The 380,610-nt window shown below is 60.3% G+C and carries 340 protein-coding genes, 4 pseudogenes and 4 riboswitches (1 of these 348 cut by a window edge); of the genes and pseudogenes, 135 read left to right on the top strand and 209 right to left on the bottom strand.

From position 1 onward, the window contains the following. Nucleotides 1-82 precede the first annotated feature (82 nt). Nucleotides 83-1,441 (bottom strand): MFS transporter, encoded by a 1,359-nt coding sequence (locus HB376_RS04815; RefSeq protein ID WP_213762262.1) that lies wholly within the window; start codon nt 1,439-1,441, stop codon nt 83-85. Nucleotides 1,442-1,830: 389 nt separating this feature from the next. Here HB376_RS04815 and HB376_RS04810 point away from each other — a divergent pair, with 389 nt between their 5' ends. Next, nucleotides 1,831-2,967, top strand: coding sequence for a glutathione-independent formaldehyde dehydrogenase (locus HB376_RS04810; protein ID WP_213762261.1), 1,137 nt, complete (start codon nt 1,831-1,833; stop codon nt 2,965-2,967). A 93-nt stretch (nt 2,968-3,060) separates the two neighbouring features. On the opposite strand, the gene HB376_RS04805 is transcribed toward HB376_RS04810, so the two are convergent. Then, a complete protein-coding gene (locus HB376_RS04805; RefSeq protein ID WP_213762260.1) occupies nt 3,061-3,465 on the bottom strand; it encodes a PaaI family thioesterase in 405 nt (134 codons plus the stop codon). A 200-nt stretch (nt 3,466-3,665) separates the two neighbouring features. On the opposite strand from HB376_RS04805, the gene HB376_RS04800 reads away from it, so the two are divergent. Then, entirely contained in the window at nt 3,666-4,628 is a 963-nt protein-coding gene (locus HB376_RS04800; RefSeq protein ID WP_255631155.1) for a hydroxymethylglutaryl-CoA lyase, read from the top strand. Nucleotide 4,629: 1 nt separating this feature from the next. Further along, a complete protein-coding gene (locus tag HB376_RS04795) occupies nt 4,630-5,013 on the top strand; it encodes a VOC family protein (protein WP_213762258.1) in 384 nt (127 codons plus the stop codon). Nucleotides 5,014-5,140: 127 nt separating this feature from the next. Here HB376_RS04795 and HB376_RS04790 read toward each other — a convergent pair whose 3' ends face one another. Beyond that, nucleotides 5,141-5,914, bottom strand: coding sequence for an SDR family NAD(P)-dependent oxidoreductase (locus HB376_RS04790; protein ID WP_213762257.1), 774 nt, complete (start codon nt 5,912-5,914; stop codon nt 5,141-5,143). Nucleotides 5,915-6,160: 246 nt separating this feature from the next. Here HB376_RS04790 and HB376_RS04785 point away from each other — a divergent pair, with 246 nt between their 5' ends. Then, entirely contained in the window at nt 6,161-8,188 is a 2,028-nt protein-coding gene (locus HB376_RS04785) for a hybrid sensor histidine kinase/response regulator (RefSeq protein WP_213762256.1), read from the top strand. Between the two features lie 93 nt (nt 8,189-8,281). Here the strand turns inward: HB376_RS04785 and HB376_RS04780 are convergent, their stop codons facing one another. Both HB376_RS04780 and HB376_RS04775 read right to left on the bottom strand, forming a co-directional pair. Beyond that, nucleotides 8,282-8,473 carry a PbsX family transcriptional regulator gene (locus HB376_RS04780; RefSeq protein ID WP_213762255.1) on the bottom strand — a complete coding sequence of 64 codons (192 nt, stop codon included), beginning with the start codon at nt 8,471-8,473 and terminating at the stop codon, nt 8,282-8,284. A 123-nt stretch (nt 8,474-8,596) separates the two neighbouring features. Beyond that, complete coding sequence (locus tag HB376_RS04775) at nt 8,597-9,301, bottom strand: response regulator transcription factor (protein WP_213762254.1); 705 nt, start codon at nt 9,299-9,301, stop codon at nt 8,597-8,599. 266 nt (nt 9,302-9,567) lie between these two features. Here HB376_RS04775 and HB376_RS04770 point away from each other — a divergent pair, with 266 nt between their 5' ends. Beyond that, nucleotides 9,568-10,029, top strand: coding sequence for a response regulator (locus HB376_RS04770; protein ID WP_213762253.1), 462 nt, complete (start codon nt 9,568-9,570; stop codon nt 10,027-10,029). Nucleotides 10,030-10,561: 532 nt separating this feature from the next. On the opposite strand, the gene HB376_RS04765 is transcribed toward HB376_RS04770, so the two are convergent. The 14 genes from HB376_RS04765 to HB376_RS04700 form a co-directional block, all read right to left on the bottom strand. After that, complete coding sequence (locus tag HB376_RS04765; protein ID WP_213762301.1) at nt 10,562-12,280, bottom strand: methyl-accepting chemotaxis protein; 1,719 nt, start codon at nt 12,278-12,280, stop codon at nt 10,562-10,564. A gap of 575 nt (nt 12,281-12,855) precedes the next feature. Continuing rightward, the gene (locus tag HB376_RS04760; protein ID WP_213762252.1) at nt 12,856-13,080 is read right to left on the bottom strand and encodes a hypothetical protein; all 225 of its coding nucleotides are present in this window, start codon (nt 13,078-13,080) and stop codon (nt 12,856-12,858) included. A gap of 391 nt (nt 13,081-13,471) precedes the next feature. Further along, nucleotides 13,472-13,675 carry a cold-shock protein gene (locus HB376_RS04755; protein ID WP_031362000.1) on the bottom strand — a complete coding sequence of 68 codons (204 nt, stop codon included), beginning with the start codon at nt 13,673-13,675 and terminating at the stop codon, nt 13,472-13,474. A 281-nt stretch (nt 13,676-13,956) separates the two neighbouring features. Further along, the gene (locus HB376_RS04750; protein ID WP_213762251.1) at nt 13,957-14,241 is read right to left on the bottom strand and encodes a DUF6723 family protein; all 285 of its coding nucleotides are present in this window, start codon (nt 14,239-14,241) and stop codon (nt 13,957-13,959) included. After that, the gene (locus HB376_RS04745) at nt 14,238-14,522 is read right to left on the bottom strand and encodes a hypothetical protein (RefSeq protein ID WP_213762250.1); all 285 of its coding nucleotides are present in this window, start codon (nt 14,520-14,522) and stop codon (nt 14,238-14,240) included. The genes HB376_RS04750 and HB376_RS04745 overlap by 4 nt, the downstream gene beginning before the upstream one ends. 67 nt (nt 14,523-14,589) lie before the next feature. Further along, the gene (locus HB376_RS04740) at nt 14,590-14,970 is read right to left on the bottom strand and encodes a hypothetical protein (protein WP_346730439.1); all 381 of its coding nucleotides are present in this window, start codon (nt 14,968-14,970) and stop codon (nt 14,590-14,592) included. A gap of 564 nt (nt 14,971-15,534) precedes the next feature. Then, on the bottom strand, nt 15,535-16,884 hold the full coding sequence (locus HB376_RS04735) for an MFS transporter (RefSeq protein WP_213762249.1): 1,350 nt from the start codon (nt 16,882-16,884) through the stop codon (nt 15,535-15,537). Nucleotides 16,885-16,979: 95 nt separating this feature from the next. Then, nucleotides 16,980-18,173 carry a CaiB/BaiF CoA-transferase family protein gene (locus tag HB376_RS04730; RefSeq protein ID WP_213762248.1) on the bottom strand — a complete coding sequence of 398 codons (1,194 nt, stop codon included), beginning with the start codon at nt 18,171-18,173 and terminating at the stop codon, nt 16,980-16,982. 104 nt (nt 18,174-18,277) lie between these two features. After that, nucleotides 18,278-19,216, bottom strand: a complete 939-nt coding sequence (locus HB376_RS04725) for a LysR family transcriptional regulator (RefSeq protein ID WP_213762247.1) — start codon at nt 19,214-19,216, stop codon at nt 18,278-18,280. 76 nt (nt 19,217-19,292) lie between these two features. Beyond that, the gene (locus tag HB376_RS04720; RefSeq protein WP_213762246.1) at nt 19,293-20,696 is read right to left on the bottom strand and encodes an efflux transporter outer membrane subunit; all 1,404 of its coding nucleotides are present in this window, start codon (nt 20,694-20,696) and stop codon (nt 19,293-19,295) included. A gap of 8 nt (nt 20,697-20,704) precedes the next feature. Beyond that, a complete protein-coding gene (locus HB376_RS04715) occupies nt 20,705-22,279 on the bottom strand; it encodes a DHA2 family efflux MFS transporter permease subunit (RefSeq protein ID WP_213762245.1) in 1,575 nt (524 codons plus the stop codon). Continuing rightward, a complete protein-coding gene (locus tag HB376_RS04710) occupies nt 22,276-23,376 on the bottom strand; it encodes an HlyD family secretion protein (protein WP_255631154.1) in 1,101 nt (366 codons plus the stop codon). The genes HB376_RS04715 and HB376_RS04710 overlap by 4 nt, the downstream gene beginning before the upstream one ends. A 61-nt stretch (nt 23,377-23,437) precedes the next feature. Continuing rightward, entirely contained in the window at nt 23,438-23,860 is a 423-nt protein-coding gene (locus HB376_RS04705; protein WP_213762244.1) for a MarR family winged helix-turn-helix transcriptional regulator, read from the bottom strand. 125 nt (nt 23,861-23,985) lie between these two features. Further along, entirely contained in the window at nt 23,986-24,882 is an 897-nt protein-coding gene (locus HB376_RS04700) for a LysR family transcriptional regulator (protein ID WP_213762299.1), read from the bottom strand. Nucleotides 24,883-25,090: 208 nt separating this feature from the next. Between HB376_RS04700 and HB376_RS04695 the strand changes: the two genes are divergently transcribed. From HB376_RS04695 to HB376_RS04680, 4 genes are read left to right on the top strand one after another with little or no spacing between them, the layout of a single operon-like run. After that, nucleotides 25,091-25,831, top strand: coding sequence for an IclR family transcriptional regulator (locus tag HB376_RS04695; RefSeq protein WP_213762243.1), 741 nt, complete (start codon nt 25,091-25,093; stop codon nt 25,829-25,831). A 49-nt stretch (nt 25,832-25,880) separates the two neighbouring features. Continuing rightward, nucleotides 25,881-26,627, top strand: coding sequence for a transporter substrate-binding domain-containing protein (locus HB376_RS04690; protein WP_213762242.1), 747 nt, complete (start codon nt 25,881-25,883; stop codon nt 26,625-26,627). Nucleotides 26,628-26,653: 26 nt separating this feature from the next. Further along, complete coding sequence (locus HB376_RS04685) at nt 26,654-27,319, top strand: amino acid ABC transporter permease (RefSeq protein WP_213762241.1); 666 nt, start codon at nt 26,654-26,656, stop codon at nt 27,317-27,319. A 26-nt stretch (nt 27,320-27,345) separates the two neighbouring features. Next, complete coding sequence (locus HB376_RS04680) at nt 27,346-28,113, top strand: amino acid ABC transporter ATP-binding protein (protein WP_218627161.1); 768 nt, start codon at nt 27,346-27,348, stop codon at nt 28,111-28,113. Between the two features lie 18 nt (nt 28,114-28,131). Here HB376_RS04680 and HB376_RS04675 read toward each other — a convergent pair whose 3' ends face one another. From HB376_RS04675 to HB376_RS04665, 3 genes are all read right to left on the bottom strand, one after another. Next, nucleotides 28,132-28,572 (bottom strand): hypothetical protein, encoded by a 441-nt coding sequence (locus tag HB376_RS04675; RefSeq protein WP_213762239.1) that lies wholly within the window; start codon nt 28,570-28,572, stop codon nt 28,132-28,134. 368 nt (nt 28,573-28,940) lie between these two features. Then, complete coding sequence (locus HB376_RS04670; RefSeq protein WP_213762238.1) at nt 28,941-29,912, bottom strand: GlxA family transcriptional regulator; 972 nt, start codon at nt 29,910-29,912, stop codon at nt 28,941-28,943. A 145-nt stretch (nt 29,913-30,057) separates the two neighbouring features. After that, nucleotides 30,058-30,225: a hypothetical protein gene (locus HB376_RS04665; RefSeq protein ID WP_213762237.1), complete on the bottom strand. Its 168-nt coding sequence runs from the start codon at nt 30,223-30,225 to the stop codon at nt 30,058-30,060. 109 nt (nt 30,226-30,334) lie between these two features. Between HB376_RS04665 and HB376_RS04660 the strand changes: the two genes are divergently transcribed. From HB376_RS04660 to HB376_RS04640, 5 genes are all read left to right on the top strand, one after another. Then, nucleotides 30,335-31,021, top strand: a complete 687-nt coding sequence (locus HB376_RS04660) for an HD domain-containing protein (protein WP_213762236.1) — start codon at nt 30,335-30,337, stop codon at nt 31,019-31,021. Between the two features lie 224 nt (nt 31,022-31,245). Beyond that, nucleotides 31,246-32,121, top strand: coding sequence for a TauD/TfdA family dioxygenase (locus HB376_RS04655; protein WP_346730438.1), 876 nt, complete (start codon nt 31,246-31,248; stop codon nt 32,119-32,121). A 55-nt stretch (nt 32,122-32,176) separates the two neighbouring features. Then, nucleotides 32,177-33,250 (top strand): ABC transporter substrate-binding protein, encoded by a 1,074-nt coding sequence (locus HB376_RS04650; protein ID WP_213762235.1) that lies wholly within the window; start codon nt 32,177-32,179, stop codon nt 33,248-33,250. A gap of 202 nt (nt 33,251-33,452) precedes the next feature. Then, nucleotides 33,453-34,283, top strand: coding sequence for an ABC transporter ATP-binding protein (locus tag HB376_RS04645; RefSeq protein ID WP_213762234.1), 831 nt, complete (start codon nt 33,453-33,455; stop codon nt 34,281-34,283). Then, entirely contained in the window at nt 34,280-35,179 is a 900-nt protein-coding gene (locus tag HB376_RS04640) for an ABC transporter permease (protein WP_213762233.1), read from the top strand. The genes HB376_RS04645 and HB376_RS04640 overlap by 4 nt, the downstream gene beginning before the upstream one ends. 1,453 nt (nt 35,180-36,632) lie before the next feature. Here HB376_RS04640 and HB376_RS04635 read toward each other — a convergent pair. The 6 genes from HB376_RS04635 to HB376_RS04610 all read right to left on the bottom strand — a co-directional run bounded on the left by HB376_RS04635 (nt 36,633) and on the right by HB376_RS04610 (nt 43,954). Continuing rightward, a complete protein-coding gene (locus HB376_RS04635) occupies nt 36,633-38,039 on the bottom strand; it encodes an OprD family outer membrane porin (protein WP_213762232.1) in 1,407 nt (468 codons plus the stop codon). A gap of 287 nt (nt 38,040-38,326) precedes the next feature. Beyond that, nucleotides 38,327-39,310: a murein tripeptide/oligopeptide ABC transporter ATP binding protein OppF gene (gene oppF, locus HB376_RS04630; RefSeq protein ID WP_213762231.1), complete on the bottom strand. Its 984-nt coding sequence runs from the start codon at nt 39,308-39,310 to the stop codon at nt 38,327-38,329. Continuing rightward, nucleotides 39,303-40,301 carry an oligopeptide/dipeptide ABC transporter ATP-binding protein gene (locus tag HB376_RS04625; protein WP_213762230.1) on the bottom strand — a complete coding sequence of 333 codons (999 nt, stop codon included), beginning with the start codon at nt 40,299-40,301 and terminating at the stop codon, nt 39,303-39,305. Before HB376_RS04625 ends, oppF begins: the two co-directional genes overlap by 8 nt. Before the next feature lie 5 nt (nt 40,302-40,306). Continuing rightward, on the bottom strand, nt 40,307-41,209 hold the full coding sequence (locus HB376_RS04620) for an ABC transporter permease subunit (RefSeq protein ID WP_213762229.1): 903 nt from the start codon (nt 41,207-41,209) through the stop codon (nt 40,307-40,309). Nucleotides 41,210-41,239: 30 nt separating this feature from the next. Continuing rightward, nucleotides 41,240-42,160, bottom strand: a complete 921-nt coding sequence (locus HB376_RS04615) for an ABC transporter permease subunit (RefSeq protein ID WP_213762228.1) — start codon at nt 42,158-42,160, stop codon at nt 41,240-41,242. Nucleotides 42,161-42,253: 93 nt separating this feature from the next. Beyond that, nucleotides 42,254-43,954 carry a peptide ABC transporter substrate-binding protein gene (locus HB376_RS04610; RefSeq protein WP_213762227.1) on the bottom strand — a complete coding sequence of 567 codons (1,701 nt, stop codon included), beginning with the start codon at nt 43,952-43,954 and terminating at the stop codon, nt 42,254-42,256. A gap of 505 nt (nt 43,955-44,459) precedes the next feature. On the opposite strand from HB376_RS04610, the gene HB376_RS04605 reads away from it, so the two are divergent. The 3 genes from HB376_RS04605 to HB376_RS04595 all read left to right on the top strand — a co-directional run bounded on the left by HB376_RS04605 (nt 44,460) and on the right by HB376_RS04595 (nt 49,107). After that, on the top strand, nt 44,460-45,389 hold the full coding sequence (locus tag HB376_RS04605) for a LysR substrate-binding domain-containing protein (RefSeq protein WP_213762226.1): 930 nt from the start codon (nt 44,460-44,462) through the stop codon (nt 45,387-45,389). A gap of 266 nt (nt 45,390-45,655) precedes the next feature. After that, a complete protein-coding gene (ggt, locus tag HB376_RS04600; RefSeq protein WP_213762297.1) occupies nt 45,656-47,383 on the top strand; it encodes a gamma-glutamyltransferase in 1,728 nt (575 codons plus the stop codon). 329 nt (nt 47,384-47,712) lie between these two features. Next, nucleotides 47,713-49,107: an NCS2 family permease gene (locus HB376_RS04595; protein ID WP_213762225.1), complete on the top strand. Its 1,395-nt coding sequence runs from the start codon at nt 47,713-47,715 to the stop codon at nt 49,105-49,107. 169 nt (nt 49,108-49,276) lie between these two features. Here HB376_RS04595 and HB376_RS04590 read toward each other — a convergent pair whose 3' ends face one another. The 3 genes from HB376_RS04590 to HB376_RS04580 all read right to left on the bottom strand — a co-directional run bounded on the left by HB376_RS04590 (nt 49,277) and on the right by HB376_RS04580 (nt 51,619). Further along, nucleotides 49,277-49,426 (bottom strand): hypothetical protein, encoded by a 150-nt coding sequence (locus HB376_RS04590; RefSeq protein ID WP_213762224.1) that lies wholly within the window; start codon nt 49,424-49,426, stop codon nt 49,277-49,279. A 208-nt stretch (nt 49,427-49,634) separates the two neighbouring features. Continuing rightward, nucleotides 49,635-50,726 carry an ionic transporter y4hA gene (locus HB376_RS04585; protein WP_213762223.1) on the bottom strand — a complete coding sequence of 364 codons (1,092 nt, stop codon included), beginning with the start codon at nt 50,724-50,726 and terminating at the stop codon, nt 49,635-49,637. A gap of 461 nt (nt 50,727-51,187) precedes the next feature. Next, complete coding sequence (locus HB376_RS04580; protein WP_346730437.1) at nt 51,188-51,619, bottom strand: OsmC family protein; 432 nt, start codon at nt 51,617-51,619, stop codon at nt 51,188-51,190. Between the two features lie 202 nt (nt 51,620-51,821). On the opposite strand from HB376_RS04580, the gene HB376_RS04575 reads away from it, so the two are divergent. Next, a complete protein-coding gene (locus HB376_RS04575; protein WP_213762222.1) occupies nt 51,822-53,162 on the top strand; it encodes an FAD-binding oxidoreductase in 1,341 nt (446 codons plus the stop codon). Nucleotides 53,163-53,313: 151 nt separating this feature from the next. On the opposite strand, the gene HB376_RS04570 is transcribed toward HB376_RS04575, so the two are convergent. Next, a complete protein-coding gene (locus HB376_RS04570; RefSeq protein ID WP_158934984.1) occupies nt 53,314-53,532 on the bottom strand; it encodes a hypothetical protein in 219 nt (72 codons plus the stop codon). A gap of 223 nt (nt 53,533-53,755) precedes the next feature. Between HB376_RS04570 and HB376_RS04565 the strand changes: the two genes are divergently transcribed. Then, nucleotides 53,756-54,406 carry a DsbA family oxidoreductase gene (locus HB376_RS04565; RefSeq protein WP_213762221.1) on the top strand — a complete coding sequence of 217 codons (651 nt, stop codon included), beginning with the start codon at nt 53,756-53,758 and terminating at the stop codon, nt 54,404-54,406. Nucleotides 54,407-54,438: 32 nt separating this feature from the next. Here the strand turns inward: HB376_RS04565 and waaC are convergent, their stop codons facing one another. Together waaC and HB376_RS04555 are read right to left on the bottom strand one after the other, a co-directional pair. Beyond that, complete coding sequence (gene waaC, locus HB376_RS04560) at nt 54,439-55,449, bottom strand: lipopolysaccharide heptosyltransferase I (protein WP_213762220.1); 1,011 nt, start codon at nt 55,447-55,449, stop codon at nt 54,439-54,441. A 335-nt stretch (nt 55,450-55,784) separates the two neighbouring features. After that, nucleotides 55,785-56,696, bottom strand: coding sequence for a neutral zinc metallopeptidase (locus HB376_RS04555; RefSeq protein WP_213762219.1), 912 nt, complete (start codon nt 56,694-56,696; stop codon nt 55,785-55,787). Nucleotides 56,697-57,156: 460 nt separating this feature from the next. Here HB376_RS04555 and HB376_RS04550 point away from each other — a divergent pair, with 460 nt between their 5' ends. From HB376_RS04550 to HB376_RS04540, 3 genes are read left to right on the top strand one after another with little or no spacing between them, the layout of a single operon-like run. Further along, a complete protein-coding gene (locus tag HB376_RS04550) occupies nt 57,157-58,578 on the top strand; it encodes a cytochrome ubiquinol oxidase subunit I (protein WP_213762295.1) in 1,422 nt (473 codons plus the stop codon). A 1-nt stretch (nt 58,579) separates the two neighbouring features. Beyond that, nucleotides 58,580-59,581 (top strand): cytochrome d ubiquinol oxidase subunit II, encoded by a 1,002-nt coding sequence (gene cydB, locus HB376_RS04545; RefSeq protein ID WP_213762218.1) that lies wholly within the window; start codon nt 58,580-58,582, stop codon nt 59,579-59,581. Continuing rightward, nucleotides 59,559-59,753 (top strand): hypothetical protein, encoded by a 195-nt coding sequence (locus tag HB376_RS04540; RefSeq protein WP_213762305.1) that lies wholly within the window; start codon nt 59,559-59,561, stop codon nt 59,751-59,753. Before cydB ends, HB376_RS04540 begins: the two co-directional genes overlap by 23 nt. A 139-nt stretch (nt 59,754-59,892) precedes the next feature. Here the strand turns inward: HB376_RS04540 and HB376_RS04535 are convergent, their stop codons facing one another. Together HB376_RS04535 and mnmH are read right to left on the bottom strand one after the other, a co-directional pair. Next, on the bottom strand, nt 59,893-60,948 hold the full coding sequence (locus HB376_RS04535) for a permease (protein WP_213762217.1): 1,056 nt from the start codon (nt 60,946-60,948) through the stop codon (nt 59,893-59,895). Nucleotides 60,949-60,987: 39 nt separating this feature from the next. Then, nucleotides 60,988-62,055: a tRNA 2-selenouridine(34) synthase MnmH gene (gene mnmH / locus HB376_RS04530; protein WP_213762216.1), complete on the bottom strand. Its 1,068-nt coding sequence runs from the start codon at nt 62,053-62,055 to the stop codon at nt 60,988-60,990. 330 nt (nt 62,056-62,385) lie between these two features. On the opposite strand from mnmH, the gene HB376_RS04525 reads away from it, so the two are divergent. Together HB376_RS04525 and eutC are read left to right on the top strand one after the other, a co-directional pair. Then, nucleotides 62,386-63,765: an ethanolamine ammonia-lyase subunit EutB gene (locus HB376_RS04525; RefSeq protein ID WP_213762215.1), complete on the top strand. Its 1,380-nt coding sequence runs from the start codon at nt 62,386-62,388 to the stop codon at nt 63,763-63,765. Continuing rightward, nucleotides 63,765-64,571, top strand: coding sequence for an ethanolamine ammonia-lyase subunit EutC (gene eutC, locus HB376_RS04520; RefSeq protein ID WP_213762214.1), 807 nt, complete (start codon nt 63,765-63,767; stop codon nt 64,569-64,571). Before HB376_RS04525 ends, eutC begins: the two co-directional genes overlap by 1 nt. Before the next feature lie 113 nt (nt 64,572-64,684). Here eutC and HB376_RS04515 read toward each other — a convergent pair whose 3' ends face one another. The 5 genes from HB376_RS04515 to opgC all read right to left on the bottom strand — a co-directional run bounded on the left by HB376_RS04515 (nt 64,685) and on the right by opgC (nt 71,265). After that, complete coding sequence (locus tag HB376_RS04515; protein WP_213762213.1) at nt 64,685-65,713, bottom strand: fimbrial protein; 1,029 nt, start codon at nt 65,711-65,713, stop codon at nt 64,685-64,687. Between the two features lie 111 nt (nt 65,714-65,824). Then, the gene (locus tag HB376_RS04510) at nt 65,825-68,521 is read right to left on the bottom strand and encodes a fimbria/pilus outer membrane usher protein (RefSeq protein WP_213762212.1); all 2,697 of its coding nucleotides are present in this window, start codon (nt 68,519-68,521) and stop codon (nt 65,825-65,827) included. A 180-nt stretch (nt 68,522-68,701) separates the two neighbouring features. Then, entirely contained in the window at nt 68,702-69,004 is a 303-nt protein-coding gene (locus HB376_RS04505) for a hypothetical protein (protein WP_213762211.1), read from the bottom strand. Nucleotides 69,005-69,090: 86 nt separating this feature from the next. After that, the gene (locus tag HB376_RS04500) at nt 69,091-69,651 is read right to left on the bottom strand and encodes a fimbrial protein (protein ID WP_213762210.1); all 561 of its coding nucleotides are present in this window, start codon (nt 69,649-69,651) and stop codon (nt 69,091-69,093) included. Between the two features lie 486 nt (nt 69,652-70,137). Continuing rightward, nucleotides 70,138-71,265, bottom strand: coding sequence for an OpgC domain-containing protein (gene opgC / locus HB376_RS04495; RefSeq protein WP_213762209.1), 1,128 nt, complete (start codon nt 71,263-71,265; stop codon nt 70,138-70,140). Nucleotides 71,266-71,580: 315 nt separating this feature from the next. On the opposite strand from opgC, the gene HB376_RS04490 reads away from it, so the two are divergent. Further along, complete coding sequence (locus tag HB376_RS04490; RefSeq protein WP_213762208.1) at nt 71,581-72,324, top strand: TerC family protein; 744 nt, start codon at nt 71,581-71,583, stop codon at nt 72,322-72,324. Between the two features lie 63 nt (nt 72,325-72,387). Here HB376_RS04490 and HB376_RS04485 read toward each other — a convergent pair whose 3' ends face one another. Genes HB376_RS04485 through cbiE form a run of 5 tightly spaced genes read right to left on the bottom strand, consistent with a single transcriptional unit; the run spans nt 72,388 to nt 76,596 of the window. Continuing rightward, the gene (locus HB376_RS04485) at nt 72,388-72,783 is read right to left on the bottom strand and encodes a DUF4186 domain-containing protein (protein WP_213762207.1); all 396 of its coding nucleotides are present in this window, start codon (nt 72,781-72,783) and stop codon (nt 72,388-72,390) included. A 10-nt stretch (nt 72,784-72,793) separates the two neighbouring features. Further along, nucleotides 72,794-73,522, bottom strand: a complete 729-nt coding sequence (gene cobM, locus HB376_RS04480) for a precorrin-4 C(11)-methyltransferase (protein WP_213762206.1) — start codon at nt 73,520-73,522, stop codon at nt 72,794-72,796. Further along, complete coding sequence (locus tag HB376_RS04475) at nt 73,523-74,275, bottom strand: cobalt-precorrin-6A reductase (RefSeq protein WP_213762205.1); 753 nt, start codon at nt 74,273-74,275, stop codon at nt 73,523-73,525. After that, nucleotides 74,272-75,363: a cobalt-precorrin-5B (C(1))-methyltransferase gene (locus HB376_RS04470; protein ID WP_213762204.1), complete on the bottom strand. Its 1,092-nt coding sequence runs from the start codon at nt 75,361-75,363 to the stop codon at nt 74,272-74,274. The genes HB376_RS04475 and HB376_RS04470 overlap by 4 nt, the downstream gene beginning before the upstream one ends. 24 nt (nt 75,364-75,387) lie before the next feature. Further along, entirely contained in the window at nt 75,388-76,596 is a 1,209-nt protein-coding gene (cbiE, locus tag HB376_RS04465) for a precorrin-6y C5,15-methyltransferase (decarboxylating) subunit CbiE (RefSeq protein ID WP_213762203.1), read from the bottom strand. Between the two features lie 135 nt (nt 76,597-76,731). Further along, nucleotides 76,732-76,909, top strand: a riboswitch (cobalamin riboswitch). A gap of 121 nt (nt 76,910-77,030) precedes the next feature. On the opposite strand from cbiE, the gene cobG reads away from it, so the two are divergent. The 4 genes from cobG to cobJ are packed head-to-tail and all read left to right on the top strand — an operon-like array spanning nt 77,031 to nt 81,332. Continuing rightward, nucleotides 77,031-78,314 carry a precorrin-3B synthase gene (gene cobG, locus HB376_RS04460; RefSeq protein WP_213762202.1) on the top strand — a complete coding sequence of 428 codons (1,284 nt, stop codon included), beginning with the start codon at nt 77,031-77,033 and terminating at the stop codon, nt 78,312-78,314. Next, complete coding sequence (locus HB376_RS04455) at nt 78,307-78,933, top strand: precorrin-8X methylmutase (protein ID WP_213762201.1); 627 nt, start codon at nt 78,307-78,309, stop codon at nt 78,931-78,933. Before cobG ends, HB376_RS04455 begins: the two co-directional genes overlap by 8 nt. After that, entirely contained in the window at nt 78,934-79,659 is a 726-nt protein-coding gene (locus HB376_RS04450) for a precorrin-2 C(20)-methyltransferase (RefSeq protein ID WP_213762200.1), read from the top strand. Then, a complete protein-coding gene (cobJ, locus tag HB376_RS04445) occupies nt 79,647-81,332 on the top strand; it encodes a precorrin-3B C(17)-methyltransferase (protein ID WP_213762199.1) in 1,686 nt (561 codons plus the stop codon). Before HB376_RS04450 ends, cobJ begins: the two co-directional genes overlap by 13 nt. Nucleotide 81,333: 1 nt before the next feature. Here cobJ and HB376_RS04440 read toward each other — a convergent pair whose 3' ends face one another. The 4 genes from HB376_RS04440 to cobW form a co-directional block, all read right to left on the bottom strand. Next, complete coding sequence (locus HB376_RS04440; RefSeq protein ID WP_346730436.1) at nt 81,334-81,861, bottom strand: VWA domain-containing protein; 528 nt, start codon at nt 81,859-81,861, stop codon at nt 81,334-81,336. Nucleotides 81,862-82,007: 146 nt separating this feature from the next. Beyond that, complete coding sequence (locus HB376_RS04435) at nt 82,008-83,006, bottom strand: AAA family ATPase (RefSeq protein WP_346730435.1); 999 nt, start codon at nt 83,004-83,006, stop codon at nt 82,008-82,010. Next, a complete protein-coding gene (gene cobN, locus HB376_RS04430; protein WP_213762197.1) occupies nt 83,003-86,776 on the bottom strand; it encodes a cobaltochelatase subunit CobN in 3,774 nt (1,257 codons plus the stop codon). The genes HB376_RS04435 and cobN overlap by 4 nt, the downstream gene beginning before the upstream one ends. A gap of 3 nt (nt 86,777-86,779) precedes the next feature. Next, nucleotides 86,780-87,868: a cobalamin biosynthesis protein CobW gene (gene cobW, locus HB376_RS04425; RefSeq protein ID WP_213762196.1), complete on the bottom strand. Its 1,089-nt coding sequence runs from the start codon at nt 87,866-87,868 to the stop codon at nt 86,780-86,782. 171 nt (nt 87,869-88,039) lie between these two features. Further along, nucleotides 88,040-88,306: riboswitch (cobalamin riboswitch) on the bottom strand. 159 nt (nt 88,307-88,465) lie between these two features. After that, a riboswitch (cobalamin riboswitch) is annotated at nt 88,466-88,772 on the top strand. Nucleotides 88,773-88,953: 181 nt separating this feature from the next. Between cobW and HB376_RS04420 the strand changes: the two genes are divergently transcribed. The 4 genes from HB376_RS04420 to HB376_RS04405 are packed head-to-tail and all read left to right on the top strand — an operon-like array spanning nt 88,954 to nt 91,496. Then, the gene (locus HB376_RS04420) at nt 88,954-89,349 is read left to right on the top strand and encodes a cobalamin biosynthesis protein (protein ID WP_213762195.1); all 396 of its coding nucleotides are present in this window, start codon (nt 88,954-88,956) and stop codon (nt 89,347-89,349) included. Beyond that, nucleotides 89,349-89,951, top strand: a complete 603-nt coding sequence (cobO, locus tag HB376_RS04415) for a cob(I)yrinic acid a,c-diamide adenosyltransferase (RefSeq protein ID WP_213762293.1) — start codon at nt 89,349-89,351, stop codon at nt 89,949-89,951. The genes HB376_RS04420 and cobO overlap by 1 nt, the downstream gene beginning before the upstream one ends. Nucleotide 89,952: 1 nt before the next feature. Next, nucleotides 89,953-91,251: a cobyrinate a,c-diamide synthase gene (locus tag HB376_RS04410; RefSeq protein WP_213762194.1), complete on the top strand. Its 1,299-nt coding sequence runs from the start codon at nt 89,953-89,955 to the stop codon at nt 91,249-91,251. Beyond that, nucleotides 91,248-91,496, top strand: a complete 249-nt coding sequence (locus tag HB376_RS04405; RefSeq protein ID WP_213762193.1) for a DUF1289 domain-containing protein — start codon at nt 91,248-91,250, stop codon at nt 91,494-91,496. Before HB376_RS04410 ends, HB376_RS04405 begins: the two co-directional genes overlap by 4 nt. 76 nt (nt 91,497-91,572) lie before the next feature. Here HB376_RS04405 and HB376_RS04400 read toward each other — a convergent pair whose 3' ends face one another. Together HB376_RS04400 and HB376_RS04395 are read right to left on the bottom strand one after the other, a co-directional pair. After that, nucleotides 91,573-92,340, bottom strand: a complete 768-nt coding sequence (locus HB376_RS04400; protein WP_213762192.1) for a CbtA family protein — start codon at nt 92,338-92,340, stop codon at nt 91,573-91,575. 8 nt (nt 92,341-92,348) lie between these two features. Then, entirely contained in the window at nt 92,349-92,582 is a 234-nt protein-coding gene (locus HB376_RS04395) for a CbtB-domain containing protein (protein WP_255631152.1), read from the bottom strand. A 30-nt stretch (nt 92,583-92,612) separates the two neighbouring features. Further along, nucleotides 92,613-92,760, bottom strand: a riboswitch (cobalamin riboswitch). Between the two features lie 42 nt (nt 92,761-92,802). Between HB376_RS04395 and HB376_RS04390 the strand changes: the two genes are divergently transcribed. Continuing rightward, the gene (locus tag HB376_RS04390; RefSeq protein ID WP_213762191.1) at nt 92,803-93,363 is read left to right on the top strand and encodes a histidine phosphatase family protein; all 561 of its coding nucleotides are present in this window, start codon (nt 92,803-92,805) and stop codon (nt 93,361-93,363) included. A 64-nt stretch (nt 93,364-93,427) separates the two neighbouring features. On the opposite strand, the gene HB376_RS40775 is transcribed toward HB376_RS04390, so the two are convergent. The 3 genes from HB376_RS40775 to HB376_RS04375 form a co-directional block, all read right to left on the bottom strand. Next, nucleotides 93,428-93,763 carry a hypothetical protein gene (locus HB376_RS40775; RefSeq protein WP_255631151.1) on the bottom strand — a complete coding sequence of 112 codons (336 nt, stop codon included), beginning with the start codon at nt 93,761-93,763 and terminating at the stop codon, nt 93,428-93,430. 89 nt (nt 93,764-93,852) lie between these two features. Then, nucleotides 93,853-94,824, bottom strand: coding sequence for a bifunctional Delta(1)-pyrroline-2-carboxylate/Delta(1)-piperideine-2-carboxylate reductase (lhpI, locus tag HB376_RS04380; RefSeq protein WP_213762190.1), 972 nt, complete (start codon nt 94,822-94,824; stop codon nt 93,853-93,855). Between the two features lie 98 nt (nt 94,825-94,922). Continuing rightward, nucleotides 94,923-95,483, bottom strand: a complete 561-nt coding sequence (locus HB376_RS04375) for a DUF2878 domain-containing protein (protein WP_213762189.1) — start codon at nt 95,481-95,483, stop codon at nt 94,923-94,925. 248 nt (nt 95,484-95,731) lie between these two features. Here HB376_RS04375 and ppk2 point away from each other — a divergent pair, with 248 nt between their 5' ends. Then, the gene (gene ppk2 / locus HB376_RS04370; RefSeq protein ID WP_213762188.1) at nt 95,732-96,628 is read left to right on the top strand and encodes a polyphosphate kinase 2; all 897 of its coding nucleotides are present in this window, start codon (nt 95,732-95,734) and stop codon (nt 96,626-96,628) included. A gap of 12 nt (nt 96,629-96,640) precedes the next feature. On the opposite strand, the gene HB376_RS04365 is transcribed toward ppk2, so the two are convergent. The 5 genes from HB376_RS04365 to HB376_RS04345 all read right to left on the bottom strand — a co-directional run bounded on the left by HB376_RS04365 (nt 96,641) and on the right by HB376_RS04345 (nt 103,953). After that, nucleotides 96,641-96,880 carry a hypothetical protein gene (locus HB376_RS04365; RefSeq protein ID WP_213762304.1) on the bottom strand — a complete coding sequence of 80 codons (240 nt, stop codon included), beginning with the start codon at nt 96,878-96,880 and terminating at the stop codon, nt 96,641-96,643. A 120-nt stretch (nt 96,881-97,000) separates the two neighbouring features. Beyond that, the gene (locus HB376_RS04360) at nt 97,001-98,563 is read right to left on the bottom strand and encodes an efflux transporter outer membrane subunit (protein WP_213762187.1); all 1,563 of its coding nucleotides are present in this window, start codon (nt 98,561-98,563) and stop codon (nt 97,001-97,003) included. An 11-nt stretch (nt 98,564-98,574) separates the two neighbouring features. After that, on the bottom strand, nt 98,575-101,769 hold the full coding sequence (locus HB376_RS04355; RefSeq protein ID WP_213762186.1) for an efflux RND transporter permease subunit: 3,195 nt from the start codon (nt 101,767-101,769) through the stop codon (nt 98,575-98,577). A gap of 127 nt (nt 101,770-101,896) precedes the next feature. Continuing rightward, nucleotides 101,897-103,087 (bottom strand): efflux RND transporter periplasmic adaptor subunit, encoded by a 1,191-nt coding sequence (locus tag HB376_RS04350; protein WP_213762185.1) that lies wholly within the window; start codon nt 103,085-103,087, stop codon nt 101,897-101,899. A gap of 38 nt (nt 103,088-103,125) precedes the next feature. After that, on the bottom strand, nt 103,126-103,953 hold the full coding sequence (locus HB376_RS04345; RefSeq protein ID WP_213762291.1) for an alpha/beta hydrolase fold domain-containing protein: 828 nt from the start codon (nt 103,951-103,953) through the stop codon (nt 103,126-103,128). A 197-nt stretch (nt 103,954-104,150) separates the two neighbouring features. Between HB376_RS04345 and HB376_RS04340 the strand changes: the two are divergent. From HB376_RS04340 to HB376_RS04330, 3 genes and pseudogenes are all read left to right on the top strand, one after another. After that, a pseudogene (locus HB376_RS04340) lies at nt 104,151-105,059 on the top strand (LysR family transcriptional regulator); the annotation flags it as partial. A gap of 1,654 nt (nt 105,060-106,713) precedes the next feature. After that, a complete protein-coding gene (locus HB376_RS04335; RefSeq protein ID WP_213762183.1) occupies nt 106,714-107,067 on the top strand; it encodes a DUF4148 domain-containing protein in 354 nt (117 codons plus the stop codon). A gap of 15 nt (nt 107,068-107,082) precedes the next feature. Continuing rightward, nucleotides 107,083-107,220: a hypothetical protein gene (locus HB376_RS04330; protein ID WP_213762182.1), complete on the top strand. Its 138-nt coding sequence runs from the start codon at nt 107,083-107,085 to the stop codon at nt 107,218-107,220. Nucleotides 107,221-107,373: 153 nt separating this feature from the next. Here HB376_RS04330 and HB376_RS04325 read toward each other — a convergent pair whose 3' ends face one another. Next, nucleotides 107,374-109,929: an adenosylcobalamin-dependent ribonucleoside-diphosphate reductase gene (locus HB376_RS04325; protein WP_213762181.1), complete on the bottom strand. Its 2,556-nt coding sequence runs from the start codon at nt 109,927-109,929 to the stop codon at nt 107,374-107,376. Between the two features lie 233 nt (nt 109,930-110,162). Here HB376_RS04325 and HB376_RS04320 point away from each other — a divergent pair, with 233 nt between their 5' ends. The 10 genes from HB376_RS04320 to HB376_RS04275 are packed head-to-tail and all read left to right on the top strand — an operon-like array spanning nt 110,163 to nt 123,574. After that, entirely contained in the window at nt 110,163-111,446 is a 1,284-nt protein-coding gene (locus HB376_RS04320) for a nitrate/nitrite transporter (RefSeq protein WP_213762180.1), read from the top strand. A 16-nt stretch (nt 111,447-111,462) separates the two neighbouring features. Beyond that, nucleotides 111,463-112,860 carry a NarK family nitrate/nitrite MFS transporter gene (locus tag HB376_RS04315; protein WP_213762179.1) on the top strand — a complete coding sequence of 466 codons (1,398 nt, stop codon included), beginning with the start codon at nt 111,463-111,465 and terminating at the stop codon, nt 112,858-112,860. 28 nt (nt 112,861-112,888) lie between these two features. Then, nucleotides 112,889-116,635 carry a nitrate reductase subunit alpha gene (locus HB376_RS04310; protein WP_213762178.1) on the top strand — a complete coding sequence of 1,249 codons (3,747 nt, stop codon included), beginning with the start codon at nt 112,889-112,891 and terminating at the stop codon, nt 116,633-116,635. After that, the gene (gene narH / locus HB376_RS04305; RefSeq protein WP_213762177.1) at nt 116,632-118,185 is read left to right on the top strand and encodes a nitrate reductase subunit beta; all 1,554 of its coding nucleotides are present in this window, start codon (nt 116,632-116,634) and stop codon (nt 118,183-118,185) included. Before HB376_RS04310 ends, narH begins: the two co-directional genes overlap by 4 nt. Further along, the gene (gene narJ, locus HB376_RS04300) at nt 118,182-118,859 is read left to right on the top strand and encodes a nitrate reductase molybdenum cofactor assembly chaperone (protein ID WP_346730434.1); all 678 of its coding nucleotides are present in this window, start codon (nt 118,182-118,184) and stop codon (nt 118,857-118,859) included. The genes narH and narJ overlap by 4 nt, the downstream gene beginning before the upstream one ends. Before the next feature lie 17 nt (nt 118,860-118,876). Next, nucleotides 118,877-119,554, top strand: a complete 678-nt coding sequence (gene narI, locus HB376_RS04295; protein ID WP_213762176.1) for a respiratory nitrate reductase subunit gamma — start codon at nt 118,877-118,879, stop codon at nt 119,552-119,554. A gap of 19 nt (nt 119,555-119,573) precedes the next feature. Further along, nucleotides 119,574-120,320 carry a peptidylprolyl isomerase gene (locus tag HB376_RS04290; protein ID WP_213762175.1) on the top strand — a complete coding sequence of 249 codons (747 nt, stop codon included), beginning with the start codon at nt 119,574-119,576 and terminating at the stop codon, nt 120,318-120,320. After that, nucleotides 120,317-120,871, top strand: coding sequence for a molybdopterin-guanine dinucleotide biosynthesis protein B (gene mobB / locus HB376_RS04285; protein WP_213762174.1), 555 nt, complete (start codon nt 120,317-120,319; stop codon nt 120,869-120,871). Before HB376_RS04290 ends, mobB begins: the two co-directional genes overlap by 4 nt. A 37-nt stretch (nt 120,872-120,908) precedes the next feature. Continuing rightward, on the top strand, nt 120,909-122,903 hold the full coding sequence (locus tag HB376_RS04280; protein WP_213762173.1) for a type IV pili methyl-accepting chemotaxis transducer N-terminal domain-containing protein: 1,995 nt from the start codon (nt 120,909-120,911) through the stop codon (nt 122,901-122,903). Continuing rightward, the gene (locus HB376_RS04275) at nt 122,900-123,574 is read left to right on the top strand and encodes a response regulator (protein WP_213762172.1); all 675 of its coding nucleotides are present in this window, start codon (nt 122,900-122,902) and stop codon (nt 123,572-123,574) included. Before HB376_RS04280 ends, HB376_RS04275 begins: the two co-directional genes overlap by 4 nt. Before the next feature lie 16 nt (nt 123,575-123,590). Here HB376_RS04275 and glgA read toward each other — a convergent pair whose 3' ends face one another. Both glgA and glgC read right to left on the bottom strand, forming a co-directional pair. Further along, a complete protein-coding gene (glgA, locus tag HB376_RS04270; RefSeq protein WP_213762171.1) occupies nt 123,591-125,066 on the bottom strand; it encodes a glycogen synthase GlgA in 1,476 nt (491 codons plus the stop codon). Between the two features lie 40 nt (nt 125,067-125,106). Beyond that, nucleotides 125,107-126,384 (bottom strand): glucose-1-phosphate adenylyltransferase, encoded by a 1,278-nt coding sequence (gene glgC / locus HB376_RS04265; protein ID WP_213762170.1) that lies wholly within the window; start codon nt 126,382-126,384, stop codon nt 125,107-125,109. A 475-nt stretch (nt 126,385-126,859) separates the two neighbouring features. Here glgC and pdxY point away from each other — a divergent pair, with 475 nt between their 5' ends. From pdxY to HB376_RS04245, 4 genes are all read left to right on the top strand, one after another. Continuing rightward, nucleotides 126,860-127,723 (top strand): pyridoxal kinase PdxY, encoded by an 864-nt coding sequence (gene pdxY, locus HB376_RS04260; RefSeq protein WP_213762169.1) that lies wholly within the window; start codon nt 126,860-126,862, stop codon nt 127,721-127,723. A gap of 149 nt (nt 127,724-127,872) precedes the next feature. Further along, the gene (locus HB376_RS04255; RefSeq protein ID WP_213762168.1) at nt 127,873-128,673 is read left to right on the top strand and encodes an SDR family oxidoreductase; all 801 of its coding nucleotides are present in this window, start codon (nt 127,873-127,875) and stop codon (nt 128,671-128,673) included. Beyond that, on the top strand, nt 128,666-130,528 hold the full coding sequence (locus HB376_RS04250; RefSeq protein ID WP_255631150.1) for a glycoside hydrolase family 15 protein: 1,863 nt from the start codon (nt 128,666-128,668) through the stop codon (nt 130,526-130,528). Before HB376_RS04255 ends, HB376_RS04250 begins: the two co-directional genes overlap by 8 nt. A 34-nt stretch (nt 130,529-130,562) precedes the next feature. After that, nucleotides 130,563-131,999, top strand: coding sequence for a dihydrolipoyl dehydrogenase (locus HB376_RS04245; protein ID WP_213762167.1), 1,437 nt, complete (start codon nt 130,563-130,565; stop codon nt 131,997-131,999). Between the two features lie 126 nt (nt 132,000-132,125). On the opposite strand, the gene HB376_RS04240 is transcribed toward HB376_RS04245, so the two are convergent. From HB376_RS04240 to HB376_RS04230, 3 genes are all read right to left on the bottom strand, one after another. Further along, nucleotides 132,126-132,473 carry a hypothetical protein gene (locus HB376_RS04240; RefSeq protein WP_213762166.1) on the bottom strand — a complete coding sequence of 116 codons (348 nt, stop codon included), beginning with the start codon at nt 132,471-132,473 and terminating at the stop codon, nt 132,126-132,128. Between the two features lie 312 nt (nt 132,474-132,785). Then, a complete protein-coding gene (mmsB, locus tag HB376_RS04235) occupies nt 132,786-133,676 on the bottom strand; it encodes a 3-hydroxyisobutyrate dehydrogenase (protein WP_213762165.1) in 891 nt (296 codons plus the stop codon). Between the two features lie 36 nt (nt 133,677-133,712). After that, the gene (locus tag HB376_RS04230) at nt 133,713-135,257 is read right to left on the bottom strand and encodes a CoA-acylating methylmalonate-semialdehyde dehydrogenase (protein WP_213762164.1); all 1,545 of its coding nucleotides are present in this window, start codon (nt 135,255-135,257) and stop codon (nt 133,713-133,715) included. A gap of 229 nt (nt 135,258-135,486) precedes the next feature. On the opposite strand from HB376_RS04230, the gene HB376_RS04225 reads away from it, so the two are divergent. From HB376_RS04225 to infA, 7 genes are all read left to right on the top strand, one after another. Further along, entirely contained in the window at nt 135,487-136,440 is a 954-nt protein-coding gene (locus HB376_RS04225) for a LysR family transcriptional regulator (protein WP_213762163.1), read from the top strand. 239 nt (nt 136,441-136,679) lie between these two features. Continuing rightward, nucleotides 136,680-137,666 (top strand): M23 family metallopeptidase, encoded by a 987-nt coding sequence (locus HB376_RS04220; RefSeq protein ID WP_213762162.1) that lies wholly within the window; start codon nt 136,680-136,682, stop codon nt 137,664-137,666. Between the two features lie 73 nt (nt 137,667-137,739). Beyond that, nucleotides 137,740-138,030: a hypothetical protein gene (locus HB376_RS04215; protein ID WP_255631149.1), complete on the top strand. Its 291-nt coding sequence runs from the start codon at nt 137,740-137,742 to the stop codon at nt 138,028-138,030. Nucleotides 138,031-138,116: 86 nt separating this feature from the next. Then, nucleotides 138,117-138,554: a polymer-forming cytoskeletal protein gene (locus HB376_RS04210; RefSeq protein WP_213762160.1), complete on the top strand. Its 438-nt coding sequence runs from the start codon at nt 138,117-138,119 to the stop codon at nt 138,552-138,554. A 204-nt stretch (nt 138,555-138,758) separates the two neighbouring features. Next, the gene (gene corA / locus HB376_RS04205; RefSeq protein ID WP_213762159.1) at nt 138,759-139,736 is read left to right on the top strand and encodes a magnesium/cobalt transporter CorA; all 978 of its coding nucleotides are present in this window, start codon (nt 138,759-138,761) and stop codon (nt 139,734-139,736) included. A 633-nt stretch (nt 139,737-140,369) separates the two neighbouring features. Then, nucleotides 140,370-140,663, top strand: a complete 294-nt coding sequence (locus HB376_RS04200; RefSeq protein ID WP_174254562.1) for a hypothetical protein — start codon at nt 140,370-140,372, stop codon at nt 140,661-140,663. A 91-nt stretch (nt 140,664-140,754) separates the two neighbouring features. Continuing rightward, a complete protein-coding gene (gene infA, locus HB376_RS04195) occupies nt 140,755-141,021 on the top strand; it encodes a translation initiation factor IF-1 (protein ID WP_031361766.1) in 267 nt (88 codons plus the stop codon). 179 nt (nt 141,022-141,200) lie between these two features. On the opposite strand, the gene HB376_RS04190 is transcribed toward infA, so the two are convergent. Genes HB376_RS04190 through zwf form a run of 3 tightly spaced genes read right to left on the bottom strand, consistent with a single transcriptional unit; the run spans nt 141,201 to nt 144,491 of the window. After that, the gene (locus tag HB376_RS04190) at nt 141,201-142,091 is read right to left on the bottom strand and encodes an HAD family hydrolase (protein ID WP_213762158.1); all 891 of its coding nucleotides are present in this window, start codon (nt 142,089-142,091) and stop codon (nt 141,201-141,203) included. After that, nucleotides 142,088-142,927, bottom strand: a complete 840-nt coding sequence (locus HB376_RS04185; RefSeq protein WP_213762157.1) for an ROK family protein — start codon at nt 142,925-142,927, stop codon at nt 142,088-142,090. Before HB376_RS04185 ends, HB376_RS04190 begins: the two co-directional genes overlap by 4 nt. Nucleotides 142,928-142,937: 10 nt before the next feature. Continuing rightward, nucleotides 142,938-144,491 (bottom strand): glucose-6-phosphate dehydrogenase, encoded by a 1,554-nt coding sequence (gene zwf / locus HB376_RS04180; protein WP_213762156.1) that lies wholly within the window; start codon nt 144,489-144,491, stop codon nt 142,938-142,940. Nucleotides 144,492-144,706: 215 nt separating this feature from the next. Between zwf and HB376_RS04175 the strand changes: the two genes are divergently transcribed. From HB376_RS04175 to HB376_RS04125, 11 genes are all read left to right on the top strand, one after another. Next, the gene (locus tag HB376_RS04175; RefSeq protein ID WP_213762155.1) at nt 144,707-145,609 is read left to right on the top strand and encodes an arylamine N-acetyltransferase; all 903 of its coding nucleotides are present in this window, start codon (nt 144,707-144,709) and stop codon (nt 145,607-145,609) included. A gap of 8 nt (nt 145,610-145,617) precedes the next feature. Then, the gene (locus HB376_RS04170) at nt 145,618-147,321 is read left to right on the top strand and encodes a penicillin-binding protein 2 (RefSeq protein WP_213762154.1); all 1,704 of its coding nucleotides are present in this window, start codon (nt 145,618-145,620) and stop codon (nt 147,319-147,321) included. Nucleotides 147,322-147,506: 185 nt separating this feature from the next. After that, a complete protein-coding gene (locus HB376_RS04165; protein WP_213762153.1) occupies nt 147,507-147,842 on the top strand; it encodes a hypothetical protein in 336 nt (111 codons plus the stop codon). Nucleotides 147,843-147,950: 108 nt separating this feature from the next. Then, the gene (locus HB376_RS04160; RefSeq protein ID WP_213762152.1) at nt 147,951-148,229 is read left to right on the top strand and encodes a hypothetical protein; all 279 of its coding nucleotides are present in this window, start codon (nt 147,951-147,953) and stop codon (nt 148,227-148,229) included. A 485-nt stretch (nt 148,230-148,714) separates the two neighbouring features. Further along, nucleotides 148,715-149,023 carry a hypothetical protein gene (locus HB376_RS04155; protein WP_213762151.1) on the top strand — a complete coding sequence of 103 codons (309 nt, stop codon included), beginning with the start codon at nt 148,715-148,717 and terminating at the stop codon, nt 149,021-149,023. 608 nt (nt 149,024-149,631) lie between these two features. Then, nucleotides 149,632-150,657 carry a fatty acid desaturase gene (locus tag HB376_RS04150; protein ID WP_213762150.1) on the top strand — a complete coding sequence of 342 codons (1,026 nt, stop codon included), beginning with the start codon at nt 149,632-149,634 and terminating at the stop codon, nt 150,655-150,657. Between the two features lie 78 nt (nt 150,658-150,735). Beyond that, nucleotides 150,736-151,548, top strand: coding sequence for a PhnD/SsuA/transferrin family substrate-binding protein (locus HB376_RS04145; RefSeq protein WP_213762149.1), 813 nt, complete (start codon nt 150,736-150,738; stop codon nt 151,546-151,548). 153 nt (nt 151,549-151,701) lie between these two features. Then, nucleotides 151,702-152,691: an LLM class flavin-dependent oxidoreductase gene (locus tag HB376_RS04140; protein WP_213762148.1), complete on the top strand. Its 990-nt coding sequence runs from the start codon at nt 151,702-151,704 to the stop codon at nt 152,689-152,691. 245 nt (nt 152,692-152,936) lie between these two features. Beyond that, on the top strand, nt 152,937-153,182 hold the full coding sequence (locus tag HB376_RS04135; RefSeq protein WP_213762147.1) for a hypothetical protein: 246 nt from the start codon (nt 152,937-152,939) through the stop codon (nt 153,180-153,182). 408 nt (nt 153,183-153,590) lie between these two features. Further along, nucleotides 153,591-153,908: an H-NS family nucleoid-associated regulatory protein gene (locus HB376_RS04130; RefSeq protein WP_213762146.1), complete on the top strand. Its 318-nt coding sequence runs from the start codon at nt 153,591-153,593 to the stop codon at nt 153,906-153,908. A 467-nt stretch (nt 153,909-154,375) separates the two neighbouring features. Continuing rightward, nucleotides 154,376-155,053: a response regulator gene (locus tag HB376_RS04125; protein WP_213762145.1), complete on the top strand. Its 678-nt coding sequence runs from the start codon at nt 154,376-154,378 to the stop codon at nt 155,051-155,053. A 51-nt stretch (nt 155,054-155,104) separates the two neighbouring features. On the opposite strand, the gene HB376_RS04120 is transcribed toward HB376_RS04125, so the two are convergent. The 3 genes from HB376_RS04120 to HB376_RS04110 form a co-directional block, all read right to left on the bottom strand. Further along, a complete protein-coding gene (locus HB376_RS04120; protein ID WP_213762144.1) occupies nt 155,105-156,025 on the bottom strand; it encodes a flavin reductase family protein in 921 nt (306 codons plus the stop codon). A gap of 66 nt (nt 156,026-156,091) precedes the next feature. After that, entirely contained in the window at nt 156,092-156,919 is an 828-nt protein-coding gene (locus HB376_RS04115; protein WP_213762143.1) for an alpha/beta fold hydrolase, read from the bottom strand. After that, the gene (locus tag HB376_RS04110; RefSeq protein ID WP_213762142.1) at nt 156,909-157,496 is read right to left on the bottom strand and encodes an amino acid synthesis family protein; all 588 of its coding nucleotides are present in this window, start codon (nt 157,494-157,496) and stop codon (nt 156,909-156,911) included. Before HB376_RS04110 ends, HB376_RS04115 begins: the two co-directional genes overlap by 11 nt. 430 nt (nt 157,497-157,926) lie before the next feature. Here HB376_RS04110 and HB376_RS04105 point away from each other — a divergent pair, with 430 nt between their 5' ends. From HB376_RS04105 to HB376_RS04095, 3 genes are all read left to right on the top strand, one after another. Further along, the gene (locus HB376_RS04105) at nt 157,927-159,573 is read left to right on the top strand and encodes a tetratricopeptide repeat protein (protein WP_213762141.1); all 1,647 of its coding nucleotides are present in this window, start codon (nt 157,927-157,929) and stop codon (nt 159,571-159,573) included. A gap of 552 nt (nt 159,574-160,125) precedes the next feature. Further along, a complete protein-coding gene (locus HB376_RS04100; protein ID WP_213762140.1) occupies nt 160,126-160,425 on the top strand; it encodes a hypothetical protein in 300 nt (99 codons plus the stop codon). Between the two features lie 124 nt (nt 160,426-160,549). Continuing rightward, entirely contained in the window at nt 160,550-161,353 is an 804-nt protein-coding gene (locus HB376_RS04095; RefSeq protein WP_213762139.1) for a glycosyltransferase family A protein, read from the top strand. A gap of 88 nt (nt 161,354-161,441) precedes the next feature. Here the strand turns inward: HB376_RS04095 and HB376_RS04090 are convergent, their stop codons facing one another. The 9 genes from HB376_RS04090 to HB376_RS04050 all read right to left on the bottom strand — a co-directional run bounded on the left by HB376_RS04090 (nt 161,442) and on the right by HB376_RS04050 (nt 169,839). Beyond that, nucleotides 161,442-162,131: an FCD domain-containing protein gene (locus tag HB376_RS04090; protein WP_213762288.1), complete on the bottom strand. Its 690-nt coding sequence runs from the start codon at nt 162,129-162,131 to the stop codon at nt 161,442-161,444. Between the two features lie 108 nt (nt 162,132-162,239). Beyond that, nucleotides 162,240-163,322, bottom strand: coding sequence for an ATP-binding cassette domain-containing protein (locus HB376_RS04085; protein ID WP_213762138.1), 1,083 nt, complete (start codon nt 163,320-163,322; stop codon nt 162,240-162,242). Beyond that, nucleotides 163,319-164,116 carry an ABC transporter permease gene (locus HB376_RS04080; RefSeq protein WP_213762137.1) on the bottom strand — a complete coding sequence of 266 codons (798 nt, stop codon included), beginning with the start codon at nt 164,114-164,116 and terminating at the stop codon, nt 163,319-163,321. The genes HB376_RS04085 and HB376_RS04080 overlap by 4 nt, the downstream gene beginning before the upstream one ends. Before the next feature lies 1 nt (nt 164,117). After that, nucleotides 164,118-165,002, bottom strand: a complete 885-nt coding sequence (locus tag HB376_RS04075; protein ID WP_213762136.1) for an ABC transporter permease — start codon at nt 165,000-165,002, stop codon at nt 164,118-164,120. A gap of 46 nt (nt 165,003-165,048) precedes the next feature. Beyond that, nucleotides 165,049-166,086: an ABC transporter substrate-binding protein gene (locus HB376_RS04070; RefSeq protein WP_213762135.1), complete on the bottom strand. Its 1,038-nt coding sequence runs from the start codon at nt 166,084-166,086 to the stop codon at nt 165,049-165,051. 61 nt (nt 166,087-166,147) lie between these two features. Then, the gene (locus tag HB376_RS04065; protein ID WP_213762134.1) at nt 166,148-166,462 is read right to left on the bottom strand and encodes an NIPSNAP family protein; all 315 of its coding nucleotides are present in this window, start codon (nt 166,460-166,462) and stop codon (nt 166,148-166,150) included. 22 nt (nt 166,463-166,484) lie between these two features. Continuing rightward, nucleotides 166,485-167,966 carry an aldehyde dehydrogenase gene (locus HB376_RS04060; protein ID WP_213762133.1) on the bottom strand — a complete coding sequence of 494 codons (1,482 nt, stop codon included), beginning with the start codon at nt 167,964-167,966 and terminating at the stop codon, nt 166,485-166,487. Between the two features lie 15 nt (nt 167,967-167,981). After that, entirely contained in the window at nt 167,982-169,025 is a 1,044-nt protein-coding gene (locus HB376_RS04055; protein WP_213762132.1) for an LLM class flavin-dependent oxidoreductase, read from the bottom strand. 274 nt (nt 169,026-169,299) lie between these two features. Continuing rightward, complete coding sequence (locus HB376_RS04050; protein WP_346730432.1) at nt 169,300-169,839, bottom strand: TetR/AcrR family transcriptional regulator; 540 nt, start codon at nt 169,837-169,839, stop codon at nt 169,300-169,302. Nucleotides 169,840-170,032: 193 nt separating this feature from the next. Here HB376_RS04050 and HB376_RS04045 point away from each other — a divergent pair, with 193 nt between their 5' ends. Beyond that, a complete protein-coding gene (locus tag HB376_RS04045) occupies nt 170,033-170,827 on the top strand; it encodes an inositol monophosphatase (RefSeq protein WP_213762130.1) in 795 nt (264 codons plus the stop codon). Nucleotides 170,828-170,938: 111 nt separating this feature from the next. On the opposite strand, the gene HB376_RS04040 is transcribed toward HB376_RS04045, so the two are convergent. From HB376_RS04040 to HB376_RS04010, 7 genes are all read right to left on the bottom strand, one after another. Then, nucleotides 170,939-171,676, bottom strand: a complete 738-nt coding sequence (locus HB376_RS04040; protein ID WP_218627171.1) for a Fic family protein — start codon at nt 171,674-171,676, stop codon at nt 170,939-170,941. Nucleotides 171,677-172,045: 369 nt separating this feature from the next. Beyond that, nucleotides 172,046-172,483: a DUF29 domain-containing protein gene (locus tag HB376_RS04035; protein WP_213762128.1), complete on the bottom strand. Its 438-nt coding sequence runs from the start codon at nt 172,481-172,483 to the stop codon at nt 172,046-172,048. A 53-nt stretch (nt 172,484-172,536) separates the two neighbouring features. Next, nucleotides 172,537-172,767 (bottom strand): hypothetical protein, encoded by a 231-nt coding sequence (locus HB376_RS04030; protein ID WP_213762127.1) that lies wholly within the window; start codon nt 172,765-172,767, stop codon nt 172,537-172,539. 123 nt (nt 172,768-172,890) lie between these two features. Then, complete coding sequence (locus HB376_RS04025) at nt 172,891-173,727, bottom strand: MBL fold metallo-hydrolase (protein WP_213762126.1); 837 nt, start codon at nt 173,725-173,727, stop codon at nt 172,891-172,893. 46 nt (nt 173,728-173,773) lie between these two features. Continuing rightward, a complete protein-coding gene (locus HB376_RS04020) occupies nt 173,774-174,547 on the bottom strand; it encodes an SDR family oxidoreductase (RefSeq protein WP_213762125.1) in 774 nt (257 codons plus the stop codon). 10 nt (nt 174,548-174,557) lie between these two features. After that, nucleotides 174,558-175,529, bottom strand: coding sequence for a shikimate dehydrogenase (locus HB376_RS04015; RefSeq protein WP_213762124.1), 972 nt, complete (start codon nt 175,527-175,529; stop codon nt 174,558-174,560). Then, complete coding sequence (locus tag HB376_RS04010) at nt 175,526-176,176, bottom strand: glucose-6-phosphate isomerase (protein WP_213762123.1); 651 nt, start codon at nt 176,174-176,176, stop codon at nt 175,526-175,528. The genes HB376_RS04015 and HB376_RS04010 overlap by 4 nt, the downstream gene beginning before the upstream one ends. 290 nt (nt 176,177-176,466) lie before the next feature. Between HB376_RS04010 and HB376_RS04005 the strand changes: the two genes are divergently transcribed. The 6 genes from HB376_RS04005 (at nt 176,467) to HB376_RS03980 (ending at nt 184,155) form a co-directional block, all read left to right on the top strand. Then, nucleotides 176,467-177,888: an FAD-binding oxidoreductase gene (locus tag HB376_RS04005; RefSeq protein WP_213762122.1), complete on the top strand. Its 1,422-nt coding sequence runs from the start codon at nt 176,467-176,469 to the stop codon at nt 177,886-177,888. 55 nt (nt 177,889-177,943) lie between these two features. Further along, nucleotides 177,944-178,921 carry a substrate-binding domain-containing protein gene (locus tag HB376_RS04000; protein WP_213762121.1) on the top strand — a complete coding sequence of 326 codons (978 nt, stop codon included), beginning with the start codon at nt 177,944-177,946 and terminating at the stop codon, nt 178,919-178,921. A gap of 64 nt (nt 178,922-178,985) precedes the next feature. Next, a complete protein-coding gene (locus HB376_RS03995; RefSeq protein WP_218627158.1) occupies nt 178,986-180,506 on the top strand; it encodes a sugar ABC transporter ATP-binding protein in 1,521 nt (506 codons plus the stop codon). A 22-nt stretch (nt 180,507-180,528) separates the two neighbouring features. Further along, on the top strand, nt 180,529-181,527 hold the full coding sequence (locus HB376_RS03990) for an ABC transporter permease (protein ID WP_213762120.1): 999 nt from the start codon (nt 180,529-180,531) through the stop codon (nt 181,525-181,527). Nucleotides 181,528-181,619: 92 nt separating this feature from the next. Next, complete coding sequence (locus HB376_RS03985; RefSeq protein WP_213762119.1) at nt 181,620-182,477, top strand: SIS domain-containing protein; 858 nt, start codon at nt 181,620-181,622, stop codon at nt 182,475-182,477. Between the two features lie 478 nt (nt 182,478-182,955). Beyond that, complete coding sequence (locus HB376_RS03980) at nt 182,956-184,155, top strand: porin (RefSeq protein ID WP_218627157.1); 1,200 nt, start codon at nt 182,956-182,958, stop codon at nt 184,153-184,155. Nucleotides 184,156-184,253: 98 nt separating this feature from the next. On the opposite strand, the gene HB376_RS03975 is transcribed toward HB376_RS03980, so the two are convergent. Genes HB376_RS03975 through HB376_RS03960 form a run of 4 tightly spaced genes read right to left on the bottom strand, consistent with a single transcriptional unit; the run spans nt 184,254 to nt 188,306 of the window. Next, complete coding sequence (locus tag HB376_RS03975; RefSeq protein ID WP_213762118.1) at nt 184,254-185,024, bottom strand: SDR family oxidoreductase; 771 nt, start codon at nt 185,022-185,024, stop codon at nt 184,254-184,256. Between the two features lie 15 nt (nt 185,025-185,039). Further along, the gene (locus tag HB376_RS03970; protein ID WP_213762117.1) at nt 185,040-186,131 is read right to left on the bottom strand and encodes a glycerol dehydrogenase; all 1,092 of its coding nucleotides are present in this window, start codon (nt 186,129-186,131) and stop codon (nt 185,040-185,042) included. 7 nt (nt 186,132-186,138) lie between these two features. Beyond that, the gene (locus HB376_RS03965; protein ID WP_213762116.1) at nt 186,139-186,804 is read right to left on the bottom strand and encodes an HAD family phosphatase; all 666 of its coding nucleotides are present in this window, start codon (nt 186,802-186,804) and stop codon (nt 186,139-186,141) included. Beyond that, on the bottom strand, nt 186,801-188,306 hold the full coding sequence (locus HB376_RS03960; protein WP_213762115.1) for an FGGY family carbohydrate kinase: 1,506 nt from the start codon (nt 188,304-188,306) through the stop codon (nt 186,801-186,803). The genes HB376_RS03965 and HB376_RS03960 overlap by 4 nt, the downstream gene beginning before the upstream one ends. Before the next feature lie 311 nt (nt 188,307-188,617). On the opposite strand from HB376_RS03960, the gene HB376_RS03955 reads away from it, so the two are divergent. Further along, nucleotides 188,618-190,051, top strand: a complete 1,434-nt coding sequence (locus HB376_RS03955) for a PLP-dependent aminotransferase family protein (RefSeq protein ID WP_213762114.1) — start codon at nt 188,618-188,620, stop codon at nt 190,049-190,051. A gap of 1,067 nt (nt 190,052-191,118) precedes the next feature. Here HB376_RS03955 and HB376_RS03950 read toward each other — a convergent pair. The 6 genes from HB376_RS03950 to HB376_RS03925 are packed head-to-tail and all read right to left on the bottom strand — an operon-like array spanning nt 191,119 to nt 196,205. Beyond that, nucleotides 191,119-191,925 (bottom strand): c-type cytochrome, encoded by an 807-nt coding sequence (locus HB376_RS03950; protein ID WP_213762113.1) that lies wholly within the window; start codon nt 191,923-191,925, stop codon nt 191,119-191,121. Then, nucleotides 191,922-193,550, bottom strand: a complete 1,629-nt coding sequence (locus HB376_RS03945) for a cbb3-type cytochrome c oxidase subunit I (protein ID WP_213762112.1) — start codon at nt 193,548-193,550, stop codon at nt 191,922-191,924. The genes HB376_RS03950 and HB376_RS03945 overlap by 4 nt, the downstream gene beginning before the upstream one ends. After that, nucleotides 193,540-194,109 carry a cytochrome C oxidase subunit II gene (locus HB376_RS03940; protein WP_213762111.1) on the bottom strand — a complete coding sequence of 190 codons (570 nt, stop codon included), beginning with the start codon at nt 194,107-194,109 and terminating at the stop codon, nt 193,540-193,542. Before HB376_RS03940 ends, HB376_RS03945 begins: the two co-directional genes overlap by 11 nt. Then, complete coding sequence (locus tag HB376_RS03935) at nt 194,106-194,264, bottom strand: hypothetical protein (RefSeq protein ID WP_089164460.1); 159 nt, start codon at nt 194,262-194,264, stop codon at nt 194,106-194,108. The genes HB376_RS03940 and HB376_RS03935 overlap by 4 nt, the downstream gene beginning before the upstream one ends. Before the next feature lie 7 nt (nt 194,265-194,271). Further along, nucleotides 194,272-195,486 carry a c-type cytochrome gene (locus tag HB376_RS03930; protein ID WP_213762285.1) on the bottom strand — a complete coding sequence of 405 codons (1,215 nt, stop codon included), beginning with the start codon at nt 195,484-195,486 and terminating at the stop codon, nt 194,272-194,274. A gap of 35 nt (nt 195,487-195,521) precedes the next feature. Then, nucleotides 195,522-196,205 carry a c-type cytochrome gene (locus tag HB376_RS03925; protein WP_213762284.1) on the bottom strand — a complete coding sequence of 228 codons (684 nt, stop codon included), beginning with the start codon at nt 196,203-196,205 and terminating at the stop codon, nt 195,522-195,524. A gap of 489 nt (nt 196,206-196,694) precedes the next feature. Here HB376_RS03925 and HB376_RS03920 point away from each other — a divergent pair, with 489 nt between their 5' ends. After that, nucleotides 196,695-197,132 (top strand): carboxymuconolactone decarboxylase family protein, encoded by a 438-nt coding sequence (locus tag HB376_RS03920; RefSeq protein ID WP_213762110.1) that lies wholly within the window; start codon nt 196,695-196,697, stop codon nt 197,130-197,132. Between the two features lie 153 nt (nt 197,133-197,285). Here the strand turns inward: HB376_RS03920 and HB376_RS03915 are convergent, their stop codons facing one another. After that, nucleotides 197,286-197,612 (bottom strand): DUF4148 domain-containing protein, encoded by a 327-nt coding sequence (locus tag HB376_RS03915; protein WP_213762109.1) that lies wholly within the window; start codon nt 197,610-197,612, stop codon nt 197,286-197,288. 675 nt (nt 197,613-198,287) lie between these two features. On the opposite strand from HB376_RS03915, the gene HB376_RS03910 reads away from it, so the two are divergent. The 5 genes from HB376_RS03910 (at nt 198,288) to HB376_RS03890 (ending at nt 202,951) form a co-directional block, all read left to right on the top strand. Continuing rightward, nucleotides 198,288-198,743, top strand: coding sequence for a (2Fe-2S)-binding protein (locus HB376_RS03910; protein ID WP_213762108.1), 456 nt, complete (start codon nt 198,288-198,290; stop codon nt 198,741-198,743). 1 nt (nt 198,744) lies between these two features. Beyond that, entirely contained in the window at nt 198,745-200,979 is a 2,235-nt protein-coding gene (locus HB376_RS03905; protein ID WP_213762107.1) for a xanthine dehydrogenase family protein molybdopterin-binding subunit, read from the top strand. Between the two features lie 11 nt (nt 200,980-200,990). Continuing rightward, nucleotides 200,991-202,262 (top strand): cytochrome c, encoded by a 1,272-nt coding sequence (locus tag HB376_RS03900; protein WP_213762106.1) that lies wholly within the window; start codon nt 200,991-200,993, stop codon nt 202,260-202,262. Nucleotides 202,263-202,385: 123 nt separating this feature from the next. Then, complete coding sequence (locus tag HB376_RS03895) at nt 202,386-202,658, top strand: hypothetical protein (RefSeq protein ID WP_213762105.1); 273 nt, start codon at nt 202,386-202,388, stop codon at nt 202,656-202,658. Between the two features lie 41 nt (nt 202,659-202,699). Continuing rightward, nucleotides 202,700-202,951: a hypothetical protein gene (locus HB376_RS03890; protein ID WP_213762104.1), complete on the top strand. Its 252-nt coding sequence runs from the start codon at nt 202,700-202,702 to the stop codon at nt 202,949-202,951. Nucleotides 202,952-203,155: 204 nt separating this feature from the next. On the opposite strand, the gene msrA is transcribed toward HB376_RS03890, so the two are convergent. The 5 genes from msrA to HB376_RS03865 all read right to left on the bottom strand — a co-directional run bounded on the left by msrA (nt 203,156) and on the right by HB376_RS03865 (nt 208,377). Continuing rightward, entirely contained in the window at nt 203,156-203,896 is a 741-nt protein-coding gene (gene msrA, locus HB376_RS03885; RefSeq protein ID WP_213762103.1) for a peptide-methionine (S)-S-oxide reductase MsrA, read from the bottom strand. A 177-nt stretch (nt 203,897-204,073) separates the two neighbouring features. After that, nucleotides 204,074-204,958 carry a class A beta-lactamase gene (gene bla, locus HB376_RS03880; protein WP_213762283.1) on the bottom strand — a complete coding sequence of 295 codons (885 nt, stop codon included), beginning with the start codon at nt 204,956-204,958 and terminating at the stop codon, nt 204,074-204,076. A 212-nt stretch (nt 204,959-205,170) separates the two neighbouring features. Then, the gene (locus tag HB376_RS03875; protein WP_213762102.1) at nt 205,171-206,655 is read right to left on the bottom strand and encodes a sodium:solute symporter; all 1,485 of its coding nucleotides are present in this window, start codon (nt 206,653-206,655) and stop codon (nt 205,171-205,173) included. After that, a complete protein-coding gene (locus tag HB376_RS03870; protein WP_213762101.1) occupies nt 206,652-206,849 on the bottom strand; it encodes a DUF3311 domain-containing protein in 198 nt (65 codons plus the stop codon). Before HB376_RS03870 ends, HB376_RS03875 begins: the two co-directional genes overlap by 4 nt. A 286-nt stretch (nt 206,850-207,135) precedes the next feature. Then, entirely contained in the window at nt 207,136-208,377 is a 1,242-nt protein-coding gene (locus HB376_RS03865) for an ArgE/DapE family deacylase (protein WP_213762100.1), read from the bottom strand. 351 nt (nt 208,378-208,728) lie between these two features. Between HB376_RS03865 and kynU the strand changes: the two genes are divergently transcribed. From kynU to HB376_RS03850, 3 genes are all read left to right on the top strand, one after another. Further along, nucleotides 208,729-209,979 carry a kynureninase gene (gene kynU / locus HB376_RS03860; RefSeq protein ID WP_213762099.1) on the top strand — a complete coding sequence of 417 codons (1,251 nt, stop codon included), beginning with the start codon at nt 208,729-208,731 and terminating at the stop codon, nt 209,977-209,979. A gap of 65 nt (nt 209,980-210,044) precedes the next feature. Further along, nucleotides 210,045-210,902 carry a tryptophan 2,3-dioxygenase gene (gene kynA / locus HB376_RS03855; protein ID WP_255631166.1) on the top strand — a complete coding sequence of 286 codons (858 nt, stop codon included), beginning with the start codon at nt 210,045-210,047 and terminating at the stop codon, nt 210,900-210,902. A gap of 96 nt (nt 210,903-210,998) precedes the next feature. Further along, nucleotides 210,999-211,835: a methyltransferase gene (locus HB376_RS03850; protein ID WP_255631148.1), complete on the top strand. Its 837-nt coding sequence runs from the start codon at nt 210,999-211,001 to the stop codon at nt 211,833-211,835. Nucleotides 211,836-211,884: 49 nt separating this feature from the next. Here the strand turns inward: HB376_RS03850 and HB376_RS03845 are convergent, their stop codons facing one another. After that, nucleotides 211,885-212,799: a LysR family transcriptional regulator gene (locus HB376_RS03845; RefSeq protein WP_213762096.1), complete on the bottom strand. Its 915-nt coding sequence runs from the start codon at nt 212,797-212,799 to the stop codon at nt 211,885-211,887. Nucleotides 212,800-212,996: 197 nt separating this feature from the next. On the opposite strand from HB376_RS03845, the gene HB376_RS03840 reads away from it, so the two are divergent. Further along, on the top strand, nt 212,997-213,386 hold the full coding sequence (locus HB376_RS03840) for a tautomerase family protein (protein ID WP_213762095.1): 390 nt from the start codon (nt 212,997-212,999) through the stop codon (nt 213,384-213,386). 90 nt (nt 213,387-213,476) lie between these two features. Here the strand turns inward: HB376_RS03840 and HB376_RS03835 are convergent, their stop codons facing one another. After that, nucleotides 213,477-214,157: a Pr6Pr family membrane protein gene (locus HB376_RS03835; protein ID WP_213762282.1), complete on the bottom strand. Its 681-nt coding sequence runs from the start codon at nt 214,155-214,157 to the stop codon at nt 213,477-213,479. A gap of 137 nt (nt 214,158-214,294) precedes the next feature. Beyond that, complete coding sequence (locus HB376_RS03830; protein ID WP_031360797.1) at nt 214,295-214,546, bottom strand: DUF1488 domain-containing protein; 252 nt, start codon at nt 214,544-214,546, stop codon at nt 214,295-214,297. 358 nt (nt 214,547-214,904) lie between these two features. Here HB376_RS03830 and HB376_RS03825 point away from each other — a divergent pair, with 358 nt between their 5' ends. After that, nucleotides 214,905-216,326 carry an MFS transporter gene (locus HB376_RS03825; RefSeq protein WP_213762094.1) on the top strand — a complete coding sequence of 474 codons (1,422 nt, stop codon included), beginning with the start codon at nt 214,905-214,907 and terminating at the stop codon, nt 216,324-216,326. Nucleotides 216,327-216,336: 10 nt separating this feature from the next. Here HB376_RS03825 and HB376_RS03820 read toward each other — a convergent pair whose 3' ends face one another. Both HB376_RS03820 and HB376_RS03815 read right to left on the bottom strand, forming a co-directional pair. After that, nucleotides 216,337-217,458 (bottom strand): succinylglutamate desuccinylase/aspartoacylase family protein, encoded by a 1,122-nt coding sequence (locus HB376_RS03820; RefSeq protein ID WP_213762093.1) that lies wholly within the window; start codon nt 217,456-217,458, stop codon nt 216,337-216,339. Nucleotides 217,459-217,478: 20 nt separating this feature from the next. Then, nucleotides 217,479-218,258: a transporter substrate-binding domain-containing protein gene (locus HB376_RS03815; RefSeq protein WP_213762092.1), complete on the bottom strand. Its 780-nt coding sequence runs from the start codon at nt 218,256-218,258 to the stop codon at nt 217,479-217,481. 140 nt (nt 218,259-218,398) lie between these two features. Here HB376_RS03815 and HB376_RS03810 point away from each other — a divergent pair, with 140 nt between their 5' ends. Both HB376_RS03810 and HB376_RS03805 read left to right on the top strand, forming a co-directional pair. After that, nucleotides 218,399-219,340 carry a LysR substrate-binding domain-containing protein gene (locus HB376_RS03810; protein WP_213762091.1) on the top strand — a complete coding sequence of 314 codons (942 nt, stop codon included), beginning with the start codon at nt 218,399-218,401 and terminating at the stop codon, nt 219,338-219,340. A 115-nt stretch (nt 219,341-219,455) separates the two neighbouring features. Further along, nucleotides 219,456-220,043 (top strand): MarR family transcriptional regulator, encoded by a 588-nt coding sequence (locus HB376_RS03805; protein ID WP_213762090.1) that lies wholly within the window; start codon nt 219,456-219,458, stop codon nt 220,041-220,043. 41 nt (nt 220,044-220,084) lie between these two features. Here the strand turns inward: HB376_RS03805 and HB376_RS03800 are convergent, their stop codons facing one another. The 4 genes from HB376_RS03800 to HB376_RS03785 form a co-directional block, all read right to left on the bottom strand. After that, entirely contained in the window at nt 220,085-221,110 is a 1,026-nt protein-coding gene (locus HB376_RS03800; RefSeq protein WP_213762089.1) for an aldo/keto reductase, read from the bottom strand. Between the two features lie 167 nt (nt 221,111-221,277). After that, nucleotides 221,278-222,072, bottom strand: a complete 795-nt coding sequence (gene hutG, locus HB376_RS03795) for an N-formylglutamate deformylase (RefSeq protein ID WP_213762088.1) — start codon at nt 222,070-222,072, stop codon at nt 221,278-221,280. Between the two features lie 58 nt (nt 222,073-222,130). Continuing rightward, entirely contained in the window at nt 222,131-223,096 is a 966-nt protein-coding gene (locus HB376_RS03790) for a LysR family transcriptional regulator (RefSeq protein WP_213762087.1), read from the bottom strand. Between the two features lie 380 nt (nt 223,097-223,476). Then, complete coding sequence (locus tag HB376_RS03785; RefSeq protein ID WP_213762086.1) at nt 223,477-224,331, bottom strand: oxidoreductase; 855 nt, start codon at nt 224,329-224,331, stop codon at nt 223,477-223,479. 816 nt (nt 224,332-225,147) lie between these two features. Between HB376_RS03785 and HB376_RS03780 the strand changes: the two genes are divergently transcribed. After that, nucleotides 225,148-226,236, top strand: coding sequence for a hypothetical protein (locus HB376_RS03780; RefSeq protein WP_213762085.1), 1,089 nt, complete (start codon nt 225,148-225,150; stop codon nt 226,234-226,236). A 51-nt stretch (nt 226,237-226,287) separates the two neighbouring features. Here the strand turns inward: HB376_RS03780 and HB376_RS03775 are convergent, their stop codons facing one another. From HB376_RS03775 to HB376_RS03720, 12 genes are all read right to left on the bottom strand, one after another. Next, nucleotides 226,288-227,901 (bottom strand): dipeptide ABC transporter ATP-binding protein, encoded by a 1,614-nt coding sequence (locus HB376_RS03775; protein ID WP_346730431.1) that lies wholly within the window; start codon nt 227,899-227,901, stop codon nt 226,288-226,290. Continuing rightward, on the bottom strand, nt 227,898-229,049 hold the full coding sequence (locus HB376_RS03770) for an ABC transporter permease (protein ID WP_213762084.1): 1,152 nt from the start codon (nt 229,047-229,049) through the stop codon (nt 227,898-227,900). Before HB376_RS03770 ends, HB376_RS03775 begins: the two co-directional genes overlap by 4 nt. Continuing rightward, nucleotides 229,003-230,049 (bottom strand): ABC transporter permease subunit, encoded by a 1,047-nt coding sequence (locus HB376_RS03765; protein ID WP_213762083.1) that lies wholly within the window; start codon nt 230,047-230,049, stop codon nt 229,003-229,005. Before HB376_RS03765 ends, HB376_RS03770 begins: the two co-directional genes overlap by 47 nt. A 7-nt stretch (nt 230,050-230,056) precedes the next feature. Next, nucleotides 230,057-231,907 carry an extracellular solute-binding protein gene (locus HB376_RS03760; protein WP_213762082.1) on the bottom strand — a complete coding sequence of 617 codons (1,851 nt, stop codon included), beginning with the start codon at nt 231,905-231,907 and terminating at the stop codon, nt 230,057-230,059. 246 nt (nt 231,908-232,153) lie between these two features. Beyond that, nucleotides 232,154-233,794 (bottom strand): peptide ABC transporter substrate-binding protein, encoded by a 1,641-nt coding sequence (locus HB376_RS03755; RefSeq protein WP_213762081.1) that lies wholly within the window; start codon nt 233,792-233,794, stop codon nt 232,154-232,156. 217 nt (nt 233,795-234,011) lie between these two features. After that, nucleotides 234,012-236,756 carry a TonB-dependent receptor gene (locus HB376_RS03750; protein WP_213762080.1) on the bottom strand — a complete coding sequence of 915 codons (2,745 nt, stop codon included), beginning with the start codon at nt 236,754-236,756 and terminating at the stop codon, nt 234,012-234,014. Nucleotides 236,757-237,132: 376 nt separating this feature from the next. Next, nucleotides 237,133-237,708 carry a cupin domain-containing protein gene (locus tag HB376_RS03745; protein WP_213762079.1) on the bottom strand — a complete coding sequence of 192 codons (576 nt, stop codon included), beginning with the start codon at nt 237,706-237,708 and terminating at the stop codon, nt 237,133-237,135. A 306-nt stretch (nt 237,709-238,014) separates the two neighbouring features. Further along, nucleotides 238,015-239,220, bottom strand: a complete 1,206-nt coding sequence (locus HB376_RS03740; protein WP_213762078.1) for a tetratricopeptide repeat protein — start codon at nt 239,218-239,220, stop codon at nt 238,015-238,017. 9 nt (nt 239,221-239,229) lie between these two features. Further along, nucleotides 239,230-239,661 carry a biopolymer transporter ExbD gene (locus HB376_RS03735; RefSeq protein ID WP_213762077.1) on the bottom strand — a complete coding sequence of 144 codons (432 nt, stop codon included), beginning with the start codon at nt 239,659-239,661 and terminating at the stop codon, nt 239,230-239,232. A 110-nt stretch (nt 239,662-239,771) separates the two neighbouring features. Further along, nucleotides 239,772-240,194 (bottom strand): biopolymer transporter ExbD, encoded by a 423-nt coding sequence (locus HB376_RS03730; RefSeq protein WP_213762076.1) that lies wholly within the window; start codon nt 240,192-240,194, stop codon nt 239,772-239,774. A gap of 12 nt (nt 240,195-240,206) precedes the next feature. Beyond that, nucleotides 240,207-241,112: a MotA/TolQ/ExbB proton channel family protein gene (locus HB376_RS03725; RefSeq protein ID WP_213762075.1), complete on the bottom strand. Its 906-nt coding sequence runs from the start codon at nt 241,110-241,112 to the stop codon at nt 240,207-240,209. 77 nt (nt 241,113-241,189) lie between these two features. After that, a complete protein-coding gene (locus HB376_RS03720; protein ID WP_213762280.1) occupies nt 241,190-241,855 on the bottom strand; it encodes an energy transducer TonB in 666 nt (221 codons plus the stop codon). 1,415 nt (nt 241,856-243,270) lie between these two features. On the opposite strand from HB376_RS03720, the gene HB376_RS03715 reads away from it, so the two are divergent. Together HB376_RS03715 and HB376_RS03710 are read left to right on the top strand one after the other, a co-directional pair. Beyond that, nucleotides 243,271-243,516: a hypothetical protein gene (locus tag HB376_RS03715; protein ID WP_213762074.1), complete on the top strand. Its 246-nt coding sequence runs from the start codon at nt 243,271-243,273 to the stop codon at nt 243,514-243,516. Nucleotides 243,517-243,735: 219 nt separating this feature from the next. Next, the gene (locus HB376_RS03710) at nt 243,736-245,568 is read left to right on the top strand and encodes a hypothetical protein (protein ID WP_213762073.1); all 1,833 of its coding nucleotides are present in this window, start codon (nt 243,736-243,738) and stop codon (nt 245,566-245,568) included. A 66-nt stretch (nt 245,569-245,634) separates the two neighbouring features. Here HB376_RS03710 and HB376_RS03705 read toward each other — a convergent pair whose 3' ends face one another. The 3 genes from HB376_RS03705 to HB376_RS03695 form a co-directional block, all read right to left on the bottom strand. Continuing rightward, on the bottom strand, nt 245,635-246,702 hold the full coding sequence (locus HB376_RS03705) for a hypothetical protein (protein ID WP_213762072.1): 1,068 nt from the start codon (nt 246,700-246,702) through the stop codon (nt 245,635-245,637). A gap of 377 nt (nt 246,703-247,079) precedes the next feature. Then, on the bottom strand, nt 247,080-247,376 hold the full coding sequence (locus HB376_RS03700) for a DUF4148 domain-containing protein (RefSeq protein WP_213762071.1): 297 nt from the start codon (nt 247,374-247,376) through the stop codon (nt 247,080-247,082). 69 nt (nt 247,377-247,445) lie between these two features. Next, complete coding sequence (locus tag HB376_RS03695; RefSeq protein ID WP_213762070.1) at nt 247,446-248,129, bottom strand: DJ-1/PfpI family protein; 684 nt, start codon at nt 248,127-248,129, stop codon at nt 247,446-247,448. A 103-nt stretch (nt 248,130-248,232) separates the two neighbouring features. Between HB376_RS03695 and HB376_RS03690 the strand changes: the two genes are divergently transcribed. From HB376_RS03690 to HB376_RS03675, 4 genes are all read left to right on the top strand, one after another. Then, nucleotides 248,233-249,258 carry a helix-turn-helix domain-containing protein gene (locus HB376_RS03690; RefSeq protein ID WP_213762069.1) on the top strand — a complete coding sequence of 342 codons (1,026 nt, stop codon included), beginning with the start codon at nt 248,233-248,235 and terminating at the stop codon, nt 249,256-249,258. A 122-nt stretch (nt 249,259-249,380) separates the two neighbouring features. Then, on the top strand, nt 249,381-250,619 hold the full coding sequence (locus HB376_RS03685; protein WP_213762068.1) for an MFS transporter: 1,239 nt from the start codon (nt 249,381-249,383) through the stop codon (nt 250,617-250,619). A gap of 243 nt (nt 250,620-250,862) precedes the next feature. Continuing rightward, a complete protein-coding gene (locus tag HB376_RS03680; RefSeq protein ID WP_255631146.1) occupies nt 250,863-253,784 on the top strand; it encodes an EAL domain-containing protein in 2,922 nt (973 codons plus the stop codon). An 86-nt stretch (nt 253,785-253,870) separates the two neighbouring features. Then, nucleotides 253,871-254,830, top strand: coding sequence for an aldo/keto reductase (locus HB376_RS03675; RefSeq protein ID WP_255631145.1), 960 nt, complete (start codon nt 253,871-253,873; stop codon nt 254,828-254,830). A 1,128-nt stretch (nt 254,831-255,958) separates the two neighbouring features. Here HB376_RS03675 and HB376_RS03670 read toward each other — a convergent pair. The 3 genes from HB376_RS03670 to HB376_RS03660 are packed head-to-tail and all read right to left on the bottom strand — an operon-like array spanning nt 255,959 to nt 259,932. Beyond that, the gene (locus tag HB376_RS03670) at nt 255,959-256,999 is read right to left on the bottom strand and encodes an ABC transporter permease (RefSeq protein ID WP_213762067.1); all 1,041 of its coding nucleotides are present in this window, start codon (nt 256,997-256,999) and stop codon (nt 255,959-255,961) included. Between the two features lie 3 nt (nt 257,000-257,002). Beyond that, nucleotides 257,003-258,487: an ATP-binding cassette domain-containing protein gene (locus HB376_RS03665; RefSeq protein WP_213762066.1), complete on the bottom strand. Its 1,485-nt coding sequence runs from the start codon at nt 258,485-258,487 to the stop codon at nt 257,003-257,005. Beyond that, nucleotides 258,484-259,932, bottom strand: a complete 1,449-nt coding sequence (locus HB376_RS03660) for an MFS transporter (protein ID WP_213762065.1) — start codon at nt 259,930-259,932, stop codon at nt 258,484-258,486. The genes HB376_RS03665 and HB376_RS03660 overlap by 4 nt, the downstream gene beginning before the upstream one ends. A gap of 256 nt (nt 259,933-260,188) precedes the next feature. Between HB376_RS03660 and HB376_RS03655 the strand changes: the two genes are divergently transcribed. Both HB376_RS03655 and HB376_RS03650 read left to right on the top strand, forming a co-directional pair. Next, complete coding sequence (locus HB376_RS03655; RefSeq protein WP_213762064.1) at nt 260,189-261,598, top strand: LLM class flavin-dependent oxidoreductase; 1,410 nt, start codon at nt 260,189-260,191, stop codon at nt 261,596-261,598. Nucleotides 261,599-262,143: 545 nt separating this feature from the next. Continuing rightward, nucleotides 262,144-263,052 (top strand): LysR family transcriptional regulator, encoded by a 909-nt coding sequence (locus HB376_RS03650; RefSeq protein ID WP_213762063.1) that lies wholly within the window; start codon nt 262,144-262,146, stop codon nt 263,050-263,052. A gap of 1,212 nt (nt 263,053-264,264) precedes the next feature. On the opposite strand, the gene HB376_RS03645 is transcribed toward HB376_RS03650, so the two are convergent. From HB376_RS03645 to HB376_RS03600, 10 genes are all read right to left on the bottom strand, one after another. After that, the gene (locus HB376_RS03645) at nt 264,265-265,650 is read right to left on the bottom strand and encodes an alginate export family protein (RefSeq protein WP_255631164.1); all 1,386 of its coding nucleotides are present in this window, start codon (nt 265,648-265,650) and stop codon (nt 264,265-264,267) included. A gap of 92 nt (nt 265,651-265,742) precedes the next feature. Then, a complete protein-coding gene (locus HB376_RS03640) occupies nt 265,743-266,678 on the bottom strand; it encodes a glyoxalase (RefSeq protein ID WP_213762061.1) in 936 nt (311 codons plus the stop codon). A gap of 70 nt (nt 266,679-266,748) precedes the next feature. Beyond that, nucleotides 266,749-266,991: a DUF1427 family protein gene (locus HB376_RS03635; RefSeq protein ID WP_213762060.1), complete on the bottom strand. Its 243-nt coding sequence runs from the start codon at nt 266,989-266,991 to the stop codon at nt 266,749-266,751. A gap of 49 nt (nt 266,992-267,040) precedes the next feature. Next, nucleotides 267,041-267,682 carry an HD domain-containing protein gene (locus tag HB376_RS03630; protein WP_213762277.1) on the bottom strand — a complete coding sequence of 214 codons (642 nt, stop codon included), beginning with the start codon at nt 267,680-267,682 and terminating at the stop codon, nt 267,041-267,043. Between the two features lie 91 nt (nt 267,683-267,773). Beyond that, the gene (locus HB376_RS03625) at nt 267,774-269,651 is read right to left on the bottom strand and encodes an amidohydrolase (protein WP_213762059.1); all 1,878 of its coding nucleotides are present in this window, start codon (nt 269,649-269,651) and stop codon (nt 267,774-267,776) included. A gap of 131 nt (nt 269,652-269,782) precedes the next feature. Then, nucleotides 269,783-270,421, bottom strand: coding sequence for a hydrolase (locus HB376_RS03620; protein WP_213762058.1), 639 nt, complete (start codon nt 270,419-270,421; stop codon nt 269,783-269,785). Between the two features lie 195 nt (nt 270,422-270,616). Then, complete coding sequence (locus tag HB376_RS03615) at nt 270,617-273,499, bottom strand: winged helix-turn-helix domain-containing protein (RefSeq protein ID WP_213762057.1); 2,883 nt, start codon at nt 273,497-273,499, stop codon at nt 270,617-270,619. A gap of 412 nt (nt 273,500-273,911) precedes the next feature. After that, nucleotides 273,912-275,372 (bottom strand): mechanosensitive ion channel domain-containing protein, encoded by a 1,461-nt coding sequence (locus HB376_RS03610; protein ID WP_213762056.1) that lies wholly within the window; start codon nt 275,370-275,372, stop codon nt 273,912-273,914. A 235-nt stretch (nt 275,373-275,607) separates the two neighbouring features. Continuing rightward, nucleotides 275,608-276,963 carry an amidase gene (locus HB376_RS03605; protein ID WP_213762055.1) on the bottom strand — a complete coding sequence of 452 codons (1,356 nt, stop codon included), beginning with the start codon at nt 276,961-276,963 and terminating at the stop codon, nt 275,608-275,610. 114 nt (nt 276,964-277,077) lie between these two features. Then, nucleotides 277,078-278,748, bottom strand: a complete 1,671-nt coding sequence (locus HB376_RS03600) for an MFS transporter (RefSeq protein ID WP_255631144.1) — start codon at nt 278,746-278,748, stop codon at nt 277,078-277,080. Between the two features lie 68 nt (nt 278,749-278,816). Between HB376_RS03600 and HB376_RS03595 the strand changes: the two genes are divergently transcribed. Then, nucleotides 278,817-279,689: a LysR substrate-binding domain-containing protein gene (locus HB376_RS03595; protein ID WP_213762054.1), complete on the top strand. Its 873-nt coding sequence runs from the start codon at nt 278,817-278,819 to the stop codon at nt 279,687-279,689. A 171-nt stretch (nt 279,690-279,860) separates the two neighbouring features. On the opposite strand, the gene garD is transcribed toward HB376_RS03595, so the two are convergent. From garD to HB376_RS03540, 11 genes are all read right to left on the bottom strand, one after another. Further along, nucleotides 279,861-281,414, bottom strand: a complete 1,554-nt coding sequence (gene garD / locus HB376_RS03590) for a galactarate dehydratase (RefSeq protein WP_213762053.1) — start codon at nt 281,412-281,414, stop codon at nt 279,861-279,863. A 42-nt stretch (nt 281,415-281,456) separates the two neighbouring features. Then, nucleotides 281,457-282,392 carry an ABC transporter permease gene (locus HB376_RS03585; RefSeq protein WP_213762052.1) on the bottom strand — a complete coding sequence of 312 codons (936 nt, stop codon included), beginning with the start codon at nt 282,390-282,392 and terminating at the stop codon, nt 281,457-281,459. Beyond that, complete coding sequence (locus tag HB376_RS03580; protein ID WP_213762051.1) at nt 282,392-283,273, bottom strand: sugar ABC transporter permease; 882 nt, start codon at nt 283,271-283,273, stop codon at nt 282,392-282,394. The genes HB376_RS03585 and HB376_RS03580 overlap by 1 nt, the downstream gene beginning before the upstream one ends. Then, on the bottom strand, nt 283,270-284,349 hold the full coding sequence (locus HB376_RS03575) for an ABC transporter ATP-binding protein (protein ID WP_213762050.1): 1,080 nt from the start codon (nt 284,347-284,349) through the stop codon (nt 283,270-283,272). Before HB376_RS03575 ends, HB376_RS03580 begins: the two co-directional genes overlap by 4 nt. Before the next feature lie 98 nt (nt 284,350-284,447). After that, a complete protein-coding gene (locus HB376_RS03570) occupies nt 284,448-285,653 on the bottom strand; it encodes an extracellular solute-binding protein (protein ID WP_213762049.1) in 1,206 nt (401 codons plus the stop codon). Between the two features lie 465 nt (nt 285,654-286,118). Then, complete coding sequence (locus HB376_RS03565; protein ID WP_213762048.1) at nt 286,119-287,579, bottom strand: heavy metal sensor histidine kinase; 1,461 nt, start codon at nt 287,577-287,579, stop codon at nt 286,119-286,121. Continuing rightward, nucleotides 287,576-288,262, bottom strand: coding sequence for a heavy metal response regulator transcription factor (locus HB376_RS03560; RefSeq protein WP_213762047.1), 687 nt, complete (start codon nt 288,260-288,262; stop codon nt 287,576-287,578). Before HB376_RS03560 ends, HB376_RS03565 begins: the two co-directional genes overlap by 4 nt. A gap of 140 nt (nt 288,263-288,402) precedes the next feature. Continuing rightward, the gene (locus HB376_RS03555; protein WP_213762275.1) at nt 288,403-289,869 is read right to left on the bottom strand and encodes an efflux transporter outer membrane subunit; all 1,467 of its coding nucleotides are present in this window, start codon (nt 289,867-289,869) and stop codon (nt 288,403-288,405) included. 62 nt (nt 289,870-289,931) lie between these two features. Beyond that, nucleotides 289,932-291,158, bottom strand: coding sequence for an efflux RND transporter periplasmic adaptor subunit (locus tag HB376_RS03550; protein ID WP_213762046.1), 1,227 nt, complete (start codon nt 291,156-291,158; stop codon nt 289,932-289,934). 15 nt (nt 291,159-291,173) lie between these two features. Continuing rightward, entirely contained in the window at nt 291,174-294,413 is a 3,240-nt protein-coding gene (locus HB376_RS03545) for an efflux RND transporter permease subunit (RefSeq protein WP_213762045.1), read from the bottom strand. A 320-nt stretch (nt 294,414-294,733) separates the two neighbouring features. After that, a complete protein-coding gene (locus HB376_RS03540; protein ID WP_213762044.1) occupies nt 294,734-295,612 on the bottom strand; it encodes a LysR substrate-binding domain-containing protein in 879 nt (292 codons plus the stop codon). 135 nt (nt 295,613-295,747) lie between these two features. On the opposite strand from HB376_RS03540, the gene argH reads away from it, so the two are divergent. The 4 genes from argH (at nt 295,748) to HB376_RS03520 (ending at nt 299,763) form a co-directional block, all read left to right on the top strand. Then, the gene (gene argH, locus HB376_RS03535) at nt 295,748-297,181 is read left to right on the top strand and encodes an argininosuccinate lyase (protein WP_213762043.1); all 1,434 of its coding nucleotides are present in this window, start codon (nt 295,748-295,750) and stop codon (nt 297,179-297,181) included. Beyond that, complete coding sequence (locus HB376_RS03530) at nt 297,175-298,059, top strand: amino acid ABC transporter permease (protein ID WP_213762042.1); 885 nt, start codon at nt 297,175-297,177, stop codon at nt 298,057-298,059. Before argH ends, HB376_RS03530 begins: the two co-directional genes overlap by 7 nt. A 28-nt stretch (nt 298,060-298,087) precedes the next feature. After that, a complete protein-coding gene (locus HB376_RS03525; protein ID WP_213762041.1) occupies nt 298,088-298,852 on the top strand; it encodes an amino acid ABC transporter ATP-binding protein in 765 nt (254 codons plus the stop codon). 74 nt (nt 298,853-298,926) lie between these two features. Next, a complete protein-coding gene (locus tag HB376_RS03520; RefSeq protein ID WP_213762040.1) occupies nt 298,927-299,763 on the top strand; it encodes an ABC transporter substrate-binding protein in 837 nt (278 codons plus the stop codon). A gap of 93 nt (nt 299,764-299,856) precedes the next feature. Here the strand turns inward: HB376_RS03520 and HB376_RS03515 are convergent, their stop codons facing one another. The 10 genes from HB376_RS03515 to HB376_RS03470 all read right to left on the bottom strand — a co-directional run bounded on the left by HB376_RS03515 (nt 299,857) and on the right by HB376_RS03470 (nt 312,209). Next, entirely contained in the window at nt 299,857-300,909 is a 1,053-nt protein-coding gene (locus tag HB376_RS03515) for an ABC transporter substrate-binding protein (protein ID WP_213762039.1), read from the bottom strand. Nucleotides 300,910-302,097: 1,188 nt separating this feature from the next. Then, nucleotides 302,098-303,225, bottom strand: coding sequence for an FAD-binding oxidoreductase (locus tag HB376_RS03510; protein ID WP_213762038.1), 1,128 nt, complete (start codon nt 303,223-303,225; stop codon nt 302,098-302,100). Continuing rightward, nucleotides 303,218-304,654: an FAD/NAD(P)-binding oxidoreductase gene (locus HB376_RS03505; protein WP_255631163.1), complete on the bottom strand. Its 1,437-nt coding sequence runs from the start codon at nt 304,652-304,654 to the stop codon at nt 303,218-303,220. Before HB376_RS03505 ends, HB376_RS03510 begins: the two co-directional genes overlap by 8 nt. A 23-nt stretch (nt 304,655-304,677) precedes the next feature. Further along, entirely contained in the window at nt 304,678-305,031 is a 354-nt protein-coding gene (locus HB376_RS03500) for a (2Fe-2S)-binding protein (protein ID WP_213762036.1), read from the bottom strand. Between the two features lie 32 nt (nt 305,032-305,063). Further along, nucleotides 305,064-305,858, bottom strand: a complete 795-nt coding sequence (locus tag HB376_RS03495) for an ABC transporter permease (RefSeq protein WP_213762035.1) — start codon at nt 305,856-305,858, stop codon at nt 305,064-305,066. Between the two features lie 13 nt (nt 305,859-305,871). Further along, nucleotides 305,872-306,786, bottom strand: coding sequence for an ABC transporter permease (locus HB376_RS03490; protein ID WP_213762034.1), 915 nt, complete (start codon nt 306,784-306,786; stop codon nt 305,872-305,874). Then, nucleotides 306,779-307,855 (bottom strand): polyamine ABC transporter ATP-binding protein, encoded by a 1,077-nt coding sequence (locus tag HB376_RS03485; RefSeq protein ID WP_213762033.1) that lies wholly within the window; start codon nt 307,853-307,855, stop codon nt 306,779-306,781. The genes HB376_RS03490 and HB376_RS03485 overlap by 8 nt, the downstream gene beginning before the upstream one ends. A 259-nt stretch (nt 307,856-308,114) precedes the next feature. Then, entirely contained in the window at nt 308,115-309,629 is a 1,515-nt protein-coding gene (locus tag HB376_RS03480; RefSeq protein WP_213762032.1) for an aldehyde dehydrogenase family protein, read from the bottom strand. 310 nt (nt 309,630-309,939) lie between these two features. After that, nucleotides 309,940-311,142 carry a PLP-dependent aminotransferase family protein gene (locus HB376_RS03475; RefSeq protein WP_255631162.1) on the bottom strand — a complete coding sequence of 401 codons (1,203 nt, stop codon included), beginning with the start codon at nt 311,140-311,142 and terminating at the stop codon, nt 309,940-309,942. 47 nt (nt 311,143-311,189) lie between these two features. Then, nucleotides 311,190-312,209 carry a DUF1338 domain-containing protein gene (locus HB376_RS03470; protein WP_213762031.1) on the bottom strand — a complete coding sequence of 340 codons (1,020 nt, stop codon included), beginning with the start codon at nt 312,207-312,209 and terminating at the stop codon, nt 311,190-311,192. A gap of 185 nt (nt 312,210-312,394) precedes the next feature. Between HB376_RS03470 and HB376_RS03465 the strand changes: the two genes are divergently transcribed. Next, entirely contained in the window at nt 312,395-313,312 is a 918-nt protein-coding gene (locus HB376_RS03465; protein ID WP_213762030.1) for a LysR substrate-binding domain-containing protein, read from the top strand. A gap of 9 nt (nt 313,313-313,321) precedes the next feature. Here the strand turns inward: HB376_RS03465 and HB376_RS03460 are convergent, their stop codons facing one another. Beyond that, complete coding sequence (locus HB376_RS03460) at nt 313,322-314,239, bottom strand: LysR family transcriptional regulator (RefSeq protein ID WP_213762029.1); 918 nt, start codon at nt 314,237-314,239, stop codon at nt 313,322-313,324. 101 nt (nt 314,240-314,340) lie between these two features. Between HB376_RS03460 and HB376_RS03455 the strand changes: the two genes are divergently transcribed. Next, the gene (locus HB376_RS03455; protein ID WP_213762028.1) at nt 314,341-315,222 is read left to right on the top strand and encodes an aldo/keto reductase family oxidoreductase; all 882 of its coding nucleotides are present in this window, start codon (nt 314,341-314,343) and stop codon (nt 315,220-315,222) included. A gap of 12 nt (nt 315,223-315,234) precedes the next feature. Here HB376_RS03455 and HB376_RS03450 read toward each other — a convergent pair whose 3' ends face one another. Further along, nucleotides 315,235-316,242: a nitrilase-related carbon-nitrogen hydrolase gene (locus tag HB376_RS03450; RefSeq protein WP_213762027.1), complete on the bottom strand. Its 1,008-nt coding sequence runs from the start codon at nt 316,240-316,242 to the stop codon at nt 315,235-315,237. A gap of 100 nt (nt 316,243-316,342) precedes the next feature. On the opposite strand from HB376_RS03450, the gene HB376_RS03445 reads away from it, so the two are divergent. Further along, a complete protein-coding gene (locus tag HB376_RS03445; RefSeq protein ID WP_213762026.1) occupies nt 316,343-317,224 on the top strand; it encodes a LysR substrate-binding domain-containing protein in 882 nt (293 codons plus the stop codon). A gap of 387 nt (nt 317,225-317,611) precedes the next feature. Here the strand turns inward: HB376_RS03445 and HB376_RS03440 are convergent, their stop codons facing one another. Together HB376_RS03440 and HB376_RS03435 are read right to left on the bottom strand one after the other, a co-directional pair. Continuing rightward, nucleotides 317,612-318,094, bottom strand: coding sequence for a cupin domain-containing protein (locus HB376_RS03440; protein WP_213762025.1), 483 nt, complete (start codon nt 318,092-318,094; stop codon nt 317,612-317,614). 264 nt (nt 318,095-318,358) lie between these two features. Beyond that, nucleotides 318,359-318,874, bottom strand: coding sequence for a hypothetical protein (locus tag HB376_RS03435; RefSeq protein ID WP_213762024.1), 516 nt, complete (start codon nt 318,872-318,874; stop codon nt 318,359-318,361). Here HB376_RS03435 and HB376_RS03430 point away from each other — a divergent pair. The 4 genes from HB376_RS03430 (at nt 318,873) to HB376_RS03415 (ending at nt 322,411) form a co-directional block, all read left to right on the top strand. After that, nucleotides 318,873-319,040, top strand: coding sequence for a hypothetical protein (locus tag HB376_RS03430; RefSeq protein ID WP_213762023.1), 168 nt, complete (start codon nt 318,873-318,875; stop codon nt 319,038-319,040). The two genes, HB376_RS03435 and HB376_RS03430, sit on opposite strands and share 2 nt — an antisense overlap. 726 nt (nt 319,041-319,766) lie before the next feature. Beyond that, nucleotides 319,767-320,924 carry a DNA polymerase IV gene (gene dinB, locus HB376_RS03425; RefSeq protein ID WP_213762022.1) on the top strand — a complete coding sequence of 386 codons (1,158 nt, stop codon included), beginning with the start codon at nt 319,767-319,769 and terminating at the stop codon, nt 320,922-320,924. Nucleotides 320,925-320,961: 37 nt separating this feature from the next. After that, on the top strand, nt 320,962-321,558 hold the full coding sequence (locus HB376_RS03420; protein ID WP_213762021.1) for an alpha-ketoglutarate-dependent dioxygenase AlkB: 597 nt from the start codon (nt 320,962-320,964) through the stop codon (nt 321,556-321,558). Beyond that, complete coding sequence (locus HB376_RS03415; RefSeq protein ID WP_255631143.1) at nt 321,533-322,411, top strand: VC0807 family protein; 879 nt, start codon at nt 321,533-321,535, stop codon at nt 322,409-322,411. The genes HB376_RS03420 and HB376_RS03415 overlap by 26 nt, the downstream gene beginning before the upstream one ends. Before the next feature lie 116 nt (nt 322,412-322,527). Here HB376_RS03415 and HB376_RS03410 read toward each other — a convergent pair whose 3' ends face one another. After that, nucleotides 322,528-324,276 (bottom strand): methyl-accepting chemotaxis protein, encoded by a 1,749-nt coding sequence (locus HB376_RS03410; protein WP_213762020.1) that lies wholly within the window; start codon nt 324,274-324,276, stop codon nt 322,528-322,530. A 206-nt stretch (nt 324,277-324,482) separates the two neighbouring features. Between HB376_RS03410 and HB376_RS40770 the strand changes: the two are divergent. The 3 genes and pseudogenes from HB376_RS40770 (at nt 324,483) to HB376_RS03400 (ending at nt 326,717) form a co-directional block, all read left to right on the top strand. Beyond that, nucleotides 324,483-324,669 (top strand): annotated as a pseudogene (locus HB376_RS40770) (hypothetical protein). Between the two features lie 21 nt (nt 324,670-324,690). Continuing rightward, nucleotides 324,691-325,050, top strand: coding sequence for an arsenate reductase (glutaredoxin) (arsC, locus tag HB376_RS03405; protein WP_213762019.1), 360 nt, complete (start codon nt 324,691-324,693; stop codon nt 325,048-325,050). A gap of 455 nt (nt 325,051-325,505) precedes the next feature. Then, nucleotides 325,506-326,717 carry an ABC transporter substrate-binding protein gene (locus HB376_RS03400; RefSeq protein ID WP_213762018.1) on the top strand — a complete coding sequence of 404 codons (1,212 nt, stop codon included), beginning with the start codon at nt 325,506-325,508 and terminating at the stop codon, nt 326,715-326,717. Between the two features lie 285 nt (nt 326,718-327,002). On the opposite strand, the gene HB376_RS03395 is transcribed toward HB376_RS03400, so the two are convergent. Then, nucleotides 327,003-327,773, bottom strand: a complete 771-nt coding sequence (locus HB376_RS03395) for a class II aldolase/adducin family protein (protein WP_213762017.1) — start codon at nt 327,771-327,773, stop codon at nt 327,003-327,005. 61 nt (nt 327,774-327,834) lie between these two features. Further along, nucleotides 327,835-328,785: an agmatinase gene (gene speB, locus HB376_RS03390; protein WP_213762016.1), complete on the bottom strand. Its 951-nt coding sequence runs from the start codon at nt 328,783-328,785 to the stop codon at nt 327,835-327,837. A 196-nt stretch (nt 328,786-328,981) separates the two neighbouring features. Here speB and HB376_RS03385 point away from each other — a divergent pair, with 196 nt between their 5' ends. The 6 genes from HB376_RS03385 (at nt 328,982) to HB376_RS03365 (ending at nt 334,241) form a co-directional block, all read left to right on the top strand. Further along, entirely contained in the window at nt 328,982-329,872 is an 891-nt protein-coding gene (locus HB376_RS03385; protein WP_346730430.1) for a LysR family transcriptional regulator, read from the top strand. A gap of 262 nt (nt 329,873-330,134) precedes the next feature. Continuing rightward, nucleotides 330,135-331,328 carry a GNAT family N-acetyltransferase gene (locus HB376_RS03380; protein WP_213762015.1) on the top strand — a complete coding sequence of 398 codons (1,194 nt, stop codon included), beginning with the start codon at nt 330,135-330,137 and terminating at the stop codon, nt 331,326-331,328. Between the two features lie 144 nt (nt 331,329-331,472). Further along, nucleotides 331,473-331,607, top strand: coding sequence for a hypothetical protein (locus HB376_RS40765; RefSeq protein WP_255631142.1), 135 nt, complete (start codon nt 331,473-331,475; stop codon nt 331,605-331,607). Nucleotides 331,608-331,697: 90 nt separating this feature from the next. Further along, nucleotides 331,698-333,245 (top strand): FAD-binding oxidoreductase, encoded by a 1,548-nt coding sequence (locus HB376_RS03375; RefSeq protein ID WP_213762271.1) that lies wholly within the window; start codon nt 331,698-331,700, stop codon nt 333,243-333,245. Next, complete coding sequence (locus tag HB376_RS03370; RefSeq protein ID WP_213762014.1) at nt 333,245-333,688, top strand: hypothetical protein; 444 nt, start codon at nt 333,245-333,247, stop codon at nt 333,686-333,688. Before HB376_RS03375 ends, HB376_RS03370 begins: the two co-directional genes overlap by 1 nt. 265 nt (nt 333,689-333,953) lie before the next feature. Further along, nucleotides 333,954-334,241: a hypothetical protein gene (locus tag HB376_RS03365; RefSeq protein ID WP_213762013.1), complete on the top strand. Its 288-nt coding sequence runs from the start codon at nt 333,954-333,956 to the stop codon at nt 334,239-334,241. Nucleotides 334,242-334,405: 164 nt separating this feature from the next. Here the strand turns inward: HB376_RS03365 and HB376_RS03360 are convergent, their stop codons facing one another. From HB376_RS03360 to HB376_RS03345, 4 genes and pseudogenes are all read right to left on the bottom strand, one after another. Beyond that, complete coding sequence (locus HB376_RS03360; RefSeq protein ID WP_213762012.1) at nt 334,406-335,197, bottom strand: iron-containing redox enzyme family protein; 792 nt, start codon at nt 335,195-335,197, stop codon at nt 334,406-334,408. Nucleotides 335,198-335,595: 398 nt separating this feature from the next. Continuing rightward, nucleotides 335,596-335,868 (bottom strand): hypothetical protein, encoded by a 273-nt coding sequence (locus tag HB376_RS03355; RefSeq protein WP_213762011.1) that lies wholly within the window; start codon nt 335,866-335,868, stop codon nt 335,596-335,598. 122 nt (nt 335,869-335,990) lie between these two features. After that, nucleotides 335,991-336,161: pseudogene (locus tag HB376_RS03350) on the bottom strand (LuxR C-terminal-related transcriptional regulator); the annotation flags it as partial. Nucleotides 336,162-336,324: 163 nt separating this feature from the next. Then, nucleotides 336,325-337,662 (bottom strand): MFS transporter, encoded by a 1,338-nt coding sequence (locus HB376_RS03345; protein ID WP_213762010.1) that lies wholly within the window; start codon nt 337,660-337,662, stop codon nt 336,325-336,327. A gap of 737 nt (nt 337,663-338,399) precedes the next feature. On the opposite strand from HB376_RS03345, the gene HB376_RS03340 reads away from it, so the two are divergent. After that, nucleotides 338,400-339,254 carry a helix-turn-helix domain-containing protein gene (locus HB376_RS03340; RefSeq protein ID WP_213762009.1) on the top strand — a complete coding sequence of 285 codons (855 nt, stop codon included), beginning with the start codon at nt 338,400-338,402 and terminating at the stop codon, nt 339,252-339,254. A 23-nt stretch (nt 339,255-339,277) separates the two neighbouring features. Here HB376_RS03340 and HB376_RS03335 read toward each other — a convergent pair whose 3' ends face one another. The 4 genes from HB376_RS03335 to HB376_RS03320 all read right to left on the bottom strand — a co-directional run bounded on the left by HB376_RS03335 (nt 339,278) and on the right by HB376_RS03320 (nt 344,016). Further along, on the bottom strand, nt 339,278-341,083 hold the full coding sequence (locus HB376_RS03335) for an ATP-binding protein (RefSeq protein WP_213762269.1): 1,806 nt from the start codon (nt 341,081-341,083) through the stop codon (nt 339,278-339,280). Then, on the bottom strand, nt 341,083-341,592 hold the full coding sequence (locus tag HB376_RS03330; RefSeq protein ID WP_213762008.1) for an oxidoreductase: 510 nt from the start codon (nt 341,590-341,592) through the stop codon (nt 341,083-341,085). The genes HB376_RS03335 and HB376_RS03330 overlap by 1 nt, the downstream gene beginning before the upstream one ends. Before the next feature lie 8 nt (nt 341,593-341,600). After that, nucleotides 341,601-343,238, bottom strand: a complete 1,638-nt coding sequence (locus tag HB376_RS03325; protein WP_213762007.1) for an ATP-binding domain-containing protein — start codon at nt 343,236-343,238, stop codon at nt 341,601-341,603. A gap of 106 nt (nt 343,239-343,344) precedes the next feature. Continuing rightward, nucleotides 343,345-344,016 (bottom strand): glutathione S-transferase, encoded by a 672-nt coding sequence (locus HB376_RS03320; RefSeq protein ID WP_213762006.1) that lies wholly within the window; start codon nt 344,014-344,016, stop codon nt 343,345-343,347. A 203-nt stretch (nt 344,017-344,219) separates the two neighbouring features. Here HB376_RS03320 and HB376_RS03315 point away from each other — a divergent pair, with 203 nt between their 5' ends. Then, a complete protein-coding gene (locus tag HB376_RS03315; protein ID WP_213762005.1) occupies nt 344,220-344,390 on the top strand; it encodes a hypothetical protein in 171 nt (56 codons plus the stop codon). 76 nt (nt 344,391-344,466) lie between these two features. Here HB376_RS03315 and HB376_RS03310 read toward each other — a convergent pair whose 3' ends face one another. Together HB376_RS03310 and HB376_RS03305 are read right to left on the bottom strand one after the other, a co-directional pair. Next, nucleotides 344,467-344,880 (bottom strand): response regulator, encoded by a 414-nt coding sequence (locus HB376_RS03310; protein ID WP_255631141.1) that lies wholly within the window; start codon nt 344,878-344,880, stop codon nt 344,467-344,469. Between the two features lie 394 nt (nt 344,881-345,274). Next, complete coding sequence (locus HB376_RS03305; RefSeq protein ID WP_255631160.1) at nt 345,275-346,030, bottom strand: AraC family transcriptional regulator; 756 nt, start codon at nt 346,028-346,030, stop codon at nt 345,275-345,277. A gap of 521 nt (nt 346,031-346,551) precedes the next feature. On the opposite strand from HB376_RS03305, the gene HB376_RS03300 reads away from it, so the two are divergent. After that, nucleotides 346,552-347,622: a DUF4325 domain-containing protein gene (locus tag HB376_RS03300; RefSeq protein WP_213762003.1), complete on the top strand. Its 1,071-nt coding sequence runs from the start codon at nt 346,552-346,554 to the stop codon at nt 347,620-347,622. Nucleotides 347,623-347,875: 253 nt separating this feature from the next. Here the strand turns inward: HB376_RS03300 and HB376_RS03295 are convergent, their stop codons facing one another. After that, nucleotides 347,876-348,829, bottom strand: coding sequence for a 4-hydroxyproline epimerase (locus tag HB376_RS03295; protein ID WP_213762002.1), 954 nt, complete (start codon nt 348,827-348,829; stop codon nt 347,876-347,878). Between the two features lie 275 nt (nt 348,830-349,104). Here HB376_RS03295 and HB376_RS03290 point away from each other — a divergent pair, with 275 nt between their 5' ends. The 3 genes from HB376_RS03290 (at nt 349,105) to HB376_RS03280 (ending at nt 352,390) form a co-directional block, all read left to right on the top strand. Continuing rightward, the gene (locus HB376_RS03290) at nt 349,105-350,010 is read left to right on the top strand and encodes a dihydrodipicolinate synthase family protein (protein WP_213762001.1); all 906 of its coding nucleotides are present in this window, start codon (nt 349,105-349,107) and stop codon (nt 350,008-350,010) included. 345 nt (nt 350,011-350,355) lie between these two features. Further along, a complete protein-coding gene (locus tag HB376_RS03285) occupies nt 350,356-350,859 on the top strand; it encodes a hypothetical protein (protein WP_213762000.1) in 504 nt (167 codons plus the stop codon). Nucleotides 350,860-351,037: 178 nt separating this feature from the next. Further along, complete coding sequence (locus HB376_RS03280) at nt 351,038-352,390, top strand: DUF2325 domain-containing protein (RefSeq protein WP_213761999.1); 1,353 nt, start codon at nt 351,038-351,040, stop codon at nt 352,388-352,390. A gap of 1,036 nt (nt 352,391-353,426) precedes the next feature. Here HB376_RS03280 and HB376_RS03275 read toward each other — a convergent pair. Continuing rightward, on the bottom strand, nt 353,427-353,828 hold the full coding sequence (locus HB376_RS03275; RefSeq protein ID WP_255631140.1) for a winged helix-turn-helix domain-containing protein: 402 nt from the start codon (nt 353,826-353,828) through the stop codon (nt 353,427-353,429). Between the two features lie 102 nt (nt 353,829-353,930). Further along, the gene (locus HB376_RS03270) at nt 353,931-354,488 is read right to left on the bottom strand and encodes a nitrogen fixation protein NifQ (RefSeq protein ID WP_213761998.1); all 558 of its coding nucleotides are present in this window, start codon (nt 354,486-354,488) and stop codon (nt 353,931-353,933) included. 265 nt (nt 354,489-354,753) lie between these two features. Here HB376_RS03270 and HB376_RS03265 point away from each other — a divergent pair, with 265 nt between their 5' ends. Continuing rightward, the gene (locus tag HB376_RS03265) at nt 354,754-355,929 is read left to right on the top strand and encodes a porin (protein ID WP_213761997.1); all 1,176 of its coding nucleotides are present in this window, start codon (nt 354,754-354,756) and stop codon (nt 355,927-355,929) included. An 86-nt stretch (nt 355,930-356,015) separates the two neighbouring features. Here HB376_RS03265 and HB376_RS03260 read toward each other — a convergent pair whose 3' ends face one another. Further along, a complete protein-coding gene (locus tag HB376_RS03260; RefSeq protein WP_213761996.1) occupies nt 356,016-356,516 on the bottom strand; it encodes a molybdopterin-dependent oxidoreductase in 501 nt (166 codons plus the stop codon). 364 nt (nt 356,517-356,880) lie between these two features. On the opposite strand from HB376_RS03260, the gene HB376_RS03255 reads away from it, so the two are divergent. Beyond that, a complete protein-coding gene (locus HB376_RS03255; protein WP_213761995.1) occupies nt 356,881-357,807 on the top strand; it encodes a hypothetical protein in 927 nt (308 codons plus the stop codon). A gap of 23 nt (nt 357,808-357,830) precedes the next feature. Here HB376_RS03255 and HB376_RS03250 read toward each other — a convergent pair whose 3' ends face one another. Further along, nucleotides 357,831-358,259: a TOBE domain-containing protein gene (locus tag HB376_RS03250; RefSeq protein ID WP_213761994.1), complete on the bottom strand. Its 429-nt coding sequence runs from the start codon at nt 358,257-358,259 to the stop codon at nt 357,831-357,833. 235 nt (nt 358,260-358,494) lie between these two features. Here HB376_RS03250 and HB376_RS03245 point away from each other — a divergent pair, with 235 nt between their 5' ends. Both HB376_RS03245 and HB376_RS03240 read left to right on the top strand, forming a co-directional pair. Next, a complete protein-coding gene (locus HB376_RS03245; RefSeq protein WP_213761993.1) occupies nt 358,495-359,370 on the top strand; it encodes an extracellular solute-binding protein in 876 nt (291 codons plus the stop codon). Then, entirely contained in the window at nt 359,367-361,205 is a 1,839-nt protein-coding gene (locus HB376_RS03240; RefSeq protein WP_213761992.1) for an ATP-binding cassette domain-containing protein, read from the top strand. Before HB376_RS03245 ends, HB376_RS03240 begins: the two co-directional genes overlap by 4 nt. A 74-nt stretch (nt 361,206-361,279) precedes the next feature. Here HB376_RS03240 and HB376_RS03235 read toward each other — a convergent pair. Beyond that, a pseudogene (locus HB376_RS03235) lies at nt 361,280-361,618 on the bottom strand (winged helix-turn-helix domain-containing protein); the annotation flags it as partial. A 373-nt stretch (nt 361,619-361,991) separates the two neighbouring features. Between HB376_RS03235 and HB376_RS40760 the strand changes: the two are divergent. After that, complete coding sequence (locus HB376_RS40760; RefSeq protein ID WP_255631139.1) at nt 361,992-362,288, top strand: hypothetical protein; 297 nt, start codon at nt 361,992-361,994, stop codon at nt 362,286-362,288. 402 nt (nt 362,289-362,690) lie between these two features. Here HB376_RS40760 and HB376_RS03225 read toward each other — a convergent pair whose 3' ends face one another. The 24 genes from HB376_RS03225 to HB376_RS03110 form a co-directional block, all read right to left on the bottom strand. Beyond that, nucleotides 362,691-362,861, bottom strand: coding sequence for a hypothetical protein (locus HB376_RS03225; protein WP_213761990.1), 171 nt, complete (start codon nt 362,859-362,861; stop codon nt 362,691-362,693). Then, a complete protein-coding gene (locus HB376_RS03220) occupies nt 362,858-363,394 on the bottom strand; it encodes a hypothetical protein (RefSeq protein WP_213761989.1) in 537 nt (178 codons plus the stop codon). The genes HB376_RS03225 and HB376_RS03220 overlap by 4 nt, the downstream gene beginning before the upstream one ends. Next, complete coding sequence (locus HB376_RS03215; RefSeq protein ID WP_213761988.1) at nt 363,391-363,582, bottom strand: hypothetical protein; 192 nt, start codon at nt 363,580-363,582, stop codon at nt 363,391-363,393. Before HB376_RS03215 ends, HB376_RS03220 begins: the two co-directional genes overlap by 4 nt. Nucleotides 363,583-363,720: 138 nt before the next feature. Continuing rightward, nucleotides 363,721-364,104 carry a hypothetical protein gene (locus HB376_RS03210; RefSeq protein WP_213761987.1) on the bottom strand — a complete coding sequence of 128 codons (384 nt, stop codon included), beginning with the start codon at nt 364,102-364,104 and terminating at the stop codon, nt 363,721-363,723. Continuing rightward, the gene (locus tag HB376_RS03205; RefSeq protein ID WP_213761986.1) at nt 364,095-364,751 is read right to left on the bottom strand and encodes a lysozyme; all 657 of its coding nucleotides are present in this window, start codon (nt 364,749-364,751) and stop codon (nt 364,095-364,097) included. Before HB376_RS03205 ends, HB376_RS03210 begins: the two co-directional genes overlap by 10 nt. Then, entirely contained in the window at nt 364,748-365,011 is a 264-nt protein-coding gene (locus tag HB376_RS03200; RefSeq protein ID WP_213761985.1) for a hypothetical protein, read from the bottom strand. Before HB376_RS03200 ends, HB376_RS03205 begins: the two co-directional genes overlap by 4 nt. Beyond that, complete coding sequence (locus tag HB376_RS03195; protein ID WP_213761984.1) at nt 365,008-365,325, bottom strand: hypothetical protein; 318 nt, start codon at nt 365,323-365,325, stop codon at nt 365,008-365,010. Before HB376_RS03195 ends, HB376_RS03200 begins: the two co-directional genes overlap by 4 nt. A gap of 95 nt (nt 365,326-365,420) precedes the next feature. Further along, a complete protein-coding gene (locus tag HB376_RS03190) occupies nt 365,421-367,400 on the bottom strand; it encodes a tail fiber domain-containing protein (RefSeq protein ID WP_213761983.1) in 1,980 nt (659 codons plus the stop codon). A gap of 69 nt (nt 367,401-367,469) precedes the next feature. Next, the gene (locus tag HB376_RS03185) at nt 367,470-370,634 is read right to left on the bottom strand and encodes a host specificity factor TipJ family phage tail protein (RefSeq protein ID WP_213761982.1); all 3,165 of its coding nucleotides are present in this window, start codon (nt 370,632-370,634) and stop codon (nt 367,470-367,472) included. Further along, on the bottom strand, nt 370,606-370,998 hold the full coding sequence (locus tag HB376_RS03180; RefSeq protein ID WP_213761981.1) for an NlpC/P60 family protein: 393 nt from the start codon (nt 370,996-370,998) through the stop codon (nt 370,606-370,608). Before HB376_RS03180 ends, HB376_RS03185 begins: the two co-directional genes overlap by 29 nt. Further along, nucleotides 370,995-371,534 carry a DUF1833 family protein gene (locus HB376_RS03175; protein ID WP_213761980.1) on the bottom strand — a complete coding sequence of 180 codons (540 nt, stop codon included), beginning with the start codon at nt 371,532-371,534 and terminating at the stop codon, nt 370,995-370,997. Before HB376_RS03175 ends, HB376_RS03180 begins: the two co-directional genes overlap by 4 nt. Continuing rightward, complete coding sequence (locus HB376_RS03170; protein ID WP_213761979.1) at nt 371,534-372,034, bottom strand: hypothetical protein; 501 nt, start codon at nt 372,032-372,034, stop codon at nt 371,534-371,536. Before HB376_RS03170 ends, HB376_RS03175 begins: the two co-directional genes overlap by 1 nt. Beyond that, nucleotides 372,034-374,991 (bottom strand): phage tail tape measure C-terminal domain-containing protein, encoded by a 2,958-nt coding sequence (locus tag HB376_RS03165; protein WP_213761978.1) that lies wholly within the window; start codon nt 374,989-374,991, stop codon nt 372,034-372,036. Before HB376_RS03165 ends, HB376_RS03170 begins: the two co-directional genes overlap by 1 nt. Continuing rightward, nucleotides 374,984-375,385, bottom strand: coding sequence for an HK97-gp10 family putative phage morphogenesis protein (locus HB376_RS03160; RefSeq protein ID WP_255631138.1), 402 nt, complete (start codon nt 375,383-375,385; stop codon nt 374,984-374,986). Before HB376_RS03160 ends, HB376_RS03165 begins: the two co-directional genes overlap by 8 nt. Further along, nucleotides 375,378-375,680, bottom strand: a complete 303-nt coding sequence (locus HB376_RS03155; RefSeq protein WP_213761977.1) for a hypothetical protein — start codon at nt 375,678-375,680, stop codon at nt 375,378-375,380. Before HB376_RS03155 ends, HB376_RS03160 begins: the two co-directional genes overlap by 8 nt. Before the next feature lie 2 nt (nt 375,681-375,682). After that, a complete protein-coding gene (locus HB376_RS03150; protein ID WP_213761976.1) occupies nt 375,683-376,069 on the bottom strand; it encodes a hypothetical protein in 387 nt (128 codons plus the stop codon). 4 nt (nt 376,070-376,073) lie between these two features. Continuing rightward, nucleotides 376,074-376,511, bottom strand: a complete 438-nt coding sequence (locus tag HB376_RS03145; protein ID WP_213761975.1) for a phage tail tube protein — start codon at nt 376,509-376,511, stop codon at nt 376,074-376,076. Nucleotides 376,512-376,519: 8 nt separating this feature from the next. Beyond that, nucleotides 376,520-376,888, bottom strand: coding sequence for a DUF3168 domain-containing protein (locus HB376_RS03140; RefSeq protein ID WP_213761974.1), 369 nt, complete (start codon nt 376,886-376,888; stop codon nt 376,520-376,522). Continuing rightward, entirely contained in the window at nt 376,881-377,234 is a 354-nt protein-coding gene (locus tag HB376_RS03135; protein ID WP_213761973.1) for a phage head closure protein, read from the bottom strand. Before HB376_RS03135 ends, HB376_RS03140 begins: the two co-directional genes overlap by 8 nt. After that, complete coding sequence (locus tag HB376_RS03130) at nt 377,234-377,575, bottom strand: head-tail connector protein (protein WP_213761972.1); 342 nt, start codon at nt 377,573-377,575, stop codon at nt 377,234-377,236. Before HB376_RS03130 ends, HB376_RS03135 begins: the two co-directional genes overlap by 1 nt. Nucleotides 377,576-377,578: 3 nt before the next feature. Further along, complete coding sequence (locus tag HB376_RS03125) at nt 377,579-377,746, bottom strand: hypothetical protein (RefSeq protein WP_213761971.1); 168 nt, start codon at nt 377,744-377,746, stop codon at nt 377,579-377,581. 63 nt (nt 377,747-377,809) lie between these two features. Further along, entirely contained in the window at nt 377,810-379,087 is a 1,278-nt protein-coding gene (locus HB376_RS03120) for a phage major capsid protein (RefSeq protein ID WP_213761970.1), read from the bottom strand. 5 nt (nt 379,088-379,092) lie between these two features. Continuing rightward, nucleotides 379,093-379,935 carry a head maturation protease, ClpP-related gene (locus HB376_RS03115; protein ID WP_213761969.1) on the bottom strand — a complete coding sequence of 281 codons (843 nt, stop codon included), beginning with the start codon at nt 379,933-379,935 and terminating at the stop codon, nt 379,093-379,095. Further along, nucleotides 379,913-380,610, bottom strand: partial view of a phage portal protein gene (locus HB376_RS03110; RefSeq protein WP_213761968.1) — the 3' portion only. 610 nt of this gene lie beyond the right edge of the window; the window shows 698 of its 1,308 coding nt (coding positions 611-1,308); its start codon lies beyond the right edge, outside the window; its stop codon occupies nt 379,913-379,915. Before HB376_RS03110 ends, HB376_RS03115 begins: the two co-directional genes overlap by 23 nt.

The following is a 380,610-nucleotide window of genomic DNA, read 5'->3' as shown; positions in this document are numbered from 1 at the left end:
CAGAACCTGGCAACCGGGCATTGCCCCCGACCACTAACCCAGAACCCTAACAACCCACCCGAAACAAACCACCCCTAATGGCCTAATTAACCCCAGTAAAAGCAACCCCCTCACCAACATCAGACTGAACGGCACTCGCACCATGCAGCGAGACCTTTGACGTTTCCGGCAACATCAATCCACCGATCAATCCCATCACCGAAATCACGATCAAATACAGCGCAGGCGACATGTTGTTACCCGTCGTCGTGATCAGCCAAGTGGCGACAAGCGGCGCCGTGCCGCCGAAAACCGTATACGCCAGGTTATAGGTAATGGCAGAAGCGGTATAACGCGTGCGCGTCGGAAACACCTCCGACAACAACGGCGCCGTGACCACGCCCGACAACACCGCGCCAATCGCCAGCATCCCCACGCCAATCACCGACGGCAAAAAGCGCCCCGACCCCGCCAGCGAAAACGACGGATAGACGGTCGCGATCAGCACGACGCACGTCGTCAATACAGTCTTCCGGCGCCCAACCCAGTCCGAATACAGTCCGGCCAGCGGACACAGCGCCGCCGCGAAAAACAACGCGATCACCGTAATCAGCAACGACGTTGCGCGATTCAACCCGCCAGCCACTTGCAAATAGGTCGCGAAATAAGTAGTGAACATATAGAACGACAACGCAGTCACCGAGATGAACGCCCCCAGTTTCAAAATGCCCCCAGCCTGCGTGCGCAGCGTGTCGCGCAGCGGCGCATGCGCCACGTCATGCTCGCCTTCAAGCGCGCGGAAAGCCGGGGTTTCGTTGAGATTCATGCGCAAGTACAACCCGATCAGGCCGATAGGCGCGGCGGCCAGGAACGGCACGCGCCAGCCCCAGGCGCTCATGGCATCGGCGGAAAGCGACGCGTCGAGCGCGTACGCAACGATCGCGGCCACCGCGAAGGACGAGAACGTCGATACCGGCACAAAGCTGCCGTAACGCGCCCGCTTGTGCTGCGGCGCGTGCTCCATCACGTAGGCGCATGCGCCCGCATATTCGCCGCCGGCAGAAAACCCCTGCACGCAGCGGATCACCGTCAGCAGGAACGGCGCGAACGCACCGACTGCGGCATAGGTCGGCAACAAACCGATCAGCGTGGTCGCGCCAGCCATCATCAGGATCGTCAACGCGAGCGTGCGCTTGCGGCCAATGCGGTCACCAATCACGCCAAACACAATGCCGCCCAGCGGCCGGAATGCAAACGCCACAGCGAAAACAGCGAAGGTCTTGAGCAGCCCAACCGCCGGGTCGCCGCTCGGGAAAAACTCCCGCGTGAGGATGGTCGCGAGAAAACCGTACGCGGCAAAGTCGAACCATTCGACAAAATTGCCAATCGATGCCGCGAGGATCACCTTACGCAGCGTTTTCAGATCGACTTCAGGGGGCGATGCTTCCAACGTTCTCGACATTCGATGACTCCCGGGAAAAGGAACGGTGATGCAGGATGGTTTTTTTAGCGGGCCGGCACACCGGAAACGCGCTGGATGGGTCCCTTTGAGTAGATGCGACCATAAACCCCGCTCCTAGAACGATCGCGTCATGGTGATAGGACCGAAGCGACATCGCAGCCGACGCGAGCACAGCGCTTCTGATGAATGTGAGCACGCCTATCACTTGCAAAATCTGCGCGCAACGGACGTTCGCACGTCATCGTTACCGGCTCACAAAATAGCTCACCTAATAGCTCACCGAATTACCCACCGACAGGCCGTGGCGGGAACGCGCACTGCTGAATACATCGTCAGCCGCCGTCCGGCGAGCCCATGGAAAAGCCATCCCATCCATTCAAGGAGCAACGATGAAAGCACTCGTGTACGAAGGTCCGCGCAAGGTGACAGTGAAGGAGATGCCGGACGCGAAAATTCAACGTCCGACGGACGTGCTCGTCAAGATCACGACCACGAACATCTGCGGCTCGGACCTGCATATGTTCGAAGGCCGGACCGACATGGAAACGAACCGCATCTTCGGTCATGAAAACCTGGGCGTGGTCGTGGAAGTCGGCAACGCCGTCGAACGGATCAAAAAAGGCGATCGCGTCTGTCTTCCGTTCAACATCGGCTGCGGATTTTGCAAGAACTGCGAGAAGGGCCTGACCGGTTTCTGCCTGACGGCCAACCCGGGCATGGCGGGCGCGGCGTACGGTTTTGCCGGCATGGGACCGTACGAAGGCGGACAGGCCGAATACCTGCGTGTGCCGTTCGGCGACTTCAATTGCCTGTTGCTGCCACCCGATGCCGAGGAGAAGGAAAACGACTACGTGATGCTGTCCGACATCTTTCCCACCGGTTATCACGCGACCGTGCTGGCCGGCGTGGAACCGGGCGACAGCGTGGTCATCTATGGCGCCGGTCCGGTCGGATTGATGGCCGCGATGTCGGCGTCCATCAAAGGCGCGAGCAAGGTGATGGTCGTCGATTCACACCCCGACCGGCTCAGGCTGGCGGAGAAGATCGGCGCGATCCCCATTGACGACAGCGATGGTTCATCGGTCGAGCAGGTCCTGGAGATGACTGGTGGCGAAGGCGCGGACCGGGGCTGCGAGTGCGTCGGTTATCAATGCAGTTGCAAGGGCCATGAAGTGCCGAACCTGACGATGAACAACCTCGTCAAGTCGGTGCGGGCGACAGGGGGTATCGGCGTGGTGGGCGTGTTCGTGGCGGAAGATCCGAAGTCGGAGGACAAGCTGATGCAGAAGGGTCAGCTCGCATTCGACTTCGGCACGATGTGGATGAAGGGCCAGCACATTGCGACGGGGCAGGCCAACGTCAAGGCGTACAACCGCAAGCTGCGCGACCTGATTGCTGCGGACAAGGCGAAACCATCGGTGATTATTTCGCATGAGTTGCCGCTTGCGAAAGCGCCCGAAGGTTACCAGCACTTCGATGCGCGCGACAACGGTTGGACCAAGGTGGTGCTCAAGCCGGCGGCTTGAGTCCGTCGCATGCATGTACGCTGGTCAAGGTCGAGGGCCGAGGCAAAGCGCCGGGAAACCGGCGCTTTTTTGACTGCGTGCAGCTAAAAACAGTCACTTCTTCCCATGCGTGCCGACGTATTTGAACGTCCCTTGCGCACTTGCAATCAGCAGCTTGTCGTCCACCCATGCTTCGCCGCGAGAGAAAAAGATGCTGCGCCCTTGCCGCTCGATAAACCCCTTCGCCGTGACGCTTTCGCCTAATCCCGTATCGAGATAATTCACCGTCAGCGAAAGCGTGAAACCATGAATGACCGTTTCGCCTTCTGCTGCATACACGCCGGCGTAGCCGCACGCGGCATCGAGTAAAGTCGCCACCGCGCCGCCTTGCAACACGCCCTGCCGGTTGAGGTTACGGGCTTGAATCGGCATGCGGAACTCGGCGTAACCGCTCTTCCACGCAACCAGGCGCGCATCGAGGAATTCGAGAAACGGATTGTCGAGAATGAAATCGGACATCGGAAAAATCTCCTGCCGCAAAGTAATGTTCAACCAGGACTGTGCCATGACGAAACGTTTTGCGTGCGAAGGCCCTCGCCCGCCCCTCGCGCAAGCCTTTCCAATTTGGAAACGGTCGTGGAAAATCCGCTGATTTTCAGGCCGTCGACTCAGGTTCATCATGTCCGTATAACGCACCGCCATCCGACATGAGGAGCCCCATGAAACGCCTGTATATCCAGGAAGTCGCGACCCGCGACGGCTTTCAGAACGAAAAACAATTCGTCGATACCGACGCGAAGATCGCCCTGGTCAACGCCCTGAGCGCCTGCGGATTCGCGAAGATAGAAGTGACGTCGTTTACATCGCCGAAAGCCATTCCCGCGTTGCGCGACGCTGAAGCCGTGATGCATGGCATCGCGCGGCGTGACGGCGTGGTCTACACCGCGCTCGTGCCGAACGTGCGCGGGGCGGAACGCGCGTTGTCATGTGGTGTCGATGAAGTCAACCTCGTGATGTCGGTAAGCGAGACCCATAACCGCGCGAACCTGCGCATGAGCCGCGAACAGTCATTCGCGCAATTGTGCGAAGTGATCGGCGTGGTGAAAGCAACGCCCGTAGCCATCAACGTGTCGTTGTCCACGTCGATGGGTTGCCCCATGGAGGGGGACGTCGCGGCAGAAGAAGTGCTGCGCTGGACCGAGCGTTTCGCGGGACTCGGCGCGCACGGCGTGACGCTCTGCGACACTACCGGCATGGCGTTTCCCTCACAGATGAAGGCACTATGCGAACGCGTGCGTGAGGCATTCCCCGCACTCGAACTCACGCTGCATTTCCACAATACGCGCGGCATGGCACTGGCCAATACGCTGGCGGCGCTAAGCGCGGGCATCGATCGTTTCGATGCATCGCTCGGCGGCATTGGAGGTTGTCCCTACGCACCCGGTGCAACCGGCAACGTGTGTACGGAGGAACTGGTACATATGCTGGAACTGGACGGCTACGACACCGGCGTCAATCTCACCGCGGCGCTCAACGCAGCAGCGTTGCTGCCGGGCCTGATAGGCCACGACGTGCCGAGCCAGATCCTCAAAGCGGGCCGCCGGCTCGACCTGCACGAGGCACCGCCAGTTGACGCAGGCTGCGCCCCCGCACAACAGGCATTTGCCAAGGAAGGAGCCTGACATGGCCATTATCGATCATCTGGATCACCTCGTTCTGACTTGCGTCGACGAAGCCGCGACGCGCCATTTCTACACTGAAGTCCTGCAAATGAAGCTTGAAACCTTCGGCGCGGGAAGGACTGCGTTCAAGTTCGGAAACCAGAAAATCAACGTGCATGTGCGGGGCAAGGAGTTCGAGCCGAAGGCGCATGTACCGGTGCCGGGCGCGCTGGACCTGTGCTTTATTGCGGCCGTGCCGCTGGACGACGTGATCGCGCACCTGAAGCAGTGCGAGTGGCCGATCATAGAAGGACCGGTTGAGCGTACCGGCGCCACGCAGAAAATTCGCTCGGTCTACCTCCGCGATCCCGATCTGAACCTGATCGAGATTTCAGAGTTGATTTGAGAGGCCGCGCGGGGGGTTGCCGGGCAGCAGCGTTTATTGCGTCCGAATACGCCCCTATAAGCGTCAACAAATGGCGCACGACGCGTTCGCGGCAGCGGCATGCCTCGCGCTACACCTGAGTGCTCTCTCACTCCGGTAGCCGAATCCCCGACAAGCGCTCACACGCCTCGATCAATCGATCCTGCAAACCCGCATCGTGGACGGCCGCGCTCGGCTCGCGCCGTTTCATATGGAAGAAATATTCACCGGTCACCCTTGCAGCAGGATTGTCGCTGACGGCGAGCCACGCCTGTGTTTGCGGCGCCGCTTTCAGGTCATCGGGTGCGCCAGCGCCGCCCATCCTGGTCGGTACCCAGCCCGGATGCACCGCATTTGACAACACGCCAGGCCAGCGGCGAGCCACGCCGAACGCAAGCAAGATGTCGTGCAATTTTGAATCGGAATAGGCGCTTGCGCCTTGCCAGGACCGCTGTTGCCAAAGCAGATCGTCGAGACGGGTATCGCCGCTTTCGTGCAGGCCCGAGCTGAGATAAACCAGGCGTCGGGGCTTATCGATCAATGCAGTCAGGATGTAGGGTGCGAGCGTGTTGATCGCGAATACATGCGGCAAACCATCCACGGTCTCGATGCGCCGCGGCTCGCGATACCCCACGGCGGCGTTATGAATCACGGCATCGAAGTGTCCAAGCCGGTTCACCTGCTGAGCCACGCGGGTAGTCTCTTCGATACTCGACAAATCGCCGGACACGGCAGCTTCCGCGCCCGATACGGCTTGCATCGCTTGATGCGCACGCTCGGCATGGCGGGCATGCAGCACCACCTGATGGCCTTGCGCGATGAGCAGACGGGCGGCCATTTGACCGAGTCCATCGGCGGATCCTGTAATGAAAATGCGTGACATGGCGCCACCCTTTTAAAGATCAGACGAATAACAACTGGAAGAATATCGATCTGGCAAACGTGAAAGCGAGCGTAGCGTGAGCGCTTGCCGTTAGCGAGCGCGTGCCGGTCATCAAGCCCATGACATGCAGTCATGGACGGTAAGCACCACGGTAAGCACCAGGGATACTTAGTAAAAAACGATGTTTGCATCAGACGCGCGGTCAGCTAAAGTAATCGATCACGCCCTTTTTCGAGTGAGCGAATCATGGACGTTCCCGAGCATGTTGCCGACATCGCCACGCCCAAACCGTCGCGGCTCTTTTCGTCATCCGCGCGTGATGCGGGCCTAAGCCTCGTCCGCAATCTATCGATACCAAAGCCCTTTCCCGAAGCCGCCTTCGAAATCCAGTTCCTCGAAGACCACAGCCGTCGTTTCTGCGCGTTTCGCCGTGCGTCGGCGCTGCTCGCGCTGACCGTATGGGTCTGCTTTCTCTGGTACGACTTCAACTTCGGGCGCGAAAGCGCGGTGCTTGCCCCTGTCTTCATGCAGATCATGGCGCTGCGGCTGGCCGGCATTGTGTTGCTGGTGTTCGTCGGCAGCCTGACCTTGAGGGCCTCGTTCGCGACGCATGCCACGTCCCAGCGCGTGATCCTCACCGGCGTCTACGGCTGCAATCTGATACTGCTTCTGCTGGTGGCTTTGTCGCCGGGACCGTTCAATTACACGTGGTATTTCGTTGGCCTCTACCTCGTGTTTTTCTTCCAGTTCGGCTTCTTCTACCTGAAGTCGAGGGTGGCGCTGACGGCTGCCGTGGTCACGTTTTCGTCGATCATCCTGCTGCAGCTGACCATCAGGATTCTCTCGCCCGAAGACTTCTACATGGGCCTGTTCTATCTCTTCAACGTGGTCGTGATCGGTCATGGCGTGTGCGTGCATGCGGAGCGGGTATCGCGTGAGCGCTTCGCGGCGGAGCGTGCGCTCGGCGTGCTCAATAACGAGCTCCTCACCGCAAACGTTCAACTGGAACGAAAGAACCTGGACCTGCTGGCATCGAAGAAAGATCAGGATACCAAAACAAACGCATTGCTCGCGCTCAAAGAGCAACAGATGCTGGCCGCGGAAACCGCAAGCCGGGAGAAATCGAATTTCCTCGCCGCCGCCACGCACGATTTGCGGCAGCCCATGCACGCGCTCAATCTCTTCCTGCAAGCTGCCTCCGAAGCGCTGCATCACGACGATGTCACCGAAGCCGCCCGGCTGATCGATGAATCCGGCCGGTCGTCGGTGATCCTTGCGCGCTTCCTCAACGCAGTACTCGACCTCTCGCGGCTCGAGTCAGGCCGGGTCGTGCCGCGCTATCACGTGTTCGACCTCAAGATCGCCGTGCTGGAAGCGGCTGAACAACTGCGCCCGCTCGCGGCCATGCACGGCGTCGAGTTGCGGCTGCGGATGCCTCAGGCGCCCGTGTACGTACGCAGCGACGCGCACTGGCTTGGGCGGGCCATCGTGAACCTGGTGTCGAACGGCATTCGTTACGCCGATGCCAGCAAGAAAGCCAAGCCCGTGGTTATTGTGGGCGTGGTGCGGTCGGCCACGCGAACGCGCATTGATGTGGTGGACAACGGCATTGGCATTGCATCGGAACATTGGGATTCGATCTTCCAGCCGTTCTTCCAGGTGGGCAACGCCGAGCAGGACAACGATCGGGGACTGGGCCTCGGCCTGTCGATCGTGAACGCCGTGGTGTCCATCCTGGAGGAGCATCGGATCGAGTTGAAATCGACTGAAGGGCGCGGTTCGCGCTTCTCGCTCGAAATGCCCATTTGCGGTTCGCCTCTCGGCGAAACCGCGCCGCGTGCGCGGGGTGAGACCGCCGATTTGCAGACCGTGCCGCTGGACGGACTCTATGTGTTGCTGGTGGAGGACGACAGCCTCGTGCGGGCATCGACGGAAGCGTTGCTCGTGCAATGGGGCGTGCTGTTCGACTCCGCGAGCAGCTTCGAAGAGTTTGAGGAAACGCTGAACACCATCGAACGTTATCCGGATCTCATCATCACGGATTTCCGTTTGCGCGATTCGAAAACAGCACGCGACGTGGCCATGCTCGGTGCGGCGAAACTCGGGCGGCGCTGCCCGTGCCTGGTCGTCACTGGCGAGCCGGCTGCGACCATCGTGCCGCTTGCATGCGACCACGACGTGCTGAGCAAGCCGGTTAGTCCGGCGGAGTTGCGCCGGCAGATTGCGTCGCTGATATCGGGGCGCTCGGTGGGCGATGCCACGAAGGTTTGCTGAAGGAAGATGAATCGACCGCCCGGAGCGCGAGCGGTCGTCAAGCCCGCCTGCACATGTCGCCGGCAAAAGGCAACAAAGCCAACAAATGCAACTTCAGAAGGCTTCAGCGCCAGCCGCCGGGCCGCAGCCGACCTCGGCATGCATGTTGTCCCGGGTAATGCCAGCCTGCAGGTGATTGAGGTCATACGCGGCGAAACGCGCAGGCATCGTGGCGATGCGTCCGGCTTCCGCGTCGGCAACAAGCCGCGCGCCGCTGTTGCCGGTTTTTTCTATCACAACAGGCATGTGGAATCCCGGTATTGGCCTCGTCCTGCCACGGCGGCAAAACCTCGGCGCCATTGTAGAGGCACAAATACCGGCAAAACCTCATCACACTTATTTTTATCAATCTCTCAGGTCCAGCCTTGCCTATCGGGGCGCGCCCGCAATCGCCGTGTTGCCCATCGGCATCTCGATCCCCCGTCGCGCCATTTCCACGATCAGGAACGTCCGCCGAGTCACATGAAACCGGGCGAGGAGATCGCTTGAGTACTCCTTGGCGGTGTTCTCGCTGATATTCATTTTTCTCGCGATCGCCTTGTTCGACAAACCCTGCAACAAATAGCGCAGCGTCTCGGTCAGGCGGGGTGGCAAGTTCAACGACTCCACTGTCACGCCGGAATGCGTGGACACCGGCTTGGGGCTGTGGCCGCCCTTTCCCAGCACGCTATTGGGCAAATACACGCGGCCGCTCAAAATCGTCTTGAGAGCCTCGCGGAACACGCCCGCCCCTTGCTCACTCGCCTTCGAAATAAAGCCGCATGCGCCGCTCCTGATGCATTCCAGCACCGTATCGCGGTCGTCTTGTGCGGACAGCATGATGGTCTGTACCTCGCGCTCCTGCTCCCCGATCCAGTTCAGCAGATCGAGTCCCGTGGAATTGCCCCGTAATTGATAGTCGAGGAAAACGAGATCGTACGAGCGTGCGGACAGCTTCTCCGTCGCCTGTTCGAAGCCGTCAGCCTCATCGATATCGAGCAACGGTTCATTGGCCAGGATCAGGCTTTTCATGGCGCTTCTCGTGAGCCCCTCATCCTCGACCAGCAGCACCGTTTTGAAATTGCCGTTTTCCATCGCTATTCCCGTAAATCACACCCTGATGGTAACGGCATGTCGAGGTCTCGCCACCCCCCCTTTCGCAGGGATACGAAGGGGGGTCCGCGGCCCCCTCGAAAAATTCGCACGCGTCCCCTCCTCGACCGGGTTTTGCGGCAAACGCTTAACCGCGACACTGACTCATCGGTTCCGCAGCAATCCCATCGCCGGATTCGAAGCTGCCGTCAATGGAGGTGATACGGCCCGGCGCCCGTCCCGTTACATAAAACCATGAGGAGGACACCATGAGCAGTCGTTCAGGCACTGATGACGAGAGACACTTTGCATTATGGAGCGGCAAGCAGGCACGCATGCCGATTGGCTCACCGCGGGTACTGATCGCCCACCAGGACAAACTGATCGGGGAATCGCTCGCCGCGCTGCTGCGGCTGACGGGGTTGCAGGTCATGCATACCCAGAACCTGAAATCGGCGCGTTCGCTGCTGCAAAACTGGAAGCCCCAGGCACTGATACTGGACACGCGGCTCGACAGCGAATCCGGTTACGCCTTCATCGCCGCGCTGCGCCCCGACGCCGACATCACCGGCCGGCTGCTGGTCGCGATCAGCAATATCTGGCCCGCCGATCCTATTGAAACCCTGAAAGATGCAGGCTTCGACGCCCACTGCCGGCGTCCCTGCGCCACCTGGCGCCTGGCGGAAATGCTGGCCACCTACTTCTCGATACCGAAGCGGCACCAATACTGAAGCTGAAGCTGCGTTGAAAACACGTTGAAACAGCGCCGATGCCGACGTCGACGCCACTCACACGGGCAGCACCGAGAGCAGCCTCAAGCAGGCGGGAGCGGTCATCGCGCGGAGGCCGGCGACAACGCCGATCAGGAGGGCAAGAAGATATAGGGACATCGACGGCTCCAGTTCCTGGTGCATTCGGGATGAGCGCACTGCTGGGGTGCACGTGCTCGCCCGGCAGGAATACCGCAAATTCGCGGCATTAGAAAGGGATAAAGACACGTCGATGCAGCGATCGAGCCGTTGACGGACAAGCGAACGTTTAAAAGCCAGCGTATCGATACATAGAGAGTTCAGTGCGACGAGACCAACTCATAATCATTCGTACAACGAAATATAATTTTTCGATAGCGTCATACGGATATAAGGACGTAATGCGATTCAGCGTATAAACGCGCAGCCCACCGAAACGCCTATAGGTACAGTTAAAGGCAGCGCGACCGCAGTCGCGCCGCTTCATTCACCCGCCGGACAGTGGCACAGTGCGTTAGAACGTGCTCCAGCCCTCCTCGCCGGCACCTGCCGTTTTCAGTGGTGCAACCAACACGGCAGGCGAGCGTTTAATAGCTCGTTTGGCGACCGGCAAAGCCGCAGCGCGAACTGCCGGCTTAACCGTCGACGCAGCCGCCAGCGCAACCGCTGGACGTGACGCAACCGTCGCGCCCTCCATCTGGAAGAACGCCACCGCCTCCGTCAACTGCCTGCCCTGATCCTGCAGTGACTGCGATGCCGCCGCCGCTTCTTCCACCAGCGCTGCGTTCTGCTGCGTGACCTCGTCCATCTGCGTGATGGCCTGGTTCACCTGTTCTATGCCTCGCCCCTGCTCAATCGATGCCGCCGCAATCTCCTCCATGATGTCAGTCACTCGCGCGACCGCCTGGGTCACCTCCGACATCGTCTCGCCGGCCTGACTGGCAAGCGCCGAACCGTTCTGGACCTGCGTCACCGAGTTCGCAATCAGATCCTTGATCTCCTTGGCCGCATTCGACGACCGTTGCGCGAGACTGCGCACTTCGCTCGCGACCACCGCGAAACCGCGGCCCTGCTCCCCGGCCCGCGCCGCTTCAACCGCTGCGTTCAACGCCAGGATATTGGTCTGGAAAGCAATCCCTTCGATAATCCCCGTGATCTCCGCAATCTTCGCCGAGCTTTCGCTGATGCCGTGCATGGTGTCGACCACCTGCCCGACCACCTTGTTGCCACGCTGGGCGACATCCGAAGCGCTTGTCGCCAGCGCGCTGGCCTGCTGCGCGTTTTCGGTGTTCTGCTTGACCGTCGACGTCAGCTCTTCCATGCTCGCCGCCGTTTGCTCCAGCGACGCCGCCTGTTCCTCCGTGCGCTGGCTGAGGTCGGTGTTCCCCGTTGCAATCTCCGACGACGCACTCGCGATGCTGCCGCTGCTTTCACGCACGCGGCTCACCGTTTCGATCAGCCGCGCGTTCATGTCAGCGAGCGCGCCGAGCAACTGGCCCGTTTCATCGTTCTGAGTAACCACGATGCGGCTGCGAAGATCACCGCGTGCCACCGTGCTGGCCACATCGACGGCACGCCGGATCGGCAGCGTGATCGAGCGCGTGATGAAGGCGCCCGCCGCCAATGCCGTGGCGATCGCGGCCACGCAAATGGCGATCAGCAGGTTGCGCTGCATCTGATACTCATCTTCCGAGTCGCGCACCAACTGGTCCTGGCGGCTGCGCGTGAAATCAGCGTAGGCATCCGTCGCCTTCACGAGCGCAGCCAGCAGAGGCCGGCATTCGTCATCCATCTTGACAATCGCCTCGTCGTGCTTGCCCGCAAGCGCGAGGGCCACGATGTCGTTCGCAACCGGCCCGTACAGCGTCTCCACGCGATCGATTTCGCCCACCAGACTGCGTGCGGTATCGCTGCTGTCGGGTCCGCTCGTGACCATGGTTTTCAACAGTTTCAGCTTCGCATGCACGTCTTCCGACGCTCGCGCGACGTCGGCCTTCTCGGTTTCCAGGTCCGACGGTTTCGTCACCAGGACAAGATTGCGCGCTGCAATGGCACGTCGGTCGACTGCAGTGCGAACCTGCGTTGCCACGTCGGCCCGCGCGCCAGGACCATGGACGTAGTTCGAAAACTCATCGGTCGAACTGCTCAGCGCGTGTAGCGACATCGCTGACACACCGAGCACAATGGCTGAGAGCACACCAAATCCAGCAATAAGCTTGCTTTTGATGGTCATGTCTTTGAGATTCACGTGGTGACTCCTGCCCGAACGGGCTCTTGAGCGCTGAATAGCCGCCGCCGTTCTTGGCCCCCCAAGCGCCGGCAGCGGTATGAGTGCAACGCGGACAGGTCGATCCCGTGTCCGCGCGCCGTGCCTGTCGCAAAGTGTTCATTGACGGCGAGGCTCTCACCCTCAAACGCGCCAAGCTTTTCCTGATGTTCCGTCACACATTTGTCGACATAGGCAAAGGGTTTAACGACCGTACCGGAGGGTTGCTTAAGGTAAATATGCAAAGTTTTTACGGGTATTGTGGAGTTCGTTTTTAAGCCGATGCAGGACAAGCGCAACGGCGTCCCGATAGAGCAAAACGCTTTCGATGGACTTGAGACGAAAACGGCGCACCAGATGGTGCGCCGACGGGACACATGCGCTTGTCGCGCGTGCCGGGAAACTATGAGAGCAAGCCGGCTAGATCGAACTTGGGAAAACAGATGTCTGGGGCATGCTTTTAACCGCAAGCCGTTTCGATGAATCGAGTAATGATTCACCGCGGACCCACAAGGGACCTACCGCTAACCCACCGCTAACGATCAGCCGCGGGTGTCGACCCATTGCCGCGCCCACTGGCGCGAATGACCGAGCGCTTGCGCTTCGTTCTTGAAGTAATCGAGAACGTGGAACTGGTAGCGGTTGCCCTTCTCGCTGCCGCTATGGCGCTCGAGCAAAAGGTTCGACGCGAATGATCCATCAGGCAGACGATGCGCGGAAGGAACGACTTTATAGCCGTTGTACAAATAAATATTAGAGTTATGCATAAGTGATACACACGAACAAACGCGGGTCCGACAAACATTGATTGTCAGGACGCGTTGATAACAGGCACGAGGCCTTAAAAATTCGCAGAGGAGACAGCAGAAAAACAGCAGAAAGCAGCCGAAATCACAAGCGCGCCAACGAACAATTAGCGTTCGTTTTAGATCGCAACGTGTGGCAGCGAAGTTGCAGGAGATTGCAGAGGGACTAAAGCGGACTAAAGTGGAAGTGCAAACAGATGCAAGCAGAGGCAGACAGGTGCAATGCTGGTGGTAGCGGCGCCGTTCAACAAAATCGACTGCCGCAACCGGGAACCGAAGCTCCGCGAAAACATTTACTGCTCGCGTAAATTGGCGTGAGCCAACTTACGCGATAAATCAATTACACCACCAATTACAGCGGGGTAATGTTCGAAGCTTGCAGACCCTTCGGGCCTTGCTTGGTTTCGAAGCTAACCTTTTGGTTTTCGGCGAGCGTCTTGAAGCCGTCGCTACGAATTTCCGAAAAGTGGGCGAAGAGGTCGTCGCCGCCTGCGTCAGGCGTGATAAAGCCGAAGCCCTTGCTGTCGTTGAACCACTTGACGATACCGGTATCCATGAGAATTCCTTGAAAATATAAAAATGATGCAACCCCGTATTGAGGCGAGAGAAGCTTCAAGGAAGTGAGAGGACAACAAATACCGCGGAGATAACGAGGCAGAATGATGAACAGCAATCGAGCTTCTTGAATACTTCGACCTTCAGGTTACGTGTCGCGGGGTAAGGTGTCAAGCTATTTCGGACCGCGCCTAGTCACACAATGAAACGACCCTCGCCGATTTGCGGTGGACTGCCGCCGCTCCACGCGCCCGGCAAGTACTGTCTGGTCGACCACAACTGTCACTCAGGCACCGCGATGTCACCGTCCACAAGGCTTGCGCCATATTGCTCCGCGTAATCGCGCGCGCTTTGTGCGTCGGGGAAAAGCGGCATGTCCGCGCAACCGACAAACGGATAGATCACGCGCTTGTCGCTCAGCCGCGTGATACGTAGCGTGGGCATGGTGCCGCCCGTTGCGCGCCTTGAGGAGGCCGCCACGTTGTAATTGGCCCACCCGGCCGGCTTGTCGGCCGTCCGGTTATCGAGCGAAGAGGCCACGGGCGGATGATCGAGCGAATAACTCATAGATCGGCGATCGATTCGCCCGCGACGTTGCCGTCGATCAGGCTTTCTGCATAACGCGTGGACGCCAGGCGCGCTTCGCCCGAGCCGCTAAACGGACCGGTGCCCGGCACGCGATACACGCGGCTGGTGGTCGTGCTGTCATCCACGCCGCGCCGCGAAATCTTCACGGCGGCGTCAAAACCCGAGTCGTAATGGCGGGAACCGTCCGCACCGCGCGGCTTGTGCGGGTAGATCAGGGGATAAATTTCGAGGCCGCGATAGCTTCTTACAGTGTCGTTCATGATGTTCTTAAGTTATTGCGCGACGCCCCGAGGTCTTGTCACGCGTGGCTACTGCGAGCGTTGCCGCTCATGTGGCGTTGTCTGCGCCGCCTGGCTGCGAAGGTGCGGACGGTGGCACCGGCGCAGATGGCTGGAACCGCCGCACCGAGCGGGAAAAGCGCCCGCTTCGCGCGTTATACAGTGCACCGGCCTGAACCTTGCCGTCGATGATGTCTCGACCATATTGCATGGCCAGATCAATAGCGTCGTCGGCGCTGGCCGGCTCGACACCCTTGATGGCTGGTGAATAGCGCTTGGACGTGGCGCTGTCGGACGGTACGGTGTCTATCTGAACAATCGCGGAAAAACGCTTGGGACCTTTTGCAAATGGATCGCCATGCGGCGGGAAAATCTGCTGCGAATAAGCACGCAATGCATAGCCGCGATATTCGATGGTATGGATGGTCATAACGCACTCGCTGGACACACTGCGCTGACCGTCGTGGAAATCTGCTGAAGACCGATATGCAAACTGACGGTCATCGGCATCGGAACGATTAAGAATGCGCTAAATCGTTGCGTGAGGCAAGGCAAATCGAAGTTTGCCCGGCATTGCAAGGATGGCGGAGTCGCTTGACCAGCGCAGGTGCCACGACAATTTTTAAAGCATTAGTTGAAGTACGCCGGTCGCATTTCCCTGTGATTGCACAAATTTCGTATGAGACGGTATTTTTGGCCGAATCCGAATCTGGATACCGATTAAAGTCGTTTTAGTGCGTCAAACGCCGAGTGAAAACAAGGCTCCCGGACAAAAACAGATGCAATTTCCCAGCGCGCTAATCCACTGAATAAAGCGACCGGGAGTATTTGTCGCGGGCACCTTGATTTATTTATATTGGCCCATTGCGACAAACCCTTGTCCATATTTAACAACGTATCCGGTTGCGACCGGATTTCCCCCGACGCTACAACGAAAGTTTCGTTGGTCTTATAAAGCGTCAAATGGCCCCTGAGAATAAACCGCCGGGCCAGTTTATCTCCGCGAAACGCGGCCCTCCGTTGAATCCTTCTGCCGCAATATCGCCGGCAAACCGAACAGCAGGAGCAACGCACCGATGAGGCTCATCGCGCCGATCGCGTACAACGCGGGCGTCGTGCTGCCGGTCAGGTCGCGAACCCGTCCGACCATCACCGGACTCACAATGCCGCCGAGTTGCCCGATCGTGTTGATCAACGCTATGCCGCCGGCTGCGCCCGCCCCCGTCAGGAGCTTCGGCGGCAGCGCCCAGAACGCCGGGATCGAGGCCACCACGCCAGCCCCCATCACGCCGAGCGCAACGATCAGGAGGCCCGTTTGTTTATCGAAGATACCGGCGGCAAAAAAACCGATCGCCGCCATCACCAACAGTCCGCAGACGAATTGACGGCGTTCGCCCGAGGCGTCGGAGAGACGGCCCACCACGACCATGGAGATCGCACCGCAAATATAGGGCACGGCGGTCAGCAAGCCGATGGTGGTCGGGTTGTGCGTACCAGCGCTTCGAATAAGTTGCGGCGCCCAGAAATTGAGCCCATACGACGCCACCTGAATCAAAAAATAGATCAGTCCGAGTGCCAGGAAGCCGCGTGTCCTGATTGCGTCGATCAATGAACTGCCGCCGCCCGAGTGAGGAGCGTGCCGCTGGATGCGGCTTGCCAGCAGTGACTTTTCCGAGGCGCTAAGCCAGCCTGCGTCCTCGATGCGGTCCTTCAGCAACTTGAGTACCAGCAGGCCGAGGACGATACACGGCAAACCGCCAAGTAGAAACAGCCAGTGCCATCCGCGGATGCCGAGCACGCCGTCCATGTGCCCGAGGACCAGACCCGACAACGGCGCGCCAACCAGCCCGGAGAACGCCGAGGCAAGAAACAGCATGGACGTGATGCGACCGCGATGGCTCGCGGGAAACCATAACGTGAGGTAGTACAGAACGCCTGGGGCGAAGCCCGCTTCCATTGCGCCGATGATGAAGCGTAGCGCATAGAACTGCCATTCGTTGCCGACCAGCACCATGGCGCTAGTGGCGATGCCCCACGAAATCATGATGCGCGCGATCCAGCGGCGGGCGCCGACCTTGTAAAGCACCAGGTTGCTGGGCACTTCGAACAATACGTAGCCGATCACGAAAAGGCTGGCGCCGAGACCGTAGGCGGTGTCTGAGAAACCGAGATCGCTTTGCAGTTGAAACTTCGCAAAGCTGATGTTGATGCGATCGAAAAACGCGAACAAATAGCAGATCATGATTAACGGCATCAGCCGCCAGGCAACCTTGCTGATAACCGCTTTGAAGTCGTTTTCGCTGTGTGCCAGCGGTACGGCCGCAGTGGCGCCAAGATCGCTCATGATCGTCTCCTTGCCGGACTGGCTCGAAGGCCGTCCGGTCATATGTGTTCTGGTGATGTTGGGGGAAAGGTTTTTCGGGTAGGAAGCAGCGGCACCTATTGCACAGCGCCCTCGCTGCGTAGCCGTGCGACATCGATTGGATTGAATCCGAGATCGGACAGTACGGAGTCCGTATGTTCTCCAAGCGCCGGCCCTTGCCATCGAACTTCGCCGGGGGTGTCGGAGAGCTTGGGCACAATGCCCGGCATCTTCACCGACACCCCGCCGGGCAACGCGGCATCAAGCAACATGTCACGCGCCTGATAATGCGGGTCCGCAACAATGTCGGCCACGGAATAGATCCTGCCGGATGGCACTTGCGCCGCTTCGAGCGCGGCAAGCACGTCGTCAATCGGATGATGCGTGGTCCATGCGGTGATGGCTTCGTCCAGCCGTGCGCTCTGTGCGGCGCGGCCGTCGTTGCGGGCAAGTGCGGGGTCATCGGCGAGATCGGTGCGGCCTATTACGTGCATCAGGCGCTTGAAGATGGGATCGCTGTTGCCCGCGATCACCACAAAAGCGCCGTCTTCCGTGCGATACGTATTCGACGGCGCGATGCCCGGCAACGCACCGCCGCTGCGCTCGCGCACGTGCCCGAGCAAGTCGTATTCGGGGATCAGGCTTTCCATCAGGTTGAAGACGCTTTCCACGAGCGACACATCCACGACTTGGCCCAGGCCCTGCCCGGTCTTCACGCGCAGGATCGACATCAACGCGCCGATCACCCCGTGCAGCGAAGCCAGCGAGTCGCCAAGAGACACGCCCACGCGTGCCGGTGCGCCATCGACTTCGCCGGTTGTATAGCGAATGCCGCCCATGGCCTCGCCGATCGCGCCGAAGCCCGGACGATCGCGATACGGTCCCGACTGCCCATATCCGGAGATGCGGACCATCGTGAGTTTGGGATTGATTGCGTGCAGCACGTCCCAGCCAAGGCCGAGTTTTTCGAGCGCACCGGGACGGAGGTTTTCAATGACGACGTCGGCGTCCGCGGCGAGACGCTTGACCACATCGACGCCGTCCGGTGACTTCAGGTTCACGCACACGGACTTCTTGTTGCGCGACTGCAGATACCACCAGAGCGACGTGCCCTCGTGCAGCTTTCGCCATTTGCGAAGCGGGTCGCCATTATCCGGCGCTTCAATCTTGATGACGTCGGCGCCGAACTCCCCGAGCATGCGGGCGGCGAACGGCGCCGCAATCAGATTGCCGATTTCGATGACGCGAATGCCTGCGAGCGGTCCAGCCATGATGCATGTCTCCTGAAAAACCTAATCTGGAAGACAGCTTAGGAGCCGGCAACGCGCCCCGTCCAACCGCATTTCGCCAATGACCGTTCGCGAACGGCGAACGCTCAGCCGCCCTTCTGCCCTTCGTGCTCTGTGTGCTCCACGGCAAGCAGATGATCGAACAGCATCCGGCTCACTGGCGGGAGTCCGGCAACATCGCGTACTACGACTATCAGATCGCGCTGCCTCCAGGTTTCGTCGAGCATGACGGCTGTGAGTCCGAGCGGACGGCCAACAGTGTTGAAGACCTTCAGCGGCAGCACGCTGATGCCCAGACCAGCCTGCACCATGCGGCAGACGCCATCGAAACCCGGCACCTGGATGCGCAGCCTCAATGGTTTACCCGCCTGACGCGCGGCCGTTTGCGTGCGCAGGTTGATGGAGCTGGCCGCATGCAGCCCGACGTAATCGCTATCCAGCGTTTCGACGAACGTGACCTGCTCGCGGACCGCGAGCGCATGATCCTGGCGCATCACCACGACCAGCAAGTCGTGCCGGTAGTGCGAGACATCGAGGCCGCGCGTATCGGCTTCGCCTGAGCAGATGCCGACGTCGGCGAGGCTGTCCGCTATGCCTTGCACCACGCCGCTGCTCGGGCGCTCTTCCAGGTCGAGCTTGATGCGCTCGTTCATCGAGAAGAACGCCCGCAGGTCTTCAGGAAGGAATTCAACGATAGCCGAAAGGTTCGCCATCATGCGGACATAACCGCGCACGCCGGTCGCGTGTTCGGCCAACTCGATCCCGATGTTCTCGACATCGCGCAACACGCGGCGCGCGTGATGCAGCAGGGTTTCGCCAGCGGGCGTGAGCTCCATGCCCCGTGCCCGGCGGACAAACAGCGTCGCGCCCACGGCCTGTTCGAGTTCGAGCAGCCGCTTGCTCGCGGCCGATATCGCAATCGCCTCGCGCTCGGCCGCGCGAGTCAGCGTGCCCTCCTCGTAGACCGCGAGGAAAAGCTGCAGCGTGGTCAGGTCAAGCCGTCTCAACAGGTTTTTGAGTGCCATGCGGGTGGTTAAGCAAATGAACACAAAAGATGTCCGATGTTACCCGAGGCATGCACTACGCATTACTCCTGCTTCGTCACTCTTGCCTGGCTTCGCTCCAGCCGCCGCCGAGCGAACGGTACAACGCGACCGCTGCCAGCGCGTGTTCACGCCTCGCCTGGTTCAGCGCATCCGAGTCCTGCAGATACGCTTCCTGTGCCGCGAGTACATCGAGGAAACCGCTCGCACCGCCCTTATAAAGTTGAGTGGACAGGCGCAGCGACTGGTCGGAGGATTGCAATGCTTCCTTCAGGCGGTCGGCCTGTTCCGACGTGCCGACAAGATCGGTTCGCGTGTCCTCCACGTCTTTCAACGCTTGCAGCATGGTCTGCCGGAGACGCAGATCGGACTCACGCATGCGGCTTTGGCTCTGCTCGATGCCAGCCGTGATGCGTCCCGCATTGAAGATAGGACTGGTCGCATTGAGCGCTGCGCTGAAGAGGTTGTCGGTGAGCGTGGGCAAGCCAAGATACGACGACGCCAGCAAACCGTCGGTCAGTTGCAGCGAGAACTTCGGATAGCGGTCCGCTTGCGCAACGCCCACTTCCGCCGCGCGTTGCGTGAGCTCGGCGTAGGCACTGCGGACATCGGGACGACGCAGCAGCGCTTCCGAGGGCAGCATCTGGGGCACCGCGTTCGACGGTGTCGGAATGGTCCCCGGCGTCGCGAGCACTAACGCATCCACGGATTCCGGCGTGCGACCCGAGTACACCGCGATTAAACTTAGCTGATGCTGAATGGTGGCGTCGGCACGCGGCAGACGCGCCTGCAACTCGCTCAACTGGTTCTGCGCGCGCGTGACGTCAAGGCGCGGCGAGAGCCCGTATTGCATGCGTTCTTGCGTCAGGCGCAGCGCACGTTCCCGGATCGCGATATTGTCCTGCAGGATCTTTTGCTCGCTTTGCGCCCAGCGCAGATCCACATACGCCGATGCCGTATTTGCCGCTAGCGCGAGACGAAGCGCATCGACATCATGTTGACGGCCGGTCAATTGCGCTTGTGCCGCCAGCAACTCAAGGCGCTCGCCGCCGAATACGTCGGGCGTCCAGCCGAGTGTTACACCGAAGCCCGCCTGACGAACATAGCCCAGCGGCGGCGGCGCGTTCTGGCGTGCATCAGCAGCGGTGCCGGTCGCGTCAAGCTCCGGAAGAAGCGCAGCACGACGCTGCGTGGTCACGGCCTGCGCCTGCTTCACCCGCTCCAGTGCTGCTTGAACATCCAGGTTCTGGCTCAGCACCGAGCTCACCAGTTCATGCAACACCGGGTCGCCGAATTGCTGCCACCACGCGGTGGCATCCAGGTTGTCTTGCGGCGCGTCGGCGCTCCAGTTAGCGGGCGCTATCGACTGTACGGTCGACGGTAAATCCGCATGGCTCGCGGGTTGCACGGCGCACGCCGCGAGCGTCATGCTTGCTGCCAGCGCCAATAAAATCTTATACATGGTCGACCTCAATGAGCGTCAGGAGAAGGCGGCGCGGCGCCAATGGGCCGCACGAAAATCACGCTGACTATGCCGACCGCGAAGCACATCGCGAGTACGTAGAAGGTGTCGGAGAAGGTCATCACCAGCGCTTCGCGGAACACCAGTGCATGCAGGTTGGCAAGGCCCGCGTTGGTCGCGTTCAGCGCATCTCCGGCCACCGATCCCCAGTGCGTGAATTGCCTCGACAAGAACGCTTCCGTCTCCGGACTTCCCGTCGTGACGCGCTCGCTGATGCGCAGATAGTGAAAATTCAGCCGGTCGTTGAGCATGGTCGCGCTGACCGCAATGCCAATCGCGCCGCCGAGATTACGCATCAGGTTGAACAGTCCGCTCGCCGACTTCAGGCGCGATTGCGGCAGCGAGCCCAGCGCCATTGTCACGATAGGCGGCACCGCGAACTGCTGGCCAATACCGCGCAGCGCCTGCGGCAATAGCAGTTGCTGCCAGCCCCAGTCGTTCGTAAGCGGCACGTAGAAGTAGCAGCCAAGACCAAAACACACGAGGCCGAAGAGCAGACACCAGCGCATGTCGATCAGACGGGAAGCGAACGCATAGGCGCCGAGCGCAAGCAACTGAAAAACACCTACCGACAGCAACGCAATCCCGATCTGCAGCGAATCCAGTTCACGCACGCGGCTGAGGAACAGCGGCGTGAGAAACACCGCGACGAAGATGCCGATGCCCGTCACGAACGACAGCAAACAGCCAATTGCAAAGTTCCTGACCGCGAGCGCGCGCAGATCGACAACGGGATCTTTCGCAGTGAATGCGTGCACAAGAAACAGGAAGCCACAGATAGCGGAGATCCACGTGCAGGTGATGATCACATCGTCGCCGAACCAGTTCTTGCGTGGGCCTTCTTCGAGCACGTATTCAAGGCAGCCGAGAAAACCCGACATCAATGCGATGCCCAGGTAGTCGCCTTTCTTCAATAACGACAAATCAGGTTCGTCGATGTGCACGAACTTCGGCACCATGATCGCGACGATCAGTCCCGGCACGAGGTTCAGATAGAACAGCCAGTGCCACGACCATTGCGACGTGATCCATCCGCCGATCACGGGGCCAATCGCCGGGGCGAGAGAAGCGAGCGCGCCGATCGTCGTCGATGCAATCAGCCGCTGCTTGCCGGGGAACAGCACGAATGCCGTAGTGAAAACCGTCGGGATCATCGCGGCTCCGAGCGCACCTTGCAGGCCGCGGAAAATGATCATCGAATTGATGTCCCATGCGAGGCCGCACAGCATGCTCGTGACGGTGAAACCGACCGCGGAAGCCACGAACAGCCAGCGCGTGGAAAACACTTTGGAGAGCCAGCCGGACATCGGGATCACCAGGATTTCCGCGATCAGGTACGAGGTCTGAACCCACGAAAGTTCGTCCTGGCTCGCCGACAAACCGCCGCCGATTTCCTTCAGCGACGACGCCACGATCTGGATGTCCAGCGTCGCCATGAAGAAGCCCAGGCACATCAGTGCGAACGCGAAAATGCGCTGTCTCGTGGGCTGGTTGGCGGGGTTCAACGGAACGGCGGGGCTCATGAACGGCTCGCGCTGTCGAGGTGAACCTTGACCGTCGCCGAAAGACCGGCGCGCAACACGTTCTGCATGTCCTTCGGTACGTCGAGGCGAATCCGCACCGGGACGCGCTGCACGATCTTCGTGAAGTTGCCGGTCGCGTTCTCGGGCGGCAGTACGCTGAACGTCGCACCCGTCGCTGGCGCCAGGCTTTCTACATGACCTTGAAAGGTCCCGCTGGAGGCGTCGAGTTCAACGTCCACGCGGTCGCCCACATGCATCTTCTTGAGCTGGTCCTCCTTGAAGTTCGCATCGATCCACAAGCCGTCGGCGGGCACGATCGTCAGCAGCGACGCCCCCGTGTTCGCGAGCATGCCCACGCGCGCCGTCCGGTTGCCGACATAACCGTCGACAGGCGCGCGGATGGTCGTGTACTCCACGTTCAGTTCCGCTACGCGCCGCAACGCTTCAGCGGTTGCGACACGCGCGCGGGCGTCGTCTATCTGTGCGGCAAGCACGGCGAGCTGGCGTTGCGAGGCAAGCGCCGCTGCGTTGCTGTTATCGAGCGTGGCGCGGGCCTTCAGGTAATCCGCGTCGGCGCGTTCGACCACCTGGTCCGATACCGCCTCGTCCTTGACGAGTTGCCGGTAACGCACCTGGTCGGACGCACTGCGCGTAACTTCCGCCGCCGATGCCCGCACCTCTGCCTGGCTCTGGTTGATCACGGCGGCCTGTAGTTGCTGCTTCGCTTCGAGTTCCGCGACTGCAGCACGCGCGCCCTGCACGTCTGCATTGGCCTGTGCAAGCCTCGCGTCGTAGTCCCGTGAGTCGAGCCGGATCAGCACCTGGTTCGCTTTCACGCGCTGGTTATCGGTGACGAGCAGTTCGGTAACGAAGCCGTTCACCTTCGGCGCCATCACCGTCACGTTGCCACCAACGTACGCGTCGTCCGTACTTTGAACGAAGCGCAACACGGTGAACCAGTACGTCGCCGCGGCAGCGATCACGATCACCACAACGATGATCGCGAGCGGCATCCAGCCGAGTCGAAAAGGCCGCCGCGCTCCGCGCTCAGCCGTGGGCGCGGCGGTGGAGATAATCGGCGTGGAAGGAGTGGTCATCGGTAGGTCCTGTTGGTTGCGTCGAACTCTTCATGCGGGGGTGACGAATGGCTCGCGTGGCTCACTCGCTGGTCAGGCGGAACAGTTCGCGCCGCAGACGTGCCGCCTGCCGGCGCCCGAACTTTGCCTCGAATTCTTCTTGTGCTGCCTGCCAGTGCTGCAGCGCGTCGGCGAGCTTCGTCCGTCCGCCTTCGGTCAGCGTCAACTGCAAACGCCGCTGGCAAGGTCCGCCCAGCTCCGCCAGGACAAGCCCGCTGCGCAGCAACGGCTGCAGCACCCGGACCAGCGTCGTGCGCTCCATCACCATGGCCTGCGCGAGTTCCGCCATCGTCATGTCCGGCGTGCGTGCAAGCGCGGAGACGATGCTGAATTGCGTCGGCGTGATCTGCACCGCCGACAAATGCCGCTCGTACAACTGCGAGATGTGCCGCGCAGCCTGGCGAACTGCAAAACAGTCGTCGTGTCTGGGAGGTCGTGTGTGCATGTGCACAGATTAAGTGTGCATATGCACGTAGTCAATCGTTATCGCGCACATCAAATTGATGACGAATCCGTCAACAATCGAAAGGAAATTGATGTGAAATTAAAATGAAAGCCTGGCCGCTTCGCTCAGGCTTCGAAGAATTCCACCGCGTGTTCAATGAACGCCCGCACCTTGGCCGGCAGCAATGTGCGACTGCTGTAAGCCAGACGAATCTCGATCGCGCCATCGACGATCTCGAAGTCGTCCAGCAACGACACCAGCTTGCCGGACGCCAGTTCGTCGCGAACCAGCGCAGAAGGCAATACACCCAGGCCGAAGCCCTCCAGCACCAGTTCGCGGTTGAGCACCGCGTTGTTCGACGTCACGTCCGCCTTCAGCGGCACCGTGATCTGCTCGCCGCCATCCAGCCGGAACGTCAGCATGGGCTTGCGGATCGACGCATGCATGGCGACGAACTCAAGCCCGGCGAGCGCGGACGGATGCATCGGCCGCTGCTTGCCTTCCAGATATCCAGGCGTCACCACAATGACGAGCGGAATGCGCTCGAGCAGGCGCGTGACGGTCGTGTCGCTGGTCAGCATGAAGGGCAGCACGACACCAAGGTCATAACCGTCCGCCACCAGGTCCACGGGACGCTCGGTCAGCGTGACGTCGAGTCCGATCAGCGGGTATCGACGGCGGAAAGTGGCGATCAGCGGGACCAGCCGGTTGACTGTCGCCGTCGTGTGAGCGACCAGTCGCAGCATGCCGGTCGGATCACTGGTGCGATCCGACGCCTGCGCCTCCAGCGCGTCGAGTTCATCCAGCACGCGTGAACAGCCCGCGAAGAATTGCTCGGCGGTCTCGGTCAAAGAGATGTGGCGTGTGGTGCGGTGAAAGAGCCGGTTGCCCAGCCGTTGCTCGAGCGTGGCGATGGCGCGCGACACGACCGGCGGCGACACGCCAAGCAGATCGGCGGCGCGCGTGAAACTCTTCGCCTCCACGACCGCGCGGAACACTTTGAGGCTTGTCAGATAGTCCATGTCTCGGTCCTTGGGGTGCAGCGCGGGGGCTTTCAGCCGGCTTTGCAGCCAGGCAATTCCTTTGGACAACGCCCGGATTCTCCTGCAAGCCGGACTTTTTTGCCGATCATCGTGCAGCGCCGAAGGGGAAACTGGCCTCGTCGGGTCATTTTCTCATCTGATAAGAATTGATTTCTTTTTTTGAGAATTGGCGAGTGAAACTTCCGTCATGAAGCATCCGGCCGAATCCTCCTCCGTCATCGATCGCGTCCTGCACGCGCTGACCAGCGTCGCACGTGCGGGGCGGCCGATCGGCGCCAAGCAGATCGCCGCGGATATTGGCGCGCCTTTGTCCACTGTGTACCGGCTGCTGGGCTCGCTCAAGCAGTGGGGACTCTTGCAGGAGCATGCGAACTCCGGCCTGTTCGAACCGGGTCCGTCCAGCGTACAACTCGCGTGGGGGTTCGACCAGAACGCGCAGCTCGTCACCCAAAGCCGCGATGAGATCCAGGCGCTCGTGCAAAGGACCGGCGAGAGTGTCGGCTTGCTCGTCCCGATCAACGACGCCGTCGTATGTCTCTCAATGATTGAAAGCGACCAGCCGCTGCGCTGCTCGTTCGCCCGTGGCCGCGCGCATCCGCTGACACGCGGCGCCTCGGCGAAAGCACTGCTCGCGTTCCTGCCCGAAGCCAAGGCCGATGTCCTGATCGCCGGCAGCGCGCCCGACGACGCGGAAAGCGCCGCCGCGCTACGGGTGCAACTGGAGGAGATTCGCCGCCGGCGATTTGCGACGAGCGAGAGTGAAGTCGATATAGGCGTATGGGGCGTGAGCGCCCCGCTTATATCGGATGCGGGACGACTGGAAGGAACCATCACCTTGATGGCGCCCGTTGCTCGCATTGCGGGACGTGAAGCCGAACTGGCGCAACTCACGCGCGCTGCCGCAGATCGCATCGGCTACAAGCTTTGAGCCCCTTATTTTCAACTTTGCGTGGTCCACGCTATCCAAGGAAACCAGCATGAAACTGATCCAGGCACTTTCCGCCTTCGCGCTCGCTGTTGTAGTTGGTGTGGCCGCCGCGCCCGCCGCCCGCGCCGCCGATGACACCATCCGCGTGGCGACCGACGCGACCTTTCCCCCGCTCGAATTCGTCAAGGACGGCAAGCGCACGGGCTTCGATATCGAGTTGATCGAAGCCATGGCCAAGACCATGGGCAAGAAAGTGCAATGGGTGGACATCGACTTCAAAGGGCTGATTCCAGGGTTGATCGCGAATCGCTTCGACGTCGCCGCGTCGGGCATCTACATGACGGACGAGCGCCGCAATGTCGTCGATTTCACCGATCCGTACTACAAGGGCGGCCTCGTCGTGCTGGTGCGCAAGAACGACACGTCGATCAAGACGCCCGCCGACCTCGACGGCAAGAAAGTGACCGTGCAGGTCGGCACGAAGTCGGTCGCCTTCCTGAAAGACAACTATCCGAAGGTACAGCGGGTGGAGGTTGAAAAGAACCAGGAGATGTTCGATCTGGTGAACATCGGCCGCGCCGATGCCGCGGTCACCGGGCGTCCCGCTGCCGTGGAATACGCGAAGGTACAACCCAACGTGCGTGTACTCGACAAGGGACTCACCACCGAGCTGTACGGCTTCGCGCTGCGCAAGGACGAAACCGCGCTGACGGCGCAGATGAACAAGGCGCTGCTGACATTGCGCGCCAACGGCACCTACGACGCGCTCACCACGAAGTGGTTCGGCAAGCAGTAACGCGGCGGTCCTTACCGGAGTAACCGATGACGCTCGATTTTTCACCCGTATGGGCAGGCTGGGAAGCACTCGCGACCGGCGCTGCGACGACTGTCGAAGTCACGGCCTGCTCACTCGTACTTGGCTGCGTGCTCGGCCTGCTGGTAGGGATCGGCAGGCTCGCGCCGCAGCGCCGCGTGGTCTATGGCATCTGCACCGCCTATCTCACGTTCATACGCGGCACGCCCTTGCTCGTGCAGCTTTTCATCCTGTTCTTCGGCCTGCCGCAGTTCGGCATCATGCTGCCCGCGTTTGCGTGCGGCGTGCTCGGACTCGGCGTTTATAGCGGCGCGTATGTGTCGGAGATCGTGCGAGGGTCGATTCAATCGGTGGATCGTGGCCAGATGGAGGCCGCGCGATCGCTTGGGATGCCTTATCGAATGGCCATGCGCAAGGTGATCTTGCCGCAAGCGTTCGTACGCATGATTCCGCCGCTCGGCAACGAGTTCATCGCGTTGATCAAGAACTCGGCGCTGGTCTCCCTGCTGACGATCAACGACCTGATGCACGAAGGCGAGAAGATCATCAGCGTGTCGTACCGGTCGCTGGAGGTGTACATAGTGATCGCGTTCATCTACCTGATCCTGACGAGCGCGACGTCGCTGGTATTGCGCAAGACTGAAAAATCGCTGCGTGCCGACGGGAGAGTCTGACCATGAGCACGGCCGTGAATATGAGTATGAATGAGCCCATTGTTTCAGTCAGGCAACTGGCGAAGTCGTTCGGACCCAACCGCGTGCTGAACGGTATCGATATGGACGTGCAGCCGTCTCAGGTGATTGTGGTGATCGGGCCGAGCGGCTCGGGCAAGAGCACCTTCCTGCGCTGCCTGAACGGGCTGGAAACGGCCGAAGAAGGCACGGTCCGGATCTGTGGCCATGCGCTGGTGGACAACGGCCGGATGATCGATGAGAACGGCCTGAACCGAATCCGCCGGGATGTCGGCATGGTATTTCAATCGTTCAACCTGTTTCCGCATCTGACCGTGCTGCAGAACGTCACGCTCGCGCCGCGCTCGCTGGCCCGCATGAGCGCGGCGGAAGCCGACGCCCAGGCGCGCGCCCTGCTGGCGAAGGTCGGGCTCGGTCATAAGGCAGATGTTTACCCGGGCACTTTATCCGGTGGGCAGAAGCAGCGTGTGGCGATTGCACGGGCTCTGGCGATGCGCCCGCAAGTGATGCTCTTCGATGAACCCACGTCCGCGCTCGATCCCGAACTGGTCGGTGAAGTGCTGCAGGTCATGCAGGCTCTCGCGAGCGAAGGCATGACCATGCTGATCGTTACGCATGAGATGAATTTTGCGCGCGATGTGGCTGACACGGTTGTGGTGATGGACCATGGCAGCGTGATCGAGGCGGGACCGCCGGCACAGATTTTCGGGGCGCCGCGCGAAGCCCGCACGCGCAGTTTTTTGCAGGCGGTCTTGTCGCGCGAACAGGCGGCATGAGCAAAAAACTTTAAGGCCTCAGGATACCCCGGTCTCTGCCGGCCACGGCCAGCGGCTAAAACGCGATTCCGGTCTGGCTTCGTCTGACGGTGCTTGCAAACCTTCCGCAAACCACGCCACGTCGGTTCTGCGCTCCTTGACGTAACGCCCCCACCCCCGGGCGTTGCCGGCAAAGAGATCATGCTGCACCGTCGACGCCAGCAATGACCGGTTCAGGTCTTCATCGAGCAGGGTTTTTGGCCAGAGGAAAAATGCCGCGGTCGCGCGTTCGTTCACCTGTTGCGGGGTCAGGGCGGCATCGAGATATCCCAGCCATGTGAAACTGGCAAGCGAGTCCTCACGGGCAATCGCGTCGCCGAGCGTAGCGTGGCGCCGGTCGCTACGCGACAAGCACGACAGCGCCTCCAGCACATCGCCCAGATGCAGCAATAGCGCACGCCGTTCATAAGCATCTTTCATTAAAATCTCCAGATTCATTGGACCGGCTCCGAGCGATTCGAGAAGGAACCATGGCGTCGGCCAGATGAGGAAAAACGCTCTCGGATTGACAGGAAGGCGGGGCGGCCCCGGTCATTGTGTTGCGGTTTGACATGTCCAGAGAGTGTCGAAAAGACAGCAGCTCACTCGCGGATGCTCGTGTCTTGCATGAGCATGAAGTGGTCCAGCATACGGTAAGCGAGAACGCGAAACGCTCGGCCGGGGTTTGACCTCGCCAGACCCCGCTCATCGCCCTGCGCGTGACGTGCGTTCGTGTGCTTCATCAAGTCGTCCGCGCCGAAGTGTCAGGAACACATGACGGCTAGGCAGCATGAGCCGGTGAGCCATTCTCAAGCGTCCGCCCCGAGTTTCTGAAAGCTCAGACGATAATCATTCGGAGACACCCCTAAGCGTTGCCGGAACACAATTCGCATGCGGTCCGCCGTGCCGAAACCGCACTCATACGCGATCGTTTTCAACGGCGTCGTGCTGCTTTCCAGCGCGTTGCGCGCTGCATCAATACGCGCGCGCTCCACGAAATCATGCGGCGTCACCCCGGTCGCCTCGACGAACGCGCGCGCGAAATTGCGCTCGCTCATCCCCGCGATCTGCGCCAGCTTTTCCACCGTCATGCGTTCGCCAATATGCTCCATCACGTACGCCTGCACCTTGGCTGCGGGCGACGTTTCGTCGGCAGGCGCACTCAGGTACGGGCTGAATTGCGACTGGCCGCCGCGGCGCTGCGCAAATACCACCAGACGCTTGGCGACAGCGAGCGCGATACGCGAGCCGTGATCTTCGGCAACAAGCGAGAGGGCAACGTCAATCCCCGCCGTCACACCCGCCGATGTCACCAGGTTGCCGTCGCGAATATGAATACGGTCGAGCTCAACCTGGGCCAGCGGAAATTGCCGTGCGAGTTGCGGCGCATTTTGCCAGTGCGTTGTGACATGACGCCCATCGATCAGACCGGCATGACCCAGCGCGAACGCGCCGGTGCAGATCGAACCGTAGCGCTCGCAACGAGAAGCAACGTCGCGCAGCCACGTGCTCAGGCGCGGATCGGGGGGATCGAAGGGCAGCCCGGGACCACCCGCCACGAGGGCGATATCGTAGCGCTGCCGCGGCTCCTCGCATGTCGTGTCCGCCAGCATTCGGGTGCCATTCGATGCGCGCACCGGCGCATTGTCCGCGCTGACCAGCGTGATCGCGTACCCCGCATCCGCAGCGACAAAACCGTTCGCCTCGGCGAATACATCGAGTGGACCCGCTACATCTAGCGCCTGCACTTGCGGAAAAATCGCGATAGCGACGCTACGCATGAGGTCATGCTCCTTTGTCGACGGGAGTTAGCGTGTCGACCGGAGTTAGCGCTTCAGCGCTTACTCCGGTCCCATAGCGCTTACTCCCGTCCCATGCAATTCATTGCGGTCGACCGGAGTTAGCGTGTCGACCAGAGTTGGCGCTTTAGCGCTTACTCAGGTCCCATAGCGCTTTACTCCAGTCCCACGGAAAGGGCTGTTTTTTCACGCGTTTTACGCGCTTGGCAGCAGACGCCGTGCGGTTGGCAGACTTCGACGGACCCAATGCATTGCGGCCGTGGCGGCGCGCGGCCACACTGAATTCGTCGTCCACCCTCTTTCGTTTCTCCCGATGACCCGCTCCGAACAGCGCATTTTAGCAAGGTGTTCGCGGCATCGAACGCGGCATCGTGGAGAAGCCCAACACTCAAGGAACATTGAACATGACTACCACCATCGCCGGCATCCGCATTCCCGACAGCGCCATGGCGCGCGCGGCGACCGAACTCGTTCGCGACACCGAGCCGGACCTGCTGTATAACCACTCGCGCCGCGTGTTCCTGTTTGGCGCGTTGACCGGCGAACGGCGTCAGTTGGCCTATGACGCGGAACTGCTTTACATAGGGGCCATGTTCCATGACATGGGCTTGATCGACGCGTACAGCAGCGCGAATGATCGTTTCGAAGTGGACGGTGCGAACGCCGCGCGCGACTTCCTCAAGGGTTACGGCATTGGCGAACACGACATAGAACAGGTTTGGGATTCAATCGCATTGCACACCACGCCGGGCATTCCGCAGCACAAGAAGCCGGTGGTCGCGCTGGTCACGGCGGGCGTGGAGATGGACGTGCTCGGACTCGCTTACGACGAGTTCACCGAGTCCCAGCGCAAACAGGTCATCTCCGTGCATCCGCGTGAGGTGAACTTCAAGGAGGGGATCATCGATGCGTTCGCTCACGGCACGATCAAGAAGCCGGAGACCACGTTCGGCAACGTGAAGGCCGATGTCCTCGCACTCAAGGACCCCACCTACAAACGCCTCAATTTCTGCAGCCTGATCCTCGGGTCGTCGTGGAATGACAGCGCCGCCGGGTGCGCTCGTTGCAGTGACCCGGCACATAATCATTGATCGTTTGGCGAGGCGGAATCGCCGCTCCTCCACTGGAGCGGCCCGTTTATCGTTAAAACAGATAAGCGTATAGGATTTGGTTCGTTGACCTTGTTCGCACAGGATTTTAGATTCGGGGTCTGACCTTGGACTTTTGCGGCGTATGTTGTCGGTGCTTCAGCGACGCGTTGCCCCAAGCGTTCCCGCCTCGAATTGACGCTTCTAACCGAATTAACGAGTCCAGCGTGACGACCTTATCCCCACACCAGACCATCGAGATCACGCCGTTTGAAAGCTCACCGTTGGGTGCTGAAGTAACAGGTCTCGACCTGAGCCAGCCGCTTGCCGACGAAGATTTCAAGCGCATTCACCGCGCTCATCTCGATCATCACGTAGTCGTGTTTCGCGACCAGCGCATTACGCCCGACCAGCAAATCAGCTTCAGCCGCCGTTTCGGTCCGCTGCAAATCCACGTGCTGCATCAGTTCCAGTTGTCCGGCCACCCGGAGATCCTGATCGTCTCCAACGTGATGGAAAACGGTAAGCCGATTGGTCTCGGCGATGCCGGGCATTTCTGGCATTCGGACCTGTCGTACAAGGAAACACCGAGCCTCGGTTCTTTGCTGCACGCGCAGGAATTGCCTGCGGAAGGCGGCGACACGCTGTTCGCCAACATGCATCTGGCATGGGATACGCTGCCGCAAGCGCTCCGCGACGCCGTTGAGGGGCGCTCTGCCGAGCACACCTATCTGGCGAAATACGCCGAGTTGCAAAAGCGCAGCCCGTGGCGCCCCAACCTCTCCGCCGAACAAATCGCCGAGGTAAAACCGGTCGTTCATCCGATCATTCGCACGCATCCGGAAAACGGCCGCAAGGCGCTGTTCGTGAGCGAGCATTTCACCACGCGCGTGATCGGCCTGCCCGAAGACGAGAGCCGCGACCTGCTGCAAGCCCTCTTTGAACACAGCGTGCGCGACGAGCATATCTACCGGCACGTATGGCGCGAGCACGACCTCGTGTTCTGGGACAACCGTTCCCTCATGCATCTCGCAGCGGGCACGCCTGACCATCTGCGCCGGAAGATGTATCGAACGACAATCGAGGGCGATACGCCGTTCTGAGCGTCCTTAGGCCCTGTTTCACATTCAATTCTAAAAACACTTCTTCGGACTTTCGATGCCGCTTCCGTTCTCGCTTGCGTCCCTCTCCCGGCGGGGACCAGGAGGTTCCCGTTCGTCGCTGCGCTCGCTCACTGCGGCGTTTGTTTCCTTATCCGTTGCCATCTCGTCGCTTGCCGCAGCCACGCCCGCGCACGCCGAGGGCACCATCAGAATCGCGGAACAGTTTGGCGTGGTGTATCTGCTGCTGAACGTGGCGCGTGACCAGAACCTGATCGAACAGGAAGGCAAGAAAGCCGGCATCGATATCAAGGTGGACTGGCTGAAGTTATCGGGAGGAGCGGCGGTCAATGACGCCCTGTTGTCCGGTTCCATCGATATCGCAGGCGCCGGCATCGGGCCGCTGATGACGATCTGGGATCGCACGCACGGCAAGCAGAACGTAAAGGGCGTGGCCTCGCTGGGCAACCTGCCGTACTACCTCGTATCGAATAATCCGAACGTGAAGACCATCGCGGATTTCACGGAAAAGGACCGCATTGCGGTACCGGCGGTATCGGTGTCCGTGCAATCGCGCGTGCTGCAGTTTGCCGCCGCGAAGCGCTGGGGCGACAAGGACTACGATCGCCTGGACAAGCTGACGCAAGCCCTTCCGCACCCGGATGCCGCCGCGGCGATCATTGCCGGCGGGACGGAGATCACCGGGCACTTTGGCAATCCACCGTTCCAGGAGCAGGAACTGGCGGGCAATCCGAAAGCGCATATCGTGTTGAATTCCTACGATGTCCTCGGCGGCCCAGGCTCGTCCACCGTGCTCTACGCGACCGAAAAATTCCGCGATAACAATCCTAAGACGTATCGCGCATTCATCGCCGCGCTCGCGGATGCCGCGCGTTTCGTCTCGGCGAATCCGGAAGCGGCTGCGGATACCTATATCCGCGTGAACAATGCCAGGATTGATCGCAAGCTGCTGATCGGGATCATCAAGAACCCGGACACGCAGTTCAAGATCACGCCGCAAAATACGCTTGGGCTCGCCCAGTTCATGTACCGGGTCGGCGCGATCAAGAACGAGCCAAAGTCATGGCAAGACTATTTCTTCGCCGATCCGGCGCTCGGCAACGGAAGCTGAACCTGCCTGCCGCATGGCCCCGTTTTAACAACGCCCGCAGCGCCAGCGGGCGTTTTTTCGATCATCGCCTGAACGTACGATTACGGCACTGGAACGGCAAAACCGTCGCTTATGCGTCGGCGTGTTTTGAATATGCGCAATGATTGGTTCACGCGCGCGCGACGCGCCGCTAAGGTCGTGTTTTATGCATATACGCACAGCCATGGCCGCCAATCCTACCGTTCTTTATCCGCCGCCCGGGCACAGTGATTCTCCCGCGACGAGCGCCAGGCTTCTCACCGTCGATAAAGTCAGCCTCGAGTACCGCACCCGCGAGCGCATCGTGCGCGCGACGCACGAGGTCAGCTTCGACGTGTATGGCGGCGACCGTTTCGTGCTGCTCGGACCATCCGGTTGCGGCAAGTCAACGCTGCTTAAAGCGGTCGCTGGCTTCATTGAACCGACCGCGGGAACGATCCGGATCGACGATAAACCCGTGCGAGGTCCCGGTACGGATCGCATTGTCGTGTTCCAGGAATTTGATCAGTTGCCGCCGTGGAAAACCGTGCTCCAAAACGTGGCGTTTCCGTTGCGCGTAGGCAAGAAGCTGAGCCGCGCGGAAGCGCGCGAACAAGCGCTGTATTTCCTCGATAAGGTCGGCCTCTCTGCTTTCGCCGATGCCTACCCGCACACGCTTTCCGGCGGCATGAAACAGCGCGTGGCGATCGCTCGCGCACTGGCGATGCAACCCCGCGTGTTGCTAATGGACGAACCGTTCGCCGCGCTCGACGCCCTCACGCGCCGCAAGATGCAGGAGGAGCTGCTGCGCTTGTGGGAAGAGGCGAGTTTCACGCTGCTGTTCGTCACGCATTCGATCGAGGAGGCGCTGATTGTCGGCAACCGCATCTTGCTGCTGACACCGCATCCTGGCCGGGTTCGCGCCGAATTGAACAGCCACCAGTTCAACAAGGACAGCTCGGGGCGCACCGACTTTCAGCAAAGCGTTGCGCGCATTCATCGGTTGCTGTTTGAAGACACGGGGGCCGTTCAATGAGCACGCCCACCATCCCCTCGTTGGAACCTGCCGCGCTCGTGCCACCGGTTCGCGAAGAATACGAACGGATTCCCGAACCGCTAAAGGATGTCGCCGTAGAAGTACCGTTACCGTTCGGCAAGCGGCTTTCGAATCAGACGTGGTTACGCAAGGCGTTGATCGCTCTGGTGCTGATCGGGATATGGGAAGCGGCAGCGCGAGCGGTTGGCAACGACCTGCTGCTGCCCACCTTCACCGATACATTGACGGCCTTCGTACAAGGCATCTGGTCGGGCGAACTGATCGCTAAAACGGCGATCTCCCTGTCCGTGCTGTTGAGAGGTTATCTGCTCGGCGTGGCGCTGGCGTTCGTGCTGACATCGCTTGCCGTGTCTACGCGCTTTGGCCGCGATCTGCTGTCCATGCTGACCGCCATGTTCAATCCTTTGCCATCCATCGCGCTGTTACCGCTCGCGTTGCTGTGGTTCGGCCTGGGGACGGGAAGCCTGTTGTTCGTGCTTGTGCATTCGGTGTTGTGGCCGCTCGCGTTGAACACCTACTCCGGCTTTCAATCCGTGCCGGAAACGCTGCGCATGACCGGCCGAAATTACGGGCTGAAGGGGCTTCGGCATGTGCTGCTGATTCTGGTCCCCGCCGCCTTGCCTTCGATCCTGGCCGGGCTCCGTGTGGGGTGGGCGTTTGCATGGCGAACGCTGATCGCAGCGGAACTGGTGTTCGGCGCCAGTTCCGGGAATGGCGGGCTCGGCTGGTACATCTTTCAGAATCGTAACGAGCTGTATACCGACAAGGTATTCGCAGGGTTGGCGGCGGTGATCGTGATCGGTCTGATCGTCGAGCATCTGGTATTCGATACGTTCGAACGGCTCACCGTGCGTCGTTGGGGCGTGCAGCGTTAGAGGGTTTTGGAAGTTGTTGCGAAATTAGGTTTCGTTCGCACTGCTCGGGGGTTGGGTTTTGGTTTTGGTTTGGGTTTACTGGTGCGGCTTAGGGCGGTGCTTTGGTCGTTGGAGTTGGTGGTTGAGGTCAGGGCCGAGTTGCCAGGATCTTGCGGTGGCGGTTGGAGTCTATGCCGGGGTGGTCGGTTCTGGGGTTAGTGGTTGGGGTCAATGCCGGGGCGGTCGGTTCTGGGGTTAGTGGTCGGGGTCAATGCCGGGGTGGTCGGTTCCGGGGTTAGTGGTCGGGGTCAATGCCGGGTTGGTGCTTTCAGCGTTAGTGGTCTGCGAGAGTTGGATTTTCTCTTTATCACTATTAGCCACTGTGCGTGGCGGCACGTCATTTCTTTGTCCAAAGCGACAAAGAAACGAAGCAAAGAAAACGCTTTAACCACGCTACCCTAAGTGTCCACAGCGTGCAGTTTTCATTCATAGGTGCCCCAAAAGCACGGTGCTCGCCAGAGCGAAGGATGTGTGAACCCCTCCTTCTCGCGAATCCTGACACGAACACGCTTCGCCACCAGTGCTCTCGGGCAAGCACGTGTGTGTAGTGGTCTAAGAACCGGTATGGCCTCACGCGTCTTTGGGGGTGGCTGCTTGGTCGGCTCGCTTTTCTCGTGGTCACAGCTTGATCCACAGCCGCTCGACGTGACGCGTATTTACTCCCTCAGTCTTTGGTGAATTGGCTACGCGGCCTACACCGTTATTTTCGTCGGGTACGGCCTTACATACTTTGGGGCTTTATTATTTGGTAGTTGGCGGCGTGATTCGAGGTGCATACACATTTGGAGGGAGGTCGTCCGCGGATAGCGCGGGGTGCCCCTTGGCAGGTTCAATCACTGGTGGCGAAGCGTGTGGGTATCCGTGTTCGGAGAAGGAGGGTTTCAACTATCCGTGGCTCTGGCGAGCACCGTGCTTTTGGGGCACCTATGAATAGAAACTGCACGCTGTGGACACTTAGGGTAGCGTGTTTTAAAAGCGTTTTCTTTGCTTCGTTTCTTTGTCGCTTTGGACAAAGAAATGACGTGCCGCCACGCACAGTGGCTAATAGTGATAAAGAGAAAATCCGACTCTCGCAGACCACCACGGCCGAAAGCACCAACCCGGCATAGACTCCGACCGCTAACCCCAGAACCGACCACCCCGGCATTGACCCCTGACCCCTAACCCCTGACCACCAAACGCCAGCGGACCTCATCCCCCCAGTGCGAACGAAAACCAATTCCGCAATAACCTCTTAGCGCCAGGCCCCAAAAAACCCGCCGGGGGGCAAACCTGGCGGGTTGAACGCGCGGTTGAAAATCCACGCTTTATCGACTGGGTTGCATGCCGTGGAGCCGCGCCCATCACGCCACTCACCGCATCCTTTTGGCCATCCAATGACCGTCGATTTTTTAAAAAACCTTCAAAACACGCTTCAAAAAACATTAACCGGAACGTTCACCATCAACCGATAAACGTCGCTACTGGAATCCGAATAGTACGTGCTGCCGTGGTGATGCATGTAATAGAACTTTGCAGTGGTTCCCTTCAGCGTTCCAGAGCCAAACGTATAGGAAGGAATAAAGCCAAACTCGTAATGGGTGCCATGAACCGGCTCGCCATTCTTCCAGTATAGATCATGCAAGGCGTTTGAAGAATCAGCGTACCGATTCGCCATGTCCGAAGCATCCGCACCCCAACCATACGCGCTCCACAACGTCATTTTCAAACCCGGAACACCATACCCACTCATGTTGACCGTGTAACTGAGTTGCAATGATTTTTCATGCGGCGCGTTGTAGTCGACGTCCAACGAATTCGCCAGATAATCGCCCGCGGACTGGCCGACATAATCGAAGAACTGATTGCTCGCGATCTGCTGGAATCCCACCGCTACCGTGTGCGCGTTATGCGTACCCGAGAGCAGCAAGCTATACGCGTGGTTATTGATGGAGCCTTCGCGACTCTGCCCAACGTCATGGGTGTAGTAATAAGTCAGGCCGCCCGTCCAGCGGATCTGGGACGGATCCCCAATACTGCGCGAGAGCGACAGATAATATTGATCCCACACATTTTCAGCACGACTTCCATATAACGACACGGCTGTATCGTCGTTAGGCGTATAGTCACCGCCCGCAAACGTGAAGCGGCTGAAGTGCGTTCCACCATACTCGGTCGACAACGACGAGACGCTGGTCTGACCGCGTGCCAGCACCGCGTCCACACTCCCCGCCTTCAGCGTCAGGTTCTTGATCTCATCGCTCGCGAGGGAAACGCCACGGTAGGTTGGCGGCAATCCGCGGTTATCGTGAGGAACGAGAAAGGGGCTATCGAATAACTGTTGACCATATTTAACAACCGTATTCGATACTCGCGCTTTCACGTCCCACACGCCCGGGTAGGTCCAGGCAAGCTGATTCTGCCCGCTTTGCCCGTCGTGATTCAAATGCACACGGTTACCGGCGCCTTGACCGCCATTCAGCTTGAACGCGCTGAACAACGACGCGTCAAAACCGACACCGAATAATCCCCGCGTATACCCGGATTCAAATACCGCCTGATTGGCAAGAACCGAAGCGTCCTTCTTCTTGATACCCTCTGATTCGAAGTGTTCAGTATAGTTGCGAAACAGAAGGTTAAAATGTGAATCTTCGATAAACCCCTGGGACTTCGCCTGATTACTGATCGGCGCATTCGCCTCGGAATTTGGCGGCGAACTCGGAGGTGCCTCAGTATGACGTGTTTCAACATCATCATCGTCTGCAAAAGCAGAAATGGCCGGGTTCATCAAACCAGTGAAAACAATTAGAGATAGAGCGAGTGAACGCTTTTGTTGTTTCATGTGCTTGTCTTTTAATTCTAACGGCAGCGAGTAAATAGGCCGATGGCCGTTCTCATATAATTTCAGCGCGAGCGAAAAAGCTCACGCCGGGCTCGGAACGACTCACCGGAGGGTTGTGACAGCAGGAACTACAGGAACTACAGGAACTACCGGGACTACGAAAACTTCACGATCGGGCGAACGACTCCCCGGCCCCCGTCAAGAACGGGGACCATCAGGTTTGGCCGGGGAGTGTCGAAACGACCGTTAAATCAAGCGATTAATCACGCCAATAACCACGCCAATCATCAGGCGAGTAAGCAGGCTGCCGCGACTCCATGTTCAAGCGTGCGCAGCGGCGGCACTTCAACAGAACAACGCGCCTCCGCTATGGGGCAACGGGTATGAAAGACACAACCCGTTGGGGGATTGATCGGACTGGGAATATCGCTGGAGAGGATCTGCACGACCTTCGTCCGTTCGATGGCCGGATTTGGCACCGGTACCGCGGAAAGCAACGCGCGCGTGTAAGGATGCCGAGGACGCGCGTAAAGCGAACGTTTATCGGCGAGCTCCATGACGTGGCCGAGATACATGACCATTACGCGATCCGAGATGTGTTTGACCACGGCCAGATCGTGCGCGATGAAGATCAGCGCGAGCTTCATTTCCTGCTGCAAGGATTTGAGCAGGTTGACGATCTGCGCCTGGATCGAAACGTCGAGGGCCGAGACGGGTTCGTCGCAGACAATCAGCTTCGGCTCCACGATCAACGCACGCGCAATCCCGATCCGCTGGCATTGGCCGCCTGAAAATTCGTGCGCGTAGCGGTTGATCATCTGCTCGCGCAAACCGACCTTCGCCATCATCGCCCGCACCCGCTGGTTCATTTCGTCCTTCGACATGCCCGGCCGATGTTCACGCAAAGGTTCCGCGATGATCTGCCCCACGGTCATGCGCGGATCGAGCGAAGCCAGCGGGTCCTGGAAAATCATCTGGATGTCGCGCCGCACACCGTGCCACTGTTTCGCCGTGGCGCCGCTGAGATCCTTGCCCATCCACACGATTTCGCCATGCGTGGCGGGAATGAGATTGAGGATGGCACGCGACAAGGTCGACTTGCCGCAACCCGATTCACCCACCACGCCAAGCGTCTCGCCGGCCTTCAGATCGAAACTCACCCCGTCCACGGCCTTCAGCGTGCGCGATGGTGCCCACGGCAACTTGCTCTTCGCCTTGACGCTGAAATGAACCTGGACGTCGCGGACGGACAGAATGGTTTGCTCAGACATGGGCCACCTCGTGCAACGACTTCATCTGCTCGACCGGGCGATTGCAGGCTCGCAGCCAGGTGGTGTCACCGCCAAACGATTCGAGCGGCGGGACCGCTTCAGCGCAACGCTGGCTCGCATCTATGCAGCGCTCCTGGAACGGACAACCCGACGGCGGATGCGCCATGTTCGGCGGATTGCCGGGGATACCAACAAGTGGCGCGTCGCTCTGATCGAGCCGCGGCAATGCGCGCAGCAAACCGATTGTGTAGGGATGCGAAGGACGAGCGAACAGGTTGTCCGCGTTGCACTGTTCCATCACGCGGCCGCCGTACATCACCATCACTTGCTCGCACAGGCCGGCGACCACACCGAGATCATGCGTAATCAGCACGATCGCCGTGCCGAAGTCGTGTTGCAGGTTGCGCAGGAGTTGAAGTATCTGCGCCTGGACCGTGACGTCGAGCGCGGTGGTGGGTTCATCGGCGAACAGCACTTGCGGCTCGCACAGCAACGCCATGGCGATCATCACGCGCTGGCGCATGCCGCCGGACAGTTCATGCGGGTATTGATCGATACGATGTGCGGCTTCGGGAATACGCACCGCTTCCAGCATCTCGATCGAGCGTTTCTTCGCAGCGCGGCGCGTCATGTTCTTGTGCAGTTCAAGCACTTCCGTCATCTGGCGTTCGATCGTCAGATACGGATTCAATGACGTCATGGGGTCCTGGAAGATCATGGAAAGGCGATTGCCGCGAATACGGTTCAGCTTCTTCGCCGGCATGGTCAACAGGTTCTCACCCTGATAGATCGCACTTCCCTTTGCGCGCCCGTTGGTCGCGAGCAGTCCGAGCATGGCGAGGACGCTCTGGCTCTTGCCCGACCCCGATTCACCGACGATGCCCAGCGTACTGCCTTCTTCCAGGTCGAAACTCACGCCGTTGACAGCGCGGACCACGGCGTCGGGCGAGTCGAAGGCGACTTCCAGATTACTTACCTTGAGCAGTGACATGGTGCTTACCGATCCTTCGGGTCGAGCGCGTCGCGCAGACCGTCGCCAACAAAGTTGATGCAATACAGCGTCACCGACAACAACGCCGCCGGGAACAGGAGAATCCAGGGCGCTGTTTCCATCACACCAACGCCATCCTGGATCAGCACGCCCCAACTGGTCATGGGCTCCTGAACGCCGAGTCCAAGAAACGATAGCACGGACTCCGTAAGAATAACGCCAGGAACTGTAACCGTTGTGTAAATAGCCACAATGCCAAGCAGGTTCGGCACGATGTGACGCAGGATGATGCCGCTGGTCGAAACGCCAATAGCGCGCGCTGCTTCAATGTATTCCTTCGAACGGATTGCCAGCGTCTGGCCACGAACGACGCGCGCCATATCCATCCATGAGAACACTGTAATGGTAAGCACCACGAGGTAGAACTCGCGGCCGAGCAGCGTGACCATCAGGATGGCGATGAGCAGGTACGGGATCGCGTACATCATGTCGACAATGCGCATCATCGCGTTGTCCACGCGCCCGCCTACGAAGCCAGCGATAGCGCCCCACACAATCCCGAGCGTGACCGACGTCAGCGTCGCGAGCGCGCCGATCAGCAGCGAGACGCGGCCACCCACCAGGCAGCGCACGAGCAGGTCGCGGCCGGTATCGTCCGTGCCGAACAGATGCCAGTTTGCAAACGTCGGCGTGGAACTCATCATGTTCCAGTCGGTGGAATCGAAGGCGTTCGGCAGCAGCATGGGGCCGATCGCACAGGCCAGCGTGATCAGCAGCAGGATCACGAGACTGGCCACGGCGGCCTTGTTGCGCGCGAAGCGCATACGGGCGTCCTGCCACGGACTGCGGCCTTCCACCGGCACGGCCAGCACGCTCTCGAGCGCGGGGACGAGCGTTCCTTGTTTCATTGCGGACCTCATGCTGGTTGACTCATTATTTCAGTAGCGGATTTTCGGATCGAGCCACGCATACGCGAGATCGACCAGCAGATTAAGCAGTACTGCGACCACGGTCACCAGCACGACCAGTCCCAGCACGAGCGTGTAATCGCGGTTGGCCGCACCGTTCACGATCAGCTTGCCGATTCCCGGCAACGAGAACACGGACTCGGTCACGACCGCTGCCGTGATCGAGCCGATCGCGAGCGGTCCGATCACCGAGACCACGGGAATCATGGTCGGCCGCAGCGCATGGCGCAGCACGACCGTCCAGCGCGACAAGCCCTTGGCATAGGCCGTTCTGATGTAGTTGGTGTTCATCACCTCGATCAGGCTGCCGCGTGTCACGCGTCCCACGGTCGCCACGTTGATGATGGTGAGCAGCGCGATTGGCAACACCATGTAGCGCACATGGAAGGCGTTCCACCCGCCGGCCGGCAGCCACTTCAGCGTAATCGCGAACACAAGGATCAGCACAGGTCCGATCACGAACGAGGGAAACGCACTACCCGCGTTGCCGATGATCATCAGCAGATAATCTGCCGGGCTGTTGCGATAGAGCGCGGCGACGATACCGAGCACGACGCCGAGCACAATGGCGAGCACCATGGACACACCGCCGATAGTCAAGGACACCGGCAACGCACGCAGCACGAGGTCATTGACACTCCAGTCCGCGTACCGGAATGATGCCCCCAGATCGCCGTGCAACAAGCTGTTGAGGTACAGCAAATACTGCTTCCACAGCGGCTCGCCGAGATGGTATTTCGCCTGCAGGTTGGCGAGCACCTCCGCGGAAACCTTGCGCTCACCGTCGAATGGACCGCCCGGTGTAGCGTGCAGCAGCAGATAGCAGACGGTAATGACAATCAGCAGCGTCGGCACCGTCAGCAGCACGCGCCTTAACGTATAGGACCACATGGGACATCTCTCCTGGCGGCGCCGCGACAGAGCGCGTCACGGCAACCGCCTCTTGCTGTTTGCTGGATAGTATTGGGGGGCAGTGCGTCGCGCTCAATGCGCCACGATATACATGTCCTTGCTGCGGTAACGGTCCATCGGGTTCTTCAGCGAATACCCTCCCACGTAGCTTTTCACCAGCCTGACCGTGGTGTATTGCAGCAGCGGCAGGATCGGATAGTCGTCCATCACGAGCTTCGCGGCCTGGGTTTGCAACTGCGTGCGTTTAACCTGGTCCGTGCTTTCGTTCGCTTCTTTGATCAGCGCGTCGGCCTTCGGATTGCAATTGCCGCTGTCGTTCTGGTCCGAACCGCATTGCACAAGCTGCAGGAACGTGGTCGCGTCGTTATAGTCCGCGACCCAGCCATTGCGTGCAATCTGGTAGTCGCCGCTATGACGCTTCTTCAGCAGGACCTTGAACTCCATCGCGTCGATCTGCGTGTCCAGGCCGAGCTTCGTTTTCCATTCCGAGGCCGCAAAAATAGCCATTTTCTTGTGATAGTCACTGGTGTTCGTTGCGAAGTGCAGCGTCGTGCCCGGTTTCACGCCGGCTTGCACGAGCAGCTTTTTCGCTTCTTCCACGCGCTTGGCCATCGGCCATGTCGACCAGTCGTAAGCCGTCACGTCCGCACCCTTCACACCCTTCACAATGACGCCATACGCGGGGATCTGCCCGTCCGCGGTGACACGTTGCGCGAGGATGTCGCGGTCGATCACCATGGAGAGCGCCTGGCGCACGCGCACGTCCTTGAGCAACGGGTCTTTGTTATTGAACGAGTAGTAGCGCAGTCCGAGCATCGGCGCGATCTTCATGTCGGCGGCGAACTCCTGCTTGTATTTCGGGTACATGCCGGACGGCAACTGATACACCCAGTCGTTGTCGCCCGACTGGAACAGCTTGATGTCCGTGGTCTCGCTCTCGACCGGAAGGTACGTCACTTGCGACAACTGCACATGAGCGGCGTCCCAGTATTGAGGGTTGCGTGCCAGCACGAGCTTGTTGTTGACCTGCCAGTCCTTAAGCATGAATGCGCCGTTGCTCACCAGCTTGCCGGGTTTGGTCCAGTCGCGGCCGTACTTGTCGACGGCGGCCTTGTTGACCGGTCCGAGATTCGTATTCGACATCAGTTCCGGGATGAACGACACCGGATACGGTGTCTTGATTTCGACCGTGTATGGGTCGATTGCACGGACGCCCAGCGTGTCCGGTGACTTTTTGCCCGCCACAATGTCGGCGCCGTTCAGCAGGAAGATGCCGAATGTACTGGCGTAGGGCGAGGCGATCTTCGGGTCGACAAGGCGCTGGCAGCCGTACACGAAATCGTTCGCGACCACCGGCTCGCCGTTGGACCACTTCGCATTCTTTCGCAAATGGAAAATCCACGTGGTTGCATCCTTCTGTTCCCATTTTTCCGCCACGCCCGGCACGACGGTGCCGTCGGCATCGGTTGCGGTCAGTCCTTCGAACAGGTCGCGCGTGACGTTGTTGGACGGCACAGTCTCAGCCAGGTTCGGATCGAGCGTCTCGACCTCGGACGCGTTGTTGCGCACCAGTTCCTGCTTGGCCGCGAGCTGCACACCGGGCGGCACGATAGCCGCATGAGCCAGATGAACGTTGCTTGCGGCCGCAACGCAGACACTCGCGGCAAGGGCAGGAAGCCACTTGCCTGAAACGCGGCGATGAACAGCATCGCCCGGACGAAAACACGCGTCAATGCGGGTGCTACGAGCAACAAGAGCTGCAAACAACGTCATGGGGATCCTTATTATTTATGTGTTCATCAAGCACTGAGCGCTGGAGCATAAGGGCTTTTGACCCTGTGCAACGGCGATGCGTGCCGTTATGTGCGGCTATCAGCCGCTATGTACCGCGGTTCGCGTGCCGAAGCGGACGGATAGCAGACGGACGGCGGCCAGCATCTTAGCCCACCTAACATTTCACTTTCGAATATGCCGTTCAAGGGTTGGCATCGTGTGCCTGCCCTTGTCGCGTATTGGTCTCCGTCGCCAACAGTTACCCTCAAAAATCATTACACACGCCCTACGAACTGACGACGGAACCAGGTTCGCCGGGAGTATTTCAGAGCAATAAAGTGGAATCCACTCACATGTGCTTATAGTCCATGTGTTTTGGGTATAGGCAGGCGGCGAACGATTTCACTTGCGCTTCATATACGCGCGCGCGACCGTAAATCACCAGGCGCGCGTAGTTCGCGCTACCATCGGCGTCCTTGAGGTTCGTGCAAGGTAATTCAAGATAATGATCCGTTTTCGCCAGATAGAAGCTTTCCGCTCGTTAATCATGATGGGTACCAGCGTCGGGGCCGCGCGCGCGCTGCACGTCACGCAGCCCGCCATCAGCCGCCTGATCGCGGATTTAGAGGCTGACCTCGGTTTCAGCCTTTTCAGCCGCGTCGGCGGGCGCTTGAATCCGACCAACGCCGGGTTGCGCTTTTATAAGTCGGTTGAAGAGAATTTCCTGGGGCTGGAACGCCTGAAACAGGTCGCCGAGATCATTCGCGACGAGGCGTCCGAAGGGCTGACCGTTGCGTGCATGCCGGTGATCGCGAGCACCCTGCTGCCGCCCATCCTGGCCGACTTCGTCGAGCGCCATCCGGGTGTGCCCATTCGCGTCGACTCGGTAAGAGTCCCCGAGGTGCTCACGATCCTGCAAAACCACAAGGCAGACGTCGCCATCAGCCAGGCGTTTGCGAAGGTCGCGGGGATCGAGGTGGAGAAGTTGCTGCGCGCGCAGGCGCAGTGCGCGATGCCGGCGTCGCATCGGCTGGCGAAGAAAAAAACCGTGCGCGCGCAAGATCTGCGCGGCGAACGCATCATCGGCTGGGTGCCGAATTCAAGGCAACCTTATGAGGCCGAGCAATCGCTGTTCGCGGCCGGCGAAGACCGGGCGAACTACACGGTGTTGACCGACACCGCGCACACGCGCTATGCCATGGTCGCGGGCGGCCTGGGTGTGTCGATCGTCGAACCGTTTGCAGCCAAGGTGTGGCGCGCGCACGGCGTGGTCGTGCGGCCGTTCGATGCAGCGATCGAATACGAGTACGTGCTGTCGTATCCGAGCAGCGGCATACGCTCGGATCTGGTTGCTTCGTTCCGCGAGTCCGTGCTGCGTGTGGTGGCAACGTACTCCCTCGACGAAGCGCCGGCATCCGCGAGCGCAGAGGCTTGACGCACGGGTCCTGCTCCGCGCCTCACCGGAGTGGCGAGACACCGTCAGCACAGGTCGCGATCGCCCCCCCAACGCTCTCCGGACCATCACGCCTGGCTCCAGGTCAAGCACGGGGCTTCCCGCCCTTTCGGAATCAATTACGCCCATGGTATAAGCCCCGGAGCGTCTCCGCCTAAGCCCTTCGTCGGAAAAGGCGACGGGGAAAGACCCATACCCCAAGGCGGGCACCCATTTTCAGGAGGAGCAAGATGTCCATGAAGAAGTCCATGAGCTCGCTGCATCGCACCCGTCCGTTCGCCCTTGGAACGCTCGCTGCGATGGCGTTTTCGCTCTCGTTCGGGTTTGTCGAAAGCGCCCCCGCCTACGCAAAAGTCGCGGCGCAACCCGTCGTCCTGACGGCATCGGCGGTGGCAGTCGCTGACAAGTTCGCAGCCGACGCCGCCGAGCAGGTCCTCAAGGAAGGCGGCAATGCCGTTGATGCGGCCGTCGCGATCGCCTTCACGCTGGCGGTGACGTATCCGGAAGCGGGCAACCTGGGCGGCGGCGGCTTCATGACGCTCTACGTGGATCATCGTCCGTACTTCCTCGACTATCGTGAGCGCGCCCCAATTGCAGCCACGAAGAACATGTATCTCGATGACAAAGGCGAAGTCATCAAGGGCATGAGCCTGTATGGGTATCGCGCGGTCGGCGTGCCGGGCACGGTGTCGGGCATGTGGGAAGCGCAGAAGCGCTTCGGCAAGCTGAAATGGAAACAGGTCGTCGCGCCCGCGATCAAGTATGCACAGGACGGCTTTGAAGTCAGCGACCAATTGCAGGAACGCAAGGACGCAGCGTCCAAGGACTTCGCCGGCAAGACCAACTTCGACAGTTACTTCGGAACCCTGAACAAAGGCGTGAACTTCAAGCAGCCGGAACTGGCCGCGACGCTTCAACGCATTTCGGACAAGGGTGCGAAGGGCTTCTATGAAGGCCAGACGGCGGATATGATCGCAACCGCCATGGCCGGCCACGGCCTGATCACCACGCAGGACCTGAAGGAATACAAGGCGGTCTGGCGGCAGCCGGTTCTCGCGAGCTGGAACGGCTATCGCATCATTACCGCGCCGCCGCCGAGTTCCGGCGGTATCGGCCTCGTTCAGTTGCTGAAGATGAAGGCCGATCTCAAGGACAAGTTTGCGAACGTGCCGCTCAATTCCGCGCAGTACATCCACCTGACCGCGGAAATTGAAAAACGCGTATTCGCGGATCGCGCCCAGTATCTTGGCGACCCCGATTTCTACAAGGTGCCGATCGCGCAGCTCATCGACGACGACTACATCCTGAAGCGTGCATCCGAGGTCAATCCCGACACGCCGTCGGACACGAAGAGCGTCGTTCCTGGCCTGGGCACCACGATGCCGGAAAAAGCTGAAACCACGCACTTCTCGGTGGTCGACAAGTGGGGCAACGCGGTATCGAATACGTACACCATCAACGGCTATTTCGGCTCCGGTGTGGTGGTGGACGGCACGGGTGTCGTGCTGAACGACGAGATGGACGACTTCTCCTCGAAGCCGGGCGTAGCGAACATGTTCGGCGTAGTGGGCAGCGACGCCAACGCCATTGAACCGCGCAAGCGCCCGCTTTCCTCGATGACACCGACCATCCTCACGAAGGACGATCAGGTTGCCATGGTGATCGGAACGCCGGGCGGCTCGCGTATCTTTACATCGATCTTCCAGGTAATCAGCAACGTCTACGACTTCTCCATGCCCTTGCCTGAAGCCGTCGCGGCAATGCGCTTTCATCATCAGTTGCTGCCGCCGAACACGATTTTCTGGGAGCCGTACAAGCCCATTGACGGCGATCTCGCGAAGGAACTGGAGGCGAAGGGATATACGCTCGCGAAACAGGGTTTCAACGGCGATATCCAGGTCATCAAGATCGATGACAAGACGCCGGAACCTGTTGCCGATCCGCGTGGCCGGGGCGTGACGCGCGTGATCCAGTAAGCGGCCGCGTTAGTTTCAGGTCGGTTCCGGACAGACAAAAGGGCCAGGTCATTCGAGACCTGGCCCTTTTGCTTTTATACCGTGCGCGTGCTCCGTCAAAGCCGTATTGAAACGAACCTTATAAGGATCGCGGCATGACTGGAATCCCATTTTTGAGATTGGAGGCGGCTTAATGTTGCCCTAGTCTCTGTGCTGGCCCCAGTCCAATGCGTTGGCTCCCGCCAACACTATAAATAAACCTATCGAGACGACCCTGAAGACGGCGCACCCGGTCTTGCAAAGACCATCCGGTGCGCTTGTTTCAGCCTGCTGATAAAGGAGAACAGCTCATGATGGAACCCCACATCCAGCCGCTTGGCGGCATCGACATCCAGGATGACGCACACGCGTCCCAATCAGGCGGATTGATCGACCGATATTTTCAAATCAGTGCGCGCGGCAGTACCCAGCGGCGCGAAGTGATCGCCGGAATTACTACCTTCCTGGCGATGGTTTATTCCGTGTTCGTCGTCCCGGCCATGCTCGGCAAGGCCGGATTCGACACCCGCGCCGTCTTCGTGGCGGTCTGCCTGACGACTGCGTTCGGCTCGCTCCTGATGGGCATCTGGGCTCGCTTGCCTATCGCGATCGGCTGTGCAATCTCGCTCACCGCGTTCACCGCGTTCGGGTTGGTGCTGGGCAAAGGGCTCTCGCCCTCCGTCGCGCTCGGCGCCGTCTTCCTGATGGGCGTCACCTTCACCGCAATCTCCGTCACCGGCGTGCGCTCGTGGATCCTGCGCAATCTGCCGGCAGGCGTGGCGCATGGCACGGGGATCGGGATCGGCTTGTTTTTGTTGCTGATCGCGTCGAACGATGTCGGCCTGATCGTCAAGAATCCGGGCGCGGGTTTGCCCGTTTCGCTCGGTCATATCACGGCGTTTCCCGTATTGATGTCGGTCTTCGGGCTCGCTGCGATCATCGGGCTGGAACGCCGGCGCGTGCCGGGCGGGATCCTGCTGGTGGTAGTCGGGTTGTCGGCGCTGGGACTGGCCTTCGATCCCGCCGTTCGTTTCACCGGCGTATTCGCGCTGCCCTCGCTGAGCGCGCCCGGCCATGCTTCGCTGATCGGCGCCATGGACATTCGCGGCGCGCTTTCGCTGGCCGTACTGCCTAGTGTGTTTGCACTGGTGATGACAGCCGTCTTCGACGCCACCGGCACGATTCGCGCGGTCGCAGGACAGGCAGGCCAGATAGACGAAAAAGGCCGGATTGTGAACGGAGGCCGGGCGTTGACGGCGGACTCGGTCAGTTCAATTGTTGCTGCGTGTCTCGGCGGTGCGCCGGCTGCGGCCTATATTGAATCGACGGTGGGCGTGGCGGCAGGCGCGAAATCGGGCCTGGCGGCCGCTACCGTTGGCGTGATGTTCCTGCTGGTGATGTTCTTCTCGCCGCTCGCCGGACTCGTGCCTTCCTACGCGACGGCTCCGGCACTGATGTATGTCGGTCTGCTGATGCTTGCAAGCGTGAGCAAACTTCACATGGACGATCTTGTCGACACCATGTCGGGTCTTGTCTGCGCCGTGTTCATTGTGCTGTCGGCCAATATTGTGACCGGCATCATGCTCGGTTTCTGTACGCTCGTGATCGGGCGCGTAGTTGCCGGCGAATACAAGAAGCTGAACGTTGGCACGGTGATGATTGCCGCAGTGCTTGCCGTGTTTTATCTCGGCGGATGGGCAATCTGACCTGACGGGCTAAAAAGCATTTAGCGCAGTCAGCACGTTCAGTATCGGCACCGCGGTTGCCGGCGATTTTCCCGGCAACCTTTTTAACGCCACCAAAGGCATGCTAACCGACGTTCGAGAGCGATGAAACGGCTCGATCGACACGTCGATTGGCTTAGCCGCAGCCGATTTACTTCCGGCGATACGCTTCAGCCAGCACTGCGCAATTTTGCAGATGCAGGTTCAGCGCGTGGGCAGCTTCGCGGCGAACGACAGCCTTCGCCTTGCGGAACCAGGAACCGAACGAAACGACAAGCGAACTTTGAGCGGTGGTTTTCATGAGAGCACCTCAGTGCGAATCAGGGATTACCCGTTAGGGAATACCCTTATTATACGCATTCGATGCTGCATTGCAAAAGATTTTGAGATCGGCGACGGTTATGAAGCGTCTGCACAACAACAGCGCTTGGCTCCTGCCCGGATTGGTAGGCCCTTGTTTTCAAAAGCGGTTCCGGGCCGAAGACGCGCCGCCTATCGCACCGAAGTATTCAAGGCACGACGGAAAGAAACAGGAATGTCGCGAAAATAACCAGGTGAACCACGCCTTGAAGCACTGTCGAGCGCCCGGTGCCGAGCGTCAGGACGCTCACTATCAAGGTCAGTGCGAGCAGTACGATTTCCTTCGAACCGAGGCCGAGTGCGATCGGCTGGCTGATCGCAAGCGACACGACAGCCACGGCCGGAATGGTCAGCCCGATACTCGCCAGCGCCGACCCAAGCGCCAGATTCAAGCTCGTCTGCAACCGGTTCAGTCGCGCCGCGCGCAATGCGGCGACGCCTTCCGGCAGCAGCACGAGCGCAGCGATCACCACACCAACCACGGCTTCGGGCGCTCCGGCGCTGGCAACGCCCGCCTCGACCGCCGGCGACAGCAATTTCGCCAGCCCAACCACTGATATCAGCGAAAGCAGCAGCAAACCGCCGGAGGCCCACGCGTAGCCATTGGTCGGCAGCGGAGCATGAACGTCGTCGGATTCGGCTCGATTCGGATCGAGCGCCGGCACTGGCGGCAGGAAATAGTCTCGATGCCGTACCGTCTGCACGAACACGAACACCACGTAAAGCACGAGCGACGTCACGCCCACAAATACCAGTTGCGACGTCGACAACCCCGGCCCCATCACCGTGCTGGTGAAGTTGGGCAAAACCATTGTCAGTACCGACAGCGCACACAGGATAGCGAGGGTCGCGCTTGCGCCCTGCAACTGGAAATTCTGCTCGTGGTGCCGCATCCCGCCCACAAGCAGGCAGAGCCCGACAATACCGTTGCACACGATCATGATCGCGGCGAACACCGTGTCGCGCGGCAACGCCGCTTTTTCCGGGCCGCCCGACACCATGACGGACACAATCAGCGCTACTTCGATCACCGTGACCGCGATCGCGAGCACCAGCGTGCCGAACGGTTCGCCAACGCGGTGCGCCACCACTTCTGCATGATGGACCGCGGCGAATACGGCCGCCGCGAGTGCGATGGCGGCGAGTACGAACAGGAAGCCGTTCGGCATGGCGAACGTCAGTCCCAGGATCACAAGTGCGGCAAATGGCGCAATGCACGTCCAGTCCAGCTTGAATTTCATCGATGCTCCAGGGCGGTGCTGCGTGTGGACGGAAGTGTCAGGAAAGCTGGCCGGCTCCAGGGTCTGGTCCGGCCATTTGCTTGAACGTGCCGTCAGATTACAGGTTCTTGGCCGGAACGGTCGGTTTCAGGGCTTGCAACAATTGCCCGAAGATGCATGGCCGGCTATGGACAGCGTTCCTGCCTGCGAAACCTGCCTGCAAACCGTTAGGGAACCGTAAACCGTTATGCGTCAATGAGTTGGAGACCGCTCCCGCACGTTGTCCACATGGCTATCCACAAAAAATGTGGATAAGTCGCGCGTCTGATTTTAGTCGGTAGCGTATGTCCGTTGAGTATCTGTGGGCAGGTCCGCGGGGTTCTGTCTGCAGCACACGATGACCACCGACGGCAGGCTCTGCAAAAAGAAAGGGCGCCCCCGGTTTCGCGGACGCGCCCTTGAGTGCCTCGGTCAAACGAAACTCAGGAAACGAATTCCGTGTTCAGCGTGATCTTCGCGTTTCCAGCGAACAGCTTGGAGACCGGGCAGCCCTCTTTCGCCGCGTTCGCGAGCTTCTCGAATGTGGCTTTGTCTGTGCCAGGCACTTTACCTTTCAAATCCAGATGGCAGGCGGTGATCGAGAACCCGTCGCCGTCCTTCTCCAGCGTCACGGTAGACTTCGTCTCGAGGCTTTCCGCCGTGAGGCCCGCCTGCGTGAGTTGCAGGGACAGCGCCATCGTGAAACAACCCGAATGCGCGGCGCCGATCAGTTCTTCGGGATTCGTACCGGGGCCGCCTTCGAAGCGCGATGCAAAACCGTAGGGCGCGTCTTTCAATACACCGGTTTGCGTCGAAATGTAACCTTTACCGTCCTTGATGCCACCACTCCATTTGGCCGATGCTGTCTTTTGCACAAGTGTTCTCCAGAAAGTCAGGGGGATATGCCGCGCACAACGCCGCAGCATGGAATCGACCGTCAAGCCGGTTGCACAAGGGTCGGCTTTTGACGGGCCATCGGTAGAGCAAAGCACACAGGATGCCCGAAAGCACAGCGGGCAGTTGCCGAGGCCCGTTTTCCCGAACCTGCACTCGCGTCTGCCCTATTAAGGAGGATAGATGGGTCCACAAGTAGTTGAAGTCATCGAAGATCGTGATTTACCCGAGCGTGTCGATGTTGTCGTTATCGGCGGCGGCATTATTGGTGTGAGCACGGCCCTTTTTCTTGCCGGGAAGGGCATTTCGGTAGCCGTCTGCGAGAAAGGCCATATTGCCGGCGAGCAATCCAGCCGCAACTGGGGCTGGTGCCGCGCGACGCACCGCGATTTGCGCGAGCTGGAACTCAGTCTCGAAAGCCTCAAGCTATGGCGCGAGCTGGACCGGACGCTCGGCATTGACACGGGTTTCCGGCAATGCGGCATCCTCTACGCCGCCGACGACCTCAAGGCCCTCGCCGATCACGAAAACTGGCTGGCACGCGCTGTCGGGCTGGTGGGCCGCGAGGGTATCGACTCACGCATCACATCGAGCGACGAGACGGCCGCGCTGATGCCGGGCGCCGCGTGCAAGTTTCCCGGCGGCATCTACACGCCTTCCGATGGCCGGGCGGAACCGCAGCGCGCGGCACCCGCCATTGCCCACGCGCTGCGCGCCAAGGGCGTAAAGGTTTTAACGCCGTGCGCGGTGCGTGGCATCGAAACGAGCGCGGGTGCGATCAGTGGCGTCGTGACCGAATACGGCCCGATCCGCTGCTCGAGCGTGGTGGTAGCGGGCGGTGCGTGGACACGCTTGTTCGCCGGCAGCGTTGGCGTTGAACTGCCGCAGCTGAGTGTGAGGTCGTCGGTACTGCGCACGGAACCGGTCGACGGTGGCCCCGAAGTCAGTGCTTGCAACCAGACGGTCGGATACCGAAAACGGCTGGATGGCGGCTACACGATCGCGAATGCGTTCCGCAGCCTGGCCGAGATTACCCCCGACAGCTTCCGGCTATTCAGCCAATACCTCCCGGCGCTGAAAAGCCAGTTCAGGTCGATGGACTTCGCGTTCGGCGAGCGATTTTTCGAGGCGTTGCGCCAGCCTCGGACATGGCGACTCGACCAGCCGACCGTCTTCGAAACCGTGCGCACGCTCGATCCGGCACCCACCCAAAAATTCAACGATGTCGCCATCAACGCGTTCCGTGCCCTCTTTCCGGCGCTTGGAAACGTGAAAGTGGCGCAGGCGTGGGCGGGTTATATCGACGTCACGCCGGACGCGGTGCCGGTGATATCGGCCGCAGAACAGGTTCCGGGCATGTTTATCGCCACCGGTTTTTCGGGTCACGGCTTCGGGATCGGGCCGGGTGCCGGGAAGCTGATGGCCGATCTGGTCGCGAACGACAAACCGTTGGTGGACCCGCGAGCATTCCGGCTGAGCCGCTTCAGCGACGGCACGAAGATCGAACTGGACGGTGGGTTTTAAGCGCGAAAAGCAGAGGAATACAGAATTTTACAGAGGGTGTTTGTGGCTTTTATAGCTTCGAAAGCCCTTGCAGCATGGGCGCGGGGCAGATACTAACAAACGTGACGCCCCCGGCCAGCTCCGAGCGGTCGCTCAGAGCTGCTTTTCCAACTTACTTGCCCGAGATTACCCGGCGTGCTTCGATCTCAGCGAGTTCAAGCGCAGCCTGCTCGGTTTTGACCGGACGACCACATCCACGTCCAATTGTCTGCCCAATGGGCCCGTTTACGTGTTCCGTGACAACGCGGATATAGCCCTTGAACATTGCGCCCGGTGCCGGCATTACGAGTGCCTCAACGGTCTTATTGCCCTTCGTTTCTTTGAATGCCATTGCGGCCCCCTGTTTAATAGTGGGCGGATCCTATCACGAACGGGCGTCGTCTCCCTTTCGGCGACAACTATCCGAAAGCATCCAGGAACCCAGCTTGTGGACCGGCAGCCAGCAGAAATGACATCGCCTGACCGCGAAAGCCCGCGTAAAGAGCGGACGGGGCTAAAGTCCAATGTCGGGTAGAATTTTGGACTAATTTGGACCAATTCTGGACCGCCCTGATATGACAAGCCCCAAGCTGTACCTCGACGTCTGGTCGGATTTCGTCTGCCCTTTCTGCTATCTGGAAGTGCCGGTCATCGACCAGTTCAAGAGTACCTATGGCGACGCGGTCGAAGTCCGCTGGCACGCGTTCGAACTGCGCCCCGAACCCGCTCCCCCGCTCGATCCGAATAGCGACTTCCTGCATGAAACCTGGGAAAACTCCGTCTACCCGATAGCCAACGAACGCGGTTTGTTGCTGCGCCTCCCGCCGGTTCAACCGAATAGCCGCAAGGCGTTCGAGACCGCATTTTTCGCGCGCGAATCGGGCCGTTTCGACGCTGTGCATCGTGCAATCTTCAAGGCGTATTTCGAGGATGGCATCGATATCGGCGATACCGATGCGCTGCTGGATATTGCCGCCACCTGCGGCATCGATCCGGAATCGCTGGAAGAAGCGTTGCTCGGCGATGAACTCACCGACGCGGTGATCGAAGACGAAGAGTTTGCGAAGAAGCTCGGCGTGACGGGCGTGCCGTTCGTCGTGCTGTCGCGTGACGGCGTGGGCGATCAGGAACCGCCGCCGCCCATCGCGTTGCGCGGCGCGGCGCCCATCGAGCATTTTGAAGCAGCGCTCGGACGCCTGTTCCCGGAAGGGTTTTCGGCCGCTTGAACGCGCTCGTCGGGATGCTTTAACGACTCGAATCAGGACACGGCGCCCGTCGCTACATCGTGCGCTGCGGGCACCACCGTTCCCGTCAACACGCCATCTATTGCTTCCAGCACCGTCGCGACATCGGGCGGAACACGCTGGTCGCCGACAGACACCGAATGCGTCGACGAGCCAATGCCGAAATGCCCGCGCGACGTTGCCGTAAAAATCATCACCGTGGGCCGGCCCAGCGCATACGCCAGGTGGACCAGCCCCGTATCCATGCCCACGACCAGCGCCGACGCCTCGATGCAATGCGCGCATTCGGTCACCGTCAGCTTCGGCAAAACGATCGCACCCGGCACGAGCGCCGCAATCTGCTCGCCCTCCCGGCGCTCGCCTTCGGTACCCCACGGCAGCGCGATCCGATAACCCCGCGCCGTCAGAGAACGCCCCGTCTCGGCCCATCGGTCGATCGGCCATTTCTTTTCATCGGCTGAGGTAGCGTGGAACAGCATGGCGATGGGCGCGCCCTGAGGAAGCTGCAACGGCGCAGCCAGCGGCGGCAGACGAAGATTGAAGTCAGGGGTTTCGTCGAGCGTGTAACCCAGCGCGTCGGCCACGCTCACGCGCATGCCACGCCACGCATCCGTTTTCGGCCGCGGCCCGAAGCGCTTGTTGTACGCGAACGCCGCACCAAGTTCGCCCAGATCCTTGTTCTTATAGCCGTAACGCCGGCGCCCGCGAGCCAGGAACGCGATGATCGCGCTCTTGTACACGCCATGGATATCCAGGATAACGTCGTACTTCTCGGCCCGCAGTTCTCCGATAGATGCAGCAATATCTTTCAAATCCGCCCAGCTGCGCGCTTTTTTAAACTTGCGCAGCGGCGCGCTCAACACGCGGTCCACGGCCGGATTCCAGCGAATGATGTCGGCGAAGGCCGCGTCTGCCGCCCAGTCGATTTTGGCGGACGGAAATGCACGGCGAAGATCGGAGACCACAGGCTGCGTCTCTACGATATCGCCCAATGATGTCACCTTGACAATCAGGATTCGCTTCATGGGGATGCTATGGGACCTTTATTTCGCCAGCGGCACGGATTCAGCTGGAACACCTGAATCCGTGCCGCTGGCCGGCTGGATCGCTTGACCCGTAGCGCGTTCGGCAGATCGAAAGCCGTTCGGGTCATGATCGATTTGAAAGCCGGAATTCTATAAATTGGCGTAAAGCCGCGCCGTCAGTATTTGTAAGTTCTGCGCTGCGCGTTCTGCCCGAATTATCCGTCGAAATAGCGGTTTTCACTACTGTTTCACGGTCTTTCATGAACAAAGCGCCGAACGTGCGAGCGCCTTCGCATTGAAAATTGCGTCATGCGGCTGCTGGCAAAACGCAGCACTCAGAGCGTTCTGGCGCCGAATGTGTCGCACTGTCCCAGATCGCCCGTCGCCAGTCCGCGATTCAACCAGCGCTGCCGCTGCGCGCTCGTGCCGTGCGTAAACGCTTCCGGAACCACGCGTCCCTGCGTCTCCTTCTGCAACCGGTCGTCGCCTATTGCTCCCGCCGCGTTCAGCCCTTCCTGGAAGTCACCGGGCTCGATCAGCTTCGCGTTGTTCCTCTGCGCCACGTTGGCCCAGACGCCCGCGAAACAATCCGCCTGCAACTCGACACGCACCGACAACTGGTTCGCCTGTTCCCGCGACATCCGTTGCCGGGCGGTCTCGACTTTATTCATGATGCCCAGCACGTTCTGCACATGGTGGCCGACTTCGTGCGCAATCACGTACGCCTGCGCAAAATCTCCGCCCGCACCAAAGCGGTCGCGCAACTCCCGATAGAACGACAAGTCGATGTACACCGTCCGGTCGTTCGGGCAATAGAACGGCCCCATGGCTGACTGACCGGTTCCGCACGCGGTCGCGGTGCCGCCGGTGAAGAGGACGAGCTTGGGCGCCGGGTAATCCTGGTTGTAGCGAGTCCGGAAAATCTGCTGCCACGTGCGTTCGGTGTTGCCGAGCACCCGGCGCACGAACACGGCGTCTTGATCGCTCGCGCTTGCCTGCGGCTGAGCGCGCGGGTCCATCTGCCGTTGCTGCGTCTGCGTCTGCTGCTGACTGTATGAACCACTCTGCCCGGTCGAACCGCCGCTCAGGATCAGCATGGGATCGATACCGAAAAAATAGGCGGCCGCCAACGCCACCACAATCGTGCCGATACCAATCGAGCGCCCACCGCCAATGCGAAGTCCTCCGCCCCCGGCCCCACGCCGGTCCTCCACATTGCGGCTCTCTGCTTCGTCATCAAGACGCATGGTTTTTCTCCGTCGCGGTGTTTGGTTGGCTTTGCTGCAGAGCGGTTATTCCGGCCCGGAAAACGCCTGCGATGCTGTTCCGTCATGGTACCCGGCGTATGCCGGCACACCACCGGAGAATCGCGCTGATAACCTCGCGGCATGCTACGCGCCAAACGCGCCCTTCGCCGCCTCCACGCGGCGGACCGTCTTTGACGCAGTGCGGTTGATTGTCGCGGAATTGGAAGGCCGGCCGTTTTAGACATTAATCCGATCTCTCAAAAAAACAATTTATAAACAGCTAGTTACAGATCACCCATCCTAAAAATTGCGACATTTCCGCACATTCCTGCCCCCTGCCGCGCCGCACCATTCATCTCAAAAACTGGCTTAGAGTCGCTTCCGTCGTACTCAGTCCAACCAACCAGCGCCCGCCCGCGAGCTCGTTTCGAGCGCGCCCGCGATGGCTGCACAACCTGCCATGCATGCCACTCAGCAAGCGCTCGATCTAGCGCGTATCCAGTTCGCTTTTACGGTTTCTTTTCACATCGTTTTCCCGGCGCTGAGCATCGGGCTGGCGAGTTTTATCGCTGTGCTCGAAGGGGCCTGGCTCAAAACCGGTAAGCCGGTCTACAAGGAGTTGTGCCTCTTCTGGTCGAAGGTGTTCGCCGTCGCGTTCGGCATGGGCGTGGTGTCCGGTGTCGTGATGAGCTACGAATTCGGCACCAACTGGGGCGGCTTTTCGAGCTTTGCCGGCCCGATCACCGGCCCGCTGCTCGCCTATGAAGTGATGACCGCGTTTTTCCTGGAAGCGGGATTCCTCGGCATCATGCTGTTCGGCTGGAACAAAGTCGGACCGAAAGCGCACTTCGGCGCCACGCTGATGGTCGCCATCGGCACGCTGATCTCGACCTTCTGGATTCTTGCATCGAATAGCTGGATGCAGACGCCACAGGGGTTTCGTATCGAAGGCGATCATGTCGTGCCGGTGAGCTGGTTCAAGATCATTTTCAACCCGTCGTTTCCGTACCGGCTTTCGCATATGGCGATCGCGGCGTTCATTGTCGCGGCGCTCGTGGTGGCCGCTTGCGCGGCTTATCACTTGCTGAAAGGACGCAAGGACCCGGCCATCAAGAAGATGTTTTCGATGTCGCTCTGGCTGTTGCTGGTGCTCACCCCGCTTCAGGCCATGGTCGGCGACCAGCACGGCCTCAACACGCGCGAATATCAACCGGCCAAGATCGCGGCCATTGAAGGCCTGTGGGATACGGAGAAAGGCGGCACGGCGCTGAACCTCTTCGGCATCCCGGACATGGAAGCCGAAACCACGAAATACGCCGTGTCGATTCCGCACTTGGGCAGCCTGATCCTCACGCATAGCTGGGACGGTGAAATCCGCGGGCTCAAGTCGTTTCCGAAAGAGGATCGGCCGAACTCGACCATCGTGTTCTGGAGCTTCCGAATCATGGCCGGGCTTGGTGTCCTGATGATCCTGATGAGCGTGGCCGGCTTCGTACTACGGCGAAAAAATAACCTGTTCGAATCGAAGATGTTCCAGCGCTTCGTGCTCGTGATGGGACCGTCGGGTTTCATCTCGCTGCTCGCCGGCTGGGTGACGACGGAAGCGGGTCGTCAGCCGTGGGTGGTGTACGGCGTGATGCGCACGGCGCAGGCCGTGTCGCCGGTTACAGCGCAACAAGTGGGCGTGACGCTGCTGATCTTCGTGATTGTTTATACGCTCGTGTTCGGTACCGGCATCTACTACCTGCTCAAACTGCTTAGAACCGGCCCGGCATTGCCCGGCACGCACGGCACGATCACGCACGCACCGCGCATGGACGACGACAACCTTACCGCGCGCCGGCCGCTGTCCGCCGCGACACATTCAATCGAAGGAGCATGAGATGGACTTGTCCCTGACGTGGGCCGCGATCATCGCGCTGGGTGTGCTGATGTATGTCGTGCTCGATGGCTTCGATCTCGGCATCGGCATCCTGTTTCCATTCTTCCCCGAGGAGCGTGATCGCGACGTCATGATGAACACCGTCGCACCGGTCTGGGACGGTAATGAGACCTGGCTCGTGCTGGGCGGCGCGGGCCTGTTCGCCGCGTTCCCGATGATCTATTCAACCGTGCTGTCGGGGCTTTATCTGCCGTTGATGTTCATGCTGGTCTGCCTGATCTTTCGCGGCGTTACGTTCGAGATCAGATCGAAGGCGACTCGTACAAAGCACATGTGGGATCTTGCGTTTATCGGCGGATCGGCGGGTGCGACGTTCTTCCAGGGCGTGACGCTCGGCGCATTTCTCAATGGCATTCCAGTCACGGACGGCCGTTTTTCCGGCGATGCCTTCACCTGGTTCACCCCGTTCAGCATGTTCACCGGACTCGCGCTCGTGGTCACCTATGCGCTGCTGGGCTGCTGCTGGCTGATCGCAAAAACGGAAGGCGATCTGCAACGCCGCTTTTACCGGATCGTGTGGCCGCTGACGCTGCTGCAACTCGGGACCATTGCGGTCGTCAGTATCTGGACACCGCTGCAGGACGCGGGCATTGCAACGCGCTGGTTCGATACCCCCTGGTTCTATCGATTCCTGCCGGTACCCGTGCTTGTAGTTGCGTGTGCATGGCTGATGCGCCGGTCCATCCGTTCACGGCACGAAACACGGCCGTTCATGATGGCGCTGGCGTTCGTGCTGCTCGGTTATAGCGGCCTGGTGGCGAGCATTTCGCCCCATGCCATCTTCCCCGGCGTGTCGCTCTGGGAACTCGCGGCTCCGCATTCGAGCCAGATGTTCACGCTCATTGGCGCGGCGGTGATCTTGCCCGTGATCATCGCGTACACGACGCTGGGTTACTGGGTTTTTCGCGGCAAGGTGCGCCATGGCGAACATCACTATCACTAAGACCGATGCTGAAACCGATACTGATACCGATACTGCGACTGACAACAAGCGCCGCAAGGGTTCGCGGCTCAAGAGTACGTTGTGGTTCGTCGCGCTCTGGTGCGTCGGCGTAGGTGGCGCGATGCTGCTGGCGCTGCCGTTCAAGCTGCTGATTCAGGCGGCTACGCACTAGAACATGGCAGGAGCATTCAGCCGCGCGCACCCGCTGCAATGAGCGGCTGATACTCATACTCATGAAAAAGAGGCCGGTTTCAACTCGCGTTGAAACCGGCCTCTCGTGTCGTGGACGCTACGAATTACATCACGCGCGCCTAGAACCCCAGCGCCACAGCAAGCAGCCCCGCGACAATCCCGAATCCCACCACCGCAACGGCCACGAACGTCAGTACGCGCGGCGGAAAAGAACGGCCGAGCATCGCGACCGACGGCAAGCTGACCGGCGGCAGCGTCATCAGCAACGCGCCTGCGGGACCGACGGACATGCCGAGCGACAGCATTGCCTGGATGATCGGCACTTCGCCCGCTGTCGGGATCACGAACAACGTGCCGGCAATAGCAAGTCCCACAATCCACAGCACGCTATTGTCGATATTCGGACCAATATGCGGAAACAGCCACGCCCGCGCGGCACCAAGCACCAGCACGAGCACGATGTATTCGGGTACAAGCCGGATCGTCATGCGTCCGAGAATGCGAACCCAGCGCGTGAATGCCGTACCCGGATCTTCCGTTGTGACCAGCTTCGCCATCTCGATGCGTGACGCTTCAGCTTCCTTGGGCGTCACCATCCGGTTCACGGCATAACCCAGGCCGAACACCATCAGTACGCCAAGCGCGAGCCGCAGTCCCATCCATTGCCAGCCGAGCACGAAGCCCATGAAAATCAGCGTGGCCGGGTTAAGTACAGTGTTACCGAGCCAGAACGCGATAGCCGCTCCCGGCGCCGCCTGACGCGCCCGCAGGCCAGCCACCACCGGCGCTGCGCAGCAGGTGCACATCATGCCCGGCAGCGACATCAGGCCGCCGTTCACCACGCTGCCGAAGCCACTCTTGCCGAGCGCGCGCGCCACCCATTGCGGCGGTATCAACGCCTGCACCGCCGAGCCGAGCAAAAGCCCCAGCACCATCGCCTGCCAGATCGCCTTGCCGTAGGCAATCGCATAGTCGATAGCCGCCTGCCACGACGGCGCGGGCGCGCTCGCGGCGGTGCCCATCAGGATTGATTTGCCAATGGAATGCTGACTGGCCGCCACGAACGCACGGTTGTAGTAAGGAAACCATTTGACGTAAAACAGGCCCACGACCGCGATCAGCAGGAACGTGATCCAGCCGAGCGCGACGCGGGGTTGTCGAAGAGTGGATTGCATGGTCTTGGGTAGTTTGTATTGGATTGGATTGAAACGGCATCAGGCTGAGGTAACTGGCACGGCCTCAAGCCGTGCCAGCAGCACCCTTGCCTGCTCGACCACATCGGCGTCGTTCGGCCGGAACAGCATGTGCGTGGCGTGCGGCAATTCGCTGAAATTCTGGTGACTGCTGCGCGCGTAGGCCGGATCGTAATGCAGGTCGATCAGTTCGCGGGCAAGCTCCGCCTCCCGACCCGCGTCGATCAACGCATGCCAGCCGCTCACCCGCTCGCGGCTATGCAGCCCGATCAGCCGCGACAGTTGCTGCTTGAATGACTCCGGATCCTGGAAAAGATGAGCGTAATCGTGCAGCAGGAATGTGGCGCGATCCTCGCGGCTTGCCTCGACCTCGACACACGCGCCGCGGTGAAACGTGTCCAGCAGCGCGAGGGGCAAGGAGATCGTGCCGATCCGCCTGCTCTCCGCCTCGACGAACACCGGCCGGGCCGGATCGAAGCCGCGTAGCGCGCAGACCAGCAGCGTGTCGAACCATTTCTGCGATGGTTGCCGCTCACCCGGCAACGCGCCGAGCAGGGAGCCGCGATGTGCCGCCAGTTGTTCCAGATCCAGCGTCTGCGCACCGGCCTCGTGCAATGCGTGCAACAGACGCGTTTTGCCGCTGCCGGTGGGGCCTGTCAGCGCGATATATCGGAACGTGGCGGGCAAATGGTCGAGCGTATCGAGCGTCGCGCGCCGGTAGGTCTTATACCCGCCCGCCAGTTGCCGCGCCTGCCAGCCGATCATGCTGAATACCGTGGTAACGGAGCCGGACCGGGTACCGCCGCGCCAGCAATAAATCAGCGGACGCCAGTTGCGCGGCCGGCCGGCAAAGGTCGTGTCGAGGTGCTGCGCGATATTGCGCGCGACCAGCGCAGCGCCCACGCGGGACGCTTCGAACGGCGACACCTGCTTGTACATCGTACCGACCAGCACCCGCTCCTCATTGCTCAGCACGGGGGCGTTGATCGCGCCGGGGATATGGTCGTCCGCGAATTCGAGCGGCGTGCGGACGTCGACGATCTCGTCGAAATCGGCCAGGCGATCGAGGGAAACAAGCAGGTTTTTCAAGGTGCGCCGCGCAAAAGTGGCCGGATGGGAAGAGCGCGATTATCGCATGCGGAAAATCGGGTCGCGATGCGCCCGGCGCGCCGTCCAGACCGGCGATCCGGCATGGATACACTGTCTGCTCCATTCAAATTACCATTTCCGCATTTTTGGCTGCTCATCGTTTCGCCGCATACTTCGAGATCGACGCCTGGATCGGCCACCGGCCCCGGTCATCGCCGAAGGATGCGGCTCAACCTGCTCTCGCCGGCCGGATGCCGGATGCCGGATGTGCTACCCGGCCGGTGAGCGCAGGATAAGTGCCTGGAGAAGCCTTGGAACAAGGATCACACGATGAGCTATAACGAGACCATCGGTCTGCGGACTTACCGTTTCGACGACCTGAAGACGTTGCTGGCGAAAGCCAGCCCGCTGCGTTCCGGCGACCAGTTGGCAGGCGTGACAGCCGATACCGAAGAAGAACGCGTAGCGGCGAAGATGGCGCTGGCGCAAGTGCCGTTGCGCACCTTCCTCAACGAAGCCGTGATCCCGTACGAGAGTGACGAGGTCACGCGCCTGATCATCGACGATCATTCGCCGCAGGCTTTCGCCGACATTTCGCATCTCACCGTGGGCGATTTCCGCAACTGGCTGCTCGCGGACACCACCGACTCCGCCGCGCTGATCCGCGTGAGCGCGGGGCTGACACCGGAGATGGTCGCGGCCGTATCGAAGCTCATGCGCAACCAGGACCTGATCCTCGCCGCGAAAAAACGGCCGGTCATCACGCGCTTTCGCAATACGATCGGCTTGCCCGGACATCTGTCGGTGCGCTTGCAGCCGAACCATCCGACCGACGACGTCAAGGGCATTGCCGCATCGATGCTCGACGGCCTCATGTACGGCTGCGGCGACGCCGTGATCGGTATCAATCCGGCATCGGATTCGTTGAGTGCGATCACGACGCTGCTCGTAATGATCGACGACTTCCGGCAACGCTACGAAGTCCCCACGCAATCATGCGTGCTCACGCATGTGACCAACACGATTGCCGCGATCGAGAAAGGTGCGCCGGTCGATCTCGTGTTCCAGTCGATTGCGGGCACCGAGAAAGCGAACAGCAGTTTTGGCGTCTCGCTGGCGCTGCTTCAGGAAGCGCATGAAGCCGGGTTGTCGCTCAAACGCGGCACCGTTGGCAACGACCTGATGTATTTCGAAACCGGTCAGGGCAGCGCGTTGTCCGCCAACGCCCATCATGGCGTCGATCAGCAAACCTGCGAAGTGCGCGCTTACGCGGTCGCCCGCAAGTTCAGCCCGCTGCTGGTCAACACGGTGGTCGGGTTCATCGGCCCCGAGTATTTGTATGACGGCCGGCAGATCATTCGCGCCGGACTGGAAGATCACTTTTGCGGCAAATTGCTCGGTGTCCCCATGGGTTGCGACATTTGCTACACGAATCACGCTGAAGCCGATCAGGACGACATGGACAACCTGCTCACGCTGCTCGGTGTCGCCAATGTCAATTTCATCATGGGCATTCCCGGCGCGGATGACATCATGCTGAACTATCAAAGCACCTCGTTCCACGACGCGCTGTATGTTCGCAATGTGCTCGGCTTGCGGCGCGCGCCGGAGTTCGAGGCCTGGCTTGAATCGATGCGAATCGCCGATTCGCGCGGCAGGTTGCTGAACCAGTCCGCACCGCAACCGCTGCTTGAATGGATAAGCGCCTGATGGCCGATTTCGACGATCCCCCTTCTTCCGTCAGCACCAATCCGTGGGACGCGTTGCGCCGTTTCACCAACGCGCGCATTGCGTTGGGCCGGGCGGGCAGCAGCCTGCCGACGGCGCCGCTGCTTGCGTTTAATCTTTCGCATGCGCAAGCCCGCGACGCAGTGCATCAACCGCTCGATGTAGACGCCCTGCATGCATCGTTGCGTGCAGCGGGTTTTGATACGCTCGATGCCGAAAGCGCTGCCCCCGATCGCGATCATTATCTGCGGCGCCCGGATCTGGGCAGAAAACTGAACGATGAAAGCGCCGCACGGCTGCGCGATTACGCGGCCGCGGCGCCCGCTGCGTTCGATATCGTATTCGTCGTCGCCGATGGTTTGTCGGCCTATGCCGCCGCGGGTCATGCCGTACCGCTGCTTGAGCGGATGCGCTCGAAGCTTGCTGGCGTCAGCATCGGTCCGATCGTCGTCGCCAGGCAGGCGCGGGTCGCACTCGGCGATGGTATCGGTGAGCTTTTACGGGCGCGGATCGTAGTGATGCTGATTGGTGAACGGCCGGGTTTGAGTTCGCCCGATAGTCTCGGTATCTACCTGACCTATGAGCCGCGCATCGGCAAAAGCGATGCGGAGCGCAACTGTATTTCAAACGTTCGGCCTGAAGGACTTGGTTACGACGCGGCAGCGTTCAAGCTGCATTACCTGTTGACCGAAGCGAGGCGTCTGAAGCTGACAGGCGTCAAGCTCAAGGACGACAGCGATGCGTTGCTGCCGGCGGCGGGAGAATCAGGCTCGGCGTTGCCGCGTTAAGGCAAAGCGCGAAGGCGGAAGTCATCGCACGCAGCGCTTGCAACGGCGTCATTGTGCGATACCGTTGCTTCGCTCCGCCGGTCTCGTGATAGACCTTGTCCCGCTCACGTTTCCTACTGATACGACATGGTGAAGGTTGCTTTCGCGTTCGCAGAACCGCTGCCGATCTTGCCTGTACGGATGTACCGGGCGGTTAGCGGAACTGTCACCGTGCCGCCCGGGGTTTGCGCGGGTGTCAACACGAACTGACCCGCGTTTCCCGGTACCGACGAATCAACGCCAAACTTGACGGGCGTCGCGTTATAAAGGATTTGGTAACCGAGACCTTGCGCAGTCGAGTCCGAACTGAGCGACAGCGTTGTCGTGTTGTTCAAAGGCGTGCTCACGTCGGTTAGCGTGGTGTACACCTTGACACCTGCGTCGCAGTTCAGGCCTATGTTCAGGCTCGTTTCACCATCGGTTGATCCGACGTTCGGCAATCGGGAGGTGTAGGTCTTCGGCATGGTCACGGCAATGGAAGGTGTCGTGACCGTGCATGCGGCGATGGAAAACGTACCACTTGCGGCACCTGAGAACAGGTTAAACGTACCACCAACGTCCGGCAAATATTCGTTAATGATGACTGGCGCGATCGTCGTCAAATTGCCGGTTGTAGCTGTGCCGAGCTTCAAAAAATAAGCCGTCAGTTTTAGACTGAATATTTGCGGAATGCCTGTACTCGAAGCCGCGAGTGGGCAGTTGATCGTTCGTTTACCTTGTTTGACCTGCGACGGCCAGCCTTCCGAGTACGGGCTACAAGAGGTGCCTGTTGCATTTTCAATAATGTACCTAACGGCAACGTCTGGGAGATTCGTTTGGAAGTAGTACTGGTTTCCAGCTACGTTTACGCCATTGGGCGCGTATATATATAACTGTATCGTGTGACTTGAGCTGTCTGGAATGCATCCAATTTGCACCGTTGTGGAGTAAGGCGGACTTTGCGTGCCGATGGGAGCGTCACGCGGAAAAAGGTTGTCGGTGACGGCAGGAGCATAGTTGAGGCCTCCCGTTATAGAACACACGGTGGTCGCTGCAACCGACACTGACACGCCAACCGTTATCTGAAGCAGGCAAAACAGGATTATCACAAGTCGTTTCAACATGAAATTCGTCGTCTCATAGTTTGGCACCTGACACCGCGTGAACGTGACCTTGCGGTTATGTGATGTTTGCCTACCGCCTGACGTGTCGAGAACGCGGCCCCTTCAATGGCCTTATCGCTCGGCGGTCGCGGGAACGACTGTTGCAACCGCCCCCCTCCCACTCGCCACCATTTCACTTCCCAACACGCAATGCGACTGCAGCGACAAATACCCGGGGTTATAAGCCTTCGCCTCTTTCTTCGGCAGCGTATAAGCAATCCGGCATTGTTCGACCGGGCCATTTCCCCACTTCACCGTCAGCGCTCCCTGATCCTCAAGACCCCGTGCAAATATTCTGCTATCCTGACCGACCACACCCACGCTCTTGCCTTGTTCGTCTTCCACACTCGCTCCAAATGGTAACGTCCCACCACCTAGTTTCGGCGCCTGAATCAATGCAGCCCGACCACTCACCGTCTCGTACTTCATCATCACTATAGAGCCTGCACGCGGCGCCACTTGCGCCGATGTCGATTTAAATTCAACATCGGTGGACGTGCCCTTCGGATCAATATCCACTTCGTTCATGGTGTAAGGCGACAAGTACGGAACCACCGCATAACCGCGTGAATCCACCTTCGTTCCCGGTGAACTCGTCACCATCGCACCGGCTGCAGCGGGTGCCTCCACAATCCCGATCGTGTCGCCCACCGTCTGCGATAAAGTCACCCCGCCCGGATGCGCCACCACCGAACCCTGCACGCCGGCCGACACCTGACGCGTGCCGCCACCCGCGCTCGCCGATGCATTCAACGTCGCATAAGGCGCACGATACGTCGCGCTCAAACCCGCGTTGCCGTTGTTGGCCGAACTGCCGCCCGCGTTATACGTGCCATATCCGTTGTACGAGAACTGGTTCGTTTCACCCAGCGAACCACTCACGTTCGCCTGCATGTTCGTCGCGCCATCGGAGGTGTGCGAGGCGTTCGTGGTCAGCATCGGCGCATGCGCCTTGTGGCCCAGCGGAATAGTCGTGCTCAGCATGAATTCGTTCGACATCTGGCCATCCATTGACCGCGTGCGCCCCGCCGTCAGGCTGTACGTTCCGTACTTGAACGCGTTGGTGTAGCCGGCCTGGAACAGCGTGTCGTTACCACCGTGGTTCCAGTAGTTCTGCGACGAGCCCGTCACGAACATCGTGCCGTGGTCGCCCAGCTTTTGATTGATCGACACCTGCATGCGGTTACGCTGCCGATAAACCGAGTTGATATCGCCACCGTGATCTGCAATATCCCTCACCGATGCGGCATCGTTCAGGTTCATGTAGCCCGCCGTCGAGAAACGGTACGCCGCGACCGACACGTTCGTATCTGTTGCCGCGATGAACTTGCTGTAACCCACGCGCAAGCTCGTGCCGTGCATCGACTGCGCGTTCGGGATGCTGGTGAAGGCGCCCGTCACATCCATCGAGAATGCGCCGATACCCGTGTTCAACGCACCACCCACGTTCACTGCACCGTACCCGTTCGACACGACCGCGCCGCCGTAAGCGGTGACCGTGTTGGTCAGGCCGCGCTGGATGGTGAACTGGGCGAAGACGGGTTTCGTATCGAGCGAATCGTTGCGCAACTGGCCGGCGGTCGCGCTGAAACGCGTGACGCCGGGGCGCAGCAATTGCGCCACCGACGCAAACGGCACCGTGAATTCCTTGCTGCGGCCATCGGCTTCCGTCACGGTCACCACCAGATCGCCACCGTAGCCGGTCGAGTAGAGGTCGTTGATTTCAAACGGGCCCGGCGCAACGTTCGTTTCCTCCAGCACCTGGCCGTTTTGGCGAATCGTCACGCGTGCGTTCGTTTCAGCGGTACCACGCACGACCGGCGCGTAACCGCGCATCGATTCAGGCAGCATGCGGTCGTCGGTGGCCAGTTGCACGCCGCGAAACGACACGCTGTCGAAGATCTCGCCGGTCGTGCTCGTATCGCCCACGGTCAGTTGTGACCCGAGTTTCGTCACGTCGCGCTGCGCATAGGTCGCGATGTTGTCGAATTGCGTCTTTTGACCAGTTCCGGTCGATATCGACGATTGGTGGCGGATATGCCACGCGCCAATGTTCAGGCCGGCGCTCAGGCCGAGGTAGCTCTGGCTCGAACCGACGCCCGAGCTCGCCGTGTGATACGTGTTCGCGTTGTAGCTGATGAAACCACCGTTGACGCCCTGGTCCCATTGTTCGGGCGGCACATAACCGCGTGCCGAGTTCTTCATGAACGCTTGCGGCACGCTCAGTTCGAGCGTCTGCTGCGTGAAGTCGAAATCGACCGTCGCGCCCGGTACGATCGCGCCAATTTCATCGCAGGTGTCCGCGTGGGCAGTAGTTGTTGCCGGTGCAGCAGTCGTTGCCGCACCACGTCCCGCGGCCGCATCGGCCTTCGCCAGATCCACGCCCGCGCGCTGCAACAGCGCGCGGTTGAAACAAGGCGTTGAGCCCAGCTTGCCGTCGGTTGAAACAAAGCGAATGTCTTCACGCGCCAAACGCGCGCCATTCACGATCAGGTCGACCGAATACGTTCCCGGGGTCACCGCGTTGCCGCGCGTGAAACGGCTGGTGTCGATGGCCGTGCCCGCGTCCCCGCGCAGATACATGTTGTCGAAACTGACTTCATCGATGGCGCCGGTCTGGGTTTGCGGCGTTGTCGCGGCCTCCGCCACGGCTTGAGAAATTGCACCACACGCCATCATCGAGAAAGCGATCGCGGCAAGCGGCTTCAGGCGCAGCCGGAATGCGACCGGGTACTGAGCATTGAATGCGGTTTGAGCAGCGAGTTTCATGATTCAGCCTGCGATGGTTAGGTCGATTCAGACGCGACTTGACCCACCGGGCTGTTCGGGACAGTCCGCTCGGTAAAACGCGTGTTGAGTGTTGGGGGAAGGCGTCGGCTCGATATGGCCCGCGACACCTTCAATCCGCCCCGGTGCGGGGCGAAGCCTTACGGCGAGTCTTGCGGGGCCTTACGGGGTCATAGGTGCTTCGAACGGCAGGGCGCCGCCGAAATCGCTGATACCCTGGTACTTGACGTGCGCGTTGGCGGGAACCGTCTTCAGGTTCTTGATCGGGAACAGCGCGGTGCCGCGCGGCTCAACCATCCCGCCGATGTCGTTCGTATAGGTCTTGCCTGCACCCATCGCCAACTCACGATTTTCAAGGGGATACACCACCCGCGTGCCACTCACGGTCATGCTTGCGTCTGCACTGCCCGCCAAGAAGGCCGCGACCAGACCCAAACCACATGCAATTCGACTAATGGACTTCATGATTGATATTTCTCCGTGAAAAACGTATCTCGAAATTTCGGTAAAAAAACAGGCATCTGCACCCCGCAGATGCCTGCTGATACGGCTTACTGGTAGTCGACCGTGTACTGGACCGAGGTGTTGACCGGGCCGGCTGTGGCCTTGCCGGTGGCGTAGTACTGAGCGAAGTACTGCAGGTTCGCGGCACCCGACACGATTGCGACACCGTTGCCTGCCAGGTCGTTGTTTGCGCCTGTGACCACGTTGATAGGCAGACGCGATGCGTTGAGCAAACGAACCTGAACGTTCTGCGCACCGGCCGGTGCCTGGTTCATCAGATAACCGGTGGTCTGGTCGATCGTCGGACCGTTCTCGAAACGGGCAACCGCCTTCGTTTCGGTCGAGCAGCCGCTCAGCGCAAAGGTCAGGTCGGTCGCGCCTGTCGTGCCGGCCGTTGCGCCTGGGGCGCTCAGCGCGCTGCCCGTCACCGTCGGCAACGTGACGTTCTTGTCAGCGGCGCCAGTGGTTTTTGCATCGATCGAGCAAGTCGTATCAGTCACGGCACCCGTGAAAGTGATCGTGCCGTCAGCAGCGCTTGCGCCGGTTGAAGCGAGCGCCAGGGTGGCCAAGGTTGCAGCAGCAGCGAGGGTAGAGATGAAGGATTTCATGAACGTTTCCAATAGAGAAATGAATGCGGGTTTGTCGACGCTTACAGTGCTTAGGACTACTTCGTCCCGCGATGCTGAGCGCGCAGTGCGAGCCACCTGTTCTTTCATCGTCTGGATTCGTGTGGGAGGCGATGAACCGGTTCGTCTGCGAGTGAATGAATATTAAGACGGGGCCCCTCAGATGACCCTCGGAGCTCTCTTAAAGAATTAGGACAAAACTGAGAATTCCTAAAAATGAAACGGGGGATGTGACCTGACGCGGGTCTTTGAATGCAAAAAAGGCGTCCGTAGTGCGGACGCCTTTTTTGCTTTCGTACAGGTTCAGATGAGTGAGGGCTTTCGGGAGCCGAGCCTTGTGCGGGAATCGTTGTGGTTATGAGGACCCGCTCGATCCAGCAATGATGTGCTGCGTAGCAAGCGGATGCTACGCAGCGTAGTTCGTTAGTCGCGCTTTCTTACTTGACGAAGATCGAGGTCGGCCGCCGTTCATCGAACCACGCGCCCTTCCCCTTCTCTCTTCGCGACCGGCGCAACCGGTCTTAAACCGATCACATCAAGGACACGCTGGCGATGCGGAATCGCGAGCAACAGACCCAGCGCGACAGCGTCGGCGGCGAAACCCAGCGGGACATCAATCAGTCCGCCAGTGAGCGTGAACAATACCGAATCCACACACAACGAGATCACCGCGCCCGCTACGAAGCACATCAGTCCATCGCGGCCGACCGCGCCGACCCACGGCAAGCGGCGCGCAAACTGCTTCACTACGCCGTAGCGCGCCAGGTCGCCCGCAAGCCACGCGATGCCCAAGAAATTGACAATTCTCGCGCCGGCCAGATTGCGCTTGAAATCGCCATCGAAGGAAACGGGGAGCACGAGCAGTTTGTAATACGCCATGCCCGCGACAATCGCGAGCGCAGCAACGCTCACCACCCAGCCGAACCGGTGCGAACTCACCCGCTGATAGACCGGTTGGCAGCACGCGAGCACACCGAGAACAAACATCAACTGCCATGCGGCGGGATTAAAGTCCCACAGCGAGTCATCCGCCGACGGCAAATACTCGGCAACGGGAGCCGCCGCTGCCCACAACGCGATACTGGCGCCCAGTAACAGCCACGGCTTGCTGCGAGCCAGCGGCAACACCAGCGGCACGGCCAGCGCGAAGAATGCATACATGGGCAGCACGGAAGACAGATACGGCTGACGGCGCAAAAGCAGGACGTCGGCAAGCACGGTGAACGGCGCGGCGAGGAAGCTGTCCAGGTCGGCGGTAGCCAGATTCGGCGCACTGCCGAAAAATGGCCGCAGCACGAAACTTGTCGCCAGCATCAGGGCCGCAGTAATGAGAAACGCACGATAGATTTCGAATGCGCGCCGGAAAAACCGCGCCCGCGCGGCCGATTCCGAACGGCGGCCCGACATTGACACATAGGCGGTCGCGGTGGCAAATCCACCAAGGAACACGAAGACTTCGGCGGCGTCGTTGAGCGCGAACGCGTGAAGCGTCACGCGGGATATCATGCTGCCGCCAATATGATCGACCAGAATCACCAGCAGTACGAGACCGCGAAAAAAGTCCAATTCAACCAGGCGTTGGGATTTTCCCTGCATGTGAAACCTGAAAAATGCTGCCGGAGGCGGGCAGTGAAGATTGAAGGCGTGGGTTCCGGTACGGTTCCGGCTAAAGTAAGTGCACAGTTACCATATGGCGCGCAGCACTAGAGTTTACCCGCATTTTCGCGTCGCACCATTTCGATGGATTTGTCGATGTCAAACCCTGCATCCGTCGAACTTTTTGGCTCTGCAGCGCTCTCAATTATTTCATTAAGCTTACATTTTTGCTTGGCGCGTCACGTATCATCGCGAACGGCTGCCGCGTAGGCGTCGTAATCGGTTCTTCCTACTTCCCCAAGACCCTTGGATCTCATGGACTATTTAGTTGCATTGGCAAGCGACCCAGGCGCGTGGGCCGCACTGGCGACGCTGCTTGTCATGGAAGTCGTGCTCGGCATCGACAACCTGATCTTCATCTCCATTCTTACGAACAAACTGCCCGAGGCGCATCGTGCGCGTGCGCAGCGGCTCGGCATTGGGCTAGCGCTGATCATGCGGCTTGGCCTGCTCGGCACGGTCGCGCTGATCGTGCGCCTGACCGCCCCGATCTTCACCGCGTTCGGACATGACTTCTCCTGGCGCGACCTGATCCTCATTGCCGGCGGTGCGTTCCTCGTATGGAAGGCGACCACCGAGATCCATCATCACGTCGCGGGTGAAGGTGGCAATGATGGCGGCGCCGTGAAGACCTCCACGCTCACGCCGTGGTCGGCGATCGGCCAGATATTGGTGCTGGATCTCGTGTTTTCCATCGACAGCATCGTGACCGCGGTCGGCATGACGGAGCACATTCCCATCATGTTCGTGGCGGTGGTCGGGGCCGTTTCAGTGATGATGTTCGCAGCGGGACCGCTGTCGCGTTTCATCGAAAGGAACCCGACTGTCGTGATGCTCGCGCTCGGCTTTTTGCTTGTGATCGGAATGACGCTGGTCGCCGAAGGGTTCGGCTCGCACGTTCCCAAGGGCTATATTTATGCAGCGATGGCTTTCTCGGCGTTGGTCGAGGCGCTGAACATGCTGTCGCGACGGGCGAAGAAGAAACGCGCTTTGGAATGATGACGCGATAAGTCGACCCCGCCGCGCGGCTCAAAACCGTGCGGCGGGGTCTTCGGTTCCTTATCAGAACGGCAAGTCGGGCTGACGTGGCGGTTTATCGGCGCCCGTCACTTTTTGCGCCTTCAGCCAACGTTCGATTGCCTGCACGACATGATCCCGTTCGTCATCGTCCAGTCGTTTCCCCGCTTCTATGCCATGCCATTTGGCGAGGCAACTCCGGCAGCACGTCGCCGTGGCGTGCTGCGCGATAAACACCGGGTGGCCACGAAACGGCGTCTGCTTGCCGTCGTTCGGCGGTTGTTCGGATGCAAGCCGCCGGGTGATCAATTCACGCGCGTGGCCGATCACTTCCGTCATGCCGTGCTCGCGCAAATACGCTTGCTCACGCGCACCAAGCCGGAAACGCATTCGAAAATTCGAATGCGACAAGGCGTCGAAAACGATGTCGAGATCGCGCATGGCACGTGGCTCAGGATGGCTTGCGATACAGAGACGAATCCGTAAAACCTTCCGCATTCAGCACATACCCGACCACGATCAGCGCTGTCCTTTCGATACCTTTTTCAAGCACTTTTCCCGCGATATCGGCGAGCGTACCGAGTACCTTCTCTTCGTCGGGCCAGCTTGCACGAAAGATCACAGCGACAGGGCACTGCGCGCCGTAATGCGGAATCAGATCAACTACTATCCGTTCAATATGACGCACGCCAAGGTGAATAGCCATGGTCGCGCGATGACGTGCGAGATCGGCAAGTTGCTCGCCTTCGGGCATCGATGTCTTCGTGGCGAAACGCGTGAGGATCACCGTCTGCGAGATGCCGGGCAACGTGAATTCGCAGCCCAGCGACGCAGCAGATGCCGCAGCAGCCGTGACGCCGGGCACGATTTCATAAGGAATAGAAAGCATATTCAAACGCCGTATCTGCTCGCCTATTGCGCCGTATAGCGACGGATCGCCGGAATGCACGCGCGCGACGTCTTGCCCTTTAGCGTGCGCGGCTTCGAGCAACGCGACGATTTCGTCGAGGTGAAGATCCGCCGTATTCACCACGCTTTGTGCGCCATGCCCGCTCAACACGGCTTCCGGCACGAGCGATCCGGCATACAAGATGACCGGGCACGTGCGAATGAGGCGTTGCCCCTTCACCGTGATGAGTTCGGGATCTCCGGGTCCGGCGCCAATGAAATAGACCGTCATTTAAGGGGTTTTATCGAAAAGTGGATACGGATGGAGCCATGCAGCGAGCGTGTCCAGAAGCGAGCTTGTATCGGAGAACTCGCGTTCGACCGGCGGTAGGATCGGCCGCTGCAGCATGACCACGCGCAAGCCTCGTTCCCGTGCTACCGCCAGTTTCGCTTCGGTGGCCGCACCGCCGCTGTTCTTGCTGACCAGAACATCGGTTTGCTGTGCGTCGAAGAGCGCGCGTTCGCCATCGAGCGAAAACGGTCCACGCGCGCCGATGATTGTCGCGCGCGCGTTGCCGGGGTGTGGGTCAAGACAGCGAATGGTCCAGTGTTGCGAAGGGGGAATCTCATCAAGATGCGCAAGCGGTTCGCGGCCGAGCGTCCAGAGCGGATATTTAAAAGGCGCGAGGGCGTGGACTATATCCGGGAAATCTGCTGCCTCCCGCCAATCGTCTCCGGTTTGCGGTTGCCACGGTGCACGGCGAAGCGCCCAGCATTCAACGGACTTCTGCGCACTGGCCACGCTCGCGTGACGGCTCATTTGCGCGGCGTAAGGATGCGTGGCATCGATTACCAAGCCGATGGATTCTGCGTCAATGAATTCCTTTAATCCTTCTACGCCTCCAAAACCGCCCACGCGCACGCCGCAGACCAGATCGCCCGGTGTGCGGCCCAACCCCGCGAGGCTGTAGACATGAGTAGGGCCGAGACGGCGCGCGATTGTCAATGCGTCGCCGGTGCCGCCCAATAGCAAGACCCGTTTCATGGCGCCGCCCCCACGATGCGTCCCTGGCGGTCGATCGCAAAACATTCCACGGCGATCCCTTCAGGCACCACGCTCAACGCAAATTGCCGCGCGTGTTCGCAGACAATGTTGCCGAGCGGCACCCCGTGTTCGTGCGCGAGCACCAGCGCTTCCTGGCTCGTGTTGGCCGCGCGCATGGACTGTTGCAACGGGTCGCTTGCACCCGCATTCGCAGCCCAGCCGGCGAGTTGCGGCAGATCGATGCTCGAGTTCCTGCTATGCAGATCCATATGTCCCGCAGCCAGCTTGCTGATCTTGCCGAAGCCGCCGCACAGGCTCAACTTCTCGACCGGCGCACGTCGCAAATGCTTGAGCACAGCGCCCACGAAATCGCCCATTTCAATCAGCGCGATGTCCGGCAAGCTGTAACGCACACGCATGGCGTCCTCGCTCTGATTGCCCGTGCACGCCGCAATATGGACGTACCCGTTCGCGCGGGCAACGTCGATACCTTGATGAATTGAAGCAATATAAGCCGAGCAGGAAAACGGCCGGACAATGCCGGTCGTGCCGAGAATCGATAACCCGCCGACAATCCCCAAGCGCGGATTCATCGTCTTGAGTGCGAGTTCGGCACCGTTTTCCACGCCGATGCTGACTTCGAAGCCACCGCCGTACCCGTGCTCGGTTGCGAGTGCCGAAAGGTGATCCGTCATCATCTTGCGCGGCACGGGATTGATGGCGGGCTCGCCTATGGGAAGTGCCAGTCCGGCTCGCGTGATGGTGCCCACGCCCGGTCCCGCGAGAAACCGCACGCCCGGTTCTCCAAGCAAGCGAACGCGTGCAAAAACGATCGCGCCGTGGGTGACGTCGGGATCATCGCCGGCGTCTTTCACGGTACCTGCTTCCGCGCAATTGTCTCCAGCAAGACGGCAGAACACGAGCGGCATCACGACCTGTTGCCCCTTCGGCAACGTAATGTCCGCGTGCTCACTGACGTGACCCGCAAGCAGCAATCGCGCCGCCGCAAGCGACGTCGCGGTCGCGCAACTGCCCGTGGTCAGTCCAGTGCGTAGCGGCGCGGGCTGTTCGGGCGTTTCGTCACGCATGGTGGTATCGGATGAGCATGAACGTCATGGTTTAACCGCGTGCAGCAGCGTAATGGGCAATGCCTGACGCCAGGTATCGAAGGCGCCTAACGGCTGTGCATGGGCAACGCCGATACGCGTCATCTCCCCGCCATGAAGCGCGCGCCACGCGATCAGCGTCGCCTCGCTCTGGATCGTGACGGCGTTGACGATCATCCTGCCGCCTTTCTTCAGATGAGACCAGCACGTCTCAAGCATGTCCGGCGTGGTCACTCCGCCGCCGATAAAAATAGCATCGGGCTCGGGAAGTCCGGCCAACGCGCCCGGCGCTTCGCCCTCGACCAGTTGCAGTCCGGGCACGCCGAGCGCGTCGCGATTGTGTTCGATCAGGCGTTGACGCTGACCATTCGCTTCGATCGCGATGGCACGGCAACTCGGGTGCGTGCGCATCCATTCGATACCAATCGACCCGCATCCCGCGCCCACGTCCCACAGCAGTTCGCCCGGCTCGGGCGCAAGCCGCGACAGCGTGATCGCGCGGACATCGCGTTTCGTGAGCTGGCCGTCGTGCCGGTATGCATCGTCGGGGAGACCGGGCGTCAGCGGCAAGCGCAGCGCATGGCTCTCTGCAATGCAGTCGATCGCCACCAGATTGAGCGCAGCCACGTCACTTGCCGTCCACGCGCTGGCCACGCGATCGATACGGCGCTCCTCATCGCCGCCGAGATGCTCGAACACGCTCAGGCGGCTTGCGCCGAAGCCGCGCTTTGTCAGCAACCCAGCGACCGCGGCGGGACTCGCAGCGTCAGCGCTTAGAACAATCAGGCGCGCGCCGGGATGAAGCTGCGTTTCGAGCGCCGCGACCGGCCGCCCAACCAGCGACACCACCGCGACGTCCTGGAGCGCCCAGTGCAAACGCGCGGCGGCCAGCGACAACGAAGATGGCGCGGGCACTACGCTGAATTCATCCGCAGCCAGTTCGCGGGCGAACGTCGTGCCGACGCCGAACATCATCGGGTCGCCGCTCGCAAGCACGCACACCCGTCCACGTTCGTGACGATGTTCGAGTACCGGCGCAATCGTGAACGGCGTAGGCCATACGCGACGTTCGCCGCCAATCCGGGCGGGCAACAACGCGAGATGACGCGCGCCGCCGAAAATCGTATCGGCGGCAAGCAGCGCCTGGCGCGCGTGCCGGCTCAGGCCGCGCCAGCCATCCTCCCCGATCCCCACCACGGTCAACCACGGTGACATCCGCCGATCCTCGCTTGATTCATTCACTGCTTGATTCATTCACTGATTACGCCGCGTCTGCAACGTGGTCGAGACAATCCGGCGAAAGCACCGCCGGCCTGCCGCCAATGCGCTTTAACCGCCGCAAAAACGGGCATAATACCGCGGTTAGTCGGTGCCCTTACGGGCCTAACAGGGAACACAGCAGAACTGTGGCTGCCCCCGCAATTGTACGCAGCGAGTCCGCGCTCCACTGCCACTGGTTTCGACTGGGAAGGCCGGTACGGACGGCGACCTGCAAGCCAAGAGACCTGCCGACCGGAATTCTTCGTGCAAGCCAGCATCGGGCGGGGTGTACCGATGCCGCGAACGTGCCATGCTCTCAAAGGGTCCGGCATGCTCGAGGCGCCGCGCGAGACCGAACGGGTCACGCTTTGAACGAACCACTCACTACTATGCACCTATTACCGCAAGCATCGCGGCCGTCGGCTTGCCCGGGGCTGATGCGGATTGTGCCTGCGCGTGACGGCGGCCTGTGCCGCATTCGCCTCGCATGGGGCGAACTGAGTGCGGCGCAGGCGCGGGTGGTGGCGCACGCGTCGCGGACGTTCGGCTCGGGTTTCATCGACGTGACCAATCGCGCGAATCTCCAGATCCGCGGCGTAAGGGAAGACTCGCAGGAAGCGCTCGTCTCGCGGCTCATCGATGCGGGACTCGGCCCTCTCACGCCGGGTTCCGACGACCTGCGTAACGTCATGTCCAGTCCGCTGGCGGGCCTCGATCCGCACGCCTTGCTCGATGCCGCACCGCTCGTTTCCACGTTAATCGGGCAGATGCAGCGCGACGCGCGGTTGCATGAGCTATCGCCGAAATTTGCGTTGATGGTGGATGGCGGCGAGCGCCTTGCGATGCTCGATCATCCTCATGATGTCTGGCTTTCAGCGCTATCGGCGGAACGGTTTGTGTTCGGGCTCGCGGGCTGTCCACCACGGTTTGAAAACGATACGCCTGCGTTGGCTGCAGTGAAAACCGGGCACGTCCCCGCGTTGGTCGATGCGCTGTTGCATACCTTCCTCGATCTCGCGCAGCCCTCGCAGACCAGGATGCGCGATCTGCTGACGACGTGTTCCATTGAAGACATTCTTGGCCGCGTTCAGGAGAAGCTTGGTTTCCCTTCGGATCGTGACGTTGAACACTGGCGCCGTCCCACATCCGATGCAAGGCTGCGTTTCGGCATGCATCGTCAAGGGACGGGCGACAGCGTGTGCGTTGGTGCGCAAGTCCCGCTCGGGCGCCTGGATGCCGCGACGCTGTTCGCACTTGCCGATCTCGCGCCACGATTACGCATGACGCCGTGGCAAAGCGCCATGCTGCTCGATGTTCCGTCTGCCGAGGCCCAAGCGGTGGTTGAACAACTCGCTGCACTCGGCCTCGCGACAGACCCCGACGAACCACTCGCGCGCCTGATTGCGTGTACAGGTTCGCAAGGCTGCGCGAAAAGTTTCGCCGATACCAAAGCCGACGCGCACCTTCTCGCGCGGTCCATGCCGCCAGCAGGCAACGTCCACCTTAGCGGCTGCGCGCGTTCATGCGCGGCGGCACACCGTGTAGAAACCACCTTGATTGCTGTCGCTCCCGGTCGCTACGATCTTTACGGCGAGGCGCCTGAACCCCTCGCCCGCCATCTCACCATAGAACAGGCAGCCCGCTGGCTAGCCCGGAGCCCCTCTGATGCTTGACTACATTCGCGACGGCCAGGCGATCTATCGCGCGTCGTTTGCGACTATCCGCGCCGAGGCCAACCTCTCGGCCATTCCAGCCGATCTCGAGAAACTTGCCGTGCGCGTGATCCATGCATGCGGCATGACGGATGTGATAGATGACCTCGTGTTCTCACCCGGCGCGGGCACGGCAGGCCGCTCAGCGCTGGGTCAAGGCGCCCCCATTCTCTGCGATGCACGCATGGTCGCCGAAGGCATCACGCGTGCGCGATTGCCGGCGAACAACCGCGTGATCTGCACGCTCAACGATCCATCCGTGCCTGAACGCGCTCACGCGCTTGGCAACACGCGCTCGGCCGCCGCGCTCGAATTGTGGCGGCCGAATCTTGAAGGCAGCGTGGTGGTGATCGGCAATGCGCCCACCGCGCTCTTCCATCTGCTCGACATGCTCGACGCGGGCGCGTCCAAACCTGCGCTGATCCTGGGCTTTCCGGTGGGTTTCATCGGCGCGGCGGAATCGAAGGCGCTGCTTGCCGCCGATAGCCGCGGCGTGCCCTTCGTCGCGTTACGCGGCCGGCGTGGCGGCAGCGCGATGGCGGCGGCCGCCGTGAACGCACTGGCAACGGAGACTGAATAGATGAGCGGACGCCTCTATGGCCTCGGTGTCGGTCCTGGCGACCCCGAGCTGATAACAGTAAAGGCGCTGCGTTTGCTGACTTCCGCACAGGTGGTCGCTTACTTCGTGGCGAAGGGCAAGAAAGGCAATGCGTTCGGGATCATTGAAGGGCATCTCAACGAGACGCAAACGCGTTTGCCGCTGGTGTATCCGGTCACGACCGAAGCGCTGGAGCCGCCGCTTTGCTATGAAACGATCATCGGCGACTTCTACGATGAATCCGCCATCCGCATCGCGGATCATCTGGAAGCGGGCCGCGATGTGGCCGTGATCTGCGAAGGCGATCCGTTCTTCTACGGCTCGTACATGTATCTGCATGACCGGCTGGCCGAACGCTTCGAAGCGCACGTAGTGCCGGGTGTATGTTCCATGCTGGGCGGCGTGGCCGTACTTGGGGTGCCGCTCGTGTACCGGAACCAGAGTTTGTCGGTGTTATCGGGCGTGCTGCCGGAAGCAGATCTCAGGGAACGCCTCGCCACCGCCGATGCCGCCGTGATCATGAAACTCGGTCGCAACTTCGATAAAGTGCGCCGCGTGCTGACCGAACTGGGCCTGGACAAACGCGCGTTGTATGTCGAGCGCGCGACCATGGCGAACCAGCGCATCGTGCCGTTGGAAGAAGTCGATCCCATGGCGTCACCCTACTTCTCGCTGCTCGTCGTGCCGGGGGAAAAATGGCAGGCGTGACCGCGTTGAATGATCAGGTTCCTGTGGCAATCGTGGTGCTGGGGACGGGGGCAATCGATACCGCGCGCCGCATTCAGGCCCAGTATCCGGGTTCGCTCGTTCATGGTCTCGCGAGCCGCGTGCAGGGCGATGTCGCGTTCACTGAGCTTGGTTCGCATCTGCGCGAACTCTATGGCCGCAACACGCCGATTGTCGCGTTATGCGCGGCGGGTATCGTGATTCGATGCCTCGCATCCGCACTCGCCGACAAAACCCATGAACCGCCCGTGCTGGCCGTGGCTGAGGACGGAAGTGCAGTCGTGCCTTTGCTTGGTGGACTGGGTGGGGTGAACGTGATGGCCCGCGAAATCGCGGCGGCGCTGGACGTTGCACCAGCGATCACGACCAGCGGCGAGCTACGTTTCGGCACCTGCCTGCTGAACCCGCCAGCGGGTTATGTGCTTGGCGATATCGAGCATGGGAAACGTTTTGTGTCGGACCTGCTTGCGGGCGCCACGACGCGCGTTGAAGGTCATGCGCCGTGGCTCGACGCAGCAGACTTGCCACGCGCTGCCGACGCAGGCCTGGCGATCCGCATCACGCCGCATACCAGCGAGGTTGCGGGCGACTTGATGATTCATCCGCGCTGCGCGGTTGTGTACGTGACGGCGTTGTCGTCGGAAGACTCGATCGTCGAAGGTGTGCGTCTCATGTTGCGTGGACATCGCCTTTCACCGATGTCGCTGGCGGCAGTGCTCGCGCCTTCGAGCATGATGGCTTCTGCACCGCTTGCAGAAGCCGCACGGACGCTGGACTTGCCGCTGCGCTTCGGAACCCTTCCAGCAGGCTTCGAAACGCTTGAGTCCCGTGGCGATGGCATCGTGATTGCCCTCGCGCCACAACCGGTCGATCCCTCAACGCTCGGGCAAGCACGCGGCACACTGACCGTGATTGGACTCGGCCCCGGCAGCGCGAATCTGATGGTGCCCGCGGCAAAACAGGCTTTGTCGCAAGCAGACGATGTGCTCGGTTACGAGACCTATGTGCGCATGGCCGGTCCGTTCGCGCCGCATCAGGTGCTTCATTGCACCGACAACCGCGAAGAGATGCAGCGCGCGCGTCACGCGTTCGAACTGGCGAGTACCGGACGTAATGTAGTGGTTGTATCGTCGGGAGACCCCGGGGTCTTTGCAATGGCCGCCGCCGTGCTCGAAGCGCTCGATGAGGCCCGGGATAACGAGCAGTGGAACGCGGTGGAATTGCAGATCGTACCGGGTGTATCCGCCGCGCTCGCTACGGCTGCCCGGGCCGGTGCGCCGCTCGGCCACGACTTCTGCATGCTGTCGCTTTCCGACAACCTCAAGCCGTGGACCGTGATAGAAACACGCTTGCGGCACGCCGCTCAAGCTGATCTTGTCATGGCGTTTTATAACCCCGTCTCGCGCGCACGGCCGTGGCAACTCGATCGTGCGCTGGATATCGTGCGTGAGCATCGGAGTGGCGCGACCCTGATCGTGCTGGGTCGAAACATCGGCAGGCCGGGTGAAACACTGACTACCACGACGCTGGATAAACTTCATTCCAGCCAGGTCGATATGCGCACGATGGTGATTGTTGGCTCGACCACCACCCGCAGTTTTCCCCGGACCAACGGCGATGGAGACTGGGTATACACGCCACGCTGGTACGAATGAACTAGCCGGAAGTCATGGAAGCGGCCGTACGGTACTCGGCTTGCCACGACTCGGCGAGCGTCATGCAACGCCCTAAACGCACCGCCTCACTCTCGAAATCGACGATGACAATCTGATCCGCTGCATCGGGACGCGATGGCGTTTCCGGACTGCGGCCGTCGGTCAGCAGCCACAGGAAACGCCGCTGCGAAGGGCGGCGACGTGCAGCCTTCAGAAGTACATTGGCGCCAGTGCGCACGCCCAGCGCGAGCGGCGTTCCTCCGCCGCCACCTATCGGCGCAAGCCAGCGATCGTTCCACCAATGTGCCGCCCCGGGTTCGCGACGCACTTGCGCCGTCGCACCGCCGAAGCAGACCAGCGCCACCTCTGCACGCTCGCGGTACGCCCGGTCGAACAACGCCACGACCAGTCCTTTAGCCAGCGCAAGCCGCTTGCCGCTAAGCATGGAGCCGGAGCAATCAAGCACGAAGCAATGCAGCGCGGTGCTGTCGCCTTGCTCGCGATGAAACCTCAGGTGCGTTTTATCCAAAGGATGATTGCGTTTCGCCAGCAGCGTTTGCAACCAGTCGATGCGAGCGCTCGCTTCCCCTGCGCGTGATCGTGTTCTACCCGGCGAGGAAGGTTCTAGCCATCGAAGGCGGCCGGGTTCGGCCTGTGCATCCGGTCTTCGATGGCTCAGGATTTTTTTGCTGCAAGCGGCCTTACGTTCTTGACTGCTGTGATGTCTACGGGCTCGGGAGGCATGTAGCCGAAGCTTGCTTCGTCAGTGTCTTTGGGACGTTGTTGTGGGCTAGGCTCAGAAGAGCCATGATCGCTAGCCGCGCTGCCATCCTTGCGCCGATGCAGCAACACCGACTCCGCCACGCGTTCAACGTGTTCCACGTTCACCGCTGAAGCTGCTTCAAAGGCTGCCAGCGCTCGCGCTGCGCGCAGCATGACGAGATCGGCGCGCAAGCCGTCCACATGAGCATTGATACATAACTCGCTGACGCGCGCGTGAACTGCGTCGTCGAATTCGAGCGTCAGAAGCGTCGCTCTGGCTTGGCGAAGCCTCAGGGCCAAGGCGGCTTGCTGCCCCGCAAACTGCGAGCGAAAAGCTTCCGGATTCGTATCGAATGCGAGACGCGCCTTGACGATCTCACGGCGTTTTTCAGCATCGAAACAATTCTGCAATTCCACCGCCAAGCCGAAGCGATCCAGCAATTGCGGCCTGAGTTCGCCCTCCTCCGGATTCATGGTTCCGACCAACACAAACCGCGCTTCATGCCGATGCGAAATGCCGTCGCGTTCGATCACGTTCACCCCACTCGCGGCTACGTCGAGTAACGGGTCCACGAGTTGATTGGGCAGCAGATTCACTTCATCGACGTACAACACGCCCTTATGCGCCCTCGCGAGCAAACCCGGCGAAAAGCGCACGCCGCCGTCGCGCAAGACAGCTTCGATATCCAGCGAACCGATCAACTGTTCTTCGCTTGCCCCCAGCGGCAAAGTCACGAACTGCCCTTCGGGCAGCAGTTCGGCAAGCGCGCGCGCAGTCGTCGATTTCGCGGTCCCACGCGGACCGCTGACCAGCACGCCGCCCAGTGCCGGATCGACCGCGGCGAGTAAAAGTGCTTGCTGCAAGGGTTCTTGTACGACCAATGCGGCAAACGGGAAGATGAATTCGTTCACGTTCGTTGCCCTTCGAGTTGCTGTTCGGCGTCCAGCAGATGGCGTTCGATCTGGTCCTGATACGCGCCTGGACTTTGCCATAAGCCGCGCTGCATCGCTTCGGTCAAACGCTCGCAGATCGAGTGCAGCGCGTGCGGATTATGCTGCTGCATGAACTCGCGCGTGTCAGCGTCGTTGACGTAGGCATCGGCAACAAGCGCGTACTGATGATCCGATACGACCCGCGCGGTGGCATCGTAACCAAACAGATAATCTACTGTTGCCGCGAGTTCCGAGGCACCCTTGTAACCATGCCGCTTCACGCCGTCGATCCATTTCGGATTGACTACGCGCGAGCGGATCACGCGTGAGATTTCTTCCTGCAACGTGCGGATGCGGGGCGCGGCCGGATTACTGTGATCGGGGTTATACGCTTGCGGCTGGGTACCCGAAAGATGCCGCACGGCCGCCACCATGCCGCCCTGGAACTGGTGATAGTCGTTCGAATCCAGCAGGTCGTGTTCGCGGTTGTCCTGGTTCTGCACCACCACGTCGATGGTCGACAAGCGCGCGCCAAAGGTGTCGCGGGCCTCAACGCCATCGCCCTTTTGCGAATACGCATAACCGCCTGAACTTTGGAAACCGCGCGCAAGGTCAGCGTCGTTTTGCCATTGCTTGGCGTCGATCATTTCCTGCAAACCCGCGCCGTATGCGCCCGGCTTCGTGCTGAATACGCGCCAACCCGCGCGCAAGCGCGCTTCCTTTTCATCCAGCCCGCGCGCCATGTGTTCGTCGCGTTCACGCATGATGCGCGCACGGATCGGATTGATGTCTTCGGCTTCATCGTTGAGTTCGGCCACGGCTTGCACAGCGGCGTCGAAGAGATGCATCAGGTTGGCGAACGCATCGCGGAAAAATCCCGACACACGCAGCGTCACGTCAATGCGCGGGCGATTGAAAATGGTGATAGGCAGGACTTCGAAATCAGTCACGCGATTGCTGCCCGCCGCCCACTTCGGTCGCACGCCGATCAGCGCCATGGCTTGGGCGATATCGTCACCTCCGGTGCGCATGGTGGCCGTGCCCCATACAGACAAGCCGATCGCGCGCGGATAGTCGCCGTGCTCCTGAAGGTGGCGTTCGATCAGCAGGTTGGCTGACTTCAGGCCGAGCGTCCACGCAGCGCGCGTTGGCACGGCGCGGGTATCGACGGAGTAGAAATTGCGGCCAGTCGGCAATACGTCCGGCCTTCCACGCGATGGCGATCCGCTCGGGCCCGGCGGCACAAAACGCCCGTCGAGACCGCGTTGAAGCTGCTTTAACTCTTGCGGGCCGCAAGCGTCGAGCCGCGCGAGCAGGTCGCCGTTCAGGCGTTTGAGTACCTGCGAAGTGTTCGGCCCCGCCGCATCGGATGGCCGGTCGAGCAACGACGTTGCGAGCAGTTCGAGACGCTCGCGGGTGTCGCCATGATGGCGCCACGGTGCATCGATCACCGTTTCGAGTTCAGCGGGACGAGGACCTGTCCACGGCGCGCTCCAGTCGGCATCGAGGGGATCGAACGTGTCGCCCAGATTCAAGTCGCGAGCCAGTGCAGTGAGCACGCTTGCGTTCGCGCCTTGCGCGTCGCCGGTTGGATAACGGCCGAGGGCAAGCAGGGTATCGCGGCGTTGCACGCCTTGCGGCGACGCACCGAACACATGCAGGCCATCGCGGATCTGAGCCTCCTTGAGCTCGCATAAATATGCGTCGGCACGGGTCAGTAACGCATCCTCAGTATTGGAATCGCGAGGTTTATCGAGTCCGAGTTCCTCATGCAGCCGATGTTCGACAATGCTCGCCAGAATCGTCTTGCGCAGGAGTTTCGCGCGGCGCGGGTCGACCATCAGCGCTTCATAATATTCGTCGACCTGACGCTCCAGATCCTGCAGAGGACCGTAGTTTTCAGCGCGCGTGAGCGGCGGCATCAAGTGGTCAATGATGACCGCCTGCGCCCGCCGCTTCGCCTGGCTGCCCTCGCCCGGATCGTTGACAATAAAAGGATATAGATGCGGCATGGCGCCCAGCGTCAGGTCAGGCCAGCACGACGCGCTCAATGCAACGCTCTTGCCCGGCAGCCATTCAAGGTTGCCGTGCTTGCCGACGTGAACGATCGCATCCACGTTGAATCGCAGCCGCAGCCAGAAGTAGAAAGCGAGATACGCGTGCGGCGGCACGAGTTCCGCGTCGTGATAACTCGCGTAGTCGCCACGCTCACGCGAGCGCGCCGGCTGGATGCCGATGAACACATGCCCGCAGCGCCAGCCCGCGATCATGAAGCGGCCGCGACGGATCGTGGGGTCGCTTTCGGGCGGACCCCAGCGCGTATTCAACTCCTGCTGGACGTTGTCCGGCAGCTTGTTGAAAGCGTCGAGGTAGTCGTCAAGCGCGAGGCTTTGCAACGCGGGACGCAAGTCGCGAACCACGGGATCATTCGTCACGCCCGAGGTCAGCGCGTGCATCAGCGCGTCACCATCGGCGGGAATGTCATCCACGCGATACCCTTCGTTAGCGAGCATCGAAAGGATATTGACGACAGATGCGGGTGTATCAAGACCCACGCCATTGCCGATGCGGCCTTCACTCAGCGGGTAATTTGCGAGCACGAGTGCGATGCGTTTGTCGGCGTTCGCGAGTTGCCGCAAGCGACACCAACGTTTGCTCAACTCAGCCACGAAACGCACTCGCTCAAGGTCGGGCTGATATCGCACGACATCGACTTGGGTGATCTTGCATCGATACGCGAGTCCCTTGAAGCTGATCGCGCGCGTGATGATGCGGCCGTCGACTTCCGGCAGGGCGACATGCATGGCGACATCACGCGAATTCAGCCCGTGGTTGTCTTTCAGCCAGTCTTCACGATTGCCGCCGCTGAGGATAACTTGCAGTACCGGCGCGTCGCCCGCGAGTTCGAAAGGCACAGGGTCGTCTATGACGCCGGCTGCGAACGAGGTCGTGTTCAGCACCAGCGACGCCCCGTGATCCGCGCAAAGCTGCTGCACGACTTCGCGGCTCAACGGGTCTTTTAGCGACGCCATCGCGATCGGCAGCGGGTTAAGGCCGTGAGCTTCCAGGGCCTCGATCAACGCATCGAACACGTCCGTATTACCGGACTGCAGATGGGCCCGATAGAACAGCACGGCGACCACGGGCGCACCTTGAATCCAACGTTTTTTCCAGTCGTCAATGGTCGCGATCTGCCGCGCCGGATGATAGATTGCCACTGTCGGCAACGGGCTCGGCGCATGCGCTTCACGCCCATACCCCAACGCCCGAAACGCGATGCAACGAAGAAACTCTTCAGCATTTTTCGCACCGCCCTCACGCAGATACCGCCAGAGTTGATCGCACAATTCGGGCTCGGCCGTACTCTTCGCAACGAGGTTCGGATCTTCCTGCAGATCGCCGGAAAACATCACGAGCATCTGGCCGTTGCGGCGCGCAAGCGCGGTAATGCTCTCGATTCCGTAAGGCCAGTATGCTTCGCCGCCAAGGTGATCGATAACGATCACCCGTGCATGTCTCAGCACGTCGTCGACGTAAAAATCTACCGATGCCGGTTGCCGCAAGAACGCCTGATTTGCCAGCCGCAGCGCCGGAAAGTCCGCTTCCAGATGCGGCACGACGCTCGCGAGAAGCGAGAGCGTGGTATCGGCAGAGCTGAGCACAACGATCGGCGCAGGCGTCTGGTCGATACGCATGACGCCGGCTGCGTCGTCGACAAAACCGCCGGGCGTCGTGCGTAGCAGATGCATGGATCAGGCCTGCACGGGTGCGTTGGCGAGCGCGGCAACCAGCGCTTGTTGCAGACGCGGCTGATCGAGATCTTCACCAATCAGCACGAACCGGCTGGTCTCGCTGGCTGCTTCGGCAGCAGTCCAGCGGCGGTCGAAGTAGGTATCGAAACGCTGGCCTACACCTTGCACGACCAGCCGCATGGGCGTGCCCGGCAACGCCGCAAAACCCTTCACCCGATAGATCGTGTTGGCATCGACCAGCGAGCGCAATGCGGAGACCACAGCCTCGCGCGACTCGACCCGCGCTTCCACCACGACTGAATCGAAATCGTCGTGATGATGATCGGCGTGCCCTTCGTCGTCGACGGAACCATGATGGTCGACACGCAGATGAATAGTCGTTTCCGATGCTGCCTCCAGCCCGAGCAGCGCATGCAGATCGAGCTGACCCATCTGCGCCGGCACGATCTTGACGCCCGCCGGAATCTCGCCGCGAATCAACGTTTCCGCCGCGCGTTGCTGCGTTTCATCGATCAGATCGGTCTTGTTGAGAATCACCAGGTCCGCTGAAGCGAGTTGATCTTCGAACAACTCATGCAGCGGCGATTCGTGATCGAGGTTCGGGTCGGCGCGGCGTTGTGCGTCGACAGCCTGCGGGTTCGCCGCGAACTGGCCGCTTGCGGCAGCGGGGCCATCGACAACAGTCACGACGGCGTCCACGGTGAATGCATTCTTGATGGACGGCCAGTTGAAAGCCTGCACGAGCGGCTTGGGCAACGCGAGGCCGGAGGTCTCGATCAGCACATGATCGATCTGATCGCGCCGCTCGACGAGTTGTTCCATCACCGGATAAAACTCTTCCTGCACCGTGCAGCAAAGACAGCCGTTCGACAGTTCATACAGATTCGGTTGATCAGTGACGCTTTCATCCTCGCAACCGATGTTGCAGCCCTTCAGGATTTCGCCGTCTATGCCGAGTTCTCCGAACTCGTTCACGATCACCGCGATCCGCAGCCCTTTCGCGTTTTGCAGGATGTGCCGCATCAACGTGGTCTTGCCGCTGCCGAGGAAACCCGTTACGACCGTGACCGGAATTTTGCGCATTTGCATCCGTTGCTCCGTGCTATTGATTGGCTGCTTGCTGCCGGAATGCGTGGTCCTTTGCCGCCCAAGGCGAACAATAAAATGCGCTCACAAGCGTCGCAATGCAGGACGGCAATCCGGAAAAAGCATGGTGAAAAGTATCGAGCATATGCCGCATCCCCGCGACAAACGCCCGCTTCAGGTGTTACTCGTTCCGGCCGGTATCCGGGCTGGCGAAAATGCCGCTTCACCTTCCCGCATGACATGGGCATGCAGTGGTTTTTCGAAGGCGGCTTTACCGCGCGAGTGGCGTGAATCAGGGTAAAACCACGTCGCGCGATTTTCGTTTACCGTTGCGGGGGCAGCGCAGGTTGGCATGGCCGGGGTTCCGGCAACGCTTCCTGCTTCCCGTTTAACTGCGCGCAGCAGAGACCACGCGCGAGCACCAGAAAACTACCGCGAAGTCTAGGCTGATGGGGGATTAGCGTCAAGGTTCGGGCGGGGCATGCAAGCGGGTTTAACCCGTCCCTGCAAACGCGCGCTTGCGCTATTGCGAGCGCGGAAAACCTGCGCCGCCGCCGGTTCCAGCCTGTAAAAGCCCAGCGCAACCGACACCCGCTGTGCTATCTTTGGCCCGCGTCTGGTGCTCACGCGCGCTTTTCCGGCGCGCGTAGTTAAACGGGAAACAGGATGTGCACGCGCGTATTTTCGAGGCTCAAGGCTCACGCTTCATGCCCAATGCGCCGTGTCGACGAAACCTGTGCTGTCCCCCGCAACGGTACGCGACCCGCGCTCGCTTCGACTGACTCTCATTTCTGGCTGTCATCGAACCGTGCGCCCATTTCCTCCACAGCCACTGCTCCGACGAGCGGGAAGGCGAGCGGAATGCGGTCGCCAAGCCCGGATACCGGCCAGTCGCCAAGTGGCGCGCTTTAGCTTTAACAGCGCGCTGGACGCCACATCCGCGAGGGACGGATGAAGGACGTAATGCTTATATCGTCGTACATGAATCCAATTTTTCAACGCTTGCGCTCAGTATCGAGCTCGACCCAGCGGCCGTCTTTCAGCGGTTTTGCTTACATGTGTCCGGGCTGTGCGAACCGAGCGCCATCATGAGCACATGGGTCATCGGCATAGGCTGCCGGCGCGGTGTAAGCGTCGAACAGATTCATGCCGCCGTGTTCGCGGCGCTGGGGACGCGGCCGCTGGCGAGCATTCGAGCGCTGGCATCGATCGATAGCAAGAAAGACGAAACCGCCCTGCTCGAATTCGCCACTCACCACGGGTTGCCGCTGCAGTTTTTTTCGAAGCGGGACATCGCGCAGGTTGAAACCAGCATGTCGGGACGGGTTCAGGCGCTGCTTGGTATCGACGGCGTCTGCGAACCGTGTGCATTGCTGGCATCGCGTAATGGGCGAATCATAGTGCCGAAAAGAGTGACCGATGGCGTGACCGTCGCCATAGCCGAAGACGGCTCGGAACAACAGACTGACAACGAGAGAACATGATGAAAACGGACGAAGAATCGCATCTACGCATGACCCAGCGACGCAAGGAAGGTCACGAGAAAAAGCAGGCCGCCGCCGCGCGCGAGAAGGGCCTCCTGATCGTCAATACGGGCACGGGCAAGGGTAAGACCACCGCGGCGTTCGGCATGGCCGTACGCGTGCTCGGACACGGCATGCGGCTCGGCGTGGTTCAGTTCATCAAGGGCGCGCTGCATACGTCCGAACGCGATTTCCTCGGCGCAATTGCGAACTGCGATTTCATCACCATGGGTGACGGCTATACGTGGGACACGCAGAACCGCGATGCCGATATCGCGACGGCTCGCCGAGGCTGGGACGCCGCGCGCAAGATGATTGAAAGCGGCGAGTATCAGATGGTCGTGCTCGACGAGCTGTGCACGGTGCTCAAATACGAGTACCTGCCACTCGACGAAGTGCTCGCGGTGCTCACCGCGCGGCCCGAGATGCTGCATGTGGTTGTGACGGGCCGCCATGCGCCCGAGGCGCTGATCGAAGCGGCCGATCTCGTGACGGAGATGCGTCCGATCAAGCATCCGTATCGCGAGCAAGGGGTGAAGGCGCAACGCGGCGTCGAGTTCTGACGTGCGCGCCTGCCCCGCTTTATTCATCAGCGCGCCCGCGTCGAACCAGGGCAAGACCACCGTCACAGCCGGGCTCGCGCGCTATCACGCACGGCTTGGCCTGCGGGTGCGGGTCTTCAAGACCGGCCCCGACTTTCTCGATCCGATGATCCTCGAACGCGCGTCCGGCGCGCCGGTGTATTCGCTGCATTTGTGGATGGTCGGCGAAAGCGGCTGCCGCGCGCTGCTCGCGCAAGCAGCAGAGGAAGCCGATTTGATCCTGATCGAAGGCGTGATGGGCCTCTTCGACGGCACGCCCAGCAGCGCCGATCTCGCGGCCACGTTCGGCGTGCCGGTGCTCGCCGTGATCGGCGCGCACGGCATGGCGCAGACCTTCGGCGCAATGGCGTTCGGGCTCGCGCGCTATCGCGCGGATCTGCCCTTCCACGGTGTGCTCGCCAATCGCGTGGCGTCGGCACGGCATGCGCAAATGCTGAGCGAAGCCATTCCAGAAGGCATTCGATACTGCGGGCATCTGTCGAGCATCGACGACATTGCGCTACCCGGGCGGCATCTGGGCCTCATGCAGGCAGCGGAGGTGGCCGACATCGATGCGCGGCTGGATCGGGCAGCAGACGCCATCGGCGAGACGACGTTGCGCGAGTTGCCGCCCGCGGTCATGTTCAATTACGCCGCCCTTGAACAGCCGCCGCGTTTGCTGGAAGGCATGCACATCGCCATTGCCCGCGATGCTGCGTTTTCGTTCATCTACCCTGCTAATCTCGATCTGCTGGAGGCGATGGGCGCAACGCTCGCGTTTTTCTCCCCCCTCGCCGATGAACCCGTTCCCGCGCATGCCGATGCGCTTTATCTGCCGGGCGGATATCCGGAACTGCACGCGGCCCGGCTTGCAGCGAACGCAGCGAGCGCGGCCTCGATTCGCGCGCACGTTGAGGCGGCCAAAACGGTAGTCGCGGAATGCGGCGGCATGCTGTATCTGCTCGATTCGCTGACGGATATCGAAGGTTCGCACCATGCGATGCTTGCCCTTCTGCCCGGCCAAGCGAAGATGCAAAAACGCCTGGCCCGGCTCGCCATGCAGCGTGTTGAAAGCCGCCACGGCACCCATACCGGCCACACCTTCCACTACTCGTCGATGACGACCGGCATGTCGCCGGTGCTCACCGCGACGCACGCGACTACCGGCGTGGAAGGCGAGGCGATCTATCGACACGGCCCGATCACGGCTACCTACATGCACACTTACTGGCCGACAAATCCGGTGGCCGCCGCCGCCCTCTTTCGCGGCGAAACGCTATGACAACGCCTACGGAACTGCCGATGGAAATAGACGTACCGCTCGAACTCACGTTCACCATCGAGCGCGCCAGACAGCTTCAACCCGTCGGCTCGCCGTGCACGGACGTATGCCGGCTCGACAAGACCACGGGTCATTGCGAAGGCTGTTTCAGAAGCCGCGAAGAAATCAAGGCATGGAAAACGATGGCCGACGGCGACAAGCTCGCCCTGTTCGATACCCTGCTTGCACGCAAGAGCGCGCTATGAAAAAGAGGCGGCCCGCAAGCCGCCTCTCATTGGATCCGCACTAAAGCCCTAACGCACTAAAGCACTAACGAAGTGCTCAGGCCGAAGCAATCCTCCGGGCCGGCACCTGTTCCATTTCACGTTGCGCGAGCGCGCCGAAGAGCAAACCGAGCGTGGTCCAGATCACCGCCTGAATACCGATTGCCGCCACCCGGAACTTCCACAGCAGCGTCGCTGAAAACAGTTTCGGCACTTCGTCGATCGGAGGCAGCGCAAGGTACGCCAATCCCATCAGCACGATATACACGGCAACGGAGATCAGCACCGCGTTCCAGTTGCCGTGGCGCGCTTGCAGCCGACGCTGCAGCCGCACAGCAAACACGGCCACGATCAGCGAGATCGCGACCATGCCGAAAAACAGCGCGGTCCGTGCGCCGATAGTGTCAGGATTGCCCACGGAAGGCGGATTAGGCGGGTACTTGAGGAACGGCACGATCGCGACGGTCACGAAGCCGAACAAGCCGAGTAACGCCGACGTGCCGCGTGCGCGCAAAGCGCCGAGCCGCGCATACGAAAAAGCGAACACGAGCGAGAACAGGCCGCCCAATGCTGTCCCGAACACGCAGACACCGGTCAACAATCCCAGCCCCGCTTGTGTGCCGCGACTGACGAGTTCGACGTCGTCGGCGGGATCGTGTGGATGCCCGGCCGCTGCGTCCGCTTGGTCGCGCAGCTTGTCCTGCTGCGACTCGAAAGCAATCGCGCGATCAACCGCAGGCTCACCAAAGGTTTTAGCAACGCAAAAGCCGAGCAGGCCCGCAACAAGTCCCGCGATCATGCCGCGTATCAAAAGATTTCGGATCATGGTCGGTCTCAGTGGCAGGGAAAGCCGAGCAGATGGCGACCGTCGTGGACAAACTCGTGGATATACATGCCCTGGAAGATCGAAGTCGCGCCCTGTTCGGCACCGACAAAATAAATCGCGATCAGCAAAAGCAGGCCGATAAAGACAGCCCAGGGCAACACTTCACGCACCGGAATGGGTATGGGTGCATCAAATGCGGGATTATTGCCGGACAAACCGGCGGCTACGGCAGGATGGTTCATGAACGACTCCAAGGGAATGCGCGTCCCGTAAGACAAAAGAAAGGCTGCAGCGGGGGTCTGACTTGCAGATGCTGAACGAAGGCTGAAGCGTTATCAGTCCCATTCGACATCTGCTCACAGTGGCGCGACCGTGCCGGGTTTTCACCGGCTTCCTCGCGCTGCAAGCTTGTCATTCTAAAATGAGTGAGTGGAATGTAAAGCAATCTATTAATCGAGCGCCATGAAAACCGAAATTATCTTGCTGTGCCACGCGACCACGCACGCCATGAAAACTGGCTCGTTTCCGAGTACCGGCGACGCCATCGATGAGCTTGAGTTATCCCGGCTCCCACACCTTGCTTCGATGTTTCAACCGGATCGCGTCGTCACCAGCCCGGCACACGCTGCCATGCAAACGGGCCAAGCGTTCGAAACCACGACGAGCGTTGACGCGTCATGGAGCGACCTGGATTACGGTCTTTGGCAAGGCCGTCCGATCCGTGAGATTCATGATGAAGACGCGGCCGGATTAGGCGCATGGCTTTCCGAACCAGGCAGCGCGGCGCATGGCGGCGAGAGCCTGGAAGCCCTTCAAACAAGGGTATGGGGCGCGCTGGAGAGCAATCGAGAGACGGGAGTCACGCTGATCGTGACGCATGCAATCGTGGTCAAGACCGTGCTGGCGAGCGTGCTGGAAGCGCCGCTTACGGCAATCTATTGCATGGACCTGGAACCACTTTCGGCAATCACGCTGACCCGCTCAGGCGAAGCATGGCGCCTTCGATGCAAGTCTTCCGTATGATAAAGACACGCCGTTCTTACCAGGAACATGAACACCCGGAGTAACGCTGCAAGCGCGCAAGCAATCAGCCCTTCGCTCCGCGCGCCATGCGCTGAAGCGTCGAAGAATCGATCGCGCCCGCGCAGATCCTGATCGCTTCTTTCAGCGTGCGGGGACGGCCCATTGCAAAATGCGCTTCAAGAATCGCGATGGCGCGAAGCCGTTCGTCATTGCCGAGCTTCTCGCCCGTCGCCAGTTCGAGCACCGAGATGAAGTACGTCGCCGGTGGCGTAGCGCGAGACGGCGCCGTTGGCGTGGCTGCGGGTATCGCGTCTGACCATGCCTGTTTTGCAATGGTTGCTACATCGGACTGGCCGCGCCAGTCCGTTTCTCTCAGTTCAAATTCGTTTCGACTAGTCATCAATCAAGCCCTGAAATAATCCTCGGATCACCCTATGCTAGTTAGCAAGGACTATTCCAGCTTGATACGAGGGCGCGTGTCTCAGCTTGTCAACCTGCTTCGAGCATCGCCCGGGCGACCCTGCACGCAGCCAGATCCCACGCCGCGCATCCAACACTCTTGAACACGACTGGCCGCTTGATTGCTGAATCAACAGCCTGAACGCTCAACGCACTGGCAAGCGGCCGTACCTCATCCCAGTCGATACCCGCCTGAATCAGGTCCCCCGCCTCATGCCGCGCGCCGGCCAGATCGTCCACGAACACATCGCTCGCAAGCACCGTCGATGCCGCGATTTCAGCCGCATCAGGCGTGAATGCGCCCACTCCGATCAAGAGCCTGCCCTCGATGGGCGGCAGCGTATAGACCGGCGTCTTGCTGGTGGTCGTCGCGATAACGACGTCGATCGACGCAGGAATATCAGCGTCCTTTAGCGCACTCAATTTCGTCGATAACCCCGCATGCTCCGCACAAAACGCTTCGGCGCGTTCGGCCCGCGAGCCCTGCACGATGATCTTCGCGGCCGGATAAAGCGCGCTCAGCGCCTCGACGTGATACATAGCCTGCTTGCCCGTGCCGATGATCAACACGGCCGAGGGCTCGCGCCCGAGCAGCGCCTGGATGCCGATCATGGTGACCGCGGCCGTGCGGCGGCCGGTTACCGTGGGACCGTCCAGCATGAAGAGCGGCACACCGGTCGCAGCATCGAAAGCCGTGACCTGGCCGTGAATGGTCGGCAACCCGAGCGCACCGTTCTTCGGACACACGTTGACGAGCTTGTGCATGGCGAGATCGGCGGCGGCAGCGGGCATCGAGAGCATCACGGCGCCGTCGCGAAGCGGCACCACCATGCGCTCGGGGCTCGTGATAAGGCCATCGGCATAGTCGAGCATGGTGAGCTTCAGGGTATCGACGAGGCGATCGAAGGGCAGCAAGCGCGCGGTTTGCGCGTCGTCGAAACGGGGCAGCGAAGAAGGCAGCGAAGAAGGCAGCGAAGCGGGAAGCGAAGAGGTATCGGTCATGGCGGTCAAAGGAGAATGCCGTTGGCAACGACAACGGGGCATTCTAAAGGCAAACAAAATACGCGCCGGCCTCGATTTCCACTGACCCTCAGCCGCAATCAGTGAACTCCATCCCACCGCCGCGACAGCAGGATCATCACCGGCATCAGGATTGCCCAGCCGATAGCCAGCACGATCGTCGCGGGCCATGGCTGCGCAAAGCGTACCGCGCCGAGCGCTGCGCCGGCGCGAAACGACATTGGTCCGGCAATGGCGCCGAGCACCGAAGCAAGCAGCATGCGTTGCTTGAGCCAGCCGAACGCGGTGTTGAACTGGGCCGCGAACAGCGCCCATAATGCAAGGATCCAGTCAGGTGCGATACCCGGAAACACGATGCCGTTCGGATACTCGAGCAGCCCGGTGGCGACCGGCACGCTCTCCCAGATCGCGCCCACCACCAGCACACTGACCAGCAGCTTGAACTCCTGCAACGGTCGCTCGACCCGCGCCAGATGCACGCCGAGGAGCACAATGGTTGTTGCCACGCCCATCCACGGCACGTCGCGTGCGGCGCTCAGTACACAGGCAAACCAGCCGAGCTGCCCGATCACGAAGTAGACGTAGGGCGCCCAGCGTTCGGCCGTTGATGGGTGCCGCGTGCCAGTGGACGAGTCGTGCATGCGGTTTCCGGTTTCCGGGCAAAGTGCGCAATTGATAACGCTACCGCATATCGCGGCCGGCCGTTCACGCATGGCGCTCGCGGATAAGCGGATCATTCGTCTAACCGTTGCTTCGTTTTTGACGCTCCTGTCGTAACATTCCTGAAATTATCGGGCCGGATAATCGATAATTTGCAGGATTGCCGGGTTTTGTATCGCCTGCAGGGACGAGTCAACGCGGTCAACACGCCCAACCAACGGAGCTTCCCATGATTTCGCAGGATAAACAGCGCCGCTTCGAAGAAGACCTGATCGACAGTTACGACGAAGAACTCGAGATGGAAGTCGACGACCGCATCCTCGACGGCGAGGGCGCGTTTTCCGCCGAAGCGCGCGAGCAGCGCAAGATCTACTTTCGCGAACTGTTCCGCCTGCAAGGTGAACTCGTCAAGCTGCAGGACTGGGTTGTCGCCAGCGGCCACCGGCTGGTGGTGATCTTTGAAGGACGCGACGCCGCCGGCAAGGGCGGCGCGATCAAGCGCATCACGCAGCGGCTGAATCCGCGGGTTTGCCGGGTCGCTGCCTTGCCCGCACCGAACAATCGCGAACGCACCCAATGGTATTTCCAGCGCTACGTTTCGCATCTGCCCGCGGGCGGCGAGATCGTGCTGTTCGACCGCAGCTGGTACAACCGGGCGGGCGTGGAACGCGTGATGAATTTCTGTACCGACGCCGAGTACGAAGAGTTCTTTCGCTCCGTGCCGGAATTCGAAAAGATGCTCGCGCGCAGCGGTGTGCAGATCCTGAAGTACTGGTTCTCGATCACCGACGACGAACAGGAAGTTCGCTTCCAGGCGCGTATTCAAGATCCGTTAAAACAGTGGAAGCTGAGTCCGATGGACCTGGAAAGCCGTCGTCGCTGGGAAGCCTATACGCACGCGAAGGAGGAGATGCTGAACCGCTCGCATATTCCCGAAGCGCCGTGGTGGGTCGTGCAGGCCGTGGACAAGAAACGCGCTCGGCTCAACTGCATTCACCATCTGCTGAGTCAGGTGCCGTATCACGAGATCGAGCACCCCACGATCGAATTGCCCGACCGCGTGTACAACGAAGATTACCTGCGGCAGCCCGTGCCCGAAAGCATCATCGTGCCGGAAATATATTGAGCGATAAAAGTGTTAGCAGTGACAGGTCTTCTCATGCAGGGCATGGACCTGCGGCGCGCGGACATTGCTACGATCGGCTTGATCGTGGCGACGCCTGAATACCGCTTGAAACATGTATTGCGAACCCTTCATGACCACGACGAACGTCACTTGCATCAGGTTGAAATCGAGCGTCACCATCAGGCGCATCAAGACCAACAACGGTAGAACGACGGCGGGTCGGTAGAGTTGTCGTTCGATTAAAGCTTTCATGACGGCTCCCGTATCCATGTTGTAATTCTACGGATCGGGAGCCTCCGGATAAACCCGCTGTAATCGAAGACACTTGTCGCGCGGGTTGAACAATCGCGCTTCCAGTGCAGCGTTTAATGCCTAGCGCGACGCGACGCTTGCATCTGCGGCGGGCGTAACAGGTGTAGCAGGTGCGGCAGGCGAGACAGGCGCAGCCGGCAACTCGCCCCAACCACCGCCCAGTGCGCGGATCAGGTTCACCGTCGACGTAGCCTGCACACCCGCCAGTTGCACCGCCGCGCGCTGCGACTGCAGCACGGTACGTTCGGCATCGATCACGTCAAGATAAGTGACCGCGCCCTCGGTGTACTGCGAGCGGGAGAGCTGCGCTGCCCGGTTCGACGCGCTTACCGCTTCTGCTTGCGTGCGTGTCTGATCCTGCAGGATGCGCAGCTCGGAGAGGTTGTCCTCCACCTCCTGGAACGCCACCAGCACCTGCTGCCGATAGTTCGCGACATCCTCTTCGTAGATCGCGCGTGCGTTCGCGAGATTGCCCTTGCGACGTCCGCCGTCGAAGATCGGCAACGACAACGCCGTGCCCGCAAACGGTCCGAGCAGGAACGTACGGCTCGACCAGTTGAAGAGATCGCCAAGCGTAGCCGATTCAAATCCACCCGAGCCCGTTATGTTGAGCGAGGGGAAAAACGCCGACTTCGCCACGCCGATACGCGAGTTCGCCGCCGCCATTGCACGTTCCGCCGCCGCGATGTCCGGCCGGCGTTCGAGCAACGAAGAAGGCAGGCCCGGCGGAATCTTGATATCGACGGGATTCAGCGGGTTGGCCGCCATCGAGAACTGCGAGGCCGACTTACCCAGCAGCACCGCGAGGCTGTGCTCGGACGCGGCGCGCAAGCGCTGGACCGTCATGGCGTCGGACTTGGCTGTGGCAAGTTCCGACCTGGCCTGCGCCACGTCGAGCTCGCTGATCTCGCCTTCGTTAAAGCGATTCTGCACGAGCTTCAATGCTTGCTCGCGCAGGGTGACGGTACGCGTAAAGACATCGCTTTCCGAATCGAGCTCGCGCAGGTTGAAGTAGTTCTGTGCCACGTCTGCCTGCAACGCAAGTTGCACGGACCGGAACAGCGCTTCGCTTTGCTCGGTGTCGGCGTTGGCGGCCCTCACCGAGTCCGACACGCGACCGAACAGATCCACTTCATACGACGCACTCCCCTCCGCGCGCCACAAAGTCTGTGCCGGTACGTTCGCGTTGGCCGGAAGGAACTGCGAGGACGGCGAGACCTTCTCGCGCGTCGGACCAAAGCCTGCATCCAGAGTCGGGAACAAGCCTGCCCGCGCGGTCTGGTTGATCGCGCGCGATTCCTTCACCCGCGCGGCCGCTGCCTTCAGGTTCTGGTTCGCCTCAAGCGCCTGATGTTCCAGATCGTTGAGCGTGGGGTCGTTGAAGACCGTCCACCATTCACCGCGCAGCACCTGTTCCGATGGTTGCGCGGTCTTCCACGTGCCCTGTTCTGAAGGGGCCAACGCCGTTTGCTGCGTTGTTTCCTGCGGTGTTTCCTTGAAGGCTGCCGGCGCGTTCACGTCGGGCTTCGTGTAGGTCGGCGCAAGCGAGCAGCCCGCGACGACCAGCAAGAGCCCAAGTAACGCCGACAATCCCAGCCATCGCTTTGTATTCAACGTTTTCATTTCAATCTCTCTCATGCTTCGAGCGAAGCATTGACACCGCGCATGTGCGGATTGTGGCCATGCTTGTCGACGAGATGTTCGCCGCCAGCCAGCTTTCTCAACAGCACATAAAACACCGGCGTGAGCATCAGGCCGAACAGCGTCACGCCGAGCATGCCGAAGAACACCGCCACGCCCATTGCATGGCGCATTTCCGAACCCGCGCCCGACGACAATACGAGTGGCACCACGCCCATGATGAAAGCGATCGACGTCATCAAGATCGGCCGCAAGCGCAGACGGCTGGCTTCAATAGCCGCCTCCACGATCGAACGTCCCTGCATTTCCAGCTCTCGCGCAAATTCCACGATCAGGATGGCGTTCTTCGCCGACAAGCCCACCAGCACCATCAAGCCGATCTGCGTGAAGATGTTGTTGTCACCCTTCGTGAGCCACACGCCGACCAGCGCCGAGAGAATGCTCATGGGCACGATCAGGATCACGGCGAGCGGCAGCGTCAGGCTTTCGTAGAGGGCAGCCAGCACGAGGAACACGAGCAGTACGCTGATCGGGAACACCCACATGGCTGCATTGCCCGCAAGAATCTGCTGATACGTCAGGTCGGTCCATTCGAACTTGATGCCGCGCGGCAGCGTTTCAGCCGCAATGCGTTCGACCGCAGCTTGCGCCTGGCCCGACGAATAACCCGGAGCAGGACCACCGTTGATGTCGGCAGCGGTATAGCCGTTGTAGCGCACCACCATCTCGGGACCATAGGTCGGCGTCACCTTCACGAGCGACGACAGCGGCACCATCTCGCCATTCGCGTTACGCGTCTTGAGCAGCCCGATGTCCTCGGAACTCGACCGGAACGGCGCATCCGCCTGCACCCGGACCTGGTAGACACGGCCGAAGCGGTTGAAGTCGTTCACATACAGCGAACCCAGGTACACCTGCATCGTGCTGAATACATCGGTCACGGATACACCGAGTTGCTTCGCTTTCACCCGGTCCAGATCCACGTTCAGTTGCGGCACGTTGATCTGATAGCTGGAGAACGTCGGGCCCAGTTCAGGCGCCTCCGATGCACGCTTCATGAACGCCTGCGTAGCGTCGTTCAGTGCGGCGTAGCCCAGCGCGCCACGGTCTTCCAGTTGCAGCTTGAAGCCGCCCAGCGTCCCCAGGCCAAGCACTGGCGGCGGCGGGAACACAGCAATGAACGAGCCCTTGATCGCCGCATATTTCTGATTCAACGAACCCGCAATGGCGCCCGCCGACAGTGCTGCACCCTTGCGCTCGCTAAACGGCTTGAGCGTCACGAACACAATGCCGGCGCTCGATGAATTCGTGAAGCCATTCACCGACAAGCCCGGAAACTCCACCGCGCTCTGTACGCCCGGCGTTTGCTTCGCGATATCCGTCATTTGGCGAATCACGGCCTCGGTACGATCGAGCGACGCGCCGTTAGGCAATTGCGCAAAGCTGATCAGATACTCCTTGTCCTGCGCCGGCACGAAACCGCCGGGCACGACTCGGCTCATCAGCACAGCGCCGCACAGCAGCACGACATACACGCCCATCATCAGCGCCTTGCGGTTGATGACACCCGTTACGCCCTTGCCGTAATTCTCCGAACCACGCTTGAAGACCTTGTTGAACTGGCGGAAGAAACCACCGAACACACGATCCATGCCGCGGGTAAGCCAGTCCTTCGGTTCGTCATGGCCCTTCAGCAACAGGGCTGCCAACGCCGGCGACAACGTCAGCGAGTTGAACGCCGAGATCACCGTGGAGATGGCGATGGTCATTGCGAACTGCTTGTAGAACTGACCCGTCAGGCCGGACATGAATGCGAGCGGCACGAACACGGCGGTCAGCGTCAACGCGATGGCGATAATCGGCCCGCTCACTTCGCGCATGGCCTGATAGGTGGCCTCTCGCGCCGATAACCCCGCCTCGATATTCCGTTCAACGTTCTCCACCACCACGATCGCATCATCCACCACGATCCCGATTGCCAGCACCATCCCGAACAATGACAACGCGTTGATCGAGAAGCCGAACGCCAGCAGCAGCGAGAACGTACCGATGATCGACACCGGCACCGCCAGCAACGGAATGATCGACGCGCGCCAGGTTTGCAGGAACACGATCACCACCAGCACGACCAGCGCGATGGCTTCGATCAGCGTATGAATCACCGCTTCAATACTGGAGCGCACGAACTGCGTCGGGTCATAGACGATCTGGTATTCAACACCCGCCGGCATGTCCGCCTGCAGTTCCTTCATCGTCTGGCGGACCTGGTCGGAGATTTGCAGCGAGTTCGCGCCCGGCTGCTGGTTGATCGCCATCGCGACCGCGGTCTTGTTGTCGAGCAGTGAGCGCAACCCATATTCCGATGCTGCCAGTTCCACGCGCGCCACATCGCCCAGATGCGTGACCGCGCCGTCAGGCGACGTCTTGAGCACGATGTCCCTGAACTCCGCTTCGGTCTGCAAGCGGCCTTGCGCATTCACGTTCAGTTGCAGCGGTACGTTCGATGAAGTCGGCGATGCACCGATCACGCCGGCTGCCACCTGCACGTTCTGCTCGCGGATCGCGTTGACTATGTCAGTTGCCGTCATGCCGCGTTGCGCGACCTTTTGCGGATCGAGCCAGATACGCATGGAGTAATCGCCTGAACCCCACAGCTGGACTTCGCCCACGCCCTGGATTCGCTCAAGCCGGTCCTTCACGTTGATCAGCGCGTAGTTGCGCAGATACGTCATGTCGTAGCGGTTATTCGGCGAGTTCAGGTGAACCACCATGGTGAGCGTCGGCGACGACTTGATGGTCGTCACGCCGAGCCGCGTCACGTCTTCCGGCAAACGCGGCAGCGCTTGTGACACGCGGTTCTGCACCAGTTCCTGCGCCTTGTCCGGGTCGGTGCCGAGCTTGAACGTCACCGTGATGGTCAGGTTGCCGTCGCTGTTGGCTTGCGACTGCATGTACAGCATGTCTTCCACGCCGTTGATCTGCTCTTCCAATGGCGACGCCACCGTTTCGGCGATCACCTTCGGATTCGCGCCCGGATACTGCGCATGGACGACCACGGACGGCGGCACGACTTCCGGATATTCGGAGATCGGCAGCTTGAACATGGCAATGATGCCCGCCAGCAGCAGGAGCACCGACAGCACACCCGCGAAGATCGGGCGGTCGATGAAAAACTTGGAAATGTTCATGACGTTTTCTTTATCTGCATGAGAGGCTGCGCGCGCGTAGCCGCCGGCCGGTCGATCCCGTCAGGAACAAACCCGCCACGTACTACACACACGAGGAGCCGCTGTTAAGCGTCTTATGAAGCGCGTCTTATGAAGCGTCTTTAGCCGGCGACGCACTCGCCATTGCTACGGAATTGGCCTTCACGACATCGTTCGGGCGCACGCGCTGCAGGCCGTTCACCACGATGCGTTCGCCCGGCTGCAAGCCCTTCGCGATCACGCGCAGGCCGTCGCTCAACGTGCCGAGCGTGACTTCGCGGTACTGCACGCGGTTGTCCGAATCGACCACCATCACGAACTTCTTGTCCTGGTCGGTCCCGATGGCGGCATCGTCGATCAGCACGGCCGGATGCGGCGTGCCTCCGCCTACCTTGATGCGTGCATAAAGGCCCGGCACAAGCGTGCCGTCGGCGTTATCGAAACGTGCCCGCACGCGGATCGTGCCTGAGCCCGTATCGAGCTGGTTATCGACGGATGCAACCTTGCCTTCGCGCGAGAAACCTTCTTCATTCGCGAGGCCGAGCGAGACCGGCACGCTTGCACGCGAGTCGCGGCTCAGATACCGCAGGTAGGTTTGTTCATCGACGTCGAACGAGGCGTAGATGGGCGACACCGACACCAGCGTGGTCAGCAGCGGCGCGCTGGAACCCGTCGACACGATGTTGCCAACAGTCATTTCCGCACGCGACACCCGGCCCGACACCGGCGCCACGATCTGCGTGTACGTCAGGTTGATCTTCGCCGTCTCGAGCGCCGCTTGTGCAGCCTTCAGGTTCGCCGCGGCTTCGTGCGAAGCGTTCTGCTTCTCGTCGTAATCACGCTTGGCAATAGCGTTGTCCGCCAGCAAGCGCTCCGCACGCGCGGCATCGGTCGATGTATAACCGTTGCGAGCCTGGGCCGCCGCGAGTTGCGCCGCGGCTTGATCGACTTGCGCCACATACGGCCGCGGGTCGATGGTAAAGAGCGGATCGCCCTTCTTCACCAGTGCGCCATCGGCAAAATGCACCGCGACGATAGTCCCCGGCACGAGCGGACGGATCTCGACCTTGTCGATCGCTTCCAGGCGGCCCGAATAGTTCTGGTAGTCGGTGATGGTCTTCGAGACCACCGTGGCGACATCCACTTCCGTGGCGGGCGCCGACGGCTTGATGGCAGCTTCGGCACCGTTCACCGGCAGATCGCCGCGGCCGAAACCGTGCATGGCAGTGAATGTTCCGATGCCTGCGACGACCAGCGCGGCGCCTAGCGCGACGGTAAGACGTTTGCGAGTGATGGACATGCGTTGCTCCGATTAAGTCGTTGAGATTTATTAAATTTTTAGTGTGCCGCGAGCGGCGCAAGCGTCTGCGCGCGAAGCCGTTTCTTGAAGAACGCGATTACGTCGGCGAGTGCGGCCGGGTCCGCTGCAAGCGCGTTATGCGATGCATTGACGTGCCGCGTGACTTCCGTCGGTACGCCCGCGGCAATCAGTTCGCCGGCATATTTCTCTGCCTCGATATGCAGCAGGTCATGCTGCGCGCTTGCGATCAGCGCAGGCGGCAGACCGGCCAGGCGCCGCGATTCCAGCGGCGCTGCATACGGATGAAGCCGTTGTGAAGCGTTCGGCAGATACGCGCGATAACACTGCGCGCACTCCGTCATGCAGATGTCGGGCGAGCGCACCTTGTTCTCGTCGGCCATGCGCGTCATGCTTGGGTCGAGCAACGGTGCGAGCAGCGCTTGCGCCAGGATCACGATGTCACCCCGATCCCGCGCGATCGCCGCGAGACACGTGGCCAGGTTGCCGCCCGCGTCGTGCCCCGCGACCCCGATGCGGTTTGCATCTGCGCGCTGCGCACGAGCGTTCGCCACGGCCCATTGCGCCGCCCGGTAAGCATCCTCGGGGGCCGCGGGAAACGGGAAAGCCGGCGCCAGTGAGTAGCCCACCGAAATAACCCACGCGGCCGTATCGCGGGCAATGGTGCTGGCGGTAACGTCGGCGTCATCGAGCGTGCCGCGCACAAAGCCGCCGCCATGGAAATAAAGCACGACAGGCAGGACGGTACCGTCCGAGGCGGGGCGATAACTGCGCAAGGTTATGGGTTGCGCATGTCCCGCGATTCGAACATCCTCTATGCAGAGGCCCAGATCCAGCGTCGATACCATGGTTATTTTCAGCGCGTCCGCGCCATCCCACCCGAGTTGCGATGGAACGAATTCTGGGGGCAACGACATTTGAAATAAATGCCTATAATCCGGCAACACAATTCGGTCGCACCGAACAATCGCAATCGAAACTGCCCATTCCTGTCTGAGCGGCATCCTTATTCCGGACGCCGCAAAGCATTGACGGTGAGAGAAAAATGGACCGGCTACAAGCTATGCAGGTGTTTACAAGGGTTGTCGACACCAATAGTTTTTCACGCGCGGCGGACACGCTGGACATGCCGCGCGCCTCGGTGACAACGATCATTCAGAACCTCGAAGCGTTCCTCAACGTGCGTCTCCTGCAACGCACGACACGACGCCTGAACCTCACGCCGGACGGCGCCGCGTATTACGAGCGCTGCGTGCGGATCCTGGCGGACATAGAGGAAACGGAGAGTTCGTTCGCCAATACCGGCAAGGGTCCGCGCGGCAAATTGCGCGTCGATATGCCGGGGTCGATCGGGCGCATGATCGTCATGCCCCAGCTTTGTGAATTCCACGCGCGTTATCCGGACATCGAGTTGATGGTCGGTTTCGGCGACAAACCGGTCGACCTGATCCAGGAAGGTGTGGATTGCGTCATTCGCGTGGGAACGCTGCAGGATTCCAGTCTTGTGGCGCGGCGGATCGGCGTATTTCAGGGCCTGACCGCGGCGAGTCCGGATTATCTCGAGCTTCACGGCGTACCGCACACCATCGACGATTTACAGCAGCACACGGCCGTGAATTATTTCTCCAGCCGCACCGGCCGCGTGATGGATATGGATTTTGTCGTCGATGGAAAGTCGGTCGACGTGAAGATGCGCGGGAAGATTGCCGTGAATGATGCCGAGGCTTATATCGCGTGCGGCGTCAAAGGGGTTGGAATCGTTCAGATAGCGAGGTTCATGGCCCTTCCGCATTTGCGCTCCGGTGAACTGGTCGAGGTGCTGCCGCAGTGGAAACCGTTGCCCATGCCGATTTCAGTGGTTTATCCGCATAACCGGCATTTGTCGCCTAAGGTGCGGGTTTTTGTCGACTGGGCCGCGGAGTTGTTTGAACGGTGTCCGCTGCTTTCTGGGCAGGAGGATGCCGAGCAGCGTTGTCTGCCGACGGCTACGCCAGCGAAATCAATCGTCAAGCATGGGACGCCGGATGTTGCCGGCACCGCTGAGGTGGTGGTTTAGTTTAGTTTTGTTTTGTCTTGCTTACGGTCCTTGTTCGGGTTGGGTCCCTCGCTCTTTGACGCTGTTGCGAAATTGATTTTCATTCGCGCCGGTGGACGGGTTTGAGGGATGATGGGTTTGGAAGCGGCGGTCGGGGTCAGTGCTGAGTTGGTCGGTTCTGGGGTTAGCGGTCGGGGTTAGCGGTCGGGGTTAGCGGTCGGGGTTGATGCCGGGTTGTTGCTTTCGGCGTTAGTGGTCGGGGTCTATGCCGGGTTGCTGCTTTCGGCCTTAGTGGTCTGCGAGAGTCGGATTTTCTCTTTATCACTATTAGCCACTGTGCGTGGCGGCACGTCATTTCTTTGTCCAAAGCGACAAAGAAACGAAGCAAAGAAAACGCTTTCAAAACACGCTACCCTAAGTGTCCACAGCGTGCAGTTTTCATTCATAGGTGCCCCAAAAGCACGGTGCTCGCCAGAGCGGAGGATGTTTGAACCCCTCCTTCTCGCGAATCCTGACATGAACACGCTTCGCCCCGTACGCTCTCGGGCAAGCACCATTGCCAAGGAATCCGCACGGCATCACGCGTTCTGCCGGCCGTGTTTTTTGATGGGTTCGCGCCTGGTTCGTGCGGCCATATTCGTGGATCACAGCTTGATGTCTAGCAGCTCGATACGCGTTTAGTGCGTCAGTTTTTGGTGAGCTGACCGCGTGCTTACGCGGTTATTTTCGTCGGTTGCGGCCTTACATATTCTGGGGCTTTATTACTTGGCGGGTTGGCGGCGTGGTCCGTCGTGCGTACAAATTGGCGGGCGGTTATCCGCGGATAGCGCGGGGTGCCCCTTGGGCAGATTCAGTCACTGGTGGCGAAGCGTGTGGGTATCGGTGTTCGGAGAAGGAGGGGTTCACACATCCTCCGCTCTGGCGAGCACCGTGCTTTTGGGGCACCTATGAATAGAAACTGCACGCTGTGGACACTTAGGGTAGCGTGGTTGAAAAGCGCTTTCTTTGCTTCGTTTCTTTGTCGCTTTGGACAAAGAAATGACGTGCCGCCACGCACAGTGGCTAACAGTGATAAAGAGAAAATCCGACTCTCGCAGACCACTAAGGCCGAAAGCACCAACCCGGCATAGACTCCGACCACTAACCCCAGAACCGACCAACCCGGCATAGACCCCGCCCACTACCCCCACAACCGACCACCTCGGCATCACCCCCGACCACTAACCCCAAAAACAACCTAAACCCCACCCCGTCCACCGGCGCGAGCGACCCTCCCACCGGTATGGGCTTAAATCCCTTTCACTCATAGTGGTTCTGTCGCAAAAGCCCTTTCCATAAGGGCTCCTTCGATTATTCGCGCAGCGCGATTAATCTTTTCGCTTAACGATCATTTATCCGCAGCGCTCACTTGACTACATTTCATCCTGTCGCAGCGCGGCTCGTCGATTAGTCGATGTCATTCTCTTTCGTTGCTTAGGCTCATTGCCAGGATCGACGCCCGCTGCCCCGCTATCAGTCCGATAGCATCGACTCCGCTCGATGCTTATCGAATGAATCGACAGGAGCAGCACCCATGAAAACCGCTATCGCAACACTCTCGCTTTCCGCTATCTCAGCCATTGTCTCCACTACCGCATTCGCTGACGGCGGCATTGGGCACGCAGGCACTTATCAAACCGCAGTGACCAGCCAAAGCACCATGACACGCGCGCAAGTCCGCGCTGAGCTCGCAGCATCCTATGCAAACGGCACACTGCCCGCGCTGAACCGCAACACCTACCCTGAGCGCAGCATGGCGGGGATCGCCATTGCCGAGCAGCACGAACAACGTGCACGCGACGCAGCAGCCGCAGAACAACGCAACCGTTCTATCGTGGAGTTCGCGAACGGATCGGTGACACAAAGCGGCAACGCCAACGCCCAGTAAATAAAGGAGTCCATCATGAATGAATCAGTACCCCTTGAAGACTTCTCCGCGCTCGACGACTGGCTTCCGGCAGCCCCGCAATGGCGCCCATACAGGCCGCAAGCAACGAGCGAGCGTCAGGCAGCGGAATGGGCAGATTCCGCGGCAGGTTGAACGATTCAACGCTTGGCCAGCGCGGACTCATCAAGTCCGCGCTAGTGCAATCGCTGGCGGCAATCAACAGGTTGAATGTGAGCGTGCATTAATCCGGCTGAGTGCCTGATCGCGGGTGAAAGTGATCAGGCACTCATGCGGGGCATTCACGCTTTAGCCGCACGCGCCTATTTCGCCGCACGCTGTACAGAAGTCGCAACCGTCCTTGCGGATCATCGCGTTGGCACCGCAAGTGGGACACTTGCGGCCAGGAATCGGCAGTAGCGCATGCGGGTTGCCAGCGTCTGCGTCGTCCTCCACAACCGCGGTGATCTCGTCATCGCTGGATTCGGATGACGCCGATACAAGCCCCGCCTGCGCACTCTCATGCCGACGCTGCGCAAGCAAGCGCGACGGCACTTGACCGCCCTCGATATCGAGGAAACCTCGCCGATACAGGATCTGCTGGATCGCATACGCAAGCGCCGCGACTTCCGAATCGTGCCAGCGTGGTGCTTTGTGACCACCGGGACGCTCGACGTCACCCAGCCGCACCTGTCCACGATCCCACGATACCTTGCGCATATCCTGCAGATTGCGCGCGACAAAACCACCTCGCGCCGCCAGCGACAATGACCGCATCGTCGCCGTAATCCATTGCTGCGATTCGTCGCGTTGCCCCGTTGGTATGAAGAACTCGATGGGCCGCTCGATAGTGACATCTTCGCCACCCAGCCGCCCGGTAATCTCCATGAACGACACCGCTACGTAAAGCGACTTCTTGCCGGCTTGCGTGAGGTACTCCACCTTCTCGATGATCGCCGGCAACTCGCCGCGCGGACGATGATCGATGGCAATGCGCAACGGGTCCAGTTGAACCTCTGCGTCCGCCGCGTCCGATGGATCGGATGCAACGATCGCGGGTGTCTCCGGCGTCACCGACAACACCGCACCCAGCGTGTCGTTCGGCCGGTAGGTAGCCAGCCCCTTCAGGCCGCGGCGCCATGCGTCGAAGTAAAGGTCCTTGAACGCGTCGAACGGATAATCGGCCGGTACATTGACCGTCTTCGAAATGGAGGTATCGACGAAAGGCTGCACCGCCGCCATCATTTCCAGATGATCGTTCGCGGACATATCGAGTGCGCTCACGAAATACTCCGGCAACGCCTTCACGTCGCCGCCCAGTTCGCGATACAAGCGGTACGCATGATCCTCCACTGAAAATGATTGCCGGCTGCCATCGGCCATGCGCTTGGTACGCTGGTAAGTCCACGAGAACGCCGGCTCAATGCCGTTCGACGCATTGTCAGCGAACGCCAGGCTCACGGTGCCGGTCGGCGCAATGGAAAGCAGGTGGCTGTTGCGAATCCCGTCGCGATGAATCTCCGCCTTGATGTCATCGGGCAGGCGCGACGCGAAAGTACCTGTTTCAAGGTACTTTTTTGCATCGAAGAGCGGGAACGCGCCACGCTCGCGAGCCAACTCCACCGACGCGCGATACGCCTCGTCGCGCATGGTCTGCGCCACACGTATCGCAAAATCGCGGCCCTCCTGCGAGTTGTAGCGCACGCCGAGCATGACAAGCGTGTCGCCGAGCCCCGTAAAACCCACGCCTATGCGCCGCTTCGCCTGCGCTTCCCTGTCTTGCTCGGGTAGCGGCCAGAGCGTTACGTCGAGCACATCGTCGAGAAAACGAACCTGCGTGCGGGTGCTTTTCGCCAAGCCATCCCAGTCGAATACCGGCGTTCCTCCATGACGCTGCGCGAACGGTTCACGCACGAAACGCGTCAGGTTCAACGGCCCAAGATTGCAGCACCCGTAGGCCGGCAACGGCTGCTCGCCGCACGGATTGGTGGCGCGAATAGTCTCCACCGCTCGCAGGTTGTTGTCGTCGTTCATGCGCGATACGAAAACCACCCCCGGCTCGGCGACGTCATAGGTCGAGCGCATGATCGTGTCCCACACTTCCCGTGCCCGCACTTCGCGATAAACCCACAGACCGTCTTCACGCTGCCGCGCATCGGCCGATGCCTTGACCGACGGTGAAGGTTCGGCGCGATGCACGAGCTGCCACGGGGTATCGTCAGCAACGGCTTGCATGAACTCGTCGGTCACCGCGACCGATACGTTGAAGTTATTCCAGCGCCCCTTCACATGCTTTGCCGCGATAAATTCAAGCAGGTCAGGATGTGAGCAATCCAGAATGCCCATCTGGGCGCCGCGCCGCGACCCGGCGCTTTCAACGGTCCTGCATGACGCGTCGAAAACATCCATGTAACTGCACGGCCCCGATGCCGACGATCCCGTGGAATGCACGCGTGCACCCTTCGGACGGATCGCGGAAAAGTTGTAACCCACGCCGCCGCCGCGCCGCATGGTTTCGGCTGCCTGCAGCAAGGCAACGTAGATGCCCGGCAAACCGTCCTCGTCCACGCCCTGGATGGCGTCGCCCACCGGCTGCACGAAGCAGTTGATGAGCGTTGCCTGGATACCCGTGCCGGCCGCGCTCATGATGCGGCCCGCGCCCAGTGCACCACGCTGGAAATTCTCGAAGAATTCGATCTCGACCTGCTTTCGCAGCGCCTCGGGCTCAGCCATTGCCACGCCTCGCGCAACCCGGCGATAAATATCGTCAATGCCCGCTTCATCTCCCTTCGCATACTTTTCCAGCATGACGTCGATGGAAAACTGCTGCGGTGAAACGGTGATCTTCAAGTCGTCTTCAGCCATGTTCTGTCCTCATGTCCAGCGGTTTGCTGCGTTGCATCGGAGTGGCGGAGCATGCCTCGCCGGCCGCGCTGGCCGAGCGTATCCCCTTCCAAATTACACCTTTCGGACTAGTCCCGCCGGAGGAGCGACATGGAGTCGCGTCCTCCCATCGGCGAATGGGCGGCACGTCGCGCAGTTCCTAATCTTGCAGTGATTTCCCAACTCAACGCAAATTTAATCGACAGGCAAGCAATATGACTGCCGTACGCAAGTCCCAAGCCACCCACGATGACGCAACCGCCGATCCGCGCGCCTGGCGCGTGCTGTGGTCGAGCACCTTCGCTTTCACCATCTGCTTCGCGATCTGGATGATGTTCGCGATTCTAGGCATTCCGCTGAAGACCCAGCTGGGTCTCTCCGATACCGAATTCGGCCTGATTGCCGCGACGCCAGTGCTCTCGGGCTCGCTGGCGCGCGTCCCGCTCGGCATCTGCACCGACCGCTTCGGCGGACGCATCGTCTTTTTCCTGACGATGCTCGCGACAGTCATACCCATCTGGATGCTTACCTACGCTACGCAGTTCTGGCAATTCATCGCGCTCGGACTGCTGGTCGGTCTCGCCGGCGCCAGTTTCTCGGTCGGTACGCCCTATGTGGCGCGCTGGTTCCCGAAGGAACGCCAGGGCCTCGCGATGGGCATCTTCGGCGCCGGCAATTCGGGGGCTGCGCTCACCAAATTCGTTGCACCCGTGCTGATCGTGACAGCCGGCACGTGGATGATCGTGCCTAAGGTGTATGCCATCGCCATGCTCGTTACCGCCATTCTCTTCTGGATGACATCGGCGACGAATCCCGCCCATCGCATTGCCAATCCGCCGAGCTTCGCCAGCCAGTTGCGCGTGATGAAAGACCGTCGCGCATGGCGTTACTCGCAGTACTACTCGGTCGTGTTCGGCGGTTACGTTGGGCTGGCGCTGTGGCTGCCGCATTACTACGTCAATCATTATGGATTCCATATTGAACAAGCGGCTTTGCTCGCTGCATGCTTCTCGCTGCCGGGCGGCGTCCTTCGTGCTGCTGGCGGATGGCTGTCCGACCGCTACGGCGCGAAGAAAACAACGTGGGTCGTGATGTGGACCGTGCTTACGTGCTTCTTTTTGCTCAGCTATCCGGACGCGGGCTTCATCGTGCAATCGACCCATGGTCCGCTCGCGTTTCACATCGCGCTCTCGCCCACCGTGTTCACGGTCCTGATTTTCACGGTAGGGATTGCAATGGCGATTGGTAAGGCATCCGTATTCAAGTTCGTCTCCGATGAATATACCGGCAACATCGGCGCGGTCTCCGGCGTAGTCGGTCTCGCCGGCGGCCTGGCCGGCTTCGCGCTACCCATTCTGTTCGGGTTGCTCGCCGACCTGACGGGCGTGAGCAGCACCTGTTTCATGCTGCTTTTCGGCGCTACCGCCGTCAGCCTCATCTGGATGACCTTCTCTTTCCGCTCGCATGGCGATGCTGTCCTGCCGCGCGCCCCTGTCTAATCCAACCCATAAAAACATGTCCGACTATCTTCTCAAGAACTGGGAGCCGGAAGATCCGGCGTTCTGGAAAACACGCGGCTCGGCCATTGCCAACCGCAACCTGTGGATCTCCATCCCGGCACTGATGCTTGCCTTCGCCGTGTGGTCGCTATGGAGCGTCGTTGTCGTCAACCTGGATAAAGGCGGCTTCCACTTCACGAAGAACGAACTGTTCTGGCTGACGGCGTTACCCGCCCTGTCCGGCGCGACGCTGCGCATTTTCTATTCGTTTCTCGTGCCCATCTTCGGCGGCCGGCGCTTCACCGCCGTCTCTACGGCCACGCTGCTGATTCCCGCGCTCGGCATGGGGTTCGCCTTGCGCGATCCGTCGACCAGCTATACCACCCTGCTCGTGCTCGCTTTGCTGTGCGGCTTTGGTGGCGCGAACTTCAGTTCTTCAATGTCGAATATCAGTTTCTTCTTTCCCAAGGCACGCAAAGGACTGGCGACGGGATTGAACGCCGGCATCGGCAATCTGGGGGTATCGCTGGTGCAGTTCGTCACGCCGCTCGTGATCGCCACGGCCGCCTTCGCTTCGCTCGCAGGGGATGGTCAGACGTTCCTCGCGAACGGGGTCGAACGAGGTATCTGGCTGCAGAACGCGGGCTTTATCTGGGTACCGTTCATCGTGGTGGCGTCGCTGGCGGCATGGTTCGGGATGAACGATATCGCCGATGCAAAGGCCTCCTTCGCCGAGCAAGCCGTGATCTTCACGCGCAAGCACAACTGGCTGATGTGCTGGCTTTATATCGGCACGTTCGGCTCGTTCATCGGTTTCTCCGCAGGCTTTGCACTGCTGACCAAGAGCCAGTTCCCGTCGATCAACCCCACTGCTTATGCGTTCCTCGGCCCGCTCGCGGGCGCCTTGGCGCGTCCGGTAGGCGGCTGGATCTCCGACCATCTGGGCGGCGCACGCGTGACGCTCTGGACCTTCCTCGGCATGATCGTGGCCGTGTTCGGCGTGATCTCGTTCATGCCCGCCACGGGCGTATCAGGTAACTACGCAGGCAACTTCGCGGGCTTCCTCGCCATGTTCATCGTGCTGTTCATGCTGACCGGCATTGGCAACGGTTCGACCTTCCGCATGATCCCGGTGATCTTCATGACCGAGCACCAGCGCCGCGCCAAGGGGCTGGATGCCGCAGCTCAACGCCAGGCCATGCACGACGCCGGCAAGGAGTCCGCGGCCGTGCTCGGTTTCTCCGCTGCTATTGGCGCGTACGGCGGCTTCTTCATTCCAAAGACCTTCGGCACCGCACTCGACATGACCGGTTCCGCCATACCCGCGCTGTACGTATTCATCGCGTTCTACGTGACGTGCGTCGCCATCACGTGGTTCTGCTACGCACGCCGCAACGCGAGCATGCCTTGCTGACGCGCCCTCTTCGACACAGGACACAATAATGAGTCATTTTCTGGATCGCCTGAAGTTCGTGAAGCGCACGCAGTCGACGTTTTCGAACGGACACGGTGCGGTGGTCAATGAAGACCGCAAGTGGGAAGAAGGTTATAGAACCCGCTGGCAACATGACAAGATCGTGCGCTCCACGCATGGCGTGAACTGCACGGGTTCGTGTTCGTGGAAGGTCTATGTGAAGAGCGGGCTGATTGTCTGGGAGACGCAGCAGACCGACTATCCGCGCACCCGCGCCGACCTGCCGAATCACGAACCGCGCGGCTGTCCGCGTGGGGCGTCGTATAGCTGGTACGTATATTCGGCGCAGCGCGTCAAGTATCCGATGATCCGCGGCCGCCTGATGGAAATGTGGCGCGAGGCGCGCAAGTCGCTCGATCCGGTCGCCGCGTGGGCGTCGATCAGCCAGGACCCGGTCAAGTCAAAACGCTATAAGAGCGTGCGTGGTCTCGGTGGCTTTGTGCGCGCCGACTGGGACACCGCTAACGAAATGATCGCGGCGGCTAATGCGTTCACCATAGGCAAGTTCGGGCCGGATCGCGTGGTTGGCTTCTCGCCGATTCCCGCCATGTCCATGGTCTCGTACGCAGCAGGTTCGCGTTATCTCAGCTTGATTGGCGGAGTGTGCCTCTCGTTCTATGACTGGTACTGCGACCTGCCGCCCGCTTCGCCGCAGGTCTGGGGCGAGCAGACCGACGTACCGGAATCCGCCGATTGGTACAACTCCACCTATCTGATGGTATGGGGTTCGAACATTCCGCAGACCCGGACCCCCGATGCGCATTTCTATACCGAGGTGCGCTACAAGGGCACGAAAACGGTAGCGGTATCGTCGGATTTCGGCGAGATGGTCAAGTTCGGTGACATCTGGCTTGCGCCTAAACAAGGCACCGACGCCGCGCTTGCAATGGCGATGGGGCACGTCGTGCTGAAGGAATTCCACGCAGCGAACGCATCGAACCAATCCGCTTATTTCCGCGACTATGTAAAGCAATACACCGACATGCCCATGCTCGTGCTGCTGCGCGACAACGACGGCATGCTGGTGCCCGATCAGTTCCTGCGCGCATCGCATCTCGCCGATAGCCTCGACGAAGCGAACAACGCGCAATGGAAGACGCTCTTGATCGACGCAGACAGCGGCCAGATCGTCGCGCCCAACGGCACGGTAGGCTTTCGCTGGAATGAAGCCGCGCACAACGACGGCCGCAAGGTCGGCCGCTGGAATCTCGAACTGAAAGACGGCGGTAGCGGCCGGCCGATCGACCCCCGTCTCTCGATGATCACTGCGGGCACGCATGACGAAGTGGTCACAGTCGGCTTCCCCTACTTCGGCAGCGAGCACAACGCGCTGCTGGAACGTCACGTCCCCGCCCGGCGCGTCACGCTCGCGGACGGCACGAGCGCGCTTGTCGCCACCGTGTTCGACCTGCAAATGGCGAACTACGGGGTAGACCAGGGACTCGACGGCCCGAACGTTGCCAGCAGTTACGACGACGACGTTCCCTACACGCCCGCATGGCAGGAAAAGCACACCACCGTGCCGCGCAATCTCGTGATCCAGGTGGCCCGCGAGTTCGCAACGAACGCCCATCAGACGCAGGGCAAGAGCATGGTGATCGTGGGCGCCGCGCTCAATCACTGGTATCACAACGACATGATTTATCGCGGCATCATCAACCTCCTGATGATGTGCGGATGCGTAGGAAAGAGCGGCGGCGGCTGGGCGCATTACGTTGGTCAGGAAAAGCTTCGGCCGCAATTCGGCTGGGCGCCGCTTGCGTTCGCGCTCGACTGGTCGAAGCCGCCGCGTCAGATGAACGGCACGTCCTTCTTCTATAACCACACCAGTCAGTGGCGTCACGAGAAGGTCGGGCTGAACGAAGTGCTTTCGCCGACCGCGAACAAGGCGAACTATGCGAACCTCGCCATGCTCGACCTGAATGCGAAGTCCGAGCGCATGGGCTGGTTGCCGAGCGCGCCGCAACTCGGCGCGAATCCGCTCGATCTGACCGACGAAGCAGCCCGTGCCGGCATGAAGCCGGTGGACTACGTGGTCGACCGCCTGAAGTCGGGCGCATTGCAATTCTCTTGCGACGACCCCGACAACCCCGTCAACTTCCCGCGCAACATGTTCGTCTGGCGCTCCAACATCCTGGGCAGTTCGGGCAAGGGCCACGAATACTTCCTGAAGTATTTGCTCGGCACGCAGAACGCCCTCTTCTCAGATGAAAACGACGCCATCATGCCGGGCCAGGTTCATGTGCGCGAAGCGGCTGAAGGCAAGCTCGACTTGCTGACCGTGCTTGATTTCCGCATGAGCACGACCTGTCTTTACGGCGACATCGTGCTGCCGACCGCGACGTGGTACGAGAAAGACGACCTGAATACATCGGACATGCATCCGTTCATTCACCCGTTGTCGGAAGCCGTGCAGCCGTTGTGGGAGAGCAAGAGCGACTGGGAAATCTACAAGGGCATTGCAGAGAAGTTTGCGGAGATCGGCGGTGCGCATCTCGGTACCCGTACCGATCTGGTCTGCACGCCGCTCATGCACGATACCCCGGGCGAACTCGGCCAGCCGTTCGAGCCGAAGGACTGGCGCGCCGGTGAATGCGACCTGATTCCCGGCAAGACCGCGCCGTCCATGACGGTGGTCGAACGCAACTACAAAGATGTCTATCGCAAGTTCACGTCCGTGGGTCCATTGCTGGATACACAGGGCAATGGCGGCAAGGGCATCAACTGGAACAGCGCGCATGAGGTGGATGAACTCGCGCACATCACGCACACGGTCACGGATCCGGGCGTGAGCCATGGACGTCCGCGGCTTGACAGCGCCATCGACGCCGCTGAAATGATCCTCACGTTCGCGCCCGAAACCAACGGCCACGTTGCAGTGAAGGCATGGCAAGCGTTGTCGAAGATCACGGGACGCGAACATGCACACCTCGCCGAAGGCCGCGAGCACGACAAGATTCGTTTCCGCGATGTCCAGGCGCAGCCGCGCAAAATCATTTCGGCGCCGACCTGGTCAGGGCTCGAATCCGAGGAGGTCAGCTACAACGCAGGCTATACGAACGTGCACGAACTGATCCCATGGCGCACCCTCACGGGCCGCCAGCAGTTCTATCAGGATCATCGCTGGATGCTGGATTTCGGCGAGGGTTCGTGCGTGTATCGCCCGGCTATTGACACGAAAACCGTCACCGCGATGCTCGGCGCGAAGCCGAACGGCGAGCATGAGCTCGTGCTCAACTGGATCACGCCACACCAGAAATGGGGCATCCACTCCACGTATTCCGACAACCTGCGCATGCTGACGCTCTCGCGTGGCGGACCGCACGTGTGGGTCTCGGAAGCGGAGGCGAAGCAAGCCGGTCTCATCGATAACGACTGGGTGGAAGTGTTCAACGTGAACGGCACGCTGACTGCGCGCGTGGTGGTGAGTCAGCGCGTGCCGCTCGGCATGTGCCTGATGTATCACGCTCAGGAAAAGATCATCAACGTGCCGGGCGCGGAGACAAGCGGCATGCGCGGCGGCATTCATAACTCGGTCACGCGCACGGTGCTCAAGCCAACGCACATGATCGGCGGATATGCACAGCAGGCCTATGGTTTCAACTACTACGGCACCGTGGGATCGAACCGCGACGAGTATGTGATCGTACGCAAGATGAAAAAAGTAGCGTGGCTCGAAGGCCCGCTCAATGAAAGCGAAGGAGCGGCATCATGAAAATCCGTGCGCAAGTCGCAATGGTTTTGAACCTGGACAAATGCATCGGTTGCCATACCTGCTCCGTCACGTGCAAGAACGTGTGGACTTCGCGAGACGGCGTGGAGTACGCGTGGTTCAACAATGTTGAAACCAAACCAGGCATTGGCTATCCGAAGGAATGGCAGAACCAGAAGAAGTGGCGAGGCGGCTGGACCCGCGACGCCAGCGGCAAGCTCCATCCGCGTCAGGGCGGCAAGCTCAAGGTCCTCGCGAACCTGTTCGCGAACCCCAATCTGCCCGCTATCGACGACTACTACGAGCCCTTCACGTTCGACTACGAGCATTTGCAGAACGCGCGGCTATCTGAAACGCCGCCAACAGCCCGGCCCGTGTCCGTCATCACCGGCAAGAAGATGGAGAAGATCGAATGGGGCCCGAACTGGGAGGATGACCTTGGAGGCGAGTTCTCGTCACGCGGTCGTGACGCGCTGTTCGAGAACGTGCAGAAAGAGATGTACTCGACCTTCGAGAACACCTTCATGATGTACTTGCCGCGGCTGTGCGAGCACTGCCTGAACCCTGCGTGCGTGGCATCGTGCCCGTCGGGCTCGGTGTACAAACGCGAGGACGACGGCATTGTGCTCGTCGACCAGGACAAGTGCCGCGGCTGGCGCATGTGCATCTCCGGTTGCCCTTACAAGAAGATCTACTTCAACTGGAAGAGCGGCAAGGCGGAGAAGTGCATCTTCTGTTATCCGCGTCTTGAAGCCGGTCAGCCGACCGTTTGTGCGGAGACGTGCGTCGGGCGTATCCGCTATCTCGGCGTGCTGTTGTATGACGCCGACAAAATTGGCGAAGCGGCGTCGGTTGAACGCGAACAGGACTTGTACCAGTCGCAACTGGACGTGTTCCTCGATCCGCATGATCCCGCTGTGCAGGCGGAAGCGCTCGCGCAAGGCGTCCCCCAAAGCTGGCTCGACGCCGCGGTCAAATCGCCCGTCTACAAGATGGCCGTGGAATGGAAGGTGGCGTTCCCGCTGCACCCGGAATACCGGACTTTGCCAATGGTGTGGTACATCCCCCCACTTTCCCCGATTCAGTCGGCGGCAGACGCGGGACATATAGGCATGGACGGGATCATTCCGGACGTGAAGAGCCTGCGTATTCCAGTGAAGTATCTGGCGAACCTGCTGACCGCCGGCGACGAAGCGCCGGTCACGTCCGCACTCGAACGCATGCTCGCCATGCGCGCGTTCAAGCGTGCCGAAGTCGTGCACGGCCGCGCGGAACCCGAACTTCTGGACGGTCTCGACCTCACGCCCGCCCAGGTGGAGGACATGTACCAGACCATGGCCATCGCGAACTACGAGGATCGATTCGTGGTGCCTTCGTCGCACAAGGAACTCGTGGAAGACAGCTTCAACGACAAGGGCAGTTGTGGCTTTACCTTTGGCAACGGCTGCTCGGGCGGGGTGTCGGAAGGATCGTTGTTCGGCAAGAAACCACAAGGCAGCGTGGTGTTCGCCGACATGCCCAAGTCACGCAAGAAAACGGAGTCCGCGTCGTGAACGACACACTGAAACCCCTATCCATCTACACGCTGCTGGCGAGCTTGCTCGACTATCCCGAGCCCGAATTGCTTATGGCCATGGACGAGATCGAGCAAGCGCTCATAGCCTTTCCCCAAGCCGCACAAGCCGCGTTGCAGCCGCTGCTGACGTTGCTGAACGCACATCCGTTGATCGAGTTGCAGGAGAATTACGTCGCCACGTTCGATCGGAACCCCGCGCACTCCCTGCATCTGTTCGAACACGTTCACGGCGAAAGCCGCGACCGCGGACAGGCGATGGTCGATCTGCTCGATGAATATCGCCGGCATGGTCTTGAAATGGCGACCAACGAACTGCCCGATCACGTGCCGCTGTTTCTCGAGGTGCTGGGCAATATCGACGCGACTGAGGCTCGCACGCTGCTGGGCGAGGCTATTCACGTTCTCGCTGCATTGGGCGATCGTCTCGCACGCGATGAAAGCCCGTACGCGGGTGTATTCACCGTATTGCGGTCAATGACAGATGTGGTGCCGATACCCGCCGAGGTGCCGCCTATCCGCGACATGGACGAAGCACTTGAACGCTTCGGCCCGGGCACTGACGGCGTCGAACCATTGCTGGCCCCATCCACCACCACGCCGCTGGCTCAGCCGATGCATTTCCATCCGCGGCCGCCGGCCACGGCCAACTGAGTTCAGGGATCACGCTCATGCTCAATCAATTCTTGTTCGGCATTTATCCCTATATTGCGGCCGCCATTTTCCTGTTCGGCAGCTTCGCGCGGTTCGAGCGAGAACAGTACACATGGAAAGCCGACAGTTCGCAGTTGCTTCATCGCGGCAATCTGCGGCTTGGCAGCATCCTGTTTCACGTCGGTATTCTCGGGCTCTTCTTCGGGCATCTTGGCGGCCTGCTCACGCCGGTTTCCGTTTGGGACTGGCTCGGGATTGAGCACGGCACGAAACAAGCCGTGGCGATGATCGCGGGCGGCGTGATGGGCTCCCTCTGTCTCGTCGGTCTCGTCATCCTGATTCACCGGCGCGTCAGCAACGCGCGTATTTCCGCCGTGACCCGTACCGGCGACAAGGTGCTGCTGTTGTGGATTCTCGTTACCCTGTTGCTCGGCTTGTCGACGATCCGGGAATCAGCGGGTCACATGGACGGCCACATGATGGTCCAGCTCATGACCTGGGCGCAGCACGTCGTCACCTTCCGAGGCGATGCAGCGCAGTACGTGGCGGCCGCACCGTTTGTGTTCCGGATGCATCTGTTCATGGGTATGTCGCTGTTCGTCATCTTCCCGTTCACCCGGCTCGTGCACGTCTGGAGCGGCTTCGCTTCCGTCACGTACCTGAGCCGCGCATGGCAACTCGTGCGGCCGCGCTAACCTGTTCAAGGAGAACATCATGGCGATCATCATCAACGGCGTGGAGCTCGCGGACACGGACCTGGAGCGCGAAATGCCGGCTCATGCAGACACGCCGGATGTAAAGCGGGCGGCGCTGACCGCGGCTGTCCTGCGCCGCGTCCTGCTCGATGAAGCCGCTCAGTTGCACATCGCCTCCGCTCAGGGTGACGAGCTGATGATCGAAGCGTTGCTCGATCATCAGCTTGCCGAGGCGGCCGCGCCCACGCATGAAGAGTGCGAGCGCCACTACCTGGCCGACCTGGAACGCTGGCGGGTGAACGAGCGCGCGCGGGTTAGCCATATCCTGTTCCAGGTTACGGAAAGAGTGGATCTGGTGGCGCTGCGTCAACGCGCTCAACAGACACTCGATGAACTGCTTCACGCCGACGACCTCGAACTGCGGTTCGTTGATTTTGCGCGTACCTTGTCGAATTGCCCGTCGGGGATCGATGGCGGCGCGCTCGGCGAGATAGGCCGCGGCGACACGGTGGCGGCGTTCGAACGTGCGGTGTTTGCCGCGCCTGCTGGTACCCTCTGCCCTGTGCTTGTGGAAACGGAGTTCGGCTTCCATATCATCCGGGTTCACGAAAAGTCGCCGGGCCTGGTGTTGCCGTTCGAGCAGGTTGAGCTGCGTATTCGCGTCGCGATGTCGCAGGCGCTGCGCGATCTTGCCGAGCGGCGTTATGTGATGGAAGCGGTGGCACGCGCTAATATCCAAGGCTGGAAAGACGGGGTAGCGACATGACAGAAGCAGCGGCGAAGCTGCGCATATTCGGTATTTGCGGGCGTTCGGGACAGGGCAAGACAACGCTGATCGAGGCGCTCCTGCCCTGGTTCCGCGCGCGCGGCCTGGTGGTGAACGTGGTGAAGCACAGCCATCATTCAATCGATCTCGAGCCGCCGGGCAAGGACAGCGCACGTTTCCGCGCGGCCGGCGCGGGCGAGGTGCTGATTGCCTCGCCGTACAGGTATGCCATCGTGCGCGAACTGCATGACGCGCCCGAGCCGCCGTTGACGGAACTTGTCGCACGGCTTGCACCCTCCGACCTGACGCTGGTGGAAGGCTTCACGCGCGAGGTCTTGCCGCGCCTCGAAGTCGTGCGTCCCGAGGCGGGCCGGGACCCGCTGTATCTGACCGACATGGCCATCCTCGCGATCGCCACCAACGACGCCCCGCGTCTTCATGACGCACCCGCGATCCCGCTTCTGCCTCTGGCGGACGTTGACCGTATTGGTGAGTTCATATGTAAAACAGTCGGACTCTCACTATTGGACGCCAGCACACCGGATAATTAGCACCCTTTGCATTCCGGTCGCGCAAGCACGCAGTTCCATGTCCGATCATCCGCTTCATCGGGCCGCACCCGCGGCCACACCCGAGGTCTCATCCCCGGCCTCACACCCGGCCCTGCTCGCCACGCCGTTCCGTTACCGGTTATCCACGCGCATTGTCGCGTTGTCCGGCGTTGCGCTGGCGTTAGTCCTTTCCATGATCGCGGGCACGCTCTGGCTCTCGTGGCAACTCGAAGGCGCGGGCGCGGCGATCAACGACGCCGGCAGCCTGCGCATGCGGGCGGGCAACATCGCCATTCAACTCAACGAAGCACGGGCCGGCCGTAAAGCCGATGTGAATTCGCAAAGCGCCCTGCTCGATCTCACGCTGGCCCAGTTGAAAAGCGGGGACCCCGCGCGGCCATTATTCCTTCCTGCCATGCCTGCGATCCACGCTCAGCTGGATGCCGTATCGCAGGCGTGGCACGACTCGTTGAAGCAGGCGATCACGCACGACGCGTCAAGTTCCATCGATACCCCCTCGCTGTATCTCGCCCGGCTGCCCGCGTTCGTTGCCGAAGCCGATGCACTGGTGCGCATGATCGAACGCGAAAACGCCCGCAAGACAGCCTGGTTGCGACGCTGGCAAATGGCCCTTGCGGCACTCGCGTGCGTGGGCACGATCGCAATCGTGTACCTGCTTTACGCGTGGTTCGTGACGCCCGTACGACGTCTGGAGCGTGGGCTGTCCCGTATCGAACAACGCGAATTCAGCGCCCGTTTGCCGGTCGAGTCGCGCGACGAGTTCGGTCATCTTGCGGAGGGTTTCAACCGGATGGCAAGCGAACTTCAGAGTTTGTACCGGGACCTCGCGCTACGCGTGACGAGCAAAACCGCGCAACTTGCCACCCGCAACGGCGAACTGGTCGCACTCTACGAGATGACCGCGTTCCTGCATGGCGCGCATGACGTTGAAGTGCTGTGCCGCGGTTTTCTTGCGCGCGTGATGCGTCAGTTCAACGCCGACGCAGGCACCGTCCGCGTGCTCGCTCAAGACGCGGACAACCTGCACGTAGTCGTGTCCGAAGGTTTGCCGGAGTCGCTGCTGAACGTGGAGCGCTGCATGCCGGCGAGCACCTGCGCGTGCGGCGCGGCAGCCACCGGCGGTCTCTCGGTCGTGCGCGATCTACGCATGCAGCAGATGGTAGACAGCGGTCCCGCGACGCATTGCGGCAAGGCAGGTTTCGATGCGGTCGCGGCCTTCGGTATCGTCTCGCATGAGCTTGCGCTGGGTTCGTTCTCGCTGCACTTTCGCGGCGACCGCCCGGTGCTGCCATCGGAAACGCGCCTGCTTGAAACGCTCGGCAAACATCTGGGCACGGCTTTGCAGAACCATCGGCTTGCCACGGCCGCGCGTCAGCTTGCGGTCGCGCAGGAACGTCACCTGGTCGCGCAGGGGCTGCATGACAGCATCGCGCAGAGCCTGAATTTCCTGAAGCTGCAACTGCATTTACTCGATAACGCCGCAAGCCGCGACGACATGAACGAAGTGCGCGAGATCGCGCCGTTGTTACGCGGAGGTCTTGAGGAAAGTTATGAGGACGTGCGTGAACTGCTCGTCAATTTCCGCACGAAGTTCGCGACCGGCAACCTTCGCGACGCCGTGGACGAGACGGTAACGCGGTTCGAACGGCAAACGGAGACACAAGTCAGCCTCGACTACGACGAAGCGGGCGGACTGCCCTTGCCGCCCGACCAGCAGCTACAGGTGCTGTTCATTCTTCAGGAGGCGTTGTCGAACATTCGCAAACATGCGTCGGCTACGCAGGTCCACATTGCGCTTACGAACGCCCGTGATTTTGAACTGACGATACAAGACAACGGCGACGGTTACGATCCCGCCAATATCGCCAGTCGAGGCGAAGCCCATGTCGGTTTTCACATCATGCGTGAACGCGCAGCGCGGCTCGGTGCGCAATTAGAGCTGGACAGCGAACCTGGCAAGGGCGCGCGCGTCCACCTTCTGCTGCCCGTCAGCGAACGGCAGGCAGCATGACCATCCGCATTCTTTTAATCGATGACCACACGCTGTTTCGCTCCGGTGTGCGCGCATTATTGCAGCGTCAGCCCGATTTCGAAGTCGTGGACGACGCCGCCGATGGTATCGAAGGGTTCAAGCGCGCGAAGCAGCATCGGCCGGACGTGGTCCTGCTCGACCTGAACATGCCGGGGTTGTCGGGTATCGAAACGTTGCAGTTGCTCCAGCAGGATTTGCCGGACACCGCGGTCATCATGCTGACCGTGTCGGAAGATGTGGATGAACTGACCCGCGCGCTGCGTGAAGGTGCATGCGGATATCTGTTGAAAAACATGGAAGCCGACGCACTCGCCACCATGATCCGCCGCGCGGCCGAGGGCGAATCCGTGATTGCGGAGAGCATGACTCAGCGGCTGATCGCGCAAATGAGAACACCGGTGCGCGCAGAAGATACTGCGCCGCCGCCACTTGAACCACGCAGCTCGCCGGCGTCGCCTGCACTGACGCCAAGAGAACGCGACATCGTGCGAATCCTGTCGCGCGGCGCGAGCAACAAGGATATTGCGCGTGAACTCGACCTGGCCGAAAGCACCGTGAAGATCCACGTGCGCAATGTGCTTCGTAAGCTCAATCTGTCGAGCCGTGTTCAGATCGCGATTCATGCGCTCGCACGCGACCTGAACGACTGACCCCGACTGACTCCGACTAACGCGCCTTCGCCCCGATCAGCTCGCGATACACATCGACGTATCGCAACGCCGACGCTTCCCAGCCGAAGTCCTGTTCCATCGCGCGACGCACGACGGCCTTCCATTCCAGCCGCCGCTGCTTCAATGCGAACGCGCGCCGGATCGCGGCAACAATTGACGGCCGGTCGAATTTCTCGAACACAAAACCGGTAGCCAGGTCGTCAGCGAGATTCTCCAGCGACGCATCCGTCACGGTGTCGGCAAGACCGCCCACGCAATGAACGAGCGGCAGTGAACCGTATGCCAACGCGTACAACTGCGTCAGGCCGCACGGCTCGAAGCGCGACGGGACCATCACGATGTCGCTGCCCGCGATAATCGAATGAGAAAGCGTTTCGTCGAATCCCAGCTCCACGGCAACCGCTTGCGGATGCGCCAGCGCGGCGTTCTTGAGGCCGTTTTCAAGCGCCGGATCGCCGGCGCCCAGTACAACGAGTTGACCGCCGCGCTGGACGATATCCGGAATGACTGATAGCAAGAGATCAATCCCCTTCTGCTCGGTCAGCCGGCTTACCACGCCGAACAGCAACGCATCCGGCTCACGCGCAAGGCCGACCCGTTCCTGCAACGCGGCTTTGCACTTCGCTTTGCCAGTGAATTTTTCGATCGAGTATTGCGTGTCGATGGTGGTATCGGTCGCCGGATTCCATACCGTCTGATCGACGCCGTTGAGAATGCCGCTGATGTCGTGCGTGCGGGTGCGCAGCAATCCGTCGAGCCCGGCGCCCTGCGCATGGGTTTGAATTTCGCGTGCGTAGGTCGGGCTCACGGTTGTGATGCGGTCCGCGTAGAACAGCCCGGCTTTGAGAAACGACAGATGACCGTAGAACTCGACGCCATCGATGGAGAAAAAATCCGCCGGTAGCTGCAGCACACCGAATTCCGCGGCAGGAAAGACGCCCTGGTAAGCGAGGTTATGGACCGTCATGACCGACGGCACGCGCGCCACGCCCGTCTCCCGCTCGCGTGCCCTCAAATACGCGGGCGCCAAGCCAGCGTGCCAGTCGTGCGCATGCAGGACGTCGGGTTTCCACGTCGGGTCGGCACCCGTCGCCACGCGCGCCGCCGCCCAGCCGAGCAGCGCGAAACGCCGGTCGCTGTCGGCATATTGCGTATGCGAGCCGTCCAGATACGGATTGCCGGGCCGATCGTAGAACGCGTCCGCGCGCACCACGTAGACCACGACTCCGTGCGGTTCGAGCAAACCCCGCTCGAGCCGCACGTGATCGATGCCAAACGCCCAGCCAAGGTCCGCTACCTGCTCGATCTGCGTCAGGCCCGCCACCACCGAAGGAAACGCCGGCAGGATCACGCGGGCATTCGTGCCCAGTTGCGTCTGGGCCGGCGGCAATGCGCCCACGACATCGGCGAGGCCGCCGGTTTTCAAAAGCGGATACATCTCCGCTGCAACATGCAGCACGCATACGGTCATCGATTCCCCATTGGCTTGTTTCCGGTCGCCCGAATTATGACTACCTGGCTTGTCCGAGACGTGTCAGTGCATCCTGTGTCACGAGCACCACGCCATTTTCAGTCCGGAAAAACCGCTCGGCATCGTAATCGGGATCCTCGCCTATGACCAGCCCTTCAGGCAGCGTGCAACCCCGGTCGATCACCACGCGCTTCAGGCGGCAACTCGGCCCGACGGTCACTTGCGGCAACAGCACGGCTTCGTTGATATGACAGAACGAATGCACCCGCACCGCCGATGAAAACACCGATCGCGCGACTTGCGAACCCGATATCACACAGCCGCCGCACACCAGCAGATTGTTAATTGCGCCCTGCTGCCCGTGCAGGTCACGCACGAACTTGCCTGGCGGCAACTGCTCCTGGTTCGTCCAGATGGGCCATTTGCGGTCGTAGAGGTCGAGCGCGGGAATGGTGGACGCGAGATCCAGGTTCGCCGCCCAGTACGCGTCCACGGTACCCACGTCGCGCCAGTACGGCGGCGCGTTCGGATCGGTTTCGGAGGTCACGCACGACATGCCGAACGGGTGCGCGATCGCCTTGCCGCTCGTTACCACGCGTGGCAGGATGTCCTTGCCGAAGTCATGATCCGTATCCGACGTTTCAATGTTCTCTTCGAGCAATTGATACAGATACTTCGCGCTGAACACATAGATACCCATGCTCGCGAGCGCGACGTCGGGCTTGCCCGGCATCGCGGGAGGGTCCTCCGGCTTTTCCAGGAAATCCGTTATGCGGCGCTGCGCGTCGACGTGCATCACGCCGAACGCGGTCGCTTCCATGCGCGGCACTTCAATACAGCCGACCGTGCAATCCGCGCCGCTCTCGACGTGATCGAGAATCATGCGCGTGTAGTCCTGCTTGTAGATGTGATCTCCCGCCAGCACGATGATGTACTCGGGCCCGATCGACCGGATGATGTCGAGATTCTGGAAGACCGCGTCCGCTGTCCCCCTGTACCAGCTTGAATCAACGCGTTGCTGGGCCGGCCAGATATCGATGAACTCGTTGAACTCGCCGCGCAGGAAACCCCAGCCGCGCTGCAGGTGGCGCAAGAGCGAGTGCGCCTTGTATTGAGTGACGACCGCGATACGCCGGATGCCTGAATTCAGGCAATTCGACAATGCGAAGTCCACGATCCGGTATTTGCCGCCAAAATGCACTGCTGGTTTGACGCGTTTATTCGTAAGCGGTCCGAGTCGGGTACCCCGGCCGCCCGCCAGGACAATAGCCAGCGTGTTCTTCTGCAGATCCGTACGATTTCCTGTCAGCGTCTCCATACCGACCTCCTGTTTTGCGGCCTGTCTCTGGCCTTTTGTAGCTTGTTTCAGCTGTTTTTAGCTGTTTACCGGGTGCTTGCTGGCGAATGACTCGAATTGGATTGGGGTGGTTTTCTCCAGAGGATTTGAACGACATTTAATGGAGCGGCTGGGATGATTTTGCTGCAAAGGTGAATAGTTCGCACCTGCTTTTCGGAAATTGATGTGCGTGACCGTCAAAATCGCTTCGCAATCCGATGGAGTCTGTCCGCGGATTGATTCGTGTTCGCAGCAGGTATAAGAAAACGATGTGGCGTAGCAATCCTCATGCCAAGCAGGTTCCGCCGACGGCAGTTCCCCTGCGGCAACGTTTTGCGAACCGGTTCTTCCGGCCGGGGCAAAAACCACGGCACAATGATGTCTGGCATGCCTAACATGCATGCGGTTTTCGTGCGCGGCCCTTGGCCGCTGTCCTGCACCTCGCTAAAAACCAATCATGCAAAACGTCCTCAGTATCCAGTCACATGTGGTCTTCGGCCACGCAGGCAACAGCGCGGCTGTCTTTCCCATGCGCCGCATGGGCGTCAACGTCTGGCCGCTCAACACCGTGCAGTTCTCGAATCACACGCAATACGGCCGCTGGACCGGCAGTGTTGTCGACGCTGAAGAACTGACGCGCGTGATCGAGGGGATTGGCGCTATCGGCGTGCTGTCGCGCTGCAATGCGATCCTGTCAGGCTATCTCGGCTCGCCCGAGCAAGGCGCCGCAGTTGTGGAAATTGTCAGGATGGTGAAAGCCGTCAACCCGAAAGCGCGCTATTTCTGCGACCCGGTCATGGGCACTACCAGCGGCTGCATCGTCGAACCCGGCATCCAGGAGTTTTTGGTGAATACCATGCCGGAAGTCGCCGATGCCATGACACCGAATCACATCGAATTGCAGAAGCTGACGGGGCGCACCATCGAGACGGTCGACGAAGCGGTCGCCGCGTGCCGCGAGGTGATCGCGCGCGGTCCGACAGTCGTGCTGGTCAAACACCTGATCGACAAAAACAGCCGCGCCGATACCTTCAACATGCTCGCGGTAACCGCGACCGAAGCGTGGTTCGCGCAACGGCCGCTCTATCCGTTCGCGCGGCAACCGGTCGGCGTAGGCGACTTGACCAGCGCGGTATTTCTCGCGCGCACGCTACTGGGCGACTCGGTGCGTGCCGCGCTGGAACACACGCTTGCGGCAGTGAACGCCGTGGTCAGGACCACGTTCCAGGCCGGGCGCTACGAGCTTGAGATCGTCGCATCGCAGGACGAAATCGCGTATCCCACGGAACGTTTTCCCGCGATTGGGGTGGATGCCGAGTAGGACTGCTGGTTCCGGACTGTGAACCCGTTCCCGGGGCAGGACCGGCGCTTGCTCCATCCCCTGACGTCTCCGGCCCAGGCCGGCCCCGCAGGCGCTACGCAGTGACCAGGCGGCGCACGCGACGCGCTTCGCATCCCATCGGGAACGTTATGAACCCAGTACTCGAAGGTCAGGTCGCACTCGTCACCGGCGGCAGTTCGGGCATAGGCTACGGCGTGGCGCAAGCGCTCGCCAATGCCGGCGCGAGCGTCGCCATCAACTATCACTCGCATGGCGAAGCCGCTGAAGCGCTCGCTGCATCGATAGAAAAAGCCGGCGGCCAGGCCATTGCGCTCCAGGCCGACGTCTCGGATGAAGCCGATATCGACGCCATGTTCGACACGCTGATCAAGCATTTCGGCACGGTGGACATCGTGGTCGCGAATTCCGGTTTGCAGAAGGACGCGAAGTTTGTCGACATGACGCTCGCCGACTGGAACGCCGTGATGAACGTGAACCTCACGGGCCAGTTCCTCACCGCTCAACGCGCCGTGCGTGAATTTCTCCGGCGCGGCCCGCGTCCCGTGTCCCGGGCGCTGGGCAAGATCATCTGCATGAGCTCGGTGCATGAAGTCATTCCGTGGGCGGGACATGTCAACTATGCGTCGTCGAAGGGCGGCATCCAGATGATGATGAAATCGCTCGCGCAGGAAGTCGCGCCGCACAGGATCCGCGTGAATTCGATCGCGCCGGGCGCCATCCGCACGCCGATCAACAAGGCCGCGTGGGACAGCCCCGAGGCGTTGAAAGCGCTGCTCGAACTCGTGCCCTACGGCCGGATTGGCGAGAGCGAGGATATCGGCCGGGCAGCGGTCTGGCTGGCCTCCGACGACAGCGACTATGTGGTTGGTACCACCTTGTTCGTCGACGGCGGCATGACCCTGTATCCGGGCTTTGCGGACAATGGTTAGCCCTCGGGAAAACCGCTCCGAGGCGCAGCTCGGTATCGCTATCGACGCGCATGGACTGATCGGCAACATGCGCACGACCGCGCTGGTGTCGACCGAAGGCGTGATCGACTTCATGTGTTTTCCACGCATCGATTCGCCGACCGTGTTCGGGTCGCTGCTGCATCCGGAACGAGGCGGTGCGTTCAGCATCATGCCGGCGTTCGAAGTCTCGCGCGCGAAGCAGATGTACCTGCCGGAAACGAACGTGCTGCTCACGCGCTTCATGTCGGCGGGGGCCGTGTGCGAGGTCGTCGACTTCATGCCGGTCGCGGACTCGGATGACGACGCAAAGGCGACGTCCAATTGCGTGGTGCGGATAGTGCGTGCGATCTACGGCGATATGTCAGTGCGAATGCGCTGTGCGCCGCGTTTCGACTATGCCCGCGGCAGTCATGAAACCGCGCAGGTCGACACCAATACGTTGAGCTTCACGCCCGCAGGCGAGGCAGCCGGTGCTCAGACAGAAACCCTCACGCTCGACGCCACCGTGCCGCTGGCGATCGATCATCAAGACGCTGTCGCCAGCTTCGATCTCAAGCAAGACGAGATGGCCTGCTTCATCTTCGGCGCGGAATCCGACGCGATGCGCAAGACGCTTCCGTGCAAGCAAGCGCTGTCCGACACCATCGACTTCTGGCGCGGATGGTCGCGGCAATCCACCTACCGTGGCCGCTATCGTGAAGTGGTGATGCGCTCGGCCCTGCTGCTCAAGGTGCTGAGCTCGCGCGCAACCGGTGCGATCGTCGCCGCGCCCACGTTCGGGCTGCCGGAAACATCGGACGGCGGACGTCGCTGGGATTATCGATACACCTGGATTCGCGACGCCGCATTCTCCGTCTACGCGCTGCTGCGGCTCGGCTATACAGGCGAGGCGCGCAACTTCAAGAACTGGATCGCCGAGCGCAACAAGCACTGCGACTCGGACGGCTCATTGAGCGTGATGTACGCGGTAGACGGCGAAGAGTCGCCGGAAGAAGAAGTCATCCCTGAACTGTACAGCAGCGGCGCCGAGCCTCCGCTGATCGGCAATGCCGCGCGCGACCAGACGCAGCTCGACGTCTACGGCGCGCTGCTGGACGCAATTTATCTCTACAACAAATATGGCGAAGCGATTTCCTACGACGGCTGGCGCCACGTTACGCGCACCGTGCATTTCGTGGCGGAAAACTGGCAGAAAGCAGACCAGGGCATCTGGGAATTCCGCAACGGCGAGCGGCCCCTGCTGCATTCGCGACTGATGTGCTGGGTCGCGATGGACCGCGCGATACGCCTCGCTCAAAAACGTTCGCTGCCCGCGCCGTTCGCTGAATGGAACGCGGTCCGCGATGCCATTCACGAAGATATCTATGCGCACTTCTGGAACGACGAGATACAGAGCTTCGTTCAGACGCCCGATACGAAGACCCTCGATGCATCGACGCTGATGATGCCGCTCGTGCGTTTCATCGGCCCGAAGGACCCGCGCTGGCTGTCCACGCTCGATGCAATCGGCAGAGAACTAGGCGTCGATCCGCTGATCTTCCGCTATACGCGCGGTGATTCGCTAGACGGCCTTCCCGGCGAGGAAGGCGGGTTCAGCGCGTGTTCGTTCTGGTACGCCGAAGCACTCGTGCGCGCGGGGCGAGTGGACGAAGGACGGCTTGTATTCGAGAAGATGCTGGCTTATGCCAACCATGTCGGCCTTTACTCCGAAGAGGTCGCCATCAGTGGCGAAGCGTTGGGCAATTTCCCGCAGGCACTAACCCATCTTGCGCTGATCAGCACCGCGTTCCAGCTTGACCGGAGCCTGGACGGGGCACATCCGCAGTGGTCGTGAAGATAGGCTCGAGCGCATCCAACCAAGGGTATCGATGAAGCAGATCAAGGTGGACGTTGCCGTCATTGGTGCAGGGACGGCCGGCATGGCCGCGTATCGCGCAGCACGGCTGGCGGGCAAGCAGGTCGTGCTGATAGAGGGTGCCGAACTCGGCACGACCTGCGCGCGCGTGGGCTGCATGCCGTCCAAGCTGCTGCTCGCTGCCGCCAATGGCCTGCACGACGCGAAGGCGCAGGCGCCCCGGGGCATTGAAGGCACGCATGCGCTCGAAGTCAACAGTGAGCATATGCTCGATTATGTCCGCAGCGAGCGCGATTATTTCGTCAAGGGCGTGCTGAAGGAAACGGATTCGTTTCCTCAGGACACGATCATCCGCGGCTTTGCCCGCTTCGAATCGCGCAACGTTCTTCTTATCGATGACTTCGCCCGCGTGGAAGCCACGAGCGCGGTCATCGCGACGGGTTCGGCATCCGTCATTCCAGACGACTTCAAGCTGTTCGGTGATCGTCTCATTACCAGCGACGATGTCTTCGACCTGAAGACCTTGCCCAACCGCTGCGCGGTATTCGGCGCGGGCCCTATCGCCCTTGAACTCGGCCAGGCATTCGCGCGGCTCGGCGTGAACGTATTCATGTTCGGCCAGAAGAACCAGGTTGGCGCGTTGACGGATACCCCTGTGCGCGAAGCCTTGATTGAAGCGCTGCAGCAAGAGTTTTACTTTGACCCCGACGCGACCATCCTCGAAAAATCGATGCAGGATGGCGAGCCAACGATCCGCTTCAAAGCGTTGGACGGAACCAAGCGCACCGAGCGCTTCGACCGGGTGCTCGTGGCGACCGGCAGGAAACCGGTACTGACTTCACTGCAGCTTGAAAAGACCGGCATCGAGCTCAACGACAAGGGCGTTCCCCTGTTCAACGAGCAGTCAATGCAGTGTGGCGACAGCAGCATCTTCATGGCCGGCGATTGCGACGGCACGCGTCCCTTTCTCTCCGATGCCGCCGACGAAGGCAAGCTCGCCGGCGACAATGCCGCGCGTTTCCCCAATGTGCAATCGGTCAAACGCAAGGTGCCGTTTTCGATCGTGTTCTGCGAGCCGCAAGTCGCCAGCGTAGGTGCGTCCTACGACGACCTCGACAAGCAGATGACAGTGACCGGAACCGTGTCGTTTGAAACGCAGGGGCGCAGTCGCGTGCTACGCCAAAACCGGGGTTTGCTGCATGTCTATGCCCACGCCAAGACCGGCAAGTTGCTGGGAGCCCAAGGGTGTGGACCCGCCGTTGAACATCTCGGCCATCTGATTGCCTGGGCATTGCAACTGGAACTGTCCGTGGAAGACATGCTGAAGCTGCCGTTTTATCACCCGGTGATCGAGGAAGGATTGCGCACGGCGCTCAAAGAAGCGAACAAGAAATGTTTTGAATCACGCGCGCAGACCGCACCCGAATTGCCCAACGCGGCAGGTTGCTGACCCGCGCTTAAAAAGACCAACGTAAAAAGCCCGCTCGAACAAACCATTCGAACAGGCTTTTTATTGCTGCGAGAACCTGAATGGCGCTACCGCTTACAGCGCGTACGCATTTATTTATATTGCGCGTTACATTGCATATTGCAGCGCAAGGTCGAATCCAAGCACGACCATCGAGCAGAATACGCCGAGCAGCAAGTTAGCCGCACGATGTGCAACGTCATGGTGTTTCGTCAACATGGCCGCAGCCATGAATGCGATTTCCACCACGATCTGTATCGCAAACACGGCTAGCATCAGCGCGAACTCATACCCCATCGAATTGAAGTCCGAGAAGTTGAAACCACGCACGGCCACCCATGAACCTACGCGCCATAACTCATACGCCAGCAACGCCAACGGGAACAGATAGCTGAACACGTAGGTCGGCATTGTTGCGTGCCGCAATTCCATATGAAAGTGACGAGTTGTTTGCATCTGGCTCTCCTTGATCCTGGCTATTTGCCGCCAGCATTTCGCTGGCCTTAACTCATTTAACTCACCTGATGAGTTACCTCAAAGCGGCTTCGCTATCTTCATCACTCAGTTCGTAACTCGGTTCATAAGTTACTTACTAATTAAAATGAAGACATGAACGTCGTGCTTTGAGAATAGGCCAAAATCAGAAGAAGCGAATCATCGTATTCCCCATGTCCTTGGTTAGCATGGCAGAGCGGCTTGCGATGCTGCAACGCAGCTTAATAGGTCACATAAAATGCGCTGCAGCAATTCGCGATCAGCGAGTTTTAATCAGGCATCCTCGCTACCGTACAGCTTGATAATGGCGGAGAAGTCCAACCCGCCCAAGCCCTGCATGCTCATGGTCTGGTAAAGCTGTTGCGCGAGCGCGCCAAGCAAAATGGGCTGTTTGACTTGACGCGCTGCATCAACCGCCAGTCCCAGATCCTTCAACATGAGATCGGCCCCGAACCCCCCGGTATACCCGCGTGAAGAAGGCGCATTAGGTAAAACGTTCGGATAGGGATTACACGTATCGGCACTCCAGCAACGACCTGTCGATGTGTTGATGATTCCGGCAAGCTTATTGGGTTCGATCCCGAGCGACGCACCAAGTTTCATCGCTTCCGCCACGCCGATCATCGAAATGCCGAGCAGCAGGTTGTTGCAGATTTTCGCGATCTGACCCGTCCCTGTTTCGCCGCACTGAACCATGTTCTTGCCCATGCCGGCGAGCACCGGTTTGAGCGTGTCGAACAACGCCGCATCGGCGCCGACCATGAACGTCAGCGTGCCCGCCTGCGCGCCGCCGGTGCCACCGGACACGGGAGCATCGGCGAATGGATTACCCTGCTTCAATGCGGCTTCTCCGACCAGGCGCGCGGTCGCCGGATCGATCGTACTGCTGTCGATCAGCGGCACGCCCGGACGAACCCCGGCGAGTACGCCATCGGCGTTCAGATACACCGCCTTCACGTGCACGGCGGCCGGCAGCATGGTGATCACCACCTCGCTTGCCTGCGCCGCCTCACGGGGCGAAACGGCGGTCCGCGCGCCTGCGTCCACAGCCGCCTGCAACGCCGCCTTCGATAAATCAAACACCGTCAGCGAATGCCCTGCTTTAAGCAAGTTGGCGGCCATGGGTCCGCCCATGTTGCCCAGTCCGATAAAGCCGATTTCCATTGCGTTCCCCTTTTTTATTTCACCGGATAAGTGGCTTTAGCGCAGCGAAATAGTGGTGTTCACGCCGTCGTTGACGGTGGCGTCGTCGAACCAGCGTGACGTGACAGTTTTCGTTTGCGTATAGAACTGCACGACCTGTTTGCCGTACGGGCCAAGATCGCCCAGCTTCGATCCGCGCGATCCGGTAAAGCTGAAATAAGGCACAGGCACGGGAATGGGAATGTTGATCCCCACCTGGCCGACATCGATCTCGCTCTGGAACTTGCGCGCCGCCGCGCCGCTCTGCGTAAAGAGGCCGACGCCGTTGCCCATCGGATTGCGGTTGACCAGTGCGATGGCATCGTCAAGCGTTGCAGCTTCCAGCACGCAAATCACCGGACCGAAGATCTCCTGCTTGTAGATGGTCATGTCGGTGGTGACGCCTGAGAATACCGTCGGGCCAATGAAATTGCCCTTCTCATAACCCTCGACCTTTACATCGCGGCCATCCAGCGAAAGCGTTGCGCCTTCTTTCACGCCCGCTTCGATCAGCCCGAGGATCCGTTCCTTCGCCGCTCGCGAGACGACCGGGCCCACATCGGTATTCGCCTCCGTGCCGCCGTTCACGGACAAGCCGCGCGCACGCTCGACCAACTCCGGCAACCAGTCCTTCGATGCCCCCACGAACACCACGACCGACGTCGCCATGCAACGCTGTCCCGCCGCGCCAAAACCTGCCCCTGCAAGCGCATTCAGCGTCTGCTCGCGGTTCGCATCGGGCAGCACGACCGCGTGATTCTTCGCGCCCATCATGGCCTGCACGCGCTTGCCGTGCTGGCTGCCGAGGTTGTACACGTGCGTACCCACATGCGTCGATCCGACGAACGAAATCGCCTTGATGTCGGGATGCGTGCAGATCGCGTCGACCACGTCCTTGCCACCGTGCACCACGTTCAGCACGCCCGCCGGAATGCCGGCCTCGAGCGCCAGTTCGACCAGCTCCATGGTGGACAACGGATCCTGTTCCGACGGCTTCAGCACGAACGTATTGCCGCAAACGATCGCCATCGGGAACATCCACAGCGGGATCATCGCGGGGAAGTTGAACGGCGTGATGCCGGCGCACACGCCTATTGGCTGGCGCAGCGTGTAGGTGTCCACGCCGCCCGCGACGTTCTCGGAGAATTCGCCCTGCTGCAGCGTGCCGATCGAACACGCATGTTCGATCACTTCAAGGCCGCGGAAGATATCGCCTTCGGCATCGGGCAGCGTCTTGCCCTGCTCAGCCGTCAGCGTCTGCGCGATCCGCTTCATGTTCTGGCGCACCAGATCCTGGAACCGCAGCATCACGCGCACGCGTGCGCCAAGCGGCGTGAGGCGCCACGTCTGGAACGCTTTTGCCGCCGACGCCACGGCGGCATCGACTTCTGCCCTGGTCGCGAACGGCACCCGGCCGACCACGTCCTGGGTCGCGGGATTAACGATATCGCGCCACTCTTGCGTCGTCGATTCAACGAACTTGCCATCGATCAGCAATTTGGCCGTGCGCACGCCGGCGTTGGATTGTTCGGCCTGCGCCGGACGGTCAGCAGCAGTATTCATGAGAGAAGCTCCTTGAGACGGGAACGTTCCTGGTGGGAACGGGATGACAGAGACGCGGACGCACGCGAAATACCGCGCGGGTCGCCAAGGGGAATGTCGTCTCCGGATTATTTGAATGTTGTCGGCTCGCTCATTACGCGTAGGGACAGAACGCGTGCAAGGCAAGTCCACAAGATTCAGTATAGTTATGCAAATCTCTACGAAGTATGGATACAAATACTCATCCAATATGCAAAAAAGCACGGCTCCTGGTCTCAGCAACCTGAATTGGGACGACCTCCGGTATTTCCTGGAAGTCGCGCGAACCCAGCGTGCAAGCGGCGCGGCGAAGCGTCTGGGGGTCGATTACACGACCGTCGCGCGCCGCGTGCGGGCGCTGGAAGACGCGCTCGGCACCCTGCTCTTCGATAAATCCCGCAGCGGCGGTTTCATCCTGACCGCCGAAGGGCAGCGCCTGCTTGCGTACGTCGACGCCATGGAAACCACGGTTCAGTCGGCGACCGAGCACATTGCCAACTCGGGGCACGCGCTGTCCGGACACGTACGGGTGGGTTCGACCGAAGGTTTTGGCTGCTTCTTTCTTGCGCCTCAACTCGCGCGCTTTCAGGACGCGCAACGGCAGATTTCCATCGACTTGTTGCCGGTGCCGCACTTCGTCAGCTTGTCCAAGCGAGAGGCCGACATAGCCGTCACGCTTGAGCGCCCGGAACATGGCCAGACCGTCTACACCAAACTCTGCGATTACCGCCTACGCCTCTACGCCACGCGCGAGTATCTCGATCAACACGAACAGTTAAACCGGGTGGAAGACCTCGCGACGCATCGCTTCGCGAGTTATATCGATGACCTCGCGTTCAGCTACGAACTGCTCTATCTCGAACGCGCGGTTCCGGGCGCTGTATCGCGTTGGCGCAGCACCAGCGTGATCGCTCAATATCACGCCGCGCTGCAGGGCCGCTCGCTCGCAATCCTGCCGTGTTTCATGGCGGCGCAGGACCCACGCCTCGTGCCCGTTCTCGCCGATGACATCGTCGTCACGCGCGCGTTTTATCTGTCCTGCCGCGAAGATTTGCGCAAATTGAAACGCATCACGGCAGTGTGGGATTTTCTGCGCACAGTGGCCGAAATCAATCGTCCGCTGCTGATGGGCGAGGCGCGCGAGATGCTATGGAGCGAAACGTAGAGACCAAGAATTTCGCGTTTGTTCAGCTCCCCTTATATATGAGATACGCATTCGCGTAACGGGTGCATAATCGTCCGCCCATAAAGGCTTTCCGCCGTAGCCCTGCTGCGGCGTTTTCACATGGACGTGATCTTTATCCATCTCATTATTAACACTCGCAGACAGACCGGTAATCCACCGCCCGCACGTCGTTTTGTGGCCACGCGCTTGCCCGCGTGTTTGCCGCGCCCGGTGCACTGATGGCGTTCGTCATCTGGTCACGCCGGAACGTGTCGCATCAGCGCGTGCGTTTCGTCGAAGCGCGCACTGTCCGCACCATGGTGATCGTCGCCGTCATTGCGATGATCCTGGCCGCGCTCGCGCTCGGCATCGCCATTGGTGCGGCAATGGGCAACACTCACGCAGCCGAAGAGAAGATGCAAACGGAGCGGCGCTCTTATGAAATCGATGAGCTCGGCAAGATCAGCGCAACACTCACGCATATCGAACCGCGCGTCATTGAACTTGTGGAACAAGTGAATGAACTTCAGGACTTCGAAGCACAATTGAAAGCAGCGCGACGCGCGGCCGATCACCCGGACATCCACGTGGTTCCGCCGCTTCCCGATAACGACGACGAATCGCCGCTCGACAGCAGCGCGTCGGGCGGTCCGTCCCTGCCGCCCCGGCTCTGCGACGCCCAGCGTGCAGCGCTTACCGGTACCGCGCCGCAGCGCCTGAAGCACACGCAAAGCGCACTGGATTGCCTCGATGCAACCATCGGTGTCCTCGATGACGCCGTGCTCGCGCATTACGCGTCATACATGGCGTTTCCGGGCCGGCTGCCTGCCCCCGGCGCGCGCTTCGGCTCGCCGTTCGGCAACCGCATCGACCCGTTCACGGGGCACCTGAATTTTCATCCGGGCATCGATCTCGTCGCCCCCACCGGCACGGCCATCTTCGCGAGCGCCGGCGGCCGCGTGGTGCAGGCGGGACCGCACGGCGGGTACGGCAACGCCGTCGATATCCAGCACAGCAGCGGCGTGGTCACCCGCTACGGGCATACATCGAAGATATTCGTGAAGGTCGGCGATCTTGTCATGCCCGGCCAGAAGATTGCCGAAATCGGCTCGACCGGCCGCTCGACCGGACCGCATTTGCACTTCGAGGTCATCATCGATGGGACGCAGGTCAATCCCAAACCTTATCTCGCGCTCTTCAAGCTGAAATCCAATGCCGCAAGCTGATCGCAACAGGCCGACGCACAAGCTCACGCGCCGCACCTATTCCCTGACGTCGCGGCGCGGCCCGACCTGGCCCATGCTGCTGCTCGGCACGATTGCCGCGGCCTGCGCGGCAGCGGCGCTGGCCGCGGCCGGCTTCGCGCTCGTCACGTCGCGCGATAACAGCAAGAAGGCCGACGCCCTGTGCGCGCCGCCCATGTCCGAGCGCGAGATCCGCCAGCAACTTTCGAAGGCGCGCATCGCACTCGACCACGAAGTGGCGACACGGCTCGTCATGGAGCAACAAGCGTCCGAAAGCCTGGCGGAAATTCATCAAATGCGAACTGACCTGACTTTCCTCAAGCGTCAGCGGGATAAGTCCAACTGACCGATCCCGGAACCCATCCACACGCCGGTACGTACCTGTCCATTACCGGCAACCATTTTGCAATCCAGACCAGAAGGGGTTTTCCCATGTTCAAGAAAAAATCTCCCGGCGTCAGTCAAGCCAAGCTAGCTACGCTGATCGCACACGATGTCCAGATAGCGGGCAACCTCGAATTCAGCGACGGCCTGCGCATGGACGGCCACGTGAAGGGCGACGTGACAGGCCGCGCGGGCGAACAGACGTTGCTGGTCGTGAGCGACCAGGGTTCGATCACGGGCAACGTCACTGCCTACGACATCGTGATCAACGGAACCATCACCGGCGACGTCACGGTGGAACATTTTGTCGAGCTGCAATCGAATGCGCATGTGAACGGCAACATCTATTACCAGCAACTGCGCATGGACGTGGGTGCCTCCGTGGAAGGCAAACTCACGAAACGCGACAGCACCTTGGCGCCACAGGTGGACACACCACGGCTCAGTTCCGAACTGACCTCGGATTACTCGCATAGCGAGACCTGACACCTGACTCGCGCGGTCGCGCGGCGGCTGCGTTGCAAGACGACGAATACGGCTCTCGCACAGTAAGAGTAAGCGCCGGACAAATCCGCTAAGATTCACGGCAAGTCCGGCCATGCCCCGTTACGCGCTGCCTGTCCTTGCGAAAGACGCTCGCGAAAGGCGGCATGCGCCGGTTCCATCACCGTGCGAGAGGGGCAGGAATCCATGCTGGTCAATTGTGCGGCTTATCAGAAAGGCCGCAAGCTCGCCGACGTCGCTATCGACGACATTTCCGCGTATCGGGACGTCCCCGACTGCTTCGTGTGGGTCGCGCTGAAAGAGCCCGGACCGGGTGAACTCGCGCATATGGCGCATCAGTTCGGGCTGCACGAACTCGCTGTGGAAGACGCCCAGAAGGGACACCAGCGCCCGAAGATCGACGAATACGCGGACTCGCTGTTTTGCGTGCTCCACACGGTGGAACTCGATACCGACAACGAGCTGGTGGTCGGCGAGATCAACGTGTTCGTGGGCAGCAACTATGTGCTCTCCGTTCGCAACCGGACGAGCCAGGGATTCCAGGATGTGCGCAAGCGCTGCGAACGCGAGCCGCATTTGCTGGAACATGGCCCGGCGTTCGTGATGTACGCACTGATCGACAACGTCGTGGACCGCTATTTCCCCATTCTGGAGACGCTCGGCGCAGAGCTCGACGAACTCGAGGAACGCATCTTCACGCGCAACGGGTCCGCGGCGTCGCGGATAATCATTGAAGACCTGTATTCCCTGAAGCGCCGGCTCGTTCTGCTTCAGCACCACACCGCGCCGCTGCTGGAAGCGGTGAGCAAACTCTACGGCGGCCGCGCACCGGGAATTTGTACCGGCATGCAGGACTATTTCCGCGATGTCTACGACCACTTGCTGCGTATCGTGAAAACGATCGAGGGACGCCGCGAAATGATCGTGACTGCGATCCAGGTCAACCTGGGCCTGATTTCGCTGGCGGAAAGCGAAGTGACCAAGCGGCTGGGCTCGTTTGCGGCGCTGTTTGCCGTACCCACCATGATCGCCGGGATCTACGGCATGAACTTCCATCGCATCCCGGAACTCGACTGGGTCTATGGTTATCCGGCGGTGATCTGCGTGATGCTCGCGGTGGACATTGGCCTTTACTGGCGGTTCCGCAAGGCAGGATGGCTATGATGGTTATAATAGAACCTTCGGTGCCGCTGGAAGGCGGTTGGATGACATAGCCGACTCGACGGAAACTGCGCGGGAACGGCGGCGAACGCCGGCAGCGGACATGTCAGCATTGCAGCATCGAGAGGCGGGGCCTCCGGCGACAGCGGAACTTTTTTCTGATTTGCTGTCTAATTTACATAGTGCGCTTCTGGCGCAGCGTGTTCGCCACGGCAACAGCGATCCACCCAACATTTCAGCGCAACGCCTTGGCTGAATGTCATCGCCCCGGCAGTGTGGGCTCCGCAACCGGTCGCGGCCCTGCATTCGTCTTCAAAGTTTAAACAGCAGCGACGTCGACGGTTGCTTGTATCCACGCGTTGTACCGCGCATGGTTGCATGGGTAATACGTGCGTAGCGGCATGGGCAGCGCGACATGCGGCGGCACACGTATTACCGCGACGTTCTTCAACACCTACAGCCCAGCGAGCGGCTGCGCCATGTGTGCGCCGCGCGTCATTTTTTGCTCGTAAACGCTTGGTCGATCGCACGTGCCAAGGGGCGCTGAACGGTCGCCGGAGTGGTTTTCAAGGCATCGGCCGCATTATTTCGATGCCCGGGCGGGCGCAATACAGGAACTCAGGAAACATGAAAGAACTGGTCAAGCCGCTTAAGACGTACAAAGGTTATGAAATTCATCCGCTGATTTACCCCCGTGGCGCCCGCGACGGCGGTGCGGCTGTCCGTGCAGCGGATACCGGCTACGAAGCGTCGGTGCGCATCCGCCGTGCGCCGCCGGCAGGCGAGGAAGCCACGGGCGAAAGCCGCGTGTTCCGCATTGAGCAGACCGGATCGTTTGAAAACGGCGGCCAGGCTCGCCGGGCGTGCTTGTTGCATGCGGAAAAACTGATCGACGGCCAGATCGACGGCCAGACTGTTGCAGATCTGTGACTAGACGCGATAGTTAGGCGTTAAAAGGCATCGCGGGGTCGGGCCGGTCTCGCATACAATCGCAACGAATAGATGATTTAAGGAGCTTTATATGGCGAAAGAAGAGTTACTCGAGCTGGACGGCATTGTTGACGAAGTGCTTCCCGACAGCCGCTACCGCGTGACGCTGGACAACGGCGTGGTCGTGGGCGCGTACGCATCGGGCCGCATGCGCAAGAACCACATCCGGATTCTCGCGGGCGACCGTGTGACGCTGGAATTGTCGGTGTATGACCTGACGAAAGGCCGGATCAACTTCCGGCACAAGGACGAACGCGCAACGGGCGGCGGTCAGCGTCCGCAAATGCGTCGCCGCTAAGCAGAACGCTGTCGTGACGCGCTGTTAAAGCGAGTCCCGCACGGCACTGCTCGCCGGAGTCGAGAGCAACGCTTCGTCGGCGCCACCGCTTGATGCTGCCAGTCAGCATCGCATGGCGCCGATGTCGCTCTCTCATGCGTATCTCACGCGCATTCAACCCGCGTGTTCAACCCTCATCATCATTTTCCCTTCCGGGCCGCCAACAATCCGTTGAGGCCTGCGGCAAAGCCGTCTTCATCGTTCGTGGCCGACACAAACGTCGCGTGCGATTGAACGTCTGCTGACGCCTGCCCCATCACAATGGAAACACCCGCCACATCGAACATGGCGACGTCGTTGCCCATGTCCCCGAGTACCGCCACGTTTTCCAGTGCAACGCCCGCCAGCCGCGCCAACTCGCGTACGCCCTCGCCTTTGTTCGCGAGCGGATGCGTGATGTCGAGATAATAGGCTTGTGAACGCATCGCCTCGGCGCGGCCCTTGAGCGTGTCCTGGAACTCGGCCTCCTTACGCTGAAGCAGCGCCGCGTCTTTCGTCGACGCCACGATCTTTTCGACCGAATCCAGGTCGATATCCTCGAAACGCTTGACCACCACCGCGTCATATCCCACCGTCCGGCGCTCCAGCGGCACGTATTCGCCGCCGGGATTCGTGATGTACCACTGGTCGTTGATGAACACCCACGCGTCCACTCCATCGCGCTCCAGGCTTTCCAGAGCCGTTTGCGCCGCATCGCGCGGCAACCAGTGGGCACTCAGGGTCTTCCAGCCGGCGGGATCGACGAGTTTGCCGCCGTTGAAAGCGGCAAACGGCGAGTGGATCCCGAGCGTTTCGACGATCGAATGCATGCCCTTGCCCGGCCGGCTGCTCGCCACCGTGAAGCGGACACCCGCGGCGGTGAGATTGCGCACGGCTTCCTTCGCGGGCTCACCAAGCGATTTGTCTGTGTACAGCAAGGTGCCATCGCAATCCGAAATCACGAGCTCGACCTTCGCCAGCGCCGCCAGCGCCTGCTCCGGGTCGCGATGACCGGGACTGAGCTTCAGACCGGTAGCGCCGATGGAGGTCATTCAAACTCTCCAGCAGGTAATTGCCGCGTCTCACGCACTGAACGCGGGTGCCAGAGCCGCGCTCCGCCTTCAATCCCTGCCTCGTTCGAGACCACTTTTACGTTATCCGGCAAGTCGAAATTGAGATTGGCCGCGTTGCCGCCGCCAATCCACAGGCGGTCGTAGTTCACCAGCGAACTCAGGATGCCGATGATCTTCTCCACCCGGCGATTCCACCGCTTGTTGCCCGCCTTGTCGCGCGCCGCATTGCCGAGATATTCGTCGTACGTCTTGTTTTTGCTCACCGGATGATGCGCCAGTTCGAGATGCGGCATGAGTTCGCCATCGCGGAAAAGCGCAGTGCCCGCGCCCGTGCCGAGCGTCAGGACGAACTCGATGCCCTTCCCTTCGATAGCCGCAAGCCCCTGCATTTCGGCGTCGTTGATAATGCGCACCGGCAGGTTCCCCAGATGCACAGCCAGCAACTGCGCGAGCGGCACGTTGCGCCAGAATTCGTTGCCGAGGTTAGGCGCGGTCAGCACGTGGTTGTCCCGCACCACGCCCGGAAAACCAATCGAGATATGGGTGGCCGGCAGCGGCGTCAACAGCGGCCCGACCAGTTCCACCAGCTTCTGCACCAACACGTCCGGCGGACACGGATGCGGCGTGGCCACCTTGACCCGCTCGGTTTCCATCTTCCCGTGCGCGTCGATAATCGCGGCCTTCAGGCCCGTGCCGCCCACATCGATGGCGAGAATCCGTTCTTTCGCAGTCGAGCGTCTGGTTGTCTTCCCTGCTGCGGTTTTCTTCACTGTTGCCGTCTTCTTCACTGCTGCCTTGCGTGCTGCTGTCCCCATACTGTTCTCCTCAGTTCTTGTCGTCGTGATCGGTTTTTTGCGTGTGTTCGTCTGCCAGCGGGCGCCAGGCGCGGCCGTCTGCCTTCAACAGATCGTCGGCTTCCTTCGGTCCCGCGCTGCCCGCAGTGTAGCCATGTACCGGCAACCGGCCGCCTTCGGGATGCAGTACGCCGTCGACCGCCGCCCAGCTTGTTTCGATGCTATCGGCGCGCTGGAACAGCGTCTCGTCGCCGAGCATACAGTCGTACAGGAGCGTTTCGTAACCGACGTTCGGCTTCTCATCGAAGAAATCGCCGTATTTGAACGATGACTTGACGGCCCCGACCTGCATCACCGGACCGGGCACCTTCACGTTGAAATCGAAGGTCGTGCCGTGTTCCGGGTCAATCCGCAAGGTCAGCACGTTCGGCACAAGCGTGTCCACGGGCGTGTCGCGGAACAGCAGGAACGGCACGGCTTTCAGTTGCACCGATATTTCCGTGCGCCGCGCCGTCATCCGCTTGCCAGTGCGCAGATAAAACGGTACCCCGGCCCAGCGCCAGTTTTCGACGAACACCCGCGCCGCCGCATACGTTTCGGTCTGGCTATCCGGCGCGACATCGGCTTCTTCCCGATACCCTGCCATGGTCCCGGATTTTTCGTACTGTCCGAGCACGACGTCATTGGGTTTCAGCGGCTGGATCGCGTCGAAGATTTCGGCTTTCTTGTCGCGCACGGCTTCCGCATCGAATGAATTCGGCGGTTCCATGGCGACCATGCCGAGCAACTGGAACAGATGGTTCGGCACCATGTCGCGGAAGGCGCCCGTCTGCTCGTAAAACCCGCCGCGCGCTTCCACGCCAATGGTTTCCGCCGCCGTGATCTGCACGTGATCGATATATTCGCGCCGGAAAATGGGCTCGAAAAAGGCGTTCGCGAAGCGTACCGCGAGGATGCTCTGCACCGTGTCCTTGCCGAGAAAGTGATCGATGCGATAAATCTGGTTCTCGCCGGCGAACTTGAGAATGCTCTCGTTGAGATCCTTCGCCGATGCGTAGTCGTGCCCAAAAGGCTTTTCGATCACCACGCGCCGGAAACCCTGGTCGCTTTCCTTCAGTAAACCCACCTTGCCGAGCCGCTCGACGATCGGCTTGAAGAAGCGCGAACTGACGGCGAGATAAAAAATGACATTTCCACTGTCACCCAGCGTCTGCTTGAGCTTGTTAAATACGTCATCGGTCTCGAACTCGCCCGCCACGTATTGCAGGCGATCCGCGACCCAGTTCCAGGCCTTATCGTCGAGTTTGGAGGTATGAAAAGCGCCCGCTTTGTCGGCGGCGAATGTTTTCAGCGACTCGGTCAATTGGTCGCGCCAGGCGCTCGTCTCGAGCTCGCCGTGGTTCACGCCAATGATCTTCATCTTGTCGTCTAGCAGGCCATCGGACGACAGGTTGTACAGCGCCGGCATCAGCAGCCGTTTGGTCAGGTCCCCGGCCGCGCCGAAGATGACGAGCGTGCACGGCGGTGCGGGATGCTTGCCAGGGGCCTGCGGGGACGAAGTTGCGGTAGCGAGTGGGATCGACATAGGGTTCTTTAAAAGAAGAGTTGAGCGCACTGCTTATTAAAGACCATGTTGGGCACGTCACAGTTCAAAATCCTGCCCAAACGGTCTGCTTCTGCGTTTTCGACTGATGCGTGGCGTATGCAATATGTAATCGGCGCGTGGGCTGTGCCGTAGAATGTCGGCACCTCGCGGCGGCTCGCCCGGCCTCGTTACCATTACCCGTGCAGGAGTTCCACATGAATCAGACACTCTCCCCGGCGCAGCTCGCCGCTTATTTCGACCGCATCGGCTACAGCGGGCCCAGTCGCGGGTCTAATCGCGAACCCCAGCAGGCTACATCAGAGACGCTGCACGCGCTGCACAGGCTGCATCCGCAAGCGATCCCGTTCGAAAATTTCGACACGCTGCTCGGGCGCACGCCGCGCCTCGATCTCGCGTCCGTGTTCGCGAAGCTCGTGAGCGCGCGGCGCGGCGGGTATTGCTATGAACACAACCTGCTGTTTCGCGCCGTGCTCGACACGCTCGGCTTCGAGACCACGGGACTCGCCGCGCGTGTCCTGTGGAACGACCCGGCTGGCATGTCGCCGCGCACTCACATGATGCTGCTGGTCGAAACGCCCGATGACACCTGGCTCGCGGACGTCGGTTTCGGCAGCATGACGCTCAGCGCTCCGCTGCTGTTCGACACAGGCCGCGAACAGGCGACGCCGCACGAGCCGTTTCGTCTCGACCTGATCGAGCGCGGCGATTTCCTCCTGCAAGTGAAGCTCGGCGATACGTGGAGGCCGATCTACCGTTTCGACCTCGAGCCGCAATTTCCCGCCGACTACGACATGGCGAACCACTATGTATCGACGTATCCCGGGTCGATCTTCCTGGACCACCTGATCGTGGCGCGGGTTATACCCGGAGAGCGGCAGACCTTGTTCGATACAACCCTGACCCAGCGCGGCAATACCGAATCCACACGCGAACTCACAAGCGCCGCGGAGCTGCGCGGCGTGCTGCAAGACACGTTCGGGCTCGCGCTGCCCAGCAACGATTCCGACACCCACCGTGAAACCCCGGCCGGCGGACTCGATGCCGTGCTCGAGCGCATCGTCCGGTTGTCCTCGTCCGTCACGTCCACTACGTCCTGATCGTCACGATGCGTAAAACCGTCAAGCGCGCCCATGAATCTTATCGGACGCCCGTGAAAAACGCAGTGCTCGAAAGCCGGTTGCCACGATGGCGCTCCACGCTGGTCGTGATGCTGATATTCGCCGCGTTCGCTTCGCTAGCCGCACGCGCGCTGTGGGTGCAGGTCGTGAACCAGGACTTTTATATCGGCGAGGGGCAAAAGCGCTATCAACGCACGCTGGAACTCAGCGCAACGCGCGGACGCATTGTCGACCGCAACGGCGCGATGCTGGCCGTGAGTCTCGCGACCTATGCGATCTGGGCCACGCCATCGCGCTTTGATCGCGAGACCCTGCCTGTCATCTCTCGCCTGATCGATATGCCCGAGAAGGAACTGGCGCGCCGTATCGATGCCTCGCGCTCGTTCGTCCTGCTGAAACGGCAAGTCGATGCCGACACAGCCACGCGTATCGCTGAAACCGGCCTTGCAGGCATAACGCTCGTGGCCGACACGAAACGCTTCTATCCCGAAGGGGAATCGGCGGCTCACGTGGTCGGTTTCACCGATAACGAAGACAAGGGCCAGGAAGGCATTGAACTCGCGGCAAACGACAGGCTGACCGGCGAGCACGGTCAGCGCGAAGTGATCCGCGACCGGCTGGGGCGCGTGGTGTCGGAGATCGGTGAAGCAGCGTTGCCGGAGAATGGCGAGACCATTCATCTGACTATCGACCGCCGTATCCAGCAACTCGCGCACACGCAACTGGCTGCCGCCATCACGAAGCATCGCGCGCGGGCGGGCAGCGTGGTCGTGCTGGACGCGAAGAACGGCGAGATCCTCGCGCTCGCGAACTATCCGACCTTCGACCCCAACGACCGCGCGCGCCTGACCGGCGAACAGTTGCGCAATCGCGCGCTGACCGACACTTTCGAGCCGGGCTCGACGATCAAGCCGCTGGTGGCGGCGCTGGCTATCGATCTTGGCCACGTGCGGCCGGACACGCGTATCGATACATCGCCGGGGACGTTCAAGCTCGGGCCGAACGTGATCCACGATACGTCGAATCACGGCGTCATCACGGTCTCCGAAGCCGTGCAGATGTCGAGCAATATCGCGTTGACGAAACTCTCGCTCAACCTTCGCCCGCAGACGGTATGGGACAAGTATCGCGAATACGGCATTGGCCAGGCGCCGGACCTGATTTTTCCGGGCGCGGCCACCGGCCGCCTGCGGGCATACGAACGCTGGCGCCCGATCGAGCAGGCGACCATGGCCTATGGTTATGGCCTGTCATTGTCGCTGTTGCAGATTGCACAGGTTTATACGGCTTACGCGGGCAATGGCGAATTCCGGCAGTCCACCTTGATTCGCGGCCAGGCTGCGCGGGAACCCGTGCAGGTCACGAAACCCGCGACTGCAGCGGCTGTGCGCGACATGCTTGAACTCGCGATGGGACCCCGTGGCACGGGACGTGCGGCAGCGGTGGAGGGGTATCGCGTGGGTGGGAAGACCGGCACGGCGCGCAAACAGATCGGGCGTACCTATGCGGCGAACAAGTACCGCGCGTCGTTCGTCGGCATGGCGCCGATGAGCGACCCGCAAGTGATTGTTGCCGTGATGATTGATGAGCCGTCAGCCGGCTCCTACTACGGTGGAACCGTGGCCGGGCCGGTGTTTTCGGGGGTGGTCGGGGGCACCATGCAGCTTCTCGGTGTGCCGCCGGATGCCTGAACGTTCGCGACGGTCCGCGACGTCCGGTGAGCGGTGGCAGGCTTTCGTCTCGCTCATCAGAGGCCAGCAGGGACCCGAGCGGACGGAAAACGTAAGACCGCTATGCTGTAATGTTGGATTGCCGTAGTCGAACACTTCGTCGAACATTTCGTCGAACGGGCGGTCGCAAACCTTGAAAGGACACCATGAAAAAGATTGCCTGCGCTCTCGCGCTTCCCCTGTTCTTGTTGCAAGCCTGTACCACCCAGTTCCACAACGCCGATGCCGGTCAGCCGGAAGTCGAAACGGCGCCGAACGCGTCTGTGGCGAGCATTGTCCAGTGCCTGACGGACGAAGCGAAGAAACACAACGCCACGTTCAAGCAAACACCCATTCCCCAAGGCACGATGCTCGAATTCGGCGATTCCAACGTGATCAAGGTTCGCTTCGATAACGGCGAAACGTCGTACCGGTTTTATCCGGGCGAGCGGCATATGTCGAACCTGTGGCTCGAAGGAGCGAGCAAGAAATGCGCGCCTTAACCTTAACCTTGACTTCGATCTCAACTTTGACCTTGAAGCAGTTTGGCGAGGTGTTTCATGACGCCGGTTTCATGACATCTTCGCGCTTGCTTTTTTACCGGGCTGATCGTGCGCTCGACTAAAGCCATCAACGCCGTGGAGCGTCTCAAGACACGCTCCGGCAACCCGCACTATGCCGCCGTCAGCCTGAGCGGCGGCCTGTTCTATCTCGTCGACCGGGCGGCAAGCGGTGAGCAAAAACTTTCCGCACCGCAGACCATGGATGATTTCGTGGCCTTTGTGAACGGCCTCAAGCCAGAGAAACCGCGACGCGTCAGCAAGCTCGACCTGGCCATGGACGAGCAGATAAAACGCAGCGGCAAGGCCCGGACTTCAGACGACGAGTAACGCAATTTCGCGCACGTCACGCAATGTCTCTGGACGTAGTCAATACTCCGGCGCTGTCGAAACCGATACCGATACGAGGCCCGCTTCGAAGCCATTTCAAAGCTGCTTCAAAGCTACCTCGAACTCGCTTCGTAACGGTCCCTCGATCGCCCTCCCGCCCTCCACGGCATCCCACTGCCACTTCCAAGCATTGTTCCGCCGGGAATTAGCGTCGTTCGGCGCGCTCACTTCGTGCCCTGGCACACGGAAAACGTTTGCATGGCCCGAATAATCGCGCGCTCGGTGCCTTCAATGTGCGATTTCAGACGGTGCGTGCGCCGAGCCCTTGCGACTATGCATCAACGGTCGAATCAAACCGGGGACCGCCCAGCGCAACCATCAACGCGCAGGCGAAGGGGTATAGCTGGACGCAGCAATGAACGCACCAGTCATCGATAAAATCGACAACGCGCTCACAAGCTGGCCGGCAAGAATGGGGGCGCAGGATGAAAGCCAAAAGATCGCCGACGTCAGAAGGCCCACGAACGTCGACACAGGCCGATGCGGAACTTCAGCACATCGAACGGGCAATAGGCCAGTTGCGGGCGATGAGTCAGAAATCGGCCGGGACGCTTAACGTCGAGTACTGGCACGAACGCTTGACCGCTGTCTGCACCGGCTACGTGCTGGTGCCGGCGCAAAGGCGTCGGGTAGATGCATTACGCAAAGTGCTGGATTCGTTCTCGCAACCACAAGGCGACCCCGGCTCCGGGCGCAAAAGAACAACCAACAGGCTTTGGGCGAAAGCGGCGTAACTACGGCGCTTTCGCCATCGCGCATCGTGCGCGTAATCGACGGCGGCCTTCAGGCCGCCCGATGTCGTGTTTCAAGCATGGCTACCGATCAAACGTTCGCAGGGCTTCAGGCGGTTAGCCGCGATTGCGGGGGAGCGCCCAGGTCATCGTTCGGGCCAGTGAACCAGCACTGTCATTCAAATTCCGGCGCGATCGCGGCGTGTTTGATGACTGCCATCAATAATTCCCCGCCGATCATTCGCCAATGAACATGGGCGTCAAGAATACAAGCAGATAATCCCGCACGCTTGTTGCTCCGATCATGATCGCCTGCGACCTATCGCGCCTATCCCGACCTGACGATAAAAATCCCTACTATAAGCTTTCAAATTACCCCGAAGCCTGAGACGCTCCGGGGCCTCAACGCGCGACGCTGTGCGTTCCAGCGTTTTCGCAGGCTTTCGTAGCGCTTCGTAGCCGCATGGAGATGGCCCCGATCCGCTGACTCTCATTGCGTGCAACCGCTCACGCCACGATTCTTCACACGGGAACAAGCTTAGCGGGAATGCTTGGTTTGGCAGGCGGCGAAGCGTCGCTAAGATCGTGGCTCGTTCCGTCACTGAATTGCCATGAGCCTGTACATAGACGATGCTCAACGCCATCAAATACAGCAACTGCGCACGTCCTGGCGCTGGCGCAGCGAATGGCCCACCTGGCTTCTGATCGTTGCCGTGTACGGCGGCTGGTTCACGACGGCGCTTAACGCGCGGTCGATCGGCTTACCGCTGGCGGTAAGCATTCTCGCCGTATTGTCGTGCCTGTATTTGTCATTGCAGCATGAACTCCTGCACGGCCATCCGACGCGCTTCCCCTTGTTCAACGCGCTGCTCGGCGTCGCCCCGCTCGCGGTCTGGTTCCCTTACGCGGTGTATCGCGAATCGCATCTGCGCCACCATAACGACGTTCATCTCACCGATCCCGATCTCGATCCGGAAAGCTATTTCGTTTCCGCCGAACGCTGGCGCGGTGCCGGCGCGGCTGTGCGGTTCCTGCTGGTTATCCGCAACACGTTCTTGGGGCGCATTGTGCTCGGCCCCTGGTTTTCGATCGTGGAAACGGTTCTGTCGGCGTGCACCCAGATCGCGCGGGGCAATGGCCGTATCGCCGCCGCGTGGGCCTTGCATCTCGTCCTGCTTGGACTGCTCGCGACCTGGCTTGCGCGCCGCTGCGGCATCAGTCCCGCCCTTTTTATATTCGGGGTTGGGTATCCAGCGCTCGCATTGAGTGCGATTCGTTCGTTCCAGGAACATCGCGCAGCCGATCACGTCGCGGAACGCACGGTCATCAACGAAGCATCGTGGGCCTGGCGTCTTCTGTTCCTCAACAACAATTTTCACGCGGTTCATCACGACCTGCCGAGCGTGCCGTGGTTTGCGGTGGCAAGCGTTTATCATGGGTATCGCGATGCGTATCTGGTGCGCAATGGCGGTTTTATCGTGCGTGGTTATCAGGAATGGCTTGTGCGGCACGGCGTTCAACCGATTGCGCCCGCGTTGCATCCGCTTCATGCACGCGCCGCCGATCAGATTGCACAGGCTCAGGCCGGGTCCGCCGGCTCAGCAACGCTTGGCGGCGACGTGGCGCAGCCTGTCTGACGTATCTTTCCGGCCGGGTGCTGGTATGGGTATCGGTACGGACATGGGTATTGACCGGCGCAATGGGAAAGAATCTGGATGAACTGGGTAGCCGCATTACCGATGTACAACGTCACGCCAGCACTCGCCGGCGATTGGCGCGTTTTGCTCGATCATGTTCACGGGCGCTTGCGGCCATGGCTCGACGCTCGCGGTGACACGCTCGCCATAGTCGATCCCGCGACATCCCTGCAGGAATTCTGGCTGCGTGACGATCTGCTGTTGTCGCAGACGTGCGGCTATCCGCTGGTGCGGGCGCTCACCGGACGCGTGCAACTCGTCACTACGCCCGTTTTCACGGTCGATGGCTGCGAGGCCGGCGATTATCACAGCGTCCTGATCACCCGGGCCGCGGCCAACGTCACGTCGCTCGCGCAATGCCGCGGTCTGCGCGCGGCGTACAACACCCCCGATTCGAACAGCGGCATGAACCTGCTGCGCAGTGCGGTTGCGCCGCTTGCCGGCGAGCACCCATTCTTCGCATCGGTGATCGAAACGGGCGGGCACCTGGCATCGCTGCAAGCCCTGCAGGACGATCGGGCCGATGTTGCCGCCATCGACTGCGTGAGCTTCGCGTTCGTACTCGATCACCTTCCGGATCTTGCCGATGGTTTGATCGAGATCGGCACGACACGAAGCGCGCCGGGCTTGCCACTGATCGCATCGAAACGAGTGCCGCCGGAGGGGGTCGAGGCACTAGCACACGCACTCGCCGACGCCATCGCGTACGATCGTCCGCTTGCAAAACGCCTCAAGCTCGACGGTTTTGCGAGGCGTCCGCTCGACGACTATGCGTGCATTCTTGACATCGAAACAGACGCCATCAAACAGGGCTATCCCCGCCTCGCCTAAGCGTGGTCACGGCAGACTTTCCTGACTTTCGGCACAATCGGCTTTTACCCGCGTGTAAGGAGCGTCCTGGATTTTCATCCGGGATTGGCGCTTGACGGGAGCCGGATCGCCGGCGCCCGCGCGCCGCCAGTGCACGAAGCCATGGAAGCCGCAATGATCCCGTTTTCAGTTCTCGATTTATCCCCCATCCCCGCCGGATCGACCGCCGCCGACGCGTTCCGCCACTCGCGCGAACTGGCCCAGCATGTCGAAAAACTCGGTTACCTGCGATTCTGGCTGGCCGAGCATCACAACATGACCGGGATTGCCAGTGCCGCGACGTCCGTGGTGATCGGGCACGTTGCCGCGGGAACGAGCACGATCCGCGTCGGCTCGGGTGGCGTCATGCTGCCGAACCACGCGCCGCTTGTGATCGCCGAGCAGTTCGGCACGCTGGAGTCGCTGTTTCCCGGACGCATCGATCTCGGCCTCGGCCGCGCGCCCGGCACCGACCAGACGACGGCCCGCGCGCTGCGCCGCGATCTCCAGGGCAGCGCGGACAATTTCCCCGATGACGTCGTGGAATTGCAGCGCTATTTCGCCGATCCGGTGGAAGGCCAGCGCGTGCGGGCGGTCCCCGGCGCCGGGCTGAACGTGCCGATCTGGCTGCTCGGTTCATCCACCTTCAGCGCCCAGCTCGCCGCCGCGCTCGGTTTGCCGTTCGCCTTCGCTTCGCATTTCGCGCCTGACTACCTGCTGACCGCTTTGCAGGTTTACCGGACGCAATTCCGCCCGTCGAAGCAACTCGACCGGCCTTACGCGATGGTCGGCGTGAATGTTTTTGCCGCCGACACCACGGAAGAAGCGGAGTTTCTCTTCACATCGTTGCAACAGCAATTCATCAACCTGCGACGCGGCACGCCGGGCCAGTTGCCGCCGCCTGTCAGGCAGATTCCGTGGAACGAGGCCGAACGCGCCGGCGTGGACCATTCGCTCGCATGCTCGGTGATCGGCGACCAGGGTCTGGTGGAGGCCGGACTTGCCTCGCTGATCGAACAAACCCAGCCCGACGAGTTGATGGTCACCGCGCAAATTTACGATCAGGCGGCCCGCCTGCGCTCGTTCGAGATCACGGCCCAGGCTCGCGCGGCGGTGGCGGGGTAACGCCGGCCAAATCGCTTTGCGGGTATCACGCGGATGTCAAGGGAATGTCAACGGTTAAGCGGCGCGGCGAACACGCATTCGGACGCTGGACGGGTATCGTTTTGACAAGCAATAATGAGGACGGCGGCTTTGAGATCCGCCGTCCTGCGCCCGCTTTTAGTGCCTTCCTGTGAACGGCAATGGCGGGTAAGCCGTTCGAAGGGTCTCAACAAGAAGGATGTTGGATATTGCAAGGGAGAAAATGAATGATCAGAAGTCCCGCCACAGGATCCATGACCTTGCTGACGGAGCGCGATGAAGCCACCGGTCAGGAAGTGCGGACGTTGCGCCTCGAACCTGCACCCGACGGCAAGGCCGTCCTGCTGATAGATATTGATGAAAGGAAGGCCGGCATCCATCGTGAGGTGCGCTATGAAATCACGCCGGCCGAACTCATTGCGGCAATTCGTGCACACGGCGCGGAGTTGCCAGGCGAGCAACATAATCGCTAAAATGATTTAGGCATACAATAGCGGCATTCGGCGCTATCATTTCTTCGTGGCGCCCGCGGTTGTCTGGACGAATTGTTGAATTAGCGGCTGCATGCATGGTGCTTTTGAAACATGAGCAGCCGCCAGCCGTGCACCGATCTGGTCGCGTGAGCTACAGCCGCTGATTCGGCGGCTTACGCATCTCGCACCGATCTCAAACACAGTAACCAGTTTGTCGAGCCGCTCGCTTGGCAGAAGTCCGATTATCGGGCGCTGCGGGTTAAAGCGGCAATTTGCGGTATTACACTAATTGACGCGCGTCACTCGGCGCGCCACGATTTTAGTCAACCCACACATTCCTCGAGCCGCCCCGGTCCGCGCGGGCAGATGGCTCGCCTTCAAGAAAGTAAAAGCTGAATCAGGACAGCCGTGGACGAAAGAAAGCGAGACAGCATCATTGCCTATTTGCGCAGCCGAATGGCTGAGTTTGGCATTACCGAAACAGCGCTGGCCGAAGCATTGGCCGACGTGCCGGTTTCCGTCACCCCTCCTCCAATGACCAACGGTTCGAGCGCGGCGTCCAGACGCGCGCTGCCGTCAATGCCTTCGTTGCCGGAGAGCACCAACGGCACCGCGCCAGTATTTAGAAACGCGAGCGGCGACACATGGGACGGGACGGGCGACATGCCAGAATGGTTAAAACGCGCCGTGCATGCCGGGCAGGATATCGAGTTTTACCGGGTTTAAAGCCGCTCGCCAGGACCCGGTGGGAACCATTGATGCAAATAAATAGCAGCGCCCCGCATGCCTTGCGGCAGCGGGCGACGCGTGCCTGCGCGGCACTTGAGCAGCACTATCCGAAGATCAGGTAATGGTCCGGCCCTGTGGTCCGCCCCTGTCCGCCCGGTTATTTTCGGAAAGGGCAGTTCCGTCTGATTGTTCGCCTTTTGTTTGTCGGTGGTTTGCTTTTAAGCCTGACGTATCGAGTATCGTCGAGATCCGTTAAGTGCGCCCTGACAATCCGGCGAGGTTCGCTGCGGCCGCCCACAGGGATGGATCGTGCCGGCGAGCGGTCTCGACGTGCGCCGCTTGTTCGGGAAAGCCGTCGATCGACGCGTAGGCGGGGTTATCGACATGCGCGTAATATCGGCCATTGCAAGGCGACGTCAATTGGCTCAGTCGGCTCAGTCGTCGGCTCAAATCGAGGTGACCAGATGTCTGCTGGACCGTCCTCTCCGTCAGCGCACGGCGCCACCGGCCGCGATGGCGCTATCGTCTATGTGGTCGACGACGACGCAGCAATCCGCCGCGCGCTCGCGACGCTCATGCGATCAGTCGACCTGCTCGTTGAGACATTTTCGTCGCCGGAAGAATTTCTTCAGCGTCCCCGCTCCCACGTCCCGAGCTGCCTGATTCTCGACGTGCGGCTGCGCGGCAAGAGCGGGCTGACGTTCCATCAGGAAATCGTCAATAGCGGCATACGTATTCCCGTTGTGTTCATGACGGGCCATGGCGATATTGAAATGAGCGTCAAGGCGATGAAAGCCGGGGCGATGGATTTTTTTGCCAAGCCTTTTCGTGACCAGGACATGCTGGACACCGTGAGTCAGGCACTCGCCCGCGACAAAGCCCGTCTCGCGGCAGATGCGGCCGTGGCTGAATTACGCGCGTTGCATGACTCGCTCTCTCCGCGCGAGAAGGAAGTGCTGGTATTTGTGTTGTCAGGTTTGCTGAACAAACAGATCGCCGCGGAGATGAACCTGAGCGAAATTACGGTGAAGGTCCACCGTGGACAAGTGATGCGCAAGCTCAACGCACGCTCGATGCCGGACCTTGTCCGCAAGGCCGAATTGCTGGGTATCCAGCCTTTCGATCCCAGCGCCGCACACTGAGAAGCCGGACTCCCCCGCACCCACCCAAGCCCCAAAGCGATTGCGAACGAATCACCCTAGCGCTTGCACCATCCCCTTCTCCACATCGCCTACATAAATACCGAACGCATCCTCCGTTCTCTCCTTCACGTAGCGTCGCAGCATGGCCCCAACGGCAGGGTCACATATCCTGTCCCAGGGAATCGCACCGAGCGGCACATACCGTACATCCGCGCCAGCAGGTACATCATCGACAATGCGCCCCCGATAATAGATATGGGTAACGCCCTTCTCCTCAAACACCGCGAACAGAAAATCCAGGTTCGCATTCAACCGATACCGCTCCAGCACGCCGCGCAAACTGGCCGCATCCGCAAGCGGTTCCAAGCGCGTCCCAATGGGTAATTGCAAAGCCCCGGATGCCGTCTCGATCAACACAAGACCCGCAGGATGCTCGAGGATCGCCCCAACCTGGGCCCGCTGACCGGTCGCGGCCAACGCCTCCTGCGACAAGCTGAAATCCACATAAGCACCACGGCAATACCCTAGCGGTGTCGCGCTCGTATGCGTGAAATCCACCACGCGCCCGATCAGGATGATGTGGTCCCCCGCATCCACCACCTGATGCGTCTCGCAGTCGAAACTCGCCGCCGCGCCGTCCATCACCGGACTGCCGGTGCGGCGTGCATGCCAGCCGACCTGCGCGAACTTGTCCACACTCTTCGACGCAAACACGCCCGATACCGGCCGCTGATCTTCCGCAAGTACGCTGACCGCAAAACGTTGCGTCTGCGAAAACACCGGATGGCTGGAGGCCGTCTTCGCGATACAAACCAGGATCAACGCCGGATCAAGCGACACGGACGTAAACGAATTCGCGGTAAAACCACGCGGCGAACCATCGGGTTGAATGGTCGTCACCACAGTCACACCCGTCACGAATGCGCCCAATGCACGGCGAAACTCGCTAGTATTGAAGGAATGCTCTTTCATGCTTTTGCTCCTTGAATTAGCGGCTGATACGTAGATCCGAGTTGGCTCAGACACTCAATCAAGCACTCAGGCGCCACTCGCTTCACGAATAAACTGCACCAACCGCTGGTTCACAATCGCCGGCGCGGTGACGTTCATCATGTGCCGTTCATTCGCAATGATTTCCGCTCGTCCGCGCGGCGCAGCAGCCGCCATTGAATGCGACATCGCGGGACTCGAATTCGGATCGCACTCGCCGGTCATGAACAACGCAGGCATCGCAAGTTGCGGCAAACGCCCGACATGCGCCTGATCCGAACTCGCAAACAACCGGTAAGTCCGCGCATAACCCTCCGGATTCACTGTCGCCAGCAACGAACGCACAAGCTCGGCTACCTGGGCGAGATGACCCGGCACCGGATCGTCGAACCAACGGGCAACGGTTGCATCAATGCTCGGTTGTTCAAGCCCCCCGCCCTCCAGCAATGCCGCGCGCTGCATCACTGCCGCCCGCTGCGTCGGCGTGCGGTCGTACACCGCGTTCAGCGCAACCACGCTTGCCGCCCGCTGCGGATATTGCAACGCAAACTCAAGTGCGATCAGCGAGCCCATCGAGTGACCGACTACATGCGCTGCATTGATCCGCAAATGATCCAGGAGCGCTGCAAGCTGTCCGGCGTACTCATCGAGCGCGGGGGACGCCGCCGGCAAGCGGCTCACGCCGTGGCCCAGCATGTCATACGACACGACCCGAAAACACGCCTGCAGCGCGCTCACCTGGGGCGCCCACACGCTGCGGTTCATGCCCACGCCATGGATCAGGACGAGCGCCGGCCCCTCGCCCGCCACGCTGTACGCCGTGCCGTCGAACACGCCGCTGATCGACGCGCGGCCAGTCACCGTTTCATGCTTCATTGGACCCAAGCTCCTTCAGATCCTGATAGCGGTCGCCAATCCGATGATGCGGCCGCCCGCCAATCGACGCACCCAGCGCAATCACGATCTCATCGGGGCCGGGGGCATCGATGATCGAGAACTGGATGGTGAGGTAATGCGACCGCATGCCTTCATCACCCTTGTGCATGAGCGGAATGGTGACCGGACAGTTAGGACCACCACGCAAATTCGTGAAACTCAAATAACTCTTCGCACCAACCGCTTCGCGAAACTTGTTGCCAAAGCGCAGCGTGTGAATCAACGCCGACGCATGTTCGACTTCGCCCGACGTCCCCACAATCGCCGCTTTCCCGTAACCCTCCACCGCTTCGCCCGATCCGGCAATCCGCAGGATCTCGCCGGTCAGAAGCTCGCCCAGTTGCGGCGCAAGTCCATGAATCTCGGGGCGCAGGTCATCGACGAAACCACGTCCCGCCCACGGATTGCGCAGCACGGCTGCTGCCGCGAACAGCTTCAACGGCCGCTCAGCCGCTTTACCGCCTTCGATGAAGGTGTCTTCCACATAGGTAACCAGCTTGCGAATCTCGAGTTTCATGGGGTTGTTCTCCGTAGGCAAAAACGCCGTGGCTTCGTGCGATGGCGCCGTCAACATATTATGGTATTCCATATTACTGTACGCAAGAATTTTTGGCGATTGAGGGGTTTACGAGAGCACGCCAGGAAACCGGGCTTACAAGCATTTCGCCACCATCTGTAACGTTTCATGCAATCGCCCTGAGCGACACCGACAGTCGCTTCCCACACGGCCACCCGTCGTTTTCGCATCGGACGTTTTCGGAACAGTCCTACAGACCTGTCACGCCGCTGCGCAGAAAATCGACGCCCGATAGAACGCACGCATCCTTGTGTGTGCCGCCCCTCCCGGCAGAGCGCCGGTCTAGCCTCGCCGTCGTCGTACAGTGCAGCGTCGTTTTAATCGCGCACAGCCACCGCTTAACCGCGTAACACACACTGCTTCTCGCAACATGCCCAACCTCTCGCGCTCGCCATCCGACAAAATTCAAACTTGGTATGGCGAGGCCGAAAAAGCGCGTCAAGCGGGTGATATCGCCACGGCGCAAGCCGCCGTCGAGCGGATCCTTGAGCAAGACCCGAGGCGTGCCGGCGCCCTTTACTTGCGCGGTCTGTTGGCGCTCGATTCGAACCAGTTCGAAGCCGCGCAAAGCTGGGTTGAGCGCGCTATCGAGGTCCATCCTCATCTGGACTTCTACAACACGCTGTGCGTCATTCAACTCAAGTTGAATGCCTACGCAAGCGCGCTGCAAACGGCCCGGCAGGGTCTTGCGCTCCAGCCCGATTCGATCCGGCTGCGCTTCTACGAAGCGGGCACGCTGTTCATGCAGGGGTTTCTCGACGACGCGGCCGTCAGCTATCGCAAGCTGCTCGCGCTCGAACCGGATAACCTGCAGGTGCTCGCTAACCTTGGCGTTGTTGCCCAGTTTCTGGACAGGCTAGAGGAGGCCGAGCGGCACCTGCGGCGCGCAATCGCGTTATCACCGGATTCTCTCGACGCTCGCAGCGCTCGCGGTCATCTCGGGACGGTCTTGCTGGCAACGGGACGTTACGAAGAAGGGTGGCTCTGTTACGAGGACCGCTGGGCCAATTTTGTGGACGCCGACGGAAGCCCATCTATAGAAGCACGCCCACGAGTCCCACTCCCGCAATGGCGAGGTGAACGTCCGGCGTCGGGCATTCGCGCGGAACACGACCCCGCACGCGGAGCACGTCTGCTGGTCGTTCCAGAACAAGGTCATGGCGACAGCCTGCAGTTTGTCCGCTACCTGCCCCTGGCGCTCGAGCGCTTTTCGCAGGTAGGTCTCATTTGTCCGCCCTCCTTGCGCCGCCTGTTTGAAGAGTCGCTTTGTTCCCGCTGGCCGGGCCTCGTCATGCTTGATGAGGGATTCTCCGGCCTCGATCACTGGGACTGGTACTGCCCCATGATGTCGCTACCCATGGCGTTCGGCACCCGCCTCAACAACGTTCCGGCCGCCATGCCTTATCTCTTTGCCGATCCCGCACGCGCCGCCTCGTGGCATGCCAAACTCGCTGCATTGCCTGATCCTGGACTGCCCTGCGTCGGTGTGGTCTGGGCCGGCGGCGATGCGAACACGATGGGGGACAAAAAGCGCAGCCTGATGCCCGCGCAAATTGCGCCGCTGCTCGCATTGCGAGACATCCGCTGGATCAGTCTTCAGAAGACCGATAACCCGGCGAAGCGCGCTGATGCCGCCAGCGAGGCAAGGCTGACCGACTGGATGGACGAAGTCACGGACTTTGCGGACACCGCTGCCCTGATCGAGAATCTCGACCTGGTGATTGCCGTCGATACGTCCGTGGCGCATCTGGCCGCAGCAATGGGTAAGCCGGTATGGCTGCTCAACCGTTTCGCCGGTTGCTGGCGCTGGTTGCGCGAACGGGATGACAGCCCGTGGTATCCCACCATCCGACTCTTCAACCAGCGGCAGCGGGGCGACTGGGACGAGGTGCTGACCCACGTCGCTACGGCCTTGCAGCAGCAATTCGTGCCGCAGGACGGGCGGCCCAATCCAACCGGGAAGCCCACGCTCCGACAGTTGGCAGCGAGCGCCCAGTTTCATACGGGCAACCTGTGATTGAATCGAGCGCCTCCCTGGCGGAACCCGTTGAGTTCTATGGGCGTGATTCCTCGAAACGGTATCACGATGCTCAAGTGCTCCCTTCCCGTCAGCGTGGGATGCACGTACCACCTACGGTCTGGAAATAGACGTTCCTCTGGGCGGTGTTTCAGCAGCCCATTAGGATTTGTCTCATCAATATTAAGAATATGCCGATATACCGATGAGCATAAAAAAAATACACTTATCCCTGTCGATTTTGTTCCACTTTTGGTTCCGCTTACCGCTGCAAAGGATTCCCTCGGAGTATGCCTGGATCACGCATTTAAAATGCGGCTCGAAATCCTGTCGCTGTGCGGACTCATAATGCATGGAAGACCCTATTGGTCAGGCGTAGCGCGAACTGTGTCACAGAGCCTTGGTCAAGATTGATCGCCTTTCGACGGATTTTTATTCTGCAAGATAACGAATAAAATTCAATCAACATAAATTCTTTGCCTTGGACAAGCTTTGTCAGGCTAAACGAGATGAGGTATTAAATTGGACAATTTGAGTACAGCAAATAGATTCATGGGTAGTTTTTTTGTCGGCACCGTGGTCACAGCCGGCGTCCTGCTGATGCTTGACTATGCAAGCACCTACTGGCCGCTTCTCGCGACCCTTAATGCATTCGAACAGGTGCTGGCAGCGGGAGTCATCTCTATTATTCTTTTGAATGCGAGGCCATTGGCGTTAAAGACAATCTGGGCCCACCGACGTGACGAATTCCTGCTCGATGAAGATTTAAATACAATCATTCGCGGCAGGACGTTCGGTGTCCCTGCTGGAGTCATTATTGCGATCCTGATAAAACTCTGCATTTTATCTTGAAGTTTTATGGCAAGGAATCATCATCTGCACGTTCTGTAAAACTCCACAACCTGTCATATCATTAATGGCATGAAATGTAGTCTCACAGTTTTTCAGCTATCGTTTTATCAGGAATCTTTTAAAGATGAGTGAACAGGTCGCTGTCCCTACCCTCGCAACCATTATTCCTTGCCACAACAACGCCGATACTCTGGAACGCGCGATTTATTCCGCACTTAACCAGCCTGAACTGGACGAACTGGTAATCGTGGTCGACGGAGCTAGCGACAATAGCCTGCTGGTCGCGCAGAAGTTCGCGCAAAGCGATCCACGCGTGCGCGCTATCGGTCTTGCCACTTGTGGTGGGCCCTCGCTGGCGCGTAATTTAGGCGCTGCGGCGGCGACTACTGACATCCTGTGCTTTCTCGATGCCGACGATGAACACTTGCCCGGCTATTACGCCTTTGCAAAGGCAAACCTTGCGGCCAATCCGCAATGGGCTGGCCTGAAATCAGGCATACAGATTGTCGATTTACCGGATGATTTGTCGTGCGAGGATAGCGATCCTCGTTATATGGCTGCGGTGTTTTCCGCACCGTGGAATCTTGCGATGCGCAGGCCGCTATTCTGGCTCGCCGGCGGATTCCCTCAGGGCGAAGCCTTTCGCGGCAAGCTAGGTAGTGAGGATACGGTGTTCAACACTGCATTTCGCGAATGCTTCGACGTTTGGTTCACGCCTCAAAAATTTTGTCGTCACTACAACCGGCCGGGTTCACATCTCGAAGTGTTTCTGCGTCGCGCCCGCGTGGTGGACGGGCAGATTCATTTTAATGAATTCCTGCCCGAGGAACTTGATGGCTCGCTACGTGATGCTACCGTCCGGCACGTCGCACAAGCCGTTGCCAATCAGTCAATGCCCTCTCTTAAAACAGCCGCGAATGCAGCTTGAGCGTCCTCGCGAGATGAAGGCTATGTAGTGTGCCTCGCAGTTGACGTCCTTGTGACGGTTGTTGTCGCTCTTGAACCGCCTTTACATATCAATCAATCACGCTGGCTTCAGCCGCCCTCTCGGCAAGCATGGCCATCACAATGCCGGCTGTGCGCCTCACATGTTCGAGCGATGCCGCAGCGGCGGCATCGCCATCTTTCTTGGCGATAGCAGCCAGCAGCTTGTTCATCTCGCGATTCGAGTCCGCACCCCTTCCCGGCGAAGCAATGGTCACGGATCGCAACTGGTTGATGCGCGCGTTCAAGGACTTGACCACCTGATGCATCATCAGCTTCTGACCGCCGGTGAACATGGCTTCGTAGAAACGCTCCGTGTAGGTCAGCACGCGCTTGAAGTCGGACTGGTCGAAGGCCTCTTCAATCTCCTTGCGAATTTCGCGTAGCTGCTTCACCAGCGCCGGGGTTGCATGCTCCGCACAAGCGCGCGCCGCCTCGGACTCGAGCAACGCACGAATTTCATAGATCTCCTGAACCTGCTCCGGGTCGAGCCGCGCGACAATCGGCCCGGAATGCGCGACGGTCTCGACCAGGCCCTCTGTCTCGAGGTGGCGCAGCACTTCGCGCACCACGGTCCGGCTGACGCCCAGTTGATCGCATAGCGTGCGCTCGATCAGGCGGTCGCCGGGATGATAGATGCCCTGTGAAATTGCATCGCGCAACTTCGCGAGCGTCAGCTCGCGCAACGTCGGTGCACTTCGGTCGACACGCATTTGATCGATCATGGTTTTGTTGTCTCCGGTCAGATATCCGGAATCCCTGGTTTTTGGAATCCCATAGTATTGCACACACGTGCCGTATTCTCGTCGGCCTCGCAGGGCACGCGTTCATCAGGCGGCGAACACCCGGGCGCTCTCGTTCTCCCATTCAAGCCACGCTCGCGCACCGACCGCCAGGCTCGGCTCGCGGGAACTGATGGACGTCCGTACCGCGATCTCCTGTTCCCAGGGCGTAGCGACCGCGTAGTGCATGGTATCGCCGAGATACGTGACATCGCGAACGACCACCTGCAAGCCGCCGCTCGAAGTCTCCGACGGCTGCGCGCGAATCCGGATCTGTTCGGGACGAAGCATCAGCGCACCGTTGTCGCCATCGTTTAGCGCATGATCGAACCCGCCGACCGATACCGGCTTGCCGTTCGGAAACACCGCCTGCGACGAGCCGTTTCCGCCGGCGAGCGTAACCGGCAGGAAATTAGAGTTGCCGATAAAACTCGCGACAAAGCGCGACGCCGGCTTCGCATAAAGCTCCTCGCCGCTGCCCACCTGCTCGATGCGCCCTTTGTTGAACACAGCGATGCGGTCAGACAGGCGCAGCGCCTCTTCCTGGTCGTGGGTCACATACAGGATCGTCACGCCGGTCTGCTGGTGGATGCGCCGGAGTTCGGTCTGCAGTTCCTCGCGCAGCTTCTTGTCGAGCGCGGAAAGCGGTTCGTCCATCAGGAGGACCGGCGGATCGTAGGCGAGCGCGCGGGCAATCGCCACGCGCTGCTGCATCCCGCCCGATAGCTGGTCCGGCATGCGGTCGCGGCAATCGCCGAGGTGCACGAGCTTGAGCATCTGCTCGATCTTCGACTTCACCTGGGCATCGGGCAAACGCCGCACGCGCAACGGAAACGCGACGTTCTCTCCAACCGTGAGATGCGGGAACAGCGTGTAGCGCTGAAACACCATGCCGATGTTGCGCTTGTTCGGCGCGACCGACAGCAGCGACTTGCCGTCGAGCAGCACGCGTCCTTCGGTGGGCGACTGAAAGCCCGCGACGATGTACAACGTCGTGCTCTTGCCCGAGCCCGACGGTCCGAGGAAGGTCATGAACTCGCCCTTCTTGATATCGAGCGAAACATGGTCGATAGCGACCACCTGGTCGTAGGTTTTACGAAGCCGTTGAATCTGCAAAAACGGTGCGCTCACGATTTACCTCTCTTGAGAACAAGCCCCAGCAACATCAGGATGACAGTCAGGCCGACCAGCAGCGACGACGCCGCCGCAATCACAGGCGTCAGGTCCTGCCGCAACGTGCTCCAGATGCGCACGGGCAGCGTCTGCAAGGTCGGGCTCGCCATGAAGATCGACACCACGACCTCGTCCCAGGACGCCAGGAACGAGAAGATGGCAGCGGCGAACAGGCCGAGTCGAATGGCGGGCAGCGTGACGCGCCACTTCACCTCGAACGGACTTGCACCGCAGATCAGCGCGGCGTCTTCGAGCGCGGTATCGAAACTCTCCAGCGAATTGCTGATGGCGATGATCGAAAACGGTAATGCAATTATCAGGTGGCCGATCACGAATCCGACGAGCGTTCCTGTCAGCCCGATGCGCAGGAAAAAGGCGTACAACGCAACGGCGAGCACGACCACGGGCAGTACCATCGGTGTCAGGAAAAACGCTTTCAGCAGCGCACGTCCCCGGAAGCTGCCACGCGTCAATGCGAGCGAAGCAAAAAGGCCGAGCACGACCGACAACACCATCACGACCACGCCCAGTTCGACACTGGTGATCAGCGAGTCGAGCCAGCCCGGATCAGAAAACAGCATGCTGTACCAGCGCCACGTCCAGTCGGGCGGCGGAAACATCAGCCACTGCGAATCGCCGAACGACAACGCAACAATGAACAGCACCGGCAGCAGCAGGAACAACGACACGGCTGCGCCCACACCCAGCAGTGCCCAGCGCAACGGTCCAAGACGATCGAAATCGAGCAGCATGTCAGTGGACTCCGGAAGCACCCGGCGCGCGGCCGGAAAAGCGCAGTTGCACCGCATAGAGCGACAACGTCACGAGCAGCAGGACGAAGGCGGCGGCGCCCGCGAGCCCCCAGTTCAGCAATTGCTGCACGAGTTGCGCGATCAGTTCGGCTAGCATCATGTACTCCGGACCACCAAGCAACGCAGGCGTCACGAAGTACCCGAGCGCCATGACGAACACCATCAGTGCACCGCTCGCAATGCCGGGCATGGCAAGGGGCACCAGCACGCGCCAGAATGCCTGCCAACGGCTCGCGCCGCAGATAGCAGCCGCACGCAGCGTGGTGGGATCGATGGCGCGCAGGGTCGCGTGCAGCGGCATCACGAGGAACGGCAACATGATGTAGGTCATGCCGATCGTGACGCCGGTCAAATTGTTGACCAGCGTCAGCGGTTCATGAATCACGCCCAGCCACATCAGCAAGCGGTTGATCGGACCTGTCTGCTGCAGCAGCACCATCCAGGCGAAGGTGCGTGCGAGCAGGTTGGTCCACATCGACAGCAACAAGATTGCGAACACCAGCTTGCTGATCCAGCGCGGTGCGATGGCAAGCAGCCATGCAGTGGGAAAGCCGATCACGAGCGTGACCGCCGTCACTACCGAGGCCACGAAGAAGGTGTTGCCGAAGACCCGCAGGTAAGTAGTCGAGCCGAATAACTGTGCATAGTTCTGCAAGCCGGGCGATGGGTCCAGCACGCTCCTCAGCAGCAGTGACAGCACCGGCAACAGGAAGAACACGATCAGCAACAGCAGGGCCGGCAACACCAGCCGCGCCCTCCTGAAACCGGCGCTCACCTTCGGCAGGATCACCGCAGGCTCCGCGACAGTGCTCAATGCGTTCGACATGACAACTCCTTCAAGATGATCGGCCGCCATTGCTTTTATTTCGGCTTTATTTCGATTGCCACGCATACCAGCGCTTGGCGATTTCATCGCGATGATCGGCCCAGTACTTCATGTCGAGGTTGATCTGCGTCGCCTTGTACTGGTCCGGCTGCGTCTTCGCGACATCGGCGGGCAGCAGCGCAGCCGACTTCAGGTTGACCGGCGCGTAGCCGGTTTCAGCCGCAAAATTCGCCTGCGCCTGCGCACTGGTCGCGGTGGCGAGGAACTTCATCGCTTCGTCCTTGTGCTTCGCACCCTTCGGCACCACCAGCATGTCGGCAGCGGTCAGGTTCTGGTTCCACGACACACCCACATCCACGCCGGTTTGCTGCAATGCATGCAAGCGGCCGTTCCAGAATACGCCGAGCGGCGCCTCGCCCGATGCCATCAACTGCTGCGACTGCGCGCCGCCGCTCCACCAGACGATTTGGCTCTTGATCGTGTCGAGCTTCTTGAACGCACGGTCGAGGTCGAGCGGATACAGCTTGTCGGGCGCGACGCCGTCGGCAAGCAACGCGACTTCCAGCACGCCCGGCGCGGACCATTTGTAGAACGTGCGTTTGCCGGGGAAGCGCTTGGTGTCGAAGAGATCGGCATAGTTAGCAGGACCGCCGTTCTTGAACGAAGCCTTGTTGTACCCGAGCACGAACGAATAATAGAAACTCCCGACCGCACCCGGTGACATGAAACGCGGATCGAGCTGGCTCTTGTTCACCACCGAATAATCGATCGGCTCGACCAGCCCGTCGCGCAATGCGGCATACGCAAAATCACCTTCCACGTCGACCACGTCCCACTGTACGTTACCGCTGTCGACCATGGCCTTGAGCTTGCCGTAGTCGGTCGGCCCGTCCATCAGCACCTGGATTCCCGATGCCTGGGTGAAGGGCGCCGCCCACTCCTTCTGTTGAGCCGATTGCGTCGTGCCGCCCCAACTGGCGAACACGATCGGCGCGGCGGCCGCGAACACGGGCGCGGTAACCGAAACGGCAGCGGTGACGATCAATGCGCGCACCAGGGCGTGCAAATGTAAAGGTTGCTGCATGACGACTGCTCCTTGAAAGGAAACGGCTGGCTTCGAGAGGATTAACCTTCAACGGCTGGTTTTACTTGAGCGGCGAAAATGCAGCGGGCTTCATGATCTTGCTTTCCATCGTTTCCAGCAGCGCCTGAATCTTCGGTGCGAAGGTCTGCCACGCGGGGTCTTCCGCCAACCGCTGACGGCGAGCTTCGCGGTCATCGAGGCTTGTATAAGCCCATATGTGGACGATCTGGTTGAGCGGCCCGATCTCGGAGAAGAAGTAGCCCACGAGTTCTCCCAGATGCTGCTTCTGTAAAACGATGCCCTCTTCCTCAACCAGTTTCAGGTACGCGGGAACCGCGCCGGTGCGGATCTTGTAAGTGCGAATTTCGTAGTACATGGCGGCTCGTTCTTGTATGTCTTTAACGCATGATGAAGGGATCGGCGATCGGCTCGTCCGAGGTACGGATCCATACGGATTTGGTGCGGGTGTAGTCGAGCACGGCGTCGAGTCCGCCTTCGCGTCCGAGACCGCTCAACTGGTAACCGCCGAACGGGACGATCGGTGAAACCGCGCGATAGGTATTCACCCATACGATGCCGGCGCGAAGCCTGCGAATCAGCCGATGTGCGCGCGTCAGGTCACGCGTGAATACGCCTGAAGCGAGGCCGTATCGCGTGTCGTTTGCGAGCGTAATTGCTTGTTCTTCGGTATCGAAACTCATCACGCTGAGCACGGGACCGAAGAGTTCCTGCGCGACGCTTGGCACATCTGACGCAGCGCATTCGACAATGGTTGGCTCGAAGAAAAACCCTTCACCCATGCCCTCGGGACGATGGCCGCCGGTCAACAGCGTCGCGCCCGCGGCGAGGCTTGCCGCCAGCACCGACTCAATATGATCGCGTTGTTTGGCTGTAGCCAGCGGGCCCATTTCCGTATCTACGTTTTGCGGATCGCCTATCTTGATTGCCCGCGCTTTCTCGACCAGTTTCGCCAGCAGCCGGTCACGAATGCCGCGCTGCACGAGTAGCCGCGAACCCGCGACGCAACTCTGACCGGTCGCGGCGAAAATCCCGGCGATGACCGCGTTGCTGACGCTTTCCACGTCGGCGTCGTCGAAGACCAGTACCGGCGATTTACCGCCCAGTTCAAGCGATGTCGCCGCCAGGTTCTCCGCCGAGTTCCGCACGATATGGCGAGCCGTTTCGGGACCGCCGGTGAACGCGATTTTCGCGACGAGCGGATGAGTGGTGAGCGCATGACCGCAATCGGCGCCAAAACCCGTCAGGATGTTCACCACGCCTGCCGGAAAGCCTGCTTCATGGATCAGCCGCGCAAACGCGAGCAACGGTGCCGGACCCTCTTCCGATGCCTTGATAACGATCGTGCAACCTGCGGCAAGCGCCGGTCCTATCTTCACCGCCGACAAAAACAGTTGCGAGTTCCAAGGCACGATTCCGGCCACGACACCCACCGGCTCGCGTCGCAGAAACACTTCCATGTCCGGCTTGTCGACGGGAAGATAGGCCCCTTGGATCTTGTCCGCGACGCCCGCGTAATAGCGGTAATACTCGGCGACATAACCAATCTGGCTACGCGTCTCGCGGATGATCTTGCCGGTGTCGGCCGTCTCCAGTTCAGCCAGCTCCTGCGCGTTGGCCGCAACCAGATCGGCAAGCCGGTACAGCAGCTTGCCGCGCTGGCTTGCATTCAGGTTGGCCCACTCGGCCGAGAACAGCGCGCGATCGGCCGCTCTGACTGCCCGGTCGACATCCGCCGCGCTGGCCGCGGGCATGTTCGCCCAAACCTCGCCGGTTGCCGGATTGATACTGTCGAAGGTCTGCGAGGCGTCGCTGAATTCGCCATCGATGTAATGCTGGAACTTCTGCAACTTCTGCAACATGTCATCTGCTCCGGTTTAACGGGCGTCGAACGCGGGCATCACGCCGGAAATAAACAACTCCAGCGAACGGCGTTTGCGCTCGAAGCTCATGTTGCTGTCGAGCCAGAAGCTGTACTGATCGAAGCCGAGTTCTTCATATTGTTTCAACCGGCCGATGACATCGGCGGGCTGGCCGATCACCAGGTTCTTGCGAATCTGCTCCGGGGTGTACTGCGGGAACGACGCGATGTCGGCTTCTGTCAGCGGCTCAATGAAGCCCTGCTCCACCGGCCGCTCGTTCTTGAACCACTTGCTGAAATAACAATAGAAGCGGCTCAGGTCCGCCACGGCGGCATCGACTTCCGCAGCATCCGCGCCCACGAAGGTGTGCATCAGCATCATGATCTGTGGACGCGGCACGTCGGGGTTCGCCATGCACGCCGCGTTGAAACGGTCCATCAGGTTCACCACTTCGCCGTCACCCGCCGCCAGCGACGTGACCTGCACATGGCAGCCGTTCCTCACCGCGAACTCATGCGAATTCGGATCGCGCGCGGCGAGCCACATCGGCGGATTGGGCTGCTGGACCGGGCGCGGCACCGGCGTGGTCGAAGGCCACGACCAGAACTCGCCCTGATGCGCGTAGTCGCCCTTGAACAGGTTCCGCAGTGCCGGCACGAGTTCACGCATCCGTGCGCCCGCGCCGAACGCGTCGAGGCCCGGTAGCAAGCGTTCGTATTCGAAGGAGTACGCACCGCGCGCAATGCCGAGGTCGAGGCGCCCGTTGCTCGCGACGTCAACCATGCCGGCTTCGCCCGCAAGGCGGATCGGATGCCAGAACGGTGCGATCACCGTGCCGGTGCCGAGACGAATGCGTTCGGTGCGCGCAGCAAGGTATGAAAGGTTGATGAAGGGGTTCGGCGCGATCGTGAATTCCATCGCGTGGTGCTCGCCGACCCACGCAGTTTCGAAGCCGCCCTGTTCCGCGATCTGGACAAGTTCGGTGAGTTCGTCGAAGAGTTGCCGATGCGAGGTATGCGCGTCGTAACGCTCCATATGCAGAAACAGCGAGAATTTCATTATCGACCTATGTGCCAAGGAAACCGTCCGTCTTGCTGCGGGCGCGATGAACCCTGGCGTCCCGCTTCGTGTCGACCGCTTGAACGTTGCGGCTGGTATTACGGTATTCCATCGAATGTCGCAAATCAAGCGTTTCAATATTATGGTATTCCATAATATTAGATGCACATATGGATGGGGTTAGGGAGGAGGAGAAAGGCGCGGGTGAGCCCGTGCTGGAACGAACCGGAAGAAGTGAAGCGCTGAATAAGCTGAGGGATAGCGAACCGCTGGCTTACAGCCGCTCCACATAACCGAAGACCGCCCGGATCACCCGGCGTTCCAGTTCGCCGATGTCCGTTTCGCCGCGCTCTCCTGCGGAATCGGTCAGCCCGCGGGTGATCGCCAGGATGTCGTAGGCCAGGACGGAAACGTCCTCGGGCACACGCTCCGGGCGCTTCTTCAGCACCTCGGCAATGGCTGCATGAATGGCGCTTCCGACACGCACGGCATGCGCTGGAAACGGCAATCGGGCCTCCTCGAAATCGAGTAGCCGTGCGAGTTTCGGACGTGTGAGTTGATGCTCGGTCGCCGCGCGAATCATTGACCTTAGCGCGTCTGCCCAGTCGTCCATGCGAGCCGCTTTCACTACGGCGTCGAGCAAGACAGCAGACTCCTGCTCGATCAACGCGATGGTGATCGCGTCCTTACCCGGGTAGTACTGGTAAAGCGAGCCGATACTCACGCCTGCTCGCTCGGCAATTGCATTGGTCGTGTAACCCTCAAAGCCTTGCTGCTCCAGAATGTGAGCCGCCGCTTCGAGAATAATGCCCACGGTCCGGCTCGAACGTGGCTGAGCCGGTTGTTTCCTGGGGTTGAGGCGGGTAGCGGAGCGTGGTGGCGTCATGTCCGGAATGCGAGTAGCCGATGTGAGCTTGTGCTCGTATTATCTATCAAACATATCGACAAATGTGCTGATCGATTCCTTTCCGGGTTGAAAGCCTGCCCCTGACCACCGCCCTTATTTCATGACAATTAGCGATCCTTATCTTTTATCCGCCTTGATCCGTGGCATCACCGATCAGTTGGCCGCATCGGCCGTGCCGCCCAAGCCGGACGAGACAGTCAATCAGCTCATACAACGCGTCACTCAAGCAAGCACATGGGCCAAAACGGTGATGCAAACGGCGCTCAGCCAACATTATCCGGACATTGGATGGTCCGGTTCGGAGGCGCAGCCGGATAGCCCTGATGAAGCTGCTGCGAGACCGTATTGGGTCTATGACCCGATTGACGGCGCGTATCACTACATTCAGGGATTGCCGCTATGGTCCAGTTCGCTGGCTTTGATCAGCGAGGGCCGCACGGTCTTTTCAATCGTCTACGAACCATCGCTGCATGAGCTTTTCGTCGCGACAGAATTCGGCGGTGCGGCACTTAACGGTGCGCTCTTGCGGGTATCGGGAAAGTCGGATTTACGCACGGCGGTTGTTGCTACCGCGTTGCCTCCCTTCGGATACGGCGACGAGGACGAACACCGTCGATCGGTTGCGTTACTTGGCGCAATGTCCCGGCGCGTGTTTGTCGTGCGGCAGATGGCTTCGGCGTCGCTGCAGTTGGCTTATGTGGCTGCGGGACGGCTGGATGCCTATTGGGAAACCGGCAACGATTTATACGACTGGGTCGCGGGTGCGTTGCTGGTCCGGGAAGCTGGAGGTCAGGTCACTGACCTTGCCGGTGCGCCGCTAGGCTCGAATGCGAATGGCATTGCAGCGGCGCCGGCAGGGCTTGCGGTTGCGTTGCTTGAGGGGCTTGCGGATTGAGACCGTCGGGCGGTTAAGGTTGGTGGTCGCCAGCGCCCCGGATTCGACCGGAAATCAATTTGTCGGAACAGGTCCGCGATCCGCGGCTCGTTATCGCCGGTGTTCGTTACGTTACGCTTTACGCAACCCCAAAACGTCGAGATACGTGTCGAGCGAACGCTGCACCGAGTTCGCTACCAGTTGCGTAATGCCGCTGAAATCGCCATTCGCGCACGCCTCATCTAGCGAATCGTAGTAGTCCAACCTGTCCTCTTTCCGGATGATTGCGGGGGGATAGCCGGCCTTCATCAACTCGAAGTTGAGAAGCAGGCGCCCGGTCCGGCCATTTCCGTCGACGAACGGGTGGATCTTGACGAATCGCGTGTGCAGTTCGGACGCACGTTCGACCACGTGCATTTGCCCTGCTTTTTCGTGCCACTCGATCAGCGACTTCATTTCCTGCGGAAGATGGAGAAAATCGGGCGGTGTCGTGCTCGCACCAGCGATCACCACGTTCTCCTGCCGATAGCGGCCAGCGCCCTTGTCGTCGATAGTCTTCAGCACGAGGCTATGAATATTCCGTATCTGCCACTCCGTGAGCACCTCGTTCTTCCCGACGATCTCCTCCACAAAAAGGATCGCGTCGCGGTGGTTCGTGGCCTCGAAGTGTTCGCGCAGCGACTTGCCTCCAACCGTGATGCCCTCAAGCACCACCTTCGTCTCACGAAGCGTGAGCGTGTTTCCCTCGATCGCATTCGAGTGATACGTCCATTCCAGCATCAGTTTTTCGCGTAACGACGCGAGCGTGTGAGCGGGCAGCGGACGCGCTGCGTCCAGCTTGGCCTTATCGGCATCGATTGCTTGCAGCAGTGGCTGCCGTTGGGGGGTCGTCACGTTCTTGCGCCTTGCCTTTGTATAACGGATAACACATGAGGCGATTAACCCACGCCACCATTGCTGCCCTGTGTTTTCCAGCACGTCAAATGTGCCTTGACAGTTACCAGTCACGAGGCAGTTGTCGATATAGCCGTCAAGCGCTACAGGGCGTGTTGAACAGTACGGGCTGAACCCGAGATATCCTCACCGACTCCGGCCACCGTATTGCAGCCTGTCAACGAAAGCAACGTAACGACGAGCGATAACATCGTCACACAACGTCCAAATGTGTTCACCGCCACCCTCCAAATTTTCGGCTACCGGCCGTCATGCGGGGCGCAGCTCGCGCCATGGTCTTTTCCGCTATTCAGCGTAAAACTCTGACGACAATACCTCATCGACTTGCCACGGGAACGCCTCGGGGAACGCGTCGAGGTCCAGGCCAGTTTCGTTACTCGCTATGCTCCGTGCTTTGGACCAAACAATGTCGAGCCACGCCTCGTCGCCGAACTTGCCGCGCAAACTCGGCGCTTCACTCAGCACGTAGGCCACCTCTTTGCGCTGCGTACGAATCGTGAACTGCCAGCTCTTGCTACGCCGTCCCGGCTGGTGTTGCCACTTCAGAAGATGAGCCAGCAGCACCGGCATGCGGCTCGCCAGTTCGCGTTGCTCGCTTTTGCCCACGTCCTCAATCTCCTCTGCAATGTGCTCAACGTCGATAGCGGTTAGCTTGCCCGCGCGTAACAGCCCTGCTTGCTCGTTGGCCCACGCCACCACGTCTTGTTCGTATCTCGTTCCCATGATTGTTCCATATCGAGACAATGAGTAGATTATTGATGCACTTGTGCACCACGTCAACGCCCTTTCACGACCTTTAAGATAGTTTTTCGAGCATGATCAAGAACGTTGTCGGGGCATACCCGGCGCCGCGCGCTATCTGGTGCCGCGAGATACGCTTTCCATGTCGATAGCGCAATGGGGAATGCTTGTCCCTTATTAAGGGCCGCAAGCGCGTCAGCCTGTGTAATACCAGCCTGCTCAATAAGCGCGCGCAGTGCAATGCCGTTATCAAGAACCTCGTTCATAGCTCTTACAGATGGTGTACAAGTGCACCTAGAATATCATGGGCAGCCGGACCCGGAAATGGCAGGTTCCAGCCGTTTTCTTTAGCTATTCACGGATTGTGAGGTTCCGGGCTATTCGGCACGCTAGCGCAAACGCCAGCCATACCCCTCTTGCGCACGAAACATCTCGAACCCCTTGGCCTTCTCAGTCGCGATCCGCTGATCAACCACATCAGCCGATATCGTGTTGAAATCGAACAAGCCATAGTGATGCGCGATCATCGCTTGAGCGCCGCCGTTGCGCGCCAACGCCACCGCTTCATCAAGCGTGAAATTGCCCGGCACGCCATTTCCGCTACGCTGCGCATCGCGTCCGTTGACCGGCAGCAACGCGACATGCGGGGCATACGCAGCGACCGCTTCCTCAAGACCCGGGTAGGGAATGCAATCGCCCGAATGATACAAACGAATGCCCCCGGTATCTATCACATAACCGAGCCACGGATAATTCCCGTTCGCGTCCCGGTCCAGCGTCTCATGCGCAGACGCTATGGGCGTGACAAAACACCCATCAAGAATCTCCGCCCGGTCGCCCGCATTCACCGCAATCAACCGGTCGATGCCAACTCCGCATCGCTTGACCGCTTCATCGACCACCGCAGCGGGCACGACGAAACGAGCTTGCGGAAATCTCCGCGCCAGCGGCTGCAACGTCCCCGGGTCCATGTGATCCGTATGCCGGTGCGTGCACAGCACGATATCCAGCCTGTCCAGTTCATCGGGCAGAATGGGCGCCGCCATCATCCTCGCGTGCGGAAATTTTGCGCCCTGGTATTTCTCCGCCAGCGAATCCGACAGGTAGGGATCGATCAACATCCTGAACCGGTCGAACTCGATCACAAAACCCGCCTGCCCCAACCAGTGCAACGTCAGTTCATCAGTTCCCGGCCCCGAGCGGGGATCAAGAAGCCGATCACGCAAGGACGTATCGAAGGTTTCAACGCGAAGGCTTGGCAACGTAGAAGAATCACCAGCAGACATAACCGCCGTCGGCGAGGACGATCGATCCGGTCATCAGGCTTGCTGCATCGCTGGCGAGGAACAGAATGACCGACGCCACTTCATCAACGCGTCCCATCCGGTTCATCGGGGTACCGCCAACCCAGTGCTGCAACTTTTCCTTGTCCTCGTAGACATAGCTATTCATCTCGGTGTCGATATACGTCGGCGCGACGGCATTCACCCGCACGCCCCGCGCGCCCCACTCCGCTGCCAGCGACTTCGTCAGATGATGAACCGCCGCCTTCGACGCGTTGTAGTTCGCCTGCTCCTGCGGCCGGTTGACGATAAACCCCGACATGGAGCCCACGTTCACAATGCTCCCTGAACCGCGCTCGAGCATGCCCTTGCCGAACGCGCGGCAGGCCCAGAACACGCCATTGAGATTGACGTCGATGACCTTGTTCCAGACCTCGTCGGCCATGGTTTCAGCCGGATGATTCGAGATCGCGATGCCCGCATTGTTGACCAGCACATCCACGCGCCCATGGCGCGCGACGACGGCGTCGTTGACACGCTGGGCAGCGGCCGGGTCGGTGACATCGAAGCGTTCGGTCTCCACACGCAAGCCCTTCGATGCCAGCGTTTCAGCAGCCTTGGCAAGCAGGTCAGCGTCCATGTCCGTGAGAACAACGAGCGCGCCGGCTTCGGCCAGCGCCTCGGTGGTAGCGAGACCGATGCCTCGCGCCGCGCCGGTGACAACAGCAATCTTGCCGGTCAGCTTGAACTTGTCGAGATACATGCATTGATCCTTAGATGGGTTTGGCGGGTGCCGGTTTGCCGGCTTGGGCCGCGATCCGGCTGATCTCGTCGAACGCGGGGCCGCGCACCGGAATCTCGACATGAAAGACTTCCGCGATCACGCGGGTCCAGCCATAGATGAAGTAGGTCCAGCCGTCCTCAATCTGCAGCGCGCGTGCGGTTTCCTGAGCCCTTGCCTGATCGAGGAAAACCAGGTTGCCGCGATAGTTCAGATCCCACACGACCGCGCGCTCCGGGAATACGGCCGCGTCGCTCAACGGCGAACCCGGTGCGTCCTTGCCCAGTCCGGTGGCGTTGATCACCAACGCACCCGGCGATAAACGCCGCAAGACAGCGTCGTTATCTTCGGCCTTCGGCGCAACGACATATTCGCATGGAACATCGAATTTCAGCTCGCGATGGATACGTTCGATTTCCTCCAGCCTGCCAGCCGACCGATTCGACACAATGACCTTCGACGGCCGATTTGCGCCACGTTCCTTTTGCATCAGATGCCAGGTCAGCGCGATGGTCGAGCCGCCCGCGCCCATCGAAAAAACTTCCGCGCCGGTGGTGGCGAAGTGATCCTTGTGGAGGAAACCATCGAGCGCAAAACCCGACGTGATCGGATCTTTAGCATGACAGATGAATTGTCCATTCTGCTTCGAGAGGCAGCTTGTTTCGCCCATGGTCCGCGCGGTGGGATCGATGAAATCGAAGAGATCCTGGCACGCAGCGTACAAATCAATCTTGTGCGTGGTGACCAATGCGCCAAGCGACAGCGGATCGTGCTTGAGGAATTCAACCGCTTCCCGGTACGCGTCGGGCGACGCATGCGGCTGGAAATCGATGCCCTTCATTTCCACGTCGCCAAGACCGAGATGTTTCGCCCACTCGGGGAACACGCGCATGATCGAACTTTGCCCGGTCGTCACGCCGATGAAATAGAACGTGGGCCGGGTGGCGGGTTGATAAATTGTCATCGCGTCGCTCCTTCCGCGGCCATGACGCCACGCGCCAGCAAAGCCTCGACTTCCTGCTCCGTGCGCGGCTTGTACTGCGGGTTGGGTACGCTGCGCCACGAGCCCGCACCGTCATCCACAATGCGCAGCTTCATGCCGTTCGACTGCTCGATGATCGCGTAGTCCTGACCCGAATCCGCCGGATAGCAGAACAGCATCACGAAGTCGTCCTGCCCAAGATTCACTGACCGGTGAATCCACCTCGGCGGCACATAACAGGCCGTGTTTGCCTTGATCTCGACCACACGCGTATCGCCCGTCGGCGACTCCATCACCATCACACCGAACCCCTTGAGGCCGAAGTACAACTCGGGCCTGTCGATAGCCGCATGAATGTGGCCGCGCGTCATGAAGAACTCGTCGCCTACCTTGCCGGGACTCATGCGGGTTACGCCCGTGATCAGGTCGCCCGGGTTGCTGTTGGGCCGGTGATCGGTGACTTCATACACCACCTCATCGCCGCGAACGGCTGCGAGCGCGTCGAACGCGGCGGGATCGGCATACAACCCGCCCAGGTCGCGCAGGAATTTCTGATAGCGCGAGTCAGTGCCGGTCATCAAGCCGGTCTGCAAGTCGACATCGAAGGAACGCGGTTCAGGCCATTGCATCGGGTCCATCTCCTTGAAATTGCAAGCCGCTTCGCCTTGATGAGCCATCAGCGTGAAATTCATCGAAGGCTAAACGTTAGTTTTAATAATGATAACTTTAACGAAATTTCAAAACATGGGGGTTTTCCCCAAAGAACAAGCTCTGCTTTTCCGTTCAATGATAGCTATACTATCGTTCATGATGTGCAGACACAACGTTATCCCCGCTAACGTTGCGTCATACGCAAATTCGACCGCAAGGCAAGGCGGCGCTTCAAGAGCACCGCACGCCAACCCGCTGGAGAGATTCGATGCACGAACAACCGTCCCCTGAGCGCAACCCTTCCCAGCACGTTGTGAACGCGCTGCGCGAGGCGCTCGGAGCCGATGTAGTCAGCCTGCCGCACGAGTTCGCCGGAAGGAAGAATTCGGACTCGAGCCGCATGCCGTGCGAGGAGCCGCTTGCGTTGATCCGGCCGCGCAATACGGAACACGTTGCCACTGCGCTGCGGATCTGCCACGAGCACGGACAGGCGGTCGTCACGCAAGGCGGCTTGACGGGACTCGCCGGGGGCGCGACTTTCCTCGGCGGCGAAGTGGCGTTGAGCCTGGAACTGATGAACGGCATTGAAAGTATCGACGCAGTCAGCGCGTCCATGACCGTGCTGTCCGGCACGCCGCTGCAGATCGTCCAGGAAGCAGCGGACGCTGCGGGCTTCATGTTTCCACTCGATCTCGGTGCGCGCGGAAGCTGCACGATCGGCGGCAATCTCGCGACCAACGCGGGGGGCAATCGCGTGATCAAGTACGGGATGATGCGCGACCAGGTACTCGATATAGAAGCCGTGCTGGCGGATGGCAGCATCGTCGGCGGCTTGCGCAAGATGATCAAGAACAACACGGGGTATGACCTGCGCAACCTGTTGATCGGCAGCGAAGGAACGCTGGCCGTCATCACGCGCGCCGTGCTGCGCTTGCGGCCGAAGCCCCGCGCGGTATCCACGGCATGGTGCGGCCTGCCGAACTACGACGCCGTGACCACGTTGTTGCGGCGCGCGCAAGAAAGCCTGCCGGCGGGTGTCTCCGCATTCGAAGTCATGTGGCCGGGTTATTACGATTTCGTGCTGTCGCGCTTGCCCGAATTACGCGCGCCACTTGAAGGGAAACATGCCTTCTACGTGCTGCTGGAAAGCAGCGGCGCCGATCCCGAACGTCAGGCCGGTGCCTTCGAAGACTTCCTCTCGGGCATGCTCGAAGAAGGACTGCTTAGCGATGCCGCGCTGGCTTCATCCGAGTCGGATGCAGCTGCGTTCTGGGCCATTCGCGACGCGCCCGGCGAGTATCAGCGGCTGATTCCAGGCCGCGTTTCCTTCGATGTCAGCTTCTCGATCGCCGATGTGGGCGAAGCCGCCCGCCGATGCGAACAGCAGCTTCGCGAACACTGGCCCAACGCGACCATCCTGATCTATGGACATCTCGGCGACGGCAATCTGCATATCGTCGTTCAGGAACCCGACTGGCCGCGAGACACCGCGCCCAAGGTGCAAGCCGTGGTGTATGGCGTGACCGGCGAGATGGGCGGCTCGGTATCGGCGGAACACGGCATTGGCACGAAGAAGCTGAAGGTGCTGGCGTTGTCGCGTACCCCGGCCGAACTTGCAGCCATGCGCGCGATCAAGGCCGCCCTGGATCCGCTGAACATCCTCAATCCCGGAAAGTTGTTGCCGCACTGATTCAACAGTTCTTATGTTTTTTTAAAACCGCCAAACCCCAACAAAAGGAGGAGACATGACGCGGTTCGTGAAGCAGGTGATGTGTGGTGTAGCGCTGGCAGTGGCAAGCGTGGTTGCAACGGCCCCGGCGTTTGCTGCCGACAAGATGAAAGTAGGCATTTCCATGAAGGTGCTCAACGCGCCTTACTTCTCGGCTGCCATGGAGTCAGCCAAGGCACGTGCTACGGAACTCGGCGCTGACGTCATTACGGCCGACGCGCAGGGCAAGATGGGCAAGCAGATCTCGGACGTGGAAGACATGTTGACGCGTGGCATCAAGGTGCTGATCATCGACCCGGCCGATCCTAAAGGTCTCGTCAACTCCGTGAACGCAGCCACGGCCGCCGGCGTGAAAGTGGTCGTGATCGACAGTACGCTCGACCCCAAGGCCAACTACCTGACGCTCGTGCAATCGTCGAATCGCGAGAATGGTGCGCTGGTCGGCTCATGGGTCGTCGACACCATGGGCGACAAACCGCTGAAGATCGCGCTGATCTCCGGCGAGAAAGGCAATCCGGTCGGCAAGGAACGGCGTGACGGCGTGATCGACGGGATTGTCGAAGCGCAGCTCGCCAAGACCGGCAAGGTCAACATGCAGATCGTCGGCCAAGGCTGGGGCAACTGGTCGGATGAAGGCGGGTTGAAGGCCATGGAAGATTTGCTGGTCGCCAACAAGGACATCAACATGGTGCTCGGCGAAAACGACAGCATGGTCCTCGGCGCACGCCGTGCAATCGAAAGCGCGAACCGTACGGGCATTACGCTGGTTGCCGCCGCCGACGGCCAGAAGGAAGCGCTCAATCTGATCAAGCAGGGCAAGTACGGCGCGACCGCACTGAACGATCCGGCACTCGTCGCGCGTACGGCGGTGGACATCGGGATGAAAGCGGCGAAGGGTGAAGTGACCAACGTGCCGAAGATTTCGTACACACCGTCCGCTGTGATCAACCAGAGCAACGTCGACAAGTTCTACAACCCGAAGGCGATCTTCTAAAGACGCGCGGGTTCATGCAGGCGCACCGGCCCGGCCGGTGCGCCTGCATTCTGGAGACACCTTCATGATTCCATTCATCGCCCTTACCGGCGTCGACAAGCGCTTCGGCGGCATTCACGCCATTGAAGGCGTCGACTTCGATGTCCTTGGCGGCGAAGTCCATGCGCTCGTCGGCGAGAACGGCGCGGGCAAGTCGACGCTGATGCGCATTATCGGCGGCGGCCATCAACCCGATGCCGGTACGATCAAGGTCGAAGGGCAAGAGATATTCTTTCGCAATCCGCATGCGGCCATGGAAGAAGGCATTGCGGTGATTCATCAGGAAACGGCATTGGCGCCGGATCTGTCGGTGGCTGAAAACGTGTTCCTCGGCGCGTTGCCGGTCGTGATCGACTGGCGTTCGCTGCGCAGGCAAGCGCATGAATTGATCGCGAGCCTCGGCTTCGACATAGACCCTTCCGCGCTGGTCAGCGGCCTGTCCGCGGCGCAATGCCAGGTGATTGAGATTGCCAAGGCGCTCAGCCGGCAAGTGAAGCTGCTGGTGCTGGACGAACCCACCGCCGCCCTCGCGCCGTCGGATGCCAACAAACTGCTCGAGATCGTACGCGGGCTGCGCTCGCGCGGCGTGGGCATTGTTTATATTTCGCATCGGCTGGATGAGGTGTTCGCCATAGCGGACCGCATCACGGTGCTCAAGGACGGCAAGCGCGTGGACACCGTCAAGCCTGCGGATATCAGCATGGACGGACTCATTCGCAAGATGGTCGGCCGCCCGCTTTCAGTGCTGTTCCCGCAACGTCACGCGACGCTCGGCGACGAAGTGCTGAAGGTAACGGGCCTCGTACGCGGCCATGCTGTGCGCAATGTCTCGTTCACGCTGCGCGCCGGCGAGGTGGTCGGGCTTGGCGGCCTGATCGGCTCGGGCCGCACGGAAGTCGCCCGGCTGATCTTCGGCGCGGACACCCGCGATTCCGGCACCATTGAACTGAAGCAAAAGCTGCTGGCGATTCGCTCGCCAATGGCAGCGGTCAAGGCCGGCATCGGCTTCGTTCCTGAAGACCGTAAGGGCCAGGGCGCGGTTTTATCGATGCCCATCCGCGTCAACGCCACGCTCGCCGCGCTTAAATCCGTCAGCCTTCCGGGCGGTTTCCTCGCGTTCGGCCGCGAGCGTGCGTTCGTTCAAAAATTGATGGAACAACTACGCATCAAGGCCCGTTCGATGGACGCCGATGTCTCCACGCTATCAGGCGGCAACCAGCAAAAAGTCGTGCTCGCCAAGTGGTTTCATGCGGACGGCGACCTGATCATCCTCGACGAACCTACACGTGGTGTCGACGTGGGCGCCAAGGTGGAAATCTATACGCTGATCAACCAGCTCGCAGAACGCGGCAAGGCGGTGCTCGTGATCTCGTCCGAGCATCAGGAGTTGATGGGCTTGTGCGACCGTATTCTCGTGATGGGCGAAGGCGAGATTCGCGGCGAACTCCAACCCGCCGATTTCAGCGAAGAACAGATCCTCTCGCTCTCCTTGCAACGTGTGCCGAAGGAAGCGCCGGACGAAGCGCCCGCCGCGCTCACCCACTAAACCAGACACGGAGACTCGCATCATGAATCCCAGCGCCGTCACTCAGAAATCGCGTCAGGCGCAATCCGGCCACGCACACGCAAGACATTGGTGGTCAGTCGCCCGCCGCTTCAACACGGTGGCCATTTTGATCGTGCTTGTGATCGCCGCGTCGTTCGTATCGAGCGACTTCTTCTCGGCGGCTAACCTGTCCAACATCTCGCGTCAGGTCGCGGGCGTCGGCATCATGTCGGTGGGCATGCTGCTGGTTGTGCTGACCGGCGGCATCGACTTGTCGGTCGGCTCCATCGCGGCGCTGGGCAGCGTGGTTTCGGCCATGCTCATTCCCCAGTACGGCCTGAGCGTCGCCCTGCTCGTCACGCTGCTGGTCGGTGGTCTATGCGGCTTCGTATCGGGCGCGTTGATCGCGTGGTTCCGCCTCACGCCGTTTGTCGTCACGCTGGCCATGATGACCGTTGCGCGCGGTGTGGCCATGATCGTCTCCAATGGCTCGCCTATCCTCGTCGACGATCCAGGTCAGGCGCTGCTCGACTTCGGCCGTCATTCGTATTTCGGCATACCGGGCCCGACGCTCGTGATGCTGATCGTATTCGCGATCGGCGGGATTGCGCTGAACTGGCTTCGTGCAGGCCGCGTGGTCCGCGCGATCGGATCGAACGAGGAAGCCGTGCGGCTGTCGGGCGTGCCGGTCGCGCGCCATGTGCTCGGCACGTATGTCAGCTCGGGACTACTGGCGGCGCTTGCCGGCATCATCTCGACGTCGCGTGCAGGAGTGGGTGCACCGACGGTCGGCGTAGGCGACGAGCTGACCGTGATTGCCGCGGTCGTGATCGGCGGAGCGAGTCTGGCGGGCGGTAAAGGCGGCGCCGTGAATACGCTGATGGGCGTGCTGATCCTGGGGGTGATCGGCAACATCATGAACCTTGCCAGCGTGCCGGGTTACCATCAGCAAGTGGTGATGGGCGTGATCATCGTGGCGGCTGTCCTGTCGCAACGCGGTGCCCGTTTCTGGCGCCGCTAGCAGGGCGATCCGATACACTTGGCAACGTGGCCTCAGGCCTGCACGGGGCGCCGCTTGCGGCGCCCCGTTGACAATAAACGAAGGAACATCGAGTGCCCGATTACAACATCCTCGAACTGATCGACCGCGCGCGTCCGAACCTTCGCCGTGGCAGCCGGCAAGTGGCCGAGTACATCCTTGCAAACCTCGCTTCAATCTCCGACATCAACCTGGCCGAGCTAGCCCGCAACGCGCAGGTCAGCGAGCCGACCGTGCTGCGATTTTGCGCGACGCTAGGCTGCAGCGGTTTCAAGGACTTCAAGATCCGCATGGTGCAGAGCCTGGCGCTCGGCGCACCGGCCACGCACTCGGTGCTCGCCAAGGGCGACGATCCGGAGACCATCGCCACCAAGATCTTCGACTACACCATCACAAGCCTCGACTGGGCGCGCAAGAAGCTGGATTTCGCGGCTATCGGGCGGGCGGTGGATTTGCTGGCGAAAGCGCGGCGGATCGAATTCTTCGGCTTTGGCGCGTCGGGCATTGTCGCGCTGGACGCGCAGCAGAAGTTTCCGCTCTTCGGCGTGCCATGCGTCGCGCATCAGGATTCGCACCAGCAGTTCATTGCGGCTTCCATGCTCAAGCCGGGCGACGCGGTCGTGGCCATCTCGAACACCGGCTCTACCCGTTCGCTGATCGAGGTCGCGCGGACCGCCCGCGAACGCGGCGCAAGCGTCATTGTGATCACCGGATCGAATAGTCCGCTCGCGAGCTTCTCTGACGTCGCCGTAATAGCGGAGACGCTGGAAAATACAGATGTCTATACACCGACCACGTCGAGGCTAGCGGCGCTTGTCATTATCGATATCCTCTCGACCAGCGTCGCCCTGCGCAAAGGCGACGCTCATACGCTCGCCGTGCTCGACATGAAAAAGCGCCTGTCCGACATGCGCTCGACCGGCGTCATCTGATAAGCAATAACCCTCGCTACTCGTACACATCAGGAAGGCCGCCCCCGGCCTTTGCATATGGCGCCTGCCACGGGCTTAAGAGTCTGCTAAGACAGACAAGCCTGAATTCCCCTGAAATTGCCAGCTTTTCAATAACTTGTTGTTCAAATAATACGCATGCCGATTGAATGTTCCTTGTCGGCAAAAAGATAAATATCATTCACGAAAATGAAATCGGGCCAGACTATGGTTCGTCGAGCCAGACGTTCAGTACCCTTCGAAAAGCTTACAACTCGGTGGGTATAGGGCTTTTAGCCTATTTGTGATTCGGTCGGCCTCATGTCTGACGGTTTGGAATGCTAATTATTTCGGCTATATGAATTTTTGGCATGTTGGTTTAGAAAGCAACGGAATAACCAAACAATCAAACATCAGTGGGACTTTTCGACCCGTTCAAATAGGATGTCTCCTTCTTTTACAACAACTGAAGCACAACAAAATGAAAATTCAGAAAACCGCGGCTGCCATCTTTGCTATCGGAGCATTTGCTGGCGCTGCACACGCACAAAGCAGCGTGACCCTGTACGGCGTTGCCGACGGCGGCATTCTCTTTAACAACAACGTCAAGGGTGCGAAGCAATATGCGCTATCCAGCGCCAATTCATCGCGCTGGGGCTTGCTCGGCTCTGAAGATCTGGGCGGCGGCCTCAAGGCAATCTTCGACCTGGAAAACGGTTATACACTCGGCACCGGCGCGCTGAGCCAGGGCGGCCTGGAATTCGGCCGCAAGGCCTTCGTCGGTCTGTCGAGCAGCACGTACGGTACGCTGACGCTGGGCCGCCAGTACTCGGCAAGTAACGACGCCACGGCCACCTTTGCATCGGGTGCTGACTGGGCTGCATCCGGCCTCGGCTACGGTACGCGCGCAGGCGACGTCGATAACGTGGATACGTCGAACCGCATTCAGAACGCCCTCAAGTACACGAGCCCGAACTACCGTGGCGTGACGGTCGGCGTCTTGTACAGCCTGGGCGGCCAGGCCGGCCAGTTCTCGAGAAACGCGGTCACCGACGCAGCCGTGTCGTACGCAAACGGCCCGATCAAGCTGGGTGCAAGCTACAACTTCACCAAGGACCCGTACTTCTCGACGTTTGGCGACCAGGGCAACTCGTCGACGCCGACGTCGGCCGCGGGCGGCACCAACAACATGCCGAGCCGTATTTACGGCGGCTACGCGTCGGCAGGTTCGCAGCAGATCATCACCGCCGGCGGTTCGTACGCAGTGGGACCGGCAACGATCGCCCTGCTGTACTCGAACACCCAGTTCCAGAACCTGGGTTCACTCGGCAATCCTCCGGGCAGCTTCGGCACCAAGTACAACGGCGGCACCGCTACGTTCAATTCGGGCGAAGTGAACGTGAAGTACGCACTGACCCCGGCTCTGACGCTGGCCGGCGCGTACATCTACACGCATAACAGCGGCGCCGACGACGTGGGCAGCGCGAAGTACAACCAGTTCAACCTGGGCACCATCTACTCGCTGTCCAAGCGTACGACGCTTTACGCGATCGGCTTCTTCGAGACCGCTTCGGGTGTCGATTCGACGGGCAAACAGGCTGTTGCTGACTTCAGCGGCTCGTCCTTCTCGTCCAACAATCACCAGTTGGCAGCGATCGTCGGCATCACGCACAAGTTCTAAAATGATGGTTGGACGCTTCGGGCGGTACTCCTAAGCGTCTCTGGAAGCACACAGCCTTCTCTCTCCATTTTTCCGGAGAGAGAAGGCTTTTTTTCGCCTCATACCCCGCTTGCGTAGCCGCCGTCCACAGGCAAGGTCACGCCCGTGATGAACGCCGACGCCGGCGATGCCAGGAACACCGTCGCGCCAACCAGGTCATCCACTTCGCCCCAACGCTTGAGCGCGCTGCGCGCCGCTATCTTCTCCGCGCTGGCCGGTACTTCCCAGAGCGCGCGTGTCATGTCGGTCCGGTGGTAGCCCGGCGCAATCGCGTTTACCCGTACCCCTGCCGGGCCGAACGCGTGAGCCAGCGAACGCGTCAAGCCGAGAATGCCGGTCTTGCTCGCGCAATAAGCCGGTACATCCACGTCGGCGATATAACTCAGCATGGACGCCACGTTGACGATCGATCCACGCGCCTGCTCAAGTTTGTCACGAGCGGCCATCGCGAGGCGCATGACCGCCGTCAGGTTCACGTCGATCACTTCGCGAAAGACATCGTCACGATATTCATCGGCGGGACGCGCCACGCCAGCCGCGTTCACCAGCACATCGAGCACGCTCAGCGTAGCGACGAAACGCTTGATGGCGTCGTTATCGCGGACATCCAGTTGCTCGAAGCGAATGCCTTCGAGCGTGGCGTCCGCGCGCAACCCTTCGAGCTTGCCAGCCGAGCTGCCGGTTGCAATCACCTGTGCGCCCAACGCTGAAAAACCCCGCGCGATTGCAAGTCCAATGCCGCTGGTTGCGCCCGATACGAGGACCGTCTTGCCGTCGAAGAGGCCGGGACGGAACGCGGCTGTTTCCGCACCTTTGAGTTCGCCTGTCATGATGTTGTCTCGCTTTTAAATTTGGTTATCGGATCGTGCTGCGTATCGGTCCATCGCCTTCAACGCTGCGACCACCAATGGTGCATCGAGGGGATACGGCTCGTTGTGGATGATTTCTCCCGCCCGGCATGCACGCTTCGCCACGGTCTCAAGCGCCGCTTCGTCGCTGACGTCCACGTTGATCTGCGCGAGACGTGTGGGCAGGCCGACAGCACGGCAGAAACGAAACACGCGAGCCCGTTCGTCGTCAGGCACCGCCGATAAAAACAGCGACGCCAGCACGCCGATAGCGACCTTCTCGCCGTGCAGCAAGCCATGCGACGAAGGCAGGTCTGCGAGACCGTGATGAATGGCGTGCGCCGCGGCCACGCCACCCGACTCGAAGCCGATGCCCGAAAGCAGCACGGTCGCTTCCAGCGTAGCGTCGAAGTCCGGCGTGACGATCTGTGCGCGGCAATCATCCACCGCCTGCACGGCATGCGCGAACAAGGTATCGCGACATAACTTCGCTGCCTCGAAAGCCAGCGCCGTGCCGCGACCGCCACAAAGATTTTTTGCATAGGCGCGGCGGCACGCATCGGCTTCGTAGAAAGTAGCGAGCGCGTCCCCAATGCCTGCGATAAAAAAACGCACGGGCGCGCGCACGATCAGGCTGGTATCGAGCAGCACGAGATCCGGATTGCGACGGACAAAGCGGTCGCGCACCACCCGGCCCTCCTCGTCGTAGATCACGGCAAGCGCAGAACACGGCGCGTCCGATGCAGCAATGGTCGGTACGCACACGAACGGCAAACGCAGGTCGTCAGCGGCGGCGCGACCCGTATCGACCACCTTGCCACCGCCGAACGAGACCACGATGTCGGCCCCGCTCTCGCGAATCCACGCAGCCGCGGCGGAGACGGAGCGTTCGGTGCACGCGGCATCGACGCTACGCACGGCGAGCTTCACGCGTTCAGCCTTCGATAACGCGGGTTCAAGCAAAGCGGCAACGTTACTGTCGACGAGACACGCCGCGTGCGTGCCCAGGCGCGCGAGTTCCGCGTCGAGTGAATCGAGCGCGCCCGCGCCCTGGACGTATCGCGAGGGGAAGATGCTGGTTCGGAGCATGATGGGTTCAGGGAAAAGGAGTGAGTTGAACGCCGAGCGCATCGGCGAGTTCGTGTTCGGCGCGCACAATGCGCACGCCATCGGGAAACGTGCCGGCAGCGCTTTCATGCTCGGGCCACGCGAGCACCCGCATGCCGGCCGCGATAGCCGCGCGGGCGCCGGTCGGGCTGTCTTCCACCACGATCGCTTCCTCAGGAGTCACGCGCAGCAGCCACGCCGCGCGCTGATACGGCTCGGGGTCGGGCTTGCCGGCGCGTACGTCGTTAGCGCTGATGGAGATCAGTTGCGGATCCTGCAGGTCGAGCGCGCGGAGTCCCGCTTCAAGCAACATGCGCGATGAGTTCGACACAATTGCTTGCCGCGTTCCCGCTGCGTGCACGGCGTGATAGACACTGAGCGCGCCGGGTCGCGGCTGCATCTTCGGGGCTTCGGACAGATAGTGCCGCGCCCTTGCCATCGACCATTGGCCGTAGTCGAAATTGATTCCAAAACGTTCGCAGCAGTACGCGTGCACTTCGCGTCCTGTCTTGCCGAATATCGATGCATGCAGGTCGTCGCCCGCGTCTATTCCATGATGGGTCAACACGGCGACCAGTGTGCTCAGATGCAGCGCTTCACTGTCAGCGAGCGTGCCGTCCATGTCCCACAGGACAGCTTTGATTACTTGCGTCATGCATGAGCCTCGGCGAGACGATCCAGGTCGTCGTAGAACTGTTGCGAGCTCACATAGAGCCGCTCGAAGATCGGCATCATCCGATCGTAGGTGTCGCTTGCCCGCGGGTCCGGCAAGACCTCGCGTTCGAACTGAACGAAGGCCGCGACTGCATCGCCCAGACGCGCGAACTGGCCGTGTGCGGTCGCCGCAAGAATGGCGCAGCCGATCACACCGCATTCGAGTTGAGCCGGCACGAGGATCGGCGTGCGATACATGCTTGCCTTGATCTCCAGCCAGAGAGCAGCCTTGGCGCCGCCGCTTGCCGCGACCAGCCGCTCCATGTGCACGCCCGCTGATTCGATCACGCCAATGTGCCGCCGCACGCCGAACGCGACCCCTTCCAATACCGCGCGATGCAGATGCGCCGTGCCATGCTTGGCCGCGATACCGAAGAACTGGGCGCGCGAATTCGAATGTTCGCCGAGCCTTTCACCGCTCAGGTAAGGCAGGAAGAAGAGGCCCTCGGAACCGACGGGGGCATCGGCAGCTTTCTGTGCAACGGCCTCATAGCTCAGGGTATTTTCGTGGAATGCACGACGTGCCCAGCGCACTGCATCGCCACCCGAATCGAGCAGCATGAAGCGTCCCCAGAGCCCTTCCGCCGAGATCATGTTCGAGACTTCCGGGTGCAGCATGGGGGTGTCCGCGATCACCGTGATGATCGACGACGTGCCGGTGATATCCGAGCCGAGACCGGGTCCGTACACGCCGGAGCCCAGCATGGAAAGCGGATAGTCCGCGCCGCCCACAAGCACCGGCGTACCTTCGCGCAGGCCAGTTGCCTGAGCCGCTTCGGAGGTGACCGTGCCGAGTATTTCCTGCGGCGAGCGGATGGGCGGGAGCTTGCTGCCGTCGAGACCGAGTGTGTCGAGCATGGGCTGGGACCAGGAGCGTGTTTCAGGGTCCATCAGGAAGCTCGTGGAGGCGTCGCTCCAGTCCCAGGCGCGCTCGCCGGTCAGCCGGAAGTTGATGTAGTCCTTCGGCATGAACACCGTTGCCGCACGTTCGTATGCATCGGACTCGTTCTGCTTGAGCCATTGCAGTTTGAAGCCGGGCCATGCGGGTGTTGCCGGATTGGCCGTCAATGGCAGATACGATGCAGCGGCGTGGCTCGCGCGAAAGGCAGCCACTTGCGCAAGCGTGCGTTTGTCGTTCCAGAGCGGTGCGGTTTCGCGGGTGAGCTGACCGTCTGCGTCGATAAGAACCGTGCCGTGCATCTGGCCGCACGCGCAGATGGCCGCGATGTTTTCGGCGGCATGGGGCGTGCTGTTCAAGACCTCGCGGATGGCCCCGGCTACGCCTTGCCACCAGTCGGTCGGGCGCTGCTCGGACCAGCCGTAGCGCGGCACGATCTGCTCGTGTTCGCGCGCCGCAATGCTCACTATGACGCCATGCGAATTGACCAGGGCGGCGCGCGCGCTGCCAGTGCCAACGTCGATGGCAAGGTAATACGTCTCCATCACTCGAATCCTCAGGTACTGCCTGAACGAGCAAGCAAAAACTCGCTGAGCCGGCGTGCGGGTGATTGCGTCTAGGTTTTATTAACGTTATTTTGACTACGTTTTTTGATCGTGTCAATTATCGTGTCAATTGAACGATATCGCGGTTAAATGCGGGTTTTTGCCATATTCTGCCCATCCGAGGTGAATTCAGTTTAGCTCATATCGTTGTTTTTGCTAACTTTACAGCATGTTAGCGTGATACCGAAAACCGCTCGACTTACTGGTATGCCAAAATCCGCGAATCAACCCCAATCGAGGATACCGTTGCGATGGAAATCCACGTGACCATTCGCGGCCGCGACGACCTGAGCGGACAGATCTACCGGCAGTTGCGCAGCGGGATTGTCGAGGGAAGGTTGGCGGCGGGCGAACGCCTGCCCTCCACGCGTGATCTCGCCACGCAACTTGGCGTCTCGCGCAAGACCACGCTCGATGTCTTCGAACGTCTCACTATCGAAGGGTATCTTCGTTCGCGTCCCGGCGACGGCACGTTTGTGGCTGAGGGATTGATCCGCGTTCCAACGCATCCTGCCGACGCAATGAAGCATCAGGCAAGGACGCAAGCGATCTGGTCATCGATGCCCGTTCAGCTTTCGATGCCCAGGCACGACGTTCCTTACCCGTTTGATTTTTTAGGCGGCGTGACTGACAAGCGCCTGTTCCCCTTCGACACCTGGCGTCGCTGCATCAATCATGCAGTGCGATTGCAGGCACGCGGGCGTGGGCAATATCACGACCCCGCCGGCGAACAGGAATTGCGCCTCGCTGTGTCGCGTTATCTGGCGTTCAGCCGGGCCGTGGCAAGCAACTGGCAGGACGTGATTGTCACGCACGGTGCGCAGCAGGCAATCGATCTGATCGCACGTGTAGTGCTGCGTCCCGGCGATGTGGTCGCGGTTGAGGAACCGGGATATCCGCCCGCGCGTGCGGCGTTTGCAGCGGCCGGCGCCAAGATAATCGGCGTGGCTGTTGACGAGCAGGGTTTGATCGTCGAGCAATTGCCCAAGAAAGCACGGCTTGTCTATGTGACCCCGTCGCATCAGTTTCCACTCGGCATGCCGATGAGTCTTGAGCGTCGCGTGGCGTTACTTGAGTGGGCGCAGCGCCAGGGCGCGGTCATCATTGAGGATGACTACGATGGCGAGTTCCGCTTCGAGGGCCGGCCGATGGAACCGCTCAAGAGTCTTGATCGAGCGGGTCTGGCGGCTTATGTCGGCACGTTCTCAAAGACGATCTTTCCCGAGTTGCGGGTGGGGTATGTCGTGCCGCCGGCGTCGCTGAATGAAGCCATACAAAAAGCCAAGCAGATAAGCGACTGGCATACGTGCTCACTGACGCAAGCGGCGCTGGCTAAGTTCATGCTCGATGGCGACTTCGCCAAGCATCTGCGACGTATGCATAAGCACTATGAAGATCGTCGGAGAACGCTTGTTTCGTTTCTGCAAAATGAGCTTGCCGAGTGGTTTGAGCCACGGATTCCCGCAGCGGGAATTCATATGAGTGCGCGGTTGAAGGGATCGTTGAGGGAGAAGCAGCTGACCGGTGGCGCTCTCGATCCGTCTATTGGCTTGTATGGCATTTCGGGGTTCTACATGAATCGGCCAGCGCAGGAAGGGCTGATATTTGGCTATGGCGGGATTGAGTCGAACGACATCGATATTGCTATGAAGAAGCTCAGGGTGCGTTTGTCGAAGGTGATGTAGGGCGTCGTTGTTAATGGGGGGGTCTGGGGTTAGTGGTCGGGGTCTATGCCGGGGTGGTCGGTTCTGGCGGTAGTGGTCGGGGTTTATGCCGGGTTGCTGCTTTCGGTGTTAGTGGTCTGCAAGAGTTGGATTTTCTCTTTATCACTATTAGCCACTGTGCGTGGCGGCACGTCATTTCTTTGTCCAAAGCGACAAAGAAACGAAGCAAAGAAAACGCTTTTAAAACACGCTACCCTAAGTGTCCACAGCGTGCAGTTTCTATTCATAGGTGCCCCAAAAGCACGGTGCTCGCCAGAGCGAAGGATGTTTGAACCCCTCCTTCTCGCGAATCCTGACACGAACACGCTTCGCCCCGTACGCTCTCGGGCAAGCACCATTGCTAAGGAACCCTCACGGCCTTACGGGTATTTACGGCTGCGCTTCTTCGCGGGTTAGCTACCTGGTCTGTGTGCCCGTATTCATAGGTCATAGCTTCATGCGTGTTTGTGGTTACTGCTTCAGTTTTTGTGAATTGGCTGCGCGTTCTGTACCACTATCTTCGTCGGTAACGGCCGCCCGCATCTTTGCGGCCTCGTTTCTCGGTGGGTTAGCGACGTGGTTCGAGGTGCGCACATAGTTGGTGGTTGGTGTCCGCGGATAGCGCGGGGAGCCCCTTGGGCAGGTTCAATCACTGGTGGCGAAGCGTGTGGGTATCGGTGTTCGGAGAAAGAGGGGTTCACACATCCGTGGCTCTGGCGAGCACCGTGCTTTTGGGGCACCTATGAATAGAAACTGCACGCTGTGGACACTTAGGGTAGCGTGGTTGAAAGCGTTTTCTTTGCTTCGTTTCTTTGTCGCTTTGGACAAAGAAATGACGTGCCGCCACGCACAGTGGCTAATAGTGATAAAGAGAAAATCCGACTCTTGCACGCCACCACGGCCGAAAGCAGCAACCCGGCATCAACCCCGACCGCTAACCCTGGAACCTGGCACCCTGGCATTGACCCAGACCACTAACCCCGGAACCGACCACCCGAGCATAGGCCCCCCAGAAAACCCGTCCACCGGCGCGAGCAAAAAAACCAATCTCAGGGTTGCGCCCCAGCATAGTATGCCGCTGCTGCATCGATTTCCCCCGGCGTCATATTCCGCGCAACATTGCGCATCTGCTCGTTAATATCGTTATGACGTGTGTCGTTCGCGAACGCCTGCAACTGTGCCCGGGTGTACGCCGCCGGCATCCCCTCAAGCCACGGGCTCCCCGCCTTATGATCAATACCGCCATGACACGACGCGCAAGAAGCAATGTTTCGCATCGGCGCACCATTGGACACAATATCCGGCACGGCCACGACCGGCGCCGCATCGGAGCGAAGCGCCACCGGTCTCGGCAAATACGCGTAATAAGCGGAGAGATCGCGCATGTCCTGATCACTCAGGTTCGAGACCATGGGCGACATCACCGCATTACGGCGCGCGCCGGACTGAAAGTCGAGCAACTGCTTGTAGATCACAGAAGAATACTGTCCCGCAAGATTCGGCGAGTTGGCATCGCTCATGCCCCGTACACCGTGACACATGGTGCAACGCATGGACAAGGTCGCGCCGCGGCCAATCGACGTGCTGCTGGGCTCTCCCAGCAACTCCGGTGTCATGGCGACCGTGCTGGTTTGCACCAGCGGCACCGGCGTGGCCGACGAAGCGCGCAACCATTGTTGCGGCACGCCCGCCGCACTGCAGATAGCATTCCACACTCCCTGGAACGGCTGATCGCTTTGCGCCGAAGGCAACCATATGAAACCCACCGCCGCCGAGAATACGACCAGCGCGAGCATGCCGCCAACGCTAACCGTGAACCACCGGTTGCGTAACGAGAACAGGCGTTCTTCGCTCATCGCTGCGGCCCTCCAATCAGAATCGCGGGGACGGACGTATCGGAGCGGAACAACAGCGACGCGACCGGATAACCGTAGTTAAAGAGCGTCAGGCCGATCATCAGCGCAAGCCACAGGCCAAAGCTGTTCAACGCGACCGGAATGGTCTTCGATTCATGCACCGCCGTGCTGAACGTGTACTCTGGAACCACAGTGCGCGGTCCACGATGGTTGCGAATCAGCACGATGAAAAACATCACTGCCGAGACAACCAGGATCAAGCCGCCAATAGTCGAGATGATCACCGATACTGCCTGTGCAGCGATCTCCGGGTCGGTGTAATCGAAGAAGGCCATGCGCCGCGGCATGCCGAGAATGCCCGCGAAATGCCACGGGAACGTCAACACGATCATGCCGATGAACCACAGCCACAACTGCTGGCGCATCAGCTTCAAGTGCGTCATCGCGCGGCCAGTGAGATGCGGCCAGAGATCATAGGCGATCGCGAAATACATGATGACGATCGCCCCGCCGAAGATCAGATGGAAGTGACCGGTGACCCATTGCGTATTGTGAATGGTCGAGTCGAGCTGGTAGCTCATGTTGATGATGCCACCCGCCCCGCCAAAGCCAAGCATCACGAACGAAAATGCGAGCGCAAGCATCAACGGATTTTCCCAGGGCAACGCCTTGATCCAGCCAAAACTGCCACGGCCGCCGCGCAAACGCGCCGCTATTTCAACCGATGCGCAGATGGTGAACACCGTCAGCATGGTCGGTACCGCGACCAGCGCCGTGAATACCGAATGCATGAACTTGAAACCCGAACCCACTTGCGGATCGGCGAACAGATGGTGGATGCCGATCGGCATCGACACCACCAGGAACAGGATGAACGAGACGCGCGCCATCGAATCGCTGTACAAACGGCCGCCGATCGCGCGCGGCAGGATCGTGTAATACGCTATGTAAGCGGGCATCAGCCAGAAGTAGACGATCGCGTGAAGCGACCACGAGAAGAACACGCGGGCCAGGCCGGCGTCGATCGTCGTCTTGAAGCCAAGCGCCACAGGCAGGATCTGGAACAGGATCTCGATAGCCGCACCGACCGCTGTCCAGCCCCATAAATAGGCCCCGGCCAGGGTGGCGAACATGGCCAGAGGGACCGGCACGCCCTTATGCTCGCGCTTCCACACGGCAAGGTTGATCGACATCAGCGCGACCCAGATCCACGAACCGACCACCACCAGCACGATGCCGATGTAGTAGAACGCGTTGCCGATCATCGGCGGATAGAAGGTGTAGAGGACCGAGGCGAGGCCCATGGCGACGGGGACCATCGCGGTGACCGTACCCACGGCCACTAGGATGAAACCGGCCCACGCCCAGCGCGCTCCGACCAGCGGCTTCTTCAACGCCAGTTCGGTGACCGCGTAACCAAAACCCATTGCGATCAACGTGGGAAACACGTAGGCCATGGCCGAGCCATGCGCCGTGACCGAGCGATAGTAGAGTTCCGGATTCTTCAGCCACGGATGCAACGGGCTGCGCACCCACATTTGCCACGCGCCGAGCAGCAACGCGCCGCCGAAGCTGATGAAACCAAGCCAGAAATGCGCGAGAACGAGTCGCTTGCTATTTAACACAGCTGAGTCTCCGCGAACCGTTAGCGTTTGCCATCTTGAGGAAAGCCGTTTTATCGATCACCTTCACGTGAGCCCACATGCCCTGATGTCCCGTGCCGCAGAACTCATGGCATGGCATCAGATGCTCGCCGGGTTGAGTGAAGGTACTCTTGAAGGTGGAGATATAACCAGGCTCGAGCATCGAATTGATATTCGTGTTCGTAATCAGGAATCCATGTATGACGTCCGCGCTGGTGGCGCGAAAAGTGATGGGCGTATCAGTTGGAATCAGCAGGCATTGCGGCGTGAACGAGTACTGCTGCGCGACAATTCGCACAGTGACCGAGCCATCCGCTTCAACCGCGCTGCCCAGGTTGCTTTCAATGAATTCGCCGCTTACATTGAGCGTTTCAGGCCGCACGGTCTCCACTCTGGATGGCGGCATCATGGCCCAATGCAGGCCGGTGAAAATCGTCATGGCGACCAGCACGCAGAGGATGATGACGACAAGAAGCGCCCACTTGCGCTCGATGCGCGCGGCAACGTCGGCAGACGCATGCGACGGGTGTTCAGTGCTCATTGGATAACGCCGCGGGGTAAGAAGACCAGGAAATAAAACGCAAACCACAAGCCGATCACAATGGCCGTTGCAGCGCCAGCCAAAGCAATGGCGCCGTGCGGGCCGTCTCGCACGATCTCATCGACGGCGGCATCTTCTTTCTCGGAATCAGTCATGACGTCCTCAATAAAGTGGGGCTGAGCGCAACGTGTTGACTTCCTTGACGCTCACCGGTGTGCCGTGATTTCCCCAGGCCGTGCGGATATAGGTAACGACCGCCGCGACCTCGACATCGGAAAGCGACTGGGCGAACGGCGGCATGCCGTAGGGCATTGGGTTCTTCTTCGTGCCCGGCGCATATCCACCGTTCAGCACCATGCGAATCGGATTCACCGATGACGTCATCTGGATCGACTGATTGTTCGCCAGAGGCGGGAAATGCGGCAGCCTGCCCTGCCCTTGCGACGCATGGCACAGCGCGCATTGGGCGTCGTAGATCTTTTTCCCCAGCGGCGAAAGGCTGGTCTGTTGTTCCGCGACCGCGGCGGTTGGAGGCACGGGCTTTTCGCCCGCACGCGCCGGCAGCGTCTTCAGATAGACAGCCACCGCGCGAATGTCCTGATCCGTCAGATACTGGAAGCTGTCATACACGACCTCGGCCATGGGCCCATACACTGCCCCACGATTCGACACGCCCGACTGCAGCAGGTCCGATATGTCCTCGATGCTCCAGTCGCCCAGCCCCGCTTCCTTATTCGATGTCAGCGAAGGCGCATACCAGTTCTGCACCGGGATCAACCCGCCTTCGAAACGCTTGGAGGGTGAATTGCCGCCCAGTGCATTGATCGCGGTATGGCACATCGTGCAATGGCCAAGCCCTTCGACCAGATAAGCGCCGCGATTCCATTCCACCGATTGCGTGGTATCCGGCTGGTATTCGCCGGGCTTCATGTACAGCATGCGCCATCCGTACAGCAATGAGCGCTGGTTGAACGGAAACCGCAATTCATGCGCACGATTAGGCTGATGAATGGGCGGCGTGGACAACAGGTACGCGTATATCGCGTCGGAGTCGTCCCGCGTGACCTTGGTGTAGGAAGCAAACGGCATGGCCGGATAAAGCAGCTCGCCGTCGCGCGCCTTGCCGGTATGCATCATGGTGTAGAACTCAGCCGAGGTCCACTTGCCAATACCGGTCTCTTTGTCCGATGAAATGTTCGGCGTATAGAGCGTGCCGAACGGCGTTTCCATCGCGCGTCCACCACCGAATAGTTTGCCGGAGGGTACTGTATGGCACGCAATGCAATCACCGGCGCGAGCGAGATACTCACCGCGAGCAATCACAGTGGGATCGGCGGCTCGTGCATTCAACGTCACGACGCAAGCGCAAACAAGCATTAGGGCACGGAAACTGAACACGTCTATTTCCTCGCCTATTGATTAGGAACAGTGCCGCAAGCGAGCGGCATCTTGAGTGACCCTGCCGCCGCAGGCGCCGGATTTTCCGGAGCGGGCAACGAAGCCAGATACGCCGCTATAGCCGTGATGTCCCGGTCGGCTAGTTTCGTGGCGACGTCATGCATGCAATCGGGAGCGAGCGTGGTGCGCGTGCCGTAACGCCATGCGCCCAACTGCGCGCTGATGTAGTCGGAGTGCAGGCCCAGCAAGCCCGGAATGGCCGGCTCCATGCCGGTGAGTGCTGCACCGTGACACGCAACGCATGCGGGAATCTTGCGTGACGCAGCACCGCTATTTACCAGGGTCTTGCCTAGCGCCAGCGTCGCGGTATCGGCAGTCACAGGCGCAGGCGCGGGAAATGGCGGATGCTCGGCGGCGAAGTACTCCGCAATTTTCATCAGGTACGGGTCGGGAAGATAGGCCAACAAATAATTCATTGGCGGGTACTTGCGACGACCGTCTCTAAAGGCGAGCAATTGGTTGTAAAGATAACCGGCAGGCTTGCCTGAGAGCCGGGGGTAATAGTCGTTGCTCGTGCCTTCACCCTGCGCGCCATGGCACGCCGCACAACCAAGCACGCGCGCCTGCATGGTGTCGGGCGCCTTCTCGGCCGGCGCCTCGCCAGCGGCGAATGCATGCAGGCTGGAACTTGCGAGCAGCACTAGTGTTAAGACGACGCTGCGTATGCCCACCGTTGTATCCCTCGATCGGGTTTTTGTGTCTGCAGTATTTCGCTACAGCTAATTTTTTATAACCACGCGACTGCTCTGGTAGGTGAGCTTAAAGCACTTAAGCCAATTTGCCGAGCGCTAAGATTCACATGATTTCACGCATTATTAATCATTATTGAGATGATTCAACATGTCGAAATAGTGAGCTTGAACGTTCAATGATCCACATCAAGGAACCCGCACTATTTCGCGGGTTCCGGCTTTTTCTTTAAGCGTTTTGCTAGGGCGCGGATGGCTGGCTGATGGACAAGCCCGCCTCCTGCTCTCGGCTGGCCCGCATAAGGCAACTAAGTCTGGAGGCTTTGACGCTGGTTACCTGAAATTAGGCGAAATCGGCTATTTATAAGGTCCAGTCAACCGTCTAACCTTACTCATGCCGCGCTGCATCGCGCATCATTTAAATCAAAGGAGCCACCCATGCAAACTCGTCTGGATTTCTACAAAGCCAAGCCATCCGCCATCAAGACTCTGGTTGCAGTGGAAGAGTACATCGGTAAGTCATCGCTGGAAAAGTCGCTGGCGGAACTGGTCCGCCTGCGTGCATCGCAGATCAATGGCTGTGCATTCTGTGTCGACATGCACACGACCGATGCCCGCAAGGGCGGTGAGACGGAGCGCCGGCTGGCTGCCGTGGTGGTATGGCGTGAGACGCCGTTCTTCACGGACCGCGAACGCGCGGCGCTGGAATGGACCGAAGCGCTCACGCTGGTCTCGAACGACCATGTGCCCGATGCCGTCTGGGAAGCCGTGCAGCCGCATTTCACTGAAGAAGAAATCGTGGACCTGACGCTGGTGGTGTCGCAGATCAACAGTTGGAACCGCTTTGCGATCGCGTTCCGCAAGATGCCGGTCTGATCAAACCAGCATGGCGCAGACGATGAAGCGTTCTGCGCCGTGCTTCCCACGCTGAATCATGCATGGCTTGCCGGCGTGGTCAGGTATAGGCCATTTCTTCCCGGCAATGGCGCTTGGCATTCACGCGACAGCCAACAGCCCGCCGCACCCTGTTCACGATCCTGCATAGATATTGCAGAAGCTGACAGGACCGACACAGGTTTCAGGACTTTGCGTGCCATTCAGTGTGGCACGCGGCGCACTCGCGTTCGAGCCAGCGGCTACACCGCCATACGCGCTCGTATCTTTCCGTTGATTCGCGGCCTGGTCCTGAAACACTGGGCTGATATCCGGATACGATGCATTCGACACGTACTCCGAACCATTTTGCTCTGCTTCCACCAGTTGCTGTCGCACTTCGGAACGGGTCAGTCCTTGCGCGAAAGCGCTCGAGGAAACGAGGACGGCGGCGGACAAGGTAAGCCAAGCAAGTTTCTTCATTTTCGACTCCAGTGTTTAACGGGTTGGTACAAGGGCTAACCCATTTCCCCCCAGACTTATTCCTGAACCGTCAAAAATAAATAGACGCATGCCTGCACGACACCGCTGGCACTTAAGACAAACATAGCGGCACCAACAAAAAAGCCGGAGCATTAACTCCGGCGGCCGCATAAATTGCTTCGAGCAAAACGAGAACGCTTGGAGCGCTTGCCTCTGAACCGGCGCGCCCGGCTTGCCCGACACTTGCGACGCAATCACCGGAGATCGCCGTTTGTCGGCGGCATGACCGGTACCCGGCACGACTATCTGACGGATCTGCCCGATCGCGTTGACGATCGCCGAACCAGCCGGGTTCATCATGAACAACTCAAGCGATTCCAACGCAACGGCGGCAATGGAGACCGCAGCGGCAGCCATGCAGCGAGCACGCGGAACCGTAATGAAATTGGAAGGTATAGCGATTCATCTCGAAGAACTGCCGTGAAAGACATCAATGCCTGCACCGCCCCCTTCCGCAACTATTTATTCCGCGATCTTTTCTCAGCCGGTACAAGACGGCATCGGTCAGGCGCAGCTAAGGGTTATAGGCAATTCAGCACGAATCGTCGTAATCTTGTATAAGGTTTGCGATTAAGAAGGACTATAAAAATCCCCCCACGACAACTGGAGTTGCAGATGACGACCCTTTCCATAAACGGCGAATCTCACACCATCGACGCCCCGCCAGACATGCCGCTTCTCTGGGTGTTGCGCGACCTGGTCGGTCTCACGGGCACCAAATTCGGCTGCGGTATCGCGCAATGCGGCGCGTGCACCGTGCATCTCGACGGTCAGGCAGTGCGCTCCTGCGTGCTGCCCATCGCAGCCGTAGGCGAGCGCAAGGTCACGACCATCGAAGCCGTCAGCACCACGCCCGCAGGCAAGAAAGTGCAGGACGCATGGCTCGCGCTCGATGTTGTGCAGTGCGGGTACTGTCAGTCGGGTCAGGTGATGTCGGCCGCGTCGCTGATCGCCTCGAACCCCAACCCCTCGGACGCCGATATCGACGCTGCAATGGCGGGCAACATCTGCCGCTGCGGTACGTACAACCGTATCCGTGCCGCGGTCAAGCACGCCGCCAAGGGGGCGTGACATGTCGCGAGGATTACTCGAAGCACAGAACCGCCGCGCACCCGACGGCCTGAATCGGCGCACGTTTTTAAAGCTGGGAATATCAGTCGGCGCAGCCGTTGGCGGCGGTTTGATGCTGGGTTTCAGCCTGCCCGCGGCAAGCCAGGGCGAAGCACCCTCGGGCAAGTCGGTGATCGGCGGCGACGGCAATGAAGCGCCGCAAGGCGGTGTATTCGAACCCAACGCGTTTGTTCAGATCGACGCAACGGGCAAGGTGACGCTAGTGATTCCCAAGGTCGAGATGGGCCAGGGAATCTATACGTCCATCCCCATGCTGATCGCGGAAGAACTGGAAGTGCCGCTGGATAGCGTGGTGATCGATCACGCACCGCCTAACGAAAAGCTCTTCATGGACCCGCTGCTGGGCGGCCAGTTGACCGGTGGATCGACATCGATCCGCTATGCCTGGGAGCCCATGCGAAAGGCCGGGGCAACCGCCCGCGTGATGCTCATTTCCGCGGCGGCGCAGCAATGGCAGGTCGACCCGGCGTCGTGCCACGCGGAGAAAGGCGAAGTGGTGCATGCCGCGAGCAATCGCCGTATCGGTTACGGACAACTCGTCGATGCCGCCGCAAAACTGCCCGCGCCGCAGAACGTGCCGCTCAAAGACCCGAAGGATTTCAAGCTGATCGGGACCGCTGCCAAGCGTCTCGACTCTCCCGAAAAGGTGAACGGTACGGCCATGTTCGGGCTCGATGTCCGCGTGCCCGGTATGGTCTATGCCGCCATCGTGAATAGCCCGGTATTCGGCGGGTCGCTTGCCTCCGTCGACGACACGAACGCGAAGAAGATCCCCGGCGTTCGCCAGGTGATCCGGCTCGACAACGGCGTGGCCGTGATCGGCGACCATACGTGGGCAGCCAAGCGCGGCGCGGCAGCGCTCGATATCACATGGAACGAAGGCCGCGGCGCGGACTTTTCCACGGCCAAGGTAGTCCAGCAACTCGCCGATGCATCGAAGCGCGATGGTGCCGTGGCGCGCAAGGATGGCGACGTCAAGAAAGGCTTCAATGATGCCAAGACGCGCGTTGACGCCGTGTACCAGCAACCCTTCCTCGCGCACGCCACCATGGAGCCGGTGAACTGCACCGTGTCCGTACGTAGCGATGGCTGCGATATCTGGGTCGGCACGCAAGTCCCCACGCGTGCGGTCGATACGGCCGTGAAGATCACCGGCCTCACCGCCGACAAGATCACCGTGCACAACCACTTGCTCGGCGGCGGCTTCGGACGCCGGCTGGAAACCGATTTCATCGGCCAGGCGCTGAAGGTCGGCAAGCAGGTCGGCACGCCAGTGAAGGTCACGTGGACGCGCGAGGAGGATGTCCAGCACGACATGTATCGCCCGTATTACTACGACGTCATCTCCGCCGGCCTCGATGCGAATGGCAAGCCGGTCGCGTGGCAACATCGCATAGTGGGGTCGTCCGTGATGGCCCGATTCGCTCCGCCGGCATTCAAGAACGGCCTTGATCCGGATGCAGTGGAAGTTTCGGCCGACCTTCCCTACGACCTCCCGAACCAGTTCATCGACTATGTGCGCCAGGAACCCATGGACGTGCCTACCGCGTTCTGGCGCGGCGTGGGACCGACCCGTGGCACCTTCGTGGTCGAGAGCTTCATGGACGAACTGGCCGCGCAAGCGAAAGTCGATCCGGTGAAATATCGCCACGACCTGCTTGGCAAGACACCCCGCGCGCAGAACGTGCTCGACGTCGCCGCCCGTGAAGCCGGCTGGGGCAACACGCCTCCGAAGGGTCAGGGGCGCGGGGTATCGGTGATGCACGCGTTCGGCAGCTTCTTCGGCATGGTGGTGGATGTGACCGTGAACGGCGACGGCGAAGTGGCCGTGAATCGCGTGGTCTGCGCGGTGGATTGCGGCGTGGTGGTCAACCCGAACACCATCGAGGCGCAGATCCAGGGAGGCATTATCTTCGGCATCACGGCAGCGCTTTATAGCGAGATCACGATCAAGGACGGCCGCGTCGAACAATCCAACTTCACGGATTACCGGATGCTGCGGATTGATCAGACGCCGCCTATCGAGGTGCATATCGTGAAGAGCGGTGAGGCGCCCGGAGGCATCGGCGAACCGGGTACAGCAGCACTCGCGCCCGCGCTGACCAACGCGATTTTTGCCGCTACCGGCAAGCGCTTGCGGCAGTTGCCCGTCGGCCGTCAACTGCAAAGCGCATGAGGGCACACATAATGATCAAACATCTTGTTGCCTCTGTTGCGCTCACGCTCAGCCTGCCCCTGCTGGCACATGCTGCTGCGAACGACGACCCGCTGGTTACGCGTGGCGCCTATCTCGCGAAGGTGGGCGATTGCGTGGCCTGTCATTCCGCGCCCAAGGGCAAGCCGTTCGCCGGCGGCCTGCCGATGACCACACCCATGGGCAAGATCTACACGACCAACATCACGCCCGACCCCGATACAGGTATTGGTAAATGGAGCGAGGAAGACTTCGAAAAAGCGTTGCGCCAGGGCGTGGCGAAGGACGGTCACAACCTCTATCCGGCAATGCCCTATACATCCTATGTAAAGGTCCGCGACGACGACGTGAAGGCGCTCTATGCGTACTTCATGAAGGGGGTTGCACCGGTGAACCAGGCGAACCGACCATCCGATATTCCGTTCCCGCTGAACATGCGCTGGCCGCTCAAGTTCTGGAACATGGTGTTCCTCGACAAAGGTGTTTATCGCGACAAGGACGGTAAGGATGTAGCGTGGAATCGCGGTGCCTACCTGATCCAGGGCCTGGGCCATTGCAGCGCATGCCACACGCCTCGCGGTATTGCGTTCCAGGAAAAAGCTCTCGATGAAAGCGGCAACGCGTGGCTCACGGGCGGTGTGCTCGACGGCTGGTTTGCGTCCAACCTGACGGGCGAGCAGAACGTCGGACTGGGCCGCTGGTCGGATGCTGACCTGACCACATTCCTGAAGACCGGAGCGAACGCGCACGCGTCGGCGTTCGGGTCCATGACGGATGTGATCAACCACAGTACACAGGGTATGAACGATCAGGATCTGGCGGCCATGTCGGCGTATCTGAAGTCGTTGCCGGCGGCGGGGGGGACAAACGCACCGGCCTATGCCTATGATCCGAAAGCTACCGCGTCGCTGCTTCAACATCCGGCCAATGACGCGGGCGCAAAGGTGTATACCGCGTACTGCATGCATTGCCACGGTGTGGATGGCCGTGCGTTCGCACCACTGCTCGCGCCGTTGGCGGGCAATCCGAACGTGATGGAGAAGGACGCGTCGTCGTTGATCAACGTCACGCTGAACGGTACCCACGACCTCGTGATACAGGGCATTCCCGCCGCGTACCCAATGCCTAAGTACGCGCCGGTGCTCAATGATCAGCAGATCGCCGACGTGCTCACGTTCATTCGCGCTGGATGGAACAACGGTGCGCCCGCGGTCGGGGCGGCTGATGTTGCCAAGCTGCGCAAGAGCACACAGGCATCGCAGTAAGTCTGTATTGGTCTTGGCAAAAGCGGCGGCGGATTTTCAAGTCCGCCGCCGCTGTGCGCAAACTCACGGTAAGGAAGGCGTTCGCGATCATAATGACATTCCTGGACGAACAGGGAGACTGCCATGCATCAAGACGTTGAAGTTGGCGACTATCTTCTGACCATAAACGTCGAGCCGAAATACGACCCGCCTGACGCAGAAAAAATTATTGGTTTTAACGTCCGCGTGATCGTGACTCGCCATGATGGAACGCCGGTTCGAGGTTCGAAGCACGCGGAAGATTCTGGAGAATTGACCGGTAATCACGAGCCCTACGTCACGGTGGCGGACGCCATTGCTCACGGCGAGGCATGGGGTAGACACTTCGTCGCTCGCGTTCTGGGCGGAGCGGTCTAGCGCTCACTCTTTAACGCCGGCTCCTGATGGTGGAGGTTTCCATGTGGGAAAGAATAGATTACAAAGGCTTTGAGATCTGGGTGCTGCCGATCCTTGCATACGGACCTCCCACGCCAGATACCCCTTACCACTACAACGGGTACGTATGTCGACCAGGCGCGGACCTGCGTCATGCCGGGCAACGCACGCAATTTTATGAACTCGGCAACGTCTTTGAGACTGAAGCCAAGGCGCTGGATGCGGCCTATCATGCGGGGCGCGAGCTCGTCGACAAGCTGATTGACAACGGCTGAGTAGTGACGTCGATTGGGTGATCGGCCGGTACTAGATGCAGCTCCCCGGCACTCACTGCGGTGGCAAAAAACACCGCTGTTTTCCCAGGAATTGCATCCGTTCTCCTGAAGCTTTATGGACGCTGGTAACGGCGATCGGACTCGACCCCGCAAGCCGTGTCAGGCGGCGGATTTTAAGTCCGCCGCTTGGTCTGTGCCTGTCTATTACTGCGACGCCACGCTCAGCAGCACCGGTTTGTCGCGATAAAGCGTCGGATACAGGCGCTTCAGGTTCTCGACCTTCGGCAGGTCGTTGATCGCGATATACGGTGCATCCGGATGCAGCGTCAAATAGTTCTGGTGATAAGACTCGGCAGGATAAAAACCCTTGAGCGGATCTGTCTTCGTCACGATCGGCGAGGAGAAAACATGCGCCTTGTCGAGTTGCGCGATATAGCTTTGCGCGATGCGTTTTTGCATGTCGTTGGCCGGAAAGATTGCCGAACGATATTGCGTTCCGCTGTCCGGGCCTTGCCGGTTCAATTCCGTCGGGTCGTGAGCGACCGAGAAATAGATCTGCAGCAACTTGCCGTAGGTGATTTTCGTCGGGTCATAAGTGATCTGCACGGACTCAGCGTGACCTGTCTGGCCCCCGCTGACGGTTTCATATTGCGCGGTCTGGGGCTGACCGCCAGAGTAGCCCGACACAACCTTCGTCACGCCGCTCACGTGCTGGAACACGCCTTGAACGCCCCAAAAACAGCCCCCTGCCAACACGGCGGTTTCCTGGTGTGCGCCGTTCGCGGGTTCGTCGAGCGCGGGCGGGGCAATGACGACCGCGGCTTCGGAAGAATGCGCCGGATGCATGGATGCGAACAGGATACCGACGCCCAGGCCGATAGCTGCCAACAGCGCCGCGCCGCGTGAGCGCAGGAACGTGGCAGGATTTTGCTTCGTGGAAATCATGGAGAGCCTCCGGGTTTCAGGACGACGCTTAGGCGCCCGCCAGGCGTTTGGCTGGCGGGCGCCTAAGCGTCGTCCCCTTGCGTCATGTTAGCGCGCCCGGAGACGTGTGGAAGCTTGATGACAAAGATGTCATCGAAAGGTCAGGGAAAGGTCAGGACGAGGTGCGGCAGACGCCCCTCACGCAAGCACGCCCACGACGATCCGCGCCGCCGACACCACCGCGTCATTACGCGCCCTTGCGTCCTGCTCGTGTTGAGTCAGGTAGATGGTCAGGATAACTGGTGGTTTTCCGGGTGGCCACAGCACGCCGATATCATTCGTCGTACCGTAGTCGCCCGAACCGGTCTTGTCGCCGATCACCCAATGCGCCGGCAAAGCGGCAGCGATTTTGTCAGCGCCGGTGGTATTGCCTAGCAGCCATGTTTGCAGTTGCCCGCGTTGCGAAGCGCCTAGCGCATCGCCTAGTGTTACGCGTTGCAGGCTTTGCGCCATCGCTGCCGGTGTGGATGTGTCGCGCGGATCGCCGGGTATCGCCGTATTCAATTCAGGCTCCCAGCGATCCAGGTGGAACTGGTTATCGCCAATCGAGCGGGCGAACGCAGTCACCGTTTCCGGGCCGCCGACCAGTTTCATCAACAGGTTGGCTGCCGTGTTGTCGCTATATTGCAGCGCGGCGGCGCAGAGTTCCGCGACGGTCATGCCCGTAGCGATCTGTTTTTTGGTGATGGGCGCCCACGACAGGAGTTCGCTCTGCGTGTAGCGGATCCGGCGCTCAAGCAAGCCCTTTTGAAGCGCGCTTTGTTCGAGAACCGCGGACACCAGCACTAGTTTGAACGTGCTGCAAAGCGGGAAACGCTCGTTCGCGCGATAGTTCACCTGCTTGCCATCGGCGGTATTCAGCGCAGCTACGCCAAGGCGCCCTCCAGCAGTGCTTTCCAGTTGTTTCAACTGGTCTTCGGCTAATGAGCTGGCGGCGCTCGCACGCCACGACGTACACGCGCCGACAAAGGGGAGCATGGCAGCAGCCGTCAGCAATGAACGGCGGCGCGGGGAGTAAACGATTGAATGTTGCATCGGATTGAAAACGGAGGAAAGCGTTGCGGAGGTGTTGCGAATCACAGGGATGAGCGACGAGCACGGAGTGCTCGTCGCCGAAGCTTACAGGCCCGACACGGAAAGCACAAACCACGCGCGCCAGCGCCGTAAAGATGGCTCGGCCGACGCGCAAAAAATCTTGACGCATCGACCTGCGCGATGGCGCGCTTGCCCTCTTCTTACGTCGCCTGCTGAACGTGTGCGCGGCTCGGCGTGAGCGTCGATACAACAAACGCCACCACAATATTCAATGCCAGCGCAATCAGCCCGATATACAGCGGATACGTCGCGCCCCCTACATGCAGCGCGAACACCGGCTTCAAACCCTGTACGATCGCCATGCCGGTTCCGAGCACGATCCCGGCCAGCCAGCCAAGGAACAAGCCCGGCGTGTTCAGGCGACGTGTGTATAGCGAGAACACAATGGCCGGGAATATCTGCAGGATCCACACGCCGCCGAGCAATTGCAGATCGATTGCATATTGGGTTGGCAGGAACACAATGAACAGCAGCGCGCCGAACTTCACAACGAGCGACACCAGCTTAGCTGTCTTCGCTTCCTTCTCGGGCGTGATGTCACGCGCCATCAGCGGCCACAGGTTACGCGTGAACAGGTTCGCTGCGCCGATCGACATGATCGCCGCCGGCACGAGCGCGCTGATCGCAATGGCCGCGGCCGCGAAGCCGACGAACCACGAAGGGAACAACTGACCGAACAACGCGGGCACGACGTCGGACGCGGATTGCACCTTGATGCCTGCAGCAATCGCCATATAACCGAGTAACGCAATCAGGCCGAGCAGCAGCGTGTAGGCGGGCAGGAAGATAGCGTTCTTGCGCACGGTCGCAGCCGACGACGACGACAATACCGCGGTCATGGTATGCGGATACATGAACGCGGCAAGCGCCGAACCCAACGCAAGCGATGCATAGGCGGTGAATTGCGTCGGCTTGAGGATGATGCCGGTCGCACCGCCCTTCGCTTTGAAGAACTGGTCGGCGGCATCGAACACGTGCGCATAGCCGCCTAGTTTCGATGGAATCAGCCAGACCGCCGCGATCACCACGATATAAATCATGATGTCCTTCACGAACGCGATCATGGCTGGCGCGCGCAAGCCGCTGGTGTACGTGTAGAGCGCGAGGATCACGAACGCAACAATCAGCGGCAACTCGCCGCTCACGCCCAAACCCTTGATCACGACCTGCATGCCCACCAGTTGCAAGGCGATGTACGGCATGGTCGCGACAATGCCGGTCACCGCCACGGCCGCCGGGAACCACTTGCCGCCATATTCGCCCTGCACATAATCGGCTGCCGTAATATGGTTCTTCGCGTGAGCGATCTTCCATAGCTTCGGCATGACGGCAAAAACAAACGGATAAACAATGATGGTGTAAGGCAGCGCGAAGAAACCATATGCGCCCACTGAATAGACCAGGGCGGGTACGGCAATGACGGTATAGGCGGTGTAGAAATCGCCGCCTACCAGGAACCATGAAATTACAGTGCCGAACTGGCGGCCGCCCAAACCCCATTCATGCAGTTGCGTCAGGTCGCCGCGTTTCCAGCGCGCCGCGAAAAATCCCACTACCGTCACCAGCAGGAAGAAAGCGATGAAAACCGTCATGGCTACCGGATTGACCGGCACGATATCGCTCATTTGACACCTCTATACACGATGTAAATGATGAGCGAAGTCAGCGGTACCCAAAGGAACTGATACCAGTAGAAGAATGGGAAACCTGCAAAAGACGGGCGGGTATCGTTATAAAATGGCAGCCAGAGCAAGGCGATGTACGGAATGAGCAAGACCAGCCAAAGCCAGGAATGCGTTGTCTCTTCGGATGTTTTCATAGTGGTTTGATTCGAGATTGAGGTTCGGCCCGTCTCACTTCGCGACGGCCGGGCGGCGTAGCGAAGCTCGAAATAAGGACACCGCGAATTATGTTCGAGTTTTTAAAGACGTGCTGAATACTCAAGCGGGAGACGCCTGGAATACCGGTCGATCGGGGAGACTGAGGCTAGCGATTGGCTTCCAAAGCGCGATGCGTCTTTGGCCTTTATCCGTGCCAGTGCGGGATACGACCACTACAGGCTTCGTTCCTTCTCTAGCCGGCAAAGGAACGAAGCATAGAAACACCTATGGTTTTTGCCCAAGCAAATCGGCAAGCGCAATCGCAACTGTTTTCGTCGCGACCTTCAAGTCTTCAAGCGCAACGCGCTCGTCGGCCCGATGTCCGTTAGCCTCAAGCAGCGTCCGTGGACCGGCGCCGTAAATGACGGTCGGTACGCCCGCTTCGCAGTACAAGCGGGCATCGGTATAAAGAGGCACGCCTTCGGTAGGAATGTCACGTTGCAACGTAACCCGGGCCGCGCGTTGCAACGCTTGCGACAAGCGCTCTGCGCCGTCAAGCGAGCGCAACGGCGACGTCACCAGCACCTCTTCTATCTCCACGCTAATACCGGCCAAGCCTTTCACCGACGCCGTAATCAGCGTTTTCAATTGCTTGAGCACGTCTTGCGGATTCTCCTCCGGCACCACGCGCCGGTCGAGTCGCAAACTCACCTTGTCAGGCACCACGTTCGTGTTGATGCCGCCTTTGATCAGACCCACCACCAACGTGGGATGATCGATTCCCGGCGTCTGCGAGTGGATCTCGCGCAATGCCGCCCGATGCGCGTACAGCGCATTCAGCACGGCCGTAGCGGCCTCCAGCGCGTCATGCCCGGTATCGGGCCGCGCCGCATGCGCCGACTTGCCCCGCACCGTGACTTCCAGGTGGATCGCGCCATTGTGCGCGGTCGTGATCGAATAAGAAAAACCCGCGCAGATGGCGTAATCGGGCTTCACGATGCCCTGCTTCAACAACCACCCCGGCCCGATCAATCCGCCGGTTTCTTCGTCATAGGTCAGATGCAGCTCCACCGTCCCGCCGAGCGTCGCGCCGCTCTCGATCAATGCTTTCAACGCGAACGCATAGGTGGCGAAGTCCGACTTCGATACCGCCGCGCCGCGCCCGATCATGAAACCATCGCGAATCTCGGCGCCGTACGGATCGGCGGTCCAGCCGTCGCCCGGCGGCACCACGTCGCCGTGCGCGTTCAGCGCGATCACCGGTCCCGCGCCAAAGCGATGGCGAACCACCAGGTTCGTCGCGCTGATCATGCCAGCACGTGTGACATCGCCGGCCGGCACTACGTGGCGTTCGACCGTGAAGCCGATCCTTTCAAGCCATTGCGCCGCCATCTCCGCGTGCCCCGCGCAATCGCCCGGCGGATTGTCCGACGGTTTTTGCACGAGCGCGGAAAGGAACTGGACCTCCTGATCAAAGTGATAATCGACGCAGGCAGTCAGGGTCGAGGCAAGGACGTGGCGAGTCATGGGCGGTGGTTTGATCTAAATAACTAAGCTAAATAAATAAGCTGAGGGTTGGCAGCATGGTAACGAGTAACGCGGCTGCAGGCGAGCTGGCGTCAGCTTAGCGGACCCGGCGCGCGGCTTGGTGAGCGCACCCGAATGCCGCCCATAACAGATGGCAATCAATTTATCGCGCTTAAGCGCGGTTTTCATCGAAGAAAATTGCATCGGGACTCATACACCGCGTTTGTTTCGCAATCAATTAAAGACCGTTCTCGGCTAAGCTTTCAGGCATGGGCACGCGCTCTGCCAGACGGCGGCGAGACGCGGATTTCCGTCAGGCACGGACACAATATCTCACCGGAATACGCTTCAATGAACCATAGAAACGATGCTGCGGCACTCGACCGCGACGATCCGCTAGCCAGTTTGCGCGACCAGTTCGCGCTCGGCCAGGACACAATCTATCTGGACGGCAACTCGCTTGGCGTGCCGCCCAAGGCCGCTGCCTCGCGCGCCGCCGCCGTCATAAACGGCGAGTGGGGCGACGGTTTGATCCGCTCATGGAATATGGCAGGATGGTTCGCATTGCCCAAGCGGCTTGGCAACCAGTTGGCTTCGTTGATTGGCGCGGCCGACGACGAAGTGGTTGTCACCGACACCATTTCCAGCAATCTCTTCAAAATCCTGTCGGCGGCGCTGCGAGTAGCCAATGAACGTGACCCGAAGCGTCGTGTCATTGTCTCCGAACGCTCGAATTTCCCGACCGATCTCTACATTGCTCAAGGCCTGATCGAACAACTGGATCGCGGATATGAACTGCGTCTCGTGGATCACGCATCCGAGCTCGCCACCGCTATTGACGAGAACACGGCCGTCGCCATGATCACGCACGTGAACTATCGCACGGGCGCCATGCACGACATGGCCGCGTTGACCCGCGTGATCCATCAGGCGGGCGCGCTCGCCGTGTGGGATCTGGCGCATTCGGCAGGCGCGGTTCCCGTCGATCTGAACGGCGCCGGCGCGGATTACGCCGTCGGTTGCACCTACAAGTACCTGAATGGCGGACCGGGTTCCCCCGCGTTCATCTGGGTGCCGAAGCGGCTACAGAACGTATTCTCGCAACCGCTGTCCGGCTGGTGGGGCCATAAAAAACCCTTTGAAATGAGCCCCGAGTATCGTCCCGATGACGGTATCGGACGGTTCTTGTGCGGCACGCAACCTATTGTCTCCATGTCGATGATCGAATGCGGCCTCGACGTGTTCGGGCAGACCGATATGGCAACGTTGCGCCGCAAGTCGCTGGCACTGAGCGACTTGTTCATTGAACTGGTCGAGACACGCTGCGGCAATTTCCCGTTGCAACTCGTCACTCCTCGGGCACATGCCGAACGCGGATCGCAAGCAAGCTTTGAACATCCGCATGGTTATGAGGTCATGCAGGCGCTGATCGCGCGCAACGTGATTGGCGATTACCGCGAGCCGCGCATTTTGCGCTTCGGCTTCACGCCGCTTTACACACGTTATGTAGATGTATGGGATGCCGTTGAAACATTGCGCGACGTGCTTGCGACCGAAGCATGGCGTGCACCCGAGTTCGCCGAACGTGGCGCCGTTACCTGACCCAGGTGGAGAAAGAACGCGCGATGACACAATCACATGAAAGCGAAGGCACGGGCGGCTGTCCCATGGGTTATGGGCCGGCCGGTAACGCTGAGCCGAAGCCCGAAGGCTGGCATGACGCGCAGCTCGACTTCTCCGGTTCGATGAGCTATGGCGATTATCTCTCGCTCGATACGCTCCTTTCGGCGCAGCACCCGCTCTCGCCCGACCACAACGAAATGCTGTTCATCGTGCAGCATCAGACGAGCGAGTTATGGATGAAGCTCGCGCTGTATGAGCTGCATGCGGCGCTCGTCGCCGTGCGTCGCGATGACCTGCCGCCCGCGTTCAAGATGCTCGCGCGCGTCTCGCGCATACTCGATCAGCTGGTCCAGGCGTGGAGCGTTCTCGCGACCATGACGCCGTCTGAATACACGGCAATGCGGCCTTATCTGGGCGCATCGTCCGGATTCCAGTCGCATCAGTACCGGCAGATCGAGTTCCTGCTTGGCAACAAGAATGTGCAAATGCTCAAGCCGCATGCGCACAGGCCGACCGTGCTCGCCGAGGTCAAGGCAACGCTTGAAGCCCCCTCGTTCTACGATGAAGTCATCCGCTTGCTTGCGCGCCGCGGTTTCCCGATTGCGCCGGAAAGGCTTGAGCGCGACTGGACTCAGCCGACCACCCACGACGCCAGCGTGGAAGCGGCGTGGCTCACGGTGTATCGCGAGCCGACGCAGCATTGGGAACTCTACGAGATGGCGGAAGAGCTTGTCGATCTTGAAGATTCTTTCCGGCAATGGCGCTTTCGCCACGTCACCACCGTTGAGCGGATTATCGGCTTTAAGCAAGGCACGGGCGGAACCAGCGGCGCGTTGTATTTGCGAAAGATGCTGGATGTCGTGCTGTTTCCCGAGTTATGGCACGTCAGGACGTTGCTCTGAGCATTTGATTGCGTGGTTCATATCGAGCCGGCCATATGCGCGAGGTAAAACAGACGCGCTCTGACAAACGGCGCGCTTTGCCCGATAATGACCCGCATGAAAATGCTCCCTACCCCCCGTCTCATGCGGCGCGCTTTTCTGGCGTTGCCCGCAGCCCTGCTGCTAGCGTCGTGCGCAACACCCACCGCATCGACATCACTCGATACCGCCATTGCCGCGCCGTATCGGGGAGACAAGGCGCAAGCGCGCGACGTCTACCGGCACCCTAAAGACACCCTGGAATTCTTTGGCCTCGCACCGAACCAGAGCGTGCTGGAAATCGCGCCGGGCGGCGGCTGGTACACGGACATCCTCGCGCCGTATCTGCGGGGGCGTGGCACGCTTTACGAAGCCCAGTATCTGCCGCCGCAAGGGGCGCTCCCTGCTGGCGAAGCGAAGGGTAACGCCGCGTTCGAGCGCAAGCTCGCTGCTGCGTCCGATATCTACGGAACGGTTGTGGTCGGCACGTTGCAATCGGGGCAGTTCAGCGGCTTGCCCGCAGGACTGCAGGTTGATCGCGTGCTGACGTTCCGTAATATTCATAACTGGATAGAAGACGGTCAGGTCGATGCCAACCTGCGTGCGTTCTATTCGGTCCTGAAACCGGGCGGCGTGCTCGGTGTGGAAGAGCACCGCGCTGTGCCGGGTACATCGGTTCAGCAAATGATCGATACCGGCTACCTGACTGAAGCCTATGTGATCGAGCATGCACAGGCAGCGGGCTTCAGGCTTGCCGCGCGCAGCGAGATCAACAGCAATCCCCGCGATACGAAGGATCATCCGCACGGCGTGTGGTCCTTGCCGCCGACCTATCGAGGCGGCGATACTGACCGCGCCCGCTTTGCCGCCATTGGCGAGTCGGACCGGATGACGCTGCGTTTCGTCAAGCCTTAGGTTTCGTCAAGCCGCCGGCAAGCATGCCCGATGGCAAGGTCGCAGCTTCCTAACGGCTGCGACCAGCGGCGGCATTGGCGAACCCCTCGGCTACGGCATCCCCGAACACACTGGCGGCCCCCTTTAAATTGCCCAGCTGAACGGCGTGGATCAGCCAGATATCAAGGCTGAGTGAAAAGTCTTTCACGTCAACAACAGATAGTTCGGCATACGAAACACTCTGGCGAAGCAAGGTGCGCGGCACAAGTCCCAGACCGAGCCCCGCAGCAATCAACTTCAGTTGCATCTCGGTGCCGTGTGTATCCACACTTAACCTGAGTTCGCGCCCCGCCCCTTGCATCGCCCGTTCCAGGGCGGCGCGGTAACCGCAACCCAGCGGGTTGAGGATCCACTCCTGCTCCGCCAGCGCCTTGATGGTCGAGCGCCGCTCAACCACCGGCCGCCGTTTGCTCTGGACCACCAGCACCTCCAGCGTCGTGATAAGCCGGCCCGCCACGTTGGCCGGCAGCGTACTGGGAGATGGCAGCAGCAACGTTGCTGCGTCCAGTTTCCCAAGGCTGACCTGCTGAAACAACCCCGTGCTCCATTCGGTATGCGACTGAACCTCCAGCGCCGGAAACGCCGCTTTCAGACGCATCACCGCGTCGAACAGGACAATCTCCGCGATCACCTGCGAAAGGCCCAAGCGAAACGTCCCGCTCGGCATGGCCTCTTCCCGGGGAATCTCAAGCAGTTGATTCACGCTGCGCATCAGCGGGACCGCGTGTTCGTAGATCCGGCGCGCAAGCGCGGTTGGTTGAGGAGGCTTGCTGTTGCGGTCCAGAAGTTCCGCGCCAAGAACAGCTTCAAGATGCTGAATCCGCCGCGATATAGCCGATTGCGTCAGCGACAGTACATCCGCCGCCCGCGTCAACGAGTTATGGTCGAGCACCGCGACCAAGGTTCTAAGGTCTTCGAATAACATGCTTGACTCTCATGGTTTATATGAAAACTATGCGCTTGATGCAAGTTTCCACCTAGTCTAATCTTCAATGGCGAACTACGCGACTGCGATGTCTTTTAATGCGGTGCGCACATTCTCACCACGACAACACGCCACGTATGTCGTGGCGAGCGCGTCCCTATTCCCCATATTCCCCATTTAAGCCAGAGGTCAAAACCATGCCACTCGTTCGAATCAATCTCGCGCAGACTGCATCGCCGGAAGTCGTTCAGGCAATCAGCGACGTCGTGTACAACGCAATGATCGATGTAGTCAAAGTGCCCGAGCACGACAAGTTTCAGATCATCACGCGCCATGCCGCTGAGGAATTGATCTATCCGGCGCAGGGATACCTGGGCGTGACTTACACGCCGGGGATCGTATTTATCCAGGTGACATGGAACACCGGCCGCACGATCGAGATGAAAAAGGCGTTTTACCGCGCGGTGGCGGACGGCATACACGCGAAGACGGGCGTACGAAAGGAAGATGTCTGGATCAGCCTGGTCGAGGTGAATCGCGAGGACTGGTCGTTCGGCAATGGCGACATGCAGTACGCGCCGAAGTAGTCGCCGCGCATACGTAACGAGATACCGCTGGGACACCGGAGACACCCGTCGTTCATGCCCATAGGCGAGCGGCGGCGATCCGGTCCGGCGCTAATGCGCACGCCTGTGATTCAACGCGATGAACACGCCCATCAGCGTGACAAACGCCAGCACGAGCAAGGTCGCGTTGAGCAGCACATGCGGGTAGCCAAGTTCGCCGACATCAATGAACGGATAGGGATAAAAGTCCGACGTGCTGCCGCGCCAAAGCGTGATGCAAAGATAACCTAGCGGATAGATCAGCCACAGCAGGCATTGCCGCAGAGTCAGATGAAAGCGCGGCACGAACAGCACCCAGTAGAGTGCCGACAACACCGGAATGATGCTGTGCAGGCATTCATTGAGCACCGCCCGATACCCCGACGGGGTCCACAGGTAACGCAACAACAGGTTATAAGCCAGTCCGACAAACACGATGTACACCACGACCGCTGTCACCACCGGCGGCTTGCGAAAAAATCGCCCGAGCGGCGAGCGGCCAAGCGCAGCGACAAACGAAAAACAAAGGGCAACAGCAAATACTGTCAGGTTCGTCAGATAACTGCTGAGGCGCTCAAATCCATCGAATACGCTAAAGCCCCTGGCCAGCATTCGATGGACCGTGATATCGGTTTGCGCAGCGAGCGCCAGCCACGCTATTGCCGCAATGCACGCGGCCAGCAATAACGACGCCGTTCCCGGCGTATGCAAAGGCAACGCGTGCTCTGCCCCCGCTTGTGGCGGGCTTTGCATCTGGCGGTGGGTGCGGCTTTCAGGCTGCGAGGAAATCGGCTTGGACATGCCGCGATTTTATACGCGACAAGACAGAGCTGCAGAGCGCAGGTCCAAAGCGCGCGGCAACTAGCTGGAGCAAGCACCTGCAATCAAGCTCAGGATATCTTGAAGATGTTTTGCGAACCGCGTACGTACAGCCCCTCGGCTTTCAGGAGAATGCGTTCGCGATACAGGTCGAAGGCGGCGAGCACGGCGGATTCGCCCGACCCCATTTGCGGATTGAAACTCGAGAGGGCCGCATCGTCTATCTGGAATGAGATCTCGCGTGAACCGTCATATCCCCAGAAGCACACGCAGTGCCTGGAGTCGTCGTAGGAACGGCTTGGGTTCGGAAAATTGAGTTTCATACGCCATCCTAGTCCTATTAGCGTGACGCGCGCGACGGTGTTATTCATAGTAATTACCCTGACTTGGCACTCCCTGCGCCGGGTTTAACGTTCCAGCACTAAGTAAACCAGCGAGCAATTGCCGCTAGTGGCTAACGGTCTCATCGGTTCTCATCGAGTGGCAACGCGCCGCTAACAGGCACTGAAGCTTCACGCCCACCCCGTGCCTGTACGGCTTTTGTAATGAACTCGGCGCGGCAATGCTCTCGCATCGTATCCCCCGGTTCAAGTAGACTCTGGTGCCACGCAATCGATCGAACCCTCGGCACCTTGCTTGCAGGTGCGTCGTTGGGTCTACCAGAAATACGCTCACCGCCTCGTGAAACCTGCCAACTTCCGCATCACCGCCGCCGTTGTAGCCAGCGCGCTTTTTATGCAAAACATGGACGGTACGATCGTCGCGACGGCCCTGCCTGCCATGGCCCGCGATCTTGGCGTCGACCCCGTGCATTTGAGCAGCGCCATTACCGCTTATCTGGTTGCGCTGACGGTGTTCATTCCGGCTAGCGGATGGGTGGCTGATCGCTTCGGTGCGAAGCGCGTCTTCATGTGGGCGATCGCAACCTTCACGCTGGCTTCGCTCGCGTGCGCGGCGGCCGCGAACCTTCCGCAGTTGATTGCTGCGCGCATCGTGCAGGGAATCGGCGGAGCCATGATGGTGCCGGTCGGACGCCTGATCCTGTTTCGTGGCGTCAAACGCGAGGAGTTGTTGCAGGCCACCACCTGGCTCACCATGCCGGCTCTTATCGGCCCCTTGATGGGTCCGCCATTAGGTGGTTTTCTCACCGATACCCTCTCGTGGCGCAGTATCTTCTGGGTCAACGTCCCGGTAGGCATCGTGGGTTTGCTGCTGACGTGGCGCTTGCTGCCGGCCGCGCCTCCCGAACATCATGCGCCGCCCGACGTGCGTGGAATGATGTTGATAGGCGGGTCGTTGACGCTGTTCATGATCGGCATTGAATGTGCAGGACGTGGGGTCTTGCCGCCGTTTGCGGCGCCTGCGTGCGTCGCTGCCGGCGTGCTGACGTTCTGGATGGCCGTCAGGCACTGTCGCCGCGTGGACAACCCTGCCGTCGATTTCTCGCTGCTCGCGATTCCGACTTTTCATGCGGCGACTATTGCGGGAAGTCTGTTTCGTGCCGGTGCCGGCGCGCTGCCTTTTCTCGTGCCGCTGACGTTGCAAACCGGGTTCGGCTATAGCGCTTCCGCTAGCGGCCTCGTCACATTTGCTAGCGCGCTAGGATCATTTTGCATGCGCCCCATGACATCGCTTGCACTTAGGCGCTTCTCTGTCCGGACCGTCCTGTGCGCGGGCAGTGTGTCGTTTGCTGCCGTGCTCGTGGTGTGCTCGTTCATGTCGCAGAACTGGCCCGCTGGCGCCATCTTCCTGTTGCTGCTTGTGGGCGGCTTGTCACGCTCGCTCAGCTTCGCCACCATGGGCGCGCTCGCTTTCGCCGATGTGCCCAAGACCAGGCTTGCTGCCGCCACGTCATTCCAGGGCACTGCTCAGCAATTGATGAAGGCGGTCGGTGTGACGGTCGCGGCGGGGACCATTCAAGTCACCATGATCGTGGCCCCCGGCGCGCATGCCGAACGATGGCAATTGGCGTCTGCGTTCATTGTTACCGCGCTCGTGGTTATGACTTCTTATCCGATGTTCCTGCGGATGCCCGCTGAAGCAGGAGCCGGAATTTCTGCTTCGCGAGCATCCGCACGGGGTCGCGCGGAAGAGGTCAAGTGACGGACGCTATTTACGCGCCAATCAGCACCCCGGTCCTGAACGGGACTGCGCCCGTTACGCGGCCCATTGGTGCGCCGGCGATCACAAAGCGAATCGCCCGGCGCATATAAAAGATGCCGTCGTTTTTCGTCGTGAGCGTGGTCACTTCATCTGTGATCGGATCGACGATATCGAAGACCGGATCACCCGCTTTCAGATGGGCCCCAACCTGCGCGCGATACACCACCACACCGCTTGCGGGCGCAATGAACTGCTCGCTGCCGGCCAGCGGCGTTGCGGGGTGGTTGAGCGACGGCAGTTCACGCGCCTCACCGTCGATCACCCCCCGATACGTCAGGTAATCGACAATTGCTTCGGAGTCCTGCTCGGCAAACTCATAGGACACGTCGCGCTGGCCGCGATGCTCGACCGTCAGTGCAATGTTAGGCGCGGCGATCGGCGTGCCCTCGCCCACAAGCGCACGAACGTCGTTCCACAGCGGCGCGTAGATTTCATCGAACGACTGTCCGCCCGAATCCGCACAGAGCAATACGCCGCTTGCGCCCAGATAACGCGCGAGCGGTTCAACCGCCGGCCAGCTCGCGGGGCTCGTGTACACGTGCATGGTGGCCTCAAGCGAACAATGCAGGTCGAGGATGACATCGGCATCGGCTGCCATGATCAGCATCTCGCGGCGCAAGGACTCGAACTCGTTCTTCGGCTTGACCTCAGCGAGCAAGTCGCATACCGCCCGCCGCAATAAGCGCGTGTTGCTGTCAGCGTCCTGCGTCCACTGGCTGCCAACGCGCTCGACCAAAGCAGCGGCGGCAGGCAGCGGAAAGCTGCGATTGAAGTTGTGGCCGCTATTCAACTCGAAGCGCCCAAGGAACTGTCCGAGCACATGCTGCGAGAGTCCGATCGGGTTTGCGACCGGCACCAGGATCACCTCGCCGCGAATGCGACCCGCGTTTTCCAGTTCGATCAGGCGTTGCTTAAGACGCCAGGCGGTGAGCATTGCGGGTATTTCGTCCGCGTGCAGCGACGCCTGCACGTAGATCTTCTCGCCCGTACCCGGTGTACCGAAGTGAAAGCTGACGAACTCGCGGCGTGTGCCGATGGACGTGGAAACCAGCGGCGTGCTTTGGATGCGCATCGAATGCTCCTGAAAATCTGTTAGTTGCCGTAGACGTCGAAGTCGAAGTATTTGCGGGCGATCTTTTGGTAAGTGCCGTCGGCACGCATGCCGGCTATCGCGCTATCGATGCTGGCCTTGAGCGCAACGTCGTCCTTGCGTAAGCCAATGCCCGTGCCATGGTCACCCATCTCAAGCGGCCCGCCGACGAAACCGAAACCCTTGCCTCTGGGTGTCTTCAGGAAACCGTTATCCGCTTCCACCGACCCCAGCAGTGCCGCATCCAGTCGGCCGGCCGTCAGGTCTTCAAAGACGCCCTCCTGGCTTTGATACGCGACCACTTCCACGCCGCCCGGCTGCCAGTTCTTCTGCGCATACGTTTCGAACTGCGTGCCGCTCTGCACGCCAATGCGCTTGCCGCGCAGACCCTCTGCGCTGACCGTCAGCGGAGCACCGGTCTTCGTGATCAAACGGGACTTGAACTGGAACAGCTTGGTCGAAAACGCGATCTGCTGCATGCGCTTTTCGGTGATTGCCATCGACGAGATGATTGCGTCGATCTTGCGTGCCTGCAGCGCCGGGATCATGCCGGAAAACTCCATCTCGACCCATTCGCAATGCATCGCGATGCGGCGGCAGATCTCGTTGGCGAGATCGACGTCGAAGCCGGTCACGTGGCCGTCCGGCATTTTTACGTCCATGGGCGGATACGTCGGATCAATGCCCAGGCGCAGTACGTTCGCGTCTTTCGCGAAGGCCGGCGTGGAGAGGGTCACGGCCGCAATCACGGCGGCGGCCAGCAACGAAGAGAGGGGTTTCATCGGCGCTTACTCAGTGGTCAAGGCAGTGATGGGGATAACACGCCTGCATGGTACGAGTGCAAAATGCCACCAAACAGGGCCGATTTACTTATCATGATCACTTTTACTTATCAGCCGGCGGAAATTATGGACCTGACATCGTGGACCTGACCTTGACGCAACTTCGCGTGTTCGTCGCTGTCGCTGAAGCCGGTAGTCTCAGGGCGGCGGCGCGCAGGCTCGGCATTGCACAAAGCGGCGTGACGCAACAGTTGAGGAAACTCGAGACCGGCGCGGGCGGGCCCTTGTTCGAGCGCGGGCATCGCGGCGCGCGCCTGACCTCGGTTGGTGAGCGATTGCGGATTCGCGCCGACGTGATTCTTGGCGAGTGCATGCGAACCGAAAACGAAATGCGCCAGTTGCGCGGCGAGTTGACCGGCCAGGTTTCGCTCGGCGTCGCGGCTGAGGCCATGATGCGATTATTTCCCGCGCTGCTGGCAAGTTTTCGCGAGCGCTGCCCGCGTATAGATGTTCACCTGACCAGCGCCACGTCGCGGGTCCTGACGGCCTGGGTGCGCGACGGCAGCCTGGACTTCGCCTTGGCGCTGGTATCGAATGAAGCGGATATCCATGATCTCGAGGCGACCACGCTGTTTGAATCACCCGTCGCCATCATCGCGCGGCGTGGTCATCCGCTAGGCCGCGCGCGATCGCTGCGGGCGCTGCAGGACTGCGAGTGGGTCAGCACCCGGCCGCGCCATGCGGGCGATGTCGCGAACCGCTTGTCCACTTTGTTCGATGACGCGGGGCTTGAACCGCCGCGTATCGCGGCTACGACCGAAGCTGTGTTCGATACGCTGCATTGCGTGGCAAACAGTGATTATCTATCGCTCGAACCCGTGCGTCTCGCGGCACATCCGTTCTTCAGGGACCATGTGGCTATTGTCCCGATCAAAGAGCAGGCGTTGAGTACGCGCGTGTGTCTGCTACGCCGTGCAGGCGTGCCGTTGACGCCGGTCGCGCAGGAGCTGGCGTCCATGGCTGTGTCGTTTGCGAGGATGCTGCCCGCGAGCGCTGTGACAGGCGAGGCGCCTGGTCCATGACACTTTGACACTTGAGTCACCCTCACGCCGGACCGCGCGGCGCCGTTCTTCAGGTTCGTTCCGAGCGGCTATCATGTTGGCCTGGGCAACATCTCGAGCTTTGGGAAACACGGTCATGACACGAAAGAAACCTGCGGACAGCGCACCTCGCGAAACCGCTGCAATCCTGCGCCACTGGCACGATGCCGTGCCCAACGACCGGCTGGCCCACCTCGTGAAGGACGCCGCGCGTTCGCTCGTGCGCGCGATGCAGATGCGCCTTACCGAGCACACCGTATCGTACGGGCACTGGACGTTCCTGCGAATCTTGTGGGAGACGGATGGCTTGACGCAGCGTGAGCTGAGCACGCAGGCGGGGGTGATGGAGCCCACGACCTTTGCCGCCGTCAAGGCCATGGAAGCGCTGGGTTATGTCGAGCGCCAGCAGATGCCGGACAACAAGAAAAACGTGCACGTGTTCCTGACCGCCGAGGGCCGGGCGCTGAAAGAGAAGCTCGTTCCGCTCGCCGAGGAAGTCAATGAGGTCAGCGTGGTGGGCCTGAGCGAGCACGACATCAAGATCGCGCGGAAGGTGTTGCTGGCGCTGATTGAAAACCTGGCCGACGATGAACTGGGGTCCACGAATCCAATGCGCCGCGTACCGTCAACGCGGGAGTTGGGACGGATCATTGCAGAGCGTGGGGATACGGTAGAGGATCGGTGAGGCGAGAACGCGATAGCATCTCTCGCCAACCCGCCCCCTCTTTACACCGGCGACGGATTGCGATCCGCGAACCCACGTTGATGCCAGTACGGATACGGCAGCGGCAACGTGCTAGCTTTATCCAGCGCCGCAATCTGCTCCGCGCTCAACGACCACCCCACGCTGCCCAGATTCTCGCGGAACTGCTTCTCGTCGCGAGCACCCACAATCACGTTGGCAACGGTAGGCCGCTGCAGCAGCCAGTTCAACGCAATCTGCGGCACGCTTTTTCCCGTTTCCTTGGCCACGGCATCCAGCGCATCCACAATGCCGTAGACATATTCATCGGCAACCGGCGGTCCCATGTCCGCCGTCTTGTGCAAGCGGCTGTTCTCCGGCAACGGGCTGCCGCGCCGGATCTTGCCTGTCAAACGCCCCCACCCCAACGGACTCCACACAATGGTCGAGACCTTCTGGTCCAGCCCCAGCGGCATGAGTTCATGCTCGAAATCTCGGCCAATCAGCGAGTAATACGCCTGATGCACTGAATGCCGCGCAAGCCCTTCACGGTCCGACACCGCCAGCGATTTCATCAAGTGCCAGCCCGAAAAATTCGAGCAGCCGATCACGCGGATCTTGCCCGCGCGCACGAAGTCGTCGAGCGTGCGCAAGGTTTCTTCCACGCGTGTCAGTGCGTCGAAACCATGGAGTTGATAGATATCGATGTAGTCGGTGTTCAGGCGCTTCAGGCTGCCATTGATGGCTTCCGTCAAGTGATGCCGGGTCGAGCCAACGCTGTTCACGTCCGAGCCGAACTGAAACGTTCCTTTCGTCGACACGATCACCTTCGAGCGGCGTCCGGCAATGGCCTTGCCGAGGATCTCCTCCGCCATGCCGTCGGAATAGACGTCGGCGCTGTCGAACATCGAGACGCCCGCCTCCAGCGCAATGTCGACCAGGCTGCGCGCGCCGTCGGCATCAGTGCTGCCCCACGCCTTGAAGAAATCATTGCTGCCGCCGAACGTGGCGGTGCCCAGACTCAGCACGGGCACCTTGAAACCCGTTTCGCCCAGTAAGCGATATTCCATGTCCACTCCTTTCCATTGAAAGCCAATGAGCTGCTACCGCGCCGGCGACGCAGGCAGCTTCACGAATGCATCAGCCATGTTAAGAGATCGTCGAAAAGCGCGCTTGGATGCTGGCGGCGGCAGCCGTCCTGCACTCAGACGCTTACGCTAGAGCGACGCTAAAGCGATTACAGCGCCCGGATCACATCCAGCGCCGCGCCCACCATGTCCTTCACCACCACCTGAACCTGACCGGCTGCTTCGGGCGCGTAGTCGAACGGTTCCGTCTCATGCATGTAGGTCGACTGGCACATTTCCAGTTGTATCGCGTGAATGCCGGTCTCGGGTGTTCCAAAGTGACGCGTGTTGTAGCCGCCCTTGAAACGGCCGTTGGCAATCCACGTATAAGCGCTCCGCGCAGCGGCATTCGTGACGGCTTGCAAGGCGCCCGGCGCGGCCGTGCGTCCATCCTGCGTACCAATGTTCAGATCGGGAAGCTTGCCTTCGAACAAGCGCGGCAACACGCTTGCAATGGAATGCGCTTCCCACAACAACACGTTCGGATGTGCCGCACGCAACCGCGCGAGTTCGGCCTCAAGCACGTCGTGATACGGCTGCCAGTAAGTCACCACGCGCCGCGCTTTCTCGGCAGCGTCGGGTCCCGCACCATCGCGATACAGCGGCATGCCACGGAAGGTTTCGCCCGGGCACAGGCCCGTTGTCGTCTGGCCCGGATAGAGGCTTTCATCGTTCGATGGACGGTTCAGGTCAATCACATAACGCGAGATGCGTGCGCCAAGAATCGTCGCGCCCATCTCGCGGGCGAAGTCATACAGGCGGTCGAGATGCCAGTCGGTGTCCGCAACGGTTAGCGCTATGTCCGTGTACAACGGTCGCAAGCTCTCGGGAATTTCAGTGCCCAGGTGCGGGATGGAAATAAGCAGCGGCGCGTCGCCGCGATGCAAGGTGTAGAGATCGGTCATGATGGATTCCGGGCAAAGTAAGCGTAAGAAAAAGAGGTGGAAAGAAGTCGATAAGCGGTTATCGGATCGCGTCGTCCGGCAGGTTGGGTAGCGCTTGCTGAAGCGCCGGGCGAATGCGCTGGTCGAGCACGCCACGCGTCAACGAGATCAGTTCGGCCGCAAAACCATCCCATTCGCTCTCACGATGCAGCAGGAAAAAATCGCGGCGTGCAAGGCCGCCCGGTGGCAGCGGCAACACATCGATTTCGTCCAGATAATGACGCGCCTGCCACAAGCAAAGCGGCGTGGAGATGGCGAAACCAAGACCCGCGGCAACGAGGCTGAGCAGGGGATCGGTGGCGTCGAATTCATAACGCCGCGGGCTGTCGATACCGAGGTGGCGCGCATAACGCTCGACCTGCTGGCCGATTACCGAGCGCCCCGTATAACGGATCAAAGGCAGATTGCCGGCGAGCATACGCCAGTCCGCCGCGGGTCGCGACGCGAGGAAACGCCGCGACGCAACCGCCACGAACGCCTCGGAGAACAACGGAATCTCCACAATACGCGGGTCCGAAATGACAGTCTGGGTGCATACGGTCAGATCGATCTCGCGATCATGCAACTGCCTGGTCAGCCCCGGCGTCAGTCCCGACCACAACGCAATCTGCCGCGACGAACCCGAGAGTGCGCGAATCAGTTCCGGACCGATAGTGGCCGCGAACGAGTCCACACAACCGAGCCGAACCGAAGCGTTGCCTGCATCCGATACCTCGTCGATGCGGGCACTCACACGTTGCGCGTGATCGAGCAAGGGCGCGGCCAGTTCAAGCAAGGCTCGCCCTGCGCTGTTGGCACGCGGCGGCCGGCTGTCCCGGTCGAACAGGCTTGTACCCTGCTCGCGTTCGAGCGCGGATACAGCCTGGCTGATCGCGCTCTGGCTAACGCCGAGCTGCCTGGCAGCGGCGGTCATCGAACCTGTATCGCAGACGGCAACGAACGCCTGCAGCGCGCGCAGGTCGATAGGGTGACGCGGTCGTCTCATGGGCGCTCCGGTTTGGCGCGGCGCCAGCTTAACAAGGATGACAGGATGCCCGTGCTGCCAAGGGCCGTGCGAAGCTGCAGTGTTTTCCGTCGATGTCCATAAGTTTGCCTTATGCAAAATTTCTACGGAAGCGGTGTTTCCAGGATCGCGGTGACGCAGGAGCTTATGCAGCGTGACGGAAGTCAGGATATGGGTGAGATGCGCCAGGCGCGCTTTATCGTTTGGCGGTGTCCAACAGTCAAGGCGCACGCATTTCAGTCAGGGAAAACAAAAGAAGCGTGCGCCTCGGTTACCACTCGCGGCAAGGGATCAGAAAGACCCTCGCGCGGCACATGACAGCCCAATGCTAATACCCTGCATGCGCCCCGCGATGCTCCGGCTTAGCTCGAGCCTTCCGGAAAGTCGGCGCCAATAGTCGTCTTTTCCCACGCGTCGAAGTCTTGAGTCAGCGAAGCGACTTTCTTGCGTGCCAGTTCAAGCGCGGCTTTGCCAAGCAACAGGCGCAGCGGCGGGGTGTCGGAGAGTGCCGCGTCAATGATCGCCTGTGCCGCGCGCACCGGATCGCCCGCCTGATTACCGCTGCGCGCTTCGGTCTGCTTGCGCCGTTCGCCTGCTGTAGCGGCATAGTCATCAATACGCGTAGCTGACTGCTTGATCGACGGCCCGGCCCAGTTGGTACGGAATGGTCCGGGCTCAACCACCAGCACGTCAATGCCCAGCGGTTTCACTTCGATCGCCAGCGACTCCGAGATGCCTTCCACCGCGTATTTGGTGCCGTGGTAGTAGCCCGTGGCCGCGAAACTCGTGATCCCGCCTATCGACGAAATGTTGACAATGAGGCCGCTTTTTTGGGCACGCATGATGGGCAGCACGGCCTTCGTCATGTCGACCAGACCGAATACGTTGGTCTCGAACATGGCGCGTACGGCGTCGTCTTCGCCTTCTTCAATCGCAGCCAGATAACCGTAGCCCGCGTTATTCACCAGCGCATCGATACGGCCGAAATGTTTCTGCGACTTCGCGACGACATCGGCGATCTGCTTGCGGTCGGTCACGTCAAGTTGCAGCACCAGCGCGCGGTCCCCATGGCCTTCGGCCAGATCCGCGAGCCTGGACGGGTCCCGTGCCGTCACCACGGCGCGCCATCCGCGTTCCAGCACAAGTTTTGCCAGCTCACGGCCGAAGCCGGTCGAGCAGCCGGTGATGAGCCATACGGGATTGTCTCGATTCATCATGGAAAGCTCCTGTTTATAGATCGGAAAGTCGGGTGTATTGGTGCATCGGAATGAGGGGGATCGTTCGGGCCGAAGCGTGAGGATGCGTCGCCAGAACCATACCCGCGCAGAAATCCCCGCTAGAGCTTACTCGCGATACGCAAACGCAGCACGACGCGGCTGTGTTGGCGCGGTGGGTGTCGCTGCTTTCGATTGCCTGATTCTGCTGGCGGCAACAGCTTGAGTCCTGGTTATAGCCGGGCATCGAAGCCGGTCAAGGTCGAATCTGATTTAGTTCATTAGTTTGGTCCAGGACCGGCCTGCATGTCGACTTTACCAACGCGCAGAAATCCATAAGGAACCGATGCACTGAAACCCTTCTCCGAGGCATTTCTTTTGTGCGTTAATACCCCGTTTTTCTGCCGTGGCGAAATTAACAAGCGCCCTCCAAAGGTGCAGTTCTTTGGCTCGAAAGGCATCGGTAATATTTAATATACGTCCTGATCATAAACAGGACGGTCAAGCTTACTGTTATTGCGAAACCACGGTAGCTCTTGCCGTTTGATAATGGATTTTTAAAACCGCATTAGATCTCATCGCCCGCTGAGCCTCGACTGCCGTCCGTTACGCTTTTGCGAGCATGCTCAATGAGAACCCCTGTGCGTCATTGGCGGTAATCCGAATCCTGCTAATTCCTGTCTATATGTCTCACGTGTCCGGCATTTTGGCGGACACATAGTATTTGTATCTTCCACGATGCTTATAACAGCGGGTTATTCAAATGACCCGATTCAAATCAGCAACAAATTCTCGATTAAGGAATTGGATAACTCAACAATGGAAATTTTTCCTTGTACCCTGGTCTTCGTCGATGTCGACGCAACCGCCAGTCCCAATAGCACGAGTAAAGATCCGCTGTCCTACGCCCGTCAGGCACTTTGTTTAAACAAGACCCTGCTTCATGCAGGCATGCCCAGGCTTAACGTCTTCACGAATGCACCGGACGCGGTCAACGCATGCTTTTCCCTTGTGCCGGAAGAGCGGCGTCCGCTTGTGCACGAACTGATCACCAGCGTCAACGTTCCAAGGAACACGGAGTTCTACGCGGCGCACTTCAAGCTCGACCTGCTTGAACAGGTGGCCGGCCTGCTCGCACCCGATATGTTGCTGTTGCTGCTCGATTCGGACATTGTCGCCATCCGTCCCCTGGGCGATGGGTTGCTTCAACTCTGTGCCGATGCAGGAGTCGGCGCGTTCGACATATCGGATCAAGTGTTCCCAGCTTATGGAAGCGCCAACGTCATTAAAGATCTCGAGATCGTGGCCGGCCGGCATCTGCTCAATCCGCGTTGGTATGGCGGGGAGTTCCTGCTCAGCACGAGCGCGTTCCTCAGGGAGTTGGTGCCTCGTGCTCGCGCGCACTGTGAACGGTATGTGGGGGAGATCGAGCGCCTGCAGCATCATGGCGATGAGTCGTTTGTCTCCGCCGCGCTCAATACTCTTGCCGACGAAGGGCAGCAGATCGTGGAACTGGGGGCGTACCAGGCGATCGGCCGGCACTGGACCGGCAACACGCATCGCGACCTTCGATGGTTCCAGCATTGCTGCTTCGTCCATTTGCCCGATGGCAAGGCGTTGATCGAACGCGAGGCGCGTTATCCCGGCTTTGACCCTAATCGCTTCTGGCGGACGGTGACGACGGCACATCTTCTCAATCGCGCGCGCTTTGGCATCAAGTTGTGTTTTGAGGCGACCTCGATCGCGCCGCAACTGCGCAAGATGATCGTGCCGGGCAAGCCGGCGTCGTCAGGTGACGAACCGGCTGCCGCACCGAATTCCGAGCCGGACTCGCCGGAGCCCGGTCCGTTCAGCGCGCTGCGCGTAAAGCGCCGCCTGAACGAAAAGAGCGACGAGCCCGTGTCCTGAGTTGACTAACGTAATGGCGCAAGAGGCAAACGCTTGCCGAGGCCGTCCATTTCAAGCCGCCGCGCCCGCCACGATCGATGCCGCAAGCAGCGCCTGCGTATAGGGATGCACGGGCGCTTGCAAAACGTCCATCGTGTCGCCCATCTCCACAATTCGCCCTGCCTTCATGACCGCCACCCTGTGCGCCATCGCGCGCATCACGGCAAGATCGTGCGTGATGAACAGATAACTCAGCGTGTATTTTTTCTGCAGTCGCGTGAGCAGGTTAAGCACCTGCTGCTGTATCGATACATCGAGCGCGCTCGTGGGTTCATCGAGCACCAGCAGTTCCGGCTCGACCGCGAGCGCCCGGGCAATGGCTATACGTTGGCGCTGACCACCGGAAAATTCGTGTGGATAACGCGGCAGGACATCGGCGGGCATTCCCACTTCGTCGAGCAACGCCACCACGCGTTGGCGACGCGCCGCGGCCGTCACCTCCGGCCGATGCAATGCGATCCCCTCGCCCACGATCTGCTCGATCGTCATGCGCGGCGACAATGATCCGTAGGGATCCTGAAATACCACTTGCAGCCGTGCCGATACGCTGCGCCGCGAGTTCATGCTCTTGAGCGTGGACAAGGCCTGCCCATCGATATGGATCAGCCCTTCGGTCGGCCGCTGAAGACCGAGGATGGCAGCGGCAAGCGTGGACTTTCCTGATCCGGATTCGCCCACTATCCCGAGCGTTTCGCCGCGTCTCAATGTGATGCCGACGTCCTGCAAAGCGCGGAATGAAGACTTCGAAAAGGTGGACCGCCAGCCTTTCATCGAAATCCGGTAGTCCACCGACAAGCCCTGCACTTCGAGCAGCCGCCGCGCGTTCGAGGCGATCGGATCGATCGCGCGTTCAGGCTCGCTGTTGAGCAGGCGGCGCGTGTAAGGGTGCTGCGGATTGGCAAACAGTTCCGCGGTCGAATTGGTTTCCACCAGCACGCCCTTCTCCATCACCGCCACGCGTTGCGCAAAGCGCTTCACCAGGTTCAGGTCGTGCGTGATCAGCAGCACCGCCATGCCGCGCTCGGCCGCCTCCTGCTCCTGCAAGCCAATCAGCAGTTCCACTATCTGCTGGCGCACGGTCACGTCGAGGGCCGTGGTGGGTTCATCGGCGAGCAGCAAGCGCGGGCGGCATGCGAGCGCCATCGCGATCATCGCGCGTTGCCGCTGACCGCCGGAGAGCTGATGCGGGAAGCTGTCGATACGCCGTTCCGGTTCGGGAATACCGGTGCGCCGCAATAACTCAATACCGCGCTCGCGGGCCGCGTTGGGACGCAAACCTTCGTGCAGACGCAGGCTTTCCGCGATCTGCTTGCCGATAGTGAACAACGGATTGAGCGCGGTCATCGGTTCCTGGAAGACCATGGCGACGTCGCGGCCGCGAATGCCGCGCATTTCTTGCTCGGTCTTTTGCAGGAGATCGTCGCCGTCCAGCAGGATGCGCCCCGTCTGGCGAGCGTTGTCCGCAAGACCCAGAATGGACAGTGCCGTGACGCTCTTGCCCGATCCCGATTCGCCCACCAGCGCCACGCGTTCGCCACGCCCGATAGAAAGATTCAGGTCGCGTACGACGGTCTTGTCGCCGAAACCGATGGATAAACCGTCGAGTTGCAACAGAGGGACGCTCACTTCTGTGCCCCTCCGAATACGGAACCGCGCGTACGGGTATCGAGTGCGTTACGCAATGCGTCGCCCATGAAGGTCAGCAGCAGCAAGGTGACGACAAGGCCGCCGAACGCCGCGCCGGAGATCCACCATGCATCGAGATTGTTTTTTCCTTCGGCAAGCAACTCGCCCAGGCTAGGTGTCGGGGCGGGCACGCCAAGCCCCAGGAAGTCGAGGCTGGTCAGCGCGAGAATCGCCGCGCTCATGCGAAACGGCAGGAAGGTGATCACGGGAGTCAGGCTGTTGGGCAACACGTGACGCCACATGATCTGCCAGTTCGACAACCCCATGGTGCGAGCTGCGCGAACGTAGTCGAGCGAACGGTTGCGCAGGAATTCGGCGCGCACATAGTCCGACAGCGTGAGCCATCCGAACGCCGAGAGCAGGATGAACAGCAGCCACAAGGTCGGCTCGAAGATCGACGCGAAGATGATCAGCAGGTACAGGTCGGGCATCGAACTCCAGATCTCGATCAGGCGCTGGCCGATCAAGTCGGTGCGTCCGCCGTAAAAGCCCTGCACTGCGCCCGTCAGGACGCCCAGGAAGACGCCCGAGACGGTAAGTGCGAGCGCCATGAGCACAGAGAGCCGGAAGCCGTACAGCAGCCGCGAAAGGACGTCGCGGCCGAACTGGTCGGTCCCGATCCAGTTGGCGGCCGAGGGCGGCGCGGGGTTCGGCGTGGTCGCGAAATAGTCGACGGTGTCGTAGTGAAAATGATTAAGCGGATAGATCGCGAAATTACCCTTCGATTCCAGCCGGTCCCGAATATACGGGTCGAGATAGTTCGCCCGCGCCGGGAAATCGCCGCCGAATACTTTCTCCGAATAGTCCTTAACAATCGGGAAATAGTAGTGTCCCTCGTAGCGGATCAATAGCGGCTTGTCGTTCGCCAGCACTTCGCCCAGCAGGCTGATGACAAACAACGCCACGAAAACAATCGTGCTCCAGTAGCCCAGGCGCTGCGCCTTGAAACGCAACCATACGCGACGGCCGGGCGACTCGGACGGCGGGGGTGTTGCTATAGCGGCTTCGCCCATGATCGGATTCGCGCAGACGTTCATGCTCTCACCGGTCCAGCCGGTCGAACTGGATACGGGGGTCGACGAGGACATAACAAACGTCCGCAATAAGCTTGGTCACAAGACCAATCAGGGTGAACAGGTAAAGCGAACCGAGTACGACGGGATAGTCGCGCCGGATCACCGAGTCGTAGGAAAGCTGGCCCATGCCATCGAGTGAAAACAATGTCTCGATGAGCAGGTTGCCATTGAGGAACGCACCGACAAACGCTGCCGGCAGTCCGGTCAGGAGCGGAATCATCGCGTTGCGCAGTACGTGTTTCCACAAGACGTCGCGTTGCGGCGCACCTTTCGCGCGCGCGGTCAGCACGTATTGCCGGCTGATCTCTTCGAGGAACGTGTTCTTCGTGAGGATCGTGATAATCGCAAAGTTGCCGACCACCGCAGCGGTCACCGGCAACGCGATGTGCCACAGATAATCAAGTACCTTTCCCGCAACGCTGAGCTGGTCGAAGTCGTCGGAGGTAAGGCCGCGCATGGGGAACACCTGCCACAACGTACCGCCGCCAAACAACATCAGCAGCAGCACGCCCAGCACGAAACCGGGAATGGCGTAACCGGTCAGCACCAGCACGCTCGTGGCGGTATCGAAGCGGGAGCCGTTTCGAACGGCCTTCGAAATCCCCAGCGGCACCGCAATGAGGTAGGTCAGCAGCACGGTCCAGAGTCCCAGCGTGATGGACACCGGCAGCTTGGAACGGATCACCGCCCAGACGCTTTGATGCTGGTAGTACGACTGACCAAGATCGAAACTCGCGTAGTTCCTGAGCATGCTCGCGTAGCGCACGAGCGGCGGCTTGTCGAAGCCGAACTGCTTCTTGAGTTGCTCGACCTGCTGCGGGTCGACACCCTGGCTGCCGTGATAGCCGCCGGCCCCGCCCGCCTCGCCGCGACTCCCGCCATGGCGCATCTGGGTCAGAATCTGCTCGACCGGTCCACCTGGCACGAACTGCGTCACGAAGAACGTCAGCGTGACCACGCCGATCAGCGTGGGGATCATCAGCAACAGGCGTCTGAGGATATAAGCGGCCATGGCAATCTCAGTGTGTTGAAGCAGCCGTAGTGGCACCGGACGGCGCCTTCACGAACCAGTAGTCGACCAGCCAGTCCTCAGCAAGGTACGAAAGCGGCGAGACCCGGGGAAAGCCCATTCGCGCCCTGTACCCCACCCGCGTATTCGGCGAGTAGTACTCCGGCACCATGTAGTACCCGTTGATCAAGATGCGATCGAGCGCGCGCGTGGCCGTCTCCAGATCGCCGAGTGTCTGCGCTTTTAACGCAGCGTCGATCATTGCGTCGGCGGCTTTCGAACGGACCCCCGGGAAATTCTCCGAGCCCGGCTGCGAGGCTGCCGCGCTGCCGAAACGGCGCGTCAATTCGCCGCCCGGAATAGTGACCGGTGCGTAGATATACGTAGTCATGTCGAAGTCGAACGCGTCCATGCGTTTCTCGTACAACGCGCTGTCGAGTTCTCGCAGATGCGCCTGCACACCGAGTGTCTGCAACTGCTGGATGTAGGGCAAGACGACCCCGTCCATGCCGGGTTGGTCGTCCATGATCTCGATGGTCATCGGCGTGCCGCTGGCGTTGCGCAATGCCCCGTCACGGTACTGCCAGCCTGCTTCGTTCAGCAGCGTCTGGGCTTCCCTTAAATTGGCGCGCAACGAATGCGGTGGCACGGTGTCCGGCTGCTTCAGCATCGGGCCGAACACGGAGGCGGGAAGCGTCGCCCGGTAGGGTTCGAGCAACTTCACCTCTTTCGCATCCGGCACGCCAGTCGCACCGAATGGGGAGTCCTGGAAGTAACTTCCCGTGCGGCGATATTGACCGTAGAACGCCAGCCGGTTCAGCCAGTCGTAGTCAAAAGCGAGCGTCAGCGCCCGACGCACGCGAGCGTCCGAGAACACCGGCTTGCGGGTATTGAAAATCAGGCCCTGCATCTGCGCCGGGCCATCGGGGAACTCGCCTTTTTTGAGCGACCCATTGCTGAAGTTCTTGCCGACGTACTTGCGCGCCCAGGTCGATGATGAATACTCTGCACGCAGATCGGTGTGGCCCGCCTTGAAATCTTCCAGCGACGTGTAGTGATCGGTGAACAGCCGGAACGTGATGCGCTGGAAGCGGTACATGCCGCGTCGCGACGGCAGGTCGGCGGCCCAGTAATCCGGGTTGCGCCTGTAAGTGATCTGCTTGTCGTTCTTGCGCTGTTCGATCAGGTAAGGACCGCTTGCCACCGGCGGCACATCCGATATCTGGTCGAACGGCGGCCGCGAGCCGTCCGCTTTCATGCCCCACTTCGGCGAGAAAACCGGCAGGTCACCCGCGATCAGCGGCGCATCGCGGCGCGCTTCCCTGAAGTCGAAGCGCACCGTCAAGCGATCGACCACGGTCGCGCGGCTGATGTTGGCGAACTGCGAGTTGTAGATCGGCGAGACCTGATGGCCGGCCAACGTGTCGTATGAATACTTCACATCGGCGGCCGTGATCGGGTCGCCATTGGAAAAACGCGCCTTCGGATTGATATGGAACGTGGCCGACTTGCCGTCCGGAGCCACCTCCACGTCGTCCGCAATCACTGGATACTCCGACGCCAGTTCGTCCCAGCTTCGCTGCATCAGCGTGTCGAACATCAGGTTCTTCAGGTCGGGCGCCGGTGCGCCGCGGACCAGGAAGGGATTCATCGAATCGTAGCTTTGCAGTTCATCGTAGTTCTGGAAATTCATGTCGCCGTTAGCCGGCGCGTCCGGGTCCGCATAATCGAAGTGCGTGAAGTTCGCCGGATACTTCGGTTCATCGTATTGCGCGATCGACGGCCTCGCGAACGCTTGCGATGCAACGAGCAGTGCCGCAAACCCCAGCGTGGCGCAGTTTCTGATGCAGCCTCTATTCATCGTCCCTTGCCGCCGCTGTCTTGACCGGGAACTGCGCGTCACCCATATTCGCTGCGATAAACACACCTATCGGCGTTGGCCGATGTTTCGAATGTACCGGCGCCCACAGCGCGCCTTTCAGGGGATGATACGGTTCGTTCATAACAAGCCTGGAGAATGAAATGGGCGCGTGCGTCCGGATGAAAACGCGCCGTGGGACCCTTGCCCCGCGCAAGTCGAGCGGCCGGGGCAAGCACCGCACCGCGCTCAATGCTTGATGATGTACATGTCTTCGCTGCGGTAGTGATCCATCGGGTTTTTCGTGGAATAGCCGCCCACGTAACTCTTGACCAACCGCACCAGCGTGTATTGCAGCAGCGGCAGCATCGGATAATCCTCCATTGCCACCTTGGCCGCTTCGGTCTGCAACCGCTGGCGCGTGGCCGGGTCGGTGGAATTGGACGCCTCGTGCATCAACGCATCGGCTTTGGGGTTGCACGCCTGGTTGTCGTTCTGCTCGGAACCGCATTGAACCAGCGTGAGGAACGTGCTTGCGTCGTTGTAATCCGCCACCCAGCCATTGCGTGCGATCTGGTAGTCGCCGTCGTGCCGCTTCTTGAGCAACACCTTGAATTCCATCGCCTGGATTTCAGTATCCAGGCCTAGTTTCGTCTTCCATTCGGAAGCCGCGAAGATCGCCATCTTCTTGTGATACTCACTCGTGTTGGTGACGAACTGCAACTTGGTGCCAGGTTTCACGCCTGCCTCGGCCAGCAGCTTTTTCGCTTCGTCCACGCGCTTCGCCATGGGCCACGAGGCCCAGTCGTACGCGCTGACGTCAGCGCCCTTCACGCCCTTCACGATCACGCCATACGCCGGGATCTGGCCGTCAGCGGTCACACGCTGCGCGAGAATGTCCCGGTCGATGACCATGGACAGCGCCTGGCGCACACGTACGTCCTTCAGTAGCGGGTCTTTGTTGTTGAACGAGTAATAGCGCAAACCGAGCATGGGCGCCGCACGCATCTCGTTCGGGTACTGCTCTTTGTAGCGGGCATAGGTGCCTGAGGGAAGCTGGTTCACCCAGTCGTCACCGCCGGACTTGTACAGATCCACGTCTGTGTTTTCGTCCTCCACCGGCAGGTATGTGACCTGGTTCAATTGCACGTAAGCAGCATTCCAGTACTGCGGGTTCTTTTGCAGCACAAGGCGGTTGTTCACCTGCCAGTCCTTCAGCATGAACGCGCCATTGCTGACCAGCTTGCCGGGTTTAGTCCAGTCGCGGCCGTACTTTTCGACGGCCGCCTTGTTCACCGGCCCAAGGTTCGTATTCGACATCAGGTCAGGCAGGAACGGCACCGGATAGGGCGTCCTGATTTCGACCGTGTACGGGTCGGGTGCGCTTACGCCAAGCGACGCCACCGGTTTCTTGCCCGCGACAATGTCTGTTCCGTTAAGGAGGAACATGCCGTAGGTGGTCGCGTACGGCGAAGCCGTTTTTGGATCGACGAGACGCTGGCATCCGTAGACAAAGTCAGCGGCGACAACCGGGTCGCCGTTGGACCACTTCGCATTCCTTCGCAAATGAAAGACCCACGTAGTGGGATCCTTCATTTCCCACTTTTCCGCGACGCCGGGGACGGTCTCACCGTCTGCGCGCGTCGCGGTCAACCCTTCAAACAGATCGCGCGCGACGGTATTGGCCGGCACCGATTCCGCCACGTTCGGATCAAGCGTCTCCACTTCCGTGCCGTTGTTGCGCACCAGTTCCTGCTTCGCGGCGAGTTGCACGCCAGGAGGAATGATCGCTGCCTGCGCGGCGCCGGCGAGCATGAAGCCGCCCAGAACAAGTGCCGCGGATGCACAGCGAAGACGGATTGAAGGATAAGGACGTGGCGCGAAAAACATCTGGAAACTCCTGGTATTCGTGACTTCCGCGCTCGGCTTTGACTGCGGCCTTGAGCACGTCATGCGATGAGGCGTCGAACGATCGATGTTTGAATAGCAATGTTTGAATCACGATGTTTGAATCGAATGGTCCGGGATTCCGAAAACGAGGTTGCTCCAGCGCCGCATGACACGCGCCGGAGCAACCGTTCCATCAGTCAAACAAACTACAGCGACATCAGAACTTGTACGTTGCGCCGACCTGCGCGAAGCGGCCAATGTTCGTGTATATCGACTGGTCATAGCCATTCTGATCCAGCGTGCCATTTGCAAAGATCGGATCGTACGGCGGCGCACGGTTGAAGATGTTGTCGATGCCGCCGAAGACCGTCCAGTGCTTGAAGCCCGTGTACGTCATCATCAGGTTGAACTGGCTGTACGATCCCACGTGGGATGGCCCGGCGGCGACCAGATTCTGCGCATACGGGCCCGTGAACTGCCACGTCAACGCTGCGTCAAACTTGTTGTACGCCCAGTCCAGGGTGGTGTTGCCTTTCCAGCGCGGGAAGCTGCCGCCGAACGGCTGTGTGAGGGTGTAGTCGTTACCCGCACCATTCACCGGCGCCTGACCCGGCGAGCCGAGCTTGAAGCTGTTCACGTATGCCCAGTCAGCAGACAGGGTGAACGTTCCGGTCTTCGTCGGCAGCGACTGGCGGAACGTGCCTTCGAAACCGTTCGTATCCAGATAGCCGAGGTTCTGGTACGGGATGACCTTGTACAGGAGATCGCCCGTGACCGGGTCGGTGACAACCTGCGAAGGCGAGCCCTGGCCGATCACGTTATCGACACGAATCTTGTACCAGTCCAGGCCGATATCGGTCGTACGAGTAGGCGACAACTGGAAGCCGATGCTGAGGTTTTTCGTACGCTCCGCCTTCAGGTCCGGATTACCCTCCGTGATCGACGTGTAGTTCTGGCCGGTGGTCTGGTCAACCTGAATACCCATCGTTTGCGAGTTGCTGTTCTCAACGAACGTCGGCGCACGGAAGCCACGGTTGTACGAGGTGTACATCGTGAGTGCCTGAACCGGCTGATAGCGCAACGCGAAACGCGGCGAGAACGCACCACCGACATCGCTGTAGTGGTCGTAACGGCCCGACTGGCTGAACGTCAGCGCGCGGACAATAGGAATGTCCACCTGGTAGTACACGGCAGCCACGTTGCGCTGGCCGTTCACCGTCTGAAGATTCGGGCTGATGACCTGGCCCTGCTCGAATGCCGCACCCGGGTTCATCACTTCACTCTGGTGAGTGAACTGTGCACCGAAGCCGAGACCCACATCACCCGCCGGCAGACTGAAGAGGTGTGGCGTGGACAGCGTCGCGTCAACGGTATCGAGCTTGGAGATAGCCAGGTTGTTCGCATCCTGGTACAACCCGTTGAGGCCGTTCGGCGTAGCCGCGGGATTCGAGAAATCGAACGTCCCGTTCTGGTAAATATTGGTCAGTGCCGCGGTGTTGAGCTGGTTCGTATAAGTGTTCGAAACCGTGCTTTGCGAGTGACTGACCGACGTCGCCCAATCCCACTCGCCGTTCGGCAGGTTGAACGAGCCCTTGATGCCCGTGGAGGCGCGCCAGTAGGTCGAATACGTGTCTTCCGCTACTGCGCCCGGGAACGCATACGTGAGCGGCGTGGCTGCCCCGAACGGGTTGTACGGATTACTCGCCGGCACAGTGAAGTTGAACGGCGAAAGCAGCTTGGTCTGCGGATTCCACACGAGCGCGGGGACCTGCGGATTGCCGATAACGTTGTTCCACAGACCGTCGTTCGTCGTGGTCTTGTTGCTGCTGATCAGGAAGTCGCCAAACGCCGTCGTCTCATCGTTGATCTTGAAATCAGCGTGAAGCTTCGCGTTCAAACGCTCGGTCATCGGCGCGATAGACGTGCTTTCTGCGGAGTTGTAGCCGCAGATCGTGCCCGGCAAACCTGCCGTCAGCGAGTTCGTGCCTGCGGGATGCACCGCACCGCCGTTCGCACAGCCGCTCAATGCCTGCGCGCTGCCGTCGGGCATATTCCAGTATGACGGCGCGAGCAACGAATGGCCGCCCGGATTATTGGTGAAATCCTGACCGCTTGTCGCATCGCGGTCGGCCAGCGTGAAGCCGTTCGACTTGTAGTAACTTGCCGCGGCCGTCACGTTGAAGCGATCGGCGTTGAGATCGCCAAAGCCGGCGAGCACGCCGAATTTGGTCGTGCCCGCGCCGCCGCCCTGGCTGATGGCGCTGCCGTAGCTGCCGTCGAGTTGCAGGCCCTGGAAGTCATGCTTCGTGATGATGTTGACCACGCCCGCGATGGCGTCTGAACCGTATTGCGACACGGCACCTGTCTTCACGATTTCGATGCGGTCAATGGAGTTCAACGGCAGCGTATTCAAGTCGAAGAACGAGTCGACGCTGTTCGAGAAGAACGCGAAAGGCGCAACACGCTGTCCATCCACCAACACGAGCGTGTACTTTTCACTGAGACCGCGCAGAGCAATACCCGCAGCGCCTGCGGCAAAGTTGCCGGACTGGCCTTCGCCCCAGCTATTAGCCGAGTTAGCTGAAGTCGTGCGCAGATAATCGGCGACGGTCGTGGCGCCGCTGTTCTGGATGTCTTTCTGCGTTACCGTCTGAACCGCATTGAAGCCGACCTTGTCGGCGCTGCGGATCAGCGACCCGGTCACTTCGAATTTCTTGATTTGCTGGACACCCTTGTCAGCAGTCGGTGTCGCGGTGTTGTTGTCCGCGGACGGTGTTGCAGCGGTGCCCGATGCGGGCGCCGCCGCTACCGCCGGCGTGCTTTCCGTTGTCGTTGCGCCCGCAGCCGTACCCGCGGTGGCCGGCTGGCTTTGCGCAAACGCAGGTACGGCGATTGCGGCTGACAATGCTAGCTCAGCCCAGACTATTCTTTTGATGGCCAGCGCCAATGCCCGTTGTTTCATTTTTCCCCTTCTCGCTCGTCAGTAAGGCACAGCTGTGTGTGAAGAGAGGTCTTGTGGACCTCTCCACTCGATATACGGCGTTCTTGCGCCGCGCTCCGTTAAAGCTGACCCGCGCTTCCACTGCCAGGCAAACGGCCAAAAACGCACCAAATTGCAAATACAGACAGAAAGACGGGACACTTCAAATGCTTCAATATCGGACTACTTATCTACTGCAAAACGACATGCGCAGCGCTTTCTAATTGTTTTAACTTCGACTACTTTGCGTGATGGACCGGGCAACGCCCTTTCATCAGATCAAGCTTACATAAAACCATTCGCAATCCTTACTAACACATTCGCGAGTGCTTTTAACGAAAGCACGGAACAGGATCACCTAGAACAATCTTGGCGTTCCCACCCATACAATCACCGCTTCTTCGCGAGCCGTATTGCACCAGGCGTGAGGCACGGTAGACTCGTAATGCGCGGTGTCACCTGCCTGCAATACGAACGTTGTACCTTCTAACGTGAGCGATATCTGGCCGCTCATCACGTACAAGAACTCTTCCCCTGCATGTGTCGTGACTTCCGATGGGTTCTGTCCCACCGGCATCCTGACGAGAATCGCTTCCAGCATGCCGCCGACCGACAAGTTGGTCAGCCGTCCAAAAAGATTCGCAGTTCCGTCGAACCCGAAGTATTCCAGCTCACTCCCTCTACGCACCGACTTGTCTTCGGTTGGCGTGTCAACGAAGTACTGCACTGTGACGCCTAGCGCTCGCGCAATGCCAACCAGCGATGTAATGGAAGGCGTTGCATGACCTCGTTCCACCTGCGATAAAAAGGGCTTGGAAATCCCCGCACTCGTCGCCACTTCATCCAGCGTGCGCTTGAACCGTTGGCGAAGCGCGCGAATTTTGCTACCTATGGAAACTGCGATCTGTGCCTTGTTATCGAGTGGCAAAACCATAGCAAGACAGAATCCCGTGGTCAAAATTAGTTTGTATACCAAACTATGTTTTATTGGACGCAACATCCTCCCTAAGACATGCGCCATATGCCCGGTTAGCTGCCGCGATGCGTGGTGCAATCAATGCGATCATCGGGACACTTCGCACTTGCCTAAAACCGGAAGTTGGTTGCATACGCAACCAACTTCCTCTACTTCTCCTGTCAAGGACCTGCGTTCCATACGGCGAGCATGTCCCGCGCGGGTCAGCGCACGGATAGCCCGGCGACACCTCACGCGATGGGACATGTTGGAACCGGGATGCCGTTACTTCGACGCCACCAGCACCCACAATCGGGCGAGGTCGGCCGAACCGTCGGAGCCTTTCACCGCACGGAAGGTTTGCACTGCCCGGGCTTTGTCGCCTGCGACGTAGTAGGCCACGCCGAGATGCAGTTGCGCCTGGTCAGGGTGATCGATCCCACCCTTCGCGATCGCCGCCTCCATTGCTGCAAGACCCTGCTTGGTTTGCCCCGCGAAGACCTGGTTGAAGCCGACGTCGACCGGCGCTACAGGGTTCGCCGCATCAGCCGGCGCTTGTGCCCGCTTCGCGGCGAGTGCCTGCAAGCGCTTTTCGCGATCCGCTTGTGCATCGTGGCCCAGAACGCCCGAGGCGAAGCCCTGATCGATCACCTGCTTGCCCTCGGCCGTGGTACCCGCCACGATCGCGAGCTGGGTCATCTCCATGTAATCGTCGGCGGTAGTGAGTGATCCGGTCGCGCGACGCAGCCGATACGTGTCGACATCGAGCGACGACGAATAGCCCGGCTTCGCGCGGATCGATTGAAACAGGTCATCCCAGTAAGACTGCTTCGGGTGATAGGCGACCAGTTTTTCGAGCGTGCTGCGATATGTGGTGTCATCTTTTACACGCTGCGCGCACGTGCCGAGCAGTTGCAGTTGCGACTCGTCGGGCGCATGGCCGGCACGCACTTGTGCATCGACCCCAGGTTTGAGCAGGCTCACCACATTGCCGCAATCGTTCGACAGGTAGTAGGACTGGACGAGCAGAGTGCGCATATCGGGATCGTTGCCGCCCGACTTCTGATAGCGCTGCGCGACCTTGATAGCCTGTGCGTAGTTCTTTTGCTCGAAGTAGATGCCTGCAAGCGCCGCCGTGGTGCGTTGTTCGTCGGCACCGGTGAGGCGCCCTGAACTCAGCAACGTTTCGTAGGCTTGAGCCGCTACACCATTGTCGCCTGCCGCCGCAGCAGCCGCGCCGCGCATCTCTTCGACCATATAGCTTTCGTACGGCGTCTTGCCCGGCACGGCAGCCGCCTGATCGATCTTCGTCAATGCGTCCTTGTACTTGTGCGCGCGATACAGGTCTTGTGCGGCATTCAGCGGCTTCGACACATCCGGGCGCAAGGTGTCCGCGGCATGAGACGTGACCGGCAGCACGACAAGCGCGGACAGTCCTCCAATAGCGGCCGCCATGACGGCGCGTTTGAAGCGTTGATGGATCGTTAGCATTCCACTTCCCTATTGCATGTACTGCTCATTGCCGATGAGGCCGATCTTCGTCGCGCCCAGTCGTTGAGCGGACGCCATCACCGCCGCGACGTCCTTATACGGCACCAGCTTGTTAGGCCGCAGATGGATTTCCGCCTGCACCGGTTCAGCGGCCACCTGTGCGAGCCTGGATTCGAGTGCAGCACGATCCGGCACCGGCTGGCCGTTCCAGGTCGTGGTGCCGTCGAAGTCGATATCGATCTGCACCACTTCCGGCTGCGTGATTGGCGGCGGCGGATTGCCGATCGGCAAGTTCATCTTGATGGCGTGCGTCTGGATCGGGATCGTGATGATCAGCATGATCAGCAACACCAGCATCACGTCGATCAGTGGCGTGGTGTTGATATCGACCATCACTTCCGGCTCAGCGTTGCCACCGCCCGACGATACGTTCATTCCCATGGTCTTCTCCGGTGTCGATCGGAGTTGGCGCTTTAGCGCCTTACTCCGATCCCATGCAAGGCTGTCGACCGGACTTTGTGCTTTAGCGCTTAGTCCAGTCCCGTGCAAAGCTAGCCGCCGCGCGCAGGCGGCTCAGTAATAAACGACACCTTGGCGATACCGGCGCGTTCGCACTCGGTAATGACCCGGCCGATGAATTCATAACGCGCGCTCTGGTCACCACGAACGTGCACTTCCGGTTGCGGCGTCATGACCGACACGGTCTTCAGACGTGCCAGCAGCGTCGGCCCATCCACCTGCTTCTCGTTCCAGAAGAAATCGCCGTCGCGGTTGACTGCAATGACGATACTTTTAGGCGTGGTCTGCAGCGGCTGGATCGTCTCCTTCGGCAGTTGCAAAGGTATCGTATGCGTCACCACCGGAATCGTGATCAGAAAGATGATCAGCAGGACCAGCATCACATCGACGAGCGGTGTGGTGTTGATACTTGAGATGACCTCGTCGTCATCATCTTGCCCAACGCTCATAGCCATGACGAACTCCGCTTATTGGGCCAGCGCTGCTTCGCGAGCCGTAGCACGCGCCGAGCGGCGGCTGCCAGCGAGCAGGACGGTGTGCAGTTGTACGCCGAACGCACGAACCCGCTCCATCACCGACTTGTTGCGGCGAACCAGGAAGTTGTAGCCGAGCACGGCCGGCACGGCCACGGCGAGACCGATCGCAGTCATGATCAGCGCTTCACCCACCGGGCCCGCGACCTTGTCGATCGAAGCCTGGCCGGCGATACCGATTGCCGTCAGCGCGTGATAAATCCCCCACACCGTTCCGAACAGACCGACGAACGGCGCTGTCGAGCCGACTGTGCCGAGGAAAGCCAGACCGTCTTGCAGACGATTCGATACGTTGGTGATGGCACGGTCAACCGAGGCGTCGATCCACGTATTGCGGTCGACGGCTTCAAGCAGCGCTTCGTTATGGTGTTCACCCGCCTCGATGGCTGTTTCCGCGATGAAGCGGAAAGGCGAAGCTTCGTCGAGCAGCTTCGCGCCTTCGGCTAGCGACGGCGCGGTCCACAGCTGTTCGTCGGCGCTCTTCGCACGACGGTTTGCACGGAACTGTTCGACGAACTTGGTGACCATGATGTACCAGCTGCCCATTGACATGAGCACCAGCAGAATCAGCACGAAGCGTGCAACGAAGTCACCGTTCTTCCAGAGCGCGCCGAGACCGTATGGGTTGTTGACTGTTTCAGACGTAGCCGGCTGGGGCGGCGGCACGGCGTCGTCCGTGGCCGAGCCGGCCGTTTGCGGTGCTGCGGTGGCAGCGGCGGTAGCCGACGCGGTCGCGTCGCTAGCCTGCGCGTGTGCCATATGCGGTGCCACAAAGGTATCCACCGTGGTTACGGCGAACAACAGGGTTGCCGCCAATGCGGCGAGAGTACGCTTTTTCATGCCTGCTCCAAGTTCATTAGTACAACTTCTAAACCAAGACTGATAAATCGCTGCCGGTACCGAACAGTCTGTGGGTTTCAGTTCAGGTTAAACGAGAACGGAACTTGCACACGGACAGGTTGGCCTTGGGAAACGCACGTAAACTGCTTGACTGCGTTGAAGGCTGCGCGATCTAGTGAGGAATCTTCCGCAGACTTGGCAACACGTTCATTCGTAATATGGCCCTGCGCGTCGACTACGAATTCAATCAGCACATCACCCGTCACGTTGTTCTCCTGCGCTTCCTTCGGGTAACGAATCGACGAACGAATCTGATCCGAGTTCGGACATACGACCCCGACTTCAACGCTCACGGGCTTGCTCGGCGCGGGCGGCGCCGGCGGTGCGGGCGGCGCCACGGCGGGTGCCGACACGACCGGCGCGGCCTGGTGCGTGATGGTCGGCTGGGGCGGCGTTTGCACTTGCACTTCCGGCGGCGGCACGAACGGCGGCGGCGGCGGTGCGAACTTCGGCGGCGGCAATTGCACGGTAGGCAACGGCGGCGGAGGCGGCGGCTTCACCGGCTCGATGATTTTCGTCTCGATAGGATGCTGGATGACCTGTACGACCTTGGTGGCAAGGCCGTTGATGAGTGCATAGATCAACACGACGTGCAGGAGCAGAACAACTGCGATTCCGCCGAAGCGGCGTACTGGGTTTTGCTGCTTGCGCCCAAACTCACGTGGGCGTCCTGGCCTCTCCATACGGGCCGCTGCTGCCGGAAATTGCCCTTCGACTTTCGTACCCACCTTTACTCCTCCGGCGTGAACCGTCCATTTCTGTAACTGCAGTGCGCTTACATACGACAACCAACGTCCACCTCGGGCAACCGCTTCCTTCGCTCCGACCCTTGATTTGCAGTCCGAATTTATGCTACAGCGGTCAAATCTGATGCGTTGACACGGATACGGCTGTGAGATGCCCCGGAATTTCATTCCCGCTGGGCGATCATCAAACTGGAACTACGACAAATAAAATTCGACTCGCTCTTTTCGGTCTGGCATTAACACCTGGAGAGAACTTGAACGAAGCGCGCTACGGCTTCTGAACTTTTTGCGCGATTGTCACCGCGCGTTGATTGTCACCGGCGTTTCATGGGATGCGAAGATAACAGGACAAAAAATGCACGGTCAAACTTTATTTGATGACAGCAGACCAAGTTTAGAGAAAACACTCTAACTAATGCTGGCCTCGCGCTGCACTTGCGCCGCTTTAAAAGAAGAAGCGAATGTTTGAACGGATACAAGCGCGCGTTTGGCGGCTCGCTAATTGGGATGCAGCCGCCATTGCGGCTTTCCATAACACGCCATGAACTGTCGACGGATAGCGAATAGCGCATGGCGCAAAAGCCCGCTGGGCGGGCCTTCGCGACCATTTCGCGGCACCCGGGGGGCGAATCGCGAACGGTACGTCTAACGTGATGATCGAGCGCTGACTAGAGGCTAACGGTCAAAGCGAGAAAATAAAAATGAAGAGAGACAATTTTTGACAATATTTAGCGGTATTTACGACACTCTAAATGCGTATTTGAATTACGTCATTTATTAAATTACAAAAACATTCTAAATTATTACATATAGCCAACGAGGTTGATAATAGTCTGCTTTAGTTTGCAGGACGCTCGGTAATTAGTTCTCATGGAACTAACGTGAGCTAATACATAACATCTTGTTATAGCGCATAATAAATCCGCACTCTTCTGGAGTTTATATTTTGTGTCTCATAACATCCTGTTATATAGCATAATAAATCCGCACTTCCTGGGTATTGGAAGTTAAGCCATGTTGAATGGGAAACTTCTGTTATCTGAATGAAACCGCTTGAGACTTCCGGTTGTCTACTGGCCAGTCTGCATGTCACCTGCTACGGCCATCAGCTTGCGGACGCGGGGACCGGGAACCTGATGGGCTCATTTGACCGGCTGCGTTGTAACAGGTGGCCGGTGAACGCAATATCGCGGCGACCTACCGACAGGTCAACATACCTATCATCCGCGACCAGATGATCGGCCAGACATTCGTTAAGATTACTAATTTATTTAAGCGGTGCTTCGCACTTCCGTTACCCGCCTATCTCGATGTTGAGGATGCACATCCGATCCGCTCGACCAAGCGGGATCATGCCGGCGACAATGGCACTGTATTCCAGCGCCTTCGGCGCAAGCTTCTCGCCCTGGAAGGCCAACACGGACGTGGCCTGGAATTATCGGAAGCTCGCGACGGACCTCTACTCCCAACACACGGGCCCAGATTCGAACTTTGCAGCAGGCGCTATTGGCGTGACTGGTTACCGTCCGGGCGCGGCGTCGTATTGCCAGCTCAACCTGACCGTGGCTTATACATGCCATTCCAGCGTGCGATCTTGATCTCCGCTGTTATCCGCCACATCCAAGTCAGATTCGGACAAGTACCACGAACAAAGCCCCATGTAGCGTGATGCGGGCGCGGAGAAGTGTCGCCGATATACATCAATGCGGTCTACAAAACATACCGGGGTACTAACTTCTGAATTAATTGCACTATTCTTATACGAACGATCCGGCCGCATCACGAGTCGGCGTCGACACCTGCCCGAGGGGTTCGGCATGAACCTGTTATCTTTTCGCACGCCTGTCCTTTACGCGGCTTGTCATCGCTGCGGCAACGCGCTGACGCACGGAGAAGATGAATGCCCGCATTGCGGCACGAATCAGTCCCGGGCATTGCGTGCACCGAACTCCGTCGACTTCAACAACAGTAACGTCATGATGATGCCCGGCCGCATGCTCGTGCCGTATCCGAGCGTGCCCGAGGAAGTCGACGCGGCAATGAATATCGCGCGGCAACGCGCCCGCGTCGTCCGCCGCGTGGCGTTCGGTGTGGCGAGCGGCGGACTGCTCGCCGTCGCGCTGGCGCTGACTTACGCGCCCGGCCTGAGATCGCCTGTGGTTCAGCGGCTTGCTGCACTGCCGGAACCGGCGAGGACACCCGCGTTCGTTCCGATGGCAACTGACAATGTAGCGAAAGCCGCCGCACCGGCAAGCACAACGACGGTCGTTGCGGCAGCAAAGCCGGCGAACCCGGTCTCGGTGAGCGTAGCCAAGACCCCGGCGGTGAACCTGGCTACGCTGCCTGTGGCGACCTATGCGGCGGCCCCGGCACCGACGCAAACCCCGACACCCGCCCCGACACCCGCCCCAACACCCGCCCCAACACCGGCCCCAACGCCGGCCCCGACGCTCGCACCGGCACCGAATCCAGCGACCGAGATGATCGCGTCGATCAGGAACAAGGTGACAACTGCCGTTGCGGCCTTGCGGGCGGAGATTTCAACGCTCGCGATGAGCCCGGCGACGGGACCCGCTACAAGGGCGACACCGAGCGCACCGGCCACGATAACCGCAACGGCGAACGAGACGCACGCGCCAGGCCCGGTGGCGGCAACCGCATCGAAGAGTCCGACCAACGCGGCAGTGGCCACGCTCACGCCGGATGACTCACCGCCTCCAGCAGCCCCTCCAGCGCCCGTCACGCTCGCGCAGAACACGGCTACACCGCCATTGACGGGCTCGACAAACACCTCGAACCCAGCGCCTGTCATCACCGCTGCGGCGCCGCTTGCCGCCTTACCGCCCGTGCCCAGCCCTGGCGCCGTCGCCGATGTCCCCATCGCCAGCCATGCGCCTCAGCCGTCCACGCAAAAGGAACAGGAACTGCCGAAGCTGTCGTTGCCCCCCGTCTCGCCGGTCATCGCCACTGAGCGTCCGCCGTTGGGCAGCCCCGGCGAAAGCCTCTACTTCGCCCGCCTCGCACTAGTCACCAACGACCTGAACGCGGCGCGAAAGAACCTCGCCAACGTGCCCGAGAACCAGCTCAATAGCCCCGACGTCCAGCGGGTCCGCGATGACCTCGCCCAACGTGAAGCGGCCCGCGACACCGCCATGCGGCACGCCCGCGCATGCGACCAATCGGCTTCATGGCGATGCGCACGGCGTTATGCAAAGGACGCGCTTGCTATCGACTCGAGCTACACCGGCTCGCGCGTCTTCCTCAGGCATGTGGCCATCAAGATTGCCGAAGCGAAGAAAGCTGCCGAAGACGCGGCGGTTCAGACAGCCGCCATCGCGCAACGCGGCCCGATGCACCCGGCACCGATCCGCGAGGCCGTCGCCATCCCGCGCACGGCTGCGATTGCGAGCACGAGCAGCGCTCCGACCACTACCGGCGCGCCGCACCTGTTCGCGAACCCGGCCACGACGCGTGCGCCGCGCGAAACTCACATAACGCATGAGGCGCGCGAGACGCATGTACAGCAGGAAGTACGTGAACCTGTCGTGGCATTCCAGCCGGTTCGGAATGCGGACACGGAACCGTCAGAGTCAAAGCCTCCAGACAACGGTGCACCCATTCGCCCGCCCGGTCGCGGCGAAGCGCATTGAAGCGCATCGAGGTTCGTTCGACCGGAGGCCACTCCGCGTCGACGCCTCGCTGCACATCACGCCCGCCTATCCCGCTGGAATGGTCACGATCGGCGTCTTCGCGTCCTGATTGGTTTCTGCCAGAGCCATCAACATCTGCACGACCGTGAATGCGTACTTCGAGTCGAAGTCACGTCGGTCAATCCAGTATTGCGACGGCCCATACTGAATGTCGATATAGGCATCTTCCGGCGCCTTCTTGCCCACATTGACAATGATCGTAGGCCGCGTCTCCACGCCGATCAATCCGATAGTCGGCTTGGTCGACCCGCGATTCACCAGCTCCTCGGGCACCCTGACCTGCGCGCCCAGGTCTGTCAGAATCCCAAGCACGGAACGCGTGACCATGGGAATCCGCTCGCCACGCTCGGCCGATTGCCCATAGACGACCTCATAGGTCTTGGTCTTCGGCGAAAGCTTGAGCAGCCTGCGGACCAGCGCAAGATCGGCTGTCGTCTGTCCGGTCTCGCCGCTCGTGGTCGCGCCAAGCGTGAAGTAGACGCGCCCGCCATGATCCTCGTCGCGCGACTCCACGTTGAGTTGCCCCGCTAGTTGAAGGCGTCGCAACGCCTGGATCAGTTCGAAGAATTCAACGCTGCCGTTCCCATTCGGGCCGCCCAGCGCGTTCGCGTTCTGCATGCCTCCTATCGACTGCGCGGTGATGCGCAACAGCAAGTCGATGGGGATCGCGCTCTCGGCGAGCGGCAACACCAGCGCGGGCGCAAGCGGGCGAATATAAGCTGTCGCGAACGCCTGCCCCGTGGTCGGCGTGAACGTGAACGTGGGATGGTTGGAGTATGAAACGCTGCCGTTGGCGGCGGCGAAATTCTGCGTGGTGTCGCCGGCGCTGAGGGTGGAACCGGCGGTGGCATCGAAGGTATAAGCGGCAATGATCTGGCTGACGCTCAGGAACGCAGGCGAATCGGCAAACCGGATGCCTACTATAGCTGCGAGTATTTCGCGCTTCTTGGCTTCACCCAGCGCTCTCGCGTAATCAACCTGATCGGCCTTGAGACGGTTTGCACCGATAGTGGTGCAGCCACTCGCGGCAACGCAAACACACAATACAGCGGACAGCAGGGCTTTTCGTCTCATTCACGATGACCATTGGTTAGGTAGTGCGGGCAGCAGGCTGCTGCCTAGCCAACGGCGGCGCTCGCAACTTCCGTTCCCTTCCGATCTGCTTTCTGGGCGGGCAATTCTGAGCGGAGAAACGCAAGCGTCAATGACGTAGTCAATCAGTCGTCCGGGCTCGTGGGCGTCTTCGTGTTAGCAGCGCCGGTTGCGCGGTAGACCCGGTAGCAACGGTCTGGGCAAAAGCCGCGCTCGGGAAAGCGATAGAAATGGTCGCGGATGCAAAGACCACCCGCGCAAAGTGAAATTTCGACATGGTCGTCTTCCAAGGCGTCGTTACTTACGCGGCATGGGCATGCCTGGAACAACGACAGCATAAAGCTGTAACCCTGCCGGACTCATTGCCCGTTCGCTTTGTTCTGCGCGCGGCGCAAGTTATCCGGGTAGTCGCTACGATCATCGGCCGGGTTATAGCCGTTCTTTTCCAGCTTACTCAGTTCCGCCGAATTCTTCGCCCATGCCGCTTCTCTATCGGCTTTGCGTTGCGCTTTCTGTGCCTGCCTGGGTGTGGGCGACGCCGGTGATGGCTCGGCCGGCGTTGCATCGGCGCCCTGGGCAAATGCGCCGGGCGTCGCGCCCAGCACTATGCCGAGCGAGGCGAGAACCGTGATTGAAGCAACCTGTACGCGTGGCATGGCATCCGCCTCCTGTCAAAAGCATGCCCGTCGAACCGAGTTACCCCCATCGGTACTATGCCGGGCCTGCTACCCATTCAATCGCGCCGCTGCGCGTTCAACGATTGCAGTGCGCTGAGCACGCTCCACTTCGCCGCGACTCCACACAAGATCCACCACCGCCTTCGGCGCTGTGTCAGGCGTACCTGAATTAAAAGGCGGCGCGGGCGCATATTCCAGTTGAAGCTGAATTGCCTGAGCCTCGGTTTCGCCGATCAAGCCGATGAGAAGCGTCAACGCAAAATCGATGCCCGCTGTCACCCCACCGCCCGTCATCAGATTGCCATCCTGGACAACGCGCTCTTTCACGGGAATGGCGCCGAAGCTCTCCAGGAAATGATGAGCCGCCCAGTGCGTGGTCGCGCGCCGTCCGCGCAGCAAACCGGCCGCTCCCAGGACCAGCGCACCGGTACACACCGACGTGACGAAGCGGGCCTGCGCCGCCTGCCGCCTGATGAAATCGAGCGTGATGTCGTCCTCCATCAACTTGCCGACACCCACTCCACCCGGCACGCACAAGACATCGAGCGCAGGGCAGTCAGCGTACGTAATAGTAGGCGTCAGCACGAGACCACTGTTCGCGTTGACCGGATCAAGGGTTTTTCCAATCAGGTGGACAGTCGCGTCCGGCACCGACGCGAACACGTCATGCGGACCGGTCAGGTCGAGTTGCTGAACGCGCGGAAAGACGAGGAAACCAATATGCAACGCCATGGCGATGAACCTTTAAATGGAAGTAGACGCACTCACAATACCTCGCTACGATTTGGCGAAATTGTCAATTAACCCTCGTTTCACGCCAACCCGGTTTCAAACCATGAACAACGTTGCGCGCCGTATCGACATCCTCGCGTTTGCAGACGTCCAGTTGCTCGACGTCGCCGGACCGCTCCAGGCTTTCACCTCCGCCAACGAACTCTCGCTGGCACGCGGAGCCGGCGCACCCTACAGTGCGCGCGTTGTCGCTACCGCCGCGGGGGAGGTTCAAAGCACCGCGGGTCTCGGCCTGCTCGCCCAGCCCTTGCCCACCGCTCAACAAACGACAGACACGCTGATCGTCGCGGGCGGACGCGGCGTGCATGCGGCATCGAAAGATCCCGCGCAGGTGGCCTGGGTCAGGGACCGCGCGGCACAGTGCCGGCGCGTTGCGTCGGTATGCACGGGCGCGTTTTTGCTGGCGGCCGCCGGCTTGCTCGATGAGCGCCGTGCGGTCACGCACTGGGCGCATTGCGAGGATCTCGGGCAGCGTTATCCGACTGTCCGCGTGGACCCTGCGCCCATTTTTATCCGCGACGGCGCGGTCTGGACATCGGCGGGTGTGACAGCCGGCATCGATCTCGCGCTTGCATTGATCGAGGACGATCTCGGGAGCGCGCTCGCGCTCGATGTAGCACGCGAACTGGTGGTGTTCCTCAAGCGGCCGGGCGGCCAGGCGCAGTTCAGCACGACGTTGTCATTGCAAAAAACCGGCGACCGCTTCGGCGACCTGCACGCGTGGATAGCCGAAAACATGGCAGCCGACCTGTCGATCGCGACGCTGGCCGAACGCACGGGCATGAGCGAGCGCAGCTTCGTGCGCCACTATCGGGCGCAAACGGGGATCACGCCGGCACGCGCCATCGATCAGTTACGTCTGGAAGCTGCACGTCGCCTGCTTGGCGATACCTCATTTCCGGTCAAACGCGTGGCCGCGCGCTGCGGGTTTGGATCGGAGGAGACCATGCGTCGCAGCTTCCTGCGTTCAATGGGTGTCACACCGCAGGCTTACCGTGAGCGCTTCTCCGCCGGCGGCGACGGCGAGGACGCACACGAGTCACGCCCGGCGAAGTTCACGCAGGGCTAGCGCCTACGGCAGCGCAGCGTCGTCCATCCGCACGGCCGTTCGCACCTTCGCGGATGCGGAAGATTTATTCTTTCGCGATAATGCTGCATTGCGCTTCGCTCACCACTCACAATTTTTCCTCAATGTCCATTATCGATGTCCCCAACGACCCGCTCACGCGCGTGATCCCGCCCTATGGCGCGGGTCCCGCCGAACTCGCACTCGCCGTCGGGGGCCTGGCGATCGGCACGGGTGAGTTCGCGTCCATGACCATCCTGCCGATCATCGCGAACGGTCTCGGTACGTCGCTGCCCACCACGGGCCACATCATCAGCGCGTATGCATTGGGCGTGGTGATCGGCGCACCGCTCATCACTATTTTCTTCGCGAAGCTCCCGCGCCGCGCCATGTTGATCGGCCTGATGCTGATGTTCGCGTTCGGCAACCTGCTCAGCGCGCTCGCACCGAATTACCCGCTGCTGCTGATCGCGCGCTTTATTTCCGGCGTGCCGCATGGCGCGTATTTCGGTGTAGCGGCGTTGACGGCCGCCTCGCTCGTACCGCCCGAGCGGCGCGCGCGGGCAGTCGGACGCGTGATGCTGGGCCTGACGATTGCCAATATTTTCGGCGTGCCGCTCGCGACCTGGCTTGGTCAATGGCTTGGCTGGCGCGCGGATTTCTTGCTTGTCGGCATGCTCGGCATTCTTACGATGATTGGCGTGCGCATCTTTCTGCCGCCCATTCACGCGGGCGGCGCTACGCCGCGCCGGGAGCTTGGCGTGTTCAGGCGCCTGCAAGTCTGGCTGACGCTGTCAGTGATCGCGGTCGGCTTCGGCGGACTGTTTGCGGTGTACACCTACATCACGCCAACGCTGCTGAACGTGACCCACGTGGCGCCCTGGCGCGTGCCGCTGTTGCTGGGCGCGCTGGGGGTCGGCATGACGGCAGGCAGCCTGATTGGCGGCGTCCTGGCCGACAAATCGCGGCTCTGGACCATCTTCGGCATGCTGATCTGGAACGCCGCCGCGCTGGCCGCTTTCGCTTATTCTTCGGCCAACGAATGGACCGCCACGCTCAACCTGTTCGCGATGGGACTCGGCATAGCCGTGGTCCCCGCCGTGCAGACGCGCCTGATGGACGTGGCCGGCGATGCCCAGACCGTCGCGGCCGCGCTCAATCATTCGGCCTTCAACATTGCGAATGCGCTGGGGGCGTGGGCAGGCGGCGTAGTGGTCGCGATGGGTTTCGGACTGGAGGCCACGGGCTGGACCGGTGCGCTGCTCGCCTGCGGCGGAATCGTGCTGCTGGGTGTTTCCGTAGCGGTGGAGCGGCGCTCATTGACGTCCCGTCCTGCGACGGTCTGCGGTTCGTCGGGCGCATGACGCGTACTTGCAATGCGCCGTATTGAACGCTCACCTGGGAGCAAAGCAAGGAACAGGACCGGTTGATCCTTACGAAAACCCTCAAGCCTCAAGTTGTAGTGCCGTTATAGTAATCAGGTGCGTGTGCGCACAAACGAAGGAGCGGGCGTTTTCAATCCTTCCAGTGTCCGGATGAAGAGTAGATAACATCGACATCGAACGAGATTGAATCAGGAGCCGGGCAACCTTCGGCTCGGAGCGCCGATGACCGTCTTTCCCGCGAACCCTGCCACGCCGATGGCCGACGACAGTAGCGACGACTCCGCCGCGGACGTCGCTCGCGCGATCGTTGACCCGGCGCGGTGGCCCCGCTCGGACAGCTCGGTCGATGTACTGTTGCGCACTGCCCGCGCTCGAGTCGATACCATCGACTGGGCGTGGTATCAGGTTGACGAAAACCTGCATCTCGCGGACCAGGGCGATGCCGCGCAAGAGTGGCCCAGCCTTCTCACGGCCGATACCTTCCACGCCTTTTGCACGGCCCGGCGTCTGTGTCTCTGGCCAACGGGCAGCGGCGAAAACATCCTCGGCTGGCTGCTCGCGCCTGCCAGCCATGCGGGAAGTCCCACGCTGTGCACCCTTGCCCGCAGCCTGGGTGAAGCCCTGCAGACCGACGCGCTGGCACGCGCGCAAAACACCCAGCGCGTACTCTATGAAATCGCCTATCTCGCGAGCTCCATGCGCGAACGATCGGCGTTCCTGCTCGGCGTGCACCGCCAACTCGCCACGCTGATCGACGCGGAAAATTTCTATCTCGCACTTTACGACTCGTCGAGCGGCGGGATCACCTACCCGTATTACGTCGATGTGATCGATACCTGCGCGCTTGAATGCGCGACCTACGACACGCTCGATCCATCACGCCTGTCGCTCACGGGCCAAGTGCTGAGTTCAGGCCAGCCGCTTCTGATCGACGCCGCCGGAATCCGCGCCGCCGAGCAGGAAGGCCGCTTCTTTTGCGTGGGAGATCGCCCCGAATTCTGGATGGGCGCGCCGCTCAAGAACGCCTCCGATGAAGTCTTCGGCATGATCGCCATGCAGGTGTACGACGTCGCCCGAATCTACAGCGTGGAGGACCGCGCGCTTTTCCTGGTCGTCGCCCGGCACGTGGCGATGGCGCTCGACCGGATCCTGCATCGCAACGATCTGGAAGAAACGGTATCGCGCCGGACTGCTGAGTTATCCGAATTAAACCATGCGTTGAGGCAGGAGATCGCAGAACGCAAACGCGCTGAACACTTGCAAGGGGCGTTGTTCCAGATCGCCGAATTGTCGAGCCGGCACGGCGACATGATGGCGTTTTTCCAGAGCCTGCACGGGATTGTCGGCGAGTTGTTGTATGCGCGAAACTTCTTCATCGCGCTGGTGGACAGGTCGACTGCGACCGTGTCCTTCCCCTATCATGTCGATGAACTGCTGAACGACCATCCCACGCCACGACGTAACCGGCGCGGCCTGACCGAGTATGTGATCAGGCAACGCCGCCCCTGCCTGATCGACCTCGCTGAAGCCATGCGGCTCATTGACAGCAATGAAATAGAACGCTCGGCCGAGGGCATCAAGCTGCGTTCGTGGCTGGGCATTCCGCTGTTCGACGGCGACATCGTGCGCGGCGTGCTCGCCGTGCAAAGCTATTCCACGCGCGTGCATTATTCGCTGCGCGACCAGGAACTGCTGACGTTCGTCTCGCGCCATATCGATACCGCCCTCTCGCGACGCAGCGCCGCCGAAGCCCTCCATGCGGCCAACCATGAGCTCGAAGAGCGCGTGAAGAACCGCACGCGCGAGCTTGATCTCGCCAACGCCCGGCTGCAATACGAAAACTCGCACGACGCGCTGACCGGACTGCCGAACCGCAGTCACTTGCTGCAGCGGCTGGGGGAGGCGTGGCTCGATCATCATGGCGAAGGTGAGCAACTGGCCGTGATGTTTATCGACCTCGACCGTTTCAAGGTGGTGAACGACAGTCTTGGCCATCATTTCGGCGACCTGCTGCTGGTGCAGGCAGCGGCCCGCTTGCGCAGCTGCCTGCGCGACGACGACCTGCTCGCGCGCCTCGGCGGCGACGAGTTCGCGGTGCTGTCGCCGGGTGCGCCGCTGGATACTGCCGTAGCGATTGCGGAACGGATCCTGGCGGCGTTCGACCTGCCGTTTCATATCGATGACCACGTAGTGTTCTCGTCGTGCAGCATTGGTATTGTCAGTCCCGACAGCCAGTTTCACAGCGAGCCGGCCGATCTGCTGCGCGATGCCGATACCGCCATGTATCGCGTGAAGAATGGCGGCCGCGATAGCTTCGTCGTGTTCAACCATGCGCTGCGCTGCGAAGTGTCCGATCAGGTCGCACGCGAAGGGGCGTTGCGCAATGCGCTCAAGCGCGACGACGAACTGGTGCCGTATTTTCAGCCTATTGTTTGCGTGAAGAGCGGCCAGCTCGTAGCGCTGGAAGCGTTGATCCGATGGCGCCAACCCGATGGCCGCGTCATCACGCCGGGCGAATTCCTGCCGGCAATGGAAGGCTTGCGCCTGATCGGGCGGCTCGATCTCTACATGCTCACGCGCGTCGCGGTGATCCTCGCGAAGCCGCAACACGCCGACTGGCCGCCGGTGCATGTGAACTGTTCGAGCTACAGCATGACGCGCCCGGACTTCGCCGACGACGTCCTTGCCCTGCTCGCGCGCCACGGCGTCGCGCCGTCGCGGATCTGCCTCGAACTCACGGAAGGCGCGCTGGTTGCCGAGCCCAATCTGGCCAGGCGCTCAATGCAACGTCTCGCCGATCACGGCATGTCGGTGGTGCTCGATGACTTCGGCGCTGGATTTTCGTCGCTGAGTTATGTGCATCAGTACCGCTTCAGCGGTCTGAAAATCGACCGGTCGTTTATCTTCGAACTGACTACCAGCCCGCGCAGCCGCGCAATCGTGCGGGCAATCGTGCGGATGGCGGAGTCGCTGGACCTGACGCTCGTGGCGGAAGGCGTGGAAGACGCCGCCACGCTCGCGGAGCTGCGGGAGATGGGTGCTGCGCAGGCGCAGGGGTATCACTTCGCCCGGCCGATGCCGCTGGACGAGCTCTTGCTGACCACCCTCGCGCCGCGCCTGGCAGGTGCTGCTCAAGAGCCTTGAGGGCATGATCGCCGAGTGGTGTGCTCACCACGCACCTTCGTGACTTCGCCTATCCTGTGGTCTGATCCGTCACGGCGAGACTGCCCATGCGCCCCACTTCCGCCGACGCCCGCCGTCGGCACCTCCTCCTTGCCGCCGGCAGCGCGCTGCTGCCTTTGAGCCTGCCTTTATGCGTGCCTGCGAGCTTCGCGCGAACGCCGCCCGCCACCGGCGTGCCGCTGCCGCACATGAACACGCGCCCTATCCCGTCCACGGGCGAAGCGCTGCCGGTGGTCGGTTGCGGTACCTGGCGCACCTTCGATGTCGGCGACAATCTACAAGCGCAAGCCCCGCTCGCCGAGGTGCTGCGCATCCTGTTCGACAACGGCGGCTCAGTCATCGATTCATCGCCGATGTATGGGTCTTCGGAGGCAGTTGCCGGGGCGGTGCTGACGCGCATCGGCGGGCATGGCAGTGCATTTGTCGCGACCAAGGTATGGACCGAAGGCCGTGAAGCGGGTATCGCACAAATGGAAGAGTCGATGCGGCGTCTTCAGCAACCGCGCATCGATCTGATGCAGGTTCACAATCTGCTCGACTGGCGCACGCAGTTGGCTACGCTGCGTGAATGGAAAGCGCAGGGCCGGATTCGCTATCTCGGCGTTACGCATTACACGTCGGGCGCGTTTGCCGACGTGGAAGCCGTGATGCGCTCGGAGACACTCGACTTTGTCCAGATCAACTACGCTGCTGATGACCGCGCCGCTGAAGAACGCTTGCTGCCGCTTGCGAGGGAACGCGGGATTGGCGTGATCGTGAATCAGCCGTTCGGCGGCGGCGGTTTGCTGGGCAAACTGAAGGGACAGCCGGTGCCCGAGTGGAGCAAGGAGATCGGGTGCGCGACCTGGGCGCAATTGCTGCTCAAGTTTGTGCTCGCGCATCCGGCGGTGACCTGCGTGATTCCCGGCACCGGGCGGCCGGAGTACATGTGGGACAATGTGCGTGCGGGATTCGGTAGTTATCCGGATCAATTGATGAGACAGCGCATTGCGGCGGCGGTGATTTGAGGATGTGGTTTTCGCTCGCGCCGGTGGACGGTTTTTTGGGGTTGGGGCGGTGGTGAGTTGCTAGGTTTGGGGCGGGCGGGGTCTATGCCGGGGTGGTCGGTTCTGGGGTTAGCGGTCGGGGTTGATGCCGGGGTGATCGGTTCTGGGGTTAGCGATTCTGGGTCAATGCTGGGTTGCTGCTTTCGGCCTTAGTGGTCTGCGAGAGTCGGATTTTCTCTTGATCACTGTTAGCCACTGTGCGTGGCGGCACGTCATTTCTTTGTCCAAAGCGACAAAGAAACGAAGCAAAGAAAGCGCTTTCAACCACACTACCCTAAGTGTCCACAGCGTGCAGTTTCTATTCATAGGTGCCCCAAAAGCACGGTGCTCGCCAGAGCCACGGATGTGTGAACCCCTCCTTCTCGCGAATCCTGACACGAACACGCTTCGCCCCGTACGCTCTCGGGCAAGCACAATTGCCAATGAACCCGCACGGCCTTACAGATATTTACGGCTGCGGTTTTTTGACAGGTTAGCTACTTGGTCTGTGCGACCGTATTCATAGGTCACAGCTTGATGCGTGTTTGTGTTTACTGCTTCAGTTTTTGTGAATCGGCTGCGCGTTCTGTACAGCTATTTTCGTCGGTTAAGGCCGTCCGCATCTTTGCGGCCTCGTTTCCAGCAGGGTTGGCGACATGGTTCGAGGCGCGTAAAAATTCGGAGCTCGGTTGTCCGCGGATAGCGCGGGGTGCTCCTTGGGCAGGTTCAATCACTGGTGGCGAAGCGTGTGGGTATCCGTGTTCGGAGAAGGAGGGGTTCACACATCCTCCGCTCTGGCGAGCACCGTGCTTTTGGGGCACCTATGAATCAAAACTGCACGCTGTGGACACTTAGGGTAGAGCGGTTAAAGCGCTTTCTTTGCTTCGTTTCTTTGTCGCTTTGGACAAAGAAATGACGTGCCGCCACGCACAGTGGCTAATAGTGATAAAGAGAATATCCGACTCTCGCAGACCACCACGGCCGAAAGCAGCAACCCGGCATCAACCCCGACCACTAACCCCAGAACCGACCAACCCGGCATATCCCCCGACCACTAACCCAACACCCCAGCATTCCTAATCAACAATTCCTCCACGCAAAAAAACCAATTCACCTCCCCCCTCGCCGACCAATGCTAAACGTAAAAGCAAGCGCCCCAACGAGCAACGCGCCCTTTATAAAATCCTGCATGTAATAAGGCGCATTGAGCATGGTCAATCCGTTGAGCAACACGCCAACAAACACCGCACCGACGGCCGAACCCAATACATTAGGACGCTTAGCCCCCCACACCGCATAACCAATAAGCGCGGCGGCAACCGCATCCAGAAGCAGCGAATTACCGGCGCCAACATCACCCCGCCCAACGCGTGCGGCAATCAGCGCGCCGCCCAGCGAAGCAATCACACCCGACGCGACATACGCCGCCACACGATAACGCGCCGTCGGCGCACCCGCCAGCCGCGCAGCCGTCTCGTTCCCGCCGGTCGCATAGAGCACACGCCCCCATCGTGTAAATTCCATCACGAGCACCGCGACCAGCGTCACCACCGCGAGCACGATGACCGGCACCGGCACGACATCCAGCCAGCGAGCCCGGCCCAATGCCAGGAAGGCCGCCGGAAACGATCCCGTGGCCTCCGTGCCATCCGGCAAGATCGTGCCAGTCGCGAGCGAGCGCCCACCCGTCGGAATCAACTGCAGTCCCGCTAGCAGGAACAAGGTTCCGAGCGTCGCGAGCTGGTCCGGGACGCGAAGACGCGTGATCAGCAAGCCATTGAAAAGTCCCGCACCGACACCCAACACAAGGCACGCCGCGACCGCTGCGAGCGCATTGCCATGCCACACAACGAGCACGTAGCTCGCGGCCATCTGCGCCGTTGCAGCCGTGCTGCCGACCGACAAATCGAAGCCGCCCACCGCCAGTGTAATGCTGACCCCCACGGCCAGAAGCGCGACAATCGATGCAGCCTGCAAGATGCTGAACAGATTGTCCACGCTCAAGAATGCCGGCTCACGCCATGTAAATACCGCACCCATCGCGACGAGCAGCAACAAGATGCCGCTGCGTTCCAGCTTCGTCCTGATGCTGGTATGTCTGAACTCCGTTCGAACAACGGAGCTTACTTCGGTAGAAGCGCCAGGTTTCATGCGTCAGGCTCCGGCAAGATCTTCAATGTTTGTTCCGATGATCGAACGATCGAAGCGCAGCACACGGTCTGCGACCTCGAACGCCTCCTCGATAGCGCTGACGAACACCAGCGTCACCCGCCCAGCCGCATTCGCTCGCAACACATCGGCAATGTCCGCGCGAGCGCCGGCGTCGACACCCTGAAACGGCTCGTCAAGCAACAGCATGCGGGCGGGTTCTGCATGCGAGCGCGCAAGTACCACCTTTTGCTGATTGCCGCCGGAGAGGTTGACCACCCGATCTGCCGGGCCGTTGCATCGAATGGAGAAACGCTCGATGGCGGACGCAGCCTCGCGACGTTCGCGCGACCTGTTGATCCACCCGCCCCTGAACCAGTTCGACAGAAACGGAAAACTCAATGTGCCTTCAATCGAGGCGAAGGGCACGCTGTCCGGAAAGAGCGACGAACTCCAGCGGTCCTCGCCTACAAGGAAGACGCCACGGCGGATAGCCTCGGCGGCAGAGCGCGGCTGCCACGGCTGGCCATCGAGTGTCATCGTGCCGGCAACCACTCGCTCGATACCAAACAACGTCCGGGCTAACCGCGACTTGCCACCTCCCAAGGGACCCGCAAACGCGACGATCTCGCCACGAGCAGCGTCGAAGTCGAGTGCCGGGCTATCGGCGCTTGGGAACAATTTCAAGCCCCGGACCTGAAGCCCCTGATTCGCCGTCGAACGCACCGCTTTTCGTTCACGCGTCTTCGGCAATGCGCGGCCAATCATCGTTTCAGTGGCATCGTCGAAATCGATCGGCGTTTTCAGATTGGCTACCAGCCGGCCGTCGCGGACAATCACAACCCTGTCAGCCATTCGCTTGAGATCACCGAGTCGATGCGAAACCAGCAGCATCGCGACACCGCGCTTGCGCAACATGTCGAGTGCGGTAAAAAGACGTTCGGCTTCGGTGGCCGAGAGGCTTGCCGTCGGTTCATCGAGTATGAGGACTGCAGGCTTGACGGCCAGCGCCCGGGCCAGCGTGACGAGCTGCCTCGTTGCAAGCGGCAGCGTGAACAGCGGCGCACGCAGGTCAACGTCAAGGCCAACCAACTCAGCAATGGAACGGGCCTCTTCAAGCCACGCCGCGGGCCTGATAAACCATGGCGTGGCCGCATTGTTGAAACGATCAAGCAGGAGGTTGTCCGCGACCGAGAGGGTGGGCACGACCGTATCAGCGATCGACTGATGCATTGTTGCTACACCCAGCGCCTTCGCTTCTTGCGGTGAGGCCGGCGCGTACGGCTTGCCATGCAGTTCAAGAGACCCGCCATCGCCGGGATAAACACCGCTTAGTATCTTGACGATCGTGGACTTGCCCGCCCCGTTGGCGCCCATTAGCGCCACGATCTCGCCCGCAGCAACTGAGAGATCGAATCGATCGAGCGCGACAGTCGGACCGAAGCGTTTCGACACCGACCTCGCGACTATCACGGGCAGGCCGGCTGTCACGTTTTTGCCGGGGTGGGCGCGTCTTCGTCGTCAATATCATGCTCGGTCGGCTCGTAGCGGATCAGCACCAGGAATGCGATTGGAATCACGGCGGCCAACGCAACGATCCAGAACATATCGGTGCCAAACCGGGCCTTGAGGATCGGCAAGACGAACAACGCGAGCGCACTTCCAATGCCAGCGAGCGATCGCCCGAAACCCACCCCGGTGCCGCGAATGGAAGTCGGATAAGACAAGGCCGGGTAGATCATCATCTGCGCGCCCGGGCCGAAACCTTCAGCGAACAACCACGTCCCCAACATCAGCACGGCAACACCAATACCTAGCGCCGCCTGCGGATGTCCGATCAACGCGAGCGCAATCAACGAAACGAACTGCAATGCAAAGCCCGCGATTGCCACGTGACGCGAGGGGAATTTATAAGCTAGCCGCATGCCGAGCAAACCACCTGTCAAAGCAAACAGCACGTTAAGCCCTAGCGATGCCGCGATCGTTTCAAACACGCCAGCACCCAGGAATTGCGACAGGATGGACGGCAGGAAGAAGGCGATCGCCGTATATTCGAACGGGATGCAGAGATTCATCACACTGGCAACGAGCGTTCGCTGCAGATAAGGCCGCTGGAACAGCACGCGAAATTTGACCGGTGGCTGCTTCGACGCTTTCTGCTCTTGTGTGTCGTCCACGGCATGCGCGTGAATGCCATACGACTCCCGCAAGATTCGCACCGCTTCTTTCAGATTGCCCTGATTCGCGGCCCACAGTGGCGACTCGTTCATGAACTTGCTGCGCACCATGATGATGATCAGCGCCGGTACGGCCCCGAAGATCAGCGACGCTCGCCAGAGCCAGTCGGCATGCTGAGCCGGCAAGAAGAAGTACAGCGCGAACACGATCAGGAAACACACCGATGACGCCGCGTACCACATCGGGCACCACGCTGCGAGCCGCGACGCTTTATTGCCGCGTCCATTGAATTTCGAAAACTCCGAGAGAAACGCCATCGCCACGGGAAGGTCGATCCCTACACCGAGTCCCATCACGAATCTCGCCGCTATCAGCACCCAGACATTCGGTGCGAGGCCGGCCGCAATGGCCGCGACAACGAAGAACAGCATGTCGGCCATGAAGACCTGGTAACGACCGATCTTGTCGGTGAGCCATCCGCCGGCGAGGCTACCGAGAATCGTGCCGATCATGATCGACGAGCTGACAAAGCCGCTTAACGCAGGGGTCAGATTGAATTCACGCGTGACGTCCTGAATGCCATATGACAGTGTCGTGAGATCGTAAGCGTCTAGAAAAACGCCGCCTAGCGCGAGCAAGACAATCACGCGCGCGTGATTGTTCTTAGCGACGCTCGTGTTGATCAGGCGCGATACGTCGCTGGCCGATCCGATCGGCAATGATGCAGGCAGGACGGTTTCAATGTCGACTGTGCTCAAGATACGGCTCCTTGGGCTTGCGGGTTGCAGGGCAAAGAAGCTTTATACGGATAGCTATCGCGTCACGCAAAGAATGAGTTTTTCTTTCGATATGAACCGCGTGATGGCAAGCCTTCATGGTCGCCCGCATGCGCTGGATTGAAGCGCTTGCCTTCACAGCCATGCGCATATGCAAAGCTGAAATCGTTAGAGCGCACCGTCTATTCGGGGACTAGATTGTCCGGTTGTTAAAGCGAAAATCGAGAAGCCGGCCTCCATGAGCAAAACCATCCATTTCAATGCGTTCGAGATGAACTGCGTCGGCCATCAGTCGCCGGGCCTGTGGTCGCATCCACGCGACCGCTCATCGCAATACAAGGACCTCGAGTACTGGACGGATCTCGCAAAAATTCTCGAAAAGGGTTTCTTCGACGGCATCTTCATAGCCGACGTGATCGGTTATTACGACGTCTATAAGGGCAGTAACTATCACGCGATCCATCAGGCCGCGCAGATCCCCGTCAACGATCCGCTGCAGCTTGCAGCGCCTATCGCGATGGTGACCGAGCATCTGGGCATAGGCATCACGGCGTCGACGACCTTCGAGCATCCGTACACCTTCGCTCGCCGCCTTTCAACGGCAGACCACCACACTAAAGGCCGTGTAGGATGGAATATCGTGACGTCGTATCTGGAAAGCGGCGCGAAGAATATCAGCGAAGGCGGCTTGCGAAAACACGCGAATCGTTACGAAGTGGCAGCGGAATATATTGAAGTGCTGTACAAACTTTTCGAGGGAAGCTGGGAAGAAGATGCCGTGGTACGCGACCGTCACAACCGGGTCTTTACGCATCCCGAGAAGGTCCATGAGATAGGTCATCACGGCAAATACTTCGACGTGCCCGGCTACCATCTTTGCGAACCCTCACCTCAACGCACACCTGTGCTCTATCAGGCCGGTGCGTCGGGTGCGGGCAAGGCGTTCGCCGCCCAGCACGCCGAATGCGTATTCGTCGCTGCGCCCACAAAAGAAGTGTTGAAGGCTTATGTTGCTGATGTCCGCGAACAAGCTGCGCAAGCGGGACGTGAACCGGGCGGATTGCTGATCTACAACCTGGTCACGGTCATCGTGGATGAGACGGATGCCAAGGCGCAAGCAAAGTTCGAGGAGTACCGCCGTTACACCTCGTACGATGGCTCGCTCGTGTTCATGTCGGGTTGGACGGGCGTTGATTTCGGTCAGTACGCGCCGACTGATCTGGTCAGGAAAGTGGAAACCAACGCTATTGTCTCCGCCATCGAACATCTGGCGGGCGGTGCGAAGTCCTGGACCATCGATGAACTCGCGGCATGGGGTGGTATCGGCGGCATGGGGCCGGTCTTCGTGGGTTCGGCGGCAACCGTTGCGGATATTCTGCAAACCTGGGTGGAAGAAACCGGCGTCGACGGCTTTAATCTTGCGTATGCGGTCGCTCACGAGACCTTCGAAGACGTCGTCAATTATCTGGTGCCGGAGTTGCAACGGCGCGGCGTTTATCGCAAGGAATATACGCCCGGCACGCTGCGCGAAAAACTGTTCGGCAAGGGACGCTTGTTGCCGGCAGGGCATCCCGGTGCGAGGTATAGGGACATCGAGGCGTTCAAGCGTGGCGAAGCGGCCGGATCATTCGTTACATCACATGAGTGACAGCCGGCGTTCTCTTTACCACTAACAAGGATCTCGTTCATCAACGAGCATTCTTCCACCCTCAATGCGGACCACTGCTGCCGACGTCAGACTCGCTTCACGACACGGTCCACACCGTCCTCCATAGATAGCCTCCAATGCCACGCGCTTGAACTGCGGCCCCTTATCCGCAGTTCAAGCGGTCTGCGTGGCAACGTCCCCTGTGACGTCTGCATGCGTTTCTTTCTGGCCGATTTCCGGGCGCTTCAACGTCCAGCCGGTTCGTGGACTTTATTGACGAACTGGACACAGCCGCGATAATACGACTCACCCACTTCGAACACACGCCTGGCGCTGGCGCGACTATCGGCTTCGGCATACCGTGTTCGCGAAATAACGCGCTTCGGGCACGGACGCGGCCTGAATTGATCTGAAACGCACCGCACAAGAGGCCCCATTCCGGTTACATACACAGTCGATACACGATCGGTTCACATCGACACACCAGACACGCCAGACAACGCGTGAAGCGCATCCTCGGTCAGATTACAAAATGGAAAGCTGAAATGAAGCTGTCATTCGAAGTCCTCGAAGCGCTGGACGCAATCGATCGCACCGGCACGTTTGCTGAAGCGGCCGAATTGCTGCACCGGGTGCCCTCGTCCCTGAGTTATCTCGTCCAGAAGCTCGAAAGCGATCTCGACGTTGCGTTGTTCGATCGCACTGGCAGGCGCGCGAGGCTCACGCATGCGGGACGTGTCGTGGTCGAGGATGGCAGGCGGCTGTTGCTCGCAGCCGAACAACTGGAACAGCGGGCGCAACGCATTCAGGAAGGCTGGGAGGCGGAGCTGCGAATCTGTATCGACGAGATCCTTCCGCTCGATGCTTTCTGGCCCTATGTCCACGCGTTCTATGACCTGAAAATGGATACGCGGCTGCGTCTGTCGAGAGAAGTGCTCGGTGGCACGTGGGACGCGCTGGTTACGCGGCGCGCGGATCTTGTGGTCGGCGCGGCCGGCGAGCCGCCGCATCTTCCGCATCTCGTGGCACGCCCGGTTGGGTCGCTGCGGCATGTGTTCGTGGTCGCGCCTGATCACCCGCTTGCGGACCTGCCTGAGCCGCTTGGAATAGATACCGTCATGCGTTATCGCGGCGCTGTGATCAGCGATACCTCTCGGGAGTTGAGGCCGCGTTCGGTCGCGACCGGGACCACGCAGGAATGCATTGCGCTGCCCACGCTTAGCGCCAAGCTCGCCGCACAGTGCGAGGGTTTGGCGGTGGGTACCATCCCGGAGTGTCTTGCTGCGAAACCGATCGCCGAGGGTAAGCTCGTGCCTAAGCGCGTGACGGGCATGCGAGAAGTCACCGATTGTTATCTTGCATGGCGCGACGATGAAACCGGGCGAGCGCTGCGCTGGTGGGTCGAGCAATTGGATCAGCCTGATCTGATCGATCGATTCATAGCGCGCATATGACGGGATTGGTTTTCGCTCGCGATTGGGGGTGGGTTTTGGGGGGCCAGGTTCTTGGGGTTAGCGGTTGGGGTTGATGCCGGGGTGGTCGGTTCTGGGGTTAGCGGTCAGGGTCTATGCCGGGTTGCTGCTTTCAGCGTTAGTGGTCTGCGAGAGTCGGATTTTCTCTTTATCACTATTAGCCACTGTGCGTGGCGGCACGTCATTTCTTTGTCCAAAGCGACAAAGAAACGAAGCAAAGAAAACGCTTTTAAAACACACTACCCTAAGTGTCCACAGCGTGCAGTTTCTATTCATAGGTGCCCCAAAAGCACGGTGCTCGCCAGAGCCACGGATGTGTGAACCCCTCCTTCTCGCGAATCCTGACACGAACACGCTTCGCCCCGTACGCTCTCGGGCAAGCACTATTGCTAAGGAACCCACACGGCCTCACGTGTATCTGCTTCTCCAGTTCTTCGTAGGTTAGCTGCTTGGTCAGCGCCCTTATTTTCGTGGGCTAAGGCCCAGGATATCTTCGCGGCCTCGTTTCCTGGCGGGTTGGCTACGAGGTTCGTCGTGCATACATACATGAACACGCTTCGCCACCCGTGCTCTCGCGCAAGCACGAATTGCTATGGGACCGGCAGGCCTCACGCGTATTTGCTTCTGCGGTTCTTCGTGGGTCAGTTGCTTGGTCGGCGCAGTTATTTTCGTGGGTAAGGCCTCATGTATCTTCGCAGCCTCGTTTCCAGGAAGGTTGGTTACGAGGTTCGTAATGCGTACAAATTCGGCGGGAGGTCGTCCGCGGATAGCGCGGGGTGAACCTTGGGCAGGTTCAATCACTGGTGGCGAAGCGTGTGGGTATCCGTGTTCGGAGAAGGAGGGTTTCAAACATCCTCCGCTCTGGCGAGCACCGTGCTTTTGGGGCACCTATGAATCAAAACTGCACGCTGTGGACACTTAGGGTAGCGTGTTTGAAAGCGCTTTCTTTGCTTCGTTTCTTTGTCGCTTTGGACAAAGAAATGACGTGCCGCCACGCACAGTGGCTAATAGTGATAAAGAGAAAATCCGACTCTCGCAGACCACCACGGCCGAAAGCACCAACCCAGCACTAACCCCGACCACTAACCCCAGAACCGACCAACCCGGCAATGAACCCGACCGACCGCTAACCCCAGCACCGACCACCCCAGCACTGACCAACCACTAACCCAAAACCCTCGCAATCCCCCACCCCTACCACCCATATTTAATCTCCACCCCAATATAATCGGCATTACTGCCACCCACCTCGCGGATCGCATCGCCGACCTGAAAATGCACCGCCTCGACCGAGCCGATCAGATTCGCCGCAATAGTCCAGTCCGCGCGCAACTGCACATACATGCCCGTCCACAAGCTCCCATGACCAGCCGTCCCCGGCACCGGCACGGAACCTTGCGCATACACAGCATCGGCCGTGGTCGCGCGCCACTGAAATCCGACAGCTGCCAGCAAAGACAAATTGCTAGCCGGCTTCAACGTGATACTCGGCTTGACGTGAATCAGATTGCTGTAACCGGTATAACCGGCAAGCGTGAAATAGTATCCATTCGGGAACAACGGATTGAACGTCCCAATCCGGCCATCACCCGGATGACGGTCACCGGACGCCGCATCGATCTGAATGCCCGCACGCGGCGTCCCGGGGACATCGCTGAAGGTATAACCGGCCAGCGACCCGAGCGCCCACGCACCAATGGTGTCGTTGCCGACGTGCCCGCTTTGCAGCATGGTCTCGACATCCCAGTCCACCCGTCCAGCCTTGCCGGTGTAACGCAGGTCGAACACATCACGATGCTCATCGCCCGTCGCATCAATAAAGTGCGCGTTGTCGCGGTTATAGCGCGAGTAGTATCCCGACAGGTCGCCCGGTCCCACGCCCTGACGCTCGAAACGCACGCCGCTGAAGGTCAGGTGCCGGTTCGAGACGTCATCGAAGTTGCTGACGTCCCGGTTCTGCACCGGCTGCGTGGCATAGGCAATGAAACGCCAGCGCTGGATCTCCCAGTCGGTCCAGAGCCCATCGAATGCCTGCCGGACGTTCGGGCCGTCACGGACCGAAATGAAACGCTGCAAGTCGAACGCCATCTCCTGACGCCCGAGCCTGAACTTGAACGTGCCGCCACCCAGCGCTCCGACGTAGGTGATGAACGCCTGCTCAAGATCAAGCGGGTTCTTGTCGACCGGTGTCACCGAATCCTTGCCGTACGGCTGAGCATCTTCGATCTGCGTGAAGATCTGCAAGTGGTCGCCGAGGTGAATGTCGGCGTGTACTTCGGCGCGTTGCAGCAGGTACGTATCGCCGTGGTTCCCACCCACCCCGAACAACGCGGCGTTGTTCACCTCCAGCCGCTCGCGCAGGTTCGCACCGAGCGACAGGTACGACGCCGGATCGCCAACCAGCGGCATGTACTTGAGGCCATCCAGCGGCTCGCGCGGCACGCACGGATTCGCGAGCACCGACCAGTCCTCTTGCCATCGATTGAACAAGACGGCGGGGCGTTTAACGTCGCAAGTCGTCACTGGCGCAGACGCAGGCGGCTGTGCATCGCCGGCATCCGATGCAGCGCGAGCGTCCATTGCCGCGACGCTCGTACTCACCGCCAGCGTGAAGCCGGAAAGCGCCATTAATCGCCGCGAACGGCCCGAACACCGCGAACGTCGCGTCTGGATCATTGAGCGGCTGTGTCGTGGATCTCGGCGATATACCCCCCCGGGAATTCGACAATCGACGTCTTGCCCTTGCCGGTCTGGTACGGCGCAAACAACACCTTGGCGCCCGCCGCCTCGGCCTTCACCAGCGTCGCCGCGAGGTCGGTCACCTGGTAGCCGGTCGTCTCGCGCCCGAACGGATACGGGAGCTTGCCGTCGGTGACGAACACCACCATCTTGCCGAAGCCCGATTCAATCCGGATGCAGCGCATGGTCTCGCCCGGACGACCGATGACACCGGCGTCCGCATGCCGGTCGTCGGAGACCACCTTGCCTTGCGAGAACCGCACGAACCGGCGCACGAAACCATCGACGGCAAAACGGGACATGTACACGCGATTGTCCGGCACCGATTCAAGCGGCCCGTACGACGGCGCTTTCGTATGCCAGTACAACTGCATGTTCAAGCCGCCGGGCCAGCGGATCAGCGCGTCCTTGCCGATCGGGTCGTCGAATGGCTCGACGGTCACATCCGCACCCGCGGCACGGGCCGCGTGCACGGCCTGGTCCATATCGGTCACGAGATAGCCGGTACGCTCGTCGCCGAACGGATAGGGGATCGGCGTCTGGAACGCAAACACGGACAACATGCCGACGGGGGTCTGCACGTATTGCGACGCGGTCTTGCTTGGCGTCGGCGTCACGGTGAAGACCGCACGCGGTGATGCCTTGCCGCCGAAGGTCGCCAGGAAGCTGTTGACGAATGCATCGATATCTTCGTTGGACACATACACGTGAGTCGTATCGTACTGAGGACCGACGGATACGTTCGTGCTCGCCGACGCGGGCTTGAGTTCGGCTGCGGCCTGGGCAACACCGGGCGCGCTCGCCGTGCCGAGCAACACGCAGGCAAAGGCGACTGCGGCGGCAAGCCGAGAGACGGGAATGCGCGACATGAAAAGGCTCCTGTTTCTATTCGGTATAAAGGGAGATAAGACAGCGCTAAAAAGCTGAGTGCTTTTTAATTCACTTGGTGCGTCCCGCGTCAGCGCCCGGCGCCGGTTTCGCGGATGCGGGCGTCTCCAGTTGCTGGACCTGAACACTGTCCGGGAACAGGTGCGCGCGCACCATCGGTATCGTATGTTCCCCTAGCACGATCCCCAGCAATCCTACGAGCGCGATCAACGGCGGTGCGGGTGATTGCACACGCACCAGGCAATACAGCAGGCCGACCACGAAGCCTGCCGCAAGCGAAATAAGATAGGGCATCGTCAAGCCTCTTTTCCAAAAGCTACCCAAGCCAATAAAGCGGGGAACGCTACTCTTTCCATTCGGAGCCCAGGATCAAGCCGCAGAAATTCATGCGCCGATAATTGGGATCGCAGCGCTCAAGCACGTCGGCGTAGACCGTCCCGAATGTTGTTGCGGGACGGTTCGCCATCGCCTGTGCGAACACATCGATGATCTGTTCCTTGAAGCCCGCGCCACGCGGATATTCGACCAGCACCGCGTTGCGCTCCACGCGGCCGACTTCATCGAAATGCATGCCGAGCAGATCGGTTTCGACCCCGGCTGCAACCAGTCCGGTCAACTCGGACACGTGCGAACAGATGCCGAACGTGGTGTGCAAGGCGATGGCATTCCAGACGTCGGCTATGGCATCTTCGGGCACGCCATAGCCACCAAGAAATTTCCTGACCGCGTTCGCACCGTCTACTTCGAAGCGCATCTGGGAGTCGCGGTAGAGCGTGGTCAGGCCCATGTCATGGAAAAGCGCGGCGACGTACAGCAACTCGGCATTGAAGAGGAGTTGCCTGCGAACGCCGATCAGCGACGCGAACAGGAACACCCGCGATGAATGGCGATAGAGGATATCCGGCTCAATCGCGCGCGCGGCGGCAGCCGCCGCACACGCCATCTCGCTGTCTGGAATCGTGATTCCCGCGATGCGCTTTGTCATCGTCATCGCCCTCTCCTTGCCCCGGCCTGCACGATACGTCTCCTCATGCGCCCTCAAGCAACCTGAATCGTCCTTAATCCGCCTTGACGCATCAGAACGCGAAACAACTGCAGCCGAGCGCACCCCAGAAGCCGTTTGGATCGCTGACCGGCACCTGTTTGCGCCATGCCCACATGTGACCATGAGCATGAATGCCGCACAGGTTGGCGCAACCGTCGGCGCACGCCTGCTGGACGATCGTGCCGGGCTGGTATCGGCTATAGCCGCCGAACTCCGCTACCGGCGACCACGACGGACTGACCGGCAACGGCGGCGGTCCGAGCGCGCTGAACTCCGCGTCCGCATGGACCACCTTGCCATTGACCACGGTCAGCACCGACGACAGGTACTTGATGCGCGTTTCATCGACCGTGAAATAGTCGTCGGTGAGCGCTGCGAAGTCCGCGAACTGTCCGGGCACAAGAGCGCCCTTGCGGTCTTCTTCGCCCGAGAACCAGCTACTGCCAACCGTGTAGCGGCGCAGCGCTTCCATACGGTCCAGGCGGTCCTGCGGTGCATACATCTGCATGCCACCGACCGTGCAGCCCGACACCATCCAGTACAGCGAAACAAACGGATTGAAACTTGCCACGCGCGTGGCGTCGGTACCTGCGCCTACAGGCAGGCCTGCTGCCAGCATCTGCTGGATCGGTGGCGTTCTGGCGGCCGCCTGCGCCCCATAGCGATGGACAAAATACTCGCCCTGAAACGCCATGCGGTGCTGGATGGCAATGCCGCCGCCAAGCGCCGCGATACGGTCGATATTGCGCTGTGAAATGGTTTCGCAATGGTCGAAGAACCAGCGCAGGCCGTTGAACGGCGTGTCCTGGTTGACACGTTCGAACACGTTCAGAAAGCGGTCGACGGACTCGTCGTACGTCGCGTGCAGACGGAACGGCCAGCGGTTCTGCACGAGCAACCGAACGACGGCTTCCAGTTCCGCTTCAAGCGTCTCCGGCAAATCAGGACGCGGCTCGAGAAAGTCCTCGAAATCGGCCGCGGAAAAGACCAGCATTTCACCTGCGCCGTTCATCCGCAGGAAGTCATCGCCTTCACCTGGCTTGGTCATCTTCACCCAGCGCGCGAAGTCCTCGATCTCCTTCTTCGCGTTCTGCGTGAAGAGGTTATAGGCAATGCGCAGGGTCAGCTCGCCGCGTTTAGCCAGCGCCATGATCACGGCATAGTCGTCGGGATAGGCCTGATATCCACCGCCCGCATCGATTGCGCTTGTGACGCCGAGACGGTTGAGTTCGCGCATGAAATGCCGCGTCGAATTCACCTGGTCGTCGTAGGCAAGCTTGGGTCCCTTCGCCAGCGTCGCGTACAGCAAACCCGCGTTGGGGCGCGCTATCAACATGCCGGTTGGATTGCCGCGCTTGTCGCGCTGGATCTCGCCGCCCGGCGGGTCAGCCGTGTCCTTGGTATATCCCACTGCACGCAGCGCCGCCGCATTCAGCAATGCGCTGTCATAGAGATGCAGGATGAACACCGGCGTGTCTGGCGCAATGGCGTTGATCTCGTCCAGCGTCGGACCGCGGCGTTCGGCGAACTGCAGTTCGTTCCAGCCACCGATCACGCGTACCCACTGCGGCGCCGGCGTGCGCGCCACTTGCCGGCGCAACATGTCGAGCGCATCGCCAAGCGACGGCACGCCGTCCCAGCGCAATTCCATATTGAAGTTCAGGCCGCCTCGTATCACGTGCAGATGTGAGTCGTTAAGCCCCGGAATTACCGTGCGCCCTTTCAGGTCGACGCGTTGAGTGCCGGCGTGGGCAAATTGCATCGCGTGAGCGTCGGTGCCGGTGGCGAGAATTTTTCCGTCCTTGACCGCGAGTGCCGTCGCGAAAGATCGCTTGTCATCCTGGGTAGCGATCTTCCCGTTGAAAAAGATGGCATCCGCGGACGCGGCGGCAGGAGTTGGCGCTGTCATCGTCGTCCTCATGCTTTAGAGTGCGCAACGGCGGCGAACGGGTTACACCGGAAAGTGGGAATCACCGATCGCGGCCGCGTGTTGACGTGCTGGTTCGATGTGCTTCTTCGATGTGCTTCGGCTTCCTGCCTTTAGCCGCCCGCTTCGCTTGCGTGCTCGCCGAGGATCTGCTTCGCGTAACGCACGCCGATTCCGTAAGCGCTATGGGCCTTGAAGATATCCATGCAGCCGTCGTAAGTCTCGCCGCGAGCCCAGTCACGTTGCAGCTCGCACATGAATTGCAATGAGGTCATGGGTACAGCGCCTGCCTGGATGATGCGTTGCACGGCACGCTCATGTGCTTCTTCCGTGATGTCGCCGCAAGCGTCGGTCGGGACGTAGATCTCGTAGCCAGCGGCCAGCATCTGCACGGTCGGAAACGTCACGCAGACTTCGGTCCACAAGCCGGCGATTACGATCTTCTTGCGCCCGGTCGCTTCAATGGCGTTGCGGAAGTTCACGTCTTCCCAGGAATTCATCGAGGTACGGTCGATCGGTTTTTGTTCGGGAAAGACGGCCTGGGGTTCCGGGATGAACTCGCCGCTGAAAGTCTGTGCGGCGATCGTCGTGAGGATCGTGGGAACCTTGAACAGCTTGGCGGTTTTCGCGAGGACCTGGACGTTATGCACGATGGTCGTACGATCGTGCGAATGCGTGCCGAAGAACATCTGCGGCTGATAGTCGATCAACGCGAGAGCACAGGTGTCGGGGGTGAGTAATTCATGCGGCATGGAATGCTCCTTGGTCTGGCCTCAGACTGAATCGGGACGGCGACGCACGCCACCGTGGGAAATGTCGGTAACCGGGATGGCAGGCATGAGGCGTACATGACGCACATGAGCCGCATCTCGATTCCGGTTCGAGGCTACAGAGAAGAAGTCTTAAAGTCCTGAGGACGACCTGAATCCTTCTTAAAGGATCGCGTCTTAAAGGATCGAGCCGCTCGTGCGTGGACGCGCAGCAAGGTCGCGTTCGGAGGACGACGCGGGGGAGCCGTTCAGCGGCGGGACGATATAGCCGGGCGCAGCAATGCCATCGCTGTGCTCAGGCATAGGTACGTCAGATAACGGATGCGGCAACTGCATTTCGCTTGCCTTGCCCAGCCTTTTTTGAAGTTCACCGAGGCTTGCGGCGGCATGGCGTTCGAGTTCGCCGGCACCTTGGCGCACCGCATGATCGAGTGCGGAGACGAACCACGATTCGGCGTCCGTCGTCTGGTGCGCAGCGAGCGCGATCTCACCCCTCACCCTGCACAGTTCCGGGTAGTACCAGCGTTCGCCCGTTTCCTCGCAATGACGAAACGCTTCGTTGATCGCGGCCGTCGCGTCGTCACGTCGGCCGGCAGCCAGCGAAGCCCGTGCGAACTGCGCAAGCAGCAGCGTCAGCGGTGCAAGAAAGCCGCTCTTGCGCAATGCGTCGAGCGACGCGCGGAACTGTGGCAACCGGCACTGGCCTTCGCCGGACATCGATTGCAGGTATTCCTCATAGCAGTCGCAGCAAGTCGCCCAGATCGCGAACCCCGCGTGCGACGCGCGGGTTCTCAACATCGCGATACCAGCCTCGGCAACGGCTTGGTCAAACGTCAGCAATGCGACCGGTATGAACGCCTCGACGAGGACATAACATGTCACCATGTCGTGCTCGTATTCAAGCGCGGCATCGAGCGCATGGTGTGCGAGCCTCAACGCTTCTTGCGTTTCGCCCTGAACCCATGACACCCGCGCAAGCGTAGCGCGCGCGACAATACCGTGATCGACCCGAAAGCCGACCGTGTTCCAGCGATGCCAGCCATGCACGTACGCGTTCAGCATTGCCTCGAGCTGCTCGCGGGCAGCGGACGGCTCGCCCGCATAGTGCAGCGCAATGCCTTCGATCCGGCAGCCGATGACACACTGAGTCCGGTTCCCGGACTGCTGTGCAAGCGCGCCGAAGCGGCGCGCGAGCAACAGCGCCGCCCGTGCTTCGCCGCCGTACTGGTAGGCGTTCCACAAACCCCACAGGGCGCGGGATTCGAACTCGGTGTCGCTCGCAGCCACAGCGAGCGACAGCACCTCGGACCAGACATCGCGGAGCGCCGCTGTCGGCCCCTCCGTGTACACCAGTCCCGCTGCATAGGCTGCCAGGAGCCGCAGCTTCGTGTTGACGGACACGCTCGCGGTATCGGCATGGCTGGCGGCGTCGATAGCCATGCGAGCCCGCTCGCAACACTCGTCCACGAGCGAGACATCGAAGAGAAACGGCACCGCCATCGCAGAGAGTTCGATGCCCACCGACCGGTCCCCACCGGGAGAAAATGCCCAGTCAAGCGCGGTACGCAGGTTGCCCACTTCCTGGCGGAACTCGGACAGCCATTCGCCGGGAGGACGTTCTGTGCGGTGGTACGGAGCACGATCGAATACTGTACGCACCCAGGTCGCGTGCGCCAGCGCGGCAGCCTTGCGCTCGCCGTTGTCTTCGAGTTGCTGCAACGCGTAGGCCCGCGTGGTTGCAAGCAGGCGATAGCGCGAAGGCACGGCCCCGCTATCGTGAATCACGAGCGACTTGGAGACCAGGCCCCCAAGTGCATCGAGGATCTCGGTTTGCGAAAAACCGTGGGCGGCCACCATGTGACAGGCTGCATCGAAGGAAAATCCGTTGAGGAATACACCAAGCCAACGCAGCAACGTGCGCTCGGTATCGTCGAGAAGACGATAGCTCCAGTCGAGCATGGCCTTCAACGTCTGATGGCGCGGCAACACGCCCCTGAAGCCGCCCGTCAGGATGCGAAAGCGCTCATCGAGATGGTCGGCCAGCACTTCAATGCCAAGCACGGCCGCGCGCGCCGCCGCGAGTTCGATCGCAAGCGGTATGCCGTCGAGCCGGCGGCATACAAGGCCGGTGAGAAAGATGCTGCGTTCATCAGAAGAAAAGCACGGATCGATCGTGCGGGCGCGGGCAAGGAATAGCTGCACCGCACTTGTCTGAAGGATCTCGTCGCTAAGGCTTGCATCCTGGGGCACATCGAGCGACGGCACGTGATACAGCACCTCGTCCTGAATGCGAAGTGCCTCGCGGCTGGTCGCCAGCACACATAACGCGGGGTTCGCGGCCGTCATGGCGCGCGCTATCTCCGCAGCCGCGTCGATCACATGTTCGCAATTGTCCAGCACGATCAGCATGCGGCGGCCGGCTGTTTCCGCTCCGATCAGATCGGGCGACAAGCGCCCGGCAGGCAACTTCATACCAAGTGCACCGGCGAGTGCTTCCAGCGCGAAACGCGCATTCGACACCGAAGCAAGCGGCACGAACACCACGCCGTCTGGAAAACGCATGGCGGACTGAGCGGCAACCTCCAGCGCAACCCGCGTCTTGCCGATACCGCCCGCGCCAACCAGCGTGAAGACCCGCGCGGCATTCAGTGCGTCCAGCACTTGCGCAACCAGTTGTTGCCGCCCGATCAAAGCCGATACGCCGGCAGTAAGCACGGTCGAAGTGCATGGCAACAAAACTGCGGCATCTTCACGCTGCGAGGGCGGCTCTTCATGCGCCGGCATCAGCCGATAACCGCGGCCTGGCACCGTCTTGATCAAATCGCGATCCGCGCCGAGCGCCTTGCGCAAAGCAGCAATATGAACCTGCAGATTGTTTTCCTCGACCACCGTGTCGGGCCATACGCGACGCATGATCTCGTCCTTCGAGACCAGCGTTCCCTGCGCGCGGATCAACAGCTCGAGAATGTCGAATGCGCGGCTGCCAATGCGCAGCGACTCGCTGTTAAGCTGGATTTCCCTGCTTTCGAGGGAGATGAGAAGTTGCCCGATCCGGACCATCGCACGCTCGATTCCGAAGGGTGATGGATGAAAAAACGGGTCACTGCGCCAAGCGATTCAGTTGGCAGATCTTACGGCACGGACACGAAGGAAAGATTGAAAAATTTCGATTCGACCCATCGAAATTCTTGATGTGTTTCGTTAGAAAAATAGGCGAGCGGCGCAATGTAAGCAACCTGGTAGGCAGGCGCTCAGGCTAGCGGAAAATCAGCCTCGCCCTCACGACTAATACGCTTTTCGAACCAATCAGTAAACCAGACGTTTTTATAGTGATGACTTTATTAATGCTTGTATCGACACATAAGGCCCTCTTTTTAAGTCCGCTGCGTGACAGCTTAAAGATGGTTTTATGCCGCCAAGAGTTGCACGCATACCGATGGAACCCTGTTCTACGGCTCGCTTCGCGGATTCGCTAAGTGGTCAGTTCATGTAGCTTCTGCATGCCATCGCGCAGCCAGTCCAGCAGCGTGCGTTCGGTGTCCACCAGCACGGGTATCTCGGCGTTCAGCTTGCGCAGAGAGTCTTGCCGTTGCGAAAGCAGGTGGCACATCTGCTGACCTATTTCCGGCCGGCTCTTTAACAAGGGCGTCAGGTCCGCCTTGTCCAGCCGATAGACTACAGCCCGCGTCAAAGCCGTGACTTGCGCTTGAACCGGCAAACCTGCCAGCACGCCCGCTTCGCCGATGGAGTCACCAGGTCCCAGCCGCGCGGATTCGACCGGACCGGAGGGTCCCGTCACCATCACCGACATGACACCCGACTGCACGATCGTCAGGTAGTCCGTCACCTCGTCCGACTTGACGACCATCTGATTTGCTTCGTATTCGTGACGGGACAATCTCCTCGACAGCGCTTCGATTTCTTCACCCTGCAAGGCACGGAAGAGATCGACATGTGACAGGAGCCGTTGCCGGCTGTCGGCGCCGTCCTGGCGTGGTGGCCTTGGAACGCTCAATGGCCGGAGTTCGATTCCCGCAGCGGCGAGATGACGATGGCACAGGTCGTAAAGCTGGTTCGTCACGACCACGGACTTGCCCATGTCATCGATATAAACCGTGACTGCGTATTCAATCGAGTTGATCGAGGCGTTCTTGATAAGCGTATAGGGCGCCGGCGTTTGCAACACCAGACTACTTCCCAGGACCGCACGCTCCAACGCGCCAAGGACGGTGGCCGGACGTTCTTCCGGTGAAATCTGCAGCGCGATGGACACGCCGTGAAGCGCAACGGGACGGCTGCTGTTGGTGATTTTCGCCTTGGCCGCCACACTGTTGGGGACGATGACGACATTGCCCTGGGACGTGAGCAGGTGCGTCGCACGCCAGTTCATCTCCAGCACCTTGCCCTCCACGCCATCAACCGAGACCCAGTCCCCAATGTGATACGGCTCGGTTGTGTTCAGCACGATCCCGGCGAACACATCGCTAAGCGTGCTTTGTATGGCGAGACCCAGCACGATTGCCAGTGCACCGGAGGTGGCGACCAGTCCGGTGACCGGCAGCCCCAGCACGAATGCAAGCGAGGCGACGACGGCTGCAAGAAAAACCAGCGCACCCAGCACGTCCTGGAAAAGGCGCTCCCTGTGCCAATGGCGCGATCGGAACGCTGCGTCCAGCGACAACGTAAGAAGACGCGCGCCGATCAGCCACCACGAAACCTCGAGAATCTGGGCCGCAAGATGACGGCCCGCAGATTCAGGCCACGGCGCCGGCGTGAAAGGACTCAGCGTCGATCCGAACAATAGCGCGCTCAGCAGCGCGAAAATCACCAGTCTGAGCAGCAAGCGGATGGTGTCGTTGCGTGGAAACGCTGCGCGCCAGAGCACGACGTCCACCATGACCAACACGAAGCCAAGAACCAGCGGATCTTTCACAGGACTGCTCCCGACATGGAGGACCTCCCGTGTTGCTGCGCAACGAACGGCTGCGTACAGTCACGGATGTTTTGTCCGAATGCCTTCGCATTCTACGGTTTCCTGGTCTTATCCGTAGAACGTGTCGTGCGTCCGGCGTTCACAACGTGCACGATGCAGATGCACGGATTTGGGCGAGAGCACGAGAGTCGACTTGATCCGTCATACGCCCTGCACGCGGCCGGACTCTAAACAGTCAGGCGCTGTCCGGACCGCCTTTTGCCTGCAGCTTTACAGCCTTCCAGCCCGCTCGCGCTTCCACCCACTCTGCAACCGCGAGCAAACGCTCGTCGTGTTGCGCCGCGCCGATCAGTTGAGCGCCGAGCGGAAGACCGGCGGCCCCGAGGGCGATCGGTAGACTGATGGCGGGAACGCCCAGGAATGTCCATGGAGCGCACATCGAAGCGTCGCCGGTATAGGCGAGTCCGACAGGCGCTTCCCCTGGGGCCGGCGCGACGAGAAGTACATCCAGACGCATGTCTTCCAGCAACCAGCGGTCAAAGAGATGGGCCAGCCGCACCTGCGCAGCCCTCGCTCGCGCATAGTCGACACTCGATACGCCGCGGCCCTCGTTGATCAACGACGTCATGACCGAACTGATGAGGCCGGGCGACCGGTCCAGAAGCGCGCCATGCACCAGCGCCGCTTCGACCGCCAATATCGCCCATACCAGCGCCCCCATGTCCTCCAGTTCCGCCGGCAAGTCGACCGTGACGACGTCCGCTCCATCGGCTTTCAGTTGTGCCGCCAGTCGCGCCAGCGCGTTGTCCTGAGCGGGTTCCATCGCAGTGCCGACTTGCCTGCGCAGCATGCCGATACGGATGACCGCACTGCCGTCGTTGCCCTGGCTTTTGTTCTTGCTGCATACGTGAGAATAGTGAAAGTCCTGATCGTCGGAACCCGCTACGACTTTAAAGGCGTACGCCGCATCCGCGACGTTGGCAGTGAACATTCCGACGTGATCCAGCGATGGCGCCAGCGGCAACACACCGGTTCTGGCAATGCTCCCATAGGTCGGCTTGAACCCCACGACACCGCAATACGCCGCGGGGCGAATAACGGAACCAAACGTCTGCGTCCCGAATGCAAGAGGAACAATCCCCGCTGACACAGCCGCGGCGGAGCCGCTGGACGAGCCGCCGGGCGTATGCTTTTCATTCCATGGATTGACCGTTGGACCCGGGTGGCGCCAGGCGAACTCTGTTGTCACCGTCTTTCCTACGATGGTTCCGCCTGCTTGCCGCAAGCGCGCCACAAGTACCGCATCAGTGTCGGGCGTGCGGCCCGCGTACGCCGGCGAGTTGTACTCGGTTGGCATGTCCGCCGTGTCGATGAGATCCTTTATGCCGATGGGAACACCCGCGAGCGGCAAGCCTATGTCGGCTTGATTGACCACCGGCGCGTCCGGCAGATAACTGAATGCGTGCAACCACGGTTGGGTTTGCCGGGCGGCCTTATCGGCGGCTTCAATGCTTTGCTGGATTGTCAGAACCCCGCTCTCGACAGCACGGCGGATGTCGAGCAGGGTAAATGCGTTTGCTGGTTCAGTCATCTCGTGAATAATCCCGGTGTGTGTTCCGCGTGTTCCGTGGCCTAAGCGCGCTAATGCCTTAGTATGCCAGTCACTTGACCTGAGACAATAATGGCAAGAGGGGTAAGTATTTGCTCATCTACCTCCAAGCGGTTGCGTCGCAGGACGCATGCGCCGGCCAGCCAAACTCCATACAATCGCAGCAATGACCAGGGCGAGCACGCCCGCAACGTACAGCGCCGAGGCGAAGCCACTAGCGAAACTTGCCGGGGCCGCAGCTGCCAGGAACACCTTTGCGGCTGGTGCTAAATGCTCGGTCGCGTGAACCGCGTCGCCGGCTAGCAATCTGGACATGAAGTCGGCACCAAGCGAATGCTTTACCGCGGGAGCATTAACCAAGGCTAAGTCGAGTGCCGTCTGAGTCCGCGATGCAAGCACGGCGCCAAGCACCCCTACTGACGTGACGATCGCGGTAAACCGCGTGGTCGTACTGATGCCGGAAGCCATGCCGGTTCGATTAGGCGGAACGCACGCCATGATCGCCTTCTGCGTATCACCGTTCAGTATGCCGGCACCACAACCCGTGACGATCATGCCGAGTGCGACCAGCCAGTACCTTTGATCCATTGCTACTGACGCGGTCAATAAATTCCCTGCGCCGATCAGGCCAAGCCCAACGGTCAGCAGCGTGACACTGGAAAACCGGCCCGCAAGCCACGCCCCTATGTAGGGACCCGCGATCATGGCAGTGGCAAACGGAAGCATGCCGATGCCCGCGCTAACGGCCGGCCATCCGAATGCGTTCTGCAGATACAGCGGCAGGAACGTCATCATGACCTGAGCACAGGCTGCATAGCCGAACATGCTAAGCACCGCGGCAACAAAACGCGCCTGACGAAACAGCGACAAGTCGATCATCGCGTGACGGCGGTTCTTTTCCAGCTTCAGAAATGCGATAAGTAATCCTGCGCATCCTGAGAACCGGGCTATTGTGGGCAGACTTTGCCAACCGTCTGTTTGTGTTCCGATCAGCGCCCAGATGCCAAGTGCCAAAGAGACGCCGAACAACAGGCTCCCCATTACGTCGATTGCCCCGGCTTGGGGGTTGCGTGACTCGCGGATAGAGCGGTGCACGCACCAGGCGAGCACCGAGCAGACAGGCAAGTTCAGGAGGAAGATCCACCGCCACCCGAACCACTGCGTAATCACGCCGCCGACTAACGGCGCGACCGTGGTCGCCAGCCCCATGCACATGCCCCATACGGCCCAGGCGCGCGCGCGATCGGGTCCGTCCTGGAAGGTATTGGCTATCACGGCGAGCGCAGCAGTCAGCAACATTGACGCGCCCACGCCTTTTACCGCACGAGCGAGATTCAGGAAAAGCGCGGTAGGTGCAAGCCCGCATCCGAGCGATGCCAGGCAGAAGACACCCAGGCCGATCATCATCAGTTTCTTTCGGCCGAAGCGATCGGCTATGCCGCCGGCGGCCAGCAAGCACGATGCAAAGGCGACCATGTACGCACTCACGACCCATTCGACGTCAGCAAAACCCACGTGGAACGATCGAGCGATCGACGGCAGGGAAACGGCGACCACGTTGGTATCGAGAACGATCAGCGCGCAGGTTGCCGAGGCGGTGCCCAAAACGAATCGCGCTGCCCGCCTGCTCGACGCCGGGCTGGAATCCGTGTCCTGTGAACGCTCGTTGTCCGCAGGCGAAGGACCATCTGGAGGCTGCTCATGATTTATGAGCGGACTTCTTCGAAACATGGAAACCACCACCGGGAGGAAATTGATGGTGGTCATACTATCTATAACCGTATTAACCGTCACTAACGTAAGATCACAGAATTATTCACGAAAATGTTAATACAGTGAAACTCGAACTTCGTCATATCCGATGCTTCGTTTGTGTTGCCAGGCACCTCCACTTCGCCCGCGCGGCTGAGGAACTGGACATTGCACCGCCCTCGCTCACCAAGCAGATTCAGGAAACCGAGCGGCTATTGAACGTGCGTCTGTTTCATCGGACCAAACGCAGCGTTGCGTTGACTGCGGCAGGAGAGGCTTACTTGCCCGAAGCGCTGGCCGCCCTTGCCCACTTGTCACGCGGGCAGGAACTTGCCGCGCTTGCCGAGCGCGGAGAGCTGGGCCGGATCGAGGTGGGATACGTCGCGTCGGCGGCATTTGCGGGTGTGCTTCAAAACACCATTAGGGGATTTCGCCGTGACAACCCCCGCATAGAGATAGTCCTTAGCGAACTTGCGATGGACCGGGTGCCGGCCATGCTTGCTGAAGGTCTTATCGACGTCGCGTATGTCAGGCCGCCCATGCATTATCCAGAGGGAATCCAGGCGATCACGCTGTATCGCGATCATTTCATTCTGGCCATTCCTGCAGACTCACTGCTGGCGGAATCGGCAAGCATTTCTCCCGCCCAATTGCGTGACTGTGTTTTTGCGTTGCCTGAGCAGGACTTCGGGACGTTTGAGGTCGGGCGCAGGGGGCGTTTTCAACCGCAGTTGGGCCAGAGGCCAGGACCGTTGGCCGCAGTACTGGCTTGTGTCTCGCTAGGGGGAAATGTCGCGGTAGTGCCGCGCACGCTCAGCGATTGTGTTTCACTTCCAGGCGTGGTTTATAAGGCGATTACTGGAAAACCGATCGTATCGGAAGTCGCTATGGCATTTCGCCAGCATGAGCGTGCGCCTGCTGTACGTGAATTTATCAGTTATACGAAACAGTTGTAGTTCAAAGGCCGATGCAACGGGTATCGAAACACCAGTGTGATTACTTCTGAGGAAATGAAACGAAGAATGGGTAAAGCGAGGGAGAAAGAGACCACCGCTGCCAGCCGATATATTCATCGGCTGGCAGCGGTCATGTAAGCAACTCCGCAGCTATTTTCAATAGCCTGCCGATCACGTTACCGGCGCCGGATTAAACAAAGTAAGCGCGTTATGCAGTTTCAAATGCTCGGCACATGTCTCCTTGCGCCCGCTCGCCACGTCCAGCATCAAGCGGAACAGCTCCCAACCTACGTCTTCAATCGTCGCGTCGCCGGTTGCAATGCGACCCGCATCGACATCCATCAAGTCATGCCAGCGGCGTGCCAGATCGGAGCGTGTCGCGACCTTGATGACAGGTACCTCTGCCAGACTATACGGCGTGCCTCGCCCCGTGGTGAACACATGCAGATTGATACCCGCGGCGACCTGCAGCGTGCCGCAGATGAAATCGCTCGCGGGCGTTGCCGCGAAGATCAGGCCCTTCTGCTTCACCTTCTCGCCGGGCGACAGCACGCCCGAGATAGCCGAGTTGCCGGACTTGATGATCGAACCCATCGCCTTCTCGACAATATTCGACAACCCGCCTTTCTTGTTTCCCGGCGTCGTGTTCGCGCTGCGGTCCGCGCCGCCACGCTTCAGATATGTGTCGTACCACTGCATCTCGCGGATGATCGCCTGCGCAACCTCGGCGTTGGCGGCGCGGCTCGTCAATTGGTCGACGCCGTCGCGGACTTCAGTCACTTCGGAAAACATCACCGTCGCGCCCGCACGCACCAGCAGATCGGTGGCGAAGCCTACCGCGGGATTCGCCGTAAGTCCGGAGAACGCATAGCTGCCGCCGCACTGCACGCCGATCACGAGGTCAGAGGCAGGACACGTTTCGCGCCGCCGCTGGTTCAGCCGTTCGAGATGACGCGTAGCAGTACGCATGATGGAATCGATCATCGACTGGAAACCAACGTGCGCGTTGTCCTGCAGCACGACAACATCGCCATTCGAATCGTCCCCTGCCGTCGCAATCGGAATTGTGCCGACGGGCATCAAGCGCTCGGGCTGCAGCTTTTCGCACCCGAGGCTCACGATCATCACTTCGCCGCCAAAGTTCGGATTCAGGCTGATGTTGCGCACGGTGCGAACAGGAACCATGGCATCGGGGGCATCGATAGCAACACCGCAACCGTAGGTATGTTCGAGCCCGACAACATCATCGACGTTCGGATACCGCGGCAGCAACTCAGCCTTGATCCGCGCGACCGCATGCTCGACCACGCCCGACACACATTGCACGGTCGTGGTGATCGCGAGGATGTTGCGCGACCCCACCGACCCGTCGGCGTTTCGATACCCCTCGAACGTGAACCCTTCCAGCGCCGGCATCTCGGGCGCCGCTCGCGTGGCGATCGGAAGGTCCTCCAGACCCGGCGGCTCCGGCATCCGGATCACGTGTTCGTTGATCCAGCTTCCTTTGGGCAAGTCCTTCAATGCGTACCCGATCACCACGTTATAGCGCACCACGGCTTCGCTCTCGGCCAGATCGGCGAGCGCCACTTTATGGCCTTGCGGTACACGCTCGCGCAACACGAGACCATCGGCGAACACAGCGCCTTCAGGCAAGCCGCCGTCGTTGACGACGATCGCCACATTGTCCTGAGGATGAACCCGAATGTAGAGAGGAGACTGTTCCATTTCAATCGAACCTTAAGGTGACTACTCGCGACTACTCGCCCATCACTGCCGCTGTTCCTTGACGCGTGAAACGAGTTGCGTCGGGCTGACGAACTGCAGCGCGATCAGTACCCATACCAGGGTGATCGCCATGTAGATCATCGCCATTGCATCGATGGATTGAGGCGCACGCACACCCGTCGAAAAGACCGCGTAGTACAGCGCGACCACCAGCGTCTGCGTGGTCGGCCCGGCGGTAAAGAACGTCAGTTCGAACATGCCGATAGTGCGAACGAGCACCAGCAAGCCCGCAGCCAACATGCCCGGCATCAGCAGCGGCAGCAGTACATAGCGGAAATACTTCGCCGTGTTCGCCCCGAAGATACGTGCGGCTGCTTCAAGATTCGGATCGATCTGTTCAATGAACGGCGTCATCACGAGAATGACGAACGGCAGCGCGGGCACCATGTTCGCCAGGATCACGCCGCTCAATGTTCCGGCAAGACCGACCTTGTACATGACGGTTGCCATCGGAATGCCGTAGGTGACGGGCGGGACCATCAGCGGCAGCAGGAACACCAGCATGGCGAAACGCTTGCCTCGAAATTGCACGCGGGCAAGCGCATATGCGGCCGGCACGCCCAGTGCGATCGACAGGATCACCACTGCGCCAACCACCTCGATCGTCACCCACAACACGCTCGCAAGCTGGAAGTCGCTCCATGCCTGCGCATACCAGTGCAGCGTGAATCCCGGCGGCAACAACGTGCCGAACCAGCGCGTCGCGACGGAGTTGACGGCAACGGTTGCAATCAGCAACAGGACATTGAACAGGAAGAATGCCATCGCGCCCCAGACGAACATCTTCCAGAGCCGGTCCCCAAGGCTTAAGCGCGGTTTCATCGGCTTGGCCGGTTGCGCACCGTCGTTGCGGCTGTCGCGAGGAGCCGAGGCATGAGTGGAAGCGGTCCAGGCAGGTGCATGATTATCGGTTGCCATCAGCCTTTACCTCCGGTCACCGGACCCGTGTAGAAGAAGCGGCGCGCGCTCAGCATGCCTGCCACCACCAGCAACTGCACAAAGCCCATCACCATCGCTATCGCGGAGGCGAGGGAATAATCGTAGCTTTCGAACGCGGCTTCGGCGGCGGCGATCGAGATCACCCGCGTGGGTCCGGCCGGAGCACCGAGCAGCACTGCCGATGGAAACACCGAGAACGCCTGCACGAACGACAAACACGCAGCCATGGTCAGCCCGGGCATCAGCAGCGGCAGGTAGATCTGTCGAAACTGCTCCCAGGGACTTGCCCCCAGGGTTGCCGCAGCGCGCGCAAGCGTCGGGTCGATGCCGGTCACATATGAGAGCGTCAGCAGAAAAGCAAACGGAAAACCCGACACGATCAGCGATATCAACACGCCCCAATAGTTATGCGTGAGACGCACTTCATCGCTATATAAATGCAGTCCATGCACCGCCTGCGAGAACCAGCCGTTCGGGCCGAAATAGGTCAGCATGCCATCGGCGATCAGCACCGTGCCCAATGTCACCGGAATCACCAGCAACGTGGTCACGAACTTCTGATACGGCGAATTCCGGCGCAAAGCAAATGCGACCGGAACCGACAGGCCCACGTTGATGATCGTCGCCGGCACCGCGAGCTTCAAGGTCACGATGATCGTGGGCCACATCGCGGTATCGGTGAAAAAGGCGATGTAGTTGGCGAACGCGGAGCCGCCGTTCATCGGCTGGAACGACAGCACGAGGCCGTACACGAACGGATAAACGAACAGCGCGAGGATGAAGATCAGCGCGGGAGAAACCAGCCACGCCTTGGCGTCGCGTGGGACCGTTGAAGGAAGCGGAACGGTTGGCGAGTTCATGGCGTTTCCCCGTCGTACACCAGTGTGCGCGCTGGCGGAACGCGCAGGCAAATGGGTTCGCCCACCGCCACGTCACCCGTCACGCGCGCCCACAGATTGCCGAACGCGGCCTTCACGCGAATCAGCGAATCGTGGCCGCCGTATTCCACCGTCAGCACCTCTGCATTGAACGCATTCTCGGCGCCGGGCGCGGCGCGCTCCAGGTCTTCGGGACGCATCGCGACGCTCACGCGCTTGCTGTCGAAACCGGCCATCGGCATGCCGATCAGCCGCACGCCGTCCGAGCTTACGGCCACGCCTTCACCCTGCATGCCTTCGAGCGTAAATTGCGCCACGTTCCGATACCCCATGAAGCGCGCGACATGCAGGTTGCCGGGCCGTTCATAGATTTCCTTCGGCGACGCAACCTGCTGCACGGTGCCCTCCCGCATCACGACAATGCGGTCGGCCATCGATAATGCTTCGTCCTGGTCGTGGGTCACGTAGATCGTTGCGCGGCCGAGCTGACTGTGAATGCGCCGGATCTCCGCACGCATTTCAATGCGCAACTTGGTATCGAGATTCGACAGCGGTTCGTCCATCAGCACGAGCGCCGGTTCGATCACGATCGCCCGCGCAATGGCAACACGCTGCTGCTGGCCACCGGACAACTGCCCCGGCAGCTTCTTCTCCTGACCGACAAGCTGCACCATCTGCAGCGCTTCATACGCGCGACGGGCAGCTTCGCTCTTCGCGACGCCGCGCATCTTGAGACCGAAACCGACGTTGTCGAGCACGGACATATGCGGGAACAGCGCGTAGTTCTGGAACACCATGCCGAAGCCGCGTTTTTCCGGCGGCAGGACGTCGATACGCTGGTCGTCGAGCCAGATCCGTCCGCCGGTCAGCGGTTGCAAGCCGGCGATGCAATTGAGCGCGGTGGACTTGCCGCATCCGGACGGCCCGAGCAACGCGATGAATTCGCCGCGCTGGATGTTCAAGGCAAGACCACGGAGCGCCGCGACCGCCTGACCTTCGGCGTTCATGAAACTGCGGCTGACCGAATCAAGACGCAACTCATCAAACTGATGCTTCATGGCAGGTTCCTGAGGCTAAGAACGACACCGTGCGACGAACTTGACTTAATCGCTTGAAGCAATGATCAAGGCATCGCACGGCCGTAAAAACTACTCCGCTACTTCGACTTCTGCGACCCGATCTCGCGGTCCCACTTCTGGAACGCGGCGACCATCGCGGTGGCGCTCAGCGGCACCACATGCGGACGATCGGCGAGCAGCTTCGCGTATTCCGGCCGGCCGTACTTCTTGATCACGTCCTGGCTCTTCGCCGGGGCTTGATCGATCGTCACGCCCTTCACTGCCGGACCCGGATAGAAATAACCGTCGTCGAAGGTCATTGCCTGCTGTGCGGGTTCAAGCATGAAGTTCATCATCTTGTAGAGCACGTCGAGCTTTTCCTTCGGCACGCCGTTCGGGATCACCATGTAATGGGCGTCGTCGACCCACGTCATGTTGTCGAAGGCCTGGACCTTGTATTCGGCCGGCACGAGGCCAAGCGCGCGCGGGTTGATGTCCCAGCCGGTGACCGTCACCGTCATGTCGCGCGAGCCTTCGCCCAGTTCCTTCATCACCGCCGACGTACCGCCCGGGTAGTAAGGAATGCAATCGTTCAGTTGCTTGAGAAAGGCCCAGGTCTTGTCCCAGCCATTGATCGGGTCTTGCGGGTTCTTGTCGCCGAGCACATACGGCAAGCCCATCAGGAAGGTGCGGCCGGGACCGGAATTAGCCGGGCGTGCATAGATCAGCTTGTCCGGATGCGCCTTGCACCACGCGAGCAATTGGGCAGGCGTTTTCGGCGGATCGGTCACTTTGGCGGGGTTGTATTCGATCAACGGACCCGCCGGCATGTACGTCACTTCTATCCCGTAGCCTTGCGCGAGGTCCTGCATCTTGCGCGGACCTCGCGCGTATTTATCGAGTACGCCGGGGAACGCGGTGGCCTGATCCGGCAGCAGTTTCATCCAGAGCTTTTGTTCGATACCCGCGGCAAGCGCGTCCGTACCGGTCAGCACGAGGTCGATGTCCGAGCGGCCGGCTGCCTGCATCGCCTTGATCTTGCCGGGCAACTGCGGCGCGGGTGCATTGGTGAACGTGATGTTGGAGACGAGTTGCGGGTACTTCGCCTTGAAGGCCTCGAACGCCTTCTGCGTCAGTTGCAGATTGCCCGCCACGTCCACGATGTTGATCGACACCGGGTCCGCCGCGTGCGCGGCAGGTGCGGTGACAATCGACACCGCGGTGACTGTGGTGACCGCGGCCACGGCGCTCAACGCCATGCGCAGCACCCCCAGCTTCGCCGACAAACGGCCGGACATAGTCATTTCGTCTCCTCGCTCTTTGTATGGATTTTATTGCGGATCGATCAAAGCCGATGCCGCCACGCGACACAAATGGACCGCAGCCAAAGGTCAGCGTGGCGGCGCATTTATCGATGTATGTTGTCGTATGAGAACATAACTGTGACGGGGCGCGCTTTCTATCACCGTAAACCCCTAATCACGGTGCCTTCGGCCTCCCGGCAAAGGTCGAACGGATAGCGCCCCAACCCTTACAGATAGTCATTCCCACGATTTGAACCGTAGCGGGATCAGATCGATTTGAAAGCAGCGTGGTAGCGGACAGGGGCGTGAATATCATCGGCCATGTTGTACGACAACCTATCTTTTGAATGCGCTAGGAGACACCGCGTCTGGTCAGGCAGAAAAACGAATGAAGGGATGATTGCCCGAAAGGGCCGCTCCCCGGCGCGCTGGGCGCCGGGCAAGCTTTTGATACCTGCCCCAGTCTCAGTGACTTGCCGAGGCGGGCTGCATCGGGACACCGGACGACGCATCGGCGGGCGCATTGGCTACCAGCGTTCCAGGCGCACTCTCCTGCTCGCTGCGCGACGCGGCGACCGAGAACGCAAAGGTATTAATGCCCCCGGCGCTGGTAACAGAAACCTTGCCGCCATGCATTTCCGCCGTTGCCTTGACGATCGCCAGGCCCAGCCCGTGGTTCTCGCGGCTGTTCGTTCGCGAGACCTCGGCGCGATAAAACCGGTCGAACAAATGATCGAGCACGGCGGGCTCAATAGGCTCCCCCGGATTGGCGACGGCCACGCGGACCTGGTCGCCTTCACGCGTGATGGAAACCTTGATGGTCGATCCTTGCGCGCAATGCTGGATCGCGTTCATCAGGAGATTGATACACGCGCGGCCGAACAGCGACTTGTTCACACGCACGAGCGCGTCACCCGTGTAGACCGCGCGCACCTGCGCTTCCTCCAGCGGAATCTCCAAAAACTCCAGCGTATGGGCAACTTCCGCGGCAAGCGATGTATCGACCAGCCCCGTCGCGCGTTCGCCCTGATCGGCTCGCGCGAGGAACAGCATGTCGTTGATGATCGCCCGCATGCGCTCGAACTCTTCCAGATTCGACTGCAGCGTGTGACGCAGGTCGTCGACGGAACGGTTGCGGGTCAGCGCCACTTCGGTCTGCCCGATCAGGATGGTGACGGGCGTGCGCAACTCGTGCGCGACATCGGCATTGAACGACTCGAGCCGCCCGTAAGCGCCGTCAAGACGCTCAAGCGCCCCGTTGAATGAATTGGCGAGATCGTTGAGTTCCAGCGGCAGCGAGCGCGTATTCAGCCGCTGCGAGCGATTGTTCGGGCTCACCGCCGACGCGTCCCGGGTCAGCCGCGTGAGCGGCGCAAGCCCGATCCGGGTAACCGAGTAACTCAGCAGCAGCACCCCGAGACTGCCCAGGGCGGACAACGCGGCGAGCGCAAAGCCGAATGCGCGCATGGTCCGCGCGTTCGCCGAATAACCGGCCGCGACCTGCAGCATCACGGCCGGCCGCTGGGCATAAGCGGGGAGTTCGACGGTGCTGGTCAGCATGTCGTTTTCGCTGCCGGATCCGGTTCGCACCCGTGCATAACCACCCGCCCAGGTTTTCATGACCTGTCCGGTGACCGGCTGGCCGAACTGGTACGACGAATCTGCGCTCCGCACCGAATACAGCGTGACGCCGTCGCGCGGCGTCATGTCGGTGAGCTTTTCACGCGCCATTTTCCATTTTTCAGGCGTGACGGCGTGATAAACGATGATCCGCGCGATCTGCGTGCGGTCATCGAGCGACTCGCGCAAATGCACTTCGAGTTGCGTGCGCAACACCAGGAACAGCCCGGTTCCGACCAGCGTGAAAACAAACAGCGCGACGGCCGCGAACATGAAGGCCAGACGCCGGGCGATAGATCGATTCATGATGTTCCCGCTTCTTCGCGGACCTCCAGCACATAGCCCATGCCGCGCACCGTGTGCAGCAGCTTGGTTGGGAATGGGCCGTCCAGCTTGGCCCGCAGGCGCTTGATCGCGGTTTCCACCACATTGGTATGGCTGTCGAAATTCACGTCCCAGACCAGTTCGGTGATCGCTGTCTTCGACAGAATATCGCCTTGCCGGCGCGCCAGCACGCTCAGCAACTGAAATTCCTTGGCCGTCAGGTCCAGCCGTATGCCATCACGCGTGGCGCGCCGGCCGATCAGATCGACATACAGGTCGCCCAGCGAGATCAGCGTCGACTCCTGCACGCGGGTGCGCCGCGCCAGTGCGTGCAGCCGCTCAACCAGCTCCAGAAAGGAGAACGGCTTGGTCAGGTAGTCGTCGGCGCCTTCACGCAGGCCCCGTACGCGGTCGTTGATCTGGTCGCGCGCGGTCAGCATGATGACGGGGGTCGCCTTATGCGCGCGCAGCGCCTTCAGCACGCTGAAGCCATCGCGTTTGGGCAGCATCACGTCGAGCACGATCACGTCGTAGTCGAATTCGATCGCGAGATGCGTACCTTCCTCGCCGTCAAGGGCCACGTCGACTATCCACCCCTGCTCTGTCAAGCCGGAGCGCAGATAGTCAACCACCTTGTGTTCGTCTTCCACGATGAGCAGTTTCATGCGCGCCTTCTTATGTACGTATTCCCATTATAGGAAACCGTTGTGTCTCCCCCTGCGGCGAGTGGCGAAACCCGGTCTGCACGACCCGGGCCAGCAGCGCCCGGGCGCGTTCACGTCACTCGCGCATTAATCCGCATTCGTCAGTTTGGCGGGCTGGCTGCCGCCGTTTTCTCCGGAGCTGCCGCGTTGACGTCCCAGCCGCCCCCCAGCGCCTTCACCAGCGACACCGACGTCGTCCATTGCTGGCCATGAATCTGCACATCCTGACGCTCACTTGTGAGCAGTGACTGCTGGGCGGTGATCACATCGAGGAAGGCGACCAGGCCGCCCGAATAACGATCGTTGGCGAGCGAAAGCAAACGCTGCGCGTCAGTGACGGCCTCCTGCGACTCCTTCGATGCCGCATCGAGCACCGACAACCCGGTCACGCCGTCCTGCACTTGCTGGAACGCATTGAGCACCGTCTGGCGATAGTTCGCCTCCGCCGCCTGATAACCGGCGCTCGCAAAGTCGACATTGGCGGCGCGTCGACCGCCATCGAAGACAACTTGTCCGAGCGTGGCGCCAAGCGTCCACATCAGCGTCGGTGCGCTCAGCAGGCTGGCGAACTGCGTGCTTTCCCAGCCGATACCCGGCATCAGTGAAAGGCTCGGGAAAAACGCGGCTTTCGCCACGCCGATCTGCGCGTTCGCCGCGGCCATTGCGCGTTCCGCCGACGCAATGTCGGGACGCCGCTGCAGCAGATCACTTGGCAGTCCGAGCGGTATCGCGGGGACGGACGTAGTGATCACCTTCGGCGCAATCGCGAATTGCGGTGCGGGAATGCCGATCAGCGCAGCGATTGCATGCTCGAACTGGGCGCGCTGGTTGAGCAGCAGGCGAGCCTGGACGCGCGTAGAGTCGAGTTCGGATTTCTGCTGCAACACGTCGAGCCCGGACACCGAACCCAGGTCATGCTCGGTGGTCACGTAATCCAGCGCCTTCTGCTGCAGGATGACGGAGCGGTTCAGCACGTCGATCTCGGCATCGAGTTCGCGCATCGAAAAATAATCGCTGGCCAGGTCCGTGGTCAGCACGAGCCGCGCGTTGGCAAGATCGTCGCGCGATTGTTCGGCGGACGCCCTCGCGCCCTCGACTTCGCGGCGAATCCGGCCAAACAGGTCGGTGTCGTAGTCAATGGTCGGACCGACACTGATGTTGTTCTGCACCGTCGACTGGGTCGGCGTGGCGTAGTTCGTCAGCGGCCGGTTCTGCGATATCCGGGCACGCGAGCCGGTGGCGCCAAGGTCCACCTCAGGCACCAGCTGCGCCTTGTTGTTCGCGAGAGTCGCCCGCGCCTGCGCGTAATGCGCGCTCGCGGCGGCGAGTGTCTGGTTCTGCGCGAGCGCTTGCTGCTCGAATCCATTCAACGATTCATCGCCGAAACTGGCCCACCATTCCGGCACCAGCGGCGCGTGCGACGGCTCGGCGAGACGCCAGTACGAGTCGGTGTGCCACGCGGGCGGAGTATCGGCGTGAGGCTGTTTGTAGTCCGGCCCGACCGTGCAGGCGGACAGCAGAACCGCTCCGGATGCCATCACGGTCGTGGTGGTCATCAGGGTCAGCATCTTGAGGGCCTCGAGCCGTGCCGGCAGAATCGGCCACTGAGCCGGCCACTGGCGCGCGCGCTTCACGACGTCCCCTTCTTCTTGGCGGGCTGCTGCGGGGCGATCAGGACATGATCGCCGTCCGCAATGGAATCGCTCGGATTGATGATGATCTTGTCGGTCGCTTCAATGCCGCTTTCAATTTCCAGCGACTGCCCCAGGTCCTGCGCAATCACGATCTTGTGCAGATCGACATTGCCGTTCTGGTCGACCACCGCAACCCGCGGCCCTTCGGAGCGGAACAGCAGCGCATTGCCCGGCACCAGCAAGGGCGCCCGCACGGTAGCCGGCAGCGCCACCTGGACGTACGCACCCGGGCGCAGCTTGTTATCGGGATTAGGCAGGCGCACTTCGATCTGCAGCGAACGGGTGGGGACATCGATTGCGCCGGAGATATGGGCAATTGATCCGTGGAACTGCTGGCCCGGCAACTCCGCCTGCGTGACGATGACATCCTGCCCTTGCGTCACGTTCTGAGCATAAGCCTGCGGAAGCTGCACATAGACCCGCAGCGGGTCCGACTGCGCCATCGCGAAGAGTGCGCGGGGGGCGCCGCTGCCAGCGTCGATCAGGTCACCCACGTCCACATTGCGCTGCGTCACCACGCCTGTGAACGGAGCCACGATGCGCTTGAACGATTCGAGCTGCATCAGGCGCTGCACGTTCGCATTGGCGGCCGCGAGATTCGCGACGTCCTGGTTATACGTGCTCTGACGCTCGTCGAGTTCCTGTTGAGAAACCGCATCGCGCTGGCGCAGTTGCTGCCAGCGCTCGAACGAACTTTTAGCGAGCACGAGACTGGACGAGCTCTGGTCGCGTTGCGCAACGGCCTGCTTCAGTTCCTGGTCGATCTCAGGCGTATCGAGATCGGCGAGCAACTGGCCTTGCTTCACCCGCGTGCCAATATCCGCGTACCAGTGCAGCAGATAACCCGTGGCGCGTGCGTAGATAGGCGACTCCACGTAGCCGCGCAAGGTGCCCGGCAGCAAGGTGTTGCCGCCGCCCGCCGCCTGCTTGGGCAAGACGACGTTCACGTAGACCTTTGCGTTTTGCTGCGAGGTCGCGGCCACCGAGCGGCTTTGCATCACGTCCGACACCACCGTGCGGCCGGCGCCCAGCACGAGCAGGACCAGCACCACGATGATGGCAATCTTCGCCCGTTTCCATTCACGGCCTCGAGGCGGCAACGCGTGGCCGTCCTCGGTCTCCCTGGCGGGAATCGCTAGCGAAGCATGAGTTTTTTCTGTCATATCAGTCAGCCATATTTAACTTGGAGCATGCTCGCCGGCGCCATGGTCAGGGCCGCCGTGGCCTGGGTTGCTGCCTGAACCGCCGCCATGATCGTCCTGGTCACCTGCCGAACGATCATGCCGCCGGGCCAGCCGGCTGTGAATACCCGCAAACACGAGCGGCACGAAAAAGAGTGTGGAAACAGTAGCGAAGAGCAATCCGCCGATCACCGCGCGGCCGAGCGGCGCGTTTTGTTCGGCGCCTTCGCCGAGACCAAGCGCCATCGGAATCATACCGATGATCATGGCGAAGGCCGTCATCAGCACCGGCCGGATACGGCTCGCGCCAGCTTCCAGCGCCGCGGTCAGCGGCGGTGCGCCGGCCTGCAGCCGCTGACGCGCGAAGGACACCATCAAAATACTGTTCGCGGTCGCGACGCCCATTGTCATGATGGCGCCGGTGAGCGCCGGAACGCTCAGGTGCGTGCCGGTGAGGAACAGCATCCAGACGATGCCGGCCAGCGCCGCCGGCAACGCGCTGACAATGATCAGCGGGTCGATCCACGACTGGAAATTCACCACGATCAGCAGGTACACCAGCACGATTGCCATCGCCACGCCGATACCCAGGCCAAAGAACGACGAGCGCATGGTCGCGACCTGGCCGCGCACGACGATCTGGCTGCCGCGCGGCAAGGTGGCACGGGCCTGATTCACGAGCTTGTCGACCTGCCTCGCGATACTGCCGAGGTCGCGTCCTTCCACGCTCACGAACACGTCGATGACCGGGCGGATGTTATAGCGCGACACCACCGCGAACTGGTTTTGCGGCGTGACCTGCACGAGGTTGCCGAGCAGTTGCGTGGGTCCCGTGGCGCTGCCGGAAACGGGCGTGCGCAAGAGTTCGTCGATTGATGAAACCTGATACTGAGGCGTCTGCACCGCGACCGAATACTCCACGCCATTCTTGTTGTTGAACCAGAAACCCGGGGCGGTTTGCGAGCTGCCCGACAGCGAGACCAGCACGTTCTGCGCGACGTTGTTCGCCGTCAGGTTGAGCTGCTGAAGCCGGGTACGATCCATTTGCAGGTTGAGCGCGGGTTCGTCGAGCTTCTGCTGGATGTGGGTATCGACCGTGCCCGGAATCTGGCGGATCGCCTTCATCAGCTTCGCCGCGACCTGGAAGTTACCTTGCTGATCCGCACCGGAAATCTGTACGTCGACCGCGGCCGGCAAACCAAAGTTAAGAATCTGCGTAACGATGTCCGCGGGCTGGAAGAAAAATTCGACGCCCGGAAAACGCTTCGGCAGCTCGGCGCGCAACTTGTCCACGAATTTCTGCGTGGGGTCGTGATCCGCCGTCAGCGCAACCTGAATCTCACCGTCGAGGGTGCCGATCGTGCCCGCGTTGCTGTATGACAAGTTGATGCCGCTATACGGCAAGCCGAGGTTATCGAGGACCGTGACGAGCTGATCGGCCGGCACGATCTCCCGCACCACTCTTTCCACATCGTCCGCGAGCCGCGCGGTTTCCTCGATCCGCGTGCCGGTCGGCGCACGCATATGCAGGCGAATGTCGCCGGAGTCGACGGTGGGGAAGAAGTCCTCTCCCAGCGCGAATACCAATCCTACCGACAGCACGCAAAAGCCCAGGAACGCCGCAGCGAACACCCGGCGCCGCACAAGCAACGTACTCAGGATCACGATGTAAGTGGCGCGCATGCGCTCGAACCCGGCGTCGAAACGGTGATACAGCCGCATGAACACATTCGGCCTCGATCCGCTCTTCGGCTTGTGCGCGTGGCCCATCAGCAGCATCGCGAGTGTTGGCACGAGCGTACGCGACAAGATGTACGACGCGAGCATCGCGAACACCACGGCTTCGGCGAGCGGCACGAACAGGAATTTCGCCACGCCCGTCAGGAAGAACATCGGCACGAAAACGATACAAATACACAGCGTGGAGACCAGTGCGGGAACCGCGATTTCACCCGCCCCTTCCAGAATTGCCTCGTGCAGGTCCGTGCCCATGTGCAAGTGCCGCTCGATGTTCTCGATGGTCACCGTTGCATCGTCAACCAGGATACCCACTGCGAGCGCGAGCCCGCCCAGCGTCATGATGTTGATGGTCTGGCCGAGCGCGTGCAGCACCAGCAAGGACGAGAGGATCGACAGCGGAATGGAGACCGCGATGATGCAGGTGCTGCGCCAGTTGCCGAGGAACAGCAGGATCATCGCGGCGGTCAGTGCGGCAGCGATCAGCGCTTCGCGAATCACGCCCTGCACGGCCGCCTTGACAAACACCGATTGATCGAAAAGCGGCGTGATTTTCAGATCCTGCGGCAGCGAAGCCCGCGCGTCCGGTAACAGCGCATAGAGGGAATTGACAATGGACAGCGTCGACGCACTACCGTTCTTGAGCACCGAGATCAGCACACCGCGGTGTCCGTCCTGGCGCACGATATTCGTTTGCGGAGAGAAGCCGTCACGCACATGGGCGACCTCTCTCAGGTAAGTGGTTGCACCATTGAGCGTGCGTACCGGAATGTCGTTCAGCGCGGCGATAGTGGCCGGCGAACCATTCATGTTGATCGTGTACTCCTTCATCCCGATCTTGGCCGTGCCGGTGGGCAAGATCAGGTTCTGCGTATTGAAGGCGTTCACCACGTCCGACGGCGTCAGGCCTTTCGCCAGCAGCGCGCGGGTATCCAGGTCGACCGACACCAGGCGGCTTTTACCGCCATACGGATACGGCACGGCCGCACCGGGAATGGTCACCAGTTGCGGCCGCAGGAAGTTCAGGGCGGTGTCGTTCAGGTCCTGCTCGGAGAGCGTGGGGCTGGACAAGCCCAACTGGATCACCGGGATACTGGAGGCCGAATAACTGATCACGAGCGGCGGCGTGGCGCCCGGCGGCATCTGCTTCAACTGCGCCTGTTCCACGGCCACCGTTTGAGCAATGGCCGTCTGGATGTTCGCGGTAGGTTGCAGGAACACCTTCAGGATGGCGATGCCCGGCAGCGACTGCGACTCGATGTGTTCGATGTCGTTGACGGTGGTGGTCAGGCTGCGCTCATTGACCTGCGTTATTCGGTCGGCCACGTCCTCGGCTGACAGGCCCGTGTACGTCCAGATAATGCTGACGACAGGAATGTTGATTTCCGGCAGGACGTCGACCGGGGTTGTCAGGAGCGCAAACGGCGTCGCCAACAGGATCAGGATGGCCATCACGATAAACGTGTAGGGCCGCTTCAGCGCAACGTTGACAATCCACATTGAGACGCGCTCGAAAAAAGCAGGAAAGAAAAATGAACCGCTGGAATGCAACGACGCCGTTCAGCATAGGTTTGTTTGCACACAGCGAGCCGGATTGATTGCGGCCCGAAGCCGTGCAGCCTTTCAGACAACTAATAGCTGATAGAGCTGATAGAGAGCTGATAGGCAACTCACGCCCCGATCTTAACGGGAGGGTACCAACGCCTACATGGCGCCAAAATGGCAGAAATGTCAGGAAGTGGAAGCTGTCGCAGATTTTCCAGCGGCAAACGTTTTCGCGCATTCGGCCTGCTTTTCATACCCGATAAAAATAGAACGCTTCACGCTAATTTCGAGTCCACCCATGACACAAACGCCGCCACCAGCGGCGCCTCCTTCAACTCGTGCCGACGCACCCAGTAATACGCATGCTTGCCCGGCACGGTGATACGAAAGGGACGAACGAGCGTGCCATCGGCGAGATCGTCTCGGACGGAAAAGCTATCGCCCAATGCTACGCCTTGTCCTCGCACAGCGGCTTCGATACCCACATGCGCAATGCCAATTTCAAGAATGCGCAAACCTTCAAGCTTGTCCGCCGACGCCTCTGCCAGCCATCGCATCCACGACCCGGCGTGCTCGCAGAACAAGGTCCGGTTGGCCAGGTCCTGCACGGTGCGAAGGGCACGTGGCCCGTTCATGAGCGCTGGACTCACGACGGGGAACAACACCGGATGCATGATCAGCTTGACATCGCGATCACGCCAGCGGCCCTCGCCGTATCGGACACACAGATCGACGTCGGATGAATAGATTTCCTTGTCGTCGTTGGACGGGATCAGTTTTAAGTTGACTGCGGGGAATTGCTCGAGGAAGTCGCCAATGTGCCGCGCGAGCCATCGTGAAGTGAACAACATCGGCGCCGATACCACCAGGTCTCCCGCAATGACGGGCGAATCCAGCCTGACGACTGCTGTCGCGATCATGTCGAACGCGTTTTTGACTGGCTGCAGCAGCGCTTCGCCGGCAGGCGTCAGTTTCACCCGTGCCTTCGAGCGAATAAACAACGCCACACCAAGGGTGCTCTCCAGCACACGCACCTGATGGCTGACCGCGCTTGCCGTGACGTTGAGTTCCTCGGCCGCGCTTGCAACCGTCCCGTGGCGCGCGGTGGCTTCGAACGCACGCAGGGGATTGAGTGGGGGCAGCCGATGGCGCATGGGCAAGTCTTATGAACGTGGAAAAACGAAAGATGCTGAGAAAAATTTGATTTAAGGCGAATTTAATTCTCTCTACAAGCAAAAAATTTCTTTGCGTAAGCTAAGGTTCGTTCTGAAACACTTCCGGGCAAACGCATGAACACTACCGATACAACCGAACGCCTCTGGGGCGGCCGCTTCAAGTCAGGGCCGTCGCTGGCGCTGGAAAACCTGTCCCGTTCGGACCCCAGCTTCTTCCGCCTTGCGCCCTACGATCTCGCCGGTTCGCGCGCCCATGCAAACGAACTGAAGCGAGCCGGGATCCTGAGCGCCGACGAACTTCAACAACTGCTCGACGCGATGCAGCAAATAGAGACCGAGTTCGTTGCGGGCGACCTCGCCCCTATCCTTGCCGACGAAGACGTCCACACCTTCCTCGAACGCGAACTGACGCAGCGGCTCAAAGCGATCGGCGGGAAGCTGCGCGCGGGCCGTTCGCGCAACGATCAGGCGGCGAACGACCTGCGTTTATATCTGCGTGACAAGGCTCGCAAGCTGGCGCTGGCCGTGATCGAATTGCAGCACGCACTGGTTGAACAGGCCGAGGCCCACGTACAAACCGTCACCGCCGGCTTCACGCATTTGCAACCGGCACAGCCGATCGTGTTCGCGCATCAGTTGCTTGCGCACGCGCAGTCGATTTATCGCGATGTCGACAGGCTCGTGGACTGGGACCGGCGCAGCGCACGTTCGCCACTGGGCGCGGCGGCGCTGGCGGGTTCCGCGATCTGCTTGCGGGCCGATCTGTCCGCGCAGGAACTCGGCTACGACGGCCCGTGCGAGAACTCCATCGACGCCGTCGCTTCCCGCGACCACGTTGCCGAATTCACGTTCATCACGAGCATGCTGGCGGTCAACCTGTCGCGGCTTTCGGAAGAAGTGATCCTGTGGACCTCGCGGCAGTTTCGCTGGGTCGAACTCGACGATGCTTATGCAACCGGCAGCTCGATCATGCCGCAGAAGAAAAACTCGGATATAGCGGAGCTGACACGTGGCAAGGCGGGCCGATTGATCGGCAACCTGAGCGGCTTGCTCGCCACGCTCAAGTCGCTGCCGCTTGCCTATAACCGTGATCTCGCGGAAGACAAGATCGCCGCGTTCGATAGTATCGACACGCTCGAACTTGTACTGCCTGCAATGGCCGGTATGATCCGCACCATGCATGTGAACGTGGATGAAATGCGGCGTCAGGCGCCGCTCGGGTTTACGCTCGCTACCGAAGTCGCCGACTGGCTCGCGCTGCGCGGCGTGCCGTTCAGCGAAGCGCACGAGATCACCGGCGCGCTGGTGCGGGCCTGCGAACAGCAGGGCATTGAACTGGGCGACGTGTCGGTGGCAACGCTTGCCGGGGTGGATGCGAGACTTGAACCCGGCGTCCTCGATCACGTCACGCTGGACGCCGCCGTCGCGGCGCGCAGCGGTTATGGCGGCACGGCGCCGGCACGCGTGGCCGAACAGATCGCGCGCCTGCGCAGCGCTATTGAAGAACAGGTCGCATGGGCGGCTTACTACAAAGGACCTTCATGCTGAGCGCATCGAACGACCGTGCATCGGCGTCCGGCAACGCCGACACCTTCACCGATATCTCGCACTTCAAGCACGTACCGCGGCGCTATTACGGGCGTTATCTCGCCTCGGTGGTGATCCTCGCGATCGTGGTCTATATCGTCGTGGCGTTCGCGCGCGGGCAGATCGACTGGACCGTCGTCGGGCGTTTCCTCACGGCCAAGTCGATCCTCAAGGGCCTCGGCAATACCATCGTCATGACGATCCTCGCGATGGCGCTGGGCATCGTGCTTGGGGTGATCGTGGCTATCATGCGGCTCTCGACCAATCCGGTGATGCGCGCGGTCGCGCATGGCTACGTGTGGCTGTTTCGCGGCACGCCGGTAATCCTGCAATTGTTGCTGTGGTTCAACCTCGCGCTGGTGTTTCCGGTCATGGGCATTCCCGGCCTGTTCGAATTTCGCACGGTCGACATCATGACGCCATTCCTCGCCGCCCTGCTCGGACTCGGAATTAATCAGGGTGCCTACACATCGGAAGTCGTGCGCGCGGGGTTGCTCTCGGTGGACACGGGCCAGTACGAAGCCGCGAAGTCGATCGGCATGCCGAGACTCCAGGCGCTGCGCCGCGTGATCCTGCCGCAGGCCATGCGCGTGATCGTGCCGCCTATTGGCAACGAACTGATCGGCATGGTGAAGCTGACCTCATTGGCAAGCGTGATCCAGTACGCGGAAATGCTGCATAACGCCGAGAACATCTACTATGCGAATGCTCGTGTGATCGAATTGCTGATGGTCGCCGGCGTCTGGTATCTGGTCATCGTCACGGTTCTTTCCTTGCTGCAGTCGCGGGTCGAACTGCGCTTTGCGCGAGGGGCGGGCCGCCCTTCCGCGAAACAGTAAATCCACTTGAACGCGAACTCAGGCAACCATGAACCCACTAGTCAAAGCGGTCGACCTGCGCAAGTCCTATGGCGAGTTCCAGGCGCTGCACGGCATCCATCTCGACGTCGCGAAGGGCGAAGTGCTGTGCATCATCGGGCCATCCGGCTCGGGCAAAAGCACCTTCCTGCGCTGTATCAACCAACTCGAAACCATTACCGGCGGCGCGCTGTGGGTGAACGGTGAACTGGTGGGATACCGGCGCGTCGAGAACAAGCTTTATCCGCTGTCTGAAAAGCAGATGGCGCGGCAACGTCTTGCGACCGGCATGGTGTTCCAGCGCTTCAATCTTTTTCCGCATATGACGGCGCTGGAAAATGTGATCGAAGGACCGGTCCAGGTGCTGAAGAAGAAAAAGTCCGAGGCCGTTGAAGAAGCGCGCGCGTTGCTTACGCGGGTCGGGCTTGGTCACAAGTGCGATGCGTTTCCGGTCGAATTGTCCGGCGGCCAGCAGCAACGTGTCGCCATTGCACGGGCGCTTGCCATGCATCCTCAACTCATGCTCTTCGACGAACCCACCTCCGCCCTCGACCCCGAACTGGTTGGCGAAGTACTGAGCGTGATGCGCGACCTGGCCAAGAGCGGCATGACGATGATCGTCGTCACGCACGAACTCGGCTTCGCGCGCGAAGTGGCGAACCGCGTGGTCTTCATGGACCAGGGCAAGGTAGTCGAAAGCGGCACGCCGGAACAGGTGCTGTCGCGACCGCAACAACCGCGTACACAAGAGTTCATTTCGGCCGTGCTTTCCTAGCGTTACGGCGCGCGTGACCACGGCTTTTAAAGCTGCTTTTCAATTTTCCGTCAACCTTTGTTCAGGCACTTTTCATGATCGATTCCTTGTTCCGGCGAACCCTTGTCAGCCTCGCGTTTGGCGCGGTTTCACTTGTTGCATCGCTGGCTCACGCCCAGACGCCCGTGGCGGGCAACGGCACGCTCACGGCCGCTATCGTGCCGAACTATCCGCCGTTCGAATACAAGGATCCGGCAACCGATGAACTGACCGGCTTCGACGTCGATCTCGGTGTCGCGCTGGCCGCGAAGATGGGGGTGAAACTGAAGTGGGAAGAGACCAACTTCGACCAGATGATGAGCGCGCTGACCACGCATCGCGTGGACGTGATCCTGTCGGGCATGACCGACTTGCCGACGCGCCGCGAGGCCATCAACTTTCTTGACTACATCAAGTCCGGGCCGCAGTTTTACACGCTGAAGGCGCGCGGTGGCGACTTCACATCGATCGAATCAGTGTGCGGCAAGCACGTGGGCGCGAGCCGCCGCACGTCGTGGCCCGACGACATCAAGACGTGGAGCGACGAGCACTGCGTCAAGGCGGGAAAGCCGGCCGTGCAAGTGGTGGGGACGGATGGTTCAGCCGATGCCCGCCTGCAGTTGCGTCAGGGACGGATTGATGCTGCCGTGCAAGGCGGTGAAACGCTGCCGTATCAGAACACCCTGGAGAAAGATGCGTACGCGCCGATCGGCCAGCCGTTCCTGTCGCAATACTCGGCGATTGGCATGGCAAAGAACAGCCCGGCTTTAACTGATGCGCTGAGCCAGGCATTCGGCAAGCTGATCGCTGACGGCACCTACGCAAAGATCCTGAAGAAATGGGGCTTGCAGGAGCATGCGGTGTCGAAGGTCATCATCAATTCGCAGGGGTAAGAAGGCGCCCTTTATACGTTTGATGAACGCGTATACGGAAACGGGCGTTGTCAGGGCACTCCCTGACAACGCCCGTTCTAATTCCGCTTCAGATTACCGTTCGACCTGACGATTCCAGCGCGCGTCCCATTGCGGGCGATTTGCGTTGATCACATCCCAGTCCACCACGTTGACCTTCTTCACCAGGTCGTCGAGGTTACCCAGTTGCTGCTGCATCGAATCGGGCATCTTCGCCTGGCGGTTCGTCGGGATCTGGCGGCCGGCGCTTGCTGCCTTGCTTTGTGCCGACGCCGAGATCATGAATGCCGCAAGCTTTTGCGCGAGTACCGGATCGGGGTTGTTTGCAACGACGCATTCATCGACGAGCAACAGCACCGGCCCTTCCTTCGGGTTCACATAGGCAACGGGAATGCCCTTCGCCTGCAGGTCACCCACTGCGGTCGGCGTGAGCGGGAACAGGCCGGCTTGACCGGTCTGGACCATCTCAGAGATTTTTGCCGAGTTCGGGATGTACTCGATCACGTTCCTGCCCACGGTGCTTTGCCATTTCGTGAAGCCGGGTTCGACGTTCTTCTCCGAACCGCCTTCGAGGCGGTTGATCATCAGGAAACCGTGCAGGCCGAACGTGCTGCTCGACGCGGACTGGAACACCACTTTGTCCTTGTATTTCGGGTCGGCGAAATCGAGCCATGATGTGGGGGGCGCCCAGCCGTTTGCCGTGAAGAGTTTCGTGTTGTAGGCGATGCCGGTCATGCCGAGTTGTACGCCCGCGCCGATGTCGTCCTTCATGCGCGCGAATGGGTAGAGTTGCTTGAGTTCGGGGCTATCGTCGAGTTTTTGGCAGACGCCCATGCTGACTGCGCGAGCCATCACGCCATCGTCGAGGAACACTACGTGGATTTGTGGTTTGGCTTTGTTCGCCAGCAGTTTCGCGAGAATGTCAGAGGACGTGCCGGGTACGACTACCACTTTTACGTTGTTGGCCTTTTCGAATTCGGGTAGGACCTCGCTGGTGTAGGCCTTTTCCATCGGGCCGCCGTTCATGCCGATGTAGATGGTTTTGGTATCCGCTTGCGCTGACGTGGAGAGGGCTGCTGCGCACAAGGCGGTAATGCTCACGCTGGCTACTGTATGAAACGCTTTCATTTATTGATCTCCTTTAGACAGGGTGGTTTGAGGGGTGGTTTCGAGGGTGATTTCGTTCGCACTTCTTGAAAATATTCTGTTCGAGGGACGGGGTTGGATTCTAGGGTGCTCGGGGGCTATGCCGGGGTGCTCGGGGTCAGTGCCGGGGTGGTCGGTTCTGGGGTTAGCGGTCGGGGTTGGTGCTGGGGTGGTCGGTTCCGGGGTTAGCGGTCGGGGTTGGTGCCGGGTTGCTGCTTTCAGTGTTAGCGGTCTGCGTGAGTCGGATTTTCTCTTTATCACTATTAGCCACTGTGCGTGGCGGCACGTCATTTCTTTGTCCAAAGCGACAAAGAAACGAAGCAAAGAAAACGCTTTCAACCACGCTACCCTAAGTGTCCACAGCGTGCAGTTTTCATTCATAGGTGCCCCAAAAGCACGGTGCTCGCCAGAGCGGAGGATGTGTGAACCCCTCCTTCTCCGAACACCGATACCCACACGCTTCGCCACCAGTGACTGAACCTGCCCAAAGAGCACCCCGCGCTATCCGCGGACGACCACCCTCCAAATATGTGCGCGCCTCGAACCACGTCGCCAACCCTGCTGGAAACGAGGTCGCGAAAATGCGTGAGCCCGTAGTCGGCGAAAATAAGCGTATGGTCCACGCAGTCAACCCGCCAAGAGATGAAGTACCAACACGGAAGTACCAATACGCGAGATGCCGTTGCCGGCGGAAGCAACTGTTCAGACCACGTAGCCAACGCACCAAAAAACGAAACCGAAAAGACGCGTGAGGCCGTGGTGGTCCCTTGGCAATGGTGCTTGCCCGAGAGCGTACGGGGCGAAGCGTGTTCGTGTCAGGATTCGCGAGAAGGAGGGGTTCAAACATCGGTAGCTCTGGCGAGCACCGTGCTTTTGGGGCACCTATGAATCAAAACTGCACGCTGTGGACACTTAGGGTAGAGCGGTTAAAGCGCTTTCTTTGCTTCGTTTCTTTGTCGCTTTGGACAAAGAAATGACGTGCCGCCACGCACAGTGGCTAATAGTGATAAAGAGAATATCCGACTCTCGCAGACCACTAAGGCCGAAAGCACCACCCCGGCATAGACCCCTGACCACTAACACCGAAACCACCAACCCAGCATTAACCCTGACCGCTAACCCCAAAACCGACCAACCCGGCATTGATCCCTGACCACTCCCCCCAAAAACCTATCCCCCCCGATCAAACCGCCCAATAGAAAACGCCTCGATCGGCGTCCCCGATCCCCCCTCAACAATGAGATCGGAAAGCACCTCCCCAACCCCCGGCGCAAGCAAAAACCCCCCACCCGAAAATCCAAACGCATGCAGCAATCTTGGCGTAGTCCGGCTAAAACCAATCACCGGATTGTCATCCGGCGTACGGCCTTCAACCCCTGTCCAGGTCCGCAACAGCAACGCATCTTTCAACGCCGGCAAAAGCGCGCACGCAGCCCTCATGACCGTCCGCGTAGTCTCCGTGAGCGGCTGCGCATACTCGCCATCCCCCAACCCACGCCCCCCGCCAATCACCACATTGCCGCGCGCCACCTGACGAGCATAAATGCCACCGCCATACACCCCAAGATTGTGATCGATGAAATACGGCAGCGGCTCAGTCACCCACATGTTCGGATAGATCGGCTCCATCGGAATGGTCTCGCCAAAGTACCCAGCCACCGTGTTGCCCCAAGCGCCAGCCGCATTGACCAGCCAGTCACTCTGAACCTCGATCACAGCACCCGAGTCATGCCGCGCCTCGACAACAAACCGTTCCCCATCACGCACGATGTTCGTCACCGCAGTCTGCTCACGGACGTCAGCACCGGCTGCACGCGCCGCGCGCGCGAACGCAGGCGACACCACGCGCGGATTCGCATGACCGTCACGAGGACACAATGAACCACCCACCGCGGCGGCCCCAAGCCACGGGTAACGACGCCTGAACGCAGGTCCGCTCATCAACTGCAAATCGAGACCAAACGGGTTGGCAAGCTGCGCGTACGCTTCAAGCGCCGCAAGATCCGCTTCGCTGCGAGCCAACCGCAAATGCCCCGAAACAACGAACTCTCCATCCGTGCCCACGAGTTCCGGCAGCCGGTCCCAGATCGATCGCGCACGCACCGCCAACGGCAATTGTTCGGCCGGCCGCCCCTGACGGCGTACGCCACCGTAGTTCACACCGCTCGCCTGCGCGCCGCAATAACGGCGCTCGAACAGCCCCACCTTCAGCCCGCGCTTTGCAAGCATCAAGGCCGTCGATGACCCCACCAAACCCCCGCCCACCACCAGCACGTCGAACCGCAAAGTCTCATTCATCGCGGGCGTGCTCCGCAATGGCGGCCAGATGATTCGCTTCGGGAGCTTCGTCCATCATCGCTATTGATAAAGGCACGGGTTTGATCGGAGCCTGTCCGCGCAAACGTCCGGCATCAGCGATAGGTCTGCCCGTCTCCGCGCTCAGCAATTCCGCCGCCGCCGCGCCGCACATGCGCCCTTGGCAACGGCCCATGCCCACGCGCGTCAGCGCCTTCAGCCGATTGATCTCGTTCGCTTCGCCCGCACGAATGCAGCGGCGCAGCGCGCCGGCATCGATCTCCTCACAACGGCACACCGTCATGTCGTCCGGCCAGTACGACGCGCAATCGGAAGGCAGCGCAAACGCCTGCTCCAGCCCAATACGAAATTCGGCGATGTTCGCCAGTTGCCGGTCCAGCTTCGCGACCTGAGCCTGAACGTTAGCGTTCACGGCCCGATGCCCAAGGTCTTCGAGCATCGCCAGCGCCGCACGACGGCCAGCCAGTTCCGCAGCATCCGCGCCCGCGATACCCGCGCCATCGCCGGCGAGATAAACACCCGGCACCGAACTGCGACCAGCCGCATCGCGCTCCGGCAGCCACGCGCGATTGAGCGGATCGAAGCGGAAGCGGCAACCTGCCAGGTCCGCAAGCTGCGTTTCGGATCGCAGGCCATAACCAAACCCAACCGCATCGCAGGGAATGGTCAACTCTTGCTCGCCATCACCATCGCGATAGGTCATGGCCTGCACCGCTTTATCGCCCGTCGCGCGCACAAGCGTCACGCCCCGTTCGATACGAACCCCATGCGCCGCCAGCCAGCCGACGTAATAGAGCCCCTTCGCAAAGGTGGACGGCTGCCGCAACAAACGCGGCGTCGCGGCGAACTGGCGCGAGAACGGATTGGTGTCGAGCACCGCCTCCACCTGCGCGCCCGCCTTCGCGTATTGATACGCCACGAGGTAAAGCAGCGGCCCGGTTCCCGCGAACACCACGCGTCGTCCGATCGCGCAGCCCTGCGATTTCAGCGCAATCTGCGCCGCGCCGAGGGTGTAGACGCCCGGCAGCGTCCAGCCCGGAAACGGCAGCACGCGATCTGTCGCGCCGGTCGCAATCAACAAGTGCGAATAAGGCACCGTGCGCTGGCGTCCGTCATGCAGCGTATCGAGTTGCGCGGCGCCGCATCCCCACACCAGCGTGTCAGGCCGATAGTCGAGCTTTGAAAGCAGGGCAGCCATGGTTGAGTGCACCGCGTCGGCCTTGCCTGCTTCCAGGCCATACAGCGACCGTTTGCTGCGGGCAAAACCCGCATCCGCTGGCGGCTGCCGATAGATCTGCCCACCGGCGCGCGGCGCTTCGTCGATCACAACCGGCACAATGCCCGCGGCCACCAACGTCTCAGCCGCGCGCACGCCAGCCGGTCCCGCACCGACAATGACGACCCGGCGCATGCTGTTTTTATCGATAACCGCGCTCACGTTCTTACCACTCCTGCAGGCCGGGTCACGATACGCATGCCGTCCTTGACGAAGGTCGAGCATGCTCTAATCCGGGTGCCCTCTTCCAGTTGTACCCAGCAATCCTGACATGCGCCCATCAGGCAGAATCCTGCGCGTGGTTCAGCGCTGAACTCGGTGTCACGCACCCGCCGTGTGTGCAGCAGGACAGCGCTCAATACGGTATCGCCGGTCAGGGCCGTGATGGCGACGCCGTCCAGCGTCAACGTCACCTGCTTGCGATGCGCTTCCGTCAGACGCACGAATTGCGGCGCATCACCGACCGCGGTGTGCGGCTGGCCGGCGGATGTTGCGCTGGGGAGATTTGTCATCGCGTAGAGTGAAGTCGTGGGGCCTGTGCGAATCAATGCGAACCGATCAGGATCCGGTTCAGTCCATACGCGCGGTCGAGCACGATCATCGCACCGGCCGTAATGAAGATCACGAGCGCGGATACGGACGCCATCATCGGGTCGATCGATTCGGTCGCGTACATGTACATGCGCACCGGCAACGTAATGGTCTGCGGCGAGGTTACGAAGATCGACATGGTTAGTTCATCGAAGCTGTTGATGAACGCAAGCAGCCAGCCACCCGTGATGCCGGGCAGGATCATCGGCAGCGTGATGCGTCGAAACGACGTCCATCGATCCGCTCCCAAAGACTGCGCCGCATGCTCGATACTTCGATCCATGCCGCTCACCGAGGCCAGCACCAGCCGCATCACGAACGGCGTGATGATGATCATGTGCGCCGCGACGAGCCACGTGAACGTGCCGGTTGCGCCGATCATCGCGAAGAAACGCAGGAACGCAATGCCAAGCACGAGACTGGGAATCACCAGCGGCGAGAGGAACAAACCATTGAGGAATTCGCGCCCCGGAAAACGTTCACGTCCGATAGCAAGCGCCGCCGGCAAGGCCAGCGCGAGCGACAGCGTAGCCGATGCAAACGCCAGCTTGATGCTGTTGAAAAACGCCGAGATGAAATCCGGGTAATCGAGAATCGCGCGGAACCAGCGCAACGAAAAGCCGTGCGTGGGCAGCGTCAGCGTCTGGTCCGGCGTGAACGCAACCAGCACGATGATCACGAGCGGTGCCAGCACGAACAGGATCACTAGCGTGTGGAAACTCAGGGCAACGAGGCCGTTCTTTCGCATCGCAGCGCTCTCCTTAACCGAGGCTTCTGGAGTAACGACGCTCCAGAACCCGGTAGTACGTGATCATGATCACGAGGTTCGCGATCAGCAACAGGATCGCGATGGTCGCGCCGAGCGGCCAGTTGAGCGAACCGAGGAATTCATCGTAGACAGCGGTGGCCGCTACTTTCAGCCGACGGCCGCCGAGCAGGCCGGGAATCGCAAACGCGCTCGCCGATAAACCAAACACCATCAAGCTGCCCGACAAAATGCCCGGCGCGATCTGCGGCAACACGATGCGCCGCAACGTGGTTGACGGCGACGCCATCAGCGAGAGCGCCGCGTTTTCAACCTGCGGATCAAGCTTCTGCAGCGAGGTCCAGACGGGGATCACCATGAACGGCAGCATGACGTGAACGAGCGCAATCACTATCGCGAAGGTGGTGTACTCCAGCTTGTACGGACCCAGCCCGAAGAGGCCGAAGAACTGATTCACGATACCGCCAGTGTTGAGCAACATGCTCCAGCCAAACGCGCGCACCACCACTGACACGAGCAACGGCGCGAGGATCACGAGCAGGAACATCGAGCGCCACGGGTCACGCATGCGGTACAGCACATAAGCTTCAGGCGCACCAATCGCAACGCACAGCAAAGTCGTCAGGATCGCGATGCCGAAGGTCCGCGCAAAAATGGTCTGGTAGTAGCTGTCCGTCAGCACTTCAACATAGTTGCCGAACTGGAACGCAGCGATCGGACCACTGGCCGGATCGAAGCGATAAAACGTCAGCACAACGGTCATCGCGAGCGGCGTCAGCACGAGCACCGCGAAGAGGATGAACGCAGGCAAGCTCATCAGCCAGGGCGGCACGAAGGCGTGCCACGGCGCGCGGTCATTCTTCAGCGCACCGTGATCTTTCGAATTCGTCGAGTCGATGGTACTAGCCATGACTGGCTTCCTGAATCACGCGCACGGCGTCACGATGCCAGTCGATGCCGACCATCGCGCCTTCGGCTACTGGCTCGGTGCCTTCGTTCTGGCTGCAGACGAGCACTTCCCCAATGGCGGTATCGACGCGATAAAGCCATTGGCTGCCGAGGAAAAAGCGGCTGGTAACGGTCGCCGACAAGCGCCCCGTTCCGACCTCGCACAAGTGCAGTTTTTCCGGACGGATGCAAAGGGTCACCGTATCGCCTTCGCGCCACACCGTGCCAGCCTCAATGCAGGCAATACCGGTCAATTGATGTCCGAGATCCACGTGGACTTCGTCGTGGTACGCCTCGGTCACGGTCCCCTCCAGCATGTTCGCCTTGCCGATGAACTGCGAGACAAAGCGATTCTCCGGCCGCTCATACGCGCGATACGGCGAGTCGACCTGCGTCACGCGCCCCGCTTCCATCACGACCACGCGGTCACTGATGGACAGCGCCTCCGACTGATCGTGCGTGACCATTACCGTCGTGGTGCCGACCTTGCGCTGAATGCCGCGCAACTCGAACTGCATCTCTTCGCGCAGCTTGGCGTCGAGATTGGACATGGGTTCATCGAGCAGCAGCACCGGCGGCTTGATCACCAACGCACGCGCAATGGCAACCCGTTGCCGCTGACCACCCGACAGTTCACGCGGATACCGCGCCGCGAGTGCATCGAGCCGTACCAGCGCCAACGTCTCGCGAATCCGCTCCGCGCATTCGGCCTTGCCGACGCCGCGCATTTCGAGTCCGAAGCCAACATTCTGCGCAACCGTCATATGCGGAAACAGCGCATAGCTCTGGAACACCACGCCCAGGCCGCGCTTGTTCGGCCGTACGTTCGTAATGTCCTTGCCATCGAGCGAAATCCGCCCACGCGTTACATCGATAAAACCAGCGATCATTTGCAGCGTCGTGGTCTTGCCGCAGCCCGAAGGCCCCAGCAGCGAGACGAATTCGCCTTTTTCAACCGAGAGGCTCACGTCGCTCACGGCGTTCAGGTCGCCGTAGGCTTTGGTCAGTTTGTCCAGCATGAGAAACGACACGGTGGCCTCCAGGGTCTAGCGAAAAACAGTTGAACGAACGCGGGATATTTACGCAATAGCAACGCGTAGACAGGCGGAACGCGCCTCCATGCAGAGGCGCGCCATAGGACGGATTCGAGCGAAACAACCGGGGATGACCGCGGAAGCCTGACGTCCGCTCAGGCACGCCGCGGTTGGCGTGCGCAAGCGGATGAAAGGAGTCGGCGTCGGGGTGGGACGCCTGGTTTAAATCTCTTTTTGATGCTTCTTCAAGTCCGGATCAAACGTCGAACTTCACGCCTTGTGCAAGCGGCAATTCACGGCTGTAGTTGATCGTGTTGGTCGCGCGGCGCATATAACCCTTCCACGCATCGGAACCCGATTCGCGGCCGCCGCCGGTTTCTTTTTCACCGCCGAACGCGCCGCCAATCTCAGCGCCGCTCGTGCCGATGTTCACGTTCACAATGCCGCAATCGCTGCCTGCCGCCGACATGAATTGCTCGGCTTCGCGAATGTCGTTCGTGAAGATCGCCGACGACAAACCCTGCGGCACGCCGTTTTGCAGTTGCAACGCTTCAGCGAAGTCGTCGTAGGTCATCACGTAGAGGATCGGCGCGAAGGTCTCGCGTTCGACCACAGCCGTTTGTGCAGGCATGCGTACGAATGCCGGACGCACGTAGTAAGCATCGGCGTGACCGCCTACTTCCACGCGTTCGCCGCCCTTGACATTGCCGCCTTGCTCGCGGGCATCGCCTAATGCCTTCTGCATGCCGTCGAACGCAGCACGGTCGATCAGCGGACCGACAAGCGTATCCGACTCGATCGGACTGCCCACTTTCACCGATCCAAACGCTTTTTCCAGACGCGGCAGCAACTGGTCGACCACGCTGGTATGCACGATCAGGCGACGCAGCGTCGTGCAACGCTGTCCCGCCGTCCCGACTGCCGAGAACGTCACGCCGCGCACGACCAGATCGAGGTCGGCGCTGGGAGCCACGATCATTGCGTTGTTGCCGCCCAGTTCGAGGATGCTGCGCCCCAGCCGCTTTGCCAGCACTTGCGCCACTTCAATACCCATGCGCACGCTGCCGGTCGCGCTGACCAGCGGCACCTTCGGCGACTCGGTCAGCACCTGGCCGACATCGCGTGCGCCCAGCAGCAACTGGCTCAGGCCTTCGGGCGCGAGACCCGGATGGGTCTTGTCGAATTCGCGCAGCGCCTTTTCGAACAGCGCGTGACAGGCGATAGCCGTCAACGGCGTTTTCTCCGATGGCTTCCAGACTACTGCGTCACCGCAGACAAACGCCAGCGCCGCATTCCACGACCACACCGCGACCGGGAAGTTGAACGCGGAGATCACACCCACCACACCCAGCGGATGCCATGTTTCCATCATTCGATGACCCGGACGCTCCGAGGCGATCGTCAGGCCGTAGAGCTGGCGCGACAGGCCAACGGCGAAGTCGCAGATGTCGATCATTTCCTGCACTTCGCCCAGGCCTTCGGACGTGACCTTGCCGGCTTCCAGCGTGACGAGGCTGCCGAGCGCGGCTTTGTGTTCGCGCAGCACATTACCGAAAACACGCACGAGTTCGCCGCGTTGGGGCGCGGGCACGGTGCGCCATTTGAGGAAAGCGGCGTGGGCAGCGTCGATCTTGCGAGCGGCATCGGCGGGGGTATCAACGGCCAATCCAGCCAGCGTCGCGCCGTCGAGCGGCGAACGCGCCGTGAGGGCATCGCCCTTCCACTGGTCGAGGTCTACACCGAGTGCACCAAGAATATCGTTCAGTTTCATCACTTCCTCTCTATGTCGGGTGGCTGCCGGGCACTGCGGCGCGGCTCGGGGCCACGATCCGTCAGCGCCGCTCTGGAACCGGCTCCGGCGAGTAAATGCATGCATTCGTCGGAACAGAGTTTCAGGGCTTAAAAAAACCGCTGCAATTGATTAATCGGCACGACTTGGTGCGCTGGAGGAACCAACTGGAACCAACTACACACCAGCCGAGCGTCCATCTGCGTTCAGGTTATACGATTAGAACGCGTTTCACCGTATCTGGCGAGCCTTGGGAGAGCCATACGGCAACCTGGTCCTGGTTTGCGCACTCCTACCGGCTCGCCAGTGCGAGCTTGAGCCGCCTCACGCCCTCGAATACTTCAGCCTCTCCCGGCGCGGCCGCGAACGAAAACCGCATGCTCGATTCGTCCGGATCACGCGCGTAAAACGCCGGCCCTGGCACATACATCACGTTCTGCTCGATCGCGCGCTTGAGCAACGCAGCCGACTGACGGCCGCCCTTCAATCGCGCCCAGATAAACATGCCGCCTTCCGGCATCACGTATTCAATCTCATCGGGCACAAACTGGCGCAGCGCACTCGCCAACGCCTCGCAACGCTTGCGATAAGCCTGCGCAATGGTCTGCACATGTTCGGCCAGACGCCCACGCTCCAGATAGTGACGCGCCGTTTCCTGCGCGAGCGGCGAAGTGCAGAGATCGCTCGTCTGTTTTGCCACAAGCATGCGTCGAGTGATGGCAGGCGGCGCAATCGACCAGCCGATGCGCAAGCCCGGCGCCACGATCTTCGAGAGGCTGCCGAAATACACGACCCAGTCGCTCGCGCCCGGGATGGCATCGGCGAATGTGGTTATCGGTTTAACCGGCTCGCCGGAGAAACGCAGCTCGCCATAAGGATCGTCCTCGACCAGCACGAAACGAAACCGCATCGCGAGTCGCGCAAGCGCTTCACGACGCGCCGCCGGCAAGGTTGCGCCGGTCGGGTTCGCGAAGGTCGGCACCGTGTAGAGCAGCTTCGGCCGCGTGGATGGATCGAGCGCTTCGAGTTGAACGGTGAGCGCGTCGACATCGATACCCTGCGCGTCAGTGCGCACCGGAATCAGACGCGCGCCCGCGAGCCGCAACGCCTGGATCGCGGCCGGATATGCCGGCTCCTCGATCAGCACAGCGTCGCCGGGTGCGACCAGGATCTTGATCAGCAGGTCGAGACCTTGCTGCGAGCCCGTGGTCACGATCACGTCGTCCACATCGCGCGTCACGCCGCGATCGTTCATCAAACTCAAGATCGCGCGGCGCAGAGCGGGCGAGCCGGCTGTGTCGCCGTATTGCAGGCACGCAATCGGGTCGGACGAATAGGCATCTTCCAGCGCCTGGCCGATACCCGCCCGGTCGAAGAGATCCTTCGACGGATACCCGCCCGCGAACGAAATCATCCCGGGCCGGCCGAGATACTTGAAAAGCTCGCGGATCGCCGAGCCTTGCGGCGCCTTGAACGGTTCCGTGAAATCGTACAGATCGGCGGCGGGGTTGGCAGCGGGGTTGGCGGACTCGGCGGCGGAGTTCACGCGGCCGCCGTCATCTTGAAGATGCCCGTGGCGTTGCCGGCATCGAAACCGAGATCGAGCTTGGCTCGCCCGGTGGTCTCGTCCATGACTGCATCGCGGCTGATGAATTCGTAGAACGAACCCGGCACATCGCGTTCGATCCTCGCACCATCGGCACCGATGAAAACCCGGCGCACGGGGTCGGCGCGAAACGCGGTCTGGCGCACCCGGCCCGACTTCGAAATTTCAACACTGTCCTTGATCGGACGACCGAGCGCGCGCTGGGCATCGGCGACGGCGAAAACGTCATCCACTCGATCGGTCGCGTGATTGAACGCATTGCCTTCGGTCGCGATCCACGCCATTTCTGCCGATTCGGCACGCAGCGTTTCATAGTCCGTCAGGCGCGGCACGGGGTGCTGACGCTCGAAACAGCGCACGAGCACGGGCAGCAAGTCGAGGGCAATAGTGAGCGGCAGCGAGTGATCGCGCTCCAGCTCTGCCAGCGACGCAACCGCTTGCGGCGTCAGCGAATCGACACTCTCGCCAATCACGTTCGTTACGGCTTGCTGGAACTCGGGACTGAAACGCTCGGGATGCAGTTCGCTCACGAAATACTGCGCGATTTCATCGGGGGCATCGGCGTGCATGTACGAGCGCCCCGTCATCTTGATGCGATCGAGCGGGTACGTACCGTTCAGCACAAAACCCAGCGGCTTCAGGATGCGCGTGAACGCGGCTTCACCCGGCGGCAACGCGCCGGATTCAGCCCAGCGCACGGTGCGCAGCGCGCCGTGGTCGAACTGAACGCGGGTTTGCGTGTGCTGGAGGTCGTCGGTGTAAGCGCGGCCCGTTGGCACGCGCTCGAGCAGGCCGGCGAACAACGCCATGTTCATCGCCTGGGCCAGTTCCGCACGGCTGACCGTGCCCGGCGAGGTATTGGCAAGCACGGATGGCAAGTTCATCAATCGCACTAACCCGGTTACATCCGATTCCGGAAGGGCAACAGCGAGCAATGCGGCGAGATTTGAGTTCATTTGTCCAGTTCCGGCTGATCTAGCGTGGCGCGAGCCCAGGGCCCGGTTCGGCGATTCACTGGAAGTCGATTCTGGAGGGCGGCAAAAAGCCGCGCAATTGATATAAACTCATGAGTTCATTCTAAAACAGAACCAAGTCACCCAATCCCCTCGACACACGACTCGTCAAACAGTACCGGTAAAACATGAGAAAAGGTATTCCCAATCTGGTCGCGTTGCAGATCTTCGAGGCCGCGGCGCGCCACGAGAGCTTCACCCGAGCCGCCAATGAGCTTTCGCTCACGCAAAGCGCGGTATGCCGTCAGGTGGCGGGACTGGAAAGCCGGCTGGGCGTGGCTTTGTTCCTGCGCATCAAGAAGCGCATTGTGCTGACCACGCATGGCCGTGATTACGCGGCGCTCGTGCGCAAGAATCTCGACCGGATTGAGCGTGACACGCTCGAATTGATGGCGCAGCGCGGTGTCGGGCGGATTCTGGAGATAGCGGTTGTTCCAACGCTCGCGAGCCAATGGCTGATCCCGCGCCTGCCGCAATTCCGCGCGCTGCGGCCGGATATCACCGTGAATCTGTCGATACGCACCGAGCCTTTCCTGTTCAGCGATTCGCCGTTCGACGCCGCGCTGTATTTCGGCGATTCGGTCTGGCCTGGAACGCAAGGAAAGCTGCTGTTTCGAGAGGGCAAGGTCGTGCCGGTGTGCAGCCCGTCCTTGCTCGCCGGGAATGCGCCCGGTGAACCGATATCGCTCGAGCAGCTTGCTGATTTGCCGCTGCTGCATTTATCGACACGGCCTGACGCCTGGCGCACCTGGTTTCGTCTGAACGGGCTTGAGCACGATGTGCGAGCGGTACGCGGCGCGCGCTATGAATTGTTCACGATGCTCACCAGTGCCGCTCAGGCGGGCTTGGGCGTCGCGTTGCTGCCGGAGATCTTGCTCGCGGATGAATTGTCGTCCGGCCGGCTGGTCGTGCCGCTGAATAAACCGATGTCCGGCAAGTCAGGTTATTACCTCGTCGCACCCGATGAAATCGCCCACGACGAGCCGTTTGTCGCGCTCTCGGACTGGTTGAGCTCGATCGTGCCGCAAACGCAAGAAGAGGCGTAGATCAGTAGATCAAAAGGCCAGCGGATCCAATGACGAATTACCCGCCTTCACGAAATCGATAAAAACCCGCAACGGCGCAGGCAAGTGACGACGCCCCGGATAGTAGAGAAATGGCCCGGAAAAGCTCGGCCACCACGGTTCAAGAATCGGCTCCAACGCGCCGCTATCGAGGTACGGGCGCAGCATTCCCTCGAACAGGTGAATCACGCCCACGCCTGCCACGGCCATACTGATTGCAAGATCCATTGCGGCGCCGGGCCTGACCAGGAGCGGCCCCGTAGGGTCCAGCCGCACCACCTCCCCGTCCCGCTCGAAATCCCACGTAGGCTTCGCACCGCCGGCAAATTGGCCGCGCAGGCACGCATGCGAAAGCAACTCGCGGGGGTGCTCGGGTCTGCCGTGCGTATCGAGATATTCCGGTGCCGCAGCGGTCGCGAAGCGCTGCACGCGTGGTCCGATCGGAATGGCGATCATGTCCTGCTCAAGCCGCTCGTCGTAACGAATGCCCGCGTCGCAGCCGATCGACAGCACATCGACGAAACCATCCTCGACCACGACTTCCACGCGGATGTCGGGATAAGCCTTCAGGAACGACGCGAGGACGGTTGGCAACACGATCCGCGCGGTGCTCGACGGCACGTTGAGTTTCAGCGTACCGCTTGGCTTGTCCCTGAACCCGTTCAGGACATCCAGCGCGGCTTCCATCTCGCTGAACAACGGCGCCAGCTTTTCGATAAGGCGCAACCCCGGTTCGGTCGGAGCCACGCTGCGAGTGGTCCGGTTGAGCAAACGCAGGCCGAGCTTCGCTTCAAGCCGGCGCACGGCAATGCTCAGGCTCGAGGCGGAGACGCCGCTGATCCGGGCTGCATCGCGAAAACCGCCGGCGCGAGCGACTGAAACGAACGCGGCAAGATCATTCAATTCCATGGTCACTGTTCACATTTTTAAACAACCCGTGCAATTTAGACCGGATTATCGAACAGCGCAATCGCCTCCATACTGGCTCCACATTCATCAAGGAGCACGTCATGCCGAATTTCACGCCCGTTAGCACTTTTGAGCTTGGCCGACGTCCGGTGCATCGTCTGGGCTATGGCGCGATGCAACTGGCCGGACCCGGCGTGTTCGGGCCGCCGAAGGATCATGACGCGGCCATAGCCGTTTTGCGCGAAGCGGTGGCGTCGGGCGTCAATCACATCGATACGAGCGACTTCTATGGGCCGCACATCACCAACCAGCTCATTCGCGAAGCACTTCATCCGTACCGGGATGATCTCGTGATCGTCACGAAGCTTGGCGCCGTCCGCGGTGAAGGCGGCTCGTGGCTGCCGGCGCTGGAACCGGAAGACCTCCGGCGCGGCGCCCATGACAATCTGCGCAATCTTGGTTTGGACGTGCTCGACGTGGTTAATGTGCGGATCATGGGGAACATCCACTCTCCGGCCGAAGGGTCGATCGAAAAGCAGGTCACAGCGCTTGCCGAACTCCAGCGCGAGGGCCTTGTGCGCCATATTGGACTGAGCAATGTGACCGCGACCCAGATCGCCGAGGCGCAAGGCATTGCGGAGATTGTCTGCGTTCAGAACCATTACAACCTGGTTCAGCGGGAAGACGACACGCTGATCGACGAACTGGCGAGCAAGGGCATTGCGTACGTGCCGTTCTTCCCGCTTGGCGGGTTCACGCCGATCCAATCGTCCGTGCTGTCCACGGTCGCCGAAACGATAAGCGCAACACCCATGCAGGTGGCGCTCGCCTGGCTCCTGCATCGCGCGCCCAACATTCTGCTGATTCCGGGCACGTCGTCGCTCGCGCATCTGCGGGAAAACTTGCAGGCGGCGCAGTTGAGCTTATCGGACGCGGTGCTCGCTGAACTTGACGCGATCGGCCGAGCCAATGGGGAACACTAAACGCGTGAAACGCTAGGTCTGGCGGATGCGGCTGACCTGAGCGAAGCTCAGCGCAATTGCACCTCTTGATGTGGTTCCGCTGCGCTGCGCAAACACGTTATCGCGTGGCAGCATCGAACGGACGAGCGGCCCGTCACTGTCAGAGCGACGGGCCGTCAAACATTGCTGGCCGACGCTCCCCGCTATCAGGTCGGGGTTCACTTCTGCGGAAATCATCGGGCTGGATGACGATCCGTGTTCGGCCAGCACTCGCCCCAAAGGGTCGATGATCATGCCGCCTTGATTGCTGCCTTTCTCCGACCCATTGCTAAAGATAACGAACATTCCATTATCGGATGCTCGCGCGATCAACGACCGCCGCAACCAGTTCGCTGCATCTGCATTTTCTGCGGCGACCGCGCCATGCACGAGGTGCGGTCGAGTTCGCTGCGCTGAAGAAAGCCGCTGTAACGCGGCCTCTCCATGTCCGTCAGAACCATATGTCCGATGCGGCGCAACGAGTAACGTCGCGCCCATCAGCGCCGTCATGCGAACGTTCTCGATCAGATAATTATCCGCGCCAATCAGAATGCCGATACGGACGCCCCACGTCGTATCGAGGACGGTGTACTGCTCGCCCCGTTCTATACCGGGGTGTTCAACCACGTGCAGTTTTCGATGACAACAACGCACGCCTCCCGGCATACAAATCACAAAGCTGTTGAACAATCTCCCATCCGGCGCACGCTCGATGAATCCCACACCCGCCGCCACGCCGGTGCGCTCCACTGCATTGGCGACTTCATCGATCGAGCGACCATCGAGCGGCTCGGCGAGCGTTAGAAGCTCGCGGCGACGAAGGTTCAGGGTATCGCCGTATCCGGCCAGGCTGGCCTCAGGAAAAACAACCAGCGAGATTCCTTGAAGCGCGGCATCGGCGAGCCATGCTGAAACGTTCGCAACGTTGTGCGATGCATTTCCGCGCAAGGAGATCAGCGGGACCGTCGCAACCTTGAATGGAGGGGGCGAGGATAGAGACATTTGTTTTCCGCCTGACTGAAGAGCTCATGAAGAGTCCATTGGACCGCCCGGCATTCAATAAGTAAAATGAATCATTCGACACATTCAATTATTTTATGGAATGGAACTCAAACTTCTACGCGCCTTCCTGACCGTGACGGAACTCCACCATTTCGGCCGCGCCGCCGAAGCGCTCAATGTCACTCAACCCGCCCTTAGCAAACAGGTGGCTGCTTTGGAAGACTCCTTGGGTGCGCGGCTTTTTGAACGCGGCAGGCATGGCGCCGAACTGACTGCATTCGGCGCCGAGTTCCTTGCTGGCGCGCAAACGCTGGTACGCGATGCGGACGAACTCGTCGCACGCGCCCGCGAAGCGAGCAGTGGAAAGCGTGGATATTTGCGCGTAGGGCTTGGGCTCACGACCTTGACCCTGGCGCCGCAACTGATCGCGGAATTTCGAAGACTGAATCCGAACGTCGGCGTGTCGCTCAATGATCTTTCTTCAGCCGAGCAAACCCGCCAGCTTCTCGCAGGGAAGCTTGATGTGGGCTTCCTCCGCATGCCGGCCGATAGCGGGTTATCGTGTGTGCCGTTGCTCACCGAGGCGTTGGCGCTGGCCGTGCCTCGGCACGCAAAATGGAAGCGCCTTCCGTCTGATCTAAATGATCTCAACGAACTTGGCTTGATCGCGCTCGCGCGCAGCCGTGGCCCCGGGCTGGCAGCACAAATAGATCATTGGTGTAATGAGCACGATTTCGTGCCCCGCGTGATTCAGCAGACTGACGATATTCAGTCTGTTCTTGCCGCTGTCGCCGCTGGCGTCGGCGCTGCATTTTTGCCGTCCAGGGCGAAGTATCTTTTGCGGGATGCCAGGGTGTTGGCCTTGCGTGACGCGGCCGCCCGTTGGCAAGTCGGGCTGGCGTGGCAGGCGAGCCGCGATAACGCGGTGGTTACGCGTTTCGTCGAATTCGTGCGCGCGGCGAAGATACCGGCGGCTTCGTGAAGCATCGGTTGATTGAGGTGAATGCCGGAGCGTTAAGTGCCTCTCAAGGCGTCGTGTGAACTGCGTTACTTTCCTGCGGAGCGTGCCTTGATCTAAGGCTCCGGACCGCCACGCGGCACCGCAAGCGATTACGGTATTGTCGGGAAACGGAGTTCGTTGGACCAGCACGGAATTCGAAGGACCACCGCGTGCCGCAGTCGGCTCCAGGCAACTTGCCGATGAGGCTTAGTTCAGAGAGAGAGCGCGCGAGAGGCGCTTAACGACCCCAAGTGGAATTCCGATATGTCGAAGCATCAATGGCTCTTCGCAGATCGAAGCGGACGTTCGTCGGGCGAAGTTTGCGCGCTGTCATCGGCCATTGCGGTCATCCACTTATCATCCACTTACTCAGTCCGGCATCCCGTTATGCTCCCCAAGCGGTCTAGCGGGCCAGTCCACCCAGCGGTCAGGGCGGGTAAGTTCGTGCGCTTCGTTGAGCGGGTAACGAATACGGTTGTCGTCGCGCGGACGTTCGCCGATCACCATCAGCCTGACTTCGTCCTTCGTATTGTTAATGAAGGTATGGCAGATTCCGGTGCCTGCCGGAAACGCGACGGAATCGCCTTCACCAATGGGATGCAGCACTCCGTCGATCCAGACATCGGGCCTGCCCTCGATCACGTACACAAACTCTTGCTCGGTACTTTCGGCGTGCGGATATGACGTCCGCCGGCCGGGCAGAAGCCTCACATGATGAATGCCTATACGTGTGATGCCGAGTGCTGCGGAAAGCGGCGCGTCTAGCGCCATTGGCTCGGTATCGCCGCGATACGAATGCACATTCGATTCTTCTAGTTCAGTCCAGTGTTTGATGAAATCCGGTCGGCTCATCGGCTATTCTCCTTTAGGGCGAATACCGATAATAGCGGTTTAGGAGCGGACGTCAGCCGTGACTCGTGGTCAATCTCCGCGCATGGCCACTTCGGCGGAACAAGCAACGTTCATAACCGCGAATTGAACGGCTGCTTCGTGGGTGGAATCCGACCATGCGTTCGCAAGCAAGGCCGTCCAGGGCGGCTCGGCATCGCGGCATTAGCAGCTGTCCCGCGCCGGATCTCGATACCGAAACATTGAAAAATCGGCTCAAGAAACCATTCAGCCTGCCGTTATTGAGAAGATAGGGCGGTAATGGGGCACTTCCTGGCGATTGGCTGCGAGCCCCAAACCGAAATCTACCGTTTCGAGCCAACCGAGACCTTCCATGCAGATCCAGTCAGCAACCGCTGCTACGGCAACCGAGACCGCCTTGGGTGCCAGCGGGTCGTCCGTTTCGAAGGCCGGCAGCACCGGCGCGTCGTCCGCGACGAGTGGAGCGTCCACCGGCACGCCCTCCTCGACTGGAGGGGCGACCGGCGGTACGTCGTCGAGCGGAGCGACGGGCGGAGCTTCGTCCGGCTCGACACCCTCCACCTCCACTTCGGGTTCGCGCCCCGCAGGCGGTGGTGGTGGCGGTGGCGGTGGTGCATCAGCCTCTTCCAGCAGTTCCTCGACGACCGAACTCGACGAGATGAATGCACTGGTCGCGTCCCTCGAAGGCCAGCTCGCGCAGGTATCGTCTAGCACCGGCAGCGCGGCCGGTGGCGCTAACAGTAGCCAGATCAACGAGATCATGGCCCAGTTGCAAAGTGCGCAAAGCGCGTTGAGCGCGGCGGCGCAAAGTTCGAATACCAGCGAGGTCAGCCAGATCGCGACTCAGTTGCAGAGCGCGCAAGGTGCCCTAGCCCAGTTGATGTTGGCCAGCGGTCAGACAACGGGCCTGCTTTCGACCAGCGCATAAGCGGCACATTCTGGTCTCTGACGGTATTTTCTGGAAAGCATGGAGGTATCTCCTGCCAGCAAAACCACGGACCGGGAGCTGGTTGAGCGTCGCGATCATCGTCAGCGACTCAGACGTACAGACTGAATACGTCCGGCAGTGACGAGTGGAAAATGCTCATTGCTTGAGCTTAAACGGACTGTCATTACAAAGTCCCCGAGGCGGCTCGCGACGGCCACCTCTATCGAGTCTTTCCGCACGTACGCCACAGATGAGCCCGTCACGAATCTGTCCGTCAGCAGGCAGTGAAGTCGCACATCGAGCGATGATTTCTATAGTCCATTCTCCCCCCATTTTTCGAGACCAGGCACCACGGTGAACCCGTGGATCGTCACCTATGTGTCGAAGGGCCGGTTGTGGCCGCCGGCAACCTTTCGCAACCAGCGCAATGCGGGCTCCTCTCACACTCCAGCAAATCCAGCAAATTCGCGTCACACATTCAGCAAGTCCAATTCATTCGGTCCCGCGTCATCTGGCGCGTGACCAAATTTGTTGGCAAGCCTTTGATTTTTAATGCCCCCATCCAACCAATTCCTATCCCCCACGGTATTGCGCCCAGCACTTTTGATGTAAAATACTGTACATCCATACAGTTATTCAGGTCATGTCCGTTCCCAATGGCAATGTCGGCACATCCAGTTCTTACGCATCAATCGCGCTGAGCCTCTCGCGTGCTGGAGCGCCGCGGTGACAGCCACGCGGCATATCGCGCATCTGGACATGGACGCCTTTTATGCGTCCGTGGAACTGCTGCGTTATCCGGAACTGCGCGGCCAGCCAGTGGTGATCGGCGGCGGCAGGAACGCCACGCCCGAAACACTGGCTGATGGCACCCGGAGCTTTAAACGGCTGCGCGATTACGCGGGCCGTGGCGTTGTCACCACCTCGACCTATGAAGCACGCGCGCTCGGTGTGTTTTCCGCCATGGGCATGATGAAAGCCGCGCAGCTCGCACCCGACGCCATCCTGCTGCCCACCGACTTCGATTCATACCGGCACTACTCTCGCCTCTTCAAGGAGGCCGTGGCCACGTTCACCACGCAGATCGAGAACCGCGGTATCGATGAAATCTACATCGACCTGACTGACCTGCCGGGCGACCCCGCCGAGACCGCCGCACGCATCAAGCAGGCCGTGCGCGATGCAACCGCCCTGTCGTGTTCGATCAGCGTCGCGCCGAACAAGCTGCTGGCGAAGATCGGCTCGGAACTGGATAAACCCGACGGCCTGACCATCCTCACCCCCGCCGACATCCCCTTGCGAATCTGGCCGCTGCCCGTACGCAAGGTGAACGGCATCGGGCCGAAGGCGAATGAAAAACTGGCGGCTATCGGCATTGAGACCGTCGGTGATCTGGCGCGCGCGGACCCCGAGATACTGCAGGCCCGCTTTGGCCGGACTTACTCGGCATGGCTCCTGGAAGTGGCGCAGGGGTTCGACGACCGGCCCGTTGTGGTCAGCTCCGAGCCGAAATCGATGAGCCGCGAAACCACCTTCGAGCGCGACCTGCATGTGCGCCACGATCGCGCGGAACTCTCGGCGGCGTTTACCGACCTGTGTACGCGCGTGGCCGACGACCTGCGGCGCAAGGGATACGAGGGCCGCACGGTCGGCATCAAGCTGCGTTACAACGACTTCAGCACGGTCACGCGTGACCTGACCGTGCCGTTTCCAACAGCCGATGCAACGGAGATCCGTCGCGCCGCAACAGAGTGCCTGAAACGCGTACCGCTGGATCGGCGGCTGCGTTTGCTCGGGGTACGGGTAACGGCGTTGCTGCCGGTGGGATCGTATGTTGCTGAGCCGCAAGCGGTTCAGGGTGAATTGCCGTTCGCGGCGGATTAATTAGCAAAATCCAGGAAAAGCCAGGAAAGGAATCGTCGTGTTTCAAAGCGATCTGTTCAATGCCGTGCCGCTCGACCTTGTAGAAGACGCCGAAAGCGGGATTCGTTACCTGCCCGACGTGGTCCCGCAAGCCACTGCGCACGCGTGGTTCGAGCAGACGCTTGGTCAAGTGACTTGGGGCAATCAGCGCCGCCTGATGTACGAACGCGAGGTCGATGTGCCCAGGCTGATGGCGCATTTCTCGCTGGACGCAGCGGATTTGCCGGAGCCTCTGATGGAAGCTGCGGTACAAGTGCGCGCGATTGCCGGCGCGCAGTTCAACAGCGTCGGCTTGAATCTGTATCGCGATGGCAACGACAGCGTTGCGCCCCATAACGACAAGACGCAAGGGTTAGTGCAGAAAGCGCCAATAGCAATCCTTTCACTGGGCGCGACCCGTCGCATGACCATCCGCGCAAAGTCGGGCAAGGGCCGCACGCTCAATGTGGACCTGCATGCGGGCAGTGTGATCGTGATGAGTTATGCATCGCAATTTACGCACAACCACGGCATACCGAAGATGAGCGGTGTTGACGGGCCACGCATCAGCCTCGCGTTTCGATGCTTTGATGCTGCAAAGCTCAAGCAGCGCTAGGACCTCAGCAGTACTCCTTGTTTTAACCTCTAAGAGGGTGCGCCGAGGATTTGCAGGCGTTCTTATCGTTTCATCGATAACCGCCGTCGTGTTTGCGGCGCGTGCTATCCGAACCATGAAACGCCTGAGACACCTGAAACGCGCCGTGGTATTTTGGTTTATCCCGCGCCGGCAATTCGGCAATTCGGTAGCTCTGACTTTCAGCACTCAGGCGATTCGTATGAACAACCGGGCCCGCTATTTAACCGCGATCTGCATCAACGTGCTGTTCCCGTGGCTCGCCTATCACCTTGCGTATCCGCAGTGGGGCCACCTTGGAGCACTGGCCGCCTCCACGCTGCCGCTGATAGCCTGGATGACCTGGGACCTTTTACGCTTCCGCCACTTTGATGCACTAAGCGCAATCGTACTGGCCGGCACGTTATTCTCAATGGCGGTTTCATATTTTATCGACAACCCGCGTACGCGCCTTTTTGAAGCGCCCGTCATCTCCGGTTTGATCGGCGTCGTGTTCTTGATTTCACTCGCTTTTCCACGTCCGCTCGTGTTTTATCTCGGGCGGTCCACCATCGCCCGCGAGCAGGACGGAGGAACCGCTCAGTTCGAGCAATGGTGGCAAGACAATCCGGGCCTCGTAGCGGTCATTCGAAAGATGACACTTGTGTGGGGACTGGGTCTGACGATCGAGAATGCCGTGCGGCTGTTGCTTAATATCGAATGGGAAGACGCAGCGTGGATTGCCAGCGTTTCTACCTTTCTGCAGTACGCGACATACGGAGGATTGACGTTGTGGACCTTCCTTGAGAGAAGGCGCATCAAGCGAATGAACTCGGCGCCCTTGCCCGCGAAGTGAGACTGGCAATACGTTCGGCAGGCGTTCGAGTACTTGACGAATGTAGTCGCAAATGCAGCAGGAAGGCGCTGACTTTCACCGCCTCCCTTTGACCGCTAGCCAAGACACACCGCTATTTAAAACGCCTCCCAATCAGCAGCGCCGGCCAATGCAACGGGCCTCGACTTCTCCTTGATCAGCGCCGGAGTCTTGAGACGCGTAGCCGCTACAATAGCCGGCCCCGGGTTCGAACTCACGGCAACAGCGCGTTTCTTCGGCACTGCCAACGCACGATGCGCCGCACCACGCGCCGGTTTCGCGCTGAGCGCCGTCTTGCCGATATCCAGGCCGCTGTCGTTCAACTGGAACACCGACACGGCCGCCTTCAACGCGCCCGCCTGATCCTCCAGCGATTGCGCCGCGGCCGCGGCTTCCTCCACCAGCGCCGCATTTTGCTGGGTCACTTCATCCATTTGCGTGACCGCGCGCGCCACTTGTTCAATGCCGCTGCTCTGCTCTTCGGACGCCGCCGCGATCTCGCCCATGATGTCCGTCACACGCTGCACCGCGCCGATGATGTCCGACATCGTGCGGCCGGCATCGCCCACCAGCGTCGTGCCCGTCTGGACGCGCGAGACCGACGTGTTGATCAGCTCCTTGATCTCCTTCGCTGCCGCCGATGACCGTTGCGCGAGGCTGCGAACCTCTGCCGCCACGACCGCGAAACCCCGTCCCTGTTCACCGGCACGCGCCGCTTCCACCGCTGCGTTCAACGCAAGGATGTTGGTCTGGAACGCAATGCCTTCGATGATCGTGATGATGTCGGCGATCTTCGTCGAACTCTGGTTGATGTCGCCCATGGTGACAACCACTTGCGCCACAACCGTGCTGCCCTTGTTCGCAATGTCCGACGCGTTGGCGGCCAACGAGCTCGCCTGACGCGCGTTTTCCGCATTCTGCTTCACGGTGCCGGTCAACTCGTCCATGCTCGATGCCGTTTCCTGCAACGCCGACGCCTGCTCTTCCGTACGCGATGACAAATCGATATTGCCCGCCGCAATCTGCTTGGTCGCCGATGCAATGGATTCACTGCCCGAGCGCACCGTACGCACCGTGTTGACGAGGCTGGCCTGCATCTTCGCGAGACCTGATAACAGTTGCCCCATCTCGTCGCGCGAAGTGACGATCAACTCGCGGCGCAGGTCCCCTGCGGCGATTGCATCGAATTGCGCAAGCGCTTCGTCGAGTGGACGCCCGATCGAACGACGCAGCGACACCCACGAGAAAATAGCCGCCGCAAGGCCGGCCAGAATGGAAGCGATGCTGACGAGACGGAAGTCGCCGAATGCTTCCTGCGAGTTGTCGTAGTCGGTCCTGGCAGAGTCGAATTGATACTTGCGAAGCGCTTCGCCAAACCCGGCCAACTGGTTGAACGCAACCTGCATGGCTTCCGCGGAAGCGATAATCTTGTCTGCGTCGTTCGCCCTGATGTTGGCGTAACCGTCGTCCACCAGCTTCTGGAGTTCAAGGCGCTTGGCTTCGAAGTCCTCGGCCAGTTTGTGTTCGCCCGGACCCTGGGGCAGCGCGGCGTAGGTCGCCCACTCCTTGTCGGCCCGTGTGCGCATCAACGCCCCACGTCCAATGGCCGTTTCCGCGCCGGGCTTGCCAACGAGCAAGGCCGCACGATCGAAGCTGAGCCGCTCGCGGGCGGTAAACATTTCCGCGTTGCCGGCCGCGACAGCGCTAGGCATCTGGTTCATGAAGAGGCCACGAGTCGTGTCGTTACCGCGGCTCATTCCCCAAAGCCCCAGTCCTCCGATCACGATCAGCAACAGACCCAGAAGCGCCATGGCAATGCCCAGGCGGCCTTTAATCGTCGAAAACATGTTTGTCTCACTTTTTTTATATCTCACATCGATACCAAGCGGTGGCGTGCGTTGATGCCTGCGAACGCCACCGAGGCCGACTGTGTCATCCGGCCCATACCCTTTAACGGCAAACACCGGCGTCACTTGAGCGGATGCGTAAGCTGCATCAGCTTACATTTCAATAAATATTGAAATGAGGAAATGTTTCTTGTACGCTTTACCTCATGAAATCAGAAACCGTAGTTCGTGCCTTGGGCGCGCTCGCGCACGAGTCGCGGCTGGCAATCTTTCGGGCGCTGGTAGTAGCGGGACCCGAAGAGCGGACTCATCGGCTTCCTTACCAAAAACTGCTGCGAAGGCGGCGCGTGTTCGGCGAGCGCGGCGTCGATAAAACAGCAAGCCCCTCTTTAACGATTCATGGAGACTCACGGCATGGCCATCACGATTTACCATAACCCTGCTTGCGGTACGTCGCGCACTACCCTGGCGCTGATCCGCAATGCAGGCGTTGAACCGGAAGTGATCGAGTACCTCAAGACGCCGCCCAGTCGCGGCACGCTATCCAGGATGATCGAAGATGCAGGACTAAGCGTCCGGCAAGCGATCAGGGAGAAAGAGAAGTTGTTCGCGGAACTTGGTCTCGCCGATGCAACGCTGACGGACAAACAGTTGCTTGACGCCATGCTGGCGCACCCCGTCCTCATCAATCGCCCGTTCGTGGTCACGCCAGCAGGCACGCGTTTATGCCGGCCGGCCGAGCTGCTTTTGGAGATCCTGCCGGAAGCTCGATAAAGGCTGTTCAGCGGGGAAGGCGCATTTTTTGGCAGGAGGAAGCGGATATATTGATCTAATCAGGAATCCAGATTATTTACCATTGCCAAACCAATTTCGAATGGATACCTATGCCGAGCATCGGGAACCAGTCGCCGGTCATGGTGCAAGGATCGTTTTCTGCCAGCCTCGGATGAACCCGTCCGCGTAGTGGATGTCACTGAGCGCAAGAAAGCATGGACGGGTGCGGTTACGTCGCGGGCAGCGGTTGTTATGCGCAATGATTCCAGGCGGCAGGTTCGAGCTTCATCGCAACATCCGTCTCGTAAGTCTTGACTTAATTCCTCCCAAGCGGCTATTTTCGATCCTGACGGATTGCTCGCACGAGCCGCCCTTCGAGATATCGAGAATACACAACGATACGCAGCAATACACAGTGGCCTTTGCGCCGCCCATAAAAACCGATGGAGACAGGAATGAACAACACACTCGCCCGACGCTCTGCGTGCGGCCTCATTACCGCAGCCATCCTGAGCGTCACCGCGAGCGCGGCGCATGCAGCAGCCGACTCAGTCAAGCTCGGCTTCATTACAGACCTTTCAGGGCTCTACTCCGATTCCGATGGCCAGGGAGGTCTCGAAGCCATCCGCATGGCGATCGACGACTTCGGCGGCAAGGTGAACGGCAAGCCCATCGAACTGCTCTATGGCGATCACCAGAACAAGGCGGACATTGCGGCATCGAAAGCGCGCGAGTGGATCGACCGCGACGGCGTCAGCGGGATCATCGGCGGCACGAATTCGGCCACCGCGCTCGCGACCAACCAGATTGCCGCTGAAAAGAAGATTCCGTACATCAACGTGGGCGCGGGTGTCGATGCCCTGACCAACGAGCAATGCACGCCCTACACGGTCCACTACGCCTACGATACCGTCGCGCTCGCCAACGGCACCGGCCAGGCCGTGACGAAGCAAGGTGGCAAGACCTGGTACTTCCTGACCGCCGACTATGCATTTGGCAAGGCGCTGGAAAAGAACACGTCGGAGGTCGTGAAGGCGAATGGCGGGCAGGTGCTGGGCGCCGTGCGGCATCCGTTATCGGCGTCGGATTTCTCGTCGTTCCTGTTGCAGGCGCAAGCGTCGAAAGCACAGGTCCTGGGCCTTGCAAACGCGGGCGGCGACACCATCAACTCGATCAAGGCTGCAAAGGAATTCGGCCTGACCAAGTCGATGAAAATTGCCGCTCTGCTGATCTTTCTTACCGACATCCACAGCCTGGGGCTTGAGACCGCCCAAGGTCTTCTGGCGACCGATAGCTGGTACTGGAACAAGGATGCCGAGACCCGCAAATGGGCGCAGCGCTACTTCGCCAAGATGAAGAAGATGCCGACCAGCCTCCAGGCCGCGGACTATTCGGCCGCGACCACCTACCTGAAGGCGGTACAGGCGGCGGGTTCGACCGACAGCACGAAGGTGATGGAGCAACTGCACAAGATGAAGATCGACGACATGTACGCCAAGGGTTATATCCGGCCCGACGGCACCATGATTCACGACATGTACCTGATGCAGGTGAAGAAACCCTCGGAGTCGAAGGAGCCGTGGGATTTCTATACGATCACCGCGACCATACCCGGCGAGCAGGCTTTCGGGTCCAAAGCCATATCGCGTTGCGCGTTGTGGAAGTGAGTTGCAACGCGGGGCATGGTAGCGTTCGCGGCTGGAAACGTATCAGCTAGAGAATGAGTTCAGGAGAGAGGGCAACTCCTTCATGCACGCAGCGCGGGCTCACAGCCCCGCTGCACCCAGCTCCTGTTTCCCGTCCTGAATGAGGCGGGCGAATACGTGGGTCTTAAACCCCTTTACCCGCCCAGCCGACGAACCAGCGATAGCCATGCGCTTTATCATCCGAGCCGTCGGGATTATCAAGAGACACCGGCGCGCGACGTGATAATCATGCAGCCGGCTGACGGATCAGGACCGGTAGTCGGGAAGGTTGTCGGTTATCAGGCGCAGCGCCGCTTGCCACGCCAGTTCGATGATGGCGTCCGCACCGTCCGAGTCGAACTGCCGCGCGGTGAGTTCGCGAACATGCTCTGGCGGTATCCGCAATTGCACGCCTCCGGCCAGCGCCTGCACCTGCGCCTGGCAAGCGCGCTCGAGAAAGTAGATCTCGTGAAACGCGTGCGCAGCGGTCGCACCGCCGGCGAGCAGGCCGTGGTTGCGCAGGATCATCGCCTTGTGCGGGCCAAGATCGGCAACCAGGCGTTCACGCTCGCCCAGGTCAAGCGCAATGCCTTCATAGTCGTGGTAACCCAGCTTGCCGTAGAACTTCAGCGCATGCTGGCTGATAGGCAAAAGCCCTTGCTCTTGCGCCGACACAGCGGTCCCCGCTGCCGTATGCGTATGTACGACAAAAGCGATGTCCTCCCGCGCCATGTGAACCGCCGAGTGGATGGTAAAACCGGCCTCATTGACGATAAAAAGCTCGGGCGTATCGCGTGCACGCTCGTCGATCACCTTGCCCTCGTAGTCGATCTTTACAAGGTCCGAAGCGCGCATTTCGTGGAACAACACGCCGTATCGGTTGATCAGGAACGCGGGTTTCAGGCCTGGCAATCGCGCGGTAATGTGCGTGTCGATCATGTCCGTCATGCGGAAATGCGCCATCAGCCGATACAACGCCGCCAGATCCTCGCGGACCTTTTGTTCCGCAGCCACAATGGTCGTAGTCGTCGTTTCCATAATGTGTTCCTTCCTCCTGATGACGCAGCTTTAGGCTTGAACAACGAAGCTTGATGGCGCCTTAGCGACGTTTCACGCCCGGTAGCACGCACAGCATTTCATAAAGCAGGTTCGCTCCCAGCAGCGACGTGTTCCCGCTCGTATCGTAGGGCGGCGACACTTCGACCAGATCGCATCCGATCAGATCCAGCCCATGGCAACCCCGGATGATCTCGATGCCCTGGATCGTCGTCAGCCCGCCAATCTCGGGCGTGCCCGTGCCCGGTGCCCACGCTGGATCGATACCGTCGATGTCGAAGCTCAGGTACACCGGACCGCCCGCCACCTTGGCCCGGACTTCGGCCATCAGAGGCTCCAGCGACTTGTGCCAGCACTCTTCCGCCTGCACCACGCGAAAGCCTTGGCGGCGGCTCCAGTTGAAGTCGTCGGCGGTATAACCCTGGGCACGCAGTCCGATTTGTACCACACGCTCGCAATCGAGCAGGCCCTCCTCCACCGCGCGCCGGAAGGTCGTGCCGTGGGCGATCTTCTCGCCGAACATGTGGTCGTTGACGTCGGCATGAGCATCGACATGTACGAGGCCGATCTTGCCATGCTTGCGATGCAACGCGCGCAGGATCGGCAAGGTAATGGTGTGATCGCCGCCCAGGGTCAGCGGCACCACGTCGTGTTCGAGGATCCGGTCATACGACTCTTCAATGATCCGCACCGCGTCCAGCAGATTGAAGGTGTTGATGGCCACGTCGCCAATATCGGCCACCGAAAGCGAGTCGAACGGAGCGGCACCGGTCGCCATGTTGTAAGGCCGGATCAAGACGGACTCAGCGCGAATTCCGCGCGGGCCGAACCGGGTACCGGCGCGCAAGGACGCGCCAATGTCCAGCGGCACGCCGATAAACGCAGCGTCCAGGCCCGCAGCCGAGGTGAGATGCGGCAAGCGCATCATGGTGGCAATGCCGCCAAAGCGCGGCATTTCATTACCGCCGAGCGGTTGGTGAAAGATCTTTTCCATGGCGCGTCCTCACATTCATTCGTCGAACTGTCTGCGTTGAATTCTGGCGCTCATCGGCGTACCGACAAAGTGCTGGTGCGAAATATTTAGTTCAGTTATTTCTAAAGTATCGGCACGTGTGGCCCGGGGGCATTGCTTGGCCGCTTTTCCACCGGGCAGTTTGCTTGGCCGTTTACCGTATTCGATGGAGTTTGATGTGGCCACTGTTTTGCCTGAAGCACGCCTGCTGCGCATTTTTATCTGTGTGATCCGGCACCAGGGTTTTGCCGCGGCGCAACAGGAACTCAACCTGTCGACGTCGGCGATCAGCACCTATATGAGTCAGTTGGAGTCGCTGGTGGGCGTGGTGTTGTGTCATCGCGGGCGCGGCGGTTTCAGTCTGACACCGAAGGGCGAGGAGTTCCATCAGGAAGCGTTGCGGCTGCTTGGCGAGGTTGACGGTTTCGAGCGTTACGCCGCCGGACTGCGCGGAGAATTGCGCGGCAGTATCAAGCTGGGCGTACTCGATTCCACTGTCAGCGATAAAGCGTTGCCGCTCGCCGAGATCATTGGTGCATTTACGCGCGAGCACCCGGCGCTACATTTGCATTTGCATGTGCAAAGCCCTTATGAATTGCAGCTTAGCGTGCTGGGAAATCGCCTTGACCTGGCGATCGGCGCGTTTCAGTTGCGCATGAACGGGCTGATCTACCATTCGCTTTATTGCGAGCAGCACTGGTTGTATTGCAGCGATACCCATCCGCTTTTCAATGAGCGTCACATCCCGCAGGAAACGATCAGTCAGCAGCGGATGGTCGGGCGGACGTACTGGAGTCAGACAGAGCTGGCACGGCATGGATTCAAGCGTAGCGAAGCGACGGTGGACAGCATGGAAGGGCAACTGATTCTGATCTTATCCGGTGCGTTTATTGGCTTCCTGCCGGAGCATTACGCGCAGGCCTGGGTCGAAAAGGGCCGACTGCGTGCGCTCGCACCGGCAGGGTTTGGCTACCAGGCGCCGTTCGCGTTGATCGTGAGGCGCGGGCGTTCAAAGGAACCTTTGATCCGGAAATTCCGCGATACGTTGAAGGGTCATTTGGAGCGCTGAGGGCGGGAAGGGAAAGCCGATCCGTCTCGCCGGAATATTCCCTGGTGCCTGGGCTCCGATGAATCCAGGCCCGACCTGCCCGCATATTTCCTCATACGATTGTGTGCCACCGAACATCGCGTCATGTCCGCAACAGGCACCATGGAGCGTATCCGTGGATGCTCTGCCCTTCGTTTTACTTCCGATCACTTGTTCTTGCCAGACCGAGCGCGTGAGCCCGCAGGGCGACCGCCGGACAGCGGCGTTTATTACTCGAGACACTATGAACCAGGCTGATTGTCAGTTTGAGATCGTGAGCGACGAAGACGGCTTTCGCGCTTTACAGCCCGAATGGGACGGCCTCTGGTCGAGCGCGCACGGTCAATATGGCCAGTCGTTCAGCGTGTGCTGGCTGGCCTGGCAACATGTCGCCAAGCCGCGTGGCAGACGCCTCTGCTGCATCGTGCATCGCGAGAACGGGCGACTTGTTATGGTCTGGCCACTCGTGACGTACCGGCGGCTCCTGTGGACTTATCTTTGCCCCCTGAGCCCCGAAGCCGGCGATTACACGAGAGTGCTCGTCACCAATAGCCCCGCTGCCCCGGCTCTGATTGCGGGCGCATGGCGGACGGCGCTGAAGCGTTGCGGCGCCGATTTCATCAAGCTTCCGTATGTGGATGAAGGCTCCGAACTGCACGCGATCGCCTCGCGCGAACGCCATGTGATGATCGCTGCACGCACCGTCGCCGCGTTTGCGAAGCTCCGCGACGAAACTGAATGGGACACGTTTTGCAAGACGCTGGGCACGATGAGCGGGAAAAAACCCGGTGCGCTCGAACGCCGCTTGTCGAAGGAAGGTCAGCTTGAAGTGCGCCTCACGGAGCCCGGCAACGCCAGCGAAAACGCGGCGCTGGTCGACTGGATCCTGGCGCGCAAACGCGCATGGGGCGATCGGGTCGGTAAGAGAGGCGAGTGGCTCGATTCGTCGCATTACCGGGACTTTCTCGTCAACCTCCTCTGCCCGGCGAACGGATGCGCCATGGCCCGTCTGTTCGTCGTCACGCTGGACGGCACGCCGGTCGCGGCCACGGTGGTGGGCGTGGGCACGACCTGCGTCGACGGCCTGATTGCGAGTTTCGACGCCCGGTTTGCCAAGTTCGGTCCCGGTTCGATCGTCGTTGAACACGTCGTCAAATGGGCATTCGATCAACGCCTGAATGTAGATTTCGGCGTGGGCGCCGAACGCTTCAAAGCCTATTGGAGCCGCAATAACATTACCGGAGCGTGGAGCGCGCAGATTGCCAGTTCGCGCTGGGGCGTGCTCGCGTTTCGCAGCAAAAAAACCGTGCGGGCGGTTACCCGGCGGCTGGCCCAATTAAGCGGCTCGCTAACGGGGCAAAAGCGTGGCGCGGCAACCTTCAAGCCCAACGATCCCGGCGGTCAGCGCACGCTCGATCTCCCGATGAATCCATCCTGACGGGTCCGCTCATTGAAGCGGCCTGCGAACGCACAATATCAAACATAGGGGAATAATTTGCCGCGTCGGTTCGTTTAGCTCATGAGTGCCGCACATCGCGCTGGCGGTTGCTGCGCGCTCGTCCAAAATCCATGGGGAAACCAAATGAACTTCAAACGCGTTGCATCGACGTTGCTGGCTGTCCTGACCGTCTCGCTTGCAGTCTCCCTTGCCGGATGCCAAACCGATGGTTCAGCCTCGGGATCGAGCTCGGGCGGGAGCAGCAGCGGCGGGTATTGAGTTGACTCGATTGAAACCGATTAAAACGATCGCGTTGATAAACATGTTCTGGATGCTGGGACCGTGAAGGGTCCGCCGCGTCCCCCGGGGATGCAGGAGTCTGATTTCCAGCAGGCGTTGACAGCATTCAGGGCGATTGCGGGTCAGAATGCCGTTCTTGCGGGAGACGGTGAGGCGCAGCCATATCTGGATCCGTTCGCGCCTGGTGACGCACATGTTTATGAAGCGTCAGCCGTTGTGATGGTCTCGGATGTCGAGCAGCTTCGCGCCGTGCTCGGCGTGGCGAACCGCTACGGCGTACCGTTGTGGAGCGTATCGACCGGACGCAACTTCGCTTATGGCGGCGCAGCACCCAGGCTTAAAGGCTCCGTCGTGCTGGACTTGCAGCGCATGAACCGCATCATCGAGATCAATGAGGCGCTCGGTTACGCGCTGGTCGAACCGGGTGTCAGCTACTACGATCTTTATCAGGCACTTCAAGCGCGAAGCGTCAGGTTATGGCTCGATCCGCCGGCCGCCGGATGGGGCAGCGTGGTCGGCAATACACTGGAGCGCGGCTTCGGCACGACCCCATACGGGGATCACGCGGCCATGCAATGCGGGATGGAAGTGATGCTGGCGAACGGCGAGATCGTACGCACCGGCATGGGTGCAATGAACAATAATCAGGACTGGCAAGTATTCAAGGCGGGCTTCGGTCCATCCTACGATGCCATGTTCATGCAGTCGAATTTTGGCATTGTCACCAAGCTCGGCATCTGGCTGATGCCGAGGCCCGAAGGCTACATGCTGTGCCGTTATACGTTCCGGCACGACGCCGATCTCGAGAGCATTGTCGAGACGCTGCGTCCGTTGAAACTCGACGACACGATACAAAGCAGCGCCGTCATCGAAAGCGCGGTGCGATGGGCCGCCGGCGTGTCGACGCGCAAACAGTGGTATGACGGTCCGGGCGCCATGCCCGATGCGGCCATAGAGACCATGGCGCGCAAGCTCGGCATAGGTCGCTGGAATCTTCGCTTCTGCCTGTATGGCCCCGAAGCGCTGGTGAGGGCGCGTCGCGATGTGATACACCGGCGCTTCTCATCCATCGCCGACGCGGAGTTGATCGAGTCACCCTATACCCATGCCGACGTTGAACCCAAAGGCGGCGGCGATCGCAGCCAGGTTGGCATTCCCAATCTCGACGCATTCAACTTGCTGAACTGGCCCGGCGGCGCCGGCGCGCACATCGATTTCTCGCCTGTCTGTGCGCCGCTCGGCCGCGACGCGGTCCGGCAATATCGAATGATCGCGGACCGGGCGGCGCATTATGGCTTCGACTACTACGGCGGTTTTACAGTTGGCCCGCGCAGCATGCATCACATCTTTGCCGCTATTTTCAATCGTGACGATCCTATGCAAGCGCGCGCCGCAGGTGAGCTGCTGAAGACGTTGATCAACGACTTCGGCGCGGCGGGTTATGGTCAATACAGGACCCATCTCGCCTTCATGGATCTTGCCGCATCCCAGTATGATTTCAACAATCATGCATTGATGCGCATGAGCGAGAGCATCAAGGAAGCGCTCGATCCGAACGGCATTCTATCGCCAGGAAAACAAGGTATCTGGCCCAGGAAGATCAAGGAGCGCGACTGATGAAAACTGGCCGGCGCGGGTTCCTTGCAACCGCTTCGATGGCGGCCGCATGCATGCGCGTGTCATGGCCCACGCAGGCGACGTTGCGGTCGCGGATGCTATCAAGCGAGCAAGTGGCGCTCGGCCACACGCTCACCATCGTCTTCGACGAACACCTGGCGGACAGCCGCGCTTTTGCCGTTAGATCGCGCACGACGGGCGCACGCATTGTGCCGCTAGGAAACGACATAGGCATGCTGTGGTTTGAACACTTGATGCCTCTGGCCAGTTCGCCTGGAAACACGATCGCGGGATTGACGACACACGCAAACGCGTTCTTGCTGACCCGCTTCGCCCAAGGCATCGGCTTGCAGGTTGCGCAATGCACGGCCGAGGCGCACGCGGGGCCCAACACGCTGGTCATGTGGCAACTGATTGCTACCGGCGCTCGGACATGTTCCTGAGCCAATTCGACACCCACGCGCAATCGGTAAGAAAGAGCATAAGCGCCCATGAGGGCAAGTAAAAACCCGACAGCATTCCGTTAAAGAAACATGACGGTGACGGCCTTTCAAGCCCCATTGGGGTGCCGTTTTATGTGTGCTGACGCACCCCGTTTCAGTAGCCTGTTTGTGGTTGTGATGTAGCGCACATAGCCGGAGGTTTTCTCGTTGGTCCCCGTATTCGGCGCCGATACACTTTGGCTAAATCGTAAAACCAGGGAAGAAGATGCAACCCATAACGGGCTTCGTGCTATACGGCATCTGCGCAGCAATAGTCGCCGCGATTGCCGGCAAGAGGGGTCTGAGCTGGAGCGCGTATCTCCTTGTCATGCTGCCCTTGGGACCGGCGGTCGCGATCATCATGCCGCTCTTCACGCAGGGCTCGGCAAACAGCCTGATGACAACAGCACTCGTTTTCTGCGTGCCGCTGGCCGGGCTGCTGGCAGCGCTGTTCAGCAAGGGACCGGCGCCGCTAACGTCAGGCGCCGAATCACGCGAGCGGAAAGGCGCTTAAGCATTGCAGGCGCTCGCCTTCAAGAGCAACACACGTCCGGCAGACGCCGGCAAACATACCGGTTTGTCGCCCATAAATCGCGACGAATTTCAGCCCGAACAAAAATAACGGCGCCTGTTATCCAATAACAGGCGCCGTTATTCAATGACCCAAACCGGTCTCGCTCAGGCCGCTACCGGCTCTTCCTCCACTGCACGTACCGCCAACGGCTCCGAGGGCGTTCCGTACGCGTAATCGAGCGTCATGCGCATATAGTCGTAGCTCTTGCGAATGGCCGTGCGGATCTTGTTGATGGACTCCACCGGCGGATTGGTACCCAGCAACGTGGCCACGATTTCCAATGCCATCCACGGGTGCTCGTCATCGTAATGCGCGTGCACTTTGAGCCAACGCATTGCCGACTTGCGAATCGGTTCCGGAAAGGTCAGCGCATACGTTTCTTCAGAGCAGACAAAGCACGAGAAGTCACCCGTTGCGCCTTCCACTGCGTAGTTCGTTGCCGCCACCGCGACCGCCAGCTCGTCGGTGAGACTGACATGTCCGCACCAGTGCGCGAGCGCATGCATCTCGCTCGGCACCTCTTGCAACAACAAGTCATCAAGCCCCAGGCCGCTCGCCCCTGCCCACTGCAGCCAGTGCTTGGCGTGCATGTTCTCGACCCGGATATTCTGGATGAGGTAGGACCGTGCCATCCCTTCACCATGCGAATGGCCGAACCGTGCCTTCATGAGGTTCGACGCCATGAACTGCGGAAACTGCTCGATGACAGGAAAGAAACCAATCAGGAAACGATGCGTGCTTTCGATATCGAGCGTCGCGTCCTTCATGGCCTTGCACAACGGGTGATAGACAACCTTTCGCTTCGCTTCTTCGCAATCCTTGACTACGTCTTGGAGCCATTGCGGATAGCTCGCAATGTTCTTGAGTTCGCCGGTACGGGTGAAGTCTGTTTTCATCGGATGATCTCTCACAGGAATGGGTTTCAGGTGTTGGGCCGCGGGATCCTATGCGGGCAAGCTGGATCTCAATCTCGCCATCGTGATGCCCGCCCAAGCTTCGGGGAGCAAAAGCATTTCCTATATGCAGGCGCGCACATTTCGCGGAACATTTAATCAACTCCATTTCCTCAGACAACATCACGACGACGTCCCTTTTCCTTTTTCGACGCACGGCGATCTCACGGCCAAGGGCCTTGGACCGGCGAAACGGTTGAGAGATCAAGACCTGTGGAGGGTTGATGCAGCCCGCTTGAGATGTTTATCGGCGTGCCGTATTGAAGTGCGCACGTGCCGCGTCACTCGTCGGGGTGTGCGTCTTTGCTGGATTTTGGCGGAGATGGGCTATCCGTCCCTGCTCACGCGGCCAGCCGGCCGGGACTCATCGCAGGGCGTACGGCCTCCGGCGGATAGATATGCCAGGCGCCGTCGTCGTGGCGGAAAAAGAAGAGCGTGAAAGGACTGAAGGCGGAGCTGAATGGGGCGCCAGCGGCCCGCTCCACTTCAATGCAGACGCACCGGCGGCGCCCTGCACGAATACGATGAATGGAGCGCACCTGCAGATGCCCGGTGCTCCCCGCGCCCAGCCATTTTTCAAACAAACCGCGCAAAGACTGCTCCGGCGCAACCATAAGGATTCTCCGTGGTTTGCTATCCACCCCATGAAACCATGCTAGGAGCGCCATAAGTCCTTATCTGTCGGAGACGGTCGATTGTGGCTTCAGACGGGGCTGGTTTTCTTGTCGGAATATCCCTACGAGCGATCGCGCTCGTAAATCAAACCATGTTTGATCGCATAGCAGATCAGTTCGGCATCGTTTTCAATGCCGAACTTTTGCATGAGACGCATCTTGTGCGCGCTGATGGTCTTGGCACTCCGCATGAGCATCCCGGCTATGGCGTCGATGCCCTTGCCCGTCGCCAGGCAGTCGGCAAGACGAAGCCTGCCGTCCAGTTCGAGTTGGAGCTGCTGCCAGTCGAGCCGCCATAGGCCCGCGCCAAGGCTGACGGGATCCTGCCCGTTCGCCGCGATAGGGAACGGGCCGAACAATTTCCCCGGAATCTCGTCAATACATTAAGACGAGCCCTTAAGCGTGCCGCGAGCTTTCTTCAACAAGAGGCCCAGGCGCGTTCTCCAAAGCGCTATCGTGACGAAGCAGGAGGACCGCTGCCACGGCGACCAGCCCGGCCCCGGCCAGACAGAGCAAGCCAGCAGCAAAACTGCCGGTACTGTCCTTGATCCACCCCATCGCGTAGGGTCCGAAGAACCCGGCCAGATTGCCGAGCGAGTTCACCGCGGCAATGCCACCCGCTGCGGCCGCCCCCGAAAGGAAAGCGGCGGGTAGCGTCCAGATCACCGGCAGGCAGCCGAATATGCCAAAGCCGGCAATGGACAGCGCGATCATTTTCAGCACGGGATCATCCAGTGCCGTCGATGCCGCAATTCCACCGGCAGCCACCAGCAGCGGGATGGCCACATGCCACTTGCGCTCGAGCTTGCGGTCAGAGCGGCGTCCCCACAAGATCATGCTGAACGCGCCGACAATGTACGGCAACGACGTCACAAGGCCCGTCTGGACATTACCGAGGCCAAACCCTTTGACGATTTGCGGCAGGAAAAAACTCAGGCCGTAGTTGGTCGCGTTGGCGCCGAAGTAGATGAGCGCGACGGCAAGAACCCGCGGATTGAACAAGGCTTCGCGCACGCTGAAGGCGCGCACGGCCTCACGCTGCGCGCGTTCCTGGGCTTGCCGGCCCACGAGCCAGTCGCGCTCATCGGCTGCAAGCCAGGTTGCGTCCGCCGGTTTGTCGGTGAGATAAAACAGGACTACGAACGACAGGAGCAGGGCCGGCAATGCTTCAACCAGATAGACCCACTGCCAGCCGGCGAGGCTCGCGAGTTTGTCTAGGTTGAGCAGCGCACCGGAGATAGGGGCGCCGATCACGGTGGACAGCGGGATGGCCACCATGAAATAGCCAACCACGCGGGCCCGGTACGCCGCCGGAAACCACAGCGTCAGCAGGAAGATGATGCCCGGGAAGAATCCCGCTTCCGCGATCCCGAGCAACACCCGCAAGGTATAGAACACGTGTGCGGGCGAGAGTCCTGTCAACCGCGAGATCCCGGGAATGAACGCCATGGCGCCGGCAAGGATGCCCCAGGTGAACATGATCCGGGCGATCCATCGGCGCGCACCGAACTTCTCCAGCAGAAGGTTGGACGGAACCTCGAAAAAGAAATAGGCGATGAAGAAAATCCCCGCGCCGAAGCCGAAGGCGCTCGAGGACAGTCCAAGGTCTTTGTTCATCTGCAACGCGGCGAAACCGACGTTGACGCGGTCCAGGTACGCTATGAAATAACAGAGAATCAGGAACGGGACGAGTCTCTTCGTCACGCGTCCCAAAGTGCGGGTTTCGAGTTCCACTAGTCTTCCCCCAAGTCAGAGTTTTAAACGTCCATCGTGTGTCGAATGTTCATATCTCTTTGCCGTAGAAAGCATAGTGCTCCGAAGACAAAGCGGGAAGTAGTATGTGCCCGTGGAATTCGGGCTAATGATGAGATGGCGGGGCCGGCTACCGGCAGAATTGGCCGAATCAGGCGCAGCGTGTCCCGGATTCGGAAGAAATGTCGGAATGCAACGGTAGCGAAAACCGGCGTAAACCCCGATCAGAACCAATATCCGACGGAAACAAACGAGATGACCGGATTGAGTTTGATCCTGGTGCCGCGGGTCACGGTGCCCGGTGTCGATTGGGTTGTCAGCACGACCCGCTTTGAGCACCGCATTAATAAGCATGCTGGGTATCGAACGAGCGGTGCTTTGTTGAAGTTGTAGAAAGTCCCGCGTCCAAAGGAATGACGATTGACACGGGTGGTCAAACATCCCGAGTGTCCGATCGACCGTTTTATAGTGCTTCGGGAGGCTTCATACCGCTATCTGATGCACGATAACGTTTGCCAGCCGCGAATCAATTTCCGGTTCGAATAGGATCATGTGTTCGCAACCGGTAACAACCTCCCCGCCCCTTGTAGGACAGGCGATTATCTTCGCAAGAGTTTTTCGAACTAGCCCTGTCTTACGCCTACAATACCCCCCGGTCCATCCCGAATCCGCCTCACCGTCTTCCAACCCGCCACGCGCTTTTACTGGTCTATAGCAGCATGGTCACTGAAACCTCATCCTCCGATTCCCTCGCAGTCGCCCAGCGCGTACGCGACCTGATGAATCGTCATGGCATTGGCAAGCGGCAGCAGACAGCCGAGCTTTGCCGCATTCTCGATCTCAGTTTCTCGCAAGGACATCGAAAGCTACGTGGCAACAGTCCATGGACGCTTGCGCAAATCCGCCGCGTGGCCGACGCGTTCGGCGAGCCCGCCTTGCAGCTATTCGACGCGAAGAACGCCGACGTGGACGACACCGAAGGCACCGCCCAGGACGTCGTTCTTATGCTTGGCGCTATCGAGATTCCCTGTGTTGCGTGGATTGGCGAAGCGCTCGAACCGGGCAGCCGCCCGGATTTCATTGCGCAAAACATGAACGGCCGCTGGCTTGTGACAACGCACGAAGGCGTGCTGCTGCACGCCGCTCACGATGTCCACAAGATCGAGATCCAGCCGCGCCGCACGGACATGGACAAACCGCTGATCGCGGTCGTGGACGACGACCAGACCTCCGCCGACAACCTGCACGATTATCTCGAGCGCAGCGGCTTCACAGCGGTCGCTCTGTATGGTCTGGAAGGGTTCTCGCAAGCGCTGCAGACGCAAGTGTTCGACGCAGTGGTGATCGACTGGCTGTTCGGGGCGCATACGTCGGCCGATGCTATCAGTGCCGTGCGCAATTCCGACAACCCGGATGCGCCCATCTTCGTATTGACGGGCGAACTGACGACCGGCAAGGCAAGCGAGTCGGAAATCAGCGACATCATCCAGCGCTACAACGTCACATGCTTCGAGAAACCGGCGCGCATGGCGATCCTTGTGGCCGACTTGTCGAAGCGCTTGCAGCGAACCTGATCCCGAACGTTAGCGCGCACCGCTCAACGTATCCGCCTTGCCGCCGATAACGCCCGCGCCAAGGCGCTTTTCAGCACTTCGTAGCGCACGGGCTTGAGCAGGTAATCGAAGAACAGGATGGCGGCGCTGGGGTCGACCAGATCCGGCGCGTAGGCACTCACCGCGATCACAGGCAAGCTCGCGCCCGCTGCCCGCCTTGCGCGGTACTCATTCACGAACGAGTACCCGTCCTTGCCCGGCATGTGGAGGTCGGCGAGGATCACATCGGCCTGATTGTTCTCGAGCCACGCGAGTGCACTGTCCACGTCGGGCATTGCCACGCTCGCATAACCGAGGTGCGCCAGCATTTCAGTCAGCGACTCGCGGATGGAATCATGGTCGTCTATCACCAGCACGCGTGCTTTCTTCAACGGCGGCAAGTCAGCGGGCGCACGCTCGCGCTCGGGCATTCGCGCCACCGATGCAGCGGGCAAACTCACGCGAAACGCGGCGCCCTGACCGACATCACTCGACACGTTGACCACGCCGCCCAACAATTCGACCAGCCCGCGCACGACCGCGAGCCCCATGCCGGCGCCATCGAAACGCCGCGTGCTCGATGAATCGAGTTGCGTGAATTCCTTGAAGATCAGCGGCAACTGTTCGCGCGCAATCCCGGGACCGGTATCAATGACAGAGATATCAAGCCGTTCGAGCGAGCGTTCGAAACGCACATCGATCGAGCCGGAGTCGGTGTACTTGATAGCGTTCGTCACCAGGTTGGTCACGATCTGACGCAGCCGGTGCTGGTCCGATTCCACCAGACCCGCCTCTCCCGCGAACTGCCCGCGCAACGCCAGACCCTTCGCCACGGCCGCCGGTGTATTCGCGTCCACGATGGAGTCGAGCAGTTCCATTGGATCGAATACAGTCAGCCGCAATTCAAGCTTGCCGGCGCCGATCCTCGCGAAGTCGGTCAAGTCGCGCATCTGTGCCTCAAGATGGCGTGCTCCGGTCTCGAGCCGCTGGATGATCTTGCGATCGCTTTCGCTATGCAGGTTCAGTTCGAGCAGTTCCACCGACGACACAATGGCATGCAACGGCGTGCGCAACTCGTGGCTGATCATGCCGAGGAACGCGTCCTTCGCCTGCGACGCTTCGCGCGCAGCGCGGGTTGCCTGGTGTTGCGCTTCGAGCGCCGCGCGTTGCTGGTGAATCAGCCGCGAACGCCGGTAGCCGTTGAGCAGCAGCATGGCGGTGGCGACCATGGAGAGCAGCGCGAGCAGCATGCCCGCTGCGAACAGATAACGCCGCTTCGAAACGAAATCGCGCGCAATGTAGTCGCGCTCCGCCACGTCGACCACGCGGCGTCCGTTCGCCAGCTCGTTGACTGCATCCTGGTTCTGCCGCAATACGCCAATGATCTTCAGCGTGCGCCCGGGGTCCTTGCTCAACAAACCAATATCCGGGTCGATAGACCCGAGCGCTGCGTCCAGTTGCCGCAGGATCTCCTGCTGGCGGTTTCGCAAGGTGCCTCGATCGGAGAGCATCGCGGTGGAAGCGGTGACAATGGCGAGCTTAGATTCAAGCACCTCGAACCGGAGCTGGATCTCGTCGGTATCGGCGTCGATCCCGCTGCGATACAACAGAACCTGGTTCGCAAAGCGGCCGTACGCAATCTGGAATTGCGCGCCGTCCCAGTAGAAACCGTCGTACGGCAGGGTGAGTTGCTGCGTGGTCTGGTTCGCCAGCAGGACGGAATACAGCACGTAACCCACGCCGCCAAGCGGCGGCGCAATGGCTGCCGCCACCAGCATCGCCACCTTGAAACGGCGAAGCGGCGCACGCATCATTTCACGACCATCCCTTTGATCTGCCACACGAACTTTGCCTCCGCGGCCGAACCACTCAACTCGGACGGATAGGCGTCGCGTGGATAGATCAGGAACAGTGGACCAAAGTTGCTGACGGTGAGGCGCACGCCATTCCTGCTGTAGGCCAGAATCGCGCCGTAGCGCTCGGCTTCCCTGGCGCTCACCGTGTATGAATAGTCGTCGATCGTGCGCAGTTCGATACCGTCGGCGCGTGCATCCACGAGCTTCAGCACGTCACCCAGCAGCGGCCCGGCGAAGGTGGACTTTGGCGTCCAGGTGGTCGAGGTCGTGATCGTATGGACCGGCAGTTTCAGCAGGTCGGCTTCGCTGATGTGATAGACGCTATGGCTTGCATCGTTGGTGCGCCCGATCATTCCCTGCACGTCCAGCGCCAACGGCGCCGCGCTCGCGGCAAACGGCAACGAGACGAGCCACGAAGCGAGCAACGAGGCCGCAAGAAATCTCAACACTGACTGCTGTCTCATGGCGGCGCTCAATGCTGTTCGTCGAAGGCCAGCGCCGCACGTTCGGACGCCACCACGATCAACTTCATGGTGGCACGCGTCGCACCGACAAAGAACTTGCGCGCGACCTGTTCGTCGAAGGTGTCGAAATCGACTTCAGTCAAAATCACGCAGGGCGCCGACTGGCCCTTGAACCGGTAGATCGATTCGAGCAGTACGTCACCTTCCCGATATTCCGGATTCCCGAACAAATCGTAACTGCCCGTGAAGCTGCGCAAGCGATGCGGCCCGAGCTGGTCGACCGAAGTCAGCACCGAGCCTTCGCGCCCGCGAAAGGACAACACCGCGATGTCCTGCTTCCGGTAGCCGAGCGCCAGCGCCTGGGTGATCGCCCGCTTGGTCGCCTCGATCACTTCGTCGGGGTGGCCATTTTCGTAGGTGGAGAGACTGACTTCGGAACCGTCGAACGGACTGCCAGCGTCGAGCTGCACCTCGCGTCCGACGATCCGCCGGATATACGCGAGCAAGTCACGCGGACTGCGATAGTTCGTGGTCTCGCGCAACGTGGTCCAGCCGGGCAGCGGCACGGGGTCGCGGAAATACAGGTTCTGCATTGGATCTTCGAGCCACCACCACGCGCCGTCCGGCTTCAGCAAACGGGCCAGCGCGTCCACCCAGGGTGCCTGAAAATCCTGGCCTTCATCGACAATCAATACGTCGAACTTCCAGTGCTCCGCAATCTCGACGTTGGCGAAACGCTCCTCCAGCGTAGCGAATACGTTCGGCTGGCTGAAATCCGGCGGGGTACCGGCATCGCGCGTCACGCTTGCGCTGAGCTGGTGATAGTTGGCAATGCGTGCTTCGGGAGGCGCGACCAGACGGATGTGATCGGCGAGCGGCCGGTTGAAGCACACGTACAGCACGCTGCGGCCCTTCGCCACCGAATCGCGCATGACCTGCACCGCCAGTTGCGTCTTGCCCGAGCCGGCCGTACCGATCACGCGCAGCCTGAACGGCTGGAATTCGAGCCGGCGCGCCCATGTGGCGAGGCCACCCGAGAGCCGGGTGACAAGCATGTCGGCCTGGCCGACCAGCGCGTTGGTATCGGGTGTGAGGGCGAGTTCGTCGGAGAGAAAGTGATGGATTCGGGCGGACGCTTCGAAACGCGGCTCATTGGGCGGCAGGATATCGAGCACGACGGACGGCAGCTTCGCCCGGCGGCTGGCATCGACAATGCGTGCTTCGGGCACGCCTGCAATGGACGCGTCCTTCACCGTGTAGTCCGGGCAATACAGCAGCTCTTCAATCCGGTAGGTGCCCGCGCCGAACGCGGCCGTGAAGCGACGGTGCAGGTTCTCGAGCGTCCGTGCAAGCTGGATGGCGACGTTGCGCTCTTTCTGCATGTAGACCTTCATCAGGCCCGCGGGCGTTTCGCGCAGGAACCCCGCCTTCTGTTCGATGACCAGCACCCGGCCCGACGGCGCGACCACCACGAAATCCGCTTCGCCGAACACCGAAAAACCTTCGTTGATGCGGGTCCAGTGAACACCGTGATACACGGTGTAGTCGTCGGGGAGTTTTGCGAGCAGCGCCAGCGTGTCGAGTTCACGCACGGCAGCGCCGGTCGCTTCCATATTCTTCCAGTCGTCGGGGACGATTCGAGCCATGCTTCGCCTTCGCGCCTAAGTGCGTATGAGTGCCGGAAAGTGCCTGATTCGAGGTGAATCCAGGGAGCCAGCGGCCATTGTACGCAAGCCGCGCGGCCGTCCCGGGTCAGTCCGCAAAATCGTATTTGCCGCCACGCTGCAACGCTCGCTGATAGGCCGGACGCTCGTGAATCCGCTTTACGAAAGCCGCTACGTGGGGAAGCTTCTTCGCGCCCGCGCGCTGGGTTCCGGCTTCGAGCGGGAAGCTCATTTGCACGTCGGCGGCGCTGAAGGAATCGCCGGCAAACCATTCGGACTTCGACAACTCGCTCTCTATGAAGCCGAAGTGCAGTTTCAATTGCGGGTCGATGAAACTGTCCTGCATGGTCTGCGCGATGCGCCGCGCGATAGGCTTGACGAAAAACGGCATGGGCGCGCTGGCGATGCGCAGCGCCACCAGTTTCAGCAACAGCGGCGGCATGGCGGAGCCTTCGGCATAGTGCATCCAGTAGTTATAGCGAAGGCGTTCCGGCGTGGTCCCGTGCGGGGGTGCGAAACGCCCTTGTCCATAACGCTCGTTCAGGTACTCGATGATCGCGCCCGACTCGGCGATCGTCTGGCCGTCGTCCGTGATGACCGGCGACTTTCCGAGCGGATGCACGGCGCGCAACTCGGGCGGCGCGAGCATGGTGTTGGGGTCGCGCTGATAACGCTTGATTTCATAATCGATACCCAATTCTTCCAGCATCCAGAGCACGCGTTGTGAACGGGAATTGTTGAGGTGATGAACTATGAGCATGGAGGATTGCCGTTAGGGTTGAAGTCCGGGCGCAAACGCGCCAAGAATACAACATGGCTGTGTACGGGCGTTCGCGTTCGGTATACGCACCGAGGTTATCTTCGGTTAAGTGCCTGATTGATGGGGTGCGGCCCGCTTTGTGCAAGGGGCTAATGATCGAACGCGCGCTTTGCCGGATCAAAACAACGCAAAAGGACAATTCAATGACCCTGGTTATTTATCTGTTGGGCTGGCTGATACTGATCGGCGGCGTGTCATGGGCGCTGGTCGCCATGCATGTGTCGCAACACACCATCATGATTGTCGACGTGATCTTGCTGGGCATCGCGGTGATTACCGGCGCCACCCGCGCGCGCAACCGCGACCGGTCATAGGACCGCCATCAAAGGGGCTTCAGCGCGCAGGACAAGCCCGTCCTGCACGTTTTGGCGGCGAGAGGCGTATAGAACGCTAGGACAGCACGCGCGTACTAAGCGACTGCTGTATTAGCCTCACCAGCACATCGGGATGCACAGGCTTCGTCATGAAGTGCTGGAACCCTTCGCCGATGCTTCGCAAGCGATATTCGTCTCCGTCGTGCCCTGTCAGGGCAATCGCTATCGATGGCGTCAGGTTGCCTCGAATCTCATGGTCGCGCAGGCGCTGGATCAGGTAAAAACCATCCATCATCGGCAGATCGATATCGCAGATAACTGCGTCGGGCAACTCCCGGATGACCGTCTCGGCGCCCTCTTCGGCGTCCTCCACGGCGACGACTTCCGCGCCTTCCTCCTCCAGCAGCATTCGCAGTGACTCGCGGCTTTCCAGGTCATCTTCGATCAGCACAATCCTGGTATGTCCCAGTCTCGCTACTTCATTCATCATTATCTTTTCTAACAGCCCAAACAGGATTCCAGTGCCAATGTCGCGGCTCTCGCGTCTCACTCACTGCGGACCTTGCGGCACGACGGCATGAGATCCATGCGGCACCGTGTGAGCGGCCGCGCGCGCCGGTGTCGAACGTCACGCGGATTAAAAATTCAACGGGCGCAGTATGCCTCATTGCGTAGTCGACCAAGCTTGCAGCAAAAAATAGACCGAGCGCAGAAACTGCATGAGGAACGACGGCGGAAGCTCCTCTGCGCGGGGCTTTGCGCGAACCCTAAGGTGTTCGCGCCAGCTCTGCGCGAAGGCACGCGCCGGCCCGCATTTGCCACCGCGCAGGTAATTTTTTATCCGCCGTGCCGTTTTGAAAGTTCAGACTTATCGACTCTGATAATCACAATGAAAGCTTTGCTGCAGCATGTGTCGCGGGATGCGTCACCACATGATGCGAGCGCAACAGCGCGCGATATTCGGTCGGCGTCAGGCCCACGGTCGCCTTGAACTGTCGGGTGAACGCACTGTGGTCCGTGTAGCCGCATAACGCCGCTACGTCGGTTACCTTGTCGTGCGTGACAAGCAGCGCGGTAGCCGCATCGAGCCGCGTCTTGAGCAGCACCTGACGCGGTGTCAGATGAAAGACCTTGTGGAAATAACGCTCGAGCTGGGCAATCGACATGTTCGCCATCGCCGCCAGATGCGGCATGTTCAGCGGCTGCACAAAGTTGCTCTGGATATGCTGGACGACAGCCGCGAGCCGGCTGTAAGCCGGATGCGTCCCTTCGTCCGCCTGCAGGTCGCGCGAGATGCCGGCCAGGCCAACGACCGTGCCGTGTGCATCGTGGAGCGGCTGCTTGGACGTCATGCACCAGCCCGGTTGGCGCGCCGGGTAGAGATGCAGTTCGAGCTGGTCGATCATCGGGCTGCCCTGCGCGATGATCGACTGATCCTGCGCCGTATAAATGCGGCCAAAACGTTGCGGGAAGACTTCTTCCGCGGTCTTGCCAAGCAGCCCCAGCTTGTCTTTCAGGCCGCAGCGCGAAGCCAGCGCACGGTTCACCAGGGCGTAACGCGCCTGCGCGTCCTTCACGAAGAAAACGATATCGGGCATCGCGTCGAAGACCGGTTCCAGCAGCCTGAAATGCTGCAGCATGGCCTCGAGCGTCGCGGCGCCCGCAGGGGCCTGCAGCGTGGCGTGCAAGCCGGGTGGCGCGGCGCCGTGGTCGGGCTCAGCCTGCGCCGGACGGTCCGTCGTAGTGGTCATTCGCATCTCGCTGGCGTCGTCGGGGTCCGCAAGTGCCGCACATGCCACGTATGCCGCGTGGATAGGCGCGCACCGCGCTGCGCCCGATTATAGAGGCGAGAAGCGTCCGTCAAAATTGGGGCTGACGACAGGGAGGCTTGGGGCCGAATGGGGATCGGCTGCCGACCAATGCAGTGGCGCGGTGCTCGGCAGCGGTCAATGAAGTGCCTTAGACCAGCCGCACAAAATGAATTTATCTTTGAGCCAGTCAGAGAATCCACCGTTTAGATGGACCCTTCGCAAGCGATCGAAGCTGCTCCAGCAGCGATCAGCTTTCACCACAGCAGGTGAAAACAAAGCCATGTTCAAGGTTGACGAATCAACTCTTAAGGTTGACAATTCAGCATAGATAAGTTGACAAAGGAACGAGCATGTCTAGCAAGGTGCGACAAAAGGGTGAATTGGTGCGCAGTTTTATACTCGCTAATATCGAGTCGCATAATGGCGATATAGCGGCGCTCGCTGCTGAAAAATTTGCCATCAGCCGACAGGCGGTAAATAAACATTTACTCAAATTGCGCGAGCAAGGAACGATAACAAAGGAAGGCAGTGCCCGCGCACCGATTTACAAACTTGCACCTTTGTTCGCAAAAAGATTTAACTATCAATTAGCGACCGAGTTGCAAGAGGACGTAATTTGGCGTACAGACATCAGGGAAACCATTAAACCTCTCCCTGATAACGTTCTGAATATATGGCATCATGGATTTACGGAAATGCTCAATAACGCCATAGATCATTCCGGCGGCAGTTCAGTCTATGTAACAATAAATAAAACCGCCGTATCTACAGAAGTCATGATTTCAGACGATGGCGTAGGAATTTTCAAGAAAATCCAGTCCGAATTTGATTTGCTTGACGAGCGTCATGCTATTTTTGAGCTGGCAAAAGGAAAATTAACAACAGACCCTCGAAATCACTCAGGCGAAGGAATCTTTTTTACGTCAAGAATGTTCGACAAGTTCGAGATCCTGTCTGGTGGCCTTTATTTCGCTCACGAAAGAGGTAAACCTCAAGACTGGCTGCTCGAGCGATCAAAAGCTCAGTCCGGAACAACTGTTTTTATGGAGCTAAATAATCATACAGCACGGACGACAAAGAAGATTTTTGATGAATACTCGGAGGGAGACGACTATGCATTCGATAAAACTGTCGTTCCAGTTGATTTGGCAAAATATGAAGTCGATGAATTAATTTCCCGGTCCCAGGCGAAGCGATTGCTTGCACGGGTAGAGCTGTTTAAGCGGGTTGTTTTTGATTTCAAGAACGTTGATCAGATCGGTCAGGCTTTTGCCGATCAGATATTCCGAGTATTCGCAAATGCGCATCCGGAAATAAGCTTAATGCCTATCAACATGAGCCAAGAAGTCAGGGAAATGATTTCTCGTGCACAGGCAAAACACATAGGCGATGGACGGCAGCATACGCCACCCACCGACTGAATTTGAATCACGCAGTCGTGAATATGTGCAATGCCTAAATCACGAGTTCGGTGGTAAATAAACCAGCGAATATCAAGGATTTGCAAAGCCTGACACATACATGAAGGCGCGAGCTTTTCTCCGCGTTATGCGGTTTACCTCTCTGGTTTGGATGGTCGGACGGATCAAAGCAGTCGTTCCGACGCGACCACGACAGGACCACGAAACGCCCGGCGAACTCGCTGGATGGACGCCCGTTCCGCCAGCCCCGCGCTCAGGCCGACGGGATACCCCAGGCGAACGGGTCCGTACTGTCGAAGCAGAGTCGGCCTTCGGCCATGATGTGCGCATGCCCGGTGATGGTCGGGATCACAGCCTGGCCCGCGAGTTCGCCGGAGTGCCGGTAGCTTGCCTCGAACACGCTGCCAATAATGCTTTCCTGCCGCCACACCTCGCCTTCGGCTAGTTTATTGTCGGCGGCGAGACAAGCGACCTTAGCGCTTGTGCCTGTACCGCACGGCGAACGGTCGTAGGCGCTGCCGGGGCACAGCACGAAATTGCGGCTATCGATACCGGCACGCGGTGAGTCCGCGAACAATTCAATGTGGTCGATGAGCGCTCCGTCCGCGCCGGTAATGCCTTGTGCCTGCAATGCCTCACGAATGGCGTCTGTTACCGCTGTCAGCCGGGTCAGGTTCGTTGCAACGAGATCCTGCCCGTGATCGGCCACGAGAAAAAACCAGTTGCCGCCCCACGCGATATCGCCCGTCAGTGGTCCGTAGCCGTCCACATCCACACGGACCGCTTGCCGGTATCGATACGACGGTACATTGCGCACGCTCACGCTGCCGTCCTGATGCAATGTGGCTTCGACAACTCCCGCAGGCGTCTGAATCCGGTGCGAGCCAGGCTGAATCTTCCCGAGGTAAGCAAGAGACACGATCAGGCCGATCGTGCCGTGGCCGCACATGCCGAGATATCCGACGTTATTGAAAAAGATGACGGCCGCCGCGCATCCCGGATCGTCCGGTTCGCACAATAACGCCCCCACGATCACGTCCGAGCCGCGCGGTTCTGTTGCCACGCCCGCCCGCCAGTCGTCGTGTTTCGTGCGAAGGTTTTCCAGGCGTTCGGCCAAGCTGCCGCCGCCCAGATCAGGCCCACCCGACGTGACGAGACGGGTGGGTTCGCCGCCCGTATGGGAATCGATGAAGTGTAGGATTTTCATGCTGACATCGTAGAAATTCGGGCCGGGTCCGTCTTGGTAGCGCTCAGCGGATTTGATGCCGATTTCGGCATAGATGGAGTAGATCTATATAAGTCCGAAGCCCTCGCATAACCCCTCTTCACGGCCCGATTCCGCTGCGCTCAAGCCCTTCGGTCAAGTAGGCCAGGGAATCATCGTTGTGCCGAAATCGGCATCGTAATTGCGCGCAACGTGCAAGACGGCTCATTCTGCAATGCTTAGACTGCACTCAACCGATCACTTTTAGGAGAGCCGCCATGGCGCATATCTGGGAAGGCGTAATGCCCGCCGTCACGACCAAGTTCAATGCGGATTTCAGCATAGATCGCGCTTGGACGAAGAAGAATATCGAGGCGCAGATCGCGGCCGGGGTCGACGGCATCATCGTCTGCGGATCGCTTGGCGAAGCGTCGACGCTCTCGCTCGACGAAAAGCTGGACGTGCTGGATATCGCCGTCGATGCAGCCCAGGGACGCGTGCCCGTATTGCTGACGATTGCGGAAAACAGCACGCTCGATGGTTGCCGCCAGGCTGAACTCGGCGTCAAGCACGGCGCTGCCGGTTACATGGTGCTGCCGGGTTTGCGTTATTTGTCGGACCGCCGCGAAACGCTCAACCACTTCCGCGTGGTCGCCAGTGCGAGTCCCTTGCCGATCATGGTCTACAACAACCCGCTCGCGTACGGCGTTGATGTGACACCAGAAATGTTCGCCGAACTCGCCGATGAAAAGAAGCTCGTAGCGATCAAGGAATCGGCCGGCGATGTACGCCGCTTCACGGATCTCATCAATGCGGTCGGCGAGCGCTACGCACTCTTTTGCGGCGTCGACAACCTCGCGATGGAAGCCTGCCTGATGGGCGCGCATGGCTGGGTTGCGGGGCTGGTTTGCGCGTTCCCTGAAGAGACCGTGGCAATCTTCAAGCTGCTCAAGGCCGGCCGCCTGGAAGAAGCCCGCACGATCTATCGCTGGTTTGCGCCGCTGCTGGCGCTCGACGTCTCGGCCAAGCTGGTGCAGAACATCAAGCTGGCCGAGGCCATGGTCGGCCTTGGCACCGAACCGGTCCGGCCGCCGCGCTTGCCGCTGGCAGGCGACGAACGTCTCGCCGTGGAAGCGTTGATCAAGCGTTCGATTGAAACCCGGCCGGTTTTGCCGACGCTCTAAATCGAGTTTTCCCGCGGCGGCTTCGGCTTGTTCTCATTGAAACAAGTCCGCAGCCGCCGCAGTTTTATTCCTGATCGATCCCGCCCCTCCTGATCCTCCAGCCGTAAAAACGAGCCTGTCCTGGCTCCGTTCACGTCAATCACCGCGCGGTCGCCTGAACAAAAGGCAGCCCGTCTGCGAACGCTCCAAAGCCTCAAAACCGGCCGGGTTCCCTCTAACCTCCAAGACAAAAAATAGTCATTCGTTATATTCTACGGAATATCACGGTACTATTCTTTTGCTCCCGATTATTCATCTTGCCGGCGCAACGAAACCGATCCCATCATGCATCTCGAGGATTTACCCATGTCCGGGCAAAAGGCATCAACATCCCGCGCTCCCGCTTCCGTCACGCTGCGCCACGACCTGTCGGTCGCGATCACGCCGCTCAACTCGGCGCGCGATCCTGAGCGCACAGAAGCGATCAGGGAAGTGGTCGATGCATTCCGGAACCTGCGCGCAAGCGTCGCCCGTTTTGTCCTCATGCTCGAGGACATCCGAGGTAACGCCCGCTCCCTCGAATCCACGACCGGCCAGCCGCTCGGCGACCTTTTGTTTTCCCTCGAAGATCACGCTCGCGCGCTCGACTTCGGCCGCCTCGACGACCTGACGTTTGCCATCGAAACCGCCCGAACGGCTGAGCAGCAGCGGGATCAGGTATTCCTGGCCGCACCTGGCAGCGGCACGGCCGGTCTTCAGCAGGTTGCGCGGAGTCTCGAACGCCTGGACGCCACCTTCGTGGGTTTATGCGTCGAGCACGTGCTTGAGCGGCACTATCGAGACCGTGCGAGCAGCGACATGTCTGTCTGAACGTCGACGTCCTGTACGCCGGAAGCGCCCGGCGTTGATTGCGTCGAAGCACCCGTCCGGATTCGCACCGTTATATTCGATGGTATATTTCGATATCCGTTCATCGAGCAGGCTAAAGGCCGTTGTCTGTTCAGCCGTTTGACATCCAGTTTGACATCCAGATCGATTCGAGGTGAATGTGCAACCCGCCCCTCCCTTCCGCCTTGCCCGCACGCCGTCCGCTGAATCGACCAGCGCTGCGGGTGCTTATGCCGGCACTCACACCGGCGCGGCGGATGCCTGCTGCGCGCCTACCGACGCAGAGCTTCGCAGTCCGCACCGCCGGGCGCGGCTGTCGGATCTGGATTCGCATTTGCATTGCTCGGTCATCGGCACATGCCTGAGCACGAATGAGCTTAGAAAACTCGTGCCGAAGTTTACAGATCTCGACCGGCAACATGCGACGGATCTGGAGATTCATCACGCGGCGGTGGAGCTCGCCATAGAGGGCGGCGCGGGCGCCAAGGCATTACAGAAGGCACTTGATGCACGTTATTCGGGCGCCGTGCGCCGCTTCGAAGCGGCAAAAAATCCGGAAGCCCTGCTGGCGCTCTGGAAAGAAGCACTCAAGAGCGGCGATATTCCGCCAGCTTACTGGGCGTTGATGACGCATCCAGAAGCCATCATGGGCGTGCGTCAGGCTGCGTTCGGCGACCTGCATATGTTGTCCCATCTGGTGGGCGCGGCCAACCGGGCTGACATCCGCCGCCTGGTTGCACTTGAAGAAGAAAATGCGGCACTCAAGGACAAGATCGAGCGGCAGCAAGACAAGCTACACGAATTGACTACGGAACGCGACGCGTCACTGCGCCAGCTCAACGCGCAAGTGGCCGAGTTGTCCGCGAAGGCGGAGCGCATGCCAGATACGTCCGAAGCAGGTCTCGCGGCTGAAGTCCAGGCGCTGCGTGAGGCGCTGGCTGCACGCGACGAACGTCTTGCGATTCACACTAGCCGCCGGGAAACCGCTGAGCAACGCGCGCTCGACGAGCAGCGCCATGCGCACGGCTTGAGCCAGCGGCTGGACGATACCATTGCGATGCTCAACGTGGTCCAGGCTGAATGCAACGCGCTGGAACAGGCGCTGGTGGCTCAGGGCAGCGAGGCCGGTTCAAAGGCCGAGGAACTCACTAACCTGAGCGGCAAGCGCGTGGTGTACGTTGGCGGCCGGCCCGGTTCGAACGCCGCGTTAAAGCAACTGGTCGAATCGGCGGGAGGCGATTTTATCGTCCATGATGGCGGCATAGAAGACCGCAAGGGCATGTTCGCCGCCGCGCTCCCGCGAGCGGACATTGTGGTGTTTCCGGTCGACTGTATAGACCACGATTCCATGAACCTGCTCAAGCGCGTATGCGACCGCCATCAGGTCGATTATCACCCGCTAAGAACTGCGAGCGTGGCGAGTTTTGTGGAATTGATGACGCGGTTGGGCCGAGCGTCGCTGCAATCGGGTAATACGCCGCCGGCGTCGCGATTTTGTCTGCGGCACGGCTAACTCATTGTGCATCGCGATTGCTAAGGGGTTAAGGTGGAATTGGTTTTCGTTCGCACTCGGTCGGGATTGGGGGGCGGGTTGCTAGGTTCGAGGGTTAGTGGTCCGGGGTCTATGCCGGGTTGGTGCTTTCGGCGTTAGTGGTCTGCGAGAGTCGGATTTTCTCTTTATCACTATTAGCCACTGTGCGTGGCGGCACGTCATTTCTTTGTCCAAAGCGACAAAGAAACGAAGCAAAGAAAACGCTTTCAACCACGCTACCCTAAGTGTCCACAGCGTGCAGTTTTCATTCATAGGTGCCCCAAAAGCACGGTGCTCGCCAGAGCGGAGGATGTGTGAACCCCTCCTTCTCCGAACACCGATACCCACACGCTTCGCCACCAGTGATTGAACCTGCCCAAGGGGCACCCCGCGCTATCCGCGGATAACCAATTACCAGATTAGTACGCACTTCGAACCATATCGCTAACCCGCGCAAAAACGAGGCCATCAAAACGCGAGCCATGGTAGGCGAAAATAAGGTGCAGGTCGCGCAAGCAATCCAAAAAGAACGAAGCCTTAAATATGCGTCGACCGTAACCCGCGAAGACGACGGCGCAAACTACGCCGCCAACCTGGCAGCCCTGACGCAGTGAAGACGCGTGAGGCCGTGCGGGTCCCTTGGCGAACCGTGCTTGCCCGAGAGCGTACGGGGCGAAGCGTGTTCGTGTCAGGATTCGCGAGAAGGAGGGTTTCAAACATCCTCCGCTCTGGCGAGCACCGTGCTTTTGGGGCACCTATGAATGAAAACTGCACGCTGTGGACACTTAGGGTAGCGTGGTTGAAAGCGCTTTCTTTGCTTCGTTTCTTTGTCGCTTTGGACAAAGAAATGACGTGCCGCCACGCACAGTGGCTAATAGTGATAAAGAGAAAATCCAACTCTCGCAGACCACTAAGGCCGAAACACCAACCCGGCATAGACCCCGACCACTAACCCCAGAACCGACCAACCCGGCACTGCCGCCCCCGACCAAGTGCGAACGAAATCGCCCTCTCATCATCAGCGCTTCATAAGCCTGGTCAACGCGGAAATCTGCGGCGCGCAGGTCCTGGCCGCTTCCGCTTCAATCTCCCGATAAAGCCGCACGATCTTTTCACCAACCGGCGTCAACACGCAACCACCACCCGCCGAGCCACCCGTTTCCGAAGACGTTGCCGGCGCCTTGAGCGTACGGTTCAGTTCGTCGATGAGCAACCACGCCCGCCGGTACGACATGCCCAGGCTGCGCGCGGCAGCCGAGATCGAACCATGCTCATGCACGGCCTCGAGCAAATCAATTTTCCCAGGGCCGATTGCCACAGCGTCCGCCTGGCGAATGCGCATGCGAAAACGCACCTCGGGCTGATGGAACAAGGAAGGAGTCACTGGATCTTTCACGGATTTGGCCATGCGCGAAAGCATACACGAGGCCGACAGGCCCATGCATCCGCAACATTACCCCTGCATCAGGAAGCCGCGACACTCAGGCCAGTGGTCAGGCGCAGCGCTCACGATTTACCGCCTCTATTTACCACCTTTACTGCCGAAACAAAACCCGAAATCTTCGCAGCCCGGACATCCTGGCGCCGGCTGCGGCACCAGTCCAAGCGACAAAGCAAGTTCTCGCGCGAGGAATTTTTTCCAGCGCATTCCGTCAACATTGCGCGCCACCAGCGTCGGGAAATACCGGCTAAGCATGTCAGTGACTTCGTCGCGCCCGCTTAGCCCGAGATCGCGCCACAGATGGTCCGGCCGCAAGCACGCATGGGCAATGATCGATGCGAGACAGTCCGCATCGGCCATGTCGACGGCGCCACCCGCCCGGACATGACTCAGCAGGAAGACCACAAGCGCGCTGACGAACCCGGCCTGCTCTTCCGAATGGATAACCAAACCCGCCTTCGGCGGTCGCATTGCGCCAAAGTGCCGGGCATACAGCAAAGCGAATTGTTCCGGCGATAACCCAAGCAGAGAAAGGTCATCGTGCGCGGCAAGCAAGGTAGCGAACAAAGCGGTGCCGGGAGCATCGGGAGAGGCCGAAGCGGCCAATAATTGGGCGCGCGTCACGAGCGAATGTGTCATTGCCGGGTAGCGGGGATACTGCCGATTGCGGAGTGTCACGGCAAGCCTTGACTCAAAACGAGTATGCCACGCGCAGCCCGGAGTCAAGCCCGTGTCTCGTCAACCATACAAACAACATATATTTAGTTTACCAAATTGTTACATACCGCTATATTCCTGCCGATATTTCGAAAGACTGATTGTAAGGCTCATTTCGCCTCGGGCAACACGTGGGCGTGGCGTCAATTACAAACGGCGGCAACTCAAACTAAAGACAGGAATAGCGATGAAAAGGAAGATCGTGGCGGCAGCTGCATTGAGCAGTGTCGGGGTAATTGCACATGCACAAAGCAGCGTGACGCTATACGGCTTGATCGACGCCGGCGTGACTTACGTCAGTAACGCCGCGTCCCCGGCCGGACATGGCCAGTTGGTCAAATACGGCGACGGCGTAGCCCAAGGCAGCCGTTGGGGCCTGCGCGGCGTAGAAGACCTGGGTGGCGGCCTGCAAGCCATCTTCACCCTCGAGAGCGGCTTCAGTTCAGGCGATGGTACGCTCGGACAAGGCGGCGCATTGTTCGGCCGCCAGGCGTATGTGGGTATTGCGAAGAAAGGCCTGGGCTCGGTCACGCTCGGCCGCCAGTACTCGTTCTCGACCGACTATCTCGGCGGCAACTATACGATGGGCGGCCAAACGCCCGCCGGCAACTACGCGTTCCACATCAATGACCTGGATCAACTGACGTCCAGCCGTATCAACAACGCCGTCAAGTTCAGCAGCGCCAATTTCTCGGGCCTGACCTTTGGCGCGATGTACGGCTTCTCGAATCAAGCCGGCTCGTTCGCCGGTTCGCCTACCACCACCGCCGGCACCACGACCACGCAAGGGTCGTCGAGCACGATCAGCGCCGGTGTGAATTACGCGCAAGGGCCGTTCAGTATCGGCACTGCCTACACCAATATTCGCTTCCCCAATGGCGCGACGCCTGCGTTCAGCGTCAGCATCGCGAACGTGAATACCGGCGGATTGCGCGACCTGGAAACCTTCGGCGTGGGCGCGCGTTATGCCATTGGTGCGGGCACGATCTGGGGCAACTGGACTCACACGACGTTCGATCCGATCACAGGCGCCGAGTCCAGGCTGAACAACTACGAACTTGGCGGCAAGTATGCGTTTACACCGGCCTTGAGCGCAGGCCTGGGCTACACATTCTCGAAGCTTGACGATCATTTCGAGGGCAAATGGCACCAGGTCAGCAGCATGCTCGACTATGCGCTATCCAAGCGCACCGACGTCTACGCACTCGTGATTTACCAGAAGGCTTTGGGCAGCAATACGATCAATGGCCGCGACGTTCCGGTCCAGGCTGAAATTGGATCGAGCTCGAGCTTCATCGGTAACTCGGGTACCGGCGCGAACAATCAGGTTGCAGCCCGCATCGGCTTACGTCACAAGTTCTGATTCGTTGTTTCCGGTGGCCGGCAAGCGCTGCAAAAAGGCGCTTGCCGTAATAGGCATCAGGGATTTCCGGATATAAGGCGATCAACTCAGGCCGTCAACACCCGCGCCACGATCCGCACAAGCCGCTTCACGTGACGGGGTGCCGGAAGAATATCCGCGCCTGAAAACAGAATGGGTACGCCATCCTCGGTGCTAAGCGAGCGGCCCCCACATTCATGCGCGACAATGACGCGCTCACCCACGGGCGTATTGAACAGTTCGTGCCATGAGAAGGTGACCGCGTAGCCATCGTGCGCGACCGCAATGAACACTGTGCGCTTGAACTCGCCCTTAGGCTCGGGCCGCAGTCCGGCTTTCAAGATCAGGTCTTTCAGCAACACCCCGCGATAGGTGTCGACGCTGCGGATAAACCGGTTCGTCGTATAACAGCGCAAATCGAACGGATCGGCAACTACATTGGGTTGCTCCCTGAATTCCGCAAGATCGACGGTCAATGGCCGCAGAAAATCCCCTTCAAGCGATATGACGGCTTTCGCAGTGGTTTCGAACGCGACTGCGTGGGAATGGGCATCACTCGCATCACTCATTTCTCATCCTCCAGGGGCCGGTTGCAGGCGGCTTGTCCTGCATTATATCCACGTGAATATTACGCTGCTGTCGCGGTCGGCAAGTCAGTGCGCGAACAATAGGCAACATATAAATCCGCGCATATGCGCGCCAGGATGGCACGTTGCCAAATCAGGCGATTGATTTTGAATTCGCGCCGGTGGGCGGGTTTTGAGTTCTGGCGATCGTTGGAAGGGGTCTATTCCGGGGTATTGGCGGTTTCAGGGTTAGCGCCCGGCATTAAAAACCCCGGCCACTAGCCGTGAATCGGCCCAGTACCAACCCTGGCCGCCTAAAGCGATATATTGATGGCCTCAGACCCACGCACAGGCCAAGGAAAATACGATGTCCCAGCGTCTCACCCGCTACGTCCTAACGCTCGCAAGTACCCTGACCGCCGCTGCGGTCATCGCGCTATCCGGTTGCAGCTCGGCGCAAATCGTAAGTGCGCCACAACGCGTCACACTGGATGCACGGGCAAATGGCATTGCGATCCGCCCAGCTGATGGCACGATCTTTATCACTGACGATAAGACCAATAGCGTGCTTTCATCGGCCGACGGCAAGACATTCAAACCGTTTGCCGCCATTCCCGTGGTCACCGGACAAGGAAATGCGCTAAGCCAGGTGAGCATCGCGGATACCGGTTCGCTACTGGTCGGACGATTCGGATTCGGCACAGCAGGCGCCGTGTTCGACATTGGCGCAGACAGGTCCGTCTCGCCCCTGTCGGGCACCGATCCAATGCGGCGAAGACTGGGACTGGCGGCAATTGGTACGGGAAAAATACTCTCGACCTGGTTCGTCAAGAACGGCAATAGCCCGGCAACGGGCGGCCTCAGCCTGATTACTTACGATGTCTCAACCCACACCGCGTCCGAACACAACCTGTTGACTGGATTGGCCAAGCCCGTTGGCATAGCCGTACAAGGCGACACCGTTTTTATATCGGATCAGACTGACAACATGATCCTGAAGACCAGCCTGTCCAGACTGATCAACCATGCTCAAGGCGGCGGCCTGAGCACAACGGTAATCAAGATCAACGGACCCGACCTGTTGACCATCGATTCAAACGGCACGCTCTATACAAAATGCAATTCGACGGCGGTTTGCCGGATAAGCCCCGATGAATCGGTTGCCGTCATCGCAAACGATTTCGAGGATGCGCGCGGCGTCGCTATCGACCCGGCGCATCACATGTTGTACGTCATAGACCGGCCGAAATCCGCTGACAGCGCCAGTACCCTGCGGGTTATTCCGCTGAACTGACGCAGCACGGATTAGCGAGAAGGTTAGTCATCCACGCCGATAATCACGCTCGACGCCTTGAAGATCGCCGTGGCCGCTTTCCCGCTGGCGAGCGCCAGCCGTTGCGCGCTTTCGTTCGTGACAATAGCGGCAATTTGCGCGCCGCCCGCGACAGTAATAATGACTTCGCTGTTCACGGCGCCCGTGGTCACGGCCGACACCGTCCCGGCAAAGCGGTTCCTCGCCGATACCTGGCTATCCGCCACATCGACCATCACAATGACGGACGATGCCTTGACTAGCGCGAACGCAGCCTTGCCGGCGGCCAGCCCAAGCGATGCTGCGCTGCCATGCGTGATCACCGCGACAATCTCCAGGCCGTCATTGGCGCGCAGCAAGATCTCGTCATTGACCGCGCCGTGCTTGACGTCCACCACTTCACCGACAAATTGATTTCGGGCACTTGTTCGCATATTCATCTCCGGTTGCGGCGTCCTTCGAAGGCGTGGATCACCCGGATCTCAGGACGCACATGTTGCTATGGTCATCTGCATTGCAGGCCACAAGTGTAACCGCACCACGCCGCCCCGCTTGGGACGAATCGCCGCGCAAAACATGTCCATGTCTGTCGATGAAGTTAGCGAACAAGTTAAGTCTCGGCGTAATATAGCGCCCTTTATTACGCCCTTTATCAACGTGGAGAATCAAATGATCCGTAAGGTGATGGTGTCGGTTGCGGTCATGGCCAGCGCGCTCTTGAGCCATGCCGCCGTGGCGGATGAAAACGCCGTAAACGTGTTGTATGCCGGGTCGCTCGTCAATTTGATGGAGCGCAGTGTCGGCCCCGCTTTTGAAAAGGAAACCGGCCTGCATTTCCAGGGCTATGCGGCGGGTTCGAACAAGATCGCCAACGAGATCAAGGGCAAACTGCGTCGCGGCGACGTGTTCATCAGCGCGAGCCCGAAGGTCAACACGAGCCTGATGGGTGCGGCCAACGGCGACCACGTGACGTGGTATGTCACGTTCGCCGAATCGCCGCTGATGATCGGCTATAACCCGCGCAGCAAATTTGCCGCCGACTTCAAGACCAAGCGCTGGGACAAGGTCTTGCAGGAGCCGGGTATTCGCATCGGCCGGACCGATCCCAAACTGGACCCGAAGGGCGCGTTCACCGTCGAGATGGTGAACAAGGCCGCCGAGCTTTATCACCAGCCGGATCTGGTCGAAAAGACGCTGGGTGCCGCCGATAATCCCGATCAGGTCCTGCCTGAAGAAACCTTGGTCGGTCGCTTGCAATCCGGACAACTCGACGCGGGCTTCTTCTATTCCACCGAGACCTCCGACCTGAAGATTCCGTCCCTGCGTCCCGCACCCGAATTGCAAGCCAAGGCGAGCTATACGCTGACCATTCTCGGCGACGCACCGAACTCGGCGGGCGCCACGCGCTTTGTCGACTTCCTGCTCAGCGAGAAGGGCCGCGAGTTGCTTAAGGAACACGGTGTCGACGTCATCAAACCCGCGATCACCGGTAACGCCCAGGCCATGCCGCCGTCCCTCCAGGCTGTGATCGACGCGACTCGATGAAACGCACCGCTGCGCGTCCACTGCTGTGGCTTGCAGCGCTGCTCGCAGTCTATTTGTGCGCGCCCTTCCTCGCGAGCATCCCGCAGGTCGGCGCGGCGGATTGGCACGGGGTCGACTGGACTAGCACGCTGTCGGCGGTGGCGGTATCGGCGGGCAGCGCGAGCGTTGCGTCGCTCGTCATCTTGCTGGGCGGCGTGCCGCTGGGTTACCTGCTCGCCCGGTCAAATTCGCGCAAGGCGGCGTTGCTGGGCTTTGTCGTGCAATTGCCGCTCGCCTTGCCGCCGCTCACCAGCGGCGTCTTGCTGCTGTTTCTTCTCGGCCCTTATAGCTGGGTCGGACAACTGACCGGCGGCGCGCTGACCGACTCGTTCACCGGCATCGTGCTGGCTGAAACGTTTGTCGCGGCGCCGTTCCTGATCATCGCGGCGCGCTCCGCGTTCGCTGCCGTCGATCCCATGTTCGAGGACGTGGCCGCCACGCTGGGACATCGTGCCGGCAGCCGCTTCTTTCGCGTCACGCTGCCGGTTGCATGGCCTGCAATCAGCGCCGGACTGGCGCTGGCGTGGCTGCGTGCATTCGGCGAGTTCGGTGCGACCGTCATGGTCGCGTATCACCCGTACTCGCTGCCGGTTTATACGTATGTGGTGTTCGGCGGCCAGGGCTTGCCGGCCATGATGCCCTTGCTGTTGCCTACGCTCGCCATTGCCATTGCGTGTGCAGCGTTGTCCATCTACAGCCGCAAAGGGCGCGCTTCGTTGAGCCCGGAACTTCTCAATGGCGATGAGGCCGACGACACCGTCCCCGCACACCCGGTCCCGGATAAAGACGATCGCCGCCTGAGCATCGTGTTGAAAAAGCGTCTTGGCAGCTTCGATCTCGACATTGCGTGGGCGCCGCAGACACGGCGGCTTGCGATCATCGGCACGTCGGGGTCGGGCAAGTCGCTGACGTTGCGCCTGATCGCGGGGCTTGAAGACGGACAGACGGCTACCGTGACGCTGGGTGGAAGTCCTCTCGATGCCCTGCCGCCCGAAGAGCGCAGGATCGGTTATATGCCGCAGGACTACGGTCTGTTCCCGCACATGACGGTCGCGCGACAACTGGCGTTCCCGCTGAATGCGGATGCCGCGAGCGCGCGCCAATGGGTCGATCAACTGGGTCTTTCAACGCTGCTTAACCGCTTGCCGCGTGAACTTTCATTCGGTCAGCGTCAGCGCGTGGCGCTTGCTCGGGCACTCACGCAGCATAGCCAGTTACTGCTCTTCGACGAACCCTTCGCCGCACTCGACACCCCGCGGCGGCGCCGTCTGCAGCAATCGTTGCGGGCACTGCAGCGTGAGATATCGGCGGTCACGGTGATCGTCACTCATGATCCCGATGAAGCTGCGCTGCTCGCCGACGAAGTATTGCTGATCGAGCACGGCCGTGTGCTTCAGGCGGGACCGGTGAGCGATGTCTTCGAACGCCCCGCTTCAATGCGCGTGGCGGAATTGCTTGGGCTTCACAATGTCGGGCAAGGACGCATGCTTGAAGCAAACACGGTCGAACTGGGCGGTGAGTTACGCCTGGACATTGCGGGTAATAGCGCGATACCCGTGGGACAAACTGTGATGTGGCGACTGCCCGCGCTTGCGATCATGCCGTCTGAGGAAGGCGACGAAGGTAAGTTCCAGGGTACGGTCGAAGGTATCGAACTGCGGCGTGGAGACCGTTATGCACGGCTGAAAGTCTGCGGTGTGATCTTCGATATTCCCAGCGATGACGCTCGCCTGAAGACCGGCACAACACATCGGTTCTCGGTGGACATCGATAAATTAACTATCTGGTCCATTTGACGGGCTGAGGCATCAGGTACACAAGAACAAGCCGTCCAGCGACGGCTTGTTCATTTTCAGACACCACGCATGTATCACGCAGTGCAAGCAGCGGCTTCCTCATGCATGTGCGTTTCATCGACGGTGTCGCCATAAAGATGCAACAGCCTATAGCCGCTCTTGTACACGGGTTGCAAGCGGAAGTGATTGATCGGCTCGATCATCAGCGCGAGCCTCAAGCGTGACACGTGGCTGTCGATGGTCCGTGTGGACTCGCGAAACTCGCGTCCCCAGACCATCGCGAAGATGTGATCGCGCGACAGGACGCGCCCGATGTTCGAGAAAAACAGCAACGCCAGCCGGAATTGCGTGCCGCTCAATTGCACGGGTTGACCCCGTACAGTCACGCTCTGCTGGCGTGAATCGAAGCGATACAACCATCAGTTCTTTGCAGGGCTTTGCTGGGCGGTGCTGAGAGCTGGTTCTCGACGTCTGTATGAGACCACCAAAACACACTATTGGACACTTTATAATCAACGACATACAGCGCCATTTTGGATCGGTTTTTTGGGCGCAAGACGATCGGTTTTTTGGGCGCAAGACGTGAATGTCGTACTCAAAATCCGCCACCTAACGGCTTACCGGTTCAAGTCCGCCCCCTTCCAGCCACCACATATAGACCGATCGCGTACGCTGCGCGACGAGTGGGACAAAGCCCGCAAACCGGCGCCCCTGTAATCGCCGGACACAATTAAGCAAGAACTTCATCCGCACATTCCTTTCTGACAATTACATGCAGGAGGAATGATGCTAAAGATAGTTGCAGTTCTCGCAGCAGCGGCGGCTTTGAGCGGATGCGCGATAGCCCCTGGTTACGGATATGGACCCTACGACGATGGCGGCTACGGCTATGCGCCGGGTTATTACGCGCCAACGTACGGAACCGTGAATATTTGGAGCGGCGGCGGCGGTGGTTACTACCGTGGTCATCGTGGAGGCTATTGGGGCGGAGGCGGACATCCCCACGGCGGCGGCCATTGGAATGGAGGTGGCCACGGCGGAGGTCACGGCGGCGGCCATGGTGGTGGCGGCCATGGACGTTGATCCAGCAATCCCATGACGAAGGACACGCCCGTGCAGATACGCCGTTCCCATGCGGGTATACGCTTTTTTTGTGAGTCTCGTGCGTTACCGAACATCACGCTTCCTCGTAAACGATGAGCATGCTTACGTCCGACACGTTACAAAATGTGTCTGGCGTAACCAAAAGTCTCGCGAAGAGGACGCTATGAATGATGCCGAGGAAAGACCCGCACTGAATGCTCTTACTGGTAATCGGTTGGCTGTATTACTGTGTGGAGCTCACTGCGGGAATTTGCCGATCAGGAACGTGCGAGGGAATGACAAAACGGACTGAATAACGGCTCAGCATCAACGAGGGAAGCCCGTCGAAGAGCGGGCATTTTTAACGCACGGGAGCATCGTTGCTGACGGGCACCGACGGGGTTAGCGATCGACGCCATCGTCCTGCGGCGGCGCATCCGGAAGTGCATCGCCCGTCTGATAAACCGTGTACGTCGCCCCATCGCATACGACAGCGATAGCGTCAGCGGGAATTGGAGTTGAAGGCGATTGAACGCCGCTTTCTGGATCGGTCACCGCGGGGATCGCGATCATGGGTTCAGGATTTCCACGGTGTAGGCTTCAAGCGTCAAGGTGTCAGCAATCGTCGCCAATGTTCCGGTGATAAGCAGGGTTTGCGCTTGGGTCGTGTCGATCGCGGCTGCCTGAACGACCGCTCCGGATGATCCGTAGTCACTGGCCGCGGTGGGCGCTGAACTAACTTGGCTATTAGTTACACCACGGTTGCGGACGATCGTCTGCATCTGATTCGACAAAGACGTGGTCAGCGCTTTATTGCTAAAGGCGATGCCCCCAAAGTATGTTTTCGCGGTTTTGGTATTGGCGTTGTTCGGATAGCTCCAAAGCGTGGTTACTCGCAACGAACCATTAGCCTTGAGCGCGCCCGCCGGAATCACAATGGACGCCAGGGTCGTTTCCACGGCCGTTCCCGTCACGCTGGCCGGGACTGCGGATTGGGCGAGAACGCCTGGCGATTTCAGCCCGGCTACGCCGCCGCCGGCGAGTGCGCTGCCCTGCGCCGGATACCCGCACAGCGCCAGAAACTTCATGAATTCGCCGAAGGTCATTGCGCCACCCATGCAGATTCGCCCGTGAGCTTGCCGGCGGTGTAGGTATAGGTCTTCACGAGGGTCGTCGTGCCGTTCACGCATGTTTCCGTCTTCAAAGTACCGTCTGCGTTGTATGCATAGGTCTTTGCAAGAGCATCGGTTTCGATGAATGAAAGCGACGTACCCGGGGAATACAGCCTGGTCATTGAGATGCTCCTTTGGATGGCTTCCATCCGCAATTCTTCGCGCCAGCCAGGTTGTGCGCGAGGATCGCTTTCGCGGTCTCGTCGCTCAACACATCGCCCTTGCTCACGTAGATAGCCTTCGTCCAATCACACCCGGTATCAACGATTCGGGTCTTTACCTGCACCTCCTGTACCGTGGCCGGCGTCTTCACCGGCTCTTGTCCAATCGTCCCGCAACTGCTGATCAGCGGCGCCAACAGGCAAAGCAGCGACATCATTTTCCGCATTGGTTCTCTCCTTGGTTGCTTGTGCGCCAGCGGCGGACGCCGCGGCGTTTGCCTGCGCTTCGGCGTCTCGCACCTCGGCGGTCTGGGTTTGCGCCTGGGCCGCGCTGGTCTGCGCTTCGGCCACCTTCTGGCCAGCCTGAGCGACGTTCGTCTGGGCCTGCTTTGTTTTCAGCCAGCCGAACAAGATGCCGCCGGCCGCAAGCACGCCGCTGAAGATATACGGCCAGATCGATGCGAAGAGTGCTGTCATTTCCATGTCCCTGTGAGAAAGAGGCTGCGCTCGGCAGTACGGCGCTTCACCAGCCCGTTTAGGATCTGGCCGCCCGACTTGTTCCATACAAGGAACTGGTCTGCTGCGGTCGCAAATATGAGGTCGTTGAGATTGCGCAGAAGCGTTGACGGCTGGCCATTGGCGAGCACAACGATGCCATCGCGACCCGGGTCGCTGCCCTTCGCGGCCCGGCCGGCGCCGACGTTATAGAGAATGCTGACGAGCGCGGCCTTCTGCTGCGGCGAAAGCTTCACGCGAACCGCCGCATCGACCTTGGCGCCGGCCGTGTTCAAACCGGCATCGAGCCGAGCATCGGCGTAGGTCTGCGTCCAGACAGTTCCTTCAACCACGTCCGCGCCCGTGGATCCCCAACCGCACGTCCAGACCTTGCCGGTTGCATCCCAGTAGGCGACCAGGCGGCAGCTCTCGAAGAATTGGACAAGCGGCCGCACGAGGTCGAGCCATGACGGGCCATCGACAACCTGCCAATCGGATCCTGCTGGTACAACGGCTGGAATATCTGGAACACTTGGCTTACCGGCCGAAGTGGAAGGCACGTTGGCACTGGGCGTGCCTGGAACAGATGGCGCCGTTCGCTGGAACATGCCCAAGATCGCGTTGAGCCAGCTCATTGCGCACCGCCGCTATCTGACGGAACGCGGCGAATCGCCGTGTAGCGCACCGCAACGATCGACGCGAACAGAATCGCGTACGCGATGGCCTGCTGCGTGTGCGCCGGGATGATGGCCTTGAGATCGTCGGGTACGTTGTGCCAGGCGTCACGGATCACCGGGCCGAATGCTGAGACAGCAGCGAGCGTGCTCGACAGAATCACCACGCCTTTCTTGTGCATCTGCTGCCAGCCGTCGGCCAGCGAGAGTTTGAATTTCATTTTGTCCATCCTCGGGTTTCGGGGCGTACGCCGGCACGGTCATATAGCAAGCGATCGAGCTTTTCGTTGATGCGCGTGAGCTGCTCCTTGTTGTCGGCCTTCTGTTCGTCCTGCGTCTTTTCCACATGGTCGGTGCGATCCTCGAGGCGGCTGATGCGGCGATCAAAATTCAGATAGATGCCGAAGCCGGAGCCGAGCGTCGCGACCAGCATTGCCACCAACGTAAGTAGAGTCGGCAGATTCACTGACCTGTCGAACGTCCACGGCCGTCCGTTCTCCTGCGCACCCGCCATCGGTTGCAGTTCGTTTTCCACGCCTTATCCTCCTAAACGCCGCGTCACTCGCGGACATAAAAAAAGCCGCCTTGTGGGCGGCCTGCGATGCATGTGCTGCTTATCACTCGTCGGTGTTAGGGCGCGCCCTTTAACGACTCGACTTGCGCCGCCAATTCCTGAACCGCCTTCCAGAGAATCGGAAGCAACTGGTCCGGGCGTAGGTGCTGCACGCCGTCTTCAGCGAGAACGTAGCCGCCGAAATCCATGCCCGTCTTGTCAATGACTTCGGTCTTGACGTCTGGGGAAAGAAAACCCCAATGAGTGCGCTTGCCGGCGTGGGGGACGAGTGTGGCTTTCTTCACCGTGCGGGTGGCCATGCGTGGAACAGAATGGGTAAGCGGCATCGTCATGGCAGCCCGCGCTGGTGCAATCACCTCACCGGTCACGCTGTCGCGCTTCTCAGGCTGAGCCGGGATCGTCTGCATGACGGGAGCGCCAGACTCATCCACAACCGGCAACGTGTCGTAGACCGGCGTATCGCGCGTGACCTGGTTGCTCACCTGCACCGGGATGCCATTGCGCATATCGATGGATAGCTCCGTGGTGACGACCGGCTCTGTGACCTGATACGACTCCTCCGTGTCTACCATCTCCACCGTCGAGCCGCCATCGATCCATTTGAACGTCTTCGGTTTGAGACCCATGACGATGGGCAGCGACGACGGCAAGTCGGCTATATCGGTCTTAAGAGACGGGTCGGATGGCTGGATCTGGCCGTTGGCTGAGTAGACGGCAGCCCAACGAAGAATGGAACTCCCGCAGAAATAGGTGTTGTCGGTAATCGGCTGAAAGTGCCCGGCGACAAAATGATTACCCACTGCTGAACCGCCCAGCGTCACATGTCCGTTGGTATCGCAACCGATAACGGGGAACGGGGAGTCGTCACCTTGTGAGCATACGATGCCCTTCGACACGGCCCCCTTTGTTACGTCATACCCGATGCGCAGTGCCCCGCCGCTGAACGCAGAAGCATTCCCAAAATCCAGTCCGTATTGGTGTGAGCCACGAATATCGAGGCTGACTACCGAGCTTGAGAAATCTTGAATCGTCGCTTGCTGCACGGATCCGGCGGCATATCGGATGCCGTAATACCAGATCGGCGTGCCGGTCCCGGTGCTCACGTACTGCGCGGCCGTGTTCATGAAGCCCAGGCCGTTGAACATCTGCCCAACAGAATTCGCAACACCGAAATCGCCGTACGGGCCAGCGAGGTTGTTTATGTCGAGTTCGTAACCGAAGGCAGATGTGGTGGAAAAAGGAAACCCGCTTTCAAGCGCCGTGACCGTGTTGAACGCCCAGGGAGGACCGCTGCCCGCAAAGGCTTGAATAGCGCTATACAAAGTCACTTTGCCGCCAAGCACGCTCGAAGGCTTGCTGCTCAAGAACTCGAACTGAGCCATGAATTCTTGTTCAGTTGTTTGCGTCGACGCAATGCACTGAAAGCTTGAGTTGGTCTCGAGCGGACTGCCGAGCGGTGTATTTGTAAGCAGTTGCTTTCCAACGACATTGACTCCGATGGAAGTGCTCCCGATGAGCTTCCACCTGCCGCCGTCGGCTCCCACGACAATATCTGCGCCGTTGCCATCGCTGACGGTATCGCTCGGGTCGTAGTAGTACGGTCCGCCCCCTGTCGCGGGGTCACCCATTACAAACGCGCGGTTATACGCCGTCTTAGATAGACCCTCAAGCTCAGAGACGGTGTTGACGACTCGAAATAGCCGCGAGGTGAATTCCGTGGGAGGCACGCCCTGATAGACGCCAACCTTGCCGGCCGCGAGATCGGCGGCGATGGTAGTGGCCACGTGCGCCAGCAGCACCATGTAGGCTACGCCGCCGTCGGTATAGACGTCTTTAAAGGCGTAGGCCGTGCCGGTAGCCCACTGCCCTCGCACATTGAATGACTGGATTGCAGAAAGTGCGCCGGCGACGGTTGGAATGACGCCACCTTCTGTTGCGACTGTTTGACCGGCTGTGCCGTGCACGACCGTGTGCAGAAGATCACTGTCTACGCTAATCCGGGCAATCTTTTGAATCGTTGGAAGAGCCGCGCCCATATCATTTCCTGTTCTGAAATTGAAAAGGGCCGCGCAGCGCGGCCCCTCGGTGATTCAAATCTGTTTGTTCTACGTTCCGCCACCGCCACCACCACCCGGATCGGGTGTGCCGCCGCCCTCGCCCGCGTCGGTCGGAATATCTATCGATGCCGGCGCGGACTCGCTGTGCCAAGAGTTATACGCAGTGACCGTGTACGTCTCGCCGGCCGCGACTGAAAGGGATGTTTCGGGACCGTCATAAAGCACAGTTCCGCCCTGTCTAACTACATAGCCAACGGCCTGAACCGTGGCGGCACTCGAATAAGCGATCGTGGCGTTGCCGCCCATTCCAGGCGCGTACGAGACGTTAGGTGCATCCGGCGGTGTGCTCTTTACGGTGATCGTCGCCGGATTGCCGAGCCCCGCGATGTTTCCGCCTTCAACCCTCACATCGAAGGTGTCTGCGACGGCGCCGTACTGCTGGGCCTGTTCCAACGTCCAAGTAAAATTTTGCGCCGTGATGGTCGCACTGTATTTCGACACTCCGCCGACGACTACTTCCGCCTGAAAGAAGTCGACCTCAGGAAGGCGCTGGATTTCGATCGAAAGCTGATTGCCCGTGAACGGTTCTCGCAACGACAGCACCGGCGGGGCCGGTGCGTATTTAAATTCCTCGATAGCGCCCGTCCAAACCGCGAACGGCCCGGCTAAGCCGCTCGCCCCATATGCGCGAACACGAAACTGCCATGTTCCTACAGCGACGGGTGCAGTTAGCGTGTTCGTTGAAACTATGCCGAGCAGTGACCACGAAACGCCGTTGTCCGCGCTCGCCTGATATTCGTATCGCGCGGCGCCGGCCGCTGGCGCCGCAGTGATCGACACATCGCCCGGCGTGATTTTGAAGTCGATCGCAATAGATGCCACGATTGGTGCATGAATCACGCCGGAGAGCAGGGACGGTGAGACGGGCGGCGGCGGACTGACGCCCGTCTCGGCCGTGTGCGGGCTGTCCGCATTGTTGATGAACGTCATCTCCACCTGGCCATCGCGTGGCGTGGCCTTGATCAACCGAACGTCCTGCGTGATCTTGTCGAGTGCCGGACCGAATGCAAACCGCGTCGGCTCTTCCGAGAATCCGTCGCTGAATTCAAAATATTGGGGCAGCGAGTCCATCAAACGCATCGAGAGGTCATCCGTGTCGCCTACCGGTTGGCTCACCCGAATAGCGTCGGTCGGCGTGCCGTCTCGCTCGACGAATCGAACGTAGTGCTGCGCGGCGGGCGTCCATTCGAGCTGCTCGCTCACGGTCACTACATATCCATCAAACGCCTCGACGACGCCGGAGATTCCCCACTTCGGCAGGTCGTGTGAGATGGAAACCAGATCGCCGTAGCGCGGGATCAGCCCGTCCAGTTCCGTCGTGATCGATACGGTTTTGCGCTGGTCTCGATTTGCGTAGGCCATATACAGCCCTTCGCGGAAAGCTTGCGCGCGCTTCGTCGGGCCGACCATCTTCACGCTCTTCTGAACCAACATCGGGGATCCTGTCGGTGCGCAGTCGACCGTCTGCCATGCCCACGTTGCCTCGTCGAAATATTCGATCGTGACGTAGTCCGGCGTGTCGGCTGAGTTGAACGAATACTGCGCTGAGAACGACCCTTTCACGATGTTTTGCGGCGTGAACATCGCGGTTCGAACGGTCTTCAATTCATCACGCACGACACTTATGACGCCGCCGAAGTACATCGGCAAAGCGCGCCCGGCGCGGCAAATGGTCGATAACGTGTCCCAGAATGATCCCTTCGTATCGAACACGCCGTTGAATTCGTCGCCTCGCGTGGCCCAGGTCTGCGCCAGCGTCAAAAGCACGTCGAGGTCGAGCCGCTTATCGGCTAGGCCAGCGCCATACGACGTATTTCGCACGGCATCGGCGATAGCCCACGCTGGATTCGTGGTCGCCTGCGGCGCGCTCCACGTCGAGCCGTTCCAGATCGGCAGCATGCGCGTAGAAATAATGTGCACGTCATGCGCCGAGTTGGAATTAAGCGAGTTCGTCGCGCGCGCCCGCAATGCCAGCAGCGTCACGTCGCCGTAATAGCGCTCACTTGGCAGATATGCACGAAGCGCAGCCCACTCGATTCGGTTCTGAGCGCGACTGTCCGTATTGAGGTCCGTCGTGCGCCGGGCGCGGATTTGATAGCGCGCTTGCGCCACCGGATACCGATAGCTGATGAGTTGCGGCTGCGACGTCGCCATCGTCAACGGATGCATGTCCAGGTCGAACCAATCGCCCGCCGCGTTGCCGTTGTCATCAATCGCCTGCGCTTGAATCTCGAACGTCAGCGAAAGCTGCTGTAACGATCCGTCGTCAGCGGCATAAAACAAGCCAGAAGGCAACGTAACGTCGATGCCGATGAAATTCGCCTCGCTTCCTGAGGGGTTCGCCACGAACGGGCCAACCCAGTCGCCGCTGTCGTTCGGCGCCTGCAGCTCAATCCCGCTGATTTCCGAGCTCGTGACGACGTTGTCCGGAAACAGGGTGACGGGCTGATTCGGCCCTACGATTTCGTAATCAATCTCGCTGAAATTGCCGATCGGGGTTTCGCCGATCAATATCTGCTCAATCGAAATCTGCCCTTGCGAGATGGCGAACAGCTCATATAGATACTGCTCGTTCCCGACGTATTCCGTGTACGGTTGAGCAGCCAGGTCTGGCACGGTGTTTAAGCGCCCGTACACCACCGGGATCGACTCGAGCAACCGGGCGGTGTTGCCGCTGGCCTGGAGCGAATAGGTTGGGCTCGTCGACGCACCGGTTACGCTCGTTCCGACTGCTGAGATCGGAACAATTGCATTGACGAGCAAACTCCCGGCGACGCCTACCGCTGCCCCGGCCGCAGCGCCATATGCGGCGCCATAAGCGGCCCCCACCGCACCAGCGGTATAAGCGGACGCGATCGCAACTGCGATCAGCAATACGGCATTCAATGGATTCGAGCCGCCGCCCCCCGCCGGGACTGGAATAAACGCCGCGATCGCACCATGGGGTAGCTCGCGATCCCAGTCTTGACGAAGCCAATAGTCACCGTTCACGCACAACATTGAGCGCTGTGTATCAATGCCAACACGCTGCGCCCAGACACGAGGAGCCACCGGCTCATCGAGTGCGTAGATTTGACGGTCGAGCGCGTGGCAGTATGGATTGCCGGCGCGAACGATCGTCGCTTTATACGGAGAAGCTGTACCAGCTAGCACGCGGATACCCCACCATTCGAAGTTGTTGTTTAGCGGTGAAAACGACACCGACACGCTCTTGAGCGTGAAGCACTCCGCCGCCGTCAATATCCAGATAAACGCCGACGTGCGGACGATCGCCGCCGCGCAGCAGCGCGCCACTACCGTGCACCGGCCGATCAATGACAGTCCACGCGCCCATCTCGATCTGTGCACGATACAAATTGCGCGTCTCGTCAGGCAGCGCGGGAAGCTCGGGTAGAACTAAGCCGAAATGCTTATCCTCAACCCATCGCAGCAAGCCCCAGCAATCAAACGCGTCAGGACCGCGCGCACCGTCTACCCATGGAAGCCCGATATATGCATTCGTTTCGGAGGCATTCATCGCACGAGCCCGGGGAAGTCATTGGGCGTGTAAACCCGTGACGGAAACGCCTTGTTATAAATGTCGGTCAGCGTCGCCGATGCCGTCACTTGGGTAATGTTGGCCGTCGCACTGGCGATGTAAAGCGTGAGAGGCTCGCCGTCCTGTGGGCCAGCGGCCGGGTTCGATGCGAGGAACCGGCGATGCGTGCATTCGATTTGCGCTGTCTGCGTCACAGCGCTTTCCAGGTGACCAATGATGTCCGCGCTAACGTCATCGAGAGTGATGTCAATCTGCGGCGCCTGTCCGTCTTCCATGGATGGAAGCGAAAACTGGAATGCCATCGCGATAAACGTCACGGTCTGCGATGCATTCAGAGGCGCGTCCGATTCGAGTGTCGCAGTCAGGTTGGCGTGGTCTGCCACAACGCGAATCGGCGCCGGGTTACCTTCATCGTCAATGAATGCCGGGTGCCTCAATTCCAGCGTGTCGAGCACAACTTCATCCTGCGGGTTGCTGGCATAAACCTCAGCAAGTGCTTCGGTAATGGTCGCCATCAATTCCACCTCGACGGGCCGGGCAACTCGACATGGACGACCTGGTGAAGCGGGTCAGAGATCTGCGTAATCTCGTCTGGCGTGTACGTCTTGATGACGTCGTATTGATCTTTAGTCACCACTGGAAGCGACTTCACTTCCAGCGTCGCGGTCACCTGCACGATTAACCCCGTGCTGCCCTGGGTGGCGACCTTGTACGGCGGATCTTCCATGAACCGGGCTTGCACCGGATTCATCCCCAAGCCATTTAGGAGGCGCGTTTGAAACCAGTTGGCACCAAGCCCGATCTCATACGCAATGAAGCCCTCGAACACGGCAAATTGCTCTTGCGTCAGCATCCACGAAACAGCAATGTATGACGGGGTGCGCGTGAATCGCCGCCGCTGCCGTGCGGTCCCATTGTCCATGTCCGTGCGCGCATAGGCGGTCACGGGGGTGATGGAGTAGCCGTCTGGGCTCGGCGCGGGAAGCACGGCCGGCCATACTGGTAAATCAGCCATTAAACCCCCACCATTCGATTCAATCCATATTGCTTCTGCGTGGCCTGGGCATGCTTCGTCTTGCCTGATAGAACGCCCTTCGCCATGTACTGGTCGACTTGCTCCATGATCACGTCGAGTTTCAGGCCGCCGTTCGGACCGCGCGACTGCTGAACTTTCGTGCCTTCCGGTGCGCCATACAGGTTCACCTCGACGCCACCACCTGTGGACGAACTGGATGCAACCGAACCTATTGCGCCGCCGTTGGCGAAACGCAGCATTCCGTGAAAATTGCCGCTGTTCATCGCGTTGAGCGCGGGGACTCCTATCTTCTGCATGGCGCGCGCATTGAGCATGCCTTCGCCGTTGCTTGCGAGGATCGGAATGCTGTCGCTGGTCGACGTGCCCGGACCTGAGATAGCGCCGCCGGCCGCTAGATGAAATGAATATGGGCTGACGCCGCCGCTATAGTCGGCGGACGCGCCGCTCAGCGTGCTCGCGCCCGATAGGCCGAGACCGGCAGACGATGAAGTCGGCGAGAAATATGAGGAAATGGCTGACGACGCAAAATTGAAAAGCCCTGAAATAGCTGCACGGGCCTGCATCCGGGCGATGTCAGAAATCACGCTCGTCGCGAGGCTCGTGAAACTCAATTTCCCGGTTGTCACGAACGTTGCGAACGCGTCTTCCATGCCGCGGAACGAATCGGCGAACGCCGATGCTGTCGATGCGGCCACGTTGTTCGCTTGGTCGCTGTAATTGGCGATGGAGCGCAGCGCGCCCGTCGTCCAGTCGGCATTGGCCGCACCGATGTCTGCGGAGGATTGCTGAGCGATTGCGATCGATTTATCGTAATAGTCCTGCGTGGCGGCGAGCTCCAAGGCGTGTTGTTGCGGGTCAATCTTGTTTTCAGTCTCTGCCTTCGCCAACGCAGCAACCTTATTGTCATAGTCCTGGCGGATGGCGAGCTGCCTATCGAAATCCGCTTTGTCGTTGCTGCCCAAGCTGAGGCCGGCTAACTGCGCATCAGCAGCGGCTTGCTGCGTCGCGAGTTGCTGAGTCAGAGCTGCTGTGAGGACGTCAAGATCTGCCTTGCGCTTGTCCTGCAACTTCTTTGAATCGTCTGTGTATTGCTGGTCGTTTGCCACCATCGCCGCTTGGGTGGCCTTTACCTCGCCGGCATATTTCTCCATCGCGGATTTTTGCTTCTTCCCAGTGGCGATGTCGACCTCCTGCTTCTCGATTGCCAATTGGTCCTGAAGCGCCTTCGCGCGCGCATCATGCTCCTGTTGAAGCGCGTCGGCCTGCGTGATAACGCCCTGCTGCTGCAGGCTCTTGATGTGATCGATAGTTGTGGAAAGGCCTTTGGTGATGGCGTGTTGCTGTGCATCGAGCGCGGTCAGTTGCGCATTAATTGCATTCTGTGCCGCAGCTGCGGCCGCACTCGCCGCCGCCTTCGATCCATTGCGGTTGGCGTATTGCTTGTCGATCTCGGTCAGATTGTCTGCATGCCGCTTCTCAGCAGCGACGAAATCCGCGGAGGTCTGGTCGACGTCTTTCGTCGCCTTGGCATACGCAGCGTTCTCACTCTGTATGGCAAGCGTTCGCTGCTGAAGCGGAGTGGCATATTTCGGATCATTGATATAGCTGTTGACGGCAACTGCGGCATCGCCGCCGGCAGCGCGCTTCGCTTGAGCATCGGCGGTTTTCTGCTGCGCCGCTTGGATCTTCTGCTGGGCGGCCACTTGCGCGTTCGCCGCGTCCAATTCAGCTTGCGCGGACAGCGTGTTCCCGAACGGCATCGCCTTCGCCTGTGCGAGATCACGCTGCGCCTTCGCTTGCCGCTCAATGGCGTCGGCAAGCTTCTGCGATTCAGTCGTCGCAACACCTATCTGGCTGATGTGGTTGATCGTGTCGATCACGTCAGCCTTCAGCAATTGCCACATCTTTTGGACGACGCCGATGTTCTCTTGGGCATTGGCCTTGAACCGGTCGTGCGCCTCATCCATGCCTTGCAAGATGGCCTTATACGCAGCAGCACTATCGCCCGTCTTGATGTAGTTCTCGATGACGTCGACTTGCGATGCGGAGAACGTGTGATATTGGCTCTGGAGATCCTGAAGCGCCTTCTGCGGGTCCTCCGCGAATCGGATCATGGACTCCGCGGCTTTTTCAGCGGAGACGCCAGTATCGTTGGCGAACTCGGCGGTCACCTTTGTTGCAAGACTCAACTGGTCGGCTGCTATTTGCCCGCTAGATACGAGCGCGGTCATGGCGGCCTGTACGGAGGTGATCGACTGCGAGGTGCCAGCAATCTGCACGGACATCTGTCCGAGCTGATCTGTCGTCAGGCCAAGGTAGCCATTCGTCAACTGAGCTTGATGCCCCAGGTCGCCAAGAGACGACGCGCCCTTAACGACCTCATAAATGAAACCCGCTGTTGCCGCTGCGGCGGCGCCAAGACCGAGACCCAGCGGGCTCAACAGTAACGTCAGCGCGTCGGTGCGCTCGCCGAGAACGAGCAGCGATCCGCCGAAGTTTTTCCATGACCCGGTTGCCGCCTCGTGCGCGAGTACGATCAACTCTTTGCGTGCAGCGCTCGACCCGAGGGAAAAGCTGTGCATCGCCTCGCCGTTCGAGTTCGACGCTTCTTCGACCGCCTTCAATTTCGCAATCGATGCCGCCGCCGCGTCGGACACGCCGAGTTGCGCAGCCTTCAGCTCGAGCAATTCAGACCGAGTCTTCCCAGCAGTATCGGCCGCACGTGTGAGCGACGATACAAACGAGTTGATCGCGCTGGCGCTGGCCTTGCTGCCATTCGAGGCGGCCTCCGCGATGGCCTGCTGAGCAACGGCAACACGCTGCGCGGCCTGGTCCTGCGTCTGCATGAACGCGGTCGCAGACTTGCGGGCCGAATCCAGTTCAGACCGGTAGCCGCTCGCGTCGGCTGTTACCCGGGTGACGCTCTCATTAGACACGCGTGTTTGCCTTTATTTGGGAATCGATCACATCAGCAACAGCTTGGGCCGCCGCAGTCTTTTTTGCTTCGTACGCCGGCCGCTTAAACGGCTCGGCCGCCATCTTCGAGGTGCCGTACTCGACGAAACGCAGGTAATACGCGTCCTTCGACCACGTCACGAGGTAGGAGGCGATTTTCCCCGCGACCGAAGCCTCGGCGTCATACGCGATGATCAACGCATCGGCGCCCGCGCCGGTATCACGCGGAATCCGCAACCTCTCTTCCTCGAGAAAAATGCGCGCGCCGGCAAGTGCTGCCTTGCGCAATGTCGATTCACTCACGGCATTTTCGAGTGCACTGAGCTGCGCGGTAAGCCCTTCCGGGTTCATCACCGCGAATGCCTTCTTAGCCATTACTCGCCTTCCCGAATAATGCAGCGCGCAACATGTTCGATTGCGCCCTGGCGTCATCGAGCAAGATCGGCTCGGCCTCATCGGGCGCCATATCGGTCAACCAGGGCACGACGTCGACCGGGCCGAATGGCTTGGGCGCTTTCTTGGTATCGCGGTTCACGTTGTAGATGGCCGCCGTCACGAGCCCGCAACGAAGATCATCCATTTCGTCGGAGAACCCTTCCATGCCCGAGACCGCTATCCACTCGATAAATTCGGCGCTATCAACTTCCCGCTGGCAGCGCCGAACCGACATCTTTAACTCGCGGGCGAGTCGGAACCAGAAGAGCCGCTCGGGGCGGCTTCGGAGTTTTTTTCTGCTGTCTCCACTGCCTTGACGCCGAACCCGTTCAACCGCTCGGCGACAGTGGCGACCCGTGTCACGGCGGCAGCGGACTTCGTGCGCAACGCGTCCATGTCTGCGCCCGTGAAAAGCGGTAGGCCGTCTTCGCCGACGGCTGTCGCGACGAGCAGGTTATTGTGGAAATAGCTGATGGATTTATCCGTGTCCGACATCCGCTCTTGAAAAGCGTCGCGTGCGGCGCCGGTCATCACGATGACGCGCACCGAACCGCCCCACTCCGGCACATCGACGTCTTCCGACTTCAGGTCGTCGGCTGCGAGAATCTGTTCACGAGTCAGCATGTGATTAAGCTCCGCCGCCGACCGGGATGTCCGTGACCGGACCCGTGATCGTCATTGCCACGGTCGTGGCGAGAATCGCATCGACGCCGCCCGACAGCGGGAACGTCTTCACGAACGCATCGAACGTCGACGCGGTGCCGTCCGGCAGCGTCAGTTTGTACGTCTTCTTCGTGCTGGCCTTCTGCGAAGCCTTCATCGCCAGTTGGCCCGGGTCGGCCATGTTCACGTTTATGTCGATGGAGAACGAACCCTCATCGATGAGGCCGAGCAACTTCTCTTTCGCGACCGAATCGAGATCCGTCGCGTCTAGTTCGGTTGCAGAACCGTCGAAGCCGGTGAACGACTTGACGTTGGAGACCTTGAGCCACACCGGGACCAAATCGGTGCCGGTGTCGTTGATCGAGAAGGTGGAACCTTGTGCGCTGATTGCGGTGCTGGTCATGATTTTCCTCAGTCTTGATACCAAATTGAGACATCTAGGCGGCTGCCGTAAAGCTTCGTGTCGTCCTCGTATCCGCTCACTGCGGAGCCGATCGGAGTTCCACTAACAGGCGCAGCAGTGAGCGCCTGACGTACCTGCTTCATGAGTGCCGACGTGGCGACGCGTGTCGTCGACCAGACGTTGACCTGCATGCGGGAGTTTTGAAGCGTGTCGGGACCGTCGAACGTCGTTTCGTCCTGGCCACCGACGGATTGATACGTGATGTACGGCTTCACCACATTCGCCGGCGCGATGTCGGCATAGACGCGGAACGAACCATCGGCATTAGTCACCAGCGCCTTGAGTGCCCCGGTCATGATCGATTCGAGGCTAGCCATTGTTTGCGCCGGTGCTGCATGCCAGATCCGTGTATTCGCGCGACGCGACATTCGGAAGCGGCTTCAGGATGTTGAAAATCACATCGTCGACAGGCAGTCCATCGACGAACTTCAGCAGCACGGCACGCATGCCGTTATCGATGTCAGTCCGATACCGAATACGAATGCTCGCCGTCGCGCTGCCGACCTCGGCGTTTGCCTGGACGGTTTCCTTGCCGTTGAGCATGAGGATGCCCGCCCATACGGTTGCGACTTCGACCCATCCTTCAATTGGCTGCCCACCTTCGTCCTGGGCGCCGCCGTTGCGCTCGATACGCACGCGTCGATCGAGGGATCCGGCACGCATCAGATGCCCGGCACAATTCGATGCGGCCGCAGCAGCGTCCGCGCATTGAACGGCAATTCGACAACGTGCCCGAGTGCCGAATCCTCGCGGTTCGCGTACAGCTCGCCGGTCGTTTTGAGGATTGCTGCCTTGATCGCCCCATTAAGGACCATGGGTTCGTCGCCGGCGGTGCCAGCGGCCACGGCGGCTGCCATCGACTCGGCATCCTCGAAGACCTGACGGTTCAGATAGTCGAGCGCCGACTGGATCGCGCCGTCGAGCATCGCCTGCACGACGTCATCTTCAACGCCGGCGTCCTGCCGCAAAAAACCAAGCGCGAGATTGAGCTCGACGAGTGCCATCGCTTACTTTTCCGCCTTGTTGGCGGGCTTCTTTTCTTCCGTGCCTTCGAGCGCACGCAATTCCGTCGCGCCTGCTTCCAGTTCTGGAGGACACTCGTCGCCTACATTGAACTGGGCGGGGTAAATCTCACCTTCTGGCACGCCTTTAAACGGCTTGATGAACTTCGGCATATCGACCTCGAAAAAAAGGGGCATCGCTTGGACGCCCCTAACCACACGCCTACGGGATTTGAATTACGCGCTCGCGGCGACCTTCATTGCGCGCATCGGCTCCGGATTCAACAGGCCGCCGCCAACGCGTTTCGTCGTGTAGAACATGACGTAAGGCTTGTTGGTGTATGGGTCGCGCAAAACACGCACGCCGATGCGATCGATGATCATGTAGGTCTGCTCGAAGTCACCAAACATGACCGGGATGGAATTTGCAGCCACATCCGGCATATCGGGGATTTCGGTGATCGGATAGCCCGCCAGCGTCGCCGGCTGACCCGCCACATAAGACGGCTGCCACAGGTAGTTACCTTGGCCGTCCTTCAGCTTGCGGATGACACGCTGTGTATTGCGGTTCATCGTGAAGCGTGCATTGCCGGTGAACGCGGCCGGCAGGTCATAGATGATGTCAATGACGCTGTCCGAAGTGATGGTCGCCGCGGCGCCGCTGTTGACGACAGTGATCGGGCCAAACGGGTGCTTCGCGGCATTGGCGCCGCCGGCGATATACGTCAGGATGCCGGCCGGCTTGTTCGTGCCGTTACCCGAAACGAACGCGACGCCCTCCTGCTTCGCAAATTCTGTTTGCACCTCGCCTGCGAGCCAGGTTTCCAGATCGATCTCGCTGTCGTCGAGGATCTGCTGGGTTGCGGCCGGATTCGCGTAAATTTCGCCCGATGCGAAGGCCAGCGGCTGGAACGTGGCGGTGCCCGTCTGCGGACGCTCGTCCGTCTCACCAACCCAGCCACTCGCCGTGCCGCGCATGTTGAACAGCTTCGAAAACCCTGCTTTCGACGTCGGCTGCACCTTGCAAATCTGCCGCATCGGCGAAATCAGCACCAGCTTGTTCGTGATCGTGCGATCCCACTCGACCGGCGTCGTATAGCCGCCCTCGGCATCGGCGCCCTTGTTGAGCGAAGCCTGAACATCGCCCTTCTTCATGTGCGCATAGAACGACTCGGTATATTCCTTGTCGCGCAGTTGCTTCCCGCCGGCGCTCATTTGCGCCGCGGCGATCTTGATGTTGGTTTCGTCAACAGCCCCTTGCAACGAATCCAGATCCGCCGAGATCTTCTCAACCTTGGCCGTGATGTCGCTGGTCGGAAGCCCCGCCCGCACCAACTCGAGCTGTTTCGTCTGCTCCGTTTTGTAATCCGCGAAAGCCTTTTGCAGATTTTCGATGAGCACCTTGACTTCCGGCATGCCGACATCGGCACGGACCGACACAATGCCACGCGGAACGAAGCCGGCGTGTGGAGCGAGCGCTGCCGCGATCGCGGCGATAAGTGCATTCTTAATCATGGTAATTAGCCTTGGATGGCGTTGATGAGGTTTTGCAGCGATGCCGCAACTTCTTCGCCAGCGCTCGGCATGGCAGGATTCCCGGTAGCGCACGGCGTACCGGTGAAAAGGGCTTTGAATGCATCGCGGCGCTGCGAGCGTGAGTAACCCGCCTTCGCCATTGATGCTTCAATGAGTGCAAGCGCTCTTTTGTTGCCGCTTGCACTCGTGTTCTTGTCAATCTCCGTGCCATCTATAAGCCCGGTAGCAAAACCGTCCGCGACAGCTTGGTCAGAGCCGATCCATGTTTCCCGATCCATTAGCGTTGCTGCTGCGTCTTGGCTGATACCCGTGCGTTTCGCATATAGGTTCGCCATCGCTGCATCGAACGGCTCAAGCGTTTGAGCCGCTTGCGCCAGATCGTGTCGGTTGCCAATTGCCACCGTCCACGCGTTGTGGATCATGAGGAATGAGCCCTCGCCCATCAGAATTTCGTCACCAGCCATCGCGATGACTGACGCGGCTGACGCGGCAAGGCCAAGTATCTGAACCGTAACTTTCGCCGGATGCTGGCGGAGCAGGTTAAAGATCGCGACTCCCTCGAAGAAGTCACCACCTGGTGAATTCACGTTCACAGTGACGGCTTGATTTGCGCCGATGCTGCGTAGCGCCGCAGAAATACGCGTCGCGGTCACACCAGTACCTTCCCAGTTGTCGCCGATCGTGTCGTAGATTGAGATCGACGCTGAACTGTCGTTCGCGGCACGCACCTCGGGCTCCCATCGCTCAAGCGCATCCGGCCGCAAATCGAATTGCGCAGCAGTGAGACGATGATCAGCGCGAATCTCAGGCAGTTGCAGAAGGCTCATCGCCTGTCCCCTTCGGTTTCTGTGTCATTGGATTGCGCAGCGCGTCGGTCTGCGGGTCATCGGATTTCGGAAGGTCGGATAGCTCGCGCACTTCGTTCTGCGACATCCATGGGGCATGTCCGCCAGCGCCGAGCGCCTTCGAAAAGAACGACGCCTGATCGTTGAGCGTGCCGCGCAGCAACGCGCCTTCGTTGAACTTGAACTGTTGCTTGCCGAGCTGGTTATCAGGGATGAAGCTGCGTGCCGCAGCCTGCTCCCATGAGACAAACCAATGTGCAAGGCCGTACTGGATGAAGAAAATCGCCAACTGTTCGATGCCACTGCCCCAGCTCGTGTCATCCATCATCAGGAGCGGCCGTGGCACGCCGTACATACGCGCCACTTCCTCAATCTGATGGTTGCGGGTCTCTATCTGCTGCGCTGATACAGCCGTGGACGTGAACTGCTTCGCCGTGCCGCCCTCTTCGATCAGCATCCAACTACCCGCGTTGTCAGCACCGGAGTGGTTGTCGGCGATTGACTTCTTCATGCGCATATATGCGTTGTCTGACAGCTCCTTCGGCACCTCGATAGCGCCGCCGGCCATGACGCCAGTGCGGAACGTGCGCGCCGCTGCGCGCTCGGCCTGCTCCGCAAGTTCCAACGATTCGCCCGACAGCTTGATTCGAGAAATTC

Source organism: Caballeronia sp. dw_19 (assembly GCF_018449515.1).
GTDB lineage: Bacteria > Pseudomonadota > Gammaproteobacteria > Burkholderiales > Burkholderiaceae > Caballeronia.
Note: the sequence above shows the minus strand (reverse complement) of the source record. Positions and strands in the feature narration are given on the sequence as shown.

Excerpts from the sequence above, each read along its gene's own strand:
- HB376_RS04815 (WP_213762262.1), bottom strand. The coding sequence starts at position 1,441 with ATGTCGAGAACGTTGGAAGCATCGCCCCCTGAAGTCGATCTGAAAACG.
- HB376_RS04810 (WP_213762261.1), top strand. The coding sequence starts at position 1,831 with ATGAAAGCACTCGTGTACGAAGGTCCGCGCAAGGTGACAGTGAAGGAG.
- HB376_RS04805 (WP_213762260.1), bottom strand. The coding sequence starts at position 3,465 with ATGTCCGATTTCATTCTCGACAATCCGTTTCTCGAATTCCTCGATGCG.
- HB376_RS04800 (WP_255631155.1), top strand. The coding sequence starts at position 3,666 with ATGAAACGCCTGTATATCCAGGAAGTCGCGACCCGCGACGGCTTTCAG.
- HB376_RS04795 (WP_213762258.1), top strand. The coding sequence starts at position 4,630 with ATGGCCATTATCGATCATCTGGATCACCTCGTTCTGACTTGCGTCGAC.
- HB376_RS04790 (WP_213762257.1), bottom strand. The coding sequence starts at position 5,914 with ATGTCACGCATTTTCATTACAGGATCCGCCGATGGACTCGGTCAAATG.
- HB376_RS04785 (WP_213762256.1), top strand. The coding sequence starts at position 6,161 with ATGGACGTTCCCGAGCATGTTGCCGACATCGCCACGCCCAAACCGTCG.
- HB376_RS04780 (WP_213762255.1), bottom strand. The coding sequence starts at position 8,473 with ATGCCTGTTGTGATAGAAAAAACCGGCAACAGCGGCGCGCGGCTTGTT.
- HB376_RS04775 (WP_213762254.1), bottom strand. The coding sequence starts at position 9,301 with ATGGAAAACGGCAATTTCAAAACGGTGCTGCTGGTCGAGGATGAGGGG.
- HB376_RS04770 (WP_213762253.1), top strand. The coding sequence starts at position 9,568 with ATGAGCAGTCGTTCAGGCACTGATGACGAGAGACACTTTGCATTATGG.
- HB376_RS04765 (WP_213762301.1), bottom strand. The coding sequence starts at position 12,280 with ATGACCATCAAAAGCAAGCTTATTGCTGGATTTGGTGTGCTCTCAGCC.
- HB376_RS04760 (WP_213762252.1), bottom strand. The coding sequence starts at position 13,080 with ATGCATAACTCTAATATTTATTTGTACAACGGCTATAAAGTCGTTCCT.
- HB376_RS04755 (WP_031362000.1), bottom strand. The coding sequence starts at position 13,675 with ATGGATACCGGTATCGTCAAGTGGTTCAACGACAGCAAGGGCTTCGGC.
- HB376_RS04750 (WP_213762251.1), bottom strand. The coding sequence starts at position 14,241 with ATGAGTTATTCGCTCGATCATCCGCCCGTGGCCTCTTCGCTCGATAAC.
- HB376_RS04745 (WP_213762250.1), bottom strand. The coding sequence starts at position 14,522 with ATGAACGACACTGTAAGAAGCTATCGCGGCCTCGAAATTTATCCCCTG.
- HB376_RS04740 (WP_346730439.1), bottom strand. The coding sequence starts at position 14,970 with ATGACCATCCATACCATCGAATATCGCGGCTATGCATTGCGTGCTTAT.
- HB376_RS04735 (WP_213762249.1), bottom strand. The coding sequence starts at position 16,884 with ATGAGCGATCTTGGCGCCACTGCGGCCGTACCGCTGGCACACAGCGAA.
- HB376_RS04730 (WP_213762248.1), bottom strand. The coding sequence starts at position 18,173 with ATGGCTGGACCGCTCGCAGGCATTCGCGTCATCGAAATCGGCAATCTG.
- HB376_RS04725 (WP_213762247.1), bottom strand. The coding sequence starts at position 19,216 with ATGGCACTCAAAAACCTGTTGAGACGGCTTGACCTGACCACGCTGCAG.
- HB376_RS04720 (WP_213762246.1), bottom strand. The coding sequence starts at position 20,696 with ATGTATAAGATTTTATTGGCGCTGGCAGCAAGCATGACGCTCGCGGCG.
- HB376_RS04715 (WP_213762245.1), bottom strand. The coding sequence starts at position 22,279 with ATGAGCCCCGCCGTTCCGTTGAACCCCGCCAACCAGCCCACGAGACAG.
- HB376_RS04710 (WP_255631154.1), bottom strand. The coding sequence starts at position 23,376 with ATGACCACTCCTTCCACGCCGATTATCTCCACCGCCGCGCCCACGGCT.
- HB376_RS04705 (WP_213762244.1), bottom strand. The coding sequence starts at position 23,860 with ATGCACACACGACCTCCCAGACACGACGACTGTTTTGCAGTTCGCCAG.
- HB376_RS04700 (WP_213762299.1), bottom strand. The coding sequence starts at position 24,882 with ATGGACTATCTGACAAGCCTCAAAGTGTTCCGCGCGGTCGTGGAGGCG.
- HB376_RS04695 (WP_213762243.1), top strand. The coding sequence starts at position 25,091 with ATGAAGCATCCGGCCGAATCCTCCTCCGTCATCGATCGCGTCCTGCAC.
- HB376_RS04690 (WP_213762242.1), top strand. The coding sequence starts at position 25,881 with ATGAAACTGATCCAGGCACTTTCCGCCTTCGCGCTCGCTGTTGTAGTT.
- HB376_RS04685 (WP_213762241.1), top strand. The coding sequence starts at position 26,654 with ATGACGCTCGATTTTTCACCCGTATGGGCAGGCTGGGAAGCACTCGCG.
- HB376_RS04680 (WP_218627161.1), top strand. The coding sequence starts at position 27,346 with ATGAATGAGCCCATTGTTTCAGTCAGGCAACTGGCGAAGTCGTTCGGA.
- HB376_RS04675 (WP_213762239.1), bottom strand. The coding sequence starts at position 28,572 with ATGAAAGATGCTTATGAACGGCGTGCGCTATTGCTGCATCTGGGCGAT.
- HB376_RS04670 (WP_213762238.1), bottom strand. The coding sequence starts at position 29,912 with ATGCGTAGCGTCGCTATCGCGATTTTTCCGCAAGTGCAGGCGCTAGAT.
- HB376_RS04660 (WP_213762236.1), top strand. The coding sequence starts at position 30,335 with ATGACTACCACCATCGCCGGCATCCGCATTCCCGACAGCGCCATGGCG.
- HB376_RS04650 (WP_213762235.1), top strand. The coding sequence starts at position 32,177 with ATGCCGCTTCCGTTCTCGCTTGCGTCCCTCTCCCGGCGGGGACCAGGA.
- HB376_RS04645 (WP_213762234.1), top strand. The coding sequence starts at position 33,453 with ATGGCCGCCAATCCTACCGTTCTTTATCCGCCGCCCGGGCACAGTGAT.
- HB376_RS04640 (WP_213762233.1), top strand. The coding sequence starts at position 34,280 with ATGAGCACGCCCACCATCCCCTCGTTGGAACCTGCCGCGCTCGTGCCA.
- HB376_RS04635 (WP_213762232.1), bottom strand. The coding sequence starts at position 38,039 with ATGAAACAACAAAAGCGTTCACTCGCTCTATCTCTAATTGTTTTCACT.
- oppF (WP_213762231.1), bottom strand. The coding sequence starts at position 39,310 with ATGTCTGAGCAAACCATTCTGTCCGTCCGCGACGTCCAGGTTCATTTC.
- HB376_RS04625 (WP_213762230.1), bottom strand. The coding sequence starts at position 40,301 with ATGTCACTGCTCAAGGTAAGTAATCTGGAAGTCGCCTTCGACTCGCCC.
- HB376_RS04620 (WP_213762229.1), bottom strand. The coding sequence starts at position 41,209 with ATGAAACAAGGAACGCTCGTCCCCGCGCTCGAGAGCGTGCTGGCCGTG.
- HB376_RS04615 (WP_213762228.1), bottom strand. The coding sequence starts at position 42,160 with ATGTGGTCCTATACGTTAAGGCGCGTGCTGCTGACGGTGCCGACGCTG.
- HB376_RS04610 (WP_213762227.1), bottom strand. The coding sequence starts at position 43,954 with ATGACGTTGTTTGCAGCTCTTGTTGCTCGTAGCACCCGCATTGACGCG.
- HB376_RS04605 (WP_213762226.1), top strand. The coding sequence starts at position 44,460 with ATGATCCGTTTTCGCCAGATAGAAGCTTTCCGCTCGTTAATCATGATG.
- ggt (WP_213762297.1), top strand. The coding sequence starts at position 45,656 with ATGAGCTCGCTGCATCGCACCCGTCCGTTCGCCCTTGGAACGCTCGCT.
- HB376_RS04595 (WP_213762225.1), top strand. The coding sequence starts at position 47,713 with ATGATGGAACCCCACATCCAGCCGCTTGGCGGCATCGACATCCAGGAT.
- HB376_RS04590 (WP_213762224.1), bottom strand. The coding sequence starts at position 49,426 with ATGAAAACCACCGCTCAAAGTTCGCTTGTCGTTTCGTTCGGTTCCTGG.
- HB376_RS04585 (WP_213762223.1), bottom strand. The coding sequence starts at position 50,726 with ATGAAATTCAAGCTGGACTGGACGTGCATTGCGCCATTTGCCGCACTT.
- HB376_RS04575 (WP_213762222.1), top strand. The coding sequence starts at position 51,822 with ATGGGTCCACAAGTAGTTGAAGTCATCGAAGATCGTGATTTACCCGAG.
- HB376_RS04570 (WP_158934984.1), bottom strand. The coding sequence starts at position 53,532 with ATGGCATTCAAAGAAACGAAGGGCAATAAGACCGTTGAGGCACTCGTA.
- HB376_RS04565 (WP_213762221.1), top strand. The coding sequence starts at position 53,756 with ATGACAAGCCCCAAGCTGTACCTCGACGTCTGGTCGGATTTCGTCTGC.
- waaC (WP_213762220.1), bottom strand. The coding sequence starts at position 55,449 with ATGAAGCGAATCCTGATTGTCAAGGTGACATCATTGGGCGATATCGTA.
- HB376_RS04555 (WP_213762219.1), bottom strand. The coding sequence starts at position 56,696 with ATGCGTCTTGATGACGAAGCAGAGAGCCGCAATGTGGAGGACCGGCGT.
- HB376_RS04550 (WP_213762295.1), top strand. The coding sequence starts at position 57,157 with ATGCATGCCACTCAGCAAGCGCTCGATCTAGCGCGTATCCAGTTCGCT.
- cydB (WP_213762218.1), top strand. The coding sequence starts at position 58,580 with ATGGACTTGTCCCTGACGTGGGCCGCGATCATCGCGCTGGGTGTGCTG.
- HB376_RS04540 (WP_213762305.1), top strand. The coding sequence starts at position 59,559 with ATGGCGAACATCACTATCACTAAGACCGATGCTGAAACCGATACTGAT.
- HB376_RS04535 (WP_213762217.1), bottom strand. The coding sequence starts at position 60,948 with ATGCAATCCACTCTTCGACAACCCCGCGTCGCGCTCGGCTGGATCACG.
- HB376_RS04525 (WP_213762215.1), top strand. The coding sequence starts at position 62,386 with ATGAGCTATAACGAGACCATCGGTCTGCGGACTTACCGTTTCGACGAC.
- eutC (WP_213762214.1), top strand. The coding sequence starts at position 63,765 with ATGGCCGATTTCGACGATCCCCCTTCTTCCGTCAGCACCAATCCGTGG.
- HB376_RS04515 (WP_213762213.1), bottom strand. The coding sequence starts at position 65,713 with ATGTTGAAACGACTTGTGATAATCCTGTTTTGCCTGCTTCAGATAACG.
- HB376_RS04510 (WP_213762212.1), bottom strand. The coding sequence starts at position 68,521 with ATGAAACTCGCTGCTCAAACCGCATTCAATGCTCAGTACCCGGTCGCA.
- HB376_RS04505 (WP_213762211.1), bottom strand. The coding sequence starts at position 69,004 with ATGAAGTCCATTAGTCGAATTGCATGTGGTTTGGGTCTGGTCGCGGCC.
- HB376_RS04500 (WP_213762210.1), bottom strand. The coding sequence starts at position 69,651 with ATGAAATCCTTCATCTCTACCCTCGCTGCTGCTGCAACCTTGGCCACC.
- opgC (WP_213762209.1), bottom strand. The coding sequence starts at position 71,265 with ATGCAGGGAAAATCCCAACGCCTGGTTGAATTGGACTTTTTTCGCGGT.
- HB376_RS04490 (WP_213762208.1), top strand. The coding sequence starts at position 71,581 with ATGGACTATTTAGTTGCATTGGCAAGCGACCCAGGCGCGTGGGCCGCA.
- HB376_RS04485 (WP_213762207.1), bottom strand. The coding sequence starts at position 72,783 with ATGCGCGATCTCGACATCGTTTTCGACGCCTTGTCGCATTCGAATTTT.
- cobM (WP_213762206.1), bottom strand. The coding sequence starts at position 73,522 with ATGACGGTCTATTTCATTGGCGCCGGACCCGGAGATCCCGAACTCATC.
- HB376_RS04475 (WP_213762205.1), bottom strand. The coding sequence starts at position 74,275 with ATGAAACGGGTCTTGCTATTGGGCGGCACCGGCGACGCATTGACAATC.
- HB376_RS04470 (WP_213762204.1), bottom strand. The coding sequence starts at position 75,363 with ATGCGTGACGAAACGCCCGAACAGCCCGCGCCGCTACGCACTGGACTG.
- cbiE (WP_213762203.1), bottom strand. The coding sequence starts at position 76,596 with ATGTCACCGTGGTTGACCGTGGTGGGGATCGGGGAGGATGGCTGGCGC.
- cobG (WP_213762202.1), top strand. The coding sequence starts at position 77,031 with ATGCACCTATTACCGCAAGCATCGCGGCCGTCGGCTTGCCCGGGGCTG.
- HB376_RS04455 (WP_213762201.1), top strand. The coding sequence starts at position 78,307 with ATGCTTGACTACATTCGCGACGGCCAGGCGATCTATCGCGCGTCGTTT.
- HB376_RS04450 (WP_213762200.1), top strand. The coding sequence starts at position 78,934 with ATGAGCGGACGCCTCTATGGCCTCGGTGTCGGTCCTGGCGACCCCGAG.
- cobJ (WP_213762199.1), top strand. The coding sequence starts at position 79,647 with ATGGCAGGCGTGACCGCGTTGAATGATCAGGTTCCTGTGGCAATCGTG.
- cobN (WP_213762197.1), bottom strand. The coding sequence starts at position 86,776 with ATGCATCTGCTACGCACGACGCCCGGCGGTTTTGTCGACGACGCAGCC.
- cobW (WP_213762196.1), bottom strand. The coding sequence starts at position 87,868 with ATGCAAATGCGCAAAATTCCGGTCACGGTCGTAACGGGTTTCCTCGGC.
- HB376_RS04420 (WP_213762195.1), top strand. The coding sequence starts at position 88,954 with ATGAGCACATGGGTCATCGGCATAGGCTGCCGGCGCGGTGTAAGCGTC.
- cobO (WP_213762293.1), top strand. The coding sequence starts at position 89,349 with ATGAAAACGGACGAAGAATCGCATCTACGCATGACCCAGCGACGCAAG.
- HB376_RS04405 (WP_213762193.1), top strand. The coding sequence starts at position 91,248 with ATGACAACGCCTACGGAACTGCCGATGGAAATAGACGTACCGCTCGAA.
- HB376_RS04400 (WP_213762192.1), bottom strand. The coding sequence starts at position 92,340 with ATGATCCGAAATCTTTTGATACGCGGCATGATCGCGGGACTTGTTGCG.
- HB376_RS04395 (WP_255631152.1), bottom strand. The coding sequence starts at position 92,582 with ATGAACCATCCTGCCGTAGCCGCCGGTTTGTCCGGCAATAATCCCGCA.
- HB376_RS04390 (WP_213762191.1), top strand. The coding sequence starts at position 92,803 with ATGAAAACCGAAATTATCTTGCTGTGCCACGCGACCACGCACGCCATG.
- HB376_RS40775 (WP_255631151.1), bottom strand. The coding sequence starts at position 93,763 with ATGACTAGTCGAAACGAATTTGAACTGAGAGAAACGGACTGGCGCGGC.
- lhpI (WP_213762190.1), bottom strand. The coding sequence starts at position 94,824 with ATGACCGATACCTCTTCGCTTCCCGCTTCGCTGCCTTCTTCGCTGCCT.
- HB376_RS04375 (WP_213762189.1), bottom strand. The coding sequence starts at position 95,483 with ATGCACGACTCGTCCACTGGCACGCGGCACCCATCAACGGCCGAACGC.
- ppk2 (WP_213762188.1), top strand. The coding sequence starts at position 95,732 with ATGATTTCGCAGGATAAACAGCGCCGCTTCGAAGAAGACCTGATCGAC.
- HB376_RS04365 (WP_213762304.1), bottom strand. The coding sequence starts at position 96,880 with ATGAAAGCTTTAATCGAACGACAACTCTACCGACCCGCCGTCGTTCTA.
- HB376_RS04360 (WP_213762187.1), bottom strand. The coding sequence starts at position 98,563 with ATGAAAACGTTGAATACAAAGCGATGGCTGGGATTGTCGGCGTTACTT.
- HB376_RS04355 (WP_213762186.1), bottom strand. The coding sequence starts at position 101,769 with ATGAACATTTCCAAGTTTTTCATCGACCGCCCGATCTTCGCGGGTGTG.
- HB376_RS04350 (WP_213762185.1), bottom strand. The coding sequence starts at position 103,087 with ATGTCCATCACTCGCAAACGTCTTACCGTCGCGCTAGGCGCCGCGCTG.
- HB376_RS04345 (WP_213762291.1), bottom strand. The coding sequence starts at position 103,953 with ATGGTATCGACGCTGGATCTGGGCCTCTGCATAGAGGATGTTCGAATC.
- HB376_RS04335 (WP_213762183.1), top strand. The coding sequence starts at position 106,714 with ATGAAAACCGCTATCGCAACACTCTCGCTTTCCGCTATCTCAGCCATT.
- HB376_RS04330 (WP_213762182.1), top strand. The coding sequence starts at position 107,083 with ATGAATGAATCAGTACCCCTTGAAGACTTCTCCGCGCTCGACGACTGG.
- HB376_RS04325 (WP_213762181.1), bottom strand. The coding sequence starts at position 109,929 with ATGGCTGAAGACGACTTGAAGATCACCGTTTCACCGCAGCAGTTTTCC.
- HB376_RS04320 (WP_213762180.1), top strand. The coding sequence starts at position 110,163 with ATGACTGCCGTACGCAAGTCCCAAGCCACCCACGATGACGCAACCGCC.
- HB376_RS04315 (WP_213762179.1), top strand. The coding sequence starts at position 111,463 with ATGTCCGACTATCTTCTCAAGAACTGGGAGCCGGAAGATCCGGCGTTC.
- HB376_RS04310 (WP_213762178.1), top strand. The coding sequence starts at position 112,889 with ATGAGTCATTTTCTGGATCGCCTGAAGTTCGTGAAGCGCACGCAGTCG.
- narH (WP_213762177.1), top strand. The coding sequence starts at position 116,632 with ATGAAAATCCGTGCGCAAGTCGCAATGGTTTTGAACCTGGACAAATGC.
- narI (WP_213762176.1), top strand. The coding sequence starts at position 118,877 with ATGCTCAATCAATTCTTGTTCGGCATTTATCCCTATATTGCGGCCGCC.
- HB376_RS04290 (WP_213762175.1), top strand. The coding sequence starts at position 119,574 with ATGGCGATCATCATCAACGGCGTGGAGCTCGCGGACACGGACCTGGAG.
- mobB (WP_213762174.1), top strand. The coding sequence starts at position 120,317 with ATGACAGAAGCAGCGGCGAAGCTGCGCATATTCGGTATTTGCGGGCGT.
- HB376_RS04280 (WP_213762173.1), top strand. The coding sequence starts at position 120,909 with ATGTCCGATCATCCGCTTCATCGGGCCGCACCCGCGGCCACACCCGAG.
- HB376_RS04275 (WP_213762172.1), top strand. The coding sequence starts at position 122,900 with ATGACCATCCGCATTCTTTTAATCGATGACCACACGCTGTTTCGCTCC.
- glgA (WP_213762171.1), bottom strand. The coding sequence starts at position 125,066 with ATGACCGTATGCGTGCTGCATGTTGCAGCGGAGATGTATCCGCTTTTG.
- glgC (WP_213762170.1), bottom strand. The coding sequence starts at position 126,384 with ATGGAGACGCTGACAGGAAATCGTACGGATCTGCAGAAGAACACGCTG.
- pdxY (WP_213762169.1), top strand. The coding sequence starts at position 126,860 with ATGCAAAACGTCCTCAGTATCCAGTCACATGTGGTCTTCGGCCACGCA.
- HB376_RS04255 (WP_213762168.1), top strand. The coding sequence starts at position 127,873 with ATGAACCCAGTACTCGAAGGTCAGGTCGCACTCGTCACCGGCGGCAGT.
- HB376_RS04250 (WP_255631150.1), top strand. The coding sequence starts at position 128,666 with ATGGTTAGCCCTCGGGAAAACCGCTCCGAGGCGCAGCTCGGTATCGCT.
- HB376_RS04245 (WP_213762167.1), top strand. The coding sequence starts at position 130,563 with ATGAAGCAGATCAAGGTGGACGTTGCCGTCATTGGTGCAGGGACGGCC.
- HB376_RS04240 (WP_213762166.1), bottom strand. The coding sequence starts at position 132,473 with ATGCAAACAACTCGTCACTTTCATATGGAATTGCGGCACGCAACAATG.
- mmsB (WP_213762165.1), bottom strand. The coding sequence starts at position 133,676 with ATGGAAATCGGCTTTATCGGACTGGGCAACATGGGCGGACCCATGGCC.
- HB376_RS04230 (WP_213762164.1), bottom strand. The coding sequence starts at position 135,257 with ATGAATACTGCTGCTGACCGTCCGGCGCAGGCCGAACAATCCAACGCC.
- HB376_RS04225 (WP_213762163.1), top strand. The coding sequence starts at position 135,487 with ATGCAAAAAAGCACGGCTCCTGGTCTCAGCAACCTGAATTGGGACGAC.
- HB376_RS04220 (WP_213762162.1), top strand. The coding sequence starts at position 136,680 with ATGGCGTTCGTCATCTGGTCACGCCGGAACGTGTCGCATCAGCGCGTG.
- HB376_RS04215 (WP_255631149.1), top strand. The coding sequence starts at position 137,740 with ATGCTGCTGCTCGGCACGATTGCCGCGGCCTGCGCGGCAGCGGCGCTG.
- HB376_RS04210 (WP_213762160.1), top strand. The coding sequence starts at position 138,117 with ATGTTCAAGAAAAAATCTCCCGGCGTCAGTCAAGCCAAGCTAGCTACG.
- corA (WP_213762159.1), top strand. The coding sequence starts at position 138,759 with ATGCTGGTCAATTGTGCGGCTTATCAGAAAGGCCGCAAGCTCGCCGAC.
- infA (WP_031361766.1), top strand. The coding sequence starts at position 140,755 with ATGGCGAAAGAAGAGTTACTCGAGCTGGACGGCATTGTTGACGAAGTG.
- HB376_RS04190 (WP_213762158.1), bottom strand. The coding sequence starts at position 142,091 with ATGACCTCCATCGGCGCTACCGGTCTGAAGCTCAGTCCCGGTCATCGC.
- HB376_RS04185 (WP_213762157.1), bottom strand. The coding sequence starts at position 142,927 with ATGGGGACAGCAGCACGCAAGGCAGCAGTGAAGAAGACGGCAACAGTG.
- zwf (WP_213762156.1), bottom strand. The coding sequence starts at position 144,491 with ATGTCGATCCCACTCGCTACCGCAACTTCGTCCCCGCAGGCCCCTGGC.
- HB376_RS04175 (WP_213762155.1), top strand. The coding sequence starts at position 144,707 with ATGAATCAGACACTCTCCCCGGCGCAGCTCGCCGCTTATTTCGACCGC.
- HB376_RS04170 (WP_213762154.1), top strand. The coding sequence starts at position 145,618 with ATGCGTAAAACCGTCAAGCGCGCCCATGAATCTTATCGGACGCCCGTG.
- HB376_RS04165 (WP_213762153.1), top strand. The coding sequence starts at position 147,507 with ATGAAAAAGATTGCCTGCGCTCTCGCGCTTCCCCTGTTCTTGTTGCAA.
- HB376_RS04155 (WP_213762151.1), top strand. The coding sequence starts at position 148,715 with ATGAAAGCCAAAAGATCGCCGACGTCAGAAGGCCCACGAACGTCGACA.
- HB376_RS04150 (WP_213762150.1), top strand. The coding sequence starts at position 149,632 with ATGAGCCTGTACATAGACGATGCTCAACGCCATCAAATACAGCAACTG.
- HB376_RS04145 (WP_213762149.1), top strand. The coding sequence starts at position 150,736 with ATGAACTGGGTAGCCGCATTACCGATGTACAACGTCACGCCAGCACTC.
- HB376_RS04140 (WP_213762148.1), top strand. The coding sequence starts at position 151,702 with ATGATCCCGTTTTCAGTTCTCGATTTATCCCCCATCCCCGCCGGATCG.
- HB376_RS04135 (WP_213762147.1), top strand. The coding sequence starts at position 152,937 with ATGATCAGAAGTCCCGCCACAGGATCCATGACCTTGCTGACGGAGCGC.
- HB376_RS04125 (WP_213762145.1), top strand. The coding sequence starts at position 154,376 with ATGTCTGCTGGACCGTCCTCTCCGTCAGCGCACGGCGCCACCGGCCGC.
- HB376_RS04120 (WP_213762144.1), bottom strand. The coding sequence starts at position 156,025 with ATGAAAGAGCATTCCTTCAATACTAGCGAGTTTCGCCGTGCATTGGGC.
- HB376_RS04115 (WP_213762143.1), bottom strand. The coding sequence starts at position 156,919 with ATGAAGCATGAAACGGTGACTGGCCGCGCGTCGATCAGCGGCGTGTTC.
- HB376_RS04110 (WP_213762142.1), bottom strand. The coding sequence starts at position 157,496 with ATGAAACTCGAGATTCGCAAGCTGGTTACCTATGTGGAAGACACCTTC.
- HB376_RS04105 (WP_213762141.1), top strand. The coding sequence starts at position 157,927 with ATGCCCAACCTCTCGCGCTCGCCATCCGACAAAATTCAAACTTGGTAT.
- HB376_RS04100 (WP_213762140.1), top strand. The coding sequence starts at position 160,126 with ATGGGTAGTTTTTTTGTCGGCACCGTGGTCACAGCCGGCGTCCTGCTG.
- HB376_RS04095 (WP_213762139.1), top strand. The coding sequence starts at position 160,550 with ATGAGTGAACAGGTCGCTGTCCCTACCCTCGCAACCATTATTCCTTGC.
- HB376_RS04080 (WP_213762137.1), bottom strand. The coding sequence starts at position 164,116 with ATGCTGCTCGATTTCGATCGTCTTGGACCGTTGCGCTGGGCACTGCTG.
- HB376_RS04075 (WP_213762136.1), bottom strand. The coding sequence starts at position 165,002 with ATGTCGAACGCATTGAGCACTGTCGCGGAGCCTGCGGTGATCCTGCCG.
- HB376_RS04070 (WP_213762135.1), bottom strand. The coding sequence starts at position 166,086 with ATGCAGCAACCTTTACATTTGCACGCCCTGGTGCGCGCATTGATCGTC.
- HB376_RS04065 (WP_213762134.1), bottom strand. The coding sequence starts at position 166,462 with ATGTACTACGAAATTCGCACTTACAAGATCCGCACCGGCGCGGTTCCC.
- HB376_RS04060 (WP_213762133.1), bottom strand. The coding sequence starts at position 167,966 with ATGTTGCAGAAGTTGCAGAAGTTCCAGCATTACATCGATGGCGAATTC.
- HB376_RS04055 (WP_213762132.1), bottom strand. The coding sequence starts at position 169,025 with ATGAAATTCTCGCTGTTTCTGCATATGGAGCGTTACGACGCGCATACC.
- HB376_RS04045 (WP_213762130.1), top strand. The coding sequence starts at position 170,033 with ATGACAATTAGCGATCCTTATCTTTTATCCGCCTTGATCCGTGGCATC.
- HB376_RS04035 (WP_213762128.1), bottom strand. The coding sequence starts at position 172,483 with ATGGGAACGAGATACGAACAAGACGTGGTGGCGTGGGCCAACGAGCAA.
- HB376_RS04030 (WP_213762127.1), bottom strand. The coding sequence starts at position 172,767 with ATGAACGAGGTTCTTGATAACGGCATTGCACTGCGCGCGCTTATTGAG.
- HB376_RS04020 (WP_213762125.1), bottom strand. The coding sequence starts at position 174,547 with ATGTATCTCGACAAGTTCAAGCTGACCGGCAAGATTGCTGTTGTCACC.
- HB376_RS04015 (WP_213762124.1), bottom strand. The coding sequence starts at position 175,529 with ATGACAATTTATCAACCCGCCACCCGGCCCACGTTCTATTTCATCGGC.
- HB376_RS04010 (WP_213762123.1), bottom strand. The coding sequence starts at position 176,176 with ATGCAATGGCCTGAACCGCGTTCCTTCGATGTCGACTTGCAGACCGGC.
- HB376_RS04005 (WP_213762122.1), top strand. The coding sequence starts at position 176,467 with ATGCACGAACAACCGTCCCCTGAGCGCAACCCTTCCCAGCACGTTGTG.
- HB376_RS04000 (WP_213762121.1), top strand. The coding sequence starts at position 177,944 with ATGACGCGGTTCGTGAAGCAGGTGATGTGTGGTGTAGCGCTGGCAGTG.
- HB376_RS03995 (WP_218627158.1), top strand. The coding sequence starts at position 178,986 with ATGATTCCATTCATCGCCCTTACCGGCGTCGACAAGCGCTTCGGCGGC.
- HB376_RS03990 (WP_213762120.1), top strand. The coding sequence starts at position 180,529 with ATGAATCCCAGCGCCGTCACTCAGAAATCGCGTCAGGCGCAATCCGGC.
- HB376_RS03980 (WP_218627157.1), top strand. The coding sequence starts at position 182,956 with ATGAAAATTCAGAAAACCGCGGCTGCCATCTTTGCTATCGGAGCATTT.
- HB376_RS03975 (WP_213762118.1), bottom strand. The coding sequence starts at position 185,024 with ATGACAGGCGAACTCAAAGGTGCGGAAACAGCCGCGTTCCGTCCCGGC.
- HB376_RS03970 (WP_213762117.1), bottom strand. The coding sequence starts at position 186,131 with ATGCTCCGAACCAGCATCTTCCCCTCGCGATACGTCCAGGGCGCGGGC.
- HB376_RS03965 (WP_213762116.1), bottom strand. The coding sequence starts at position 186,804 with ATGACGCAAGTAATCAAAGCTGTCCTGTGGGACATGGACGGCACGCTC.
- HB376_RS03960 (WP_213762115.1), bottom strand. The coding sequence starts at position 188,306 with ATGGAGACGTATTACCTTGCCATCGACGTTGGCACTGGCAGCGCGCGC.
- HB376_RS03955 (WP_213762114.1), top strand. The coding sequence starts at position 188,618 with ATGGAAATCCACGTGACCATTCGCGGCCGCGACGACCTGAGCGGACAG.
- HB376_RS03950 (WP_213762113.1), bottom strand. The coding sequence starts at position 191,925 with ATGAGCGAAGAACGCCTGTTCTCGTTACGCAACCGGTGGTTCACGGTT.
- HB376_RS03940 (WP_213762111.1), bottom strand. The coding sequence starts at position 194,109 with ATGAGCACTGAACACCCGTCGCATGCGTCTGCCGACGTTGCCGCGCGC.
- HB376_RS03935 (WP_089164460.1), bottom strand. The coding sequence starts at position 194,264 with ATGACTGATTCCGAGAAAGAAGATGCCGCCGTCGATGAGATCGTGCGA.
- HB376_RS03930 (WP_213762285.1), bottom strand. The coding sequence starts at position 195,486 with ATGCTTGTTTGCGCTTGCGTCGTGACGTTGAATGCACGAGCCGCCGAT.
- HB376_RS03920 (WP_213762110.1), top strand. The coding sequence starts at position 196,695 with ATGCAAACTCGTCTGGATTTCTACAAAGCCAAGCCATCCGCCATCAAG.
- HB376_RS03915 (WP_213762109.1), bottom strand. The coding sequence starts at position 197,612 with ATGAAGAAACTTGCTTGGCTTACCTTGTCCGCCGCCGTCCTCGTTTCC.
- HB376_RS03910 (WP_213762108.1), top strand. The coding sequence starts at position 198,288 with ATGACGACCCTTTCCATAAACGGCGAATCTCACACCATCGACGCCCCG.
- HB376_RS03905 (WP_213762107.1), top strand. The coding sequence starts at position 198,745 with ATGTCGCGAGGATTACTCGAAGCACAGAACCGCCGCGCACCCGACGGC.
- HB376_RS03900 (WP_213762106.1), top strand. The coding sequence starts at position 200,991 with ATGATCAAACATCTTGTTGCCTCTGTTGCGCTCACGCTCAGCCTGCCC.
- HB376_RS03895 (WP_213762105.1), top strand. The coding sequence starts at position 202,386 with ATGCATCAAGACGTTGAAGTTGGCGACTATCTTCTGACCATAAACGTC.
- HB376_RS03890 (WP_213762104.1), top strand. The coding sequence starts at position 202,700 with ATGTGGGAAAGAATAGATTACAAAGGCTTTGAGATCTGGGTGCTGCCG.
- msrA (WP_213762103.1), bottom strand. The coding sequence starts at position 203,896 with ATGATTTCCACGAAGCAAAATCCTGCCACGTTCCTGCGCTCACGCGGC.
- HB376_RS03875 (WP_213762102.1), bottom strand. The coding sequence starts at position 206,655 with ATGAGCGATATCGTGCCGGTCAATCCGGTAGCCATGACGGTTTTCATC.
- HB376_RS03870 (WP_213762101.1), bottom strand. The coding sequence starts at position 206,849 with ATGAAAACATCCGAAGAGACAACGCATTCCTGGCTTTGGCTGGTCTTG.
- HB376_RS03865 (WP_213762100.1), bottom strand. The coding sequence starts at position 208,377 with ATGACTCGCCACGTCCTTGCCTCGACCCTGACTGCCTGCGTCGATTAT.
- kynU (WP_213762099.1), top strand. The coding sequence starts at position 208,729 with ATGAACCATAGAAACGATGCTGCGGCACTCGACCGCGACGATCCGCTA.
- kynA (WP_255631166.1), top strand. The coding sequence starts at position 210,045 with ATGGGTTATGGGCCGGCCGGTAACGCTGAGCCGAAGCCCGAAGGCTGG.
- HB376_RS03850 (WP_255631148.1), top strand. The coding sequence starts at position 210,999 with ATGAAAATGCTCCCTACCCCCCGTCTCATGCGGCGCGCTTTTCTGGCG.
- HB376_RS03845 (WP_213762096.1), bottom strand. The coding sequence starts at position 212,799 with ATGTTATTCGAAGACCTTAGAACCTTGGTCGCGGTGCTCGACCATAAC.
- HB376_RS03840 (WP_213762095.1), top strand. The coding sequence starts at position 212,997 with ATGCCACTCGTTCGAATCAATCTCGCGCAGACTGCATCGCCGGAAGTC.
- HB376_RS03835 (WP_213762282.1), bottom strand. The coding sequence starts at position 214,157 with ATGCAAAGCCCGCCACAAGCGGGGGCAGAGCACGCGTTGCCTTTGCAT.
- HB376_RS03830 (WP_031360797.1), bottom strand. The coding sequence starts at position 214,546 with ATGAAACTCAATTTTCCGAACCCAAGCCGTTCCTACGACGACTCCAGG.
- HB376_RS03820 (WP_213762093.1), bottom strand. The coding sequence starts at position 217,458 with ATGCGCATCCAAAGCACGCCGCTGGTTTCCACGTCCATCGGCACACGC.
- HB376_RS03815 (WP_213762092.1), bottom strand. The coding sequence starts at position 218,258 with ATGAAACCCCTCTCTTCGTTGCTGGCCGCCGCCGTGATTGCGGCCGTG.
- HB376_RS03805 (WP_213762090.1), top strand. The coding sequence starts at position 219,456 with ATGACACGAAAGAAACCTGCGGACAGCGCACCTCGCGAAACCGCTGCA.
- HB376_RS03800 (WP_213762089.1), bottom strand. The coding sequence starts at position 221,110 with ATGGAATATCGCTTACTGGGCGAAACGGGTTTCAAGGTGCCCGTGCTG.
- hutG (WP_213762088.1), bottom strand. The coding sequence starts at position 222,072 with ATGACCGATCTCTACACCTTGCATCGCGGCGACGCGCCGCTGCTTATT.
- HB376_RS03790 (WP_213762087.1), bottom strand. The coding sequence starts at position 223,096 with ATGAGACGACCGCGTCACCCTATCGACCTGCGCGCGCTGCAGGCGTTC.
- HB376_RS03785 (WP_213762086.1), bottom strand. The coding sequence starts at position 224,331 with ATGATGAATCGAGACAATCCCGTATGGCTCATCACCGGCTGCTCGACC.
- HB376_RS03780 (WP_213762085.1), top strand. The coding sequence starts at position 225,148 with ATGGAAATTTTTCCTTGTACCCTGGTCTTCGTCGATGTCGACGCAACC.
- HB376_RS03770 (WP_213762084.1), bottom strand. The coding sequence starts at position 229,049 with ATGTCCTCGTCGACCCCCGTATCCAGTTCGACCGGCTGGACCGGTGAG.
- HB376_RS03765 (WP_213762083.1), bottom strand. The coding sequence starts at position 230,049 with ATGGCCGCTTATATCCTCAGACGCCTGTTGCTGATGATCCCCACGCTG.
- HB376_RS03760 (WP_213762082.1), bottom strand. The coding sequence starts at position 231,907 with ATGAATAGAGGCTGCATCAGAAACTGCGCCACGCTGGGGTTTGCGGCA.
- HB376_RS03755 (WP_213762081.1), bottom strand. The coding sequence starts at position 233,794 with ATGTTTTTCGCGCCACGTCCTTATCCTTCAATCCGTCTTCGCTGTGCA.
- HB376_RS03750 (WP_213762080.1), bottom strand. The coding sequence starts at position 236,756 with ATGAAACAACGGGCATTGGCGCTGGCCATCAAAAGAATAGTCTGGGCT.
- HB376_RS03745 (WP_213762079.1), bottom strand. The coding sequence starts at position 237,708 with ATGGTTTTGCCACTCGATAACAAGGCACAGATCGCAGTTTCCATAGGT.
- HB376_RS03740 (WP_213762078.1), bottom strand. The coding sequence starts at position 239,220 with ATGCTAACGATCCATCAACGCTTCAAACGCGCCGTCATGGCGGCCGCT.
- HB376_RS03735 (WP_213762077.1), bottom strand. The coding sequence starts at position 239,661 with ATGGGAATGAACGTATCGTCGGGCGGTGGCAACGCTGAGCCGGAAGTG.
- HB376_RS03730 (WP_213762076.1), bottom strand. The coding sequence starts at position 240,194 with ATGGCTATGAGCGTTGGGCAAGATGATGACGACGAGGTCATCTCAAGT.
- HB376_RS03725 (WP_213762075.1), bottom strand. The coding sequence starts at position 241,112 with ATGAAAAAGCGTACTCTCGCCGCATTGGCGGCAACCCTGTTGTTCGCC.
- HB376_RS03720 (WP_213762280.1), bottom strand. The coding sequence starts at position 241,855 with ATGGAGAGGCCAGGACGCCCACGTGAGTTTGGGCGCAAGCAGCAAAAC.
- HB376_RS03715 (WP_213762074.1), top strand. The coding sequence starts at position 243,271 with ATGCCGGCGACAATGGCACTGTATTCCAGCGCCTTCGGCGCAAGCTTC.
- HB376_RS03710 (WP_213762073.1), top strand. The coding sequence starts at position 243,736 with ATGAACCTGTTATCTTTTCGCACGCCTGTCCTTTACGCGGCTTGTCAT.
- HB376_RS03705 (WP_213762072.1), bottom strand. The coding sequence starts at position 246,702 with ATGAGACGAAAAGCCCTGCTGTCCGCTGTATTGTGTGTTTGCGTTGCC.
- HB376_RS03700 (WP_213762071.1), bottom strand. The coding sequence starts at position 247,376 with ATGCCACGCGTACAGGTTGCTTCAATCACGGTTCTCGCCTCGCTCGGC.
- HB376_RS03695 (WP_213762070.1), bottom strand. The coding sequence starts at position 248,129 with ATGGCGTTGCATATTGGTTTCCTCGTCTTTCCGCGCGTTCAGCAACTC.
- HB376_RS03690 (WP_213762069.1), top strand. The coding sequence starts at position 248,233 with ATGAACAACGTTGCGCGCCGTATCGACATCCTCGCGTTTGCAGACGTC.
- HB376_RS03685 (WP_213762068.1), top strand. The coding sequence starts at position 249,381 with ATGTCCATTATCGATGTCCCCAACGACCCGCTCACGCGCGTGATCCCG.
- HB376_RS03680 (WP_255631146.1), top strand. The coding sequence starts at position 250,863 with ATGACCGTCTTTCCCGCGAACCCTGCCACGCCGATGGCCGACGACAGT.
- HB376_RS03675 (WP_255631145.1), top strand. The coding sequence starts at position 253,871 with ATGCGCCCCACTTCCGCCGACGCCCGCCGTCGGCACCTCCTCCTTGCC.
- HB376_RS03670 (WP_213762067.1), bottom strand. The coding sequence starts at position 256,999 with ATGAAACCTGGCGCTTCTACCGAAGTAAGCTCCGTTGTTCGAACGGAG.
- HB376_RS03655 (WP_213762064.1), top strand. The coding sequence starts at position 260,189 with ATGAGCAAAACCATCCATTTCAATGCGTTCGAGATGAACTGCGTCGGC.
- HB376_RS03650 (WP_213762063.1), top strand. The coding sequence starts at position 262,144 with ATGAAGCTGTCATTCGAAGTCCTCGAAGCGCTGGACGCAATCGATCGC.
- HB376_RS03645 (WP_255631164.1), bottom strand. The coding sequence starts at position 265,650 with ATGGACGCTCGCGCTGCATCGGATGCCGGCGATGCACAGCCGCCTGCG.
- HB376_RS03640 (WP_213762061.1), bottom strand. The coding sequence starts at position 266,678 with ATGTCGCGCATTCCCGTCTCTCGGCTTGCCGCCGCAGTCGCCTTTGCC.
- HB376_RS03635 (WP_213762060.1), bottom strand. The coding sequence starts at position 266,991 with ATGCCCTATCTTATTTCGCTTGCGGCAGGCTTCGTGGTCGGCCTGCTG.
- HB376_RS03630 (WP_213762277.1), bottom strand. The coding sequence starts at position 267,682 with ATGACAAAGCGCATCGCGGGAATCACGATTCCAGACAGCGAGATGGCG.
- HB376_RS03625 (WP_213762059.1), bottom strand. The coding sequence starts at position 269,651 with ATGACAGCGCCAACTCCTGCCGCCGCGTCCGCGGATGCCATCTTTTTC.
- HB376_RS03620 (WP_213762058.1), bottom strand. The coding sequence starts at position 270,421 with ATGCCGCATGAATTACTCACCCCCGACACCTGTGCTCTCGCGTTGATC.
- HB376_RS03615 (WP_213762057.1), bottom strand. The coding sequence starts at position 273,499 with ATGGTCCGGATCGGGCAACTTCTCATCTCCCTCGAAAGCAGGGAAATC.
- HB376_RS03605 (WP_213762055.1), bottom strand. The coding sequence starts at position 276,963 with ATGACTGAACCAGCAAACGCATTTACCCTGCTCGACATCCGCCGTGCT.
- HB376_RS03600 (WP_255631144.1), bottom strand. The coding sequence starts at position 278,748 with ATGACCACCATCAATTTCCTCCCGGTGGTGGTTTCCATGTTTCGAAGA.
- garD (WP_213762053.1), bottom strand. The coding sequence starts at position 281,414 with ATGGAACAGTCTCCTCTCTACATTCGGGTTCATCCTCAGGACAATGTG.
- HB376_RS03585 (WP_213762052.1), bottom strand. The coding sequence starts at position 282,392 with ATGGCAACCGATAATCATGCACCTGCCTGGACCGCTTCCACTCATGCC.
- HB376_RS03580 (WP_213762051.1), bottom strand. The coding sequence starts at position 283,273 with ATGAACTCGCCAACCGTTCCGCTTCCTTCAACGGTCCCACGCGACGCC.
- HB376_RS03575 (WP_213762050.1), bottom strand. The coding sequence starts at position 284,349 with ATGAAGCATCAGTTTGATGAGTTGCGTCTTGATTCGGTCAGCCGCAGT.
- HB376_RS03570 (WP_213762049.1), bottom strand. The coding sequence starts at position 285,653 with ATGACTATGTCCGGCCGTTTGTCGGCGAAGCTGGGGGTGCTGCGCATG.
- HB376_RS03565 (WP_213762048.1), bottom strand. The coding sequence starts at position 287,579 with ATGAATCGATCTATCGCCCGGCGTCTGGCCTTCATGTTCGCGGCCGTC.
- HB376_RS03560 (WP_213762047.1), bottom strand. The coding sequence starts at position 288,262 with ATGAAACTGCTCATCGTGGAAGACGAACACAAGGTGGTTGACTATCTG.
- HB376_RS03555 (WP_213762275.1), bottom strand. The coding sequence starts at position 289,869 with ATGCTGACCCTGATGACCACCACGACCGTGATGGCATCCGGAGCGGTT.
- HB376_RS03550 (WP_213762046.1), bottom strand. The coding sequence starts at position 291,158 with ATGACAGAAAAAACTCATGCTTCGCTAGCGATTCCCGCCAGGGAGACC.
- HB376_RS03545 (WP_213762045.1), bottom strand. The coding sequence starts at position 294,413 with ATGTGGATTGTCAACGTTGCGCTGAAGCGGCCCTACACGTTTATCGTG.
- HB376_RS03540 (WP_213762044.1), bottom strand. The coding sequence starts at position 295,612 with ATGCGCCATCGGCTGCCCCCACTCAATCCCCTGCGTGCGTTCGAAGCC.
- argH (WP_213762043.1), top strand. The coding sequence starts at position 295,748 with ATGAACACTACCGATACAACCGAACGCCTCTGGGGCGGCCGCTTCAAG.
- HB376_RS03530 (WP_213762042.1), top strand. The coding sequence starts at position 297,175 with ATGCTGAGCGCATCGAACGACCGTGCATCGGCGTCCGGCAACGCCGAC.
- HB376_RS03525 (WP_213762041.1), top strand. The coding sequence starts at position 298,088 with ATGAACCCACTAGTCAAAGCGGTCGACCTGCGCAAGTCCTATGGCGAG.
- HB376_RS03520 (WP_213762040.1), top strand. The coding sequence starts at position 298,927 with ATGATCGATTCCTTGTTCCGGCGAACCCTTGTCAGCCTCGCGTTTGGC.
- HB376_RS03515 (WP_213762039.1), bottom strand. The coding sequence starts at position 300,909 with ATGAAAGCGTTTCATACAGTAGCCAGCGTGAGCATTACCGCCTTGTGC.
- HB376_RS03510 (WP_213762038.1), bottom strand. The coding sequence starts at position 303,225 with ATGAATGAGACTTTGCGGTTCGACGTGCTGGTGGTGGGCGGGGGTTTG.
- HB376_RS03505 (WP_255631163.1), bottom strand. The coding sequence starts at position 304,654 with ATGCGCCGGGTCGTCATTGTCGGTGCGGGACCGGCTGGCGTGCGCGCG.
- HB376_RS03500 (WP_213762036.1), bottom strand. The coding sequence starts at position 305,031 with ATGACAAATCTCCCCAGCGCAACATCCGCCGGCCAGCCGCACACCGCG.
- HB376_RS03495 (WP_213762035.1), bottom strand. The coding sequence starts at position 305,858 with ATGCGAAAGAACGGCCTCGTTGCCCTGAGTTTCCACACGCTAGTGATC.
- HB376_RS03490 (WP_213762034.1), bottom strand. The coding sequence starts at position 306,786 with ATGGCTAGTACCATCGACTCGACGAATTCGAAAGATCACGGTGCGCTG.
- HB376_RS03480 (WP_213762032.1), bottom strand. The coding sequence starts at position 309,629 with ATGAAACTGAACGATATTCTTGGTGCACTCGGTGTAGACCTCGACCAG.
- HB376_RS03470 (WP_213762031.1), bottom strand. The coding sequence starts at position 312,209 with ATGAACTCAAATCTCGCCGCATTGCTCGCTGTTGCCCTTCCGGAATCG.
- HB376_RS03465 (WP_213762030.1), top strand. The coding sequence starts at position 312,395 with ATGAGAAAAGGTATTCCCAATCTGGTCGCGTTGCAGATCTTCGAGGCC.
- HB376_RS03460 (WP_213762029.1), bottom strand. The coding sequence starts at position 314,239 with ATGGAATTGAATGATCTTGCCGCGTTCGTTTCAGTCGCTCGCGCCGGC.
- HB376_RS03455 (WP_213762028.1), top strand. The coding sequence starts at position 314,341 with ATGCCGAATTTCACGCCCGTTAGCACTTTTGAGCTTGGCCGACGTCCG.
- HB376_RS03450 (WP_213762027.1), bottom strand. The coding sequence starts at position 316,242 with ATGTCTCTATCCTCGCCCCCTCCATTCAAGGTTGCGACGGTCCCGCTG.
- HB376_RS03445 (WP_213762026.1), top strand. The coding sequence starts at position 316,343 with ATGGAACTCAAACTTCTACGCGCCTTCCTGACCGTGACGGAACTCCAC.
- HB376_RS03440 (WP_213762025.1), bottom strand. The coding sequence starts at position 318,094 with ATGAGCCGACCGGATTTCATCAAACACTGGACTGAACTAGAAGAATCG.
- HB376_RS03430 (WP_213762023.1), top strand. The coding sequence starts at position 318,873 with ATGGCCCAGTTGCAAAGTGCGCAAAGCGCGTTGAGCGCGGCGGCGCAA.
- HB376_RS03435 (WP_213762024.1), bottom strand. The coding sequence starts at position 318,874 with ATGATCTCGTTGATCTGGCTACTGTTAGCGCCACCGGCCGCGCTGCCG.
- HB376_RS03415 (WP_255631143.1), top strand. The coding sequence starts at position 321,533 with ATGCTGCAAAGCTCAAGCAGCGCTAGGACCTCAGCAGTACTCCTTGTT.
- HB376_RS03410 (WP_213762020.1), bottom strand. The coding sequence starts at position 324,276 with ATGTTTTCGACGATTAAAGGCCGCCTGGGCATTGCCATGGCGCTTCTG.
- arsC (WP_213762019.1), top strand. The coding sequence starts at position 324,691 with ATGGCCATCACGATTTACCATAACCCTGCTTGCGGTACGTCGCGCACT.
- HB376_RS03400 (WP_213762018.1), top strand. The coding sequence starts at position 325,506 with ATGAACAACACACTCGCCCGACGCTCTGCGTGCGGCCTCATTACCGCA.
- HB376_RS03395 (WP_213762017.1), bottom strand. The coding sequence starts at position 327,773 with ATGGAAACGACGACTACGACCATTGTGGCTGCGGAACAAAAGGTCCGC.
- speB (WP_213762016.1), bottom strand. The coding sequence starts at position 328,785 with ATGGAAAAGATCTTTCACCAACCGCTCGGCGGTAATGAAATGCCGCGC.
- HB376_RS03380 (WP_213762015.1), top strand. The coding sequence starts at position 330,135 with ATGAACCAGGCTGATTGTCAGTTTGAGATCGTGAGCGACGAAGACGGC.
- HB376_RS40765 (WP_255631142.1), top strand. The coding sequence starts at position 331,473 with ATGAACTTCAAACGCGTTGCATCGACGTTGCTGGCTGTCCTGACCGTC.
- HB376_RS03375 (WP_213762271.1), top strand. The coding sequence starts at position 331,698 with ATGCAGGAGTCTGATTTCCAGCAGGCGTTGACAGCATTCAGGGCGATT.
- HB376_RS03370 (WP_213762014.1), top strand. The coding sequence starts at position 333,245 with ATGAAAACTGGCCGGCGCGGGTTCCTTGCAACCGCTTCGATGGCGGCC.
- HB376_RS03365 (WP_213762013.1), top strand. The coding sequence starts at position 333,954 with ATGCAACCCATAACGGGCTTCGTGCTATACGGCATCTGCGCAGCAATA.
- HB376_RS03360 (WP_213762012.1), bottom strand. The coding sequence starts at position 335,197 with ATGAAAACAGACTTCACCCGTACCGGCGAACTCAAGAACATTGCGAGC.
- HB376_RS03355 (WP_213762011.1), bottom strand. The coding sequence starts at position 335,868 with ATGGTTGCGCCGGAGCAGTCTTTGCGCGGTTTGTTTGAAAAATGGCTG.
- HB376_RS03340 (WP_213762009.1), top strand. The coding sequence starts at position 338,400 with ATGGTCACTGAAACCTCATCCTCCGATTCCCTCGCAGTCGCCCAGCGC.
- HB376_RS03335 (WP_213762269.1), bottom strand. The coding sequence starts at position 341,083 with ATGCGTGCGCCGCTTCGCCGTTTCAAGGTGGCGATGCTGGTGGCGGCA.
- HB376_RS03330 (WP_213762008.1), bottom strand. The coding sequence starts at position 341,592 with ATGAGACAGCAGTCAGTGTTGAGATTTCTTGCGGCCTCGTTGCTCGCT.
- HB376_RS03325 (WP_213762007.1), bottom strand. The coding sequence starts at position 343,238 with ATGGCTCGAATCGTCCCCGACGACTGGAAGAATATGGAAGCGACCGGC.
- HB376_RS03320 (WP_213762006.1), bottom strand. The coding sequence starts at position 344,016 with ATGCTCATAGTTCATCACCTCAACAATTCCCGTTCACAACGCGTGCTC.
- HB376_RS03315 (WP_213762005.1), top strand. The coding sequence starts at position 344,220 with ATGACCCTGGTTATTTATCTGTTGGGCTGGCTGATACTGATCGGCGGC.
- HB376_RS03310 (WP_255631141.1), bottom strand. The coding sequence starts at position 344,880 with ATGATGAATGAAGTAGCGAGACTGGGACATACCAGGATTGTGCTGATC.
- HB376_RS03305 (WP_255631160.1), bottom strand. The coding sequence starts at position 346,030 with ATGCTGCAGCATTTCAGGCTGCTGGAACCGGTCTTCGACGCGATGCCC.
- HB376_RS03300 (WP_213762003.1), top strand. The coding sequence starts at position 346,552 with ATGTCTAGCAAGGTGCGACAAAAGGGTGAATTGGTGCGCAGTTTTATA.
- HB376_RS03295 (WP_213762002.1), bottom strand. The coding sequence starts at position 348,829 with ATGAAAATCCTACACTTCATCGATTCCCATACGGGCGGCGAACCCACC.
- HB376_RS03290 (WP_213762001.1), top strand. The coding sequence starts at position 349,105 with ATGGCGCATATCTGGGAAGGCGTAATGCCCGCCGTCACGACCAAGTTC.
- HB376_RS03285 (WP_213762000.1), top strand. The coding sequence starts at position 350,356 with ATGTCCGGGCAAAAGGCATCAACATCCCGCGCTCCCGCTTCCGTCACG.
- HB376_RS03275 (WP_255631140.1), bottom strand. The coding sequence starts at position 353,828 with ATGCTTTCGCGCATGGCCAAATCCGTGAAAGATCCAGTGACTCCTTCC.
- HB376_RS03270 (WP_213761998.1), bottom strand. The coding sequence starts at position 354,488 with ATGACACATTCGCTCGTGACGCGCGCCCAATTATTGGCCGCTTCGGCC.
- HB376_RS03265 (WP_213761997.1), top strand. The coding sequence starts at position 354,754 with ATGAAAAGGAAGATCGTGGCGGCAGCTGCATTGAGCAGTGTCGGGGTA.
- HB376_RS03260 (WP_213761996.1), bottom strand. The coding sequence starts at position 356,516 with ATGAGTGATGCGAGTGATGCCCATTCCCACGCAGTCGCGTTCGAAACC.
- HB376_RS03255 (WP_213761995.1), top strand. The coding sequence starts at position 356,881 with ATGTCCCAGCGTCTCACCCGCTACGTCCTAACGCTCGCAAGTACCCTG.
- HB376_RS03250 (WP_213761994.1), bottom strand. The coding sequence starts at position 358,259 with ATGCGAACAAGTGCCCGAAATCAATTTGTCGGTGAAGTGGTGGACGTC.
- HB376_RS03245 (WP_213761993.1), top strand. The coding sequence starts at position 358,495 with ATGATCCGTAAGGTGATGGTGTCGGTTGCGGTCATGGCCAGCGCGCTC.
- HB376_RS03240 (WP_213761992.1), top strand. The coding sequence starts at position 359,367 with ATGAAACGCACCGCTGCGCGTCCACTGCTGTGGCTTGCAGCGCTGCTC.
- HB376_RS40760 (WP_255631139.1), top strand. The coding sequence starts at position 361,992 with ATGCTAAAGATAGTTGCAGTTCTCGCAGCAGCGGCGGCTTTGAGCGGA.
- HB376_RS03225 (WP_213761990.1), bottom strand. The coding sequence starts at position 362,861 with ATGATCGCGATCCCCGCGGTGACCGATCCAGAAAGCGGCGTTCAATCG.
- HB376_RS03220 (WP_213761989.1), bottom strand. The coding sequence starts at position 363,394 with ATGACCTTCGGCGAATTCATGAAGTTTCTGGCGCTGTGCGGGTATCCG.
- HB376_RS03215 (WP_213761988.1), bottom strand. The coding sequence starts at position 363,582 with ATGACCAGGCTGTATTCCCCGGGTACGTCGCTTTCATTCATCGAAACC.
- HB376_RS03210 (WP_213761987.1), bottom strand. The coding sequence starts at position 364,104 with ATGGAAATGACAGCACTCTTCGCATCGATCTGGCCGTATATCTTCAGC.
- HB376_RS03205 (WP_213761986.1), bottom strand. The coding sequence starts at position 364,751 with ATGAGCTGGCTCAACGCGATCTTGGGCATGTTCCAGCGAACGGCGCCA.
- HB376_RS03200 (WP_213761985.1), bottom strand. The coding sequence starts at position 365,011 with ATGAAATTCAAACTCTCGCTGGCCGACGGCTGGCAGCAGATGCACAAG.
- HB376_RS03190 (WP_213761983.1), bottom strand. The coding sequence starts at position 367,400 with ATGGGCGCGGCTCTTCCAACGATTCAAAAGATTGCCCGGATTAGCGTA.
- HB376_RS03180 (WP_213761981.1), bottom strand. The coding sequence starts at position 370,998 with ATGAATGCCTCCGAAACGAATGCATATATCGGGCTTCCATGGGTAGAC.
- HB376_RS03175 (WP_213761980.1), bottom strand. The coding sequence starts at position 371,534 with ATGGCGACCATTACCGAAGCACTTGCTGAGGTTTATGCCAGCAACCCG.
- HB376_RS03170 (WP_213761979.1), bottom strand. The coding sequence starts at position 372,034 with ATGGCTGATTTACCAGTATGGCCGGCCGTGCTTCCCGCGCCGAGCCCA.
- HB376_RS03160 (WP_255631138.1), bottom strand. The coding sequence starts at position 375,385 with ATGGCTAAGAAGGCATTCGCGGTGATGAACCCGGAAGGGCTTACCGCG.
- HB376_RS03155 (WP_213761977.1), bottom strand. The coding sequence starts at position 375,680 with ATGTCGGTTCGGCGCTGCCAGCGGGAAGTTGATAGCGCCGAATTTATC.
- HB376_RS03150 (WP_213761976.1), bottom strand. The coding sequence starts at position 376,069 with ATGCTGACTCGTGAACAGATTCTCGCAGCCGACGACCTGAAGTCGGAA.
- HB376_RS03145 (WP_213761975.1), bottom strand. The coding sequence starts at position 376,511 with ATGACCAGCACCGCAATCAGCGCACAAGGTTCCACCTTCTCGATCAAC.
- HB376_RS03140 (WP_213761974.1), bottom strand. The coding sequence starts at position 376,888 with ATGGCTAGCCTCGAATCGATCATGACCGGGGCACTCAAGGCGCTGGTG.
- HB376_RS03135 (WP_213761973.1), bottom strand. The coding sequence starts at position 377,234 with ATGCGTGCCGGATCCCTCGATCGACGCGTGCGTATCGAGCGCAACGGC.
- HB376_RS03130 (WP_213761972.1), bottom strand. The coding sequence starts at position 377,575 with ATGGCACTCGTCGAGCTCAATCTCGCGCTTGGTTTTTTGCGGCAGGAC.
- HB376_RS03125 (WP_213761971.1), bottom strand. The coding sequence starts at position 377,746 with ATGCCGAAGTTCATCAAGCCGTTTAAAGGCGTGCCAGAAGGTGAGATT.
- HB376_RS03120 (WP_213761970.1), bottom strand. The coding sequence starts at position 379,087 with ATGATTAAGAATGCACTTATCGCCGCGATCGCGGCAGCGCTCGCTCCA.
- HB376_RS03115 (WP_213761969.1), bottom strand. The coding sequence starts at position 379,935 with ATGAGCCTTCTGCAACTGCCTGAGATTCGCGCTGATCATCGTCTCACT.